Annotated in this window: 428 protein-coding genes, 2 tRNA genes and 1 pseudogene (2 of these 431 only partly in view); 180 read left to right on the top strand and 251 right to left on the bottom strand. The window is 59.4% G+C overall.

Annotated elements, in window-relative coordinates:
* A protein-coding gene (locus CLU80_RS20430) for a DMT family transporter (RefSeq protein WP_077571479.1) crosses the window boundary here: on the top strand, window positions 1–423 show its 3' end. It extends 483 nt beyond the left edge of the window; only the last 423 of its 906 coding nucleotides appear in the window; the start codon falls outside the window, past its left edge; it ends in the stop codon at window positions 421–423.
* A 66-nt stretch (window positions 424–489) separates the two neighbouring features.
* Here CLU80_RS20430 and CLU80_RS20425 read toward each other — a convergent pair whose 3' ends face one another.
* The 4 genes from CLU80_RS20425 to CLU80_RS20410 form a co-directional block, all read right to left on the bottom strand.
* Window positions 490–1,707, bottom strand: a complete 1,218-nt coding sequence (locus CLU80_RS20425) for a class I SAM-dependent methyltransferase (RefSeq protein WP_099758218.1) — start codon at window positions 1,705–1,707, stop codon at window positions 490–492.
* Between the two features lie 336 nt (window positions 1,708–2,043).
* On the bottom strand, window positions 2,044–2,661 hold the full coding sequence (locus CLU80_RS20420) for a TPM domain-containing protein (RefSeq protein WP_099758216.1): 618 nt from the start codon (window positions 2,659–2,661) through the stop codon (window positions 2,044–2,046).
* A 33-nt stretch (window positions 2,662–2,694) separates the two neighbouring features.
* On the bottom strand, window positions 2,695–3,450 hold the full coding sequence (locus CLU80_RS20415; RefSeq protein ID WP_093438562.1) for a TPM domain-containing protein: 756 nt from the start codon (window positions 3,448–3,450) through the stop codon (window positions 2,695–2,697).
* 13 nt (window positions 3,451–3,463) lie between these two features.
* Window positions 3,464–4,072 carry a LemA family protein gene (locus tag CLU80_RS20410; protein ID WP_093438567.1) on the bottom strand — a complete coding sequence of 203 codons (609 nt, stop codon included), beginning with the start codon at window positions 4,070–4,072 and terminating at the stop codon, window positions 3,464–3,466.
* A 262-nt stretch (window positions 4,073–4,334) separates the two neighbouring features.
* Between CLU80_RS20410 and bglX the strand changes: the two genes are divergently transcribed.
* Entirely contained in the window at window positions 4,335–6,626 is a 2,292-nt protein-coding gene (bglX, locus tag CLU80_RS20405) for a beta-glucosidase BglX (RefSeq protein WP_099758215.1), read from the top strand.
* Between the two features lie 61 nt (window positions 6,627–6,687).
* Here bglX and CLU80_RS20400 read toward each other — a convergent pair whose 3' ends face one another.
* The 5 genes from CLU80_RS20400 to CLU80_RS20380 all read right to left on the bottom strand — a co-directional run bounded on the left by CLU80_RS20400 (window position 6,688) and on the right by CLU80_RS20380 (window position 11,033).
* Window positions 6,688–7,845: a phospholipase D-like domain-containing protein gene (locus CLU80_RS20400; RefSeq protein ID WP_093438576.1), complete on the bottom strand. Its 1,158-nt coding sequence runs from the start codon at window positions 7,843–7,845 to the stop codon at window positions 6,688–6,690.
* 1 nt (window position 7,846) lies between these two features.
* Window positions 7,847–8,437, bottom strand: a complete 591-nt coding sequence (locus CLU80_RS20395; RefSeq protein ID WP_093438581.1) for a YceI family protein — start codon at window positions 8,435–8,437, stop codon at window positions 7,847–7,849.
* A 184-nt stretch (window positions 8,438–8,621) separates the two neighbouring features.
* Window positions 8,622–8,918: an amidase gene (locus CLU80_RS20390; protein WP_093438586.1), complete on the bottom strand. Its 297-nt coding sequence runs from the start codon at window positions 8,916–8,918 to the stop codon at window positions 8,622–8,624.
* The gene (locus CLU80_RS20385) at window positions 8,915–9,988 is read right to left on the bottom strand and encodes a serine hydrolase domain-containing protein (RefSeq protein WP_099758214.1); all 1,074 of its coding nucleotides are present in this window, start codon (window positions 9,986–9,988) and stop codon (window positions 8,915–8,917) included. The genes CLU80_RS20390 and CLU80_RS20385 overlap by 4 nt, the downstream gene beginning before the upstream one ends.
* A gap of 166 nt (window positions 9,989–10,154) precedes the next feature.
* A complete protein-coding gene (locus CLU80_RS20380) occupies window positions 10,155–11,033 on the bottom strand; it encodes an acyl-CoA dehydrogenase middle domain-containing protein (RefSeq protein ID WP_099758213.1) in 879 nt (292 codons plus the stop codon).
* Window positions 11,034–11,186: 153 nt separating this feature from the next.
* Here CLU80_RS20380 and olsB point away from each other — a divergent pair, with 153 nt between their 5' ends.
* Both olsB and CLU80_RS20370 read left to right on the top strand, forming a co-directional pair.
* Complete coding sequence (gene olsB / locus CLU80_RS20375) at window positions 11,187–11,942, top strand: L-ornithine N(alpha)-acyltransferase (RefSeq protein ID WP_093438600.1); 756 nt, start codon at window positions 11,187–11,189, stop codon at window positions 11,940–11,942.
* Complete coding sequence (locus tag CLU80_RS20370; RefSeq protein WP_099758212.1) at window positions 11,942–12,736, top strand: lysophospholipid acyltransferase family protein; 795 nt, start codon at window positions 11,942–11,944, stop codon at window positions 12,734–12,736. Before olsB ends, CLU80_RS20370 begins: the two co-directional genes overlap by 1 nt.
* Window positions 12,737–12,848: 112 nt before the next feature.
* Here the strand turns inward: CLU80_RS20370 and CLU80_RS20360 are convergent, their stop codons facing one another.
* The gene (locus tag CLU80_RS20360) at window positions 12,849–13,427 is read right to left on the bottom strand and encodes an acyl carrier protein phosphodiesterase (protein WP_099758211.1); all 579 of its coding nucleotides are present in this window, start codon (window positions 13,425–13,427) and stop codon (window positions 12,849–12,851) included.
* Between the two features lie 170 nt (window positions 13,428–13,597).
* Between CLU80_RS20360 and CLU80_RS20355 the strand changes: the two genes are divergently transcribed.
* Genes CLU80_RS20355 through CLU80_RS20345 form a run of 3 tightly spaced genes read left to right on the top strand, consistent with a single transcriptional unit; the run spans window position 13,598 to window position 16,179 of the window.
* The gene (locus CLU80_RS20355) at window positions 13,598–13,900 is read left to right on the top strand and encodes an ArsR/SmtB family transcription factor (protein ID WP_007917068.1); all 303 of its coding nucleotides are present in this window, start codon (window positions 13,598–13,600) and stop codon (window positions 13,898–13,900) included.
* A 34-nt stretch (window positions 13,901–13,934) separates the two neighbouring features.
* Complete coding sequence (locus CLU80_RS20350; RefSeq protein ID WP_007917078.1) at window positions 13,935–15,101, top strand: MFS transporter; 1,167 nt, start codon at window positions 13,935–13,937, stop codon at window positions 15,099–15,101.
* Between the two features lie 28 nt (window positions 15,102–15,129).
* The gene (locus tag CLU80_RS20345; RefSeq protein WP_093438614.1) at window positions 15,130–16,179 is read left to right on the top strand and encodes an alkene reductase; all 1,050 of its coding nucleotides are present in this window, start codon (window positions 15,130–15,132) and stop codon (window positions 16,177–16,179) included.
* Between the two features lie 381 nt (window positions 16,180–16,560).
* On the opposite strand, the gene emhR is transcribed toward CLU80_RS20345, so the two are convergent.
* The gene (gene emhR / locus CLU80_RS20340; protein WP_016982806.1) at window positions 16,561–17,193 is read right to left on the bottom strand and encodes an efflux system transcriptional repressor EmhR; all 633 of its coding nucleotides are present in this window, start codon (window positions 17,191–17,193) and stop codon (window positions 16,561–16,563) included.
* Between the two features lie 266 nt (window positions 17,194–17,459).
* Between emhR and emhA the strand changes: the two genes are divergently transcribed.
* The 5 genes from emhA (at window position 17,460) to CLU80_RS20315 (ending at window position 26,000) form a co-directional block, all read left to right on the top strand.
* The gene (gene emhA / locus CLU80_RS20335; RefSeq protein WP_099758210.1) at window positions 17,460–18,617 is read left to right on the top strand and encodes an efflux RND transporter periplasmic adaptor subunit EmhA; all 1,158 of its coding nucleotides are present in this window, start codon (window positions 17,460–17,462) and stop codon (window positions 18,615–18,617) included.
* A 3-nt stretch (window positions 18,618–18,620) separates the two neighbouring features.
* A complete protein-coding gene (gene emhB, locus CLU80_RS20330; protein ID WP_095125606.1) occupies window positions 18,621–21,785 on the top strand; it encodes an efflux RND transporter permease subunit EmhB in 3,165 nt (1,054 codons plus the stop codon).
* A complete protein-coding gene (gene emhC / locus CLU80_RS20325) occupies window positions 21,782–23,242 on the top strand; it encodes an efflux RND transporter outer membrane subunit EmhC (protein ID WP_093438633.1) in 1,461 nt (486 codons plus the stop codon). Before emhB ends, emhC begins: the two co-directional genes overlap by 4 nt.
* Before the next feature lie 415 nt (window positions 23,243–23,657).
* Window positions 23,658–24,917 carry an OprD family porin gene (locus tag CLU80_RS20320; protein WP_099758209.1) on the top strand — a complete coding sequence of 420 codons (1,260 nt, stop codon included), beginning with the start codon at window positions 23,658–23,660 and terminating at the stop codon, window positions 24,915–24,917.
* Between the two features lie 279 nt (window positions 24,918–25,196).
* On the top strand, window positions 25,197–26,000 hold the full coding sequence (locus CLU80_RS20315) for a methyltransferase domain-containing protein (RefSeq protein WP_099758208.1): 804 nt from the start codon (window positions 25,197–25,199) through the stop codon (window positions 25,998–26,000).
* A gap of 122 nt (window positions 26,001–26,122) precedes the next feature.
* Here the strand turns inward: CLU80_RS20315 and pcaC are convergent, their stop codons facing one another.
* The 11 genes from pcaC to pcaR form a co-directional block, all read right to left on the bottom strand.
* Window positions 26,123–26,515 carry a 4-carboxymuconolactone decarboxylase gene (pcaC, locus tag CLU80_RS20310; protein ID WP_007957838.1) on the bottom strand — a complete coding sequence of 131 codons (393 nt, stop codon included), beginning with the start codon at window positions 26,513–26,515 and terminating at the stop codon, window positions 26,123–26,125.
* A 13-nt stretch (window positions 26,516–26,528) separates the two neighbouring features.
* A complete protein-coding gene (gene pcaD / locus CLU80_RS20305) occupies window positions 26,529–27,317 on the bottom strand; it encodes a 3-oxoadipate enol-lactonase (RefSeq protein ID WP_099758207.1) in 789 nt (262 codons plus the stop codon).
* Window positions 27,318–27,329: 12 nt separating this feature from the next.
* Entirely contained in the window at window positions 27,330–28,694 is a 1,365-nt protein-coding gene (locus CLU80_RS20300; protein ID WP_099758206.1) for a 3-carboxy-cis,cis-muconate cycloisomerase, read from the bottom strand.
* A gap of 46 nt (window positions 28,695–28,740) precedes the next feature.
* The gene (locus CLU80_RS20295) at window positions 28,741–30,036 is read right to left on the bottom strand and encodes an MFS family transporter (RefSeq protein WP_034153075.1); all 1,296 of its coding nucleotides are present in this window, start codon (window positions 30,034–30,036) and stop codon (window positions 28,741–28,743) included.
* A 197-nt stretch (window positions 30,037–30,233) separates the two neighbouring features.
* Window positions 30,234–30,800: a protocatechuate 3,4-dioxygenase subunit alpha gene (gene pcaG, locus CLU80_RS20285; protein WP_099758205.1), complete on the bottom strand. Its 567-nt coding sequence runs from the start codon at window positions 30,798–30,800 to the stop codon at window positions 30,234–30,236.
* A 1-nt stretch (window position 30,801) separates the two neighbouring features.
* Entirely contained in the window at window positions 30,802–31,506 is a 705-nt protein-coding gene (pcaH, locus tag CLU80_RS20280) for a protocatechuate 3,4-dioxygenase subunit beta (protein ID WP_093438659.1), read from the bottom strand.
* 36 nt (window positions 31,507–31,542) lie between these two features.
* Complete coding sequence (pcaF, locus tag CLU80_RS20275) at window positions 31,543–32,748, bottom strand: 3-oxoadipyl-CoA thiolase (protein ID WP_177413065.1); 1,206 nt, start codon at window positions 32,746–32,748, stop codon at window positions 31,543–31,545.
* Complete coding sequence (locus CLU80_RS20270) at window positions 32,745–33,524, bottom strand: CoA-transferase subunit beta (protein ID WP_064393051.1); 780 nt, start codon at window positions 33,522–33,524, stop codon at window positions 32,745–32,747. Before CLU80_RS20270 ends, pcaF begins: the two co-directional genes overlap by 4 nt.
* Window positions 33,524–34,381, bottom strand: a complete 858-nt coding sequence (locus CLU80_RS20265; RefSeq protein ID WP_099758203.1) for a CoA transferase subunit A — start codon at window positions 34,379–34,381, stop codon at window positions 33,524–33,526. The genes CLU80_RS20270 and CLU80_RS20265 overlap by 1 nt, the downstream gene beginning before the upstream one ends.
* Window positions 34,382–34,649: 268 nt before the next feature.
* Entirely contained in the window at window positions 34,650–35,996 is a 1,347-nt protein-coding gene (gene pcaK / locus CLU80_RS20260; RefSeq protein ID WP_093438668.1) for a 4-hydroxybenzoate transporter PcaK, read from the bottom strand.
* A gap of 293 nt (window positions 35,997–36,289) precedes the next feature.
* Window positions 36,290–37,132, bottom strand: a complete 843-nt coding sequence (gene pcaR / locus CLU80_RS20255; RefSeq protein ID WP_007917109.1) for a pca regulon transcriptional regulator PcaR — start codon at window positions 37,130–37,132, stop codon at window positions 36,290–36,292.
* A gap of 650 nt (window positions 37,133–37,782) precedes the next feature.
* Here pcaR and CLU80_RS20250 point away from each other — a divergent pair.
* A complete protein-coding gene (locus CLU80_RS20250; RefSeq protein WP_008080067.1) occupies window positions 37,783–37,983 on the top strand; it encodes a hypothetical protein in 201 nt (66 codons plus the stop codon).
* Between the two features lie 374 nt (window positions 37,984–38,357).
* Window positions 38,358–39,833, top strand: coding sequence for an inorganic phosphate transporter (locus tag CLU80_RS20245; RefSeq protein WP_007917114.1), 1,476 nt, complete (start codon window positions 38,358–38,360; stop codon window positions 39,831–39,833).
* A 1,034-nt stretch (window positions 39,834–40,867) separates the two neighbouring features.
* On the opposite strand, the gene ccoM is transcribed toward CLU80_RS20245, so the two are convergent.
* The 3 genes from ccoM to CLU80_RS20235 form a co-directional block, all read right to left on the bottom strand.
* Window positions 40,868–40,981, bottom strand: a complete 114-nt coding sequence (ccoM, locus tag CLU80_RS30295; RefSeq protein ID WP_003222396.1) for a cytochrome c oxidase subunit CcoM — start codon at window positions 40,979–40,981, stop codon at window positions 40,868–40,870.
* Window positions 40,982–41,126: 145 nt separating this feature from the next.
* A complete protein-coding gene (locus CLU80_RS30290; protein WP_007918490.1) occupies window positions 41,127–41,288 on the bottom strand; it encodes a hypothetical protein in 162 nt (53 codons plus the stop codon).
* Window positions 41,289–41,404: 116 nt separating this feature from the next.
* The gene (locus CLU80_RS20235) at window positions 41,405–41,746 is read right to left on the bottom strand and encodes a hypothetical protein (RefSeq protein ID WP_003222394.1); all 342 of its coding nucleotides are present in this window, start codon (window positions 41,744–41,746) and stop codon (window positions 41,405–41,407) included.
* 252 nt (window positions 41,747–41,998) lie between these two features.
* Between CLU80_RS20235 and rapA the strand changes: the two genes are divergently transcribed.
* Window positions 41,999–44,845 carry an RNA polymerase-associated protein RapA gene (gene rapA / locus CLU80_RS20230; RefSeq protein ID WP_099758201.1) on the top strand — a complete coding sequence of 949 codons (2,847 nt, stop codon included), beginning with the start codon at window positions 41,999–42,001 and terminating at the stop codon, window positions 44,843–44,845.
* A gap of 162 nt (window positions 44,846–45,007) precedes the next feature.
* Here rapA and CLU80_RS20225 read toward each other — a convergent pair whose 3' ends face one another.
* A complete protein-coding gene (locus CLU80_RS20225) occupies window positions 45,008–46,357 on the bottom strand; it encodes a spinster family MFS transporter (RefSeq protein ID WP_099758200.1) in 1,350 nt (449 codons plus the stop codon).
* 301 nt (window positions 46,358–46,658) lie between these two features.
* On the opposite strand from CLU80_RS20225, the gene CLU80_RS20220 reads away from it, so the two are divergent.
* Window positions 46,659–47,027, top strand: coding sequence for a YkgJ family cysteine cluster protein (locus CLU80_RS20220; RefSeq protein ID WP_034155003.1), 369 nt, complete (start codon window positions 46,659–46,661; stop codon window positions 47,025–47,027).
* A 149-nt stretch (window positions 47,028–47,176) separates the two neighbouring features.
* Complete coding sequence (locus tag CLU80_RS20215; RefSeq protein ID WP_099758199.1) at window positions 47,177–49,459, top strand: putative bifunctional diguanylate cyclase/phosphodiesterase; 2,283 nt, start codon at window positions 47,177–47,179, stop codon at window positions 49,457–49,459.
* On the opposite strand, the gene CLU80_RS20210 is transcribed toward CLU80_RS20215, so the two are convergent.
* Window positions 49,350–50,246: an NAD(P)-dependent oxidoreductase gene (locus CLU80_RS20210; RefSeq protein ID WP_286079753.1), complete on the bottom strand. Its 897-nt coding sequence runs from the start codon at window positions 50,244–50,246 to the stop codon at window positions 49,350–49,352. The two genes, CLU80_RS20215 and CLU80_RS20210, sit on opposite strands and share 110 nt — an antisense overlap.
* Before the next feature lie 194 nt (window positions 50,247–50,440).
* On the opposite strand from CLU80_RS20210, the gene CLU80_RS20205 reads away from it, so the two are divergent.
* Window positions 50,441–52,639, top strand: coding sequence for a hypothetical protein (locus CLU80_RS20205; RefSeq protein ID WP_093438686.1), 2,199 nt, complete (start codon window positions 50,441–50,443; stop codon window positions 52,637–52,639).
* 280 nt (window positions 52,640–52,919) lie between these two features.
* On the opposite strand, the gene CLU80_RS20200 is transcribed toward CLU80_RS20205, so the two are convergent.
* Window positions 52,920–53,240 carry a DUF2288 domain-containing protein gene (locus CLU80_RS20200; RefSeq protein ID WP_099758197.1) on the bottom strand — a complete coding sequence of 107 codons (321 nt, stop codon included), beginning with the start codon at window positions 53,238–53,240 and terminating at the stop codon, window positions 52,920–52,922.
* 352 nt (window positions 53,241–53,592) lie between these two features.
* Here CLU80_RS20200 and CLU80_RS20195 point away from each other — a divergent pair, with 352 nt between their 5' ends.
* From CLU80_RS20195 to CLU80_RS20170, 5 genes are all read left to right on the top strand, one after another.
* Complete coding sequence (locus CLU80_RS20195; protein ID WP_093438696.1) at window positions 53,593–54,720, top strand: branched-chain amino acid ABC transporter substrate-binding protein; 1,128 nt, start codon at window positions 53,593–53,595, stop codon at window positions 54,718–54,720.
* A 231-nt stretch (window positions 54,721–54,951) separates the two neighbouring features.
* Window positions 54,952–55,875 carry a high-affinity branched-chain amino acid ABC transporter permease LivH gene (gene livH / locus CLU80_RS20185; protein ID WP_007918526.1) on the top strand — a complete coding sequence of 308 codons (924 nt, stop codon included), beginning with the start codon at window positions 54,952–54,954 and terminating at the stop codon, window positions 55,873–55,875.
* Entirely contained in the window at window positions 55,872–57,128 is a 1,257-nt protein-coding gene (locus CLU80_RS20180; protein WP_093438700.1) for a high-affinity branched-chain amino acid ABC transporter permease LivM, read from the top strand. The genes livH and CLU80_RS20180 overlap by 4 nt, the downstream gene beginning before the upstream one ends.
* Entirely contained in the window at window positions 57,125–57,892 is a 768-nt protein-coding gene (gene livG / locus CLU80_RS20175) for a high-affinity branched-chain amino acid ABC transporter ATP-binding protein LivG (RefSeq protein WP_041478028.1), read from the top strand. The genes CLU80_RS20180 and livG overlap by 4 nt, the downstream gene beginning before the upstream one ends.
* Window positions 57,893–58,594 carry an ABC transporter ATP-binding protein gene (locus tag CLU80_RS20170; RefSeq protein ID WP_008082262.1) on the top strand — a complete coding sequence of 234 codons (702 nt, stop codon included), beginning with the start codon at window positions 57,893–57,895 and terminating at the stop codon, window positions 58,592–58,594.
* 116 nt (window positions 58,595–58,710) lie between these two features.
* Here CLU80_RS20170 and acpP read toward each other — a convergent pair whose 3' ends face one another.
* Complete coding sequence (gene acpP, locus CLU80_RS20165; RefSeq protein WP_414926572.1) at window positions 58,711–58,965, bottom strand: acyl carrier protein; 255 nt, start codon at window positions 58,963–58,965, stop codon at window positions 58,711–58,713.
* Window positions 58,966–58,997: 32 nt separating this feature from the next.
* A complete protein-coding gene (locus CLU80_RS20160) occupies window positions 58,998–59,249 on the bottom strand; it encodes a hypothetical protein (protein WP_093438705.1) in 252 nt (83 codons plus the stop codon).
* Window positions 59,250–59,515: 266 nt separating this feature from the next.
* On the opposite strand from CLU80_RS20160, the gene CLU80_RS20155 reads away from it, so the two are divergent.
* Genes CLU80_RS20155 through CLU80_RS20140 form a run of 4 tightly spaced genes read left to right on the top strand, consistent with a single transcriptional unit; the run spans window position 59,516 to window position 61,962 of the window.
* Complete coding sequence (locus CLU80_RS20155) at window positions 59,516–59,821, top strand: BufA1 family periplasmic bufferin-type metallophore (protein WP_099758196.1); 306 nt, start codon at window positions 59,516–59,518, stop codon at window positions 59,819–59,821.
* 25 nt (window positions 59,822–59,846) lie between these two features.
* Window positions 59,847–60,734: an MNIO family bufferin maturase gene (gene bufB, locus CLU80_RS20150; protein ID WP_099758195.1), complete on the top strand. Its 888-nt coding sequence runs from the start codon at window positions 59,847–59,849 to the stop codon at window positions 60,732–60,734.
* Window positions 60,731–61,489 carry an HvfC/BufC N-terminal domain-containing protein gene (locus CLU80_RS20145; RefSeq protein WP_099758193.1) on the top strand — a complete coding sequence of 253 codons (759 nt, stop codon included), beginning with the start codon at window positions 60,731–60,733 and terminating at the stop codon, window positions 61,487–61,489. The genes bufB and CLU80_RS20145 overlap by 4 nt, the downstream gene beginning before the upstream one ends.
* Window positions 61,486–61,962 carry a DoxX family protein gene (locus tag CLU80_RS20140; RefSeq protein WP_099758192.1) on the top strand — a complete coding sequence of 159 codons (477 nt, stop codon included), beginning with the start codon at window positions 61,486–61,488 and terminating at the stop codon, window positions 61,960–61,962. Before CLU80_RS20145 ends, CLU80_RS20140 begins: the two co-directional genes overlap by 4 nt.
* Window positions 61,963–62,073: 111 nt before the next feature.
* Here CLU80_RS20140 and CLU80_RS20135 read toward each other — a convergent pair whose 3' ends face one another.
* A complete protein-coding gene (locus CLU80_RS20135; protein WP_099758191.1) occupies window positions 62,074–62,988 on the bottom strand; it encodes a LysR family transcriptional regulator in 915 nt (304 codons plus the stop codon).
* Between the two features lie 104 nt (window positions 62,989–63,092).
* Between CLU80_RS20135 and CLU80_RS20130 the strand changes: the two genes are divergently transcribed.
* Window positions 63,093–63,692 carry a short chain dehydrogenase gene (locus CLU80_RS20130; protein WP_099758190.1) on the top strand — a complete coding sequence of 200 codons (600 nt, stop codon included), beginning with the start codon at window positions 63,093–63,095 and terminating at the stop codon, window positions 63,690–63,692.
* A 7-nt stretch (window positions 63,693–63,699) separates the two neighbouring features.
* On the opposite strand, the gene CLU80_RS20125 is transcribed toward CLU80_RS20130, so the two are convergent.
* A complete protein-coding gene (locus CLU80_RS20125) occupies window positions 63,700–64,047 on the bottom strand; it encodes a hypothetical protein (RefSeq protein WP_099758188.1) in 348 nt (115 codons plus the stop codon).
* A gap of 139 nt (window positions 64,048–64,186) precedes the next feature.
* Between CLU80_RS20125 and CLU80_RS20120 the strand changes: the two genes are divergently transcribed.
* Together CLU80_RS20120 and CLU80_RS20115 are read left to right on the top strand one after the other, a co-directional pair.
* A complete protein-coding gene (locus CLU80_RS20120; RefSeq protein ID WP_099758187.1) occupies window positions 64,187–64,840 on the top strand; it encodes a COG3650 family protein in 654 nt (217 codons plus the stop codon).
* Window positions 64,841–64,937: 97 nt separating this feature from the next.
* Window positions 64,938–66,551 carry an NAD(P)/FAD-dependent oxidoreductase gene (locus CLU80_RS20115; protein WP_099758186.1) on the top strand — a complete coding sequence of 538 codons (1,614 nt, stop codon included), beginning with the start codon at window positions 64,938–64,940 and terminating at the stop codon, window positions 66,549–66,551.
* Window positions 66,552–66,687: 136 nt separating this feature from the next.
* Here CLU80_RS20115 and CLU80_RS20110 read toward each other — a convergent pair whose 3' ends face one another.
* On the bottom strand, window positions 66,688–67,782 hold the full coding sequence (locus CLU80_RS20110; protein WP_099758185.1) for a PLP-dependent cysteine synthase family protein: 1,095 nt from the start codon (window positions 67,780–67,782) through the stop codon (window positions 66,688–66,690).
* 250 nt (window positions 67,783–68,032) lie between these two features.
* Here CLU80_RS20110 and nhaA point away from each other — a divergent pair, with 250 nt between their 5' ends.
* The 3 genes from nhaA (at window position 68,033) to CLU80_RS20095 (ending at window position 70,815) form a co-directional block, all read left to right on the top strand.
* Window positions 68,033–69,217, top strand: coding sequence for a Na+/H+ antiporter NhaA (gene nhaA, locus CLU80_RS20105; RefSeq protein ID WP_099758184.1), 1,185 nt, complete (start codon window positions 68,033–68,035; stop codon window positions 69,215–69,217).
* 156 nt (window positions 69,218–69,373) lie between these two features.
* Window positions 69,374–70,585 (top strand): colicin E3/pyocin S6 family cytotoxin, encoded by a 1,212-nt coding sequence (locus tag CLU80_RS20100; RefSeq protein ID WP_099758183.1) that lies wholly within the window; start codon window positions 69,374–69,376, stop codon window positions 70,583–70,585.
* Window positions 70,582–70,815, top strand: a complete 234-nt coding sequence (locus tag CLU80_RS20095; protein ID WP_095119200.1) for a DUF7683 domain-containing protein — start codon at window positions 70,582–70,584, stop codon at window positions 70,813–70,815. The genes CLU80_RS20100 and CLU80_RS20095 overlap by 4 nt, the downstream gene beginning before the upstream one ends.
* A 60-nt stretch (window positions 70,816–70,875) precedes the next feature.
* Here the strand turns inward: CLU80_RS20095 and CLU80_RS20090 are convergent, their stop codons facing one another.
* Complete coding sequence (locus CLU80_RS20090; protein ID WP_007969461.1) at window positions 70,876–71,340, bottom strand: outer membrane lipoprotein; 465 nt, start codon at window positions 71,338–71,340, stop codon at window positions 70,876–70,878.
* Between the two features lie 168 nt (window positions 71,341–71,508).
* Here CLU80_RS20090 and CLU80_RS20085 point away from each other — a divergent pair, with 168 nt between their 5' ends.
* Window positions 71,509–71,745: a hypothetical protein gene (locus tag CLU80_RS20085; protein WP_093438753.1), complete on the top strand. Its 237-nt coding sequence runs from the start codon at window positions 71,509–71,511 to the stop codon at window positions 71,743–71,745.
* 5 nt (window positions 71,746–71,750) lie between these two features.
* On the opposite strand, the gene pdxH is transcribed toward CLU80_RS20085, so the two are convergent.
* From pdxH to dinG, 5 genes are all read right to left on the bottom strand, one after another.
* A complete protein-coding gene (pdxH, locus tag CLU80_RS20080) occupies window positions 71,751–72,398 on the bottom strand; it encodes a pyridoxamine 5'-phosphate oxidase (RefSeq protein WP_099758182.1) in 648 nt (215 codons plus the stop codon).
* 24 nt (window positions 72,399–72,422) lie between these two features.
* Window positions 72,423–73,523, bottom strand: a complete 1,101-nt coding sequence (locus tag CLU80_RS20075; RefSeq protein ID WP_099758181.1) for an OmpA family protein — start codon at window positions 73,521–73,523, stop codon at window positions 72,423–72,425.
* A gap of 113 nt (window positions 73,524–73,636) precedes the next feature.
* Window positions 73,637–74,782, bottom strand: a complete 1,146-nt coding sequence (locus CLU80_RS20070; protein ID WP_093438768.1) for a serine hydrolase domain-containing protein — start codon at window positions 74,780–74,782, stop codon at window positions 73,637–73,639.
* Between the two features lie 236 nt (window positions 74,783–75,018).
* A complete protein-coding gene (locus CLU80_RS20065) occupies window positions 75,019–77,499 on the bottom strand; it encodes a beta-galactosidase (RefSeq protein WP_099758180.1) in 2,481 nt (826 codons plus the stop codon).
* 95 nt (window positions 77,500–77,594) lie between these two features.
* A complete protein-coding gene (dinG, locus tag CLU80_RS20060) occupies window positions 77,595–79,739 on the bottom strand; it encodes an ATP-dependent DNA helicase DinG (RefSeq protein ID WP_007918588.1) in 2,145 nt (714 codons plus the stop codon).
* Window positions 79,740–79,838: 99 nt separating this feature from the next.
* Between dinG and CLU80_RS20055 the strand changes: the two genes are divergently transcribed.
* Window positions 79,839–80,303 carry a CopD family protein gene (locus tag CLU80_RS20055; RefSeq protein ID WP_099758179.1) on the top strand — a complete coding sequence of 155 codons (465 nt, stop codon included), beginning with the start codon at window positions 79,839–79,841 and terminating at the stop codon, window positions 80,301–80,303.
* Window positions 80,304–80,539: 236 nt separating this feature from the next.
* On the opposite strand, the gene CLU80_RS20050 is transcribed toward CLU80_RS20055, so the two are convergent.
* The 4 genes from CLU80_RS20050 to CLU80_RS20035 all read right to left on the bottom strand — a co-directional run bounded on the left by CLU80_RS20050 (window position 80,540) and on the right by CLU80_RS20035 (window position 83,245).
* Window positions 80,540–81,298 (bottom strand): hypothetical protein, encoded by a 759-nt coding sequence (locus CLU80_RS20050; protein ID WP_099758178.1) that lies wholly within the window; start codon window positions 81,296–81,298, stop codon window positions 80,540–80,542.
* A complete protein-coding gene (locus CLU80_RS20045; protein WP_093438792.1) occupies window positions 81,291–81,572 on the bottom strand; it encodes a DUF1145 domain-containing protein in 282 nt (93 codons plus the stop codon). Before CLU80_RS20045 ends, CLU80_RS20050 begins: the two co-directional genes overlap by 8 nt.
* Window positions 81,573–81,735: 163 nt before the next feature.
* Window positions 81,736–82,458: a PA1041 family peptidoglycan-binding anchor lipoprotein gene (locus CLU80_RS20040; RefSeq protein WP_099758177.1), complete on the bottom strand. Its 723-nt coding sequence runs from the start codon at window positions 82,456–82,458 to the stop codon at window positions 81,736–81,738.
* A gap of 91 nt (window positions 82,459–82,549) precedes the next feature.
* Entirely contained in the window at window positions 82,550–83,245 is a 696-nt protein-coding gene (locus CLU80_RS20035; RefSeq protein WP_093438801.1) for a PA1041 family peptidoglycan-binding anchor lipoprotein, read from the bottom strand.
* A 199-nt stretch (window positions 83,246–83,444) separates the two neighbouring features.
* On the opposite strand from CLU80_RS20035, the gene CLU80_RS20030 reads away from it, so the two are divergent.
* From CLU80_RS20030 to CLU80_RS20015, 4 genes are all read left to right on the top strand, one after another.
* Window positions 83,445–83,942 (top strand): DUF6231 family protein, encoded by a 498-nt coding sequence (locus tag CLU80_RS20030; protein ID WP_099758176.1) that lies wholly within the window; start codon window positions 83,445–83,447, stop codon window positions 83,940–83,942.
* 4 nt (window positions 83,943–83,946) lie between these two features.
* A complete protein-coding gene (locus CLU80_RS20025) occupies window positions 83,947–84,423 on the top strand; it encodes a YchJ family protein (RefSeq protein WP_093438810.1) in 477 nt (158 codons plus the stop codon).
* 114 nt (window positions 84,424–84,537) lie between these two features.
* Window positions 84,538–85,032 carry an LEA/WHy family protein gene (locus CLU80_RS20020; RefSeq protein WP_093438814.1) on the top strand — a complete coding sequence of 165 codons (495 nt, stop codon included), beginning with the start codon at window positions 84,538–84,540 and terminating at the stop codon, window positions 85,030–85,032.
* A complete protein-coding gene (locus CLU80_RS20015; RefSeq protein ID WP_034154967.1) occupies window positions 85,029–85,232 on the top strand; it encodes an SEC-C metal-binding domain-containing protein in 204 nt (67 codons plus the stop codon). Before CLU80_RS20020 ends, CLU80_RS20015 begins: the two co-directional genes overlap by 4 nt.
* Before the next feature lie 233 nt (window positions 85,233–85,465).
* On the opposite strand, the gene CLU80_RS20010 is transcribed toward CLU80_RS20015, so the two are convergent.
* Complete coding sequence (locus CLU80_RS20010; RefSeq protein WP_099758175.1) at window positions 85,466–86,023, bottom strand: cysteine hydrolase family protein; 558 nt, start codon at window positions 86,021–86,023, stop codon at window positions 85,466–85,468.
* A gap of 146 nt (window positions 86,024–86,169) precedes the next feature.
* On the opposite strand from CLU80_RS20010, the gene CLU80_RS20005 reads away from it, so the two are divergent.
* The 11 genes from CLU80_RS20005 to pdeM all read left to right on the top strand — a co-directional run bounded on the left by CLU80_RS20005 (window position 86,170) and on the right by pdeM (window position 100,233).
* Entirely contained in the window at window positions 86,170–86,814 is a 645-nt protein-coding gene (locus tag CLU80_RS20005; RefSeq protein ID WP_093438818.1) for a glutathione binding-like protein, read from the top strand.
* A gap of 191 nt (window positions 86,815–87,005) precedes the next feature.
* Window positions 87,006–89,456 carry a penicillin acylase family protein gene (locus CLU80_RS20000; protein ID WP_099758174.1) on the top strand — a complete coding sequence of 817 codons (2,451 nt, stop codon included), beginning with the start codon at window positions 87,006–87,008 and terminating at the stop codon, window positions 89,454–89,456.
* 299 nt (window positions 89,457–89,755) lie between these two features.
* Entirely contained in the window at window positions 89,756–90,790 is a 1,035-nt protein-coding gene (locus CLU80_RS19995; RefSeq protein WP_099758173.1) for a ligase-associated DNA damage response exonuclease, read from the top strand.
* Window positions 90,787–92,475 (top strand): ATP-dependent DNA ligase, encoded by a 1,689-nt coding sequence (locus CLU80_RS19990; protein ID WP_093436322.1) that lies wholly within the window; start codon window positions 90,787–90,789, stop codon window positions 92,473–92,475. Before CLU80_RS19995 ends, CLU80_RS19990 begins: the two co-directional genes overlap by 4 nt.
* 223 nt (window positions 92,476–92,698) lie before the next feature.
* Window positions 92,699–93,481, top strand: a complete 783-nt coding sequence (locus tag CLU80_RS19985; RefSeq protein WP_008083900.1) for a transporter substrate-binding domain-containing protein — start codon at window positions 92,699–92,701, stop codon at window positions 93,479–93,481.
* 56 nt (window positions 93,482–93,537) lie between these two features.
* Entirely contained in the window at window positions 93,538–94,266 is a 729-nt protein-coding gene (locus CLU80_RS19980) for an ABC transporter permease (RefSeq protein WP_093436331.1), read from the top strand.
* Window positions 94,263–94,973 carry an ABC transporter permease gene (locus CLU80_RS19975; RefSeq protein WP_093436336.1) on the top strand — a complete coding sequence of 237 codons (711 nt, stop codon included), beginning with the start codon at window positions 94,263–94,265 and terminating at the stop codon, window positions 94,971–94,973. Before CLU80_RS19980 ends, CLU80_RS19975 begins: the two co-directional genes overlap by 4 nt.
* 28 nt (window positions 94,974–95,001) lie before the next feature.
* Complete coding sequence (locus CLU80_RS19970; RefSeq protein ID WP_099758172.1) at window positions 95,002–96,120, top strand: succinylglutamate desuccinylase/aspartoacylase family protein; 1,119 nt, start codon at window positions 95,002–95,004, stop codon at window positions 96,118–96,120.
* A gap of 13 nt (window positions 96,121–96,133) precedes the next feature.
* Entirely contained in the window at window positions 96,134–96,898 is a 765-nt protein-coding gene (locus CLU80_RS19965) for an ABC transporter ATP-binding protein (RefSeq protein ID WP_034154958.1), read from the top strand.
* A 192-nt stretch (window positions 96,899–97,090) separates the two neighbouring features.
* Window positions 97,091–99,580: a ligase-associated DNA damage response DEXH box helicase gene (locus tag CLU80_RS19960; RefSeq protein WP_099758170.1), complete on the top strand. Its 2,490-nt coding sequence runs from the start codon at window positions 97,091–97,093 to the stop codon at window positions 99,578–99,580.
* Window positions 99,577–100,233: a ligase-associated DNA damage response endonuclease PdeM gene (gene pdeM, locus CLU80_RS19955; protein ID WP_093436351.1), complete on the top strand. Its 657-nt coding sequence runs from the start codon at window positions 99,577–99,579 to the stop codon at window positions 100,231–100,233. Before CLU80_RS19960 ends, pdeM begins: the two co-directional genes overlap by 4 nt.
* 46 nt (window positions 100,234–100,279) lie before the next feature.
* On the opposite strand, the gene CLU80_RS19950 is transcribed toward pdeM, so the two are convergent.
* The gene (locus CLU80_RS19950) at window positions 100,280–100,489 is read right to left on the bottom strand and encodes a hypothetical protein (protein WP_095049111.1); all 210 of its coding nucleotides are present in this window, start codon (window positions 100,487–100,489) and stop codon (window positions 100,280–100,282) included.
* A gap of 107 nt (window positions 100,490–100,596) precedes the next feature.
* Window positions 100,597–101,163 (bottom strand): dCTP deaminase, encoded by a 567-nt coding sequence (gene dcd, locus CLU80_RS19945; RefSeq protein ID WP_093436360.1) that lies wholly within the window; start codon window positions 101,161–101,163, stop codon window positions 100,597–100,599.
* Between the two features lie 354 nt (window positions 101,164–101,517).
* Between dcd and CLU80_RS19940 the strand changes: the two genes are divergently transcribed.
* Window positions 101,518–101,727, top strand: a complete 210-nt coding sequence (locus tag CLU80_RS19940; protein ID WP_002554837.1) for a cold-shock protein — start codon at window positions 101,518–101,520, stop codon at window positions 101,725–101,727.
* A 118-nt stretch (window positions 101,728–101,845) separates the two neighbouring features.
* On the opposite strand, the gene CLU80_RS19935 is transcribed toward CLU80_RS19940, so the two are convergent.
* Window positions 101,846–102,853: a DUF481 domain-containing protein gene (locus CLU80_RS19935; RefSeq protein ID WP_093436364.1), complete on the bottom strand. Its 1,008-nt coding sequence runs from the start codon at window positions 102,851–102,853 to the stop codon at window positions 101,846–101,848.
* A 165-nt stretch (window positions 102,854–103,018) separates the two neighbouring features.
* On the opposite strand from CLU80_RS19935, the gene CLU80_RS19930 reads away from it, so the two are divergent.
* The 4 genes from CLU80_RS19930 (at window position 103,019) to CLU80_RS19915 (ending at window position 107,791) form a co-directional block, all read left to right on the top strand.
* A complete protein-coding gene (locus CLU80_RS19930; RefSeq protein ID WP_093436367.1) occupies window positions 103,019–103,372 on the top strand; it encodes an MGMT family protein in 354 nt (117 codons plus the stop codon).
* Window positions 103,373–103,415: 43 nt separating this feature from the next.
* Window positions 103,416–104,975 carry an AmpG family muropeptide MFS transporter gene (locus tag CLU80_RS19925; RefSeq protein ID WP_093436370.1) on the top strand — a complete coding sequence of 520 codons (1,560 nt, stop codon included), beginning with the start codon at window positions 103,416–103,418 and terminating at the stop codon, window positions 104,973–104,975.
* Window positions 104,976–105,104: 129 nt separating this feature from the next.
* Window positions 105,105–106,820, top strand: coding sequence for a proline--tRNA ligase (locus CLU80_RS19920; protein ID WP_093436373.1), 1,716 nt, complete (start codon window positions 105,105–105,107; stop codon window positions 106,818–106,820).
* A gap of 17 nt (window positions 106,821–106,837) precedes the next feature.
* Window positions 106,838–107,791 (top strand): hypothetical protein, encoded by a 954-nt coding sequence (locus CLU80_RS19915; protein WP_099758169.1) that lies wholly within the window; start codon window positions 106,838–106,840, stop codon window positions 107,789–107,791.
* A gap of 93 nt (window positions 107,792–107,884) precedes the next feature.
* On the opposite strand, the gene dinB is transcribed toward CLU80_RS19915, so the two are convergent.
* Window positions 107,885–108,946 carry a DNA polymerase IV gene (gene dinB, locus CLU80_RS19910; RefSeq protein ID WP_095049107.1) on the bottom strand — a complete coding sequence of 354 codons (1,062 nt, stop codon included), beginning with the start codon at window positions 108,944–108,946 and terminating at the stop codon, window positions 107,885–107,887.
* A 280-nt stretch (window positions 108,947–109,226) separates the two neighbouring features.
* On the opposite strand from dinB, the gene CLU80_RS19905 reads away from it, so the two are divergent.
* From CLU80_RS19905 to CLU80_RS19880, 5 genes are all read left to right on the top strand, one after another.
* Window positions 109,227–109,303: transfer RNA gene (locus CLU80_RS19905), tRNA-Met, on the top strand.
* Between the two features lie 222 nt (window positions 109,304–109,525).
* A tRNA-Met gene (locus tag CLU80_RS19900) sits at window positions 109,526–109,602 on the top strand.
* A 279-nt stretch (window positions 109,603–109,881) separates the two neighbouring features.
* On the top strand, window positions 109,882–112,521 hold the full coding sequence (gene mprF, locus CLU80_RS19895; RefSeq protein WP_099758168.1) for a bifunctional lysylphosphatidylglycerol flippase/synthetase MprF: 2,640 nt from the start codon (window positions 109,882–109,884) through the stop codon (window positions 112,519–112,521).
* Entirely contained in the window at window positions 112,521–113,816 is a 1,296-nt protein-coding gene (locus CLU80_RS19890) for a virulence factor family protein (protein WP_095126537.1), read from the top strand. Before mprF ends, CLU80_RS19890 begins: the two co-directional genes overlap by 1 nt.
* A gap of 717 nt (window positions 113,817–114,533) precedes the next feature.
* Window positions 114,534–114,860 (top strand): DUF3077 domain-containing protein, encoded by a 327-nt coding sequence (locus CLU80_RS19880; RefSeq protein ID WP_099758167.1) that lies wholly within the window; start codon window positions 114,534–114,536, stop codon window positions 114,858–114,860.
* Between the two features lie 197 nt (window positions 114,861–115,057).
* Here CLU80_RS19880 and CLU80_RS19875 read toward each other — a convergent pair whose 3' ends face one another.
* Window positions 115,058–116,899, bottom strand: coding sequence for a potassium transporter Kup (locus CLU80_RS19875; protein ID WP_371748304.1), 1,842 nt, complete (start codon window positions 116,897–116,899; stop codon window positions 115,058–115,060).
* Window positions 116,900–117,249: 350 nt separating this feature from the next.
* Between CLU80_RS19875 and rimO the strand changes: the two genes are divergently transcribed.
* The 6 genes from rimO (at window position 117,250) to tsaA (ending at window position 122,600) form a co-directional block, all read left to right on the top strand.
* Entirely contained in the window at window positions 117,250–118,587 is a 1,338-nt protein-coding gene (rimO, locus tag CLU80_RS19870) for a 30S ribosomal protein S12 methylthiotransferase RimO (protein WP_093436402.1), read from the top strand.
* 327 nt (window positions 118,588–118,914) lie between these two features.
* Complete coding sequence (locus tag CLU80_RS19865; protein WP_093436409.1) at window positions 118,915–119,388, top strand: GNAT family N-acetyltransferase; 474 nt, start codon at window positions 118,915–118,917, stop codon at window positions 119,386–119,388.
* 191 nt (window positions 119,389–119,579) lie between these two features.
* Window positions 119,580–120,290 (top strand): rRNA pseudouridine synthase, encoded by a 711-nt coding sequence (locus CLU80_RS30720; RefSeq protein ID WP_095119232.1) that lies wholly within the window; start codon window positions 119,580–119,582, stop codon window positions 120,288–120,290.
* A gap of 72 nt (window positions 120,291–120,362) precedes the next feature.
* Complete coding sequence (locus tag CLU80_RS19850) at window positions 120,363–120,833, top strand: YehS family protein (protein ID WP_007908719.1); 471 nt, start codon at window positions 120,363–120,365, stop codon at window positions 120,831–120,833.
* Between the two features lie 129 nt (window positions 120,834–120,962).
* On the top strand, window positions 120,963–121,733 hold the full coding sequence (locus tag CLU80_RS19845; protein ID WP_093436415.1) for an SDR family oxidoreductase: 771 nt from the start codon (window positions 120,963–120,965) through the stop codon (window positions 121,731–121,733).
* A 168-nt stretch (window positions 121,734–121,901) separates the two neighbouring features.
* Entirely contained in the window at window positions 121,902–122,600 is a 699-nt protein-coding gene (gene tsaA, locus CLU80_RS19840) for a tRNA (N6-threonylcarbamoyladenosine(37)-N6)-methyltransferase TrmO (protein ID WP_175559640.1), read from the top strand.
* 100 nt (window positions 122,601–122,700) lie between these two features.
* Here tsaA and fpr read toward each other — a convergent pair whose 3' ends face one another.
* Entirely contained in the window at window positions 122,701–123,480 is a 780-nt protein-coding gene (fpr, locus tag CLU80_RS19835; RefSeq protein ID WP_007908723.1) for a ferredoxin-NADP reductase, read from the bottom strand.
* 133 nt (window positions 123,481–123,613) lie between these two features.
* On the opposite strand from fpr, the gene CLU80_RS19830 reads away from it, so the two are divergent.
* Window positions 123,614–124,540, top strand: a complete 927-nt coding sequence (locus tag CLU80_RS19830) for a LysR family transcriptional regulator (protein WP_093436421.1) — start codon at window positions 123,614–123,616, stop codon at window positions 124,538–124,540.
* Here the strand turns inward: CLU80_RS19830 and CLU80_RS19825 are convergent.
* Window positions 124,537–124,899 carry a diacylglycerol kinase gene (locus CLU80_RS19825; RefSeq protein ID WP_099758166.1) on the bottom strand — a complete coding sequence of 121 codons (363 nt, stop codon included), beginning with the start codon at window positions 124,897–124,899 and terminating at the stop codon, window positions 124,537–124,539. The genes CLU80_RS19830 and CLU80_RS19825 overlap by 4 nt on opposite strands.
* A gap of 74 nt (window positions 124,900–124,973) precedes the next feature.
* Window positions 124,974–125,624 carry a response regulator transcription factor ErdR gene (gene erdR / locus CLU80_RS19820; RefSeq protein ID WP_095119237.1) on the bottom strand — a complete coding sequence of 217 codons (651 nt, stop codon included), beginning with the start codon at window positions 125,622–125,624 and terminating at the stop codon, window positions 124,974–124,976.
* Between erdR and CLU80_RS30285 the strand changes: the two genes are divergently transcribed.
* Entirely contained in the window at window positions 125,617–125,775 is a 159-nt protein-coding gene (locus CLU80_RS30285) for a hypothetical protein (RefSeq protein ID WP_156685511.1), read from the top strand. The genes erdR and CLU80_RS30285 overlap by 8 nt on opposite strands.
* A 72-nt stretch (window positions 125,776–125,847) precedes the next feature.
* Here CLU80_RS30285 and CLU80_RS19815 read toward each other — a convergent pair whose 3' ends face one another.
* The gene (locus CLU80_RS19815) at window positions 125,848–126,597 is read right to left on the bottom strand and encodes a tRNA-uridine aminocarboxypropyltransferase (protein ID WP_099758165.1); all 750 of its coding nucleotides are present in this window, start codon (window positions 126,595–126,597) and stop codon (window positions 125,848–125,850) included.
* Window positions 126,598–126,783: 186 nt separating this feature from the next.
* Between CLU80_RS19815 and CLU80_RS19810 the strand changes: the two genes are divergently transcribed.
* On the top strand, window positions 126,784–127,209 hold the full coding sequence (locus CLU80_RS19810; protein WP_016985722.1) for a PA3611 family quorum-sensing-regulated virulence factor: 426 nt from the start codon (window positions 126,784–126,786) through the stop codon (window positions 127,207–127,209).
* Here CLU80_RS19810 and CLU80_RS19805 read toward each other — a convergent pair whose 3' ends face one another.
* Entirely contained in the window at window positions 127,210–127,404 is a 195-nt protein-coding gene (locus CLU80_RS19805; RefSeq protein ID WP_077571372.1) for a hypothetical protein, read from the bottom strand.
* 350 nt (window positions 127,405–127,754) lie between these two features.
* On the opposite strand from CLU80_RS19805, the gene CLU80_RS19800 reads away from it, so the two are divergent.
* The gene (locus tag CLU80_RS19800) at window positions 127,755–128,873 is read left to right on the top strand and encodes an LOG family protein (RefSeq protein ID WP_099758164.1); all 1,119 of its coding nucleotides are present in this window, start codon (window positions 127,755–127,757) and stop codon (window positions 128,871–128,873) included.
* 55 nt (window positions 128,874–128,928) lie between these two features.
* Here CLU80_RS19800 and recX read toward each other — a convergent pair whose 3' ends face one another.
* From recX to CLU80_RS19575, 44 genes are all read right to left on the bottom strand, one after another.
* On the bottom strand, window positions 128,929–129,399 hold the full coding sequence (gene recX, locus CLU80_RS19795) for a recombination regulator RecX (protein WP_095050442.1): 471 nt from the start codon (window positions 129,397–129,399) through the stop codon (window positions 128,929–128,931).
* 8 nt (window positions 129,400–129,407) lie between these two features.
* Window positions 129,408–130,463, bottom strand: coding sequence for a recombinase RecA (recA, locus tag CLU80_RS19790; protein WP_007908746.1), 1,056 nt, complete (start codon window positions 130,461–130,463; stop codon window positions 129,408–129,410).
* 83 nt (window positions 130,464–130,546) lie between these two features.
* A complete protein-coding gene (locus tag CLU80_RS19785; RefSeq protein WP_099758163.1) occupies window positions 130,547–131,047 on the bottom strand; it encodes a CinA family protein in 501 nt (166 codons plus the stop codon).
* 67 nt (window positions 131,048–131,114) lie between these two features.
* The gene (locus CLU80_RS19780; protein WP_099758162.1) at window positions 131,115–131,633 is read right to left on the bottom strand and encodes a lysis system i-spanin subunit Rz; all 519 of its coding nucleotides are present in this window, start codon (window positions 131,631–131,633) and stop codon (window positions 131,115–131,117) included.
* Complete coding sequence (locus CLU80_RS19775) at window positions 131,612–132,178, bottom strand: glycoside hydrolase family 19 protein (RefSeq protein ID WP_095050439.1); 567 nt, start codon at window positions 132,176–132,178, stop codon at window positions 131,612–131,614. Before CLU80_RS19775 ends, CLU80_RS19780 begins: the two co-directional genes overlap by 22 nt.
* Window positions 132,179–132,214: 36 nt before the next feature.
* A complete protein-coding gene (locus CLU80_RS19770) occupies window positions 132,215–132,469 on the bottom strand; it encodes a hypothetical protein (protein ID WP_099758160.1) in 255 nt (84 codons plus the stop codon).
* Window positions 132,469–133,629 (bottom strand): glycine-rich domain-containing protein, encoded by a 1,161-nt coding sequence (locus CLU80_RS19765; RefSeq protein ID WP_099758159.1) that lies wholly within the window; start codon window positions 133,627–133,629, stop codon window positions 132,469–132,471. The genes CLU80_RS19770 and CLU80_RS19765 overlap by 1 nt, the downstream gene beginning before the upstream one ends.
* Window positions 133,630–133,647: 18 nt before the next feature.
* Window positions 133,648–134,094 (bottom strand): tail fiber assembly protein, encoded by a 447-nt coding sequence (locus CLU80_RS19760; RefSeq protein ID WP_093436448.1) that lies wholly within the window; start codon window positions 134,092–134,094, stop codon window positions 133,648–133,650.
* Window positions 134,095–134,991 carry a gp53-like domain-containing protein gene (locus CLU80_RS19755; RefSeq protein WP_099758158.1) on the bottom strand — a complete coding sequence of 299 codons (897 nt, stop codon included), beginning with the start codon at window positions 134,989–134,991 and terminating at the stop codon, window positions 134,095–134,097.
* Between the two features lie 35 nt (window positions 134,992–135,026).
* Complete coding sequence (locus CLU80_RS19750; protein ID WP_099758157.1) at window positions 135,027–135,494, bottom strand: phage tail assembly chaperone; 468 nt, start codon at window positions 135,492–135,494, stop codon at window positions 135,027–135,029.
* Entirely contained in the window at window positions 135,494–136,420 is a 927-nt protein-coding gene (locus CLU80_RS19745; protein ID WP_099758156.1) for a glycine-rich domain-containing protein, read from the bottom strand. The genes CLU80_RS19750 and CLU80_RS19745 overlap by 1 nt, the downstream gene beginning before the upstream one ends.
* Window positions 136,421–136,442: 22 nt before the next feature.
* On the bottom strand, window positions 136,443–137,009 hold the full coding sequence (locus tag CLU80_RS19740; RefSeq protein ID WP_099758154.1) for a tail fiber assembly protein: 567 nt from the start codon (window positions 137,007–137,009) through the stop codon (window positions 136,443–136,445).
* A gap of 8 nt (window positions 137,010–137,017) precedes the next feature.
* Window positions 137,018–138,112, bottom strand: a complete 1,095-nt coding sequence (locus tag CLU80_RS19735; protein ID WP_099758153.1) for a phage tail protein — start codon at window positions 138,110–138,112, stop codon at window positions 137,018–137,020.
* A 57-nt stretch (window positions 138,113–138,169) separates the two neighbouring features.
* Entirely contained in the window at window positions 138,170–138,595 is a 426-nt protein-coding gene (locus CLU80_RS19730) for a phage tail assembly chaperone (protein ID WP_099758151.1), read from the bottom strand.
* A gap of 1 nt (window position 138,596) precedes the next feature.
* Complete coding sequence (locus CLU80_RS30715) at window positions 138,597–139,328, bottom strand: hypothetical protein (RefSeq protein ID WP_099758150.1); 732 nt, start codon at window positions 139,326–139,328, stop codon at window positions 138,597–138,599.
* A gap of 14 nt (window positions 139,329–139,342) precedes the next feature.
* Window positions 139,343–139,942: a YmfQ family protein gene (locus tag CLU80_RS19720; protein WP_016985041.1), complete on the bottom strand. Its 600-nt coding sequence runs from the start codon at window positions 139,940–139,942 to the stop codon at window positions 139,343–139,345.
* Window positions 139,930–140,976 carry a baseplate J/gp47 family protein gene (locus tag CLU80_RS19715; RefSeq protein ID WP_093436475.1) on the bottom strand — a complete coding sequence of 349 codons (1,047 nt, stop codon included), beginning with the start codon at window positions 140,974–140,976 and terminating at the stop codon, window positions 139,930–139,932. The genes CLU80_RS19720 and CLU80_RS19715 overlap by 13 nt, the downstream gene beginning before the upstream one ends.
* The gene (locus CLU80_RS19710) at window positions 140,966–141,364 is read right to left on the bottom strand and encodes a phage GP46 family protein (RefSeq protein ID WP_093436478.1); all 399 of its coding nucleotides are present in this window, start codon (window positions 141,362–141,364) and stop codon (window positions 140,966–140,968) included. The genes CLU80_RS19715 and CLU80_RS19710 overlap by 11 nt, the downstream gene beginning before the upstream one ends.
* The gene (locus CLU80_RS19705; protein WP_093436481.1) at window positions 141,364–141,873 is read right to left on the bottom strand and encodes a phage baseplate assembly protein V; all 510 of its coding nucleotides are present in this window, start codon (window positions 141,871–141,873) and stop codon (window positions 141,364–141,366) included. Before CLU80_RS19705 ends, CLU80_RS19710 begins: the two co-directional genes overlap by 1 nt.
* 135 nt (window positions 141,874–142,008) lie before the next feature.
* Window positions 142,009–143,058 (bottom strand): phage baseplate assembly protein, encoded by a 1,050-nt coding sequence (locus CLU80_RS19700; RefSeq protein WP_099758148.1) that lies wholly within the window; start codon window positions 143,056–143,058, stop codon window positions 142,009–142,011.
* Between the two features lie 2 nt (window positions 143,059–143,060).
* Entirely contained in the window at window positions 143,061–144,299 is a 1,239-nt protein-coding gene (locus CLU80_RS19695) for a DNA circularization protein (protein WP_093436487.1), read from the bottom strand.
* Window positions 144,286–146,061 carry a phage tail tape measure protein gene (locus CLU80_RS19690; protein WP_099758147.1) on the bottom strand — a complete coding sequence of 592 codons (1,776 nt, stop codon included), beginning with the start codon at window positions 146,059–146,061 and terminating at the stop codon, window positions 144,286–144,288. Before CLU80_RS19690 ends, CLU80_RS19695 begins: the two co-directional genes overlap by 14 nt.
* A gap of 130 nt (window positions 146,062–146,191) precedes the next feature.
* Window positions 146,192–146,488, bottom strand: a complete 297-nt coding sequence (locus CLU80_RS19685; RefSeq protein WP_007908778.1) for a phage tail assembly protein — start codon at window positions 146,486–146,488, stop codon at window positions 146,192–146,194.
* A complete protein-coding gene (locus tag CLU80_RS19680) occupies window positions 146,485–146,832 on the bottom strand; it encodes a phage tail tube protein (protein WP_007908779.1) in 348 nt (115 codons plus the stop codon). The genes CLU80_RS19685 and CLU80_RS19680 overlap by 4 nt, the downstream gene beginning before the upstream one ends.
* 67 nt (window positions 146,833–146,899) lie before the next feature.
* Window positions 146,900–148,396, bottom strand: a complete 1,497-nt coding sequence (locus CLU80_RS19675) for a phage tail sheath subtilisin-like domain-containing protein (protein ID WP_099758146.1) — start codon at window positions 148,394–148,396, stop codon at window positions 146,900–146,902.
* The gene (locus tag CLU80_RS19670) at window positions 148,396–148,575 is read right to left on the bottom strand and encodes a DUF2635 domain-containing protein (protein WP_034154909.1); all 180 of its coding nucleotides are present in this window, start codon (window positions 148,573–148,575) and stop codon (window positions 148,396–148,398) included. The genes CLU80_RS19675 and CLU80_RS19670 overlap by 1 nt, the downstream gene beginning before the upstream one ends.
* On the bottom strand, window positions 148,572–149,156 hold the full coding sequence (locus tag CLU80_RS19665) for a phage tail terminator protein (protein WP_093436499.1): 585 nt from the start codon (window positions 149,154–149,156) through the stop codon (window positions 148,572–148,574). Before CLU80_RS19665 ends, CLU80_RS19670 begins: the two co-directional genes overlap by 4 nt.
* 141 nt (window positions 149,157–149,297) lie before the next feature.
* Complete coding sequence (locus CLU80_RS19655; protein WP_099758145.1) at window positions 149,298–150,326, bottom strand: phage tail protein; 1,029 nt, start codon at window positions 150,324–150,326, stop codon at window positions 149,298–149,300.
* A 9-nt stretch (window positions 150,327–150,335) separates the two neighbouring features.
* Window positions 150,336–150,548: a tail protein X gene (locus tag CLU80_RS19650; protein ID WP_099758144.1), complete on the bottom strand. Its 213-nt coding sequence runs from the start codon at window positions 150,546–150,548 to the stop codon at window positions 150,336–150,338.
* Window positions 150,541–150,924, bottom strand: coding sequence for a phage tail protein (locus CLU80_RS19645; RefSeq protein ID WP_099758143.1), 384 nt, complete (start codon window positions 150,922–150,924; stop codon window positions 150,541–150,543). Before CLU80_RS19645 ends, CLU80_RS19650 begins: the two co-directional genes overlap by 8 nt.
* On the bottom strand, window positions 150,924–153,137 hold the full coding sequence (locus CLU80_RS19640; protein WP_099758141.1) for a phage tail tape measure protein: 2,214 nt from the start codon (window positions 153,135–153,137) through the stop codon (window positions 150,924–150,926). The genes CLU80_RS19645 and CLU80_RS19640 overlap by 1 nt, the downstream gene beginning before the upstream one ends.
* Window positions 153,138–153,266: 129 nt before the next feature.
* Window positions 153,267–153,848 carry a phage tail assembly protein gene (locus CLU80_RS19635; protein ID WP_099758140.1) on the bottom strand — a complete coding sequence of 194 codons (582 nt, stop codon included), beginning with the start codon at window positions 153,846–153,848 and terminating at the stop codon, window positions 153,267–153,269.
* Between the two features lie 171 nt (window positions 153,849–154,019).
* Entirely contained in the window at window positions 154,020–154,526 is a 507-nt protein-coding gene (locus CLU80_RS19630; protein ID WP_016985055.1) for a phage major tail tube protein, read from the bottom strand.
* Window positions 154,526–155,692 (bottom strand): phage tail sheath protein, encoded by a 1,167-nt coding sequence (locus tag CLU80_RS19625; RefSeq protein ID WP_099758138.1) that lies wholly within the window; start codon window positions 155,690–155,692, stop codon window positions 154,526–154,528. Before CLU80_RS19625 ends, CLU80_RS19630 begins: the two co-directional genes overlap by 1 nt.
* A 2-nt stretch (window positions 155,693–155,694) precedes the next feature.
* Window positions 155,695–155,880 carry a hypothetical protein gene (locus tag CLU80_RS19620; protein ID WP_099758137.1) on the bottom strand — a complete coding sequence of 62 codons (186 nt, stop codon included), beginning with the start codon at window positions 155,878–155,880 and terminating at the stop codon, window positions 155,695–155,697.
* Window positions 155,881–156,112: 232 nt separating this feature from the next.
* A complete protein-coding gene (locus tag CLU80_RS19615) occupies window positions 156,113–156,691 on the bottom strand; it encodes a phage tail protein (protein WP_099758136.1) in 579 nt (192 codons plus the stop codon).
* 9 nt (window positions 156,692–156,700) lie between these two features.
* Window positions 156,701–158,314 carry a phage tail protein gene (locus tag CLU80_RS30280; protein WP_286079752.1) on the bottom strand — a complete coding sequence of 538 codons (1,614 nt, stop codon included), beginning with the start codon at window positions 158,312–158,314 and terminating at the stop codon, window positions 156,701–156,703.
* Complete coding sequence (locus CLU80_RS19605) at window positions 158,315–158,950, bottom strand: phage tail protein I (protein ID WP_099758135.1); 636 nt, start codon at window positions 158,948–158,950, stop codon at window positions 158,315–158,317.
* On the bottom strand, window positions 158,947–159,942 hold the full coding sequence (locus CLU80_RS19600; protein WP_099758134.1) for a baseplate J/gp47 family protein: 996 nt from the start codon (window positions 159,940–159,942) through the stop codon (window positions 158,947–158,949). The genes CLU80_RS19605 and CLU80_RS19600 overlap by 4 nt, the downstream gene beginning before the upstream one ends.
* Window positions 159,939–160,271, bottom strand: coding sequence for a phage baseplate protein (locus CLU80_RS19595; protein ID WP_093436526.1), 333 nt, complete (start codon window positions 160,269–160,271; stop codon window positions 159,939–159,941). Before CLU80_RS19595 ends, CLU80_RS19600 begins: the two co-directional genes overlap by 4 nt.
* Before the next feature lie 15 nt (window positions 160,272–160,286).
* The gene (locus tag CLU80_RS19590; RefSeq protein WP_093436529.1) at window positions 160,287–160,895 is read right to left on the bottom strand and encodes a phage baseplate assembly protein V; all 609 of its coding nucleotides are present in this window, start codon (window positions 160,893–160,895) and stop codon (window positions 160,287–160,289) included.
* 3 nt (window positions 160,896–160,898) lie between these two features.
* A complete protein-coding gene (locus CLU80_RS19585; protein ID WP_099758133.1) occupies window positions 160,899–161,411 on the bottom strand; it encodes a hypothetical protein in 513 nt (170 codons plus the stop codon).
* 70 nt (window positions 161,412–161,481) lie between these two features.
* Window positions 161,482–161,820, bottom strand: coding sequence for a phage holin family protein (locus CLU80_RS19580; protein ID WP_007908817.1), 339 nt, complete (start codon window positions 161,818–161,820; stop codon window positions 161,482–161,484).
* Window positions 161,821–162,347: 527 nt separating this feature from the next.
* A complete protein-coding gene (locus CLU80_RS19575) occupies window positions 162,348–163,082 on the bottom strand; it encodes an XRE family transcriptional regulator (RefSeq protein ID WP_007908821.1) in 735 nt (244 codons plus the stop codon).
* A 211-nt stretch (window positions 163,083–163,293) separates the two neighbouring features.
* Between CLU80_RS19575 and mutS the strand changes: the two genes are divergently transcribed.
* Both mutS and fdxA read left to right on the top strand, forming a co-directional pair.
* A complete protein-coding gene (gene mutS, locus CLU80_RS19570; protein WP_099758132.1) occupies window positions 163,294–165,876 on the top strand; it encodes a DNA mismatch repair protein MutS in 2,583 nt (860 codons plus the stop codon).
* A gap of 163 nt (window positions 165,877–166,039) precedes the next feature.
* Window positions 166,040–166,363 (top strand): ferredoxin FdxA, encoded by a 324-nt coding sequence (gene fdxA / locus CLU80_RS19565; protein WP_007908827.1) that lies wholly within the window; start codon window positions 166,040–166,042, stop codon window positions 166,361–166,363.
* A 509-nt stretch (window positions 166,364–166,872) separates the two neighbouring features.
* Here the strand turns inward: fdxA and rpoS are convergent.
* The 8 genes from rpoS to CLU80_RS19520 all read right to left on the bottom strand — a co-directional run bounded on the left by rpoS (window position 166,873) and on the right by CLU80_RS19520 (window position 174,081).
* Complete coding sequence (gene rpoS / locus CLU80_RS19555; protein WP_038357938.1) at window positions 166,873–167,883, bottom strand: RNA polymerase sigma factor RpoS; 1,011 nt, start codon at window positions 167,881–167,883, stop codon at window positions 166,873–166,875.
* Window positions 167,884–167,989: 106 nt separating this feature from the next.
* Entirely contained in the window at window positions 167,990–168,859 is an 870-nt protein-coding gene (locus CLU80_RS19550) for a peptidoglycan DD-metalloendopeptidase family protein (protein WP_093436549.1), read from the bottom strand.
* Between the two features lie 212 nt (window positions 168,860–169,071).
* Window positions 169,072–169,707 (bottom strand): protein-L-isoaspartate(D-aspartate) O-methyltransferase, encoded by a 636-nt coding sequence (locus tag CLU80_RS19545; protein ID WP_171057346.1) that lies wholly within the window; start codon window positions 169,705–169,707, stop codon window positions 169,072–169,074.
* Window positions 169,708–169,748: 41 nt separating this feature from the next.
* On the bottom strand, window positions 169,749–170,498 hold the full coding sequence (surE, locus tag CLU80_RS19540) for a 5'/3'-nucleotidase SurE (protein ID WP_007908831.1): 750 nt from the start codon (window positions 170,496–170,498) through the stop codon (window positions 169,749–169,751).
* Entirely contained in the window at window positions 170,486–171,544 is a 1,059-nt protein-coding gene (gene truD, locus CLU80_RS19535) for a tRNA pseudouridine(13) synthase TruD (RefSeq protein ID WP_099758130.1), read from the bottom strand. Before truD ends, surE begins: the two co-directional genes overlap by 13 nt.
* On the bottom strand, window positions 171,541–172,014 hold the full coding sequence (ispF, locus tag CLU80_RS19530) for a 2-C-methyl-D-erythritol 2,4-cyclodiphosphate synthase (RefSeq protein ID WP_034149878.1): 474 nt from the start codon (window positions 172,012–172,014) through the stop codon (window positions 171,541–171,543). The genes truD and ispF overlap by 4 nt, the downstream gene beginning before the upstream one ends.
* Before the next feature lie 43 nt (window positions 172,015–172,057).
* On the bottom strand, window positions 172,058–172,903 hold the full coding sequence (gene fghA, locus CLU80_RS19525; protein ID WP_093436555.1) for an S-formylglutathione hydrolase: 846 nt from the start codon (window positions 172,901–172,903) through the stop codon (window positions 172,058–172,060).
* 65 nt (window positions 172,904–172,968) lie between these two features.
* Window positions 172,969–174,081 carry an S-(hydroxymethyl)glutathione dehydrogenase/class III alcohol dehydrogenase gene (locus tag CLU80_RS19520; protein ID WP_093436558.1) on the bottom strand — a complete coding sequence of 371 codons (1,113 nt, stop codon included), beginning with the start codon at window positions 174,079–174,081 and terminating at the stop codon, window positions 172,969–172,971.
* 116 nt (window positions 174,082–174,197) lie between these two features.
* Here CLU80_RS19520 and CLU80_RS19515 point away from each other — a divergent pair, with 116 nt between their 5' ends.
* The gene (locus CLU80_RS19515; RefSeq protein WP_093436561.1) at window positions 174,198–175,094 is read left to right on the top strand and encodes a LysR family transcriptional regulator; all 897 of its coding nucleotides are present in this window, start codon (window positions 174,198–174,200) and stop codon (window positions 175,092–175,094) included.
* Between the two features lie 143 nt (window positions 175,095–175,237).
* Here CLU80_RS19515 and ispD read toward each other — a convergent pair whose 3' ends face one another.
* The 23 genes from ispD to rpsB all read right to left on the bottom strand — a co-directional run bounded on the left by ispD (window position 175,238) and on the right by rpsB (window position 201,377).
* On the bottom strand, window positions 175,238–175,945 hold the full coding sequence (gene ispD, locus CLU80_RS19510; RefSeq protein ID WP_093436564.1) for a 2-C-methyl-D-erythritol 4-phosphate cytidylyltransferase: 708 nt from the start codon (window positions 175,943–175,945) through the stop codon (window positions 175,238–175,240).
* Entirely contained in the window at window positions 175,942–176,220 is a 279-nt protein-coding gene (ftsB, locus tag CLU80_RS19505; protein WP_007908838.1) for a cell division protein FtsB, read from the bottom strand. The genes ispD and ftsB overlap by 4 nt, the downstream gene beginning before the upstream one ends.
* A 171-nt stretch (window positions 176,221–176,391) precedes the next feature.
* Window positions 176,392–177,681: a phosphopyruvate hydratase gene (gene eno / locus CLU80_RS19500; RefSeq protein ID WP_093436567.1), complete on the bottom strand. Its 1,290-nt coding sequence runs from the start codon at window positions 177,679–177,681 to the stop codon at window positions 176,392–176,394.
* A gap of 157 nt (window positions 177,682–177,838) precedes the next feature.
* Window positions 177,839–178,684, bottom strand: a complete 846-nt coding sequence (kdsA, locus tag CLU80_RS19495) for a 3-deoxy-8-phosphooctulonate synthase (protein ID WP_016985082.1) — start codon at window positions 178,682–178,684, stop codon at window positions 177,839–177,841.
* Between the two features lie 5 nt (window positions 178,685–178,689).
* The gene (gene pyrG / locus CLU80_RS19490) at window positions 178,690–180,321 is read right to left on the bottom strand and encodes a CTP synthase (RefSeq protein ID WP_093436570.1); all 1,632 of its coding nucleotides are present in this window, start codon (window positions 180,319–180,321) and stop codon (window positions 178,690–178,692) included.
* Window positions 180,322–180,595: 274 nt separating this feature from the next.
* Window positions 180,596–181,924 carry a tRNA lysidine(34) synthetase TilS gene (gene tilS / locus CLU80_RS19485; protein ID WP_099758129.1) on the bottom strand — a complete coding sequence of 443 codons (1,329 nt, stop codon included), beginning with the start codon at window positions 181,922–181,924 and terminating at the stop codon, window positions 180,596–180,598.
* Window positions 181,925–182,071: 147 nt separating this feature from the next.
* A complete protein-coding gene (locus CLU80_RS19480; RefSeq protein ID WP_038357918.1) occupies window positions 182,072–183,019 on the bottom strand; it encodes an acetyl-CoA carboxylase carboxyltransferase subunit alpha in 948 nt (315 codons plus the stop codon).
* Window positions 183,020–183,158: 139 nt separating this feature from the next.
* On the bottom strand, window positions 183,159–186,680 hold the full coding sequence (gene dnaE / locus CLU80_RS19475) for a DNA polymerase III subunit alpha (RefSeq protein WP_038357916.1): 3,522 nt from the start codon (window positions 186,678–186,680) through the stop codon (window positions 183,159–183,161).
* Between the two features lie 76 nt (window positions 186,681–186,756).
* Window positions 186,757–187,383: a ribonuclease HII gene (gene rnhB / locus CLU80_RS19470; protein ID WP_093436573.1), complete on the bottom strand. Its 627-nt coding sequence runs from the start codon at window positions 187,381–187,383 to the stop codon at window positions 186,757–186,759.
* Window positions 187,384–187,394: 11 nt separating this feature from the next.
* Window positions 187,395–188,525 (bottom strand): lipid-A-disaccharide synthase, encoded by a 1,131-nt coding sequence (gene lpxB, locus CLU80_RS19465; RefSeq protein ID WP_099758128.1) that lies wholly within the window; start codon window positions 188,523–188,525, stop codon window positions 187,395–187,397.
* Between the two features lie 2 nt (window positions 188,526–188,527).
* Window positions 188,528–189,304 carry an acyl-ACP--UDP-N-acetylglucosamine O-acyltransferase gene (gene lpxA / locus CLU80_RS19460; protein ID WP_038357910.1) on the bottom strand — a complete coding sequence of 259 codons (777 nt, stop codon included), beginning with the start codon at window positions 189,302–189,304 and terminating at the stop codon, window positions 188,528–188,530.
* Window positions 189,301–189,741, bottom strand: a complete 441-nt coding sequence (gene fabZ / locus CLU80_RS19455; RefSeq protein WP_003222142.1) for a 3-hydroxyacyl-ACP dehydratase FabZ — start codon at window positions 189,739–189,741, stop codon at window positions 189,301–189,303. The genes lpxA and fabZ overlap by 4 nt, the downstream gene beginning before the upstream one ends.
* A gap of 106 nt (window positions 189,742–189,847) precedes the next feature.
* Window positions 189,848–190,903, bottom strand: coding sequence for a UDP-3-O-(3-hydroxymyristoyl)glucosamine N-acyltransferase (gene lpxD / locus CLU80_RS19450; RefSeq protein WP_099758127.1), 1,056 nt, complete (start codon window positions 190,901–190,903; stop codon window positions 189,848–189,850).
* Window positions 190,904–190,906: 3 nt separating this feature from the next.
* On the bottom strand, window positions 190,907–191,410 hold the full coding sequence (locus CLU80_RS19445; RefSeq protein WP_007908849.1) for an OmpH/Skp family outer membrane protein: 504 nt from the start codon (window positions 191,408–191,410) through the stop codon (window positions 190,907–190,909).
* Window positions 191,411–191,455: 45 nt separating this feature from the next.
* Window positions 191,456–193,831, bottom strand: a complete 2,376-nt coding sequence (gene bamA / locus CLU80_RS19440) for an outer membrane protein assembly factor BamA (RefSeq protein WP_093436583.1) — start codon at window positions 193,829–193,831, stop codon at window positions 191,456–191,458.
* Between the two features lie 74 nt (window positions 193,832–193,905).
* A complete protein-coding gene (gene rseP / locus CLU80_RS19435; RefSeq protein WP_093436586.1) occupies window positions 193,906–195,258 on the bottom strand; it encodes a sigma E protease regulator RseP in 1,353 nt (450 codons plus the stop codon).
* A 54-nt stretch (window positions 195,259–195,312) separates the two neighbouring features.
* On the bottom strand, window positions 195,313–196,503 hold the full coding sequence (gene ispC, locus CLU80_RS19430) for a 1-deoxy-D-xylulose-5-phosphate reductoisomerase (RefSeq protein ID WP_099758126.1): 1,191 nt from the start codon (window positions 196,501–196,503) through the stop codon (window positions 195,313–195,315).
* Entirely contained in the window at window positions 196,500–197,306 is an 807-nt protein-coding gene (locus CLU80_RS19425) for a phosphatidate cytidylyltransferase (protein WP_093436592.1), read from the bottom strand. Before CLU80_RS19425 ends, ispC begins: the two co-directional genes overlap by 4 nt.
* Entirely contained in the window at window positions 197,306–198,061 is a 756-nt protein-coding gene (gene uppS / locus CLU80_RS19420; protein WP_007908854.1) for a polyprenyl diphosphate synthase, read from the bottom strand. Before uppS ends, CLU80_RS19425 begins: the two co-directional genes overlap by 1 nt.
* A gap of 14 nt (window positions 198,062–198,075) precedes the next feature.
* Entirely contained in the window at window positions 198,076–198,633 is a 558-nt protein-coding gene (gene frr / locus CLU80_RS19415; protein ID WP_034156333.1) for a ribosome recycling factor, read from the bottom strand.
* Window positions 198,630–199,373 carry a UMP kinase gene (gene pyrH / locus CLU80_RS19410; RefSeq protein WP_003222124.1) on the bottom strand — a complete coding sequence of 248 codons (744 nt, stop codon included), beginning with the start codon at window positions 199,371–199,373 and terminating at the stop codon, window positions 198,630–198,632. Before pyrH ends, frr begins: the two co-directional genes overlap by 4 nt.
* Before the next feature lie 210 nt (window positions 199,374–199,583).
* Window positions 199,584–200,447, bottom strand: coding sequence for a translation elongation factor Ts (tsf, locus tag CLU80_RS19405; protein ID WP_093436595.1), 864 nt, complete (start codon window positions 200,445–200,447; stop codon window positions 199,584–199,586).
* 192 nt (window positions 200,448–200,639) lie between these two features.
* Window positions 200,640–201,377: a 30S ribosomal protein S2 gene (gene rpsB / locus CLU80_RS19400; protein WP_003222119.1), complete on the bottom strand. Its 738-nt coding sequence runs from the start codon at window positions 201,375–201,377 to the stop codon at window positions 200,640–200,642.
* A gap of 373 nt (window positions 201,378–201,750) precedes the next feature.
* On the opposite strand from rpsB, the gene map reads away from it, so the two are divergent.
* Genes map through dapC form a run of 3 tightly spaced genes read left to right on the top strand, consistent with a single transcriptional unit; the run spans window position 201,751 to window position 206,520 of the window.
* Entirely contained in the window at window positions 201,751–202,533 is a 783-nt protein-coding gene (gene map, locus CLU80_RS19395) for a type I methionyl aminopeptidase (RefSeq protein WP_007908857.1), read from the top strand.
* Between the two features lie 41 nt (window positions 202,534–202,574).
* Window positions 202,575–205,277 (top strand): [protein-PII] uridylyltransferase, encoded by a 2,703-nt coding sequence (locus CLU80_RS19390; RefSeq protein ID WP_093436598.1) that lies wholly within the window; start codon window positions 202,575–202,577, stop codon window positions 205,275–205,277.
* A gap of 43 nt (window positions 205,278–205,320) precedes the next feature.
* On the top strand, window positions 205,321–206,520 hold the full coding sequence (dapC, locus tag CLU80_RS19385) for a succinyldiaminopimelate transaminase (RefSeq protein ID WP_099758125.1): 1,200 nt from the start codon (window positions 205,321–205,323) through the stop codon (window positions 206,518–206,520).
* Window positions 206,521–206,565: 45 nt separating this feature from the next.
* Here dapC and CLU80_RS19380 read toward each other — a convergent pair whose 3' ends face one another.
* Complete coding sequence (locus tag CLU80_RS19380; RefSeq protein WP_099758124.1) at window positions 206,566–208,197, bottom strand: Na+/H+ antiporter; 1,632 nt, start codon at window positions 208,195–208,197, stop codon at window positions 206,566–206,568.
* A 293-nt stretch (window positions 208,198–208,490) separates the two neighbouring features.
* Between CLU80_RS19380 and CLU80_RS19370 the strand changes: the two genes are divergently transcribed.
* The 4 genes from CLU80_RS19370 (at window position 208,491) to CLU80_RS19355 (ending at window position 211,658) form a co-directional block, all read left to right on the top strand.
* On the top strand, window positions 208,491–208,853 hold the full coding sequence (locus CLU80_RS19370; RefSeq protein ID WP_003222107.1) for an ArsC family reductase: 363 nt from the start codon (window positions 208,491–208,493) through the stop codon (window positions 208,851–208,853).
* Window positions 208,854–208,885: 32 nt separating this feature from the next.
* A complete protein-coding gene (gene dapD, locus CLU80_RS19365) occupies window positions 208,886–209,920 on the top strand; it encodes a 2,3,4,5-tetrahydropyridine-2,6-dicarboxylate N-succinyltransferase (RefSeq protein ID WP_093436607.1) in 1,035 nt (344 codons plus the stop codon).
* 131 nt (window positions 209,921–210,051) lie between these two features.
* On the top strand, window positions 210,052–211,257 hold the full coding sequence (locus tag CLU80_RS19360) for an aminotransferase class V-fold PLP-dependent enzyme (protein WP_099758122.1): 1,206 nt from the start codon (window positions 210,052–210,054) through the stop codon (window positions 211,255–211,257).
* Complete coding sequence (locus tag CLU80_RS19355; protein ID WP_099758121.1) at window positions 211,254–211,658, top strand: SufE family protein; 405 nt, start codon at window positions 211,254–211,256, stop codon at window positions 211,656–211,658. Before CLU80_RS19360 ends, CLU80_RS19355 begins: the two co-directional genes overlap by 4 nt.
* Before the next feature lie 103 nt (window positions 211,659–211,761).
* Here the strand turns inward: CLU80_RS19355 and tcdA are convergent, their stop codons facing one another.
* Complete coding sequence (tcdA, locus tag CLU80_RS19350; RefSeq protein WP_093436616.1) at window positions 211,762–212,580, bottom strand: tRNA cyclic N6-threonylcarbamoyladenosine(37) synthase TcdA; 819 nt, start codon at window positions 212,578–212,580, stop codon at window positions 211,762–211,764.
* Between the two features lie 214 nt (window positions 212,581–212,794).
* Here tcdA and CLU80_RS19345 point away from each other — a divergent pair, with 214 nt between their 5' ends.
* From CLU80_RS19345 to CLU80_RS19330, 4 genes are all read left to right on the top strand, one after another.
* Window positions 212,795–215,386: a glycosyltransferase gene (locus tag CLU80_RS19345; protein ID WP_093436619.1), complete on the top strand. Its 2,592-nt coding sequence runs from the start codon at window positions 212,795–212,797 to the stop codon at window positions 215,384–215,386.
* Between the two features lie 152 nt (window positions 215,387–215,538).
* Window positions 215,539–216,690 carry a succinyl-diaminopimelate desuccinylase gene (gene dapE, locus CLU80_RS19340; RefSeq protein WP_099758120.1) on the top strand — a complete coding sequence of 384 codons (1,152 nt, stop codon included), beginning with the start codon at window positions 215,539–215,541 and terminating at the stop codon, window positions 216,688–216,690.
* Window positions 216,690–217,499: a putative RNA methyltransferase gene (locus tag CLU80_RS19335; RefSeq protein WP_093436625.1), complete on the top strand. Its 810-nt coding sequence runs from the start codon at window positions 216,690–216,692 to the stop codon at window positions 217,497–217,499. Before dapE ends, CLU80_RS19335 begins: the two co-directional genes overlap by 1 nt.
* A 75-nt stretch (window positions 217,500–217,574) precedes the next feature.
* Window positions 217,575–217,952 (top strand): hypothetical protein, encoded by a 378-nt coding sequence (locus CLU80_RS19330; RefSeq protein ID WP_093436628.1) that lies wholly within the window; start codon window positions 217,575–217,577, stop codon window positions 217,950–217,952.
* Between the two features lie 72 nt (window positions 217,953–218,024).
* Here CLU80_RS19330 and CLU80_RS19325 read toward each other — a convergent pair whose 3' ends face one another.
* Together CLU80_RS19325 and CLU80_RS19320 are read right to left on the bottom strand one after the other, a co-directional pair.
* Window positions 218,025–219,956: a hypothetical protein gene (locus CLU80_RS19325; RefSeq protein ID WP_286079751.1), complete on the bottom strand. Its 1,932-nt coding sequence runs from the start codon at window positions 219,954–219,956 to the stop codon at window positions 218,025–218,027.
* Between the two features lie 229 nt (window positions 219,957–220,185).
* Window positions 220,186–220,395 (bottom strand): cold-shock protein, encoded by a 210-nt coding sequence (locus tag CLU80_RS19320; RefSeq protein ID WP_093436634.1) that lies wholly within the window; start codon window positions 220,393–220,395, stop codon window positions 220,186–220,188.
* 237 nt (window positions 220,396–220,632) lie between these two features.
* Between CLU80_RS19320 and plsB the strand changes: the two genes are divergently transcribed.
* From plsB to CLU80_RS19300, 3 genes are all read left to right on the top strand, one after another.
* Window positions 220,633–223,134: a glycerol-3-phosphate 1-O-acyltransferase PlsB gene (gene plsB, locus CLU80_RS19315; RefSeq protein ID WP_093436637.1), complete on the top strand. Its 2,502-nt coding sequence runs from the start codon at window positions 220,633–220,635 to the stop codon at window positions 223,132–223,134.
* Between the two features lie 116 nt (window positions 223,135–223,250).
* Window positions 223,251–223,649 (top strand): YbaY family lipoprotein, encoded by a 399-nt coding sequence (locus tag CLU80_RS19305; protein ID WP_099758117.1) that lies wholly within the window; start codon window positions 223,251–223,253, stop codon window positions 223,647–223,649.
* 27 nt (window positions 223,650–223,676) lie between these two features.
* Window positions 223,677–224,366, top strand: a complete 690-nt coding sequence (locus tag CLU80_RS19300) for a DUF4197 domain-containing protein (RefSeq protein WP_093436645.1) — start codon at window positions 223,677–223,679, stop codon at window positions 224,364–224,366.
* On the opposite strand, the gene CLU80_RS19295 is transcribed toward CLU80_RS19300, so the two are convergent.
* The 3 genes from CLU80_RS19295 to CLU80_RS19285 all read right to left on the bottom strand — a co-directional run bounded on the left by CLU80_RS19295 (window position 224,363) and on the right by CLU80_RS19285 (window position 231,292).
* Window positions 224,363–225,754, bottom strand: a complete 1,392-nt coding sequence (locus CLU80_RS19295; RefSeq protein WP_099758116.1) for a Fic family protein — start codon at window positions 225,752–225,754, stop codon at window positions 224,363–224,365. The two genes, CLU80_RS19300 and CLU80_RS19295, sit on opposite strands and share 4 nt — an antisense overlap.
* A gap of 1,362 nt (window positions 225,755–227,116) precedes the next feature.
* On the bottom strand, window positions 227,117–230,185 hold the full coding sequence (locus CLU80_RS19290) for an efflux RND transporter permease subunit (RefSeq protein ID WP_093436655.1): 3,069 nt from the start codon (window positions 230,183–230,185) through the stop codon (window positions 227,117–227,119).
* Window positions 230,186–230,191: 6 nt separating this feature from the next.
* Entirely contained in the window at window positions 230,192–231,292 is a 1,101-nt protein-coding gene (locus tag CLU80_RS19285; protein ID WP_099758115.1) for an efflux RND transporter periplasmic adaptor subunit, read from the bottom strand.
* A 94-nt stretch (window positions 231,293–231,386) separates the two neighbouring features.
* Between CLU80_RS19285 and CLU80_RS19280 the strand changes: the two genes are divergently transcribed.
* Window positions 231,387–232,022: a TetR/AcrR family transcriptional regulator gene (locus CLU80_RS19280; RefSeq protein WP_099758114.1), complete on the top strand. Its 636-nt coding sequence runs from the start codon at window positions 231,387–231,389 to the stop codon at window positions 232,020–232,022.
* Window positions 232,023–232,127: 105 nt separating this feature from the next.
* On the opposite strand, the gene CLU80_RS19275 is transcribed toward CLU80_RS19280, so the two are convergent.
* Entirely contained in the window at window positions 232,128–232,910 is a 783-nt protein-coding gene (locus CLU80_RS19275) for a class I SAM-dependent methyltransferase (protein ID WP_099759391.1), read from the bottom strand.
* 92 nt (window positions 232,911–233,002) lie between these two features.
* On the opposite strand from CLU80_RS19275, the gene CLU80_RS19270 reads away from it, so the two are divergent.
* Window positions 233,003–233,623, top strand: coding sequence for an energy transducer TonB (locus CLU80_RS19270; protein ID WP_093436665.1), 621 nt, complete (start codon window positions 233,003–233,005; stop codon window positions 233,621–233,623).
* Window positions 233,624–233,626: 3 nt separating this feature from the next.
* Here the strand turns inward: CLU80_RS19270 and CLU80_RS19265 are convergent, their stop codons facing one another.
* From CLU80_RS19265 to ppc, 7 genes are all read right to left on the bottom strand, one after another.
* Complete coding sequence (locus tag CLU80_RS19265) at window positions 233,627–234,319, bottom strand: extensin-like domain-containing protein (RefSeq protein WP_099758113.1); 693 nt, start codon at window positions 234,317–234,319, stop codon at window positions 233,627–233,629.
* 2 nt (window positions 234,320–234,321) lie between these two features.
* Entirely contained in the window at window positions 234,322–235,143 is an 822-nt protein-coding gene (locus CLU80_RS19260; RefSeq protein ID WP_099758112.1) for an isocitrate lyase/PEP mutase family protein, read from the bottom strand.
* A 31-nt stretch (window positions 235,144–235,174) separates the two neighbouring features.
* Window positions 235,175–236,035, bottom strand: coding sequence for a DUF72 domain-containing protein (locus CLU80_RS19255; protein WP_093436674.1), 861 nt, complete (start codon window positions 236,033–236,035; stop codon window positions 235,175–235,177).
* The gene (locus tag CLU80_RS19250; protein ID WP_093436677.1) at window positions 236,035–236,346 is read right to left on the bottom strand and encodes a hypothetical protein; all 312 of its coding nucleotides are present in this window, start codon (window positions 236,344–236,346) and stop codon (window positions 236,035–236,037) included. The genes CLU80_RS19255 and CLU80_RS19250 overlap by 1 nt, the downstream gene beginning before the upstream one ends.
* A gap of 256 nt (window positions 236,347–236,602) precedes the next feature.
* Window positions 236,603–237,277 carry a tRNA (adenosine(37)-N6)-threonylcarbamoyltransferase complex dimerization subunit type 1 TsaB gene (gene tsaB / locus CLU80_RS19245; RefSeq protein ID WP_099758111.1) on the bottom strand — a complete coding sequence of 225 codons (675 nt, stop codon included), beginning with the start codon at window positions 237,275–237,277 and terminating at the stop codon, window positions 236,603–236,605.
* 93 nt (window positions 237,278–237,370) lie between these two features.
* Window positions 237,371–238,018 carry an adenylate kinase gene (adk, locus tag CLU80_RS19240; protein WP_093436683.1) on the bottom strand — a complete coding sequence of 216 codons (648 nt, stop codon included), beginning with the start codon at window positions 238,016–238,018 and terminating at the stop codon, window positions 237,371–237,373.
* Window positions 238,019–238,317: 299 nt separating this feature from the next.
* Window positions 238,318–240,948, bottom strand: a complete 2,631-nt coding sequence (ppc, locus tag CLU80_RS19230; protein WP_099758110.1) for a phosphoenolpyruvate carboxylase — start codon at window positions 240,946–240,948, stop codon at window positions 238,318–238,320.
* A gap of 213 nt (window positions 240,949–241,161) precedes the next feature.
* Between ppc and CLU80_RS19225 the strand changes: the two genes are divergently transcribed.
* The 4 genes from CLU80_RS19225 to CLU80_RS19205 all read left to right on the top strand — a co-directional run bounded on the left by CLU80_RS19225 (window position 241,162) and on the right by CLU80_RS19205 (window position 245,295).
* Window positions 241,162–241,506, top strand: a complete 345-nt coding sequence (locus CLU80_RS19225; protein WP_099758109.1) for a pilin assembly protein — start codon at window positions 241,162–241,164, stop codon at window positions 241,504–241,506.
* A 375-nt stretch (window positions 241,507–241,881) separates the two neighbouring features.
* Window positions 241,882–242,286, top strand: coding sequence for a DUF4398 domain-containing protein (locus CLU80_RS19215; protein WP_093436697.1), 405 nt, complete (start codon window positions 241,882–241,884; stop codon window positions 242,284–242,286).
* A gap of 54 nt (window positions 242,287–242,340) precedes the next feature.
* Window positions 242,341–243,129, top strand: coding sequence for a lipotoxin F family OmpA-related lipoprotein LptF (gene lptF, locus CLU80_RS19210; RefSeq protein ID WP_007908901.1), 789 nt, complete (start codon window positions 242,341–242,343; stop codon window positions 243,127–243,129).
* A 201-nt stretch (window positions 243,130–243,330) separates the two neighbouring features.
* Complete coding sequence (locus CLU80_RS19205) at window positions 243,331–245,295, top strand: hypothetical protein (protein WP_099758107.1); 1,965 nt, start codon at window positions 243,331–243,333, stop codon at window positions 245,293–245,295.
* Between the two features lie 254 nt (window positions 245,296–245,549).
* On the opposite strand, the gene CLU80_RS19200 is transcribed toward CLU80_RS19205, so the two are convergent.
* The 15 genes from CLU80_RS19200 to CLU80_RS19120 form a co-directional block, all read right to left on the bottom strand.
* Complete coding sequence (locus tag CLU80_RS19200; RefSeq protein WP_034154859.1) at window positions 245,550–245,879, bottom strand: PA3694 family proteiin; 330 nt, start codon at window positions 245,877–245,879, stop codon at window positions 245,550–245,552.
* Complete coding sequence (locus CLU80_RS19195; protein ID WP_099758106.1) at window positions 245,876–246,781, bottom strand: alpha/beta hydrolase; 906 nt, start codon at window positions 246,779–246,781, stop codon at window positions 245,876–245,878. Before CLU80_RS19195 ends, CLU80_RS19200 begins: the two co-directional genes overlap by 4 nt.
* A gap of 159 nt (window positions 246,782–246,940) precedes the next feature.
* Entirely contained in the window at window positions 246,941–248,191 is a 1,251-nt protein-coding gene (locus CLU80_RS19185; RefSeq protein ID WP_175559644.1) for a flavohemoglobin expression-modulating QEGLA motif protein, read from the bottom strand.
* Window positions 248,192–248,242: 51 nt separating this feature from the next.
* A complete protein-coding gene (locus CLU80_RS19180) occupies window positions 248,243–248,797 on the bottom strand; it encodes a hypothetical protein (protein WP_099758104.1) in 555 nt (184 codons plus the stop codon).
* A gap of 161 nt (window positions 248,798–248,958) precedes the next feature.
* Complete coding sequence (locus tag CLU80_RS19170; protein WP_034154855.1) at window positions 248,959–249,672, bottom strand: TetR/AcrR family transcriptional regulator; 714 nt, start codon at window positions 249,670–249,672, stop codon at window positions 248,959–248,961.
* Window positions 249,673–249,776: 104 nt separating this feature from the next.
* Window positions 249,777–251,279 (bottom strand): lysine--tRNA ligase, encoded by a 1,503-nt coding sequence (lysS, locus tag CLU80_RS19165; RefSeq protein WP_038357812.1) that lies wholly within the window; start codon window positions 251,277–251,279, stop codon window positions 249,777–249,779.
* A gap of 113 nt (window positions 251,280–251,392) precedes the next feature.
* A protein-coding gene (prfB, locus tag CLU80_RS19160) for a peptide chain release factor 2 (RefSeq protein ID WP_099758102.1) occupies window positions 251,393–252,488 on the bottom strand; the annotation gives its coding sequence in 2 pieces (ribosomal slippage) (window positions 251,393–252,415 and window positions 252,417–252,488; 1,095 coding nt in all).
* Window positions 252,489–252,930: 442 nt separating this feature from the next.
* Entirely contained in the window at window positions 252,931–253,932 is a 1,002-nt protein-coding gene (locus CLU80_RS19155; protein ID WP_093436712.1) for a response regulator, read from the bottom strand.
* 48 nt (window positions 253,933–253,980) lie between these two features.
* The gene (locus CLU80_RS19150) at window positions 253,981–254,991 is read right to left on the bottom strand and encodes a chemotaxis response regulator protein-glutamate methylesterase (protein WP_093436715.1); all 1,011 of its coding nucleotides are present in this window, start codon (window positions 254,989–254,991) and stop codon (window positions 253,981–253,983) included.
* Entirely contained in the window at window positions 254,988–257,276 is a 2,289-nt protein-coding gene (locus CLU80_RS19145) for a hybrid sensor histidine kinase/response regulator (protein WP_099758101.1), read from the bottom strand. The genes CLU80_RS19150 and CLU80_RS19145 overlap by 4 nt, the downstream gene beginning before the upstream one ends.
* On the bottom strand, window positions 257,273–257,956 hold the full coding sequence (locus CLU80_RS19140; protein ID WP_099758100.1) for a chemotaxis protein CheW: 684 nt from the start codon (window positions 257,954–257,956) through the stop codon (window positions 257,273–257,275). Before CLU80_RS19140 ends, CLU80_RS19145 begins: the two co-directional genes overlap by 4 nt.
* Window positions 257,953–259,224, bottom strand: coding sequence for a CheR family methyltransferase (locus CLU80_RS19135; protein WP_099758099.1), 1,272 nt, complete (start codon window positions 259,222–259,224; stop codon window positions 257,953–257,955). Before CLU80_RS19135 ends, CLU80_RS19140 begins: the two co-directional genes overlap by 4 nt.
* Window positions 259,221–259,757: a chemotaxis protein CheW gene (locus tag CLU80_RS19130; protein WP_099758098.1), complete on the bottom strand. Its 537-nt coding sequence runs from the start codon at window positions 259,755–259,757 to the stop codon at window positions 259,221–259,223. The genes CLU80_RS19135 and CLU80_RS19130 overlap by 4 nt, the downstream gene beginning before the upstream one ends.
* Complete coding sequence (locus CLU80_RS19125; protein WP_099758097.1) at window positions 259,757–261,379, bottom strand: methyl-accepting chemotaxis protein; 1,623 nt, start codon at window positions 261,377–261,379, stop codon at window positions 259,757–259,759. The genes CLU80_RS19130 and CLU80_RS19125 overlap by 1 nt, the downstream gene beginning before the upstream one ends.
* Window positions 261,380–261,671: 292 nt before the next feature.
* Window positions 261,672–262,394, bottom strand: coding sequence for a tellurite resistance TerB family protein (locus tag CLU80_RS19120; protein WP_093436735.1), 723 nt, complete (start codon window positions 262,392–262,394; stop codon window positions 261,672–261,674).
* Window positions 262,395–262,571: 177 nt separating this feature from the next.
* On the opposite strand from CLU80_RS19120, the gene CLU80_RS19115 reads away from it, so the two are divergent.
* The 8 genes from CLU80_RS19115 (at window position 262,572) to CLU80_RS19075 (ending at window position 272,763) form a co-directional block, all read left to right on the top strand.
* Window positions 262,572–263,486, top strand: a complete 915-nt coding sequence (locus tag CLU80_RS19115) for a LysR family transcriptional regulator (RefSeq protein ID WP_007949637.1) — start codon at window positions 262,572–262,574, stop codon at window positions 263,484–263,486.
* Between the two features lie 131 nt (window positions 263,487–263,617).
* Window positions 263,618–265,075 (top strand): gamma-aminobutyraldehyde dehydrogenase, encoded by a 1,458-nt coding sequence (locus CLU80_RS19110; protein ID WP_095050362.1) that lies wholly within the window; start codon window positions 263,618–263,620, stop codon window positions 265,073–265,075.
* Between the two features lie 83 nt (window positions 265,076–265,158).
* Window positions 265,159–266,310, top strand: coding sequence for a putative ABC transporter substrate-binding protein YdcS (gene ydcS, locus CLU80_RS19105; protein ID WP_099758096.1), 1,152 nt, complete (start codon window positions 265,159–265,161; stop codon window positions 266,308–266,310).
* A 364-nt stretch (window positions 266,311–266,674) separates the two neighbouring features.
* Entirely contained in the window at window positions 266,675–267,712 is a 1,038-nt protein-coding gene (locus CLU80_RS19100; protein WP_099758095.1) for an ABC transporter ATP-binding protein, read from the top strand.
* Between the two features lie 16 nt (window positions 267,713–267,728).
* On the top strand, window positions 267,729–268,649 hold the full coding sequence (locus CLU80_RS19095; RefSeq protein ID WP_502694640.1) for an ABC transporter permease: 921 nt from the start codon (window positions 267,729–267,731) through the stop codon (window positions 268,647–268,649).
* Window positions 268,639–269,463 (top strand): ABC transporter permease, encoded by an 825-nt coding sequence (locus CLU80_RS19090; protein WP_093436751.1) that lies wholly within the window; start codon window positions 268,639–268,641, stop codon window positions 269,461–269,463. The genes CLU80_RS19095 and CLU80_RS19090 overlap by 11 nt, the downstream gene beginning before the upstream one ends.
* 165 nt (window positions 269,464–269,628) lie before the next feature.
* On the top strand, window positions 269,629–271,053 hold the full coding sequence (locus CLU80_RS19080) for a gamma-aminobutyraldehyde dehydrogenase (RefSeq protein ID WP_099758093.1): 1,425 nt from the start codon (window positions 269,629–269,631) through the stop codon (window positions 271,051–271,053).
* Window positions 271,054–271,278: 225 nt separating this feature from the next.
* Window positions 271,279–272,763 (top strand): APC family permease, encoded by a 1,485-nt coding sequence (locus CLU80_RS19075; protein ID WP_093436757.1) that lies wholly within the window; start codon window positions 271,279–271,281, stop codon window positions 272,761–272,763.
* A 58-nt stretch (window positions 272,764–272,821) separates the two neighbouring features.
* On the opposite strand, the gene CLU80_RS19070 is transcribed toward CLU80_RS19075, so the two are convergent.
* The gene (locus CLU80_RS19070) at window positions 272,822–273,379 is read right to left on the bottom strand and encodes a hypothetical protein (RefSeq protein ID WP_099758092.1); all 558 of its coding nucleotides are present in this window, start codon (window positions 273,377–273,379) and stop codon (window positions 272,822–272,824) included.
* Window positions 273,380–273,384: 5 nt separating this feature from the next.
* Entirely contained in the window at window positions 273,385–273,966 is a 582-nt protein-coding gene (locus tag CLU80_RS19065; RefSeq protein ID WP_099758091.1) for a ComF family protein, read from the bottom strand.
* A 346-nt stretch (window positions 273,967–274,312) separates the two neighbouring features.
* Between CLU80_RS19065 and CLU80_RS19060 the strand changes: the two genes are divergently transcribed.
* Window positions 274,313–274,825, top strand: a complete 513-nt coding sequence (locus tag CLU80_RS19060) for a BRO-N domain-containing protein (RefSeq protein WP_099758090.1) — start codon at window positions 274,313–274,315, stop codon at window positions 274,823–274,825.
* Between the two features lie 50 nt (window positions 274,826–274,875).
* On the opposite strand, the gene CLU80_RS19055 is transcribed toward CLU80_RS19060, so the two are convergent.
* Window positions 274,876–275,061, bottom strand: coding sequence for a hypothetical protein (locus CLU80_RS19055; RefSeq protein ID WP_007908956.1), 186 nt, complete (start codon window positions 275,059–275,061; stop codon window positions 274,876–274,878).
* Between the two features lie 392 nt (window positions 275,062–275,453).
* Here CLU80_RS19055 and CLU80_RS19050 point away from each other — a divergent pair, with 392 nt between their 5' ends.
* Window positions 275,454–277,082, top strand: coding sequence for a glucan biosynthesis protein D (locus CLU80_RS19050; RefSeq protein WP_099758089.1), 1,629 nt, complete (start codon window positions 275,454–275,456; stop codon window positions 277,080–277,082).
* A 207-nt stretch (window positions 277,083–277,289) separates the two neighbouring features.
* Here CLU80_RS19050 and CLU80_RS19045 read toward each other — a convergent pair whose 3' ends face one another.
* The 3 genes from CLU80_RS19045 to CLU80_RS19035 form a co-directional block, all read right to left on the bottom strand.
* Window positions 277,290–278,396, bottom strand: a complete 1,107-nt coding sequence (locus CLU80_RS19045) for an NADH:flavin oxidoreductase/NADH oxidase (protein ID WP_099758088.1) — start codon at window positions 278,394–278,396, stop codon at window positions 277,290–277,292.
* A gap of 269 nt (window positions 278,397–278,665) precedes the next feature.
* Window positions 278,666–280,375, bottom strand: coding sequence for a single-stranded-DNA-specific exonuclease RecJ (gene recJ, locus CLU80_RS19040; protein ID WP_095050352.1), 1,710 nt, complete (start codon window positions 280,373–280,375; stop codon window positions 278,666–278,668).
* Between the two features lie 55 nt (window positions 280,376–280,430).
* On the bottom strand, window positions 280,431–280,973 hold the full coding sequence (locus tag CLU80_RS19035) for a YaeQ family protein (protein ID WP_007908961.1): 543 nt from the start codon (window positions 280,971–280,973) through the stop codon (window positions 280,431–280,433).
* Window positions 280,974–281,119: 146 nt separating this feature from the next.
* Between CLU80_RS19035 and CLU80_RS19030 the strand changes: the two genes are divergently transcribed.
* Together CLU80_RS19030 and CLU80_RS19025 are read left to right on the top strand one after the other, a co-directional pair.
* The gene (locus CLU80_RS19030; RefSeq protein ID WP_099758087.1) at window positions 281,120–282,319 is read left to right on the top strand and encodes a CaiB/BaiF CoA transferase family protein; all 1,200 of its coding nucleotides are present in this window, start codon (window positions 281,120–281,122) and stop codon (window positions 282,317–282,319) included.
* Entirely contained in the window at window positions 282,246–283,226 is a 981-nt protein-coding gene (locus CLU80_RS19025; protein ID WP_175559645.1) for a TIGR02285 family protein, read from the top strand. The genes CLU80_RS19030 and CLU80_RS19025 overlap by 74 nt, the downstream gene beginning before the upstream one ends.
* A 176-nt stretch (window positions 283,227–283,402) precedes the next feature.
* On the opposite strand, the gene CLU80_RS19020 is transcribed toward CLU80_RS19025, so the two are convergent.
* The 7 genes from CLU80_RS19020 to xerD all read right to left on the bottom strand — a co-directional run bounded on the left by CLU80_RS19020 (window position 283,403) and on the right by xerD (window position 290,662).
* Window positions 283,403–283,684 (bottom strand): DUF3509 domain-containing protein, encoded by a 282-nt coding sequence (locus CLU80_RS19020; RefSeq protein WP_093436783.1) that lies wholly within the window; start codon window positions 283,682–283,684, stop codon window positions 283,403–283,405.
* A 164-nt stretch (window positions 283,685–283,848) separates the two neighbouring features.
* Entirely contained in the window at window positions 283,849–284,256 is a 408-nt protein-coding gene (locus CLU80_RS19015) for a response regulator (RefSeq protein ID WP_099758086.1), read from the bottom strand.
* 117 nt (window positions 284,257–284,373) lie between these two features.
* Window positions 284,374–285,747, bottom strand: a complete 1,374-nt coding sequence (locus CLU80_RS19010; RefSeq protein WP_093436791.1) for a transporter substrate-binding domain-containing protein — start codon at window positions 285,745–285,747, stop codon at window positions 284,374–284,376.
* A 120-nt stretch (window positions 285,748–285,867) separates the two neighbouring features.
* Window positions 285,868–287,277: a threonine synthase gene (gene thrC, locus CLU80_RS19005; RefSeq protein ID WP_093436796.1), complete on the bottom strand. Its 1,410-nt coding sequence runs from the start codon at window positions 287,275–287,277 to the stop codon at window positions 285,868–285,870.
* Window positions 287,278–287,343: 66 nt separating this feature from the next.
* Complete coding sequence (locus tag CLU80_RS19000; protein WP_093436800.1) at window positions 287,344–288,648, bottom strand: homoserine dehydrogenase; 1,305 nt, start codon at window positions 288,646–288,648, stop codon at window positions 287,344–287,346.
* Window positions 288,649–288,778: 130 nt separating this feature from the next.
* Window positions 288,779–289,510 (bottom strand): bifunctional protein-disulfide isomerase/oxidoreductase DsbC, encoded by a 732-nt coding sequence (gene dsbC / locus CLU80_RS18995; protein ID WP_007908974.1) that lies wholly within the window; start codon window positions 289,508–289,510, stop codon window positions 288,779–288,781.
* Window positions 289,511–289,765: 255 nt separating this feature from the next.
* Window positions 289,766–290,662: a site-specific tyrosine recombinase XerD gene (gene xerD / locus CLU80_RS18990; protein WP_093436805.1), complete on the bottom strand. Its 897-nt coding sequence runs from the start codon at window positions 290,660–290,662 to the stop codon at window positions 289,766–289,768.
* A gap of 107 nt (window positions 290,663–290,769) precedes the next feature.
* Here xerD and CLU80_RS18985 point away from each other — a divergent pair, with 107 nt between their 5' ends.
* On the top strand, window positions 290,770–292,578 hold the full coding sequence (locus CLU80_RS18985) for a cation:proton antiporter (protein WP_099758085.1): 1,809 nt from the start codon (window positions 290,770–290,772) through the stop codon (window positions 292,576–292,578).
* Between the two features lie 118 nt (window positions 292,579–292,696).
* On the opposite strand, the gene CLU80_RS18980 is transcribed toward CLU80_RS18985, so the two are convergent.
* From CLU80_RS18980 to ffh, 6 genes are all read right to left on the bottom strand, one after another.
* Window positions 292,697–293,110: an acyl-CoA thioesterase gene (locus tag CLU80_RS18980; protein ID WP_093436815.1), complete on the bottom strand. Its 414-nt coding sequence runs from the start codon at window positions 293,108–293,110 to the stop codon at window positions 292,697–292,699.
* Between the two features lie 91 nt (window positions 293,111–293,201).
* On the bottom strand, window positions 293,202–293,552 hold the full coding sequence (gene rplS, locus CLU80_RS18975) for a 50S ribosomal protein L19 (protein WP_003175895.1): 351 nt from the start codon (window positions 293,550–293,552) through the stop codon (window positions 293,202–293,204).
* 45 nt (window positions 293,553–293,597) lie between these two features.
* Complete coding sequence (gene trmD / locus CLU80_RS18970; protein ID WP_008081628.1) at window positions 293,598–294,350, bottom strand: tRNA (guanosine(37)-N1)-methyltransferase TrmD; 753 nt, start codon at window positions 294,348–294,350, stop codon at window positions 293,598–293,600.
* 2 nt (window positions 294,351–294,352) lie between these two features.
* The gene (rimM, locus tag CLU80_RS18965) at window positions 294,353–294,889 is read right to left on the bottom strand and encodes a ribosome maturation factor RimM (RefSeq protein WP_093436819.1); all 537 of its coding nucleotides are present in this window, start codon (window positions 294,887–294,889) and stop codon (window positions 294,353–294,355) included.
* A gap of 5 nt (window positions 294,890–294,894) precedes the next feature.
* The gene (gene rpsP, locus CLU80_RS18960; RefSeq protein ID WP_016986371.1) at window positions 294,895–295,146 is read right to left on the bottom strand and encodes a 30S ribosomal protein S16; all 252 of its coding nucleotides are present in this window, start codon (window positions 295,144–295,146) and stop codon (window positions 294,895–294,897) included.
* Window positions 295,147–295,457: 311 nt separating this feature from the next.
* A complete protein-coding gene (ffh, locus tag CLU80_RS18955; protein ID WP_007908988.1) occupies window positions 295,458–296,834 on the bottom strand; it encodes a signal recognition particle protein in 1,377 nt (458 codons plus the stop codon).
* A 210-nt stretch (window positions 296,835–297,044) separates the two neighbouring features.
* Here ffh and CLU80_RS18950 point away from each other — a divergent pair, with 210 nt between their 5' ends.
* The 3 genes from CLU80_RS18950 (at window position 297,045) to CLU80_RS18935 (ending at window position 300,684) form a co-directional block, all read left to right on the top strand.
* Window positions 297,045–297,857, top strand: coding sequence for a cytochrome C assembly family protein (locus CLU80_RS18950; RefSeq protein ID WP_034154823.1), 813 nt, complete (start codon window positions 297,045–297,047; stop codon window positions 297,855–297,857).
* 12 nt (window positions 297,858–297,869) lie between these two features.
* Window positions 297,870–299,111, top strand: a complete 1,242-nt coding sequence (locus CLU80_RS18945; protein ID WP_099758084.1) for a transporter associated domain-containing protein — start codon at window positions 297,870–297,872, stop codon at window positions 299,109–299,111.
* Between the two features lie 256 nt (window positions 299,112–299,367).
* A complete protein-coding gene (locus CLU80_RS18935) occupies window positions 299,368–300,684 on the top strand; it encodes an MFS transporter (RefSeq protein ID WP_093436835.1) in 1,317 nt (438 codons plus the stop codon).
* Window positions 300,685–300,804: 120 nt separating this feature from the next.
* Here CLU80_RS18935 and purT read toward each other — a convergent pair whose 3' ends face one another.
* The 5 genes from purT to CLU80_RS18910 form a co-directional block, all read right to left on the bottom strand.
* On the bottom strand, window positions 300,805–301,986 hold the full coding sequence (purT, locus tag CLU80_RS18930) for a formate-dependent phosphoribosylglycinamide formyltransferase (RefSeq protein ID WP_093436840.1): 1,182 nt from the start codon (window positions 301,984–301,986) through the stop codon (window positions 300,805–300,807).
* A gap of 100 nt (window positions 301,987–302,086) precedes the next feature.
* The gene (locus CLU80_RS18925; RefSeq protein WP_016986366.1) at window positions 302,087–302,554 is read right to left on the bottom strand and encodes a VUT family protein; all 468 of its coding nucleotides are present in this window, start codon (window positions 302,552–302,554) and stop codon (window positions 302,087–302,089) included.
* A gap of 322 nt (window positions 302,555–302,876) precedes the next feature.
* Window positions 302,877–303,086: a DUF1289 domain-containing protein gene (locus CLU80_RS18920; protein ID WP_093436849.1), complete on the bottom strand. Its 210-nt coding sequence runs from the start codon at window positions 303,084–303,086 to the stop codon at window positions 302,877–302,879.
* The gene (locus CLU80_RS18915; protein ID WP_099758083.1) at window positions 303,083–303,607 is read right to left on the bottom strand and encodes a gamma carbonic anhydrase family protein; all 525 of its coding nucleotides are present in this window, start codon (window positions 303,605–303,607) and stop codon (window positions 303,083–303,085) included. The genes CLU80_RS18920 and CLU80_RS18915 overlap by 4 nt, the downstream gene beginning before the upstream one ends.
* Before the next feature lie 62 nt (window positions 303,608–303,669).
* The gene (locus tag CLU80_RS18910) at window positions 303,670–304,269 is read right to left on the bottom strand and encodes a CoA pyrophosphatase (RefSeq protein WP_099758082.1); all 600 of its coding nucleotides are present in this window, start codon (window positions 304,267–304,269) and stop codon (window positions 303,670–303,672) included.
* Window positions 304,270–304,416: 147 nt separating this feature from the next.
* Between CLU80_RS18910 and CLU80_RS18905 the strand changes: the two genes are divergently transcribed.
* From CLU80_RS18905 to nagE, 7 genes are all read left to right on the top strand, one after another.
* Window positions 304,417–304,968, top strand: a complete 552-nt coding sequence (locus CLU80_RS18905) for an NUDIX hydrolase (RefSeq protein WP_099758081.1) — start codon at window positions 304,417–304,419, stop codon at window positions 304,966–304,968.
* Between the two features lie 113 nt (window positions 304,969–305,081).
* The gene (locus CLU80_RS18900; RefSeq protein WP_007909004.1) at window positions 305,082–305,597 is read left to right on the top strand and encodes a L,D-transpeptidase family protein; all 516 of its coding nucleotides are present in this window, start codon (window positions 305,082–305,084) and stop codon (window positions 305,595–305,597) included.
* A 287-nt stretch (window positions 305,598–305,884) separates the two neighbouring features.
* On the top strand, window positions 305,885–306,616 hold the full coding sequence (locus tag CLU80_RS18895; protein ID WP_093436861.1) for a GntR family transcriptional regulator: 732 nt from the start codon (window positions 305,885–305,887) through the stop codon (window positions 306,614–306,616).
* Between the two features lie 40 nt (window positions 306,617–306,656).
* Window positions 306,657–307,763 (top strand): N-acetylglucosamine-6-phosphate deacetylase, encoded by a 1,107-nt coding sequence (nagA, locus tag CLU80_RS18890; protein ID WP_099758080.1) that lies wholly within the window; start codon window positions 306,657–306,659, stop codon window positions 307,761–307,763.
* On the top strand, window positions 307,744–308,766 hold the full coding sequence (locus tag CLU80_RS18885; protein ID WP_099758079.1) for an SIS domain-containing protein: 1,023 nt from the start codon (window positions 307,744–307,746) through the stop codon (window positions 308,764–308,766). The genes nagA and CLU80_RS18885 overlap by 20 nt, the downstream gene beginning before the upstream one ends.
* 80 nt (window positions 308,767–308,846) lie before the next feature.
* Window positions 308,847–311,360, top strand: a complete 2,514-nt coding sequence (gene ptsP / locus CLU80_RS18880) for a phosphoenolpyruvate--protein phosphotransferase (protein WP_099758078.1) — start codon at window positions 308,847–308,849, stop codon at window positions 311,358–311,360.
* Window positions 311,361–311,383: 23 nt separating this feature from the next.
* Window positions 311,384–313,099: an N-acetylglucosamine-specific PTS transporter subunit IIBC gene (nagE, locus tag CLU80_RS18875; RefSeq protein WP_099758077.1), complete on the top strand. Its 1,716-nt coding sequence runs from the start codon at window positions 311,384–311,386 to the stop codon at window positions 313,097–313,099.
* Window positions 313,100–313,177: 78 nt separating this feature from the next.
* Here nagE and CLU80_RS18870 read toward each other — a convergent pair whose 3' ends face one another.
* The 3 genes from CLU80_RS18870 to CLU80_RS18860 all read right to left on the bottom strand — a co-directional run bounded on the left by CLU80_RS18870 (window position 313,178) and on the right by CLU80_RS18860 (window position 314,875).
* Window positions 313,178–313,630, bottom strand: coding sequence for a hypothetical protein (locus tag CLU80_RS18870; protein ID WP_099758076.1), 453 nt, complete (start codon window positions 313,628–313,630; stop codon window positions 313,178–313,180).
* Window positions 313,614–314,252 carry a DUF6036 family nucleotidyltransferase gene (locus tag CLU80_RS18865; RefSeq protein WP_177413067.1) on the bottom strand — a complete coding sequence of 213 codons (639 nt, stop codon included), beginning with the start codon at window positions 314,250–314,252 and terminating at the stop codon, window positions 313,614–313,616. The genes CLU80_RS18870 and CLU80_RS18865 overlap by 17 nt, the downstream gene beginning before the upstream one ends.
* 260 nt (window positions 314,253–314,512) lie before the next feature.
* Window positions 314,513–314,875 (bottom strand): DUF6124 family protein, encoded by a 363-nt coding sequence (locus tag CLU80_RS18860; RefSeq protein ID WP_099758075.1) that lies wholly within the window; start codon window positions 314,873–314,875, stop codon window positions 314,513–314,515.
* A 669-nt stretch (window positions 314,876–315,544) separates the two neighbouring features.
* Between CLU80_RS18860 and CLU80_RS18855 the strand changes: the two genes are divergently transcribed.
* Window positions 315,545–315,775 carry an EF-hand domain-containing protein gene (locus tag CLU80_RS18855; RefSeq protein WP_099758074.1) on the top strand — a complete coding sequence of 77 codons (231 nt, stop codon included), beginning with the start codon at window positions 315,545–315,547 and terminating at the stop codon, window positions 315,773–315,775.
* A gap of 545 nt (window positions 315,776–316,320) precedes the next feature.
* Here the strand turns inward: CLU80_RS18855 and CLU80_RS18850 are convergent.
* Both CLU80_RS18850 and purL read right to left on the bottom strand, forming a co-directional pair.
* Window positions 316,321–316,632, bottom strand: a complete 312-nt coding sequence (locus tag CLU80_RS18850; RefSeq protein WP_095050948.1) for a YqfO family protein — start codon at window positions 316,630–316,632, stop codon at window positions 316,321–316,323.
* 5 nt (window positions 316,633–316,637) lie between these two features.
* Window positions 316,638–320,534 carry a phosphoribosylformylglycinamidine synthase gene (purL, locus tag CLU80_RS18845; protein WP_099758073.1) on the bottom strand — a complete coding sequence of 1,299 codons (3,897 nt, stop codon included), beginning with the start codon at window positions 320,532–320,534 and terminating at the stop codon, window positions 316,638–316,640.
* Between the two features lie 285 nt (window positions 320,535–320,819).
* Between purL and mltF the strand changes: the two genes are divergently transcribed.
* A complete protein-coding gene (gene mltF / locus CLU80_RS18840) occupies window positions 320,820–322,280 on the top strand; it encodes a membrane-bound lytic murein transglycosylase MltF (RefSeq protein WP_093436891.1) in 1,461 nt (486 codons plus the stop codon).
* Between the two features lie 124 nt (window positions 322,281–322,404).
* Here mltF and pdxJ read toward each other — a convergent pair whose 3' ends face one another.
* From pdxJ to lptF (CLU80_RS18795), 8 genes are all read right to left on the bottom strand, one after another.
* Entirely contained in the window at window positions 322,405–323,148 is a 744-nt protein-coding gene (gene pdxJ / locus CLU80_RS18835) for a pyridoxine 5'-phosphate synthase (protein WP_093436895.1), read from the bottom strand.
* Window positions 323,149–323,355: 207 nt separating this feature from the next.
* A complete protein-coding gene (recO, locus tag CLU80_RS18830) occupies window positions 323,356–324,045 on the bottom strand; it encodes a DNA repair protein RecO (protein WP_093436899.1) in 690 nt (229 codons plus the stop codon).
* Window positions 324,046–324,213: 168 nt separating this feature from the next.
* Window positions 324,214–325,116 (bottom strand): GTPase Era, encoded by a 903-nt coding sequence (gene era, locus CLU80_RS18820; RefSeq protein ID WP_007909024.1) that lies wholly within the window; start codon window positions 325,114–325,116, stop codon window positions 324,214–324,216.
* Window positions 325,109–325,798: a ribonuclease III gene (gene rnc, locus CLU80_RS18815; RefSeq protein ID WP_093436904.1), complete on the bottom strand. Its 690-nt coding sequence runs from the start codon at window positions 325,796–325,798 to the stop codon at window positions 325,109–325,111. Before rnc ends, era begins: the two co-directional genes overlap by 8 nt.
* A 169-nt stretch (window positions 325,799–325,967) precedes the next feature.
* The gene (gene lepB / locus CLU80_RS18810) at window positions 325,968–326,822 is read right to left on the bottom strand and encodes a signal peptidase I (RefSeq protein WP_093436909.1); all 855 of its coding nucleotides are present in this window, start codon (window positions 326,820–326,822) and stop codon (window positions 325,968–325,970) included.
* Window positions 326,823–326,827: 5 nt separating this feature from the next.
* Window positions 326,828–328,627 (bottom strand): translation elongation factor 4, encoded by a 1,800-nt coding sequence (lepA, locus tag CLU80_RS18805; protein WP_008083639.1) that lies wholly within the window; start codon window positions 328,625–328,627, stop codon window positions 326,828–326,830.
* A 173-nt stretch (window positions 328,628–328,800) separates the two neighbouring features.
* Window positions 328,801–329,862, bottom strand: coding sequence for an LPS export ABC transporter permease LptG (lptG, locus tag CLU80_RS18800; protein ID WP_093436914.1), 1,062 nt, complete (start codon window positions 329,860–329,862; stop codon window positions 328,801–328,803).
* Window positions 329,855–330,976: an LPS export ABC transporter permease LptF gene (lptF, locus tag CLU80_RS18795; protein ID WP_093436918.1), complete on the bottom strand. Its 1,122-nt coding sequence runs from the start codon at window positions 330,974–330,976 to the stop codon at window positions 329,855–329,857. Before lptF (CLU80_RS18795) ends, lptG begins: the two co-directional genes overlap by 8 nt.
* A gap of 576 nt (window positions 330,977–331,552) precedes the next feature.
* Here lptF (CLU80_RS18795) and CLU80_RS18790 point away from each other — a divergent pair.
* The 5 genes from CLU80_RS18790 (at window position 331,553) to rlmF (ending at window position 338,272) form a co-directional block, all read left to right on the top strand.
* Complete coding sequence (locus CLU80_RS18790) at window positions 331,553–333,043, top strand: leucyl aminopeptidase (RefSeq protein ID WP_093436923.1); 1,491 nt, start codon at window positions 331,553–331,555, stop codon at window positions 333,041–333,043.
* Between the two features lie 57 nt (window positions 333,044–333,100).
* Complete coding sequence (locus CLU80_RS18785) at window positions 333,101–333,529, top strand: DNA polymerase III subunit chi (RefSeq protein WP_007909049.1); 429 nt, start codon at window positions 333,101–333,103, stop codon at window positions 333,527–333,529.
* Window positions 333,530–333,537: 8 nt separating this feature from the next.
* Window positions 333,538–333,939, top strand: coding sequence for a DNA polymerase III subunit chi (locus tag CLU80_RS18780; protein WP_099758071.1), 402 nt, complete (start codon window positions 333,538–333,540; stop codon window positions 333,937–333,939).
* Between the two features lie 198 nt (window positions 333,940–334,137).
* Window positions 334,138–336,984 (top strand): valine--tRNA ligase, encoded by a 2,847-nt coding sequence (locus CLU80_RS18775; protein ID WP_099758070.1) that lies wholly within the window; start codon window positions 334,138–334,140, stop codon window positions 336,982–336,984.
* Between the two features lie 268 nt (window positions 336,985–337,252).
* Entirely contained in the window at window positions 337,253–338,272 is a 1,020-nt protein-coding gene (rlmF, locus tag CLU80_RS18770; RefSeq protein ID WP_093436942.1) for a 23S rRNA (adenine(1618)-N(6))-methyltransferase RlmF, read from the top strand.
* 199 nt (window positions 338,273–338,471) lie between these two features.
* Here rlmF and CLU80_RS18765 read toward each other — a convergent pair whose 3' ends face one another.
* Complete coding sequence (locus tag CLU80_RS18765; protein WP_003221909.1) at window positions 338,472–338,753, bottom strand: HU family DNA-binding protein; 282 nt, start codon at window positions 338,751–338,753, stop codon at window positions 338,472–338,474.
* Between the two features lie 395 nt (window positions 338,754–339,148).
* On the opposite strand from CLU80_RS18765, the gene yejK reads away from it, so the two are divergent.
* Both yejK and CLU80_RS18755 read left to right on the top strand, forming a co-directional pair.
* A complete protein-coding gene (yejK, locus tag CLU80_RS18760) occupies window positions 339,149–340,153 on the top strand; it encodes a nucleoid-associated protein YejK (protein ID WP_095050956.1) in 1,005 nt (334 codons plus the stop codon).
* Window positions 340,153–340,503, top strand: a complete 351-nt coding sequence (locus tag CLU80_RS18755; RefSeq protein WP_099758069.1) for a glutaredoxin family protein — start codon at window positions 340,153–340,155, stop codon at window positions 340,501–340,503. The genes yejK and CLU80_RS18755 overlap by 1 nt, the downstream gene beginning before the upstream one ends.
* A 115-nt stretch (window positions 340,504–340,618) precedes the next feature.
* On the opposite strand, the gene CLU80_RS18745 is transcribed toward CLU80_RS18755, so the two are convergent.
* The 5 genes from CLU80_RS18745 to CLU80_RS18725 all read right to left on the bottom strand — a co-directional run bounded on the left by CLU80_RS18745 (window position 340,619) and on the right by CLU80_RS18725 (window position 344,644).
* Window positions 340,619–341,554, bottom strand: coding sequence for a glutathione S-transferase family protein (locus tag CLU80_RS18745; protein ID WP_099758067.1), 936 nt, complete (start codon window positions 341,552–341,554; stop codon window positions 340,619–340,621).
* Window positions 341,555–341,638: 84 nt separating this feature from the next.
* Window positions 341,639–341,941 (bottom strand): GIY-YIG nuclease family protein, encoded by a 303-nt coding sequence (locus CLU80_RS18740; protein ID WP_099758066.1) that lies wholly within the window; start codon window positions 341,939–341,941, stop codon window positions 341,639–341,641.
* A gap of 40 nt (window positions 341,942–341,981) precedes the next feature.
* Complete coding sequence (locus tag CLU80_RS18735) at window positions 341,982–342,452, bottom strand: nuclear transport factor 2 family protein (RefSeq protein ID WP_099758065.1); 471 nt, start codon at window positions 342,450–342,452, stop codon at window positions 341,982–341,984.
* Between the two features lie 238 nt (window positions 342,453–342,690).
* On the bottom strand, window positions 342,691–343,995 hold the full coding sequence (locus CLU80_RS18730; protein ID WP_093436962.1) for a CynX/NimT family MFS transporter: 1,305 nt from the start codon (window positions 343,993–343,995) through the stop codon (window positions 342,691–342,693).
* Window positions 343,985–344,644, bottom strand: coding sequence for a FadR/GntR family transcriptional regulator (locus CLU80_RS18725; protein ID WP_095050963.1), 660 nt, complete (start codon window positions 344,642–344,644; stop codon window positions 343,985–343,987). The genes CLU80_RS18730 and CLU80_RS18725 overlap by 11 nt, the downstream gene beginning before the upstream one ends.
* A 166-nt stretch (window positions 344,645–344,810) precedes the next feature.
* On the opposite strand from CLU80_RS18725, the gene CLU80_RS18720 reads away from it, so the two are divergent.
* Complete coding sequence (locus tag CLU80_RS18720) at window positions 344,811–345,122, top strand: type II toxin-antitoxin system MqsR family toxin (RefSeq protein ID WP_099758064.1); 312 nt, start codon at window positions 344,811–344,813, stop codon at window positions 345,120–345,122.
* The gene (locus CLU80_RS18715) at window positions 345,119–345,607 is read left to right on the top strand and encodes a type II toxin-antitoxin system MqsA family antitoxin (protein WP_099758063.1); all 489 of its coding nucleotides are present in this window, start codon (window positions 345,119–345,121) and stop codon (window positions 345,605–345,607) included. The genes CLU80_RS18720 and CLU80_RS18715 overlap by 4 nt, the downstream gene beginning before the upstream one ends.
* 52 nt (window positions 345,608–345,659) lie before the next feature.
* Here the strand turns inward: CLU80_RS18715 and CLU80_RS18710 are convergent, their stop codons facing one another.
* From CLU80_RS18710 to CLU80_RS18695, 4 genes are all read right to left on the bottom strand, one after another.
* Window positions 345,660–346,424 carry an amino acid ABC transporter ATP-binding protein gene (locus tag CLU80_RS18710; protein ID WP_008080191.1) on the bottom strand — a complete coding sequence of 255 codons (765 nt, stop codon included), beginning with the start codon at window positions 346,422–346,424 and terminating at the stop codon, window positions 345,660–345,662.
* 11 nt (window positions 346,425–346,435) lie between these two features.
* Entirely contained in the window at window positions 346,436–347,530 is a 1,095-nt protein-coding gene (locus CLU80_RS18705) for an amino acid ABC transporter permease (RefSeq protein WP_093436977.1), read from the bottom strand.
* Between the two features lie 10 nt (window positions 347,531–347,540).
* Window positions 347,541–348,722, bottom strand: coding sequence for an amino acid ABC transporter permease (locus CLU80_RS18700; RefSeq protein WP_099758062.1), 1,182 nt, complete (start codon window positions 348,720–348,722; stop codon window positions 347,541–347,543).
* Window positions 348,723–348,788: 66 nt separating this feature from the next.
* Window positions 348,789–349,820, bottom strand: a complete 1,032-nt coding sequence (locus CLU80_RS18695) for an amino acid ABC transporter substrate-binding protein (protein WP_095050968.1) — start codon at window positions 349,818–349,820, stop codon at window positions 348,789–348,791.
* Between the two features lie 467 nt (window positions 349,821–350,287).
* Between CLU80_RS18695 and CLU80_RS18690 the strand changes: the two genes are divergently transcribed.
* The 5 genes from CLU80_RS18690 to CLU80_RS18665 all read left to right on the top strand — a co-directional run bounded on the left by CLU80_RS18690 (window position 350,288) and on the right by CLU80_RS18665 (window position 355,601).
* Window positions 350,288–350,944, top strand: coding sequence for an alpha/beta hydrolase (locus CLU80_RS18690; protein WP_093436986.1), 657 nt, complete (start codon window positions 350,288–350,290; stop codon window positions 350,942–350,944).
* Between the two features lie 97 nt (window positions 350,945–351,041).
* Entirely contained in the window at window positions 351,042–352,520 is a 1,479-nt protein-coding gene (gene rhlB / locus CLU80_RS18685; protein WP_093436990.1) for an ATP-dependent RNA helicase RhlB, read from the top strand.
* Window positions 352,521–352,656: 136 nt separating this feature from the next.
* Entirely contained in the window at window positions 352,657–353,607 is a 951-nt protein-coding gene (locus CLU80_RS18680) for an ornithine cyclodeaminase family protein (protein ID WP_099758061.1), read from the top strand.
* A gap of 148 nt (window positions 353,608–353,755) precedes the next feature.
* A complete protein-coding gene (locus tag CLU80_RS18670; protein WP_099758060.1) occupies window positions 353,756–354,883 on the top strand; it encodes an NAD(P)/FAD-dependent oxidoreductase in 1,128 nt (375 codons plus the stop codon).
* Window positions 354,884–354,974: 91 nt separating this feature from the next.
* Complete coding sequence (locus CLU80_RS18665) at window positions 354,975–355,601, top strand: helix-turn-helix transcriptional regulator (protein ID WP_093437003.1); 627 nt, start codon at window positions 354,975–354,977, stop codon at window positions 355,599–355,601.
* Between the two features lie 100 nt (window positions 355,602–355,701).
* Here CLU80_RS18665 and aotJ read toward each other — a convergent pair whose 3' ends face one another.
* The 6 genes from aotJ to CLU80_RS18625 form a co-directional block, all read right to left on the bottom strand.
* Window positions 355,702–356,478, bottom strand: coding sequence for an L-arginine-binding protein AotJ (gene aotJ / locus CLU80_RS18660; RefSeq protein ID WP_093437010.1), 777 nt, complete (start codon window positions 356,476–356,478; stop codon window positions 355,702–355,704).
* A gap of 285 nt (window positions 356,479–356,763) precedes the next feature.
* Complete coding sequence (moaE, locus tag CLU80_RS18650) at window positions 356,764–357,216, bottom strand: molybdopterin synthase catalytic subunit MoaE (RefSeq protein ID WP_007914312.1); 453 nt, start codon at window positions 357,214–357,216, stop codon at window positions 356,764–356,766.
* A gap of 3 nt (window positions 357,217–357,219) precedes the next feature.
* A complete protein-coding gene (locus CLU80_RS18645) occupies window positions 357,220–357,462 on the bottom strand; it encodes a MoaD/ThiS family protein (protein WP_093437018.1) in 243 nt (80 codons plus the stop codon).
* A complete protein-coding gene (gene moaC, locus CLU80_RS18640; protein ID WP_093437022.1) occupies window positions 357,459–357,932 on the bottom strand; it encodes a cyclic pyranopterin monophosphate synthase MoaC in 474 nt (157 codons plus the stop codon). The genes CLU80_RS18645 and moaC overlap by 4 nt, the downstream gene beginning before the upstream one ends.
* Before the next feature lie 240 nt (window positions 357,933–358,172).
* The gene (locus CLU80_RS18630) at window positions 358,173–359,567 is read right to left on the bottom strand and encodes a PhoH family protein (protein WP_007914309.1); all 1,395 of its coding nucleotides are present in this window, start codon (window positions 359,565–359,567) and stop codon (window positions 358,173–358,175) included.
* A 337-nt stretch (window positions 359,568–359,904) separates the two neighbouring features.
* Entirely contained in the window at window positions 359,905–361,044 is a 1,140-nt protein-coding gene (locus CLU80_RS18625; protein ID WP_437182478.1) for a polysaccharide deacetylase family protein, read from the bottom strand.
* A gap of 313 nt (window positions 361,045–361,357) precedes the next feature.
* On the opposite strand from CLU80_RS18625, the gene yaaA reads away from it, so the two are divergent.
* The 15 genes from yaaA to CLU80_RS18545 all read left to right on the top strand — a co-directional run bounded on the left by yaaA (window position 361,358) and on the right by CLU80_RS18545 (window position 381,248).
* The gene (gene yaaA, locus CLU80_RS18620) at window positions 361,358–362,137 is read left to right on the top strand and encodes a peroxide stress protein YaaA (RefSeq protein WP_099758057.1); all 780 of its coding nucleotides are present in this window, start codon (window positions 361,358–361,360) and stop codon (window positions 362,135–362,137) included.
* 809 nt (window positions 362,138–362,946) lie between these two features.
* Window positions 362,947–364,263, top strand: coding sequence for a nucleotide sugar dehydrogenase (locus tag CLU80_RS18615; RefSeq protein WP_007914305.1), 1,317 nt, complete (start codon window positions 362,947–362,949; stop codon window positions 364,261–364,263).
* Window positions 364,264–364,350: 87 nt separating this feature from the next.
* Window positions 364,351–365,832 carry a mannuronan synthase gene (gene alg8, locus CLU80_RS18610; protein ID WP_007914304.1) on the top strand — a complete coding sequence of 494 codons (1,482 nt, stop codon included), beginning with the start codon at window positions 364,351–364,353 and terminating at the stop codon, window positions 365,830–365,832.
* Between the two features lie 35 nt (window positions 365,833–365,867).
* Entirely contained in the window at window positions 365,868–367,037 is a 1,170-nt protein-coding gene (locus CLU80_RS18605) for an alginate biosynthesis protein Alg44 (RefSeq protein WP_007914303.1), read from the top strand.
* A 9-nt stretch (window positions 367,038–367,046) separates the two neighbouring features.
* The gene (gene algK / locus CLU80_RS18595) at window positions 367,047–368,558 is read left to right on the top strand and encodes an alginate biosynthesis TPR repeat lipoprotein AlgK (protein ID WP_407047279.1); all 1,512 of its coding nucleotides are present in this window, start codon (window positions 367,047–367,049) and stop codon (window positions 368,556–368,558) included.
* Entirely contained in the window at window positions 368,555–370,036 is a 1,482-nt protein-coding gene (locus CLU80_RS18590; RefSeq protein WP_099758055.1) for an alginate export family protein, read from the top strand. Before algK ends, CLU80_RS18590 begins: the two co-directional genes overlap by 4 nt.
* 26 nt (window positions 370,037–370,062) lie before the next feature.
* Window positions 370,063–371,634 (top strand): mannuronan 5-epimerase AlgG, encoded by a 1,572-nt coding sequence (algG, locus tag CLU80_RS18585; RefSeq protein WP_093436306.1) that lies wholly within the window; start codon window positions 370,063–370,065, stop codon window positions 371,632–371,634.
* Window positions 371,635–371,644: 10 nt separating this feature from the next.
* Window positions 371,645–373,105: an alginate O-acetyltransferase gene (locus CLU80_RS18580; RefSeq protein ID WP_099758054.1), complete on the top strand. Its 1,461-nt coding sequence runs from the start codon at window positions 371,645–371,647 to the stop codon at window positions 373,103–373,105.
* A gap of 8 nt (window positions 373,106–373,113) precedes the next feature.
* Window positions 373,114–374,238: a mannuronate-specific alginate lyase gene (locus CLU80_RS18575; RefSeq protein WP_093436266.1), complete on the top strand. Its 1,125-nt coding sequence runs from the start codon at window positions 373,114–373,116 to the stop codon at window positions 374,236–374,238.
* A 329-nt stretch (window positions 374,239–374,567) separates the two neighbouring features.
* Entirely contained in the window at window positions 374,568–376,133 is a 1,566-nt protein-coding gene (locus CLU80_RS18570) for an MBOAT family O-acyltransferase (RefSeq protein WP_093436261.1), read from the top strand.
* Between the two features lie 10 nt (window positions 376,134–376,143).
* Window positions 376,144–377,319 (top strand): alginate O-acetyltransferase, encoded by a 1,176-nt coding sequence (locus CLU80_RS18565; protein WP_093436256.1) that lies wholly within the window; start codon window positions 376,144–376,146, stop codon window positions 377,317–377,319.
* A 14-nt stretch (window positions 377,320–377,333) separates the two neighbouring features.
* Complete coding sequence (locus tag CLU80_RS18560) at window positions 377,334–377,990, top strand: alginate O-acetyltransferase AlgF (RefSeq protein WP_007914291.1); 657 nt, start codon at window positions 377,334–377,336, stop codon at window positions 377,988–377,990.
* A gap of 214 nt (window positions 377,991–378,204) precedes the next feature.
* Entirely contained in the window at window positions 378,205–379,656 is a 1,452-nt protein-coding gene (locus CLU80_RS18555) for a mannose-1-phosphate guanylyltransferase/mannose-6-phosphate isomerase (RefSeq protein WP_007914094.1), read from the top strand.
* Between the two features lie 267 nt (window positions 379,657–379,923).
* Window positions 379,924–380,388 carry a multidrug transporter gene (locus CLU80_RS18550; RefSeq protein ID WP_099758053.1) on the top strand — a complete coding sequence of 155 codons (465 nt, stop codon included), beginning with the start codon at window positions 379,924–379,926 and terminating at the stop codon, window positions 380,386–380,388.
* Between the two features lie 35 nt (window positions 380,389–380,423).
* Window positions 380,424–381,248 carry an SDR family oxidoreductase gene (locus tag CLU80_RS18545; RefSeq protein ID WP_099758052.1) on the top strand — a complete coding sequence of 275 codons (825 nt, stop codon included), beginning with the start codon at window positions 380,424–380,426 and terminating at the stop codon, window positions 381,246–381,248.
* Window positions 381,249–381,357: 109 nt separating this feature from the next.
* Here CLU80_RS18545 and CLU80_RS18540 read toward each other — a convergent pair whose 3' ends face one another.
* On the bottom strand, window positions 381,358–382,239 hold the full coding sequence (locus tag CLU80_RS18540) for a LysR family transcriptional regulator (RefSeq protein ID WP_099758051.1): 882 nt from the start codon (window positions 382,237–382,239) through the stop codon (window positions 381,358–381,360).
* Window positions 382,240–382,348: 109 nt separating this feature from the next.
* On the opposite strand from CLU80_RS18540, the gene CLU80_RS18535 reads away from it, so the two are divergent.
* The gene (locus CLU80_RS18535; RefSeq protein WP_099758050.1) at window positions 382,349–383,719 is read left to right on the top strand and encodes an MFS transporter; all 1,371 of its coding nucleotides are present in this window, start codon (window positions 382,349–382,351) and stop codon (window positions 383,717–383,719) included.
* Window positions 383,716–384,114, top strand: coding sequence for a DUF4440 domain-containing protein (locus CLU80_RS18530; protein ID WP_099758049.1), 399 nt, complete (start codon window positions 383,716–383,718; stop codon window positions 384,112–384,114). The genes CLU80_RS18535 and CLU80_RS18530 overlap by 4 nt, the downstream gene beginning before the upstream one ends.
* 130 nt (window positions 384,115–384,244) lie before the next feature.
* On the opposite strand, the gene CLU80_RS18525 is transcribed toward CLU80_RS18530, so the two are convergent.
* From CLU80_RS18525 to CLU80_RS18510, 4 genes are all read right to left on the bottom strand, one after another.
* Complete coding sequence (locus tag CLU80_RS18525; RefSeq protein ID WP_099758048.1) at window positions 384,245–385,111, bottom strand: efflux RND transporter periplasmic adaptor subunit; 867 nt, start codon at window positions 385,109–385,111, stop codon at window positions 384,245–384,247.
* Between the two features lie 10 nt (window positions 385,112–385,121).
* Window positions 385,122–385,322, bottom strand: a complete 201-nt coding sequence (locus CLU80_RS18520) for a DUF1656 domain-containing protein (protein ID WP_007914106.1) — start codon at window positions 385,320–385,322, stop codon at window positions 385,122–385,124.
* Window positions 385,312–387,504 (bottom strand): FUSC family protein, encoded by a 2,193-nt coding sequence (locus CLU80_RS18515; protein ID WP_099758047.1) that lies wholly within the window; start codon window positions 387,502–387,504, stop codon window positions 385,312–385,314. Before CLU80_RS18515 ends, CLU80_RS18520 begins: the two co-directional genes overlap by 11 nt.
* A 140-nt stretch (window positions 387,505–387,644) precedes the next feature.
* A complete protein-coding gene (locus CLU80_RS18510; RefSeq protein WP_099758046.1) occupies window positions 387,645–389,144 on the bottom strand; it encodes an efflux transporter outer membrane subunit in 1,500 nt (499 codons plus the stop codon).
* A gap of 275 nt (window positions 389,145–389,419) precedes the next feature.
* On the opposite strand from CLU80_RS18510, the gene CLU80_RS18505 reads away from it, so the two are divergent.
* From CLU80_RS18505 to CLU80_RS18490, 4 genes are all read left to right on the top strand, one after another.
* A complete protein-coding gene (locus CLU80_RS18505; protein WP_007914118.1) occupies window positions 389,420–390,388 on the top strand; it encodes a LysR family transcriptional regulator in 969 nt (322 codons plus the stop codon).
* A gap of 410 nt (window positions 390,389–390,798) precedes the next feature.
* Entirely contained in the window at window positions 390,799–391,173 is a 375-nt protein-coding gene (locus tag CLU80_RS18500) for a DUF6124 family protein (RefSeq protein WP_099758045.1), read from the top strand.
* Window positions 391,174–391,901: 728 nt separating this feature from the next.
* A complete protein-coding gene (locus CLU80_RS18495; protein ID WP_099758044.1) occupies window positions 391,902–392,876 on the top strand; it encodes a 2-hydroxyacid dehydrogenase in 975 nt (324 codons plus the stop codon).
* Between the two features lie 148 nt (window positions 392,877–393,024).
* On the top strand, window positions 393,025–393,534 hold the full coding sequence (locus CLU80_RS18490; protein WP_093436210.1) for a DUF2165 family protein: 510 nt from the start codon (window positions 393,025–393,027) through the stop codon (window positions 393,532–393,534).
* A 19-nt stretch (window positions 393,535–393,553) separates the two neighbouring features.
* Here the strand turns inward: CLU80_RS18490 and CLU80_RS18485 are convergent, their stop codons facing one another.
* Window positions 393,554–394,456 carry a DMT family transporter gene (locus tag CLU80_RS18485; protein ID WP_099758043.1) on the bottom strand — a complete coding sequence of 301 codons (903 nt, stop codon included), beginning with the start codon at window positions 394,454–394,456 and terminating at the stop codon, window positions 393,554–393,556.
* Between the two features lie 139 nt (window positions 394,457–394,595).
* On the opposite strand from CLU80_RS18485, the gene CLU80_RS18480 reads away from it, so the two are divergent.
* Window positions 394,596–395,471, top strand: coding sequence for a helix-turn-helix domain-containing protein (locus tag CLU80_RS18480; protein ID WP_099758042.1), 876 nt, complete (start codon window positions 394,596–394,598; stop codon window positions 395,469–395,471).
* A 12-nt stretch (window positions 395,472–395,483) separates the two neighbouring features.
* On the opposite strand, the gene CLU80_RS18475 is transcribed toward CLU80_RS18480, so the two are convergent.
* The 7 genes from CLU80_RS18475 to CLU80_RS18445 all read right to left on the bottom strand — a co-directional run bounded on the left by CLU80_RS18475 (window position 395,484) and on the right by CLU80_RS18445 (window position 402,596).
* Window positions 395,484–396,065: a hypothetical protein gene (locus CLU80_RS18475; protein WP_099758041.1), complete on the bottom strand. Its 582-nt coding sequence runs from the start codon at window positions 396,063–396,065 to the stop codon at window positions 395,484–395,486.
* A 126-nt stretch (window positions 396,066–396,191) separates the two neighbouring features.
* Complete coding sequence (locus CLU80_RS18470) at window positions 396,192–398,621, bottom strand: TonB-dependent siderophore receptor (protein ID WP_099758040.1); 2,430 nt, start codon at window positions 398,619–398,621, stop codon at window positions 396,192–396,194.
* A gap of 206 nt (window positions 398,622–398,827) precedes the next feature.
* Window positions 398,828–399,817: a FecR family protein gene (locus CLU80_RS18465; protein WP_099758039.1), complete on the bottom strand. Its 990-nt coding sequence runs from the start codon at window positions 399,815–399,817 to the stop codon at window positions 398,828–398,830.
* Window positions 399,814–400,380, bottom strand: a complete 567-nt coding sequence (locus CLU80_RS18460; RefSeq protein WP_093436192.1) for an RNA polymerase sigma factor — start codon at window positions 400,378–400,380, stop codon at window positions 399,814–399,816. Before CLU80_RS18460 ends, CLU80_RS18465 begins: the two co-directional genes overlap by 4 nt.
* 1 nt (window position 400,381) lies before the next feature.
* A complete protein-coding gene (locus CLU80_RS18455; RefSeq protein ID WP_093436188.1) occupies window positions 400,382–400,708 on the bottom strand; it encodes a DUF3325 domain-containing protein in 327 nt (108 codons plus the stop codon).
* A complete protein-coding gene (locus CLU80_RS18450) occupies window positions 400,708–402,294 on the bottom strand; it encodes a PepSY-associated TM helix domain-containing protein (RefSeq protein ID WP_099758038.1) in 1,587 nt (528 codons plus the stop codon). The genes CLU80_RS18455 and CLU80_RS18450 overlap by 1 nt, the downstream gene beginning before the upstream one ends.
* Entirely contained in the window at window positions 402,291–402,596 is a 306-nt protein-coding gene (locus CLU80_RS18445; RefSeq protein ID WP_016986986.1) for a DUF3649 domain-containing protein, read from the bottom strand. Before CLU80_RS18445 ends, CLU80_RS18450 begins: the two co-directional genes overlap by 4 nt.
* Window positions 402,597–402,786: 190 nt before the next feature.
* Here CLU80_RS18445 and CLU80_RS18440 point away from each other — a divergent pair, with 190 nt between their 5' ends.
* From CLU80_RS18440 to fecA, 3 genes are all read left to right on the top strand, one after another.
* Window positions 402,787–403,275, top strand: a complete 489-nt coding sequence (locus CLU80_RS18440; RefSeq protein WP_093436181.1) for a sigma-70 family RNA polymerase sigma factor — start codon at window positions 402,787–402,789, stop codon at window positions 403,273–403,275.
* Window positions 403,272–404,204 carry a DUF4880 domain-containing protein gene (locus CLU80_RS18435; RefSeq protein WP_099758037.1) on the top strand — a complete coding sequence of 311 codons (933 nt, stop codon included), beginning with the start codon at window positions 403,272–403,274 and terminating at the stop codon, window positions 404,202–404,204. The genes CLU80_RS18440 and CLU80_RS18435 overlap by 4 nt, the downstream gene beginning before the upstream one ends.
* Window positions 404,205–404,294: 90 nt before the next feature.
* The gene (fecA, locus tag CLU80_RS18430) at window positions 404,295–406,628 is read left to right on the top strand and encodes a TonB-dependent Fe(3+) dicitrate receptor FecA (protein WP_099758036.1); all 2,334 of its coding nucleotides are present in this window, start codon (window positions 404,295–404,297) and stop codon (window positions 406,626–406,628) included.
* A 235-nt stretch (window positions 406,629–406,863) separates the two neighbouring features.
* On the opposite strand, the gene CLU80_RS18425 is transcribed toward fecA, so the two are convergent.
* A complete protein-coding gene (locus CLU80_RS18425; protein ID WP_099758035.1) occupies window positions 406,864–408,006 on the bottom strand; it encodes an IS481 family transposase in 1,143 nt (380 codons plus the stop codon).
* A 162-nt stretch (window positions 408,007–408,168) separates the two neighbouring features.
* Here CLU80_RS18425 and CLU80_RS18420 point away from each other — a divergent pair, with 162 nt between their 5' ends.
* Complete coding sequence (locus CLU80_RS18420) at window positions 408,169–408,537, top strand: endonuclease domain-containing protein (RefSeq protein ID WP_099758034.1); 369 nt, start codon at window positions 408,169–408,171, stop codon at window positions 408,535–408,537.
* A 240-nt stretch (window positions 408,538–408,777) separates the two neighbouring features.
* Here the strand turns inward: CLU80_RS18420 and CLU80_RS18415 are convergent, their stop codons facing one another.
* Both CLU80_RS18415 and CLU80_RS18410 read right to left on the bottom strand, forming a co-directional pair.
* Entirely contained in the window at window positions 408,778–409,182 is a 405-nt protein-coding gene (locus CLU80_RS18415; RefSeq protein WP_034154535.1) for an HPF/RaiA family ribosome-associated protein, read from the bottom strand.
* A gap of 200 nt (window positions 409,183–409,382) precedes the next feature.
* A complete protein-coding gene (locus CLU80_RS18410; RefSeq protein ID WP_093436172.1) occupies window positions 409,383–410,330 on the bottom strand; it encodes a LysR substrate-binding domain-containing protein in 948 nt (315 codons plus the stop codon).
* 135 nt (window positions 410,331–410,465) lie between these two features.
* On the opposite strand from CLU80_RS18410, the gene CLU80_RS18405 reads away from it, so the two are divergent.
* From CLU80_RS18405 to CLU80_RS18395, 3 genes are all read left to right on the top strand, one after another.
* Window positions 410,466–411,842, top strand: coding sequence for an L-serine ammonia-lyase (locus tag CLU80_RS18405; protein ID WP_099758033.1), 1,377 nt, complete (start codon window positions 410,466–410,468; stop codon window positions 411,840–411,842).
* An 86-nt stretch (window positions 411,843–411,928) separates the two neighbouring features.
* Window positions 411,929–413,230, top strand: a complete 1,302-nt coding sequence (locus tag CLU80_RS18400; protein WP_093436166.1) for a serine/threonine transporter — start codon at window positions 411,929–411,931, stop codon at window positions 413,228–413,230.
* A gap of 303 nt (window positions 413,231–413,533) precedes the next feature.
* Entirely contained in the window at window positions 413,534–413,851 is a 318-nt protein-coding gene (locus CLU80_RS18395; RefSeq protein WP_093436161.1) for a DUF3509 domain-containing protein, read from the top strand.
* Here the strand turns inward: CLU80_RS18395 and CLU80_RS18390 are convergent.
* Window positions 413,848–414,348, bottom strand: a complete 501-nt coding sequence (locus CLU80_RS18390) for a phosphate-starvation-inducible protein PsiE (RefSeq protein WP_026000737.1) — start codon at window positions 414,346–414,348, stop codon at window positions 413,848–413,850. The two genes, CLU80_RS18395 and CLU80_RS18390, sit on opposite strands and share 4 nt — an antisense overlap.
* Before the next feature lie 327 nt (window positions 414,349–414,675).
* Here CLU80_RS18390 and CLU80_RS18385 point away from each other — a divergent pair.
* Window positions 414,676–414,930 (top strand): annotated as a pseudogene (locus CLU80_RS18385) (YebG family protein); the annotation flags it as partial.
* 145 nt (window positions 414,931–415,075) lie between these two features.
* Here CLU80_RS18385 and CLU80_RS18380 read toward each other — a convergent pair.
* Window positions 415,076–416,095 (bottom strand): Leu/Phe/Val dehydrogenase, encoded by a 1,020-nt coding sequence (locus CLU80_RS18380; RefSeq protein WP_093436130.1) that lies wholly within the window; start codon window positions 416,093–416,095, stop codon window positions 415,076–415,078.
* A gap of 185 nt (window positions 416,096–416,280) precedes the next feature.
* Here CLU80_RS18380 and CLU80_RS18375 point away from each other — a divergent pair, with 185 nt between their 5' ends.
* Window positions 416,281–417,084: a SirB1 family protein gene (locus CLU80_RS18375; RefSeq protein ID WP_099758032.1), complete on the top strand. Its 804-nt coding sequence runs from the start codon at window positions 416,281–416,283 to the stop codon at window positions 417,082–417,084.
* Window positions 417,085–417,249: 165 nt separating this feature from the next.
* Here CLU80_RS18375 and CLU80_RS18370 read toward each other — a convergent pair whose 3' ends face one another.
* From CLU80_RS18370 to hmgA, 4 genes are all read right to left on the bottom strand, one after another.
* The gene (locus CLU80_RS18370) at window positions 417,250–418,620 is read right to left on the bottom strand and encodes an MFS transporter (protein WP_099758031.1); all 1,371 of its coding nucleotides are present in this window, start codon (window positions 418,618–418,620) and stop codon (window positions 417,250–417,252) included.
* Window positions 418,621–418,768: 148 nt separating this feature from the next.
* Window positions 418,769–419,404: a maleylacetoacetate isomerase gene (maiA, locus tag CLU80_RS18365; protein ID WP_099758030.1), complete on the bottom strand. Its 636-nt coding sequence runs from the start codon at window positions 419,402–419,404 to the stop codon at window positions 418,769–418,771.
* Between the two features lie 12 nt (window positions 419,405–419,416).
* Window positions 419,417–420,721 (bottom strand): fumarylacetoacetase, encoded by a 1,305-nt coding sequence (gene fahA, locus CLU80_RS18360; protein ID WP_099758029.1) that lies wholly within the window; start codon window positions 420,719–420,721, stop codon window positions 419,417–419,419.
* A 3-nt stretch (window positions 420,722–420,724) separates the two neighbouring features.
* The gene (gene hmgA, locus CLU80_RS18355) at window positions 420,725–422,029 is read right to left on the bottom strand and encodes a homogentisate 1,2-dioxygenase (RefSeq protein ID WP_099758028.1); all 1,305 of its coding nucleotides are present in this window, start codon (window positions 422,027–422,029) and stop codon (window positions 420,725–420,727) included.
* A 164-nt stretch (window positions 422,030–422,193) separates the two neighbouring features.
* On the opposite strand from hmgA, the gene CLU80_RS18350 reads away from it, so the two are divergent.
* Window positions 422,194–422,982, top strand: coding sequence for an IclR family transcriptional regulator (locus CLU80_RS18350; protein WP_093436103.1), 789 nt, complete (start codon window positions 422,194–422,196; stop codon window positions 422,980–422,982).
* A gap of 52 nt (window positions 422,983–423,034) precedes the next feature.
* On the opposite strand, the gene CLU80_RS18345 is transcribed toward CLU80_RS18350, so the two are convergent.
* From CLU80_RS18345 to CLU80_RS18330, 4 genes are all read right to left on the bottom strand, one after another.
* Complete coding sequence (locus CLU80_RS18345; RefSeq protein WP_099758027.1) at window positions 423,035–426,547, bottom strand: dermonecrotic toxin domain-containing protein; 3,513 nt, start codon at window positions 426,545–426,547, stop codon at window positions 423,035–423,037.
* Window positions 426,548–426,722: 175 nt separating this feature from the next.
* Entirely contained in the window at window positions 426,723–429,275 is a 2,553-nt protein-coding gene (locus tag CLU80_RS18340) for a LuxR C-terminal-related transcriptional regulator (RefSeq protein ID WP_099758026.1), read from the bottom strand.
* A gap of 139 nt (window positions 429,276–429,414) precedes the next feature.
* Window positions 429,415–430,782 (bottom strand): DUF1329 domain-containing protein, encoded by a 1,368-nt coding sequence (locus CLU80_RS18335; RefSeq protein WP_099758025.1) that lies wholly within the window; start codon window positions 430,780–430,782, stop codon window positions 429,415–429,417.
* Between the two features lie 23 nt (window positions 430,783–430,805).
* Entirely contained in the window at window positions 430,806–432,599 is a 1,794-nt protein-coding gene (locus CLU80_RS18330; RefSeq protein ID WP_093436084.1) for a DUF1302 domain-containing protein, read from the bottom strand.
* A 722-nt stretch (window positions 432,600–433,321) separates the two neighbouring features.
* Here CLU80_RS18330 and CLU80_RS18325 point away from each other — a divergent pair.
* Both CLU80_RS18325 and CLU80_RS18320 read left to right on the top strand, forming a co-directional pair.
* Window positions 433,322–435,478, top strand: a complete 2,157-nt coding sequence (locus CLU80_RS18325) for an S-type pyocin domain-containing protein (protein WP_099758024.1) — start codon at window positions 433,322–433,324, stop codon at window positions 435,476–435,478.
* Entirely contained in the window at window positions 435,475–435,732 is a 258-nt protein-coding gene (locus tag CLU80_RS18320; protein WP_077571171.1) for an immunity protein, read from the top strand. Before CLU80_RS18325 ends, CLU80_RS18320 begins: the two co-directional genes overlap by 4 nt.
* A 52-nt stretch (window positions 435,733–435,784) precedes the next feature.
* On the opposite strand, the gene CLU80_RS18315 is transcribed toward CLU80_RS18320, so the two are convergent.
* The 5 genes from CLU80_RS18315 to CLU80_RS18295 form a co-directional block, all read right to left on the bottom strand.
* Window positions 435,785–436,696: an SDR family oxidoreductase gene (locus CLU80_RS18315; RefSeq protein ID WP_099758023.1), complete on the bottom strand. Its 912-nt coding sequence runs from the start codon at window positions 436,694–436,696 to the stop codon at window positions 435,785–435,787.
* 201 nt (window positions 436,697–436,897) lie between these two features.
* Complete coding sequence (locus CLU80_RS18310; protein ID WP_099758022.1) at window positions 436,898–437,800, bottom strand: alpha/beta fold hydrolase; 903 nt, start codon at window positions 437,798–437,800, stop codon at window positions 436,898–436,900.
* Complete coding sequence (locus tag CLU80_RS18305) at window positions 437,800–438,582, bottom strand: class II aldolase/adducin family protein (protein WP_077571168.1); 783 nt, start codon at window positions 438,580–438,582, stop codon at window positions 437,800–437,802. The genes CLU80_RS18310 and CLU80_RS18305 overlap by 1 nt, the downstream gene beginning before the upstream one ends.
* 131 nt (window positions 438,583–438,713) lie before the next feature.
* The gene (locus CLU80_RS18300) at window positions 438,714–439,400 is read right to left on the bottom strand and encodes an LrgB family protein (RefSeq protein ID WP_099758021.1); all 687 of its coding nucleotides are present in this window, start codon (window positions 439,398–439,400) and stop codon (window positions 438,714–438,716) included.
* Complete coding sequence (locus tag CLU80_RS18295; RefSeq protein ID WP_099758020.1) at window positions 439,390–439,776, bottom strand: CidA/LrgA family protein; 387 nt, start codon at window positions 439,774–439,776, stop codon at window positions 439,390–439,392. Before CLU80_RS18295 ends, CLU80_RS18300 begins: the two co-directional genes overlap by 11 nt.
* A gap of 95 nt (window positions 439,777–439,871) precedes the next feature.
* Between CLU80_RS18295 and CLU80_RS18290 the strand changes: the two genes are divergently transcribed.
* The gene (locus CLU80_RS18290; protein WP_099758019.1) at window positions 439,872–440,759 is read left to right on the top strand and encodes a LysR family transcriptional regulator; all 888 of its coding nucleotides are present in this window, start codon (window positions 439,872–439,874) and stop codon (window positions 440,757–440,759) included.
* Here CLU80_RS18290 and CLU80_RS18285 read toward each other — a convergent pair.
* Complete coding sequence (locus CLU80_RS18285; protein WP_095049775.1) at window positions 440,749–441,204, bottom strand: flavodoxin; 456 nt, start codon at window positions 441,202–441,204, stop codon at window positions 440,749–440,751. The genes CLU80_RS18290 and CLU80_RS18285 overlap by 11 nt on opposite strands.
* Before the next feature lie 154 nt (window positions 441,205–441,358).
* Between CLU80_RS18285 and CLU80_RS18280 the strand changes: the two genes are divergently transcribed.
* Together CLU80_RS18280 and CLU80_RS18275 are read left to right on the top strand one after the other, a co-directional pair.
* Window positions 441,359–441,835 carry a PAS domain-containing protein gene (locus CLU80_RS18280; protein ID WP_099758018.1) on the top strand — a complete coding sequence of 159 codons (477 nt, stop codon included), beginning with the start codon at window positions 441,359–441,361 and terminating at the stop codon, window positions 441,833–441,835.
* Between the two features lie 54 nt (window positions 441,836–441,889).
* Window positions 441,890–442,495 (top strand): hypothetical protein, encoded by a 606-nt coding sequence (locus CLU80_RS18275; protein ID WP_016987019.1) that lies wholly within the window; start codon window positions 441,890–441,892, stop codon window positions 442,493–442,495.
* A gap of 3 nt (window positions 442,496–442,498) precedes the next feature.
* Here CLU80_RS18275 and CLU80_RS18270 read toward each other — a convergent pair whose 3' ends face one another.
* The gene (locus CLU80_RS18270; RefSeq protein ID WP_095049773.1) at window positions 442,499–443,458 is read right to left on the bottom strand and encodes a MerR family transcriptional regulator; all 960 of its coding nucleotides are present in this window, start codon (window positions 443,456–443,458) and stop codon (window positions 442,499–442,501) included.
* A 214-nt stretch (window positions 443,459–443,672) separates the two neighbouring features.
* Between CLU80_RS18270 and CLU80_RS18265 the strand changes: the two genes are divergently transcribed.
* The 6 genes from CLU80_RS18265 to CLU80_RS18240 all read left to right on the top strand — a co-directional run bounded on the left by CLU80_RS18265 (window position 443,673) and on the right by CLU80_RS18240 (window position 446,768).
* A complete protein-coding gene (locus CLU80_RS18265; RefSeq protein WP_093436046.1) occupies window positions 443,673–444,239 on the top strand; it encodes a putative antibiotic biosynthesis monooxygenase in 567 nt (188 codons plus the stop codon).
* A gap of 133 nt (window positions 444,240–444,372) precedes the next feature.
* A complete protein-coding gene (gene folM / locus CLU80_RS18260; protein ID WP_093436042.1) occupies window positions 444,373–445,083 on the top strand; it encodes a dihydromonapterin reductase in 711 nt (236 codons plus the stop codon).
* A gap of 21 nt (window positions 445,084–445,104) precedes the next feature.
* On the top strand, window positions 445,105–445,665 hold the full coding sequence (gene folE, locus CLU80_RS18255) for a GTP cyclohydrolase I FolE (RefSeq protein ID WP_093436038.1): 561 nt from the start codon (window positions 445,105–445,107) through the stop codon (window positions 445,663–445,665).
* Window positions 445,666–446,037 carry a dihydroneopterin triphosphate 2'-epimerase gene (gene folX, locus CLU80_RS18250; RefSeq protein ID WP_007914273.1) on the top strand — a complete coding sequence of 124 codons (372 nt, stop codon included), beginning with the start codon at window positions 445,666–445,668 and terminating at the stop codon, window positions 446,035–446,037.
* A gap of 103 nt (window positions 446,038–446,140) precedes the next feature.
* Entirely contained in the window at window positions 446,141–446,437 is a 297-nt protein-coding gene (locus CLU80_RS18245) for a DUF1244 domain-containing protein (RefSeq protein ID WP_093436032.1), read from the top strand.
* A complete protein-coding gene (locus CLU80_RS18240; protein ID WP_093436028.1) occupies window positions 446,430–446,768 on the top strand; it encodes a HopJ type III effector protein in 339 nt (112 codons plus the stop codon). Before CLU80_RS18245 ends, CLU80_RS18240 begins: the two co-directional genes overlap by 8 nt.
* A 187-nt stretch (window positions 446,769–446,955) precedes the next feature.
* Here CLU80_RS18240 and trxB read toward each other — a convergent pair whose 3' ends face one another.
* Window positions 446,956–447,918, bottom strand: coding sequence for a thioredoxin-disulfide reductase (gene trxB, locus CLU80_RS18235; RefSeq protein ID WP_099758017.1), 963 nt, complete (start codon window positions 447,916–447,918; stop codon window positions 446,956–446,958).
* 311 nt (window positions 447,919–448,229) lie between these two features.
* Here trxB and cysZ point away from each other — a divergent pair, with 311 nt between their 5' ends.
* Window positions 448,230–448,985 carry a sulfate transporter CysZ gene (gene cysZ, locus CLU80_RS18225; RefSeq protein ID WP_064119384.1) on the top strand — a complete coding sequence of 252 codons (756 nt, stop codon included), beginning with the start codon at window positions 448,230–448,232 and terminating at the stop codon, window positions 448,983–448,985.
* A gap of 27 nt (window positions 448,986–449,012) precedes the next feature.
* On the opposite strand, the gene CLU80_RS18220 is transcribed toward cysZ, so the two are convergent.
* Complete coding sequence (locus tag CLU80_RS18220; RefSeq protein WP_099758016.1) at window positions 449,013–449,588, bottom strand: hypothetical protein; 576 nt, start codon at window positions 449,586–449,588, stop codon at window positions 449,013–449,015.
* A 116-nt stretch (window positions 449,589–449,704) separates the two neighbouring features.
* Here CLU80_RS18220 and CLU80_RS18215 point away from each other — a divergent pair, with 116 nt between their 5' ends.
* Window positions 449,705–450,904 (top strand): glycosyltransferase family 4 protein, encoded by a 1,200-nt coding sequence (locus CLU80_RS18215; protein WP_095049767.1) that lies wholly within the window; start codon window positions 449,705–449,707, stop codon window positions 450,902–450,904.
* A 136-nt stretch (window positions 450,905–451,040) separates the two neighbouring features.
* Here the strand turns inward: CLU80_RS18215 and CLU80_RS18210 are convergent, their stop codons facing one another.
* The 3 genes from CLU80_RS18210 to CLU80_RS18200 all read right to left on the bottom strand — a co-directional run bounded on the left by CLU80_RS18210 (window position 451,041) and on the right by CLU80_RS18200 (window position 453,402).
* A complete protein-coding gene (locus CLU80_RS18210) occupies window positions 451,041–452,144 on the bottom strand; it encodes an NADH:flavin oxidoreductase (protein WP_093436019.1) in 1,104 nt (367 codons plus the stop codon).
* Window positions 452,145–452,310: 166 nt separating this feature from the next.
* On the bottom strand, window positions 452,311–452,793 hold the full coding sequence (locus CLU80_RS18205) for a glutathione peroxidase (RefSeq protein WP_093436016.1): 483 nt from the start codon (window positions 452,791–452,793) through the stop codon (window positions 452,311–452,313).
* Window positions 452,794–452,916: 123 nt separating this feature from the next.
* Window positions 452,917–453,402 (bottom strand): FKBP-type peptidyl-prolyl cis-trans isomerase, encoded by a 486-nt coding sequence (locus tag CLU80_RS18200; RefSeq protein ID WP_008085027.1) that lies wholly within the window; start codon window positions 453,400–453,402, stop codon window positions 452,917–452,919.
* Here CLU80_RS18200 and CLU80_RS18195 point away from each other — a divergent pair.
* From CLU80_RS18195 to yihG, 3 genes are read left to right on the top strand one after another with little or no spacing between them, the layout of a single operon-like run.
* Window positions 453,371–453,697 (top strand): DUF3565 domain-containing protein, encoded by a 327-nt coding sequence (locus tag CLU80_RS18195; protein WP_093436299.1) that lies wholly within the window; start codon window positions 453,371–453,373, stop codon window positions 453,695–453,697. The genes CLU80_RS18200 and CLU80_RS18195 overlap by 32 nt on opposite strands.
* A 60-nt stretch (window positions 453,698–453,757) precedes the next feature.
* On the top strand, window positions 453,758–455,857 hold the full coding sequence (gene pta, locus CLU80_RS18190; RefSeq protein ID WP_099758015.1) for a phosphate acetyltransferase: 2,100 nt from the start codon (window positions 453,758–453,760) through the stop codon (window positions 455,855–455,857).
* On the top strand, window positions 455,858–456,763 hold the full coding sequence (yihG, locus tag CLU80_RS18185; RefSeq protein WP_099758014.1) for a 1-acylglycerol-3-phosphate O-acyltransferase, YihG family: 906 nt from the start codon (window positions 455,858–455,860) through the stop codon (window positions 456,761–456,763). It abuts the gene before it with no gap.
* A gap of 173 nt (window positions 456,764–456,936) precedes the next feature.
* On the opposite strand, the gene cysN is transcribed toward yihG, so the two are convergent.
* A protein-coding gene (cysN, locus tag CLU80_RS18175; RefSeq protein WP_099758012.1) for a sulfate adenylyltransferase subunit CysN crosses the window boundary here: on the bottom strand, window positions 456,937–457,387 show its 3' portion. Its footprint extends 1,448 nt past the window's final position; 451 of the gene's 1,899 nt are visible here — the last part of the coding sequence; the start codon falls outside the window, past its right edge; its stop codon occupies window positions 456,937–456,939.

Raw genomic sequence — 457,387 nt, 5'->3', positions numbered from 1 at the left:
GGTTTGGGTTACGCCGAGGGCGGTCGATTAGCCAAGGAGATGGGCGGCTGGCAGGTGATCTGCTGGGCGCTGGTGCTGTCGACGCCGTTGTTGATCGGGCCGGTGCTGTATCTGGCCCTGCAACATCAGGGCGCGGTGTCGGCCAAGGCCTGGTGGGCGTTCGGGTATGTGGCGCTGTTTTCGCAGTTTCTCGGATTTTTCGCGTGGTACGCAGGGCTGGCCATGGGCGGGATCGCCCGGGTCAGTCAGATCCAGTTATTGCAGATTTTCTTCACCATCGCGTTTTCGGCGCTGTTCTTTGGTGAACATGTCGAGCCGATTACCTGGGTGTTTGCCTGCGGTGTCATCGCCACGGTCATGCTCGGCCGCAAAACCGCGGTGAAATCAAATGTGGGAGCGAGCCTGCTCGCGAAGGGTCCGTAACAGCCAACATCATTGTTGAATGTCAGTCCGCCTTCGCGAGCAAGCTCGCTCCCACAGGGTTTTGTGTCAGGCGAGGTAGCCGTCAGCGCGCAGCAAGGTTTCCAGGCAGTGCTCGCTGATGTGGTAGAAGGCCTTCAACTCTTCGATCTTCACCAACAACTGCGCCGGGTCCACCGGCTCGGCGCGCTTCACCGCCAGAATCATTTTGTTCTTGTTGGTGTGATCCAGCGAGATGAACTCGAACACCTTGGTCTCGTAACCGCAGGCTTCAAGGAACAGCGCGCGCAAGCTGTCGGTGACCATTTCCGCCTGCTGCCCCAGGTGCAAACCATATTGCAGCATCGGCTTGAGCAACGCTGGGCTCTGGATCTGCAGGCGGATCTGTTTGTGGCAGCACGGCGAGCACATGATGATCGACGCACCCGAGCGGATACCGGTGTGGATCGCGTAGTCAGTGGCGATGTCGCAGGCATGCAGGGCGATCATCACGTCCAGTTCGCTCGGCGCCACACTGCGTACGTCACCGCACTTGAACACCAGCCCCGGGTGATCGAGTTTTGCCGCCGCTGCGTTGCACAGGTTGACCATTTCCTCACGCAACTCGACGCCGGTGACCTCGCCTTCAGCCTTGAGCGTATTGCGCAGGTAATCGTGAATGGCGAACGTCAGATAGCCCTTGCCCGAACCGAAATCTGCCACCCGCACCGGTTTGTCCAGCGCCAGCGGCGAGGAGGTCAGGGCATGGCTGAACACTTCGATGAACTTGTTGATCTGCTTCCACTTGCGCGACATCGCCGGGATCAGCTCATGTTGCGCGTTGGTCACGCCCAGATCCTTGAGGAACGGTCGGCTCAATTCGAGGAAGCGGTTTTTCTCGCGGTTGTGCTCGGCAGACGGCGCTTCGCGCAATTGCTGAGGTTTGCTCTTGAACAGCGAGCTCTTGCCCTTTTTGCTGTATTCGAGCTGGGCTTCATCAGTGACTGCGAGTAAATGCGCATTTTTGAAAGAGACCGGCAACAGCTCGGCAATCGCCGCCACGCCGTCAGCCAAGGGCAGGTTTTTGGTAATGTCGCGGGTTTTGTAGCGATAGACGAACGACAGATTCGGCTGCGCCTTGACCGTCACCGGTTTGATGATGACTCGCTGCAGATCCACTTCTTCGCCGACGTATTTGGCCAGCACCAGTTTGATGAAGCCGTTCTGTTCGAGGCTGGCTTGCAGCAGCTCGATGAACTGGGCGTGGTGATCGGGCGCAGGCTTGATGGACGGGGCAGTAACGGACATGAAAAAGCGGCCTCGGACGGGCGGAATCGGGAATGGCGGGTATTTTAGGGGGGATGGGGGGTTGGGGACACGCTCTTATTTACCGAACGGTTGTTAGAAGCACCCTCACCCTAGCCCTCTCCCGGAGGGAGAGGGGACTGACCGAGGTGTTTTCACGAGTTACACCGACCTGAAAAACCGAGCCGAACTCAGGTATTAACAGCATCAAATCAAACGATCATCTGTTAATCCATAATCGCCTCGGTTTTTCAGGTCGATGTCGAGCGCAAGACACCTCGGTCGGCCCCCTCTCCCTCCGGGAGAGGGTTGGGGTGAGGGGCTTTGGCTTTTAGGCTATCAGGCCAACACCACCAACCGATTCGGCAACTCATTCCTCACCTGCGTCACCGGCACATGCACCTTCAGCAATTCCCCACACGCCTCGATACACGTCACAAATCCCTCCAGCGTGCGCCCCTGCCTGACCTGCTCGGTAAACGCCGCGACAATCGCATCCCAACTCTTGTTATCCAGCCGCTTGGAAATCCCCTCATCCACCAGAATCTCCACATACCGCTCCGCCTCGCAGACAAAAATCAGCATGCCGGTACTGCCCACCGTGTGATGCAGGTTCTGCTCGAGAAACTGCCGCCGCGCCAAGTTCGACGCGCGCCAGTGCCGTACACGACGCGGGACCAAATGAGTGGTGATTTTCGGCAAACGAAACAGCAGACATAGCACGATAAACGCCCCCCACTGCACCAGCAGCAGACTGCGCAGGGTCAGCCAGCCGGTCAGGTAGTGCACGACGCCCGGCACCACCAGTGCCAACAGGCTCGCCCACAGCAGCGGGATGTACGCGTAGTCATCGGCGCGCGCGGCCAGCACCGTCACCAGTTCGGCGTCGGTGTCGCGCTCGACCCGCGCAATCGCCTCGGCGACTTTGCGTTGTTCGTGTTCGGTCAGTAGTGCCATGTTGAAAAGTGCCTGCTCATTATTCTTCTGATATCACCAGCCGCCGGACGAACCACCGCCGCCGAAACTGCCCCCGCCGCCGCTGAAGCCTCCACCTCCACCGCCGCCGCCAAATCCGCCACCACCGCCGAAGCCGCCCCCTCCTCCAGAGCCGCCCCGGCCGGCAGGCAGGATACCGAGCATCTGGCAGACAAACACCGTCAGGATGAACAACATCACCAAAAACACAAACAATGCCGGATGCCGCGAGATGAAATCATCGGACGGATCACCGGTGGATTCATACACCGTCGACGGTTCATCGAGCGGATTGCCACCCAGCACCACCAGCATCGCCGCCACGCCGTCGCTGATGCCTTTGCTGAAATTGCCGCTCTTGAACGCGGGCGTGATGACTTGATGGATGATCACTGAAGTCTGCGCATCGGTCAGCCGATCCTCCAGGCCATAACCGACTTCGATGCGCAGTTTGCGTTCGTCACGGGCAACGATCAGCAGCGCGCCGTTGTTCTTGTCCTTTTGACCAATCGCCCAATGACGCCCGAGTTGAACGCCAAAGTCCTCGATGGTCGTGCCTTGCAGATCCGGCAGCGTGACCACGACCAACTGCTCGCCGGTCGCCTGTTCGTGGGCCTGCAACTGCTGGGTCAGTTGCGTGCGCACCGACGGCTCGAGCATCTGCGCTTCGTCCACCACCCGCCCGCTCAGCGCCGGGAACATCAACTCGGCCCGGGCGCTGACGGCGAACAGCCACAGCATCAGCACCAGGCCCATTTTCAACACACGCATGGACAACCTCGAATCAGAATTTCACTTCCGGGGCCTTTTCCGCGCCGGGCGTGGTGGCTTCGAAGGTTTCGCGGATCGGCAGATCGCTGTACATCACGCTGTGCCAGAGGCGACCGGGGAAGGTGCGAATCTCGGTGTTGTATTTCTGCACCGCCAGAATGAAATCGCGGCGAGCCACGGCAATGCGGTTTTCCGTGCCTTCCAGCTGCGATTGCAGGGCGAGGAAGTTCTGGTTGGCCTTCAGGTCCGGATAGCGCTCTGAAACCACCATCAAGCGGCTCAATGCGCCGGTCAGTTGGTCCTGCGCCTGCTGGAATTGCTTGAGTTTCTCGGGATTGTCGAGGGTGCTGGCGTCGACCTGAATCGAGGTCGCTTTCGCCCGCGCCTCAATCACTGCCGTGAGGGTTTCCTCTTCATGCTTGGCATAACCCTTCACCGTTTCCACCAGGTTGGGGATCAGGTCGGCGCGGCGCTGGTACTGGTTCTGCACCTGGCCCCACGCAGCTTTGGCCTGTTCGTCGAGGGTCGGGATATTGTTGATGCCGCACGCGGTCAACAGCGTGGCCAGCACCAGCAGTGTGGCGACCTGCAAACGCGAGCGATTGGTTGGGCTTACATTCATCGCAGTGATGCTCCTTGGCACATATCATTATAAAAACCGAGCGCGAAACATTCTCAGCGGGCTGTTGGGGCATAATCGACCGCGTCGCTGGATTACGACGGGGCAATGGGCTAAAAAGTGCCCTGCGTGATCATGCGGCCAAGTGTCGGCTGCCGTTTTTTGGCTCTGTTTCTTTGAGCCTGTACCCGAACAACAATAGTCGCTCCCTAAATTTTGGCTGGCCGGCGTTGCATTGCCGCTTGGGCCCTTGAGAAAACTATTCATGAAGAAGCTGTGTTTGCTGGGTCTGTTCGTCAGCCTGGCCAGTCATCAAGTATTGGCCGCCACGACCCCGGTACCCCTGGAAAACAAGGACGCGTTCATCAGCAACCTGATGAAGCAAATGACCCTCGACGAGAAGATCGGCCAGTTGCGCCTGATCAGCATCGGCCCGGAAATGCCCCGAGAGCTGATCCGTAAAGAAATCGCCGCCGGCAACATCGGCGGCACGTTCAACTCGATCACCCGTCCGGAAAACCGGCCGATGCAGGATGCTGCCATGCGCAGTCGCCTGAAGATTCCGATGTTTTTCGCGTACGACGTGATCCACGGTCACCGTACGATTTTCCCAATTCCACTGGCCCTCGCCTCGAGCTGGGACATGGACGCCGTCGGTCAGTCCGGGCGCGTTGCTGCTAAAGAAGCCGCCGCCGACAGTCTCGACATCACCTTCGCGCCGATGGTCGACATCTCTCGCGACCCGCGCTGGGGCCGCAGCTCCGAAGGCTTCGGTGAAGACACTTACCTGACTTCACGCATTGCCGGCGTCATGGTGCGCGCCTATCAGGGCGCCACCCCGAGCGCGGCCGACAGCATCATGGCCAGCGTCAAGCACTTCGCCCTGTACGGCGCGGTCGAGGGCGGTCGCGACTACAACACCGTCGACATGAGCCCGGTGAAGATGTACCAGGATTACCTGCCGCCGTACCGCGCCGCGATTGATGCCGGCGCCGGCGGTGTGATGGTCGCGTTGAACTCGATCAACGGCATTCCGGCCACGGCCAACACCTGGCTGATGAATGATCTGCTGCGCAAAGACTGGGGCTTCAAGGGCTTGGCGGTTAGCGACCACGGCGCAATCTTCGAACTGATCAAGCACGGCGTCGCCCGCGACGGTCGTGAAGCGGCGAAGCTGGCGATCAAGGCCGGTATCGACATGAGCATGAACGACACCCTGTACGGCAAAGAACTGCCGGGGCTGCTCAAGTCCGGCGAGATCGAACAGAAAGACATCGACAACGCCGTGCGTGAAGTGCTCGCGGCCAAGTACGACATGGGCCTGTTCAAAGACCCGTACCTGCGCATTGGCAAGGCTGAAGACGATCCGGCCGACACCTACGCCGAAAGCCGTCTGCACCGCGCCGAGGCCCGTGAAGTGGCGCGTCGCAGCTTGGTTTTGTTGAAGAACCAGAACGAAACCCTGCCGCTGAAGAAAGACGCGAAAGTCGCACTGGTCGGTCCGTTGGCCAAAGCACCGATCGACATGATGGGCAGCTGGGCCGCAGCGGGTAAGCCTGCGCAATCGGTGACCCTGTTCGATGGCATGAGCTCGGTGATCGGTGACAAGGCGAACCTGATCTACGCCCGTGGCGCCAACATCACCAGCGACAAGAAGGTGCTCGACTACCTGAACTTCCTCAACTTCGATGCGCCGGAAGTGGTCGACGATCCGCGTCCGGCCAACGTGCTGATCGACGAAGCGGTGAAAGCCGCCAAGGACGCTGACGTGATCGTTGCCGCCGTCGGCGAATCCCGTGGCATGTCTCACGAATCCTCCAGCCGCACCGACCTGAACATTCCGGAAAACCAGCGTGAGCTGATCCGCGCGCTGAAAGCCACCGGCAAACCGCTGGTGCTGGTGTTGATGAACGGCCGCCCACTGACCATTCTCGAAGAGAACCAGTCGGCTGACGCGATTCTGGAAACCTGGTTCAGCGGCACCGAGGGCGGCAACGCCATCGCCGACGTGCTGTTCGGCGACTACAACCCTTCGGGCAAACTGCCGGTGACCTTCCCGCGCTCCGTGGGCCAGATCCCGACTTACTACAACCACCTGAGCATTGGCCGGCCGTTCACGCCGGGCAAACCGGGCAACTACACCTCGCAGTATTTCGATGACACGACCGGGCCGCTGTTCCCGTTCGGTTATGGCCTGAGCTACACCCAATTCGCCCTCAGCGACATGGCGCTGTCGTCGACCACCCTGAACGCCACCGGCAAACTCGACGCCAGCGTCATGGTCAAGAACACCGGCAAGCGTGACGGCGAAACCGTGGTGCAGTTGTACATTCAGGACGTCACCGGCTCGATGATTCGTCCGGTGAAAGAACTGAAAAACTTCCAGAAAATCATGCTCAAGGCCGGTGAACAGAAAGTCGTGCACTTCACCATCAGCGAGGATGACCTGAAGTTCTACAACGCCCAGCTCAAATACGCCGCGGAGCCTGGCAAGTTCAACGTGCAGATCGGCCTGGATTCCCAGGACGTGACGCAGCAGAGCTTTGAATTGCTGTAACCGGTTTTTGCTCGGCTGATCGTTCCCACGCTCCGCGTGGGAACGATCATCAGGTGAGCGGTTATCCGCGGCGGTCGAGGATGTTGACCACCACCCGATCCACCCAGCCCCACACCCGCTGCTTCACCCGCCGCCACAACGGCCGGCGCTGCCATTCTTCCAGACTCACCTGCTGACTCAGCCCGAAGTCCTTCAGAAAACTCGCCTGCACCGCTGCCGTCAACGACGGGTCCAGCGCCTCCAGATTCGCCTCCAGATTGAAACGCAAGTTCCAGTGATCGAAATTGCACGAGCCAATGCTCACCCAATCATCCACCAGCACCATTTTCAAATGCAGAAAGCACGGCTGATATTCGAAGATCTGCACGCCAGCCTTGAGCAGTCGCGGATAGTAACGATGCCCGGCGTAACGCACCGACGGATGATCGGTGCGCGGCCCGGTCAGCAGTAGCCGCACATCGACTCCGCGCGCCGCTGCCTTACGCAGGGAGCGGCGGATTTTCCAGGTCGGCAGGAAGTACGGTGTGGCCATCCAGATGCGTTTTTGCCCACTGTTCAAAGCTCGGAACAGCGATTGCAGAATGTCGCGATGCTGGCGGGCGTCGGCATACGCCACGCGGCCCATGCCCTCGCCCTTGTCCGGCACGCGTGGTAACCGTGGTAAACCAAAATGCGCGGCCGGGCGCCAGGCGCGGCGATAGCGATTGGCGATCCACTGACGATCAAACAGCAATTGCCAGTCGATCACCAGCGGGCCGCTGATCTCGACCATCACTTCGTGCCACTCGCTGGTGTCGTGCCCCGGTGTCCAGAACTCATCGGTGACACCGGTGCCGCCGACCACCGCCAGACGCTGATCGACCAACAGCAACTTGCGATGATCACGATAGAAATTGCCGACCCAGCGCCGCCAATTCAGCCGATTGTAGAAACGCAGTTCAACCCCGGCGTGCGTCAGGCGCTGGCGCAGGTTGAGCGTAAAGGCGAGGCTGCCGTAATCATCGAACAGGCAGCGCACGCGCACGCCACGCTCGGCGGCCAGCACCAGCGCTTGCACGATGGTTTCGGCGCAAGCGCCAGCCTCGACCAGATACAACTCGAGTTCGATCTGCTCCTGCGCGCCGGCAATCTGCTCAAGCATGCGCGGGAAGAATTGCGGGCCATCGATCAACAGTTCGAACCGGTTGCCATCGCGCCACGGAAACACCGCACCGCGCATGTCAGCGCGCCGTGAAAATCAGCACCGCACCCACCGGTACCGACAGACTGATGGCCGACAGGTCGGCGAGTTTGCGCAGGCTTTCCAGCCCCGGCACCAGATCGAAATCCTCGGCGTTGATCACCAGCGGCTCCAGGGTGACCACTTGAAAACGCCGGTCATCGAGGCGCGTCGCCAGCAGCTCAGCGGGGTATTCGTGTTGCTTGCCGTGCAGGTTGACGGTCAGCGGCAGACGCAATTCCAGCTGCGCACCGGGGGCCAGATCGTTGATCGGGCGCAGGTCGATCTGGGTGGTGATGGTCGCTTCGGGGAATTGCTCGATCTGGAACAGCTCCTTGCGCATGCGCTCATCGCGCAGCGGGATGCCGCTGTTGATCGAATCCATCTCGACTTCGACTTCGGCGCGACCGTTGGGGTCGACCTTGCCGTGCAGCACCAGAAAGCGCTGCACTTCGGAAATATGGGTGTTTTTCGTGCTGACAAACGACAGCCGCGACGACTCGCCGTCCAGATACCAATTGGCCTGCGCCGGCAATGCGACGCTGGCGAGCAGCAGACTGGACAGGGTTGCACAGAGAGAGCGGTTGAACATTGAACACTCGTAGGGCCGATAAACCTGCACGAACCTTAACCGCCCAGACCGTTATTGCAAACTGAAGATCACACCCGGTGGGAGCGAGCCTGCTCGCGAAGACGTCATCTGTCTCAACAGAGAAGGTGCGCCTGCTATTGCATTCGCGAGCAGGCTCGCTCCCACAAAAAACCATCGGGTGTTTTCAGGGATTCAGGCGACAGCCTTGCCGTTCGCTCAACCACTGGGCGCGATTGCTGCGGCCCATGCCGCTGACCGTGATGGTTTTGTTGGTGCTGTCATCGGTGAATGCGCTGGTCGGCAGCCATTGTTTTACATAGCCACGGCAATACTCGGCATCGTTATTCATCACATAACGACAGGAACAGTATTCCTTGGCGGTGTAGGCGCTGATGATGTCGGGGAAGGCCCACAGGTTTTCGCGCTCGTAGACGATCCAGCCGAGCAGCAGGACCAGCATTAACAGGAATAAGCGCTTCATGGCCGCACCGCCTTCAGCACGTGTTTGAGCAGTTCGTTATGGCTGTAGCTGCCGTCGCGGTCATCGGCGTAACGCACGACCAGCAGTTTTTCACTGGGGATCACGTAGAGCGCCTGGCCCCAATGCCCGAGGGCGGCAAACGTGTCGGGCGGTGCAGCGGGCCATGGCGATTCAGCGCCATCGGCTGGACGATTGAGCCACCATTGGCCGCCGGGCACGGCTTCGTCCTGATGGGCTTTGTAACCGGCGAAGGGAGTGCGGCTGAACGCCACCCACTCCTTGGGCAATAACTGCCGATCATGCCAGCGCCCGTCACAAGCCATCAGCAAACCGACCCGCGCCAGATCCCGCGCGGTCAGGTAGGCATAAGAGGAAGCGACAAACGTGCCGTTGGCATCGGTCTCCCACACGGCGTGGCGGATGCCCAACGGTTCGAACAACGCCGTCCACGGATAATCCGGATAACGCTGCGGGCCGACGATATTTTTCAACGCCGCCGCGAGCAGGTTGCTGTCGCCGCTGGAATAACGGAAGGCCTGCCCCGGTTCGGCGTAAGCATCGTGATCGGCGGTGAACGCGGCCATGTCGCGATGGCCGCGGGTGTAGAGCATCGCCACCACCGAGGATTTCAGTGGCGCGTATTCGTAATCTTCCTGCCAGTCGATACCGGAGGCCCAGTGCAGCAGGTCGGCGATTTTGATGGCCGGGTGTTGTTCCAGCGGCGGGTAAAACTGCACGGCCGGGGCTTCGAGTTTGAACAGGCCTTCGCCGTACGCCACACCGAGGACGGTGGCCATCAGGCTTTTGCTGATCGACCAGGTCAGGTGCGGGGTTTGTTCGGCGGTCGGGCCGGCGTAGCGTTCGTAGATGATCTGGCCGTCGCGGATGATCAGCAGTGCGTCGGTGCGGATGCCTTGGCGGGTGTTGTCATCGCGGGGTGGGAAGGCGTAATTCTCCAGCGCTCCGGTATCGGTGATCGTCGTGCCGATTGGCCATGCTTCACCCGGCCATTGTTCGGCGTGAACGGTGAAGCTGATCAGCAGCAGAAACAGCGACAGGCCTTTGCGCATGGTGAGGGCTCTTGGGAGAACCTGCTGAGATTAGTCGGGGTTAATGACAGATGTGTGGTGATGATGAAATCGCTTTCGCGAGCAAGCTCGCTCCCACAGTTGACCGAGTTCCTTCAGTTGGAATGCCATCAAACTGTGGGAGCGAGCTTGCTCGCGAAGAGGCCAGTCAAGCCTGCGCCAAAGCCTTGGCCAGACGCTTGGCCCGAGCCCCCGCCGCCAACTGCATCACGCCTTGATCGCGTTGCCACATCTGCGCCCACTCTGCCGGACCGTCAGCCAACGCTTGACTCACTTCCCCCTCCAGCGCCTCAAACTGCGCAAACAACCCAGCCAACAACACATGCCCGGCCGGATTGTTCGGCGGTTGCCGACTCGCCTCCGCACACCCGGCCAACAGCGCCAGCAAGCGCAATTGCAGCGCCTGCGGCCAGTCACTGTCCTGGCCGACGCCATATAGCCACGCGGTCATCGCGCTCAGCACATAAACGTCCTCCAGGGTGCGGAACGGTTTGACGTAAGCGTCCCAACCATCGCCGGCCAACAACTCGCACAACGCGTTATCAAGCTGCAGCCGACCATGGCTGATGTCAGGCATCAACGGCAGCGCCGGCAGCTTCTCCACGGTCACGCCGGGTTCGCCGGGATACACCACCGCCAGACTCAGGCGCGGCGATTCACCGGATTCTTCACTGCGCGCGGCGATCAGCAACCAGTCCGCCGCATCGCCGGCGGTGACAAAATCCTTGCGTCCGCTCAGACGTAAATCCGTCAACCGTGTCTGCATGTCCGCCGGACGCAAACTGCGCTGTTCGGTCGCACACAACGCACCGAGGCTCAGCGGTGCACTCGGCCACAACATGCGCAATGCCGCCTGATAACCGACCAGAAACGCCAGCCCCGGCGTCGCCATCCGCCGCCCGCCCGCGACCGCCAATTCGAATGGGGTGACGTTGCCCAGTTGCTGCAACAACGTCGCAAAACCCTCGGCCAGGTCAGCAACGGCGGGCAATCGTTCACGGCGGTGCAGCAGATCTGGCCAGGGCATAAGAGGCTCCTTGTGGGCTGTCATATAAGCATCACCGAACGTTCATGGCGATGACACCGGGGCTACATAGCCTGACTTTGCACAACACGGCTGCATAAAGAAAGTCGATCGGCTGCAACCCACGACGGGTTAAAGGCCCGTACGGAGATTCACATGACTCAGATCGCCCGCATCAGCGACACCGGCAATGAACGCCGCCTGCAAGCCGAACGCCTGATCGGCGCCGAGGCCTTGCAGCAAGCCCAGGCCTTGCGCTTCAACGTCTTCAGCGGCGAGTTCAACGCCAAACTGAAAGGCGCGGAACTGGGTCTGGACATGGATGATTATGATGTTCACTGCAGCCACATCGGTGTGCGTGACTTGAACACCGGCCGTTTGGTCGCGACCACGCGTCTGCTCGATCACACCGCTGCCAGCAGCCTCGGCAAGTTTTACAGCGAAGAAGAATTCAGCCTGCACGGCCTGACGCATCTGCAAGGCCCGATCCTCGAAATCGGTCGCACCTGCGTCGACCCGGCCTATCGTAACGGCGGCACCATTGCGGTGTTGTGGGGCGAATTGGCCGAAGTGTTGAATCAGGGCGGTTACAGCTACTTGATGGGTTGCGCGAGCATTCCGATGCAAGACGGCGGCATCCAGGCCCACGCGATCATGCAGCGTTTGCGTGAACGCTATCTGTGCACCGAACACCTGCGCGCCGAACCGAAAAATCCGCTGCCGACGCTGGATATTCCTTCCAACGTGATCGCCGAAATGCCGCCGCTGCTCAAGGCCTACATGCGCCTGGGCGCGAAGATCTGCGGCGAGCCGTGCTGGGACGAAGACTTCCAGGTCGCCGACGTGTTCATCCTGCTCAAGCGCGACGAACTCTGCCCGCGCTACGCCAAGCACTTCAAGGCGGCCGTGTGATGAGCCGGCTGCGCGTGTACGCGCGGATCGCGCGGGTGCTGCTGGTGGTGGCGCTGGGCTTGACCATGGCCACTGTCTTTGGCGTGTTTGAACGGATTGGCCTGGCGCATTCGATGGAACGGCGTCAGCGCTGGTCGCGCTTCTTCATGGCGCGCCTGAGCAATGCCCTGCCCTTTCGCGTGACGGTTCACGGTGAGCTGCCGAAACAGCCGATGCTGTGGGTCAGCAATCATGTGTCGTGGACCGACATTCCGCTGCTCGGCATGCTCACGCCGCTGTCGTTTCTGTCCAAGGCCGAAGTGCGCACCTGGCCGGTGGCCGGTTGGCTGGCGGCGAAGGCTGGCAGCCTGTTCATCCGTCGCGGTTCGGGCGACAGCCAGTTGATCCGCAAGCAGATGACCCGTCACCTGCAAACCGATCATGCCTTGCTGATGTTCCCGGAAGGCACCACCACCGATGGGCGCTCGCTGCGTACCTTTCATGGTCGCTTGCTGGCGGCGGCGATTGATTCCGAGGTGATGCTGCAACCGGTGGCGATCCGTTATCTGCGTGATGGCGAGATCGATGCGCTGGCGCCGTTTATTGGTGACGATGATCTGCTATCGCACCTGATGCGCCTGTTCAGCAATGATTGCGGCGATGTCGAAGTGCATCTGCTCAAGCCGATTGCCTGTCAGGGGCGTGAGCGTGCGGCGTTGGCATTCGAGGCACAGCAGGCGGTGCAGAAGGCGTTGTTTGGTGAGGTGGCGAAACCGGCCGAACCGCGTCGCACCGGCGAACTGATTGCTGCCTGAAAACACACTTCTCCTATGTGGGAGCGAGCTTGCTCGCGAAAGCGGTATGTCATTCAAAGTTGATGTTGGCTGACACGACGCCTTCGCGAGCAAGCTCGCTCCCACATTGGTTTTATGTCATTGACGGGTTTTGGGCGAAGTCCTGGAGTTGTGGGTAGAACAAGCGGAAGTCTTCACTGAGCGGCTCATACAACCGCCGCAATTCCTCCATCGCCCCCGCCAGCTCTTCCGGCCGGGTCAGTCGCCGTGAGATCCCGCGCAACACCTGCTCCAGCACTTCAAATTCCTGATACGAGCCCAACCAATCATTGGCGACCATGTGCGGGGCAATCTTCGCCAATCGCTCGGGCAGTTGCCGTTCGCGGGTCAGCACCCGATACACATCAGCGGTGAAAACCTCCAGCGGCTGATCGGCATACAACCGCCAGTCCCGGGCCAGGCAATGATCGAAAAACACGTCGAGGACGATCCCGGCATAACGCCGCCTCGTATCGGAAAACCGCCCCAACGCAACGTCCACCAACGGATGGCGATCGGTAAACACGTCAATCCGCCGATGCAGTTGAATGGCCGCCTCGACCTCCGGAGCAAACTGCCCTTGCAGCCGACCTTTGACGAAATCGCCATACAGACTGCCGAGCAGTTGCCCGGGGCGCTGGCCACCGAGGTGTAAATGTGCGAGATAGTTCATGGGCGCAGCTTAGCACTGCGACCCACAAGCCATACACCCACGCATCGTTATAACGCGATATACCAATTTATGCTGATGTCAGATCAAAATCATATTGGTGTATCGCGATCTAACGATTTATATTTCGCCACATCGCGATATAGCGTTGTACACATTGTGAGCACCCTGCCATGAACCTCGACCTCGACGAAATAATAAAAGCCCTGGCACACCCAGTACGACGAGACATCCTCAACTGGCTGAAAGACCCGAAGAATGAATTTCCGGAACAGTTGCACAACCATGAGTACGGCATCTGCGCCGGGCAGATCGATCAACGCTGCGGCTTGTCGCAATCGACCGTTTCGGCACACCTCGCAACGTTGCAGCGCGCCGGCCTGATCAGCAGCCAGAAGGCCGGGCAATGGCACTTTTTCAAACGTAACGAGGACGTGATCCAGGCGTTCCTCAGCACCCTCAGTAAAGAGCTCTGACCCTTAACGTCAGCCAGCCGACAAGGAAACCTGCATGCCCCTCTCGCTACTCATCCTCGCCTTGAGCGCCTTCGCCATCGGCACCACCGAATTCGTCATCATGGGCCTGCTGCCCAATGTGGCGGCCGACCTCGGCGTGTCGATCCCCGGCGCCGGTTGGCTGGTGACCGGATACGCCCTCGGCGTGGCCATCGGTGCGCCGTTCATGGCCATGGCCACCGCCAAACTGCCGCGTAAAGCGGCGCTGGTGGCGTTGATGGGCATTTTTATTGTCGGCAACCTGCTGTGTGCGATTGCCAGTGATTACAACGTGCTGATGTTTGCCCGTGTGATCACCGCGCTGTGCCACGGTGCGTTCTTCGGCATCGGTTCGGTGGTGGCGGCCAATCTGGTGCCGGCCAACAAGCGAGCGTCGGCGGTGGCGTTGATGTTCACCGGTCTGACCCTGGCCAACGTCCTCGGTGTGCCGCTGGGCACTGCGCTGGGTCAGCAATACGGCTGGCGCTCGACCTTCTGGGCGGTGACCGTCATCGGCGTGATCGCACTGATCGGCCTGATCCGCTTCCTGCCGGCCAAGCGTGACGAAGAAAAACTCGACATGCGCGCCGAACTCGCCGCCCTCAAAGGTGCCGGGATCTGGCTGTCGCTGAGCATGACTGCACTCTTCGCCGCATCCGTCTTCACTCTGTTCACCTACGTCGCCCCGCTGCTCGGCGAAGTCACCGGTGTGTCGCCCCGTGGCGTGACCTGGACGCTGATGCTGATCGGCCTGGGCCTGACCGTCGGCAACATCATCGGCGGCAAACTCGCCGACAAGGGCATGGCCGCCACGCTGATCGGCGTGTTCATCGCCATGGCCGTGGTTTCCACCGTGCTGACCTGGACCAGCGTTGCGCTGATCCCGACTGAAATCACTCTGTTCCTCTGGGCCACCGCGTGTTTCGCCGCCGTGCCGGCGCTGCAAGTCAACGTGGTGACCTTCGGCAAAGCCGCACCGAACCTGGTTTCGACCCTGAACATCGGTGCCTTCAACGTCGGCAACGCCCTCGGCGCCTGGGTCGGCGGCAGCGTCATCGCCCACGGCTACGGCCTGACCAGTGTGCCGCTCGCAGCCGCCGCACTGGCAGTGCTCGCCTTGCTGGTGACCCTGATTACTTTCCGCCAGAACGGCAATGCCGATCTGGCCCCTGCTACCAACTGATTAATTTTCACTTACGAGGGTTGTAGACATGGCAACTATTTTTGATCCGATCAAACTCGGCGACGTCGAGCTGGCCAACCGCATCATCATGGCCCCACTGACCCGCTGCCGCGCCGACGAAGGCCGCGTACCGAACGCGCTGATGGCTGAATACTACGTACAACGCGCGTCCGCTGGCCTGATCCTCAGCGAAGCCACTTCGGTAACGCCAATGGGCGTCGGCTATCCGGACACCCCGGGCATCTGGTCCAACGATCAAGTGCGTGGCTGGGCCAACGTGACCAAAGCGATTCACGCTGCCGGCGGCAAGATCTTCCTGCAGCTCTGGCACGTGGGCCGTATCTCCCACGAGTCGTACCTCAACGGTGAAGCGCCGGTGGCACCGAGCGCGATCCAGCCTAAAGGTCACGTCAGCCTGGTGCGCCCACTGGCCGACTACCCAACCCCGCGTGCACTGGAAACCGCTGAAATCGCCGACATCGTCGACGCTTACCGCACCGGTGCCGAGAACGCCAAAGCCGCCGGTTTCGACGGCGTGGAAATCCACGGCGCCAACGGTTACCTGCTCGACCAGTTCCTGCAAAGCAGCACCAACCAGCGCACCGACAACTACGGTGGCTCACTGGAAAACCGTGCACGTCTGCTGCTGGAAGTGACAGATGCGGCGATCGAAGTCTGGGGCGCTGGTCGCGTTGGTGTGCACTTGGCACCGCGCGCTGACTCCCATGACATGGGCGATGACAACCTGGCGGAAACCTTCACCTACGTCGCACGTGAACTGGGCAAGCGCGGCATCGCGTTCATCTGCTCCCGTGAGAAAGAAGGCGCCGACAGCCTCGGCCCGCAATTGAAAGAAGCGTTCGGCGGCCCTTACATCGCCAACGAACGCTTCACCAAGGACAGCGCTAATGAGTGGCTGGCCAGCGGCAAGGCTGATGCCGTGGCATTTGGTGTGCCGTTCATTGCCAACCCGGATCTGCCGGCTCGTTTGAAGGCGGATGCGCCGTTGAATGATGCGCGTCCGGAGTTGTTCTACGCGAAAGGCCCGGTCGGTTATATCGACTATCCGGCGCTGTAAGGCATCACCCAGAAACGCGAAAGCCCCCGACTTGTGAGAGTTGGGGGCTTTTTTTGTGTTCGCCGGAAGATTGATTGCGCTTTTTAGTACGCAGCCCCTCACCCCAGCCCTCTCCCTAGGGAGAGGGAGCCGATATTTGTGCTTTTCAAATCTGGAGTTCGACCTGATATCTCAGGTCGGCGTATCTCGCAAGAACACCTCGGTCAGTCCCCTCTACCTCTGGGAGAGGGTTAGGGTGAGGGCAAGCGGCTCACACTCATTCACACAGAAGACACAAATTCCCTACAAAATGCGTAGCTCGCTACGTTTAAACTCCCCCCGCTGCGAAGCTATATAAAGGCAGGCCAATTGACATAAGCGGTGTCAATTACGCATTTTGTTTCATTTGCGCAGGCTGGGGCTCAGGCGCAGCATGTCCAACCCTGTATCGACCCAACGCTCGGCCTCGGCATGCAACTCAAAGCTGTCCGGCGCCAGAAGCCATCCATACAGAAGGCCATCGATATAGCTGTGAATACTGATGGCCGCGCGGGCGGTGTCGAGATCTTCCGGCAACTGGCCGCGATTGACCGCATTACGCAACGTCAGAGCGATGCGCTCGTTGCAATCGAGACTGACGTCCCGGCGCTGCTGGCGCAAATCGCACATTTCATCGGTGAACTCGCACTTATGAAACAGAATTTCGTTGATCCGCCGGGTTTTCGGGTCCAGCGCAACTTGATGAAACAAATGAATCAGCAGTTGGCGCATGCAGCCCAACGGATCGAGTTCATCTTCACTTTCGCTGGCCCTGGCCAATTCATCCAGCGGCTCACGCAGCGAATCCAGCATGGCCTGGACCAGATCGGCCTTGTTACTGAAATGCCAGTAAATAGCACCACGTGTGACGCCGGCCATTGTCGCGATATCGGCCAGCGTCGTACGAGCGACACCCCTTTCATAAAAGGCTTTCTCCGCCGCTTCCAGGATCTGGCTACGGGTTTCTTGAGCTTCCTCTTTGGTACGACGGACCATGACAGTAAAACCTCAAACAGGATGTTTCAGGGATGGCTGAATATCCGCTGAATAAAGAGGGGGCGATCTCTCACGGATCTGCTCCCCGGCCTACAATTTCAAACCTTGCGACGAGTTTTGTAACAGGGTGGGTACAAGGCAAAGGTATTTACAAACAACCATGAACGTAAGTATATTCCTTAGCAAGCTACTTATCCACCCGGTACCCAATTTTTACCCTTCCACACTTCTTGTGCGCTTTTCGCGCGCCTGACCCGAGGATCTTCATGCAATTCAAGCCAGCTGTTACCGCTCTGGTCACTGCCGTCGCCCTGGCATCGCTGCTCAGCGGATGTAAAAAGGAAGAAGCGGCCCCGGCCGCTCCACCGCCTCAGGTCGGCGTCGTCACCCTGCAACCACAAGCATTTACCCTCACCTCCGAACTGCCGGGCCGCACCAGTGCGTACCGCATCGCGGAAGTTCGACCGCAGGTCAACGGCATCATTCTCAAGCGTCTGTTCAAGGAAGGCGGCGATGTCAAAGCCGGCCAGCAGCTGTATCAGATCGATCCATCGGTCTATGAAGCGACCCTGAAAAGCGCCGAAGCCAACCTGCGTTCGACCAAGTCGATCTCCGACCGCTACAAGCAACTGGTCGACGAGCAGGCCGTGAGCCGTCAGGAATACGACACCGCCGTGGCCAACCGCATGGAATCGGAAGCGTCGCTGCAGAGCGCGCAGATCAACGTGCGTTACACCAAGGTGTACGCGCCGATCTCCGGGCGTATCGGCCGCTCTTCGGTCACCGAAGGTGCCTTGGTGAGCAATGGTCAAACCGACGCCATGGCCGTGATCCAGCAACTGGACCCGATCTACGTTGATGTCACCCAGTCCTCGGTGGAACTGCTGGAGCTGCGCCGCGAACTGGAAAGCGGTCGTCTGCAGAAAGCTGGCGACAACGCCGCCGCAGTCAAGCTGACCCTGGAAGACGGCAGCCAATACAAGCTCGACGGTAAGCTGGAATTCTCCGAAGTGTCGGTCGACCAGACCACCGGTTCGGTAACCCTGCGCGCCGTGTTCCCGAACCCGGATCACACCCTGTTGCCAGGCATGTTCGTCCACGCGCAGCTGCAGGCCGGTGTCAACAGCGCCGCGATCCTCGCCCCGCAGCAAGGCGTGACCCGTGACCTCAAAGGCACGCCGACCGCACTGGTCGTCGGCCCGGACAACAAAGTCGAGTTGCGTCAGTTGAAGGCCAGCCGCACCGTCGGCAGCCAATGGCTGATCGAAGACGGCTTGAAGGCCGGCGATCGCCTGATCACCGAAGGGCTGCAATTCGTCAAACCGGGCGTCGAGGTCAAACCGACCGAAGCGACCAACGTCGGCACCAAGAACCCGGCCCCCGCTCAGGCAGCTGACAAAGCCGCCGGCGGCAAAGGGGAGTAATCCATGTCAAAATTCTTCATCGACCGTCCGATTTTCGCCTGGGTAATTGCCCTGGTGATCATGCTGGTCGGGGCACTTTCGATCCTGAAATTGCCGATCAACCAGTACCCGAGCATTGCGCCACCGGCCATTGCGATCTCCGTGACCTACCCGGGCGCTTCGGCGCAAACCGTGCAGGACACCGTGGTCCAGGTGATCGAGCAGCAGCTCAACGGTATCGACAACTTGCGTTATGTGTCCTCGGAAAGTAACTCCGACGGCAGCATGACCATCACCGCGACCTTCGAGCAAGGCACCAACTCCGACACCGCGCAGGTGCAGGTTCAGAACAAGCTGAACCTCGCCACCCCGCTGTTGCCGCAGGAAGTGCAGCAACAAGGTATCCGCGTGACCAAGGCAGTGAAAAACTTCCTGTTGGTCATCGGCGTGGTCTCGCGTGACGGCAGCATGACCAAGGACGACTTGTCCAACTACATCGTGTCGAACATGCAGGATCCGATCTCGCGGACCGCCGGTGTCGGTGACTTCCAGGTCTTCGGTGCCCAGTATGCGATGCGCATCTGGCTCGACCCGGCCAAGCTGAACAATTTCAACCTGACCCCGATCGACGTGAAGACTGCCATCGCGGCGCAAAACGTCCAGGTCTCGTCCGGCCAGCTCGGCGGCTTGCCGGCCGTACAGGGCCAGCAGCTAAACGCGACGATCATCGGCAAGACCCGTCTGCAGACGGCCGAGCAGTTCAAGGAAATCCTGCTCAAGGTCAACAAGGACGGTTCGCAGGTTCGCCTCAAAGACGTGGCTGATGTTGGCCTGGGTGGCGAAAACTACGCCATCAGTGCCCAGTTCAACGGCAGCCCGGCATCCGGTCTGGCAGTGAAACTGGCCAACGGCGCCAACGCCCTCGATACTGCCAAAGCCTTGCGCACCACTATCGACAGCCTCAAGCCGTTCTTCCCGCCTGGCATGGAAGTGGTGTTCCCGTACGACACGACCCCCGTAGTGACCGAGTCGATCAAAGGTGTGGTTCACACGCTGGTCGAAGCGATCGCGCTGGTGTTCCTGGTGATGTTCCTGTTCCTGCAGAACTTCCGCGCCACCGTCATCACCACGATGACCGTGCCGGTGGTATTGCTCGGTACGTTCGGCATCCTCGCCGCCGCCGGTTTCAGCATCAACACCCTGACCATGTTCGGCATGGTACTGGCCATCGGTTTGCTGGTGGACGATGCCATCGTCGTGGTGGAAAACGTCGAGCGAGTCATGGCTGAGGAGGGCCTGTCTCCGAAGGAAGCGACCAAGAAATCCATGGGCCAGATCCAGGGCGCACTGGTCGGTATCGCCTTGGTACTGTCGGCGGTTCTGCTGCCAATGGCGTTCTTCGGTGGCTCGACCGGTGTGATCTACAAGCAGTTCTCGATCACCATCGTCTCGGCCATGGCCCTGTCGGTGCTGGTCGCGCTGATCTTCACCCCGGCACTCTGCGCGACCATGCTCAAGCCTATTCCCCATGGTGAGCACGGCGTTCCGAAAAAAGGCTTCTTCGGCTGGTTCAACCGCAACTTCGATCGCAGCGTCAAAAGCTACGAGCGCGGCGTCGGCAATATCCTGCGCCAGAAAGTGCCTTACCTGCTGGCCTACGCGCTGATTCTGATCGGCATGATCTGGTTGTTCATGCGCATCCCTTCCTCCTTCCTGCCGGAAGAAGACCAGGGCGTACTGTTCGCTCAAGTGCAGACCCCGGCTGGTTCCAGCGCCCAGCGCACCCAGGTAGTCGTGGATGAAATGCGTGAATACCTGCTGCGTCCGACCAAGGATGGCGGTGAAGGTGACACCGTCGCCTCGGTGTTCACCGTGACCGGTTTCAACTTCGCCGGCCGTGGTCAGAGCTCGGGTATGGCATTCATCATGCTCAAGCCATGGGATGAGCGTAACGCCGACAACAGCGTGTTCAAGCTGGCGGCTCGCGCCCAGCAGCACTTCTTTACCTTCCGCGACGCGATGGTGTTCGCCTTCGCCCCGCCGGCAGTGCTGGAGTTGGGTAACGCCACCGGTTTCGACGTGTTCCTGCAGGACCGCGCCGGTATCGGTCATGAAAAACTGATGGAGGCACGCAACCAGTTCCTCGGCATGGCGGCGCAAAGCAAAGTGTTGTCGCAGGTACGTCCGAACGGTCTGAATGACGAGCCGCAATTCCAGCTCGAAATCGATGACGAGAAGGCCAGCGCCCTGGGCGTTACCATCAGCGACATCAACAACACCTTGTCGATTGCTTTGGGTAGTAGCTACGTCAACGACTTCATCGACCGTGGTCGGGTGAAGAAGGTGTACGTGCAAGGCCAGCCGGATTCGCGCATGAAACCGGAAGACTTGAAGAAGTGGTACGTACGCAACGCCAGCGGCACCATGGTTCCGTTCTCGGCATTCGCCAAGGGCGAGTGGATCTACGGTTCGCCGAAGCTCTCGCGCTACAACGGTGTGGAAGCGGTGGAAATCCTCGGTGCCCCGGCTCCAGGTTACTCCACGGGTGAAGCCATGGCCGAGGTCGAAGCCATTGCCGCGAAACTGCCGAAAGGCGTAGGCATCTCCTGGACGGGGCTGTCCTATGAAGAACGTCTGGCGGGTTCGCAGGCGCCGGCACTGTTTGCGCTGTCGCTGCTGATGGTATTCCTGTGTCTGGCGGCTCTCTATGAGAGCTGGTCGATTCCGATTGCGGTGGTGCTCGTGGTTCCGCTGGGGATCATCGGTGCCTTGCTGGCGACCAGTCTGCGCGGGCTGTCCAACGACGTGTACTTCCTGGTGGGGCTGTTGACGACCATCGGTCTGGCAGCGAAAAACGCCATTCTGATCGTCGAGTTCGCCAAGGAATTGCATGAACAGGGCGCCAGTCTGCGCGACGCAGCCATCGAAGCTTGCCGCATGCGTCTGCGTCCGATCATCATGACGTCCCTGGCGTTCATCCTCGGCGTAGTGCCTCTGGCAATTTCCACAGGCGCCGGCTCAGGCAGCCAGCACGCCATTGGCACCGTGGTAATTGGCGGTATGATCACCGCCACCGTACTCGCGATTTTCTGGGTACCCCTGTTCTTCGTTACGGTTTCGTCCATGGGCCAGCGTAAAATCACCGACCCGGATGACACTAAAGAAACTCCTAAAGAGGCTGGCCAATGAGCAAGTCGCTACTCTCCATCGCAGTCGCCGCCTTCGTGCTGAGCGGTTGCTCGCTGATACCTGATTATCAGCAGCCTGAGGCTCCGGTCGCAGGTCAGTACCCGCAGGGGCCGGCCTATTCGCCGGCCCAGGCACCGGCGCAAGCCGCTGCCGAGCAAGGCTGGAAGCAGTTTTTCCATGACCCTGCGCTGCAACAGCTGATCCAGGTCTCCCTGGAAAACAACCGCGACCTGCGTGTCGCGGCGCTGAACATCGACGCTTACGCGGCTCAATACCGCATCCAGCGTGCCGATCTGTTCCCGGCGGTATCGGCCAATGCCAGCGGCAGCCGTCAGCGGGTTCCGGCCCGTGCCTCGCAAACCGGCGAGTCGAGCATCACCAGCTCCTACTCCGCCACTGTCGGCATCAGCGCCTACGAACTCGACCTGTTCGGTCGCGTTCGCAGCCTGAGCGAACAAGCGCTGCAACAATACTTCGCCACCGAAGAAGCACGCCGCAGCACCCAGATCAGTCTGGTCGCCAGCGTCGCCAATGCTTACCTGACCTGGCAAGCGGACAAGGAACTGCTTAAGCTGACCCAGGACACCCTCGGTGCCTTCGAAGAAAGCTACAAGCTGACCAGCCGCAGCAACGAAGTCGGTGTGGCTTCGGCACTGGACCTGGCGCAGTCGCGCACCTCGGTCGAGAACGCTCGTGCACAACTGGCGCGTTACACCCGCCAGGTCGCGCAGGACGAAAACAGTCTGACCCTGCTGCTCGGCACTGGTATCCCGGCCAATCTGCAAACGGCCAAACCGCTGTCCGATGACCTGCTCAGCGACGTCCCGGCCGGTCTGCCTTCGGATCTGCTGCAACGTCGTCCGGACATTCTGCAAGCCGAGTACAACCTGAAAGCGGCCAACGCCAACATTGGCGCAGCCCGTGCCGCGTTCTTCCCGAGCATCAGCCTGACCGCCAACGCGGGCAGCCTGAGCCCGGACCTGTCCGGCCTGTTCAAGGGTGGTTCGGGGACGTGGTTGTTCCAGCCGCAGATCAACCTGCCGATCTTCAACGCCGGCAGCCTGCGCGCCAGCCTCGACTACGCCAAGATCCAGAAGGACATTGGCGTGGCGAACTACGAGAAGTCCATTCAAACGGCCTTCCAGGAAGTCGCCGACGGCCTCGCCGCCCGCCAGACCTACACCGAGCAGCTGCAAGCGCAGCGTGACTTCGTCGCGGCCAACCAGGATTACTACCGCCTGGCCGAACGTCGCTACCGCATCGGCGTCGACAGCAACCTGACGTTCCTCGATGCCCAGCGTCAGCTGTTCAGCGCGCAACAAGCGCTGATCACCGACCGCCTCGCGCAGCTGACCAGTGCAGTCAACCTGTACAAGGCCTTGGGCGGTGGCTGGAATGCGCAAACCGCGCAGAACGAACCGCTGAAAGAAGAAGCACCGAAGATGAAGTTGTTCTGATCATCGGCTGAATACAAGGAGCCCACCGATTGGTGGGCTTTTTGTTGCCTGGCAGAAAGGTGTGTTGTCTGGGCTGGCCCCTTCGCGAGCAAGCTCGCTCCCACAGGGGAACGCATTCCAAATGTGGGAGCGAGCTTGCTCGCGAAGAGGCCCTCACAGACACCATAAAACCCAACTGAATCTTGCGTTCGATAATCGCCCAAAACCCGCTTTTACCAATTGAATCAAAACATCCGCGCCCCGCACCATTCGCTCCACAAAACCAATAACAACAGGTTCGACAACATGCTCCCGCGCCCTGCCCCGTCCGGCTGATTGCCGTCGTTTCACCTCTGAACACTTTTCATGTCTGCACCCCGAAAACCGGTGTCAGCGCACCTGTTCGCCTTAAAAAAAACAAGAGAGACCCGAGCCCATGACAACCTCCCCTGCGCCTTACGCAATTCCCGGCCTGATCGCCCTGGCCCTGGCCGGCGCGGCGCTGCCCGCAGCGGCTGAAGAAGCCGGTTTCATCGAGGGCGCCAAGGTCAACCTCAACCTGCGCAACTTCTACATCAACCGTAACTTCACCAACCCGACCAAGGCTCAGGGCAAGGCTGAAGAGTGGACGCAGAGCTTCATCCTCGACGCCAAGTCCGGCTTCACCCAAGGCACCGTCGGCTTCGGCATGGACGTGCTGGGCCTGTATTCGGTAAAGCTTGATGGCGGTAAAGGCACCGGCGGCACCCAGTTGCTGCCGCTGGACCATGACGGTCGTCCGGCGGACAACTTCGGCCGCACCAACGTCGCTTTCAAAGCCAAGCTTTCGCAGACCGAAGTGAAGGTCGGCGAGTGGATGCCGGTGCTGCCGATCCTGCGTTCGGACGATGGCCGCTCATTGCCACAGACCTTCCGTGGCGGGCAGATCACGTCCAAAGAAATCGACGGCCTGACCCTCTACGGCGGCCAGTTCCGCGCCAACAGCCCGCGTGACGACAGCAGCATGAGCGACATGTCGATGACCGGCAAAGCGGCGTTCACCTCTGATCGCTTCAACTTTCAGGGCGGTGAATACGTTTTCAACGAAAAACGCACACAGATCGGCCTGTGGAACGCCGAACTCAAGGACATCTACAGCCAGCAATACGTCAACCTGATCCACAGCCAGCCGCTGGGCGACTGGACGCTGGGCGCCAACCTCGGCTTCTTCTACGGCAAGGACGATGGCAGCGCCCGCGCCGGCGACCTCGACAACAAAACCTGGTCGGGGATGTTCTCGGCGAAGTACGGCGGCAACACCTTCTACGTCGGCCTGCAGAAACTCACCGGCGACAGCGCGTGGATGCGCGTCAACGGCACCAGCGGCGGCACGTTGGCCAACGACAGCTACAACGCCAGCTACGACAACGCGCAGGAACGTTCCTGGCAAGTACGCCATGACTACAACTTCGTCGCGCTGGGCATCCCCGGCCTGACGCTGATGAACCGCTATATCAGCGGCGACAACGTGCACACCGGGACGATCACCGACGGCAAGGAATGGGGCCGCGAATCGGAACTGGGCTACACCGTGCAGAGCGGCGCGCTGAAGGATCTGAACGTCAGATGGCGCAACTCGACCATGCGCCGGGACTTCAGCAATAACGAGTTCGACGAGAACCGCCTCATCGTTAGCTACCCGATCAGCCTCCTCTAAACACCGCTTTCAAACTGTAGGAGTGAGCCTGCTCGCGATAGCGGTGTGTCAGTGACATTTAAGGTGACTGACACACTGCTATCGCGAGCAGGCTCACTCCTACATTTGAATCTGCGCCACTTGTCGGGAGAAGTGGCACTTTGCCGGCCGACAGATAAAGTGACAAAACCTGAAGGAGTCAGGTGCTTCACCTTTCCGCTTCCGTCGTCGTAGTCGGTCCTCAAGCTGGGAGCCAGGTTGTCATCGGAAGACACCAACGATCACCGGAGGACCACCTCAATGATCTCTCGTCTTGCAACACCCGACTGGGACGCCAAGGCGTACCAGCAGTTTTCCCGTCTCAGGCAACGCCCGGTCAATGAATTGCTCGACCGTGTTGACCTGCCAAATCCTCAACGCATTTACGACCTGGGCTGCGGCACCGGCATTGCCACGCAGTTGTTGGCCAAACGCTGGCCGCGCGCGCAGTTGCAGGGGATCGACAGCTCGGCACAGATGCTCGCAGAAGCGCGCTGTCTGCCGCTCAGGGCATCATGGAAACACTGCGATCTGCTCGATTGGCAACCGGAGCAACCGGCAGATCTACTGCTCGCCGCCGCCGTGCTGCACTTTATCGAGGGCCATGAAACGCTGTTGCCGCACCTGCTCGGTTATCTGAATCCCGGCGGCTGTCTGGCGGCGCACATGCCGGACTGGCGCGATGCGCTGTGGTATCGGCTGATGCTCGACACTCTCGAAAATGGCGGCCCCGATGGCACGCCAATGGGCACACCTGAACTGCGCCAGCGCATGGCCGCGCGGCCGTTGTTGGCGCTGGAGGATTACTACCGTTTGCTCGCGCCCATGACCACGTCGCTGGATATCTGGGAGACCGAGCAGTTGCAGGTGGTTGACGGCAAATCGCCAATTTATGACTGGGTGAAGGTCTCGGCGCTGCGGCCGGTGATGCAGGCGCTGGATTCAGCGGAACAGACGCGGTTTATCTATCACTACCTGATGCGGGTGCATAAGCATTATCCGCAGGAGGCGGACGGGCATACGTTGTTTGCGTTCAAGCGGATATTCATCGTTGCCACGGTTTGAATGAGTTGTGCTGATTGATGCGCAACGGCGTCTGCCCCCTTCGCGAGCAAGCTCGCTCCCACATTGGAATGCATTTCCCTGTGGGAGCGAGCTTGCTCGCGAAGGCGTAATTTCTGGCGCCATCAATCCCTGGATTCAACACCCAGCTCGTCCCACACCGACTCCGCCAGATGGAAAGTGGCATTCGCCGCCGGAATCCCGCAGTAAATCGCGCTCTGCATGATCACTTCCTTGATCTCACCCCGGCTCACGCCGTTATTGGCTGCCGCACGCAGGTGCAGTTTCAGCTCGCCCTCGCGGTTCATACCGATCAGCATGGCGATGGTGATCAGACTGCGCGTATGACGTGGTAAGCCCGGTCGCGTCCAGATATCGCCCCAGGCATGGCGGGTGATCATCTCCTGAAACTCCGAGTTGAACTCGGTCAGCGTGGTCAGGCTGCGATCGACATGGGCATCGCCCAGCACCGCGCGGCGCACTTGCATGCCGTCGTCGTAACGTTGTTTCTCGTCCACGAAAATCCCCTTATCAGGCGTTTAGAAACGCCAACACACGATCACTGAAATCCGCGCCAGCCTGCACGTTTGACAGATGCGCCGCGTAGAACTCAGCGTACTGGGCGCCGCGTACATGTTCCTGAATAAAGTGCCCACCGGACGGCGGCGTCACCGCATCTTCAGTGCCGGCAATCACTAGCAACGGCACGTTGATCGAAGCCAGTTGCTCGCGGAAATCGGCATCACGCACCGCTGCGCAGTTGGCCGCATAACCTTCAGGCGAAGTGGCCGCAAGCATGTCGGTAATCTGCTTGGCCGCTGCCGGATGAGCAGCCGAAAAGTCCGGGGTAAACCAGCGGGCAATCGAAGCATCACGCAGGGCCACCATCGCTGCCGCACCGTCACGCAGCACGGTTTCGATGCGTGGATTCCACACCGACGGATCGCCGATCTTTGCCGCGGTGTTGCAGACGATCAGCTTATGCAGCCGATGCCCGGCATTGATCCCCAGCCACTGACCGATCAGGCCTCCCATCGACAGGCCGCAGAAATGCGCACGCTCAATGTGCAGTGCATCCAGCAAACCGAGCACGTCATGACCCAGTTGCTCGATGCTGTAAGGACCCGGCGTAACCAGCGATTCGCCGTGGCCACGGGTATCGAAACGCAGCACGCGAAAATGCTCGGTAAACGCCGGCATCTGCGCGTCCCACATGTGCAGATCAGTGCCTAGCGAGTTGGAGAGCACCAGCACCGGCGCATCGACCGGGCCCTCGATTTGATAATGCAGTTCGCCATCGGCGAGTTGAACGAAAGCCACAGCCCTCTCCTTTCAGACAGACAATGCGTTGTGTTCGGCCACCGCGCGCTCGACCCAGGTTTTCGCCTGGCCGAGGTAATGGGCGGGGTTCAAAAGTTGATCGAGTTCAGCGCTGCTCAACTCGGCGGTGACTTGCGGTTCGTCACCGAGCACGGCGCGTAAATGGCGCTGCTCGGCCACCGCGCGTTTGCAGCATTGTTCGAGCAGGTGATGCGCGGCGTCGCGGCCAACACGCTGGGCGAGGACAATGCTGACGGCTTCGGCCAACACCAGCCCCTGAGTCAATTCGAGGTTGCGGGCCATGCGTGCGGCGTCGACTTCCAGACCGTCGGCAAGCAATCGCGCCTGTTGCAGCGAACCGGAAACGAGGCAGCAGATTTCCGGCAACGTTTCCCATTCGGCATGCCACAGACCGAGGCTGCGTTCGTGCTCCTGCGGCATCGCGCTGAACAGCGTCGAGACCAGACCCGGAACGCGCGTCGCTGCGCCGATCAACACCGCTGCGCCGACCGGATTGCGCTTGTGCGGCATGGTTGACGAACCACCCTTGCCCGGCGCCGATGGCTCGAACACCTCAGCCGCTTCAGTCTGCATCAACAGGCTGATGTCGCGGCCGAATTTGCCCAGGCTGCCGGCGATCAAACCCAGCGCCGCGCCGAACTCGACCACGCGATCACGCTGGGTGTGCCACGGCTGTTCCGGCAAGGTCAGTTGCAGTTCTTCAGCCAGCGCGTCGGCAATCGGCAAGGCCTGTTCGCCCAACGCGGCGAGGGTCCCGGAAGCGCCACCGAATTGCAGCACCAGCAAACGCGGCTTGAGTTCACGCAAGCGCTGACGGCTGCGAGTCACCGCGCCCAGCCATCCGGCGATTTTCATACCGAGGGTCACTGGCGTCGCATGTTGTAGCCACGTGCGCCCGGCCAACGGCGTCGCCGCATGACGTTGCGCCTGGATCGCGAGGGAATCAGCGAGTCGCGCGAGATCGTTCTCGATCAACTCAAGCGCCTGACGCAATTGCAACACCAGCCCGGAATCCATCACGTCCTGACTGGTCGCGCCCAAATGCACATAACGTTCGGCTTCAGCGTCGCTGGCAGCAATCTGCTTGCCCAATGCCTTGACCAGCGGAATCGCCGAATTGCCGGCCGTGGCGATCGCCTCGCCCAGCGCCGCGAAGTCATACAGACCAGCGCTGCATGCCGCCGCAATCGGTGCCACAGCGGAAGCTGGAATCAACCCGACCCGCGCCTCGGCCCGGGCCAGCGCCGCTTCGAAGTCGAGCATGGCCTGCACGCGGCCCTGATCGCAGAACACCTCACGCATATCGCGGGCAGTGAAATAGGCATCGAACAATTGATTGCCCGGTCGCTGAGTCATAAACAGTCCTTGCCGGCGCGGGCCCTGACGACCCGCGCACTTCGGGTTAGAGATCGTGGTGCAAATACGCCGCCTGTTTCGGCAAGCGCAGACTGAACAGGAAGGCGATCGCCATCATGGCCGTAACGTACCAGTAGAAGGAGTTTTCCATGCCGATGTTCTTCAGGCTCAGGGCGACGAATTCCGCCGAACCGCCGAAGATCGCGTTCGCCACCGCATAGGCCAGACCAACGCCAAGGGCGCGGACTTCCGGCGGGAACATTTCGGCTTTTACCAGGCCGCTGATCGAGGTGTAGAAACTGACAATCGCCAGCGCCACGGTGATCAATACAAACGCGAGGAACGGGCTGCTGACGCTTTTCAGGCTCAACAGAATCGGCACGGTGAACAGCGTGCCGAGCGCGCCGAACCAGAGCATCGAATTACGGCGGCCAATCTTGTCAGCAAGCATGCCGAACAGCGGCTGCATGCACATATACAGGAACAGCGCGCCGGTCATGATGTAGCTGGCGGTCTTGGCGTGCATGCCAGCGGTGTTGACCAGGTACTTCTGCATGTAGGTAGTGAAGGTGTAGAAAATCAGCGAACCACCGGCGGTGTAACCGAGCACGGTGATGAACGCGGCTTTGTGATCGCGGAACAGTGCGCTGATGCTGCCGGCGTCTTTATGCGCGCGGGTTTCCTTGTTGGTGGTTTCTTTCAGGCTGCGACGCAGGAACAGCGAAATCAGCGCCGCCACCGCACCGACCACAAACGGAATCCGCCAGCCGTAGGCACGCAAATCGTCTTCAGTGAGAAATTGCTGCAGCACTACTACCAGCGACACGGCCAGCAATTGCCCGCCGATCAGCGTCACGTACTGGAACGAGGCGAAAAATCCGCGCTGGCCCTTGAGGGCAACTTCGCTCATGTAGGTGGCGGTGGTGCCGTACTCGCCGCCGACCGACAGGCCTTGCAGCAAGCGTGCGAACAACAGCAGGACCGGTGCCCAGACGCCGATGTCCTTATAGGTCGGCAGGCAGGCAATCAGCAACGAGCCGAAGCACATCATCAGAATCGAGATGAGCATCGAGTTCTTGCGCCCGTGCTTGTCGGCGACCCGGCCGAAAATCCAGCCACCAATCGGGCGCATCAGGAAGCCGGCGGCGAACACGCCAGCGGTATTGACCAGTTGCACCGTCGGGTTGTCGGAGGGGAAGAACGCCGGGGCGAAATAAATCGCGCAGAAGGCGTAGACGTAGAAGTCGAACCATTCGACGAGGTTGCCGGACGAGGCGCCGACAATGGCAAAGATGCGCTTGCTGCGCTCTTCACCGGTGTAATGGGAGGTGGTCGTTGTCATTGTTTTTCACTCGATAGGGACAGTGAGAGTCTAGACATACTTTGCAACAGTCCCGTTCCACAGTTCCATCAGCAACACAGTTCTCCCCTGTGGGAGCGAGCCTGCTCGCGAAGAGGGAGTGTCAGACGACATTTATGTTGGCTGACCCACCGCTTTCGCGAGCAGGCTCGCTCCCACAGGGGATTGGTGGTGTTCTTTTAATAATCGAAGAACACGGTTTCGGCGTCAGTGCCCTGCAGAATCACATTCCACTGGTAAACACCCGAGGCGTCCTGCTTGGCCAGCAACGTGCTGCGACGCTCGGCCGGCACACATTCGAGTAACGGATCATCAACGTTGGCCGGCTCGCCTTCAAAGTAGATCCGCGTCAGCAAGTGTTTGACCAAGCCACGGGCAAACACCAGCACCACCAGATGCGGCGCCTGGGTCGAACCTTTCAGGCCCTCAACCGTGCCCGGTTTGATCGTGGTGAAACGGAAGCGCCCTTCTGCATCCACCGGCACCCGGCCAAAACCTTCAAAGTTCGGATCAAGCGGTTTGTCCTGCTCGTCTTCCGGATGGTCGTACTTGCCGGCAGCATTCGCCTGCCAGACTTCGAGCATGGCGTCGTTAACGACATCGCCGTTGCCATCCACCACTTGCCCGGCGATTGCCACGCGCTCGCCGAGGGTTTGCTCAACGGTGAGGTCTTCACGGTTCAGCCAGGTCAGGCCGATGTGGTAGTACGGCCCGACGGTGTGGGACGTGGTCGCAGTCAGCGTCATCTTATTTCTCCATCGGCGTGGCTTCACGCCCGCGCAGCACGATGTCCCAGCGATAACCGAGGGCGTAGGACGGAATGGTTTTTTCCAGATCGAAACTGGCGATCAGGCGTTCCTTGGCCGAGGTGTCCGGCACGCAGTTGTAGATCGGGTCGTAGGCCAGCAGCGGATCGCCCGGGAAATACATTTGCGTGACCAGACGCGTGAGGATGCTCGGCCCGAACAGCGAGAAGTGGATATGCGCCGGGCGCCAGGCGTTGTGATGGTTACCCCAAGGGTAGGCGCCGGGCTTGATGGTCTGGAACTGATACCAGCCATCGGCGTCGGTGACGGTGCGGCCAGTACCGGTGAAGTTCGGGTCCAGCGGCGCGTCGTGCAGGTCGCGCTTGTGGTTATAGCGGCCGGCGGCGTTGGCCTGCCAGATTTCCACCAGAATCCCCGGCACCGGCAGACCGTTTTCGTCGAGCACGCGGCCGTGAATGATGATGCGTTCGCCCTGCGGCTCGCCTGCATGCTGGGCGGTCAGGTCGTTATCGGTGTCGCCCACGCGCTCGGCGCCGATGGTCGGCCCGGTGATTTCCGACAGCGAGTGCGGCAGAAACACCAATGGCTTGGACGGCGAGCGCAGGTTGGTGGATTGATACGTCGGGTGCAGGTACTCAGGCTGAGTGCCTTCCTGCGGACGACGGTAACCAGGCTTGTCAGACATGTCGCTTTCCTCTGTTCTATTTCGTCACGGCTTGCGTCAGACGCGTTCGATGGCCAGGGCCAGACCTTGGCCGACACCGACACACATGGTCGCCAGACCTTTCTTGCCACCGGTCTTTTCCAACTGATGCAGTGCGGTCAGCACCAGACGCGCACCGCTCATGCCCAACGGGTGACCAAGGGCAATCGCCCCGCCGTTCGGGTTGACCTGCGCAGCGTCATCGGCAAGACCCAGTTCGCGCAGCACCGCCAAACCCTGGCTGGCAAACGCTTCGTTGAGTTCGATAACGTCGAAATCGCTGACCGCGACGCCCAGGCGCTCGATCAATTTGCGCACCGCCGGCACCGGGCCGATGCCCATCACCCGAGGTGCGACACCAGCGCTGGCCATGCCGAGCACTTTGGCGCGGGCGGTCAGGCCATGTTTTTTCACCGCGTCGGCGGAAGCCAGAATCAGTGCCGCAGCACCGTCGTTGACCCCGGAAGCATTGCCGGCGGTGACGGTTTTGTCCGGGCCGTTGACTGGCTTCAGCTTGGTCAGTGCTTCGATCGTGGTATCGGCGCGCGGATGTTCGTCCTGGCTGACTACGGTTTCGCCCTTCTTGTGGGCGATCCGCACTTCGACGATTTCTTCGGCGAAGTAGCCCGCAGCCTGCGCGACAGCAGTGCGTTGCTGACTGCGTAGAGCGAACGCGTCCTGATCGGCGCGCGACACTTTATAGTCGTCGGCGACGTTGTCAGCGGTCTGCGGCATCGCGTCGACGCCGTACTGCGCCTTCATCAACGGGTTGATGAAACGCCAGCCGATGGTAGTGTCTTCCAGTTTCATGTTGCGCGAAAAACCTGCGTCAGCCTTGCCCATCACGAACGGCGCGCGGGACATCGACTCGACGCCGCCGGCAATTGCCAACTCCATCTCGCCGCTGGCGATTGCGCGGAATGCGGTGCCGATCGCGTCCATGCCCGAAGCGCAAAGACGATTGAGCGTCACGCCCGGTACGCTTTCCGGCAGACCGGCCAGCAGCAGCGCCATGCGCGCAACGTTGCGGTTGTCTTCGCCGGCCTGGTTGGCGCAACCGAGGAAGACTTCGTCGATGGCATTCCAGTCCACCGATGGATTGCGTTCCATCAGGGCCTTGATCGGCACAGCGGCCAGGTCATCGGCGCGGACGGCGGACAAACCGCCGCCGAAACGGCCGATCGGGGTGCGAATCGCGTCGCAGATATAAACGTCACGCATCATGCTTCTCCCGGTGCCTGGCCGTGGGCGGCGGCAGTACGCGCTTCGAGATCGCGCAGCGCGGTCAGTTCGACTTCAGTCGGTTCAGCAGTGTTTTCAACATGCTCGGCAAAACGAATCGCCCAACCGGTGGCCGCGACCACTTGCTCGCGGGTCACGCCCGGGTGCAGCGCGGTGACCACGAATTCGTGGGTGCCTTCTTCCGGCTCCATGATGCACAGGTCGGTGATGATCCCGACCGGCCCGGCGCCCGGCAGGCCCAGACGTTTGCGCGAGTCGCCGCCTTCGCCGTGACCAACCGAGGTGATGAAGTCGAGCTTGTCGACAAACGAACGCGCCGACTGTTTAAGGATGATCAACACGCTTTTTGCCGAACCGGCAATCTCCGGCGCGCCACCGGCACCCGGCAGACGCACTTTCGGCGAGAAGTAATCGCCAACCACGGTGGTGTTGATGTTGCCGAAACGGTCGACCTGCGCAGCACCGAGGAAACCAACGTCAATGCGTCCGCCCTGCAACCAATAGCGAAAAATCTCACCGGTCGGTACGACGGTGTCAGCGGTTTCAGCGAGTTCGCCGTCACCAATGGACAGCGGCAACACGCTCGGCTTGGCGCCAATCGGACCCGATTCATAGATCAGCACCACGTCCGGCGAAGAAGTCAGGCGCGCGAGGTTGGCGGCTTTCGACGGCAGGCCGATACCGACGAAGCACACCGAGCCGTTCTTCAGGCGACGGGCCGCCGCGACGGTCATCATTTCATTGGTGGTGTAAGTCATTACTTGGCCTCCGAAGCAGCGGCCAACTTGGCCTGGAACGCGCTGAAGTCAGCGCAGCCATGGATGTATTCGTTGATCCACGCGGTAAACGTCTCACGGTCACGGGCGATCGGATCCCACGCCTGGTAGAAACGATTGTCACGCTCGGTGTAACCGTGGGCGTAGGACGGATGTGCGCCGCCGGGTACGTGGCAGACCGCGCTCAAGGCCCAGGTCGGCAGCACGCAGGCGTTCATCGGCGCGTTGAGGTCGTCGACAATCTCTTCCACGGTGACGATGCAGCGTTTGGCCGCCAGTGCCGCTTCTTTCTGCACACCGAGGATGCCCCACAGCAGCACGTTGCCCTGGCGGTCGGCTTTCTGTGCGTGGATCACGGTCACGTCCGGGCGCACCGACGGCACCGCCGCCAGCACTTCACCGGTGAACGGGCAGGTCACGGTTTTGATCAGTGGATTGACCTTCGGCAGGTCGGAACCGGCATAGGCACGCAGCACCGCGAACGGCAGGCCGGATGCACCAGCGACGTAGGCATTGGCCAGGTCGGCATGGCTGTGCTCTTCGATTTCGAGAGCATGCGGCCATTGTTTCTCGACCGCGTCACGCAGGCGGTGCAGCGAACCGACACCCGGGTTGCCGCCCCAGGAGAAAATCAGTTTGCGTGCGCAACCCGCGCCGATCAGTTGGTCGTAGATCAGGTCAGGCGTCATCCGCACCAGCGTCAGATCTTTCTTGCCCTGACGAATGATTTCATGACCCGCTGCCGTAGGGATCAGGTGAGTGAAGCCTTCGAGTGCGACGGTGTCACCGTCGTTGACGAATTGCTTCACCGCGTCGTGCAGCGAAAGGATCTCAGCCATGGAGCGGGCTCCTGTTTTTGTAATGAATCGCCAGTGATAAAAAGGCGCGAGGTTCAGCGCCGGAGTCACTGCAGATTAAGCCTGGGGAAATGGCCAAACAATCCGATAATCGACTGAGTGTTCGTTTATCGAACAGATTGTTGCTCTCCTAACTATCACCTCATTCGCGAGCAGGCTCGCTCCCACATTGGAATGCATTTCAAAATGTGGGAGCGAGCCTGCTCGCGAAGGGGCCGGAACATTCGACGAACATTCCTACGCATGAAACTCAGGTCGCATCCGCATGACTGACCATGCCTTTGATCACCACCGCCGTGGTGGCCAACGCCGCCGGAATCACCAACGCCGTCAACACCTGCTCGAAATTCCAGCCCAAGCCCAGCAACGTTGCGCCCATCCACGCCCCGAGAATCGCGCCAAAGCGGCCGATGCCCAGCATCCACGAGACCCCGGTCGCCCGCCCTTGGGTCGGATAAAACCGCGCCGCCAGCGACGGCATCGCCGATTGCGCGCCGTTCACGCACATCCCCGCCACCAGTACCAAGGTCGCCAGCAAGGTAATGTTGCCCAGGCTCTGCCCGACCGCGTAGGCAAACACCCCGGCCAACAGGTAGAAAATGCCGATGACCTTGTGCGGATTGAAGCGGTCCATCGCCCATCCCACAGCGACCGCGCTCAACACCCCGCCGAACTGGAACAACGCGCCAATAAATGCGGCTTGCTCCATGCTCGCACCGCTGTCACGCATCAGCGTCGGCAACCAACTGGTCAGCAGATAAACAATCACCAGACCCATGAAGTAGGTTAGCCACAGCAGCAAGGTGCCGGTGCTGTAAGTGCCGGAGAAGATCACCGCGAACACGTTGCGCGCCTTGACGGTTTTTTGTTCCGGTACGCTGAAGCTCGAGGCCTGAGCGACGGTGACCGGGTCGATCGGCGCCAGGGTCTTGCGCACTTTGTCCGTGCCACGATTGCGCACCACCAGATAACGCGCCGACTCCGGCAACCAGAACAGCAGCACCACAGCGAGGATCAGCGGCAAGATCCCGCCGATCAGCAGCAGACTGTGCCAGCCGAACGCCGGAATCAGCTTGGCGGAAATAAACCCGCCACCGGCCATGCCGAGGTTGAAACCGCAGAACATGCTGGTCACCAACAGCGACTTCTTGCGCTCCGGGGTGTATTCGGAGAGCAGTGTGGTGGCATTCGGCATCCCCGCCCCCAGTCCCAGACCGGTCAGGAAGCGCAGCACCAGCAGCTGTTCAACGTTGCTGCTGTACGCCGACGCCAGGCTGAAGGCGCCAAACAGCACCACAGCGCCGACGAGCACGACTTTGCGCCCGAAGCGGTCAGCCAAAGGGCCAGAGCCGAGTGCACCGAAGACCATGCCAATCAGCGCGGCACTCATCACCGGGCCAAGGCTGGCCCGGTCGATGCCCCAATCCTGCGACAGCGCCGGGGCAATAAACCCCATCGCGGCGGTGTCGAGGCCATCGAGAAAGACAATCAGGAAACACAGAATCACCACGCGCCACTGATAGCGCGAGATCGGTTGGGCATTGATGAAGGTCTGCACGTCGAGGCAGTTACCCACAGCGGACTGAGGCTGGTTCATTATTTTTATTCCACGCAAAAAACGCAGTCGAACGGCGGCCGGCCAGAGAGCGGCACGGTCACAAGAATAGAAGGTCTGGATCAGGCGTTGCGGTGAACCCGGCAACAGCGGATGGGGCGGAGACAGTCGGAGAGCATGCGCATGGTGAGTTGCCTCTTGTCATTATTATGGGAGTCGGCAGTCCGGCGGGCTCATTCACATCAGCGCCGGATGACGCTGCCGCGACATTAATGATCCGAGGGTTTTAGCGTCAATTCGATAAACGCAACACTGTGCGTTTATCGAACACTTCATCAGGCAAACAACTGCGCACTGAGGTCGCGACTGGCGCTGAGCAGGCCCGGCAGGAAGCGCTGCTCCAGCTCGGTACGACTGACGCGACCGGCGTGGGTGCTGACGTTGAGCGCTGCCACCACCTGGCCGGAAGCGTCGTAGACCGGCACGGCAATCGAACGCAGACCTTGTTCCAGTTCCTGATCGACGATGCACCAGCCTTGCTGCCGCACTTCCTGCAGGCATTCGAGCAACGCGTCGGGGGTGTGAATCGTGCGGCTGGTCTTGGCGACCAATTCGGCGTGATCGAGGTATTCACGCAGCGAGGTGTCATCAAGTGCTGCCAGCAGAATCCGCCCCATCGACGTGCAATACGCTGGCAGGCGACCGCCCACCGACAGGTCCACCGAAATCAGCCGCTGAGTGGTCGCCGAGCGGGCGATGTAGAGAATGTCGTCGCCCTCCAGCGTGGCCATGTTGCAGGCTTCGTGCAGTTGTTCGCTCATGCGGTCGAGGTACGGCTGAGCGGACACTGCCAACGGCGTCGACGACAGATAGGCGTGGCCAAGTGTCAGCACTTTGGGCAGCAAGGAATAGGTGCGACCGTCCGTGGTGGCGTAGCCGAGTTTGATCAGCGTATGCAGGCAACGACGCACGGCGGCGCGGGGAATCTCGGTGCGGTGGCTGATTTGGGCGATAGTCAGATGGCGCTTGCGCTCCTGAAACGCCTGCACCACCGCCAGACCACGAGCCAGCGAAGTCATGAAGTCCGGATCACCGGTCAGCGCCTGGATACGTTTGGCCGGCGAGGCGACGATCGGCGGCGCCACAGAGGTGAAGGAGTTGCGCATTTGATCGTTCATTTCTTGTCCTTTTATCCGGCACGGATCAATGGGCTATACAAGCGGCTCGCCGACAAATGCACAAGCGTCGGGCTGCAAGATTGGGCGATTATCGAACCGTCGACCGATAATCGCAATCAGCTGTTGGGATGGCGTCTAGCTATTTATAGGGCAAGCCAAACTTTGCGATTATCAGAATCACAGCTTTAGTTGTCCGACTAAATGGCGCCAAAAACAGATCACCCACCCAATAAGGGCCAACACGCACTTCAACTAGTAACAAAAGTTGCGAGTCACAAAACAATCACACATCCGGAACCGTTTTTAACTTGGCAAAGATAGTCATTCCTGAATCGACCGCTATAATGCAGCTCAGTGGCACCTCGTTTTTAATCGCGGAGGTCGTCACCCGCTGCGGCGATGTCCATCGCCAACAGCCCGGCCAGCGCCTGACGCGAATCACTCATGCAACGCCTGCGCTCGCTGAAACAGGAAACTGATGCTGCGTCAGTTTTTATCTGGTGCCGTAGCCGCCTGTAACACGTAAGTCTTGATCGCCCCACCGTTTACACCAATGCCTGTCCGGGCGTTGAACTCGCGGTGGCTCCGTTCAACCGATTCGTTGCAGTGCGTTTCACCAGACACTTAACTCAACTCATACAGGTAGCACTGTGACGAAAGACGAACTGCGCGCGGAACTTGAGCGCCAGGAACAACGTTACAAGGAAGTTTACGGCGGGGAAGTCACCACCTACGCCGCTCAGCCCGAACCGGAACGCAAAGCATGGCGTAAACGCCCTACCGTTCAGGATCAGGTCTTCAAGCAAGAAATCGAAAAGATCGAAAAGGAACTCAAAGCCGAAGAGCCTTGAGCGACGTTTTTCGGATCTTCTGAAGGTTTGCGTCCACACCGGTTACAAGCGCGGTGGAACGACGATGCCTTGCGCGCCCGCTACCCGCGGGCAGCGGCCATCATCCGGTCTGACTGACTGAGAACGGGCGTCCTACAGGTTTCAGAGATATTTCAGACAAGCGTTTGAGACGTCTGCGCATCGATAAATTCGCTTGCAAAACAAGCTTTTTATCAAGCAAATCAAGCACTTGAAAAACCTTGCAGCACGCTTGGTTTTCATGCGTTGCAACAAATTAAATCGAAGAAGTGTGTAACCGATGAGCAGGGAGGGGATCGATTCCCAGTCTTTTCTGGCATAATCGCGCCCCCTTACGACCGGGTCAGAAAACCTTCATGATCGATTTATTCAGCGGACTGGATGCTTGGGTGCTTGTGAGCCTCTTGCTCGCCCTGACGTTTGTCCTCGCCTTCGAGTTCATCAATGGATTTCATGACACCGCTAACGCGGTAGCCACTGTTATCTACACCAAAGCCATGCCGCCCCACCTGGCGGTCTTCTTCTCCGGTGTGTTCAATTTCCTCGGCGTGCTGCTGGGCGGCGTTGGCGTGGCGTATGCCATTGTCCATTTGCTGCCGGTTGAGCTGCTGATCAATGTGAACACCGGCCATGGCCTGGCGATGGTGTTCTCGTTGCTCGCCGCGGCAATCGCCTGGAACCTGGGCACCTGGTACTTCGGTATCCCGGCTTCCAGCTCGCACACCCTGATCGGCTCGATCCTCGGTGTCGGCCTGGCCAACGCCCTGATCAACGACATTCCGTTGGCCGACGGCGTGAACTGGCAAAAAGCGATCGACATCGGCGCCTCGCTGGTGTTCTCGCCAATGGCCGGCTTCCTGATCGCCGCGCTGATCCTGATCGGCCTGAAGTGGTGGCGTCCGCTGTCGAAGATGCACAAGACACCGGAACAACGCCGCAAGATCGACGACAAGAAGCATCCACCGTTCTGGAACCGTCTGGTTCTGGTGATCTCGGCGATGGCCGTGAGCTTCGTGCACGGCTCCAACGATGGCCAGAAAGGCATCGGCCTGATCATGCTGGTGCTGATCGGTATCGTGCCTGCGCAGTTCGTTCTCGACCTGAACAGCACCACCTATCAGATCGAACGCACTCGCGACGCGACCCTGCACCTGAGCCAGTTCTACCAGCGCAACGCCGATTCGCTGGGTGAATTCCTGGCCTTGGGCAAGAGCGTGGAAGGCGACCTGCCGGAGAAATTCCGCTGCAACCCGCAGCAGACCGAACCGACCATCAGCGCCCTGCTGCACACGCTTAAAGGCGTAGCGGACTACCATTCGCTGTCGTCCGAGAGCCGCATCGAAGTGCGTCGTTACCTGCTCTGCCTGGACGACACCGCGAAGAAGGTTGGCAAGCTGCCAGGCCTGGAAGCCCGTGAAAAGGCTGACCTCGACAAGCTGCGCAAAGACCTGACCACCACCACCGAATACGCCCCGTTCTGGGTGATTCTGGCGGTCGCACTGGCTCTGGGCCTGGGCACCATGGTTGGCTGGAAACGCGTGGTGCTGACCATCGGTGAGAAGATCGGCAAGCAGGGCATGACCTATTCCCAGGGCATGTCGGCGCAGATCACTACTGCCAGCTTGATCGGTATGGCCAATATCTTCAGCCTGCCGGTGTCGACCACTCACGTTCTGTCTTCGGGCGTGGCGGGCACCATGGTCGCTAACAAGAGCGGCCTGCAGGGTGGCACTGTGCGTACCATTCTGTTGGCGTGGGTGTTGACCCTGCCGGCGACTGTGGCGCTGTCGGCCGGGTTGTTCTGGCTGGCGTCGAAGGCGCTGGGTAGTTGATAGATAGCGGTACTTGAGAAAGGCGCGATTCGAGAGGATCGCGCCTTTTTTTGTGTTTGGGGTTTTGGGATTGGGATTGGGATTGGGATTGGGGGCATATCCGTTGCTGCGGGTGCTGCCGCTGGCGGTTTCGCTCTTACAGCGAGTCCCTTTTTCAAACGCCAAAAAGGAACCAAAAGGCTTTGCCCCTGGCGTACGGCACTTCGCTGAGGCTCAGTGTTCCCTCGCTACGGTGTCCATCCGGGGGCATCGCCTACGGTTTGCTTCGCTGCACCTCCTCTCGATGTATGCGGCTACGCCGCACGGCGCTACGCGCCTACCCCCGGATGAACACCTACGCTCGGCCTGCCGATGGGGCAAAAGATCAAAAACCAAAGCCAGATCACAAGCCAGATCACAAGCCAGATCACAAGCCAGATCACAAGCCCCTCACCCTAGCCCTCTCCCGGAGGGAGAGGGGACTGACCGAGGTGTTTGGTAGAGTTACGCCGACGTGAAAGTCCGAGTTGAACGCAAATTTTCACAGGCCCACCATCGGCTCTCTCTCCCTAGGGAGAGGGCTGGGGTGAGTGGCAAGAGCACCAAAAACCCAAAGCCGAACACCCGCTTTTCACCACTCAATAGGCCGAGTGTCAGCTCGCCTGCTCTTGATCTTGATCCACGGGCGACGTCGGAAGGCTGAGTGGAGGGATTGATCCGGGCGTGGGAGCGCAGCGACCGTTTGGCGAAGCCAAACACAGCGGAAGGAGGTGCAGCGAAGCAAACCGGAGCCGCTGCGCCCGGATCGATCCCGGAGCGAAGGAACCCGAGCCTGCGAGGGCCGAACGCAGGAGCAAGCCTTTTGGGTTACCTTTTTGGCGTTTGAAAAAGGTGACCCGCCGTAAGGGCGGAACCGTAATCAGCAACACCCGCAAAAACGGATATTCACCCAAAACCCCAAGAACATGGTCGGCCCAAAGGCCGCCAAGACACAAAAAAAAAGGGGCAACCGAAGTCGCCCCAAAATGCCTTGCGTGCTCATCAATCCAGAAGAATCACTTCTTGCGCTTATTCGCATCCTTCCAGATAAAAAATCCAAACCCTGCAAAAAACAGAACCATCAGCCCTACAGTCAGGACCCCGGCAAACACCACGTTATCGAAAAACATGACTGGCCTCCTGGCCCCTGCTCTGCTGCGATGGGACTAAGTTACCAAACACACAGGCGCACAAATTGACCGGGATCAATACCAGCAACGAAGGGGGATAAAGGAGGGAAAATAACTGACCTGCATCAACGGATGCAGGGGGAGATCAACGCTTTTTCGGCTTGTTTTTCGACTTTTTCTTGGCTTTTCCCAGCGGCATAGCCTGCTCGAACGCTTGGCGCACCTCGTTCAGGCGCTTCTCTTTAATGTCATGCACACGCTTGGCGCGCTCAGTGCTGAGGTCAATCAGTTTGTCGTCTTGGCTCATGGCGTCAGTACATCACTTGAAAGAATCACAACTGCCACATCAGCGGCAGGACTGCGCCAATAATGCAGCCTCAGACGCGCGCTGACCAGCCGGCGCGCCCCACGCGGTACAGCGACTCAAATCTCGATATCGACCCACAAGCCCTGACGCGGCTGATCTTCCATCAGCGGCACCACCGGCACGGTATTGTCGGCATTCAGTTCGGTACCGGGCACCGCCAGGTGTTCTTCCGGGTCTTCGTCGGCTTCGCGACGGCGTCGATCACGCTCCTGCTGACGGCGTTGTTCTTCACGCGCCAGCAGACGATCCTCTTCCGGATCGCGCTTTTGCAGATCGATCGTGCTTTCGTTGGAGCTTTCCTGCACCGGCACCACCGGAGGAATGTCCGGCCGCTGGCGGATCGGATCCTGCTGGGAAGTGATCGGCACAGCGCTCAGAGGGAGCATCGGTGGCAACATATAAAGGGTCTCCTGTCTGCAGGCTATCGGCTGCGGCAAAGGCGCCTTGAGCCACTGGTCGAAAATCTGTGACGCACTTGGCACGTGCAGGAGCTGCCGAAGGCTGCGATCTTCATCAGACAGCTCAAACCTCAAGGGTTCTCAAAGATCAAAAGATCGCAGCCTACGGCAGCGCCTACGCCAGTAATCTTTGGCCCTGAAGCCTGCATTCCGTTAAGATAGCCCGCTTTTTCAAGGTGGGAGTCAGGCAGCATGGCGCAGCAGTATCAACCGGGGCAACGCTGGATCAGTGACAGCGAAGCAGAGCTTGGTTTAGGCACCGTTCTGGCACAGGACGGCCGCTTGTTGACCGTGCTTTACCCGGCCACTGGCGAAACCCGCCAGTACGCGCTACGGAATGCGCCCCTGACCCGCGTGCGGTTCTCGCCGGGTGACAGCATCACCCACTTCGAAGGCTGGAAAATGACCGTGCAGCAAGTCGACGACGTCGACGGGCTGATGGTCTATCACGGTCTCAACGGGCAGAACGAAGCCGTCACCCTGCCGGAAACCCAGCTGTCGAACTTCATTCAGTTCCGTCTGGCCAGCGACCGTCTGTTCGCCGGCCAGATCGATCCGCTGGCGTGGTTCTCGCTGCGTTACAACACCCTCGAACACACCAGCCGCCAACTGCAATCGTCGCTCTGGGGCCTGGGTGGCGTTCGCGCTCAGCCAATCGCGCACCAATTGCACATTGCTCGCGAAGTCGCCGACCGCATCGCGCCGCGCGTATTGCTGGCGGACGAAGTGGGTCTGGGTAAAACCATCGAAGCCGGTCTGGTGATCCATCGCCAACTGCTCTCGGGCCGCGCCAACCGCGTGCTGATCCTCGTCCCGGAAAACCTCCAGCACCAGTGGCTGGTTGAAATGCGCCGCCGCTTCAACCTGCAAGTTGCGCTGTTCGACGAAGAGCGTTTCATCGAAAGCGATGCCACCAACCCGTTCGAAGACACGCAACTGGCGCTGGTTGCGCTGGAATGGCTGGTCGACGACGAGAAGGCCCAGGACGCACTGTTCGCGGCCGGTTGGGATTTGCTGGTGGTCGACGAAGCCCACCACCTGGTCTGGCACGAAGAGAAAGCCAGCGCGGAATATTCGCTGGTCGAGCAACTCGCCGAAGTCATTCCGGGCGTGCTGCTGCTCACCGCCACCCCGGAACAACTCGGCCAGGACAGCCACTTCGCCCGTCTGCGCCTGCTCGACCCGAACCGTTTCCATGACCTGGCTGCCTTCCGCGCCGAGAGCGAGAACTATCGCCCGGTGGCCGAAGCCGTGCAGGAACTGCTCGACAAGGGCCGTCTCTCGGCCAAAGCGCACAAAACCATTCAGGGTTTCCTCGGCAACGAAGGCGAAGCCCTGCTGACCGCGGTCAACGATGGCGACAGCGAAGCCAGCGCGCGCCTCGTGCGTGAACTGCTCGATCGCCACGGCACCGGCCGCGTGCTGTTCCGTAATACCCGCGCCGCCGTGCAGGGTTTCCCGGAGCGCAAACTGCACCCGTACCCGCTGCCATGCCCGGACGAATACCTCGAACTGCCGCTGGGCGAACACGCCGAGCTGTACCCGGAGGTCAGCTTCCAGGCCCAGCCGGACGCCAGCGAAGAAGAGCGCTGGTGGAAATTCGACCCGCGTGTCGAGTGGCTGATCGATCAGCTGAAAATGCTCAAGCGCACCAAGGTGCTGGTGATCTGCGCCCACGCCGAAACCGCGATGGATCTGGAAGACGCCTTGCGCGTGCGTTCCGGCATCCCGGCCACGGTGTTCCACGAAGGCATGAACATCCTTGAGCGTGACCGCGCCGCCGCCTACTTCGCCGACGAAGAATTCGGCGCACAAGTGCTGATCTGCTCGGAAATCGGCAGTGAAGGTCGTAACTTTCAGTTCGCGCACCACCTGGTGCTGTTCGATCTGCCGTCGCACCCGGACCTGCTCGAGCAGCGTATCGGTCGTCTCGACCGGATCGGCCAGAAACACATCATCGAATTGCACGTGCCGTACCTGGAAACCAGCCCGCAAGAGCGCCTGTTCCAGTGGTACCACGAAGCGCTCAACGCGTTCCTCAACACCTGCCCGACTGGCAACGCCTTGCAGCACCAGTTCGGCCCGCGCCTGCTGCCGCTGCTCGAAGAAGCCGACGACAGCGAGTGGCAAGCCCTGATCGACGAAGCACGCACCGAGCGCGAGCGTCTCGAAGCCGAACTGCACACCGGTCGCGACCGTCTGCTGGAGCTGAACTCCGGCGGTGCCGGCGAAGGTGAAGCGCTGGTCGAGGCCATCCTTGAGCAAGACGATCAGTTTGCCCTGCCGATCTACATGGAAACCCTGTTCGACGCGTTCGGCATCGACAGCGAAGACCATTCGGAAAACGCCCTGATCCTCAAGCCGAGCGAAAAAATGCTCGACGCCAGTTTCCCGCTGGGCGACGACGAAGGCGTGACCATCACCTACGACCGCAACCAGGCGCTGTCGCGCGAAGACATGCAGTTCATCACTTGGGAACACCCGATGGTGCAGGGCGGCATGGATCTGGTGCTGTCCGGTTCGATGGGCAACACCGCTGTCGCGTTGATCAAGAACAAGGCGTTGAAACCGGGCACCGTGCTGCTGGAACTGCTCTACGTCAGCGAAGTGGTCGCGCCGCGTTCGCTGCAACTGGGTCGTTACCTGCCGCCAGCCGCCCTGCGCTGCCTGCTCGACGCCAACGGCAACGACCTGTCGCCACGGGTATCGTTCGAAACACTGAACGATCAGTTGGAAAGCGTGCCGCGTGCCAGCGCCAACAAGTTCATCCAGGCCCAGCGCGATCAGTTGACGCCACGGATCAACGCCGGTGAAGACAAGATCGCGCCGCGTCACGCCGAGCGCGTGGCCGAGGCCCGCCGCCGTCTGGCCGCCGACACCGACGAAGAACTGGCGCGCCTGACCGCGTTGCAAGCGGTCAACCCGACCGTACGTGACAGCGAACTGGATGCGTTGCGCACGCAACGTGAGCAGGGTCTGGCGATGCTGGATAAAGCGGCGTTGCGCCTGGAAGCGATTCGGGTGTTGGTGGCGGGTTAAACCGCCCTGCTCCAGCGCTGAAAACAACAAGGCCTGCAGTGATGCGGGCCTTTTTGTTTGCCTGTTATTTATTAGTTGATGCTGATGGCTCTATCGCGAGCAGGCTCACTCCTACAGTTGGAATGCGTTCCCCTGTAGGAGTGAGCCTGCTCGCGATAGCGGTTATGCAGTCGCCGCAGCCACTTGCGGCTCAACCACCGCAACCAACCCCTCCTTCATCCGCTGCGCATCGCGCACAAAACACCGCGCCGCCAGAAACAGAAACACCATGGTCAAAAACAGCGCCACCGGAATCAGGTACATCGCATCATGCAGCCCGACTGCCTTGAACGCTTCGGTCATCTGCTCCGCCCCAGCCGCCAGCATCGCCGTGTGCGCAAAATGATCCGACAAGCCCCCTACCACCACCGGTCCAAGACCGCCGCCCAGCAGATACAACCCGGCGAAGAACAACGCCATCGCCGTCGCTCGCAGGCGCGGTTCGACCACGTCCTGAATCGCCGTATAAACGCAGGTGTAGAAGTTGTAGGCGAACAGCCAGCCGACACTGAACACCGCGACAAACACGCCAATCTCGATCCGCCCGGAATGCAGCGCCCACGCCGTGCACAAGGTCGAGATAATCAGACTGAACGCCGCAAACAGCAGCCGCCCGTTGGCCACACGCTGGTGAATCTTGTCGGCAATCCAGCCGCCCAGGGTCAAGCCGACCAGCCCGGTCACGCCAACGATAACTCCGGTGGCCACCGCCGCGTCCTGCAACGGCATGAGGAAATAGCGTTGCAGCATCGGCACCAGAAACGAGTTACAGGCATACGTGGCAAAGTTGAAGCACAACCCGGCCATCACCAGCCAGAGAAAGGTCGGCACTGCGAGAATCCGCCGGATCGGCTTGTCGACCTTTTCTTGCGAAACCTGCACGGTTTCCGCCGCCCCGCGCTTCGGCTCTTTAATGAAGAACATGAAAATCGCCAGGATCAGCCCTGGTACTGCGGCAATAAAGAACGGCGCACGCCAGCTGTCGAACGCCTTGACCATCGCCCCGATGGTGAAAAACGCCAGCAACAGCCCTAACGGCAAACCGAGCATGAAAATGCCCATCGCCCGCGCCCGACGATGAGCCGGAAACAAATCACCGATCAGCGAATTGGCCGCCGGCGCATAACTGGCTTCACCGATGCCGATGCCCATGCGCACGATCAGGAAGCTCCAGAAACTGCCGACCAAGCCGTTGACTGCCGTCAGCGCACTCCACGTTGCCAGGCCCCAGCCCATCAGCTTGCTGCGCGAACCGGTATCGGCCATCCGCCCCAGCGGCAGTCCGGCAATCGCGTAAACAATGGTGAATGCGGTTCCGACGATGCCCAGTTGAAAGTCACTGAGGTGCCATTCCATGCGGATCGGCTCGATGATGATCGCCGGAATGGTGCGGTCGAAAAAGTTGAACAGGTTGGCGAGGAACAGCAGGAACAGAATGCGCCAGGCATTCGCCGCTTGGGTCGAGTTCTGCATGGGTCCGTCTCTTTATTGTTATAGGGCTTCACTGCCACCGCATCCGAGCCCGGAACCTGCAATCTAGTCAGCCGCGCAATGGCTGTCTGTGATCATTCGCCTGCCTGATATCGGCCCATGGCACTGTAACGAAACGTAAGCCCTTGATAAGCCTGAAATCCCCCGAAAACCGGGGCTTTTGCGGCAAAACCTTGCCACAAAAAAATAGTTTCCTGCCCCCCTTCCCAAGTCTGCGGCAAAGCCTAGAATGGCCGCCGGATCCGTCCGGATCTCCCGATCAATCCCTTTGATACCCTCGCCCATGTCTGAAGTCAGTCCGTGTCTGAATTGCGGTGCCTGCTGTTCCCATTTTCGCGTGTCTTTCTTTTGGGGTGAGTGCGCATCTTCCGGCGGCACGGTGCCTGATGAACTGGTCACACAGATCAGCCCCAGCCGGGTGGCGATGAACGGCACCGACTGCAAATCGCCACGTTGCACGGCGTTGGTCGGTGAAGTCGGCAGCGAGGTGAAGTGCTCGATTTATGAACTGCGCTCCAGCCCCTGCCGCGAATTCGAGTCGTCATGGGAAAACGGCGAGCAGAATGTCGATTGCGATAAGGCCCGCGCGCGTTTCGGCTTGCCGCCCCTGCAACCCGATTGGGCGCAAATCCCTTTCGAACAGATCGCTTAAGCTTTTAGCGCCAATCGCTATGACGCTAATGCCAAAATCATTAGCGCCAATGTGCCACTACCGCTTGCACGCCGAAATCGGCCTCTATACTCCTGACATTCAACTGCGTTCAACGCGCACTCGGGACGACTTCAGAGACGGGGCATGCTATGGAGTGGCTTGGTTTGCAGTTTGTTGCCGAGCTGCCGGAGAGCGGGCAGGTCATCCTCGATTGCAGTCACAACCCTCTCCTGGTGATGGTTGCGTATCTGGTCGCCTGCGCAGCCAGTTTCGCCACCCTGGATATGGCTGAGCGCGTTGTAAATGCCGAAGATCCGGGATCGCGGCGGAGCTGGCGCTGGATCGGCGCGACCTGCCTGGCCGGCGGCATCTGGGCCATGCATTTTATCGGCATGCTGGCTTTCCAGACACCGATCGACATTCAGTACGACCTTGGCATCACCCTTTTCTCGTTGCTGATCGCCCTGCTCGCCTCTTGGCTGGCCATGCAAACTTTGAGCGAAGCGCAGCCGAGTGCGTTGCATTGCTTGAAAACCGCGTTTGTCATCGGCCTGGGCATCGCCGGCATGCATTACGTTGGCATGGCGGCGATGAAGTCGAGCGCCACCGCCTACTATCAGCCAGGACTGTTCGCGCTGTCTGTGGCGATCGCCATCGGCGCCAGTTTCGCCGCGCTGTGGGTGGCCCGCTATCTGAGCGAAGGCAGCGGCGTGGCGCATCATTTGCTCAAGTACGGCGCTGCGCTGATTCTCGGCGCCGGCATCATCAGCATGCATTTCACCGGCATGGCTGCGCTGGATCTGGTTCTTCCCGAGGGAGGCCCGACAGCGAGCGGCGGCGATAACGGGCATCTGCAACTGGGCCTGACCGTGGCGCTGATCATCCTGCTGATCCTTGGCAGTGCGATCAGTGCGGCGCTGGCCGACAAGAAACTGCAGAACAAAGAAGAGGACCTGCGCCGCGTCAACGCCCTGCTCAGCCAGCTCGATCAGGCGCGCATGTCGCTGCAACAAGCGGCCAACTACGACGCACTGACCAACCTGATCAACCGGCGCGGTTTCAACCAGATCTTCGCCGAGAAACTCAGCCAGAAAACCAGCGAAGGCGGCATGCTCGCGGTGATGTTTCTCGACATCGACCACTTCAAGCGGATCAACGACAGCCTCGGCCATGACGCCGGTGACGAACTGCTCAAAGTCATCGCCCAGCACATCAAAGGCTCGGTGCGCAGCCATGAAGACGTGGTCGCGCGTTTCGGCGGCGACGAGTTCTGCATCCTCATCAATCTGCGTGACCGCGAAGAAGCCCGCAACATGGCCCAGCGCATCATGCTCAAGATGAAGGAGCCGATCGAACTGGCCGGACGCCGCATGGTGATGACCACCAGCATCGGCATCAGTCTGTTTCCGGAGGATGGCAGCACCTGCGAAGAATTGCTCAAACACGCAGATCTGGCGCTGTATCAATCCAAAGGCGCGGGGCGCAACGGCCTGCATTTTTTCAGTTCCAACCTCAAGACCCGCGCCAGCTTTGAGCTGCAACTGGAAGAAGAATTGCGCCACGCCTTGCGCGAAGAAAACGGCCTGACGCTGTATTACCAACCAATCTTCGAACTGAAGACCGGCCGCGTCACCAAGCTTGAAGCACTGATCCGCTGGCAGCATCCACTGCACGGGTTGCTGACCCCGGATCGCTTTATCTCCATCGCTGAAAATAACGGCCTGATTGCCGAGCTGGATAATTGGGTGCTGCGCCGGGCCTGCAAGGATCTGGGCGAACTCTCGCGGCATGGCTGCGAAGAACTGAAAATTGCCTGGAACTGCTCACCACTCAACCTCGCCCGGGAAGAACTGGCCACGGAAATCGAAAGCGCATTACGCACCGCCGGGGTGGCGCCGGGACGGCTGGAACTGGAAGTCACCGAAAACGCGTTGATGGGCAACATTGCCAACACCCTGGTATTGCTGAGACAGATCCGCGCGCTTGGCGTCTCACTGTCGATCGACGACTTCGGCACCGGTTATTCCTCGCTGGCCTACCTCAAACGCCTGCCGCTCAACACCCTGAAAATCGACCGCTCGTTTATCCTCGACATTCCCACGGCGACCGCCGACATGGAGATCGTCCAGGCGATCATCGTCATGGCCCACACTCTGCACTTGCAGGTGGTGACCGAAGGCGTCGAAAGTCTGGAGCAGTACGAATTCCTTGAACGCTCGGGCTGCGATTTCATCCAGGGTTACCTGCTCAGTCGCCCCGTGCCGCTGGACGAGTTGCGCCCGGTGCTGGAAGAAATCAATCAGCGCAAGCATTCACACACGGTCAATCCGCTGATTCTGGCGCGCGGTACATTTGCACCAGTGTCGCTGGATCCTGCGTCAAATAGCCTTGCGCCCCATGCAGGCGCATCAGTTGTGCGGCCAATCCGCTGATCGGCGTCGCCGAACCCTGTTCGCGGGAGAATTTGACGGCGGTGTCGAGATCCTTGAGCAATGTGCGCACGTGCCATTTGATCGGTTCGAAACGGCTGTCAGCCATTTGCGGGGCGAGGATCTGCAGCGGTTTCGAATCGGCAAAACCGCCGGCCAGCGCTTCAGCGATCAGGCTCGCGTCGACTCCAGCCTGTTCGGCAAGTGCCACCACTTCAGCGATGACCAAAGCATTGCAGGCGACGATCATCTGATTGCAGGCCTTGGTCACCTGCCCTGCGCCGATTCCGCCCATGTGCGTGACGCGCTGACCGAGATTGAGCAACACCGGGCGCACCCGCTCAAGATCCGCAGCGTTACCACCGACCATGATTGCCAGACTGCCCGCCTCGGCACCGACCACGCCGCCGGACACCGGTGAATCCAGCCAGGCCATGCCGGTTTTCTCCGCCAGTTCTGTGGCCATCTCGCGCGTGGCGGTCGGCTCAAGGCTGGAAAAGTCCACCAGCAACTGGCCGTTTTTCGCGCCTTCGGCGATACCTTCAGCACCAAAGACCACCTGGCGAACCACCGCCGTGTCGGCCAGACACAGCATCACCACGTCGGCGTGTTCGCACAGTTCAGCGGGGCTCGCTACCTGTCGCGCGCCGGCCTCGACCAATGGCCCGCACTTGGCCGGGTTGCGGTTCCACACGGTCAGCGGATAACCCGCCGCCAACAGACGCCGGCACATGGGCAGGCCCATCAGACCGATTCCGGCGAACCCCAACGAAGGTAGCGTTGACATCATTTTGCCTCTTTTCGATTAAAGATCGCCGAATAATGGCCGATTCATCAACGATCAGGAAAGGATTCCCCCCAGCGACAGTCAGGCCAAAAACCTGATGCTCGGGCTCAATTCGCGCACAAAGACGCGAGATCTTATTCCGTGAGGTTCGCAGGCAAAAGCCCGCGAGCCAACCCAGTCCAGGTATATGGCGCACAATGACTTCTAAAAACAATCCCGCCACTGCGGTATCCGATCTGACTTTGAGCCCCGCCGCCAACAGCCCGTCACCGTCGAAGCCATTGCTGCCGTCGCGCCCGCTGTCGACTCAGCAATACCTGTACTTCACCGAAACCAATACCGACCGCATCCTCGACAATCTCGACGGTTTGCGTGATCTGGTGTTCCCGCGCCCGCCGCACCTGGAAGGCGATAACGAACAGCACAACGATCAGGAATTCCCGTCGGTGTGTCTGATCGGCCTCGGTCGCTGCGGCTCCAACATCGCGCTCGATGTCGCGGAGCTGGTGTACAACGCGCGCAAGTTCTACCTCAACGAATTCAACAACGAAGACCGCGCGGCAGATCGGCGTCTGGCCGACAAGGGCTACAGCCCGGCCCAGTGGATCAAGAACAACCTGCGCATCGGCCCGAACAAATCGACCAAACCGGTGTTCCTGGTCGAACCGCTGGTGATGCTCGGCGACCTCGACAAGGACATCGCCGGGCGCATCCGTTTCTCGCGCAAGGGCGAGAAAAGCGGCTTCCTGCGCGACTACAGCAAAATGAAGATCATGGACTTGTCCGAAGTCCACGCCGGTGGCGCCGGTAACGCGCCGATCCTCGGCCAGTATCTGGCGAAGATCATCCTCAACAAGGACACCCAGCGTTTCTCCAGCCCTGACTGGAAAATGATCCATTCGTACCTGATCGACAGCTGCGGCATCAAGGCCAACCAGTCGCGCCTGTATTTCTCGATCTTCAGTGCCGGCGGCGGTACCGGTTCCGGCATGGCCTCGGAATTCGGCCTGGCGCAGCAGCACTCGTACATGAACAAGACGTTCGACACCAAGCCGATGGATGAGCATGACGGCAAGAGCGGGCATTCGTTCGTGTTCGAACCGATCTTCACCAGCGGCATCTGCGTGCTGCCGAACATTTCCGATCACCGCAGCGAAATGTCCGAGGCGCTGCACATCAACGCCGGTCGCCTGCTGTGCAAATACCTTTCGGAAGAATGGGATTTCTCCTACAACTTCGCCAATGAAGACAGCAGCGAAGCCAGCGTCATGGGCCGTATCCGCCCTTGGAACGCGATGATGCTGATCTCCAACGACATCATGCGTTACGCCGAAGAAAGCGATGACGGCAACATCCAGAACATTGATGTCAATGCGATGGAGAAGCACGCCAACCAGTACATCTCGCAGCAGATCTTCAACATTCTGACAGCGCAGGCCGTCACCACGGACTACGACCAGAACTACTTCCGCCGCGCCGGCATCGACATCGGCGAAACCATTCGCCTCGACGCCAACGACCTGTTCATGAGTCTGGCTGGCCCGGTGGCAATTGCCTACGCCGAATCGGTGGTGCCGGAAACCCCGCCGCCGAGCAGCGACAAGTTCAAAGTGTTCGACAAAGAGCCGCAGCGCCTGAACATCGACGACCTGTTCTTCCGCTCGATCGACCTGCCGCACTTCAACAAAGTCACCCAGGCGATTGAAGGCATCAGCCTGTTGCCGATCGAGTCCAAGCGTTATCGCGCTTCGCTGGAGCAGTACAAGAATTCCGGCTACGACGCTGCCGCGCTGCACGACCTGCACTTCTTCAAGAACTGCTCGTCGGTGGTCTCGATTGTCTCGTTGCCGAAAGACTACAAGCTGTCGTACATGGACCTGAACCGGTTGAAGACTCACCTCAACAGCCTGTTCCCGAATACCACGCTCAAGCGTTACGCGCTGGTGATCGGCGCCTCGGCCAACCTCTCGCTGACCACGTTGATCGCGAAGAGCCCGTGCCTGTCGGATGACTTCCTGACCTTGATCGTGGCGTTCATCAAGCGCTGCTTCGCGAAGAACCCGTACCGTTTCGACGAGACCCTGGACAACTCGATCCTCGATTTCATCATCAACGAAGAGTTCGACGAAGACCGCATCGACGACCTGCTCAACGAATTCGAGAACCCGGCGAAGATCCTCGACACTAACTGGTACGCGATAAAACCGATGTACGAGAAGAAGTACCGCGAGTTGATCAACGACAAAGAGAAGTTTGTCTCGATCAACGACATTCGTTTGTCGCGTGATTGCGTGAAGAAGTCGATCAAGTACCTGCGCGAGATTTACCGTCACCGGATTGGCAAGACCAAGGTTATTTCCCTCAATAACCATACCGGCAAATCATTCACGGTCTGATCCACGACCGAGTCGCCCCCTTCGCGAGCAAGCTCGCTCCCACATTTGGAATGCGTTCCCCTGTGGGAGCGAGCTTGCTCGCGAAGGGGTCAGCCGATTCCCTGAAGATTTCGGCCTTTCCAAGATCCAGAAACAATTAAGCAGCCGTTAGGCTGCTTACTAAACTGTTCCCGTTACGTTTACGTCACCGTGAGCCCGCCCGCGCTTGTGGCGTTTCTCTACGGCAAGGTGCCATCACGCTACTCCGCTACACACTTTTCGCTGATGACCGGTCGCACCATCAAGGTGCGACAGCAGAAGTGCCTGCCCTTTCCTGGATCATAATCCACGGCGAAACCACCACCGCCCACAACGACGGATCACGCTGGAAAAGATCCAGCGCCCGCGTTTCAGAGAGCTTGGCGACCTTGTCTTCGGCCAGCCAGGCAGCCACTTTCTCGCCATCATCCGACGCCACGGCCTCGGCAGCGGCGATCAAATCCAGCGCAGGGTCGACCCACAATAGGGCACCCTTGGCGAAGAACGGCTCCAACTCTTTCCAGGTAATAGATGCGGTTTCACCAAGCAGCTTGGCATAGAGGGTGCTAGGTTCTTGATTCATGGGTGCTGTCCGGAAAAGAAATCGACGCGAATAATAACGTCGGTGGTCCGTCAGCAAAACCCGGTTGCAAATGGCTGCACCGAACGAAAAGAGCAGGAACGCCAGGGAATGCTGCTGATTGGGATATATGCCCACGAACGCCCCGCCGCAATTCTGTCTTTTTCATTCAAAAATGCGACACCCCGAAGTTTTGCCCCTCGGCGCCCGCTTCCCAGGCTGACAACCGGCGCTCTACACTGTACCGGTACAGTTGCCGGGGGCATTTCCGGAGGGTATCGCAAAGATATCTGACCCGGTTCTGCTGCTACGGCGCCAGAACTCAAAAAAATTACAACAGTAAGAGTGGAGCACTATGACTAAGGCTACTAAGCAGATTTCCAAACTGTTTGCCGCTATGGTTCTGGCCGGGGTTGCCAGCCATTCGTTCGCAGCTGACACCATCAAAATCGGTATCGCCGGTCCTAAAACCGGTCCTGTAGCCCAGTACGGCGACATGCAGTTCAGTGGCGCGAAAATGGCCATCGAGCAAATCAACGCCAAGGGCGGCGTCGACGGCAAGAAGCTCGAAGCCGTTGAATACGACGATGCCTGCGATCCGAAACAAGCGGTAGCGGTCGCGAACAAGGTCGTCAACGACGGCGTCAAGTTCGTGGTTGGTCACCTGTGCTCCAGCTCCACTCAACCGGCTTCGGACATCTACGAAGACGAAGGCGTGATCATGATCACCCCGGCTGCTACCAGCCCGGACATCACCGCCCGTGGTTACAAAATGATCTTCCGCACCATCGGTCTCGACAGCGCCCAGGGCCCTGCCGCCGGTAACTACATTGCCGATCACGTCAAACCGAAAATCGTTGGCGTGCTGCACGACAAACAGCAGTACGGTGAAGGCATCGCCACCGCCGTGAAATCGACCCTCGAGAAGAAAGGCACCAAGGTTGCCGTGTTCGAAGGCGTCAACGCCGGCGACAAAGACTTCTCGGCGATCATCGCCAAACTCAAACAAGCCAACGTCGACTTCGTTTACTACGGCGGCTACCACCCGGAGCTGGGTCTGATCCTGCGTCAAGCCCAGGAAAAAGGCCTGAAAGCCAAGTTCATGGGTCCGGAAGGCGTGGGTAACGACTCGATCACCCAGATCGCCAAAGACGCGGCCGAAGGCCTGCTGGTGACCCTGCCGAAATCCTTCGACCAGGATCCAGCCAACATTGCCCTGGCCGATGCTTTCAAGGCGAAGAAAGAAGACCCGAGCGGCCCGTTCGTGTTCCCTTCCTACTCGGCGGTTGAAGTGATTGCCGAAGGCATCAAGGCAGCCAAGTCCGAAGACGCGGCGAAAGTGGCTGAAGCCATTCACGCCGGCACCTTCAAGACGCCTACTGGCGACCTGAGTTTCGACGCCAAGGGCGACTTGAAAGACTTCAAATTCGTGGTCTACGAGTGGCACAACGGCAAGCCGAAAACCGAAGTGTCGCCTCAGTAAGGCGCTGCCTGACTGACTGCCAATAAAGCCCACGGCGTGCCGTGGGCTTTGTTTTACGAATGTATTGGGCCGCGCTGGCGTGATCCGCCAGTCTCCCCACCTGAAAATCTCAAAACCGTCATCAGCGGTTCGCTGGCAAAACCCGGATTCGAAGTGGATAAAGATCCACGGGGCCGGGCGGGAAAATGACTCCACCAGTGAAATGCGTATCAGGTTTTTAGGAGCGCTGTAATGCCTGACATCTATCACTTCTTCCAACAGCTGGTTAACGGCCTGAACGTTGGCAGCATGTATGCCCTGATCGCCATCGGCTACACGATGGTTTACGGCATCATTGGAATGATCAACTTCGCCCACGGCGAGGTGTACATGATCGGTTCCTACGTGGCGTTCATCGCCATCGCCGGGCTGACCATGATGGGACTCGACAGTGTCCCGCTGTTGATGACCGCAGCGTTTATCGCCAGCATCGTCGTCACCAGTTCCTACGGTTACAGCATCGAACGCATTGCCTACCGCCCGTTGCGCGGCAGCAACCGTCTGATCCCGCTGATTTCCGCGATCGGTATGTCGATCTTCCTGCAGAACACCGTTCTGCTGGCGCAAGACTCCAAGGACAAAGCTATCCCCAACCTGATTCCGGGCAACATTGCCTTCGGCCCAGGTGGCGCACAAGAAGTGCTGATTTCCTACATGCAGATCGTGGTGTTCGTGGTGACCCTGATCGCCATGCTCGGCCTGACCCTGTTCATCTCCCGCTCTCGCCTGGGTCGCGCCTGCCGCGCCTGCGCCGAAGACATCAAGATGGCCAACCTGCTCGGCATCAACACCAACAACATCATTGCCCTGACCTTCGTCATCGGTGCCGCGCTGGCGGCCGTTGCGGCTGTGCTGCTGAGCATGCAGTACGGCGTAATCAACCCGAACGCCGGTTTCCTCGTCGGCCTCAAAGCCTTCACCGCAGCGGTACTGGGCGGTATAGGCAGCATCCCCGGCGCCATGCTCGGCGGGCTGGTGCTTGGGGTGGCGGAAGCCTTTGGTGCCGATATCTTCGGCGACCAGTACAAGGACGTCGTGGCTTTCGGCTTGTTGGTTCTGGTGCTGTTGTTCCGTCCGACCGGCATTCTGGGCCGTCCGGAGGTTGAGAAAGTATGACTAGGAATCTTAAACAGGCGCTGTTCAGCGCTTTGCTGGTGTGGGCCGTGGCCTACCCGGTACTCGGTTTGAAACTGACCATCGTCGGCATCAACCTGGAAGTGCACAACACCAGCCCGGCCGTGCTGGCGACCATCGCCATCTGCTCGGTACTGATGTTCCTGCGCGTGCTGTTCAATCAGCAGATCAGCAAGGCCTGGCGATCCTCGCCGGGCTTGCCGCTGATTCCGGCCAAGGCCAGCAACTTCCTGACCCTGCCGACCACCCAGCGCTATTTCATCATTGCGCTGATTCTGGTGGCGCTGGTGTGGCCGTTCTTCGGCTCGCGTGGCGCGGTGGACATCGCGACGCTGATCCTGATCTACGTGATGCTCGGCCTCGGCCTGAACATCGTCGTCGGTCTGGCCGGTCTGCTTGACCTCGGTTACGTCGGCTTCTACGCCGTCGGCGCCTACAGCTACGCGCTGCTGTCGCACTACTACGGCCTGAGCTTCTGGATCTGCCTGCCGATTGCCGGCCTGATGGCGGCGACGTTCGGTTTCCTGCTGGGCTTCCCGGTGTTGCGTTTGCGCGGTGACTACCTGGCGATCGTAACCCTCGGCTTCGGCGAGATCATCCGTCTGTTCCTGCGTAACCTGACCGACATCACCGGCGGTCCGAACGGCATCAGTAACATCGAGAAACCGACGTTCTTCGGTCTGACCTTCGAACGCAAAGCTGCGGAAGGCATGCAAACCTTCCACGAGTATTTCGGCCTGCAATACAACTCGATCAACAAGGTGATTTTCCTCTACCTGGTTGCGCTGTTGCTGGCGCTGGCGGCGCTGTTCGTCATCAACCGCCTGCTGCGCATGCCGATCGGCCGTGCGTGGGAAGCGCTGCGTGAAGACGAAATTGCTTGCCGCGCGCTCGGTCTCAACCCGACGATCATCAAACTTTCCGCGTTCACCCTCGGTGCTGCGTTTGCCGGTTTCGCCGGTAGCTTCTTTGCTGCCCGTCAGGGTCTGGTCACTCCGGAATCCTTCACCTTCATCGAGTCGGCGATCATCCTCGCCATCGTCGTGCTGGGTGGCATGGGCTCGCAACTGGGCGTGATTCTCGCGGCCGTGGTGATGATCCTGTTGCCGGAAATGATGCGTGAGTTCAGTGAGTACCGGATGTTGATGTTCGGTGCCCTGATGGTGTTGATGATGATCTGGCGTCCACAAGGTCTGCTGCCGATGCAACGCCCACACATGGAGTTGCGAAAATGAGCCGCGAGATTCTTAAAGTCGAAAACCTGAGCATGCGCTTCGGCGGCTTGCTGGCGGTCAACGGTGTGGCCCTGACCGTCAAAGAAAAACAAGTGGTTGCATTGATCGGGCCGAACGGCGCGGGCAAGACCACTGTGTTCAACTGCCTGACCGGTTTCTATCAGCCCACCGGCGGCAGCATCCTGCTGGACGGCGAGCCGATCCAAGGCCTGCCGGGCCACAAGATCGCCCTCAAAGGCGTGGTGCGCACCTTCCAGAACGTGCGCTTGTTCAAGGACATGACGGCGGTCGAGAACCTGTTGATCGCCCAGCACCGTCACCTGAACACCAACTTCCTGGCCGGTCTGTTCAAGACCCCGGCGTTCCGCAAAAGCGAGCGCGAGGCCATGGAATTTGCCGAGTACTGGCTGGAAAAGGTCAACCTCAAAGAGTTCGCCAACCGTACCGCCGGCACCCTGGCCTACGGTCAGCAACGGCGTCTGGAAATCGCTCGCTGCATGATGACCCGTCCACGGATCCTTATGCTCGACGAACCGGCGGCCGGTCTGAACCCGAAGGAAACCGAAGACCTCAAGGCGCTGATCGGCGTGCTGCGTGAAGAGCACAACGTCACCGTGCTGTTGATCGAACACGACATGAAACTGGTCATGAGCATTTCCGACCACATCGTCGTGATCAACCAGGGCACGCCTCTGGCCGACGGCACACCGGAACAGATCCGCGACAATCCTGAAGTGATCAAAGCCTACCTGGGGGAAGCGTAAATGCTGCAGTTCGAAAACGTTTCCACCTTCTACGGCAAGATCCAGGCCCTGCACAGCGTCAACGTCGAAGTCCGTCAGGGCGAGATCGTGACCCTGATCGGTGCCAACGGTGCCGGCAAGTCCACGCTGCTGATGACGCTCTGCGGTTCACCGCAAGCGCACAGCGGCAGCATCCGCTATATGGGTGAGGAACTGGTCGGCCAGGACTCGTCGCAGATCATGCGCAAGAGCATCGCCGTGGTGCCGGAGGGTCGTCGGGTATTCGCCCGTCTGACCGTTGAAGAAAACCTGTCCATGGGCGGCTTCTTCACCGACAAGGGCGACTATCAGGAACAAATGGACAAGGTTCTTGGCCTGTTCCCGCGCCTGAAAGAACGCTTCAACCAGCGCGGCGGCACCATGTCCGGCGGCGAACAGCAAATGCTCGCCATCGGCCGCGCGCTGATGAGCAAGCCGAAACTGCTGCTGCTCGACGAGCCGTCGCTGGGCCTGGCACCGATCATCATCCAGCAGATTTTCGACATCATCGAAATGCTGCGCAAGGACGGTGTGACGGTGTTCCTGGTCGAGCAGAACGCCAACCAGGCGCTGAAAATCGCTGACCGCGCCTACGTTCTGGAAAACGGCCGCGTGGTCATGCAAGGCACCGGTGAAGCGCTGCTGACCGACCCGAAAGTACGCGAGGCGTACCTCGGCGGTTGATGTGTTTCAGCCAACAAAAAACGGCCTTCGGGCCGTTTTTTTTGTGCTTGGGATTCCCCTGTTGGGAGCGGCCCTCGGCAGCTTCGGGGCAGAGTAGGTTGCCTGTGTGGGAATGATCACACATGATTGTGATCACTCACATAATTGATCACGTCCTGCACCGTTATAAAGTTCTCGGATGCATTGTCCGGGATATCCATATCAAACTCCTCCTCAATCGCCATCACCAACTCAACCTTCTTCAGGTCGTCAATCCCGAGATCGCCGATAAAGCTGCTTTCGTTTTTGATCTCTTTTTCATCGATTCCAAACTGTATGACTATCTTTTTCAAACGCTCTAAATCGTTCATTTCCAACACCTCACTTTTCATTGACTGTTCCTGCCGCGAGGAAATGTCCCGAATCAGGGGGCAACTCTTGAGCCCAGCGTCTGATTCGCAGAAATAACGCCCGTCGCCTGCAGCAAATCACTCACCGCGTGCAAGACACCAAAATCTTCAAGAGTGGCTTTTTTATTCAGAATGCGACGCAGGCAAAAATAGATCTGCAGTTCACCAAATGCAGCGCCGTCATTAACAACCTTTTCATCCAGGATGATATTGGCCTTCTCGTCGATCCTGGCTTGCACGAGCTTTTTCAATTCGGACAAATTCATGGTCTTTCTCCCTGATGTGTACCGCCACAAGCCCAATATACTCAGTCGGAAAACCCTGCCAACTGTCAGAAATGACAGTTTTTAATAACCGTTTACGATAACCATTATTCAATTCCTTGGTTTACCTCTGCTTCCACCGGCGATGTGCGTGTTTTCTTTTGAAAAAGATTTGAGGGTTGCTGTAACGCATCGCAGTGAGCGTTCTCTAGTGGGGTAAGCAAGCACAAACCGCTTGTAAAAACCCTGAACAAGACTGGAGAAACATCATGACTGCTACCACCCGCACCCTGTCCGCCACTGCCCTGGTTCTGGCCCTCGGTTCTGCCCTGAGCATGGCTGCTGTATCGACCGTCCACGCCGCTGACGCCAACATGGAAAAATGCTTCGGCGTGGCCATGAAAGGTCACAACGATTGCGCCGCAGGCGCAGGCACCACTTGTGCCGGCACGTCGAAAATGGACTACCAGGCCAACGCCTGGAAACTGGTTCCGAAAGGCACCTGCGCCACCACCGAGAGCAAGACCTCGCCGACCGGTTTCGGTCAGATGGAAGCGTTCAAAGCCAAGTCCTGATCCGCGAACTGCCTGAGTGACGATCATGCTCACCCTCAATGACCATGCCCAACCCCGCACTCAGGCAGCCCTCACCGGGCTCCCGCCCCGTGCCGGGCTGGGACTCAAGACCGGGCACTTTCGTGAAGTGCTCGGCTCATCACCGGACATCGGCTTCTTCGAAGTCCACGCTGAAAACTACATGGTGGCCGGCGGTCCGTTTCATCATTTTCTCGGTTTGATCCGCGAGCAGTATCCGCTGTCGCTGCACGGTGTCGGCTTGTCCATCGGTGCTGAAGGGCCGCTGGATGAACAGCACCTCAAGCGCCTCGCCGAACTGATTCGGCGCTATCAACCGCAATCCTTTTCCGAACATCTGGCCTGGTCGAGCCACGGCCCGGTGTTTCTCAATGATCTGCTGCCACTGGCCTATGACACGCCGACGCTGAACCGCGTCTGCGAGCATATCGATCAGGTGCAGAACACCCTGCAACGACCCATGCTGCTGGAGAATCCGGCAACCTATCTGGCGTTCGAGCGCTCGACGATCGATGAGGCAGACTTCATCGCAGAGGTCATCCGCCGCAGTGGCTGTGGCCTGTTGCTCGACGTCAACAATGTCTACGTTTCCTGCGTGAACCATCAGCGTGATCCGTTGGCGTATCTCGATACCCTGCCCCTGCACAGGGTTGGCGAGATTCATCTGGCCGGGTTTGCCGAAGATAGCGACAGCCTCGGCGATCGTTTGCTGATCGATGATCACGGCGCGCCGATCGATCAAGCCGTCTGGAATTTGTACCGGCAAGTACTGCAGCGCACCGGCCCGGTGGCGACTCTGATCGAGCGCGACAATCAAGTGCCGGCGTTCGCAGTGCTGCTGGTCGAGGCGCAACAGGCTGATGCGCTTTTGCGCGATGCCGGAGGCCGCACATGAGCACTCAACGCGCTTTCGCGGCTGCGCTCATCGACACGCGGCTGCCCTGCCCCGAAGGTCTGTGCAGTGCCAACGGCGCTGATCCGGCGAGCCGTTTCGCGGTGTATCGCAACAACGTGCAGGGCTCGCTGAGCAATGCGTTGGGCGACAGCTATCCGGTGGTTGCGCAATTGGTGGGCGAAGAATTCTTCCGAGCCATGGCGGCCGTTTTCGTACAACAGCAACCGCCGCAAAGTCGGTTGATGAGCTGCTACGGCGAACAATTTGCGGACTTCATTGCAGCGTTTGAACCGGCCGGCAGCGTGCCTTATCTGGCCGACGTGGCGCGCCTTGAGCACCTGCGCACCCTCGCCTATCACGCCGCCGACGCCCTGCCCGTCCGGCCGGAAGAAATCACGGCAGCCCTGACTGATGCGCAAACGCTGAGTGAGCTGCGCCTCGACCTTCATCCCTCCCTGCACCTGCTCGACTCAACCTATGCCGTGGTGGCGATCTGGGGCGCACATCAACACGACGCGACACTGGAGGGCATCGACATCAACCAAAGGCAACACGCGCTGGTATTGCGCAATGGCCTGGACGTCGAAGTGTTTGCCGTTGACCCCGGCGCCAGTACGTTTATCCGCAACCTGATCGATGGCCAGCCACTGCTGAAAGCGGCGGAAAACAGCCCTGAGTTCGACCTCGCGCAAACCCTTGGCTTGCTGATCGCGCACAACGCCATTACCCACTTGAATAACAAGGAACTGCCATGAAAACGCTCATCACCCGCGCCATTGCGCTGCTGGAAAAAATCCCCCACAGCCTGATCGCGTTCATTGCGCGTTTCTCGATTGCCGCGGTGTTCTGGAAATCAGGACAGACCAAGGTTGAAGGTTTGGCCATTGATTTGATTGACGGCACTTTTCAACTCGGCTGGCCACGTCTGGCCGACTCGACGATTCCGTTGTTCAAGAGCGAATACCACGTGCCGTTATTGTCGCCAGAGATTGCCGCGCACATGGCCGCGTTCGCCGAGCACTTTTTTCCGCTGCTGATTCTGATCGGCTTCGCTACGCGTTTTTCGGCGTTGGCCCTGTTGGGGATGACCCTGACCATTCAACTGTTTGTGTATCCCGATGCCTATCCGACCCACGGCACCTGGGCGGCGGTGTTGCTGTACCTGATGGCGACGGGGCCGGGCAAGTTGTCGATTGATCATCTGATCGCCCGCCATTTCGCAAAATAAACAAAATCCTTGTGGGAGCGAGCCTGCTCGCGAATGCGTTAGTTCAGTCAACACATGAAGTGTCTGTGAAACCGCTTTCGCGAGCAGGCTCGCTCCCACAGGAGAATGAAGTCAGCGCTGAAGGCGATCCAGCGCCTCACCGCTGCGTTTGAACCAGCCGATCAGATAGTCAGCGAGTACTTGCGTGCGCTTCGGCAGTCCGCCCTGATACGGATGCACCAGGTACATCGGCATGCGCCGGGTCTGAAAATCGCGCAGGAGCCAGCGCAATCGACCGTCAGCCAATTCCGCTTGCAGCAAGTAGGAAGGCAGTCGCGCGATACCGGCGCCGCTAAGCGCGGCTTTCTTCAGCAAGCTGTAATGGTTGCTGGCGAACGGTCCCGACACCCGCACCCGCAGCAATTCATGCTGCTGGTGATAAAGCCATTCCTCACGCCCGCTGTAGTGGCTGTTGAGTAAGCACCGATGCTCGGCCAGTGCCTGCGGCGTCAACGGTTCACCGAAGCGTTCGAGGTAAGCCGGGCTCGCGCAGGTCATTTCCTGCCATGCCAGTAACGGTTTGGCGACCAGTCGCTCGTCGTTGGCCACTTCGCTACGGATCGCCAGATCAAAGCCGTCCCGAGACATATCGCGGTAACTGTTATTCAACTCCAGCTCGATCTGCACCTCGGGGTATTTGTGCGAGAACTCCAACAGCAGACCATCGAAGAAGGTTTCGCCCAGCGACACCGGCACCGTCATGCGCACCGGTCCGGCCATATCGTCCTTCAACCGCGCCAAGGCCTGACGCGCCCTTTCCACCTGGACGACCAAAGCCTGGGCCTGCGGCAACAATGCTGCGCCGGCGGCGGTCAGGCTCAAGCGCCGGGTAGTGCGTTGCAGCAGCACCACGGAAAACTGTGCTTCGAGCTGACTGATGCGTTTGGACAACTGACCCTTGCTGCAGCCCAACTGCTGCGCCGCCAGGGTAAAACTGCCCGCTTCGATCAACACTGCGAACGCCGCCAGATCATCCATTTCGCTCATGGATTGTTTCCATTTGAAAACCAAAGGTTGCCTATTAGCGCGCTTATCCACAGAAAAAACCACTCTAGACTGAAACCTCGTTCAATCACTTGAGGTACGGCACGATGAAGATTCTGTTGATAGGCGCTGGCGGCACCATTGGTTCGGCGGTGGACAAAGAACTGTCGCAACGCCACGAAGTCATCCGCATTGACCGCACCAGCGGTGACTTGCAGGTGGATATCAGCGACAGCGCATCGATCCGCAAACTGTTCGAAAAAACTGGCAGGTTCGATGCCCTGGTGTGCGCCGCCGGCAACGTGACCTTCGCCCCACTGGGCGAGATGACTGAAGACAGCTTCGCCCTCGGGCTTAAAGACAAACTGATGGGCCAGGTCAATCTGCTGCTGATCGGCCGCGAATTCGCCAATGACGGCGGCTCCTTCACTTTTACCACCGGCGTGCTCAGCCATGATCCGATCCGCAGCGGCGCCTCGGCAGCGCTGGTCAACGGCGCCCTCGACAGCTTCGTCCGCGCCGCCGCCATCGAACTGCCACGCGGCCTGCGAGTGAACTCGATCAGCCCGACCGTACTGCTGGAAGCCATGGGTAGCTACGCCCCGTATTTCCGTGGTTACAAGCCGGTTCCTGCGGCGGATGTGGCGCTGGCCTACGCGAAGAGTGTGGAAGGCCTGCAGACAGGTCAGACATTTCACGTGGGCTGAGCTTCATTTACTCGATCAAAGTCGGTAACAGGCTTTTGGCAACAGGCCGCGGCATCACGATCCTGAGCAGCCCACCAAGCTCCGAATGCACTGTAGTTGTTGAAATGTGCTGGCCATTGATCGACAGGTTCAATGGCTGGCCCAGCGCCTCACGACTGATTGCCTTGGCCCGGGCGGTCGCTTCGGGAGTCAGGGTAACGGAAAGCTGAGCAAAGTCCGGATGGGCGCCCTGATCATCCTTGAGCAGAATTTCCATCCTTGCGAAATCAGCCGCTGAGGAAAAATCAAGATCGGCAGCCTGGCTGGTGCCAGCGCATGACGTCACCAATAGCAGTATCGCGACCTTCCATTGCATTGAGCGCACCTCGATCCATCAAACCAGACAAGCGCAAGACTATGCGGCGACCCCATGCCCAACTCAATAGTGGCCAGACAAACCTTGTGATCGGCAGTCAGCCTCAGTAACGTGGCGGCACTTGTCTGGAGAGCCGAAGATGCGTGTTGCCCGTTCGTTAGTCGTTATTGCCCTGCTGCCATTGTTTGCCGCTTGCCAGTTGCTCGATGGCCAGCGAGAAAGTGCCTCGCACGTCGGGCAGACGCGGATGCAGGGGCAACTGACCGCTGCCGACGGCAAACTGGTGTTCCAGCCGTGCCAGGAGCAGCGTCAACTGGTGGTCAATGACATTGGTGGCACCAGCATTCTGCAAGAAGCGGCAACGCTGGCTGATGAGCAAGGCAAACTGTTTGCCGATGTTCGCGGCAAAGTTGCCGGCGATCGACTCGACCTGACTCAGCTGTACCGCGTCGAGCGCTCCGGCACCGCGTGCGATGATCCCAACTTCAAACAACTGATCCTGCGCGCGGCCGGCCATGGCCCGGAATGGAACGTCAAAGTCAGCGGCAAAGGCATGGTCATCGACCGCGCAGGCCAGCCGCCACTCGCGGTGCCCTATGTTGAAGAACAACTGGGCGACGGCCGCTTCAATCTGAGCAGCGAAGCCAATAACCAGCGCATCGAGTTGTGGGTCGCGCCGCAGCGCTGCGTCGACAGCAGCACCGGCAGCGTGCAGCACATGAGCGCCGAACTGCGCATCGACGGCCAGGTGCAGCGCGGTTGCGGGTATTTCGGCGGATCGCGCAACGACTGAGCGTTTTAGCCTCACCGGATCCGGCCTTTGCGGCTTATAATCGCGGCCTTCAAACGCCCTGGCGCAGTTGTGCGCCCCGCGAACCCGGATCCTCGCCATGTTACGAATCACTGAACTCAAGCTGCCAATCGACCATCCCGAAGAAGACCTGCGCGTTGCCATCGTGCAACGCCTGGGCATCGCCAGCGATGATCTGCTCGATTTCACCTTGTTCAAGCGCAGCTACGATGCGCGCAAAAAGTCCTCCGAACTGTGCTTCATCTACACCATCGACCTCGAAGTGCGCGACGAGGCCAAAGTGTTGGGCAAGTTCGCCGACGACCGTAACGTCAACGTGGCGCCGGATGTCAGCTACAAATTCGTCGGCCAGGCGCCAAGCGATCTAGGCCAGCGCCCGATCGTCGTCGGTTTCGGTCCGTGCGGGATCTTCGCCGGCCTGCTGCTGGCACAGATGGGCTTCAAGCCGATCATTCTCGAACGCGGCACCGAAGTCCGTCAGCGCACCAAGGACACCTGGGGCCTGTGGCGTAAAAGCGTGCTCAACCCCGAGTCCAACGTGCAGTTCGGCGAAGGCGGCGCGGGCACGTTCTCCGACGGCAAGCTGTACAGCCAGATCAAGGACCCGAAATTCCTTGGCCGCAAAGTCCTGCACGAATTCGTCAAGGCCGGCGCGCCGGAAGAAATCCTCTACGTCAGCAAACCGCACATCGGTACGTTCCGTCTGACCGGCATGGTTGAAAACATGCGCGAACAGATCCGCGAACTCGGCGGCGAAGTGCGTTTCCAGGAGCGCGTCAGCGACGTGCTGATCGAAGACGGCCAACTGGTCGGCGTGCAACTGGCCAGCGGCGAAACCCTGCATTCGAAACACGTGGTTCTGGCCCTCGGCCACAGTGCCCGCGACACCTTCCGCATGCTCCACAGCCGTGGTGTGTTCATGGAAGCCAAGCCGTTTTCGGTGGGTTTCCGCATCGAGCACCCGCAGTCACTGATCGACCGTGCGCGCCTGGGCAAGTACGCCGGCCACCCGAAACTGGGGGCCGCCGACTACAAACTGGTGCACCACGCCAAGAACGGTCGTTCGGTCTACAGCTTCTGCATGTGCCCGGGCGGCACCGTGGTCGCGGCGACTTCCGAGCCGAACCGCGTGGTCACCAACGGCATGAGCCAGTATTCGCGTAACGAGCGCAACGCCAACTCCGGCATCGTTGTCGGCATCACCCCGGAAGTCGATTACCCGGGTGGCCCGCTGGCCGGGATCGAGTTGCAGGAACGTCTGGAATCACACGCCTTTATTCTCGGCGGCAGCGATTACAAAGCCCCGGCGCAACTGGTTGGCGACTTCATCAACGACATTCCTTCGACCGAACTGGGCGAAGTCGAGCCGTCGTACAAACCGGGCGTGGCGCTGGGTGACCTGGCCTTGGCATTGCCGGATTTTGCCATTGAGGCGATCCGCGAAGCGTTGCCGGCGTTCGAGAAGCAGATTCGCGGTTACTCGCTGCACGATGCGGTGTTGACCGGGATCGAGACGCGCACCTCTTCGCCGCTGCGAATTACCCGTAACGAAACGCTGCAAAGCATGAACGTGAAGGGCTTGTTCCCGGCGGGCGAAGGCGCGGGTTATGCGGGCGGGATTCTGTCGGCAGGTGTTGACGGGATTCGCATTGCTGAAGCCGTGGCGCGGGACATCCTCGGCCTTGAAGCCTGATCAGCATTAGCTGACTCAACACAAAACCCTGTGGGAGCGAGCCTGCTCGCGAAAGCGCTATTTCAGTCAATGATGATGTTGAATGAGATGACGCCTTCGCGAGCAGGCTCGCTCCCACATTGGTTTTTGCGTTTCTTCAGATATTGGCGCGCAGGACTGAGTCAGGCAGCGGCTCACCCCGCTCGGCACTCGCCGCCACCGCTTCGATCAACCCACTCAACTCATAACCCTGCGCCTTCAGCCAATCCTGATCGTAATAGGTGTCGGCATACCGCTCGCCGCCATCGCACAGAATCGCCACGATCGACCCCGACTCCCCCGCCGCTTTCATCTGCTGCGCCGCCATCAACGCACCGATCAGATTGGTCCCGCTCGACCCGCCAACATGCCGTCCCAGGCGCTGCGCCAGATAATGCATGGCGGCCAGCGACAAGGCATCCGGCACTTTGACCATTGCATCGATCACCTTCGGCAGGAACGACGCCTCAACGCGCGGCCGGCCAATGCCTTCAATGCGCGAACCGCAGTCCAGGCGCAAACTCGCATCGCCCGTTTGGTAGTAATCGAAGAACACCGAACGCTCGGCATCGGCGCACAACACGCGGGTGCAATGCTGGCGATAGCGCACATAACGACCCAGGGTCGCGGTGGTGCCGCCGGTGCCGGGGCTGGAAATCAGCCAGCTCGGTTCCGGGTGCTTCTCATAGCGCATCTGCTGGAAGATCGATTCGGCAATGTTGTTGTTCGCGCGCCAGTCAGTGGCACGTTCGGCGTAGGTGAACTGGTCGATGAAGTGGCCGCCATGTTCGCGGGCCAGGCGCTCGGATTCGGCGTAGATCTGCGTCGGATCTTTCACCAGATGACTTTGGCCACCGTAGAACGCGATCTGCGCGATCTTCTCTTTGGACGTGGTCGCCGGCATCACCGCAATAAACGGCAGGCCGAGCATCCGCGCGAAATACGCTTCGGAAATCGCCGTCGAACCGCTGGACGCCTCGATCACCGGCGCGCCAGGTTTCAGCCAGCCGTTACACAATGCATAGAGAAACAGCGAACGAGCCAGCCGATGCTTGAGGCTGCCGGTTGGGTGACTGGACTCATCCTTGAAATACAACTCGATACCCGCAAAACCTGGCAGCGGCAAAGGGATCAGGTGGGTGTCGGCGCTGCGCTGAAAATCCGCCTCGATGATGCGGATGGCTTCGCGGGCCCACTGTCGGTTGTCGCTCATGGTGATGGTTCTCGTTGGATCGGCAGGAGATGAAGCTGTTAGAAAGGCTCACTCATCAGCTTAGGAAAAATCCTATAGCGCGCACAGATACAGCTGAGTCTCAATATGTCAGGCAACTGCTAGGCTCAGCGTGGCTTGAGCCAGACACCTTGTAACGACATATAACAAAAAAGAATATAACTTTTGTTTTAACAACTAACAGTACGGGTTAGGGTGTCCCACCTTTTTGACGATTCGATGGAGAGCGACCTTGCCTCTGCGTAGCACTTTCACGCGTTTCTTTCAGTTGGAAGCTGCCAGCGGTCTGTTATTGATCGCTGCAGCCATCCTGGCCCTGATTATCAACAACTCGCCATTGTCGTGGCTGTACACCGGCCTGCTCGACACCCCGGTGGTGGCGCAGATCGGTGCGTTGAAAATCGCTAAACCCCTGCTGCTGTGGATCAACGACGGTCTGATGGCGATGTTCTTCCTGCTCATCGGCCTGGAAGTGAAGCGCGAAGTCCTTGACGGTCAGCTGTCTAAACCGTCGCAGATCGTCCTGCCCGGTGCAGCCGCGATCGGCGGCATGCTGGTGCCGGCGCTGATCTACTGGTTCCTCAACCGCGACAATCCGGCAGCCCTCGACGGCTGGGCAATCCCGACCGCGACCGACATCGCCTTCGCCCTCGGCGTGCTTGCACTGCTCGGCAAGCGCGTACCGGTGTCGCTGAAACTGTTCCTGATGACCCTGGCGATCATCGATGACCTCGGTGCCATCGTGATCATCGCCATCTTCTACTCCGGCGAACTCTCGACTCTTTCCCTGGGCCTTGCAGCAGCGTGCATCGCGGCGCTGGTGGCGATGAACCGGCTCGGGGTGGTCAAGCTTGGGCCGTACATGATCATCGGTTTGATCCTCTGGGTCTGCGTACTGAAGAGTGGTGTCCACGCAACGCTGGCTGGCGTAACCCTGGCCTTTTGCATCCCGCTGCGCACGAAAAACGCCGAACCGTCGCCGTTGCTGACCCTCGAACATGCGCTGCACCCATGGGTGGCCTACGGCATCCTGCCGCTGTTCGCCTTCGCCAACGCCGGCCTGTCGCTGAGCGGTGTCACCGTGGAAAGCTTCACTCACCATGTGCCGATGGGCATCGCGGTGGGCCTGCTGCTGGGCAAGACGGTCGGTGTTTTCGGCCTGACATGGCTGGCCGTGAAGATCGGCATCGCCACCCTGCCCCAAGGCGCCAACTGGGGCCAGGTCATGGGCGTAGCTATCCTTTGCGGCATCGGCTTCACCATGAGCCTGTTTGTCGGTTCGCTGGCCTTTGAACCGGGTGTAAGCGACTACGCAGGGATGGACCGGATGGGCATTTTGACCGGGTCGATTCTGGCGGCGTTGATTGGTTATGCGGTGACGGCGGCGGCGAGTCGCAAGAACTCCCAAGCGATATAACCTCTTTGGCGAGGGAGCAAGTTTCCTGCGTTCCTGTTACACAGCGAACAATCCCACGTCTTTAGAGACGCGTCCTACAGCCACCATTTTCCTGCTTCGTTAACGTTGCGCAGCCCTTTGCGAAGGGCTGTCGATGGATGAACGAAAGGACGATCAGTGGCTGGCAACAAGGACATTCCCCGGGTTTCCAACCCACCGCAAGGCGACGGGCACCACGTCACTTACCGCTACATGACGGCCAGTGAACTGGCCGAGCGCGATGCCAGACAAAACGCTTACGACGCCATGCTGGCGCGACAAGAAGCGTTCGAGCGCAGCCGTGAGGTGGCCGCCAAAAAGACAGAGCCCGTTCGTGCCGGCTGCGTATTTGCCAAGTCCTGCAAATTGCCGGATGCGATTATCGATTACTCCAGTCCTTCGGGCATGGTGCCGACTGACAGCCTGAAGGATTACGGCGATCTGATTCTGCTGGGCGCGCGTGAGGCCGATGAAAGCGGCGCAGTTCCGCTCAAGAAAATCGGCGCAACGGCCATCCCGGCAGGCTTCGGCAGTTTTGCGTTGACGGGTTCGGCTTTCAAAGCACTGCCCACAGTTATATCCACCGCAGTGGTCACGCCATTGGTGACCCTGGTAGCGCTGCTCATGCCCTCGAACCTTGGTGACAGCGCACTCTATACCGACGAGCAACTGCGTGGACTTGAACAGGCGCGAACGCGTGTTCGGCTGAGGGTCGAACAGCAGGCCGACGGCAGCCTGAAGGGCTATGGCTTCTACACCGGCAAGAATCGCGATTGGGAAATGGTTGATGTCGTGCAGTTCAAGTTGCGCGACAGCCAGTTCATTGCTGACTTGGGTGAAGGCGTAGAGCTGATCTGGACGCCTGCTGTGGATGGCTCGGACATCCTCGGCATTCCTGCGCTGGAGGCTGCACCGCAGGCACCGCACATCTGGGTTTATCCGCCGACGAAAGCGGCGGATGGGATGCTGGTGAATCCGGTTTATCCGCCGGAGTACCGGGATTTCATTCTGGTTTTTCCACCAGGTTCGTTGGTTCAGCCGGTATATATCGTAATCAATTCCCGAGCTGGGGATCACGAGTACCATCCGCCGCCTGATTTTCTGCCAGCCTTCCCTGATGCGAAAGTTGTGGGACGCAAAACAGCTGTTCAAGGGGGCGGCGCGAAACGCAAAAGATGGAAAACCGCTAAAGGACTTATTCTTGAATGGGACTCGATGCATGGCGCTATAGAAAAGTATGACGCCAGAGGCAAACACATTGGCGAGTTCGATCCAAACACTGGCGAGCCAACGTCTACAAAAAAGAACAAAAAATCGAAAAAAGGCAAGAAAAGGAGTATTGAGCCTTGAGATTCTTAGTAGAAGCTTTTGACAAAAAAACTGACTTCCAAACATCAGTAATTGAACTGCCCGAGAATTGTACCGAGCAACTCAAATCGATCATGGGTTGGAAAACAGAGCAGCAAGGTTGGGAAGGCTACGACCTGAATCAGCAACAGATCAAAGCCATTGAGGCACTGATTCAAAAGTCCATCGAAGATCCGCGCTATTACTTTCAACTGACGTGTAATGGACATTGAAACGCAAAAAAAAACCCCGACCAGTCACCTGATCGGGGTTTTCTTTACCCTGAATTCCGCTTAGTGCGAAACGCGGCTGGTCCCACCAACGGTGGAGATGCGCACGCGCTCGCCAACGCGGAACACTTCGTTCTCCTGCACCTGCTGCACATAGGCACGCATGCTGCCATCGTCTTCACGCACGGTGATTTCCACACCTTGGGTACGGGTCAGGCCTTCTTCAGTCGCCGAGCCGATCAGACCGCCCGCCACCGCACCGATAACCGCAGCAACGATGCTGCCCTTGCCGCCGCCGATGGCGCTGCCGCCGACGCCGCCGACCACTGCACCTGCAGCGCCGCCGATCGGGGTCTTGGTGCCTTCGATTTTCACCGGACGCAGGGATTCGATGGTGCCCATGCGAATCGTCTGCACACGACGCGCTTCGTCACGGGAGTAGGAGTCACCGGTCAGGCTCGATTGGCAGCCGGTAAGCAACATCGCCATCGTGGAAAAGGAAGCAACCAGCAGAACAGACTTACGCATAGCATCAACTCCAAAGGAACATATATTCATTAAACTCCGTGGCTTGACGCCTGTCACGACGCCGCCCGGATAAATTGGCTTTCATTCAGGCGCGGTACAGACGCCTGCAAGGTTTCCCAACAGTAGCGCCAAATTACCGATTCCGCGCCACGGACACCAAGGATTTTCATGGATTACTTCATCATCGTCGTCACCACTGCCGCTGGTTTGTACTTCCATTGGTGGTTGTACGTGCGGATCAAGCGCTGGATGGATCGCGACCTGGCGCTGTCACTGGCGGGCAAGGATGAAGGAAAACGTGCCTTCATGCTCGAACAGTTAGCGAATGCTCAGATGCAGAAGATCAAGCGCCGGGATCTGCCGAAGTGGCTGGAGGCCGCTGCGGCAGGCTATCCCGCTCGGTAGACTGCTTAAGGTGCCAGACGTTCAAGAATCCAGTCGGCGCCCTGCACACGGTAGTTGAGGCGATCGTGCAGACGGCTCGGACGGCCTTGCCAGAATTCGATGCGCTCAGGCAACAAACGGTAACCACCCCAGTGTTCCGGACAGTCGGGTTGAGTGTCGGAGAAACGCTGCTCGGTGGCCTCGAGCAAATCTTCCAGTTCACCGCGCCCGTTGATCACCCGGCTCTGTGGTGATGCCCAGGCACCGAGACGGCTGCCCAGCGGACGCACCTGATAATACGCATCCGACTCCGCAGGCGTGACCTTCACCACCCGCCCTTCGATGCGCACCTGGCGTTCGAGGGTTGGCCAGAAGAAAGTCATGGCGGCGAACGGGTTGGCCGCCAGATGCTGACCCTTGGCGCTGTCGTAGTTGGTGAAGAAGGTGAAGCCCTGCTCGTCCAGGCCCTTGAGCAGCAGAATGCGGCAATGCGGTCGCCCATCCTTGTCGACCGTGGCCAGGGTCATGGCGTTGGCTTCCACTGGCGCCTGTTCGGTTTTCACCGCGTCGGCAAACCACTGGTGAAACAACGCAAATGGCTCAGCCGGGGCTTGCGCCTCGGTCAGCCCATCCCGGGTGTAATCACGACGCATATCTGCCAGAGCCTGGGTCATGGCGCATTCCTTTTCGTTAGCGGATCACTTCTTGGTGGTATCGGTCGCGGCGACTTTCTTGTCGGTCGCGGCGGCTTTGGCTGGAGCAGTCTTTTTCGCTGGGGCCTTGGCCGGGGCTTTTTTGGCCGGTGCCTTGGCAGCCGCTTTTTTTACCGGAGCCTTTTTGGTTGCCGGTACAGCGGCTTTTTTCGCGGCAGGAGCCGGAGTGACCGGTTTGGCGACTGGCTTGACGTCCTGTGCCGCGACCAGGGTCACTGGCTTCGGTGCCGGCATGTTGTACTTGCTCAGCAAGGCAACCATGGTGTTCTGCGGGGTCACCAGCAGTTCAACACGACGATTCAACGCACGACCTTCAACACTGTCGTTGGCCGCACGCGGTGCTTCGGAACCCATGCCACGCAGCATCAGGCGATCACGCTGCAGGCCGCTGAGACGGAAGATTGCGGCGATGGCCTGGGCACGCTCCTGGCTCAGTTTGATATTGGCAGGCGCGGCACCACTGGAATCGCTGTGGCCAAGGACCAGCACGGCAGTTTTCGGGTCGGCTTCAAGGATTTTCGCCACGCGGGTGAACGGGCCGAGGGTGACCGGCAGCAACATGGCTGGACGATCCGGGTTGAACGAGCCTTCCACCGGCGCGGTCACGACCAGCACGTTTTCACGGCGTTCGAGTTGCAGATTGCTGTCCTTGACCGCTTCACGCAGGCGCGGCTCGTAGTCGTCGAGCCAGGCTTGGGTCACTTTCGGATCCGGCATCGGCACGGCTTTGGTGGTGGGTTGATCCTTCCCGCCGAACGGCCACCACCATTTGCCACCCGCGTCGGCTTCAGCTTTGGCCACGGTGACCGGTTTTTTCGCTTCCGGGGCGACTTCAGCCTTCATGTCGGCCTTGGCCGCTTCGTCATCGGAACCGAACGGCCAGTACCATGGGCTGCTGCTTTCAGATTTGGCAACCGGTGCGGTAGCAGCCGGTTTCAAAGGCGCCGGCGCGGGTTCTTTGGCCGCCACCTTGTCGGAAGAACCGAACGGCCACCAACTGCCGCCGTCCGCATCGTTTTTCGGGGTCTGTGCACAACCGGTGATCGCTACACACAGGGCCAGGGCGAGGGTCTTTTTAGATGACATTGAAAATCCACAAAATGAAGTAATGAAAAATCAGAGCACTTTCGCCCGGATAAACAGTCGCTTTGAAACGAAAAAACGTTCGAGGTTCCGGCCCTGGAATCCCGAATGGAACTTTACAGACAAGTGGCAAGCACCCGCGCGAGCTTTTGCGCGCGCGGATCCATCAAGACGTACGGCCCAAGGGTATTTGTCACAAAACCAAACGCGACATCATGCTCGGGGTCAGCAAAACCGATGGAACCGCCCGCGCCCGGATGGCCGAACGCCCGTGGGCCAAGGCCGTAAGTGGCGTTGGGCACATCCGGTTGATCAAGCATGCAGCCCAGACCGAAACGGGTCTGGGTCAACAAAGTCTTGTCTTCGCCGAGGCTGTGTTCGCGGGTCAGCTCTTCGAGCATGTCGCTTTCGAGCAGGCTGCCGTCGAGCAACCCAGCGTAGAAACCGGCCAGACTGCGCGCATTCCCGTGGCCATTGGCCGCCGGTTGCTGCATGCGTCGCCACTCAGGTTTGTTGGTGCTGGTCAGCACCGACGGCGGATTGGTAAAAGCACGGGTGGTCATGGCAGTCGGTTCGCGCATGGTCACTTGCAGCAGACGTTGCGCGGCAGCATCACCAGCATTGCCCTTGCCGCGAGCGATATGCGCCACCCGGTGGAATTCTTCGTCAGCCAGACCGACGTGAAAATCCAGACCCAACGGTTTGGCGACACGAGCGACGATCGATTCACCCGGCCCACGACCGTCAGCACGGCGCAGCAATTCACCGATCAGCCAGCCATAAGTGATCGCGGCATAACCGTGACCGGTGCCCGGCGTCCACCATGGCGCTTCTGCCGCAAGGGCGTCGACCATGGTTTGCCAGTCGTAGAGCGCTTCCGGCGCCAGCAGCTCGCGCAGGGCCGGCAGACCGGCCTGGTGGCAGAGCAATTGGCGCAGGGTGATGGATTCTTTGCCGGCAGCGGCGAATTCCGGCCAGTAGCGGGCGACCGGAACATCCAATTGCAACTTGCCTTCGCCGACCAGTTGCAGCGCGGTGACGGCAGTGAAGGTTTTGGTGCAGGAGAACAGGTTGGCGATGGTGTCGCTGTGCCAGGCCTCAGTGCCATCCTTGTCGGCAGTGCCGGACCAGAGGTCGAGAACGGTTTCTCCACCGACCTTGATGCACAGGGCTGCGCCGCGTTCCTGGGGATCGTCGAACAGTGCGGCAAAGGCTTCGCGCACCGCTTCGAATTGAAGCTCGTAATGTCCCTGAATCTGCACCCGCAACTCCCCCGCGAAAACGCTCTACAAAGTGGCCCGCATTGTTCCAGCCCTCGAGGGATTTGGGAACAGCTGCGGGCCAGACGGTTAATTCGGAATTTTTGTTGAGGCGGCTGACGCCTTCGCGAGCAGGCTCGCTCCCACACTGGATCTGTGTATCACGGAAGATCTCCTGTGGGAGCGAGCCTGCTCCGGGCGGCGTTCCGACGAAGAACGATGACGCGGTGGCTCAGGACTCAGTGACCATTGCCGGAATGTCCACCAGCATGCCCTGCTCCCGGCCCTTTACCGGCCTCGCCTTTGCGGCCACCCTCAGCCTCATGCCCCGCTGCGGCGGCCGCTTTCTCGGCCTCTTTGCCCAACTGATCAATCGCCTGCAAATTGCTCTTGCGCACTGACTCGACAAAACCCTGATACGGCAGATCAGTCACTCCCACCAGACCGAAGTGGCCGTTCTCACCATCAAGCAGACGGCCGGTTACCGGTTGGTCCAGATACTGGAACCAATGCACACCAACAATCGACGGTTCACTCAGCGCTTGTTTGAGGAAGTTGGCGTAGGCCGGGCCGCGATCTTCTTCCCTTGCCACTTGCGTGACGCCGCCCCAGAACGGGCCACGATCCGCTGAGCCAAAGTTGAATTCGGTGATCATTACCGGTTTGTCCAAAGCGCCCAGTGCGGCAAAGTCATAACCGTCCTGCGGTTTCAGCGTGTACATGTTGAAGCTCAGGACATCGCAATACTGCGCGCAGGACGCCACGGCTTCCGGCGTGCTGATGGCGAAGCGACCGCCAAGCAGCAACTGGTTCGGCGCATGCCATTTCAGCGAGTCGGAGATAGTTTTGAAGTAAGTGTCGGCGAAGACTTTCTGGAAATATTTGAAGTCCGCCTCGATTTCCGGATGCTCGGGATTCGGCAGCGGTGGCACGAAACCCGGGTCTTCCATCAATTCCCACGCCGGCAGATCGATGCCCCACGCCTTCGACAGCCCCGCCTGATTGCGGTACTTGTCGCGCAATTGCTTGAGGAACGCACGTTTGGCCGGTACGTCGGTGGTCATCTTCAGGGTGCCATAAGCCAGCGCATAGCGGGATTTCGGATCATCGCCGGGACCGGCCCACGCCAGTTCGTTGTCGGCGTAGTAGCCGATCAGCCACGGATCGTCGCGGTGATCGCGGGCGGCGATGGCGACAGCGCGCTCGGTGGCCATGGCGAAACGCGGATCAAACGGATCCGGCATACCACCCCACCAGTCGCTGCCGGTGCTGATGCTGGTGTAGTCACCGACGATCGACAGCGGCAAGGTGTAAGGCACACGCTCGGCATCACTTAGCGAATCGGCACTCCAGTTACCAACCGTGTTGAAGCCCCAGGCTTGCAGGCGATCGAGCGTGTGGCTGGCCCACTGTTGCTCATCGATGGTGGCCTTGCACGGCTCAGCAGCCTTTTCCGCTGTCGCTTGTACGGTTTCAGTTCTGGCTGCCTCAGCGACGCCGGACTTCGGCTCGGCAGCCACAGACACAGGTTCTGCGGCTTTCTCGGCGGCCGTTTCAGCGGCTGCAGACTTGGCCGCTTCGGCTACCCCGGATTTGCTCTCACTGTCGGCTTTGCACGGCTCACCGTACACGCGCTGCAAGTTGGCGCCATAGAAGTCGTACCAGCGCCCGTTGCCGTATCCCCGGCCCTGATCAACACCGTTGCCGCCACGGTTGTCACCCTCGCCAAAATGCTTGGCCAACGGCTCATCAGGTTTAGGCAGGGATTCAAACATGTACTCACGACCGGCCACGTAGGTCTGGTTGACCTGCGGGCTGACGGTGTTCACGCCCAGCGAGTAAAACGGATGACCTTCAGGCGTGACCAGATACCAGCGGCCATCACGCTTTTCAGTACGGAAGAAACCGCTGGCCTTGAACGCCGGGCCTTTGTTCCAGCCACCAAATTTGTCCAGCGAGGACTTCTCACGCTCGGCCAGCCAGGTTTTCAGTTGTTGCTGTTCCTTGGCGGCGGCGGATTTCAGTTGTTCGTCGTTGCTGATCTTTTCCGGCCACTTGCTGCGGGTCGATTGCCCGTAGGCGTCGACCAGATTGCCGTAAACGGCCTGGGTGACCGATTCGCCGTCCTGCACACCGAAACGCTCCAGCAGCAAACTCTGTGCGACTTTCGGCTGATCCATCGACAGGCTCACCGAGACCACTTGGCTGCGGTCGATCTCACCGCTGCTGCTGGCGAGCAGTATCCGTTGACCATCGACCGTCATCGGCATCGGCGGCCCGGCTTTCATGCCTTGACTCAGCGGTGTCGACGCGACCAGCGGCACCAACAGGGTTTGCGCAGGCCCGGCCGGCAGGTCGACGCGGCTGACCAGGGTGCGGCCGTCGTTGCTCTGGATCTGTACGTAGACCGTCACCGCCCAGTCCATCGCGCTCTGCAATCGCAGGGTCATCATACCCGACTGCGACCAGTCCCAAGCGCCGGTCTGCGGCGTCAGACGCAAGGTCGGGCGCGCCACCGGGTTGAACGTCACCCGGCGCAGCACTTCGCCCTCAGGCGTTTGCTCGGCGTTGGCTTGCGGCAGATCAGCGTTTTCAGTGGCGATTTTCACCACGTCGGCAGGACGGACAAAGTTGAACAGGGTCTGCTGACCGGCGGGCGCTGCCAGCAACGGGGCAGCGAAGATCAAGGCAAATACGGCAGGCAACGAACGGCGGATCATAAGAACGGAGTTCTCCCTAACGACCAACAATGGCCAATGGAAAAGCGATGGCAGAGAGATAGACAACACGGCGGGCAAAACTGCCCACCGTTGTCTCAGGATATTTCACGACGGAAAGGAGGCAACGCATTGAGGATCGCCTTGCCATAGCGCTGGGTGACCAGGCGCCGATCGAGCAAGGTGATGGTGCCGCGGTCTTCTTCGGTGCGCAGCAGACGCCCGCAAGCCTGAACCAGCTTCAGCGAAGCGTCGGGCACGGAGATTTCCATGAACGGATTGCCGCCACGGGCCTCGATCCATTCCGACAACGCCGCTTCGACCGGATCGTCCGGGACCGAGAACGGGATCTTGGCGATTACCACGTGTTCACAGTACGCACCCGGCAAGTCGACACCTTCAGCGAAACTGGCCAGACCGAACAGCACGCTGGAATCACCGCCATCGACCCGTGCCTTGTGCTTGTTCAGGGTTTCCTGTTTCGACAGGTTGCCTTGAATGAACACTTGCTTGCGCCAGTCGCGGTCGAGACCGTCGAACACGTCCTGCATCTGTTTGCGCGAGGAGAACAACACCAGGGTGCCCCGCGAGCCTTCGACTAGATCGGGCAACTCACGGATGATCGCTGCCGTGTGTGCGGCGGCATCGCGTGGATCGGCTTTCAGGTCCGGCACCCGCAATACCCCGGCGTCGGCGTGATGGAACGGGCTCGGCACCACAGCAGTGACGGCCTTTTTCGGCAGGCCGGCGCGCATGCGGAAGCGGTCGAAAGTGCCCAGCGCCGTGAGGGTCGCCGAGGTCACCAGGCAGCCGTAAGCCACGTTCCACAAGCTGCGGCGCAAGGTTTCCGCCGCCAGGATCGGGCTGGCATTGACCTCGATATCGAACAGCGAACCGCTTTCGGCCAGGGTCAGCCAACGCGCCATCGGCGGGCTGTCTTCCGGGTCTTCGGCGGTGAACGCAGTCCACAGCTCCCAGTTGCCGGAGGCTCGCGACAACAGGCTGCCGAACAGCGGATACCATTCCTCAGCCTGATTGCTGGCGATGCCGATGTTGACCTCGCCGTCCATGCCTTCCTTAAGCAGGTCGGTCAGACGGGTGAACAGATCGTTGAGACGGGCAAAGCCTTTTTTCAGCTCGATGCCCATTTCGCGCATGTGCTCGGGAATCACCCCGGCGACGAAGCGATGCCGTGGCCGCTCGCGACCCTCGACGTCTTCGCCGGGTTTGAAATCGGCAACCTGCTCACAGGCGCTGAACATGAACTGTTGCTGAGCCTTGATCTCACGCGCCAGTTCCGGCACTTGTTCGATCAATTTGCCAAGATCGCCCGGCAGCGGATGCTGGGCCAGCAGTTTGGTCAGGTTCTTCGCGGTGGTTTCCAGCCAGTCGGCGGTGGAACGCAGGCGCGTGTAATGGGCGAAGTGGCCGATGGCCTTGTCCGGCAGGTGATGGCCTTCGTCGAACACGTAAATGGTGTCGCGCGGATCCGGCAACACCGCGCCGCCGCCCAGTGCCAGGTCAGCCAGGACCATGTCGTGGTTGGTGACGATCACGTCGACCTTGCCCATGCCTTCGCGGGCCTTGTAGAAGGCGCACTGGCCGAAGTTCGGGCAATGGCGGTTGGTGCACTGGCTGTGATCGGTGGTCAGGCGCGCCCAGTCAGCGTCTTCCAGCGCATTCGGCCAGCTGTCGCGGTCGCCGTCCCATTTATTCCCGGCGAGCTTTTCGATCATGCTGGTGAACAGCTTCTGACTGGCCTCATCAACCTCGATCTTGAAGCCTTCTTCTTCGAACAGCTGCGCGGTGGCGGTTTGTGCGTGGCCTTCCTGCAAGAGCATGTCGAGCTTGGACAGGCACATGTAGCGGCCACGGCCCTTGGCCAGAGCGAAGCTGAAGTTCAGCCCGCTGTTGCGCATCAGGTCGGGCAAGTCCTTGTAGACGATCTGCTCTTGCAGGGCCACGGTCGCAGTGGCGATGACCAAGCGTTTGCCGGCCAGTTTGGCGGTGGGGATCGCGGCCAGGCTGTAGGCCACTGTCTTGCCGGTACCGGTGCCGGCTTCCACCGCGACAATCGCGGGGTCGCCACTGCGCCGGCCTTCGTCGTCGGTGTCGATATCCCCGAGGACTTTGGCGATTTCAGCAATCATCAGGCGCTGGCCGTAACGCGGTTTGAGGCTCTTGGCCTCTAGAAAACGCGAATAGGCGCCCTGGATCGTGGTTTTGAGTTCAGTACTGATCATGGATTGTCGGGCGCAAAAAACGCTGGATAAATTTTCAGTGGTTTCGGATGGCGGCTATCATACCCCGCTAATTAATCCCGCGCAGAACGGAGTGCCCCAATGACACCTTTTAGCCTCGTTTACCCCCTGCATGTGCTGTCCGCCCTGGTGTGGGTCGGCGGCATGTTTTTCGCCTGGATGGTCCTGCGCCCCGCGGCTGTGAAGGCCCTCGACGGCCCAGCCCGCCTCACCTTGTGGGTGGAAGTGTTTCAAGGTTTTTTTCGGTGGGTCTGGGTCGCGGTGATTCTTTTGCCCATCAGCGGCGTGGGCATGTTGCATTTGCAGCAGGTCGGGTTTGAGACCGCGCCGAAGTATGTGCAGGTGATGATGGGCTTGTATGTGGTGATGACGGCGCTGTTTATCCGCATTCAGGGGTTGATGTTGCCTGAACTGCGTACGGCGGTGGAGGCGAAGGACTGGCCGGCGGGTGCGGCGGTGCTGGGGCGAATTCGCCGGGTGGTGGGGCTTAATCTGATTGTCGGGCTGGTGCTGGTGGCGATTGCCGCGGCTCGGCCGATATTCTGAAATTGGGGACTGAGATCAAAAGCCCCTCACCCTAACCCTCCCGAAACGTCGGACCGCCCGTAGGGAGAGGGGACTGAATGGGGGATATTGAAGAGTTACGCCGACCTGAAGGATTAGCTTTGAATCCATAATCGACACGGTTTTTCAGGTCGATGGATAGCCTGAGTCACCTCGGTCGGCCCCCTCTCCCTACGGGCGGTCCGACGTTTCGGGAGGGCTGGGGTGAGGGTCTGCCTTTACAGGCGCTGCACGGTCACAGCACCCGCCGCCCCCACCGGCCCAGGCTGGCCATCCGCCCCGGCCTTGCCGTTCTTGCCACCATCGGCGCGATACACAAGGCAGCCCTTGGACTTGCCGCCCTTGCCTGCCTTGCCGCCAACACCGGCTGGTCCGCCCGCACCGCCCGCGACATTGACCTTGATCAGCTCAGCCGGAAACTCGCGCGGCACTTCCAGCCGCACCAGCGCACCCGGAGCGCCCGGTTGGCCATCACTGCCGTTGCTGCCATCAAAACCATGCCCGGCCGAACCATAAGTGCAGCCCGGGTCTTCGCCGTTACCGCCGTCAAGGCCGACAAAGCCCGGCGCACCGGTGCCGCCACGGGCATCGACCAACAGCTGCGGCGCGCTCAACGCCTTGAATTGCAGATTCAGATTACGTCCGGCACGGGCAGCTTTTTCATACGTCCCCGGCGCCCCGCGCGCGGTGATCTGGCTGCCATCGCTCAGCTCTGCGCGAACGACCTTCATGTCCAAAGCGTTCTCGCCCGGAACGATCGCGATGCGTGCTTCATGGCCAAGACGTAGTTCACCGACACTCAACTCGGTCACGTTCGCCGGAATCAACAGCGTGCCGTAATCGGCCACTTCGAGTTTTTCCAGCTGCAAGGTGCTGGCGGTATTGGGCAAACGCATCAGCGAATTGGTTTCAACGCTGACCACCTGGGCACAGGCCAATGGGCTGATGAATGCAGCGAGCAAGCAGAGTTTACGCATGGGAAGAAGCCTCCGGAGCGGCCGGGGCCGGGATGGTTTGCAGGTGAAATACGCCGAACAGCAGGATGCGGCCACGGTCACGCCAAGGGTGCGGGCGACCTTGGAGGCTGCGATTGCACAGCAGCACTTCGAATAGATGAATCAGCAACAACAGACCGCCGGCCAGATTGACCAGCAGATGCAACGGATGTACGAACGGCACCAACTGATTGGCCAGTACCACGCAGCAGAACAGCAGGGTCAACAATCGCCCCAGCCCCCAGAACACTTTCATACGCTCCCCCGTGTTGCAAATTATTCTTTGGGCGCACAGTAACGGCTTCTGCGGGGGATAAGCCAGAGGGGAAAATGAAAAAACTTCGATCGTCTGCCAAATGGCTGCCGAAACGACGCTGATCGTCGCCCGGCAGCTCTAGGCTGCGCCCTACAGACGCGTCCTAACGATTGATGTGCAACTCCACACGCCGGTTCTGCGCACGACCTTCATCGGTGGCGTTATCGGCAACCGGCTCGCTTTCACCGCGACCTTCACTGGTGAGTTTGTTGGGCGCCAGCCCTTGGCTCAGCAGATACGTGGCGACACTGCTTGCACGCCTTTCCGACAAGGCCTGGTTGTACGCATCCGAACCTTTGCTGTCGGTGTGACCAATGACCTTGATGCTCACCACGTCGGCATTGCGCAGTTTGTCCATCAGCGTATCGAGCTGGGATTTCGCCGCCGGGGTCAGGTCGGATTTGTCGAAATCGAACAGCACGTTGCCGGCATCGCTGAGGGTGATGACTTCAGTTTGCGGTGCAGGCTCCGGCACTTTTTCCGTGACCGGGTATTGCGGCAACGGGCAACCACGGTGATCGACCGGGGTATTTTCCGGGGTGTCCGGGCAACGGTCGCGGCGGTCGAATACACCGTCGCCGTCTTCATCGCCGTCCTGGGCGTAACAGATCAGTCCGCCGGTAAGAATCCCCAGCGCTGCGCCGCCGCCGGCCCAGCCGCCACTTTCAATGGCGCCGAGACCGCCACCGACCAGCCCGCCGATAAGGCTGCAGATCGGCCACGTACGTTGATTGAGGGGGGCAGTGCCATCGCTGTGGGTGGCGCAACCGGTGAGCAAGCTGCCTAGCAGCAGCACCGGCAAGACGGACCTTGAGAAAACAGTCATTGTGAAAGCTCCTGTGTCACCGGCCCATACCGGTTACACAGGAGTAAAGACCCGCATCCGCGACTGCACAAGCCGCGAATGCGAGAGGGGCTTAACGCTGGATTTTGATTTCGGTACGACGGTTTTGTGCGCGACCGTCAGCGGTTTTGTTATCGGCCACTGGTTGGCTTTCACCCATGCCGGACACCGAAACGAAGCTGGCGCGTGGCACACCCTGCTGGATCAGGTACTCCACCACCGAGTGCGCACGACGATCCGACAGTTTCTTGTTGTAGGCATCGCTGCCCACACTGTCGGTGTGACCGGTCACAGTCAGTTGCGCCGTCGAGGATTCCTGTTTCAGGCGGGTGGCGACCTTGTCGAGCACTTGCTTGTCAGGGCCGGTCAGCGTGGCTTTGTCGAACTGGAAGTGCACATCACGGATAACAATGGTTTCTTCCTTGACCACTACAGCTTCTTCGACCACGGGTGCAGGCGCTGGTGGAGGGCAACCGTCAGCGTCGACCTGCACGCCTTTAGGCGTGCCCGGGCACTTGTCGCGACTGTCCGGCACGCCATCGCCGTCTTCGTCGCCATCGCCGTGAACCCAGCAATAGGCCGCTGCCGTGCCACCGACCAGCAACGCACCGTAGCCGGCCCATGCCGAACTTTCGGTTGCGCCGAGACCGGCACCGACGACACCACCGACCGCCGCACAGGTCGGCCAGTCGGTTTTCTGCAAACCTGCGCAACCAGTCAACACACTGGTTAGCAGAATCAAAGGTAATGCTGTCCGAACTATGCTCATCTGGTTTTCTCCTGAGGGATCGGCTTAGAACCGATTCAGGGAGTAAAGACCGGAGTTTTAATCTCCGCCAGCAATAGGCCACCGCTGTTTGCGAGCCTGTTCACAGGACTTCGGCACATTTACCCGAAACGGGCGGAACAGGGCGCTTTGCCGCCACCGTCAGGCAGGCTAGTCTTGGCGGTCTGATTGAGGAGCTTCGATGAACGTCGCCATTTCTTCCCGCACGCCGCAACAGGCGTTAGCCGCTTTGCTGGATCGCTACGCCCCGGCGCGGCTGTTGCTGATCGGCGCCAGCGAATTTCCAGCCCTGAGCGCCTTTAAAGAGGCACATCCAGACACCGTCGTCGCCCATGCGGCGCCGGGCGCATTGCCCGCCGAACTGGCAGCACAGCGTTTCGATCTGGCGCTGGTGGTCGATTGCCTGGAACATTTGCCCAAACGCGATGGCCTGAACCTGTTGGGCGGGATTCGCAATCTCAACGCCAGCCGCATCGCCGTGCTGGCGGATCTGGCGGCCAGCGGCTGGCAGGAAACCGACTTCTATTCACTGGCGCTGCAAGCCAGTGAATGTTTTCAACGCGACGATCAAGTGCTGACCCTGTTCACCTATGATCTGCTTGAATACAAACAAGTCCCCGACTGGCTCAACTCACGGTTCTGGGCCAATCCGGAAAACTTCGGGAAATACTGGTGGTAATGCAATGAGTACAGCCATTTGCCCGTGCGGCAGCGGCAATCTGTTGGAGGCCTGCTGCGGCCATTATCACGACGGCCATCCGGCACCGTGCGCCGAAGCGCTGATGCGTTCGCGCTACAGCGCCTATGTGCTGGGGCTGATCGACTATCTGGTGGCGACCACCCTGCCCGCCCAGCAAGCGGGCCTCAATCGCCAATCGATCACCGACTGGAGTGCGCAGAGCACCTGGCTCGGCCTTGAAGTCGAGAGCTCGGAAGTCTTCGGTGGCCAGCCGGAACACGCTTTCGTCACCTTCACCGCGCGCTGGCATGACGGTCAGGGCGAGCATAGCCATCGCGAGCGTTCGTCGTTCGTGCAGAACGCCGGGCGCTGGTACTTCATCGACCCGACGGTGCAGTTGAAGCTGGGGCGCAATGACAGTTGCCCGTGCGCCAGTGGGCAGAAGTTCAAGAAGTGCTGTGCGGGATATTTCGGCGCTTAAGATCAAAAGATCGCAGCCTGCGGCAGCTCCTGCACAGGATTTGCGCTTCGCCTGTAGGCGCTGCCGAAGACTGCGATCTTTTAGCGGCTAGACTGCCAGCAAAGGGAGAAAACCATGCTCGGTCGCTGGCGCACACTACATTTTCTGTTTTTGATGCTGATCCTGAACCTCGGCGGTTGCGCGTCGTGGTTCAGCGATGACAGCGTCGACCCCGCCGTGCATCTGGTGAAAGTCGAAGTGGTGCGCGCCAAATTGCTTGAACAGAAATTCATCCTGCACTTTCGCGTCGATAACCCCAACGATAGCGACCTGACCGTGCGCGGCCTCGAATACCGCATTCATCTGGCCGACATACTGCTGGCCGAGGGTGAGCATGAACACTGGTTTACGGTCGGACCAAAACGCAGTGCCTACTTCAAAGTGCCGATCCGCACCAACCTGTGGCCTCGGGTAAAAGATGTGGTGAAAATGCTGAAAAGCTCGAATCAACAGATTCCCTATCGCTTGCAGGGTGAGATGGAAACCGGTTTATTCATCGCCCACTACGTGCACCTTGAGCGCAATGGCGTGATAATCCCCGCCGATTTAATTCCGGAGCAACACCGATGACCCAGCAACCTCATGTCCATGGCCCTGACTGCAACCACGATCATGACCATCATCACGAACATGACCACGGCCACGTTCACGGCCCGAACTGCGGCCACGCCCACCAGGAACCGGTGCGCAACGCCCTGAAAGACGTCGGCCGCAACGACCCGTGCCCATGCGGCAACGGCAAGAAATTCAAGAAGTGCCACGGGGCGTGATGCCCGGGGCGAAGACCCTCTTCGCCTGACCTGCCGCCTTCGCGAGCAAGCTCGCTCCCACAGTCAATCGAGTTCCTCCAGTTGGAATGCAATCCCTGTAGGAGTGAGCCTGCTCGCGATGAGGCCGGCACATGCAACATCGTTGTCGCCTGAGCGGGTTTCTTCAGTTGCAATGCGTTCCCCTGTGGGAGCGAGCTTGCTCGCGAAGGGGCCGGCACATACGGTGAAGTTTTTCAGCCGGCCACCAAAATCTGTGCAGAACTGACTACCGTCGCATACTCCCCCTGCAAATTCCCCAGCGACATTCCGTGCACCTCTTCCGCCGTACGCAATGTGCCGAAATAATCGGCCTTGTCGAAGGTGAAACAGGCATCCTCCGCCACCCACGCATCAAACCCCAGATTCCCCGCCGTGCGCGCCGTCGATTCCACGGAGTTGTTAGTGGCCACGCCGACAATAACCAATTGCCCGATCCCCGCCTCGCGCAACCGCGCCTCTAACCCGGTGGCACAAAACGCATCCGGCACCTGTTTCTGAATCAGCCATTCGCCGTCCTGCGGCAAAAACCTCTCCTGAAACTCCACCCCTTCCTGCTCCGGCCAAAACACCGAATCCGGTTCACGCGACAGATGTTGCACATGAATCACCGGCCTTGTGCTACGCCGCCACAGCCCTAGCAGATCAAGGATTCGCTCTTCCGCCTGAAGATTATTCCTTCGACCCAAACGCGGCTGCAGAATGCCTTTTTGCTGGTCGATGATGATCAGTGCAGCGTTGGCCTGAAGCTCCATGGCGATTTTTCTCATGCAGAGTCATTGAATTCTGCGCAGTTCAGCATCACCTCTTCCTACTAAGCAAGCTATCGAACGCACACGGGACGACCTGACGCCGGCGTTTGCTGTCCGCACGCAAGTCCATTTCTGCTTTGGAGTTCTCCATGATCGACCTGTATTACTGGACCACCCCCAACGGCCACAAGATCTCTCTGTTCCTCGAAGAAGCCGGCCTGCCGTACAACGTGCACCCGATCAACATCGGTCAGGGTGAGCAGTTTCAGCCACACTTTCTGAAAATCGCCCCGAACAACCGCATCCCGGCCATCGTCGATCATGAACCGGCCGATGGCGGCGAACCGTTGTCGCTGTTCGAATCCGGGGCGATTCTTTTGTATCTGGCGGAGAAGACCGGGAAGTTTCTGCCCCAAGACCTGCGCGGTCGGCAAACGGCGCTGCAATGGCTGTTCTGGCAAATGGGCGGACTGGGGCCGATGGCCGGGCAGAATCACCACTTCAGTCAGTTCGCCCCGGAGAAAATCCCCTACGCGATCAAACGCTACATCGACGAGACCGCGCGGTTGTATGGCGTATTGAACAAGCAACTGGCTGATAACGAATTCGTCGCCGGCAGCGAATACAGCATTGCCGACATGGCGATCTATCCGTGGATCGTCTCGCACAAATGGCAAAGCCAGAACCTTGAAGACTTCGCGCATGTGCAGCGCTGGTTCAACCACATCAAGGATCGCCCGGCGACGGTGAAGGCCTACGCGTTGGTGCAGAAAATCAATCCACCGAAGGCTTGATTGAACGGCAAAAGATCGCAGCCTGCGGCAGCTCCTACAGGGGAATGCATGCTTATGCAGGAGCTGCCGCAGGCTGCGATCTTTTCCATTCGACAGAAATACGCAAATAACCCCCGCCCCCGCTTGCGCGGCCACCTCCTGCTCACTAACGTAGCGCCTTTACTGACGCTACCCCCCGCAGGAGCTTTGCCATGGCCTCGCCAGCCCTCACACATTTTCTTCCCCGGTTCGGCGTTGCCGCAGCAGTGGCCGGTGTTTTGGGCCTGTCCGGTTGCCAGACCTGGAATGCTCAGGACACCCTCCCGCCGACCTCCGGCGTGCAACCGCTCAAGGGTCTGGCGCAGAACGTGTCGGTACGTCGCAATGCCATGGGCATGCCGCTGATCGAGAGCAACACCTTCCACGACGCACTGTTCAGCCTCGGTTACGTCCACGCCAGCGATCGCATCAACCAGATGGTGACCTTGCGCCTGTTGGCGCAGGGCCGTCTGGCGGAAATGTCCGGCGCGTCAATGCTCGACGCCGACCGCTACATGCGCGCGGTCAATCTGAAGAAAAGCGCTGGCGAGCTGTACAAGGCCTCGTCGCCTCGCCTCAAGCGTTTCTTCGAAGTCTATGCGCGAGGGGTCAACGCCTACCTGTTCCGCTACGCCGACAAGCTGCCAGGCGACCTCGCCTCCAGCGGCTACAAGCCTGAGTATTGGAAGCCGGAAGACTCGGCGCTGATTTTCGCCCTGCTGAATTTCAGCCAGTCAGCCAATCTGCCGGAAGAGATTTCCTCGCTGGTGCTGGCGCAAACCGTCACCACCGACAAACTCGCCTGGCTGACGCCGTCCGCGCCTGACGAAAACCTGCCACTGGCCGAGGCCGACAAGCTGCAAGGGCTCAAGCTCAACGGACAAATTCCCGGCCTGACCGAACTGAGCAACGCCAGCCAGCAACTGTCGGCGCTGAACCTGCTCGGCACCCCGTCTTCGAACAACTGGGCGATCGCCCCGCAACGCAGCCGCAGCGGCAAGAGCCTGCTGGCCAGTGACGCCCATGGGCCGCTGGCCGCGCCTTCGCTGTGGAGTTTCGTGCAGATCCGCGCACCGAAATATCAGGCCGCCGGCGTCACCGTTGCCGGTCTGCCGATGGTCCTCGGCGGTTTCAACGGCAAAGTCGCGTGGAGCATGACCAGCGTGCTCGGCGACAACCAGGATCTGTTTCTGGAAAAAATTCGCCGTCAGGGCAGCAGCCTGGCCTACGAGGTCAACGGCAAATGGCAGCCGCTGGGCGTGCGCAACGAAACCTACTTCGTCAAAGGCCAACGGCCGATTCGCGAAGCGGTGTACGAAACCCGCCACGGCGCATTGCTCAACAGTGCTCAGGCGGCCGCGCAAGGCAGCGGTTTCGGCCTGGCCTTGCAGACCCCGAGCTTCACCGACGACAAGTCGCTGGATGCGTTTTTTGATCTGACCCGTGCGCAAACCGTTGAACGCGCTTCCGACGCGAGCCGCGAGATCCGCGCCATCGCCCTGAATCTGGTGTTCGCCGATGCGAGCAACATCGGTTGGCAGGTCACCGGGCGTTTCCCCAACCGCCGCGAAGGCGAAGGCTTGCTGCCGTCGCCGGGCTGGGAAGGTCGCTACGACTGGGACGGTTACGCCGACCCGATGCTGCATCCGTACGATCAGGATCCGGCACAAGGCTGGCTCGGCACCGCCAACCAGCGCGTGATTCCTCACGGTTATGGCATGCAACTGTCCAATTCATGGGCGGCGCCGGAGCGTGGCGAGCGTCTGGCGGAACTGGCCGGCAGCGGCAAGCACGACAGCCGCAGCGTGATCGCCATGCAGTACGACCAGACCACCACCTTCGCCGCCAAGTTGAAGAAAGTCTTCGAAGCACCGGGCATGAAGCAGCCGCTGAAACAGGCGATCGATACCCTGCCGGAAGCGGATCGCAGCAAGGCGCGCGAAGCGTTCACGCGGTTGATGGCGTTCGACGGCAAGCTCAGCCCGACCTCGGCGGATGCGGCGATCTATGAGCTGTTCCTGCAGGAAAGCATGAAGCAGATCTTCCTCGATGAGCTCGGTCCGGAATCGAGTCCTGCGTGGAAGGCGTTTATCGCCAATGGTGATCTGTCTTACGCGGCGCAGGCTGACCATCTGTTGGGACGTGAGGACAGTCCGTTCTGGGATGACCTGCGCACGCCGCAGAAAGAAGACAAAGCGGTGATTCTTGCCCGTAGCTTCGCGGCGGCGATCAGCGCTGGCGAGAGCCAGTTGGGCGGCGATCACCGCGCCTGGCAATGGGGCAAGCTGCACAGTTATGCCTGGAAGAACAGCAATGGACAGACTGTGCGCGGACCACTGGCGGCCGGTGGCGATCACACCACGTTGAACACGTCGGCGTTCGCCTGGGGTCAGGATTTCACCACGACGCGTGCGCCATCGATGCGTTTCATCGTCGACTTCGGCCAGGCTGAACCGCTGATGGGGCAGAACGGTACGGGGCAGTCGGGTAATCCGGTGAGTCCGAACTACCTCAATGGCATCGATGCGTGGCTGAAGGGGCAGTACATCGGCTTGCCGATGCAGCCGCAGAACTTTGACCGGGTCTACGGCAAGACCCGTCTGACGCTTACTCCCGGCAAATAGCTGTACATCAAAAGCCCCTCACCCTAACCCTCTCCCGGAGGGAGAGGGGACTGATTGGGGGATGCTTGAGTCATACGCCGACCTGAACGTGCACTGCCGAATCCAGAATCAACTCGGTTCGTGCCTTGCCGAATCCGTAATCGACTCGGTCTTTCAGGTCGATGTAGCTGGCCAGACACCTCGGTCGGCCCCCTCTCCCTCAGGGAGAGGGCTGGGGTGAGGGTTGCTCTTCAAAGTCGATAGAACTTCCAGCCCAGCGTCAGCCTCATAGCTAACAAGCCCCCCATTCTGGTAAGGACATGGACCTTGTTATCGCCCGCCCCGAGGGTTTGTACTGCCCTGCCGGAGATTTCTACATAGACCCGTGGCGCCCCGTCGAGCGCTCGGTCATTACCCATGCCCACGGCGATCATGCCCGTACCGGTAACCAACATTATCTGGCCAGCAGCGCCAGCGAAGGGATTTTGCGCGCGCGTCTGGGGCAGGACATCAACCTGCAAACCCTCGCCTACGGCCAGCGCCTGACGCACCACGGTGTCACCCTGAGTTTTCACCCTGCCGGCCACGTGCTCGGTTCGGCACAAGTGCGCCTGGAATACGGTGGCGAAGTCTGGGTCGCGTCCGGCGACTACAAGATCGAACCGGACGGCACCTGCGCCCCGTTCGAACCGGTGCGCTGCCACACCTTCATCACCGAATCGACCTTCGGCCTGCCTATCTATCGCTGGCAGCCACAGGCGCAGGTGTTCGGCGAGATCAATCAGTGGTGGGCTGCGAACATCGCGGCCGGCAAGGCCAGCGTGTTGTTCTGTTACTCGTTCGGCAAGGCTCAACGGATACTCCACGGCATCGACGAAAGCCTCGGTCCGATCCTCAGCCACGGTGCGGTCGAACCGCTGAATCGGGTCTACCGCGAGGCCGGCGTGTATTTGCCGCCGACGATCTACGCCGGAGAGGTGAAAAAAAACGACCCGATCATGCGCCAGGCCCTGGTCATCGCCCCGCCTTCGGCCGGTGGCAGCAGCTGGATGCGCCGTTTTGGCGAGTACAGCGACGCATTTGCCAGTGGCTGGATGCGCTTGCGTGGTGCCCGACGGCGGCGCGGCGTCGATCGCGGTTTCGTGCTCTCCGATCACGCCGACTGGCCCGGCCTATTGTGGGCCATCGAGCAAACCGGTGCGGAACGCGTCATGGTCACCCACGGTTCGATCGGCGTGCTGGTGCGGCATCTGCGCGAACAGGGTCTGGATGCCCAGGGTTTCAACACCGAATACGGCGATGACGAAGAAGAAAACCTCGCCACCGAACCGACCATCGCAGAGATGCCCGCATGAAAGCATTCGCCGAACTGTACGCCGAACTCGACGCGACCACCTCGAGCAACGCCAAACTGGCGGCGATGCAAGCCTACTTCGCCCAGGCCGAACCGCACGACGCCGCATGGGCGGTGTACTTTCTCTCCGGTGGCCGGCCCCGGCAACTGGTGCCGGTGAGAATTCTGCGCGAACTCGCCGTCGAGATCTCCGGCCTGGAACCGTGGTTGTTCGAGGAAAGCTATCAAGCGGTCGGCGACCTCGCGGAAACCATTTCGCTGGTACTCGCAGAAAACCCGCACAGCTCCGACGCTGGCCTCGCCGAGTGGATCGAAGACAAACTGCTGCCACTGCGCGGTGAAGCACCGGAATATCTGAACCGGCAACTGCCGGCCCTGTGGGCGCAATTGGATCGATCAAGCCTGATGCTGTGCATCAAATTGATCACCGGCAGTTTCCGCGTCGGCGTCTCGAAATTGCTGGTCACCCGGGCCTTGGCCTCGATGGCCGGGCTGGACAGCAAGCGTGTGGCGCAGCGTCTGGTCGGTTACACCGATCTGTCCAACCGGCCGAGCGCCGCCAGTTACCTAAAGCTGATTGCCCCTGAATCCAGCGATGAACATGCTCAGCGGGGTGGTCAGCCGTATCCGTTCTTCCTGGCCCACGCCTTGTCGCAACCGGTGGAAGAATTTGAAACGCTGATCGGCCCGCCCAGCGATTGGCAGATTGAATGGAAATGGGATGGCATCCGCGCCCAAGTGGTCAAGCGAGAGGGCCGACTCTGGATCTGGTCGCGGGGCGAGGAACTGGTGACCGAGCGTTTTCCCGAACTGGAGGTCCTGGTACACGGTTTGCCCGATGGCACGGTGATCGACGGCGAAATCGTCGTGTGGAAAAGCACGCATCCGAGCACCGAAGACGCCTTTGATCCGCAATCGACCGAACCGCCAGCCGTGCAGTCCTTCGCCCTGCTGCAACAACGCATCGGCCGCAAGACTCTCGACAAGAAAATCCTCGAAGACGTGCCGGTGGTGGTGCTCGCCTACGACCTGCTCGAATGGCAAGGCGAAGACTGGCGCAACCAGCCGCAAGCGAAACGTCGGGCGCAACTGGAAGCGGTGATTGCGCGCTGCAACAGCCCGGTGCTGCTGGCCTCACCGGTGCTGACCGGCACTGATTGGTTGGACCTCGCCCGCCAACGCGAGTCCTCGCGGCGACTGGGTGTCGAGGGCATGATGCTCAAGGCGCGCGACGCGTTATATGGCGTCGGGCGCACCAAAGACATGGGCGTATGGTGGAAGTGGAAAGTCGACCCGTTCAGCGTCGATGCGGTACTGATTTACGCGCAGCGCGGGCATGGCCGGCGGGCCAGTCTGTATAGCGATTACACCTTTGCCGTGTGGGACGGCCCGCCCGATTCGAGTCAGCGCGCGCTGGTGCCGTTCGCCAAGGCGTATTCGGGGCTGACCGATGAGGAAATGCGTCAGGTCGACAGCATCGTGCGCAAGACCACGGTGGAGAAGTTCGGCCCGGTGAGCAGTGTGAAGCCGAGTCTGGTTTTTGAACTTGGCTTTGAAGGTATTGCCCTGTCACGCCGACACAAGAGCGGGATCGCGGTGCGTTTTCCGCGGATGCTGCGCTGGCGGCAGGACAAGACCGTGGATGAAGCGGATAGCTTGGCCACTTTGCAGGATCTGTTGGCCTGACCCCTTTTCCCGGGACAACACATGACGCGGCCACAAATCGGTGCACGCTTTGGGCAATGCCCATTTCCGGGCATTCAATCGCCCTCATCCCTCCCCGCCCAACCTTTTAAAACACTTGTTCGGGACTCTGGTTCGGAAATTGCTACTTTCTATAGGTCGTACGCGTTCCAGTAACAATAATTCTGCGCCACAAGCGCTCATATTGGTTCTTAGGGATTGAATAATGAAAAAAGCATTGCTGACCCTTTCTGCACTGGCGTTGTGCATGGCCGCTGGCTCCGCGCTGGCCAAGGAATACAAAGAGCTGCGCTTTGGCGTTGACCCTTCGTACGCACCGTTCGAGTCGAAAGCGGCCGACGGCAGCCTGGTGGGCTTCGACATCGACCTGGGCAACGCGATCTGCGCCGAACTCAAGGTCAAGTGCAAGTGGGTCGAAAGTGACTTCGACGGCATGATTCCGGGCCTCAAGGCCAACAAATTCGACGGTGTGATCTCGTCGATGACCGTGACCCCGGCTCGCGAAAAAGTCATCGACTTCTCCAGCGAACTGTTCTCCGGCCCGACCGCTTACGTGTCGAAAAAAGGCTCCGGCATCACCGCCGACGTTGCTTCGCTGAAGGGTAAAACCGTCGGCTACGAGCAAGGCACCATTCAGGAAGCCTACGCCAAAGCCGTGCTGGACAAGGCCGGCGTGAAAACCCAGGCCTATCAGAACCAGGATCAGGTGTACTCCGACCTGACCTCCGGCCGTCTCGACGCCGGTATTCAGGACATGCTGCAAGCCGAACTGGGCTTCTTGAAGTCGCCACAGGGTGCCGACTATGACGTCAGCAAGCCAGTCGACAACGAATTGCTGCCAGCCAAAACCGCTGTCGGTATTAAGAAAGGTAACACTGAGTTGAAGGCGCTTTTAGATAAAGGTATCAAAGCGTTACACGATGACGGCAAATACGCCGAGATTCAAAAGAAACACTTTGGCGATCTGAATCTGTACAGCGGCAAATAATGCCCCGGCGCCCATCCTCGATGGGCGCCTTTTCCATCCGCTCAGGTTGCTGATTTATGTTCGAAAACCTCTTACAAAATCTGGGGCTCTCCGCCTTCAGCCTCAAGGGCTTCGGCCCTTTGCTGTTGGAAGGCACCTGGATGACCATCAAATTGTCGGCGTTGTCGCTACTGGTGGCCGTGTTGCTAGGCCTGCTCGGCGCCAGTGCCAAACTGTCAAAAATAAAACTGGTGCGCCTGCCCGCCCAGCTCTACACCACGCTGATTCGCGGGGTGCCGGATCTGGTGCTGATGCTGCTGATTTTCTACAGCCTGCAAACCTGGCTGACGTCCCTGACTGACTACATGGAATGGGAATACATCGAGATCAACCCGTTCAGCGCCGGGGTGCTGACGCTGGGCTTCATTTATGGCGCGTATTTCACCGAAACTTTCCGTGGCGCGATCCTCGCCGTGCCGCGCGGTCAGGTTGAAGCCGCCACCGCGTATGGCCTCAAACGCGGCCAGCGCTTTCGCTTCGTGGTGTTCCCGCAAATGATGCGTTTCGCCCTGCCGGGCATCGGCAACAACTGGATGGTGATGCTCAAGGCCACCGCGCTGGTGTCGATCATCGGCCTCGCCGACCTGGTCAAAGCGGCGCAGGACGCCGGTAAAAGCACTTATCAACTGTTCTACTTCCTGGTCCTCGCCGCGTTGATCTATCTGCTGATCACCAGTGCCTCGAACTTCATCCTGCGCTGGCTTGAACGTCGCTACGCCGCCGGTGCCCGGGAGGCCGTACGATGATCGAACTTCTGCAGGAATACTGGCGCGCCTTCCTCTATACCGACGGCCAGAACATTACCGGGCTGGCGATGACGCTGTGGCTGCTCAGCGCCTCGATCTTCATCGGTTTCCTGGTGTCGATTCCGCTGTCGATCGCACGCGTCTCGAGCCACTTCTACATCCGCTGGCCGGTGCAGTTCTACACCTACCTGTTCCGTGGCACGCCGCTGTATATCCAGCTGCTGATCTGCTACACCGGGATCTACAGCCTGGCCGCCGTGCGTGCGCAGCCGCTGCTCGACAGTTTCTTTCGCGATGCGATGAACTGCACGATCCTCGCCTTTGCCCTGAACACTTGCGCCTACACCACGGAGATTTTCGCCGGGGCGATCCGCAGCATGAACCACGGCGAAGTCGAGGCGGCCAAGGCTTACGGGCTGACCGGCTGGAAGCTGTATGCCTACGTGATCATGCCGTCGGCGCTGCGCCGTTCGTTGCCGTATTACAGCAACGAAGTGATCCTGATGCTGCACTCGACCACCGTGGCCTTCACCGCGACCATCCCCGACATCCTGAAAGTTGCGCGGGACGCCAACTCGGCGACCTTCCTGACCTTTCAGTCGTTCGGCATCGCCGCGTTGATCTACCTGACCATCACCTTTGCGCTGGTCGGCCTGTTCCGCCTTGCCGAACGCCGATGGCTGGCCTTCCTCGGGCCGACTCACTAGGCCCAGTTCAGGAATAAAGAGATAAAAAATGCGCCACCTGATTCATGACTTGCTGGCCCCGCTGCCGGGGACCGCACGACAGATCCACAGCTTCCACTTCGGCCCGGAGCAGGCCAAAGGCAAGGTCTACATCCAGTCCTCGCTGCACGCCGATGAATTGCCCGGCATGCTCGTGGCCTGGCACCTCAAGCAGCGTCTGGCGGAGCTGGAAGCCGCCGGACGCCTGCGCAGCCAAATCGTGCTGGTGCCGGTGGCCAACCCGGTCGGCCTCGAACAAGTGCTGATGGACGTGCCGTTGGGCCGCTACGAACTGGAGAGCGGGCAGAACTTCAACCGCTGGTTCGTCGATCTCAGCGAAGAGATCGGCAACGCCATCGAAGGCAAGCTGAACGACGATCCGCAACACAACCTCGAACTGATCCGCACACATCTGCGCGACGCGCTCGCCCGCCAGACCGCCAGCACGCAACTGCAATCCCAGCGTCTGACCCTGCAACGGTTGGCCTGCGACGCGGACATGGTGCTGGACTTGCACTGCGATTTCGAATCGGTGGTGCACCTTTACACCACGCCCGAAGCGTGGCCGCAGGTCGAACCGCTGGCGCGCTACATCGAAGCTCAGGCGAGTCTGTTGGCCACCGACTCCGGCGGTCAGTCGTTCGACGAATGCTTCACCCTACTGTGGTGGCAACTGAAGGAGCGCTTCGGCGAACACTTCGAGATTCCGCTGGGCAGTTTCTCGGTGACCGTCGAGTTGCGCGGTCAAGGCGATGTCACCCATCCGCTGGCCAGCCGCGACTGCCAGGCGCTGATCGATTATCTGATCCAGTCCGATGCGATTGTCGGCGAGACCAAATCGCAACCACCGTTGCCGTTCCCCGCTACGCCGCTGGCCGGTGTGGAACCGGTGACCACCCCGGTCGGCGGGCTGCTGGTTTACACCGCCACGGCGGGTCAATACCTCGAAGCCGGGCAACAGATCGCCGAAATCATCGACCCGATCCACGATCGGGTCACCCCCGTTCATTGCACCAGCGCCGGCGTGATGTACGCCCGCTCGCTGCGACGCATGGCCACTGCCGGCATGGTTATCGCCCACGTCGCGGGCGCTGAAGCCTATCGCAGCGGCTACCTACTTTCGCCTTGAGGATGTCTGTCCCATGTACAAACTGACCGTTGAAGGCCTGCACAAAAGCTATGGCGACCATCAGGTGCTCAAAGGCGTTTCGCTCAAGGCCAAGACCGGCGACGTGATCAGCCTGATCGGCGCCAGCGGCTCGGGCAAAAGCACCTTTTTGCGCTGCATCAACTTTCTCGAACAACCCAACGATGGCGCCATGAGCCTCGATGGCCAGGCGATCCGCATGGTCACCGACCGCCACGGCATGCACGTCGCCGACGCCGATGAACTGCAGCGCCTGCGCACGCGGCTGGCGATGGTGTTCCAGCACTTCAACCTGTGGAGCCACATGACCGTGCTGGAAAACATCACCATGGCCCCGCGCCGGGTGCTGGGTTGCAGCAAACAGGAAGCCGACGACCGTGCGCGGCGTTATCTGGACAAGGTTGGCCTGCCGGCACGAGTGGCCGATCAATACCCGGCGTTTCTCTCAGGCGGTCAGCAACAGCGCGTGGCGATTGCCCGGGCGCTGGCGATGGAGCCGGAGGTAATGCTGTTTGATGAACCGACCTCGGCGCTCGATCCGGAATTGGTCGGTGAAGTGTTGAAGGTGATTCAAGGGCTGGCCGAGGAAGGCCGGACCATGATCATGGTGACCCATGAGATGAGCTTCGCCCGTAAAGTTTCCAGCCAGGTGTTGTTCCTGCACCAAGGTCTGGTGGAAGAAGAAGGTGCGCCCGAGGATGTACTCGGCAACCCTAAAAGCGAACGCCTGAAACAATTCCTCAGCGGCAACCTCAAATAGCCATTAGTGCAAAACCCTGTGGGAGCGAGCTTGCTCGCGAAAGCATTCTGTCAGTCACATTGATTTTGAATGTTCCGCCGCCTTCGCGAGCAAGCTCGCTCCCACAGTGGACCTCCGCAGCCTACAAAAATCAAACTTGTCCGCCCGCCCCGTGGTCACTGGAAGAACCCCTCCAGAGCGCGCGCAGCCCGCATGGCGAAATCCTCCGATCTGGCAAAAATCTGGTTCAGCGCCCGCAACTGGAAGCCGTTCGCCTTTCAGAAACAGGTCTGGGCGGCGGTCAAAAACGGCCAATCCGGTCTGCTCCACGCCAGCACCGGTGCCGGCAAAACCTATGCGGTGTGGTTTGCCGCGCTCAATCGCTTCGCCAAACCCGCCGCTGTTGTTGAAAGCCCACGCAAGCGCAAACCACCGGCCGAACCACTGACCGTGCTGTGGATCACCCCCATGCGCGCCCTCGCCGCCGACACTGCGCGCGCCCTGCAAACACCGGTCGATGACCTGCAGATCCCATGGAGCATCGGCCTGCGCACCGGCGATACCAGCAGCAGTGAACGCGCCCGGCAGAGCCGGCGCCTGCCGACCACGCTGATCACCACCCCGGAAAGCCTGACCTTACTGCTCGCTCGTGCCGATGCGCAGGTGGCGCTGGCGAGTCTGCGCATGATCGTCGTCGATGAATGGCACGAACTGCTCGGTAACAAGCGCGGCGTGCAACTGCAACTGGCCCTCGCACGCCTGCGGCATTGGCAACCCGAACTGATCGTCTGGGGGGTGTCCGCCACTCTCGGTAATCAATCCCACGCCGAACAAGTGCTGATCCCACAGGGCGGCGGCATCAGCATTCAGGGGCAAAACGAAAAAGCGCTGAAGGTCGACACCCTCCTCCCACCGGCGATTGAACGTTTTCCGTGGGCCGGACACATCGGCCTGAAGATGCTGCCGCAAGTGGTCACCGAACTGGAGGCCTGCGCCAGCAGCTTGGTTTTCACCAATACCCGAGCGCAATCGGAAATCTGGTATCAGGCATTGCTGGAGGCGCGACCCGATTGGGCCGGGTTGATCGCTTTGCATCACAGTTCACTGTCTCGCGAGACTCGCGACTGGGTCGAACAGGCCTTGAAAGACGGGCACCTCAAAGCCGTGGTCTGCACCTCGAGCCTGGATCTGGGCGTGGATTTCCTGCCAGTCGAGCGCGTGCTGCAAATCGGCTCGGCCAAAGGCGTCGCGCGCCTGATGCAACGCGCCGGTCGTTCAGGCCACGCGCCGGGACGCACCTCGCGAGTAACGCTGGTGCCGACTCACAGCCTTGAGCTGATCGAAGCCGCTGCCGCCCGTGATGCCGTCGAACAACGGCGTATCGAACCACGCCAGTCACCGCACAAACCGCTGGATGTGCTGGTCCAGCATTTGGTCAGCATGGCCCTTGGCGGTGGATTTTTACCCGATGAGCTGTACGAAGAAGTCCGTGGCGCCTGGGCTTATCGTGACCTGACAGCTGCTGACTGGGCCTGGGCGCTGGCTTTCGTACGCCATGGCGGGATGTCTCTGACAGCCTATCCGGATTACCGCCGGGTCGAGCCAGACGAGCACGGCGTCTGGCGGGTGCCGGATGCGCGATTGGCGCGGCGCCATCGCATGAGCATCGGCACCATCGTCAGTGACGCGAGCATCCATCTGAAATTCTGGAGCAAGGGCGGCGGTGGCAAACAGTTGGGCAGTGTCGAGGAAGGTTTCATCGCACGGCTTAAACCGGGTGACGGTTTTCTCTTCGCCGGGCGTTTACTGGAGTTGGTGCGAGTGGAAAACATGACCGCTTACGTCAAACGCAGCACCGCAAAAAAAGCCGCCGTGCCGCGCTGGAATGGCGGGCGCATGCCGCTTTCCAATGAGCTCGCCGCCGCCGTCGTCAGTCGTTTCAGCGCGGCCGCGCAGGGTGAGTTTGTCGGGCCGGAAATGCACGCACTGCGGCCGTTACTGGAAACGCAGATGCGCTGGTCTGGACTGCCCACCACCGAAAACCTGTTGGCCGAGGTGCTGAAGTCCCGCGAAGGCTGGCACCTTTTCCTCTATCCCTTTGCCGGGCGCCAGGTGCATCTGGGACTGGCGAGCCTGTTGGCATGGCGCGTCAGTCAACGGCAGCCCGTGACGTTTTCCATCGCGGTGAACGATTACGGCCTGGAATTGCTCAGCGCCACGCCGATCGACTGGGCCGAGTATTTGAATGCCGATCTCTTCAATGCCGATGATTTATTAGCGGACGTTCTGGCCAGTCTGAACGCAGGCGAACTGGCCTTGCGCCGTTTTCGCGAGATCGCGCGGATTGCCGGGCTGGTCTTCGCCGGCTACCCCGGCGCACCGAAAAGCACCCGACAGGTGCAGGCGTCCAGCGGACTGTTTTTTGAAGTGTTCAAACAATACGACGCAGATAATCTGTTGCTGGCCCAGGCCGGGGAAGAAGTCCTGCGAGAAGAACTGGATATTCGTCGCTTGGAACAGACATTGGAGCGGATCAACGGGATGAAACTGGACGTGCATCAGGTTAAACGTCCTACACCACTGGGCTTCCCGCTGCTGGTGGAGCGCATGCGCGAAAGCATGAGTTCGGAAAAACTCGCTGATCGCATCAGGCGAATGGTTGGTGATCTGGAGAACAGCGCCGACAAGGATAAATCCTCATGAGTTCAGGCTACCCGGTACGCCTGGCCGGCGAAGAACTATGGCTTTTGCCGGAAAAAGCCCTGTACTGGCCCGCGCAACAGGTCCTGCTGATTGCCGATGTGCATTTCGGCAAAGCGGCGGCTTACCGCAGTCTGGGTCAACCGGTTCCGCACGGCACCACGGCGAGCAATATCGCAGTGATTGATCGGCTGCTGGCGAAGCTGCCCTGCCGGTTATTGATCTTTCTCGGTGACTTCCTCCACGGGCCCGGCTCTCATGCGCCAGGCACGCTGGACGCGCTGGCACAATGGCGCGCGCGCCACGCTGATCTGCCGATGACACTGATTCGCGGCAATCATGACAAACGCGCCGGTGATCCACCTGAATCGCTGAATATCCGGGTGGTGCCGGAACCGCTGCTGCTCGGGCCATTCGCCTTGCAGCACGAGCCTGATCCGCACCCTGAAAGGCACGTGCTGGCGGGTCACGTACACCCGGTCTATCGGCTGCGCGGCAAGGGTCGGCAAAGCTTGCGCCTGGCGTGTTTCAGGCTCGGCGAACGCCTCAGCCTGCTACCGGCATTCGGCGCCTTCACCGGCGGCTATGCGGTCGAGCGCGAAGAGAGTTGCAGGATTTTCGTCATCGGCGATAACGAAATATGGCCAGTCAGTTGAAGTCTTTGCAGACCTCATCTGACTGGCCATTGGTTGTCAATGCAGATCAGGCAACCGGTGCCGGTGGCGGCTCGTCCGGAAGCGTCGGTTCGCCAGGCTCGCTTGGTTGCTCGTTGGGGGTATCGGGATCGGGCTGTCCGGGAATTCCGCCGGCCATGCTCAGTGGCGGATGCGCCAACAAGGACCAGGCCAATACGCCAATCTGATTGGGCTCGAGCCTTGCCAGTTCGGCAGTGATTTGCGGATCGATCTTCATAGGGCACTCCTCGGCGAAGGCCCGTTTTGCCGAAAGCAAAAACGGGCAGTACACCCCATAGAGTGTCTGCCCGCCAAAGAATTCCCGCGATCTGTCGGATGGACCGATCAGGTGCGCGGCAAGGTCACGCCACGCTGGCCCTGGTACTTGCCACCGCGATCCTTGTAGGACACTTCACATTCCTCGTCGGATTCGAGGAACAGCATCTGTGCCACGCCTTCGTTGGCGTAGATTTTCGCCGGCAGGTTGGTGGTGTTGGAGAATTCCAGGGTCACGTGGCCTTCCCACTCAGGCTCAAGCGGCGTGACGTTAACGATGATGCCGCAACGCGCGTAGGTGCTTTTACCCAGGCAGATGGTCAGCACATTGCGCGGAATGCGGAAATATTCGACGGTGCTGGCCAGGGCGAAGGAGTTCGGCGGAATGATGCAAACATCGCTGTGGACGTCGACGAAGCTGCCCGGATCGAAGTTTTTCGGGTCGACGATGGACGAGTTGATGTTGGTGAACACCTTGAAGTGATTGGTGCAGCGCACGTCGTAGCCGTAGCTCGATACACCGTAGGAGATCACTCGGCTGTCATCGCTGCCGCGCATCTGGCGCTCGACGAACGGCTCGATCATGCCCTGTTCCTGCGCCATGCGGCGAATCCACTTGTCCGATTTGATGCTCATGGCGGGGTGTCCTGAATAGCGAGGTGGAAAAATTCTGTCCGGCATCTTACCGGGCGCGCCGCCGGGTTCAAAGTGCGCGGTGCAATTCTCGCCGAACACCCATGAAATACGGGCTTTGGCGACGAACCGTCACACCGCCGATCCCGAAAACAGAGAAACCTTCGCAAGAAGCATTGGCACTTCTCGGAAACTGGGTTAAGGTGGCGTCACTGTGTTGCTTGTGTCACTGAGAATCTCTACACGATATGTTGAATTTCGATCCAACCATCTACAAGAATTTTTCCTGCTCTTTGCACTCAGTCTCGGCCAGGGTTCTTCCTGAGTCGCAGTTATCTTTGTTCAAGGAGTTACACCATGTCTAATCGCCAAACCGGTACCGTTAAGTGGTTCAACGATGAAAAAGGCTTCGGCTTCATCACTCCACAATCCGGTGACGACCTGTTCGTTCACTTCAAAGCTATCCAATCCGACGGCTTCAAAAGCCTGAAAGAAGGCCAACAGGTTTCTTTCATCGCTACCCGCGGTCAGAAAGGCATGCAAGCTGAAGAAGTACAAGTTATCTAACTTGTAGCTTCTTTAGAAAAGAGCCCCGCCCTTAAAAGCGGGGCTTTTTTGTGGACGTCTGTTTTGTACAGGCAAAAAAAATCGCAGCCTGCCAGGGCTGCGATTTTTTGTGGGTGCCTTACCAGGCCACGCCAAACCCGGCGGTATAACGGGTCTTGTTCAGATCGGCATCGTTGGTGCCGCTGATGATGTCGCGTTCAGCCTTGAGGTTGAGCGACGCCCAGTCGGTGACCTTGTAGCGCAGCCCCAATTCAGCATCCAGCGCGTAATCGGCAACACCCGACAGCGGCTTGCCCACTTCACCGTTGGTGAAGAACTCGACTTTCTTGCCGATCAGGTAACGGTTGTAATCCCACTTCATCGCGACGGAATAGAAGTTGTCTTTGCTACCATCGCGATACTCGTAGTCGGTGCGGTTAAGCAGCGAGCCCAGCGAGAACGCGCCCAACTCGTCGTCCCAGAACTGGTAGCCAGGACCGGTACCGACCACACGCTGGCGTGCCAGCTCTTCGATGTGATCGCGCTTGTAGTTCAGACGGCCTTGCCAAAACCATTTATCGGTCAGGAAGCGGTCGAGTGCGTATTCGGCGCGCCAGTTGTCGGTGGTGGTCTCGTCGTCCTGCACTTCGCGGTTGTATTCACCCTCGGCGGTATGACGCCAGCGCCCATGCCGTGCTGTGGTCTTGAAGCCGACATCGTAGTCATCAGTGTCTTTCTCGGCGCGTTGATAATCCAGCGCCAGGTCGACATTGCCCTTCCACACCAGATCCTCGACCACCGGTTTCGGTTTGAGAATCTGCTGAATGCTCGCCAGCTCAACGGTTTTCGGCGCCTCACCGTTGGCCAGGGTGACCTTGCCATCTTCGGCAGCCGTCAGCGACTTGGACACTTCACCGCTGTAGGCATCCTGTTTGACCAGCAAGTGCTGATCACTGTCCAGCGTCTTGACCTCTTTCCAGTCAATGGTGACCGCACCGGCGTATTTGGTCTGGATCAACAGCTTGCCGCCATCGAACACGGTGATGGTGCCGCTCAACTTGTCACCGTTCTTCAACCAGACGGTGTCGGCAAGCAGGGGCGTGGACGCACTGAAAACAGCAAGGCACAGCAGGGATCTGGACAACATAAGCAAATCGAAGGCTCAAGTTTGCGAAAAAAGGTCGGCATTATCCGTAGGAATAAGACCCTGACAAGGACTGACCGGACTATTTCCGATGAGTTCATTTCTCAATTGCGCGATCACCGATTACTCTGAAAGCCATCAAACTGTTCATGCTCAGGAACCGCGCACGTGAAAGACCCGCTCGACAGCGTTGAAAACGATGCGCAAATCCGACGCACGGCGCTCTACTCGACGCTCGCCCAAGTGCCCGAAGGCAAAGTCGTCAGTTATGGTCAGTTAGCTGAACTGGCCGGGCTGGGGCGCGCCGCCCGCTGGGTCGGCCGCACCTTGAGTCAGTTACCCAGCGATACAAAGCTGCCCTGGCACCGTGTGCTGGGCGCCGGCGGTCGGATCAGCCTGCCGGTGGGCAGCCCGTCCGGCGATGAACAACGGGCTCGATTGCGCATGGAAGGCATCACCGTCCTGAACAATCGTGTGGATATTCAGCGCCATGGCTGGCGTCCGGTAGAGCACAGCGGTTAGAGTGCGCGCTTTGTTTCCGCAATCTTGAGGCAGACTTCAGCCCATGCCCCGTAAAACCTGGCGCGCCGCGCTAGCCGCTTATGCCAGTCCTTCGACGCTCGTGCTGTTGTTGCTCGGTTTCGCCGCCGGCCTGCCGTACATGCTGGTGTTCTCTACGCTATCCGTCTGGCTGCGTGAAGCCGGTGTCGCCCGTGAAACCATTGGCTACGCCAGCCTGATCGGCCTGGCCTATGCGTTCAAATGGGTCTGGTCACCACTGCTCGACCAATGGCGCCTGCCTTTGCTGGGCAAACTTGGCCGTCGCCGTTCGTGGCTGGTGCTCTCACAAGCCCTGGTCATCCTCGGCTTGATCGGCATGGGTTTCTGCGACCCGCAAAAGCACCTGTCCTGGTTGATCGCCATTGCGGTTGTCGTCGCCTTCGCCTCCGCCACCCAAGACATCGCGGTCGACGCCTATCGCCTGGAAATCGCCGAAGACAACCGCCAGGCCGCCCTCGCCGCCAGCTATATGTCCGGGTATCGCGTGGCTGCACTGCTGGCCACCGCTGGCGCGCTGTTCTTCGCTGAGGGCTTCGGCTCCACTGGCTTCAACTATCAGCATTCGGCCTGGGCCGGCACCTACGCGCTGTTCGGTGCCTTGATGATTCCCGCGCTGCTGACCACGCTGTTCATGCGCGAGCCACCGGTGCCGCTACGCACTCAGTTGCAGGCCGGGCGTTACACCTTCATGCACCAACTGATGTCGGTGTTTGTGCTGATCGTGTTGCTGGTCTCGGTACCGGCGATGTTCACCCAGCTCTACAACACTGATTTCGCCAGCGTACTGTTCGGCGGCATGAGCCCGCTCGACCTGCTGCTTGAAGACCGCGCGTTTCTGCGCGCCATTCTGTATACGCTGCTGACCGGTCTGTGCCTGTCGACCATGGGCCGTCGCGGCCTCGCCCCGGTGCTGACGCCGGTCAACGACTTCATTCTGCGCTATCGCTGGCAGGCACTGCTGTTGCTCGGCCTGATCGCCACTTATCGAATGTCGGACACGGTGATGGGCGTCATGGCCAACGTGTTCTACATCGACCAGGGTTTTACCAAGGATCAGATTGCCAGTGTCAGCAAGATCTTCGGCCTGATCATGACGCTGGTCGGCGCCGGCATGGGCGGCCTGCTGATCGTGCGCTTCGGCATTCTGCCGATCCTGTTCATCGGCGGCGCGGCCTCGGCAGCCACCAACCTGCTGTTCGTCATGCTCGCCGACATGGGCCCGAACCTGCAGATGCTGGTGGTGACCATATCCCTCGACAACTTCAGTTCCGGCCTGGCGACGTCGGCGTTCGTTGCCTACCTGTCGAGCCTGACCAACCTGAAGTTCTCGGCCACGCAATACGCGCTGCTCAGCTCGATCATGCTGCTGTTGCCGCGCCTGATGGGCGGCTATTCCGGGGTTCTGGTGGAGAAGTTCGGTTACCACAGTTTCTTCCTGATCACCGCCCTGCTCGGTGTGCCGACTCTGCTGTTGATCGCCCTGCACTGGTTCCAGGAGAGCCGCCGCCAAGGCCCGACGCCAACGCCCGAGCCTGTGCCGACACCGGTCGCAGAAGAATCGTAAGACGTTTCGGCAACGGCGGGAGGAATCCCGCCGTCGTGCCTCCCTACTGACCTCACGCCTGTACGTCGGCAAAACTCGCCGGTACACTGCGGAGTCATTTCCAGTCATAGCAACCGACAACGGCCAACCATGCGCACCAGTCAATTTTTGCTCGCCACACAGAAAGAAACGCCTTCCGACGCGGTCGTGATCAGCCACCAGCTGATGCTGCGCGCCGGCATGATCCGCAAGCTCGCCTCCGGCCTGTACACCTGGCTGCCCATGGGCCTGCGAGTCATGCGCAAGGTTGAAGCCATCGTTCGCGAAGAGATGAACGCTGCAGGTTCTCTGGAAGTGTTGATGCCGAGCACCCAACCGGCCGAGCTGTGGCAGGAATCGGGGCGCTGGGAAGAGTACGGCCCTGAGCTGCTGCGCATCAAAGACCGCCACGGTCGCGACTTCTGCGCGGGCCCGACCCATGAAGAAGTGATCACCGATCTGATGCGCAACGAGTTGAGCAGCTACAAACAGCTGCCGATCAACCTGTACCAGATCCAGACCAAATTCCGTGACGAAATCCGCCCACGCTTCGGCTTGATGCGTGGCCGTGAATTCATCATGAAAGATGCTTACTCGTTCCACGCTGATCAGGCATCGCTGCAGGTCACCTATGACCGCATGCACCAAGCGTACTGCAACGTGTTTACCCGCTTGGGCCTGAAATTCCGTCCGGTTGAAGCCGACAACGGTTCGATCGGTGGCGCCGGTTCGCACGAATTCCACGTACTGGCCGAGTCCGGCGAAGACGACATCGTCTTCAGCAACGGTTCCGACTACGCGGCGAACATCGAAAAAGCCGAAGCGGTGCCACGCGAAACTTCGCGCCCTGCTCCGACCGAAGAGCTGCGCCTGGTCGATACGCCAGACACCAAAACCATCGCGGCGCTGGTGGAAAAATTCAATCTGCCGATTGAAAAGACCATCAAGACCCTGATCGTGCGCGCCGAAGAAGAAGGCAAGCTGATCGCGCTGGTCATCCGCGGCGACCACGAACTCAACGAAATCAAGGCTGCCCAGCAACCTGGCGTGGCCAGCCCGCTGGTCATGGCCACCGATGCCGAACTGCGTGACGCCATTGGCGCCGGCGCCGGCTCGCTCGGCCCGCTGAACCTGCCGCTGCCAATCATCATCGACCGTTCGGTCGAGCTGATGAGCGACTTCGGTATCGGCGCGAACATCGACGACAAGCACTACTTCGGCGTGAACTGGGAGCGTGATCTGCCGGTTCCGACCGTGGCTGACCTGCGCAACGTGGTCGCCGGCGATCCAAGCCCGGACGGCAAAGGCACCCTGGAAATCAAGCGCGGCATCGAAGTCGGGCACATCTTCCAGCTGGGCAACAAGTACAGCAAGGCGATGAAGTGCGAAGTGCTGGGCGAGAACGGCAAGCCAGTCACCCTGGAAATGGGTTGCTACGGCATCGGCGTATCTCGCGTGGTGGCTGCGGCCATTGAGCAGAACAACGACGCCAACGGCATCATCTGGAGCGACACCTTGGCGCCGTTCCAGATCGCTCTGGTGCCGCTGCGCTATGAAACCGAGCAGGTGCGCGAAGCCACCGACAAGCTGTACGCCGAACTGACAGCTGCCGGCTTCGAAGTGCTGCTGGACGATCGCGACAAGAAAACCAGCCCGGGCATCAAGTTCGCGGACATGGAGCTGATCGGCATTCCACACCGGATCGTGGTCAGCGACCGCGGCCTCGCCGAAGGCAACCTGGAATACAAGAGCCGTACCGAGCCGGAAGCGCAAGCGCTGCCGGTCGCCGATGTGGTGTCCTTCCTTCAGGCCCGTATCCGCCGCTGAAACCAGATAGAGACGTCATGTTCAAGCGAAACACCTTAGGCCTCGGTGGCACCGCCCTGTGCGGTGCCCTGCTGGTCAGCGGCTGTGCCAATCACATGTCACAACGCAGCGAGCACGAAGAGCGGGTCGAGCGAAAATTGCTCGACCACAGCCTGCAGATCGATGTCGGTGAGCCTAAGGAGCTTGAGCTGCCGCAGCGACGCGTAAAGATCAACGAGCAGAAGACCTTCGAAGTCACTGAGTTCGAAGTGACGCGTCGCTACGATCGCTACACGCCTTACCAGCCTTGGCGGGAGATCTATGAGATTCCGCTGGGCGCGGTAGCCGTGGTGGGCGGCATCGGCGCCAACGTGGTCAATGTGTTCGCCCTCGGCAACTTGCCGGACAGCGTCACCAAGGACTGGCTGAGCTATGGTTTTGCCGGGCTCAACCCGTTCATGAACGCGCAGTCCAACGGTCGTGCGCAACAGAACCTGGCCGGCATCGATGAACTCCAGCGCGACAAGCGTACGGAGTATTCGAGCCTGCCGTGGAGCGAACGCCCGGTGCAGGTCAAGGCTGGCAAACAGACCTTCGACATGACCACTGATCGTAACGGTGTGCTGCGCCTGAACCTGCTCGACAGTCCGTTTGCCGAAAATGACCTCAATCATGTCGGCAAACTGCAGATCAGCGTCGAAGACGCCAAGGATGACGTGCACTCTGACTCATCGCTGATGATCAGCAGTCATCTGCGCGGCAAGTTGCTGGAAGCGCACGGGCTGATTTATGACGACCTGGAAGACGACGAAGTGAGCCAGTGGGTGCACCGGGTCAAACGTCTGTCGGAACTGGGTCTGGAAGAAGAAGCCAGCGAGCTGGAACAAAGCCTGATCGAATTGACGCGCAACGATCCTGAGTTGCAGACCGAGTTTCTCAAGTCGCTGACCAAGGATGCCGGACGCTTGGTTGCAGATCCGGGACCGAATTAAAGCCAATCGCGAGCAGGCTCACTCCTACATTGGAACGCGCTTCAATGTGGGAGCGAGCCTGCTCGCGAAGAGGCCCTGACGCACACCGGAAAATTACCGTTCAAACAACTCCATCTGCTCAAACCCTCCGCGTAAATCCTCCAGCCTTACCCCAACCCCCAACAACCGCACCGGTTTCCCGCCGCGATTAAACGCCTGCGTCAGCATCAACTGATAACTGCCCAGATCCCGCCCTGCCCCGGCCTGCTCCAGTGTGGTCTGGGTGAAATCATGAAACTTCACTTTGACGAACGGCTTGCCCGGCCGATAACTGCTGTCGATCCGCGCCATACGGGTTTTCAGGGTTTCGAGCAGTTCGGGCAATTTATCCAGGCAACTGCGTAGATCCGGCAGATCAACGTCGTAGGTATTTTCCACACTGATCGACTGACGCCGGCTGTCGTTATGCACCAACCGATCATCGATCCCACGGGCCAGACTCCACAGTCGCTCGCCAAAACTGCCGAACTCGCGCACCAGCGCCAGCTTGTCCCACTCGCGCAAGTGCTGGCAGTCGACGATCCCCAGCTTGCCGAGCTTGTCGGCGGTGACCTTGCCGACGCCGTGCAACTTGCTCACCGGCAAACCGCTGACAAACTCCTCCACCTGATCCGGCGTAATAACGAACAGTCCATTGGGCTTTTTCCAGTCACTGGCGATTTTTGCCAGAAACTTGTTCGGCGCCACGCCCGCAGACACGGTGATGTGCAATTGATTGGAGACCCGCCGGCGAATGTCTTGGGCAATGCGTGTGGCACTGCCGCCGAAATGCGCGCTATCGGAAACATCCAGATAAGCCTCATCCAGCGACAGCGGTTCAATCAGGTCGGTGTAATCGCTGAAGATCGTGTGTATTTCTTTCGACGCTTCGCGATAGGCGTCCATGCGCGGCTTGACGATGGTCAGGTCCGGGCACAGCTTCAAAGCATGTCCCGAAGCCATCGCCGAACGCACGCCATAGGCCCGCGCTTCGTAATTGCAGGTGGCGATCACCCCGCGCCGGTCCGCCGAGCCACCCACCGCCAACGGCTTGCCGGCCAGACGCGGGTCATCGCGCATCTCGATGGCGGCGTAGAAACAGTCGCAGTCAATGTGGATGATTTTTCGCTGAGTCATGTCAGAAAAGGAAACGTGGCGAGCCGGATCGGCAGTATCTCACTGACACCTGTATATAGCACCAGTGGTATGAATGTTCTTTCTAGGCGGTAGGAAATGTCCTTTGAATTTATTTTATCAATCGACGAGAGGCATCCAATAGAGCTGAAAGCCTTGCGCCATCTGCCCTGCAGCAGGAAAAACACCCGACAAAAAGCGCTAACCGATTGAACCTCAACAGATTTTATCCAGATTGCGGGTTGACACCCCTGCGTTCCTCTGTAGAATGCCGACACACAGACGCGGGATGGAGCAGTCTGGTAGCTCGTCGGGCTCATAACCCGAAGGTCGTCGGTTCAAATCCGGCTCCCGCAACCAAACATCAAAAAAGGCTACTCGAAAGAGTGGCCTTTTTTGTGCGCGTCTGTTTTGTCGATTTCCTCTTTTTATAAAGAAGCAATCGCCAAACAGGAATTCTTTGCATTTCCGAAACTTAACGCACCACCTGCGACCGTTTGACGCGAATGCACACTTATTTGACCCTTTACGGGATTAGCGGTTGACACCTCGCCGTTCGCCTGTAGAATGCCGCCACACAGACGCGGGATGGAGCAGTCTGGTAGCTCGTCGGGCTCATAACCCGAAGGTCGTCGGTTCAAATCCGGCTCCCGCAACCAAACATCAAAAAAGGCTACTCGAAAGAGTGGCCTTTTTTGTATCTGTTGAAAAAGTCCTTTCGCAACAATGATCTGTCACTGTGCAGTGAACCGCTTGGGATCTTCAGAAGTCCTCACTTGCGACTATGCTTGAGTCGCAGGCAAGGCCTCTGCAATCCAGGAACTGCCCTCGCCGATACCCGGTGAGAGGCGTAGTATTTTGTGATTATTTTTTTCTACAGGGATTGGTAACTTGGCTGGATACCTCCATCCTGTCGCGCACAATCCAAGAGGTGATTGATGCGCGCCAACTCGTCTGATCCACAAGACACCGTCACAGCGGAACACCCGATCAAACCCGAGCGCCTGCGCTTGCTGGATCGGTTGAGCAAATACCGTCAGCCCATCGGGCTGGGGGTCACCTTGCTGTTGTTCGCCATTGCGCTGATTGCCTGTCGTCATCTGCTCGCCGAACTCGATCTCGATGCGTTGCACGACTCGATTCTTGACGTGCCGAAACCCGCCTTGCTCGGCGCCTTCGGTGCGACCGTGGTCGGCTTCATTATTCTGCTTGGCTATGAATGGTCGGCCAGTCGCTATGCCGGCGTGACCTTGCCGCCGCGCACATTGGCGCTGGGCGGCTTCACCGCGTTTGCGATTGGCAATGCGATCGGTCTGTCGCTGCTGTCCGGTGGCTCGGTTCGCTACCGTTTATATGCACGACTGGGTCTGGGGGCGTCGGAAGTCGCGCACATGACCTTGTTCGCCAGCCTGTCGCTGGGTTGCGCCTTGCCGCCGCTGGCTGCACTGGCAACGCTGAGCGACCTGCCTGCTGCCTCTCAAGCCCTGGGTTTGTCCGAAGGTCTGCTCGGCACGGTTGCCGCTGTTGTGCTGGCGCTTGGCGCAGTACTGGCTGTTGGCATCTACCGTCGGCGCCTGCCGGAACAACCGTTGCGCGACAACCTGCTGGTCAGGGTTGGCCGCCGCACGCTGCGTTTGCCGGGGCGTCGCCTGACCTTCCTGCAACTGATCATTACCGCCCTCGACGTTGCGGCTGCCGCCACGGTCCTTTATCTGTTGCTGCCGGAGGCGCCGCCGTTTGGTGCATTCCTGCTGGTGTACCTGTTGGCATTGGCGGCTGGTGTACTCAGCCATGTGCCCGGCGGTGTCGGTGTGTTCGAAGCGATTCTGCTGGCCGCTTTCGCCGACACGCTAGGTGCCGCACCACTGGCCGCGGCGCTGCTGCTGTATCGCCTGATCTATGTGGTGCTGCCGCTGCTGGTCGCCTGCGTATTCCTGCTGATCAACGAAGGCCAGCGCCTGTTTCAAACCCAGACCATGCGCGCGGCGTCCGGCCTGGCGGCACCGATTCTGGCGGTGTTGGTGTTCCTGTCCGGCGTGGTGTTGCTGTTTTCCGGCGCGACGCCCGAGATTGATACACGTCTGGAGCACATCGGTTTTCTTATCCCACATCGTCTGGTCGACGCCTCGCACTTCGGCGCCAGCCTGATCGGCGTGCTCTGCCTGATGCTCGCTCAGGGCCTGCGTCGGCGCTTGTCGGCGGCGTGGATGCTCACCACCATTCTGCTGCTGGTCGGCGCCCTGCTCTCGCTGCTTAAAGGTTTCGACTGGGAAGAAGCGACGCTGATGACCCTCACCGCAGCCCTGCTCGGTGTGTTCCGTCGCTCGTTCTATCGCCCGAGCCGCCTGACCGAACTGCCCTTCTCCCCCCTGTATCTGGTGGCCAGCCTCTGTGTGCTGGGTGCTTCGACGTGGCTGCTGCTGTTCGCCTATCAGGACGTGCCGTACAGCCATCAACTGTGGTGGCAGTTCACCCTCGACGCTGACGCCCCGCGTGGCCTGCGCTCGCTGCTCGGCGCTGCCGTGCTGTTGCTGGTCATCGCGCTGACCTGGCTGCTGCGCACCGCGCGCCCGGTCATTCACCTGCCGACGCCTGACGAGCTCGATCGCGCGGCGAAGATTCTGATGGCGTCGTCGCAACCCGACGGTGGCCTCGCGCTGACCGGTGACAAGGCGCTGCTGTTTCACCAGAACGACGAAGCGTTCCTGATGTACGCACGCCGTGGCCGCAGCCTGGTGGCGCTGTACGACCCGATCGGCCCCGGCCAGCAGCGCGCCGAGATGATCTGGCAGTTCCGCGACCTTTGTGACATTCACCACGCCCGCCCGGTGTTCTATCAGGTGCGCGCGGAGAACCTGCCGTACTACATGGACATCGGCCTGACCGCGATCAAACTCGGCGAAGAAGCCCGGGTCGATCTGCTTCGCTTTGACCTGGAAGCCAAGGGCAAAGAGATGAAGGACCTGCGATACACCTGGAACCGTGGCACACGCGATGGCTTGTCGCTGGAGATCCACGAGCCGGGCCAAGCGCCGATGGACGAATTGAAAGTGATTTCCGATGCGTGGCTGACCGGCAAGAACGTGCGTGAGAAAGGCTTCTCCCTCGGCCGCTTCAGCGACGATTACCTGAAGCATTTCCGCATCGCGGTGATTCGCTTCGAAGGTCGCCCGGTGGCATTCGCCAACCTGCTCGAGACTTACAGCCATGACTTGGCCAGTCTCGACCTGATGCGTGCGCACCCGGACGCCCCCAAGCTGACCATGGAATTCATGATGGTCGGCCTGATTCAACACTATAAGAGTCACGGATACGCGCGCTTCAGCCTGGGCATGGTGCCGTTGTCGGGGTTGCAACCCCGGCGTGGTGCACCGCTGACCCAGCGTCTGGGCTCGATGGTTTTCCGCCGTGGTGAGCAGCTGTACAACTTCCAAGGCTTGCGCCGCTTCAAAGACAAGTTCCAGCCTGACTGGGAACCCCGTTATATGGCCGTGCCCGCCGGACTCGATCCGCTGGTGGCGCTGGCCGACACTGCTGCCCTGATCGCGGGCGGCTTGACTGGATTGGTGAAACGCTGATGATTCAACGCTCCCTGAAGTACATCCTGGCCGCACTGATCGTGCTGGCCGTGATTGCCGGCGGCGGTTTCTGGTACCTGAAACGCCCGGCACCGGAACCGACGCTCGAACCTGTTACGGCGGCAGACGGCACCGTTTTGACCCGCGTCATCCCCGGCACCAAACCCAAGGCGCAGGTGCTGGTCGCGGTCAACGACGACCAGAAACTCTCTGAAAAACAACTGACCACCCTGAGCCGCAGCGCCTCGGCGCAAATCGTTCAGGTGATTCTGCCCAAGGACTGCCTGCTGCAAAGCCGCGCCCTGCAAACCGGTCTGCGCGAACTGAACGGCCCGGCTACGCTGGTCAGCGGTATCGGCCCCGGCGCGGTACTGGCCTGGCGTTGGTTGTCTGAGCAAAAGGACGACAAGGCCCAAGCGATTTCCGTGGACCTGGCGCTGGAAAAACCCGGCTGCACTCACCTGTTGCCGAAATCCGCCGCCCACGGCCACTGGCTGGTGGCGTGGAACGACAACCCGGACGACGCCAGCGCAGGTTTCGTGCGCGATCAACCGAACGCCGAAACCAGCATCAGTGACTACGACATCAACCTGCCGCAAGTGCTCAACAACGAACTGCGCAAGATCCTCGTCGGCGGCGACAAGGCCAACGGCGGTCTGGCGATCCCGGTGGTTGAAGTGCCGGCCGGTCAAGCCAAGGACACCGTGACCCTGTTCCTTTCCGGTGACGGCGGCTGGCGCGATCTCGACCGCGACGTGGCGGGCGAGATGGCCAAGATCGGCTACCCGGTGGTCGGCATCGACACCCTGCGCTACTACTGGCAGCACAAGAGCCCGGAGCAAAGCGCGCTGGACCTGACCGAACTGATGCAGCACTACCGGCAGAAATGGGGCACCAAGCGCTTCATCCTCACCGGTTACTCGTTCGGTGCCGACGTTCTGCCGGCGATCTACAACCGCCTGCCGGAAACCGAGCAGCAGCGTGTAGACGCTATCATCCTGCTGGCCTTCGCCCGCACCGGCAGCTTCGAAATCGAAGTCGAAGGCTGGCTGGGCAATGCCGGCAAAGAAGCCGCCACCGGCCCGGAGATGGCCAAGCTGCCAGCGGCCAAGGTTGTGTGCATCTACGGTGAAGAAGAGACCGATGAAAGTGGCTGCACGGACAAGACTGCCGTGGGCGAGGCAGTAAAACTGCCTGGTGGCCACCACTTCGACGAGAACTACCCAGCGCTGGCCAAGCGCTTGGTGGATTTGATCGAGAAGCGTCAGAGCAAGGACTCGGTCGCCGAAGAGTGATCTGAGCCACGCCCACAAAAAGCCCCCGCAACTTCGCAGTTACGGGGGCTTTTTACATCTCGGACGATGAACCCGTTCCCCTGTAGGAGCGAGCCTGCTCGCGATAGCGCAGTGTCAGCCACCTGGTTGCCAACTGACACACCGCTATCGCGAGCAGGCTCACTCCTACAGGGGATGGCGCTGGATTCGAGATTTTGTGCAGTGACCGCAAATCTCTTGACTCTTCAGGAAGCTAAAAACGCCAAGTGTCCACATTCCATAAAACGTGGACACCTGCTTGATTGGCATTATCGAATCTCAACTCCACACTCATTCATCTGCCGAACAATCACCCACAAAACCGCCAGCAACGTTCAGTTTCGTTTACGTCTGGTCTCGCAATATCAGATGACGCCCACAGACCTTGTAGGCAAACTCCGAAACTCTTGCTGGGGCGCCGTGCCGCTCTGTTGCGCTGTTTTTCGACGGGATACTCTCCGGACGTCGCTGACCCATTCAGCGATCGGGTGTGGTAACCCGGTTAGGCAAAGTGCAACAGTGCCTGCATCACGACATCAGCCGTTCTTTTACGCCTGTAATTTACTGTCATGGCAGCTGTACGTGGGAGACCTTCGGGTCTGCCGGTTTCTTTGCTCTCCCGGTTTACCACCCTGCGTACAGCTGCCACCCATTCGTGTGGTAACGAATGCGGCAGCTCCTCGTTTTAGGAGCAAAACAATGAGCAAAGAAAGTCCGTCAACGCCATCTGATCTTAAAACCATCGGCTTCACCCCCTTCCTCTACAACTCGGATCAAGCGTTCTTCAACGTCCGCTCCGGCATCCCGATTCTCGATGCCTTGTCCCAATCCTCCGACCTGCTATCCCTCGCAAAATCCTTCGCCGAGGATGCAGCCTTCATCAAAGACACCGACCGCCATGCCTGGGCCGCGCATTATCTGACAGTGATGGGCAAAGCCTTGATTGATGATGTGATCCAAGCGCTGATCCCACGACCTGCTCGCACAAAGACCGAATCCGAAGAAGAATTGCCTGAAAGCCACTAACACCACAGAACCCTTGTGGGAGCGAGCTTGCTCGCGAAAGCGGTGGATCAGCCACCACATGTCTCGACTGACACTCAGCCTTCGCGAGCAAGCTCGCTCCCACATAGGATTTGCAGTGGATTGGAAGTTTATGTGCGGGCACAAAAAAGCCCCCGGCAGCCTTGAAGCTGACGGGGGCCTTTAATTTGAGGCCTGGCTTACATTTCCACCTGCGTCCCCAACTCAATCACCCGATTCAGCGGCAGATTGAAGAAGCGCAAATTACCATTGGCATTCTTCAACATGAACGCAAACAGCGCCTCACGCCAACGCGCCATGCCTTCCAGCTTCGAGGCAATCACCGTTTCGCGGCTGAGGAAGTAAGTGGTGCGCATCGGGCTGAAATCCAGATCATCCAGATGACACAGCTTCAGCGCCTGCGGCACGTCCGGCTCGTCAGTGAAGCCAAAGTGCAGGATCACCCGGAAGAAGCCCTCCCCGTGCGCTTCCACTTCGAAGCGTCGCGATGGCGGTACGCGCGGGATGTCTTCGTAGACCACCGTCAGCAATACCACTTGCTCATGCAACACCTGGTTATGCAGCAGGTTATGCAACAGTGCATGCGGCACGGCGTCGGAGCGCGCGGTGAGGAACACCGCAGTGCCCTGCACCCGATGCGGCGGTTGCACGCGGATGCTGCTGATGAAGATCGGCAGTGGCAGCGCGCCTTCGTCGAGACGATCGACCAGCAGTTGTTTACCGCGCTTCCAGGTGGTCATCAGCACGAACAGCGCGATACCGGCGATCACCGGGAATGCGCCGCCCTGAACGATCTTCGGCACGTTGGCGGCGAAGTACAGACCGTCCACCAGCAGGAAGCCGATCAGCACCGGCACCGCAAGGATCGGTGGCCATTTCCACAGCAGCAGCATAACCGCCGACACCAGAATGGTGGTCATCAGCATGGTGCCCGTCACTGCCACGCCATAGGCCGAGGCCAGTGCGCCGGAGGATTCGAAGCCCAGCACCAGCAGCACAACGCCAACCATCAGCGCCCAGTTCACCGCGCCGATGTAAATCTGGCCCTGCTCATCACTGGAGGTGTGCTGGATGTACATGCGCGGGATGTAACCGAGCTGAATCGCCTGACGTGTCAGGGAGAACGCGCCGGAAATCACCGCTTGCGAAGCGATCACCGTGGCCAGCGTCGACAGACCGACCAGCGGAATCAGCGCCCAGCTCGGCGCCAGCAGATAGAACGGGTTACGCGCCGCTTCCGGGTTGTCCAGCAGCAACGCACCCTGGCCGAAGTAGTTCAGCACCAGCGCCGGCAGCACCAGCAGGAACCACGCCCGGGCAATCGGCTTGCGACCAAAGTGGCCCATGTCGGCGTACAGCGCTTCGGCACCGGTCAGGGCCAGCACCACGGCGCCGAGGATCGCCACGCCCATGCCGGTGTGGACCATGAAGAAACGCACGGCCCAGACCGGATTCAGCGCATGCAGCACTTCTGGCGTGTGGCTGATGCCATACACACCGAGGGCGCCGAGGACGAGGAACCAGGTGACCATGATCGGCCCGAACAAGATGCCGATCCGCGCCGTACCGTGACGCTGGATCAGAAACAGTCCGACCAGCACCACCAGCGACAGCGGCACCACCCAATGGTCGATACCCTCAAACGCCAGCCCCAGACCTTCAATCGCCGACAGCACGGAAATCGCCGGGGTGATCATGCTGTCGCCGTAAAACAGCGCCGCACCGATCAGTCCGCACACCACCAGCAACGAGCGCAACTTCTTGCGATGCCCGGCCGCGCGACGAGCCAGTGCGGTGAGCGCCATGATGCCGCCCTCACCCTGGTTGTCGGCGCGTAGCACGAACATCATGTATTTGATCGACACGACCCAGATCAGCGACCAGAAGATCAACGACAGAATGCCCAGCACGCCGTCGTGATTGACCGGTACGCCGTAACCGCCGGAAAACACTTCTTTGAGGGTGTACAACGGGCTGGTGCCGATGTCGCCGTAAACTACCCCGACTGCCGCGACCAGCATGCTCAGCGGCTTGGTTGCCGAACCCTCGGCGCCTGCCGCATGACTACTTGCCTGACCCATCCAACACTCCTACTTCTCAGAACCGGCTTCTTTGAATGAAGCACTATGCTTTGTGGTGCAGCATGCGCTGTTTTACCTGTTGTTACAGACGTTTTGTTGACTGTAAAAAATTGGTAAAGCTCAACGGCGCGAAGCATAGCGCAGCACTCGTCGTATTTCCCGGCATAAAGCTGGTCAAGTGCGCTCCTCACCGCTAGAATTGCGCACTTTTTGATCAGAGGCGCGCCCTAAGCGCCCATCCGTCGGCTTTCGCACCAAGAAAGCGATGTCACAAAATACCGAGGTTAGACATGTCCACCACTCCTGCGCCGGCCAATCCAAAGGTTGGCTTTGTATCTCTGGGTTGCCCGAAAGCACTGGTCGACTCCGAGCGCATCCTGACCCAGCTGCGCATGGAAGGCTATGACGTGGTGTCCACCTATCAGGACGCCGACGTGGTCGTGGTCAATACCTGCGGTTTCATCGATTCGGCCAAGGCTGAGTCGCTGGAAGTGATCGGCGAAGCGATCAAGGAAAACGGCAAGGTGATCGTCACCGGTTGCATGGGCGTGGAAGAAGGCAACATCCGCAACGTGCACCCGAGCGTGCTGGCCGTGACCGGTCCGCAGCAGTACGAGCAAGTGGTCAACGCCGTGCACGAAGTGGTGCCGCCGCGTAAAGATCACAACCCGCTGATCGACCTGGTGCCGCCGCAAGGCATCAAACTGACCCCGCGCCACTACGCTTACCTGAAGATTTCCGAAGGCTGCAACCACAGCTGCTCGTTCTGCATCATCCCATCAATGCGCGGCAAACTGGTCAGCCGTCCGGTCGGTGATGTACTCGACGAAGCTCAGCGCCTGGTCAAATCCGGCGTTAAAGAGCTGTTGGTGATCTCGCAAGACACCAGCGCCTACGGCGTTGACGTGAAATACCGCACCGGCTTCTGGAACGGCGCGCCGGTGAAAACCCGCATGACCGAACTCTGCGAAGCGCTGAGCACCCTCGGCGTCTGGGTCCGTCTGCACTACGTTTACCCGTACCCGCACGTTGACGAGCTGATCCCGCTGATGGCTGCCGGCAAGATCCTGCCGTACCTGGACATCCCGTTCCAGCACGCCAGCCCGAAAGTCTTGAAGTCGATGAAACGCCCGGCGTTCGAAGACAAGACCCTGGCGCGGATCAAGAACTGGCGCGAAATCTGCCCGGATTTGATCATCCGTTCGACCTTCATCGTCGGCTTCCCGGGCGAAACCGAAGAAGACTTCCAGTACCTGCTGAACTGGCTGACCGAAGCCCAGCTCGACCGCGTCGGCTGCTTCCAGTACTCGCCGGTTGAAGGCGCTCCGGCCAATGATCTGGATCTGGAAGTGGTGCCGGACGAGGTCAAGCAAGATCGTTGGGATCGCTTTATGGCGCACCAGCAGGCGATCAGCTCGGCCCGCCTGCAAATGCGCATCGGCCGTGAGATTGAAGTGCTGGTTGACGAAGTTGACGAGCAAGGCGCGGTTGGCCGCTGCTTCTTCGACGCCCCGGAAATCGATGGCAATGTGTTTATCGATAACGGCAGCAATTTGAAGCCTGGCGACAAGGTCTGGTGCAAGGTGACTGACGCTGACGAATATGATCTGTGGGCTGAGCAGATCTGATCTGATCTGAAGATCAAAAGCCCCTCACCCTAACCCTCTCCCGGAGGGAGAGGGGACTGATCGAGGTGTTCTTGCGAGCTGCACCGACCTGAACGTTCGAGTCGAACTCAGGTTTTGAACAGCACGAAGATCAGCTCCCTTCCCCCTCGCCCCCTTGGGGGAGAGGGTTGGGGTGAGGGGGTGAGCTCTTGCTGGCGACAGAAACAGCCAGCCAGACACCGCAAAAAATACAAAAAGCCCCGCTCTTTTTACGAGATGCGGGGCTTTTTTACGGCTATCGTTTAGCGGGGGACGGACTCCCTTGAAACGGACAAGAGGCAGACGGGCATGCGTCACCATTCGGTCATCCACACGCCGAAACTCAGCGATTACCAGGAACTGACCCGGGTCTGGGAGGCCTCGGTCCGTGCGACCCATGATTTTCTGCCGGACAGCTATATCGAACTGCTGCGCAATCTGGTGCTCACCCGCTATCTCGATGCAGTAATGCTGATCTGCACCAAGGATGCTAACCAGCGCATCACCGGATTTGCCGGAGTTGCAGCGGGCAAGATTGAAATGTTGTTCATCGATCCCGAACATCGTGGCCAGGGCTTGGGCAAGAAACTGCTCACCTACGCGATGCAGCACTTGAATGCCGATGAACTCGACGTCAACGAGCAGAACCCACAAGCCTTGGGCTTTTACTTCAAGCAGGGTTTTGAGGTGATCGGCCGTTCGGAGGTGGATGGCATGGGCCAGCCGTATCCGTTGCTGCACATGCGCCTGCGACAAAATCAGCAACGCTCAGGCAACGGCTGATACACCAGGGAACCCCTGTGGGAGCGAGCTTGCTCGCGAATGCGGTGTACCAGTCACTGCACACATAGACTGGCAGGACGCCTTCGCGAGCAAGCTCGCTCCCACATTGAATTCAGCGCCTGTAAATGGAACCGGGCTTAACCGGCGCCACACAGGTACAATGCCCACCCCTTTTTTGTTACGGCCCTGTCATGACTGACCCGATTCGCCTCTCCAAACGCCTCATCGAACTGGTCGGTTGCTCCCGCCGGGAGGCCGAGCTGTTCATTGAGGGCGGCTGGGTAACCGTTGACGGCGAAGTCATTGACGAGCCGCAGTTCAAGGTCGGCGAGCAGAAGGTCGAGCTGGACAAGGACGCCAAGGCCACCGCACCAGAGCCGGTGACCATCCTGCTCAACGCGCCGGCTGGCATGGATGTCGAGACCGCCATGCAATCGCTGAGCGCCGAAACCCTCAGCGAAGAACACCGATTCAGCAAGCGCCCGTTGCGCGGGCACTTCCTGCGCCTGACCGCCAGCGCCGACCTGCAAGCCAAGGCTAGCGGCCTGCTGGTGTTCACTCAGGACTGGAAAATCCTCCGCAAACTCACCGCCGACGCCGCGAAGATCGAGCAGGAATACGTGGTCGAGGTCGAAGGTGACATGGTCGCCCACGGCCTCAACCGTTTGCAGCACGGCCTGACCCACAAGGGCAAGGAGCTGCCGCCAGTCAAGGCCAGCTGGCAGAACGAAAACCGGCTGCGCTTCGCCATGAAAAACCCGCAGCCCGGCATCATCGCCCAGTTCTGCGAAGCGGTGGGCCTGAAGGTCATCGGCATCCGTCGCATCCGCATCGGCGGCGTCTCGATCGGCAAGGTCCCGGTTGGCCAATGGCGCTACCTGTCCGGCAAAGAGAAGTTCTAAGACTTCCACTGCCGCCACACATTCCGGCAGCGCGCCCGCGTGCTGCCCACAACGCTTATCAGGATTACTCACATGATTCATAACGACGTACTGCGCAGCGTGCGCTACATGCTCGACATCAGCGACAAGAAAGTTGTCGAAATCATCAAGCTCGGCGGCATGGAAGTAGCGCTCGCCGACGTAGTGACCTGGCTCGACAAGAAAGAAGAAGACGAAGAAGGTTTCGTGCGCTGCCCGGACGAAGTCATCGCGCACTTCCTCGACGGTCTGGTGATCTTCAAGCGGGGCAAGGACGAAAGCCGTCCGCCGCAGCCGATCGAAGTGCCGGTGACCAACAACATCATCCTGAAAAAGCTGCGCGTGGCCTTCGAACTGAAAGAAGACGACATGCACGCGATCCTCAAGGCCGCCGAGTTCCCGGTGTCCAAGCCTGAGCTGAGTGCGCTGTTCCGCAAGGTCGGCCACACCAACTACCGCCCGTGCGGCGACCAGTTGCTGCGCAACTTCCTCAAGGGGCTGACCCTGCGCGTTCGCCCGGCCTGATCCCCTTCTGCGGTGGCGACTGATGGTCGCCGCCGCAACGCATGACCGCTCATTCCCTCTGAAAATAGTGGCTCCGCTTTTCGCGGCTGACGACTAGGGTGTATTGATCCCTAGCACTCAGGACTCGCCATGCACCCGTATTTCTCCCTGCAAGGCCGCACCGCTCTGGTGACCGGCGGCACCCGTGGTATCGGCAAAATGATCGCCAAAGCCTTTGTCGAGGCTGGCGCGCGCGTCTATGTCTGCTCGCGCGACGCCGAAGCCTGCCATCAAACCGCGGAAGAACTCAGCGCCTTGGGCAAGTGTCACGGCGTGGCGGCGAATCTGGCGACGGAAGAAGGCGTGCAGGAACTGGCCGCGCGCCTGGGCGAGCAGATCACGCATCTGGATATTCTGGTGAACAACGCCGGCACTACTTGGGGCGCGCCGCTGGAGAGCTACCCGGTCAAGGGTTGGGAAAAAGTCATGCAGCTCAACGTGACGTCGGTGTTCAGTTGCATCCAGCAGTTTCTACCGTTGTTGCGCAAAGCGGGTTCGGCGGCGAACCCGGCACGGATCATCAACATCGGTTCAGTGGCGGGGATTTCTTCGTTTGGCGAGCAGGCGTATGCCTACGGGCCAAGTAAGGCCGCCCTGCATCAATTGTCGCGGATTCTCGCGCGGGAACTGGTGAGCCAGCACATCAACGTCAACGTGATTGCGCCGGGGCGCTTCCCGAGCAAGATGACCCAGCATATTGGCAATGACCAGCAGGCATTGGCCGAGGATACCGCGCTGATTCCGATGAAGCGTTGGGGGCGTGAAGAGGAAATGGCGGCGTTGGCGATCAGTCTGGCGAGTACGGCTGGGGCCTATATGACCGGGAATATTATTCCGCTGGATGGTGGGTTCAGTCTGTAGATCGGCGGCGCGGCCTTCGCGAGCAAGCTCGCTCCCACAGGGATCTTGTGCACGCCATAGATCAAATGCGGGAGCGAGCTTGCTCGCGAAGAGGCCAGCCCTGCCAGCACCAGACCTCATGCGGGACGGGTTATCATGCCCACCCCTGCCCCGCTTCGAATGCAAACCATGACTTACAGCGTCTCCCCCATCGGCTTCGTGCGCTCCTGCTTCAAGGAGAAATTCGCCATCCCCCGTCAACCGCAACTGGCCCCCGCCGCCCGTGGCGTGCTGGAACTGGTGGCGCCGTTCGATCAGGGTGACGCCGTGCAAGGGCTGGAGCAGGTCAGTCACGTCTGGCTGCTGTTTCTGTTCCATCAGGCACTGGAAGACAAACCACGGCTGAAAGTCCGCCCACCGCGACTGGGCGGCAACAAATCCATGGGCGTATTCGCCACCCGTGCCACCCATCGACCAAACGGCATCGGCCAATCGGTGGTGAAACTGGACAACGTCGAAGCCAATCGGTTGTTCATCTCCGGGATCGACTTGCTCGACGGCACGCCGATTCTCGACATCAAGCCCTACGTGCCTTACGCCGACATCATTCCCAACGCCGCCAACAGCATCGCCAGCGCCGCGCCGCAGTTGATTGACGTGCAGTGGACGGACTCAGCGCTGAAACAAGCGCACACACACGCTCAGCGCCTTGGCGAACCCTTGGTTGAGCTGATTGAACAGTGCCTGGCCCAGGATCCGCGTCCGGCCTATCAAACCCCGGCGCCTGAACGCGAGTACGGTGCGCAATTCTGGGATCTGGATGTGCGCTGGCATTACCCGACGCCAGAGCAGATCCGCGTGCTCGAAGTGATTCCTGCCACAGCCTGAGGCCGCACCCACATGGATCGTGGCAGGCATGAAGGAAATGTTTCGGGCATAAAAAAGCCCCCATTGCCTGCATAGGCAATGGGGGCTTTTTAAGGGGGGCTTACTTCTCGACGAACGCACGCTCGATCAGGTAATCACCCGGCTCGCGCATCCGCGCCGAGATCTTCAGGCCGAAGCTGTCGAGCACTTCGCTGGTCTCGTCGAGCATGCTCGGGCTACCGCAGATCATCGCGCGGTCGTCCTGCGGGTTGATCGGTGGCAGGCCGATGTCGCTGAACAGCTTGCCGCTGCGCATCAGGTCGGTCAGGCGACCCTGATTCTCGAAAGGCTCGCGGGTCACGGTCGGGTAGTAGATCAGCTTGTCACGCAGCGCCTCGCCGAAGAACTCGTTCTGCGGCAAGTGCTCGGTGATGAATTCGCGATACGCGACTTCGTTGACGTAACGCACACCGTGAACCAGGATCACTTTTTCAAAGCGCTCGTAGGTTTCCGGGTCCTGAATCACGCTCATGAACGGCGCCAGACCGGTGCCGGTGCTCAGCAGGTACAAGTGCTTGCCCGGGTTCAGGTCGTCGAGAACCAGGGTGCCGGTAGGCTTCTTCGAGATGATGATCTCGTCGCCTTCCTTCAAGTGCTGCAGTTGCGAGGTCAGCGGGCCGTCCTGCACCTTGATGCTGAAGAACTCCAGATGCTCTTCCCAGTTCGGGCTGGCGATCGAGTAAGCGCGCATAAGCGGGCGGCCGTTGGGCTGTTGCAGGCCGATCATCACGAACTGACCGTTCTCGAAGCGCAGGCCCGGATCGCGGGTGCACTTGAAGCTGAACAGAGTGTCGTTCCAGTGATGAACACTGAGGACACGCTCGTGGTTCATGTTGCTCATGTACGTTTGACTCCTGGAGATTGGGTCTGCGCTGGCTTTTGAAGGCGACGGTGCGCAATTGCATCGCATTCTAATAGCGACGACAATATCTGTTAACTGGATTATTAAGATAAGGGTTATCGGTTATATCGATATGCGATTTACTCTCCGTCAACTGCAAGTCTTCGTCGCCGTCGCCCAGCAGGAAAGCGTATCCCGTGCTGCGGGTCTGCTCAACCTCTCGCAGTCGGCCGCCAGCACGTCGATCACCGAACTCGAGCGCCAATCCAGCTGCCAGCTGTTCGACCGCGCCGGCAAACGGCTGAGCCTCAACGCCCTCGGCAAACAGCTCTTGCCGCAGGCGGTGGCCCTGCTCGATCAGGCCAAGGAAATCGAAGACCTGCTCAACGGCAAATCCGGTTTCGGCTCGCTGTCGGTGGGCGCGACGCTGACCATCGGCAATTATCTGGCGACCCTGCTGATCGGCAGTTTCATGCAGCGCCACCCGGAAAGCCAGGTGAAGCTGCACGTACAGAACACGGCCAATATCGTGCAACAAGTCGCCCACTACGAAATTGATCTGGGTCTAATCGAAGGCGATTGTAGCCACCCGGACATCGAAGTGCAGAGCTGGGTTGAAGATGAGCTGGTGGTGTTCTGCGCGCCGCAGCATCCGCTGGCCCAACGCGGCAGCGCGACCATGGAAGAACTGACTCGCGAGGCATGGATTCTGCGTGAACAGGGTTCCGGCACGCGGCTGACCTTCGATCAGGCCATGCGTCACCATCGCAGCGCACTGAATATCCGTCTGGAGCTGGAACACACCGAAGCGATCAAACGCGCGGTGGAATCAGGACTAGGGATTGGCTGCATCTCGCGGCTGGCGCTGCGTGATGCGTTCCGCCGCGGCAGCCTGGTGCCGGTGGAAACGCCGGATCTGGATCTGGCGCGACAGTTCTACTTCATCTGGCACAAACAGAAATATCAGACTTCTGCCATGCGCGAATTTCTCGATCTGTGCCGCGCTTTCACCGCCGGGGTGCAGCGCAGCGACGAGATCGTTTTGCCGACAATCGCTTAAAGCAGAATCACTGCCCACACCAGCGCGATCATGCTCAATGCCACGAATTGTGCGGCGCTGCCCATGTCCTTGGCATTCTTCGACAGTGGATGCAGTTCCAGCGAGATGCGGTCAATGGCCGCTTCTACCGCCGAATTCAGCAACTCGACGATCAGCGCCAACAGGCACACAGCGATCAACAGCGCTTGTTCGACACGGCTGACACTGAGGAAGAACGTCAGCGGAATCAGCACCACATTGAGCAGTACCAGTTGGCGGAACGCCGCTTCACCAGTGAAAGCTGCGCGCAGGCCATCCAGCGAGTAACCGGAGGCATTGAGGATACGTTTCAGGCCGGTCTGGCCCTTGAAAGGTGACATAAAGTAGAAACCAACCAAAAAGGAGTGGGAAAGCTAGATCAACAAAAGTCAAAAAAGCGTGAAGACGCCAGCCATTATTGGCTCGGAATTGACTCAAGTTGTTGCAGCAGTAAAGCCGCTTGCGTGCGAGTGCGCACATTCAGCTTGCGAAAGATCGCCGTGACGTGGGCCTTGATGGTCGCTTCCGACACGCTCAGTTCATAGGCAATCTGCTTGTTCAACAGGCCTTCGCAGACCATGGTCAACACGCGAAACTGCTGCGGCGTCAGGCTGGCGAGGCCATCGCTGGCGGCTTTGGCTTCGTCGGAAACACTGACCGCCTCGAACGCTTGTGGCGGCCAGAACACATCGCCATCGAGCACTTTGCGCACCGCTTCCTGAATCACGCTGAGGTCGCTGGACTTGGGAATAAAACCACTGGCGCCGAACTCACGGGATTTGACCATCACCGAAGCTTCTTCCTGCGCCGAAACCATCACCACCGGAATCTGCGGGTACTGCCCGCGCAGCATGACCAACCCGGAAAACCCGAAAGCGCCGGGCATGTTCAAGTCCAACAGGACCAGATCCCAATCAGCCTTTTCGGTCAGACGCGCTTCCAGCTCGGCGATGCTCGCCACTTCCACCAGCCGTACATCCGGGCCAAGGCCCAGCGTCACCGCTTGATGCAGGGCGCTGCGAAACAGGGGGTGATCATCGGCAATCAGGATGTCGTATGTGGCCATTTTTCAAATGATCCTGTTTTTGATGGCAGACCCGGAGCATTCCGGTCTGGCCAAAGCAACTCAAGATGCCGCTTTCAAGCGATATCCACAGGGGCACGTTCAACGCCAATCATCAGCAAACACGGCGTTTCAAACCTTGGCCGCACCCTAATCGGCGCCAAGCATGCCCAGCGAAGACGGGGTGGTCAAGCAGCACGGCCGCTGGCTTGTACAGTATGGGCCACTATTGGGCCAACTCCGGCTGCGGCTTTCGTATATAAGGCAACAACTCGGCGTGGGCCGGCGTCGCTTCATTCATGTCCAGTTGCTGTTTGGCGCCGAGGTAATGTTGGCTGAACACGTCGAAATAGGCGTCCAGAGCCGAGGCGGCGTCGCTGTCACCGGCCAGCTCCAGGCACAACGCCGCGACTTCGGCGGTGCACAGGTGCTCACTGCGGGTCGAACGGCGCAAGCGGTAGCGCGAGAGTTTATCGGGCAGCAGACTGAGAATCGGCAAGCGATCGAAATACGGGCTCTTGCGGAAAATCTTCCGCGCTTCGGTCCAGGTCGCATCCAGCAGAATGAACAACGGGCGCTTGCTGCTATCGATCGCGACAGTATTGGTCACTCGCGAGGGCTCCACGTATTCGCCGGGAAACACCAGGTACGGTTGCCATTGCGGGTCATTGAGCAGCGCCAGCATCTGCGGATCGGGCTCGGTACGCGACCAGATAAACGCATGGTTATCGCGCACCACGTCGGCAATCAGCCAACCGGTGTTGCTCGGTTTGAACACTTCCTTGCCGGTCATGATCAGGCACACGCCCGACCGCGTCTCGACACTAGGTCGCCAGGCGCACAGGCAATGGCTGATGATCACCCGGCAATCGCGGCAACGTTCGGAGCGAAAGCCACGGGCCTGAATCGGCTTGATGCCCTCGTCCTCGCGCTGATCGCGCAAGCGGGCTACGGCGTTGGGGGCATGATGGGTCACGGGCAACGCCTTACGGCAGGAAAACTCGACACGCACAGCACTCGGCAAGGCTATAAAGGCCGGCAGTTTACCAGAGCGGCGAGTGCAAACCTGTACCGTCCCGACCGGCTCCCCTATAATCCGGCGCCACTGAACGCACAGCCACAGGGCTGGTCGAACCACCAGTCACTGAATCAGGAGAGTTTCATGCTGCGCCTTATCGTTCCTACCGCTGCCATTCTGCTGGCGTCGTCCTTCACCGCTCAGGCTGCATCCCTGAGTGAGCAGAATCTGAACCGCGAGCTGCGCAACGTCGCCGCACAAAGCAGCGTCGGCACGCCACGCGCCATCAGTGAAGACATTCTTGATCAGGGCTTTACCGTGGAAGGCACGCAGTTGATCAACCACCTGAGCGTGCAGAAGAGCCACGCCGACAAAATGCGCGCTGACCCTAAAGCCGTGTATTTCCAGTTGGGCGCCTCGGTGTGCAATAACCCGTCGTTCCGCAAGCTGATGGCCAAGGGTGCGATCATGCGTTACGACTTCACTGAAGTGAAAACCAACAAAGCGATCGGCTCCGCCAGCTACCAGGAATCGGATTGCCCGAAAGCCGCCCCGGCGAAGAAGAAGTAATCATCGCGAATTGGCGCGCCGCTGTTCATCCTCGGCGCGCAGTTCGGCCAGCAAGGCCTGTAGATAGTGGGAACGGCGCTCGCCGCCCGCCAACCGCCGGCAGCACTCCTCTTCGAGACTGAGTTGATTGGTCTCGGCTGCCGCTTTCAACATCCGATACAGCTGCGTATCGATCTCCAGAATCACTCTGGCCATATGTCCCGCCTCCTTGCCACCCACGAATCCTTGAATTGCATGCGCCTGGCCTACGGTCGTTGACGCAAAGCTGTCGTACGGCGCCTGTACGTTAGTTAATCAGAGGGATTGCCGCTTGGCGCACGTTCGGACGAGCGGTGAAGCAACGCGCGGAAAATCAATAAACGATTGCCAGCCAAAACTTTACGGCGCAATGATCAAGTCAGCGCAAATCCGTGCGAGGGTCTAGATTCAGTGTATTCCCGATCTTTTTTCAACGGCAGGCAAGGAACTGCCGATCGTGTGTTTTTTGCAGCGCGGCACTGACCCCGCTCGTCAGGGCCGACGCCCTGTGCAGAAGGAGACGTTGAATGCCTTACCAACCGAATGACCTCTTGAGCCGTCATTTTCAGGAAAGCGGTCCCGACCTCATCAGTAAGGTCGAAGAACAACTCAACCGTGTTTCACCCAACAGCCCGAATATTCCCATCTACCGCGACATGATCCTGACCGTGCTGCGCATGGCCCAGGAAGACCATAACCGCTGGAATGCCAAGATCACCTTGCAAGCCCTGCGCGAACTGGAGCAGGCGTTTCGGGTACTGGAGCAATTCAAGGGCCGACGCAAAGTCACCGTATTCGGTTCGGCGCGCACACCGGTCGAACATCCGTTGTATGCGATGGCCCGCGAACTCGGTGCAGCCTTGACCCGCTCGGGGATGATGGTCATCACCGGGGCTGGCGGCGGCATCATGGCCGCCGCGCACGAAGGTGCCGGCCGCGATCACAGCCTCGGGTTCAATATCACCCTGCCCTTCGAACAGCATGCCAACCCGACGGTGGACGGCACCGGCAATCTGCTCCCGTTCCACTTCTTCTTTACCCGCAAGTTGTTTTTCGTCAAAGAGGCCGACGCACTGGTTTTATGCCCCGGTGGCTTCGGCACGCTGGATGAAGCGCTGGAAGTGCTGACATTGATCCAGACCGGTAAAAGTCCATTGGTGCCGGTGGTGCTATTGGATGCGCCGGGCGGCACGTTCTGGCAGGGCGCGATGGACTTTATCCGCCGGCAACTGGAAAGCAACCGCTACATCCTGCCGACCGACATGAAACTGATGCGACTGGTCTACAGCGTCGACGAGGCGGTGGAGCAGATCAACCAGTTCTACAGTAACTTCCACTCCAGTCGCTGGCTCAAGCGCCAATTCGTAATTCGCATGCATCACAAACTCAGCGATCAGGCGCTGGAGCACATGCAGGAAGCATTCGCCGATCTGTGCCTGAGTGACCAGTTTCATCAGCACGACTACGCCGGCGAGGAACACGATGAAGCGCAGTTCAGCCATTTGGCGCGACTGGCCTTCACCTTCAACGCGCGCACTCACGGGCGTCTGAGGGAGTTGATCGATTACATCAACCTGCCGGAAAACTGGGCAGATTCCCAACCGCAAACAGCGCAACGCAGCCGCGAACCGTCAAAGGTAATTTGAGGGCAAAAAAAAACGGCCCGCTATTTTCATAGCGGGCCGTTTTTATTGAATCGGTTTAATCGTCTATCCCTCGACCGCTGAACAAGCGGTTGATCATCTCCATCGAAAACCCCCGATAGGCCAGGAACCGGCCCTGTTTGGCCCGTTCTTTCGCATCAATCGGTAAATGCCCGGAGAACTTGCGTTGCCACGTCTCCTGCAATTGCTCCTGCCAACTGATACCGCTTTCGCGCAGGGCGAGTTCGATATCGGCGCGCTGCAAACCGCGCTGGCTCAGCTCTTCGCGAATCCGCAGAGGGCCATAGCCGGAACGGGCACGGTAGGAAACAAAGCTTTCAAGGTAACGGGCTTCGGAAAGCAGCCCCTCTTCCGTCAAACGGTCGAGGGCTGTTTCGATCATCTGCGCCTCAGCGCCGCGTTGACGCAGTTTGCGCGTCAACTCGACTCGACCATGCTCGCGACGTGCGAGCAGGTCCATGGCAGTTCGCCGCACCGCGACGAGGGTATCGAGTACTGCAGTGGTCATCGCTGCAATCAGATGTCAGCGTCGGCCAGGTCGTCTTCAGTCTCTTTGACTGCTGAGGCCTTGGAGTCGATCACGGCTGGAGTAAGCAGCTTGTCACGCAGTTGCTTCTCGAGCTTCGCGGCAATTTCCGGGTTGTCCGCCAGGAACTTGGCCGAGTTGGCCTTGCCCTGACCGATCTTGGTGCCTTCGTAGGCATACCAGGCGCCGGACTTCTCGACGAAACCGTGCAGCACGCCCAGGTCGATCATCTCACCGTTGAGATAAATGCCCTTGCCATAAAGAATCTGGAACTCGGCCTGACGGAATGGCGAAGCGACCTTGTTCTTCACAACCTTGACGCGGGTTTCGCTACCAACCACTTCGTCGCCTTCTTTCACCGCGCCAGTACGGCGGATGTCGAGACGGACCGAAGCGTAGAACTTCAGCGCGTTACCACCGGTAGTGGTTTCCGGGCTGCCGAACATCACGCCGATCTTCATACGGATCTGGTTGATGAAGATCACCAGGCAGTTGGCGTTCTTGATGTTACCGGTGATTTTACGCAGCGCCTGGGACATCAGACGGGCTTGCAGGCCCACGTGCATGTCACCCATTTCGCCTTCGATTTCAGCCTTCGGTACAAGGGCTGCCACGGAGTCGACGATGATCACGTCAACAGCGTTGGAGCGCACCAGCATGTCGGTGATTTCCAGCGCCTGTTCGCCGGTGTCCGGCTGGGACACCAGCAGGTCGTCGACGTTGACGCCCAGTTTGCCGGCGTACTCAGGGTCGAGGGCGTGTTCGGCGTCGACGAATGCGCAGGTCGCGCCGGCTTTTTGCGCCTGGGCGATCACCGACAAGGTCAGCGTGGTTTTACCGGAAGATTCAGGACCGTAGATTTCAACGATACGGCCTTTTGGCAGACCGCCAATGCCGAGTGCGATGTCCAGACCCAGAGAGCCAGTCGAGATAGCCGGGATCGCCTGACGGTCTTGATCGCCCATACGCATCACGGCACCCTTGCCGAATTGACGTTCGATCTGACCCAGGGCCGCAGCCAAGGCTTTCTTCTTGTTGTCGTCCATTAAAGTCCTCACGTAATCAATAAGGCCTGACGGCCAACACCTGTATAAGTAGCCAGTATTATTCCACAGCGTTCGCGGATCGCCTACCCCTGATTTTCGATTTCTCGTGCCGCTAGTCGCAAGAGCCCCTCTAGCGCGGCCTTCACCGTTTGTCGGCGGACTTCATCGCGGTTGCCGGGAAAGTGCTGAACCTCAGTGGTGACCGTCTCGCCAACGCCCCACGCCAGCCACACCGTACCGACCGGCTTGTTCGGCGAGCCACCGTCCGGCCCGGCGACACCGCTGACCGCTACGGCAAATCGCGCCAGGCTTTTGTCCTGGGCACCACGTACCATCGCCTCGACCACCTCGCGGCTGACCGCGCCCACCGTTTCGAACAACTCGGTCGGTACATTCAGTTGCTGGGTTTTCTGGCGGTTGGAGTAGGTCACATAACCCGCCTCGAACCACGCCGAACTGCCGGGAATCCGCGTGATCGCTTCGGCAATCCCGCCACCGGTACAGGATTCAGCGGTGGTGACGTGGGCATTGAGCAGTTGCAGACGTCGGCCAAGGTCGGCGGCCAGTTGAGTGATCTCTTTCACGGCGTGCTCCGGATCGTGTGGAATGCCTCCACCGTACACGAGCCGGTTGCGCTTTCAATACACAGACTCATTCAAAATGTTCGGGCGCCAGCGCTCTGATATACGCCTGACACGCCTGCAAGGCGATCAGTCCACGGTCGCCGGTGTCGGTGATGGCGATAATTCGTTGAGCATGCGCCGGGTCAAGTCGGGCGCGTACGGTTGCATGATCCACGCTGCTGGCGCCGGAGGTGGCTGGCACGTTACAACCGGGGACAACGTCGCTGGCGTCGAGAAGGACTGACAGGCGCACATCAGCAGTGGCAAGGCGATCGCGCAGGCGATCCTGATCACGTTGGGCATCGCTCAGCGCTCGGTAGTGGGTTTGTTCACTGGTCGCGAGCCGCTGCTCCAGCGCCAGGCGTTTATCCTGCTCGGCCTGTTGCGCGCTGGCGGCGGTCTGCGTCAGTTGATTGAGGATTTCGGCGTTTAACCGGGCCTGCTCGGCCAGCTGTCGGCCGTAGCGCCACTCCTGAAACTGCCAGGCCGCTGCAAACGCACCAGCAGCCAGCAACACAACAGCGATCACTCGCCAGGGGATTGGCATAGCACCGCCCTCGCCCGTGCCCAGATTTCCAGGCGATCCTGTAAACCGTTCAACCCGCCGTTGATGCGACGGGTAATGGTGTTGAACTGATCGCGATCAGCCAGTTCGTTCAAGCCGTTCTGCTCCCAGAACCATGCCGCAGACTCGGCGGCCCATTGTGGCTGTTCGAGCAGTTCGGGCAGGGACAACAGACGCTCATCGCCGAACAGGCCAACGCTGCACTGGCGATAGTTGCTGCGGCCAGTGATCTGGATCAGCCCGCGCCCTCGGTATTTTTGCCCGTCGCCGTCAGCCTCTGGTGTGTTGCCCAGACGCAAGGCCAACGTACCGGTGTCGTATTTGCTCAGGTATTGGTTGTTGCCCAGTTCGCGCACGTAGCGCAATTGCCCGGACTCGTGACCGACTTGCGCAAGGAACGCCGCGACGCGTTTCGGCGAGTCGATATGACGGCGCGCCATCGCGCTGTTGAGTGCAGAAACAAAAACGCCCGCTTGGGAGCGGGCGTTAGGCATGATGTCGATAAGGTTGTTTTCAGTTATTTGCATAATGCTTGATCCTCCCTGGATATTGCCCCGATTGAATCATGGTTGACGGCCAATGCCTGTCAGCCATTTTTTTGCCAGAGTTTTCAGGGTGCCGTCCGGCGTATGTTCTTCGGGTAATGCAAACACCCAACTGAGGGTGCCGAAGTTGGCGGTCCAGTCGATTTGCGGTGCCGGAGTGATTTCAGTGATGTCGACCCAAAGCAGATCCGGGTGAAACATCTCGGCCATATTGCCTTCGGTGGAGAACAGTTCGACCACAGTGCAGTTGACGATGCGTGCGTAGGTTTTCATCAGGCGTACTCGTAGATGATCACGGCGCCTGAAGCACCTGCGCCACCAGGTCTGCCAGGTTGACTGGGTGCGTTGGCAATTCCTCCCGCACCGGAACCGAAACCGGAGCCTGGTGCGGCCAGAGAGCCTGCTGCGCTGTTGCCAAAACCGCCTCCACCCAACGGCGAGCTGCCACCGTGCCCAGCAAGGGTCGAGCCGTTGACAGAGATCCCGGGAGCGCCCGCGTTTCCCGCGTTGTTGACGATGTTGCCTCCACTGGCCGACTGGCCGGGATAGCCTCCGGTATAAAGCCCCATCCCCTGGTTCGCAACAAAGCCAATCCACGGCGACCCTCCACCACCGGCAGCCGAAACCAGCGAGCCGAAAGAGCTGGTGCCTCCTCCCCCGGCATTCGCCGCGGCCTGTCCCGCGCTTCCCCCAGCCCCAACAGTGACAGCCTGACGAGAACCAAGCGCCTCGGAAGGTAACCACGCTTCAGCATAACTACCGGAGGCGCCGCCACCCACGGTTGCATATTGGGAAGTTGTGGTCGCCCCGACTCCCGCACTTCCACCACCACCGCCCACAACCTTGACCAGAGCGTGCTTCGTCCCGGCTATCGGCTCATAGGTGCCGGATACGGTAAACGTCTTTACCCCCAACAAACGGCCGCTCGCAGCATTACCACCGCTCGCATACACCAGCACCCAACTGTCCAGCGCCGCGCTGTACACCACCGAACACACACTGCTGCCGACAATCTCCGCTGGCCGCAATGCACTCAGCCCAAGGCTCAATAACGGCTTGGGCAGCAAGCCATTCGGTGCGAACGTGCTGGCTCCAGTGTTGGCATTACCAGCGGTAAAGCGCAGCGCCAGACCGTCCTTCAACGTAGTGATGACCGGCACGTAGTTGGCCATGTACAGATTGGCGGCGCCGATATCGGTCGCATGCTTGTCTTCACCGGCCTGACTGAGTTTTTTCAGCGCCTGCAATAGCTGCGTCGCATCGGTTTCGTTTGGTTCAAGACCCGCAGATTTGACGACGTTCAACAATTCATCGGTAACGCTGTTGCCCCAGGTCGCCGGGATCAACGATCCGGGCAATCCCGCGACAACATCTTCATTGACGAACTTGCCATTCACCAGTCCGACGCTGGGAACGCTTTTTGGATAGTCCATTTCAACTTCCCTGATGACTTACAGCGCAGCAGCCAACCACTTCGGCGCTACCGGCCGATGCTCGCCGAACGGAAAAAAGGAACCCTGCGGCCAGTCGCGCAATTCACGGCGATACGTCTGCAATTGGGCATATTGCTCTGTGGTCAGCGTCGTGCCGCCGCCGTCTTCCAACTCATCGCGATCACGCGCCACCAACCCGTCGGTGGCGGCCAGTTGCGCAGTGCGCCAACGGCGCTCGGCGTCAGCCGCTTCATCGGCCGAAGGAGGCGCAGGATCGACCAGAATCGGATAGCCGTTATCCGCACGCACGCCGATCACCTTTGCCGCAACGGCCAATTGCTGCAGCAGCGAGATCCAGTAAGTCTGAGGAATCTCGATGACATCGTCGGGAATGTCAGTTGAGTTGATACCCGGTACATAAACGCCCCGGGTGCTGGCGCTGAACAAAACGTTGAACGGATTCATTCAATAGCCCTTTGCGAAATAATTGATGCCCCAACCCGCAGCGACGCTGCCGCTGTAATCACGAACCTTGAGCTTGCAGCCTTGTTGCTTTCCAGAACCCGCAATCAGGATGACCATCGCCCCGTCACCGCCGGCATGAGTGGCCACCAGAGAAGAAAAGGCTGTAGGAAAAGAGATTGGGAAAATGACGTCGACTTCGCCCTTCGCATCCGTTGTGCCGACACCCCATTGCTCAATGTTGCCGCTGGCAAACCGTTGGTAACCGACGTTGCCATAGACGCCCGAATGGGCCGTGGCATAACGATCGCTGATCGACCCTCCGTACAGCCGCCATTGGCTCGCCAGTTTGATCAGGCATGCGGAGTCGCCGAGTCCGAGTTTCAGCGACCCGAACGTGCCGTTGCAGGTTTCAATTTGCTCGTTTGCGGCGGGGTTGATGGTCAGAACACCGTTGCCCGCATTGATCACGTGTAGCGTGCTGGCATGGGCAATGCCATTGATGGAGGGCAACGTTGCCGTGATCGGCGTTGCGCTGGCGAAACTCGCCACGCCCCCCACGTGGGCTACGGTCAGGACAGTGCTGGTCGGGTAAGAAACGAAGCCGGAAAACTGCAGACCCGCGCGGGCGACGAACTCGGTAGTGGCAACCGCTTTGCCTTGATTGAATTGCGGCGCCGTGACGAACAGGTTGTTGCTGCGCAGCGCACTGAGCAGTTGATTATTGGCGGCCTCCGTCGGTGTCAGCCCTGCGCTCTGGATGACCGTCAACAACTCTTGTGTAACACCATTACCCCAACTGGCCGGAATCAACGACCCTGGCTTGCCCGTCAGTAAATCTTCATCGACAAACTTGCCATCTACCAACCCGGCGCTAGGAACACTCTTTGGATAATCCATGATTCAACTCCTTGTTTAAAAATGCCTGAGACCAGTCAATCCGCATTGGCGACCCACCATTGCGGTGCTGTCGGGCGAGAAACCGCCGTCGGGAAACCTTTAGCCTCAGGCCAGTCACGCAGCGCCTGGCGGTACTCCAGCAACTCCAGATACTGCGCGGCCTTGAGCGTCGTCCCACGCCCCAGCGCCTGCTCGTCGCGATGCCGCGTCACCAACCATTCAGTAGCCGACAGACTGGACTGACGCCACGTTCGCGCTGCCGTCAAAGGCTCTTGCTCCTCGACGACAGTTTCAGGAATGACGACAGGATTGCCCATGACCGGTAACGGCGCGAGCTCATGGCGCAGTTCACTGAGGGGCGCGCCGATATCAACGTGCATGCCCTCCGGCACCTGCACCATCGCCTCGACAAAAGCCGGTGCATACAGTTGAGTGATTGCGTACTCACCGGTATCGATCAGTTCGACCGCGATACCGTTTTCCACTCGTGCATAACGGGCCATTATTCGTACTCCCAGATTTCGCAGAAGGCATTGCCGCCGGCGCCGCTGACGACTGAAGCGGACGCATTTACCGAACAGGATCCGCTGCCACCGGAGCCTCGCCCGCCGGAGATGCCATTTCCATTGACGCCTACACGTGTGCCACCACCGTCAAACGGGCTGGCAGCCCCGGCGCCGGAAACGACACCCCAATTGAAGTTGTACATCGCGAACTCACCAGGGGTGCCACGAGCGTTGGCCAGACCTCCGCCCGTGACGATTTGACCGCCAGCACCGCCCATGACGAAACCGACCGTCGTTGCTGTCACCGGGAATGAAAGGATTTGCCCGCCTGCACCGCCAGCGGCGCTCATATAGGTGCCGAAGGAAGCACCGCCCCCGGTCATCCCGGTCGTATTGACTGCAGCGCCGCCCGCCCCCAAAGACACAGGTACGCCAGCCAGCATTTGCGCGGTCACGTCGTAGAGACTCTCCGCATAGGCGCCGGAACCACCGCCACCACCAATACGGTGATTATTGGCGGGGACAGGTTCACAGCCACCACCGGAACCACCCGCGCCGACCAAGCGCACACGTATGCGTTTCGCTCGGGGATGGGGTTTGTAAAGCGTGATACCGACGGATTCGAACTGCCTGACTGCCAGCAACCGTCCCACCGCATCGGTGATGCCATAACCGGCCAACGTGGTTGGGGTATTTTTTAGTTTATTGAAGTCGACCAGTGCAGCGATTGCGGTAGCCAACTGATCGGTTTTTGCTTCATCCGGTGTCAATCCGGCAGCCTTGATCGCGTTGAGAATTTCTTGCGTGACGCTGTTGCCCCAATCGGCCGGAATCAACGATCCCGGGGAACCGGCGAGCGGGTTTTCATCGACGAAGCCGCCGTTGATCAGCCCCACGCCGGGAATACTTTTTGGATAATCCATTGCACTGCTCCCTGTGCCGAAATCAGTTGGCTACGGCTGTGCCGGGTGTGACCGGCCAGGTAATTTCATCGGGGAAACCAGCCTGCTTTTCGATACGATTCAGCTCGACGCTGTAGAGCTTCCACTCGATCAGCAGCAGTTGTTCGTCATGGCTGGCATCGCCGATGTCTTCGGCGTATTGCAGGGGCGCGATGCGCAGCACGGCATCGCGTAGCAGTGCGTCGCGCTGATCGAGGCATTGCTGTCTTACGCTCACCAAACGAGCCTGCTCATCCAATACCCAGGTGTTGTCGCGCCAGACATGGAACTCCCCTGGCCATGGCTCTGCGGTCAGGGTGTTTGGCAACTCTCCCAGCTCGGTCCAGATCTGATGGGTACCGCCGTCCTTGCGATAAACCATGCCCCGACGGTCGATCACTTCACGGGGGACACCGTTGATCAGCGCCCAACTGCGACCGGCTTCCGGCTCAGGCAACTCGTAAGCCAGCTCAACAGCATTACCGGGCAACTGAACGCCGATACCTGGCGTGGCAATGAACTCGACAGGCCCGGACAGAGCGCCCGAACCATCAAATAGATAATTGAACATAAAGCGCCTCAGATGAGTTTGATGCGGCCGGGATAGGCCATGTTGCGCGGGCGGGATTTGAAGGCGTAGAGCAGTGTCGCTGACGGGTCCATTTGATAACTGGTACCCGCTGGATAAATCGGGCCGCCATTGCTCAGCCCCGATACGTACTGAGGCTCCTCTCGAGTATCCGCCCCCACTGCCGTCAGGCTGTCCGTCCAGCGCGACCCGACGGCACCGCCACCATTCGCCCCCATCGCATACGAGTGCGTCGATCCAGGCTGAAAAGTACCCATCCCGCGTCCGGTATCCACACCACGACCTTCATCCAGAACCCGAAGGAACTCCCCTCGCCCATCAGGACCGCGAAACGTCGTCGTACCGTCACCTGTTGTCCATTTGCCCTCAGTGCTCGCCCGAAAGGCTTCAGCGCCCAACATGCCTGATTGCTGGGCGTGATCCCACAGCCACGGCCATTCCGCGCGCTTCATGACAGAGCCATTAAGCGCGCCGTATCCGCCGGGGCTGAGCATGACGGTTGTCTCGAAAAACGGCCGGCCAAGCGGGGTATTGTCGAAGCGTCCGACCGGCCACCAACTCCCGGCCCCATCACTGCGCAAATGCCACCAGTCTCCGCCGCCCATCAACACGAAAAATGGATAACCGCTGGCCGCCAGATGCGTATGAAAGCGAATGCGATCCGTGCCCGATGCCTGGATGATCATACGGTTGCCGCTGTTGTCCACCCGCCGAACAATCACATCACGCACACCGAGTGCGATGTTGGCCGGTGGTAGCAGCAAGGTCACCGGGCCGGGGCTGCCATCGATCAGGACGAGGCCGAGTTCGGCATCGGTCAGGGTTTTCGACGCGGCCAATCGGGTGATGACCGAACGCATCGGACTCGTGCTGCCGATGATCGACTGAATCGCCTTGTACAACTGCCCGGTATCCGCCTCGGACGGCACTAACCCGCCGCCGGTAACCACACTCAGAATCTCCTGAGTCACACTGTTGCCCCAAACCGCCGGAATCAACGAACCCGGCGTTCCCGCCACCGGGTTTTCATCGACGAAACGACCATCGACCAGACCGACGCTGGGGACGCTTTTTGGATAGTCCATAATTGGTTTTCCTGTACCTGGAATATTGATAGGCGATGCCGACAAAGCAGCATCCAGTCACTCGGCAGTCATCCAGGCAGGCTTTTTCGGTCGAGAGCGTTTGGCGGGAAATTTCTTCGCTTGGGGCCACTTGCGCAGCGCCTGCAGGTAGGTCAGCAGCGTCAGGTATTCAGCGTCGGACAGCGTGGTGATCTTCATCAGTTCCACTTCGTCACGGTGACGATCGCGCAACCAGACAATCCGGTTGAATTCCTGATCGCGCCACGCCTTGGCTTCGGCCGATGTTTGCTCTTCAGAAAGAGCTGTCGACTCGACCAGGATCGGCAGATCTTGCTCGTCATGGGATCGCTCGGTACCCGCTACAGGATTTGCGATGACCGACTCATAACGCGCCTCGTCGATTTCAACGGCATCGTCTGGAAGGCTGGTGTGATAACCCGACAAATAGGTGTTGCCGGTGGTGCGGCTATAGAAACGTTTCATTTCAGTTACCCACCCCCAGGACAGTGACAAAACCGGAGCCACCGGAATTACTCAAGACTTGAACCTGGCTGGGATCAAAGTAGGTCACCAAGGGTGGAGTGACGATATCGAAAAAGGGTGCGTTGCCGCTGTGCGAGTAACTTGCCCAGGTAGCGGCGCACTGGGTCTTGAAAGCCACCGGCCAGGGTTTTGCAACATAGGTTTTATCTGTAGCGATGGTGATCAAGACCCACTGAATCATGAAGCCCCCCAACCAGCTCGGAAAAGCGATATAGCCGTTCGCGCCAATGCTGTAGGAAACACCAAACCAGAGTTTTTTCGGCGTGACGAAAGTGGTGTCATCCGTCCCCGCATTGACCTGGGCTTGAGTCGCGATCCGCGCCCAGCCAAAAACCGTTTCAGTGGCTTGCACCACTTTCTTTTCGATCGCCTGGAACACCCGCTGCGGCGTCATCAGACGGCTGCTGCTGGTACCCGCCTCGGCCTCATCCTTGCTTGCCAGAGAGTCATTTCTGCCTTTCTCGACAATTGCCGAAATCGCCGCTTTGAGTTGCGTAGTGTCGTCCTCGTCGGGGACTAGTCCGGCGGCAGTGATCACGTTGATTACTTCATCGGTAACGCTGTTGCCCCATCGCGCCGGAATCAATGAGCCCGGCGTTCCCATCAATGGGTTTTCATCAACAAATTTGCCATTCACCAGCCCGGAACTGGGCACACTCTTCGGATAATCCATCCCCTCATTCCTCCCTAGTCATAATTGATGTGCACCTTGGTATGCGCCGGCGCACTGCGGTGAATCAGGCATTCCAGCGCCGAACCCGGATTAACGCCAAAACGCTCGCCCCAATAGCTCGCGCCGAAACGCCGACCCAACAGCAAGCGGCCGCCGGTGTTGAGCGTCCACATGAACTGCGCCTCCCACGTGCCCCAGTGCGCCGAGCCGAAACGCGAGCGGCCCATGCGCGGGGCTTCGAGTTCGGTGATGGTGGCGTTGGGGTAACCCTGGCTTTTGGCGATTTCGAGGTAATAGCCGACGGCCTGGCTGCCGACCGCGAGCAAGCGACGGCGGACGGCGAGGCGGCGGTCGTCGAACAGTGGCGTGGCGCCCAGGCACGGGTCGGGCAGGTTCATCACCCGCTCCCAGTCCGGCACCAGTTCGCTGACGCCGGCCGGGTCCATTTCGTTGAGCAGGTCGGCGGCGCGGGCATCGAGGCGGGCCAGTTCGACGGCGACGCCTTGCAGCACTTCTTCGAGTTCCGGTACGCGTTCCGGGTCCCACGCCGGGCCACTGGGCAGCAAGGCGCGCAGTTGCGCCTGATATTGCGCGGCGGTTCTTATGCCCCCCATACGCAGCCTCCGAAGGTGAGCAGTTCGCTTTGCCCGGCAGGCACGTCAGCGGCCGGCGCGGTCAGGGTGTGATCGTACTCACCACCGGCGCTGCTGATGGCTTCGCGGATATGGCTGATCAGCAACGGCACACCCAGATCGGCCTCACGGTTGTGCAGGTCGCGCAATTGCGCTTCAACGGCGGCACGCACGGCGGTGGTGTCCGGATTGACGCTCTTGAAGCGATACACCACCGGCACCTGAATCGGCCGCTGCACGTGCACTTCCGCAGTCACCGGACGCAGCGGTTCGATGTAGTCCTGAACCTCCGCCAATTGCTCATCGTTGGGCACCGGTTGCGGGTCTTCATCACGCATGATGAACACCGTCACCGTGCCCGGCCCGAGCAGGCCGCCACGACACCAGGCGCGCGTTACGCCCGGCACTTCCAGTGCCCAGGTCTCGTAGTCACTGGCCGAGCCGCCATGGGGAATAACGCGGTAGGAACGGATCACCCGCGAACGCAGCGACTCCAGACTTTCCCGCGCCACGCCGCCGCTGAGTCCCGGTGCCAGCACGACAAAGCTGTTGCCGACCACACCGGCAATCGGCTGCACCGGTGTCAGCGCCAGACCGGCGTCGGCATTGCCCAGACTGCCGGCATCGAGCGCGGCGATCGTGGTGGTGTTGCTGCCATTGACGGTCGTGCGTGCGGTGGTGACTTTGTAGGTGCGGCCATCGCTCGCTTGCAACAACGTGTCGACATCCAGCACGGCACCGGCCGTGGCGGTAAAACTGACGCTGCCGGTGGCGACTTGCGCGGGTTTGCGCGGTTGGTTCAAACGAAGTGCGGCGATGCGCTCCAGGGTCGACTCATCGGCCTTGTCGGGCAGGATCTGCTCGGCAATCCAGTCGAGATAACCGTACAGACCATAAGCCGCGCCACCGAGGGTACGGGCCAGCACTTGCGCATCGGACTGGCGCAGCGAATCGCCGGCCAGGTCGCTTTGGGTGCGCTTGATCAGCACCGGCAGCGAAGGGGTTTCAAACGGCATAGATCACCTGCCAACTGTTATCGGGGTTGATGTCCAGACGTTCGCCGTCGGCCAGGGTCAGGACCGTGCGCAGGTTCAGGCGCTGGGCGTCGAGGCGTTCGCTGATGATGTCGATGGCGCTGCAGTGGCCGTCGTCGATCAGCCATTGCAAGGCTTCGCGGGCATAGAACTCGGCGTCCATCTGCGTTTGTCGAGTCAGCTTGACCCGGCGCAACAGCCACAGCCGCGAACCGATGCGATCGTCGGCGACGGTGGGAAAGGTATCGCCCCACCAGCCGAAACGTTCTTCGTCGTCGAGGGCGTCGTCATCGGCGGCGCGGCGCCAGGTGAACAGGCTGATGAGTACGGCGCGGGTCAGCGCGGCGTGGAGGTTCGGGCTGATCAGCATCACTTGCCTCCTGCCGGCGCGCCGGTCTGGCCGCTGCCGGCCTGTACGCCGACGTGCACGTGTTTGATCTGGCTGATGCCACCGGCGAGTTGATCGCCGGTGGAGACGATCTTGCCGGTCTGGTTGATCACCGGCGTATCGAAGTTCACCGCGCTGCTGGCGCGGATGTTCAGCGTGGCGGTTTCGATGTCGATGATCCGCCCCCGCTTGAAGTGAATCTTGTCGCCCTCGTCGGTGTAGATCGCCACTTCGCCCGACGCCAGCGATTGCAGGCGATAGCGGCGGTCGGCGATGACCAGCGCGATGGCGTGGGAGCGGTCGCCACCGAGAAAAGTGACGACACCTTCGGCGCCGGCCAGCGGGTTACTGGTAAAGCCGTAGGGTTCGAAATGCTCCATGTCGTCGTTCACTTCGCCGGCGGTGAGGCGCATTTGCAGCGATTGCAGCTTGGATGCCGAATTGGCGAGCACGACAGTGCCGCGCGCCAGCAGGCGTGTCAGTAGGCTCATGAATTGTCCTCAAGTGGTGAGGTTGACGCTGATCCCTGTGGGAGCGAGCTTGCTCGCGAAAGCGTCCTGACAAGCACCAGAGCGGTGTCTGATCTGACGCCTTCGCGAGCAAGCTCGCTCCCACAGGGTCGGGTGTCAGGCTGAAGTTTTCTTAGGGGGTGTCGGATTGGCGTCGAAGGTATGCGGCGGCGCCACTTGCAGCGTGGTCACCGAGCCTTGCGCCGACAGCGAATACGTGACTTTGGAAATCAGCATGTCGCCATCAAATCCAAGCACCGGATCCGTGACCTTGACCAGCGTGTTATGGCGCCACAGATCGCCGTTGGACTGGCGCCAGCCCTGCACCTGATAAGTGGTGGTCTGCGCCCGCCCCATACGGGTGGCGCACTCCCACTGGGCGCGTTGCTGGGCTAGTTCGAACGTCAGCGCGGTGCCCTCGTTGATGATCGTGGTGCGTCGACGTTTGAAGCTCAGATCGGTCGCGCTGGATTCAACCTCGCTTACCGCCGCCCCGCTCTTCTTGTCCGAACCTTTCTGCTGGCCGATCACCCGGTATTCGGAAAACACCTGGCTCTGATCCATCGACGCGCTGGCGGACAAAATATTCTTGCCCAGCTCCAGCGCATCACTGGCCCGCCCACCGCTGCCCGGCTTGGCCAGCACCAGCCGACCCTGCTCGTCATCGGTGGAAAACACCCGCAGCAGCGAGAGCAAACGGTCGATCGACTGAAACACCGTTTCTCCCGGCACAATCGTGTGTTTGGTCAGCCGCGCGGTCTCGGGGATTTCATTGACCACCATCAGCCCGTACTCCATTGCCAGCGCCTGAACAATGCTCAGCAGCGGTTGTTCCTGCCACTGGTTCGGCGTGTTCCTGGCAGCGCAATCGACCAGATCCTGAGTCTTGGAACTGCCCTCGATGCTCAGGCTGATCTGGCGTCCGTCATAGCGGATCGGGGCCTTGAACACATAGCCGGTGAGCACCAGGTCCTGGCCGATTTTCACTTCGCAGGGGTCACCCGGTTTGATCCGCTGATCCACCGTCTGCCCTGGCCACTGCCAGGTGATGTCGAGTTTGAAGGTGCGGAACTGGCGCTCCAGATCAGCGGTGATTTCCACGCTTTTCCAGCCGCCGTATTCCATGTTGTTGACGGTCAGCGTGACATGGTTGTCCATTACGTCCATGACTACTCCCGAGAGACTTTCACGTCGTTGGGTGGCAGGTACAACGGGTTGGTCGCTCCGTTACGCTGGACCACTTCGGTCACCCGTGTCGCATCACTGAATTGTTTGTAAGCCACTACCAGTGCCGGCAAACTTTCCTGAAACGACTTGGTGACCAGACGCACCCCCGATGACGCTACGGCTTTGAGGTGCGCCACCAGAGCATCCTGCACGTCGCTGATAGCCTGATAGTGCGCTGGACCGGCTTTGTTTTTGGCCATTTGGAGCGCCTCGACCAAGTCCTTTTGAAGCGCCTGCAAATCGTCGGTAGCCGGCACTTCCTGTCGAGAGATCGGCTGCTTCGACTGCTGATCCAAGGAAGGGGTCGACAGCAACTTCACCGGTTTCGCCGCCACCGGCATTGAGGCAACCCATTGCGCCACTTTGACAATCAGAGTGTCCTGCACCAGATCGGCCATGGCTTGCGCCGCCGCATTGGTGTCCTTGCCCGTGGTGATCTTCGGCGCATCAGCCTTGCGGATCGCTTCGAGTTGTTGGGACACGTCGGCAATCACGCCACGGTAGCCCTCCTTCGCGAACGCCTTGAGCTCCTTGATATCGCCGAGCAACCCCTTGAACTCCGCCGCCACTTCCTTGGGCAACTCCTTGACGGCTCTGACCAGTTCAGTGATTTCCTTGTATTGCGCGATCAGTGGTTTCAGCTGTTCCTTAATCACATCGAACACCCCGGTCAGGCTGTTTCGCAGATTGTTAATGCCAATCCGTGCCGCTTGAATCCGGACAATGACCTCTTCGAAACGCGACACTGCTGACCCCAGCAAAGTGTCAGCCTTGGCCAACAGGACTTTTTGCGTACTGACGGTGGCAGTCGGAAACGGCAACGGCCGGTCGGGGTAGAACTTCAGACTGAACGTCACCAGCCCGCCGTCCTGGCGGGTATGGGTCATGTCGCACTCACCGACCTTGACTTGCAGGCGCCCGAGCCACGGGTGCACCAGCTCACCATTGCCCGCCTCCAATGCCTTGAGCAGCTTGTCGCGCTGCTCCAGGCAGTCGGCGCCGATGATGAATGCTGTGATGTCGTGAGTCTTGGCCTGCTGGCCCAGATCCTCGAAATACGGCAGGTCGCGTTGCGGGTATTCATGCAACTGACCTTTGCGACCGACCGGGGTTTTCGCCTGATCGATCCAGAACCCGACACCACGAAAGGATGCCGGCAACAAACGGTCACGCCAGTTCATTGGAACCTCCTGCCGACAGCGAGCGATAGCCGATGCGCGACGACAGCGCCAGCCCTGGTTGATTGGTTTGCGGTTGATCGGTACGCAGGCCTGCCGGCGCATTTTCGAAGCGCACGGTCAGGCCGCCTTCGAGTTGCGTGCGGTTGTTGATTGCGCTTTGTTGAATCAGTGCGCCAGAACTCTGTGGCAACGAACCACTTTGCAGTGCACCGTTACCCGCTGCTTGCGGCGTTGCTCCGAAGAACGCCGGCGCCAACTCCCCTTTGCCTTCGGCATTGGTCTGGCGTTGCGCTTCGGTGAACGTTTCAACCTTGCCGGTGACCTTGGCGATCAGTCCGGCAAAGCCGCCGTCGAACAACTCTTTGATCGGCGCAATCACGGTTTGCAGTTTTTGCCACAACTCGCCGAACCACTCGGTGATCGGCCCCCAGTTTTTGATGATCTGCCCCAACGGCGTCCATTCGAACATGTTGTGCAAAAACTCGAGTACCGGTGCGGCCAACGCCTGCACCACGCCCCACAGCGCCGAAAACACTTCGCTGATCGGTTGCCAGTACATGGCGATCTGTTCCAGCGGCGACCATTCGAACAGACTCTGGAAGAAGCTTTTGATCTGCTGCGCCGACGCTTGCAATGCGGCCCAGACCGGTTCGAAGAAGGCCACGATACTGCCCCAGTTGTTGACGATCATGCCCACAGGGGAATAGTCGAACAACGTGCCGAAGAAGTCCTTGATGGCTTGCGCCGCCGGTTGCAGCGCCGTCCAGATCGAGCCGAAGAAGCCAGTGATCGCCCCCCAGTTGTTGATGATCATGCCCAACGGTGTCCAGTCGAACAGACCTTTGAGGAACGCCATCACCGGCACACTCAAGGCCTGGAGCAATTCCCAGATCGCCGAAAACAGACCGGTCAGCGGCGCCCAGTTTTCCAGGATCATGCCGGCGGGCGTCCACGAGAACACCGATTTGAAGAAGTCGATCACTGGCGCGGTGACGGTTTTGACCTTGTCCCAGATGCCCGAGAAGAATCCCGCGATCGGTGACCACAAAGCCGCCAGCGCATCCAGCGGTCGCCAATCGAGGATCGAGCGCAACGTTGCCATCGCACTCACACCGATGTTTTTCACACCCTCCCACATGCCCTTGAAAAAAGCACTGATCGGCGTCCAGTTGGCATAAATCAAACCGGCCGCCACCGCGATGCCCATCGCGATCAACATGATCGGATTGGTCTTGAGCACCATGCTCATGACGTCCATCACCTGGGTCATGCCGGTGACGGCGGTTTGCATCGCCGAGAAAGCAATCGCCCCCGCCGCCAGGCCTTCAACCAGTTTCGGGTTGTCGGCGAGCAGGCTGCCGACCTGGTTCAGCATCGGTTCCAACCCGACCACCAGTGCGCCCACCGCCGGCACCAGTGCCGCGTCCACGGCGGCCGAAACCTTTTCCATCGATGCACTGAACACGTTCATGTTTTGCGCAGCGACTTTCGGCGTAGCGGGCAAGTCGACGGTTTTTGCCGTGTCGCTGACTTCGGTCAATTTGCCCTGAAACGCCGCCGCCGATTTGATCCCGTCCACGAACGGCGTGATCACGCTGCCGCCCTTGAACAGGCCACTGATGTCCAGCTTACCGAGGCCGGTCTGTTCGAGATTGTTCTTGAAGCTCTCGACCTTGACTCGCAGGGCGCCGAGTTTGGGCGACAGTTCATCGATGCCCGTGATCAGCACCGGCGTTTTCACTTTTTTCTCTTCGTCTGCCATCACTGCACCTGCTGCATCGCATTGATCCGTTGCGCGTGCTCCAGCGATTCGCGGAGCACATCCAGTGGCCTGGCCATCATCTGTTCGGGGTCAACCTTCCAGAACCAGGCCAGGTCATAGGCGACGGCGATCAGGTCGGTGATGGCGCCGACGCCGCACTCATGAAAAAACTCGCAACGGCCCAGCTCAGCGCATTGAGGTCAGCCAGATCCAACTGGTTGACCGACGACGGTGGAATACCGGCGCACACGGCGATGTATTTGGCCGCCACGTCCATGTCGAGGCTGACTTCTTCGCTCTTGTCGATCTTGTACGGCAGCGCCTTGATCGCTCGCACCTCCTGCACCGTCGGACGGCGCAGGACGAGTTCGGTCAGGGGCTCGCCGTGAGCTTCGATCGCAACCTGAAGCTTCACGGCGCCGCTCATTGCCAGGTCCCCTTGATGCCTTCGAATTTCAGTTCGATGGTGGCGTCATCGCCTTTGGAGACTGGTTCTTCGACCAGGTAGGCGCCGGCCAGTACGTAGACTTTGCCGTTGCTGAATTCGCAGGTGACGGTGATGTCGGTGCCTTCGATCAGCTTCTTCAGCGGGAAGTCGGCGGTGTGCAGCGCGGTCACTTTGAACGACGGCGCAATGTCGGTTTCCTTGTAGAAGCCGGGTACGACGGTTTCGCGTTTGACCGCCATCAGCGGGGCTTCGCAGCCGCCATTGATGGTCAGTTGTGCGCCGTCGACTTTGACGTAGCAGGTGCCTGCAATCAGTTGACCCATGGTGTTACTCCCTTGAATAAAAAAGCCCACACGCGGTGGGCTGAAAACTGGTGGTCAAACGCGGCGATCAAGCCGCGTCGTCGTACTGCAGACGGAACTGGTTGAGCAGTGCGAACACGCGCAGACCGTTGATGTAATCCGGCGGGAACAGCACGTTCACGCGGCTCGGGTCCTGCACGTCGCGCTCGACGATCAGGTGCTCGGCGAACAGCTCGGCGTTCTCGACGTGGCCTTCCAGTTCGAGCTTGGCGTACTGCGCGATCAGCTCGCCGCGAATGGTCGCTGGGGTGACGATCGGCTGGCCGGCGCCGAAGCGGGTGCCGTCGGAGGCCAGTTTGTGCCGGCCGTACTTGCTGGTGATCACGCTTTGCAGACGGCGCACGATGAACGCCGACTGGTGCATGGTTTCGCTGTCCAGGTAGGAGTTATCGGCCTGACCGTAAGCGTTTTTCTGGTAGGTGGTGATCGAGCGCTGGATGCGCACGTAGCCGCCCTCGTAGTACGCGGTGGCGATGCCGTAGTTGAGCAGCGACTGACGCTCGGTCAGGGTGAAGCGCTCACTCGCCGGTGCCGGGTCAACGCCCGGCAGGCTGCCGCTCTGGGTCGGACGGCTGGCGTCGGCAGAGATGAATACGGAGGTGCGTGCAGCCAGTGCGGCGGCTTGTACCCAGAACGGTTGCGGAACGCCCGGCTCCAGCGCCTGAATGGTCATGTGCTGGTCATTGCGTGCCTGGCCGGCAGCAACCAGAGTGCCGACAGTGCCGCGTTTGGCGCTGTAGACGTGACCGAACAGTTGCTTGGCCCACGACCAGCGACCGGTGCTGTCATCCATGACCGCTTGCCAGGTGTTGAGGGTCGACAGATCGGACCATGGCAGTGCGATGAACTCGAACGGTTCATCACCCAGGGCCGCGATGGCTTCAACCTGATCCGGCACACCGGCGCCGCCGGTCATGGCGGTGACTGCAGTGGTCAGGCCGGCCGGGGTGTCTTCGCCGTTGCTCTTGCCCAGGCGATTGAATTGCAGGCTGATGTCGTTACCGCTGTCGCCAGTCCATTTGGCATTCAGGGTGACCACACCTTCGGCAGCGGCAGCGCTGACCGGCAGGTCGGCGGTGGCGTTGATTTTCTGCGCCAGGGCGGTGGCTGCCTGGGCAGCGGTGGCACCGTTGACCACGGTGGCTTGCACACGCACGCCGCCGACATACAGATTGAGCACGCCGGCCTGAGTGGCGGTGCCGGTCAGGGTCAGCACGCCTTTGGCGATCGCGCCTTCGGTGTTGTGCAGCGGCAGGCACCAGATCTCACCGATCGGGTCGGCCTTGCGGAAGGTCTCGTACATCGAGGCGAGCATCGAGCCTTGGCCACCGATGCTTTTCGCCAGCGCAACGCTGGAGACCAAAACCAGTTTGCCGACCTCGGTCGGCGCGATGTTGTCGTTGACCTGGGCAACGATCAAACGACGCAGGGTCGAACTCGCGCTATTGGCGGCCGAGTTGTCCATTTCGGCATAGAACAGCGGTACACGAATGTCCGCAGGGATGTTGCTGAATCCGATCGCCATTATTTGGCTCCCTTTTGTTTGGCTGGTGCGGTTTTGAGGGTGATATCGCCGTCGGCCAGACGTCGGCGCCACCAGGCGCTGTCCAGCACTTCACGGCCTTCGAGCGGCAGCAGATCGCCGGCCTCCGGGTCCGGTACGACACGGCCAGCGGCCGGCAGTACGGTGATGCGATTGCTCATGGGGTTACGTCTCCAGAGAAAGTCATTTCCACGCGCCCATCGGGGCCCGGGCGTTTCAGGTTGGGGTCGGCCGGGTCGATCGCATCGACCCGCACGGTGGCCCCGGTAAAGGACGACAAACCGTCCAGTTCACGTTCGTGCCAACTCTCCGCAGGCTGACTCGGCAGATTGCGGCCAAGCTGGAACTCGGCAAAAAAGCGCAGCCGGTAAAAGGCGCGGCTGCTGTTGATCGAGACCATCTCGCCGCCGTCGTAAACGATGGCGCTGTAGGTCGAATCTGGTTTGAAACCGACCAGCGCGCGCCACAACTCGGCGCGCAGGTCGTGCAACAGATCCAGCGCTTTTGTAGCGTCGGTAGCGTCAAGCACCAGGACGATTTCGAAGCGGTCGCGGATCGGTTGGGTGGTGAGGTTTTGGGTGGTGCTGTTGCTGGCCAGATCGGCGATTGGCAGCACGTGGGCCGAGGGTGTCGGCAGTTCCGGGTTGCCTTGCAGCAAGGCCAGATCGAGGCCCACCGAAATGTGATTGGCAAGGCCAGGGCATTGCCCACGCAGTTGCGTGAGGATCGGGGTGATCTTCATGGGGGTGTTCCAAAATAGTGGGGGTTACCGCAGGCCCCTGTAGGAGTGAGCCTGCTCGCGATAGCGGTGTGTCAGGCGCGTTGATTTTGAATGTGGCATCGCTATCGCGAGCAGGCTCACTCCTACAGGGGGGCTCGTGGGTCAGTCTTTGGCTTCGGCTTTCGGGTCGAGGCACGACGCATCGATCAGGCAGCGATAGCTGTTCTCGCGATTGCCACTGGCGGTGACCTTGTCGATCGACCAGCGTCCGCGCATGAAGTCCGGCCAGGTGTCATCGAGCAGCACCAGGCCTTCGGCGGCCAGCCGTGGATCGCCGGGGCAGGTGATCTTCACCTTGAACTTTTGCCGGAGCATTTTGCGCACTTCGCCTTCTCCCACGGCGATGGCATCGGCTTCGCTGGGTTGGTGCTGGCGCAGGATCTTGTACGGCGAAAGCCCGGTTTTGACCTCTTGCAAAATACCCGTAGCAGTATCCAGCCAGCGAGTTATGCAGCCCTGATTCTGCGCCCGCGCAGTCTCTTCCAGCGTGGCGCTGACAAAGGCGTGATCACCCGGCCGATTGTTGCTGGTCACCGACAGGATCACGTTCGCCAGCACTTTGCCGGACAGTGATTTGGTCTGACCGGGTCGCGCCAGCACGTAGATCTGATCGTACGGTTTGGCGACCACGTTGTACTTTGCCGCCAACCGCGTCAGAAAGCCCATGTCGGTTTCGTTGGTTTGGTCGATGTGCTCGATCCGTATCAGTGACACATCGGGGGCAACTCGCGGTGAGAAACCATGCCGCGACACCAGTTCGCGAAACAGTCCGCCGAGCGTCGTTGGACCATGGCTGGCGGTGCGGCGCTGCTTGAAACCGGTCTCGTCATCCTTGCTGAACGGTGCAGCTGTGGCCACCAGTGTCAGGCGGAACGGGAACAGCGTCGGTGTCAGCCGTGTCACTTTGAACTGGCCCTTGTCGACCATTTCGGTTTCTCGGTAGCCGACCTTCAGTCCGATTCGGCCTCCGAGGTTCGGCAGCCCGTCGAGGCCTTCAAGGTCCACGGTCAGAGTCAGTTGATCAGACTCGATCCCGGCGGCATCGATGTGCTCCCAACTGATCAGGCGTTGATTGAGCAGCGCCGCGTTTGAGCCGTAGATTTCTACCGCCGGGGTAAAACCCAGTGTCATGCAACCTCCTTAATCCCAGGCTGTGAGCGGGTTGATCGCGGCGGGTTTTGTATCGAGTTCCGGCAGTACCACCCAGACACCTGCGGACAGGACCGGGCCATGCTCGGCGAGGGTCGGATTGAGCTTCCACAGGGCCTCTTCGGCAGAATCATCGCTGCGCCCGGTTTCGCGATAGAGCAGCAGATTCACCGAATCACCGGCCACGCTTCGAACCTTACGCATTATTGAACTCCGCCAATTCGATGACCCAATCGACGACCATCGCCGTGCCGTCATCGATGATCTGGGTCTGGGTTTCCTGAACGTTGTTGATCCGCCACAAACCCCAGTTGCGGCCTATGCCGTCAATCAATGGCAGCGGTATTCGCAGGGCCTGCAAGGCACGCAATTCGTCGAGCCGATCCATCGCCACGGCGTACATCGACTTGCCGGTGATGGTCAGGGTTTCCGGTTTTTGCCCGGTCTGGCTGGACTTGGGTTTGCTGGTCAGGATCTGGATTTCGCTCCAGCCTCCGTCGGACTTTCGCGCCAGCGTGCTATAGGCGAAGTCGCGTGACAGGCCGAAGATGAAACTGCCTAAAGCCATTTGTTGTTTCATCAGGCGACTCCATCGGTGAGGGCTGCGTCACGGCGGGTGGCGAGCGGATTATTGGTCAACAGCGGCAAGAACTGGCCGTGGAATTGCCCGCTCAGTTGCTGGCCGATGATCGTACGAATCTGCTCGGCAGTATCTGGCGCCGGGCAGGTGACCTGGATCAGTGGGGAGAAGGTGACTTGCTGGTTTTGATTTTGGGTGGGAGCGTTGACCAGATTCTTTGCGACCTCTCCCGGCGCAGCGAGTTTATCGGCGGGCGGACTGGCGAGTTTTTCCCCCAGGTAGGAACCTGCGAGTCCACCTACGACACTCCCGATGGCCGTACCGACACCCGGAAGAATAAGCGAGCCGAGAAACGCGCCAATAGCTGTACCCGCCAGCTCACCTTTTGCGCTTCCCACCGCTTTGTCATCACCTTCACGCAAGCCTTTCAGGCCTGTGTATGCGGCATGGGCGACCATCAAAGGTGCAGCGACTTTACTCACCAAAGGCATAGCCCGAGACAGCATCGGCATGACATTCGCACCTGCGCTGCGCACTGCGGGCAAGACCTTGGCAGCCGTGCTTTTGATGGCGGGCATGACTTTGAGCGCTGCACCGCGCAAGCGATTGCCCAGGCTTTGGCGCACAGCTGGCGTGCGGGGCTGAGCACTTTTCGCAGGTGGCTTGGCTCGTTTGCCTTGACCCGACCCGCGAGCTGATCGCTTCTTTTTTCGACCGCCACTGTCGTCATCGTCACCGTCGATCATATCGCCGATTTCGGACGGTAAACGCGCTGCAGCCAGTCGCAATAGCCTCGTGGAAATCGCATCGAGCACTGAAGACACACCGGTCTTCAATGTGCCCGCTACGAACGGCGTGGCAGCCGCCCCAAGCAACGTCAGTGCAGCTGTGACGAACGGGAAGCTTTCGGCTGCGGCGCTCAGTCCATTTACCACCGCCGTGAGCGCGACGGCAAAGCCATCTGTCACCGGGGCCAATGAGTTGCCGACTGCCGTGGACAGCCTGTTGAGACTCGCATCCAGCGCATTCCAGCGCCCCTGCGATGTATTGCCATAAGCCTCAGCGGTTTGCGCCGCCGAACCTGCATCCTCACCGCGTTTGGATGTTGCATACAGGGATTTGTCAGAAACCAGTTTGAACGCAGTTTGAGCATCCTCAGGCTTCTTCAACAACTCAAGGATTGCATCATCGTTGCCAAACAGCGTTTTTGTCAGTGAAGCCTGTTTCTCTTCAGGTTGTTTCCTGAGTTCTTCCAGAACCAACTTAATCGTTTGGGGGGCATCTTCACTCATCCCACGTGCCAGCGACTCGGGGTTCAGCCCCATTTCGGCCCAGGCCGAGCGCTGCGCCGATGAGGCGGACTGACCTTTACCCAGAACCGTCGTGAAACTCTTCAGCGCCGCTGCGGCATCTGTCTTGTTAGCGCCACTGTTCAGAAATGCTGCCGCAAGTGCAGCCACTTGCTCGGGCGTCATCCCTGCAGCTTTGGCGCCCTCCCCGGCACTTTGAACGACGGAACCGATGTCAGCGGTTTTGACGTTCAGGCCACTGTTGCCAAGGTAGCTGGTCGCGTCTGCCAGATCCTGGCTCTGCACCCGATCAAGCTTCAGAGCGGTGCGCCAGCCCGCCAACATCTCGCCAGCAGCCTTGACATCGATCTTGAAGGCCGAGGCATTGATGGCGGCATCACGAGAGAAGTCCTGTAATGCCTCCTTTTTCTGCTCGCCCTTCAGACCATCACTGATGCCGGACCGCAGCGCTGCGAGTTGCACTTGCAGCAAATCCGCGCCAGTAGACCCACTAGGGGCAACCCGTTTATCACTGGCGATTTCCAGGTTCGTTTCCGAGAGCGCCTGAAGCGATTCGTTACTCAGGTGAAGCACCTGATTCAATTCAACCAGCACCGTTTCGTTGGCCATTGCCGACTGAGTGATTTTCGGCGGCGGACGCTGCTCGATCTCGGCGTTGAGTTTTGACTTTGGTTCGCTCGTGGCGGGGGCGGCGGCGCCAGCCTTGAACAACGACTGCTGGCTGACCAGTAGCTCGCGCAGCTTGACCTGCTCCTGAGTCAGCAAACGAATATCCACGCTTGCCAACGCCAATGTGACGTTCAAATCCTGCAGCGGTTTACCGAGGTTGTCGGGCAGCGACAATCCGCCCGTTGTATTGCCGCTCTCACCGGCGTATGTGAGCGCATATCTGTTCTCTACCATTGCCGCTCTACTCCTGTTTCACGCCAAGGCGAGTGATCGCTATGTCGTAGCGGCGCAACGCCTTTTCGGCGTCCCATTCGAGAATTTCCGCTTCACTTACCGGGTAAATGAGCGGGACGATATCGAGGATTACTTCGATGTCGCGTTCCGAAAGTAGGCCGCCGGCTGGTTTAAAAAATCGTCGATGCGCACCTGCAATTGCGTCCAGTCCGGGACGGTCATCAGGGCCAGATCGGGGATCATCAGGCCGGTGCAATGGGCAGTGATGAACTCGGCGCGTTCCTTGGCCGTTTTCAGTTTCTTCATCACTTTGGTCGCGCGAAGTGCAGGCATTTCCAGCGACAGCGAGGTCACGGTGCGGCCGGTCACGGCGAGCGGTTGCAGCAATTGCACCTGGTCGGGATCGGCGGATTTTTCCGCCTCTTCGACCTGCTCCAGAAAGTATGACGCAGGGCGTGTCGACATCTCGTGCACGTACTGGGCGATGCTCACGTAGTCCGGGCGCTTGAGCTGGTCGAGTTCCTTGACCGACAGGCCGGTGGCGAGCAGGGCCAGTTCGAAGAACTGATCGTCTTCGTCATCGCCGGCGCGTTCCAGCGCTTCTTTCTGTGCGGCGTAGAACAGCGGTTTGAGCTGGATCGTTTCGATCTGCGAACCGTCATCACCGGTGATCGGCGACAACAGGTCATGCTGGGGTGGCATCCACGACATGTATGAATTCCTTGGTGATTCTTGAGGGGGTGTTGCGCAAAGGGGCCAGTTAACCTGGCCCAATGTGGGAGCGAGCCTGCTCGCGAAAGCGGTCTTACAGTCACATCGGTAGCGAATGTGATGGCCTCTTCGCGAGCAGGCTCGCTCCCACAGGTTTTGCGGTGTAACGGGTTACGGCATCAGCACCGCACGCCGCGCATCACCGAGGATGTCGACGCCGTTGAGCACGAACTTCTGGGTGCGCACGTCGATGTCGATCACCGGTACGCCGTTTTCCAGGCGGTTGTAGGTACGGCAGGACAGCTCCAGGTTGGTCTTGGGTTTCTCCCCCATCTTCACCGCGGTTTCCTCAAGGGATTTCAGCTTGCCGCCAACGGTGTGGTAGGTGAACCAGGTGTTGCCATCCTGATCCTGACCGGCTTCACGCACGTTCAGCAGGATGTCGTCGCCCAGCTTCACACCCAGTGCGAGCATGACTTCGGCGCCGAGGCCTTGCAGGGTCAGCTTGGCGTTGAGCGCTTTGCCGCCCTTGGCCATTTCTTCGACGATGAAGCGGCCGCCACGCATTTCTTCCACGTCGAATTCGATCTTCGGCGGAGTGAATTCTTCAACGGTTGCCGACAACGGCAGGCCTTGCAGGGTGGCCGCGATGGCCTGTCTTACGCGGTTGGTAAACATTAGAGAACGTCCTCCAGGAACTGCTCGATGATTTCATCGCGGGCGTTGAGTTGATAAACCATGTGTTCGTTCGGCGCGTAGCGGCCGTAGTCGATGACCACGTACCAGGTGCCGTTCTTGTACTTCTCGACGCTGTTCAGTTCCGGGTGCAGATACACGCTGCCGCCAGGAATGGTTTCGTCGGCGACCAGGGTCTGCAGCCAGTCGTTGATGCGCTTGACCTCTTGATCCATGAACGACTTGGTGAGGTTCTTGGCCATGGCTTTCTGGCCGGCCTTGACCAGCTTGCGGCTGATCGCATCTTCGAGGCCGACGTAGCTGATGAACTTGCCGGTGATCGAGCGGTTACCCAGCAGCGAGAAGCCACCGAGCACGGTGCGGGCGTAGTAGCTGACGCCATAACGGTTGAGCAGATCGCCTTCGGTCGAAGTGTCGAGGATGTTGTATTCGACGACGCGGGAGACGTCTTCGGCGTAGGTCACCTGGTTACCAGGACTTTCCCATTGCTTGACCTTGGCCAGCGCGGCGATCGCCAGGCTGGATGGCGCGATGAAGACATTTTTCTTCGCCGCTTTCGAGTACACCGCCGGCATGTTGTGCACCACCAGGCAACGGTCGAAACCGAGATCAGCGCCGCCCAGTTCCTGGCTGTACAAGACTTGGTCAGCGACCGAGGCGTCCTTGCCATCGAGTACCACACGAGCCTTGATGCGCTTACCGAACGAGGCGAACTCGCTAGCCACCGCTTTGGTGCCGGTGAAGCCCGGCGCGCCGATGATGGTCAGGTCTTCCGGGACACTGCCCAGTGCGGCCAGACCGAGCTTGCGGCCAGTCGCCGGCTCAACGCCACCGATCACCGCGTTGACCGTGTCAGCCGGAGTCGCGCCCGCTTCGACGATCACCACGTACACCGGCACCTTGACCACTTTGAGGATCTGGTACACCGCGTGATACAGCGTGCCTTCTTCCGAACCGGTCGGATCGAGCAGCGCATGGGTGGTGAAGCTGTTGATGCGGAACGGTGCGTTACGCGGAATCAGCGGATCGGCCTTCGGCGCGGTGCCGACCAGACCGATGACGTTGTCACCCAGGCCACCCATGGCCTCGGGGGATTCAGTGGCATTGACGGTAATGCCGTTGTGCTCGAAGTTCAGAACCTCAGCCATGTTTAGTCAGCCTTCTTGGCAGCGGCCTTTTTGGCCTGGGTGGACGATGTTTTCAGTTCCAGTCGACCGGCGGTGTGCAAGGCACTGGCCTCGACGTCGAGCAGATCGAGGTCTTGACCGACGCTCGACCAGTGCCCACCACCGGTGGGGAATGGGACGAGCACGGTGTAGGTTTGGCGGGTTGCCATTTTTCGTTTCTCCATAAACGGGAAAGCCCCTCTTGGGGAGGGGCTTGGCGGGTGTTGAGTGTTTTATGAGGGAAAGAAAACGCTCCGGGTTCGGGGCGTTTGTTGAGTTGCCGGTTAAGGTTGAACCGGTGGGTACTTCAGGTATCAGGATCCACTTGGGTGACGAGCTCACGAATCAATGCACTCATCGGACTATCCGCGCTGCGAAAACACAGACGTACTACGCGCACCGTCAACCCTGCACACGATCAATCCCAGTCACCGTCGCCTGGAAAGCCTTGATTGCTTCGTCGGCGATCTGTCTGGCTTCATCGATTGCATCAACTGCAACCTTGGCCTTAATCAGTTCCTTCGCCTCCAGGCGCCTTTCCCGAATCAGGTATAGGGCCTCTGCGTAGCGGGCGGCTTCGATCAGGATGCCGTCGGCAGATTCTTGAGGCGTACGGCCTGCGATTGCCCAGGCAGCCACAGTGCGCGGTACCGCATCTGCGGGATAACCGGCGTCTTTGAACGCTTGTGCTTCGGCGGCCGTTCGTTCGTATTCGACCGCCCGGAGTGGATCGACTGCAACCATCCGCCGCGCCTGGTCGGCGGAGTTATCAATTCTCGCGCACAGGTCAGCAACGGTAGGCGCAGGCTCGCCGTCATGCTCCCATTGGCCTTTCCATTCGCCGGTATCACTGATTCGCTCACCTTTGAATCGCGGATTCCAGCAAGGTTGAGGCAATTGGACAGCCGTCCAGTTTTCGGCCCCGGCCGGGGCATCGGTGGCGTAGAGAAATAGCCCGGTTTGATCAATGACAAAAATCATGCTGCCCCCTTAAGCCGCTTGAACGCAGAAACTGAACTGGCAGCGATAGCCACTCACACCCGACGCCGATCCAATCGAGTAGTCCAGGACAACCTCGCCCGTGGTTTCCGCGCGCCACGACAACAAACCGAACCCAAGCTGGCCACTGGTCGCCCAACCGCCTGCGCCGCTCACTCTGCTGAGGGGTCGAAAGCCCGGTGGAAGCGTGAACATGACCAATGCATCGGTACCGCTACTGACCCAGCGGGCAACATCGAGGCACACATAGATATTGCCATTGGCTCTCCAGTATCGGGAGGAATGGTTGTCGGTGAAGCCGTTGATAAAGGCTGGAACCTGGAGGCTAGCCGCAGAGAAGTTCGCGAAAGAAGTGCTGACAACGCTGTTGGTCTGGCCTTGGGTATAGCTATCGACAATTCCGTAGCCCGCCAACGTATTGGGTTTTCCTGAGCTGATCTTGCTCCAGTCCAGAGCGGGAACATCCGATGCAATCAGGTTCCCGCCGCTGGTAGCCAACCCTTTGGCATTGACGGCAATTTTTGTGTAAGTACCGGCAGAAACGCCCGAGTCGGCCAGCGCCAGTGAAATGTTTGCGTTTGCCGAGCCGTCAAACGAAGTGCTACCGCTAGCCGCGCCGGAAATGGCAATACTGCGCGCCGTTTCAAGCTTGCGAGCCGCTACCGCCGTTGCGTTGATGCCAAGGGCGTCAGTGATCCCGAAGCCGGCCAGGGTCGCGGGGTTGGCCCCAGCCGTCGCTCGACCATACTCATCGACCGTCAGACTCTTGTAAGTCCCGGCAGCAATCCCGGTGCGACCGGCGAGCATCTTGAACGTCAGCGCGGTGGTGCCCAGGATGACCGGCGCATTGGTGGTCAGGTGCCACAACGAATCACCGTTCGCAGTGCCCTCCTCGACCATGACCGTCAGCCCCGGCGTAACCTTGGCGTTGCTGTTGGCATCGGTCGCCCGCACCCAGTCGCCATTGGCGACGATCCACAGGCCGTTATCCTTGGCAAACGTCTGGCTCGGCAACAACACGCGGTCGCCAGCAATCACTGCAACGCCGTCAATCTGCTGCGCACCGGTCAAAACGACATTGCCCGTTGCAGCAACACGCACCGACTGCTTGCCATCCAGTTTGCCGAGCTCTTCGGCGAGGTAACTCATGACCCAGGCACGCGTGGCTTTGACGACGGTGTCATCAATTAACAACGTCACCAGCGACGCATTACTGGTCTCGAAAATCGAGCGAATGTAGAACTCTTTACCGGAACCCGACGTCGCCAGAACCGGTTTGAACGACTCCGGATATTTGACGATGGCGTAGAGAATCCCGGTATCAGTCCACAGCCCCGCTTCCCGCACATACCAACCGCCAACATCCGGCGGAATGGTCACTTCGGCGAGCAACCAGCTCGGGTTTTTCTCGTCCTGGAACAGTGCATTGAGCGGCCCGCGCCAGACTTCGCGTTTCAGAGCGGTGGCGGTGGCGGCCGGGTTGTAGACTGTGCCGCCGCCGTCACCGACGGAAATCTGCGTCAACTTGATCGGCGTGCCCGCGGCTTTGCATGCCGTTTCGTAGGCAATCCCTGCGTTGGTGAGCAGGGTGTAATAGTCAGCCATTCAGGCCCCCTGAGGATAAATAGTGGATGTTTCGACGGTGTACATACCGGCAGCCATGAACGCCTCTCCCGAGGTTTCAAGGCCTTCGATGAACACCGGATAAACCGTGGTCAGCTCGCCGCAGAACGTCGCGGCGCCGATGACGTGATTGCCGAAAGCACTCAAACCCACCGACACCGACAGCACATCGCGTTCGCTCTTGGCATCAGCCAGGCGTCGGTCGAGACGGGCGTCGATTTCTTCGCTGTAGGGTTGGTCGCTGAAGGCCCGTACAGAAAAACTGTAAGGCGCACCGGGCGGTGTCTGTTCGTACCAGGCGCGGATCTCGGGTCTTAATTGCAAACCCTTGGCGGCGTTTTCCAGTGCCTTGCGAGTGCCGGCCTGGCGTGCGGTGGGCCAGGCGAGTTCGACGGTCAGGCGTTTTTCCGCTTCCGGTGCAGCTGTGCTCCATTCAGCCACACCGCGATCCGCTGCCAGATACGGCAGAAATGCGACCGGGGTTTCTGCGGGGTTCATCAGTTCCGGGAACGGCGGCGCGATGCGATCCAGCAAGACGCCAAATCCTAGATCCAGACCTCGCTCAAGCGCAGAGCTGTTGGCAGGCAGCAGCGTCGGGCGCTGAGTTTTTTCACTCATAGCGTCAGCACCTCAACTTCGACCGCCGTGCAGTACGGCGCTTGAAACGCCGTAGTCACGATCGGCGTCAGCGGTTCAAGAATCTGCAGTTGCACGGCGCCGGCGCTATGTAGCGTGTAGTCGATCCAGCTCGGATCAACCCGGCCTTCGAGGCGATGGCAACTGTCGGCGTAGGCCTGCAATTGCTGCTGTGCGGCGACTTTGGTCAGACCCGAATCCGGGCCGGAATTGATCTTGGCGACGACGCGGATCTTATAGCGCTGAATGTCAGCAGCCTTGACGGTGACGAGGTCGGTTTCAGGTCGCACATCCGGTCGAGCGAAGTGCTGACGGACGCCGTCAAGCAACGACACGGAAGGTGTGCCATCGCCGTCGCGGGACAGCACAGTGACCTGCACTTCGCCCGGCGCGGTGCGCCGAGCATTGCCATCCTTGACCTGCGCGGCGAGGCCGTCCGGGTTGAAGGTGTAGGTGACATTCAACACACCCGCCTCAGTGGATTCGACTTGCACCGTCGGACGCTCGCCGAGGGTGAAAACTTCGCGGCGATACTGCATCCGCGAACCTGCTGCCGGCGCATGCGGCGCCAGGTAATAACGCAGGCGGGCGTCGTCGTCGCTTTCGTAAATCGCTGGCACCGGCGGGAATGCCGCCGGGTCGCCGGGATCAAGCAACTGCCGCTCCAGGCCCATGTCCGCCAGCCGCGCATCAAGGTTGCTCCCCGTCGCCCACCACGCCAGCATCTGTTTGATGCGGGCGTTGTATTTGCGTTCGTGGGTTTGCAGCCGGACACAGAAAGCCTCAAGCGCCAGGGTCAGCAGTTCGCTTTCGTTTTCCAGGCTGGTCTTGAGTTTTGCGGCACTGTCCGGCGAACGCACACCGACGTATTCGATGACGAAAGTCTTGAACTCGGCGAGCAAGTCTTCGAAGGCTTCAACGGTGATCAGCGCGGGTTCGGCCAATTGGTTCTGGCCGGGGATCAACATGCTCATGTCACGACCTCGAAGGTTTGTTGACGGTTTTTCCAGATGCCGGCGAAGCGCAGCCGCAGACCGGCGCCCTGGCGGCTGGCGACGATCACTTGTGGCTGGAAATCGTCGATGCCGTTTTGCTTGTTGTAGAACGCCTGCGCGGCGTGGCTCTGGGCCAGAAGCAGAACGTCGTCACCGAGGTTCTGCCCCAGCAGCGTGGGGATCAACGATCCGTACAACGGGCGTTTTTGCCGGGTGCCCAGCGGTGTGGTCAGGGCCCGGGTCGCGCGCTGCACAAACTGCAGCCAGTCGTCGACCGTGGCCCCGCTGTCTCTATCGATTCCGATCATGTGGAGGCTCTTGAATCAGGGGCTGATGACACGGCCCTGGTGATCGACCAATGGACCGCTGAAGTGCACGCCAGAGGCGTCGATGGTCAGGCCGACGGCCCCCAGTTGCAGGGTGATCAGTTGCGGCGTCATCGCCAGTCGCGCCGGGCCGATGCTCAGTTCCAGCGACTCGCGAGAACCTCTGAAAGCCGCTGGGCCGTTTTGCCAGTGGAGGGTGTGCGTGGCATCGTCGTAGCCGCTTTCGCTGCCGTCGACATGAACCCGTCGCGTCAGCGTGGGGACAGTCGAAACGGGTGGAAAGCGATCACTGTTCAGGCCGAACAGGGCGACACTTTGTGCGCCACTTTCGCCGCTGCCGTAGTTGAACAGCAGACACTGCTCACCCACGGTCGGAATCCGCGACTCACTCTGTGCGCCGGCGCTGGGGTTGAAAAACTTGATCGCTGGCGTGAGCAAGCCACCGTGGCTGACCTGGCAGGTATTGCTCGCCGCATCGACTGTCTGGCAAATGCCGATGCGGCAGAAGCTTTCAGCGCGGCGGTGCAGGTCGTCGATTTCCGCTTCCATTTCGGCCAGGCGTTCGATGATCGGCCCCAGTTGCATGCGCAATAACGCGTCGAACATCGGTCAGGCCTCCAGCGCGGTGTATTGGTCTGGATCGTCGATGTTGCTGACTTCCCAGGTGCGGGCGAATTTCGGTGTGCCCAGTGGATCATCGAGCAAGGTCGGGCCGAGGTAGAGGGTCTGGTTGAACGTCAGGGTCCAGGCCTTGAATTGCTCGCCGAACAATGACGGCAAGCCATCGATGTTGGTCGGCAAATCACATTGATCACCGGGCAAGTTCCAGCGGTTATCAGTGATCAGGTTTTTCAACACGGCAATCAGATCGCACGCTGCAAACGCGGTTGCAGAAAGCGCCGGGACGACTTGCAGCGACACCGTCATGACATGAGCGATGCGCCCGTCAGCGGCACGCCATCCTGATGCATTGCGGTCGAAGTCGATCAGCACCCAGGCCTGATCGCCTGGCGCCGTGAAATCGTCGCGACTGCCGACGCTGATATTGAGTTCGGCGGTGTTGCGCAGTGTCGTCGCGATGGCTGTGAACAGTTGCGACGGCTGCTGGATCGGTGTGGGCATACATGACCTCCTTTTCAATCGTCCACGCGCAGCCCTGCCGCCCAAAGGGCGGCACGAATCACATTCGAGGTTAAGGCTGGTCGCGGGGTGGGACTTCGCAGACGCCGATGCGCTTGGCGGCCCAGCGTTCATAGAGACCTATGGCCACATCGGCCCCGGCCATTGCAGTCAGGCAACCAAACGCGCCAGCGGCCCAGATCGACATGCCGGCGGCATACAGCAGCATGATTGCCGACACGCCGCAGATCATGCAGGCGCCGGAGCGCAGGGCCAGGCGTCGCAGCAATGACCAGCCGCGTGCCCCCTCCTTGTCGGCGCGCCACATTTCGCCGGACACCCCGCCGACAACGGCAAGAAGGATGACCAGCCAGATCGGCATGTCCGCCAACGCTTGTTGCTCGTTTGTCATGTCACGCCTCCTGGTGTGATGGATGAATGGTGTGTATTGGGTTCAATCGGTTTCTCTTGAGGCAGGCATTCCAAAAAGCCCGGCGTTCGCACACCGGGCTTTTCAGTAATGCGCTCCTTCGCCTTCCTTCAAATCCTGTGTTCAAGAAGGAAGCTGACTTTTCGGCGCTACTGGCGCGGTACGAGTCCGTTCAAATTGTTTTTCCGACCGCGGTCCCTGCCCGCCGGATAACTGCTTCTGGTGCTTTACGCTGCACACCCGGGTCAGTTGCCAACCCTCTGAACCGTTGAGGCCGGTTCATCGCTGCCTGTTCTTGTGGAACTAAAGAGCTTTCTTGCCAGCCGCTTTGTCGAGCGGCTTGGTGGCAAGAATATGCATGTATGCATACCCAGTCAATGCGCAAATGCATTTATTTATGCATAGGAAATGCGCAGATGCATGGAAGCCCCGCAACTCAAGGGTTTGGCGGTTTCATCAAGGCGAAAAAAAACCCGCCTGCGAGGCGGGTTTATCTGAGAAGGGTCGGGTTAGCGGGCGTACATGCCCCACCAGAAGACGTGACCGAGGATGACGATTTGCTCCTCCTGGATTTCCTGGAAGCTGTAGTCCTCGTCCGGGTGTTCATCGCGATTGAAGCTGCGCAGACGAATGCCGGTCGGCAGGCGATAGAGTTGCTTCACGCGCAACTGGCCGTTGTGATTGATCGCGTACAGGTCGCCATCAATGATGTCGCCGATGCCGCACTTGCCGGCGTTGACGCCGACGGTGGCACCATCACGCAACACCGGCAACATGCTGTTGCCACGTACTGTCACGCATTTGGCCTGGTCGAACTGCACACCGTTATGGCGCAGGCTGCGCTTGCCGAAGCGCAGGCTAGAGCGCTCGCTCTCTTCGATGACGAATCTTCCTGATCCAGCAGCCAATTCAACCTCGCGAAGGAACGGCACCGATACTTCGTCATCATCGACCGGCGTATCGTCGTCCCACAGCATTATGTCCTTGAGTTCCGCGTGCACGTCATCACGCGCGGCACCGGCCGACGGCGCGACGTCCGCGCGCCCGCGCAATTGATCGGTACTCACGGCGAAGTATTCGGCGATCTTCGAGATGTGTTTATCCGAGGGATCGACGATCTTCCCGCTGAGAATCCGCGAGAGAGTGGATTGAGGCACGCCGGTGCGACGGTGGAGCTCCGTGGGGGAGATCCCGTGCTGGTCGAGCAGTGCTCTTAAGACGGAGGCTACGTTGCGTTTTTGCATAACGCGCATAGTGCTTGAAGTTATTCGCGAAGACAAATGCTGATTTGCATAAATCATGCATAAATACACTTTCCGATGAAGAAAGCCCTCACCCGGCCGCGATGCCTGCGTCCGACAGACTGCCCATGGTAACCTTGCGCCCATCGCGGAAAAGCCCGGCTTATGCCCTCGCTTTTGCCCTACATCTTTTAACGAGTTGCCTGACAATCCGATGAATAAAGCCGTCTCCGACCTGTCCTCCCACACCCCGATGATGCAGCAGTACTGGCGCCTGAAGAATCAGCACCCGGATCAGCTGATGTTCTACCGCATGGGCGACTTCTACGAGATCTTCTACGAAGACGCGAAGAAGGCGGCCAAGTTGCTCGACATCACCCTGACCGCGCGCGGACAGTCGGCGGGGCAGGCGATTCCGATGTGTGGGATTCCTTACCACGCGGCGGAAGGCTATCTGGCGAAGCTGGTGAAGCTTGGCGAGTCCGTGGTGATTTGTGAGCAGGTCGGCGATCCGGCCACCAGCAAAGGCCCGGTTGAGCGTCAGGTCGTACGGATCCTCACGCCGGGTACGGTCAGTGATGAAGCGCTGCTTGATGAACGCCGCGACAACCTGATTGCAGCCCTGCTGGGTGACGAACGTCTGTTCGGCCTTGCCGTGCTGGACATCACCAGCGGCAGTTTCAGCGTGTCGGAAATCAAAGGCTGGGAAAACCTGCTGGCGGAACTGGAGCGGATCAACCCGGTTGAGTTGCTGATCCCGGATGACTGGCCGAGGGATCTGCCAGCGGAAAAACGCCGTGGCGTCAGTCGTCGTGCGCCGTGGGATTTCGAGCGTGATTCAGCACTGAAAAGCCTTTGCCAGCAGTTCTCCACCCAAGACCTGAAGGGTTTTGGCTGCGAGAACCTGACCCTGGCCATCGGCGCTGCGGGTTGCCTGTTGGCCTACGCCAAGGAAACCCAGCGCACCGCCCTGCCCCACCTGCGCAGCCTGCGCCACGAACGTCTGGATGACACCGTGGTGCTGGACGGTGCAAGCCGTCGCAACCTCGAACTCGACACCAACCTGGCCGGTGGTCGCGACAACACCCTGCAATCAGTCGTTGATCGCTGCCAGACCGCCATGGGCAGCCGTCTGCTGACCCGTTGGTTGAACCGTCCGTTGCGCGATCTGACCGTACTGCTGGCGCGCCAGACCTCGATCACGTGCCTGCTCGATCGCTATCGTTTCGAAAAGCTGCAACCACAGCTCAAGGAAATCGGCGACATCGAGCGAATTCTCGCGCGGATCGGCCTGCGTAACGCACGTCCTCGTGACCTTGCTCGCTTGCGCGACGCCCTCGGTGCCCTGCCTGAACTGCAAGTGGCGATGACTGACCTGGAAGCACCGCACCTGCAAGGTCTGGCGACCATCACCAGCACCTACCCGGAACTGGCGGCACTGCTGGAAAAGGCCATCATCGACAATCCGCCGGCGGTGATCCGTGACGGCGGCGTGCTGAAAACCGGTTACGACAGCGAACTCGACGAGCTGCAATCGCTGAGCGAAAACGCCGGCCAGTTCCTCATCGATCTCGAAGCCCGCGAGAAAGCTCGCACCGGTCTTAGCCACCTGAAAGTCGGTTACAACCGCATTCACGGCTACTTCATCGAATTGCCGAGCAAGCAGGCCGAGTCGGCACCGGCGGACTATATCCGTCGGCAAACCCTGAAAGGCGCCGAGCGCTTCATCACGCCGGAACTGAAAGAGTTCGAAGACAAAGCCCTGTCTGCCAAGAGCCGTGCCTTGGCGCGCGAAAAGATGCTCTACGAGGCGCTGCTGGAAGACCTGATCAGCCAGTTGCCACCGCTGCAGGACACCGCCGGCGCGCTGGCCGAACTGGACGTGTTGAGCAACCTCGCCGAGCGTGCGCTGAATCTTGACCTGAACTGCCCGCGCTTCGTCAGCGAGCCGTGCATGCGCATCTCCCAGGGTCGTCACCCGGTGGTCGAGCAAGTGCTGACCACGCCGTTCGTGGCCAACGACCTGAGCCTGGATGACAACACCCGTATGCTGGTGATCACCGGCCCGAACATGGGTGGTAAATCCACCTACATGCGCCAAACCGCATTGATCGTGTTGCTCGCTCACATTGGCAGCTTCGTGCCCGCAGCCAGTTGCGAACTGTCGCTGGTCGACCGCATCTTCACTCGAATCGGTTCCAGCGATGACCTGGCCGGTGGCCGTTCGACCTTCATGGTCGAGATGAGCGAAACCGCCAACATCTTGCACAACGCTACCGAGCGCAGCCTGGTGCTGATGGACGAAGTCGGGCGCGGCACCAGCACCTTCGACGGTCTGTCGCTGGCATGGGCGGCGGCCGAGCGTCTGGCGCATCTGCGCGCGTATACGCTGTTTGCCACCCACTACTTCGAACTGACCGTGTTGCCGGAAGCCGAGCCACTGGTGGCCAACGTCCACCTCAATGCGACCGAGCATAACGAACGCATCGTCTTCCTGCACCACGTGCTGCCGGGACCTGCCAGCCAGAGCTACGGTCTGGCGGTGGCGCAACTGGCTGGTGTGCCAAGTGAAGTGATCGTGCGTGCCCGTGAGCACTTGAGCCGACTGGAAGAAACCGCTTTGCCGCATGAAGCGCCGAAACCTGCCGCCAAGGGCAAACCGGCGACGCCACAGCAAAGCGACATGTTCGCCAGCCTGCCACACCCGGTGCTCGATGAACTGGCTAAACTGGATCTGGATGACCTGACCCCGCGCCGAGCTCTCGAAATGCTCTATGCACTGAAGAACCGGATATAAGCACTAAAGAAGCGGATATAACGCAAACGGCTTCAAGCTGTTAGAATCTCGCGCGGTTTGGGATGCTGTTGGCTAATAGCCTGGCCAGCAGGTATCGCTCCCGAACCTGGCGACCCCAACCGTGAAGGGGCAACGCTGCCGCCGCCTGAGGAGAAAATTAGAAATGACCTTCGTCGTCACCGACAACTGCATCAAGTGCAAGTACACCGACTGCGTAGAAGTGTGTCCGGTGGACTGCTTTTACGAAGGCCCGAACTTCCTGGTGATTCACCCGGATGAGTGCATCGACTGCGCCCTGTGCGAACCGGAATGCCCGGCTGTAGCTATTTTTTCCGAGGACGAAGTTCCGGAAGAGATGCAGGAATTCATTCAACTCAACGTTGAGCTGGCTGAAATCTGGCCGAACATCACCGAGAAGAAAGAATCGCTGCCAGATGCCGAAGAGTGGGATGGCGTCAAAGGCAAGATCAAAGACCTCGAGCGCTGATCTGTCGCGCGTTCAATAAAAGGCCCCTCGCGGGCCTTTTTACTTTTCTGCAGGCAAAAAAAGGGGCGGTATGACCCGCCCACATTTTTTCCCTATTCCCTGTATTCCTTTTCATCGTCCTGATGAATCGCGTCCTGCGATGTCCGTTCCCCTCTTCCTTGAAGGGCGTGTCTGTCCGTCGACACAGCCCCGATACTAGAGAGTTCCCTGACAAGAGCAATCGGCTGCGGGTGCCGAAAAAGATTGTCATAAGCACTTAATGTTTAAAAATAAACATATAAAACAATAAGTTAAATTACGGCGATGTCCGTAATCGACGTCTGCCGTCTTGTAAAAATAGGGAACACTTACGAGAGAGTAAGCCAAGGCTTACACCCCGAGACTACAAAGGATGGAAATGCCAACCGTACGTCCGACAATGAAAAAGAGCGGCGAAATGCCCAGAAAATCGAGGCCAACAAAAAACCCCGAACCAGTCGGGGCTTCTTGCGGGCGAGCGTGTGAGGCGCTTACTGGAACAGCGACTCGCTCGACAGGCCATTCTTCTCGAGGATTTCACGAAGGCGCTTGAGGCCTTCTACCTGGATCTGCCGCACCCGTTCCCGGGTCAGGCCGATCTCCAGGCCTACATCTTCCAGCGTGCTGCTCTCGTGGCCGCGCAGACCGAAGCGGCGTACAACCACCTCGCGCTGCTTGTCGGTCAACTCCGACAGCCATTGATCGATGCTCTGCGACAGGTCGTCATCCTGCAGCAGTTCACAAGGATCGGTCGGACGATCGTCGGTAAGGGTGTCCAGCAGGGTTTTATCCGAATCCGGACCCAGCGAGACGTCGACCGAAGAAACCCGCTCGTTCAGGCCAAGCATGCGCTTGACCTCACCCACCGGTTTTTCCAGCAGGTTGGCGATTTCTTCGGGTGAAGGTTCGTGGTCGAGCTTCTGCGTCAGCTCCCGTGCAGCCCGCAGGTACACGTTGAGTTCCTTGACCACATGGATCGGCAACCGGATGGTCCGGGTCTGATTCATGATCGCGCGCTCGATGGTCTGACGAATCCACCAGGTCGCGTAGGTCGAGAAGCGGAAGCCGCGCTCGGGATCGAACTTTTCCACCGCCCGGATCAATCCGAGGTTGCCCTCTTCGATCAGATCCAGCAGCGACAGCCCCCGATTGACGTAACGCCGGGCGATTTTGACCACCAGCCGCAGGTTACTTTCAATCATGCGCTTGCGTCCGGCCGGATCGCCACTTTGCGACAGTCGCGCAAAATGAACTTCTTCTTCCGGAGAGAGCAGTGGGGAAAAGCCGATTTCGTTGAGATACAACTGCGTGGCATCAAGTGCACGCGTGTAGTCGATGTACTTATGTTGTTTAAGTGAAGCGGAGTGTTTGGATTTGGAACGAACGGAAGGTGGAGCAGCCCCTTCATCATTCGACATCGAAGATTCCGAATCGATGCCGGTCTCCATAAGGAGAACCTCATCGTCGATGTCAAACTCCGGCACTTCTTTACTGAGAGCCATTGTTATAGTCCTTTGGTGAGTTCGACCCCAAGCTCAAGCGACGCCTTTATCCTTGGCAGCGCTGGAGCCTGTCCCCTCTACGCGACGGAACAGGCTGGCTTACAAATCAACGTCTTGGCAGGAACTGCAGCGGATCTACAGGTTTACCTTGGCGGCGAATCTCAAAATGCAGTTTCACCCGGTCTGTACCCGTTGACCCCATTTCGGCAATTGTCTGTCCGACCTTGACCTGCTGTCCCTCCCGAACCAACAGCCTGCGGTTATGTCCGTAGGCACTGACGTAGGTTTCGCTGTGTTTGATGATGACTAATTCGCCGTAGCCCCTTAAGCCACTCCCGGCGTATACCACCGTCCCATCAGACGCAGCTAAAACAGGCTGTCCCAAATCTCCGGCGATATCAATTCCTTTATTCAAACTACCGTTTGAAGAGAATTTTCCAATCAGAATGCCATTAGATGGCCATCCCCAGCCGGTCGGGGCTGGGCCTGCCGGAGGCAACGGCGCGGGCGCTTGCTTGTTGGCGACGGACGGTACAGCCCCCGTAGAACCGGTGGTTGTAGTGGTCGTGGTGCCATTTGCCTGGCGCCGGATTACCGTGGTTTTACTCGACGAAGAAGGTGAAGAACTGCTGTTGCTCACCACCGCCGTCGGCGTTGAACCGGTGCGGCCGTCGAAGCGAATCGTCTGACCCGGATGGATCGTATACGGCGTAGGAATATTGTTCCGGGCCGCGAGGGCTTTGTAGTCCCAGCCGTAGCGAAATGCGATCGAAAACATCGTATCGCCCGGACGGACTACATATTGTCCGGTCGTCACCGTAGGACGCTGGGCCACCGCGTTGTTGCGATCGACCACCCGCACATTGCTCGATTTGGTGCTGGAGCAACCGACCAGCAAGGTGCTCAAGACAAGGCCAGTCACCAGGCGCTGAAAGCTCGTGTTACCCATACGCTGCGCAATGACTGTGAGACTCACCCGCCGCTCCCTTTGTGGTGGCTGAAAAATGTGGAATGCCGGATGTCGGCATGAGGTGTCGCAAGTATAACGGGCCGGATCGGCTTTACCTTTAATGAAGCGAAATCGCTTCACGCACACGTTTGCCATCTGACAATCTGCTGCGTTTAAACCATCGTTGCCCGAGTAAGACAGAGGCGAACGAAAGGAATTCAGCACGCGTAAACAAATGCTCAGGCCAGTGGCCCATTGAGCAACGGCACAAAACGGACAGCCCCGAGAACATGCCGGGAAAAGCCGTTTTCCTCACGCACGATCAGCAACAATTGCTGCACTTCCCCGGAGCCTACCGGAATCACCATGCGTCCGCCCGGAGCCAGTTGATCAAGCAAGGCTTGCGGTACATCCGTGGCCACGGCGGTGACGATAATGCCGTTATAAGGTGCCAGCGCCGGCCACCCTTCCCAACCATCGCCCCAGCGGAACACCACGTTGCGCAGGTTCAGTTCAACCAAACGTTCCTTGGCGCGATCCTGCAGTACCTTGATGCGCTCAACCGAGAACACCCGCTCAACCAGTTGTGACAACACCGCCGTCTGGTAACCGGAACCGGTGCCGATCTCCAGCACCTTATCCAGTGGGCCCGCCTCCAGCAGCAGCTCGCTCATGCGCGCCACCATATAAGGCTGGGAAATCGTCTGGTTATTGCCGATCGGCAGCGCCGTGTCTTCATAAGCACGGTGTGCCAGCGCTTCATCGACGAACAGGTGACGCGGCGTACGCCGGATCACTTCCAGCACCTTGGCGTTGGACACGCCCTCTTCGTACAGGCGCTGGATCAGCCGCTCGCGGGTACGCTGAGAGGTCATGCCGATCCCGCTGCGCAGCCTGTCTTCATGTTCACGGGCCATCAGCGCAGTCCCTCCAGCCAGCCATCGAGGCTTCTGAACGCATCGTTGAAGGTTCGATCGAGCTGCAACGGGGTGATGGAAACGTAGCCCTGCATCACCGCATGGAAGTCCGTGCCCGGGCCGCCGTCTTCGGCGTCGCCGGCTGCAGCAATCCAGTAACCGGCCTTGCCACGCGGATCGACCACTTTCATCGGCGCCGCCGCACGGGCGCGATGGCCGAGGCGGGTCAACTGAATACCGCGAATATGGTCGATCGGCAGATTGGGAATGTTCACGTTGAGCACCGTGCGCGGTGGCAGATCAAGCCCGGCATGGGCCTCGACCAGTTTGCGCGCAAAGTAGGCCGCTGTCGGCAGATTATCCACCTGCCGCGAGACCAGCGAAAAAGCGAACGACGGACGCTCGAGAAAACGTCCCTCAAGGGCGGCCGCCACTGTCCCGGAATACAGCACGTCATCGCCAAGATTGGCGCCGAGGTTGATCCCGGAAACCACCATGTCCGCCTCGCGCTCCAGCAAGCCGTTGAGGCCCAGGTGCACGCAGTCGGTCGGAGTGCCGTTGAGGCTGATAAAGCCGTTGGCCAGGTATTGCGGGTGCAGCGGACGGTCGAGCGTCAGCGAACTGCTGGCGCCGCTTTTGTCCTGCTCCGGGGCGATAACCACGCACTCGGTGTAATCCGCCAGCGCAGCATAAAGCGCGGCGAGACCGGGTGCGGTTACCCCATCGTCGTTAGAAATCAGAATACGCATGGGCTGTCCGTCTGCCCCACCGGCACCAGATCAACGAGTTCGCGCACCAATACGGTGGCGAAGCATCCGGCCGGGAGGACGAATTCCAGTTGCAGAATGTCAGGCTGGGGATAATGCCACGTCAACCCGCCAATGGGCAGCCGCAGGATGCGACGTTCGTGGCTCATACCGGCGTTGATCAACCAATCGCGCAGCTCTGCTTCACCGGCAGCAATCCCCTGCTCCAGATCATGGACAGCGCCTGCGGTCGGCGAGTCACCCTCGCCCCACTGCGGGCCGGTCGGATGCAGGTCAAGAATTGCCAGACGCGGGTCACTGCATTCAGCTTCTCCGGCCGGGAAAAAACTGCGGCTGTCGGTGAACGCGAGCAGGTCGCCGACCTGGGCTTTTTGCCAGGTGCCATCGGTCACTCGTGCGGCGAGCACCTTGTTGAAGAGAAAACTGCGCGCCGTCGAGAGCAGGCGCGAACGCACATTGCGTTGTTCCGGCAAGGCCTTGCGCGCCGCCCACGAACGCGCGTCAACGACGTTGCCGCCGTCGTGGCCGAAACGCTGGGCGCCGAAATAATTGGGGATGCCTTGTTGGGCTATCAGCTGCAGGCGCTGTTCAATTGCTGCTTTGTCGCCATCGAACTGAGTCAAACGCAAGGTGAAACCGTTGGCCGAATGCGCACCGCGTTGCAGTTTGCGTTTGTGGCGAGTGGTCTTGAGAATCTTCAGCGTGTCGTTTTCCGCCGCCGACAGATCCGGATCGGCCTTGCCCGGCAATTGCACGCTGAACCACTGGCGAGTCAGCGCCTGACGATCCTTGAGGCCAGCATAGCTCACCGTGCGCAACGGCACGCCGGCAGCCTTGGCGATACGCCGCGCAGCTTCTTCAGTGTTCAGGCCGCGTTTTTCGACCCAGATCCACAGGTGTTCGCCATCGCCGCTGAACGGAATATCGAGGACTTCATCGACCTGAAAGTCTTCAGCGATGGCTTTCAGTACCGCAGTGCCGAGGGGTTCACCATAGGCCCGCGGGCCGAGCAATTGCAGTTCGTTCATGCGCGCAGCAACAAGGCAACGGAGTGCACGGCGATACCTTCTTCGCGACCGACAAAGCCGAGCTTTTCGGTGGTGGTAGCTTTCACGTTCACTTGATCCAACTCAACTTGAAGATCCGCCGCGATCAGCGCGCGCATCGATTCGATATGCGGGGCCATTTTCGGTGCCTGGGCAACGATAGTGTTGTCGACATTGCCGACTTTCCAGCCTTTGGCATGGATCAGCGCGACCACATGACGCAGCAGCGCACGGCTGTCGGCGCCCTTGAATTGCGGGTCGGTGTCCGGGAAATGCTTGCCGATATCACCCAGCGCAGCGGCGCCGAGCAAGGCATCGCTCAAGGCGTGCAGCAGGACGTCACCGTCGGAATGAGCGAGCAGCCCGAAGCTGTGTGCGATGCGCACGCCGCCCAGAGTAATGAAATCGCCTTCAGCGAAACGGTGCACATCATAGCCGTGGCCAATACGCATAAAAAAACGCCCCGATTTTTGTCAGGGCGTGATTCTACCTGCATTAGTCCCGAAGGGCTTGTGCGTGATGCTGCAAGTGGTCGTCTATGAAGCTTGAGATGAAGAAATAGCTGTGGTCGTAGCCCGGTTGCAGGCGCAATGTCAGCGGATGACCCGCTTGTTTTGCCGCTTGTTGCAGAGCTTCGGGTTTGAGCTGGGTGGCGAGGAAGTCATCGCGATCCCCTTGATCGACCAGCAGCGGCAGTTTTTCATCCGCCTCGGCAATCAGTGCGCAGGCATCCCACTCTTTCCATTTGGAACGGTCTTCGCCCAGGTAGCGCGAAAAGGCTTTCTGACCCCATGGGCAATCCATCGGGTTGTTGATTGGCGAGAACGCCGACACCGATTGATAGCGTCCCGGGTTACGCAGCGCGCAGACCAGCGCACCGTGACCGCCCATGGAGTGACCGCTGATGCTGCGTTTGTCCGAGGCGGGGAAATGCGCTTCGACCAGTGCAGGCAACTCATGCACGACATAGTCATGCATACGATAGTGGCGCGACCAAGGTTCCTGCGTGGCATTCAGATAGAAACCGGCACCGAGGCCGAAATCCCACGCGCCATCCGGATCACCCGGCACATCCGGCCCACGGGGGCTGGTGTCCGGCGCAACGATGATCAGACCCAGTTCGGCAGCCATGCGCATCGCGCCGGCCTTTTGCATGAAATTCTCGTCGGTGCAGGTCAGGCCGGACAACCAGTACAGCACCGGCAACTTGCCGCCCTGCTCCGCCTGCGGTGGCAGGTACACGGCGAACACCATGTCGCAACCGAGCACGTCTGAGCGATGGCGATAACGCTTGTGCCAACCGCCGAAACTCTTCTGACAGGAGATGTTTTCCAGACTCATGTAAAGACTCCTACGCGGTCATGAGCGCAAGCCTTCAAGACTTGCGCCCATGTCGCCACGATTGATCAGAAATGAATGACGGTACGGATGCTCTTGCCTTCGTGCATCAGGTCGAAGGCCTTGTTGATGTCTTCCAGGCCCATGGTGTGGGTGATGAAAGTATCCAGCGGAATCTCGCCGCTCTGGGCCATGTCGACGTAGCTTGGCAACTCGGTACGACCGCGCACGCCACCGAATGCCGAACCGCGCCAGACGCGACCGGTGACCAACTGGAACGGGCGGGTAGCGATTTCCTGGCCAGCACCGGCCACACCGATGATCACCGACTCGCCCCAACCTTTGTGGCAGCACTCAAGGGCGGCGCGCATCAGTTGCACGTTGCCGATGCATTCGAAGGAGAAGTCGACGCCGCCATCGGTCATGTCGACAATCACTTCCTGAATCGGACGATCGAAATCTTTCGGGTTTACGCAGTCGGTAGCGCCGAGTTGTTTGGCGATCTCGAACTTGGCCGGGTTGATGTCGATGGCGATGATTCGCGCAGCCTTGGCTTTCACCGCGCCAATGACTGCGGACAAACCAATGCCGCCCAGACCGAAGATGGCCACGGTGTCACCGGGTTTGACCTTGGCAGTGTTGAGCACCGCACCGATACCGGTGGTGACGCCGCAGCCCAGCAGGCAAACCTTTTCCAGCGGCGCATCTTTAGAGATCCTGGCCACGGAGATTTCCGGTAACACGGTGTATTCCGAGAATGTCGAAGTACCCATGTAGTGGAAAATGGTTTCGCCCTTGTAGGAAAAACGCGAAGTGCCGTCCGGCATCAAACCCTTGCCCTGAGTCGCGCGAATCGCCTGACACAGGTTGGTCTTGCCCGACTTGCAGAATTTGCACTGGCCGCATTCCGGGGTGTACAGCGGAATGACGTGATCGCCCACCGCAACCGAGGTCACGCCTTCGCCGATCGCTTCGACGATGGCGCCGCCTTCGTGGCCGAGGATCGACGGGAAGATGCCTTCCGGGTCTGCACCGGACAGGGTGTAGGCATCCGTGTGGCAAACCCCGGAAGCCACCACGCGCAACAACACTTCACCGGCCTTGGGCATGGCGACATCGACTTCTACGATTTCCAGCGGCTTCTTGGCCTCGAAGGCAACGGCGGCGCGCGACTTGATCATGCTGACTCTCCAGTGAATCCATTGAATAAAAAACCAGACGGCCAGTGTAGTTCAACGCCAAATGATGAATAATCAGGACAAAAGCAAAACATTATTGCCATACAGGGATAATCCCGATGTCCGAAAGCCGCTGGGAAGGCATTGACGAGTTTGTTGCCGTTGCCGAATGCAGCCAGTTCACCGCCGCCGCCGAACGCCTTGGGGTTTCGTCCTCGCACATCAGTCGACAAATCGTACGGCTGGAAGAAAGACTTCAGACGCGCCTGCTCTATCGCAGCACACGCCGGGTGACGCTGACTGAGGCTGGGCAGACCTTCCTGCAACATTGCCAACGCTTGCAGGATGGCCGCGAAGAAGCCTTGCGTGCCGTCGGCGATCTGACCAGCGAACCGAAAGGCATGCTGCGCATGACCTGCGCGGTGGCTTACGGCGAGCGTTTTATCGTGCCGCTGGTGACGCGATTTATGGGCCTTTATCCACAGCTGCGCATCGATATCGAATTGAGCAATCGCCAGCTCGATCTGGTGCATGAAGGTCTGGATCTGGCGATTCGCCTGGGTCGTTTGCAGGACTCGCGATTGGTCGCGACACGCCTGGCGCCACGCCGAATGTATCTGTGCGCGTCACCGTCCTACGTCGAGCGGTACGGTCGCCCGCATAGCCTGTCGGAATTGAGTCGGCACAATTGCCTGATTGGCAGCTCGGACATCTGGCAGCTTGAGCAAAACGGGCGGGAGTTTTCCCAGCGGGTGCAGGGCAACTGGCGCTGCAACAGCGGGCAAGCGGTGCTGGATGCGGCGTTACAGGGGGTGGGGTTGTGTCAGTTGCCGGATTATTACGTGCTGGAGCATTTGCACAGCGGCGCGCTAATTTCGTTGCTGGAGGCGCATCAGCCACCAAATACGGCGGTGTGGGCGCTGTACCCGCAACAGCGGCACTTGTCGCCGAAGGTGCGCAAGTTGGTGGAGTTTCTCAAGGAAGGATTGGCTGAGCGGCCGGAGTATCGAAGCTGAGTGATGGGTTGCTCATGCGTCCGCCTTCGCGAGCAAGCTCGCTCCCACAGTGGACCTGCAGTGACTGCAAATCTGGTGTCAGGCGCAAATCAAATGTGGGAGCGAGCTTGCTCGCGAAGGCGGCGCAATGGGCGCCACAGCAATCAGCGGCGGTTAGCCCAACGCTGACGCAACCACTCCAGATCTTCTGGCCGGGTCACCTTGAGGTTATCCGCCCGCCCTTCAATCAGTCGCGGCGCCAGGCCAGCCCACTCCATCGCCGAAGCTTCATCGGTAACCAGCGCATCCGCGACCAGACTGTCGGCCAACGCCCGATGCAACGCACCGAGGCGGAACATCTGCGGGGTGTACGCCTGCCAGATCACGCTGCGATCCACGGTTTCAACCACGCGCCCGTGCTTGTCGACCCGCTTCAACGTGTCGCGCGCAGGCACCGCGAGCAAACCACCGACCGGATCATCCGCCAGTTCATCGAGTAACTGGTCGAGATCTTCGCGACTCAGATTCGGCCGTGCCGCATCGTGCACCAGCACCCAATCTTCATCGTCGGCACCTTGCGCGTGCAGGTGCAGCAAAGCATTGAGCACCGAGCCGGAACGCTCCGCGCCGCCTTCAACGCGCTGAATGCGCGAGTCGCCCGCGCACGCCAGGTTCGGCCAATAAGGATCATCAACAGCAAGACTGACCACCAGCCCCTTGAGGCTTGGATGGTCGAGGAAACAGCCGAGGCTGTGTTCGAGAATTGTGCGCCCGCCCAGTTGCAGGTATTGCTTGGGACGGTCCGCGGCCATTCGGGCACCAATGCCCGCAGCAGGAATCACGGCCCAGAAGGCCGGCAGGGAATTGATCATTGGGCCAACTGGTAAAGGGTTTCGCCGTCCTTGACCATGCCCAGTTCGTGACGAGCCCGCTCTTCAACGGTCTCCATGCCCTTTTTCAACTCGCTGACTTCAGCGTCCATCACGCGATTGCGCTCCAGCAAACCTTCGTTCTCGGCGTGTTGATCAGCTATCTGCTGATTCAGCTCGGCGACTTGCGCCAGACTGCCATTGCCCACCCACAGGCGGTACTGCAAACCGGCCAGTAGCAAGAGCAAAACGAGAAACAACCAGTAAGGACTGCGCATCGAATATCAGGTATCCAGTGAAAAAAGACAGCCACGCCAAAACTTTGAAGCATCTGATAGCACGAAGCCTGGAAGACCCAGGCTTGTGCTGTTAAGGCATCAGATTAGTGGCAAATCCATCGCTGTCACGACTTTTTCGACACAATCCGGTGTCCTTCCATCGATTTGTACTTAGCCGCGGAACTCGCTGCGACCGTTGTACTTGGCCTTGCCATTCAACTGCTCTTCGATACGCAGCAGTTGGTTGTACTTGGAAACGCGGTCGGAACGGCACAGGGAACCGGTCTTGATCTGGCCAGCCGAGGTGCCCACAGCCAGGTCGGCAATGGTCGAATCTTCGGTTTCGCCCGAACGGTGCGAGATCACTGCGGTGTAACCGGCAGCCTTGGCCATCTGGATGGCTTCCAGGGTTTCGGTCAGGGTGCCGATCTGGTTGAACTTGATCAGGATCGAGTTGGCGATCTTTTTATCGATGCCTTCTTTCAGGATCTTGGTGTTGGTTACGAACAAGTCGTCGCCCACCAGTTGAGTCTTCTCGCCGATCTTGTCGGTGAGGATCTTCCAGCCAGCCCAGTCGGACTCGTCCAGACCGTCTTCGATCGAGATGATCGGATAACGTTCGGTCAGGCCTTTGAGGTAATCGGCGAAACCTTCAGCGGTGAACACCTGGCCTTCGCCGGACAGGTTGTACTTGCCGTCTTCGTAGAATTCGCTGGCCGCGCAGTCCAGGGCCAGGGTCACGTCGGTGCCCAGCTTGTAACCGGCGTTGGCCACTGCTTCGGAGATCACTTTCAGCGCGTCTTCGTTGGAGGCCAGGTTCGGTGCGAAACCGCCTTCGTCGCCAACGGCAGTGCTCAGGCCACGGGCCTTCAGCACAGCTTTGAGGTGATGGAAAATCTCGGTGCCCATGCGCAGACCTTCCGAGAAAGACTTGGCGCCAACCGGCTGTACCATGAATTCCTGGATGTCGACGTTGTTATCAGCGTGCTCGCCACCGTTGATGATGTTCATCATCGGCACCGGCATCGAGTAGACACCCGGAGTACCGTTGAGGTTAGCGATGTGTGCGTACAGCGGCAGGTCCTGGTCCTGCGCAGCAGCCTTGGCCGCAGCCAGGGACACGGCGAGGATGGCGTTGGCGCCCAGGGTTGCCTTGTTTTCGGTACCGTCGAGCTTGATCATCGCGTGATCCAGGGCTTTCTGGTCGCTTGGGTCGGTGCCCAGCAGCAGATCGCGGATCGGACCGTTGATGTTGGCTACCGCTTTGAGCACGCCCTTGCCCAGGTAACGGCTCTTGTCGCCATCACGCAGCTCGAGTGCTTCACGCGAGCCAGTGGATGCACCGGACGGCGCGCAAGCGCTGCCGATGATGCCGTTGTCGAGAAGCACGTCCGCTTCCACGGTGGGATTGCCACGGGAGTCGAGAACTTCACGACCTTTGATGTCGACGATTTTTGCCATTGTTGTAAACACTCCAAAGTTGACGAAAACGACGCAGCTAGAGGAAATCTTTTTACCGTCGGCAAGGGGTGTGCAGCGGGCAGGCTTGCAGACGATAACGCTCATGCCCGAGGGCATGAGCGACAAATCGTGCGGTACTTTACCGGAGAATTGAGGTTTACGCGGTTTCTACCGTCGGAAAACTCTTCACCAGTTCGTCCAAAGCCTTGAGCTGGGCCAGAAATGGCTCCAGTTTGTCCAGACGCAAGGCGCAAGGGCCATCGCATTTGGCGTTGTCCGGATCCGGATGCGCTTCGAGGAACAGACCTGCCAACGACTGGCTCATGCCCGCCTTGGCCAGATCCAGAACCTGGGCACGGCGACCGCCGGCGGAGTCGGCACGACCACCCGGCATTTGCAGCGCATGGGTCACGTCGAAGAATACCGGGTACTCGAACTGCTTCATGATGCCGAAGCCAAGCATGTCGACCACGAGGTTGTTGTAGCCGAAGCTCGAACCACGCTCGCAGAGGATCAATTGATCGTTACCCGCTTCCACGCACTTGTTCAGGATGTGTTTCATTTCCTGAGGCGCGAGGAACTGGGCTTTCTTGATGTTGATCACTGCATTGGTCTTGGCCATCGCGACGACCAGATCGGTCTGGCGCGACAGGAAGGCCGGCAGTTGAATGATGTCGCAGACCTCTGCGACGACCGCAGCCTGATCAGGCTCGTGGACGTCGGTGATGATCGGCACGCCAAAGGCTTGTTTGATGTCCTGGAAGATGCGCATGCCCTCTTCCAGGCCAGGACCGCGATAAGAGGTCACAGAAGAACGGTTAGCCTTGTCGAAACTGGCCTTGAACACGTAAGGGATACCGAGTTTTTCGGTGACCTTTACGTACTCTTCGCAAACCTGCATGGCCATGTCACGGCTTTCCAGCACGTTCATGCCGCCGAACAGCACCATGGGTTTGTCGTTGGCAATTTCGATGTCGCCGACGCGGATGATCTTCTGTGCCATCGGGGTTACGCCTTCTTCTGGTGTTGAGCCAACGCTGCTTTGACAAAACCGCTGAACAGCGGATGGCCATCACGTGGTGTCGAGGTGAACTCAGGGTGGAACTGGCAAGCGACGAACCATGGGTGATCGGCCGCTTCAACCACTTCAACCAGCGCCGCATCAGCGGAGCGACCGGAGATTTTCAGGCCCGCTTCGATCAGCTGTGGCAGCAGGTTGTTGTTCACTTCGTAACGGTGACGGTGACGCTCGACGATCACGTCCTTGCCGTAGCAGTCGTGGACCTTGGAACCGGCTTCAAGCAGGCAGTCCTGAGCGCCAAGGCGCATGGTGCCGCCCAGATCGGACGATTCGGTACGTACTTCAACGGCACCGGTCGCGTCTTCCCACTCGGTGATCAAACCGACCACCGGATGACCGCTGGCGCGATCGAACTCGGTGGAGTTGGCGTCTTTCCAGCCCATCACGTTACGGGCGAACTCGATGACCGCCACTTGCATGCCCAGGCAGATACCCAGGTATGGAACCTTGTTTTCGCGAGCGTACTGAACGGCAGTGATCTTGCCTTCCACGCCGCGCAGACCGAAGCCGCCCGGTACGAGGATCGCGTCGACACCTTCGAGCAGCGCAGTGCCCTGGTTTTCGATGTCTTCGGAATCGATGTAACGCAGGTTGACCTTGGTGCGGTTGCTGATGCCGGCGTGACTCATCGCTTCGATCAGCGACTTGTAGGCGTCCAGCAGCTCCATGTACTTGCCGACCATGGCGATGGTCACTTCGTGTTCCGGGTTCAGCTTGGCGTCAACCACGGCGTCCCACTCGGACAGATCCGCGCTGCCGCATTGCAAGCCGAAACGCTCAACGACGAAATCGTCCAGACCCTGCGAGTGCAGGATGCCCGGGATCTTGTAGATGGTGTCGGCGTCTTCCAGCGCGATCACCGCACGTTCTTCAACGTTGGTGAACTGAGCGATCTTGCGACGCGACGAGATGTCGATCGGGTGATCGGAACGGCACACCAGCACGTCTGGCTGCAGGCCGATCGAACGCAGTTCTTTGACCGAGTGCTGGGTTGGCTTGGTTTTGGTCTCGCCAGCGGTGGCGATGTACGGCACCAGTGTCAGGTGCATCAGCATCGCGCGCTTGGCGCCGACTTCGAAACGCAGTTGACGGATGGCTTCGAGGAACGGTTGCGACTCGATGTCACCGACGGTGCCACCGATTTCAACCATCGCCACGTCAGCGTCACCGGCACCCTTGATGATGCGGCGCTTGATTTCGTCGGTGATGTGCGGAATCACCTGGATGGTTGCACCCAGGTAGTCACCACGGCGCTCTTTGCGCAGCACGTGCTCGTAGACACGGCCGGTGGTGAAGTTGTTGTTCTGGGTCATGGTCGTGCGGATGAACCGCTCGTAGTGCCCCAGGTCCAGGTCGGTCTCGGCGCCGTCGTGGGTGACGAACACTTCACCGTGCTGGAACGGGCTCATGGTGCCCGGATCGACGTTGATGTACGGATCCAGCTTCAGCATGGTGACCTTAAGTCCCCGCGCCTCCAGGATGGCTGCCAATGAAGCCGATGCAATGCCTTTCCCCAATGAAGAAACAACACCGCCCGTGACGAATATGTAGCGCGTCATGAAAAACCCTAGAAGTCTGCGTTAAAGCGGTACGAGCCGCCGGGGAAAGCGAAGGAAGGCCGAAGCCCCCGATCACCTGCATTAATCACAGTGCACCTTTCAAAAAAACCGCCGCGTTGGGACAGACCGGCAGGTGAAACACCGGTACGTTGCTCGCTACACATTTTTTGGAATCGCCCAGCAAAGACTGCTTGGTAATCGGCAACTCCTGCAATTCAGGCGAATCCACAGAAGTTGTATCAAGAAGGGAGCGTAGTCTACCGGAATGCTCCTTTCAGCTCAAACCTTGATCTTCGTCTGTTGGCAGCCAATGCAATTTCCAGCCGTCCTGTGCATGACCATCAAGTCCCGGCAGGTTCGCCACCGCGAGCAATTCATCGCCGCGAAACAGCAGCGGCAATCTGCCACGCATGAAGCCCGGGACCGCGCGCTCATTGAGCAGGCGCTTGAGGTCACGGTGGCCGCGATCCGCCAGCTGCATGACTTCACCGCCCTGACGATAGGCAATGCGCAAAGGCCCGACGGGAGTCTGCCCGCTGAACGTGACATGTCCGTTATCGGCCAAGCGTAGCGCTGACGCCGGGCTCTGCCACTCGACGCCGATCATCGGCGTGCGTAGCCAGTGACCGCTGAGCCACCACAGACGACCGGCACTGCGGTGCAACTCGCCATCGGCCAGACGCCAGACCGGTGACGCATCAGGAGCGGCATCGCAAAGATCCGTCCAACCCGACCAATGGTCGGTGTCAGGCAGGCGCGTCAGCGGCTCAAGCCAGTGACTGAGGGCGTTTCGCTGGCGGGCGGCAGACAACGCCGCCAGCGGCGCCAACTCCAGCGACGGTAATCCCAGCCATTCGAAATCATGAGCGGTAGCGGCTTGCGTCAGATCGATCTGCGCCAATTCATCCAGCAACCCTTGGGCTTCACGCAGATGCGCGGCGCTGCGGGCCATGTTCGCCTGCGCTTGCGGCCAGCGCTCGCTCAGCACCGGCATAACCTGATGGCGCAGGTAATTGCGCGAGAACTGTCGATCCTGATTTGACGGGTCTTCGATCCAGCTTAACGAGTGAGCCTGTGCGTAACGTTCCAGCTCGGCTCGAGTGACATCCAGCAACGGGCGAATCAACATGCCCTGCCCCACTGGCCTTTGCTGCGGCATTCCCGACAATCCGCGCACTCCCGCTCCACGCAGCAGCCGGAACAGCAGTGTTTCCGCCTGATCATCACGGTGCTGACCAGTGATTAACGCCTCATTAGCTTGGGTCAGCGCACTGAACACGGCGTAACGCGCATCCCGCGCCGCCCGCTCCAGACTCGCGCCTGGTTGCACCGTCACATGCTCGATCAGCAACGGCACTCCCAGCGCATCACACACGGACTGGCAATGCTGCGGCCACGCGTCAGCCGCAGCCTGGAGGCCGTGGTGAATATGAATAGCGCTGAGTGGAGGGAGGGATTCGGATTTTGCGAGATAGGCGAGCAGATGCAGCAGAACAGTGGAATCGAGACCACCGGAGAATGCAATACGCCAATGAGTGGCGTTGCGCCAAGGCTCAAGGCTCAGTAATAACCGGGAAGGCAAATCAATCGAGAGCTGACTCATTTTTTTCACCTTCACCGAAACCAATGTGGGAGCGAGCTTGCTCGCGAAAGCGGTTCAACATTCAACATTTTCGTTGCCTGTTATAACGCCTTCGCGAGCAAGCTCGCTCCCACAGTGTTTTGCATTGTCAGCTGAATCGGCGTTCGATCAGAGACCGTAGCTCATCAGTCGATCATAACGGCGCTTCAGCAACGCTTCGTTATCGAACTTCTTCAGCATCGCCAGTTGCGAGCTCAGCTCGGCACGGATCGATGCAGCCGCAGCCGCCGGATCACGGTGCGCGCCGCCCAGAGGCTCGCCAATCACCTTGTCGACAATGCCCAGGCCTTTCAGACGCTCGGCAGTGATGCCCATTGCTTCAGCAGCATCCGGCGCTTTTTCGGCGGTTTTCCACAGAATCGAAGCGCAACCTTCCGGCGAGATTACCGCGTAGGTCGAGTACTGCAGCATGTTCAGCTGGTCGCAGACGCCAATGGCCAGTGCACCACCGGAACCACCCTCACCGATAACGGTGGCGATGATCGGGGTCTTCAGGCGCGACATCACGCGCAGGTTCCAGGCGATCGCTTCGCTCTGGTTACGCTCTTCAGCGTCGATGCCAGGATAGGCACCCGGGGTGTCGATGAAGGTCAGGATCGGCATTTTGAAACGCTCGGCCATCTCCATCAGACGGCAAGCCTTGCGGTAGCCTTCCGGACGCGGCATGCCGAAGTTACGGCGCACCTTCTCACGGACTTCACGACCCTTCTGGTGACCGATGATCATCACCGGCTGGTCTTCCAGACGGGCGATACCGCCAACGATGGCCGCGTCGTCAGAGAAGTGACGGTCACCGTGCAGTTCGTCGAACTCGGTGAAGATGTGCTCGATGTAGTCGAGGGTGTACGGGCGTTTCGGGTGACGCGCCAGGCGTGCGATCTGCCAGCTGGTCAGCTTGCCGAAGATGTCTTCGGTCAGCGTTTTGCTCTTGTCCTGCAGGCGGGAGATCTCATCGCCGATATTCAGCGAATTGTCATTACCGACCAAGCGCAACTCTTCGATCTTGGCTTGCAGGTCGGCGATCGGCTGTTCGAAATCTAGAAAATTCGGGTTCATAGGCGTCCGTCTTGGGTCGTGTCCCAAATGAGCTTGGGCCGGCCGGTTGTCTATTCGCGCCCTACCTTAAGGGAGAGGCGCGCTGAGGTCGAGATTAAAAATTCAGGTTGCGGGCAAGCGCCATGATGGCACTCGCCGGTCAACGGTATTGGAGGAAGACGTTGTCTCGCCCGAACTGGTCACGCAGGGCTTGAATCAACGCATCCGCCGGATCGATCCGCCAAGTCTCGCCGAACTGCAGCAAGGTCTTCGCATCCGGACTGGTGTACTCCATGGTGATCGGGCACGCGCCGCGATGACGCTTGAGCAAATCCCCCAACCAGCGTAGCTGATCGCCTTTCAGATCCTGGGTTTGCAGCTTCAGGCGCAGGCTTTCGGCGAGATTGGTGCGCGCGTCTTCCATGCTCATCACCCGCTTGACCCGCAGGCGCAGGCCACCGGAGAAGTCATCGTTGCTGACTTCGCCTTCGACCACCACCATCGCGTCGGTCTGCAACAACGACTGCGCAGAATGGAACGCATCGGCAAACAGCGACGCCTCAATCCGCCCCGAACGGTCGTCGAGGGTGATGAAACCCATCTTGTCGCCCTTCTTGTTCTTCATCACCCGCAGGGCAATGATCATCCCCGCCACGGTTTGCGTATCGCGCGCCGGCTTCAGGTCGATGATGCGCTGACGGGCGAAACGGCGGATCTCGCCTTCGTATTCGTCGATCGGGTGACCGGTCAGGTACAGGCCCAAGGTGTCTTTCTCACCTTTGAGGCGCTCCTTAAGCGTCAACTCCTTGGCCTTGCGGTGCGACGCATACACGTCGGCGTCTTCCTCGACAAACAGCCCGCCAAACAGGTCGGCGTGACCAGAGTCGTGGGTACGCGCGGTCTGCTCGGCCGCCTTGATCGCCTCTTCCATCGCTGCCAGCAGCACGGCGCGGTTGCGGTCGATGTTGGCCTGATAAGCCTTCTGTTCGTCATGGAAGTACGGCCCCAGACGATCTAGCGCACCGCTGCGGATCAAGCCGTCGAGGGTACGTTTGTTGATGCGCTTGAGGTCGACCCGCGCGCAGAAGTCGAACAGATCCTTGAACGGACCTTCCTGACGCGCCTCGGTGATCGCCTCAACCGGGCCTTCACCGACACCTTTGATCGCGCCGAGGCCGTAAACGATGCGGCCGTCGTCGTTCACCGTGAACTTGAACTCCGAAGTGTTCACGTCCGGCGCATCGAGGCGCAGCTTCATCGTGCGCACTTCCTCGATCAAGGTCACGACCTTGTCGGTGTTGTGCATGTCCGCCGACAGTACCGCAGCCATGAACGGCGCCGGGTAGTGGGCTTTCAGCCAGGCTGTCTGGTACGAGACCAGGCCGTAGGCGGCGGAGTGGGATTTGTTGAAGCCGTAACCGGCGAACTTTTCTACCAGGTCGAAAATGTTACCGGCAAGGTCGGCGTCGATGTTGTTGGTCGCGCAACCTTCAATGAAACCGCCGCGCTGCTTGGCCATTTCCTCGGGTTTTTTCTTACCCATCGCCCGACGGAGCATGTCCGCACCGCCGAGGGTGTAACCGGCCATGACCTGAGCAATCTGCATCACCTGTTCCTGATACAGGATGATGCCGTAAGTCGGTGCCAGAACAGGCTTCAACCCTTCGTACTGGTAATCCGAGTGCGGGTAGGCCAGTTCGGCGCGGCCGTGCTTACGGTTGATGAAGTCGTCCACCATGCCGGACTGCAGCGGGCCCGGACGGAACAGGGCCACCAGTGCGATCAGGTCTTCCAGGCAGTCGGGCTTGAGCTTTTTGATCAGCTCTTTCATGCCGCGCGATTCAAGCTGGAACACCGCGGTGGTTTCAGCTTTCTGCAACAACGAGTAGGTCGGTTTGTCGTCCAGCGGGATAAACGCGATATCCAGCGGCGGCTCGTTGACCTTGGCGCGGTCGCGGTTAATGGTTTTCAGCGCCCAGTCGATGATCGTCAGGGTCCGCAGACCGAGGAAGTCGAACTTCACCAGACCAGCCGCTTCAACGTCGTCCTTGTCGAACTGGGTCACCAGACCGTCACCGGCTTCATCGCAATAGATTGGCGAGAAGTCCGTCAGTTTGGTCGGCGCAATAACCACACCACCGGCGTGTTTACCAACGTTACGCACAACGCCTTCGAGCTTGCGCGCCATTTCCCAGATTTCCGCAGCTTCTTCATCAACCTTGATGAAGTCACGGAGGATTTCTTCCTGCTCGTAGGCTTTCTCCAGGGTCATGCCGACTTCGAACGGAATCATCTTCGACAGACGATCCGCCAGGCCGTAGGACTTACCCTGCACCCGCGCTACGTCACGCACCACCGCTTTTGCGGCCATGGAACCGAAAGTGATGATCTGGCTTACCGCGTTGCGGCCGTATTTTTCGGCCACATAATCGATAACGCGGTCGCGACCGTCCATGCAGAAGTCGACGTCGAAGTCGGGCATGGAGACCCGTTCCGGGTTAAGGAATCGTTCGAACAGCAGGTCGTATTCCAGCGGATCGAGGTCGGTGATCTTCTGTACATAAGCCACCAACGAACCGGCACCCGACCCACGGCCCGGACCTACCGGCACGCCGTTGTTCTTGGCCCACTGGATAAAGTCCATCACGATCAGGAAGTAACCGGGGAAACCCATCTGGATAATGATATCCAGCTCGAAATTCAGCCGGTCGACGTAGACCTGACGCTTGGCTTCGTAGTCTTCGGTGGTGTCCTTGGGCAGCAGCACCGACAAGCGTTCTTCCAGACCGTCGAAGGAGACTTTGCGGAAATACTCGTCGATGGTCATGCCATCGGGGATCGGGAAGTTGGGCAGGAAGTGAGTGCCCAGCTTCACTTCGATGTTGCAGCGCTTGGCGATCTCGACGGTGTTTTCGATGGCGTCGGGAATATCGCTGAACAGCTCGATCATTTCCTCGGCGCTTTTCAGGTATTGCTGATCGCTGTAATTCTTCGAGCGCCGCGGATCGTCGAGGGCACGGCCCTCACCGATGCACACGCGGGTTTCGTGGGCGGCGAAGTCTTCCTGCTTGATGAAACGCACATCGTTGGTCGCCACCAGCGGCGCGCCGAGCTTGTCGGCGAGTGCGACGGCACCGTGCAGCTGTTCTTCATCGTTAGGGCGATTGGTGCGCTGGATTTCCAGATAGAAACGATCCGGGAATACCGCCATCCATTCGCGCGCCAAGGCTTCAGCTTCAGCCGGGTTGCCGCCGATCATGGCCATGCCGATCTCGCCTTCTTTGGCGGCGGACAGCATGATCAGGCCTTCGTTGGCTTCAGCAACCCACTCGCGCTCGACGATGATCATTCCGTTGCGCTGGCCTTCGATGAAGCCGCGCGAGATCAACTCGGTGAGGTTGCGATAGCCCTTGGCGTTCATCACCAACAGGCTGAGCCGGCTCAGCGGTGCGTCCGGGTCCTTGTTCGACAGCCACAGGTCGGCGCCGCAGATCGGCTTGATGCCCGCGCCCATGGTGTTTTTGTAGAATTTGACCAGGGAACACATGTTGTTCTGGTCGGTGACCGCGACCGCCGGCATGTTCATGGCCGTCAGTGCCTTGACCAGCGGCTTGATCCGCACCAGCCCGTCGACCAGGGAGTATTCAGTGTGCAGGCGTAGATGAACGAATGAAGCCGGCATAGTGATCCTGTCCAGTTACATAGAGACAACAAGGCCCGGATTGTACCGGGCCTCGAACAAAACATCAGCCTTGCGACTAAACCTGCGTCAGACCTTCCAGCGCTTCGTAAGCCAGACGCACCGGGGCGAACGAGCGCCGGTGAATCGGCGTCGGGCCAAGACGCGACAAGGCTTCCAGATGAACGGGCGTCGGGTAGCCTTTATGGCCGCCGATGCCATAACCCGGATAGATCAATTCGAATGCCGCCATTTCGCGGTCGCGACTGACTTTGGCCAGAATCGACGCGGCAGCGATGGCTGGAACCTTGCCGTCGCCCTGCACCACCGCTTCGGCACGCATCGGCAGTTGCGGGCAGCGGTTGCCGTCGATCATCGCCAGTTTCGGCTGAATGTGCAGGCCGGCCACCGCGCGCTGCATGGCCAGCATGGTCGCGTGCAAGATGTTCAGCTCGTCGATTTCTTCCACTTCGGCGCGCGCAATACACCAGCTCAAGGACTTTTCGATGATTTCGTCGTAAAGCTTTTCGCGCTTGGCCTCAGTGAGTTTCTTCGAGTCGTTGAGACCGAGGATCGGCCGGTTCGGATCGAGGATCACCGCCGCCGTCACCACCGCACCGCACAACGGGCCACGACCGACTTCATCAACGCCGGCCACCAGCTCTTCAACTTCGGCGACCAGGGTGAAATCCAGGCCCATCTGCATGCTTGTCTTGCTCATCGCGTTTGACCGATCAGGTTAAGGACGGCGTCCGCCGCCTGATTGGAGGCATCCAGCCGCAACGTGCGGTGGATCTCGTCGAAACCACGGGTCTGTTCTTCGCCACCTTCGATCAGTGGCGACAGGGTCTGTGCCAACGCGTCGACTGTCGCATCATCCTGCAACAATTCCGGGACCAGCAGGCGCTGGGCCAGCAGGTTAGGCAAGGACACGTACGGGCTCTTGACCATGCGTTTGAGAATCCAGAACGTCAACGGCGCCAAGCGGTACGCCACCACCATCGGCCGCTTGTACAACAGCGCTTCGAGGGTCGCGGTGCCGGAGGCAATCAACACGGCATTGCACGCTGCCAGGGCCAGATGGGATTTGCCGTCGAGCAAGGTCACCGGCAGATCACGCCCGGCGAGCAGCTCTTCAAGTTGCGCGCGGCGTTCAGGGTTGGCGCACGGGATGACAAAGCGCAAACCCGGGTGCATCGCACGCAGACGTTCGGCGGTGTCGAGGAACAGCGCGCCCAGACGGGAGACTTCGCCGCCGCGACTGCCGGGCATCAACGCCACCAGCGGGCCGTCGGGCAGGCCCAGCTCGGCACGCGCCGCAGCGCGATCAGCTTCCAGCGGAATGGTATCGGCCAGCGTGTGGCCGACGAACCGCACCGGCACGCCCTTTTCTTCGTAAAATTTTGCTTCGAACGGCAGCAGCGTCAGCATCAGGTCGCAGCCTTCGCGAATCTTCAGCACACGCTTCTGCCGCCACGCCCACACCGACGGGCTGACGTAATGCACGGTCTTGATCCCGGCCTGACGCAGCTTGAGTTCGATATTGAGGTTGAAGTCCGGCGCGTCGATGCCGATGAACACATCCGGCTTCTCGGCGATCAGCGTCGCGATCAGGTCTTTGCGGCGCTTGAGCAATTCGCGCAAACGACCGAGGACTTCCACCAGGCCCATGACCGACAAGCGCTCCATGGGAAAGTAGGAAGTCAGGCCTTCAGCCTGCATCAACGGGCCACCGACGCCGATGAAATCGACCGCCGGATGCTGAGCCTTGAGCGCGCGCATGAGGCCGGCACCGAGAATGTCACCGGAAGCTTCACCCGCCACCAGCGCAATACGCAGATTGGCCATGATCAGCGCGTGATGCCGCGAGTCGACGACTGGATGGAGTCGCGGAATATCGCAACTTCCGGGTATTGCGCAGCAGGTTCAGCCAGTTCGGCCAGCGCCTGCTCAACCGTCAGACCTTGGCGATAGACGGTTTTGTAAGCGCGACGCAGGGTATGAATCGCGTCTTCGCTGAAACCGCGACGGCGCATGCCTTCGAAGTTCATGCTGCGCGCTTCGGCAGGGTTGCCGAACACGGTGACGAACGCAGGAACGTCCTTGCCGATCGCAGTGCCCATACCGGAAAAGCTGTGAGCGCCGATGTGGCAATACTGGTGAACCAAGGTGAATCCGGAAAGGATCGCCCAGTCATCCACGTGCACATGTCCGGCCAACGCGGTGTTGTTGACCAGAATGCAGTGATTGCCGATGACGCTGTCATGCCCGATGTGGGCATAAGCCATGATCAGGTTGTGATCGCCCAGCGTGGTTTCCGAACGGTCTTGCACGGTGCCACGGTGAATGGTCACGCCTTCACGGATGACGTTGTGGTCACCGATCACCAAGCGGGTTTCTTCACCCTTGTACTTCAGATCAGGCGTGTCTTCGCCTACCGAGGAAAACTGGTAGATGCGATTGTGCTTGCCGATGCGGGTCGGGCCTTTGAGGATTACATGCGGCCCGATCACGGTACCCTCGCCGATTTCCACACCTGCGCCGATGATCGACCACGGGCCGACCTCGACGCCATCAGCCAGAACGGCCGACGGATCGATGATTGCGCGAGGGTCAATCAAACTCATAGCTTGCGTTCCGCACAGATGATTTCAGCCGAGCAGACCGGCTTGCCATCGACCGAAGCCTGGCATTCGAACTTCCAGATCTGACGCTTGCAGCTGATGAACTTGGCTTCGAGGATCAACTGGTCGCCCGGCAATACTGGCTGGCGGAAGCGCAGCTTGTCGGAACCGACGAAGTAATACAGCGTGCCGTCGGCAGGCTTCACATCAAGCATTTTGAAACCGAGGATCCCGGCAGCCTGAGCCATCGCTTCGATGATCAGCACGCCCGGCATGATCGGGTGCGCCGGGAAGTGACCATTGAAGAACGGCTCATTGATGCTGACATTCTTGTAGGCGCGAATGCGCTTGCCTTCAGTGTCCAGTTCCACCACCCGATCCACCAGCAGGAACGGGTAACGGTGAGGCAGGTATTCGCGAATCTCGTTGATGTCCATCATTTCGGGGGGAAGCCTATGTAAAGATTGGGAGCGCGACTGACGCGCACTCCTCTAGCAAATCAAGGAGGCAGTCTAGAGGCTGTGCACACTTGATATGGAAATGGTATCAGCCATCTGATGAAGCATTGCCGTCAGGGGTCACTTCCCCTACGCGCTTTTCCAGCTGTTTCAAACGTCGCGCGATGTCATCGAGCTGACGGATGCGGGCCGCGCTTTTGCGCCATTCGGCCGCCGGTTGCATGGCTGTGCCGGAAGAATAGGCACCCGGCTCGGTAATCGAGTGAGTCACCATGGTCATCCCGGTCAGGAAAACGTTGTCGCAAATATCAATATGGCCCACCAGGCCAACACCGCCGGCCAGCATGCAATGCTTGCCGATTTTGGTGCTGCCGGAGATCCCGACGCAGGCCGCCATAGCAGTGTGATCACCGACCTGAACGTTGTGGGCGATCTGGATCTGGTTGTCGAGCTTCACGCCATTGCCAATGACGGTATCGGCCAGCGCGCCGCGGTCGATGGCGGTATTCACGCCAATCTCGACATCGTCGCCGATGGTCACGCCACCGATCTGGGCGATCTTCTGCCAGATACCTTTTTCGTTGGCGAAGCCGAAGCCTTCACCACCAAGCACGGCACCGGACTGGATCACCACACGCTTGCCGATACGCACATCGTGATACAGCGTCACGCGTGGGGCGAGCCAGCCGCCTTCACCGATTTCGCTGCGGGCACCAACAACGCAATGTGCGCCCAGTGTCACCTGCGCGCCAATTCGCGCACCGGCTTCGATCACCACAAAGGGGCCGATGCTGGCGCTTGGATCAACCACCGCGTCCGGCGCAATCACCGCTGACGGATGGATACCCGCAGAGGCTTTTGGCTTCGGATCGAACAGGTGGGAGATGCGCGCGTACGCCAGGTAAGGATCAGGCACCACCAACGCATTACCGGCAAAACCTTCGGCGTCGGCCTCTTTGAGCAACAGTGCTGCCGCCTGCGAGCCCGTCAGGTATTTGCGATATTGAGGATTTGCCAGAAAGCTCAACTGAGCTGGGCCAGCCTCTTGCAAAGTGGCTAGCCCAGTAATTTGCTTCTCAGGGTCGCCACGCAGGGTGGCGCCGAGGAACTCGGCCAACTGGCCGAGCTTGATAGTCACGGTCATGGGTTACTTCAGCTGATTCATGCGCTCGATTACCTGGCGCGTGATGTCGTACTGAGGCTTGACATCGATCACTGCGCCACGCTCGAACACCAGGTCAAAACCACCTTTCTTGATGACTTCTTCCACTGCGCTATCCAGTTTCGGCTTCAGTTGCTTGAGCATTTCGCGGTCGGCAACGGCTTTGGCTTCGTTCAGTTCCTTGGACTGGAACTGGAAGTCACGGGCCTTTTGCTTGAATTCCAGCTCCAGACGCTCGCGCTCACCTTGCTGCATTTTGTCGCCACCGGCCATCAGACGGTCCTGAATGCCCTTGGCGCTGCTTTCCAGCGTCTTCAGCTTGGTCAGTTGCGGACCGAACTTCTTCTCGGCATCAACGGCGTATTTCTTCGCCGCGTCGGATTCCAGCAAGGCCATCTGATAGTTCAGAACGGCAATTTTCATGTCGGCAAATGCCGGGCCTGCCACCATCAAGGAGGCCAGGAGAACCAATTGAGTCAACTTACGCACGATGCACTCCTACAAAATCCATTGTCGTTATCTTGGGTCAGACGCTTAGAACGTCTGGCCGAGGGAGAATTGGAACACTTGAGTATCAGCGTCATCCGGCTTCTTGACCGGCATGGCCAGCGCGAAGCTCAGAGGACCCAGTGCGGTGACCCAGGTCACGCCAACACCCACGGAACTGGCCATGTTGCTCAGGCTGATGTCGTTACACTTGGTGTTCGACGTCGAGCCATTCGCATTGGTAGTGTCCTTGCACTGCGAGTCAAATACGTTACCCACATCCCAGAATACCGAAGTGCGCAGGGAACGCTGGTCTTTTACGAATGGCAGCGGGAACAGAACCTCGACACCACCCTGGATCAGGACGTTACCACCGAACGGCAGTGGATCCTGGTCCGGGTCAGCCAGCGTGCCCGGGTTGGTACCACGGCTCGGCGTACTGCGCGGGCCGAGGGTACTGTCCTTGAAGCCACGAACCGAGTTGAAACCACCAGCATAGTAGTTTTCATAGAACGGCAAGCCGTCGGTCGAACCGTAACCGTCGCCATAACCCAATTCGGTGTGCAGACGCAGGGTGTAGTTCTCGCTGATCGGCTGGAACAGCTGACCGCGGTAATCAAGTTTGTAGAACGACAGGTCACTGCCAGGAATGGTGGATTCCAGAGTCAGGCTCTGGGAACGGCCACGGGTCGGCAACACGCCTTTGTTCAGGGTCGATTCGGACCAGCCGGCCGACGCCTTGAAGTTCAGGTACTTGTCGCCTTCCTTGTTAACGAAGTCGAAAATTTCGTCAACGGTATAGGTACCGGTCTTGATCGTGTCTTGTTGAGCGGACAGGCCGAAGGTCAGACGCGAAGTTTCGCTGATCGGGTAACCAACGTTCACGCCGGCACCCAGGCTGTCTACCGCATAGCTTGCTACGTCGACGTCGAGGTCTTTGTAGTCAGTGGTGCGATAGAACGCGTTGTAACCCAGGCTGACGCCATCGGCGGTCCAGTACGGGTCAACGTAGCCGAAGTTGTAGCGGCTCTGGTATTCGCTTCGGGTCAGGCCAACGCTGACGCGGTTACCGGTACCGAGGAAGTTGTTCTGGGTGATCGAACCACCAAGGATGAGACCGGCACTCTGGGCGAAACCGACGCTGGCGGTAATCGAACCGGAAGCCTGTTCTTCGACGGCGTAGTTCACGTCAACCTGATCGTCGACACCCGGAACAGCCGGGGTTTCAACGTTGACTTCTTTAAAGAAGCCCAGACGCTCAAGACGGGTTTTAGACTGGTCGATCAGGTAAGTCGAAGCCCAGCCGCCTTCCATCTGACGCATTTCACGACGCAGCACTTCGTCTTCGGACTTGGTGTTGCCACGGAAGTTGATGCGGTTGACGTAGGCACGCTTGCCCGGATCAACAGCGAACAGGATGTCTACAGTGTGATCATCATCGTGTGGCTGAGGTACGCCGTTGACGTTGGCGAAGGTGTAACCCTCGTTACCCAGACGACGGGTGATCAGCTCGGATGTGGTAGTCATCAGCTTGCGCGAGAACACCTGCCCCTTCTGCACCAACAGCAGGGACTTGACCTGATCTTCAGGGACTTTCAGATCACCACTGAGCTTGACGTCACGAACGGTGTACTTCTCGCCCTCAGTGACGTTGACAGTGATGTAGACGTGCTTCTTGTCCGGGGTGATGGACACCTGGGTCGAAGCGATATCCATGTTGATATAGCCACGGTCCAGGTAGTAGGAACGCAGACGCTCCAGGTCACCGGACAGTTTTTCACGGGCGTACTTGTCATCGTTCTTGAAGAACGACAGCCAGTTGGTGGTTTTCAGCTCGAACAGGTCGGTCAGGTCTTCCTCGGGGAAAACCGTGTTGCCTACCACGTTGATGTGCTGAATGGCCGCAACGGTGCCTTCGTTGATCTTCACCTTCAGGCCCACGCGGTTACGCGGCTGCGATACCACTTCGGTATCAACGGTAGCCGAGTAGCGACCTTGCGCGACGTACTGACGTTGCAGTTCGTTACGCACACCCTCAAGGGTGGCACGCTGGAAGATCTCGCCTTCGGCCAGACCGGACTGTTTGAGACCTTTCATCAAGTCTTCAGTGGAGATCGCCTTGTTGCCTTCGATCTCGATACTGGCGACCGACGGGCGTTCAACGACCGTGATTACCAGAACGTTGCCTTCGCGGCCCAGCTGGATATCTTGAAAGAAACCGGTTTTGAACAACGCACGAGTGGATTCCACCAGGCGACGATCATCCGCCTGCTCACCGACGTTCAACGGCAAGGCACCAAAGACGCTACCCGCGGAGACCCGCTGGAGGCCATTGACGCGAATATCAGAGATAGTGAAGGACTCGGCGTGAACTTCGGCGATCATCAATACGGTGAGAACCGCAGTTAGCAGCAGACGTTTCATGAAGTCCTTTCTTATTCCAACTGGCAATAAACAAACTGCCGCAAAATGCGGCAGATTCGCAATTCAGCGAAGCGTTACAGACGACCCAGATCGTTGACCAGAGCAAGCAACATCACCCCGACCACCAAACTGATACCGATCTGTATCCCCCAACCTTGCACCCGATCCGACAAGGGACGACCACGCGCCCACTCGATCAGATAAAACAACAAATGCCCCCCATCCAGTACAGGAATGGGCAGCAAATTCAGAACGCCCAGGCTAATACTCAGATAAGCAAGGAAATTCAGGAAATCAGCGACGCCCGACTGGGCAGAAGCGCCCGCCACTTTAGCAATGGTTATCGGTCCACTCAAGTTTTTTACCGAGAGCTCGCCGAACAGCATTTTCTTCAGTGAATCGAGCGTCAGAATGCTCATGGTCCAAGTGCGACGGGCACCCTCGCCAATTGCAGCCAACGGCCCGTAACTGACCTCGCGGATCATCTCCGGTGGCCAGTCGACAGCTTTTACGCCCGCCCCCAGATATCCGCTGGGCGATTTGCTTTCACCGCGCGCTGCCAGGGTCACAGGGACGTCGATTTGAGCATTGTCGCGCTCGATACGCAGCATGATTTTGGTATCAGGACGCGTACGTACCGTATCAACCACTTGCTGCCAGTCATTCAACGCCTGACCGTCGAGCGCCAACAGACGATCGCCAGTCTTCAAGCCGGCCGCCTGGGCCGGACCTTTCGGGTCAAGTTCGGCGAGTACCGGCGGCAAGGCCGGGCGCCACGGGCGAATCCCCAGGGAGCGGATCGGATCCGGCTCATCTGCGCCTTTGAGCCAGTTATCCAGCTTCAGCTCACGCGGCGAATCGACAGTCGTGCCCTGTTCGCGCACCAGCAACTGCAGGGAACCGCTTTCACCAAGGCGCCGGACCAATTGCAGATTGACGGCAGCCCAACCGGTAGTCGGCTCACCATCGACAGCAACAATTTCCTGACCAGCGTTCAAACCGGCAGTGGCGGCGATACTGCCGGATTCAACTGCACCAATGACCGGGCGAATCTGCTCGCTGCCGAGCATGGCCAATACCCAAAAGAACACCAACGCCAACAGGAAGTTGGCAATCGGGCCGGCGGCAACAATGGCGATACGCTGACGCACGGATTTGCGGTTGAATGACTGGTCAAGCTGATCGACTGGCACTTCGCCTTCGCGCTCATCGAGCATCTTGACGTAGCCACCCAACGGTATCGCCGCGATTACAAATTCGGTGCCTTGCTTGTCATGCCAGCGCAGCAACGGCATGCCGAAGCCTACGGAAAAGCGCAGAACCTTGACGCCACAGCGACGCGCGACCCAGAAATGGCCGAATTCGTGAAAGGTGACCAGCACACCCAAGGCGATCAGGGTGCCGGCAATCATATAGAGCGCGCTCATCTACTTTCTCCGCAATCCTGTTCAGTGCCGCGTGTAGCCATTGTGTTGCAAATTTTATCGAGCGTGACGCTTCAACCATTGCTCAGCCAGGACTCGCGCCTTGGCATCAGCCGTAAACACGGCATCGAGATCTGCCAATGCAACAACCGGCTCGAGGCTCAAGACTTCCTCGATGATACTCGCGATTTCCAGGTAACGGACCCGTCCGTCGAGAAACGCCGCCACCGCCACTTCATTGGCCGCATTGAGCATCGCCGGAGCGCTGTCGCCAGCCTCGGCAGCTTGCCGCGCCAGACGCAGGCAAGGGAAGCGTTCTTCATCCGGCGCCTCGAAATCCAGACGCGCGACGGCGAACAGATCCAGTGGTGCTACACCGGAATCAATGCGCTCCGGCCAGGCCAGGGCATTGGCAATCGGCGTACGCATATCGGGATTGCCCAACTGCGCCAGTACCGAACCGTCGACATAATCGACCAGCGAGTGAATCACGCTCTGCGGGTGAATCACCACCTCGACCTGCGAAGGCTTTGCATCGAACAACCAACAAGCCTCGATCAGTTCAAGACCTTTATTCATCATGCTGGCCGAATCGACCGAAATCTTGCGCCCCATGGACCAGTTCGGGTGCGCACACGCCTGATCAGGTGAAACATGCGCCAATTCACTCATGGGCGTCTGTCGGAACGGACCACCAGAGGCTGTGAGTAAAATCCGACGGACACCGACCGAGCTCAATCCACGAGCAAAATCCGGTGGCATGCACTGGAAAATCGCGTTGTGTTCGCTGTCGATCGGCAGCAGCACTGAACCGCTCTTGCGCACCGCTTGCATGAACAAGGCGCCGGACATCACCAGCGCCTCTTTATTGGCCAGAAGAATCTTCTTGCCTGCTTCAACTGCCGCCAAGGTCGGACGCAGCCCTGCTGCACCCACGATTGCTGCCATCACCGCATCGACTTCCGGAGCAGCAGCGACCTGACACAGGCCCTCCTCCCCTACCAATACGCGGGTCGGCAAACCGGCGGCACGCAAATCGTCCTGCAAACTGCGCGCGGCAGCTGCCTCGGGCACCACAGCGAATTGCGGCACGTGGCGCACGCACAAGGCGAAAAGCTCGCTCAAACGCGTGAAACCACTCAACGCGAAAACCTGATAACGCTCAGGATGCCGGGCAATGACATCGAGTGTGCTCAGGCCGATCGAGCCCGTCGCACCCAAAACGGTAATCTGTTGTGGGCGACTCACGGTGCAGCCATCCACAGCAGCACGGCGAATACCGGAATGGCCGCGGTCAGACTGTCGATACGATCAAGCACGCCGCCATGACCGGGCAGCAGATTACTGCTGTCCTTGATACCGGACTGACGCTTGAACATGCTTTCGGTCAGATCGCCAACCACGGAGATGAAGACGATCAGCGCAGCGCCAATCAAGCCTTTAAGCAACTCGGCGACGGTCCAGTCGCGGACAAACGCGACAATGGCGGTAATCAGCAGACTCAGCACCAGACCACCGTACACGCCTTCCCAGCTTTTCCCCGGACTGACTTGCGGGGCGAGCTTGCGCTTGCCGAATTTGCGCCCGGAGAAGTAAGCACCAATATCGGCACCCCAGACCAAGACCATCACCGCCATGATCAGCCAGTTACCCAGCGGGTACTGCTTGATCTGCACCAGACCTTGCCAGGCCGGCAACAGAATCAGCAAGCCAATGACCAGTTTGGTGGCAGCCGTGGACCAATGCTCGCTGGAACGCGGATATGTCAGCACCAGATAAGTCGCCACCGCCCACCAGAGCACCGAAGCCCCCAGCACCCAAGGTGCCAGGCCCGGCAGCACATACATGACGAACAACATCAATGCGACGACCGCGGCATACCCGACGCGGAACGATTGAGCGGTAAAGCCCGCCAGACGCGCCCATTCCCAGGCTCCCAGACTCACGACCAGACCGATGAACAGGGCAAAACCCGAACCTTCGAGCAGGAAAAAACCGCACAAGGCGATCGGCAGCAGGATCAGCGCAGTGATGATTCGTTGTTTAAGCATTAAACCCGGGCTCCAGCTTCGACCTGTTCGCTCGTTTTACCGAAGCGACGCTGGCGCGAAGCGAAATCGGCCAGCGCATTACGCATGGCATCGTGTTTGAAGTCCGGCCAGAACAGGTCGGAGAAGTACAACTCGGCGTAAGCCAGTTGCCACAGCAAGAAGTTGCTGATGCGGTGTTCGCCACCGGTACGGATGCACAGGTCCGGCAATGGCAGATCGCCGGTCGCCAGACAGGTTTGCAACAGATCCGGGGTGATGTCTTCCGGGCGCAGGTGCCCGGCCTGGACTTCACGCGCCAGACGCTGGGCAGCCTGTGCAATATCCCACTGACCGCCATAATTGGCGGCGATCTGCAGGATGAAACGGTTGGCACCGGCCGTCATCGCTTCAGCTTCACGCATTGCTGCCTGAAGCTCCGGATGAAAGCGTGAACGATCGCCGATGATGCGCAGGCTGATGTTGTTGTCGTTGAGGCGCTTGGCCTCACGACGCAATGCCTTGAAGAACAGATCCATCAAGGCACTGACTTCATCGGCCGGGCGCTGCCAGTTTTCACTGGAAAACGCGAACAGGGTGAGCACCTCGACCTTGGCCTCGGCGCACACCTCGATGACGGCCCGCACAGCATCCACGCCCGCTTTATGCCCGGCGACACCCGGCATAAAGCGTTTTTTCGCCCAGCGATTGTTGCCATCCATGATGATCGCGACATGGCGCGGCACCGCGGACGGCGCAGTCTGCTTGGTCTTGTCCATTAAAAGCTCGAACCTTATACGGCCATCAGATCCGCTTCTTTTTGCTTGGTAGCCGCGTCGATATCAGCTTCAGCCTTGTCGGTGATTTTCTGAATATCGGCAGCAGCACGACGCTCTTCGTCTTCGCTGATTTCTTTGTCTTTGACCAGCTTCTTCAGCTCACCCAAGGCATCACGACGAATGTTGCGCACGGCAACTCGCGCGTCTTCGGCAGCACTGCGCGCCTGCTTGGTGAAGCCCTTGCGGGTTTCTTCAGTCAGGGCCGGCATGGAGATCAGCAACAACTCGCCCAGGTTGGTCGGGTTGAGGTTCAGGCCAGCGCTCTGGATTGCCTTGTCGACTGCGGCGAGCATGTTGCGCTCGAACGCAACGACTTGCAGGGTACGCGAGTCCTTAACGGTGATGTTCGCCACTTGAGTGATGGAGGTGTCTGCGCCGTAGTACGGCACCATCACGCTACCCAGAATGCTTGGGTGAGCCTTGCCGGTACGAATCTGACCAAAGGCGTGGGTCAGAGAGTCCAGGGATTTCTGCATGCGCTCTTGAGCGTCTTTTTTGATTTCGTTGATCATTGTTGACCTTCCTCGATCAGGGTGCCTTCAGCGCCGCCATGGACGATGTTCAGCAGGGCACCGGGCTTGTTCATGTTGAATACGCGCAGCGGCATCTTGTGGTCGCGGCACAGGCAAATAGCGGTCAGATCCATCACACCCAGCTTGCGATCCAGTACTTCATCATAAGTCAGATGATCGAACTTCTCGGCATGCGGGTCTTTGAACGGGTCAGCGGTGTAGACGCCATCGACCTTGGTCGCCTTGAGCACGACATCGGCATCGATTTCGATTGCACGCAGGCAGGCTGCCGAATCCGTGGTGAAGAACGGATTACCGGTACCGGCCGCGAAAATCACCACGTCTTTGGAGTTCAGGTGGCGCATGGCTTTGCGGCGATCATAGTGATCGGTCACGCCCACCATGGAAATGGCCGACATCACGATGGCCGAGATATTGGCACGCTCCAGCGCGTCGCGCATGGCCAGGGCGTTCATCACAGTGGCCAGCATGCCCATGTGGTCACCTGTCACCCGATCCATACCGGCTTTGCTCAACGCCTCGCCACGGAACAGGTTGCCACCACCGATCACCAGACCGACCTGTACGCCGATGCCGACCAGTTGGCCGACTTCCAGCGCCATCCGATCCAGCACTTTTGGATCGATCCCGAACTCTTCCGAGCCCATCAGGGCCTCGCCGCTAAGCTTGAGTAGAATGCGTTTATAGCGAGCCTGATAACCACTGCCCTGCTGAGCCATTGCGAATCTCTCCTGCGGCGTATTTAAAAATTCTTTGCGAGCTGTTTACAGCTGGCGTTCACTCTAGCTTGGCGCTGCTTCAGCGCCATCGGAACATGGCTTTGTAAGTCAGTTCCAAGTGGAAACCAATTAAAAATTGGCAACCCCATCTGAAAAGAGGCTGCGCGCGTAAGCGGGCAGCCTCTTTCGGGCGACAGTTGAAAAACCGTCTTATTGCTTGGCGGCAGCCAGCTGGGCAGCAACTTCTTCAGCGAAGTTGTCGACCGGCTTCTCGATGCCTTCGCCTACTTTGTAGTAAGTGAAGGAAACGATTTCTGCGCCGCCTTTCTTGGCCAGCTCGCCAACCTTGATTTCAGGGTTCTTGACGAACGCCTGCTCAACCAGGCTTGCTTCTGCCAGGAACTTGCTGATACGGCCTTTGACCATGTTCTCAACAATGTTTTCTGGCTTGCCTTTGATCTTCTCTTCGTTCAACTGCAGGAACACAGCTTTTTCACGCTCGATCGCTTCAGCCGAAACTTGCGAAGGCAGCAGGAACTCAGGGTTGCTGGCAGCAACGTGCATCGCGATGTCTTTGGCCAGCTCGACGTCACCGCCTTTCAGAGCCACAACAACACCGATCTTGTTGCCGTGCAGGTACGAACCTACAACGTCGCCTTCGATACGGGTCAGACGACGGATGTTGACGTTCTCGCCTACTTTGGCAACCAGTGCTTCACGAGCAGCTTCTTGCGAAGCGATCAGCGGAGCAGCGTCGGTCAGCTTGTCAGCGAAGGCTTTTTCAACGCTGGCAGCAACGAAGTTTTTGAAGTCGTCTTGCAGGGCCAGGAAGTCGGTCTGCGAGTTCACTTCCAGGATAACGGCAGCTTTACCGTCGTCCTTGATTGCGATTGCGCCTTCAGCGGCAACGTTGCCAGCCTTTTTCGCAGCCTTGATCGCGCCCGAAGCACGCATGTCATCAATGGCTTTTTCGATGTCGCCGTCAGCCTTTTCCAGGGCTTTCTTGCAGTCCATCATGCCTTCGCCGGTACGCTCGCGCAGTTCTTTAACCAACGCTGCAGTAATTGCTGCCATTTTCAAATTCCTCTTGGATAGGTTTTCAACCATTCCACCCGATCGAACGGGCGTTCAATTCGTCCCGAGCCCCACCTTGTAGCTGCTGCACGTTACAGGAGCTGTAGCTGCGCCGCCGACAAATGGTTTTCGAGGTGGCAAAAAGGGGGCCAAGCCCCCTTTTTGCTTACTGAGTCAACGCCAGGGCGTTAATTACTCAGCTGCAGCCTGAGTTTCTTCAGCTGCGAATTCTACAGTGCCGCCAGCAACATTGTTGCGACCACGGATCACTGCGTCAGCCATCGAACCCATGTACAGCTGGATAGCGCGGATTGCGTCATCGTTGCCTGGGATGATGTAGTCAACGCCTTCCGGGCTGCTGTTGGTGTCGACAACGCCGATTACCGGGATGCCCAGCTTGTTGGCTTCGGTGATCGCGATGCGCTCGTGGTCAACGTCGATCACGAACAGTGCGTCTGGCAGACCGCCCATGTCCTTGATGCCGCCTAGCGAACGATCCAGCTTTTCCAGGTCACGGGAGCGCATCAGCGCTTCTTTCTTGGTCAGCTTGGCGAAAGTACCGTCTTCGGCTTGAACTTCAAGGTCACGCAGACGCTTGATGGAAGCACGAATGGTTTTGAAGTTGGTCAGCATGCCGCCCAACCAGCGGTGATCGACGTACGGCGAACCGCAACGTGCTGCTTCTTCAGCAACGATCTTGCCAGCGGAACGCTTGGTGCCGACGAACAGAATCTTGTTTTTGCCCTGGGCCAGACGTTCTACGAAAGTCAGAGCTTCGTTGAACATTGGCAGGGTTTTTTCAAGGTTGATGATGTGAATCTTGTTACGCGCGCCGAAAATGTACTTACCCATTTTCGGATTCCAGTAACGGGTTTGGTGACCGAAGTGCACACCGGCCTTCAGCATATCGCGCATGTTGACTTGGGACATGATAGTTCCTTAATAAGTCGGGTTTGGCCTCCACGTATCCCAATGACCAACCAGTGGCATAAAGCCAAAAGCACCCAGGTCATCGTGTCGACACGTGTGTGGATTTAAGCTTTTCGGGGTATCCCCGGAAAGCGGCGCATTTTATACCACAGGGTGCGCAGAAACGGAACCCGGAATCTGTATTCGCACCAAGGACATGGGCGCAGCCCCCTTGGAATCGGCCCCGAACGCACCATTGTATAGAGAGAAGCGATGCACGCGGGCGCTGAATTGCGCCGTGCGTCTGTTAGAATCGCGTTTTTCAGGGTCGCCAATCGAACACTCGCCACCCTATTCGTATCAGCAAGCGCCGCCGAGCGCAGAGAGAGCCTGTATGACCGTCAACCTCAAAACTCCCGAGGACATCGCTGGCATGCGCGTCGCCGGCAAACTGGCCGCCGACGTGCTGGAAATGATTGCCGAACATGTCAAGCCGGGCGTCACCACCGATGAGCTGAACCAGATCTGCCACGACTACATCGTCAACGTGCAGCAAGCCATCCCTGCCCCGCTCAACTACAAGGGCTACCCGAAGTCGATCTGCACCTCGATCAACCATGTGGTCTGCCATGGCATCCCGAACGACAAGCCGCTGAAAAACGGTGACACCCTGAATATCGACGTCACCGTGATCAAGGACGGTTACCACGGCGACACCAGCCGCATGTTCCACGTCGGCGAAGTGCCGGTCTGGGCCGAGCGTCTGTCGCAGATCACCCAGGAATGCATGTACAAGGCGATCGAGATCGTCAAACCCGGCTGCCGCCTCGGCGACATCGGCGAAGTGATCCAGAAGCACGCCGAGAAGAACGGCTTCTCCGTGGTTCGCGAGTTCTGCGGTCACGGCATCGGCAAGGTCTTCCACGAAGAGCCGCAGATCCTCCACTACGGCCGCGCGGGCACCGGCATGGAACTGAAGGCCGGCATGACCTTCACCATCGAGCCGATGATCAACCAGGGCAAGGCCGACACCAAAGTACTGGGCGACGGCTGGACCGCGATCACCAAGGATCGCAAGCTCTCGGCACAGTGGGAACACACCCTGCTGGTCACCGACACCGGCTACGAGATCTTCACCCTGCGCGCCGATGACACCATCCCGCGCGTCTCGGCCTGATCCACACAACGCTCCCAGCCTTATAGAAGGAAAGCCAATCGATGCCGCAGGTGGATCCCGAACTCTTCGACCGCGGCCAGTTCCAGGCTGAACTGGCCCTGAAAGCGAGTCCTATCGCGGCGTTCAAGAAGGCGATCCGCCAGGCTCGCGAGGTGCTCGACACGCGTTTTCGCAATGGCCGCGACATCCGCCGCCTGATCGAAGACCGCGCCTGGTTCGTCGACAACATCCTGCAAAAGGCCTGGGAGCAGTTCAACTGGAGCGAAGACGCCGACATCGCGCTGGTCGCGGTCGGCGGCTACGGTCGCGGTGAGCTGCACCCTTATTCCGATATCGATCTGCTGATCCTGCTGGACAGCGCCGACCACGAAGTTTTCCGCGACTCCATCGAGCGTTTTCTGACGCTGCTGTGGGACATCGGCCTGGAAGTCGGTCAGAGTGTGCGCTCAGTCGACGAATGCGCCGAAGAGGCCCGTGCTGACCTGACCGTCGTCACCAACCTGATGGAAAGCCGCACCATCTGCGGTCCCGAGCGTCTGCGTCAGCGCATGCTCGATGTCACCAGCACCGCACACATGTGGCCGGCCAAAGAGTTCTTCCTGGCCAAGCGCGCCGAGCAAAAAGCCCGTCACCACAAATACAACGACACCGAATACAACCTGGAACCCAACGTCAAAGGCTCGCCCGGTGGCCTGCGGGATATCCAGACGATTCTGTGGGTGGCCCGGCGTCAATACGGCACCCTGAACCTGCGCGCCCTCGCCGGCGAAGGCTTCCTGGTCGAAAGCGAAAACGCCCTGCTCGCCTCCTCTCAGGAATTCCTCTGGAAAGTGCGCTACGCCCTGCACATGCTGGCGGGCCGCTCAGAAGACCGCTTGCTGTTCGATCATCAACGCACCATCGCCGGATTGCTCGGTTTTGAAGGCGACGACGCCAAACAGGCCGTCGAAAACTTCATGCAGCAATATTTCCGTGTGGTGATGAGCATTGCCCAGCTCAGCGACCTGATCATCCAGCACTTCGAGGAAGTCATTCTCGCGCCGGAAGACGAAGCTGCGCCGCAGCCGATCAACTCACGCTTCCAGTTGCACGACGGTTATATCGAGGCACGCAACGACAACGTGTTCCGCCGCACGCCATTCGCCATGCTCGAGATCTTCGTGCTGATGGCCCAGCAGCCGGAAATCAAAGGTGTGCGCGCCGATACCATTCGTCTGCTGCGGGAAAACCGTCACCTGATCGACGACAACTTCCGCAACGATATTCGTAACACCAGCCTGTTCATCGAGCTGTTCAAGTGCAAGATCGGCATCCACCGCAACCTGCGCCGGATGAACCGTTACGGCATTCTCGGGCGTTATCTGCCCGAATTCGGTTTTATCGTCGGGCAGATGCAGCACGACCTGTTCCACATCTATACGGTCGATGCGCACACGCTTAACCTGATCAAGCACCTGCGCAAATTGCAGTACACCCAGGTCTCGGAGAAATTTCCGCTGGCCGCCAAACTCATGGCCAAACTGCCTAAGCCCGAACTGATCTACATGGCGGGCCTGTACCACGACATCGGTAAAGGCCGGCATGGCGATCACTCGGAGATCGGCGCAGTCGATGCCGAGGCGTTCTGCCAGCGTCATCAGTTGCCGGTGTGGGATAGCCGCCTGATTGTCTGGCTGGTGCAGAACCATCTGGTGATGTCGACCACCGCGCAGCGCAAGGACTTGTCCGACCCGCAAGTGATTCACGACTTTGCCCTGGCCGTTGGCGATGAAACCCGCCTCGACTATCTCTACGTGCTGACCGTGGCCGACATCAACGCGACCAACCCGACACTGTGGAACTCGTGGCGCGCCAGCCTGTTGCGCCAGCTCTACACCGAGACCAAGCGCGCCTTGCGCCGTGGCCTGGAAAACCCGGTGGACCGCGAAGAGCAGATCCGCCAGACCCAAAGCGCCGCGCTGGATATTCTGGTGCGTGGTGGCACCGACCCGGACGATGTCGAGCAACTGTGGGCGCAATTGGGCGATGACTATTTCCTGCGCCACACCGCCGGCGACGTGGCCTGGCACAGCGATGCGATCCTGCAGCAACCGGTCGATGGCGGGCCGCTGGTACTGATCAAGGAAACCACCCAGCGCGAGTTCGAGGGTGGCACGCAGATCTTCATTTATGCACCGGACCAGCATGATTTTTTCGCCGTGACCGTGGCGGCGATGGATCAGCTCAACCTGAACATTCACGACGCCCGGGTCATCACCTCGAGCAGCCAGTTCACCCTCGACACCTACATTGTGCTCGACAACGAAGGCGAATCCATCGGCGACAACCCGGCACGGGTCAAGCAGATCCGCGAAGGCCTGACCGAAGCCCTGCGCAACCCGGACGATTACCCGACGATCATCCAGCGCCGCGTACCGCGCCAGCTCAAGCATTTCGCCTTTGCGCCGCAGGTCACCATCCATAACGATGCGCAGCGTCCGGTGACCGTGCTGGAATTGACCGCCCCTGATCGCCCGGGCCTGCTGGCACGGATCGGCGGGATTTTCCTCGAGTTCGACCTGTCGCTACAGAACGCCAAGATTGCGACCCTCGGCGAGCGCGTGGAGGACGTCTTCTTCATCACCGACGCCCACAACCAGCCCTTGTCCGACCCGTTGCTGTGCAGCCGTTTGCAGGATGCGATCGTTGAGCAACTGAGCGTCAATCAGGAACCCGATATCAAACTGTCGCGCCTCAGTATTTGATGGCGCCCCGGATTCAAATGGCTTTGCACGAGACCCAGCCCCAATGAACAACGCTCTGAACCAGCTCCAGCCGTACCCGTTCGAAAAGCTCCGCGCCCTGCTCGGCACCGTGACCCCGAACCCGGACAAACGCCCGATCGCCCTGTCGATCGGCGAACCGAAATATCGCTCGCCAAGCTTTGTCGCCGAAGCGCTGGCCAACAGTCTGGATCAGATGGCCGTCTACCCGACCACCCTCGGTATCCCCGCCCTGCGCGAGGCCATTGCCGGCTGGTGCGAGCGTCGTTTCGGCGTACCAAGCGGCTGGATCGATCCGGCGCGCAACGTGTTGCCGGTCAATGGCACCCGTGAAGCGCTGTTCGCGTTCACCCAGACCGTGGTCAACCGTGGCGACGATGCGTTGGTGGTCAGCCCGAACCCGTTCTACCAGATCTACGAAGGCGCCGCGTTCCTCGCCGGGGCCAAGCCGCATTACTTGCCGTGCCTGGACGAGAACGGCTTCAACCCGGATTTCGATGCCGTTTCGCCGGACATCTGGAAACGTTGCCAGATCCTGTTCCTCTGCTCGCCGGGCAACCCGACCGGCGCACTGATCCCGGTCGACACCCTGAAAAAACTGATCGCCCTGGCTGACGAATACGATTTCGTGATCGCCGCCGACGAGTGCTACAGCGAGTTGTACTTCGACGAACAAACCCCTCCGCCAGGCCTGCTGACGGCTTGTGTCGAACTGGGTCGCAAGGACTTCAAGCGTTGCGTGGTATTCCACAGCCTCTCCAAGCGTTCCAACCTGCCGGGCCTGCGCTCTGGCTTTGTTGCCGGCGATGCCGACATCCTCAAAGGCTTCCTGCTGTATCGCACCTACCACGGCTGCGCGATGCCGGTACAAACGCAATTGGCCAGCGTTGCCGCGTGGAATGACGAAGTGCATGTGCGCGCCAACCGTGCGCTGTATCGCGAGAAATTCGATGCGGTGCTGGAGATCCTCAGCCCGGTGATGGACGTGCAGCGTCCGGATGGCAGCTTCTATCTGTGGCCGAACGTGCAAGGTGATGACGCCGCATTCTGCCGCGACCTGTTTGAGCAAGAGCACGTGACCGTGGTGCCGGGTTCGTATCTGTCCCGTGATGTCGATGGCGTCAACCCGGGCGCAGGCCGTGTACGCATGGCGCTGGTTGCCCCCCTGGCAGAATGCGTCGAAGCCGCCGAACGGATTCGCGCCTTCATCACTCGCCAGCAGTAATCATCAAGAGTCCGCACCAGCCATCTGGTGCGGACTCTTGCTGGGTTATTTGACCTTCCCCAGATTGGCCTCACTCAAATCCAGATCGGCCAACACTTCTCTGAGGACGTCATCACCTATCTGGTGATGACGACTGAGGCTATAGAGTTCCAGACGCTGTGCCCTGAGCGCTTTCAGGCGCATGCGCCGCTCGAGTAAATCCATCTGATACGCGAGGGCCTGCGCTTCGGCGGAATCGTTGAAGACATCCAGTTGATGGCGATATTCGGACATGATCCGCGCCTTCAACTCGGCGGACAAAGCGGCCTGAGCAGCGTCCTGCGGAGTGGTTTCCTCTGTCTCTAGCGCATGAATCGCCGCTTCCGCGGTTTTGCGCCAGGCATCGCGCACTTCCTGGCGCCGCTTGTCGTCCGGGCTTTTTTCGATACCGCGCAACAGCAGAGGCAGCGCGATACACGCCGAAACCAGCGACAGCAGAATCACCCCGGCGGCGATGAAGATCAGCAGATCACGCTCGGGAAACGCGTCCGTCCCCATCAACATCGGCACCGACATCACGCCGGCCAGCGTTACTGCACCGCGCACACCGCCGACAGTCAGCAGCCAGCAGGAGCGCGCGGTCGGGACTTGCGTCAGCTCGCCCTTGCCGCGCAAGCGTCGCAACAGCACCGATAAACGCCAGATGCTCTGCACCCAGACAAACCGCAACAACACCAGCGCAAGAAAAATCGCCACAACATCGAGGCAGCGATAGAACAACGTCGGCCACAACGTCGGCTCGTGACTGACCACGGCTTTGATGATGTCCGGCAACTGCAGGCCGAGCAGGAGGAAAATCAAACCGTTGAAAGCGAACTCCAGCAGCGACCAGACGCTGCGATTGAGCAAGCGGGTGCTGGTCTGCCGAGGCAACAGATCAAGCCAGCTCTGCATCATCCCTGCCGCCACGGCCGAGAGAATGCCCGAGACGCCAAGACGCTCGGCCAGCACATAAGCCGCGAACGGCAGCAACAACATGAACACCACGTGCGTCGCCGGATCATCCCAGCCACGGGCAATCATCCACGCCCGCAAGCGCCCGACCAGCCAGCTCAAGGCCACACCGACCGCCAACCCGCCGAGCGCCACCAGGACGAAAGTCAGGCTGGCGTTGGTCAGCGAGAACACGCCTGTGATGGCCGCCACCAGGGCGAACTTGAACGTCACCAGACCGGAGGCATCGTTCATCAGCGCCTCGCCCTGCAATATATGCATCAACGGGGTCGGCAAGCGATTTTGCGAAATGGCCGACACCGCCACGGCGTCCGTCGGCGACAACACTGCCGCCAGGGCGAAGGCCACCGGCAGCGGAATTGACGGCAACAACCAATGAATGAAGTAGCCGGCGCCGACCACGGTGAACAGCACCAACCCGACGGCCAGCGTCAGAATCGGTCCGCGCAGTTGCCAGAACTCACGCTTGGGCATGCGCCAGCCATCGGAAAACAACAAGGGCGGCAGGAACAGAAACAGGAACAATTCGGGATCGAGCGCCACATGCAGACCCAGGGTCGGCCAGGCGAGCAAGGCGCCGGCGGCAATCTGGACCAGTGGCAGAGGCAGCGGAATGACCCGCCCGACCAGACGCGAAACGCTAACCAGCATCAGCAGGATCAGGACGGTGTAAGCAGTTTGCATATAGCGGAAATCTCAGACAATCGACAGCGTTGAACTGCCATATTAGCCGCTTAGGATGCGTCTGACCGTTGCACCTATGTCGCAGCCTGGAACAACGCCCATTGTGGGAGCGAGCCTGCTCGCGAATGCGGTCGTTCATCGAACAGAGATATTGACTGACAGGGCCTCTTCGCGAGCAAGCTCGCTCCCACAGGGTTTTGCATTACCAAATCGACCTGAGGCGCCGCGAACCGGTTCGGTCATGGCATAATCCGACACCATTTTTCTCCAGCACCTGTAAAGGGGGCGATTCCTTGACCGTTTCAAGTAAAACGTTGCACCTTTTCGGCATCAAAGCCTGCGACACCATGAAGAAGGCGCGCACCTGGCTCGATGAACACGCTGTCAGCTACGACTTTCACGATTACAAAACCGCCGGCATCGACCGTGAACACCTGACCCAATGGTGTGACGAACACGGCTGGCAAACGGTGTTGAACCGCGCAGGCACGACCTTTCGCAAACTCGACGACGAACGCAAAGCCGATCTCGACCAGTCGAAAGCCATCGAACTGATGCTCGCCCAACCCTCGATGATCAAGCGCCCGGTGCTCGATCTCGGTGACCGAACCCTGATTGGCTTCAAGCCAGACATCTACGCGGCCGCACTCAAATAAGCAGCCCGTCACTTATTGCTAGAGGTATTCACATGTCCAACTCCCTGTTCAGCATCGCCTTTGGTGTCGGCACTCAGAACCGTCAAGGCGCCTGGCTGGAAGTGTTCTACGCCCAGCCACTGCTCAATCCGTCGGCCGAACTGGTCGCTGCCGTTGCGCCGATCCTCGGTTACACCGCAGGCAATCAGGCCATCACCTTCACCACCGCGCAGGCTGCGCAACTGGCTGAAGCCGTGAAAGGCATCGACGCCGTACAAGGCAAGCTGCTGACCCGTCTGGCCGAGAGCCACAAGCCGCTGGTCGCCACCCTGCTGGCCGAAGACGCGCAACTGACCTCGACACCTGAGGCTTACCTCAAGCTGCATCTGCTGTCGCACCGTCTGGTCAAGCCGCACGGCGTGAGCCTGGCCGGGATCTTCCCGCTGCTGCCGAACGTAGCGTGGACCAGCCAAGGCGCCATCGACCTGAGCGAACTGGCGGAAATGCAACTGGAGGCCCGTCTGCGTGGCGAGCTGCTGGAAGTGTTCTCGGTGGACAAGTTCCCGAAAATGACCGACTACGTGGTACCGGCTGGCGTGCGCATCGCTGACGCCGCGCGTCTGCGTCTGGGTGCTTACGTGGGCGAAGGCACCACCGTGATGCACGAAGGCTTCATCAACTTCAACGCCGGCACCGAAGGCCCGGGCATGATCGAAGGCCGCGTTTCCGCTGGCGTATTCGTCGGCAAGGGCTCGGACCTGGGCGGCGGTTGCTCGACCATGGGCACCCTGTCGGGCGGCGGCAACATCGTGATCAAGGTCGGCGAAGGCTGCCTGATCGGCGCCAACGCCGGTATCGGTATTCCGTTGGGCGACCGCAACACCGTTGAGTCGGGCCTGTACGTGACGGCCGGTACCAAGGTTGCCCTGCTGGACGAGCACAACAATCTGGTTAAAGTTGTGAAAGCGCGTGAGCTGGCCGGTCAGACTGACCTGCTGTTCCGTCGCAATTCGGAAACCGGTGCTGTGGAGTGCAAAACCCACAAATCGGCGATCGAACTGAACGAAGCGCTGCACGCTCACAACTAAGCAGCACATTGATAACCTGTGGGAGCGAGCCTGCTCGCGAAGCTTTTGGCGTCCTCAAGGACGCCTTCGCGAGCAAGCTCGCTCCCACAGTGTCTTGTGTACATCCCGCCCAAGTTCACAGGGCTGAACAAATGATGATTCCCTCCCCGTGGCGTGCCGATTTCCCGGCCATCGCCGCGCTGCAACGGCAAGACCAGACCTATCTGGACAACGCCGCCACCACGCAAAAACCCCAAGCCCTGCTCGACGCACTGACGCATTACTACGCCAACGGCGCGGCCAATGTGCATCGTGCGCAACACCTGCCCGGCGCTCATGCCACGCAGGCGTTCGAGGACAGTCGGCTGAAGGTTGCCCAGTGGCTGAATGCCGATGACAGTGGGCAAATCATCTTTACTCACGGCGCCACCAGTGCGCTGAACCTCCTGGCGTATGGCCTGGAACCTCTTTTCCACCCGGGCGATGAAATTGTCATCAGCGCCCTGGAGCATCACGCCAACCTGCTGCCGTGGCAGCAACTGGCCCAACGGCGAAGTCTCAAACTGGTGATCCTGCCGCTGGATGCCGACGGTCTGATCGACCTTGCTGCCGCTGTGCACCTGATCGGCCCGCGCACGCGCTTGCTGGCGGTCAGTCAGTTGTCCAACGTGCTCGGTTCGTGGCAGCCATTGCCGGCGTTGCTGGGCATGGCCAAGGCGCACAACGCGCTGACCGTGGTCGATGGCGCGCAAGGCGTGGTGCATGGTCGGCATGACGTGCAGGCGCTGGGTTGCGACTTCTACGTGTTTTCCAGCCACAAGCTGTACGGCCCCGATGGCCTCGGCGTGCTGTTCGGACGCAACGCTGCGCTTGAACAACTGAAGCCCTGGCAGTTCGGCGGTGAGATGGTGCTGGAAGCCAACTATCACGACGCGCGTTTCCGCCCGGCGCCGCTGGGCTTCGAGGCGGGCACACCGCCGATTGCCAGTGTGATCGGCCTTGGCGCGACGCTGGATTATCTGGCCGGTCTGGATCAGGACGCGGTGTCCGCCCACGAGACTGCGCTGCATGACTATCTGCTGCGTGGCCTTGCCGCCCGTAACGGCATTCGTTTGCTCGGAAATCCGCAATTGGCGCTGGCGAGTTTTGTCGTTGAAGGTGTGCATAACGCCGATCTCGCGCATCTTTTGACCGAGCAAGGGATCGCGGTGCGCGCCGGGCATCACTGCGCCATGCCGCTGCTGAAAAGCTTCGAACTGGCCGGGGCGATTCGGGTGTCGCTGGCGCTGTACAACGATTCCGAGGATCTGGAACGCTTCTTTGAAGCGCTGGATCAGGCGCTGGAGTTGTTGCGATGAGTTTGCCGGTCAAGGCCGCTGAGGCGCTGCAGACTTTTCAGAATGCAGCGGGCTGGGAACAACGGGCGCGGTTGTTGATGCAGTTTGGTGACCGTTTGCCGCCACTGAGTGACGCCGACAAGTGCGAGGCTAACCGGGTGCATGGCTGTGAGAGTCAGGTCTGGCTGGTTGGTGAACTGCACGACGGTCACTGGCAATTCAGCGCCAGCAGCGATGCGCGGATGATTCGTGGGTTGGTGGCGTTGTTGCTGCTGCGGGTTAACGGGTTGTCGGCGACTGATTTAAAGCAAATCGACTTGCCTGATTGGTTTAATCAGCTCGGCCTGTCGCGCCAGCTATCGCCATCGCGCAGCAATGGCCTGAATGCTGTGCTCCAGCGGATGAATGAGTTGGCACTTTAAAGCGGCTGCTTCGCAGCCATCGCGAGCAGGCTCACTCCTACAATTGGAACGCATTCCCCCTGTAGGAGTGAGCCTGCTCGCGATAGGTCCATCAGCCCCAGCATCAAACCTCAGGTTTAATGCGATCCGCCGGGCGCCGCACACCCGCGACAATCTTGTCCACAGCCTTGGTCGCCGCAACCATACCGAACGTTGCCGTCACCATCATCACCGCACCAAACCCGCCGGCGCAGTCGAGCTTCACGCCATCGCCGACAAAACTCTTCTGCAAACAAATACTGCCATCCGGTTTCGGGTAGCGCAGTTGTTCCGTGGAGAACACACACGGCACGCTGTAATGGCGGGTCACGGTGCGCGAAAAACCATAATCACGACGCAACGTCGAACGCACTTTCGAGGCCAACGGGTCGTTGAACGTGCGGTTGAGATCGCACACCTGAATCAGCGTCGGATCGATCTGCCCGCCCGCACCGCCGGTAGTGATGATCTGGATCTTGCGGCGCTTGCACCAGGCAATCAGCGCAGCCTTGGCGTTGACCGCGTCGATGCAGTCGATCACGCAGTCGATGTTCGGCGTGATGTATTCGGCCATGGTGTCGCGGGTGACGAAATCCGCCACGGCGTGCACGGTGCAATCCGGGTTGATCCCGCGCAGACGCTCGGCCATCACTTCGACCTTGGGCTTGCCGACGGTGCTGTCCAGCGCGTGCAACTGGCGGTTGGCGTTGCTGACGCAAACGTCATCAAGGTCGAACAGCGAAATCTCGCCGACGCCACAACGGGCCATGGCTTCCGCCGCCCAGGAACCGACGCCACCGACGCCGACAATCGCCACATGGGCCGCGCGCAAGCGCTCCATGCCTTCGATGCCATACAAACGGGCGATGCCTGCAAACCGCGGATCTTCTGTACTCATGACCATTACCCCAAAAACCGGCGCGCATTATAGGGCTACACAGCGACAAGTTTTAAGCTTCGAACTACAAGTGTAAGAACTTAAGTCAAAGTCGGCTGCCCAATGTCGGGCATTTCCCTGTCTGATGTACGACTTGCGAACTGCCGGTGTAGGATGCGCGCCCCTCGGGCGTATAGCCGACCGATCCTCCGTTCCACAGCCTTTGGAACCCGAAATAGCTATGTCATCGCGTAAATTTGGACTCAACCTGGTGGTGGTTCTGGCAATCGCCGCCCTGTTCACCGGTTTCTGGGCGCTGATCAATCGCCCGGTTTCCGCGCCGAACTGGCCGGAGCAGATCTCCGGTTTCTCCTATTCGCCGTTCCAGCAGGGACAATATCCGCAAAAAGATCAGTACCCGACTGACGACGAAATGCGCCGCGACCTGGAGATCATGAGCAAGCTGACGGATAACATCCGCATCTACTCGGTCGACGGTTCGCTGCAAGACATCCCGAAACTGGCTGAAGAATTCGGCCTGCGCGTGACGCTGGGGATCTGGATCAGCCCGGATCAGGAGCGCAACGAACGGGAAATCACCCGTGCCATCGAACTGGCCAACACCTCGCGCAGCGTGGTTCGCGTGGTGGTCGGTAACGAAGCGATCTTCCGCAAGGAAATCACCGCCCAAGAGCTGAGCGTGCTGCTCGATCGCGTGCGCGCAGCGGTGAAAGTGCCGGTGACCACCTCCGAGCAATGGCACGTCTGGGAAGAACACCCGGAACTGGCCAAACACGTTGACCTGATCGCTGCGCACGTTTTGCCGTACTGGGAGTTCATTCCGGTCGACAAGGCCGGCCAGTTCGTTTTTGATCGCGCTCGCGATCTGAAAAAGCTCTTCCCGAAAAAACCGCTGCTGCTCTCCGAGGTCGGCTGGCCGAGCAACGGTCGCATGCGTGGCGGTGCCGATGCGTCGCCGGCGGATCAGGCGATCTACTTGCGCACACTGGTCAACAAGCTCAACCGCCAAGGCTTCAACTACTTCGTGATCGAGGCGTTTGACCAGCCGTGGAAGGCCAGCGACGAAGGCTCGGTCGGCGCGTACTGGGGCGTGTTCAACGCTGCGCGTCAGCAAAAATTCAACTTCGAAGGCCCGGTGGTCGCGATCCCGCAGTGGCGCGTGCTGGCGATCGGTTCGGTGGTGCTGGCGCTGTTGTCGCTGACCTTGCTGATGATCGACGGCTCAGCATTGCGTCAGCGTGGGCGGATCTTCCTGACCTTTATCGCCTTCCTCTGTGGTTCGGTGCTGGTGTGGATCGGTTACGACTACAGCCTGCAATACAGCACGTGGTTCAGTTTGACCGTCGGCTTCCTCTTGGCGCTGGGTGCACTCGGGGTGTTTATCGTTTTGCTCACCGAAGCGCATGAACTGGCCGAAGCGGTGTGGATTCACAAGCGGCGGCGTGAGTTCCTGCCGGTCGAGGGCGACTCCAGCTATCGCCCGAAAGTCTCGATCCATGTGCCGTGCTACAACGAGCCGCCGGACATGGTCAAACAGACCCTCGACGCCCTCGCCGCGCTCGATTATCCGGACTACGAAGTCCTGATCATCGACAACAACACCAAGGATCCGGCGGTGTGGGAGCCGGTGCGCGATTACTGCGAAACCCTCGGCCCACGCTTCAAGTTCTTCCACGTCTCGCCGCTGGCCGGTTTCAAGGGTGGCGCGCTGAACTACCTGATTCCGCACACGGCCAAGGATGCCGAAGTCATCGCGGTAATCGACTCCGATTACTGCGTGCACCCGAACTGGCTCAAGCACATGGTGCCGCACTTCGCTGACCCGAAAATCGCCGTGGTGCAGTCGCCGCAGGATTATCGCGATCAGAACGAAAGCACCTTCAAGAAGCTCTGCTACGCCGAATACAAAGGCTTCTTCCATATCGGCATGGTCACTCGTAACGACCGTGACGCGATCATCCAGCATGGCACCATGACCATGACCCGCCGCTCGGTGCTGGAAGAATTGGGTTGGGCTGACTGGTGCATCTGTGAAGACGCCGAACTCGGTCTGCGCGTGTTCGAGAAAGGCCTGTCGGCGGCGTATTACCACGACAGCTACGGCAAGGGCCTGATGCCGGATACGTTTATCGACTTCAAGAAGCAGCGTTTCCGCTGGGCCTACGGTGCGATTCAGATCATCAAGCGCCACACCGGCAGCCTGTTGCGCGGCAAGGACACCGAGCTGACCCGTGGCCAGCGTTACCACTTCCTTGCGGGCTGGTTGCCGTGGGTTGCGGACGGCATGAACATCTTCTTCACCGTCGGCGCGCTGTTGTGGTCGGCGGCGATGATCATCGTGCCGCAACGAGTCGATCCGCCTTTGCTGATCTTCGCAATCCCGCCACTGGCGCTGTTCGTGTTCAAGGTCGGCAAGATCATCTTCCTCTACCGTCGCGCCGTCGGCGTGAACCTGAAAGATGCCTTCTGCGCGGCACTGGCCGGGCTGGCGTTGTCGCATACCATCGCCAAAGCGGTGCTGTACGGTTTCTTCACCAGCAGCATTCCGTTCTTCCGCACGCCGAAAAACGCCGACAACCATGGTTTCTGGGTGGCGATTTCCGAAGCGCGCGAAGAGCTGTTCATCATGCTGCTGTTGTGGGGCGCGGCGCTGGGGATCTTCCTGGTCAACGGCATGCCGAGCAACGACATGCGTTTCTGGGTGGTGATGTTGCTGGTGCAGTCGCTGCCGTATCTGGCGGCGCTGATCATGGCGTTCCTGTCGTCGCTGCCGAAACCGGCGGCTGCAGCGGAACCGGCGCCGGTCGTCTAAATACTCATCGAAGCACTAAACGGCGGCCAATGGTCGCCGTTTTGCTTTAAGATAACCGCCATTTTGCGGGGCTTGGCGGCGTTCGGCTCATTGGCCGAACCCAATTCCTGTAGGTTAGTCCGCGCCCACATTCATGATCTTCGGAGTTTTCCATGACGGCCCACGCCGACCTTTCGCCGACCCTCCAACTCGCCATCGACCTGATCCGCCGTCCGTCCGTGACGCCGGTCGACGCCGATTGCCAGAAGCAGATGATGCAGCGCCTGGGCGATGCCGGTTTCAGCCTCGAGCCGATGCGCATCGAAGATGTGGATAACTTCTGGGCCACCCACGGCAACAACGACGGCCCGGTGCTGTGCTTCGCCGGCCACACCGACGTGGTGCCGACCGGCCCGGTCACGGCGTGGCAGATCGACCCGTTCAACGCGCTGATCGATGAACACGGCATGCTCTGCGGCCGTGGCGCGGCGGACATGAAAGGCAGCCTGGCGTCGATGACCGTCGCCGCCGAGCGCTTTGTCGCTGACTACCCGAACCACAAGGGCAAGGTCGCGTTCCTGATCACCAGCGACGAAGAAGGCCCGGCGCACCACGGCACCAAGGCTGTGGTCGAGCGTCTTGCTGCGCGTAACGAGCGTCTGGACTGGTGCATCGTTGGCGAACCATCGAGCACCACTTTGGTTGGCGACGTGGTGAAGAACGGCCGTCGCGGCTCGCTCGGTGCCAAGCTCACCGTCAAAGGCATTCAGGGTCACGTCGCTTACCCGCATCTGGCGAAGAACCCGATCCACCTCGCTGCTCCGGCGCTGGCCGAACTGGCTGCCGAGCATTGGGATCACGGCAACGATTTCTTCCCGCCGACCAGTTTCCAGATCTCCAACGTCAATTCCGGCACTGGCGCGACCAACGTGATTCCGGGTGATCTGGTGGCGGTGTTCAACTTCCGCTTCTCCACCGAATCGACCGTCGAAGGCCTGCAGAAACGCGTGGCCGATATTCTCGACAAGCACGATCTGGACTGGCACATCGACTGGGCACTGTCCGGCCTGCCGTTCCTCACCGAACCGGGCGCACTGCTCGACGCGGTGTCGGCAAGCATCAAGACCATCACCGGTCGCGAGACCAAGGCGTCGACCAGCGGTGGGACTTCCGATGGCCGCTTCATCGCGACCATGGGCACGCAAGTGGTTGAACTGGGCCCGGTCAACGCGACCATTCACCAGGTCAACGAACGCGTTCTGGCCGCCGATCTCGATGTGCTGACCGAGATCTACTACCAGACCCTGATCAAGTTGCTCGCCTGATGCTCGCTTGCCCCATCTGCAGTGAACCGCTGAACACAGTGGACAACGGCGTGGTCTGCCCCGCCGGCCATCGCTTCGACCGTGCGCGACAGGGTTATCTGAACCTGTTGCCGGTACAGCACAAGAACAGCCGTGATCCTGGCGACAACCAGGCCATGGTCGAAGCACGCCGGGACTTCTTGAACGCAGGGCATTACGCGCCGGTGGCCAAGCGTCTGGCCGAGCTGGCGGCGAGTTATGCGCCGGATCGCTGGGTCGATATCGGTTGTGGCGAGGGTTACTACACCGCGCAGATCGCCGAGGCCTTGCCGAACGCGGATGGCTACGCACTGGATATTTCCCGCGAAGCGGTCAAACGTGCCTGCAAACGTAATCCGGCGATCACCTGGTTGATCGCCAGCATGGCCCGCGTGCCGTTGGCGTCGGGCAGTTGCCAGTTTCTCGCCAGCGTTTTCAGTCCTCTGGACTGGGAAGAAGCCAAGCGTCTGCTCAGTGTCGGCGGCGGTCTGATGAAAGTCGGCCCGACCAGCGGCCACCTGATGGAGTTGCGCGAACGTCTTTATGACGAAGTGCGTGAATACACCGACGACAAGCATCTGGCCCTGGTGCCGGAAGGCATGGCGCTGGCGCACAGCGAAACCCTGGAATTCAAGCTGACGCTGGACAAGCCTGAGGATCGCGCCAACCTGTTGGCGATGACACCTCACGGCTGGCGCGCCAGTGCCGAGCGTCGTGCGGCGGTGATCGAACAGGCCGAGCCGTTCGTGACCACCGTGTCGATGCGCTACGATTATTTCGTTCTTCAATAACTTTTGGTCTCGGGCGAGTGCCCGGGGCCGGCTAAATCCGCGAATGGATTTTTCAGACCCGCAGTGAGGACATCCATGCGCCAACCGGACATCGAGATTTACCTGAAAGACGCCGACGTCGACCACAAGGCCATTTCGGCCTGGCTGGGCGAAGCGTTGGGCCCGTGCAGTGACTGGGTACAGAAAGGCCAGACTTACAAATGCACGGCCGGCAACGTGCCGGTGACCTGGCTGCCGAAAGCCGTGGGCAAGTGGAACAGCCTGTACCTCGAAAGCGACCAGACCCCATGGGACGACGACATCGCCTGCGCCCGCGCCGCCTTTGCTGCGCTAAACGTCGAAGTGCGTTGCGCGCCGGGGACGTGGGTTGAAGAGGAAGGTGAAGAGACGGCGGACCGCTGGATGCGTATCAGCGCAGACGGTGAAGAAGAAATCACCTGGAAAACCGCCTGAAAGCAAAAGATCGCTGTCTCGGACAGCGATCTTTCGACCTTGAAATTACAAGTTACACCCTGAATAGCTCCCTCAGTTCCAGTTGCCCACCGCTTGATCGGCTTTTATGAATTCAAACCGTGCGGAATCGGCAGTTGTTCGGGGCATCGTCAGCTTGATAATCGGTATTGCCTTGCTGGAATACTTGTAAAAATCCTCCTGGTTGAACCGGGCAGCCGCCAAACCATTACTCGTATAAAAGAATGCCTTGATTGGAATGGTCGTATGGATGTTCTGTGGCCATGTCGCCAGACGGATTTCATTCCACGAGTTGAACGACTCGGCCCCCATTAACTTCATGGCCAGTATTCCCTGATAAAACGCATTGGCTGCAAGCGTTCCCTGACCGGGTCGGACATTGAACCCACACTGCCGCTGGTATTTCCAGCCTGTGGGTCCTTGGTTGTAATGGGTGAGCCATCCTGCAGCAGTGGTAATTCCCTGCTGCTCGCATGAGCGACTGACCGTCGGATAATTACTGGATACACCACAGCCCTGATCGCCCCTTATATCACTGCCTCCGTCTATGGGAAAAATGCATAGAACCTGAACTTCCACACTCCCCGCCGGGCGCTGCTGAAGTGGAAAAAAGACGAAACCACTGGTGTTTGGATAGTTGGAGGGAAATCCTTTGAACTGCGCATCTTTACGCAAGTAAAAAAATGAAACTCCTCCATTCTGCTGCGAAAGCGGACTGGGGTTCCAGGCGCGATAAGCCGTACCGTTGATCGTCGCCCGCAATATGACACCCGAGCACAACGCCGCTGGTAGCGAAGCACTGCCGCAATTTTGTCGCGTATCGGCGTACTGTGCATTGAGATCATTGGCAACGCGTTGCCCATCTCCTCCCGGCTCCGTACCGATTACCCGCACGGGCAGCGCTGACGAGGTAATCAGATTGCCCGCGCCACCCACCTTGTAGGTGTAAGTGAGGTTGAACGTACGACCCTTGTTTTCGGTGATCCAGGCTTTGGGCAACTTGAAGGTCAGCGTGCCTGCGGTGGATACGGTCTGGATCGGTGCATCACGCAACGCCACACCGGTCAGGCGCACGCCGACAGTATCTTTCGCTGCCAGGCTCGGATAACTGACCTGAACGTTGGCTTCGGTGCCGAGCGTGTCGACGTTCAACTCACCCGTCGGTGCTTCGACCACTTTGAATACGTTCTGGCCCTGAGCACTGACCACGCGAATGCTCAGTGGCGACGAGGTAATCAGACTGCCCGCGCCACCTACCTTGTAGGTATAAGTGAGGTTGAACGTACGACCCTTGTTTTCGCTGATCCAGGCTTTGGGCAACTTGAAGGTCAGCGTGCCTGCGGTGGACACGGTCTGGATCGGCGCATCACGCAACGCCACACCGGTCAGGCGTACACCGACGGTGTCCTTCGCTGCCAGGCTCGGATAACTGACCTGGACGTTGGCTTCGGTACCGAGCGTGTCGACGTTCAACTCACCCGTCGGTGCTTCGACCACCTTGAATACGTTCTGGCCCTGAGCACTGACCACGCGAATGCTCAGTGGCGACGAGGTAATCAGACTGCCCGCGCCACCTACCTTGTAGGTATAAGTGAGGTTGAACGTACGACCCTTGTTTTCGCTGATCCAGGCTTTGGGCAACTTGAAGGTCAGCGTGCCTGCGGTGGACACGGTCTGGATCGGCGCATCACGCAACGCCACACCGGTCAGGCGTACACCGACGGTGTCCTTCGCTGCCAGGCTCGGATAACTGACCTGGACGTTGGCTTCGCTGCCGAGCGTGTCGACGTTCAACTCACCGACTGGCGCTTCAACCACTTTGAATATCGAAGATTGCGCGTCAAACGTATTCTGAGTTTCGTTCTGTGATGGTGATGACTGAACCGTCATTGCCCGGAAGCCGGGTTGCGCAACCTCTGAGGGAGTGGGTTGCACCGAGCATCCAACAACTCCCATTATCAGAAAAATCGAAACACTCTTCCACATGGCCGCTTTCCTCTCGAACAGACAACGCCCTGGAAACTCTGATTCACAGGGATTTTGTTCCGCGAAGGTAAGCGTGAGAAAAAAAGACGTCTACTGTCATAACTGACAGGGTGATTGTTTATACAGCATTGAGTTCAGGACTTTCTCGCCCCAAAAAAGATCGCAGCCTGCGACAGCGCCTTCAGGGTCATGTGCACACCCGTAGACTGCGATCTTTTGATCTTCAAGGTTACAGGCCTACAACATCCTCAGCCTGCAAACCCTTCTCGCCAGTAATCACTGCGTATTCAACCTGCTGGCCTTCAGTCAGCGACCGATGCCCTTCGCCGCGAATCGCGCGGTAGTGCACGAACACGTCCAGCCCGTCTTCGCGCTGGATAAAGCCGTAGCCCTTGGCGTCGTTGAACCACTTCACGTTGCCGGTTTCACGTGTTGCCATCTGTTCATACTCCTTTTTTATTATTGGACAGGCTTTTCGCAGGAAAGCCTTTGCGGAACGTCAGCCTGCGTCCGACGTCCATAAAAGGCCCCCGGCGACAGACCGCCGAGTATATGACAGGTGCGGAAAGTCTCAACAGGAGATTAGTTCGCCGCTTTTTTGCCGATTTTCGCCCAATACGGCAAACTGTCGCCCTCCCGAGCAACCGCTCGGTTTATCCACTCACGCAGAAGCCGTATGACCCGTTCCCCGTTCCGCCGTCTAGTGTTTGGCACCTTGCGCCGACTGTTGTACCTCTGGGTTCGCTCGGAAACGATCAACCAGTCGTCGCTCACCCTCAACCTCGACCGCAGTCGTCCGGTGTTCTACGTCCTGCAAAACCCTTCGCTGACCGATCTGGCCGTGGTCGATACCGAGTGCACCAAGGCCGGCCTGCCACGTCCGGTGCTGCCGGTGTCGGTGGGTTCGCTGATCGAACCGGCGGCGTTTTTCTACCTGACGCCGGATCCGGACTGGCTCGGTCGCCAGGACAAGCGCGGCGCACCGCCGACCCTGACCCGCCTTGTCAGTGCCCTGACGCAGAACGCTGCCGAAGACGCGCAGATCATTCCGGTCAGCGTGTTCTGGGGCCAGTCGCCGGACAGCGAAAACAGTCCTTGGAAATTGTTGTTCGCCGACAGCTGGGCGGTCACCGGGCGCCTGCGTCGGCTGCTGAGCATCATCGTCCTCGGGCGCAAAACCCGCGTGCAGTTCTCCGCACCGATTCACCTGCGTGAGCTGATCGAGCACAACAAGGGCCACGAACGCACCGTGCGCATGGCCCAGCGCATCCTGCGCGTACACTTTCGCAACCTCAAAGCAGCGGTCATCGGCCCGGACATTTCCCACCGTCGCAACCTGGTCAAAGGCCTGCTCAACCAGCCGCTGGTCAAGCAAGCGATCCTCGACGAAGCCGAGCGCGAAAACATCTCGCCGGAGAAAGCCAAGGCCCAGGCTTTGCGCTACGGCAACGAGATTGCCTCGGACTATACCTACACCGCGATCCGCTTCCTCGAAGTGGTGCTGAGCTGGTTCTGGAACAAGATCTACGACGGCATCAAGGTCAACCACATCGAAGGCGTGCAGAAGGTCGCGCAAGGTCACGAAGTGATCTACGTGCCGTGCCATCGCAGCCACATCGACTACCTGCTGCTCTCATATCTGCTGTTCCGCAACGGCCTGACCCCGCCGCACATCGCCGCCGGGATCAACCTGAACATGCCGGTGATCGGCAGCCTGCTGCGCCGTGGCGGTGCGTTCTTCATGCGCCGCACGTTCAAGGGCAATCCGCTGTACACCTCGGTGTTCAACGAATATCTACACACGCTGTTCACCAAAGGCTTCCCGGTCGAATACTTCGTCGAGGGTGGCCGCTCGCGCACCGGCCGCATGCTGCAACCGAAAACCGGCATGCTCGCCATTACGATGCGCAGCTTCCTGCGTTCGTCGCGGATGCCGATCGTGTTTGTGCCGGTGTACATCGGCTATGAGCGCGTGCTGGAGGGTCGCACCTACCTCGGCGAATTGCGTGGCGCGAGCAAGAAGAAAGAATCGATCTTCGACATTTTTAAAGTCATCGGCGCGCTCAAGCAGCGTTTCGGTCAGGTTGCGGTGAACTTCGGTGAGCCGATCAAACTGGCGGAGTTCCTCGACGCCGAGCAACCGGACTGGCGCCAGCAGGAACTCGGCCCGCAGTACAAACCGGCGTGGCTCAACGAGACCACCAATCGCCTCGGCGAAAAAGTTGCGCAGCATTTGAACGAAGCCGCTGCGATCAACCCGGTCAACCTCGTGGCGCTGGCACTGCTGTCGACTACGCGTCTGGCGCTGGATGATCGCGCCATGGCGCGAGTGCTGGATCTGTATCTGGCGCTGCTGCGCAAAGTCCCGTACTCGCCGCACACCACGCTGCCGGAAGGCGACGGCCGTGCGCTGATCGAGCATGTGAAAGACATGGACCTGCTCGCCGAGCAGAACGATGCGCTGGGCAAGATTCTCTATCTGGACGAGCAGAATGCCGTCCTGATGACCTACTACCGCAACAACGTGCTGCACATCTTCGCGTTGCCTGCACTGCTGGCGAGCTTCTTCCAGAGCGCTTCGCGCATGAGCCGCGAACAGATCCTGCGCTACACCCGCGCGCTGTATCCGTACCTGCAATCTGAGCTGTTCATTCGCTGGACGCTGGACGAACTGGACGGTGTGGTCGATCAGTGGCTGGAAGCGTTCGTCGAACAAGGCCTGTTGCGTTTCGAGAAAGACGTCTATCTGCGTCCGGCACCAAGTTCGCGGCATTTCGTCCTGCTGACGCTGCTGTCGAAGAGCATCGCGCAGACCTTGCAGCGCTTCTACATGACCGTGTCCTTGCTGCTCAACAGCGGCCAGAACAGCATCAGCGCCGAAGAGTTGGAAGACCTCTGCACGGTCATGGCCCAGCGCCTGTCGATCCTCCATGGCTTGAATGCCCCGGAGTTCTTCGACAAGAGCCTGTTCCGTCACTTCATCCAGACAATGCTCGACCTCGACGTGCTGCGCCGCGACGAGGCCGGCAAACTGAGTTATCACGAACTGCTTGGCGAGCTTGCCGAAGGTGCAGCCAAACGCGTGTTGCCGGCGGAAATTCGACTGTCGATCCGCCAGGTTGCGCTGCATCGCAGTGAAGATGCTGCCGATCAGGTCATCACTCAACCCGAGACCTGATGCAAACCTGGTGGGAGTGAGCTTGCTCGCGAAGACGGAGTGTCAGACAACTGAAATGTTGAATGCTAAACCGCTATCGCGAGCAGGCTCGCTCCTACAATTGAATGGAGAACATCATGAAAAAACTGACTCTGCTCGCCGCCGCAACACTGCTCAGCGCCTGCCAGTCGACCACACCTGCCGGCAAGGTCGGCCTCGACGGTGAAGTGTTCTACCTGCAGCGCATCGCCCTGCCACCGAGCGCGACCCTCAGCGTCAGCCTGCAAGACGTTTCGCTGGCCGATGCGCCAGCCGTGGTACTGGACGAGCAGAAAGGTCCGGTCAAAGGCCAGGTGCCGCTGCCCTTCCACTTGAGCTACGATCCAGCGCAGATCAAACCTGGCCACCGTTACTCGGTCAGCGCGCGCATTGAAGTCAACGGTGAGTTGATGTTCATCACCACCGAAAACCACGCCGTGCAACTCAACGGCAACGACCCGCAGCCGCTGAAAATCCGCGTCGACGCCGTTCGTTAATTCACTTTCTGCAACAAGGAAGCCGCCATGCTCCGCCCTACCCTTCGCTTCGCCGGCCTGTGCGCAGGCCTGATGATCTCCGCCAGCGCGCTGGCCCTGTCGCTCAGTGACCTGTCGCAAACAGACGCCACCGGCGGCCTCAAGGATGCCCTGACCCAAGGCGCACAAATCGCCGTCAAGCAACTGGGCACACCCGGCGGCTTCAGCAACAACCCCGACGTGAAGATCGAACTGCCGGGCAAACTCGGCAAAGCCGCGAGCAAAATGAAAGCCTTCGGCATGGGTGCTCAGGTTGAAGAACTGGAAACCGCGATGAACAAAGCGGCGGAAAGCGCTGTAACTCAAGCCCAGCCCATCCTCGTCGACGCCGTGAAGAAAATGAGCGTGGCAGACGCCAAAGGCATCCTCAGCGGCGGCAAGGACTCGGCCACTCAATACCTCGACAAATCCAGCCGCGAACAGATCCGCGCCAAGTTCCTGCCGATCGTCAAACAGGCGACCGACAAGGTTGGCGTAGCACAGAAGTACAACTCGTTCGCTGGTCAGGCTGCTGCGTTTGGCGTTGTCGATGCGAAGAGTGCCAACGTTGAGAATTACGTGACCGAGCAGGCGCTGAATGGCTTGTTCGAGATGATCGGCAAACAGGAAGAAACCATTCGCCAGAACCCGGCTGCTGCGGCGACCAGTTTGGCGAAGAAGGTATTCGGCACGCTCTAAGCAGTCAGAGCACGGGGGCGAATCCACTCGCTCCCGTGCTTCACTCCACGTAAGGGACTACGTAAAAAGAACACCCACTCTCGTCCCATCCTCTTTTTCTCAAAAACCTGTAACTGGTCCAGCCCCTTCAGAACCAAAGCCGCCTCGCGGTGCGAGCAAACAAAATTTTCCGCCACATTGCTCGCTGTGAACTCCTTCGCCACCCCGTTTTTTGCCGCCTGATACACCGCGTGTTGTTTTTTCGTCATCTGATCGAAGCAGCCAGAATTCGTCAGCCAGCGCTCGAACTCTTCGGCGTAGGCCACGCTCTCGCGATAAACATCCGTAAACCCGAGCACCGCTCGCTGAATGACCGAACACTGGAACTCGATGAAATAAGTCAGATCCAGCTCATCCGCCTCTGTATGCAGATATGAGCGCCCGTATTTCACCGGCGCATTACGCAGTAACAAACTGATCGCAACGTAGCGAAACGCCGCAAACTCGTTCTTGAACATGAACCAGTAAAACAACGCCCTTGCGACCCGCCCGTTGCCGTCACGAAAGGGATGTTCGTAACCCAAGGCAAAGTGCAGCGTAATTGCCTTGATCAGCGGATGCAGATAGCTCTTCTCTTGCGGTGAGCCGTCGGGCAGGTTGACCCACTGCGACAGTCGCTCCAGCCGCAATACCAATCCTGCTGCAGGTGGTGGTCGGTGCACGGTGTTGCCCGCCCCGTCCTGAACGACCACTTCGTCATTGATCCTGAACACCCCGGGGGAATACTGCTCGTCATCAATGCCCTCGACCCCCACCCGATGAATCGCTGCGATCAGATCCACGCTCATGGGTTCGTAACGTCTCTCCCAGGCAAAATTCATCATCCGGTAATTACCCATCACCATGCGTTCATCCGGAGTACGGGGCAGACGCTGCTGCTTGAGCATGTCCTTGGCTACGCGCGTGGTGGTCGCCGCGCCCTCCAACTGACTACTGGCGATGGCCTCGTCTTCGATTAGATCGTTCAGCAGATAACTGAAATGCGCCCGCTCGCCGATCTGGCTGGTCATGAATTCCAGCGCGGCCGTACTGGCCTGCCGATCGACGATGGAGATGGTTTTCTGTGCCAAAGGGGTCAACAGATACTTGCCCCACTGCACCGGCTCGCCCAGCGGCAGAAGGTCGATGTACTGGGCCGCCCGCGCCTTCTTGACCAACGCCCAACACAGTTTGGCATCCAGCCCCGCCGCCCAGCGATAACGCAACGCTTCAAATGGCAGATAACGCCCTTGATCATCGAGCGGCTTGAGCAGCGCAAGATAATCCGCCAGACGATGCTTGTGGGGCGGGCGCACCAGCAAATCGAACACCGGGTCGGATCGGCCCTTCAAGGATGGAGGCTTTTTCATCAAGGCGGACTCAAGGACTCTGGAAAAGCAGAGGCTTGAGTACAGCATTAGCGGCACCCTGGCTCAATATCAGAGGTTTCTGAAAAAGATGTAGGAAGTCGCGGGAGCAGAGCGAGCAATGGATATTCAGACAGACAGGTAGCGACTGACGTGCTGTCATCGCTGGCAAGCCAGCTCCCACAATTTGAACTGGGTGCATTCAGGCAGAGGATCGTTGGATTTCAGAACGCCTTCGCGAGCAAGCTCGCTCCCACAGTTGGATTGCGTACATCTGCAAAAACCTGGTCGGCTGTCAGGCCGCCTTCGCGAGCAGGCTCACTCCGACAGTTGGATTGCGTACATCTGCAAAAAACAGGTCAGCTGTCAGGCCGCCTTCGCGAGCAGGCTCACTCCCACAGTTGGATTGCGTACATCTGCAAAAAACAGATCGGCTGTCAGGCCGCCTTCGCGAGCAGGCTCACTCCTACAGTTGGATTGCGTACATCTGCAAAAAACAGGTCGGCTGTCAGGCCGCCTTCGCGAGCAAGCTCGCTCCCACAGTTGGATTGCGTACATCTGCAAAAAACAGGTCGGCTGTCAGGCCGCCATCGCGAGCAAGCTCGCTCCCACAGTTGGATTGCGTACATCTGCAAAAACCTGGTCGGCTGTCAGGCCGCCTTCGCGAGCAAGCTCGCTCCCACAGTTGGATTGCGTACATCTGCAAAAAACAGGTCAGCTGTCAGGCCGCCTTCGCGAGCAAGCTCGCTCCCACAGTTGGATTGCGTACATCTGCAAAAACCTGGTCGGCTGTCAGGCCGCCTTCGCGAGCAAGCTCGCTCCCACAGTTGGATTGCGTACATCTGCAAAAACCTGGTCGGCTGTCAGGCCGCCTTCGCGAGCAGGCTCACTCCGACAGTTGGATTGCGTACATCTGCAAAAAACAGGTCAGCTATCAGGCCGCCTTCGCGAGCAGGCTCGCTCCCACAGAAAAGCGAGAGCAGATCGCTTCTGCTCCTCACCACTCAACAGGATGAGCGTTAGCTCGGCTGCAGCTTTTGATCTTAAGGCCCGTCGGCAGGCTGAGTGGAGGGATTGATCCGGGGGTGGGAGCGCAGCGACCGTTCGACGAAGTCGAACACATCGAGAGGAGGTGCAGCGAAGCAAACCGTAGGCGATGCGCCCGGATCAATCCCGGAGCGAAGGAACCCCGAGCCCCAGCGAGCGGGCCGAACGTCAGGGCAAAGACCTTTGGTTCCTTTGGGGCGTTTGCCAAAGGGACTCGCTGTAAGAGCGAAACCGCCAGCGGCAGCACCCGCAGAAACGGATATACACCCAAAACCCCAAGAACATGGTCGGCCCAAAGGCCGCCACGTCACAAAAGAATCAAGCGCCCTTACGCACCCGGAACCAAGCCGCATACAACGCCGGCAAAAACAAAAGCGTCAGCGCAGTCGCAACAATCAACCCACCCATGATCGCCACCGCCATCGGCCCAAAAAACACACTACGTGACAACGGAATCATCGCCAGCACCGCCGCCAGCGCCGTCAACACAATCGGCCTGAAGCGTCGAACCGTAGCCTCGATAATCGCCTGCCAAGGCTTAAGCCCCGAAGCAATGTCCTGCTCGATCTGATCCACCAGAATCACCGAATTGCGCATGATCATCCCGGACAACGCAATCGTCCCCAGCATCGCCACAAACCCGAACGGCTGACGGAACACCATCAAAAACAACGTCACCCCGATCAACCCCAGCGGCGCCGTCAAAAACACCATCACCGTGCGCGAAAAACTGCGCAACTGCACCATCAGCAAGGTCAGCACCACCACGATGAACATCGGCACCCCGGCATTCACCGACTTCTGCCCACGCTCGGAATCCTCCACCGTACCGCCGACATCCAGCAGATAACCATCGGGCAACTCGGCGCGAATCGAATCCAGCGTCGGCATGATCTGCTTCACCAATGTCGCCGGCTGCTCCTTGCCATAAATATCCGCACGCACGGTCACGTTCGGCAGACGATTGCGATGCCAGATAATCCCTTCTTCAAAGCCATATTCCAGCGTGGCAATCTGCGACAACGCCACACTGCGGCCGTTATCCGTCGGCACCGCCAGACTCGGCAACAAGGACAATTCAGTGCGTTCATGCACCGTGCCGCGCAGCAGAATCTCGATCAATTCGTTGTCTTCGCGATACTGACTGACACTCGACCCGGTCAACGAACTCTGCAGGAATTTCGCCAGATTGGCCGTGCTTACACCCAATGCTCGCGCGCGATCCTGATCGATGTTCAGGTACACGACCTTGCTCGGTTCTTCCCAATCCAGATGCACATTGACCACATGCGGATTCTCGCGAACCTTGGCCGCGACCTTGCGCGCCAACGCCCGGACTTCTTCGATATGTTCACCGGTGACGCGGAACTGCACCGGATAACCAACCGGAGGACCGTTCTCCAGACGCGTCACCCGCGAACGCAGGGCCGGGAATTGCTCGTTAAGCGTCTCGATCAACCAACTGCGCAGCGCTTCACGTTCCTCAATGGTTTTCGCCAACACCACAAACTGCGCAAAACTGGCCGCCGGCAACTGTTGATCCAAAGGCAGATAAAAGCGCGGCGATCCGGTGCCGACATACGCCACATAATTATCAATACCGGCGTGATCCTTGAGCATCGCCTCCAGACGTTTCACCTCACCGGTGGTATTGGCCAGCGACGCGCCTTCGGCCAGCTTCAGATCGACCATCAACTCCAGTCGATTGGAAGCCGGGAAAAACTGCTGCGGGACGAAACGGAACAACATCACCGAGGCGATAAACAGCCCCACCGTCAGCACGATCACGGTCTTGCGGTGCGCCACGCACCACTCCACCAAGCGCCGAACGCGCTGATAAAACGGCGTGCCGTACGGATCAGCCTGACCATCGGCGGTACCATGTTTGGCCGCATGAATTTTCGCCAGATCCGGCAGGAGTTTTTCCCCCAGATACGGCACGAACATCACCGCCGCCACCCAGGACGCGAGCAAGGCGATGGTCACCACCTGAAAGATCGAACGGGTGTATTCGCCAGTGCCGGATTGCGCCGTGGCAATCGGCAGAAACCCGGCGGCGGTGATCAAAGTACCGGTGAGCATAGGGAACGCGGTGCTGGTCCAGGCATAGCTCGCCGCGCGGATACGGTCAAAGCCCTGCTCCATTTTGATCGCCATCATTTCCACGGCGATGATCGCGTCATCCACCAGCAAGCCCAACGCCAACACCAACGCACCAAGGGAGATCTTGTGCAGGCCGATGCCGAGGTAATACATGCAGGCGAAGGTCATCGCCAGCACCAATGGAATGGTCAGTGCCACGACCATGCCGGTGCGCACGCCGAGGGAGAAGAAGCTCACCAGCAAGACAATCGCCAGCGCCTCGACCAGCACCTGGACGAACTCGCCGACTCCGGTTTTCACCGCCGCCGGCTGATCGGAAACCTTGCGCAATTGCATGCCAGCCGGAAGGTTTTTCTGGATGCGCGAGAACTCGCCTTCCAGCGCTTTACCCAGCACCAGAATGTCGCCGCCATCCTTCATCGCCACCGCGAGACCAATCGCATCTTCGCCCATGAAGCGCATGCGCGGCGCCGGTGGATCGTTGAACCCGCGACGCACATCGGCGACATCGGAGATGCGGAACGTACGATCGCCGACGCGGATCGGGAAGTTCTTTATCTCCTCGACCGTCTGAAAATTCCCCGAGACCCGTAGCTGCAAGCGCTCGCTACCGGTTTCAAAGAACCCGGCGGTCGACACCGCGTTCTGTTCTTGCAGCGCTTGTTGTACCGCCGCCAGCGGCAGGCCGAGAGTCGCCAGTTTGACGTTGGACAGTTCGACCCAGATTTTCTCGTCCTGCAAACCGAGCAAGTCGACCTTGCCGACATCCTTGACCCGTTGCAGCTGGATCTGGATGCGGTCGGCGTAATCCTTGAGCACCGCGTAATCGAAACCGTCCCCGGTCAGCGCATAGATATTGCCGAACGTGGTGCCGAACTCATCGTTGAAAAACGGCCCCTGAATATCCGGCGGCAAGGTCTGGCGAATATCACTGACCTTCTTGCGAACCTGATACCAGAGGTCGGGGATTTGCTTGGAATGCATCGAATCGCGGGCAATGAACGTGACCTGCGATTCGCCGGGGCGCGAGAACGACACGATGCGTTCGTACTCACCGGTTTCCATCAGTTTCTTTTCAATACGCTCGGTGACCTGCCGCGAGACTTCCTGCGCGGTCGCCCCCGGCCAGCGGGTCTGAATCACCATGGCTTTGAACGTGAACGGCGGGTCTTCACTCTGGCCGAGTTTGGTGTAGGACAACGCACCGACGATGGCCAGCAAAAGCATCAGGAACAGTACGATCTGGCGATTACGCAGCGCCCATTCGGAAAGGTTGAAGCGCATCGGGGCTTACTCCTTGTTCGCCAGATTGACCACGCGATTGGAGCGATCCACCGGACGCACCTGCTGCCCTTCGAGCAACACATGCACGCCAGCAGCCACCACCCAGTCACTGGCGTTCAGTCCTTCGAGTACCGGCACGGTTTTCTCGCCGAACGGGCCGATGCGCACCGGGGTTTTCTTCAAGGTGTTGTTGGCGCTGACGACCCAGACGTAGGTTGCGCCGTTTTCGGCGGTGAGTGCCGAGAGCGGCACCGAGAGGGAAACGCTATCGGCCGATTGCACAAACACCCGGGCGCTCTGGCCCAGTTCAGCCGGAACTTTGCCGCTGGTAAAGGAGATGCGCGCAGCGAAAGTGCGCGAGCGTGGATCGGCGGCGGGCGACAGTTCGCGGATTTGCCCGGCGAAGCGCTGGTTCTGCTGTGTCCACAGTTCGACGGTCACAGGCTGGCCAACCTTGAAGCGCCCGAAGCTCTGCTCCGGCAGGCTGATCAGTACTTCGCGCTCGCCATCAGTGGCAAGAGTGAAAACAGTCTGTCCGGCGGCAACCACTTGGCCGACTTCCACCGAGCGTTTAGCCACCACGCCATCCTGCGGCGCACGCAGCACCGCGTAACTGGCCTGATTGGTCGACACGTTGAATTCGGCTTTGATCTGTTTAAGGCGGGCTTCACCGGAGCGGTAAAGGTTTTCGGCATTGTCGTAGGCCGAGCGGCTGACCATCTGCCGATCCATCAGGGTCTTGTAGCGATCACGTTCGGCGCGGACCAGATTGAGATTGGCTTCGGCGGCAGCCACCTGGGCGCGGGTGGCTTCCAGTTGCAGGCGCACGTCCTGCGGATCGAGTTCGGCGAGTGGCTGATCAGCCTTCACGCGCTGACCTTCATCGACCAGTCGTCGGCTGACTTTGCCGCCAATGCGGAATGCCAGATCCGGTTCGTAGCGGGCGCGCACCTCGCCCGGATAACTTTCCATTGCCTGCGCCGAAGGCTCTGGCTGCACCACCATGGCTGGTCGCACGGCGACTTGCGTCGCCTCTTCCTGACCGCATGCTGACAAAAGGAACGCCAGACTCACTGGCAACGCGAGGGACAACGCATGGCGGAACATGGTGACGGACCTTTCGCTAATGGTGCTTGGAATAATTATACTGGCGGGTATGTTATTAATAGCAAACTCACCAGTCCAGTATTAAAAGCGAAGAATGTCGAACAATCTTTCAGCTCCAAACGGCCCGGGCCGCCCCAAGGATCTGGCCAAGCGCCAGGCGATCCTCGACGCGGCGAAAATTCTGTTTCTGAGTCATGGCTACGCCAACACCAGCATGGACGCGGTCGCCAGCGAGGCCGGCGTGTCGAAGTTGACGGTCTACAGCCATTTCAACGACAAGGAGACGCTGTTCTCCGCCGCCGTGGTGGCCAAATGCGAGGAGCAATTACCGCCGCTGTTCTTCGAATTGCCCGAAGGCATCGCCGTCGAAAATGTGTTGCTGAACATTGCGCGAGGCTTTCATCACCTGATCAACAGCGATGAATCGGTGAATCTGCACCGTTTGATCATGGCGCTCGGCAGTCAGGATCCGAAGCTGTCGCTGATCTTCTTCGAGGCGGGTCCGCAACGCATGGTGCAGGGCATGGAACGGCTGTTGACGCGCATCCACGAGACCGGCGCGCTGAGCATCGATCTGCCGCGCAATGCTGCTGAGCATTTCTTCTGCCTGATCAAGGGCGCGGGGAATTTTCGTTTGTTGTATGGCTGTGGTGAGCCGTTGAGCGAAGAGGCTTCGGAGAGCCATATTCAGGAAGTGGTGGGGTTGTTTATGCGTGCTTACAGGCCCTGACTTTTAAGGTGTCTGAGGGGACGCCTTCGCGAGCAAGCTCGCTCCCACATTGGAATGCATTTCAAATGTGGGAGCGAGCTTGCTCGCGAATGGGGGCAACTCGGTTTAAGGCTTGAGCGCTTTCTTCGGGTAGATATCGTATCGACTGGACTTGCCATCCAGCGCATGACTCGGCTTCGGCCCCGCAATGCACGGCGCCTTGCGCGGTCGCTTGACCACCACCCGGTGCGTCGCCAGCGCCAACGCGGCTTCGAGCAACGCCGGGGCATCCGGATCATCGCCCACCAACGGCCGGAACAGACGCATTTCCTTTTTCACCAGCGCGGTCTTCTCACGGTGCGGAAACATCGGGTCGAGGTAGATCACCTGCGGCGCCTCACCCTCCCAGTTCTGCATGACCTCGATGGAGTTGCCCTTGAGCAATTTCATCCGCGCCACAATCGGCGCCACGTCGAAATCTTCCGCCGCGCGCGCCAGACCATCCTCCAGCAAGGCGCCGATCAGCGGCTGGCGTTCGATCAGGCTCATCTCGCAACCGAGGCTGGCCAGCACGAACGCATCCTTGCCCAATCCCGCCGTGGCATCCAGCACCCGCGGGCGCACGCCCTGAGCGATGCCGACAGCCTTGGCGATCATCTGCCCGCTGCCGCCGCCGTATAGCCGACGATGCGCAGCGCCGCCCTCAACAAAGTCGACCCGCACCGGCCCCGGTGCGTCCGGGCCGAGCTGTTGCAACTGCAAACCCTGCTCGCCGACCTGCAAGGCGAACTCGCCGTCCGGCACGTCACGCGGCAGACCAAGGCGTTCGGCCCACTGCTCGGCTTGCGCTTCAAACGTCGGGCCGAGGGCCTGGACATGGATGCGGCAGGCCGCGGGTTGCTCGATCATGGAAAACACGCTCAAAAATTCAAGGATCGGCAAATACCGCCGATAATTCATTCAACGCGCATTTTGCCAGAGCTGAGCGTCAACCGAAAAAAATGTCAGGCATTCTTCCCACATCGATTGGCTACATCTCGCCCCATGGCGACTTTAGCCGTCACAACACTCAAGCACTGAGCGGCGTCAGTCACCTGTGGCAGGATTTCTTCGCCCAAGCGATGGCCGAACAGACGAGTGAAGTGGTGCCTGCCTGCGGTACATTTCCGCCGGTTGACCTGAGCAGCCCGGAAGAACCGACCATCGGCAGCGAGCTGCACGCGCACATCGTCAGCCAGCGCGAGTGCGATGTGGTGGAAACCGAAGTGCGTCCGCCAGAGCCGCTGTTCCTGCCAATCGCCGAATTCGAAATGGAACTGCTGGACAAGCCGTTCCCGCCATTCCCGCCAGAAGAACTGCAAGCTCAGCAGGCGCAGCAGGATTTCGACAGCAGTTGGGTTCGCCCGGTGGTGATCAACAATGGTCAGCCCGTTCCAGAGCCTGGCCCGGCCCCGCAGAAGAAGCCGCTGTACCTGCCGATTGCCGAGTTCGATCTGGATCTGCTGCAGAAGCCTTACCCGCCGTTCCCGCCGGAAGAAATCGTCGAGCAACAGAAAGCACTGGATTTTGATAACGGTTGGGCGCGCCCGATCGTTCTGCAGAACCTGCGCCTCGCCGCCTAAGCCTCAGCGACACACGCTCCAGCGTCCGACATCGACATGAAAGTGATTGCGGTGGGCGGTGTTGTAATCCGGACCCAAAACCACACTGAACGCCTCGCAGGCGCCATCGCGCACCTGACGCAGAAATTGTGCGTCTTGATTTTGCTTCGGCCAGTCCTTGAGCACACTGATGCTGCGGCCGTCGGCGAGACGAAACCCGGCAATATCCAGCGCATCGGCACTGGCGTGGCGGCTGAGCGCGCCGCTTTCGCGATTGTAGACATTGCGACAGGCGAAGCTGCCGAGGTGATCAATCCGCGCGACCTTTTGCCCGTAAACGGATTGTGCAACAGGTCGCAGCGTGTGCTGTTCAAACATCGCGTAGGCCACCGCCAGCGGACAACTGGCGAGGAAACTGCTGCTCAACGCCACCTCACCGCCCTGTACGCGCAAGGCACCGATCAGCGGGCACTTGGCGTCGGGACTGTCGGCTTGCCGCGTGACCCGCAGATCAGAGCTGTTCAACGCCTGGGCACAGAGTTCAGGATCACTGCGCAAACGCATCAGCTTGTAGCCGGTCAGCCAGTTGGGCGCGGCTTTTACATCCAGTGGCGCCCATGGATTCCATGACGCCGGCACGTCCAGCCAACCGCGCCACACACTGATCAACGCGCCGCCAGTGATCAGCAACACGGTCAGTGCGATCCACCGCCCCATGCTCAGCCTTTGAAGAATTGATTGGCTTTGGCGTACGGCATCGACTGCGAGGTAAACCCGAAAGTGCCGGATTGCTGGATTTCTTCAGCGGCACGGAAGAATTCGCCGAACGCCGCCAACGCCAGTGCCGAACCGGTACTGATGCGCCGCACGCCCATTTCTTGCAGCTCCTGCACGGTCAGTTTCAAACCGCCGGACATCAGCACATTGACCGGTTTCGGCGCCACCGCACGCACCAATGCCAGCACTTCTTCGGCGTTGCGCAAACCTGGCGCATACAACACGTCGGCCCCTGCCTCGGCGAAGGCCTGCAGGCGGCGAATGGTGTCGTTGAGATCGGGATTACCGTGCAGGTAGTTTTCCGCCCGCGCGGTGAGGATGAAGGGAAAAGGTAGCGTGCGCACCGCAGCGACAGCGGCCTCGATGCGCGCCACAGCGTGTTCGAAGCAGTAGATTGGCGCATCCGCGCGGCCCGTGGCGTCTTCAATCGAACCACCAACAGCGCCGGCCTCGGCAGCACGCAGCAGACTCTTGGCGCATTCAGCCGGGTCATCAGCGAAACCGTTTTCCAGATCCACCGCTACCGGCAAATCGGTGGCAGCGACAATCGCGCGGACATTGGCCAAGGTCTCATCAAGGCTCAACGCGCCATCGGCCTTGCCTTGGGAAAACGCATAACCGGCACTGGTGGTCGCCAAAGCCTGATAGCCGAGACTGGCGAGCATTTTTGCCGACCCCGCATCCCATGGATTGGGAATCACGAAAACCCCCGATTGTTCATGCAGGGCTTTGAAGGCGTGGGCTTTACGGGCTTGGGCATCCATCGGCAGGCTCCTGGGCAGAAAAAAATCCGCTTCAGAGCAGGCCAAGTTGCTCCGCGGCGGGTTCTCTGTATAGCGCAGGCAGCGCTGGCAGGCCAGGCAAACGTTGCATCAGTTGTGCGTGAAAACGTTGCGCCAGCTTCGCCGCCAGCAGGTTATCGGCGGTGTGCAGGAAGATGTACGGCGTGCGGCCCTCTTCGATCCACTCGGCGATTTTCGCCACCCACGGCACTAGGAACGGGTCGTTGGCTTCCAGTTCCGGATGGCCGATAAAACGCACTTGCGGGAACTGGGTGAACGCCGCCGGGCGCGTCGGCACGCGTGGCTTTTTCGATTGCGCGTGGATTACCGAAGACTCAGTCGACAAGCAACTGAACAGCGCACGCGGGTCGAGGCAGATGCGCTCAACGCCACGATCCAGCAGCAGGCGATTGAGCAGACGTTCGCTCTCGCCCTTGGCGAAGAACTGTTCATGGCGCACTTCCACCGCCAACGGGCAATCCAGCGCATCAATAAACGCCGCCAGTTCCGGCAGCCGCTGCGGCGTGAAGCTTTTCGACAGTTGCAACCACATCGGCGAGACGCGCTCACCGAGGGGTTTGAGTAATTGCAGAAATGTTTCGGCGGCGGTCAGTTGCTCGCGCAGGTCACCACTGTGGCTGATGTCGCCGGGGAATTTGGCGGTGAAGCGGAAGTGCTCGGGCATGACCTCGGCCCAACGCTGCACCGTGGCGGGCGACGGGCTGGCGTAGAAGGTCGTGTTGCCTTCAACGGCGTTGAACACTTGGGAATAGAGACCGAGGAAATCGGAGGTTTTGGCGTCTACCGGGTACAGATACTCGCGCCAGGCGTTTTCGCTCCAGGACGGACAACCGAGGTAGTAAGGCAGACCCATCAGATATACAGATCGAGGCCCAGCACGTCTGCATCCCAATCGACAAAACCGGCGGTGCTCAGGTAGCTGGCGAGGGCCATCGCTACGCTTTTGCTCATGGCGCGGTGGTAAATCATGTCTTGTTGGCGGGCGGGCAGATTGCTCAGGCGTTGCGCGGCGGCTTTGGCGGCAGCACGGGCAGCCAGTTGCTCTTCAGTCGGAAATTCCAGCTCACCGTCGATGTCATCGACGGACTCATCCACAGTCACATGGCCTTTGCGAGGCTTGCGCTTGATGGGGTAGGACTGAGAGGAAAGGCCGTCTATACGCATAATTTCATGCTCGGTATCGATGATGGCAATTTAGCGGCACTTGACCGACTTAGCAAACTGCCGAGTGATAACTAGAACACATAAAGCGCAAAAGGTTTAAAGCGAGGGATTAGAAACTGACGATTGGCGGATTCGCGGGCGACTTAATTCCCTGTGGGAGCGAGCTTGCTCGCGAAGAGTTCAGCACATTCAACATTGATATTGGCTGACCAGAAGCCTTCGCGAGCAAGCTCGCTCCCACAGGGTTCGTGACGAGTTAGCGGGCTTTCGGGGTGGCGACTTTATCGCGCAGGTAAACCGGTTGCGCATCGTCAGCCGGGATCGACTCGCCGCGCTCCCAGGCGAAGCGCGCCAGGGTCAGCAAGTCTTCGGCGTGGGGCAGCATGGCGGCATCGGAACCGGTCAGATTGACCGCGATGCGCTCGGCATAACTCCAACCCGTGCCAGCACCGAACCACTCACCACTGGCATCGGCCGGCAGCGCCGCGACTTCCGGCGGCAACACCGCCTCGGCGCCGACCAGACGCATCTCCCCCGCCGTCTCGCGGTAGCAGCCCCAATACACTTCATCCATCCGCGCATCGATCGCCGCCGCGACCTGGCTCACGCCACGCTCGCGCAACGCCCGCTGCGCCAGCACGGCCAGGTTGGAAACCGGCAATACCGGACGATCCAGCGCAAACGCCAGACCCTGCACCACACCGATGGCAATCCGCACCCCGGTAAACGCACCCGGCCCACGACCGAAGGCAATCGCATCGACCGCTTGCAACGTGGTGCCAGCGTCGGCCAGCAGTTGCTGGATCATCGGCAGCAGTTTCTGCGCGTGCAGGCGCGGGATCACCTCGTAATGGCTCGTGACCTTGCCGTCATGCAGCAAGGCAACGGAGCAAGCTTCAGTCGCGGTGTCCAGGGCCAGCAAGGTGCTCATCGATGTTTCCAAAACAGGTGTGGGAAAAAGGGCGTCAGTATAAACAACTACGGCCCGCAAGCGGGCCGTGGATGATGCAGCCGATCAGACTTTTCAGCTCAGCGCTGCCAGCACCTTGGTGGTGATTGCATCAACCGAACCAACGCCTTCGATGTGGCTGTACTTTGGCTTGCCGTTGGCAGCCGACAGCTTCTGGTAGAAATCCACCAGCGGCTTGGTCTGCGAATGGTAGACCGACAGGCGATGACGCACGGTTTCTTCGGTGTCGTCCTTGCGCTGTACCAGCTCTTCGCCGGTGATGTCGTCTTTGCCTGCGATTTTCGGCGGGTTGTAGACGATGTGGTAAACGCGGCCGCTGGCTTCGTGAACACGACGGCCGGCGATGCGTTGAACGATTTCTTCGTCTTCAACAGCGATTTCAACCACTGCATCCAGCTCAACGCCGGCAGAAACCAGAGCCTCAGCCTGCGGAATGGTGCGCGGGAAGCCGTCGAACAGGAAACCGTTGGCGCAGTCTGGCTGAGCGATGCGGTCCTGAACCAGTGCGATGATCAGGTCATCCGACACCAGGCCGCCGGCATCCATGATGCTCTTGGCTTGAACGCCCAGTGGAGTACCGGCCTTGACCGCTGCACGCAGCATGTCGCCGGTGGAAATTTGTGGAATGCCGAATTTTTCGGTGATGAACTTAGCCTGAGTACCTTTACCGGCCCCGGGAGCTCCCAGCAGAATGACGCGCATTAGATGTGCTCCTCAATTTTTTTATAAAAAGCTTTTACAAAACAAAGGATTCGCCTCTTGGGACGAATCCTGAAAATACGGGTCGTGGCCGCATAAACGGCCAAAGGTTGATCAAGATACACAGCAGGCTGCGCCCACACAAGACGCCAAAAGTCGGAGAAACCGACGCCCCCCGCGACCTCGCGACGCGGTAACCCAAGTCGCAACCCCATCATTAACTGTCGCCTCGCGGCACTTTCGCCGGTCAGGCAACGCGACAGCCAAGTCTTCGTCCGGCTACCGCGCACCCGACAAAAACCTTAGCCGGTATTTCGCAAACCAGCGGCAATCCCCGCCACAGACACCAGCAACGCCTGTTCCACCGGGCTGCCCTGCTCGACATCCTGCTGCCGCGAACGGGCCAGCAGTTCGGCCTGCAATAGATGCAGCGGGTCGAGGTAGGTGTTGCGCAGGCGGATGAATTCAAGGGTGTCAGGGCTATGTGCCAGCAGTTGCGACTGGCCAGTCAGGCCGAGCACCACCGCGCACGCCTGCGACAATAGGTCGCGTAACTGCGCGCCCAACGGCAGCAGATCAGGCTCGACCAGACGCTGATCGTAGGACAGCGCAATATCCGCATCAGCCTTGGCCAGGACCATTTCCAGCATGTCGATACGCGTACGGAAGAACGGCCATTGTTCGCGCATCTGCCCGAGCAACTCGCCCTCACCGCGCTCCAGCGCCTTGCTCAGCGCCGACTCCCACCCCAGCCACGCCGGCAGCATTAGCCGCGTTTGTGTCCAGCCGAAGATCCACGGAATCGCCCGCAGACTTTCGATCCCGCCGGCGCGGCGTTTGGCCGGACGACTGCCCAGTGGCAAGCGACCCAACTCCTGCTCTGGCGTGGACTGACGGAAGTACTCGACGAATTGCGGATTTTCCCGCACGACCTGGCGATAAGCGCTGACGCCATCGGCGGCCAATTCGTCCATCAAGTGACGCCACTCTGGTGTCGGCGGCGGCGGAGGCAGCAGCGTTGCTTCAAGCACCGCCGCCAGATACAGATTGAGGTTTTGCTCGGCGATGTCCGGCAGGCCGAATTTGAATCGAATCATTTCCCCCTGCTCAGTGGTGCGGAAACGCCCGGCCACCGAGCCCGGCGGTTGCGACAGAATCGCCGCATGCGCCGGACCACCGCCACGGCCCACGGTGCCGCCGCGACCGTGGAACAGCAGCAGTTCGACTTGTTGCTCGCGGCAGATTTCCACCAAGCGTTCCTGCGCGCGATATTGCGCCCACGCTGCCGCCGTGGTGCCGGCGTCCTTGGCCGAATCGGAATAGCCGATCATCACTTCCTGCGGACCTTGCAGCCGTGCGCGGTAACCCGGCAGCAGCAACAGCCGCTCCATCACTGGCCCGGCGTTGTCGAGGTCGGCAAGGGTTTCGAACAACGGCACCACGCGCATCGGCCGCAGCACGCCAGACTCTTTGAGCAGCAGTTGCACGGCGAGCACATCGGAAGCTGCACCGGCCATGGAGATCACGTAGGAACCGAGCGAAGCGCCCGGTGCGGCAGCGATTTCCTTGCAGGTGTTGAGCACTTCGGCGGTGTCGGCCGACGGTTTGAAATGCGCTGGCAGCAATGGCCGACGATTGCTCAATTCGCGGGTCAGAAAGGTGATGCGCTGCTCTTCGTCCCAGTCTTCGTAGCGACCGAGGCCGAGGTAATCGGTGATTTCAGTCATCGCCGAGCTATGGCGTGACGAGTCCTGGCGCACATCCAGACGTACAAGGAACAAGCCGAAGGTCACCGCCCGACGCAGGCAGTCGAGCAACGGACCATCAGCGATCACGCCCATGCCGCACTCGTGCAGCGAGTTGAAGCACAGCTCCAGTGGATCGAGCAGATCGCGGTTGTTGTGCAGCACGTCTGTCGGCGCTGGCGTCGGTGCAGTCAGCGCAGCATGTGCCCAATTGCGCGTGGCGCGCAGGCGTTCGCGCAGTTGCTTGAGCACCGCACGATACGGTTCGGCGCTGTCGCCGGCCTTGGCTTTGAGGGCGTCGCTGGCCTGTTGCATCGACAGCTCGGCTGCCAAATGATCGACATCACGCAGGTACAAATCGGCGGCCATCCAGCGCGCCAGCAGCAACACTTCGCGAGTCACCGCAGCGGTAACGTTGGGGTTGCCATCACGGTCGCCACCCATCCATGAGGCGAAGCGAATCGGCGCGGCTTCCAATGGCAGACGCAGGCCGGTCGCTTCATACAACGCCTTGTCGGCCTTGCGCATATGGTTGGGAATCGCCTGCCACAGTGAGTGCTCGATGACCGCGAAACCCCATTTGGCTTCATCGACTGGCGTGGGGCGCGTGCGGCGGATTTCTTCGGTGTGCCAGGCTTCTGCAATCAGCCGTTGCAGGGTGTTTTGAATCTGTTCGCGTTCGGCGCTGGTCAGGTCGCGATGATCCTGCGCGGCGAGTTGCCCGGCGATCGCGTCGTACTTCTGGATCAGCGTGCGCCGCGCCACTTCGGTCGGGTGCGCAGTAAGCACCAGCTCGATTTCCAGCCGCGCCAGTTGCCGCGCCAGCGATTCGGCGCTGTGGCCTTCACTGCGCAAACGTGCGAGCAATTCCGGCAGCACGCGGGATTCGAACGGCGCCGGCTGCGACTCCTCGCGACGATGAATCAACTGATACTGCTCGGCGATGTTCGCCAGGTTGAGAAACTGGTTGAACGCGCGCGCCACGGGGAGCAATTCGTCTTCGCTCAATTGATTGAGGCTGGCGCTCAGTTCGGCGTCCATAGAACCACGCCGATCGGCCTTGGCGCCCTTACGAATCTGCTCGATCTTGTCGAGGAAAGCCTCGCCGTACTGATCTCGAATGGTGTCGCCCAGCAGCTCTCCGAGCAGGTGAACGTCTTCGCGCAAGCGTGCATCAATATCGGTCATCAGCAATTCCCCAGCAGTAATCCGGACGGCTTAGAAACGAGTGCATGACCTAGAGAGTGCCGCTCTACGCCGCTTCTTACAAGCATCCGACCAAGGGACGTTAAACCTTGTGGGCGAAAGCTAGTCTCAACAGTAAGCCGCACAACGGCTTGCCGCCGGCCCCGGCGGACACTCACCCAGACCTGCCATGAGCAGGTGCGAAATGAGGTCATCATGAAAATTCGTGAACTCGCCCAGCATTGGGAAGAAAACGCCAAAGGTCGTATGACCGACACTGGCTACGCGATTCATCTGGACGTTGAAGCTGCGGCGCGTCTGGCAGCGATTACCGAGATGTACCCCAAACGTCATGTCGAAGAATTGCTTGGCGAACTGATCGGCGCGGCGCTTGAAGAGTTTGAAGCGAGCCTGCCGTATGTGAAGGGTTCGACGGTGGTGGCGACCGATGAGGAAGGTGATCCGCTGTATGAAGACGTCGGGCCTACGCCGCGTTTTCTGGCCCTTTCGCGCCGGCATTTGCATGACCTCTCGGCCGCAGCAGGCAAGCAAAAACACTGACATTCCACAGATCAAACTGTAGGAGTGAGCCTGCTCGCGATGGCGGATTTTCAGTCGACATTTTTGTTGTCTGATACACCGCTATCGCGAGCAGGCTCACTCCTACAAAGATCGTATTCCAGTTCAAAATCAGTGTGTTTTCGGGATCCGAAAACTCCGCGCGTACCGCTTCATCCCGCCAAAGTTCCCGCTCTAGAGCCTTGTCCATTCGGTCAAAAATTATTTTGGCGATAGGCCATCTTTTCTGAACTTTTGAAAAACGCCTCCGGTCGGAACCTGTAACCACGCCTGGAACGAGCGTTTCAAAAACGCCTTTCACACGACGCTTTCGGCTCCTCGACCAGGATGGATTCAGTTGTTTTCAGGAGATGCCTAATGGAGTTGAAGACCATGAAAAACCAAACCTCGTTTACCCACCTGCGCGGTCTGAAACTGGCGGCTCTGGCCATCGGCACCAGCTTCGTACTGGCCGGTTGCGCCGGTAACCCACCGACCGAGCAATACGCCGTGACCCAGTCGGCGGTGAACAGCGCCGTCAGCGCTGGCGGTACCGAGTTCGCTGCCGTTGAGATGAAGCAAGCACAGGACAAACTGAAACAAGCCGAAATCGCCATGCACGACAAGAAGTATGACGAAGCTCGCATCCTGTCCGAGCAAGCCGAGTGGGACGCTCGCGTCGCCGAACGCAAGGCTCAGGCCGCTAAAGCCGAACAGGCTGTGAAGGATTCCCAGAAAGGTGTTCAGGAACTGCGTCAGGAAAGTCAGCGCACCGTGCAGTAAGCGCGCATCCCGACCGCAAAGCTGAATCTCTTATCGATAGAAAGGAAGAAAATTATGCGTAAGCAACTGATGATCCCCGCTCTCCTCGCCGCAAGCGTTGCCTTGGCTGCCTGCTCGACTCCGCCTAACCCGAATCTGGAAAACGCGCGCACCAACTACGCCGGCCTGCAAGCCAACCCACAGGCGAGCAAAGTCGCGGCACTGGAAACCAAAGACGCCAGCGATTACCTGGACAAGGCCGACAAGGCCTACCTGGACAAGCAAGACGCGGCCAAGGTTGACCAACTGGCTTACCTGACCAACCAGCGTGTGGAAGTGGCCAAGCAGACCATCGCCCTGCGCACTGCGGAAAATAACCTGAAGAACGCCGCCGCCCAACGTGCCCAGGCGCGTCTGGATGCTCGCGATCAGCAGATCAAACAACTGCAGGACAGCCTGAACGCCAAGCAGACCGATCGCGGTACGCTGGTGACTTTCGGTGACGTACTGTTCGCCACCGACCGTGCTGACCTGAAGTCCAGCGGTCTGGTCAACATCAACAAACTGGCGCAGTTCCTTCAGGAAAACCCGGATCGCAAAGTGATCGTCGAGGGTTACACCGACAGCACCGGGACCGCCAGCCACAACCAGTCGCTGTCCGAGCGTCGCGCCAACTCCGTGCGCACCGCACTGGTGAAAATGGGCGTTGATCCAGCGCGCATCGTCACCCAAGGCTACGGCAAGGAATACCCGGTTGCCGAGAACGGCAGCGCTTCCGGCCGTGCGATGAACCGTCGTGTGGAAGTGACCATTTCCAACGACAACCAGCCAGTGATGCCACGTTCGGCGGTCAGCTCGAACTAAGCGCCCTGCTGTAACGCAAAAGCCCCGCCTGACTGAGTCAGGCGGGGCTTTTTTATTGGAAGTTTGAAAAACTATTGCTCTATACGCATGGGGTTCTTCACCTTTAGAGAACGACGTCAACTGTCAACTGTGACAGTAGACGAAGATCCATTCACGGAAGAGGCTGTTGCTTGTCATCCCGCCCCTGACAAGGAAGCCCCCATGAAACGATCAATCATCGCTATCGGGTTGTTGTCGACACTATTCCATGCTGCGTTCAGCTGGAGTAACCCGCCCCCCCAAAATGAGCCATTGCATGATCCGGATGACATGATCATCAGCACCGATCCTGAAATGCTCGTTCCCGTGAAAAAGCGTCCGGTCACAGGCGTTCAAAAGGTATTACTGGTGGTCGGGCACTGGTCTGGCGAACCGGGCCTGGACACCAAAAAAATTGCTGAGCAAACCTTCTCGACGCACTGGAACTCCTTGCGCTCTTATATCCTGTCCGCGTCAGGCAATAAGCTGAAACTGGAGGGCACACAAATTGAAGCCGATTTCGGCCCGAAACCTGTGACCTGTAGTGCCTCAGGCAGTCTTGATGCGGGGCGCAAGGCGGCACTTGCACAGAACATTGATCCTGCCGCTTTTGCGTTCTTGTTTGTAGCTGTTCCTTGTGGCGGGGGCGCAATCGCTACGGTGCCGGGAAACTGGATTTGGGTTAAAGGTATGCCGGGCTCACCGCATGTATGGAAGCACGAATTCGGCCACAATCTGGGATACCCACATGGCGGCACTTATACCAAATGTCCGGTGAGTAACGACGTTGTTCAGGCTCCTGAAGAGTGCAGCCCAGTCGGGTATGGTGATACTGGAGACTCGGTATCGGGTGGCGGAACACTCTATCCGGCAATCAACCGGTGGTTTTCCGGCTGGCTAGATGACTCGCAAGCCGCCGTGATCAGTAAGACAGGTCTGTATCGACTGAGTGTTCTCGGAGAGGCGGGACCTCAACTGTACTTTCTCAATCGGACGACAGAACCGCAGTTGATAACGCTTGAGTACCGCCAACCGACACCATTCGATGACTTTTCCGCCTCCGATAATCGCGTAACCGGCGTCTGGATCAGATACTCGTCACTGAACGGAACTGTGCGCAACGCGCAACTGGATGCCACGCCAGAAACTGCCACAACGGACGATCCTACCCTGCAGCCAGGACGGACGCTGGAAGACGCGACGGCAAAAATCAAAATCAAAGTCTGTGCGACGGATAAGGCTGGTGCATCGCTCGCAATTGCAATAAATGGACAAGGCCTCCCGTATTGCACAACGACAGTCGTGCCACCGCTGGTCATGACACCCGAGCAGAACGCTACAACAACGCTGAAACCTTTGATCACTGGAACGGCGCGACCGGGAGCAACGATCAAGGTAGCAGAAGCCGCAACCCCGGAGACTTTCTTCGCAACAGCTATCGCGGATGTACAAGGCAGGTGGTCAATAACCCCTCCTACCGATAGGCCATCAGGCCCCAATGCACTTGTGCTTCGGCAGTACTTTGGCGACAGAGTCTCGGGGTCGTCCGAGCAGCGTTTATTCAACGTTGTTGATATCGTGGATGTGCCTCCCCCGGTTATCTCTACGCCAGTGGAAAACGCTGACTCCGGTTACAACCCTTTGCTTTCAGGCATAGCATTGCCTGGCGCCCATATTCGCGTAACCCGCGTTTACGGCCCTTACGAGGTACTGGCGGAAACAGACGCTGATGCCTATGGCAAATGGTCAGCGCGAAGTGTCTGGACCTTACCCTCAGGGCCTTTTTCCATGACAGCCTGGCAAAGCATTGATGGTAAGCGCTCGCCGTGGAGTGCCAATCGAACAATCAAGGTAATGGATACGCTCGACGCGCCAGTCATAGAAACCCCACTAGAGGGTAGTGACAGTGGTCAAAACCCTCTGCTCTCCGGCAAAGCTCTTCCGGGCGCACATATCCGTGTGTCCAAGGTCTACGGCCCTTACGAGGTACTGGCGGAAACAGACGCCGATGCCTATGGCAACTGGTCGGTGCGAAGTGTCTGGAGCTTACCTCCGGGAACCTTTTCCATGACGGCATGGCAAAGCATCGACGGTAAGCGCTCGCCATGGAGTGCTAATCGAAAAATCACGGTGACAGCCGGCCCTTAGCGGTAGAAGGTCCGTCGTTCAAAGATGGCGGGGCTTTTTTGGTGGCAGCTGAAATTGCGGCCCCTCACCCCAGCCCTCTCCCGAGGGAGAGGGAGCCGAATGGGGAATGTTCAGTTACTGCATCGGCCTGAAGTTGCTTTGCGGAATCCATAGTCGACACTCTCTTTCAGGTCGGTGGATAGCGAAAGACAACTCGGTCAGTCCCCTCGGTCCGACGTTTCGGGAGGGTTAGGGTGAGGGCTGGTCCTGCAGAATCACTGCTCAAGCTTCTGCGGGGTTTCTTCGCCCATACAGCGCACGGCTTTTTTCTGTGCGTTGATCAGCACACCGGTCAGACCTTTCTGCTCGGTATCGAACAACACCAGCACCCCATCAATGCACTGCGCCACCTGCGGCGCGGGATCCAGCGAAACCTTGTAATCCTCACCCGGAACAGTCTTGAGCATGGTGAATTCGTTGAGCAGCAACGCATCCTCGGGTTTGGCGAAATGCAGGTAGCCGTAGTACCACAGCGCCCCGACGGTGCCGAGGATGCTGCAGATACCGGTGATGATCAGCGGGATGGCGTTACGTTCTTCAGTCATTGCGGACTCTCGTCTTCAGAATTCGGGGGTGTCGGATAATTGGGGATTTCGCCGAGGCGGCGCAGGCCGTTGAAGTGCTCGGGATCGTCGAGGTAGCGCAGCATGACCTGGCGCCACACCGGGTCGCCGAAGGTCTGCACATGGCCGCCACGGGTCAGTTGCAGCACGCGCGGCGGTGGCGCCGCTTGATACAGACGGATGCCGTTGGACAGCGGCACCAGTGGATCGTCGATGCTGTGGAAGATCAGTTTCGGCACGCCGTTGAGTTGCGGCATCGAGTTGATCGCGCTGTCGCTGTCCGGCACCAGCCACGACAGCGGCACCTGGAATGGCCAGGTCAGCCATGAGGTGCTCAGCGCGTATTGGCCGACGCTGCGATAGCTCGCGGGCACGCCGTCGAGCACCAGCGCTTTCAGCTGTTTTTGCCGCTCGGGATGCTGCACCAGCCAATGCACCGCCATCGAACCACCGAGGCTTTGGCCGAGCAGGATCAGCGGCTTGCCTTTGACTTCCGGCGCCTTGTCCAGCCATGCAAACGCGGCGTCGATGTCCTGATAGATCGCCGGCAGGCTCGGTTTGCCTTCGGACAAGCCATAACCGCGATAGTCGACCAGCAGCACTTGATAGCCGTTTTTTGGCAGCCACCAGCTCCCGCCCAAATGCATAGGCAGATTGCCGCCATTGCCGTGCAGGTGCAGGACGGTGCCTTTGACCTCTACGCCGGGTTTGGCCGGCAGCCACCATGCGTTGAGCTTCAAGCCATCCGCCGTGACCAGGGTGACGGCGCGGTATTCGAGCTTGGCTTTTTCCGGGGTGAAGATCTGGCCCGGTTCAGGGTAGAACAACAGCGAACTGCAACCGCCGAGGGTCAGGAGCAGGCAAATGATGCCGAGGATTCTCATCCGGTGAAACCTCGCAGAATTTGGTAATACGATTCGGAGAAAAACATATAACCCTGTGGGAGTGAGCTTGCTCACGAAGGCGGAGTGTCAGTCGACATATGCGCTGAGTTTCAAACCGCTTTCGCGAGCAAGCTCGCTCCCACAGGTTAAGGGTTTGGCTTAAAGGATATTGGAGTAATCCGCTTCGATCCGGTCCAGGCTCAAATGGTTGAGGAAGTTGGAGAAGCACATCCACGCCGACAACGCATTCAAATCGCGGAACTGGTCAGGCAGATACTTCGGCGGTACCACCAATCCTTCATCCACCAGTTGGCGCAAGGTACGCATGTCTTCCAACGTGGTCTTGCCGCAGAACAACAACGGAATCTGCTCAAGCTTGCCCTTACGCACGGCCAACTGAATGTAGTTGTAAACCATGATAAAGCCCTTGAGGTAGGACAAGTCTTTGGTGAATGGCAGCCCCGTCGGCGTCGATCCACGGAAAACGCGACTGGCGTTGCCGTAACTTTCCGCCATCTCGAAGCCCTGCTCACGGAAGAATTCGAAAACCTGCAGGAAGTCCGCGCCCTCCTCGACCATATGAATGGCGCGGGTGCGGTTGGTCAGTTTGCGCAGGCGGCTCGGGTAGGAGGCGAAGGTGATGATTTCCATCAGGATCGCCAGGCCTTCCTGGGTCACCGTCGACGACGGTGGGCCTTTGGACAGGAAGGTGCAGATCGGCTGATTCAAACCGTTGAGCGTGGTGCCCACGTGGACCAGGCCTTCGTGGACTTCCAGTGCGCGCACGTCGCGGTCGTTGAACATCGCATCGGTGCGGATCTTGATGTAGTCCGCACCGGCCGCCGCGTCAGCAACGATACCGTCGGACTCGAACACGCGGATGGTTTCTTCGGCCTCGCCGAACACCTTGTTCAAACGGGTCTGCAGCAAGTGCACAGCGTCTTTGGCGGTGAGGATTTTCGGTTCATCCTTCAAATCGCCACGGCCATCGATGTTATTCAGATAATCGGACATCATCAGGCCGAGGTCGGCCAGGGTCGGGTCACCGGCGTGGAACGCATCAGACGCAGCGCCATACAGTTCTTGCGATATCAGGCCAAAATCCTCGGTACCGCGCGCTTCGAGCATGCGCACCACCATGCGGTATTCCTTGCACATGCGCCGCATGATCTGCCCAACCGGGTTGAACTGACCGAGCTGGCGGGTGATGTCGCGCTCGATGTTCTGGAACTCCAGCTTGACCTTGCTCGAATCAAAACTCAGCGGCCGATTGAGGTAGTAGTCGCGATCCACCGCCGGCATTTCCTTGCCTTTGGCCTTGAGGAACCCCTTGCGAATGTTCTCGTCCCACTTGACGGCGTCGAGCACACGAATCGGCGTCTGCGCCAGCACAATGCGATCGGACAACATGCGTATCGTCTGCTGGTAATCGTCCACCCGAAACTCCTGTAGAAAACTGAATTATTTGGCGCGGGCCTGGCGCTGGTAGCGCACGGCTTCCACGAAGACATCGGAATTGGCCGGATCATCGAGGTAAGCAAAGACCTTATCGAGGTTACTGTCGACCTGCACGCCGTCGCCATCGTCGGTCTGGAAGGCCTGACCGTCGAGGGCTTTTTGTTTGATCGCCTGGGTGATCTGCTCGAGATCGAGGTTGTAGACCACCAGTTCGTGTTTGTCGGTGAGTTCAAAGCCGGCGATGGTAAAGTGGCCACCGTACTGCGCCGGGACTTTCGCCGACAGATACCAGCGGTTGCCATGGCGCGACACGGTGAAGGGATAGGCTTCGCGTTCGCGGGGTTTGGCCTTGAAGTACGTAACAGCCTGATAGCGGTCGTTGCCCAAGCGCGTCAGCTCAAGGTTCATCGGCTCGCCCCAGGCGTTGGTGCTCGACCATTTGCCGAGCAGGCCCTTGGGCGCCGGGTCGCTGGCGGTCAGTGGCTCTTTGAAGGTCACCAGACAGCCACTGAGCAGCAGGAACGACAAGGCGATCAGCACGCCACGCCAGGCTTTCATTCAATACTCCCTATGAACATTCGCCGCCCTTGAATACGCCACCGAACCTGTGGGAGCGAGCTTGCTCGCGAAAGCGTCAGCACAGCCAACATTAATGTTGAATGTCAGTCCGTCTTCGCGAGCAAGCTCGCTCCCACAGGGTTCAATGTTTCCCCAGAGGATCAGACCGACGCGAGCACCAGATGCATATAGCGCGTCAGAATGCCGAGCATGTCCTCTTCGGCCAAAGGCTCGGCGTCGTTGAGCAGGCCCTGATATTCCATCCGACCGATAATCGCCGTCAACACCTTGGCATCCTGTTGCGGTTCACGCGAGCCCAGCACCTGGAACAACTGGCAGGTGCCCTGCAACAGAATCTGCTGATGCGAACGCACCAGAATCGCCAGACGCGGATTAAGCAATGCTTCCTGACGGAACGCCTGTTCAGCCATCAAATGTTCACGACGGTTAACCAACTGACGATGCACGTAGTCAGCCATCAACCGCGCGATGTCATCAGCCAGTTGCGAGCGCGACTCCGGGCTGCCGTCCCCACTGACGACCATTTCGCGCAGCAAACCTTCGTTGTTGACCCACAGCTTGGCCATGTACGCCGCGCTGCGTTCAACGTATTGAGCGAAGGTATCGGTGAGCAGGTCGTCGATATCCTTGAAGTAATAGGTGGTCGCCGACAGCGGCACTCCGGCCTCGGCCGCCACCGCGCGGTGGCGCACGGCACGCACGCCGTCACGCACGACAATGCGCATCGCCGCGTCGAGAATGTCCTGGCGACGCTGCTCACTGCCCTGTCGGCTGGCCTTGCGACCCTGGTACTGAACGCTTTCAGCGACCGCAGTGGCGATACCCGCTGCACCTTCTTGAGCTATTGCACCCATCACGACAGAACTTCCTCTGCAATTCAAAAGTAACCAATTGATACATTTGTACCAGACAGGCAATAAAAAGCCGCCTGTTTTAGGCGGCTTTTTAACTGAAACGTTTACGCTTGCGGTCGCATGTGCGGGAACAGGATCACATCGCGAATCGACGGCGAGTTGGTCAGCAACATCACCAGACGGTCGATACCGATACCTTCACCGGCCGTTGGCGGCATGCCGTACTCCAGCGCACGCACGAAGTCGGCGTCGTAGTGCATGGCTTCATCGTCTCCGGCGTCCTTGTCGGCCACCTGCGCCATGAAGCGCTCGGCCTGGTCTTCCGCGTCGTTCAACTCGGAGTAGGCGTTGGCGATTTCACGGCCACCGATGAACAGCTCGAAGCGGTCGGTGACGTTCGGGTTGTCGTCGTTGCGACGCGCAAGCGGCGACACTTCAAACGGGTACTGAGTGATGAAGTGCGGCTGTTCCAGCTTGTGCTCGACCAGCTCTTCGAAAATCATCACCTGCAGTTTGCCCAGACCTTCGAAGCCCAGCACCTTGGCGCCGGCCTTCTTGGCGATGGCGCGCGCCTTGTCGATGTCGTTCAGATCATCGGCGGTCAGCTCAGGGTTGTACTTGAGGATCGAGTCGAACACCGACAGGCGCACGAACGGCTCGCCGAAGTGGAACACCTTGTCGCCGTACGGCACGTCGGTGCTGCCCAGTACCAGCTGCGCCAGTTCACGGAACAGTTCTTCGGTCAGGTCCATGTTGTCTTCGTAATCGGCGTACGCCTGATAGAACTCCAACATGGTGAATTCAGGGTTGTGACGAGTCGAAACGCCTTCGTTACGGAAGTTGCGGTTGATCTCGAAGACCTTTTCAAAACCACCGACCACCAGACGCTTCAGATACAGCTCTGGCGCGATACGCAGGAACATTTCCATGTCCAGCGCGTTGTGGTGGGTTTCGAACGGCTTGGCCGCAGCGCCGCCCGGAATGGTCTGCAGCATCGGCGTTTCGACTTCGAGGAAGTCGCGCTTCATCAGGAAGCTGCGGATGTGCGCGATCACTTGCGAACGCACGCGGAAGGTCTGGCGCACGTCTTCGTTGACGATCAGGTCAACGTAGCGCTGACGGTAGCGCTGTTCGGTGTCGGTCAGGCCGTGGTGCTTGTCCGGCAGCGGACGCAGAGATTTGGTCAGCAGACGCACGCTGGTCATTTCAACGTACAGGTCGCCCTTGCCGGAGCGCGCCAGGGTGCCTTCGGCAGCAATGATGTCGCCCATGTCCCAGGTTTTCACCGCGGCCAGGGTGTCTTCCGACAGGGTTTTACGGTTGACGTAGACCTGGATGCGACCGGTCATGTCCTGGATCACCATGAACGAGCCACGGTTGAGCATGATGCGACCGGCAACCTTGACCGGGATTGCAGCCTCTGCCAGCTCTTCCTTGGTCTTGTCCGCGTACTGTTTCTGCAGTGCATCGCAGTAGTTTTCGCGGCGGAAGTCGTTCGGGAAGGCGTTGCCCTTGGCGCGCTCGGCAGCCAGCTTTTCCTTGCGCAGGGCGATCAGGGAGTTTTCTTCCTGTTGCAGGGCTTGCGGGTCGAGTTGTTGGTCGCTCATGTCTTTAGATATTCCATCAGGTTCGTTGCCCCCGGGCCTTGCGGCCCGGGGATCGCCAGCAGGCTGGCTCCTACAGGGATCGGGTTGAATCAGCCGATCCTGTAATGCGTCTTTTACAGCCCGGATTTCAGGCTGGCTTCCAGGTATTCGTCGATATCGCCGTCGAGTACCTTGTCGCAGTCGCTGCGTTCGATGTTGGTGCGCAGATCCTTGATCCGCGACGCATCGAGCACGTACGAGCGAATCTGGTGACCCCAGCCGATGTCCGACTTGGTGTCTTCCAGCGCTTGCGACGCGGCGTTGCGTTTCTGCATTTCCTGCTCGTACAACTTGGCCCGCAGCATTTTCATGGCGGTGTCCTTGTTGGCGTGCTGGGAACGCTCGTTCTGGCAGCTGACCACGGTGTTGGTCGGTACGTGAGTGATACGTACGGCCGAGTCGGTGGTGTTTACGTGCTGACCACCGGCACCGGAGGAACGATAGGTGTCGATCCGCAGGTCTGCCGGGTTGATTTCGATTTCCACCTTGTCATCGATCTCTGGCGAGACGAAAACCGCGGAGAACGAGGTGTGACGACGGTTGCCGGAGTCAAACGGGCTCTTGCGCACCAGACGGTGTACGCCGATTTCGGTACGCAGCCAGCCAAAGGCGTATTCGCCCTTGATGTGCACGGTCGCACCTTTGATACCGGCGACTTCACCGGCCGACAGTTCCATGATGGTCGCGTCGAAACCGCGTTTATCCGCCCAGCGCAGGTACATGCGCAGGAGGATGTTGGCCCAGTCCTGGGCTTCCGTGCCGCCGGAACCGGCCTGGATGTCCAGGTAGGCGTTGTTCGGGTCCATTTCATGGCTGAACATGCGGCGGAATTCCAGCTTGGCCAGATTTTCCTCGAGACGGGCCAGCTCGGCGACGACATCGCCCACTGCGCCTTCGTCGTTTTCTTCGACGGCCATGTCCAGCAGGTCGCGGCAATCGGCCAGACCGCCGTTCAGTTCATCGAGGGTATCGACGATCTGCGCCAGCGCAGCGCGCTCGCGGCCCAGTTCCTGGGCGTATTCAGGTTTGTTCCAGACGCTCGGATCTTCAAGCTCGCGATTGACTTCGGTCAGACGCTCATGCTTTTGATCGTAGTCAAAGATACCCCCGAATAGTTTCGGAGCGCTCGGACAGGTCCTTGATGGTGTTCAGGATCGGGTTGATTTCCATGACGGGCAGCACTCGTTGGCGAACTTTTGAAAGCCGGCGAGTATAACGTAATCAGGCTGTGACGGCAGCCCGTCTGGCGGGTGTGGGGATCATTAAAGCCTTTGCCCTCACCCTAACCCTCTCCCAGAGGTAGAGGGGACTGATCAGGGGATATTCGGGAGGTACGCCGAACTGAAATGGCGTTGCCGAATCCATAATCGCCAAGGCTTTCAGGCGGAAATTGGCGTATGGGCCTGCCCTCACCCTAGCCCTCTCCCGGAGGGAGAGGGGACTGATCGGGGGATATTCGGGAGGTACGCCGACGTGAAAGGGCTTAGCTGAATCCGGAACTGCCAAGCTTGAAGATCCATAATCGACTCGGTCGATCAGGTCGATGTTCAGCGCCAGACACCCCGGTCGGCCCCCTCTCCCATTGGGAGAGGGCTGGGGTGAGGGTCAGCGTTTACTCGATCCCGACCTGATTACGCCCATTGTTCTTCGCCAGGTAAAGGCCACGATCCGCCGCCGAAATCAGCAACCGACAATCACTACCCGCCTGCGGCACCATGGTCGCCAGACCAATACTGATGGTCAGGCTCGCCCCTTCCGCCGGGGTGTTGTGCGGGATTTTCAAGGATGCCACGGTCTGGCGCAGTTTCTCCGCGACCAGCCGCGCGCCGCCCGGCGAGGTGTTCGGCAGCACCAGCACAAACTCCTCACCGCCATAACGCGCCGGCAGATCCGACGGTCGTGCGCTGGCCTCGCGGATCGCCGTAGCGACCTTGCGTAACGCTTCGTCGCCTTCAACGTGACCAAAGCTGTCGTTGTAGGACTTGAAGTAATCGACGTCGATCATCAACAGCGACAACTGACTCTGTTCCCGCAGTGAGCGGCGCCACTCCAGTTCCAGGTACTCGTCGAAGTGCCGGCGGTTGGACAGCCCGGTCAGGCCGTCGGAGTTCATCAGGCGTTGCAGCACCAGATTGGTGTCGAGCAATTGCTGCTGGCTGACGCGCAGCGCGCGGTACGCCGCGTCGCGCTGCAGCAAGGTCATGTAGGAACGCGAGTGATAGCGGATGCGCGCCACCAGCTCGATGGTATCCGGCAGTTTCACCAGGTAATCGTTGGCGCCGGCAGAGAACGCCGCGCTCTTGATCAGCGGGTCTTCCTTGGTCGACAGGACGATGATCGGAATGTCCTTGGTCGCCGGGTGATTGCGGTATTCGCGCACCAGGCTCAGGCCATCGAGGCCGGGCATCACCAGGTCCTGGAGAATCACCGTCGGTTTGATCCGCACCGCCTGGGCAATGGCCTGCTGCGGGTCGGAGCAGAAGTGGAAGTCGATGTTTTCTTGATTCGACAGCCCACGGCGCACCGCTTCGCCGATCATCGCTTGATCGTCCACCAACAACACCATGGCGGCGTTTTCGTCGGTTTTAATGTCGTCGATCTGTAAGTCATTCATGGGCGGTCACCTGAGTACTGCGGGGGCCAGGATTGCGGATAAACCTGTTCATTTGGGAAAAACCTCCAGCAATCGTGGCGCTATCTTTTCCAGCGCACGGATTTCAACCGCGGCATCAATCGCCGCGGCGGCTTTGGGCATGCCGTACACCGCACTGCTTTGCTGATCCTGCGCGATGGTCAAGTAACCCTGCTGGCGCATGAGCTTAAGCCCTTGCGCGCCGTCGCGTCCCATCCCGGTCAATAAAACCCCGATCGCGTCGCCATTCCAATAACTGGCGACACTTTCGAAAAACACATCGATAGAGGGGCGGTAGATCTCGTTGACCGGCTCGGCGGTGTAGGCCAGCGTGCCGTTTTTCAACAAGCGAATATGGTGGTTGGTGCCGGCCAGCAACACGGCGCCGGCCTGCGGCGGTTCGCCTTCACGGGCCAGACGCACATCGAGGCCACTGGCGCTGGCCAGCCATTCGGCCATGCCGGCAGCAAAGACCTGATCGACATGCTGCACTAGCACAATCGCCGCCGAGAAATCCTTGGGCAAGCCTTTGAGCAGCACCTCCAGCGCCGCCGGCCCGCCTGCAGATGAGCCGATCGCCACCAGTCGCTGACACGACGCAGAACTGCGCTGGGCCGTCGGCGTCGGCCGCGAGCGCGTGGGTTTTTCGCCGATCAGCCAGCCGATATTGAGGATCTTGCGCAGCAACGGCGCCGCCGCTTCCTGGGCATTGCCGGCGCCGAGCGCCGGGGTATCGACCACGTCCAGCGCGCCGTGGCCCATGGCTTCGAAGACCCGGTGCACGTTCTGCTGGCGATCGACCGTCACAATGACGATCGCGCACGGGGTTTCGGCCATGATCCGGCGCGTGGCTTCGACGCCGTCCATCACCGGCATGATCAGATCCATCAGGATCAGATCCGGAGTATTTTCAGCGCACAGTTGCACTGCCTCGGCACCATTGCGGGCGACCCAGACCACCTGATGGGCTGGCTCGAAGGCCAGCGCCCGGCGCAGGGCCTCCACAGCCATGGGCATGTCGTTGACGATGGCGATCTTCATGCCCGCGCTCCTCCAATAAGCTCGACCACTGCGTCGAGCAGGGCGTCGTCATGAAAACTGGCTTTGGCTAAATAATAGTCGGCGCCGGCATCGAGGCCACGGCGGCGGTCCTCTTCCCGATCCTTGTATGACACAACCATCACCGGCAGCGATTGCAGACGGTTGTCGCGGCGCAGCAGGGTGACCAGCTCGATGCCGTCCATGCGCGGCATGTCGATGTCGGTGATCAGCAAATCGTAGTCTTCCGAACGCAGCGCGTTCCAACCGTCCATGCCGTCCACCGCCACGGCGACATCGTAGCCGCGATTGAGCAGCAGTTTGCGTTGCAGCTCGCGCACGGTCAGCGAGTCGTCGACCACCAGCACCCGCTTGCGCGCCGCCTCGGCAGCTTGATTGCCGTGACGCGCGATGCGCTCAAGGCGCCCGGTATTGAGCAGTTTGTCCACCGAGCGCAGCATGTCTTCGACGTCGACGATCAGCACCACCGAGCCGTCATCAAGCAAGGCGCCGGCGGAGATGTCCTGCACTTTGCCCAGACGCTCATCGAGCGGCAAGACCACCAGCGTGCGTTCGCCAATAAAGCGCTCCACGGCAACCCCGTAAACCGCATCGCGCTCACGGATCACCACAACTTTAAGGGTTTCGCCACTGTTTTGGCTGGCCGGGCGGTTGAGCAACTGGCTGGCCGCAACCAGCCCGACGTGCTGGCCTTCGTGCCAGAAATGCTGACGGCCTTCGACCTGCACGATGTCCTCCGGCGCCAGATCACACATGCGTTCGATGTGCGCCAGCGGGAAGGCGTAGGCCTCTTCGCCAACTTCCACCACCAGACTGCGCACCACCGACAAGGTCAGCGGTACTTCCAGATGAAAGCGACTGCCCTCTCCCGCCGTTTGCTCCAGCACCACGGCCCCGCGCAACTGGCGAACCATGTGCTGAACGGCATCGAGGCCAACGCCCCGTCCAGACACTTCGGTGACCGTGTCGCGCAAGCTGAAACCGGGCAGGAACAGGAACGTCAGCAGTTCTTCTTCGCTCAGTTGCGCAGCGGTTTCGGCTGGAGATAACTGCCGCTCGACAATACTGCGGCGGACCTTCTCCAGGTCGACGCCATTGCCGTCATCGCTCAACTCCAGCACTAGCAGACCGGCCTGATGCGAGGCGCGCAGGCGGATCAAGCCTTCTTCCGGTTTGCCCTTGAGCAGCCGTTGTTCCGGGGTTTCGATGCCGTGATCGACCGCATTGCGCAGCAAATGCGTCAGCGGTGCTTCGAGTTTTTCCAGCACATCGCGATCGACCTGGGTTTTCTCGCCTTCGATCTCCAGCCGTACCTGCTTGCCGAGGCTGCGGCCCAGATCGCGGACCATGCGCACCTGACCGGTCAGCACGTCCGCAAAGGGCCGCATGCGGCAGGCCAACGCCGTGTCGTAGAGCACTTGTGCGCGCTGGCTGGCCTGCCAGGCGAACTCGTCGAGTTCGGCGTTTTTCTCGCTCAGCAATTGCTGGGATTCGGCGAGCAAACGGCGCGCGTCTTCCAAGGCTTCGAGCGCTTCAAGGCTCAGCGCGTGTTCCTTGAGGTGCACGTTGAGATTTTCCAGCGCACGCAAGCCGTTGTTCTGCATGCGTTTGAGGCGCTGCATGGTCGCCAGATGCGGTTTGAGGCGCTGGGTTTCCACCAGCGACTTGCTCGACAGATCGAGCAAACTGTTCAGCCGTTCAGCGGTGACCCGCAGCACCCGTTCGCCACCTTCGGTGGTGCGTTTGCTTTTGCGTGGCGCCGGTTCAGAGGTTTCGACCGGGGCTTCGATGATCGGCGCTGGCGTCAGTTCAAATACGGGCGGCGCTTCAAGTTGCAACTCGGCCATCGGCGGCGCAACGAACGCTGCCAGCGGCGTCGACGGATCGAGCAAACCCGCCATCAACGCCACATAAGTTTCAATATCGCTCGGCTGCGGCGCATTGGCCGGTGTAGCGATGCGCATCAGCAAATCGGTGCCCTGCAACAGCGCATCGATATGTTCAGGCCGCAGCAACAAGCGCCCTTCCTGCGCGCTGACCAGGCAATCTTCCATGACATGGGCGACGCTGACGCCGCTGTCGATGCCAACAATTCGCGCCGCGCCTTTGAGCGAATGCGCCGCGCGCATGCACGATTCCAGTTGATCGGCCTGGGTCGGGTTGCGCTCCAGGGCCAGCAATCCGGCGCTGAGCACTTGGGTCTGGGCTTCGGCTTCGAGGCTGAACAGCTCAAGCAGCGAGGCGTCGCGCATTTGCTCGGGGGTCATGTGAGGCTCCGGGTCACGGCGGACAGCAGCTGTTCTTCATCCAGCCAACGCAGGCTACGACCGCGATACTGCAGAACACCACGGGTGTATTTGGCACTGGCTTGCGCGCCGGATTGCGAGGCGGCATCAAGAATGCGCTCGTCGATGGCATGAATACCGTCGACCTCATCCACCGGCACCACCACCGGCCCGCCACGGGCGGCGATGATCAGCATCCGCGGCATGATGCGCGCGCCGGTGGCTGGCGCGGCGTTGCCATCCAGATCGAGCAATTCAACCAGCGACAGGCAGGCCACCAGCGCACCACGCACATTGGCCACACCGAGCAATGCGCGTGAGCGCTGGTGCGGCAATGAATGAATCGCCTGCAGTGGCGCGACTTCGACGAGACTGCGCGTCGCCAGCCCCAGCCATTCTTCACCGAGCCGGAACATCAGCAACGAGCGGGTTTTCACATCGCTTTCGACAGCGATCGCCACCGGGTCGCGTTCGTCCTGTTGCAACGCATAACGGTCGAGCAGGCGCGTGGCGGCGGCGGAATACACCGAACAATTGCGGCAATGAATATGCTCTTCCAGCAGCGGACAGGACTTGTCGCCGTGAATGCCGATGCGGTTCCAGCAATCGTCGATGGCCCGGGCGTCTTCGTGGGTGACGTTCAAGGTGTCGGACGGGATCATCGTTTACGCTCACTGTCGGCGGTGCGGCCGCTGCGGGCGGCACGCTCCTGCAATCGTCTGGCACCCGCTGTATCGCCCTGAGCCTGCAACAACGCGGCCAGGTGCATCAACGCTTCAGGGTGTTGCGGTTCGAGGTACAACGCTTTGCGGTAGAAGCCCTGAGCTTCGAGGGTCAGGCCGGCGACGTCGCTGAGCAGACCGAGCCAGTAAAACACCTGAGCCACCGGTTCATGGCTGCGCAGATACTGTTCGCAGGCCGTCCGGGCTTCAGCGCTTTTGCCTTCGTTGGCCAGCGCGGCGATATTGGCCAGCAGGGTCGCCGCATCCGGGTTGGCACTTTTGCTGGCGGTCGGCAGTGGCGTTACGGCGGCAAACGGTCGAGTGCGCACTGGTGCTGGCTGCGTGCTGCGAGGCGGTTGGCTGACCGGCACCACGATGGGCTTGGGCGTTGGCAACGGCTCGGGGTGCGGATCGTTGTGGCGGCTGAACGCGAAGGATTGCGGGATACCGATCGAACGCATGCCCAAGCGCCCAAGCAAACTGCCCTCGGCCGGCCCGATAAACAGCACGCCATCGAAATGGGTCAGGCGCTTGAGCACCTCGAACACCTGCTTCTGCGTCGGCTGGTCGAAATAGATCAGCAGGTTGCGGCAGAACACGAAATCGAACGCTGGCTCGCTGGTCAGCAGCGTCGGATCGAGCACATTGCCGACCTGCAAACGCACTTGCTCACGCACATAGTCATTGACCCGATGGCCGTCCTGCTCAGGCGTGAAGTGCCGTTCGCGAAAGTTCAGATCCTGGCCGCGAAACGAATTCTTGCCGTATAGCGCACGCCGCGCCTTCTCCACCGACAGCGGGCTCACGTCCATGCCATCGACCTTGAACTGATGCGGTTTGAGCCCGGCATCGATCAAGGCCATGGCAATCGAATAAGGCTCTTCGCCGGTGGAACACGGCAGGCTGAGGATGCGCAGTGCGCGCATGTTGTTCAGTTCAGCGAGGCGATTGCGCGCCAGTTTGCCCAGCGTGGCAAAGGACTCTGGATAACGGAAAAACCACGTCTCGGGGACGATCACCGCTTCGATCAGCGCCTGTTGCTCGTCTCGCGAGCCTTGCAGCAATTGCCAATACTCATCGGCATGCGCCGCTTGCGAGAGTGTCGTGCGCTGGCGCACAGCGCGCTCGATGATCGCCGGGCCAACCGAGGTCACATCGAGGCCGATGCGCTCCTTGAGAAAGTCGAAAAAGCGCTGATCACTGCTCATGACTGCGCCTCAAGCTGCGCCGGACTCAGCGGCGGATCGGGGAACAGCAAAGTACGCACGGCGTCATCGAGCAAGTCATTGACCCGTACCCATTGCACCAATCCCTGGGCATCTTCACGCACCGGGCCGAGGTACGGCGCCGCGCGGTTGTCGAGGCCGTAAGGCTGAAACTCTTGCGAATGGCAACGCAGGGTGTCGGTGGCCTGTTCGAGAATCAGCCCGAGCCATTGCGCGGGTTGCGCTTCATCCGGCCGATAATTGACCAATACCAGACGGGTGCTGGTGCGCGCCTCGGCGGGATGACCGAAGGTCAATGCGCTGAGGTCGATCACCGGCACCACCGCACCGCGATAGGCGAACACCCCGGCGACCCACTGCGGCGCCCGGGCGATTGGCTTGAGCGGCAGGCGCGGCAGCACTTCCGCCACTTCGGTGGCGCGCAAGGCGTAGCGCTCGCTGCCGATGCGAAACAGCAGGAACAACGCCGGCTTCGCCACCTGCGCGGCGCTGCGTTTGGCGATGATTTCGCTCATCAGACTTTGAATCGCGAAACGCCGCTGCGCAGCCCGACGGCTACCTGGCTCAGTTCGTCGATGGCGAAACTGGCCTGACGCAACGACTCGACGGTCTGGCTGCTGGCGTCGCCCAACTGCACCAGCGCGTGGTTGATCTGCTCGGCACCGGTGGCCTGAGCCTGCATGCCTTCGTTGACCATCAACACCCGCGGCGCCAGCGCCTGCACCTGATGGATGATCTGCGACAGCTGCTCGCCGACCTGCTGCACCTCGGACATGCCACGGCGCACTTCTTCGGAGAACTTGTCCATGCCCATCACCCCGGCTGATACCGCCGACTGGATTTCGCGCACCATCTGTTCGATGTCGTAAGTGGCGACAGCGGTCTGATCCGCCAGGCGTCGCACTTCGGTGGCGACCACGGCAAAACCGCGACCGTATTCACCGGCCTTTTCGGCTTCAATCGCTGCGTTGAGCGACAACAGGTTGGTCTGGTCGGCAACCTTGACGATAGTCACCACCACCTGATTGATGTTGCCGGCCTTCTCATTGAGGATCGCCAGTTTGGCGTTGACCAGATCGGCCGCGCCCATCACCGAGTGCATGGTGTCTTCCATGCGCGCCAGGCCTTGCTGGCCGGAGCCGGCCAGCACCGAGGCCTGATCGGCGGCGGTGGACACTTCGGTCATGGTGCGTACCAGATCGCGCGAGGTAGCGGCGATCTCGCGCGAAGTCGCGCCGATCTCGGTGGTGGTCGCGGCGGTTTCGGTAGCGGTGGCTTGTTGTTGCTTGGAGGTGGCAGCGATTTCGGTCACCGAGGTGGTGACCTGCACCGACGAACGTTGCGCCTGGGATACCAGCGCAGTCAGCTCGGTCATCATGTCGTTGAAGCCGGTTTCGACGGCGCCGAACTCGTCCTTGCGGTCGAGGTTGAGACGCGAACTGAGGTCGCCGGTGCGCATGGTTTCGAGGATCTGCACAATGCGGTTCATCGGCGCCATGATCGCGCGCATCAACAGCAAGCCGCAGGCACCGGCCGCCAGCACAGCCACCAGCAGCGAGACGAACATGCTGACCTTGGCCGCCGCCACCGCCTCGTCGATGTTGTTCATGGCCTGATCGGCGACTCTCTTGTTCTCGCCGATGATGTCGTTGAGCTTCATACGCCCGGAATACCAGGCTGGCGTCAGCTTTTCGTGGAACATCCTGACCGCGTCCGCTTCCAGGTTGCGCTTGTGCAGGTCCAGCACGGCATCCTGAATCTGGAGGTAGGCGTCGTGGTACTTCTCGAACGCGGCAAACTCGAGACGATCCTCGTCGGTCGCCATCGTCTTGCGATAGTTCTCCATCTGCTCCTGCAAACGCGCCTCGAAAGCCTTGTAGTCGGCCGCGTCCTCGCTGGAAATCCCCTGACCTTCCTTGAGTCCGAGCAGTTCTTGCGTCTGCATGTAACTGTCGACCCACGCGCCACGGATCATCGAGCTGTAATAGACGCCGGGAATCGCGTCATCACGCACGCTGTTTTCACTGGCCTCGATCTTCAGCAACCGCGAATAAGAGACGACAACCATCAGCAACATGATGGCGATAATCACCGCAAAGCTCGCCAAAATGCGTTGGCGCAACGTCCAGTTCTTCACAGTGATTCCTCGTGCCTAGTCGAAATGCGGGGAGTATAGCCGAGGGCGGTGTTTCATTTATAAGACGCTTTGTAACCCTCGGGCCTGTCCGCCTTGGTCGCGGGAGGGCTCTGGGCTAGGACTGTCCGACAATTGCGGGTGGGCGTGCCAGTGGGGTAATGGCAAAAAGAGGCGATAGATCTGTCATTGCCGCCGGGGTGCGGCGGAAAATGCCTTGGCGAGCAAGCTCGCTCCCACATTGGAACGCAATCCCCTGTGGGAGCGAGCTTGCTCGCGAAAGGGCCAGCCGGGTTTACACCGATGCGATGCGCACCTGCTTCTCCAACTCCACCTTCAACCCCGGCTCCAGCTTCAGTTGCCGCGCCAGTTCATCCAGATAGCTCTTCTCCATAAAGCTTTCCTCATCCACCAGCATCACACTGGCGATGTACATTTCTGCCGCCATCTCCGGCGTGCTCGCGGCCCGGGCGACGTCGGTCGGGTCCAAGGGTTTGTTGAGCTCGGCGTGCAGCCAGTGTTGCAGTTCCTGATCGTTGTCGAGTTTGGTGAATTCGCCTTCGATCAGTTGGCGTTCACGGTCATCGATATGGCCGTCAGCCTTGGCGGCCGCCACCAGTGCTTTGAGAATGGCCTGACTGTGCTGTTCGGCTTGTGCCGGTGGCAAGCGGTCGAGGGTTTGCGGCTCGCTTTGTGGCGCTGTGCCTTTTTGCGCGTTGTAGTTGCCGTAAGCCTTGTAGGCCAACACACCCAGCGCCGCGAGGCCGCCGTAGATCGCAACTTTGCCGCCGACCTTGCGCACTTTCTTGTTACCGAGCAGCAGGCCCATCGCACCTGCGGCCAATGCACCACCACCTGCACCTGACAGCAGACTGCCGAGGCCACCAGAGCCTGATGCGCCGCCGAGCAAACCGCCCAAGCCTCCGGCAGCCGGTTTGTTCTGCGTTCCGCCAGCCTTGTTCTGCAATAGATCCTGGCCGGACTTGAGCAGTTGATCGAGCAATCCACGGGTGTTCATGTTCCGCCTCCAAACAGGGGTTATCCGGATCTATAAGGCCCTCAGCCTAGTTCGAAAGTGCCCCTGTCCGACCTGCGAGTGTGCTTCCAGATGTTGCTCGCCCTGCAGCAGTCCTTCGTGAAAATAGATATACACTCAGGCCAATCTATAAAAACCGCCCACTGGGTAGCCCTTCTCATGATGACCCTGCGTCAGATTCGTCACTTCATCGCCGTGGCCGAGACCGGCTCGATCTCCGCCGCCGCGCAAACCGCGTTCATATCCCAATCGACCCTGACCCTGGCGATCCAGCAACTGGAAGAGGAAATCGGCGTCAGCCTGTTCAGCCGCCACGCCAAGGGCATGACGCTGACACACCAAGGTCATCAATTCCTACGCCAGGCGCACCTGATTCTGGCGACCGTGGACAACGCCAAACGCAGCCTGCAACAGAGTACCGATCAGGTTGCCGGGCAGTTGATCGTCGGCGTAACCAGTCTGGTCGCCGGTTATTACCTGGCGGATCTGCTCACCCGTTTTCAGCGCGCCTACCCCAACGTCGAAATCCGCGTGATGGAAGACGAACGGCCCTACATCGAGCATTTGCTGGTCAGTGGCGAGATCGATGTCGGCGTATTGATCCTCTCCAACCTCGAAGATCGCCACGCTTTGCAGACTGAAGTACTGACTCACTCACCGCACCGTTTGTGGCTTCCGGCCCAGCATCCACTGCTGGAGCACGACAGCATCAACCTCGCCGACGTCGCCCGCGAACCGTTGATTCAGCTAAACGTCGATGAAATGGATCGCAACGCCCAGCGTTTCTGGCGCGGTTCCGGGCTGCAACCGAAAATCACTCTGAGAACCGCGTCCACCGAGGCCGTGCGAAGTCTGGTCGCCGCCGGATTGGGCGTGTCGATCCAGCCGGACATGACTTATCGCCCATGGTCGCTGGAGGGCGACATCATCGAAGCGCGTCCCATCGCCGACCTCAATCAGACCTTGGACGTGGGCCTGGCCTGGCGACGTGGCACTGCGCGCCCCGCTCTTGTCGACCCATTCCTGACCGTAGCCCGTGAGCAACCCCACGGCGGGCGCAAGCCATCTATTTAATCGAATGCTGCCTTCAGTATTTAGTATTTGTCGACCTCGGAGCCGCGCACTAGTCTTGCTGCATCTATAAGACGGTCGGCTCCCGGTTTCAGGGAGCAACAATGGCCACACAAGAAAAGAGATCGCGGAAAATGGCTGGCGCGCAGACCCCGATGTGTACCGCGTTGTTGATTGATGGCGAACTGGTCGCCGGGGAAGGTTTTGTCGAGCCGATTCTCAATCCGGCCACCGGCGAAATCCTCACGCACATCGCCGAAGCCAGCACCGAGCAAGTCGAAGCCGCCATCCTCGCCGCCCACCGCGCCTTCGCCGAGTGGTCGCGCACCACGCCTCAGCAACGTTCGAACCTGTTGCTCGAGATCGCCAACGCCGTGGAAAAACACGCCGACCACCTCGCCCGCCTCGAATCGCTGAACTGCGGCAAGCCGTTGCACCTGGCGCGTCAGGACGATTTGACCGCGACGGTCGATGTGTTCCGTTTCTTCGCTGGCGCCGTACGCTGCCAGACCGGGCAGCTCAGTGGCGAATACCTGCCGGGCTACACCAGCATGGTCCGTCGCGATCCGATTGGCGTGGTCGCCTCGATTGCGCCTTGGAATTACCCGATCATGATGGCCGCGTGGAAAATCGCCCCGGCCCTCGCCGCCGGCAACACGCTGGTGTTCAAACCGTCCGAACACACGCCGCTGTCGATCCTCGCTCTGGCGCCAGCGCTGGCCGAAATCCTCCCGCGCGGGGTCATCAACATCATCTGCGGTGGCGGCGAAGGCGTCGGCAGCCATTTGGTCGGCCACGCCAAGGTGCGCATGGTCTCGCTGACCGGCGATATCGTTACCGGGCAGAAAATCCTCCAGGCCGCCGCGAAAACCCTGAAACGCACGCACCTCGAACTCGGCGGCAAAGCCCCGGTGATCGTCTGCAACGACGCCGACATCCAGGCCGTGGTCGATGGCGTGCGCACTTACGGTTACTACAACGCCGGGCAGGACTGCACCGCTGCCTGCCGGATCTACGCGCAGGCCGGGATTCATGACAAATTGGTCGCCGAACTCGGCGCCGCCGTCAGCAGCCTGCGCTTCGCCGGCAAACGTGATGCCGATAATGAGATCGGCCCGCTGATCAGCACCCGCCAGCGCGACCGCGTCGCCAGTTTCGTCGAGCGCGCCCTCGGCCAGCCGCACATTGAACGCGTGACCGGTGCGGCGGTGCACTCCGGTGCCGGTTTCTACTATCAGCCGACTCTGCTCGCCGGTTGCAAACAGAGCGACGAAATCGTTCAGCGCGAAGTGTTCGGCCCGGTGGTCACCGTGACCCGTTTCGACGAACTCGCGCAAGCCGTCGACTGGGCCAACGACTCCGAATACGGCCTCGCCTCGTCGGTCTGGACACAGAATCTCGACAAGGCCATGCAGGTTGCCGCGCGCTTGCAGTACGGCTGCACGTGGATCAACAGCCATTTCATGCTGGTCAGCGAAATGCCCCACGGTGGGCTGAAACGCTCCGGTTACGGCAAAGACTTATCCAGTGATTCGCTGCAGGACTACAGCGTGGTGCGGCACATCATGGCCCGCCACGGCCAGCATCTCTGACTACGCTAATAACAAGCCGCCAACGGCATGCTTCACCGCGTTCACAACTGCCCCGACCATAATTTAAAGAAGAGGGTTCAACCATGTTCGTGCACAAGACCGCACTGCTCAGTGCAATCACCACGGCCCTGCTGGCCAGCGCCAGCCTGCAAGCGGCCGAGCCGTTAAAGGCTGTCGGTGCTGGCGAAGGTCAGCTGGATATCGTTGCGTGGCCGGGTTACATCGAACGTGGTGAGAGCGACAAAGCCTATGACTGGGTGACCGGTTTCGAGAAAGAAACCGGCTGCAAGGTCAATGTGAAAACCGCCGCCACCTCGGACGAAATGGTCAGCCTGATGGCCAAGGGCGGTTACGACCTGGTCACCGCGTCGGGCGATGCCTCACTGCGGTTGATCGTCGGCAAACGGGTGCAACCGATCAACACCGCGCTGATCCCGAACTGGAACACCCTCGACCCACGCCTGAAAGATGCGCCGTGGTACGTGGTCAACCAGCAGACTTACGGCACCCCGTACCAGTGGGGACCGAACGTGTTGATGTACAACACCAACGTGTTCAAGACTGCGCCGACCAGTTGGAACGTGGTGTTCACCGCTCAGGATCTGCCCGACGGCAAGCCGAACAAGGGCCGCGTGCAGGCGTATGACGGCCCGATCTACATCGCAGATGCGGCGCTGTATCTGAAGTCGACCAAGCCTGAACTGGGAATCAAGGATCCGTATCAACTGACCGAAGATCAGTACAAAGCCGTGCTTGATCTGTTGCGCGCACAGCAGCCGCTGATCCACCGCTACTGGCACGACACCACGGTGCAGATGAGCGACTTCAAAAACGAAGGCGTGGTCGCCTCCAGCGCCTGGCCGTATCAGGTCAACGGCCTGATGAACGAGAAACAGCCGATTGCTTCGACCATTCCCAAAGAAGGCGCCACCGGCTGGGCCGACACCACCATGCTCCACGCCGAAGCCAAGCACCCGAACTGCGCGTACAAGTGGATGGACTGGTCGCTGAAACCGAAAGTCCAGGGCGATGTGGCGGCGTGGTTTGGTTCGTTGCCGGCCGTTCCTGCGGCGTGCAAAGAAAGTGAGTTGCTTGGCGCTGAAGGTTGCAAGACCAACGGTTTCGACCAGTTCGACAAGATCGCCTTCTGGAAAACCCCGCAGGCCGAGGGTGGCAAATTTGTGCCGTATAGCCGTTGGACCCAGGACTACATCGCGATCATGGGCGGCCGCTAGCTCTCAATAACGACGCGGCCTGCCCCCTTTCCCCCTTGGGGGAGAGGGCTGGGGTGAGGGGGTAGCTTTTGCCTTTGCTCTTGATCTCAGAGCAATGACCGAAACCGCCACCCTCACCCCCCGCCCTCTCCCGAAGGGAGAGGGAGCTCAAAGCGGATCGCATTCACCGTTAGATGCCGATCGCTCCCACGCTCTGCGTGGGAATGCATCACCGGACGCTCCGCGTCCATTTGCACGAGGTGACGCAGAGCCTCACAGGCAGCATTACCACGCAGAGCGTGGGAACGATCATTCGAAAGACTGTTTTTTCAAAAGGCTGGGCAGGGCCGCTGCGACGGCCTTCGCCTTTTTGGAGCACCGCACCATGACGCTTGCAGTCCAGTTCACCAACGTTTCCCGGCAGTTCGGCGACGTAAAAGCCGTTGACCGGGTTTCCATCGATATCGAGGACGGCGAGTTCTTTTCCATGCTCGGCCCATCCGGCTCGGGCAAAACCACCTGCCTGCGGCTGATCGCCGGGTTCGAACAACCGAGCGCCGGTTCGATCCGCATTCACGGGGCCGAGGCGGCCGGTTTGCCGCCGTATCAACGTGACGTCAATACAGTGTTTCAGGATTACGCGCTGTTCCCGCACATGAAAGTCCTCGACAACGTCGCCTACGGTTTGAAGGTCAAAGGCATCGGCAAAACCGAACGGCATAAACGCGCCGAAGAAGCGTTGGACATGGTCGCCCTCGGCGGTTACGGCGCACGCAAACCGGTGCAGTTGTCCGGCGGTCAGCGCCAACGTGTCGCCCTCGCCCGCGCCTTGGTCAATCGCCCGCGTGTGCTGCTGCTCGACGAGCCGCTTGGCGCCCTCGACCTGAAACTGCGCGAACAAATGCAGAGCGAACTGAAGAAGCTGCAACGCCAGCTCGGCATCACTTTCATCTTCGTCACTCACGATCAAACCGAAGCGCTGTCGATGTCCGATCGCGTCGCCGTGTTCAACAAGGGCCGCATCGAGCAGGTCGACACGCCGCGCAACCTGTACATGAAACCCACCACCACATTTGTCGCTGAATTCGTCGGTACCTCGAACGTGATTCGTGGCGATCTGGCGCGTGAAATCAGCGGTCATCCGCAGCCGTTTTCGATCCGCCCGGAACACGTGCGGTTTGCCGAAGGCCCATTGGCCAGCCACGAAATCGAAGTCAGCGGGTTACTCCACGACATCCAATATCAGGGCAGCGCCACGCGTTATGAACTGAAACTGGAAAACGGCCAGACCCTGAGCATCAGCCACGCCAACACTCAGTGGCTCGACAGCAGCGCGCAGCATCAGACCGGCCAGCGCCTGAGCGCACGTTGGGCGCGGGAAGCGATGATTCCGTTGCACGACACCGTGGCGAGCGGGGTTTGATATGAGCACGCTCGCGATGACTGCCTCGCCGCCGTTGCGCAGGTTTTCCAACCTGCTCTACCGCAAGCCGAACCTGTATCTGTCGATGCTGCTGGTGCCGCCGCTGCTGTGGTTTGGCGCGATTTATCTCGGCTCGCTGCTGGTGCTGTTGTGGCAAGGTTTCTACACCTTCGACGACTTCACCATGGCGGTCACTCCCGACCTGACCCTGGCGAATTTTGCCGCGCTGTTTCAGCCGTCGAACTTCGACATCATCCTGCGCACGTTGAGCATGGCCATCGTTGTGTCGATCGCCAGTGCCATCGTCGCGTTCCCGATCGCCTACTACATGGCGCGCTACACCACGGGCAAGACCAAGGCGTTTTTCTACATCGCGGTGATGATGCCGATGTGGGCCAGTTACATCGTCAAGGCGTATGCGTGGACGTTGCTGCTGGCCAAGGGCGGTGTGGCGCAGTGGTTCGTGCAGCATCTGGGGATGGAGCCGGTGTTGCAGTTCATTCTGGGGATTCCCGGCGTCGGTGGCAGCACCTTGTCGACCTCGCATCTGGGGCGGTTCATGGTGTTTGTGTACATCTGGCTGCCGTTCATGATCCTGCCGATTCAGGCCTCGCTGGAACGTCTGCCGCCGTCGCTGTTGCAGGCTTCTGCCGACCTCGGCGCCAAGCCGCGCCAGACCTTTATGCAGGTGATTCTGCCGCTGTCGATTCCGGGCATTGCGGCCGGTTCGATCTTCACGTTTTCGCTGACCCTGGGCGATTTCATCGTGCCGCAACTGGTCGGGCCACCGGGCTACTTTGTCGGCAGCATGGTCTACGCGCAGCAAGGGGCGATTGGCAATATGCCGATGGCGGCGGCGTTTACGTTGGTGCCGATTGTGTTGATCGCGGTTTACCTGTCCATTGTCAAACGATTGGGGGCTTTCGATGCGCTCTGACTCTTCATCACAAGGGCAGGCCTCACTGGGCTTAAAAATCGCAGCCTGGGGCGGGTTGGTGTTTTTGCACTTCCCGATCCTGATCATCTTTCTTTACGCCTTCAACACTGAAGAAGCCGCGTTCAGCTTTCCGCCGAAGGGCTTCACGCTGCACTGGTTCAGCGTGGCGTTTTCGCGGCCGGATGTTCTGGAGGCGATCAAGCTTTCATTGCAGATCGCAGCCATCGCCACGTTGATTGCCATGGTGCTCGGTACGCTCGCGTCAGCCGCGCTTTATCGCCGGGATTTCTTCGGCAAGCAGGGCATCTCGCTGATGCTGATTTTGCCGATCGCGTTACCGGGGATCATCACCGGGATCGCGCTGCTGGCAACCTTCAAGACGCTGGGGATCGAACCGGGGATGTTCACCATCATCGTCGGCCACGCGACCTTCTGCGTGGTGATCGTCTACAACAACGTCATCGCCCGCCTGCGGCGCACTTCGCACAGTTTGATCGAGGCCTCGATGGACCTCGGCGCCGATGGCTGGCAGACGTTTCGCTACATCATCCTGCCGAACCTTGGCTCGGCGCTGCTGGCCGGCGGCATGTTGGCGTTTGCGCTGTCGTTCGACGAAATCATCGTCACCACGTTTACCGCCGGGCATGAACGCACGTTGCCGTTGTGGCTGCTCAACCAGCTCAGCCGCCCACGGGATGTGCCGGTGACCAATGTCGTCGCGATGCTGGTGATGATGGTGACGATGCTGCCGATTTTGGGCGCTTATTACCTGACCCGGGGTGGCGAAAGCGTTGCCGGTAGCGGCGGCAAATAAACATCTGAAAGACACCACTTTCCCCTGTGGGAGCGAGCTTGCTCGCGAAGAGGCCGTCACATCCGACATTGATGTCGACTGACACACCGCTTTCGCGAGCAAGCTCGCTCCCACAGGGTTATCGATTCGGCCAGAACAATAAAAGTATTAGTGAGGACAACAGACATGCAAACCAAACTCTTGATCAACGGCCAACTGGTCAACGGCGAAGGCCCGGCACAACAGGTGCTCAACCCCTCGCGCGGCGAAGTCCTGGTGGAGATCAACGAAGCCACTGAAGCTCAGGTCGACGCCGCCGTACGCGCTGCCGACAACGCGTTCGCCGACTGGTCGCAAACCGCGCCGAAAGACCGTTCGCTACTGCTGCTCAAACTCGCCGACGCCATCGAAGCCCACGGCGAAGAACTGGCCAAGCTCGAATCCGACAACTGCGGCAAACCCTACAGTGCCGCGCTCAACGACGAGATTCCGGCGATTGCCGACGTGTTCCGTTTCTTCGCCGGCGCCAGCCGTTGCATGAGCGGCTCGGCCGCTGGCGAATACCTGCCCGGCCACACCTCGATGATCCGCCGCGATCCGGTGGGCGTGATCGCCTCCATTGCGCCGTGGAACTACCCGCTGATGATGGTCGCCTGGAAAATCGCCCCGGCACTGGCGGCCGGTAATACCGTGGTGCTCAAACCGTCAGAGCAAACGCCTCTGACCGCGTTGCGTCTGGCTGAACTGGCGTCGGAAATATTCCCGGCCGGTGTACTCAATCTGGTGTTTGGTCGCGGTCCTACCGTTGGCAGCCCATTGGTTACGCACCCGAAAGTGCGCATGGTTTCGCTGACCGGTTCGATCGCCACAGGCGCCAACATCATTTCCAGCACCGCCGACAGCGTTAAACGCATGCACATGGAACTGGGCGGTAAAGCGCCGGTAATCATCTTCGATGACGCCGATATCGATGCGGCGGTGGAAGGCATTCGCACCTTCGGTTTCTACAACGCCGGGCAGGACTGCACCGCCGCGTGCCGGATCTACGCGCAGCAAGGCATTTACGACAAATTCGTCGAGAAGCTCGGCGCGGCGGTCAGCAGCATCAAGTATGGCTTGCAGGATGATCCGTCGACTGAACTGGGGCCGTTGATCACCGCGCAACATCGCGACCGCGTTGCCGGGTTTGTCGAGCGTGCTGTGGCGCAGCCGCACATTCGTTTGATCACTGGCGGTAAGGCTGTTGACGGTAACGGCTTCTTCTTCGAGCCGACGGTGTTGGCCGATGCGCAGCAGGACGACGAAATCGTCCGCCGCGAAGTGTTTGGGCCGGTGGTTTCAGTGACCAAGTTCACTGATGAAGCGCAGGCGTTGGAATGGGCTAACGATTCCGACTACGGCCTCGCCTCCTCCGTGTGGACGGCAGATGTAGGACGCGCGCATCGCATGTCGGCGCGGTTGCAGTACGGCTGCACGTGGGTGAATACGCACTTCATGCTTGTCAGCGAAATGCCCCATGGCGGTCAGAAATTGTCTGGTTACGGGAAAGACATGTCGATGTATGGACTGGAGGACTACACCACGGTTCGGCATGTGATGTTCAAGCACTAAGCCTTTAAAAGCTTCGCGAGCAGGCTCGCGCCCACAGGAGTAAGTATTCCAAATGTGGGAGCGAGCCTGCTCGCGAAGGCGTCACCCCGGTATCAGGAAAGAAACCGGCACTACGCACCACCAGGATTCCACACCTAACAATAACTACCGAACCGGGCGGCGCCCACAAAGCCCCGCCACGGCCTCGGCCATCCGAAATCTGCCGATTTCACGGAGCAATCACACATGAGTGCCTCACCCGATCTCGCCGCAGCCGTTGCCGACAGCGATGCCGAACAACTGCGCAAACTGGGCTACACCTCGAACTTCAACCGCAGCATGAGTCTGTGGGAAAACTTCGCCTTGGGCTTCACTTATCTCTCACCGGTCGTAGGGGTTTATACCCTCTTCGGTCTGTGCCTCGCCGCCGGCGGGCCACCGATGTTCTGGGCCTATTTGCTGGTCGGTTGCGGCCAGTTGCTGGTGTGCCTGATCTTCGGCGAAGTGGTTTCGCAGTTCCCGATTTCCGGCGGTGTTTACCCTTGGGCACGCCGATTGGTCGGCAAGAAATGGGCATGGATGGTCGGCTGGATCTACTCCATCGCCCTCTGCGTCACCATTGCTGCAGTTGCGGTCGGCGCTGGCCCGTATCTGGCCGCCATGCTCGGTTTTGAGCCAAGCAACAACACCAACATCGTCATCGCCCTGGTGCTGACCCTGTTCGCCACACTGGTCAACCTCAGCGGCACCAAAGTGCTGGCGCGTATCGCTATGTTCGGCTTCCTCTGCGAACTGGTTGGCGCAGTGATCGTCGGTGTTTACCTGTTGGTGTTCGAGCGTCACCAACCGCTGAGCGTGCTGTTCAACACCTTCGACATCAGCGTTGACGGCTCATACCTGCCGGCCTTCCTCACCGCATCGCTGGCGGGGATGTTCCTCTACTACGGCTTCGAGGCCTGCGGCGACGTCGCTGAAGAAACCCCGAACCCGAGCGCAAAAATCCCGGTGGCCATGCGCATGACCATCTACATCGGCGGCATCGCGGCAATGTTCGCCTGCCTGGCGCTGATTCTCGCCGTGCCGGACATGCAAGCGGTGATCAACGGCACCGACAAAGACCCGGTCACCACCATCCTCAACAACGCCTTCGGCCCGGTCGGTTCGAAAGTGGTGATGGGCGTGGTAATGATTTCCTTCATCTCCTGCGTCATCAGCCTACAAGCAGCGGCAAGCCGTCTGCTGTACTCCTACGCTCGCGATGAAATGGTCATCGGCAGCCGACTGCTGAAAAAGATTTCTCCTACCACCCAAGTACCGGTTGCCGCACTGTTTGTGTCCGGCGTCCTGCCGGCACTGATCATCGCCCTCGGCTTCTTCCTGCAAGACGCCGTGGCCACCATCGTCAGCTTCGCCGCCATCGGCATCTACCTCGCGTTCCAGATGATCGTCCTGGCCGCACTGTACGCCCGCAGTAAAGGCTGGAAGCCGAGCGGCAAATTCACCCTCGGCGCATGGGGCTGGCCGGTGAACATCGGCGCGCTGGTGTATGGCGTTGGCGCGATCATCAACATGGCCTGGCCACGTACGCCGGATGCGGCATGGTATGTGAACTATGCGATGGTGTTAAGCACGGCGATCGTGATTGGCTTGGGCTTGGTTTATATGTGGATTGGCAAGCCGTATGACCATGGCAAGGCGCCGGCTGGGGATGCTTGGAAGGTGAGTCGCTAAGAGCCTGCGATCCCGGCACCGACAAGGTGCCGGGGTTCAGGAAAGCCAAGAAACATCATCAAAAAGAAAGCTCTGCCTGATCGTGCTTCAACAGTGAAATACGGTCGAACAGTTTGATTTTTTCATTGGCTTTTTGCTTGGCGTGATCGGACATGAATGCAATCAACTCTTCGAGCTGACTGACGTCTCCGACAACCTTGAATTCCTTTTCCTTGTTGACGAAAACAAGCGACTTCTTCTTTCTCGACAACAGTTCAATGACGTTACTGAGCGTACCGGTGCTCTTTGCGTCCCAGATCATCAAACCGTAGTCAGCTGCCTCGGCCATGACAACGTCTTTCTCGGTGAAGAAGGCTCTCGACCCCTTGGAATGCTTGGAGTCGACTGTTCTGGCGGGCCACTGTCCAAGGTTATTCCTCGGAGCAGAACCGCTGCAGAACACCGTAGTTCTGGATCGTTCGAGACTCAGCAGGTACGCCTGAATGGAGGTATCGGCGCCTCCTGCATCCCCAATTACCACCTCAAACTCAGACGCCACGATATTATTGATACGCTCTTTAACCTTCGGATCAAGGTTCTTGATGTTGATAGAGCCGGCAATAAATACAGTCGTCATTGAGTTCACTTCCAAGTTAGCGCTGCGACGTAAATTTTCCCTACCTTCGGATATTTACGCAGAACAGCGCAGGCCGCGTCCATCGACGCCCCGCTATCAAACAAATCATCTACAACCAAAACATTCCAGCTTCCATCGGTGGTGATTTCATCATTGACGCTGAAACTGTCTCCAATCGCGGCAACCTTGTCGGCTTTGGAATGTAAATCCTTGAGCGACTTTCCCGTGGTCGCTTTTCGAAGCAAATCCGTGAAAACCGGCCGACCGATAATTCGGCCCAACGCCAGGGCAACTTCAGTTACCGGTTGTCGCTGACGAATATTTGAAGCGGGCATAGGCACTACAAACCCCACCTGATTCAGCTTTGGGAACACATTTGTCGCTACCGCTTGGGCAAGTGGACTGACCTGAGTCCAATCCTTCTGGTATTTGAGCTGGTAGGTCGCCTCGCCAATCTCAGTGCGCCGATTATCGAAGCATGGGTGTCCGCGATCATCGTTGCCAAGAAAGGTACTACTTACCATGTGTTTGTCCAGCACCCAGCCCTGATCCCAAGGGCCGTTGATCTGCTTGAGAGACACCTTCATTGAATTCTCCTTTATTCGTAACAATCCTTTGAGCCCTGAAACCAAGGGCCGGGCATCTGCAGCGATGCGCAAGATTCAAACAAATAACGGAAAAAACACTGGTTAGGAGCGGTCTCGCCAGCTCCTATGCAAAAACAGGCATTTCCTACAGATACGACCCTCAGAGATAAATCCTCTTTCCTACAGAAGGTATCGATATAGCCGACTTGGCGTCGTAGGTTGCTAGCCGATAGGCTTTCTCTCGGCAGCGAAATCAGCGGCCCGGTGTCGAAGCCGGAAGAAAATCAACATGGCGCAACCGCGCTCATTTGAGTGGCGGCTCTATTCTCGATATTGGAGTCGACAAATGCCTAACCACGTACAAATTCCTTCTGAAACCTCCGCTTTCTTCACCCCCACCGTCTTCACTCGCCATAACCGCTTCCTCCACGCCTTCATGCAAGATCACGAAGCCTGGTTCTGCGTGCAGGATCTCGGTCGCTTGATGGGTTATCCCCTGAACGAACGCCTCACCCTGAAACTCGATCCCGACCAGCGTCGCCATGTCCTTCTGCGTCGGGACGGCGAAATCATCGATTGCGCGATGGTCAGCGAATCCGGCCTGTTCGCCCTGCTCGTCCATCACTTCGTTCCGGAAAACAGACACCTGCGCCAATGGCTGAGCCATGAAGTCATCCCGATGCTGCGCGACACCCATTCAAGCCCAGTGGGAAACCATCCGAGCCTGAGTTCGATGCATTGGGCAGGCGTCACCGTGCCGTTGCTGCACTGGCAACATCAGGCGTGGGTCAAATGGCGGGATGTTCCAGAGTTGATAAACGGCCAGCGGCCGTATCCAGTACTGGGAACGTGTAGCTGATCCAAATAAAAAAGGGGCGGACCTTTCAGTCCGCCCCTTTTTATTTCCACTCAAAACCGCGAAACACTCCGCATCGCGTCCACCAGATAGCGCATCGCAATCCGGTCATTCTCCGAAAGCTCCCGATAACGCTCCACCAGCTTCACTTCGTCAGAGCTGAGCCGACGCCTTTTGCGGCCGCTGCCCAGGCAAGGAAAGATGCCCAACATGTCGGTGATCCCTTGTATTTTTGCCATGGACGATGTCCTTCAATACTTCAAAGAATTGCTAAACCACCACATCGCCCTGCCCCTTACAGCAGCGCCGTGTGCCCTACCGGTCAGCACCGGTCATGCCCATAGAATAGAAATTAAATCGGCGCTGAAAAGCGGTTTTTAGAGTAATTAGTCGAAAAAAGCAGATATGCCGTGTAAATCAGAATGCCCTGTCAGATGTTTAACCGACATGTCTTGTTTCATTGACACACTGGCGCGGTGAATCAACGAATTTTGCATTGCGAGCGAACCGTTTAAGCTAGCGGGCATCTGTTAATAGTCCGTTGCGTTTGGCCGAAGGCTTGTCCGAACCGTTATTTCTGATCCAGCACGTGCCAGGAACGGCGCGGGATTGCACACGACAGGTTGTATATATGCACCGCAGGAATTTGCTCAAAGCGTCCATGGCCATTGCGGCTTACACCGGTCTTTCGGCCACTGGCCTGCTGGCCAGCCGTGCATGGGCGGCCAATGGCGGCGCCGCCGATGGCGAGGCTCAGGCCTTCGACTTCGAAGCGCTTAAGCGCCAGGCCAAGCAACTGGCCGGCAGCGCCTATCAGGACACCAAACAGGTGCTGCCGCCAACCCTGGCGACCATGACCCCGCAGAACTTCAATGCGATCCGCTACGACGGCGAGCATTCGCTGTGGAAGGAAAACAAGGGTCAGCTGGACGTGCAGTTCTTCCACGTCGGCATGGGGTTCCGTCAGCCGGTGCGCATGTACAGCGTCGACGCCAAGACGCGCACTGCCCGCGAGGTGCATTTCCGCCCGGCGCTGTTCAACTATGAAAACACTTCGGTCGACACCCAGCAGCTCAAGGGTGACCTCGGTTTTGCCGGCTTCAAGCTGTTCAAAGCGCCGGAGCTGGATCGTCACGATGTGTTGTCGTTCCTCGGCGCCAGCTATTTCCGTGCGGTAGACGCTACTGGCCAATATGGCCTCTCGGCGCGCGGCCTGGCGATCGACACTTACGCCAAGAAACGCGAAGAATTCCCTGACTTCACCAAGTTCTGGTTCGAGACACCGGACAAGAACGCCACCCGATTTGTGGTGTATGCCCTGCTCGACTCGCCGAGTGCCACTGGCGCTTACCGTTTCGACATCGACTGCCAGGCCGAGCGCGTGGTGATGGAAGTCGATGCGCACATCAATGCGCGTACGGCGATCGAGCAATTGGGCATCTCGCCGATGACCAGTATGTTCAGTTGTGGCACCCACGAGCGCCGCATGTGCGACACCATCCACCCGCAGATCCACGACTCGGATCGTCTGGCGATGTGGCGCGGCAACGGCGAGTGGATCTGCCGCCCGCTGAACAACCCGGCGACCCTGCAATTCAATGCGTTTGCCGACACCGATCCGAAAGGCTTCGGTCTGGTGCAGACCGACCATGAATTCGCCAACTATCAGGACACCGTGGACTGGTACAGCAAGCGCCCGAGCCTGTGGGTAGAACCGACCACGGCGTGGGGCGAAGGCTCTATCGATCTGCTGGAAATCCCTACCACCGGCGAGACTCTCGATAACATCGTCGCGTTCTGGACCCCGAAAAAACCGGTGGCTGCCGGGGATTCGCTGAACTACGGCTACAAGCTTTACTGGAGCGCATTGCCGCCCGTGGGCACGCCGTTGGCACGGGTGCACGCGACCCGTTCCGGCATGGGCGGATTCACCGAAGGCTGGGCACCGGGAGAGCATTACCCGCCGGTGTGGGCGCGTCGTTTTGCCGTGGACTTCACTGGCGGTGGTCTGGATCGACTGCCGCAAGGCACCGGAATCGAACCGGTGGTGACGTGCTCGAACGGCAAGGTGCAGGATTTCAGCGTACTGGTGCTGGATGACATCAAGGGCTATCGGATTCTGTTTGACTGGTACCCGACCAGTGACAGCGTGGAGCCGGTGGAGCTGCGGTTGTTTATTCGCACCAACGATCGCACGTTGAGCGAGACCTGGTTGTACCAGTATTTCCCGCCGGCGCCGGACAAGCGTAAGTACCCTTGAGGGTTCTCCGGCGTCTGATTGGGCCTCATCGCGAGCAGGCTCACTCCTACAGGGTTATGTGTCGTTAACAAGATGTGTGTGCGACGCAGATCAACTGTAGGAGTGAGCCTGCTCGCGATAGCATCCGCCCAGTCAGCACAAAAACACCCAACAGAAACAAAGCCCCGGCCATCACTGACCGGGGCTTTTTGCTTTTTCACAACTCACTCAATCGCGCAAATCAGACTCATGAATCGGCTGATCACGATGCGTTGCCCGTTGATATTGCGCCGGCCACACCGCTTTGCGCCCCCCCAGATCATCGTCGGCATGCAGTGGCCAGTAAGGATCACGCAGCAGCTCCCGAGCGAGGAAAATGATGTCAGCCTGACAGGTGCGCAGAATATGCTCGGCCTGCGCCGGCTCGGTAATCATTCCCACGGTGCCGGTGGCGATGCCTGACTCTTTGCGCACACGCTCTGCGAAGCGCGTCTGATAGCCCGGCCCGACCGGAATTTCCGCGTTGGCCGCCGTCCCGCCCGACGACACATCGATAAGATCCGCGCCGAGGGTGTGCAGACGTCGCGCCAGTTCCACGGTTTCATCCGGGTTCCAGCCGTCTTCCACCCAGTCAGTGGCCGACACGCGAACAAACACCGGTAACTCCTCCGGCCAGACCGCCCTCACCGCTTCGGTCACTTGCAGCACCAGACGAATGCGGTTCTCGAACGATCCCCCGTACTGATCGCGACGCTGATTACTCAGCGGCGAAAGAAACTGGTGCAGCAGATAACCATGCGCCGCGTGTACCTCGACAACGCTGAAACCCGCCTTCAGCGCGCGTTTGGCGGCGTCGACAAACGCCTGAATGACGTCGGCGATCTGCCCTTCATCCAGCTGTTTCGGTTGCGTGTGCTGCGGATCGAAAGCAATCGGTGACGGGCCGACCGGTGTCCAGCCGCCATCATCGGGTTTGACACTGCCATGCTTGCCGATCCACGGCCGATGGGTGCTGGCCTTGCGCCCGGCGTGGGCCAGTTGAATCCCGGCGACCGCACCTTGGGCGGTGATGAAGCGGGTGATGCGTTGTAGCGGATCGATCTGTTCGTCGTTCCACAGGCCAAGGTCTTCGGCGGTGATCCGCCCGTCGGCCGTGACCGCCGTGGCTTCGGTAAATACCAGACCCGCGCCACCTACCGCGCGACTGCCGAGGTGTACCAGATGCCAGTCGTTAGCGAGGCCGTCGACACTGGAGTATTGGCACATCGGTGACACCGCGATGCGGTTGGGCAGGGTCAGTTGGCGCAGAGTGAAGGGTTCAAGCAGCAGACTCATGGGGCACCTCTCAAATCAGTGGGCAGGCTCCAGGGTTCTGTTTGAATAGTCGACGAGTGACAGGAAAAAGATGCAGCACCCGCCCCCGCGGGCAAAAAATTCGACAAGACGTCACAAGGCCAATCAAGCAGTGCTTAGAGCCTAGTCGACAACCGGGGATGAGGGAGGGTTCAGAGTGATTCAGTGTGTGAAAGGACGCTTTCGCGAGCAGGCTCGCTCCCACAAAGGACGACACCGTACCTGTGGGAGCGGGCCTGCTCGCGAAGGGCTTAGCGCGGTTCGATGTGGGCAATCATCAACTGAACAGTCTCGTTACCCCGAAACTCGTTAACGTCGAGCTTATAAGCCAGTTCAACCCACTGAATCGTCGGGTTCGGCCAGATATCACGGTCAACGCCAAAGGCAATACCATCCAGCTTCACCGAGCCACATTCGCTCTTCAGCACCACTTTCAGGTGCCGTTCGCCGACCACTCGCTGTTCGACCAACTGAAACACGCCATGAAACAGCGGCTCCGGGAAGTGCTGCCCCCAAGGCCCGGCATGGCGCAAGGCGCGCGCCAGTTCGAGGTGGAATTCTTCAACCGCCAGCGTGCCATCGGTCAGCATGCGCCCGGTCAGATCTTCTTCGCGAAGTTGCCTACGCACCTCAGCGTCAAAGGCCTCGGCGAAAAGCGGAAAATTCTCCTGCGGCAAGGTAAGACCAGCGGCCATTGCGTGGCCACCATACTTGGCGATCAGGTTCGGATGCTGCGCCGCCACCACGCTCAACGCGTCACGAATGTGGAAGCCTTGCACCGAACGCCCGGAGCCCTTGAGCAAGCCATCACCGGCATCGGCGAAGGCAATGGTCGGACGGAAATAGCGCTCTTTCATCCGCGACGCGAGAATCCCGATTACACCCTGGTGCCACTCCGGGTCGAACAGGCACAGACCAAACGGCATCGATTCGACCGGCAAGTCCTTGAGCTGCGCCAGCGCCTCGCGCTGCATGCCTTGTTCGATAGATTTGCGATCCTGGTTCATGCCGTCCAGTTGCGCGGCCATTTCCCGGGCCAGGTTGGCGTCGGCAGTGAGCAGGCATTCGATGCCCAGGCTCATGTCATCCAGACGTCCGGCAGCATTCAGGCGCGGGCCGACAATAAAGCCGAGATCGGTGGAGGTAATGCGCGCAGCGTCTCGCTTGGCCACTTCAAGAATCGCTTTGATCCCCGGCCGTGCGCGCCCGGCGCGAATCCGCTCGAGGCCTTGATGCACCAGAATCCGGTTGTTGGCGTCCAGCGGCACCACATCGGCAACGCTGCCCAGCGCCACCAGATCGAGCAGTTCACCGATGTTCGGCTGCGGCTTGTTCTCGTACCAGCCGAGACTGCGCAAACGTGCACGCAACGCCATCAACACATAGAAAATCACCCCGACGCCGGCCAGTGCCTTGCTCGGGAATTCGCAGCCGGGCTGGTTCGGGTTGACCAGTGCATCGGCCAGCGGCAGTTCATCGCCAGGCAGGTGGTGGTCGGTGATCAGTACTTTGAGGCCGGCCTTTTTAGCAGCGGCCACGCCTTCGACGCTGGAGATGCCGTTGTCGACGGTGATCAGCAATTGCGGTTCGCGGGTCAGTGCGACCTCGACGATTTCCGGGGTCAGGCCGTAGCCATATTCGAAGCGGTTCGGCACCAGATAATCGACGTGCGCCGCACCGAGCAAGCGCAAACCAAGCATGCCGACGGTACTGGCGGTCGCCCCGTCCGCGTCGAAGTCGCCGACGATGAGGATGCGCTGGCGTTGCTCCAGCGCCGTCACCAGCAGGTCTACCGCCGCATCGATGCCCTTGAGTTGCTGAAACGGGATCAACCGCGCCAGGCTCTTGTCCAGCTCCGCCTCGGACTGCACGCCCCGCGCCGCGTACAAGCGGGTCAGCAAGGGTGGCAGATCACCGAGAAACGGCAGAGTGGCAGGCAGTTGACGAGGTTCGATACGCATGGGGTGACAGAGACTTCTCTTGATTACGTGGGATTATTGCGGTGGTGATGCGGGATCAGCCGCGCTCACCTTGCAGCCATTGCAACTGGACTTCGTGCTGACCACGGTCGTCGGTGACAAAGATCGTGCCTTCGCTGATCATCACGTCCCACTTGATGACGCGGGGCATGTCCTTGGCCAGCGTCTCCAGCACTTCCTGAGGGACGGCCGCGATGTTGACGTTTTTCAGGTTCTTGATCGCCGGGATCACCTTGGTTTCCCAGACGCGCAAGCTGCCGTAAGCGAGCAAGCTGGTGCGCTCGGTGCGACGCGAGCACCAGGTCAGGCGATCAGCGTCAGGCTGGCCAACTTCGATCCAGTGCAGAACACGGTCGTCCAGGCTCTTTTCCCACAGTGCAGGTTCATCCACGTCTGACAGACCGCGACCAAACGACAACTGCTCGTTGTACCAGAGGGCGTAGGCCAGCAGTCGCACGGTCATGCGCTCTTCGGTTTCCGAAGGGTGACGGGCGATGGTCTGCTTGACGCTCTCGTAGACACTGCGGTCGAGGTCGGTGAGGTTCAGTTCAAATTTGTAGGTAGTGGACGGCTGGGCCATGAACGGGCTTCTTGATACGAGGAAAGTCGGCAAGTCTAACCGATGCAGTAGGCAATCATCGAATTGATGGCGATCAAGCTGCGGCGTCTGACAGCCGGCTATGTTAAAACGCTGTATCTGCTTAGCCTTGTCCTACAGGATTCAGTATGCCGTTCGCCAACAAACCGCTCAGCGGTGTGAAAGTCATTGAATTGGGTACATTGATTGCCGGGCCGTTTGCCTCGCGCATTTGCGGCGAGTTCGGCGCCGAAGTGATCAAGATCGAATCGCCCGACGGCGGGGATCCATTGCGCAAGTGGCGAAAACTGTATGAAGGCACGTCGCTGTGGTGGTTCGTCCAGGCGCGCAATAAAAAGTCGCTGACGCTGAACCTCAAACACCCTGACGGCTTGGCGATCCTGAAAAAACTGCTCAGTGAAGCCGACATCCTCATCGAGAACTTCCGCCCCGGCGTGCTGGAAAAACTGGGCCTGGGTTGGGAAACCCTGCACGCGTTGAACCCGAAACTGGTGATGGTGCGCCTGTCCGGTTTTGGCCAGACCGGGCCGATGAAGGATCAGCCCGGCTTCGGTGCGGTGGGTGAGTCCATGGGCGGCTTGCGCTACATCACCGGTTTCGAGGACCGCCCACCGGTGCGCACCGGAATTTCCATTGGCGATTCGATTGCCGCGCTATGGGGCGTGATCGGCGCGCTAATGGCGCTGCGTCATCGCGAAGTCAATGGCGGCACAGGCCAGGTTGTCGATGTCGCGTTGTATGAAGCGATTTTCGCGATGATGGAAAGCATGGTGCCGGAGTTCGACGTGTTCGGTTTTATCCGCGAGCGCACCGGCAACATCATGCCCGGCATCACGCCCTCCTCTATCCACACCAGCGCCGATGGCAAACACGTGCAGATCGGCGCCAATGGTGACGCGATCTTCAAACGCTTCATGCTGATCATCGGCCGTGAAGACCTGGCCAATGACCCTACGCTGGCCAGCAACGACGGGCGTGACAATCGTCGCGACGAGTTGTACGGCGTGATCGATCGCTGGGTCAATTCGTTGCCGCTGCAATCCGTGCTCGACCTGCTCAATCAGGCCGAAGTACCGGCCAGCCGGATCTTCAGCGCCGAGGACATGTTCAGCGATCCGCAGTACCTGGCCCGAGAGATGTTCCTGCAGGCCAAGCTGCCCGGCGGCAAAGATTTCAAGATGCCGGGCATCGTGCCGAAACTCTCAGAGACACCCGGCAGTTCGGAATGGGTCGGACCGCAATTGGGTGAACACAATGCGCAGGTACTTCACGATCTTGGCTACGACGAGCGCCAGATCGCCAAGTTGCGCGAAGACGGAGCCATTTAAGCTGAAACGCCGGCAGACATCGCACACCAACCGCGCCCATCACTGGTGGACGTGGCGGTTGTTCGGCTTGTTGTTTTTACTCATGTTGTCGAACGGCGCGCAGGCGAAACCGACGCTGACCTGGTTACTGCGCGACCTGCCGCCCCTGACCATTTTTGAAGGCCCGAAAAAAGGCCAGGGTGTCATTGATCACCTCATGCCGATGCTGATTGCCGGCATGCCGCAATACGAACACAAGTTGATGCGAGTCAATCGAGCCCGAGGCATCCAGATGCTTCACGAAGCCTCCTTCACCTGCGACCCGTCGCTGATCTGGAGCAAGGAGCGCGCGCAATGGATCGCGTATTCCATCCCGGCCTTCCGCGCCGTCAGTAATGGGCTGGTGGTGCGTCAGAAAGATCGCGAAGTGTTGGCACCGTTTCTCGTGGAAGGTGAAATCGATCTGGCATCGCTTCTAGCCAATGGCCAAGTGAAAATCGGTGTCGTGGCGGAACGCAGTTACGGTGCAATAGTCGATGACTTGCTGCGCCAGGCCCCCACGGACGCCCTGACGCCTCATTACGGCAACGAGGCCCTGAACAATCTGCTGCTGATGCAGCGCCTGGGACGATTACAGGTGGTGCTGGGCTATTGGCCAGAAATTCGTTATCAGGCTCATCTGGCGCAAATCGCCGAAGACGAGTTGCTGTTTTATCCGATCCGCGGCACCGGTAAATACCTGTCGGGCTACATCGGCTGCTCCGACACACACCAGGGCCGTCAGGCAATCAGCGAAATAAACCAACTGCTGCGCACCCTTCCCCACGATCAACTGAACCAGTTGTACGCCGACTGGCTGGACCCCGCGATGCGAAGTGACTACCTCGAACAGGCCCGATCGTTCTTCGAGCAACAAGCGGCGCCATGAGCAAATCGCAGACAAAAGAAACCCCGAGAAGTGGGGAGACGACTCGGGGTTAAACGTGGCCTACATAAAGACCCGTAGCAGCAAGCGACAAGCACCGGAGCACAATGCTTGATCCTGCTGTTACCGGGTCTGACTGACAGGGATGCAGGAAGGTTCCCACAAAAAATATTTCATCTTTACAGCGCCGCACGTTTATCCAGCGCGGCGTTGCGCAATGCCGCGATCACACAGGGTTCCAGCCTTCCCTCCGCAATCAGAACGTCGCGGTGCAAACCGTCAACGACATCGGTCAACTGGCGCTTGTCGGTCAGTTGTGCCTGATTGAATTCGCGTTCCACCACAATGGCGCCGTGACTGTTCTTCAAGGTCACCAGGCATTCGCCATGGGAACCGTTTGGAGACAACGAAACCTGATACGGGCTCAGAGCCTCACCGAGCAATAGACTGATACTTTCCATCTCGATCTCCACTCAATAGTCCGAAAACTGTGTGCCTGGGGCGTGTTCACAATAAATGACCACCGGCCCGAGAAGAAAGTTCTGCATACCGATCGCTCCGCTCCTGGAGTCACCGGTCTGTCAGAGCATGCACGGCGAAGATGACAGAAAAATAACCGTCCCCGTCAAACCTGGAGAGTTGGCGAAGCGGCGCTCAGGTAACTGTCGAGCAAACCGCGCATCAGCACCGCCGACACCGGGGTTTGCAGGCGCCCCAGCAGCCGCAGGCGGTGTTCACACAGCAAAGGCTCTAGATCGTTCAGCAGGCTTGGCGCGACCGCCCCCAGCAGGATCAACGCACGCGCCTCATGCCGTGTCGCCAGATGATGAATCAGCGCCAGGCCATCGCCACCCTTGAGTTGCGGATCGCAAATGGCGATGTCGACCGCGCCGCGATGGCCCAGCGAAGACAGCGCAGAGGCCAGCGACGGCGCCGTCAGCACGTCATAGATGCCAATGGCATTGAGCATTTGATGCAATGCCATCAGCTGGAACGGATTGGGTTCAAGTATCAGGACTTTAAGCGAGCGCATAAGCGACCTCTGGAGGCGACAATCGCGGACTCTCACCGCAGTTGTTGTCACTCTAGGGCAGCCGTCCTAAGCCTCCCATCGGAAAAGTAGTCGCGTCTTATAGGACATTTCCCATCTTCATTGCAGACATCGACACCCGCTCTCTGTACGACGCAGGGTGATGTCCGTCCAGCCCCCCAAAAGTCCACGCAGTTTGCCGTCGGCGCTGTAGAACGGCACTGTCCACTGATAGACCTCGCGGGGACCACTCTTGAATTGCAATCGGCGCTTGCTGAAGCGCGACTTGCGGGTACGCAACTGCACCAGGAACTCGTCGTGCAGCATCAGCGCCGTAGCCTGCGGCAGCGCGTCAACCTCGATCAGCAACTTCCCCAGCACCTGATCCAGTCGAATCGACAAGGCCTCCTCATAGCTGCGATTGCACATGATCAGCCGCCCTTGCAGATCACGGACGAACACCGGGTCGGGCATGGAGTCGATCAACGCGTGCTGAAACGCCAGTTGATCGCCCAGATCCTTTTCCGCCGCGCGACGCAGTTTGATCACGGCCGTCAGTCGCCGATTCCATATCAGGAAAAGCAGGCCAAACACGCCGAGTCCGCCCATGCCCCAGCAACCCCATTCGAGCATCTGCTGCCAGACCGACGGCACGGGCACCGGTGCAACACCCTCAAGCCATTTCAGCCGGATCGCCCGTAACTCCGCCGCAGGAAAAGCCTCAAGGGCCTTGTTGAGAATACTCAAGAGCACTGGCATGCCTTTACGCACGGCCAGGTTATCCGCTTCCCATTTACCTTCGACCAGACCGCCCACCTTGAGCAACCCCAAAGGATACAGCTGAGCGCCGATTTCGTTCTCGATGGTGGCGTAAGCTTCACCGCTCTCGACCAGTGCTCGCGCCTCAGCGTAGGTCTTGACCGAGCGAATCTCGATCGACGGGAAGTCACGCCGGATCATGTCTTCCAGCGCATGCCGGGCCGGCAGCACCAACACCCGTTGACTCAATTGCTCAAAAGCCTCCAGCCGGGGCGCGTCAGCGCGGCCGACAAACACCCAGCCCGCACCACCAAATGCATGGCTGTAATCCAGAAACGCCTTGCGCTCCTCGCTCATGGCCAGGGTCGTACTGATATCCGCCGATCCGCTTTCCAGACGTTCGAGCATGTGATCGGTGGAAAACGACTCCTGATGCACAAAACGCAACCCGGTCATCGCCGTCACGCGCTTGAGTACATCATTATTCAAGCCGCTCCACTGCCCGTGCTCATCCTGGAACAGATACAACGGGTACTGCAACGACGTCACCTTCACCTCGGGGTTGTCTCGAATCCACTGACGCTCGTGCGCAGCCAGTTCGATGGGCTGGACCCTGGAAGTCGCGGCATCGTCATGCAGCGCCAGTTGCGCCGCCTCGCTGCTGCGCATCAAAGCCAGTAATCCGAACAAGAACAGCCCACTCAGTGCCGGTTTCAAACCTCTATAAAACAGCATTGCCACTTCCTTCGTGATCGACTCACCCGTCCTTCGTGGGTGAAAACCCGCACAGTGTGGCAGCAGAAACAAAAAAGCCCGTCAGGAGACGGGCTTCAAAATGTGACAGCTTTTACCGGCTTAAAGCGGCTTGCCGCGGTTGCCATGCTGGCTGACAAAGGCTTGCACGGCTTTCAGCTCGTTTGGCAAAACGGTGCAACGCTCGTTTCGCTCAAACAAATCAGAAAGATGTGCAGGTAGCTCGAGCGCTTTTCCTACACCGGCTTTCTCTACCGCATCCGGGAATTTCACCGGATGTGCGGTGCCGAGAATCACCATCGGGATATCGAGGCTACGACGGCATTCGCGCGCGGCCTTGACGCCGATCGCGGTATGCGGATCCAGCACTTCACCGGTCTGCTCGTAAACTTCGGCGATGGTTTCGCAGGTTTGCGCGTCGTCCACGGCCAGCGAGTCGAACAGCTTGCGGGCTTCGGTCCAGCGTTCTTGCTCGACGCTGAAACCACCACCCTGCTTGAACGTGTCCATCAGACCGGCGATGGCCGCGCCGTTGCGACCGTGCAGGTCGAACAGCAGGCGTTCGAAGTTCGACGAGACCATGATGTCCATCGACGGCGACAGCGTGGCGTGCAGGGTTTCCTTGACGTACTGATTGCCGCTCATGAAGCGGTGCAGGATGTCGTTGCGGTTGGTGGCGACGATCAACTGGTTGATCGGCAGGCCCATGTTGCGCGCCAGGTAACCGGCGAAGATGTCGCCAAAGTTGCCGGTCGGCACCGAGAACGACACCGAACGCGCCGGACCGCCCAACTGCAGGGCCGCGTGGAAGTAGTAGACGATCTGGGCCATGATCCGCGCCCAGTTGATCGAGTTCACCGCCACCAGACGCGTGCCTTTGAGGAAGCTCTGGTCGGCGAAGCTCGCCTTGACCATTTCCTGGCAGTCATCGAAGTTGCCTTCGATGGCGATGTTGTGGATGTTCTCGCCGAAAATCGTGGTCATCTGGCGACGCTGCACTTCGGACACACGGTTGTGCGGGTGCAGAATGAAGATGTCGACGTTTTCGCAGTGCTTGCAGCCTTCGATGGCCGCCGAGCCGGTGTCACCCGAGGTGGCGCCGACGATGACCACGCGCTCACCGCGTTTTTCCAGCACGTAGTCGAGCAGACGACCGAGCAGTTGCAGAGCGAAGTCCTTGAACGCCAAAGTCGGGCCGTGGAACAACTCCAGCACCCATTCGTTGCCGTTCAACTGACGCAGCGGCGCCACGGCGCTGTGCGAGAACACACCGTAGGTTTCTTCAAGGATCTTTTTGAAATCGGCATCCGGAATGCTGCCGGTAACGAACGGACGCATCACCCGGAAGGCCAGCTCGTGATACGGCAGGCCGGCCCACGAAGCGATTTCTTCCTGAGTGAAACGTGGCAGGTTTTCCGGAACGTACAGACCGCCGTCGGTGGCGAGACCGGCCAGCAGGACGTCTTCGAAATTCAGGGCCGGTGCCTGGCCGCGGGTACTGATGTAACGCATGACTGACTCCAATGGAGAGTGTTCACGACACCCGCCCCGTGCACGGGACGGGTGCAGGACAACGACTTAGTTCAGGTGCTCGACGCGGATCCGGACAACCGGACCATTCACGCCGGCCAGGGCTTCGAGGGCGGCGATCGCATCGTTGATACGTTGCTCGACCACGCGGTGGGTCAGCAGGATCATCGGCACCAGACCGTCTTGCTCTTCAACTTCCTTCTGCATGATCGACTCGATGTTGATGCCGCGCTCCGAGAGGATGCTCGCCACCTGAGCCAGTACACCCGGATGGTCCTTGGCCTGGATGCGCAGGTAGTAGGCGCTTTCGCAGGCTTCGATCGGCAGGATCGGATGGGCCGACAGCGAATCCGGCTGGAATGCCAGGTGCGGTACGCGGTTTTCCGGGTCGGAAGTCATGGCGCGAACCACGTCGATCAGGTCGGCAATTACCGACGAGGCGGTTGGCTCCATGCCGGCGCCAGCGCCGTAGAACAGCGTCGAACCAGCCGCATCACCGTTGACCATCACCGCGTTCATCACGCCGTTGACGTTGGCGATCAGGCGATCGGCCGGGATCAGCGTCGGGTGCACGCGCAACTCGATGCCGGCGGCAGTGCTGCGCGCCACGCCGAGGTGCTTGATGCGGTAGCCCAGCGCTTCGGCGTAGTTGACGTCGGCGGTGGTCAGTTTGGTGATGCCTTCGGTGTAAGCCTTGTCGAATTGCAGCGGAATGCCGAACGCGATGGAGGCCAGAATCGTCAGTTTGTGCGCGGCGTCGATGCCTTCAACGTCGAAGGTCGGATCGACTTCGGCGTAACCCAGTGCCTGGGCTTCGGCCAGCACGTCTTCGAAGGTACGGCCCTTCTCGCGCATTTCGGTGAGGATGAAGTTACCGGTGCCGTTGATGATCCCGGCGACCCAGTTGATGCGGTTGGCGGACAGGCCTTCACGGATCGCCTTGATCACCGGAATGCCACCGGCCACGGCCGCTTCGAATGCCACGATCACGCCTTTCTCGCGTGCCTTGGCGAAAATCTCATTACCGTGAACGGCAATCAGAGCCTTGTTCGCGGTGACCACATGCTTGCCATTCTCGATGGCCTTGAGTACCAGCTCGCGGGCAACGGTGTAGCCGCCCATCAGCTCTATGACGATGTCGATCTCAGGGTTCGTGGCCACTTCGAAGACATCGTTGGTAATCGCAATACCGGTCGTCTGGAACTGAGGCTTTGGCGTGCGCATGGCAATTTGTGCCACTTCGATTCCACGCCCGGCACGACGAGCAATTTCCTCGGCGTTGCGCTGAAGTACGTTGAAGGTACCGCCACCGACGGTCCCTAACCCACAGATGCCTACTTTGACCGGATTCACTGTGAACTCCCCATAAAACGGCCGACGCGGGGTCGGCCGGAAAACAACCGCGTGCTCGCGGCTCTCTATTGATGGCCCGGCGATGCAGCTGCCGGACCATGATCGTCACGGCTGACCGTGACGATGCGAATCACTTCGCGCCCAGTGCCAGTTTGGCGACTTGTGGCGCAGGCTGGTAGCCCGGAATCACTTGTCCGTCAGCCAAAACGATGGCCGGTGTGCCGTTCACGCCGATCGACTGACCTAGGGCGAACTGCTTGGAAACCGGGTTATCGCACTTGGCGGCCTTGATCTCCTTGCCATCGACCATTTTGTCCATGGCGGCTTTCTTGTCTTTCGAGCACCACACGGCTTGCAGTTGCTCGTCACCCGGCGAGTTCAGACCCTGGCGCGGGAACGCAACGTAACGCACTTCGATGCCGCGCTTGTTCAGCTCCGGCACTTCGGCGTGCAGCTTGTGGCAGTACGGGCAGGTGGTGTCGGTGAACACGGTGATGTGCGACTTGGTTTCGCCCACGGCCGGGTAGACCACGGTTTCGGCCACCGGGATGGCATTGATCAGTTTGGAGATGCCCAGGCGTTCGGTCTTCTCGGTCAGGTTGACCGGTTTGCCGTCCTTGAGCTGGAACAGGTAACCCTGAACGATGTACTGGCCATCGGCGCTGGCGTAGAGCACGCGGCTGCCCTTGAGCTTGACTTCGTACATGCCCGGCAACGGGCTGGCGCTGATGCTTTCTACCGGAACCTCGAGTTCGAGTTTTTCCAGGCTTTGACGAATGGCTTTGTCGGCCGCGTCATCGGCGACGGCAAAGGTACTGACCAACGCAATGGCTGCGGCGGCGAAAATCTGGGTCAGACGCATGAGAACTCCTGAAGGCGGACAAATGGATCGATCAGAACGCCCGTGCCGGAACACCGGGTCATAACCGTCCATCGTGCAAACCGGCAAAGCCTAACACATAAGGTCACGGTGGCCGAATGCGCCTGTCGCCACTCTTTCAGGACTGCACAGATCCTTGTGGGAGCGAGCCTGCTCGCGAAAGCGGTGTGTCAGCTAAATGAACGCTGACTGACACTCCCTCTTCGCGAGCAGGCTCGCTCCCACAGGAATTTTTGTTCAGCCGCGCGGGTGGTGTTTGGCGTGCAGATCCTGCAATCGAGCGCGGGCGACATGGGTGTAGATCTGTGTAGTAGAGAGGTCGCTGTGGCCGAGCAACATCTGCACCACGCGCAAATCCGCGCCATGGTTGAGCAAGTGCGTGGCAAACGCATGGCGCAAGGTGTGCGGCGACAGCGACTTGCCGATCCCGGCAACCTTGGCCTGGTGCTTGATCCGGTGCCAGAAGGTCTGGCGGGTCATCTGCTCGCCACGCTGACTGGGAAACAGCACATCGCTGGGGCGGCCACCGAGCAATTCGCTACGACCATCACGCATATAGCGCTCGACCCAGACGATCGCCTCTTCGCCCATGGGCACCAGCCGTTCCTTGCTGCCCTTGCCCATCACCCGCAACACACCTTGACGCAGGTTGACCTGTTCCAGCGTCAGGCTGACCAGTTCTGTCACGCGCAAACCACAGGCATACAACACTTCGAGCATGGCGCGGTCTCGCTGACCAATGGCTTCGCTCAGGTCCGGCGCTTTAAGCAACGCCTCGACGTCGGCTTCCGACAGCGATTTGGGCAGAGGCCTACCGAGTTGCGGCATGTCGACGCGCAATGTCGGGTCGACGCTGATCATCTTTTCCCGCAGCAAATAGCGATAAAAGCCACGCACCCCGGAAAGAAATCTGGCAGTGGAGCGCGGTTTGTAGTTCTGCTCCAGACGCCAGGCCAAGTGATCAAGGATCAGCTCACGGCCGGCATTGATCAGTTCCAGGTTTTTCTCCTGCAACCAGCCATTGAACAGCGCCAGATCACTGCGATAGGCGCCGCGGGTGTTATCGGACAGGCCTTTCTCCAGCCATAAAGCGTCGAGGAATTGATCAATCAGTGGATGGTCGATGGCAGGCATGGGCGCTCAAGTCACACAGCCTCAAGACTGTGCGCAAATGTAGAGTGAACTGTAGGAATGGGCGCTAGTCTTTCATAGCCCGCTAATTCAAGGAACAGGGAGCATCAATGAACGAGCAGCAAATTCTCTTGGCATTTGGCGGGATCGGCGCGGCCGCGCTGGGTTGCCAATGGCTGGCCTGGCGCCTGAAGTTGCCGGCGATTCTGTTTCTGTTGCTGACGGGGATTCTGGTCGGCCCGGTGCTGGGCTGGCTCGATCCACAGGAGATGTTCGGGCCGCTGCTGATGCCGCTGGTGTCGCTGGCGGTCGCGCTGATTCTATTCGAGGGCAGCTTGACCCTGCACCTGTCGGAGTGGAAGGAGATCGGCAGCGTCGTCCATCGACTGGTGACCATTGGCGCGATCTCGACCTGGATCGTCATCGCGGTCGCCACGCATTTTCTGCTCGGCTTCGACTGGATGCTGGCCATCCTGTTCGGCAGCCTGACACTGGTCACCGGCCCGACCGTCATCGTGCCGATGCTGCGCGTGGTGCGGCCGAAAGCCTCGATCGCCAACATTTTGCGCTGGGAGGGCATCGTTATCGACCCGATCGGCGCCCTCCTCGCCGTGGTGGTTTACAGCTTCATCATTGCCAGCGCCGAAGGGCACGGCCTCAAGCAGAGTCTGTTCACCTTTGGCGGGGTGATTCTCTGCGGCGCGGTGTTCGGCATTGTCGGTGGCTGGCTGCTCGGCACCGTGATCCGCCGGCAATGGCTGCCGGAGTATCTGCATAACCTCGCCTCGCTGGCGGCGGTGCTGGGGATTTTCATTGCCGCCAACGAAGTGATGCATGAATCCGGCCTGCTGGCGGTAACGCTGATGGGCATGTGGCTGGCGAACATGAAAGGTGTGGATGTACGGCACATCCTGCACTTCAAGGAAAACCTCAGTGTGCTGCTGATTTCCGGGCTGTTCATCCTGTTGGCGGCGCGCCTGGATTTGTACGCGCTGATCGGACTGGGGCCGCTCGTGCTGATTCTGCTGTTGGTGATTCAACTGATCGCTCGACCGCTGAACGTGCTGCTCAGCACGGCCGGTTCCAGCCTGAGTTGGCGTGAGCGCGCGTTGCTGTGCTGGATTGCGCCGCGCGGGATCGTTGCAGCGGCGGTGTCGGCGATTTTCGCGATTCGCCTGCATGAGGCCGGGCACGAGGGAGCATTGCTGCTGGTGCCGCTGACGTTTGCGGTGATCATCGGCACTGTGGTCCTGCAAAGTGCGACTGCGCGGCCACTGGCCCGACTGCTCAAGGTCGCGGAGCCGGCGCCGAGCGGATTTCTGATCGTCGGCGCCAACAGCCCCGCGCGCGATTTGGCCAAGTCGTTGCAGCAACTGGGCAGTCGCGTGCTGCTGACCGATTCGAGCTGGGAAAATATTCGTGCGGCGCGCATGGAAGGATTACCGACTTACTTCGGCAATCCGGCCTCGCAACATGCCGATGCGCATCTGGATCTGGTCGGACTGGGGCATTTGCTGGCGCTGTCGCCGTCGGGTGAACTCAATACCCTGGCGGCGATGCGCTTTCGGCATGATTTCGGCCATCAGCGCCTGTTCGGTCTGGCCAGCGGCCATGAAAGCCGCCGCAGTGACAAGCACCGCGCCAGCCTTGAACATCGTGGCAATCAGTTGGGCAGCGAGGCGTTTACTTACGCGAAACTCGCCAGCCAGATGGGCCAGGGTGCGGAGTTATACAGCACGACGCTGACGGATGGTTTTGGCTGGGAGGATTACCGCGCGCTGCATGGTAATCGTGCGACCTTGCTGTTTATGCGCGATGACAGCGGGTGGGTGCATGTGGTGACGCCGGAGACTGCTTTGAAACCAGGATCCGGGTGGACGCTGCTGGCGTTGATTCAGCCTGAGGCCAGCGGCGCCTGAGCTGACGCCTTCGCGAGCAAACTCGCTCCCACAGGGTTCGTGTCGAACATAAAAACTGTGAACGACACACTTCCTGTGGGAGCGAGCTTGCTCGCGAAAGGCTCGACTCTAATCTGGATCAGGCAGCAAACCCGGGCAGCACCGGCACCGGCCGCTTGTCATCATCAATAGCAACAAAACTGAACTGCCCATGAATCGCCTTCTCGCGGCCATCACAGCTCATGCTCTCGACAAACACTTCCACCTCGACCTTGAGGCTGGTATTGCCGACCTTGATCACCTTCCCGACCAGCTCGACGATGGAACCGGCCGGGATCGCGTGGTTGAAGTCGATACGGTCAGTCGACACGGTGACCAGTGGCAAGCGGCAGAAACGCGTGGCGGTGATGAAGGACACTTCATCCATCCATGCCAGCGCTGTGCCGCCGAACAAGGTGTTGTGGTGGTTGGTGGTCGGCGGGAAGACGGCTTTGGTTACGCGAGTTACCGAGAGTTCGGTACGGCGCTGGATTTCCTGGTCGCGGGGAGTCATGGTTCTGGCCTGAAACGAAAATACGTTGAATAAATTGCAGGCAACAAAAAAGCAGCCCGTAGGCTGCTTTTTTCTGCATCGGAAGCTGGGCTTAAGCCAGTTTTTCCTTGATGCGAGCTGCTTTACCCGACAGGTCGCGCAGGTAGTACAGCTTGGCTTTACGTACGTCACCGCGACGTTTAACAGCCATGCTGTCGATCTGCGGGGAGTAGGTCTGGAAAGTACGTTCTACACCAACACCGTTGGAGATTTTACGAACGGTGAACGCACTGTTCACGCCGCGGTTACGCTTGGCGATTACAACGCCTTCGAACGCTTGCAGACGGGAACGATCGCCTTCCTTCACTTTCACCTGAACGACAATAGTGTCGCCTGGGGCGAAGGTAGGGATTTCTTTGGTCATCTGCTCTGCTTCGAGTGCAAGGATGATTTTGTTGGTCATGCTGTGCTCCTAAGGTAAATCGTTCGATCTACCATCGATACGTTGTTAACTATCGTCCCGCTCGCGGATGTATTCCTCGAGCAGCTTCTTCTCTTCTCCAGAAAGCGAGCGGCTTTCCAGAAGATCGGCGCGTCGTTCAAAGGTCCTACCAAGGGACTGCTGTAAACGCCAACGCCGGATATGCGCGTGATTGCCACTCAGCAACACGTCGGGAACACGCTGATCCGCATACACCTCAGGTCGGGTGTAGTGCGGGCAATCCAGCAGACCATCCGTAAAGGAATCTTCCTCAGCGGAATCCGCATGCCCTAAAGCTCCAGGCAGCAGTCGTGTAACCGCATCGATCAGGACCATGGCCGGCAGCTCGCCGCCAGACAGTACATAGTCGCCAATCGACCACTCTTCATCGACATGAGCCTCAATAAAGCGCTCGTCAATGCCTTCATAGCGGCCGGCAATCAGGATCAATGCATCCGATTGTGCCAGCTCGCGTACCGCCGACTGAGTCAGTTGACGGCCTTGGGGGGACAGGTAAATCACCTTCGCCGCCTCCCCGGCTGCTGCCTTGGCCTGAACCAGAGCATCTTCCAGGGGTTTGATCTTCATCACCATGCCCGGACCACCGCCAAACGGGCGATCGTCCACAGTGTGATGCCGATCCGTCGTGTAATCTCGCGGATTCCAACAGGTCAGCTGCAAGAGCCCCTGTTTGACCGCACGACTGGTGATGCCGTAGTCGCCGATGGCGGAAAACATCTCGGGAAACAAACTGATCACTTCTACGCGCAAATTAGCCACGTTTAGAAGTCCGCGTCCCAATCCACCTTCATCTCGCCCGCGGCCAGGTCGACAGCCAACACGCATTGCTCCGTATAGGGCAACAGGCGTTCGCGATCATCCAGGCTGCCAGCGCAAGGCTTGACGACCATTACATCATTGGCGCCGGTTTCCAGAAGATGATCGATTTTCCCGAGCAATTGCCCAAGGGTGTCGATGACCTTCAGACCTTCCAGCTGGTACCAGTAGTACTCGCCTTCGGTCAATTCAGCGAACAGATTGCGCGGCACGCAGATCTCATAACCGGCCAGAAGACGAGCTTCTTCACGATCATCAAGACCCTTGAGCTTTGCGACCAGAAACTTGTCGTTCCCGCGTCCACTGACCAGCTCGACCTGTTTCACATTGCCTTCGCGCTTGAGCGTCCAGGTTTTGTACTGCAACAGGTTTTCAGTCGGATCAGTAAAGGAATAAACCTTCACTTCGCCGCGAACGCCATGAACAGAATAAATTTTGCCAATAACGATCAAATCATCGGCAACAGCAGGCGTCGCGTTCATATTGCTCAGGCCGCAGCCTTGGCAGATTCCTTCAACAACTGAGCAACGCGCTCAGAAGGTTGTGCACCAACGCTCAGCCAGTAGGCTACGCGCTCTTGGTTCACGGACAGACGGGTTTCCTGACCACGTGCAACAGGGTTGAAGAAACCAACCTGTTCTTTGTGGGAGCCGTCACGCGGGTTACGCGAGTCGGTTACGGTCAGGTGGTAAAACGGGCGCTTTTTGGAGCCGCCAAGGGCAAGACGGATTGTTAGCATGTGAACATCGTTCCTGTAGTCGGTGCTGCAAATCTAAATGCACAGCGGGCATGGGTGCCCGAAAGGCCGCATATTCTAAGGAATATCCGGATTTTTGCAAATGACTTTTTCCGGCGCCTATGGCATGCCGTGCAGATCTGCATATAGAGCCGTCGATGAAAACGGCCAGTCAGCTCCCGCCGAGTGCGGGTTTGCTGTTGATCCCGCATCCTTGCGGGGCCTGCGCCGGTGCGACGACCGGCGAGATTCCAGTATCCCGTCTCACCCATTTCACTCACTTTTGGCGAGTGAAATGGATGAGACGGGACACCTTACATTTTTGGCATGCCGCCGCCGGGCAACATTCCGCCCATGCCACGCATCATTTTCGCCATACCGCCCTTGGCGGAGAATTTCTTCATCATCTTCTGCATCTGCTTGTGTTGCTTGATCAAGCGACCGATGTCCTGCACCTGGGTGCCGGAACCCATGGCGATCCGACGCTTGCGCGAACCGCTGATCAGCTCAGGGTCGCGGCGCTCGGCCGGGGTCATGGAGTTGATGATGGCTTCCATCTGCTTGAACTGCTTCTCTGCGGCGTTCTGGGCATTGCCCATTTGCGACAGGTTGACGCCGCCGATGCTCGGCAGTTTGTCCATGAGCCCGCCGAGGCCGCCCATGTTCTTCATTTGTTGCAGCTGATCGCGGAAGTCTTCTAGGTCGAAGCCCTTGCCCTTCTTCAGCTTCTTGGCCAGTTTGTCGGCCTTGTCCTTGTCGAGCGTCGCTTCAGCCTGTTCGATCAGGCTGAGCACGTCGCCCATGCCGAGAATCCGCGAGGCGATACGCTCAGGGTGGAACGGATCGAGCGCTTCGCTCTTCTCGCCCATACCGATGAACTTGATCGGCTTGCCGGTGATGGCGCGCACAGAGAGGGCGGCACCGCCACGGGCGTCGCCGTCGACCTTGGTCAGGATCACACCGGTCAGCGGCAGTGCATCACCGAAGGCCTTGGCCGTGTTGGCCGCATCCTGACCGGTCATGGCGTCAACCACGAACAGGGTTTCGACCGGGTTGATCGCGGCGTGCAACGCCTTGATCTCACCCATCATCTCTTCGTCGATGTGCAGACGACCGGCGGTATCGACGATGACCACGTCGATGAATTTCAGTTTTGCTTCTTTAATAGCTGCGGTGGCGATGTCGACCGGCTTCTGGCTCAGGTCGGACGGGAAGAACGTCACGCCGATGTCGTTGGCCAGGGTTTCCAGCTGCTTGATCGCCGCAGGACGGTAGACGTCCGCCGACACGACCATGACCGACTTCTTCTTGCGCTCTTTAAGGAAGCGCGCCAGTTTGCCAGCGGTGGTGGTTTTACCCGCACCTTGCAAACCGGCCATCAGAATCACGGCGGGCGGCACAGCGCTTAGATTCAAATCTTCGTTGGCCGCACCCATCAGGCTTTCGAGTTCGGCCTGGACGATCTTCACGAACGCCTGGCCCGGCGTCAGGCTGCGCGACACCTCGGTGCCGACAGCGCGCTCCTTGACCGAATTGACGAAGTCCTTGACCACCGGCAGAGCGACGTCGGCTTCGAGCAACGCCATGCGCACTTCACGCAGGGTGTCTTTGATGTTGTCCTCGGTCAGCTTCGCCTTGCCGGTGACATGGCGCAGCGTCTGCGAGAGACGGTCGGTTAAGTTTTCAAACATTGCGCGATCCTTTCAGGCCCTGTGTAGACCGGGATAATGGCGGCCCAGACCGGAATCAACATGTGCTCGGCGAGCCTGCGGCGTGGGCAGGTCGCGGATTATAGCGAAGACTGCGGCTGGCGGACACCTCGCTGTCAGCTTCCTGAGTCTTTCGTGCCATGGCGGTTCTATGCCAAACTCAGCCCCTTTCGGGCCTGCCTAACAGGATTTATGCTCCCCTTGTCACCCAGTTTATTGACCACTCTCGCCGCCGCCCTTCTATATGCCGCTGCGACCCTTTATCAGAGCACTCGTCTGGCCACTGGTGCCAAGGCGAACAAACGCCTGCTGGTTAGCCTCGGCGCTCTCGCCGTGGTGGCCCACGCTGCCAGTCTGCTCACGCACCTACTGACCCCGATCGGTCTGGGCCTGGACTTCTTCAGCGCCTCGAGCCTGATTGCCGCGGCAGTGATCGCGCTGACACTGATTGCCTGCTCGCGAATCCCGGTGGAAAACCTGCTGGTGCTGCTATTTCCGCTGGGCGCGATCACCGTGCTGCTGGCGCAGTTCGCGCCGACCGGCACGGTGCAGATCATCGACGAAGAGCCGGGCATCCTCGCGCACATTCTGTTGTCGATCCTCGCCTACGGCATGTTTACCATCGCGGTGTTCCAGGCCTTGCTGCTGCTGGTGCAAGACCACCAACTCAAGCACAAGCACCCGTCCGGGTTGATCAAGAATTTCCCGCCGCTGCAAACCATGGAAAGCCTGCTGTTCGGCTTCCTCTGGGCCGGCTGGACACTGCTGTCGCTGTCGCTGATTTCCGGCTGGCTGTTCGTCGAGAACCTGTTCGCCCAGCATCTGGTGCACAAGACCCTGCTGGCCTGCCTGGCCTGGATCGTCTTCAGCGTGTTGTTGTGGGGCCGCAATCGTCTCGGCTGGCGCGGTCACAAGGCGATTCGCTGGACCCTCGCCGGTTTCTGCCTGCTGATGTTGGCGTATTTCGGCAGCAAACTGGTTCGTGAATACATCCTGCACATCTGACGGGCGGCATAAATGGACGGTTTGCCCCTAGGGCCGATGCTCGCGGTATTTGTCCTGCTGATTTTATGGTCGGGGCTGTTTACCGCCGTCGAAATCGCGCAGCAGTACCTGCTCGCGCAACGCATCGCCTCGCGCGCCAGCGATAAGCCGCTGGCGAAGCTGAGCTTCCCGCTCGACAGCCTTATTCTCTGCAACACCCTGTGCCGCGCTCTCGCGGTCGTCATCGCGACACTGCTGGCGATTTTCCTCTGCGAAGAAAACGGCCCATGGGCTGCGTGCCTCGGTGCCGGGGCAATCCTGCTGGTGTTCGCCGATTACTTCCCACGTACCGTCGCTCAGCGTTACCCCGATGCGGTGCTGGCGTTCGGCAATACCTTGCTGGCGGTGCCGCTGAAGATTGTTTATCCGTTTGCCTGGCTGTTCAGCCGTATCAGCGGTTTGCTGATGAGTCCGTTTGCGCGCAAGGTTCAGGTCGTGCAGCAAAGCGAAGATGACTCTCCCGTCGATCGCTACGACGATCCAGAGCATCCAGCGCGCGCGCACCCGGTCTCAGGCATTCATGCGCTGGACAATATTACGGTCAACGACATTCTGGTGCCGCGCAGTGACGTCGACGGCATCAACCTCGATGACTCGATCGAAGAAATCATCGAACAACTGCGGCATAACAAGCGCACACGCCTGCCGGTGTTCCATAGCGACATCAATCAGGTTGAAGCGGTGCTCAACACCCGGCAGATCCGGCACCTGCTGAACAACGGCGATCTGTCGCGCGAAGCGCTGCTGGCCGCCAGTTACGAACCGTACTTCGTGCCGGAAAGCACGCCGCTGCAACTGCAACTGCTGAACTTCCACAAGCAGCAGCGGCGCCTCGGCATGGTCGTGGATGAGTACGGCGAAGTGCTCGGCATCGTCACGCTGGAAGACATTCTCGAAGAAATCGTCGGCGAGTTTGAAAGCGAGCACAGTCTGGATAATCCGCATATTCATCCACAGGGCGATGGCCGCATGGTCATTGACGGTGCCGCGTCGATCCGCGAGTTGAACAAGTGCCTGGGTTGGCATTTGCCGAGCGATGGGCCGAAAACGCTGAATGGGCTGGTGACTGAAGCATTGGAGACGATTCCGGAAAGTGCCGTTTGCTTGAAGATCGGGCGTTATCGGCTGGAGATTCTTGAGACTGAAGAGAACCGGGTTAGCAAAGTGCTGATTTGGCATACCTCTTCTGTGCCTGCTTTGGTGCCTGCCCGATAAAAATCAAAAGATCGGGCCGCGTTCGGACGATCTTTTGCTCTTGTTTGATTGTTAGCCTCCTTCCTATAATCGAAACGCTTATCCAAGCCCCCGCCAAACCTTGTGCTTACCCCGCACCCAACAGGTTTCGGCCATTTCTGTTGTACTCCGGCGACTGTTCCTACCTGAAACAGCGACCGCGCCTCATCCCACATCCCTGGGTGCTCGACCATAATAATTCGCTCCAATGGAGCTCATGACTGTCAGGGATCACCGCATGACGACCAGTACCGCTTACAGCGCCACCGCGCCTGCCCAGCCGACCAACTCCGCCACCCGCGTGGCCACGGCAAGTTTTATCGGCACGGCCATCGAGTTCTACGACTTCTATGTTTACGCCACCGCCGCCGCTTTGGTGATCGGGCCGGTGTTCTTTCCACAGACCTCTGGCACCGCGCAGATGCTGTCGGCGTTCCTGACCTTCGGCATTGCCTTCCTCGCTCGACCGCTGGGTTCGGCGCTGTTCGGCCACTTCGGTGACCGTATCGGGCGCAAGTCGACGCTGGTGGCCTCGCTGCTGTTGATGGGCGTGTGTACGACGCTGATTGGCGTACTGCCGGGCTACGCCACCATCGGCGCATGGGCGCCGATTCTGCTGTGCGTGCTGCGTTTCGGCCAAGGGTTGGGATTGGGTGGCGAATGGGGCGGTGCCGCCCTGCTCGCCACGGAAAACGCGCCGAAGGGCAAACGTGCGTGGTTCGGCATGTTCCCGCAGCTCGGGCCTTCGATTGGTTTTCTCGCAGCAAACGGGCTGTTCCTGACCCTGGCCATGACTCTCACTGACGAGCAGTTCCGCAGTTGGGGCTGGCGGATTCCGTTTCTGCTCAGCGCAGCGCTGGTGATGGTCGGTCTGTATGTGCGATTGAAACTGCATGAAACACCGGTGTTCGCCAACGCCATCGCTCGCCAGGAGCGGGTGAAAATACCGCTGGTCGAGCTGTTCAGTCAGTACTGGGCGCCGACATTGCTGGGCGCGGCGGCGATGGTGGTCTGTTATGCGCTGTTCTATATCTCGACGGTGTTCTCCCTGAGTTACGGGGTTTCCACACTTGGCTATAGCCGCGAAACCTTCCTCGGGCTGCTGTGTTTTGCCGTGCTGTTCATGGCTGCCGCGACACCTTTGTCAGCCTGGGCCAGCGACCGTTACGGGCGCAAACCGGTGCTGATCATCGGTGGCGTGCTGGCGATTCTTTCCGGGTTCCTGATGGAGCCGTTGCTGACTCAGGGTTCGACCTGGGGCGTGGCGCTGTTTCTGTGCATCGAGCTGTTTTTGATGGGGGTGACATTCGCACCGATGGGCGCGCTGTTGCCTGAACTGTTCCCGACCCACGTGCGTTATACCGGCGCTTCGGCGGCGTATAACCTGGGCGGTATTGTCGGGGCCTCGGCCGCGCCGTTCTTTGCACAGAAGCTGGTGGCGATGGGGGGATTGGGTTATGTCGGCGGGTATGTGTCGGGGGCGGCGGTGCTGAGTTTGATTGCGGTGCTGTGCCTGAAGGAAACGCGTGGCAACGATCTGAATCAGGTTGCCTGACAGAAGATCAAAAGCTTCGCGAGCAGGCTCGCTCCCACAGGTTTTTGGGGTTGGTCACAGATTCTGTGTTCACCCAATCCCATGTGGGAGCGAGCTTGCTCGCGAATGTCGCGACTCGGTTTAGAGCTCGACCACAACAGCCTGAGCAGCGCGGGTCGCCTTGGCACGAGCGGCTTCGATCGACTCATCTCGCGCCAGCGCCACGCCCATGCGGCGCTGGCCATTCACTTCCGGCTTGCCGAACAGTCGCAGCGCCGTGTCCGGCTCGCTCAACGCAGCGCCGAGGTTGGCGAAAGCGGTCTGAGTCGACTGCCCTTCCACCAGAATCACCGCCGAAGCCGATGGCCCGAACTGACGGATCAGCGGTACCGGCAGGCCCAGAATTGCGCGAGCGTGCAGGGCGAACTGCGACAGATCCTGCGAAATCAGCGTTACCAGACCGGTGTCATGCGGGCGCGGCGAAACTTCGCTGAACCACACCTGATCACCCTTGATGAACAGCTCAACGCCGAACAGACCGCGACCACCCAGCGCTTCAGTTACCGCTTTGGCAACGCGCTCGGATTCAGCCAGGGCAACCGGGCTCATGGCTTGCGGCTGCCAGGATTCCTGATAGTCACCCTTCTCCTGACGGTGACCGACCGGCGCGCAGAACGTAGTGCCGCCGATGTGGCGCACGGTCAGCAGGGTGATCTCGTAATCGAAATCGATGAAACCTTCGATGATCACCCGGCCTTTGCCGGCGCGACCGCCCTCTTGCGCGTAATCCCATGCCTTCTGCACGTCATCAGCGCTACGCAGCAGGCTCTGGCCTTTGCCCGACGAACTCATGACTGGTTTGACGACGCATGGGAAGCCCAGGTCCTGAACGGCTTTGCTGTAGTCCTCGAAGGTGTCGGCAAAGTGGTACGGCGAGGTCGGCAGATCCAGCTCTTCAGCAGCCAGACGACGGATGCCTTCGCGGTTCATGGTCAGTTGCGCAGCGCGTGCGGTCGGGATCACGGTGAAGCCTTCGGCTTCCAGTTCGACCAGCGTGGCGGTGGCGATCGCTTCGATTTCCGGCACGATGAAGTGCGGCTTCTCGGCTTCGATCACGGCACGCAGGGCAGCGCCGTCGAGCATATTGATCACGTGACTGCGATGGGCAACCTGCATGGCTGGCGCATTGGCGTAGCGATCGACGGCAATCACTTCAACGCCCAGGCGTTGCAGCTCGATCACCACTTCCTTGCCCAACTCACCACAGCCACACAGCAATACGCGGGTCGCGGTTGGCGACAATGGAGTTCCGATACGGGTCATCTCAGGTCCTCAAAGAAGCGGATCATCGAGGAAAGCAACGCCAGACGCGCTTTCCATGGGGAGAAAGCGCGGCATTTTACATGAACCTGAGGCTTTGGCTTCAGCCGGCGACGGCCTGTTTACGCTCGCGCCAGGCCATGATCAGCCAGACGGCAGTGACGCCGGCGAATTTCGAAGCCAGAGCGGTGATGATCACCGGCGGCGTCAACAGGTCGATCATGCCGAAGAAGATGAAGGTATCGAGCGGAATACTCAGCGCCGAACTGATCCACAAGCGGTCGCGCAGCGGCCGTTTGGTGATGCTGAACACCAGCCAGTCGATGCACTCGGAGACCGCGAACGCCGTGGCACTGGCCAGGGCAATGGAAGGATCGGAGGTGACGTAAGACAGCACCAGCGCCGCCAGCATCGCCACGATCGCGCCGTGACCGAAGCGGGTTTGCACCATGTCGCGCAACACGAACACCAAGCCGCCCCAGGCCGACCAGATGATGTCCAGGTGTGGCGCGGTGGAGAAGGCGAAGTTGATCAGCACAACGCTGCTGATGTAGGCGATGAGGAAAATCATGGAGGTGACCTGTCAGATTGGCGCACAGATTACTGGACCGGCAGATCAAGAGCTACCCCCTCACCCCAGCCCTCTCCCCCAAGGGGGCGAGGGGGAAAGGGAGCAGATCTTCGTTGAATCGACTCCCGAGTTCGACTCGATAACGCAGTTCGGTGCAGCTCGAACAATCCCGTTCCTTCAGGCGAGGGGAAAGGGAGCAGATCGGGGGCTTTTCAAACTTGAGCTCGACTCAATCGTTCAGGTCGATGTAGTTCGAACTATCAACTCGGTCAGTCCCCTCTCCCCCTGGGAGAGGGTTAGGGTGAGGGCACCCCCAAGCCGATCACGATTTCGAAGGGATCATCCACACCAACCCACTCGCTTTCGCCCGCTCATGACACAACCCCAGCACCACGCGGCGCTCGTCGTTGGTCATACGGCCCCAGCGGGTGATCTCCGCGACCGTACGCTGGCAGCCAGTACAAATGTCATCCTCATCCAGCGCACAAATATTCACGCACGGCGAGGCGACCGGTCTTTCGGCTGTGTTCATTCTTCCTGCTCAACCAGATCGCGGGCATAACGCTGGGCGTTATGCACATAGTGGGCGGCGCTGGCTTCGAGCATCTTCTTCTGCGGCTCGGTCAGCTCGCGCACGACTTTGCCCGGCGAGCCCATCACCAGCGAACCATCCGGAATTTCTTTGCCTTCACCAATCAGCGAGTTGGCGCCAATGATGCAGTTTTTGCCGATCTTCGCGCCGTTGAGAATCACCGCGTTGATGCCGATCAGGCTGTAATCGCCAACCGTGCAGCCGTGGAGCATGGCGTTGTGGCCGATGGTCACGCCGGTACCGATGGTCAGCGGAAAGCCCATGTCGGTGTGCATCACCGTGCCGTCCTGGACGTTGCTGTTCTTGCCGATCAGGATCAGTTCGTTGTCGCCGCGCAGCACGGCGTTGAACCAGACGTTGGCGCCCTCTTCGAGTTTGACCTTGCCCACCAGTACGGCATTGGGGGCAACCCAGCTGTGTGGATGGGTCTCGACACGGGCGTCGCCCAAGCGGTATTTCATCTTGTTTTCCTCAGGGCTCACGGTGAATGGCCATTCTGCCGATGGCTCAGGTATTGATGCGTTCAAATATCAAGAAAGCTTTTCGGCGGTTGGTGCAGGCTGATCTTGGCGTCATAGAGCAGATTGATCAACTCGACGATCATGATCGCCGTCAGCCCCCAGATCTTGTACTCGCCAAAGCGGTAGCTCGGCACGTACCAGCTGCGACCCTGATAGTCGATGCGGTGCGTGTGTTCACGGGGGTCTTTGCGGAAGAATTCCAGCGGCACAGTGAACACTGCGGCAATCTCGGCATCGTTGGCCAGATACTCGACAAAATCGGGGATGACGCCGACATACGGCGTGACCTTGATACCGTGCAGGGAGATCAGCGGACTCAGCGGGCCGATGATTTCAACCAGGCCGGGTGGCAGGCCGATCTCTTCTTCGGCTTCGCGTAGCGCGGTGAAGATCAGGTCGGGGTCTTCCGGGTCGCGACGACCACCGGGGAACGCGACTTCGCCGCCGTGGGTCGAGAGCCCGCTAGCGCGCAGGGTCAGCACCAGTTCCGGCTCGTCACTGCGGGTGATCGGCACCAGAACGGCGGCCTCGGGGAAACGGGTGTCAGTCTCCAGCGTGCGCGGTGTGTGGTTGCTAACCCTATGCAGTAGCTCGTCCAGCATGAGTGTTCTCGATCTGTGCCTTACTCTGCATCATGCACCAATCGTTGCAAGCGCCCAAGCCCCCGAAACCCGCCGTGTCGCGAAACGACAACTTGCCGACCGGCACCGCTGCACGCCAAGATAGGCGCAGCATTCAGGAAGCCCAGCATGAAATTTTGCAGCCACTGCGGTAACCCGGTCACCCAGCGCATTCCCGAAGGCGATTCGCGGCTGCGATTTGTCTGTGACAGCTGTCAGACCATTCACTATCAAAACCCCAATATCGTCGCCGGTTGCGTGCCGACCTGGGGCACGAAAGTGTTGCTCTGCCGCCGCGCCATCGAGCCGCGTCTCGGCTACTGGACCTTGCCCGCCGGCTTCATGGAGAACGGCGAGACCATCGAGCAGGCCGCCGTACGCGAAACCGCCGAAGAAGCCTGCGCCCGGGTGCGCAACCTGAGTATCTACACGCTGATCGACGTACCGCACATCAGTCAGGTGCATGTGTTCTTCCGCGCCGAACTGGTCGACCTGGACTTTGCCGCCGGCCCCGAGAGCCTCGAAGTACAACTATTCGACGAAGCCGACATTCCCTGGGACGAGCTGGCTTTCCGCACGGTGGGGCGTACCTTAGAATGCTTCTTCGCTGATCGGCGTATCGAGTCGTATCCGGTTCGCTCGGAATCGATTCCTCCGTTGGCGCAGCCGATCATTATTTAATCAAGACATTGGCGTGATGGCCGACAAAAAGATCGCAGCCTTCGGCAGCTCCTACCTGTACACATACATATAAAATGTTGGTTATCCGCGTCACTCCTTGGGGAATCGTTTCAATGCGCTGGTTGCTTGCCCTGTTTTGCCTGTCGTTCGTTACCGTCTCCCAAGCGTCCTTCGTGACCACCGTGACGCCGTCGAATACCCCGCTCATCGAGAAAGTCCTGGTGCTCAAAGCGGCCCATCAACTGCAGTTGATCGCCGACGGCAAGCCGTTGAAGACCTATCGCATTTCCTTGGGCAAAGGCGCGAAGAAAGGCCCGAAGCTGATAGAGGGCGACAAGCGCACGCCAGAAGGTTTCTATTGGATCGACTGGCGCAAGACCAGCGACAAATTCAATCTGTCGATGCACATTTCCTACCCGAACATCAGCGATTCGGCCCGCGCCCGGCGTGAAGGCGTCGAGCCCGGCGGGATGATCATGATCCACGGCACGCCGGATTCGGAAGAGACCCCGGAAGACCTGTTCCACACCCTCGACTGGACTGACGGCTGCGTCGCCATGCGCAACGTTGATATGCGCGAAGTATGGAACCTGGTACCGGACGGCACGATGGTCGAAATTCGCCCTTAACTTCCTCACGACCATTGGTCGGCATTAAAAAATAAATCAAAAAGATCGCAGCCTGCGGCAGCGCCTACAGAGGTGATACCACTCTCAACTGTAGGCGCTGCCGCAGGCTGCGATCTTTTGCTTTTTATAGGCCAACACTAATACCACTTGAAACCACACCCCCTAAAACCCGCCATTCCATTGGGCCAAAGCCTATTTTCGCGCGTTGACATGGTATTCAAGTGGTATTAATTTCCGCCCCACAAGCGAGCCACAACAATCCTATACTCGCGACGGAAATGCCCTACATGAACGACCTCCATACCCTACGCCCGGACGACTCCCAGCCGACGCCGCTGTACCTGCAGCTAGCGCGCAATCTGGAAGCAGCGATTCATGCCGGGCAGTGGAAGTCCGAACAGGCGATGCCTTCGGAACGCAACCTCAGCGAGCAACTGGGCATCTCCCGGGTGACTGCGCGCAAGGCGCTGGAAGTTCTGCTCGATCAAGGCCTGATCCGTCGCCTGCAAGGTTCCGGCACCTTCATCACTCCTCGCCTCGAACAACCGCTGTCGCGCCTTTCGGGTTTCAGCGAGATGCTGCGCCTCAAGGGCTTCGTGCCCAGTTCGCAATGGCTGGAACGCGAAATCACCCTGCCGACCCACGAAGAACTGATCCGCCTCAGCCTGTCGCCGAACGACAAGGTCGCGCGCATGAAGCGTCTGCGCAAAGCCGATGACACGGTCATGGCCATCGAAATGAGCACCCTGCCCGCCTCGATCATGCCCAAGCCGCAACTGGTCGGCGATTCGCTCTACGAATACCTCGACGGCATCGGCAAGCCGATCGTCCGCGCCCTGCAGCACATCCAGGCGATCAACGCCTCTGACGAGTTCGCCGCGCTGGTCGGCATTGCCCCCGGCACCGCGATGTTGCTGATGACCCGGGTCGGCTACCTCGAAGACAACACCCCGATCGAAGTCACCGACACCTATTGCCGCAACGACTACTACGACTTTGTTGCAGAGCTTCGTAGATAAAGAGCTGCGTCGATAAGCGCAGTCACAAGCGAGAACCAAAATGTCCGAAGACAACATCCTTACCGCCAGCGGCTGGATTCGCGGCCGGCTGGTCCACGAACACGGCAAAGTCGTGTCGATCGAAGGCGTGCCCTGCGATCCGGCCGACAATGACCTGCCGTATCTGCTGCCGGGTTTCATCGATCTGCACGTCCACGGCGGCGGTGGCAAAGACATCATGGAAGGCGCCAGCGCCTTCGAGACCATCACCAGAACCCACGTGCGTTTCGGCACCACCTCGCTGCTGGCCACCACCATGACCGCGCCGAGCGCCGAGATCTCCAGCGTCTTGAAAGAAGTCGGAGAGTTCTGCGAACAGCGTCCGCAAGGTGCCGCGCGAGTCCTCGGCGTACACCTCGAAGGCCCGTACATCAATCCGGGAAAACTCGGCGCGCAACCGAACTTCGCCCACACCGCGTTAATGGCCGAAGTCGAAGAATATCTGGCACTGGCGCCGATCCGGGTGATCACCATCGCCCCGGAAATCGCCGGCCATGACGGTTTGATCCGTGAGCTGAGCAGCCGAGGCATCCGCATGCAGATCGGCCACACCCTCGGCAGTTACGAGGAAGGCGTTGCCGCCCTCGATGCCGGCGCGACCAGTTTCACCCATCTCTATAACGCCATGAGCCCGCTGCATCACCGCGAGCCGGGCATCGTCGGCGCCGCGCTGGCCCACGCCAAATTCGCCGAGCTGATTCCCGACTTGCTGCACGTGCATCCCGGCGCTATTCGCGTGGCTCTGCGCTCGATCCCGTGCCTGTATTGCGTGACCGATTCGACCGCCGCCGCCGGCATGCCCGACGGTGAATACAAGCTCGGCAGCCACACCGTGACCAAATGCCTGGGCGGCGTACGCCTGCCCGACGGCACGTTGGCCGGCAGCACCCTGACCATGGATCAGGCCCTGCGCAACCTGGTGAAGATCGGTTTGCCGCTCGCCGAGGCCTCGCAGCGCCTGTCGCAATTTCCCGCCGACTACCTCGGCATAAACGAACGCGGGCGCCTGCAACCAGGGGCCTGGGCCGACTGCGTGCGGCTGGATCGCTCACTCACACTGACCGCCGTCATGGTCGAAGGAGAAGACATTGACTTCAAAAATGCTTGAGGAGGCGCTGTCCTCGTTCGAAGCCGTGCAAGCCCAACTGCAACAGCTCGACCCGCAAATGATCGAAATTGCCGGGCGCCTGCGCCGTCAGCCACCGCAAGTGGCACTGACTGTGGCGCGCGGCAGCTCCGACCACGCGGCGAGCTACTTCGCCTACCTGACCATGCAGCAACTTGGCGTGCCGGTGGCGTCGTTGCCGATGTCGGTGGTGACCATGCAGCAGGCGCCATTGAAGGTCAGCGGTCAGGTCGCGTTCGCCTTTTCCCAGTCGGGGCAGAGCCCGGATCTGGTCAACAGCCTGCGCCTGTTGCGCAAGCGTGGCGCGCTCAGTGTGTCGATGGTCAACGCCGCCGATTCGCCACTGGAAGCCGCGTGTGAATTCAGCGTGCCACTGCTCGCCGGGACTGAAAGCAGCGTCGCCGCGACCAAAAGTTTTATCGCCACCCTCAGCGCCAGCGCCCGTTTGATCGCGCACTGGAAAGAGGACAGCGAATTGCTCGAAGCCGGCAACGCCCTGCCGGAAGGCCTGCGCGAAGCGGCGAAACAGGACTGGAGCGTGGCCATCGAAGCACTGCGCGATTGCCAGCGTTTGATGGTCATCGGTCGCGGTGCCGGTTTTGCCATCGCCCAAGAGGCGGCGCTGAAATTCAAGGAAACCTCGGCGATTCAGGCCGAAGCCTTCAGCAGCGCCGAAGTGCGTCACGGCCCGATGGCACTGATCGACGAACACTATCCGTTGCTGGTTTTCGCCCCACGCGGTGCCGAGCAGGCTGGCCTGTTGAGCCTCGCGGCGGAAATGCGCCAACGCGGCGCCCGCGTGTTGCTGGCCGCACCGGATGACGTGACCGAGCGCGACCTGACCCTGACCCGCGCCGAACACCCGGCCCTTGATCCGATTCTGGCGATCCAGAGTTTCTACGTGATGGCCGCCGGTCTGGCGGTGGCCCGTGGCATGGACCCGGATCAGCCGCGCCACCTGAGCAAAGTGACCCGCACGCATTAATTGAAGCAAGCCTGTAGGAGCTGCCGAAGGCTGCTCCTACAGGGGACATCGAACCGAGATATAACCGATGAGACCGAGCCATGCACAACAACAATAAAGAGCTGACCCTCAGCGCCCCGCTCAGCGGCCCGGTGCTCACGCTCGCCAAAGTCCCGGACGCGGTGTTCGCCAGCGGCGCGATGGGCGACGGCATTGCCATCGACCCGATCAACGACACCCTGTACTCGCCGTGCGCCGGGGTGATCATTCATGTCGCGCGCACCGGCCATGCACTCACTGTGCGTGCCGATAACGGCGCGGAGATTCTTCTGCATCTGGGCCTCGATACCGTTGAGTTGAACGGCGAAGGCTTCTCGATGCTGGTCAAGGATGGCACCCGCGTCAGCAAGGGCCAGCCGTTGTTGCGCTATGACCTGGACAAGGTCGGCCAGCAATGCAAAAGCCTGGTCAGCCTGTTGATCCTGACTAACAGCCAGGATTTTCAGGTGCGGCCGATTACGCTCAAAGCAGTGAAAGTCGGCGAGCCGTTGCTGCACATTATTGCGCGCAACGGTTTGGCGGCGAGCGCAGCAGTCATCGACGGGCCTGAGGTTCATGGCCATGTTCTGGTGGCCCATCGCGGTGGTTTGCATGCCCGCCCGGCTGCGTTGATTCGGCAGACTGCGCAAGGGTTCAAGAGCCAGTCGCAACTGCACTTCGCCGGCAAATCGGCGCCGTGCAACAGCCTGATCGGTTTGATGGGCCTGGCGGTTGGCGAGCAGGATGAAGTGCAGGTCAGCTGTCAGGGGCCGGATGCTGAAGCGGCTTTGCAAGCGTTGCTTACGGCGCTGGCCACCGCGCTGCCGGATGATCATCACGCTGCGGCGCCGGTGAGTCTCGCGTCGCTTAAACGCCCAGCCGAGGCTGGCGTGTTGCACGGTGTCTGCGCTGCGCCGGGACTGGTTGGCGGGCCGCTGTTTCGTTTGAACGCGATCAGTTTGCCGGCGGATGCGGGCAATCATGATCCGCTGCAGCAACAGCAGGTGTTCGACACGGCGCTGACTCAGGTCCGCAACGAAATCGACGCCACCCTCGCGCAAGCGAAAAAACACAGGAATGCCGACGAAGAAGCGATCTTCGCCGCACATCTGGCTCTGCTGGAAGATCCGGCGCTGCTTGATGCTTCGCAACACTCCATCGAACAAGGCACTGCAGCCACTCACGCCTGGAGCCAGTCAATCGACGTGCAGTGCGAAATGCTGCAGCACACCGGCAGCGCGCTGCTGGCCGAGCGCGCCAACGATCTGCGTGACCTCAAGCAACGGGTGTTGCGGGCATTGCTTGGTGAAGCGTGGCATTACGACGTACCGGCCGGTGCCATCGTCGCGGCGCATGAACTGACGCCTTCGGATCTGCTGCAACTCAGCGCGCAAGGCGTTGCCGGGTTATGCATGGCCGAGGGTGGCGCGACTTCACACGTGGCGATTCTCGCTCGCGGCAAAGGTCTGCCGTGCATGGTGGCGTTGGGTTCTGCGTTGCTTGATCAGCGACAACGCCAAGCGGTGGTGCTCGATGCCGACGGAGGACGCCTCGAACTGACGCCAGATGCCGAACGTCTGGCTGAAGTTCAGCAGGCGCAAATTGATCGTCAGCAACGCCGTGACGCACAGCAAGCCAAGGCTCACTTGCCGGCAGAAACCCGCAACGGCGTGACCATCGAAGTCGTCGCCAACGTTGCCTCCAGCGGTGAAGCGGTAGATGCCTTCGCCAACGGCGCTGATGGCGTTGGTCTGTTGCGCACTGAGTTTTTGTTCGTCGATCGTCAGACCGCGCCGGATGTCGAAGAACAGCGTGCGGCCTATCAAGGCGTACTGGACGCGATGGGCGAGCACCCGGTGATCATCCGCACCATCGACGTCGGCGGCGACAAGCAACTCGACTACCTACCGCTGCCCGCCGAGGCCAACCCGGTGCTCGGCCTGCGCGGCATTCGTCTGGCTCAGGCGCGCCCGGAAATCCTCGACCAGCAACTGCGCGCGCTGCTGCAAGTCAGCCCGCTGCGCCGCTGCCGGATCCTGTTGCCGATGGTCACCGAAGTGGATGAGTTGCTGCACATCCGCCAACGCGTAGATGCGTTGTGCCTGGAGCTGAAGATCACCCAACGCCCGGAAATCGGCGTGATGATTGAAGTCCCTGCCGCCGCATTGCAGGCCGAACAACTGGCCGAACATGCGGACTTCCTTTCCATCGGCACCAACGATCTCTCCCAATACACCTTGGCCATGGACCGCGACCACGCCGGCTTGGCCGCTAGGGTCGACGCCCTGCACCCGGCGCTGCTGCGCCTGATCGCCATGACCTGTGAAGGCGCGGCAGTGCACAAGCGTTGGGTCGGCGTCTGCGGCGCCCTCGCCTCCGATCCGCTGGCCACACCCGTTTTGATCGGCCTCGGCGTGAGCGAACTGTCGGTCAGCCCAGTGCAGATCGGTGAAATCAAGGACCGCGTGCGTCAACTGCACGAAGCCGAATGTCAGCGCCTGAGTCGCGACCTGCTCAAGCTGAGCAGCGCCGCCGCCGTGCGTCACGCCTGTCATCAACATTGGCCTCTGCGCTAACAAAAACAAAAAGGACAAACGCCATGTACCAACTCTTCATCGAAGGCCTGCAACGCCTCGGCCGCGCGCTGATGCTGCCGATCGCGATCCTGCCGATTGCCGGCCTGCTGCTGCGTCTGGGTGATACCGACCTGCTGAACATCGCGATCATCCACGATGCCGGCCAAGTGATCTTCGCCAACCTGGCGATGATCTTCGCCATCGGCATCGCCGTCGGTTTCGCCAAGGACAACAACGGCACCGCCGGCCTCGCCGGAGTGATCGGTTATCTAGTGATGATTTCCACGCTCAAGGTGCTCGACGCGAGCATCAACATGGGCATGCTCGCCGGGATCGTCAGCGGCCTGATGGCGGGCGCGCTGTACAATCGCTTCAAGGACATCAAGCTGCCGGAATACCTGGCGTTCTTCGGTGGCCGACGGTTTGTACCGATTGTCACCGGGTTCGCGGCGGTCGGCCTCGGTGTCGTGTTCGGCTATATCTGGCCGCCGATCCAGCACGGCATCAACGCGTTTGGTGCGCTGATGATGGAAAGCGGCAGTATCGGCGCGTTCGTGTTTGGCGTGTTCAACCGCCTGCTGATCGTCACCGGCCTGCACCACATCCTCAACAACATGGCGTGGTTCGTGTTCGGCAACTTCACCGATCCAACTACCGGGGCTCTGGTGACGGGTGACCTGTCGCGCTACTTCGCCGGTGATCCGAAGGGCGGCCAGTTCATGACCGGCATGTTCCCGATGATGATCTTCGGCCTGCCCGCCGCGTGTCTGGCGATGTATCGCAACGCCCTGCCGGAACGGCGCAAGGTGATGGGCGGGATTTTTCTGTCGATGGCTTTGACGTCGTTTTTGACTGGGGTGACCGAGCCGATTGAATTCGCCTTCATGTTTCTGGCGCCGTTGTTGTATCTGCTGCATGCGCTGCTGACCGGGTTGTCGATGGCGATCACCAATGCGCTGAACATCCATTTGGGTTTTACCTTCTCTGGCGGCTTCATCGACATGGTGCTGGGTTGGGGTCGGTCGACCAATGGCTGGTTGGTGATTCCGGTCGGGCTGGCTTACGCCGTGGTGTATTACGCGGTGTTTGATTTCTGCATTCGTCGCTTCAACTTGAAGACGCCGGGGCGTGAGGATGTGGCGACGGCTGAAAAAGCGGTTTTCGCGGAAAACGAACGCGCCGGGGCTTACATCAAGGCACTCGGGGGTGCAGACAACCTTGTGACTGTCGGTGCCTGCACTACGCGGTTGCGACTGGAAATGGTGGATCGCAACAAGGCATCCGATGCAGACCTGAAAGCATTGGGTGCGATGGCCGTTGTGCGTCCGGGCAAGGGTGGCAGTTTGCAGGTGGTGGTCGGTCCGCTGGCCGACAGCATTGCTGATGAGATTCGCCTGGCGATGCCGGCCTTGGGGCGTGCGGTTCTTGCTGAACCTGTTGCGGTTGTCGAAGAGCCGAAAGCGGTTGTGGTCGCAGGCACCGAAGCTCTGCAATGGCTGAATGCGCTGGGTGGTGGCGACAACGTGCTGCAACTGGATTGCATTGCCATGAGCCGGATTCGCTTGCTGTTGGCGGATGGCAAGGCGCTGTCCGAGGCGCAGCTGAAAGAGCTGGGTTGTCAGGGTGTCAGCCAGTTGGAAGGCGGGGTGTGGCATTTGCTGGTGGGGGATAAGGCGGCGAGTTTGAGCGGGGCGATTGAGGTGTTGGTCAATCGCAGTGAGGTCAGTGCCAAGGTCTGAGCCTTTACATCAGGCTCTACTCGAAACAACTGATACAAAAAACCCGGCGTTGGCCGGGTTTTTTCATGCTGCTCAAGTTCAGGACATTCTTGCGCGCTGTTCCGCCTCGTAATGCCGAGTCTGGTACGGCATGAGCGCCTGAATCTTCAAACCCAGACTTTCCGTCAACCCCCAAGCAACCGCCAACTCGTCGCGGCGATTGCGTAATAAAACACCTGGTTGAGAAACGACGTGTTGCTTGGGTGTTTTGGCGTTGAAAAGCTCGAGTGCATGGAGCGTTTCCAATACGCGGCTATCCGATACACATGCGAAACGCGTAAATCGCTCCAGCAGATAAGCCGCTCGCCGCAGCTCGACTTCATCGCTGTGAAACTTGAGAAATGTTGATATCTCACTCTCAAGATCGGATTTTGAATACCAGACCTCTTTGGCTGCATCGACCAGCGCCGTCCCATCGGCTTGATCCAGCGGTCTTCTGACCAACGTATCCAATGCCGAAGAAAGGACATGATCATCAAGAGAGTTCGACATCTGGTTCCTCCAGGTAGTCCTGCAAGATATTGAAGAGCACTGAGGCAGGTTGCTCTTTGTTGCCAACATATACATCAATTGCTTGCAATGCCAGACGCCGGAAATCACTCGTCAGAATGAAACCGGCTCTAAGAAGCGCCTTGATGTCCGCAACGTCGTGATCGGTAGCCCTACCAAGTTTTGTAATTGCAATATCCACCGGAGCAGCGATGTGAATCTGGAGCGGGGACGTCTCCGGAAACTCAGTCATGGGAATACTTCGCACCCAGTAGTCTTCATGGATCGGGCCAAAACTAGTGTTGTATTGAAGGTCGTAGTTCAGCTCCATCACACGAGCGGAGCGCTCGTCGATAAAAGGCTCCGGAACTTGAGCAAGAAGCGCTTGAAGGTCGAACCCTGGCGGAAGGCAAGCTTCATAAATCTCCGCATCGACATCCATGGAAATACGATGATTTGTGTAGAGATGTACGGCGCAACCACCAAAGACGATGATTTTGACTGCCCCCGGATCGGCATTTTCCTGCGTCAATTCTGCTTCGACTGATTTGAACATCGAAACCAATGCCTTCCCCAATGCAGTATTCGTGTTGATACGGGGAGTGACTACGGGCAGCAATTCCATTTTTGAACCTCAGAGTCATGTCGATGGCTAAAGCGACGCAACTTGTTGCCCTGCTCGCTGTTTGCCAGAGACAGATCAAGGTATGGATGCGACTTCCGAGGGACAACCTGAAAGAGTGGTAGGAAAATTCCCCGGTTTGATTGCGCTCTGAAACTCGTCTGACGCCTCTTAATGCCTCATCGCTGGCAAGCCAGCTCCCACAAGGGAGTGCGTTTCAATTGTGGGAGCCAGCCTGCTGGCGATGAACGATGACGCGGACGTCAGGTTTGTGGGTCGACTCGATCCAGCGCTCGGTTTACCGCCAGTTCGGCGAGCATGACGATTTGCTGGATGCCTAATACGGTGCTGCGCTGAGAACCGTTTAGCTCATTGGCGAAGTTGCTGGCGGCGGTACTTGCCGAGGCTAATGACTCGCAAGCGTGGGCTAGCAGGCTTTCGGTGTCGACTTGAGGACAGACCATGAACATGGTGCTCGGTCGGCAGGGCTTTGCGGGGTCGGGGCACAGATAGAAGTCGAGGGCGCGTTTGATGGCTTCGCGGTTTCGGGCCTGGTCTTCGGCGCGGAGGGCTTCTTCGAGTGGGGTTTTGGTTTCGGGGGGTGGGTCGGGAATTAGCTTGTCCAAAATTCAACTCCTGCTACAGCAAGTGAGGATGCCATCGTTCGCCGGATCTCACGCGGCGAAGAGGTGGCAGCTATGTGCAGGGTGAGATCCACCGGAGCAGGCAACCGGCCAGACCGAAGTCTGCCCGCACACAGCCGCCATAAAACAGGCAGCAGATTGAGCTGGCGCCAATTATCGTGGTGTTGGCGCTAGTTGCAAGCATTCCGGGGATCTCACGCCCGGTCGCTGAATTGGCAGCGACAGACAAAGCCTAGAGAGCAGGCGTCCGACGGACAATCTGAAAACCTTGTGGGAAGGTTCTTGCTATTCGACACACAATTAAACAGTCAAAAGCAAACCCTCACCCTAGCCCTCTCCCAGAGGGAGAGGGGACTGACCGAGGTGTTTGGTGGATGTACGCCGACGTGAAATACCGAGTCGAATTCAGATTCTGAAAAGTCCAAAAATCGACTCCTCTCCCTCGGGTGAGGGCTGGGCGGGCGGCGATCCGATCAGGGGCGAATCCAGCACAAAACCCAGCTCGGCTGCCCCCCCACATTGCTGGCACTGTCAACTGTCAGGTCTGACAGTTGACCGCCTCGATCGACCTTATTACGTTGGCTGAATCAGGCAGTTTTTATGTCGTAGCCTCGATAACCCGAAGCTCAATTCATTAAGGATGGCTGCGACATGGCAAAGAAAATGACGGACGCAGAACAACTGGAGCATCTGAAAAAAACCTTCAGATATCTTGATGAAAATTCAGACGGAACTCTTACTTTCGAAGAGTTCGCCAACGGTGCCAAAGGCGCTGAAAAAACCATGAGAACTTGGGTATGGGATGAATACAACAAGGATCGGAACAGCGAACTAACCCTGGAAGAGTACTTGGCCCCAAAAAAAAAGAAGCCCGCCGAATAGTTTCGTCACCTCCAGGCCGCCATCGCTGGCAAGCCAGCTCCCACAGAGCAAAGCAACACCACCACCCCGCTCCTCACCACTCAACAGGATGAGCGTTAGCTCGGCTGCTGCTTGTGATCTTGATCCACCGGCCCCGTCGGCAGGCTGAGTGGAGGGATTTATCCGGGGGTGGGGGCGCAGCGACCGTTTGGCGCAGCCAAATGCATCGAGAGGAGGTGCAGCGAAGCAAACCGTAGGCGATGCGCCCGGATGGATCCCGGAGCGAAGGAACCCCGAGCTTTAGCGAGTGGGCCGAACGTTGGGGCAAGCGTTTTTTTGCTTACTTTTTTTAGGGGTTTGTAAAAAAAGTGAGTCGCCGTAAGGGCGAAACCGCCAGCCGCAGCACCCGAAGAAACGAATATTCACTCGGTCAGCCAGAACATGGTCACCTGTCAGGGCGCCATCGCGAGCAGGGGCTCACTCCTACAGAACAGCAAATCGCAGGCAACAAAAAACCCGCAGACAATCACTCATCTGCGGGTTTCTTGTTTCAGCAGCAAGAAAGATCAGAAATCTTCCAGCCGCCACACCTCATAAGCCGGCGTCTCGTACGGATGACTGAGCTTCAACGCCGCCACAACAGCCACGATCAACTCATCCGCCACTACAAGCTCAACCTTCCACTCCTCAACCCGCTCAACCTGCCCCGCCTCACCAATGAACGGCTGACTGCCGTCCAAAGGCCGAAACTGGCCAGACCCAAGCACCTGCCAGGCACAGTGGTCATAGTCACCGATCCGCCCACCACCGGCAGCGAACACAGCCCCTTTGACCACCTCGACATGACTGTCAGGAACAAAAAAGGCGAGCTTGTACACAGGCCTTAGTTCACCCAGACGCGCGCGTTACGGAACATACGCATCCAAGGTGCATCCTCGTTCCAGTCTTCCGAACGCCACGAGTTCTGCACCGCGCGGAACACACGCTCCGGGTGCGGCATCATGATCGTCACACGGCCATCACGACTGGTGAGACCGGTAATCCCGCGCGGCGAACCGTTCGGGTTGGCCGGATAACGCTCAGTGACCTTGCCATGGTTGTCGACGAAACGCATCGCCACGCAACCGGACAGATCGGCTTCCAGCAGGGCTTCTTCGCTGGAGAACTCGGCGTGACCTTCACCGTGAGCAATGGCGATCGGCATACGCGAACCGGCCATGCCTTGCAGGAAGATCGAGTTCGACTCCTGAACCTGAACCATCGCGACACGCGCTTCGAACTGCTCGGAGCGGTTGCGCACGAAGTGCGGCCAGAATTCGCTGCCCGGAATCAGCTCGTGCAGGTTGGACATCATCTGGCAACCGTTGCACACGCCGAGGGTGAAGCTGTCGTTACGCTCGAAGAAGCCCTGGAACGCATCGCGGGCGCGGCTGTTGAACAGTGCCGACTTGGCCCAGCCTTCACCGGCGCCGAGAACGTCGCCGTAGGAGAAACCACCGCAGGCCACCAGACCTTTGAACTCGTTCAGGTCGACACGGCCGGCCAGAATATCGCTCATGTGCACGTCGATCGCGTTGAAACCGGCGCGGTCGAACGCGGCGGCCATTTCCACCTGACCGTTGACGCCCTGCTCACGCAGCACGGCAACCTGAGGGCGGATGCCTTTCTTGATGTAAGGCGCGGCGATGTCCTGGTTGACGTCGTAGCTGAGCTTGACGCTCAGGCCCGGGTTGTCTTCTTCCAGCAGCACGTCGAACTCTTGCTCAGCGCAGTCGGCGTTATCACGCAGACGCTGGATCTGGTAGCTGGTCTCGGCCCACTGACGTTGCAGCAGACGACGCTGACCTTCGAACACGGTGTCACCGTTGAAGGTGATGTTGATCTGGCCATTGTTGATCGGTTGACCGATCACCGACACGCAGTCGCCCAGACCGGCCGCGCTGAATTGCGCGAGGATATCTGGCGTGGCGTCCTGACGAACCTGGATCACGGCACCCAGCTCTTCGTTGAACAGGATCGCAGCGATTTCCGCCGAAGACTCGGCAACGCTGTCGAGGTTCAGGCTCAGACCGCAGTGGCCGGCGAAGGCCATTTCCACCACGGAGGTCAGCAGACCACCGTCGGAACGGTCGTGATAAGCCAGCAGGTGACCGTCGGCGTTGAGGCCCTGGATCACTGCGAAGAAGGCTTTCAGGTCTTCGGCGTCATCGACATCCGGCGCATGTTTGCCGAGCTTGCCGTGAACCTGAGCAAGGATCGAAGCACCCATACGGTTCTGACCGCGACCGAGGTCGATCAGGATCAGGTCGGTGGTGCCCTTGTCCATGCGCAGTTCCGGAGTCAGGGTCTGACGGATGTCAGCCACTGGCGCGAAACCGGTCACGATCAGCGACATCGGCGAGGTCACGGTTTTTTCTTCGCCGTTATCGTTCCAGCGGGTGGCCATGGACATCGAGTCCTTGCCCACCGGAATGGTGATGCCCAGCTCAGGGCACAGTTCCATACCGACCGCTTTCACGGTGTCGTACAGACGCGCGTCTTCGCCCGGGTGGCCGGCCGCCGACATCCAGTTCGCCGACAGTTTGATGTCGGAGAGCTTGTTGATACGCGAAGCAGCGATGTTGGTCAGGGTTTCGCCGATGGCCATGCGGCCCGACGCCGGAGCGTCCAGCAGTGCCAGCGGAGTCCGCTCGCCCATCGCCATCGCTTCACCGGTGTAAACGTCAAAACTGGTGGCGGTGACAGCAACGTCGGCCACCGGAACCTGCCATGGGCCAACCATTTGGTCACGGGCCACGAGGCCGGTGATGGTGCGGTCGCCGATGGTGATCAGGAAGCTTTTGCTCGCCACGGCCGGGTGATGCAGAACGCGTTCGATGGACTCGCTGATGTCGAGGTTCGACGGATCGAAGTCATCGCCCAACTCAGCTTCGCGAACCACCGAACGGTGCATGCGCGGGGCTTTGCCCAGCAACACTTCCAGTGGCATGTCCACCGGGTTGTTGCCGAAGTGGCTGTCGGTCACGGTCAGTTGCGGCTCGGCAGTCGCCTCGCCGACTACGGCAAACGGGCAACGCTCACGTTCGCAGATCGCCTGGAAGCGCTCGAAGTCTTCCGGACCTACCGCCAGAACGTAACGTTCCTGGGATTCGTTGGACCAGATTTCGTGCGGGGCCATGCCCGGCTCGTCGTTGGGAATGTTGCGCAGTTCGAAACGGCCACCGCGGTCGCCGTCGTTGACCAGTTCCGGGAAGGCGTTGGACAGACCGCCCGCGCCCACGTCGTGGATGAAGCTGATCGGGTTTTTGTCACCCAGTTGCCAGCAACGGTCGATGACTTCCTGGCAGCGACGCTCCATTTCAGGGTTTTCACGCTGCACGGAAGCGAAGTCGAGATCCGCCGAGCTGGTGCCGGTGGCCATCGAGGAAGCAGCGCCGCCGCCCAGACCGATCAACATCGCCGGGCCGCCGAGGACGATGAGCTTGGAGCCAACGACGATCTCGCCTTTCTTGACGTGTTCTTCACGGATGTTGCCCATGCCGCCGGCCAACATGATCGGCTTGTGGTAACCGCGAACTTCGTCACCGTGCGGGGTGGTGATCGATTGTTCGAAGGTACGGAAGTAGCCGGTCAGGGCCGGACGACCGAATTCGTTGTTGAACGCAGCGCCGCCGAGCGGGCCTTCGATCATGATGTCCAGCGCGGTAACAATGCGCTCAGGCTTGCCGTACGGCACTTCCCACGGCTGTTCGAAGCCCGGGATCTGCAGGTTGGACACGGTGAAACCGGTCAGGCCAGCCTTTGGCTTGGCGCCACGGCCGGTTGCACCTTCGTCACGGATCTCGCCGCCGGAACCGGTGGACGCGCCCGGGAACGGAGCAATTGCGGTCGGGTGGTTGTGGGTTTCAACCTTCATCAGGATGTGCACCGGCTCCTGCACCGCGCCGTACTGGCGGGTTTCAGGATTCGGGAAGAAACGGCCGGCAACGTTGCCGACGATCACCGAGGCGTTGTCCTTATAAGCCGACAGAACGCCTTCGCTGTGCATCACGTAGGTGTTCTTGATCATGCCGAACAGGCTTTTTTCCTGGTTCTCACCATCAATATCCCAACTGGCGTTGAAGATTTTGTGGCGGCAGTGCTCGGAGTTGGCCTGGGCGAACATCATCAGTTCGATGTCGTGCGGGTTGCGCTTCAAGCCATTGAAGGCGTCGACCAGATAGTCGATCTCGTCTTCGGCCAGAGCCAGGCCCAGCTCGGTGTTGGCTTTTTCCAGCGCAGCGCGACCACCACCGAGGAGGTCGATTGCAGTCAGCGGCTTCGGCTCGGCGTGACTGAACAGACCGGCGGCCTGTTCGAGGTTGGCCAGGACGATCTGGGTCATGCGGTCATGCAGCACGTCGGCAATCTGCTGCGCTTCGGCTTCGCTGAACTGACCGGCAACGTAGAAGGCGATACCGCGCTCCAGACGCTGGATCTTGCTCAGGCCGCAGTTGCGGGCGATGTCGCTGGCCTTGCTCGACCATGGCGAGATGGTGCCGAAACGCGGCAACACCAGAAACAGACGGCCGGTCGGCTCTTGTACCGGAACACTTGGACCGTACTTCAGAAGGCGCGCAAGCACCTGCTGTTCGTCGCCGGTCAGGACGCCGGTGACTTCGGCGAAGTGAGCGAATTCAGCATACAGGCCACTGACAGCTGGAACCTTTTGGCTCAGTTGCTCAAGGAGTTTGCTGTGGCGAAAGGCAGAAAGGGCAGGAGCGCCGCGCAGGATCAACATCTTCGGGACAGCCTCGGGAAGGGGTGTGCTTTGAGGCCGTGCATTCTAGCCTAAACCGCCCTCAACATCACCCGAAACGCTACGCACGGTTGCACTCGGGTATCAATCTGTGTTTCCGACTTCAGAGTCAGGTAAATCAGCGATTCAGAGGCCGCTTATTTTTACTGTAACAAAATGCCGTCAAGCCCCGTTTCTGCGGGGTTTCGTGCAGTTTTGTGATCGCTAGCAGACTCACCCTGCACTGTCGAGATATGGCGCCCGCAGCCGTTTGCGTATACTGCGCAGATGTTTTTCCCAACGGCTTTGCGTCCGCGGTACGCCAAATGGCTGATCGCAACCGGACTCTTCCTGATGCTTGGTGGCTGTGTTGATAAACCCAACACACTCGAGCGCGTAAAGGAGGATGGTGTGCTGCGGGTGATTACCCGTAACAGCCCCGCCACCTACTTTCAGGATCGCAGCGGTGAAACCGGCTTCGAATACGAGCTGGTGAAGCGTTTCGCCGACGATTTGGGCGTAGAGCTGAAGATCGAGACCGCCGACAACCTCGATGACTTGTTCGATCAGATCGGCAAGCCGAACGGCCCGGTGCTGGCCGCCGCCGGTCTGGTCAGCAGCGAACAGCGCAAGCAGCAGGTGCGGTTCTCGCACTCCTACCTTGAAGTCACCCCGCAGATCATCTATCGCAACGGCCAGTCGCGGCCGACCGATCCCGGCGATCTGGTCGGCAAGAAGATCATGGTGCTCAAGGGCAGCACCCACGCCGAGCAACTGGCGGAGCTGAAAAAGAAATTCCCCGGCATCGAGTATGAAGAGTCCGACGCGGTTGAAGTGGTCGACCTGCTGCGCATGGTCGATGAAGGCCAGATCGACCTGACCCTGGTCGATTCCAACGAAGTGGCGATGAATCAGGTGTACTTCACCAATATTCGTGTGGCCTTCGACCTCGGTGATGCGCGCAGCCAGAGCTGGGCGGTTGGCCCGGGCGAAGACAACAGTCTGCTCAACGAGATCAACGCGTATCTGGACAAGGTGCAGAAGAACGGCACCCTGCAACGCTTGAAGGATCGCTATTACGGCCACGTCGATGTTCTCGGCTATATGGGCGCCACGACCTTCGCCCAGCACTTGCAGCAGCGCCTGCCGAAATACGAACAGCACTTCAAGAATTACGCGAAGAAAGAGAAAGTCGACTGGCGTCTGCTGGCGGCCATTGGTTATCAGGAATCGCTGTGGCAGCCGACGGTTACCTCGAAGACCGGCGTGCGCGGGCTGATGATGCTGACCCAGAACACGGCACAGGCAATGGGCGTGTCCAACCGCCTCGATCCGAAGCAGAGCATCATGGGCGGCGCCAAGTACCTGGCTTATATGAAGGATCAGCTCGACGATTCGATCAAGGAGCCGGACCGCACCTGGTTCGCACTCGCGGCCTACAACGTCGGCAGTGGCCACCTGGATGACGCGCGCAAGCTGACGGCCAAGGAAGGGCTGAACCCGGACAAATGGCTGGATGTGAAGAAGATCCTGCCGCGCCTGTCGCAGAAGCAGTGGTACAGCAAGACGCGTTATGGCTACGCCCGAGGCGGCGAGCCGGTGCACTTTGTGGCGAACATTCGTCGCTACTACGACATTCTGACCTGGGTGACGCAGCCGCAACTTGAGGGTGATCAAGTGGCTGAGGGCAATCTGCATGTGCCCGGTATCGACAAGTCGAAACCCGCTCAAGAACCTGCCCCGCTCTAATCAACACCCCAAATCAAATGTAGGAGTGAGCCTGCTCGCGATAGCGGTGGGTCAGTCAATTAATTTTGTCTGACACACCGCTATCGCGAGCAGGCTCACTCCTACAAGGGTTTTGAGTTGAAGCTTAAGGCTTGGCAGCAGCCAGGATCAGCGCCTTCATTTCCGCTACCGCAGACTTGAAGCCCACGAACAACGCATGCGCCACCAGCGCATGGCCGATGTTCAGTTCGTTGATGCCTTTGATCGCCGCTACGGCTTCAACGTTGTGGTAGTGCAAGCCGTGACCCGCGTTAACGATCAGGCCTTGGGCCAGACCAAACGCCACGCCATCGGCGACACGCTTAAGCTCTTCTGCCACTTCGGTCGGGGTTTCGGCATCGGCGTAACGGCCGGTGTGCAGTTCGATGGCCGGCGCACCGACACGCTTCGACGCTGCGATCTGGCGCTCGTCGGCATCGATGAACAGCGACACTTCGCTGCCGATCTTCGACAGACGTTCAACCGCTGCCTTGATGCGCTCTTCCTGTCCCGCCACATCCAGGCCACCTTCAGTGGTCAGCTCCTGACGGGTTTCCGGGACGAGGCAAATGTGCGCCGGACGAATGCGTTCGGCAAACGCCATCATTTCTTCGGTGACGCCCATTTCGAAGTTCATGCGGGTTTGCAGCACATCCTTGAGCAGCAAGACATCGCGCTCCTGGATATGCCGACGGTCTTCACGCAGGTGCACGGTGATGCCATCGGCCCCCGCCTCTTCCGCGTCCAGCGCCGCCTTGACCGGATCCGGGTAGCGCGTGCCACGAGCCTGACGCAGGGTGGCGACGTGGTCGATGTTCACGCCAAGAAGAATGCGATTGCTGGTGGTCACGGATGCGCGCTCCTGAAGAAAAAGATTCGGCGCACAGCATACACGGTGAAGGGTCTGTTTACGTCTGGGCGCGGCGGCAACGGGATGCTGGCTGAGTGCAGGGCAAGGCGCGAGGAACGAAGTTTGGTTGCGCCAAATGAGTTCCGAGCAACGCGGCCCTGCGCGCAGCCAGCGCCCGTTGCGCCGCGTCCAGACGTAAACAGACCCTTAGGGCTTGCGAAACAGCTCGCGACTGACGAGAGGGCGACCACCCAGGTGAACAGCCAGTGCCTGACGCATCAAGCGCTTGGCGGCGGAGAGCGCGCCGGGGGCGGTCCAGTCGGCTTCGGCCATGGCCAGTAATTCGACGCCGTTGAACAGGCCGGGTTGCAGCAGAAAGACCCGCTCAAGCCCGGCATCCACTTGCAGACGATAAAGACCATCCGGCGCAACAGGTTCGCCATGGACGTCGGTATTCAACGAAAAGCCGTAACCGAGATCGTCCAGCAGCCGCCATTCGAAGGAGCGCAGCAACGGCTCCAGTGGACGACCTTCGGCCAATGCCAGCAAGGTCGCGGCGTAGTGATCGAAGACACCCGGGTGCGGGTCTTCGGCAGGCAGCAAGCGGATCAGCAACTCATTGAGATAGAGACCGCTGAACAGCGCTTCACCGTTGAGCCACGCCGAGGTGCCTGAGCTCTCCATGCGCCCGACGTTCTTCAGCTCGCCCTTGCCACGAAACTCGACTTCCAGCGCCACGAACGGCCGCGCCAATGTCCCGGCCTTGCCCCGCGCACTGCGCAACACCGCCCGCAGCCGACCTTGCGGCGTGAGGAAGTCCACCAACGCACTGGTTTCGCGGTAGGCGCGAGAATGCAGGACGTAGGCGGGTTGGGCGGGAGGCGGGTTTTGCGACATGGAGCTCTCATTGATAAAAACGCGGTTTTTTATTCACCCCAAAACCAATGTGGGAGCGAGCTTGCTCGCGAAAGCAGGGTGTCAGTCAACAAATATGTCGTCTGGCACTACGCCATCGCGAGCAAGCTCGCTCCCACAGGTTTTTTCGGTGTTGCGACAACCGTGTACTTACAGGTCGCCGTAACCCAGCGAACGCAGCGCACGCTCGTCATCGGACCAGCCGCCCTTCACCTTGACCCACAGGTTAAGCATGATCTTGGAGTCGAACAGCAGCTCCATGTCCTTGCGCGCTTCGGTGCCGATGCGTTTGATACGCTCGCCCTTGTCGCCAATGATGATCTTCTTCTGGCCGTCACGCTCAACGAGGATCAAAGCATGAATGTGCAGGGTCTTGCCCTGCTGCTTGAACTCTTCGATTTCGACGGTGATCTGGTACGGCAGCTCAGCGCCCATCTGGCGCATGATTTTCTCGCGTACCAGTTCGGCGGCAAGGAACCGGCTGCTGCGGTCGGTGATCTGGTCTTCCGGGAAGAAGTGATCGTTCTCCGGCAGATGATCAGCGATAACCTTTTCCAGCGCGTCGAGGTTGTGCCCGTGCTGCGCGGAGATCGGGATGATCTGCGCGTTCGGCAACTGCTCCTGCAACCAGCTCAGGTGCGGCATCAGCTCGGCTTTGTCTTCGATGCGGTCGGTCTTGTTCAGCGCAACGATCAATGGGCCGGTGACGTACTGCACGCGCTCCAGGACCATCTGGTCTTCGTCGGTCCACTTGGTGCGGTCAACGACGAAGATCACCACGTCGACGTCTTTCAACGCTGCCGAAGCGGTTTTGTTCATGTAACGGTTCAGGGCCTTTTCGCCCCCCTTGTGCATACCAGGGGTATCGACGTAGATCGCCTGCACGTCACCTTCGGTTTTGATCCCGAGCATGTTGTGGCGAGTGGTCTGCGGCTTGCGCGAGGTGATCGCGAGCTTCTGGCCAAGGATGTGGTTCAGCAGCGTCGACTTACCGACGTTGGGACGGCCGACGATGGCAACATAGCCACAGCGAGTTGCGTTTGTATCAGTCATTGCCATTCTCCACGCCCAGGGCAATCAGTGCTGCGGCAGCCGCTACCTGTTCGGCAATACGACGGCTTACACCCTGACCTCGGCTTTTTTCATTCAGTAAGACAACTTCGCACTCGACGAAGAAGGTTCGGCAGTGCGGCTCGCCCTGGATATCCACCACTTCGTAGCGTGGCAGTTCACAACCTCGCGATTGCAGGTGTTCCTGCAGGCGGGTCTTCGGATCCTTGTTGGTATCGACCAGCGTCAGGCCTTCGAACTCGCCGGCCAGCCAGGCCAGCACGCGCTCGCGCGCCATGTCCATGCCGGCGTCAAGGTAGATCGCGCCGATCAAGGCTTCGAGGGCATCGGCCAGAATCGATTCGCGACGGAAACCGCCGCTTTTCAACTCACCGGAACCCAGTCGCAGGTAATCGCCAAGGTCGAAACCGCGAGCCAGTACGGCCAGCGTCTCACCTTTTACCAGGCGTGCGCGCAAACGCGACAACTGGCCTTCGCGGGCCAGCGGGAAGCGATCGAACAGTGCCTCGCCGGCGACAAAATTGAGGATGGCATCGCCGAGGAATTCCAGACGCTCGTTGTTGCGCCCGGCAAAACTTCGGTGCGTCAGGGCCAGCAGCATCAGCTCCTGATCCTTGAAGGTGTAACCGAGCTGGCGCTCGAGACGGCTTAGAGAAACGCTCACGGTTTACCCACGCTGAGTTCGTGGCTGAATTCCACTGCCATCGCCGGGATGCGGCGCAGGCCTGGGACAATTAACGCTGTGTTCAAAAATTAAATCCTGGCGATTGCGAAGCCGATTGTGCCGGCTCCAGAAATGCATTCGGCGCTGTGGTCAACAGCGCCGTGTGTAATTACTTGATCAGGCCAACCCGCGAAAAATTCGGCAGGTGACTGAGTTTTGATTCCGGCCAGCTCATCCAGACCGCGAAGGCCTTGCCGACGATATTCTGGTCTGGAACCATGCCCAGCAGATCCTTGGGAATGTTCGGATCATCCCAGTAGCGACTGTCGTTCGAGTTGTCGCGGTTGTCGCCCATCATGAAGTAGTGCCCGGCCGGCACGGTCCAGGTATGGTCCGGCGTGGCGCGGTAACGGCTCATTTCCTTGCGGATCAGGTGTTCGGCAGCGCCGAGTTTTTCTTTGTAGAACTCGGCGCTGCCGAGCATGCCTGGCTCCGGGCCGACCAACTGTTCGGCCACCGACTCGCCATTGATGAACAGACGCTTGTCGGCGGTGTAACGCACCGTATCGCCCGGCAGACCGACTACACGCTTGATGTAATTGACGTTCGGATCACTTGGATAGCGGAACACCATCACATCACCGCGCTGCGGATCACCCACTTCGATGATTTTCTTGTCGATCACCGGCAGACGGATCCCGTAAGAAAACTTGTTCACCAGAATGAAGTCGCCGACGTCCAGGGTGGGTTTCATGGAGCCCGAAGGGATCTGAAACGGTTCCACAAGGAACGAGCGCAGCACCAGCACGATGAACAACACCGGAAAAAACGACTTGCCGTATTCGACCAGCAGCGGCTCTTTGTTCAGTTTTTCAACGACCACTACATCAGGCTGGCTGACACTGCCTTGATAGGAGGCAATGGCAGCACGCCGACGCGGCGCCAGGATCAACAGATCAAGCAACGCCAACAGGCCGCAGACGAACACGGCGATGACCAGCAACAGCGGGAAATTTAGTGACATAGGACCTAACTATCCAACCTGAGCACTGCGAGGAAGGCTTCTTGTGGAATTTCCACGTTGCCGACCTGCTTCATGCGTTTCTTACCGGCCTTTTGCTTCTCGAGCAGTTTCTTCTTACGGCTGACGTCACCGCCGTAGCATTTGGCCAATACGTTCTTTCTGAGCGCCTTGACGGTTGTCCGGGCAACGATCTGACCACCAATGGCGGCCTGAATGGCTACGTCGAACATCTGACGAGGAATCAGTTCTTTCATCTTCTCGGTCAACTGGCGACCTTTGTAGTGCGAGTTGTCACGGTGCACGATCAACGCCAGGGCATCGACCTTGTCGCCGTTGATCAGCACGTCCAGTTTCACCAGATTAGCCGATTGGTAACGATCGAAATGGTAATCCAGCGAAGCATAGCCGCGGCTGGTGGATTTGAGACGGTCGAAGAAGTCCAGGACCACTTCGTTCATCGGCAGGTCGTAGGTGACCTGCACCTGATTGCCGAGGAACAGCATGTCGACTTGAACGCCACGCTTCTCGATGCACAGGGTGATGACGTTGCCCAAGTGTTCTTGCGGCACCAGAATGTTGGCCCGCACGATCGGCTCGCGCATGTCTTCGATCGACGACACATCCGGTAGCTTGGATGGGTTGTCGACGTAAATCGTTTCACCGGTTTTCAGCACCAGCTCGAAAATTACCGTTGGCGCAGTGGTGATCAGGTCCAGGTCGTACTCGCGCTCGAGGCGCTCCTGGATGATTTCCATGTGCAACATGCCAAGGAAGCCGCAACGGAAGCCGAAGCCCAGTGCGTCGGAGCTTTCCGGGGTGTACTGCAACGACGAGTCGTTGAGGGTCAGCTTCTGCAGCGCTTCGCGGAAGTCCTCGAAGTCGTCGGAACTGACCGGGAACAGACCGGCGTAAACCTGTGGCTGGATGCGTTTGAAGCCGGGCAGCACTTCAACGTCCGGGGTCGAGGCCAGGGTCAGGGTGTCACCGACCGGTGCACCGTGAATGTCCTTGATGCTGGCGATGATGAAGCCCACTTCGCCGGCTTTCAAATCAGTGGTGGCGGTGTGTTTAGGGTTGAACACGCCCACGCTGTCGACCAGATGAATCTTGCCGGTGGACTTGACGAGGATCTTGTCGCCCTTCTTCACGCGGCCATGACGTACACGTACCAGGGAAACAACGCCCAGGTAGTTGTCGAACCACGAGTCGATGATCAACGCTTGCAGCGGATCTTCAATGTTGCCGGTCGGCGCAGGAATGGTATGCACCAGGCGCTCGAGCACTTCGTCGACACCCAGACCGGTTTTGGCGCTGCAGGTAACGGCGTCGGTGGCATCGATGCCGATGATTTTCTCGATTTCGTCTTTTACGCGATCAGGATCAGCCTGCGGCAGGTCGATCTTGTTCAGCACCGGCATGACTTCAAGGCCCTGCTCGATCGCGGTGTAGCAGTTGGCTACGGACTGAGCTTCAACGCCCTGACCGGCATCGACCACCAGCAAGGCACCCTCACACGCAGCCAGGGAACGGCTGACTTCGTAGGTGAAGTCGACGTGGCCCGGGGTGTCGATGAAGTTCAGCTGGTACTTGATGCCGTCTTTGGCGGTGTAATACAGGGTGACGCTGTGGGCCTTGATGGTGATCCCGCGTTCACGTTCCAGGTCCATGGAGTCCAGCACCTGGGCTTCCATTTCACGCTCGGCCAGGCCGCCGCACATCTGGATGAAGCGATCGGCCAGCGTCGACTTGCCATGGTCAATGTGGGCGATGATGGAGAAATTGCGGATATGACTCAAATCACTCACGGATCAACACTCAAAAAGGCTGCAGGCATGGCCCGCCGAAAAATAGCCGGGAATTGTACCTGATACACGGCGCAAGCGTCACGTTCGCCTGTCACCCGGATTGCATGCAAAAACGCCCCGATCTGTCGACCGAGGCGTTTTCGAGGTTTAAAACACAGGTCAATCGCCTGTCATCAACCGGCTCTTCGCAGCAGCCAGACACCCGCCAGCGCACAGACCCCGGCCGGCACCAGCACCGCAAACAGCGGCGAGAAACCGAACACCAGGCTCGACGGGCCGAGCAAATCCTGGACGATACGGAAGGTGAAGCCCACCAGCACGCCGGTAAACACCCGCTGACCGAGGGTTACCGAGCGCAGCGGACCGAAAATGAAGGAGATCGCCATCAGCACCAGTGCTGCGGTCACCAGCGGCTGCAACACCTTGACCCAAAATGCCAACCAGTAGCGGCCGTTGCTCAGGCCCTGCTCGGACAGATAGTGGATGTAGCCCCACAAACCACTGATCGACAGCGATTCCGGTGCCATGACCACGGTGCTGAGCAATTGCGGGCTCAACGCCACGTCCCATTGCTCGCTCGGGGTATTGACGACTTCGGTGCTGCGTTCATGGAACAGCGTGGTGGCAACGTCGGTGAGCTGCCACTTGTTGCCGTCGAACTCGGCCTTCTTGGCGAAACTCGAACTCAGCAGGTGACGCTCTTTGTCGAAGTGATAACGGGTCACGCCATACAGCAGGCCGTTGGGTTGCACGGCGTTGATGTGGATGAATTCTTCACCCTGACGGTGCCACATACCGTGCTTGGCACTTTGCGCGTCGCCGCTGCCCTGCGCCAGCGAGCGATTGGCCTGGGCCATGCTCTCGGTTGCCGGAGCAACGTATTCGCCGATCAGCACGCCAGCCAGCATCAGCACCAGCATGGGCTTCATTACAGCCCACACGATACGGCCGATGGACACGCCAGCGGCGCGCATGACGGTCAGCTCACTGCTACTGGCCAGACTGCCGAGGCCGATCAGGCAACCGATCAACGCCGCCATCGGCAGCATTTCGTAGAGACGGCGTGGCGCGGTCAGCAACACAAAGCTCAGAACATCGACGAGGGTGTAGGTGTCGCTGACGTCGCCCATCTCATCGATGAAGGCGAACAAGGTTGCCAGACCGAGAATGATTGCCAGCACGGCAATGATCGCCATGAACACGCTGCTGCCGATGTAGCGGTCGAGTTTAACCACGGGCCACCTCCAGCGCTGCAGCGCGACGGCTGGCCATCTTCAGACGCAGCGGCTCCCAATAGAGCAAACCGAGACCGATGAACAGGAAGATCGCATGCACCCACCACAGGCCCAGGGCTGGCGGAATCTTGCCTTTTTCAAGGGCGCCGCGGGCGGCAATCAGAATGGTCAGGTAAGCCATATAAAGAAGAATCGCCGGCAGCAGCTTGAGGAAACGCCCTTGGCGCGGATTGACTCGCGACAGCGGCACCGCCATCAGGGTCACGATAAACACCAGTAGCGGCAGGGACACACGCCATTGCAGTTCGGTTTTGGAGCGGATGTCATCGCTGCCCAGCAGAGACGAGGTCGGCATGGCGTCACGGTCGGTGACTTCTTCGCTGACGTCTGGCTTGGGCAGCAGCACACCGTAGGTTTCGTAGTGAATGGCGCGGTAATCGGCCTGACCCGGGCTGCCGTCGTAGCGGTAGCCGTTATCGAGAATCAGATAGCGGTTGCCGTCGGGGCGCACTTCCTGGCGACCGCTTTCGGCCACCAGCACGGAAATCCCGCGATCCTTTTGATCGGCACCGAGGTTTTTCTGCGAAATGAATACGCTGCCCAGATTGACGCGATCGTCGCTCAGGGTCTCGGTATAGGTGACCCGAGTGCCATCACGCAGGGCCTGAAAGCGACCCGGCTCGAGGGTGTCGAATTCGGTCAGGGCGTCTTGCTTGTTCAGCAGCAACTGGAATTGATTGGCGCCTTGCGGGGCCAGGCCCAGGCTCAGCCATGCCACCACCAGTGCCACCAGCGTCGCCGGGAACAGGGTCATGCGAAACAGCTTCTGCTGGCTCATGCCGGTGGCCGAAAGCACCGTCATCTCGCTTTCCAGGTACAGGCGACCGTACGCCAGCAGGATCCCGAGGAACAGGCCCAGCGGCAGAATCAGTTGCAGGAACCCCGGCAGACGAAAGCCCATGATCAGGAACAGCGAGCCCGGATCGAGCTGGCCGGCAGCGGCCTGAGCGAGGTATTTGATGAAGCGACCGCTCATGATGATGACCAGCAGCACAGCACTCACGGCGCTGAGGGTCAACAGGACTTCGCGGGACAGATAACGGAAGACGATCAAACCAGACACTCCAGGGTTGTCAGGCTAAGGCGGCCAAACAAGCAAACACATCGACCGGCCCGCAACGCAGAGCCGTCGAAAAAAGATGCGGCATTATCCTGTGATTGAGGGCGCCTGTCACTGCGCACACTCATCCATGTCTGTAATCCTTTGCAGATCGTACAACCTAGGGGGCTTTCTCAATTAGTTTTCACACCGCGCCGGGTCTGCTGTTGTGCTGGGCAAGGCGCGAGAAGCGTGGTTTGGTCATTCCAAATAAGCTTCGAGCAACGCAGCCCTGCACAACAGCAGGCCCGGCCCTTCGGGTTGTGCCTTAAAGCCGGCCAGCCTGCGTTGCAGGCCTTGGAAAGGGAACAACCATTCCCAGCGGCCTGCGCCTTGCCTGGCTGGCTTTAAGGCGACAACGCGGTGTGAAAACTAATTGAGAACGCCCCCTAGGGTTGTCAGGCGCGGGGAGCGGGGTTCAAACTGCGGCCCTTGTCGCAGGCTTTGGCCTGCGCCTCTTCTCTCTATAAGCAGGCGATTGCGGACACCGTCGAACGCCTGCGTGTTGACCATTCATTCAGGGATCCGGACATGGAACTGGTTGTAAAAAGCGTTAGCCCAGAAACGTTGAAAACCGCCACCCTGGTGGTTGCCGTCGGCGAAGGCCGCAAACTCGGTGTCGCCGCCAAACAGGTCGACGAACTGAGCGGTGGCGCAATCAGCGCCGTCCTCAAGCGTGGCGATCTGGCTGGTAAAGTCGGTCAAAGCCTGCTGCTGCACAGCCTGCCGAACCTGAAAGCCGAGCGCGTGCTGCTGGTCGGCGTGGGCAAGGATGAGGAACTGGGCGACCGTCCATTCCGTAAAATCGTTGCCGGCATTCTCAACACCCTGAAAGGTCTGGGCGGCAGCGACGCCGTGTTGGCACTGGATGAAATCATTGTCAAAAACCGCGACAGCTACGGCAAAACCCGTCTGTTGGCAGAAACCCTGGTGGATGGCGAATACACCTTCGACCAGTTCAAGAGCCAGAAAGCCGAACCGCGCGCCCTGAAGAAAATCACCCTGCTGACCATCAAGGCTGCTCAGGCCGAAGTGCAGCGCGCGGTGAATCACGCTACGGCGATCGCCAACGGCATGGCCTTCACCCGCGATCTGGGCAACCTGCCGCCGAACATCTGCCACCCGACTTTCCTCGGCGAACAAGCCAAGAACCTCGGCAAAGAGTTCAAGGATCTGAAAGTCGAAGTCCTCGACGAGAAGAAGATCAAAGCCCTGGGCATGGGCTCGTTCTACGCCGTCGGCCAGGGCAGCGAGCAACCGCCGCGCCTGATCGTCATGCAATACAACGGCGGCAAGAAATCCGAGAAACCGTACGCACTGGTCGGTAAAGGCATCACCTTCGACACCGGCGGCATCAGCCTGAAACCGGGTGCCGGCATGGACGAAATGAAGTACGACATGGGCGGCGCAGCCTCCGTGTTCGGTACCCTGCGTGCCGTGCTTGAGCTGAAACTGCCAATCAACCTGGTGTGCATCCTCGCCTGCGCGGAAAACATGCCGAGCGGCAATGCCTCGCGTCCGGGCGACATCGTCACCACCATGAGCGGCCAGACCGTGGAAATCCTCAACACCGACGCCGAAGGCCGTCTGGTGCTGTGCGATGCACTGACCTACTCCGAGCGTTTCAAGCCGCAAGCGGTGATCGACATCGCCACCCTGACCGGCGCTTGCGTCGTGGCACTGGGCGCACACACCTCGGGCCTGCTGGGCAACAACGACGAACTGATCAGCCAACTGTTGAGCGCTGGCCAGACTGCCGACGACCGCGCCTGGCAATTGCCGCTGTTCGACGAATACCAGGAGCAACTGGACAGCCCGTTCGCCGACATCGCCAACATTGGCGGGCCGAAAGCCGGCACCATCACTGCTGCGTGCTTCCTGTCGCGCTTCACCAAGAACCTCAACTGGGCGCACCTGGACATCGCCGGCACCGCATGGACCAGCGGCGGCAAGGACAAAGGCGCAACCGGTCGTCCGGTGCCTCTGTTGACCCAGTACCTGCTGGATCGCGCCAAAGCCTGAACCCGCTGACAAGCGGCGTCACTTTCCGGTGACGCCGCTCGCTGCTCTGGAACCGCAATGACCAAAGTCGACTTCTATATCCTGCCCAGCGCCGACCCTTCGGCGCGCCTGGACTTTGCCTGCAAGCTCACCGAGAAAGCCTGGCGCATGGGCCATCGCATCTACCTGCATTGCAGCGATGCCGCTCAGCGCGACGATCTCGATGCGCGCTTGTGGGCATTCAAGGGCGAAACCTTCGTGCCGCATGGCCCGGCTGACAGCGAACCGGACGGTTTGATTGTGTTGGGATTGGGTGATGACTGCGGTCAGCACCAGGATTTGCTGGTCAACCTCGACCTGAAAGTCCCGGCCTTCGCCAGCAAATTCGCCCGTGTGGCGGAAGTGGTGGTGGAAGATCCGACAATTCGGGCGGCCGCGCGGGAGAGTTTCCGTTTCTACCGCGAACAGGGCTATCCTCTGCAAGACCACCGTTTACAGCGACTCTGAGCATTCCAATGGACACTCCGAAACCGCAACAAAAGTCCGCACACCTGTTGGATGATCTTGAATCGATCCGCCAGTTGCTCGGCGATGACAACCTGCAACCACCGCTGCTGACCGACACGGTCGACGATGGCGAACAGGAACAGATTCCGATGTTGTTTGACTCTGTCGGCGCCGAGCCGGCCGCAGTCGCAGTCGAACCGCAACCCGCTCCAACTCCGGCGCCGGCCGCGCAACCTGCGCCCCACGCGAATAAAGGCCCGGACGCCCTGCTCCACCTGGACAGCGAACTGCGCGCCGCCGCGCAATTGATCATGCAAGACGTGATCGACGACTTCGCGCCGCACATCGAAACCGAAATCAAGCGCCGGCTCGATGCACGCATGGAACGGCTGCTCAGCCAATACGAATAACCCCCCAACCCCTGTGGGAGCCAGCCTGCTGGCGATAGCAGCACCTCGGTTTTCCTGAAAAACCGCAGCGCCTGCATCGCGAGCAGGCTCACTCCTACATTTAGATCCCCTCAGGGCCCGCCCCGCTCGCCCTCGGCCCCATGCCCCGCTATACTCGTCGGCTTTTCCTGAATTAATGCCAATAGGGTCCCGCCGCGCATGGATAAGACCTACCAGCCGCACGCCATTGAAACTTCCTGGTACAACACCTGGGAGTCCGAGAACTACTTCGCCCCGCAAGGCGCGGGCGACTCCTACACCATCATGATCCCGCCGCCGAACGTCACCGGCAGCCTGCACATGGGTCACGGTTTCAACAACGCGATCATGGACGCCCTGATCCGTTTCCGCCGCATGCAGGGTCGCAATACCCTGTGGCAGCCGGGCACCGACCACGCCGGCATCGCTACGCAAATGCTGGTGGAGCGTCAACTGGAAGCCACCGGCCAGAATCGTCACGATCTGGGCCGCGAGAAATTCCTCGAGAAGGTCTGGGAGTGGAAGGATCAGTCCGGCGGCAACATCAGCCGTCAGATCCGCCGCCTCGGCTCGTCCGTTGACTGGAGCCGCGAGCGCTTCACCATGGACGACGGTCTCTCGGAAGCGGTCAAAGAAGCGTTCGTGCGTCTGCACGAAGACGGTCTGATCTATCGCGGCAAGCGTCTGGTCAACTGGGACACCAAACTGCACACGGCGATTTCTGACCTCGAAGTGGAAAACCACGACGAGAAGGGTTTCCTGTGGAACCTCAAGTACCCGCTGGCCGACGGCGCGAAAACCGCTGAAGGCAACGACTTCCTGATCGTAGCGACCACCCGTCCGGAAACCATGCTCGGCGACTCCGCCGTCGCGGTGAACCCGAACGACGAGCGCTACAAATCCCTGATCGGCAAGTTTGTCGAGCTGCCACTGGTTGGCCGCCGCATCCCGATCATCGCCGACGATTACTGCGATCCTGAATTCGGCACCGGCTGCGTGAAAATCACCCCGGCCCACGATTTCAACGACTACGAAGTCGGCAAGCGCCACAACCTGCCGCTGCTGAACATCTTCGACAAGAACGCCAACGTGCTGCCGGCAGCCCAGGTGTTCAACCTCGACGGTACGCTGAACGACAGCATCGATGGCGCGATTCCGGCTGAATACGCCGGCCTTGAGCGTTTCGAAGCGCGCAAGCAAATCGTAGCTGCGTTCGATGCCGCCGGCCTGCTGGTCAGCGTCAACGACCACGGCCTGAAAGTGCCGAAAGGCGACCGCTCCGGCACCATCATCGAGCCGTGGCTGACCGACCAGTGGTACGTGTCGACCAAACCGCTGGCAGAGCCTGCGATTGCTGCCGTTGAAGATGGCCGCATCCAGTTCGTGCCGAAGCAGTACGAAAACATGTACTTCTCGTGGATGCGCGACATCCAGGACTGGTGCATCAGCCGTCAGCTGTGGTGGGGCCACCGGATTCCGGCCTGGTACGACGAGTCGGGCAAGGTCTACGTTGGTCGCGACGAAGCCGAAGTGCGTGCCAAGCACAACCTCGGCCCGGACGTGGCGCTGCAACAGGACAACGACGTGCTCGACACCTGGTTCAGTTCTGGCCTGTGGACCTTCTCCACCCTGGGCTGGCCTGAGCAGACCGAATTCCTGAAGAAATTCCACTCCACCGACGTGCTGGTGACGGGCTTCGACATCATTTTCTTCTGGGTTGCCCGGATGATCATGCTGACCATGCACCTGATCAAGAACGAGGACGGCACGCCGCAGGTGCCGTTCAAGACCGTTTATGTGCACGGTCTGGTGCGCGATGGCCAGGGCCAGAAGATGTCCAAGTCCAAGGGCAACGTTCTGGATCCGCTGGACATCATCGACGGTATCGAGCTGGAAGAACTGGTGCAGAAACGCACCTCCGGCCTGATGCAGCCGAAACTGGCGAAGAAGATCGAGAAGCAGACCCGCGACGAATTCGCCGACGGTATCGCCAGCTACGGCACCGACGCCCTGCGCTTCACCTTCTGCTCGCTGGCCTCGACCGGTCGCGACATCAAGTTCGACATGGGCCGCGTCGAAGGCTATCGCAACTTCTGCAACAAGATCTGGAACGCCGCGCGTTATGTTCTGGACAAGGGCGAAGACTGCGGCCAGAACGGCGAAGCCTACGAGCTGTCGCTGGCGGATCGCTGGATCATCTCGCAACTGCAACGCACTGAAGCCGAAGTGACCCGTCAGCTGGATCAATTCCGTTTCGACCTGGCAGCACAAGCGCTGTACGAGTTCATCTGGAACCAGTACTGCGACTGGTACCTGGAGCTGTCCAAGCCTGTGCTGTGGGACGAGAACGCACCAGTTGAACGTCAGCGCGGCACTCGCCGTACGCTGGTTCGCGTACTGGAAGTGGCGTTGCGTCTGGCGCATCCGTTCATGCCGTTCATCACTGAAGAAATCTGGCAGCGCATCGCGCCGCTGGCCGGCATTCAGGGCAAGACGATCATGCTGCAAGCGTGGCCAGTGGCCAACGAAGAGCGCATCGATCCGGCTGCCGAAGACGACATCGAATGGCTCAAGGAACTGATGCTCGGCACGCGTAACATCCGTGGCGAAATGAACATTGGCCCGGGCAAGCCACTGCCGATCTACCTGAAGAACGTCAGCGCTGAAGACCAGCGCCGTCTGACCGAGAACGAAGCGCTGCTGAAGAAGCTGGCGCGTCTGGAATCGATCACTGTTCTGGCGGCTGGCGAAGAAGCGCCGCTGTCCGCCACCGCACTGGTAGGCGAGATGGAAGTGCTGGTACCAATGGCCGGCCTGATCGACAAGGGCGCTGAACTGGCGCGTCTGGACAAGGAAATCCTGCGTTTGCAGGGCGAAGTCCAGCGCGTTGGCGGCAAACTGTCCAACGCCGGTTTCGTCGACAAGGCCCCGGCCGAAGTCATCGAGAAGGAACGCGCCAAACTGGCCGAGGCTGAACAAGCCTTGGGCAAACTGGCCGAGCAGCACGCGCGGATTGCCAGTCTGTAACTGGTAAATCGCATTAAAAAGGCGCGCAACCCGATCGGGTGACGCGCCTTTTTTATTGCCTACTTTCCTTCATCCACTGCCAATCCCTGTGGGAGCGAGCTTGCTCGCGAAGAGGCCGTGTCAGGCGAAAGTGATGTTGACTGAGAGGACGCTTTCGCGAGCAAGCTCGCTCCCACAGAGATCGGTGGTGTTGCTGATATTGAGTTCGCAGCGGCTGGATGTGGGACAATACCCGCCACTTTCAGCCATACCCGAATCGACCACGCCCATGAACGCCCCCCGCACACCCAAACCTGCGCGCAAGAAGCCTGACACCGCGACCCCGGCCAAGACCGTTGAGCCGCGTGAAAAGGCCAGCCTGCACCCGCGCAATCGCCATCAGGGTCGTTACGACTTCCCGGCGCTGATCAAAACCACGCCGGAACTGGCGAAGTTCGTGATCACCAACCCGTACGGCAAGGAAAGCATCGACTTCGCCAGCCCCGATGCGGTGCGCGTGTTCAACCGGGCGCTGCTCAAGTCGTTCTATGGCATCCAGCATTGGGACATCCCGGCAGACTACCTCTGCCCGCCAGTTCCAGGCCGTGCCGATTACGTGCACTTCCTCGCCGATTTGCTGGCGAGCATGAACGACGGCAAGGTCCCGCGCGGCGCGATCGTCAACGTGCTGGACATCGGCATGGGCGCCAACTGCGTGTATCCGCTGATCGGTAACAGCGAATACCGCTGGCACTTCCTCGGCTCGGAGATTGATCCGACTGCTGTAGCGGCCGCCAGAGCCATCGTTCAGTCCAACGACCTGAACAAAGTCATCCAGCTGCGTCAGCAGGAAAACCGCAAGCACATCCTGATCGGTCTGCTGGAGCCGGGCGAGCGCTTTGACCTGACCATGTGCAACCCGCCGTTCCACGCCTCGATGGACGAAGCGACCAAGGGCAGCGAGCGCAAATGGCGCGCACTGGGCAAGGCCGATCCGAAACGCAAACTGCCGGTGCTGAACTTCGGCGGTCAGTCGGCGGAGTTGTGGTGTGAAGGTGGCGAGGCGCGTTTCGTGACGCAACTGATCGCCGAGAGCGCCAACTTCCAGCATAAAGTGTTGTGGTTCAGCACGCTGGTGTCGAAAGCTTCGAACTTGCCGGCCATCGAAACCGCACTGAAAAAAGCCGGCGTGCTGGAAAGCCAGGTCGTCGAGATGTCTCAGGGCCAGAAGCAGAGCCGCTTTGTGGCCTGGACCTTCCAGACCAAGTCCGAGCAGCAGATCTGGCGCCGCGAGCGCTGGGTTCGCTAAACACCGCATCACCGGACACAAATCAATTGTGGGAGCGAGCTTGCTCGCGAATGGGGAGCATCAGTCAATTCAACTCTGACTGACACACTGCCTTCGCGAGCAAGCTCGCTCCCACATGGGATCTAAGTGCTTGCCAAATCGCAGGCACAAAAAAACCGTGCCCGGATCACTCCGGTGCACGGTTTTTTATTGCTGCGTCTTACTTGTTCACAGCGTCGGTCAGGCCTTTGGCCACAACCAGCTTGATCACTTTCTTAGCAGGGATTTCGATGGCAGCGCCAGTCGAAGGGTTACGGCCAGTGCGGGCAGGACGCTCGGTCACTTTCAGCTTGCCGATACCTGGCAAGGTGATTTCGCCGCCGTTTTCCAGCTGATCGGCAACGATTTGGCCCAGTTGGTCCAGAGCGTTACGCGCGGTGGTTTTCGGCGCGTCGATAGCTTCAGCGATGTCGGCGATCAGTTGGTCTTTAGTAAGAGCCATGTAGTGTTCCTTCCCTATCAAATTCATATGGATTGCAGAGTGCAGTGTCAGCCATCGAGCCCGATCTTCTGGATCTGGCACCCTCGGCGATAACCACGACGAGTCGGGTTATAGATACCGAAATCAGGGTTTGGTTCGACCTGACAAATGCTGATTGCACGCTTAACGCAGTGACTTCGCGTAAGACCGGGCAAAACTAGCACAGAGACGGGGAAATATCCGCCTCTAGCTACCCATTTGGTCAGCTTTATTGCGCTAAATCGGTAAAAAACTGCATATGCGTCAGTGCGCGCCCCGGTTTTGCCCTACAACCCGCGCCAAAACCAGTGGTTGCGGTACACTTAGCGCTTTTTCGGGGGAGCCTGCCCTCCTCCCTTCCTACAGCCGAGAAGCCCATGCCGATCCGTCATTGCATCGTCCACCTGATCGACAAAAAACCCGACGGCACGCCCGCAGTTCTGCACGCCCGTGACACGGAACTGGCCGAGTCTGCAGCCATCGAGAACATGCTCGCCGACCTCAACGAGAGCTATAACGCCAAACAGGGCAAAGCCTGGGGCCTGTTCCATCCGGAGTCCGGCGCGTTCCCGTTCAGCGGCTGGCTGAAGGAATACATGGAAGGCAGCAAGGACTTCACCGCGTTCAGCAAAGTCGCGGTCGAGCACCTGCAGAAGCTGATGGAAGAGTCGAACCTGTCGGTCGGCGGTCACGTATTGTTCGCCCACTATCAGCAAGGCATGACCGATTACCTGGCCATCGCCCTGCTCCACCACAGCGAAGGCGTGGCGGTGACCGATGAGCTGGACGTGACCCCTTCGCGTCACCTCGACCTCGGCCAATTGCACCTGGCGGCGCGGATCAACGTTTCCGAGTGGCAGAACAACAAGCAGTCCAAGCAATACATCTCGTTCATTAAAGGCAAGAACGGCAAAAAGGTCTCCGAGTACTTCCGCGACTTCATCGGTTGCCAGGAAGGCGTCGACGGCCCGGGCGAGACCCGCACGCTGCTCAAGGCTTTCAGCGACTTCGTCGAAAGCGAAGACCTGCCGGAAGACTCCGCCCGCGAGAAAACCAAGACCTTGGTCGATTACGCCAGCAGCCAGGCCAAACTCGGCGAACCGATGGGTCTGGAAGAGCTCTCGGAGCTGATCGACGAAGAGCGTCCGAAAGCCTTTTACGATCACATCCGCAACAAGGATTACGGCTTGTCGCCGGAGATCCCGGCGGACAAACGCACCCTGAATCAATTCCGCCGCTTTACCGGCCGCGCCGAAGGCCTGTCGATCAGCTTTGAAGCGCACCTGCTGGGTTCGAAGATCGAGTATGACGAAGAGGCTGGCACCCTGGTGATCAAAGGCCTGCCAACCTCGCTCACTGATCAGCTGAAGCGCCGCAACTGATGCTCGGCAATGTGCTGAAGAAGGTTCTGCTGGTACTGCTTGTCGTGGTGGTCTATCAGAACTGGGGCAAGATCGAGCGGGTATTCAACCCGTCACAAATGGTCTCGGAGCAGACGCGGGCGCAGGCCAATGTCGTGCTCTACGCCACCGACTGGTGCGGCTACTGCAAGCAGACCAAACGCTTTCTCGACAGCAAAGGGATTGCGTTCAAGGAGTTCGATATCGAGAAGGATGCCGAGGCGCGCAAGGCGTATGAGGCATTGGGTGGACGCGGGATTCCGTTGATCGACGTGAATGGCACGTTGATTCGCGGTTTTGACCCGGACGAAATCCTCGCCGCCCTGAAGTAATCAACTGTGGGAGCGAGCTTGCTCGCGAAAGCGGTGCATCAGCCAACAACAATGTTGAATGATGAATCGTCTTCGCGAGCAAGCTCGCTCCCACAGGTTTTGCAACAGACTCGAATCAGCGGGCTTCGATACGGAAACCGAATCGCGGGAAGTGCACATGCACCACGCCGCCACGCTCGTCTTCGCGACGAATGATCAGCTCTTCACTGCCGGCAAACAGCAACTCACCCACCACCGGATCAACCCCGTAATCCGTCGCCGAGACTGCCACCTGCTGGCCAGCCTTGAAGCCGTTCGGATCAACAAACTGCTCATCCGGCAATGCCGCCGGTGTCGCGTTGCGTGCAACCTCAAGCGCCTCTTCCGACGTCATCGCACTGGCTGCGCCATGGCCAAAGCCCAGCACTCGACTCAGCCACGCCGAAACCGCCGGATACTCATCCACCAGCGGCGCCGTCACATGCGTCGCCTTGAGGAACCACAGCGGATGCGCCAATGCGAAGTCAGCAATCGACGGTTCGCCGAACAGGAAGTCGCCTTGCTCGCGCTGCAACTGCTGCTCCAGCCGCGCCATGATCGTCGGCCATTGATGCTTGGCCTGTTCGGCGGACAGACGTGTGGCACTGCCGCCCGAGAACAAACCGGCGCGGTCGGCAATAAACGCTTTGATCGCTTCCGGCGGCAACTTGGCAAAACGCACGGCCACAGATTCCGGCTGAAACACCAGACTCACCGCATGCTGGAACACTACCGAGTCAGCCCAAGTGGCGAAACTGGCGGTGGTGAACTCCTGACCTTCGGGGAAGAACGCTGGCAAAGCCTTCTCTTGCTCGAGACGACGAGCGATCAACGAAGTGTCGCAGTAGATGTCAGCGCCAATCTGCAACACCGGTGTCTTGCGATAGCCGCCAGTGAGCGCGGTCAGATCCGGTTTAGGCATCACCGGCGAAATATGCACCGAGCGCCACGACAAGCCTTTGAACCCCAGCAGCAGACGGGCCTTCTCGGCAAATGGGGAGGTCGGGTAATGATGCAGAATCAACTCGGACATGCTCGGCTCCGCCGCTCAGATAGTGAGCCCGCAGCTTAGCGTGCATTTGCTTAGCAGCCTACAGATCTGCCTGATGGGAACTGATCAGTCAGATTGATAAGACGCGACCAGATATTCCTTGGCGCTCTTTCTGAGTTTTTTGATCAAACGTTCCTGGCGCAGCGCATCGCTCTTGTCGCGGCACAGTTCGGTATAAACCAGCGCCATCGCCGGGCTGGAGAGGAAGAACCGTGCGCCTTTGCCACTTTGATGCTTGGCGAAACGACGCACCGGATCGTCGCTGATCCCGCAGTACAACGAGCCATTGGCGGCGCGAACGAGGTAGACGAACCAGGACTTGCTCACGGGTTCGGCGACGTCGACAGGTTTTTCGCTAAGGCTGGTCACTTCGGGATCTGAACGTGTAGGAAAACAGGCGGCGATCTTATCAGCGACCGGCCTGAAATGCCTTCAGTCCCTTCAATGCCTGGGCGCGCACGGCGTTGCGCACCAGCGGTGTCCAGCCGAGCAGAAGGCCTTTGAAACCGAGGGCCTGACGCGACCAGCGCCACAAATCGAAGTGATCGTGGTGCTCGCAGATCTTGCCGTCACGGAAGACGAAACGGGCCTGGATATCGTTGATGACAATGTTGCCGGTCTGGCTGAACAGGTAGGTCGCGACCCAATGTGCGCCACCGCTGCGCTCATCGGCGCGGACGTTGTCGAAGGTCAGCGAGAAGTCTTTGGCGCGGGTGGTGAGCATGCGCCACATGTCGCCGGCATCGCGCCCGCGCAGTTCGCCGAAGGCCGGATCACTGAACACGACGTCGTCGGTGTAGCAGGCGGCCATGGCTTCGGCATCGAGGCGCTGGAAGGCCTGGTAGAAGCGGGTGATCAACGCGGCGCGGGCTTCGCTCATGGGCAAACTCCAAAATAGGTACAGAGTGCCAGCACCATAATCTGCAATGCGCAGAAACACTATCGGCATTCGTAAACCGAATACCACGCAAGGTCTTCAAGGCGCCCCAAAAACTGTGGGAGCGAGCTTGCTCGCGAAGAGGCCGGCACATTCAACATGATCTTTGCCTGAACCACCGTCTTCGCGAGCAAGCTCGCTCCCACATTGGATATCACTGGCCCCAAAAAAGGGTTATGCGTCAGATTTTTTCGCTTTGCACTTGCACGTACAACGCACGCCCGGCGCCGAGGCCAGCGATGATCGCACCGGTGCCAATGATGCCGAAGATCCAGCCCACGGCATTCCAGCCGCCGGTCCAGTCATGCACCACGCCGACCGCAAACGGCCCCATCGACGCCAACGTGTAACCGAAACCCTGAGACATGCTCGACAGATTCGCCGCAACATGCGAATCACGCGAACGCAGTACGATCAACGTCAACGCCAGACTGAACGTACCGCCCTGCCCCAGCCCCAACAGAATCGCCCAGCCCCACAGGCCTTCGATCGGCGCATACAGGCAACCGAACAGCCCGCCAAGAGTCAGCGCCATGACCACGACGATCGCCAGACGCTGATCCTTGCCGCGCGTCGCCAGCCACGGCGCAGCCAACGAACTGGCGAGCTGGATGATCACCGAACCGGACAACACCAGACCGGCCTGGGTCGGCGTCAGGCCGCGACCAATCAGGATCGACGGCAACCAGCCGAACACGATGTAGGCCAGCGACGATTGCAGGCCCATGTACAAAGTCACCTGCCAGGCCAGCGGATCACGCAGCAGCCCGCGCACACGGTAGGCGACGTTGTGCGCGCCATGTTTCTGCCCGACTTGCGGCAGCCAGAACACCGCTGCAACCAGCGCCGGAATCACCCAGAAACCCAGGCCCATCGCCCAACTGTGACCGAAATGTTCACTCAGCGGCACGCTGGAACCCGCCGCCATCGCCGCGCCCAGACACAACGCCATGGTGTACACGCCGGTCATGGTACCGGCGTGTTTGGCGAAGTCGCGCTTGACGATGCCCGGCAGCAAAACTCCGATGATGCCGATACTCGCGCCGCCCAATACGCTGCCAGCGAACAGGCCGATCTCGCCGAAGTTGCTGCGCAAGATAATCCCGCCGGCCAGTGTCAGTAGAATTCCCAACACCACCCGTTCAGCGCCAAAACGCCGCGCCAGAATCGGTGCCAGTGGGGCGAACAATCCCAGGCACAGCACTGGCAGTGTGGTCAGCAAACCGGCCTGAGCCGCCGACAAACCGAGGCTCTTCGACACATCACTGAGCAGCGGCGCCATGCTCGACAGCGCCGGACGCAAATTCAGCGCGACCAGAATCAAGCCGAGCAGCAACAACCACGGCCGGCGCACCAGCGGATGGCTTTGTTGCACTTGCTCGTCGTCGGCCTCAGCGTCGATCAGCAGCTCTTCAAGCTCTGCCGTGCGCTTTGGGGTTGTGGATAGCTCACTGCGGGACATGGATTTCTCGGTTTCAAGGTTCATTGATCAACTGCCTCGACAAAGCTTTGGCTCGTTCCGGGTCGCGTTGCTCGACCGCATCGAGTAACTCGATATGCAAGTCGAACACTTCCTGACGGCGCGGGACGATATTCAGGGTCTGGCGCAATTGCGCGCCGACGATGCTGGAGAAATAGCGATAAAGCTCGCTGAGGGTCGGGTTGTGCGCGGCATCGACCAGACGACGGTGGAACACCAGATCGCAGGCGATATAGGTGTCGAGATCGCCGTGGTAGTGGCTGCCGCTGGTGCCGAGCGCTTCACGCAAGGCGACGAGGTCCTCGTCGGTACGGCGCAACGCCGCCAGGCCGATGGCCTCGACTTCGAGAATGTGCCGGGTTTCCCGTGCCTGATCCAGCGAGCAGCGTGACAACGCTTTCAGCGTATCGAGCGGATCGACCACGGCGCGCAAGTAACTGCCATCGCCCTGGCGAATCTCGATCAGTCCGGAAAACGCCAGCACGCGCATGGCTTCGCGCACGGTGTTGCGGCTGATGCCCAGCTCGGCGCACAGCTCGGGTTCGGTCGGCAAACGCTCGCCAACCTGCCAGGCACCGCTGTTGATGCGCTGACGAAGCTGATCCAGAGCCTGATCGACCAGGGATCGCTTAACGAGTGGAGAGATATCTGACATAGGATTTTCCCTTTCATCCAATCATAGGATGAATTTTCTGACATGTTAGTCAGACCCGTGTAGGACGGCAACCACCTAGGGTCAATCGGAGACACATGGAGCGATATTTTCGATTGGTGAAAATTACCCTTTAAGGGTAATTTCAGGGACAGGGTTTTGGTTTCTTATGGAAAAGAACACACCCCATTATGAGCTGGCGGTGATCAAGGCTGAGGTCAGGCGGCTTGGAAGAAGGGCCTTTACCAGAAGCTCTGCAGAATCCGGTGATCTTCTCGGCTTTAGCATAAGAGAGATGCAAGAAATCGTTTACGAGCTGCAGAACAGGATGTTGTACAAGTCGATGACCAGCTATGACGATCATCGAGTCTGGCAGGACGTGTATCACACCCATTCACAAGATCTGGAGATTTACATCAAGGTGACATACCGCCCTGCCGGCGGCGCACCGGTAATCTCCTTCAAGGAGAAAAACCCATGAAAACCCGGCAATGTTTCAGCTGTGGTGCCCGTGAGGGAATGAGGCATTTCGAGGGGCGAGGCGAGACCCTGAGTGTCAAAGGCATGGAGCGCCGTGTAACCGATCTTTCTGGCTGGGAATGCCAGCAGTGCGGCGAAGTCGAGTGGGATGACGATACCGATAGCGCGGAACGTTATACGAAAGCAGGCGATGAGCTGGTTATCGCCGCCAGACAAATGATCGGCGCCGAGATGAAACGAATTCGACGCAAATTGCACCTGACGCAGAAAGAGACAGTGCAACTGCTCTCTGGTGGCGGGCATAACGCATTCTCTCGCTACGAACGGGGCGAGTTACTTCCCCCCAAAGCATTGGTGCTGCTGATGCGCTTATTGGATCGTCATCCCTACATGCTCGTCGATATCCAGACCTTGGCTGAAGGCGCAGACCTGCGAGGTTTCACGCACACAGTGCACAAGGAACACGAAACCCTGACCGTTTCCTGACCCACAAAAAACAAACCCGGCACAAGGCCGGGTTGTTTTTACGCACATACCATCAATGCAAAATCTGACTCAAAAACAACTTCGTCCGCTCATTCTGCGGATTATCGAAGAAGTCATTCGGCGCCGCCTGTTCAACGATTTCGCCCTTGTCCATGAAGATCACGCGGTTGGCCACAGTACGGGCAAAGCCCATCTCGTGAGTCACGCAAAGCATGGTCATGCCGTCTTCAGCCAGGCCGATCATGGTGTCCAGAACCTCTTTCACCATCTCCGGATCGAGCGCTGAAGTCGGTTCATCGAACAGCATGATTTTCGGTTTCATGCACAGCGCGCGGGCGATCGCCACACGCTGTTGCTGACCACCGGACAGTTGCCCCGGAAACTTGTGCGCCTGCTCAGGAATGCGAACGCGCTCCAGGTAGTGCATGGCGATTTCTTCGGCCTTGCGCTTGGGCATCTTGCGTACCCACATCGGCGCTAGGGTGCAGTTCTGCAAAATGGTCAGGTGCGGGAACAGGTTGAAGTGCTGGAACACCATGCCGACTTCACGGCGGATCGCTTCGATCTGCTTGAGGTCGTTGGTCAGTTCCACGCCGTCGACGACGATGCGGCCCTGCTGGTGTTCTTCCAGACGATTGAGGCAACGAATCGTCGTCGATTTACCGGAACCCGACGGCCCGCACAGGACGATACGCTCGCCTTGTTTGACGTTGAGGTTGATGTCTTTGAGCACGTGGAACTGGCCATACCACTTGTTGACGCCCTGCATCTGAATAATGCCTTCAGGACCTACAGGCTTTTTGATTGCTTCACTCATTTACAGAACTCCTAACGCTTGTGGCCAGTGTCGAGCTTGCGTTCCAGATGCATGGAATAGCGCGACATACCAAAACAGAAAATCCAGAACACCAGGGCGGCGAACACGTAGCCTTCGGTGGCCATGCCCAGCCACTTCGGATCGGCAGCGGCTTGTTTGACGCTGTTGAGCAGGTCAAACAGGCCGATGATGATCACCAGGCTGGTGTCCTTGAACAGCGCAATGAAGGTGTTGACGATGCCGGGGATCACCAGCTTCAGGGCTTGCGGCAGAATCACCAAACCCATCGAACGCCAGTAACCGAGGCCCATCGCCGCGGCCGCTTCGTACTGACCTTTAGGGATCGCTTGCAGACCGCCACGCACCACTTCGGCCACATAGGCCGACTGGAACAGGATCACGCCGATCAGTGCCCGCAGCAGTTTGTCGAAGTTCATGCCTTCAGGCAGGAACAGCGGCAGCATCACCGAGGACATGAACAGCACAGTGATCAACGGCACGCCGCGCCAGAACTCGATGAAGGTCACGCAGACCACACGAATCGCCGGCATGTTCGAACGACGGCCCAGCGCCAGCACAATCCCCAGCGGCAACGCACCGGCGATACCGACAGTGGCGATAACCAGGGTCAGCATCAGGCCGCCCCACTGGCTGGTCGCCACATTGCTCAGACCAAAACCGCCGTGCAGCAAGGTGAAGGCAATGATCGGATACAGCACCAGAAAGCTCAGCCCGTAGATCGCTTTACGCGGCACACGCGAGATGAACAATGGCGCCGCGCCGATCACCGCCAGCCACACGGTCAGGTCGACGCGCCAGCGCAGCTCCGTCGGGTAGTAGCCGTACATGAACTGGCCAAAACGCTGCTGAATGAACACCCAGCAGGCGCCCTCCTTGGTGCAGTCGGCGCGAGTGGTGCCGACCCAGTTGGCATCGACAATCGCCCAACTGAGGATCGGTGGCACCACCAGGTAGATCAGGTAGAACGCAAACAGGGTCAGCAGGGTGTTGAGCCAGCTGGAGAACATGTTCGCGCGCATCCACGCCACCACGCCGATGCTGCTGTTCGGTGGGGGCATGTCGGGTTTGAAAGTATGAGTACTCATGCGCTTTTCCTTACCGCTCGATCAGCGCAATGCGCTTGTTGTACCAGTTCATCAGCAGGGAAATGCTGATACTGATCGCCAGGTACACGCTCATCGTGATGGCAATCACTTCGATGGCTTGACCGGTCTGGTTGAGCACGGTGCCGGCGAACAGCGACACCATTTCCGGGTAACCGATACCGGCCGCCAGCGAGGAGTTCTTCGCCAGATTGAGGTATTGGCTGGTCAGGGGCGGAATGATCACGCGCAGGGCTTGCGGAATGATCACCTTGCGCAGCGTCGGGCCGTTGCGCAGGCCGAGCGAGCGCGCCGCTTCTGTCTGGCCATGGCTGACCGATTTGATGCCCGAACGCACGATCTCGGCGATAAACGCCGCGGTGTACACGGTCAGGGCCAGGGTCAAGGCGAGCAGTTCCGGGATCAGCACCCAGCCGCCAACAAAGTTAAAGCCTTTGAGTTCAGGCATTTCCCAGTGCAGCGGAGCGCCGAAGATCAGTGCGCACAAGGTCGGGATCACCAGCAGAATCGCCAGGCCCACCCAGAACTTGTGGAACGGCACGCCGGTTTCTTCAAAGCGCTTGTTGGCCCAGCGGCACATCAGCACGATGCCGACGATGGCCACCACGATGCTGATCACGAACGCCCAGAAACCATCAGCGGCCAACGCGGCCGGCATGTTCAGGCCTCGGCTGCTGACGAAGAAGGTGTCACCGAAGTTATGACTGTTGCGCGGTCCCGGCATGGTCAGGAATACCGCGAAGTACCAGAACAGGATTTGCAGCAGCGGCGGAATGTTGCGGAACACTTCCACATATACAGTCGCCAGTTTGCTGATGATCCAGTTCTGCGACAGCCGTGCCACACCGATGATGAAACCGAGGATCGTCGCTAGAACCACGCCGATCACGGTCACCAACAGGGTGTTGAGCAGACCGATAACAAAGACGCGGGCATAGCTGTCCGCTTCGGTGTAGTCGATCAGGTGTTGAGCGATGCCGAATCCGGCACTGCGCTCCAGAAAGCCGAAACCGGAAGTAATGCCCCGGTGCTGAAGGTTGGTTTGCGTGTTGTCGAACAAGTACCAGCCCAGCGAGACCACCGCCACAACGGTGATGATCTGGAATAGCCACGCACGCACTCGTGGATCGCTGAGGCTGAGCCTCTGCTTTGGTGCGCCGATTGAATTTTGCATGAAGTGCCCCGGAAGAAATGGAACAAGAACATCACCCGGCGGTTGGCCCGCCGGGTGATAGAACCATTAGCGCACTGGTGGTGCGTACTGAATGCCGCCGTTGTTCCACAGGGCGTTCAAGCCGCGGTCAATTTCCAGCGGAGTGCTCTTGCCGAGGTTTTTCTCGAAGATTTCGCCGTAGTTGCCGACTTGTTTGACGATCTGCACAACCCAGTCTTTCGGCAGTTTCAGGTCTTTGCCGTACTCGCCGTCAGCGCCGAGCATACGGGCAACGTCCGGGTTCTTGGTCGACTTGGCTTCGGCTTCGACGTTCTTCGAAGTGATACCGGCTTCTTCAGCATTGAGCAGCGCGTAGCCAACCCAGCGCACGATGGCCAGCCACTCATCATCACCGTTACGTACGACCGGGCCCAGCGGTTCTTTGGAAATGGTTTCCGGCAGAACCACGTAGTCCTTCGGCGAGGCCAGCTTGGAGCGCTGGGCGAACAGTTGGGACTTGTCGGAGGTCAGCACGTCGCAACGACCGGATTCCAGCGACTTGGCGCTTTCATCGGAGGTGTCGAAGGTGATCGGGGTGTATTTCAGACCGTTGCCACGGAAGTAGTCGGAAACGTTCAGCTCGGTGGTGGTACCGGCCTGGATGCAGATGGTTGCACCGTCCAGCTCTTTGGCACTTTTCACGCCCAGCTTGTTGTTAACCAGGAAACCGATGCCGTCGTAGTAGGTAATGAAGCCCGGGAATTTCAGGCCCATGCCCGCGTCACGCGAACTGGTCATGGTGGTGTTGCGCGACAGGATGTCGATCTCGCCCGATTGCAGCGCGGTGAAGCGCTCTTTGGCGTTCAACTGACTGAATTTGACCTTGGTCGCGTCGCCGAATACGGCAGCGGCCACAGCGCGGCAGACGTCAGCGTCGATCCCGAGGATCTTGCCGGTTGCGTCCGGTACCGAGAAGCCCGGCAGACCGTCGCTCACGCCACACTGCACGAAACCTTTCTTCTGCACGGCATCCAGGGTTGCACCCGCCTGAGCGAACCCGCTGACGCCGAGAACTGTTGCTGCAGTCACGATCGCCAGAGTGGATTTCAACATCTTCATTCAAACCTCCAGTTTTGCTCTTGTTGTGTCGGAGCTTGAGTCCAGTCGCACCCTTTTGAGGCGTTGTTGACCCGTGTTGGCTTTTTTTGGGGTCAACCGACGTAAGACCTTCGCTATGAGTCTAGTAGGAGAAAATCCACATCATGGACAACTCACTTCTCACCAATCGGCCGAACGGGCTGTAGCCCTTTCACATTCGCTAAGCCCGTAGCGGCCATTGGCGAACATCCATCACCGGATTCTTTGCAATCCCGTCGCGGGTCGTACACTGATAGTGTTACCGCCCACGCAAGATCGGTTGCACGGTTCAAGCCATAGCAAAGCCCGTACCACACCGCTCGCCGAATCGATTCGGCGACAGGTCAATAGCAAAACTTGTAACCTTGCGACATCTTCTTAACGGATCAACCGGACGCGCACTCGAACCACGCACTTAATGAGAGCGCCCGCACATTTTTGGAGCAGACATGACCGAGCCCTTGATTCTTCAGCCTGTTAAGCCCGCAGACGCCTGCGTGATCTGGCTGCACGGCCTCGGCGCCGACCGTTACGACTTCCTGCCGGTGGCCGAGGCATTGCAGGAAAGCCTGCTGAGCACGCGCTTCGTGTTGCCACAGGCGCCAACTCGTCCAGTGACGATAAATGGCGGATATGCCATGCCAAGCTGGTACGACATCAAAGCCATGAGCCCGGCACGCGCGATCGATCGTGATGAGCTGGAAGCGTCGGCGGATCGCATCATTGAATTGATCGAAAACGAGCGCGCCAGCGGAATAGACGCCTCGCGAATTTTTCTCGCCGGGTTTTCCCAGGGTGGCGCGGTGGTGTTGCACACTGCATTTGTGAAATGGCAGGGGCCATTGGGCGGCGTGCTGGCGTTGTCGACATATGCGCCGACCTTCAGTGATGAGATGGAGCTGTCAGCCAGTCAGCAGCGGATCCCCGCGATATGCCTGCACGGCCAGTTCGATGGCGTGGTGCAAAACTCGATGGGGCGCAGTGCTTATGAGCATTTGGTGAAGCATGGTGTCACCGTGACATGGCAGGAATACCCAATGGAGCACGAAGTGTTACCCGAGGAAATTCGCGACATCGGTACCTGGTTGAGCGAACGTTTGCGCTAAGCGTCGAGATTAAAACCGCCCTTTGATCCCTCCCACTACGCCGCGCCCGTTTCTTGCATTACACTGGCCGGCGTACATTCCTTAACCAATTGATGAGATGACCGTGCTCAAAGCACTCAAGAAGATGTTCGGTAAAAGCGAGGCTGAGCAGCTCGCGCCAGTTCCCAGTGCGCCGTCGCACGCCCCCGGTCATCGCAACGATGCGCCACAGGCCGAGCGCCCCGCTCACGTAGCGGCACCGAAGGCAGAACCACAACCTGCACCGGCCGCGCCAATCGCCGCCGAACCTGCCCGCAGCGAAGCGCCGAAACCGGCCAGACCGCGCCGCGAACCGAAGCCCAAGGCACCGGTTATTCCGTGGAAACTCGAGGATTTCGTCGTCGAGCCACAGGAAGGCAAAACCCGCTTCCACGACTTCAAGCTGTCTCCAGAACTGATGCACGCCATCCAGGATCTGGGTTTTCCGTACTGCACGCCGATTCAGGCGCAGGTGCTGGGTTACACCCTCGCCGGCAAAGACGCCATTGGCCGTGCGCAGACCGGCACCGGTAAAACCGCCGCGTTCCTGATCTCGATCATCACCCAACTGCTGCAGACCCCGCCGCCGAAAGAACGCTACATGGGCGAACCTCGTGCGCTGATCATCGCGCCGACCCGTGAGCTGGTGGTACAAATCGCCAAGGACGCCGCTGACCTGACCAAGTACACCGGCCTCAACGTCATGACGTTTGTTGGCGGCATGGACTTTGACAAGCAGCTCAAGCACCTCGAAGCGCGTCACTGCGACATCCTCGTCGCCACACCCGGCCGTCTGCTCGACTTCAACCAGCGTGGCGACGTGCACCTGGACATGGTCGAAGTGATGGTGCTGGACGAAGCCGACCGCATGCTCGACATGGGATTCATCCCGCAGGTACGTCAGATCATTCGCCAGACGCCACCGAAGTCCGAACGCCAGACCTTGCTGTTTTCCGCGACCTTCACCGAAGACGTGATGAACCTCGCCAAGCAGTGGACCACTGACCCTGCGATCGTCGAAATCGAAATCACCAACGTTGCCAACGAAAACGTCGAGCAGCACATCTATGCGGTGGCCGGTGCCGACAAGTACAAACTGCTCTACAACCTGGTCAACGATAACGGCTGGGAACGCGTGATCGTGTTTGCCAACCGCAAGGACGAAGTGCGCCGCATCGAAGAACGCCTGGTGCGCGATGGCATCAACGCCGCGCAACTGTCCGGCGATGTGCCGCAGCACAAACGCATCAAGACCCTGGAGGGTTTCCGCGAAGGCAAGATTCGCGTACTGGTCGCCACTGATGTGGCCGGTCGCGGCATCCACATCGACGGCATCAGCCACGTGATCAACTTCACCCTGCCGGAAGTCCCGGACGACTACGTGCACCGCATCGGTCGTACCGGTCGTGCCGGCGCCGACGGTGTGTCGATCAGCTTCGCCGGTGAGGACGACTCCTACCAGTTGCCGTCCATCGAAGAGAAGCTCGGTCGCAAGATCAGCTGTGAAACGCCGCCGACGCATCTGTTGCGCGCGGTTGAGCGCAAGCGTCCGCAGTAAACGACGTTTAAAAGAAAAGCGCAGCCGGCAACGGACTGCGCTTTTTTTTCGCCCGGTGTTTCATCAGGTGCTTGCGAGAGAAAACTAAAAGTCCATAATGGACAAATAAGTTTATCTTTCATCTTTGGAGCCTGATATGTCCAGTACGCCCTACGTGATCGACCAGCATCAGGCCCGTGAGCTGCTGGCGCGCATTGATGTGCCGCAAATCCTGCGCAAGCTGTTCCGTGATCTTGCGGCGGGTAACGCCGTACAACCGGCGCAGCAACTGGTGGAATTTCCGCAAGGTGCCGGCGACTTCATCAATTATCTGGGCGTGCTGGCCGAAGACGGCGTGTACGGCGTGAAGACCTCGCCGTATATCGTTCGCGAGCAAGGTGCGCTGGTGACGGCATGGACCTTGTTGATGTCGATGAAAACCGGTCAACCGCTGCTGCTCTGCGATGCCGCTGAACTGACCACCGCGCGCACCGCCGCGACCACGGCTGTGGCGGTCGACACCCTCGCTCCGACAAACGCCACGCGACTGGCAATCATCGGGAGTGGCAAGGTTGCGCAGGCGCATCTGCACTATGTGAAAGGTCTGCGCGACTGGCAGAACATCAGCCTGTATTCGCCAAGCCTGTCCGCCGACGCTCAAACCAAGGCACTGTTGAAAGCCATCACTCCCAACCTGAGGATCGTTGACAGCCGTGAAGCCGCCCTCGTCGAGGCGGACGTGATCATGCTGTGCACCTCGTCCGCCGGCCCGGTGATCGATCCGGCCGCGCTGAGCAAACCAGCCCTGATCACCTCGATCAGCACCAACGCCCCGCGTGCCCATGAAGTGCCGCCGCAGAGCCTCAACGACATGCAGGTGTTCTGCGACTATCGTCTGACCACGCCGGGTTCGGCAGGTGAGATGCTGATTGCCAGTGAACAGCATGGCTGGAGCAAGGATTCGATTGTCGGCGACCTCGCCGACTTGCTCAGCGAGAAAGTGCAGCGCCCCGATTACGATCGTCATGTGTTCTTCCGTTCAATTGGCCTCGGCCTGGAAGACATCGCCCTCGCCAATGCGATTTATCTCCTCCATCACCAGAATTAAGCCTGATGCAATCCATGTGGGAGCGAGCTTGCTCGCGAATGCGGTCTGACATTCACCGAATGTGTTGACTGATAGATCGCTTTCGCGAGCAAGCTCGCTCCCACAGGGATTGCGTGTATTTTCATATTTCGAGCATCAGGAGACCTACATGAGCCAGGCAGATTTCATCATCATCGGCGGCGGGATTGCCGGCGCATCCACCGGTTTCTGGCTGTCGCCGCACGGCAAAGTGATCGTGCTCGAACGTGAATCCCACCCGGCCTATCACTCCACCGGGCGCTCCGCCGCGCTGTTTACCGCCGCGTACGGCACGCCACAAGTTCGCGCGCTGACCCAGGCCAGCCGGGCGTTTTTTGACCACCCGCCAGCCGGTTTCTGCGAACACCCACTGCTCACCCCACGCGGTGAAATGACCGTGGATTTCACCGGTGATGCCGCCGAACTCAACAACCAATATCTCAGCGCCAAAGCCACCGTGCCGCAGATGCAACTGCTCAGCGCCGACGAAGCCTGCGCGCGACTGCCGATCCTGCGCCGGGAAAAAGTCCATGGCGCGATCTATGACCCGAGCGCCAGCGACATCGATACTGACGCCTTGCATCAGGGCTACCTGCGCGGGATTCGCCGCAACAACGGCGAATTGCACACCGATTGCGAAGTGCTAGGCCTCAGTCGCGATGCCGAGGGCCGCTGGAGTGTTCAGACCAACGGCCAGACGTTCAGCGCGCCAGTGATCATCAACGCCGCCGGCGCCTGGGCCGACAAGATCGGCACACTGGCCGGCGCCCAACCGCTGGGCCTGCAACCGAAGCGCCGCGCCGCGTTCATTTTCGCCGGGCCGGAAGGCGTCGACATTCATCACTGGCCGATGCTGGTCAGCCTCGACGAATCCTTCTATATGAAGCCCGACGCCGGCATGTTTCTCGGCTCGCCCGCCAACGCCGACCCGGTCGAGCCTCACGATGTGCAGCCGGAAGAACTGGACATCGCCATGGGCATCTACCAGATCGAAGAGGCCACCACGCTGACCATCCGCCGTCCGACGCGTACGTGGGCCGGCCTGCGCAGCTTCGTCGCCGACGGTGATTTGCTCAGTGGCTTCGATCAGCAGGTGCCGGGGCTGTTCTGGGTGGCGGCGCAGGGTGGTTACGGCATTCAGACTTCCCCGGCGATGGGCCAGGCCAGCGCGGCGTTGGTACGCGGCGAGCCGTTGCCCGAGCACTTGCAGCAGTTCGGGCTGGACAGCGCCATGCTCGCCCCCGCTCGCCTCGCCTGATTGTCCACGGATGACGCGCCCAACGGATTGCGGCACACTCGCAACGCCTCCTGATCACGGGGGCGTTGACGCTGCCTGGAGCTCCACTGTCATGACTGCCCCTGAATTCGACCCGGCGCTGGATAACTTCCGCGCTGTTGCCGACGCCATCGCCACGCTGTTCTTTCCCCACGCCGAAGTGGTGCTGCACGACCTGCGCACGCAAAAGGTCGACTACATCGCCAACAACCTGTCCAAGCGCGAGATCGGCGACGACTCGTCACTGGAGGACATGCTCAGCGAGGATGTCAGCGACCGCAATATCGGCCCGTACGAAAAGCTCAATTGGGATGGCCAGAAGATTCGCAGCCTGAGCACCGTGCTGCGCGACAGCGAAGGCCGGCCACTGGCGGTGTTGTGCATCAACCTGAATATTTCGCTGTTCGAGAATGCCAAGGCCGCGCTAGACCTGTTCCTCTCACCGAGCAAGCTGATCCCGCAACCGGACTCACTGTTTCGCGATGACTGGCAGGAACGCATCAACACCTTCCTCCACGCCTGGCTGCGTGAGCGGCAACTAAGCCTGAATGTGCTGACCCGCGATCACAAACGTGAACTGGTGCTGGCGCTGCACGCCGAGGGCGCGTTCAAGGGCAAGAGCGCCTCGAATTATGTGGCCAACGTGCTGAACATGGGGCGGGCGACGGTGTACAAGCATTTGAAGGAATTGAAGGGCTAGAGATTTGCGGTGATTTCTCTGACGCCATCGCGAGCAGGCTCACTCCTACAGGTGAACGCATTCCAAATGTAGGAGTGAGCCTGCTCGCGAAAGCGGTAGATCAGTCGCCGTAAATGTCGGACTTGAAATACTTCTCGGAAATCTTCTGGTACTCGCCACTCGCGCGAATGCCATCGATGGCGCCATTCAACTGGCTGACCAGTTCAGTATTGCCCTTGCGCACCGCAATTCCCGCGCCCTCGCCCACGTACTTCGGATCCTTCAACTCAGGCCCGACAAACGCATAACCCTTGCCACGCGGCATCGACAAAAAGTCATTCAGCGGAATGGTGTCGGCAAAAATCGCATCAAGCCGCCCCGCTGCCAGGTCCATGTAGATTTCTTCGTTGTTGCTGTAGCGCTTGACGTTAATGCCCTTCGGCTCGAACACCTCGGTGGCATAACGATCGGTGGTGGTCGCGCGCTGCACGCCGACGTTCTTGCCCTTGAGGCTGGCGTATTGATCGTCGACCGTGGCGCCTTCCTTCATCACTAGGCGCGACGAGGTGAAGTAGTACTTATGGGTGAAATCCACCGACTTCTTGCGGTCTTCGTTGATGGTCATCGAGGACAACGCCATGTCGATCTTTTTCACTTTCAGCGAAGGAATCAGACCGTCGAACTCACCTTCGACCCACACACACTTGACCTTCATCTGCGCACACAGGGCATTGCCGATGTCGTAGTCGAAACCGACGATTTCGCCTTTGTCGGTTTTCGACGCAAATGGCGGGTAAGCGGCTTCGATACCGATGCGCAGGGTTTGCTCGGCGGCGAACACGCTGGCTGAGGCCAACAGGCTGAGGGCCAGACCGGTGATGAGGGGGAGTTTCTTCATGTTCGTTCTCTCGCGGGGTTGTTGTTGGTTTGGCAAGATGAAGAAGAGCAGCTGCTAGCGGGGAGCTACGAGCGGCAAGACTGAAACTTTTTTGTACTTGGAAATCCATATTGGACTTATAGGTACAAGCAGTCAATCCGCGAGAAGAGAGTGTCTGCGAGGTTTTTGCTGTTACAGATGGCCCCTTCGCGAGCAAGCTCGCTCCCACATTGGATTTGTGAACGACACAGATCCAATGTGGGAGCGAGCTTGCTCGCGAAGGCGTACTGAGGGACGTTACAGGAATTACTTTTTCCAGCGATCCGCCGCTGCATGATCACTGTCGCGCCCCTCAACCCAACGCGGGCCATCACTGGTGTTTTCTTTCTTCCAGAACGGCGCGCGGGTTTTCAGGTAGTCCATGACGAATGCGCAGGCATCGAAGGCGGCCTGGCGATGGGCGCTGGCGGCGCCGACAAACACGATGGGTTCGCCCGGCTCCAATGCGCCGATGCGGTGCAGCACTTCCAGTTTCAGCAACGGCCAGCGCTGTTCGGCTTCGCTGGCGATTTTGCCGAGGGCTTTTTCGGTCATGCCCGGATAGTGTTCGAGGAACATCCCCGCTACATCGAGGCCGTCGTTAAAGTCGCGCACGTAGCCGACAAAACTCACCACCGCGCCGACGCCGACATTGGCCGCATGCATCGCGTTGACTTCAGCGCCCGGATCGAACGGCGTGGCCTGCACGCGAATCGCCATGGATCAGCCCCCGGTCACGGTAGGGAAAAACGCCACTTCGTCGCCATCGACCACCGGCTCATCGAGTTGGCAGAGGTCTTCGTTGCGTGCGCACATCAGGTTCTGCTCGCTCAACACCTCGGCGCCGTCACGTTGCGCGAGCAATGCGCGAACGTCCTCGACGGTGGCGAAATCACCTTCAATTCTTACCGAATCCACGCCCAGCGCTTCGCGGTAACGGGCAAAAAACTTCACGGTCAGGTTCATGGCTGCTCCGCCTGAAAGTGCCCGCTCTTGCCACCGACCTTCTCCAGCAGACGCACGCTTTCAATGGTCATGCCGCGATCGACGGCTTTACACATGTCGTAAATGGTCAGGGCGGCAACACTGGCAGCGGTCAACGCTTCCATCTCAACGCCGGTCTGCCCGGACAGCTTGCAGCGGGCAACGATGCGCACGGTGTCGTCGCCATCAGCACTGAGTTCGACTTTGACGCCGGTGAGCATCAGCGGATGGCACAGGGGAATCAGATCACTGGTTTTCTTCGCCGCTTGAATGCCGGCAATGCGCGCCACGGCGAACACGTCACCCTTGGGATGGCCGCCGCTGACGATCATCTGCAGCGTTTCGGGGAGCATGCGCACCAGCGCTTGGGCCGTCGCTTCACGGAACGTCACGGCTTTTTCGGTGACGTCGACCATGTTGGCGCGACCTTGGGAATCGAGATGAGTCAGCACGGGATTACTCCTGATCAGGAGCGACGATTGTAAACCTGCGGGTCAAATTTCCGCATCATTGATTATGAAATCACCGTTGCACCCTGTGGGAGCGAGCTTGCTCGCGAAGGCGGTGCATCAGGCTACATCTATGGTGACTGGCATACCGCATTCGCGAGCAAGCTCGCTCCCACATTTGGATTTGTGTCCAGGCATAAAAAAACCGGGCGGCTGGTGGGCCGCCCGGTTTGGGGTGAAGGGTTACAGATGCGATTCGGCGTATTCAGCCAGAATCGAACGAGGCACCCCTTGCAGGGTGATGTGCACACCGTTGGGGAAATCCTTGAAGCGTTCGGTCAGGTAGGTCAGCCCGGAACTGGTCGCGGACAGGTAAGGGGTGTCGATTTGTGCGAGGTTGCCCAGGCACACCACTTTGGAACCGGCGCCGGCCCGGGTGATGATGGTTTTCATCTGATGCGGCGTGAGGTTCTGGCATTCGTCGATCAGGATCAGGCTCTGCTGGAAGCTGCGCCCGCGAATGTAGTTGAGCGATTTGAACTGCAACGGCACTTTGCTGAGGATGTAATCGACGCTGCCATGGGTGTTTTCGTCATCCATGTGCAAGGCTTCGAGGTTGTCGGTGATGGCGCCCAGCCACGGCTCCATTTTTTCCGCTTCGGTGCCGGGCAGGAAGCCGATTTCCTGGTCCAGGCCCTGCACGCTGCGGGTCGCAATGATGCGGCGATAACGCTTGCTGACCATGGTCTGCTCGATCGCCGCGGCCAGAGCCAGAATGGTTTTACCGGAACCGGCGGCACCCGACAGGTTGACCAGATGAATGTCCGGATCGAGCAGCGCGTAAAGCGCCAGACTCTGATAGATGTCGCGTGGTTTCAGCCCCCAGGCCTCTTGATGCAGCAGCGGTTCCTGATGCAGGTCGAGGATCAGCAGCTTGGCCTCGTCGATCTCCTTGATCCAGCCGACAAAGCCCTGTTCGTCGATGATGAACTCGTTGATGTGCACCGCCGGCAGGTTGTCGATCAGTTGCACTTGGTGCCAGGTGCGGCCGTGATCCTGGCGGGTGTCGACCTTGCTCACGCGGTCCCAGAAAGAGCCGGTCATGTTGTGATAGCCGTTGGGCAGCAGGGACACGTCATCGACCAGTTGGTCGGTGCTGTAATCCTCGGCATCGATGCCACAGGCGCGCGCCTTGAGGCGCATGTTGATGTCTTTGGTGACCAGCACCACAGGCTTTTTCGGATCGCGGGTGTGCAAATCGATCAGTTGGTTGATGATTTTATTGTCGTTCAGATGCTCGGGCAGAATCAGATTCGATTCGGCCTGTTTGCTCATCAGAATTGACAGCAAGCCCTTCGGCCCGCCTTTACCGCGCTGGATCGGCACACCCAGTTCGACGTCTTCAGGGGAAGCGTCGCCCAAGGTCTTGTCGATCAGCCGGATGGCCTGACGGCATTCGGCGGCAACGCTGTGATGCCCGCTCTTGAGCTTGTCCAGCTCTTCAAGCACGGTCATCGGGATCGCGACGTGGTGTTCTTCGAAATTCAGCAGGGCATTTGGATCGTGAATCAATACGTTGGTATCGAGTACATAAAGGATTGGCTGGTTGGAGGAAGGGCTACGTCCGTGATCATCCATACTCGGTCACCTTTGTCAGAGCCATTGGACGCAATACCTGAGCGGTGCTGCGCCTCGAAGTGACTGCCGAAATCTCACCTGCGGAGATTCAAGTGACTGCAAACAAACGGGTCTTGGAAGACGCCACCTGTGTTGCAGGTTTCGGCGGTCTGTCTTCGTAATACTCCAAAACCGATGACATAAAAAAGTACTTTGACGGTTTTTTTAAGTTTATTTTTCAGAGTGACGAAAAGCCCTTGGCGGACTGCCCAGACCCCGCTAAAGTCGGAAGTCCGCCTGCATCGAACTCTTCAAAAAAATCGCCCCAAGCCCAATGTTTCCGGGCTTTTTTCGTTTCTCAGCGAAAAGCGTCCTGACAGTCTTCCCAACCGATACCGCTCTGCGCGGTCTGCGTGATCAACCACGGTAACGAGGTCTTCACCGCGTCCTGTTTCATGTTGAAATTGATCACCCCGTGTCGCCACAGCAGCATCAGAGTCAGCACCCTCTGCGCGCTCGCTGCGCCCTTGAGTTTGCCGGCGCCGTCCTGGGCATCGATGTCCCACAGCGCCACTTGCAGGCCTTGTGTGTTGAAGAAACCTTGCGCATCGCTGCGGCGCTGCCCTTCCGGCGGACGAAACAGCGGCACGTAGTTTTCCGGCAACTTGTTCTTCACCAGATCTGCGCTGCGCCGCACCGAATCCTGCCAGTCCTGCCAGTGGCTGTGGGAGCGGAACTCCCAACCTTGAACGCCGACGCACTGTTTCGAGAACTCTGCTTGCAGGCTGCTCACCGAGCGATCAGCCAGTCGCGCCTGAATATCCTTGCCCAGCACGAAGAACGTGCCGCTCAGGTTCGATTTGCGTAGGTATTCGGTGAGCCAGCCGGTGTTGTCCGGTTGCAGATTGGCGGCACTGTCGAAGGTCAGCAGGAACAGCCGGTCGTGCATCGCGTCGCCGTTGCGCTCGTAGTCACCGAAACGATCGAATTCGTTGCTGCTCTGCGGCGACAACGCGGCCTTGCGCAACAACTCGTCGAGGTACTGCACATGGAAGATCCGGCTCGGCTCGGCCCACTTGGTGTAATAACTGTCGTCACTGACGACGAACTTGGCGGCTTGCTCGCGCAGCGTTGGCAAGTCTTCTACAAGGAAGCAGAACGAGGCGTCCTGATCGCAGCTTTGCTGGGCGAAGTTGTAGTTGGCCAGCAGGCGCGGCCAGAGGCGTTGGCGCAGAATGTTGACCGCATCGATATTGACCGTGCGCAAGCCTAGACGCTGCGCCAGAGCGGCCTCGTCCATCGACTCGGTGCCCAGCAGGACACGGGCGAACATCAGGATTTCCGCCCGTGACGCCACGTCAAACAGGGTCGGGTTGCTAAGCTGCTCCGGCCAGGTGCTGCGATCCAGCGTCGCCACATCGCCCGGCGCCGCGACGGCACCGAAGCTCAACAGCCACGCGGTGAATAAAAGAACAATGCGCAAAAGGGATGTCTCCATAACAAAACCCGCGCGGCACTATAGCTGATGTGCAAGGCTGAAGGACGCCGCCCTCACCCCAGCCCTCTCCCGGGGGGAGAAGGAGCTGACCTTCATTGATTTCAAAATTTGAGTTCAACTCGATAGATCATGTCGGCGTAAATCGACAGTACAACTCGGTCAGCCCCCTCTCCCTCCGGGAGAGGGCTGGGGTGAGGGAAAAATCCACCAGCCGTCGCAAATGCCGGAGCTTACTCATACCTATAACCCCCATAGCTGGAGTCAAATCGGACAACCCCCTAGAATCGCCCCCACGATTAAAGGAGACGACTTCATGCTGATGGTGATTTCCCCCGCCAAGACCCTCGATTACGAAACACCGCCGGCGACCCAGCGCTTCACTCAGCCGCAATACCTCGACCATTCCCAGGAACTGATCCAGCAACTGCGCGACCTGACGCCTGCGCAGATCAGCGAACTGATGCACGTGTCCGACAAAATCGGTGGGCTCAACGCCGCGCGCTTCGGCAGCTGGACGCCTGCCTTCACCCCGGAAAACGCCAAACAGGCACTGCTCGCGTTCAAGGGCGACGTCTACACCGGTCTCGACGCCCAGTCCTTCAGCGAAACCGATTTCGATTACGCGCAAAAACACCTGCGCATGCTCTCCGGTCTCTACGGGCTGCTGCGCCCGCTCGACCTGATGCAACCCTATCGTCTGGAAATGGGCACCAAACTGGCCAACGCCCGTGGCAAAGACCTGTACGCCTTCTGGGGTACGCGCATCAGCGAATGGCTCAATGAAGCGCTGGCCGATCAAGGCGACGACGTGCTGCTCAACCTCGCCTCCAATGAGTACTTTTCGGCAGTGAAACGCACAGCCCTGAACGCGCGGATCATCAACACCGAGTTCAAGGACCAGAAGAACGGTCAGTACAAGATCATCAGCTTCTACGCGAAAAAAGCCCGGGGCCTGATGAGCCGTTTCGTGATCCAGGAAAAGATCAACGATCCGGCCCAGCTCAAACAGTTCGATGTGCAGGGTTATCGCTACAGCGTCGAACAGTCGAAACCCGACAATCTGGTGTTTTTGCGCGACCACGCCCCGGAATAAAGCATGCCCAATGCACGACTCTTTGTATAAAGAGTCGTGCAGCTCGCACGATGTCAAAAAACCCTCGCACCATTTCGCCATTTTAATGGCGCCAGAAAAACCTCCCTGTCTTTTCTAAGATTAGTTTCACTCGACACTGATCATTTTTTTCAGTAGTGGCACCTAACTTTTTTCAGCGTAGTGGCACAAAACTATCTAACGTGATTTTTCGCCTGTTATTAAAGGTCGAAAACGAAAGTGCTATCAAATTGAGACTAGTGCCATCTCTGACAATATTTCAAGAAATTTCAGATTTCGCGATGAGCGGACAGGAACTTCGTCCGAATGCATAGCTCATACCACCGGTAACGATTCTCGCCGAGTTTGTACGAGATAACTTACGCAGAGCAGATAGCCATGTAACCAAGTTGTCACAGCAACTTGCCTAGATGACTAACTAGTCTCAAAACAGACGATGGACAGGAGATACGCACCATTTATATCCCCTACAAAGGCCATGGCCGCGCCCTAATAAACGTGCTCGCCTGAGCACCCAACCGCTTGATTTACGGGACTTTCATCCTGACATCGAGCGCGCAAGACGATTGCACAAGAGTCTTCTCCAAAGAGGATCGGCTGCATAACAGGGCAAGTCATAACAACAAGGCCTGGTTGCGCACATCTTGAGTGCACTTATTTAGACACTCGAAACTTAGTATGCCTGCACACGGCATTGTGGCGCCTGTGTGCCGCACTTTCGAGTGCACTAATGAACGCTGAACACCATTAACTCCGGCCTCTAAGGCCTGATATATACAGAGGTAATTGCGATGCGCATCAGCATATTTGGTTTGGGTTACGTTGGCGCAGTATGTGCCGGTTGCCTGTCTGCACGGGGCCATGACGTAGTTGGCGTCGATGTTGCCAAAGACAAGATCGACATGATCAACGCCGGCAAGTCGCCGATTGTTGAACCCGGCCTGGGCGAACTTCTGCAACAGGGTATCCAGACCGGTCGTCTGCGTGGCACGACCAACTTCGCCGAGGCGATTCGCGACACCGACCTGTCGATGATCTGCGTGGGTACGCCGAGCAAAAAGAACGGCGACCTGGAACTGAACTACATCGAAGCGGTATGCCGCGAGATCGGTTTTGTCCTGCGTGAAAAAACCACCCGCCACACCATCGTCGTGCGCAGCACCGTGCTGCCGGGCACCGTGGCCAACGTGGTGATCCCGATTCTCGAAGACTGCTCGGGCAAGAAGGCCGGTGTCGACTTCGGCGTTGCGGTCAACCCGGAATTCCTGCGTGAATCCACCGCCATTGCCGACTACGACCTGCCACCGATGACCGTCATCGGCGAGTTCGACAAGGCCTCGGGCGACGTTCTGCAATCGCTGTACGAAGAACTCGACGCACCGATCATCCGCAAGGACATCGCCGTTGCCGAGATGATCAAGTACACCTGCAACGTCTGGCACGCGACCAAAGTGACCTTCGCCAACGAGATCGGCAACATCGCCAAAGCAGTCGGCGTCGATGGCCGTGAAGTGATGGAAGTGGTCTGCCAGGACAAGACCCTCAACCTGTCCCAGTACTACATGCGCCCTGGCTTCGCCTTCGGCGGTTCGTGCCTGCCGAAAGACGTGCGTGCGCTGACCTACCGCGCCGGTTCGCTGGACGTCGAAGCGCCGCTGCTCAACTCGCTGATGCGCAGCAACGAATCGCAAGTACAGAACGCCTTCGACATCGTTGAAAGCCACGACAAACGTAAAGTCGCCCTGCTCGGCCTGAGCTTCAAGGCCGGCACCGATGACCTGCGCGAAAGCCCGCTGGTGGAACTGGCCGAGATGCTGATCGGCAAGGGTTACGACCTGAGCATCTACGACAGCAACGTCGAGTACGCCCGTGTTCACGGCGCGAACAAGGACTACATCGAGTCGAAGATCCCGCACGTGTCGTCCCTGCTCAACGCGGACTTCGATTCGGTGATCGATAACTCCGACGTGATCATCCTCGGCAACCGCGACGAGAAGTTCCGCCCGTTGGCCCAGCAAGCGCCGCACGGCAAACAGGTCATCGACCTGGTCGGCTTCATGGCCAAAGCCACCGACGCTGGTACGCGCACCGAGGGTATCTGCTGGTAATGCAGACCTAAGCGACAAGCTTCGAGCTGCAGTACTTGCAGCTCGAAGCTTGCAGCTTGAAGCCTCCCTTACCTTCGGATGACGCTGATGAGCAAGCTCAAACATTTTTTTCTGCAATCAGCCGGCTGGCTTTTTTATCTCAGTCTGCTGATGGGCCTGGCCTTGATGCTGCCCACGTCCACATTCGACTCCGAGTCGAAGGACTTCATTTTCCTGATTGGCGCCGTGGGTATCTGGCGCTACTCGATGGGTGCAACGCACTTTGTGCGCGGCATGATTTTTCTCTACATCGTTTACCCGCACCTGCGTCGCAAAGTACGCAAGCTGGGTAAGGCGGCGGACCCGTCGCATGTGTTCCTGATGGTTACCAGTTTCCGGATCGACGCGCTGACCACGGCGCAGGTCTACAGCTCGGTGATCCGCGAAGCCATCGACTGCGAACTGCCGACCACCGTGGTCTGCTCGATCGTGGAAATGTCCGATGAGCTGCTGGTCAAGGCGCTGTGGGCGCGAATGAATCCGCCAGACCGCGTGAAGCTCGACTTCGTGCGCATTCCCGGTACCGGCAAACGTGATGGCCTGGCCTATGGTTTCCGCGCGATTTCCCGCCACTTGCCGGACGACCGCGCCGTGGTGGCCGTGATCGATGGCGACACCGTGCTCGGCGAAGGCACCGTGCGCAAGACCGTGCCGTGGTTCCAGCTGTTCGGCAACGTCGGCGGCCTGACCACCAACGAGTTCTGCGAAGTGCGCGGCGGCTACATCATGAGCGAATGGCACAAGCTGCGTTTCGCCCAGCGCCACATCAACATGTGCTCGATGGCCCTGTCCAAACGCGTGCTGACCATGACCGGTCGTATGTCGGTGTTCCGCGCCACCGTGGTGACCAACCCGGAATTCATTGCCGACGTGGAAAGCGACTCGCTGCAACACTGGCGTCTGGGCCGCTTCAAGTTTTTGACCGGCGACGACAAGTCGAGCTGGTTCAGCCTGATGCGCCTCGGTTACGACACTTTCTACGTGCCTGACGCGGCGATCAACACCGTTGAACACCCACCGGAAAAGAGCTTCATCAAAGCCAGCCGCAAACTGATGTTCCGCTGGTACGGCAACAACCTGCGCCAGAACTCGCGAGCGCTGGGCCTGGGTGTGAAACGCCTCGGCGCGTTCACCTCGGTAGTGCTGTTCGACCAACGCGTGTCGATGTGGACGTCCTTGCTCGGCCTGACCGTGGCGCTCATCGCAAGCTTCAAATACGGCACCGCGTTCATCCTGGTCTACCTGCTGTGGATCGGCATCACCCGCCTGATCCTGACGTTGCTGTTGTCGTGTTCCGGTCACCGGATCGGCCCGGCTTACCCAGCGATTCTCTATTACAACCAGATCGTCGGTGCGCTGGTGAAGATCTACGTGTTCTTCCGCCTCGACCAACAATCCTGGACTCGCCAACCCACATCCCTGACCCGTGATCTCGCCAGCTTTCAACGTTGGTTCAACACCTGGTCGTCTCGGACCATGACCTTCTCCGCCGGCAGCATTTTCGTCGCCGTGCTGCTGATGATGGTCTGACCTGCCCCTATTGAATTAACAAGGAAATCGCCCCCATGAATACCGCCGTCAACGCCAACGTAGTGCATGAATCCGAAGCCCAGCGCCAACACGCCCGCGTGAAAATCCCGGCCAAACTGCGCTTCTTCGGTCCTGACCGGACGCCGGTCGAAGCGCGGGTCATCGACCTGTCTGCCGGTGGTCTGGCGTTCAACGCCGGGCAACTGCCGCTGACCATTGGCCAGGTGTACAAGGCGCGTCTGCAATTCGTCATCGACAACCTCGGCATCGCCATGGACGTTGAATTGCAGGTGCGCTCCTTCGACCGCCAGACCGGCCGCGCCGGCTGCCAGTTCCAGAATCTGGAACCGCAGGATATTTCTACCCTGCGCCACTTGATCACCTCGCACCTGGCCGGCGACATCGTCAGCATCGGCGAAGTGCTGGCGACCCTGCAGCGCGACAACTTCACCAAGGCACGCAAGGTCAAGGACGGCGGCTCCGGCATGACCCCGTTCGGGCGCCTGAAAGCAGTGACCTTCAGCGCCGGTATCTTCGCGGTCGGCCTGGTCGCGGCGGGCTTCATTTTCAAATCGGTATACGGCATGTACTTCGTCAGCCACGCGCAGGCCGGTCTGGTCAGCGTACCGGGGATGAACATCACCATGCCGCGCGACGGCACCGTGCAGAGCCTGGTCAAGTCCGACGGCGTTGCAGCGAAAGGCGCGCCACTGGCGACCTTCAGCACCAGCATGCTCGATGTGCTCAAGGGTCATCTGGAAGAAGATCAACTGTCCCCGGCCAAGGTTGAAGAACTGTTCGGCAAGCAAATGACCGGCACCCTGACCTCTCCATGCGATTGCACCGTGGCCCAGCAACTGGTGGCTGACGGGCAATACGCCAGCAAAGGCGATGTGATCTTCCAACTGGTGCCGCGCAATACCCAGGCCACCGTTGATGCGCGCTTCTCCTATCGCCAGTTCGGCGACGTGCGTCCGGGCACCCCGGTGAGCTTCCAGATCGCCGGCGAAGACAAGACCCGCACCGGCAAGATCGTCAGCAGCACCAGCCTGAAAAGCGCCGACCTGTCCTCCGACATCCGCGTGCAGATCCAGCCTGACGAGCCGCTCGACAGCAGCTTGGCCGGCCGCCCGGTGGAAGTGAACAGCGACCGTGGCCCGAACCTGAACTGGCTGATCGACAAAGCCATGGCTGCCGGTCTTTAAGTCGAGGATATGCCTGTGACTACTCCACCCATCTCAAGCACACCACAAACCCTGTGGGAGCGAGCTTGCTCGCGAATGCATTCTGACATTCAGCCTCAGTGCCGACTGACACACCGCTTTCGCGAGCAAGCTCGCTCCCACATGGGTTCAGTGTGCGCATTGGCATTGGCGGTGAGTCTGGCCGGTTGTGCCGGCCTGCCCGATCAGCGTCTGGCCAACGAAGCGCTCAAACGTGGCGACACCGCCACCGCCGCGCAGAATTATCAGCAACTGGCCGATCTCGGTTACAGCGAGGCGCAAGTCGGTCTCGCTGATATCCAGGTCGACAGCCGCGATCCTGCGCAAATGAAACAGGCCGAAGCGACTTACCGCGCCGCCGCCAGTGTTTCGCCGCGGGCGCAGGCGCGTCTCGGCCGTTTGCTGGTGGCCAAGCCGGGTTCCACCGAAGCCGAGCACCACGAAGCCGAAAGCCTGCTGAAAAAAGCCGCCGCCAATGGCGAAGGCAACACGTTGATCCCGCTGGCGATGCTGTACCTGCAATACCCGCACAGCTTCCCCAACATCAACGCCCAGCAGCAGATCGATCAGTGGCGCAAATCCGGCTACCCGGAAGCGGGTCTGGCGCAGGTGCTGCTGTATCGCACCCAAGGCACCTACGACCAGCACCTGGATGACGTGGAAAAGATCTGCAAAGCCGCACTCAACACCACCGACATCTGCTACGTCGAACTGGCCACGGTCTATCAGAAACGTGCCCAGCCAGAGCAACAGGCCGAGCTGATCAAGCAGATGCAGGCCGGTTACAGCCGTGGCACCGTCACCGCACAACGCGTCGATTCCGTGGCCCGTGTATTGGCCGATTCGACCCTCGGCAAGACTGACGAGAAAACCGCGCAGTCGTTGCTTGAGCCGATCGCTCCGGGTTACCCGGCGTCGTGGGTGACCCTCGCACAACTGCTCTACGACTACCCGGAACTGGGCGACGTCGATCAGATGATGAAGTACCTCGACAACGGTCGCGCCGCCGACCAGCCACGCGCCGAGCTGTTGCTGGGCAAGCTCTACTACGAAGGCAAACTGGTCCCGGCCGACGCGAAAGTCGCCGAAGAACATTTCCAGAAAGCCGTCGGCCGCGAAGTCGCCGCCGACTACTACCTCGGCCAGATCTATCGCCGTGGCTACCTCGGCAAGGTCTATCCGCAGAAAGCCCTCGACCACCTGCTGACCGCTGCGCGCAACGGCCAGAACAGCGCCGATTTCGCCATCGCCCAGCTGTTCTCCCAAGGCAAGGGCACCAAGCCCGACCCGCTCAACGCCTACGTGTTCAGCCAATTGGCCAAGGCACAAAACACTCCGCAAGCCGATGAGCTGGCGACCACCCTCGCCGCGCAACTGCCGCCCGAGCGTCTGGCCGAAGCCCAGCGTCTGCTGCAACAAGAGCAAGCCAGCCGTGGCGCTCTGAACCCGAACACGCTGCAACTGCACGCCCTGCAAGAAGAAGACGGCGAGGAAAAATTATGAAGTTGAATCCATTCGTGAAGGCCGGCATTGGCCTTTCGTTCGCGCTGATCTGGTCTTGCCCGACACTGGCAGCGATGACTGAAACCAAGAACTTCGGCCTCGAAGTGAAAGTCACCGGCCAGTCCGAAGACGACCGTGACCTCGGCACCGCCAAGGGCGGTGACGTCAACGGCGTCGGCCTCGACCTGCGTCCGTGGATCTACGGCGAAAGCGGCGCGTGGAGCGCCTACGCCATGGGTCAGGCCGTGACCTCGACCGACATCATCGAAACCGACACCCTGCAACAATCCGACGGTGAGCAAGCCACCGACAACAGTGATCGCAAAACCAAGAAAAACTACCTGGCGATGCGCGAGTTCTGGGTCGGTTACAGCGGCCTCACCCCGTACCCGGGCGAGATGCTCAAGTTCGGTCGCCAGCGCCTGCGCAATGACGACGGCCAATGGCGCGACACCAACATCGAAGCGCTGAACTGGACCTTCGACACCACCCTGTTGCGCGCCAACGCCGGTGTCGCCGAACGCTTCAGCGAATACCGCACCGACCTCAAAGAGCTGGCGCCGAAAGACAAGGATCGCCTGCACGCCTACGCCGATGCCGCTTACCAGTGGACGCCGGGCAACTGGGTCGGCATTCGCGGTCACCACACTCATGATGACGGCAAACTCGATTACGCCGAGCCGGGCGTAGCGCGCGATTCGCTGGATAAAACCGAGAACGGCGACATCAGCTGGCTCGGCCTGACCGCCGACAGCGACGCCTACAACTGGCGCAACACCAACACCGTCAACTACTGGGGCAGCATCACCGGCATGAGCGGCGACCGCGATACGGTCAACGCCTTGAACGCCGATGGCTCGCGTCCGGCACAAGCCAAGCGCAGTGATGACGTCAACGGCTGGGCCACCGACATCGGTGTGCGCCTGCGCCTCGATCCGCAATGGCAAGTCGGCGGTGCCTACGCCCGCGCCAGCGCCGATTACGAGCAGAACGGCCTGGAAAGCAACCGCTCCAACTACACCGGTACCCGCTCGCGGGTTCACCGTTTCGGTGAAGCGTTCCGTGGCGAAATGAACAACATGCAGACTGCGACCCTGTTCGGTTCGTGGATGGTCAACGACGAGTACGACGCCAGCCTGATCTACCACAAGTTCTGGCGTGTCGACGGCAACAAACCGGTGGGCAGCAACGGCATCAACGCCGTAGAAAACAACACCGACGACGCCACCGGCGCGATCCTTTCCAGCACCTCGCTGCCGCTTGAAGACGGCAACAAGGATCTGGGTCAGGAGATGGACCTGGTCGTCACCAAGTACTTCAAGCAAGGCCTGTTGCCGGCGGCGTTGAGCCAGTCGATCGACGAGCCATCGGCCCTGGTGCGTTTCCGTGGCGGTGTGTTCAAACCGGGCGATGCCTACGGCAAGCAGGTTGATTCGTACATGCACCGCGCGTTCATCGACGTGATCTGGCGCTTCTGATGCAAACCGCCAAGGGAGTGCCCGACATGATCAGCACCAGGACAGGCTCACTCAGCCTGCTGGCCGGCGCGATGCTGCTGGCCAGCGCCAGCACCTTCGCGACTGTGGAGCCGGTTAAACCGGTGACCACCGCGAAAGAGTTGCAACAAGCCAAGACCTACACGGTCAGCAGCGCGCCGACCGAAGCGCTGAACCTGGCCGCGCCGAAACTGCCGGACATTTCCGGCTACACCGCCGAAGCCGCTGCGGCGAAAATCGTCCGCAGCAAAGCAGGCAAAGTCAGCGTGCGCCGGATGATGCAGGAAGACGCGCTGAAGGACTTTATCGGCGGCGACAACAAGATGGCCGAATGGGTGGTGCGTCAGCACGGCATCCCCCAGGCGATCTTCGTCGATGACGGCTACATGAACCTCAAGGACCTGGCGCAGAAACTGCCCAAGCAGTACTTCAGCGAGACCTCGCCGGGCGTGTACCTGTCGAAGCTGCCGATCGTCGTCGGCCGTAAAGGCATCCTCGAAATCGACGGCCAAACCCAGGAATTGCGCCTGTCGCAAGAGGCCGGTTCGTTCCTGGTCAACGACGGCCAACTGTTTGTGCGTGACACCAAAGTCACCGGCTGGCGCGAAAAGGACAACGGCCCGGCGACCTTCCGTTCGCCGAAGGAATTCCGTCCGTTCCTGCTCGCCTGGGGTGGCACCGAGACCTACATCGTCAACAGCAAGATGGCCAGTTTCGGTTACGCCAACAGTAAGTCCTACGGCGTGAGTATTTCCCAGTACACGCCGAACATGGCCAAGGTGCTCAAGCGCCCTGAACCGACCGGCTGGATCGTCGGTTCCGAGTTCTCCGACATGTGGTACGGCTTCTACTGCTACGAGACCCGCGACTTCGTGGTCAAGGGCAACACCTACAAAGACAACATCGTTTACGGCATCGACCCGCACGACCGTTCCCACGGCCTGATCATTGCCGAGAACACCGTGTACGGTACGAAGAAGAAGCACGGGATCATTATTTCCCGTGAGGTCAACGACAGCTTCATCTTCAACAACAAGAGCTTCGACAACCACCTCTCGGGCCTGGTGATCGACCGTAACAGCGTCAACAACATCATTGCCTACAACGAGATCTACAAGAACCACACCGACGGCATCACCCTCTACGAGTCTGCCGACAACCTGCTGTGGGGCAACAAGGTCATCAGCAACAAGCGCCACGGCATCCGCATTCGTAACAGCGTAAACATCCGCCTCTACGAAAACGTCGCCATGGCCAACGGTTTGACCGGTGTTTACGGCCACATCAAGGACCTCACCGACACCGACCGTGACATCAAGCTCGACCCGTTCGATGCGCAGGTGTCGCTGATCGTCGTCGGCGGTGAATTGGCGGCCAATGGCAGCGGCCCGCTGTCGATCGATTCACCGTTGAGTGTCGAGCTGTATCGCGTGTCGATGCTGGCGCCGACCAAATCCAGCGGCATCAGCTTCAACGGCATCCTCGGCGAGCGCCAGGATGAAATTCTCGACCTGCTGGTGCGCCAGCAGAAAGCCGTGCTGATCGACCCTGTCGAACGCCAGACCGAAATGCAGGACTGAGGATAATTTTATGCACCCACACTTGATCAAATTACTCAGCCTGTCGGCCCTGACCGTGGGCATTCTCGCGGCCAGCAACGGCGCCCGTGCCGACGAAGGCGCCGCCGCCACGCCGCCAAAATTCAGCGCCGAACCGTGCTGCAACCTGTGCCCGGCGGCGCATGACGCGAAGAACTACACCACGCGTTATCAGCAAAACTTCACCACCCTGGTGCAAGCGCAAGGCGACTGGTTGTTCCGGACGCAGGAAGATTTGCGCACCGAGTTCAACACCACCCCGGCCGGCTACAAACGCCTGCAACAGCTGCACGATGCGTTCAAAGCCAAAGGCGTAGAGCTGGTGATCGTTTACCAGCCGACCCGTGGCCTGGTGAACCGCAACAAGCTCAACCCGCAGGAAAAAGCCGCGTTCGATTACGAGAAAGCCCTGGGCAATTACAAAACCATGCTCGGCCGTTTCGCGCAGATGGGATACGTGGTGCCGGACCTGTCGCCGCTGACCAACGAATCGCTGCCGGACACCCTGCCCGCCCACGATTTCTACTTCCGCGGCGACCAGCACTGGACCCCTTACGGCGCACAGCGCACGGCGAAAATCGTTGCCGAGAAGGTCAAGCAGATTCCGGCCTTCGCCGACATTCCCAAGCGTGAATTCGAAACCAAGCGCTCCGGGCGCATGGGCAAGACCGGTACCCTGCACAACATGGCCGGGCAACTCTGTGGCACCAGTTACGCGATCCAGTACATGGACCAGTTCACCACCGAGCCGAAAGGTGAGGCTGGCGATGGCGATCTGTTCGGTGATTCCGGCAACCCGCAAATCACCCTCGTCGGTACTTCGCACAGCGGCAAGAACTACAACTTCGCCGGCTTCCTCGAAGAAGCCATCGGCGCTGACATTCTCAACGTCGCCTTCCCCGGCGGTGGTCTGGAAGGTTCGATGTTGCAGTACCTCGGCAGCGACGAATTCCAGAAGACCCCGCCGAAAATTCTCATCTGGGAATTCTCGCCGCTGTACCGCCTCGACCAGGAAACCATCTATCGCCAGATGATGTCTCTTCTCGACAACGGCTGCGAAGGCAAAGACGCGCAAATGTCCGCGAGCACCACGCTCAAGCCGGGCAGCAAACAAGAACTGCTGGTCAACAGCAAGAACCTGAACCTGCAGAACAGCAGCCATCAGGTCGACATCCGCTTCGCCGACCCTTCGGTGAAAACCCTGCAAGCCACCCTCTGGTACATGAACGGTCGCCACGAGGACATCAAGATCGAGAAACCGGAAACCTCCGACACCGACGGTCGTTTCGCCTTTGAGCTGCGCACGGACGAAGACTGGGCCTCGCAAAACCTGCTGGCGGTCGAAGTCCAGGGCCCGGAAGCGGGCACCGCGCCGCAGAAAGTCGAAGCGAAAATCTGCAAACGCAACGTATTCCCGGGCGCTGGGCAACAAACCGCTCAGGTCGGGCAATGAGGTCTGCTATGCGAAACTCGAAACTGAAAACTCTTTTAGCGCCGACGCTGCTCGGGCTGGCGATCTTCGCCGGCACCGCGCAGGCCGCCGCACCACTGCGTCCACCTCAGGGCTATTTCGCGCCTGTGGATAAATTCAAGACCGGTGACAAAAGCGAAGGCTGCGATGCGATGCCGACGCCGTACACCGGGCCGCTGCAATTTCGCAGCAAATACGAAGGTTCGGACAAGGCCCGCGCAACACTGAACGTGCAGTCGGAAAAAGCCTTTCGCGACACCACCAAAGACATCACCACGCTGGAACGCGGCACCGCCAAACGGGTGATGCAGTTCATGCGCGACGGTCGCCCGGAGCAGCTCGATTGCACGCTGAACTGGCTGACCGCGTGGGCCAAGGCCGATGCGTTGATGTCGAAAGACTTCAACCACACCGGCAAGTCGATGCGCAAATGGGCGCTGGGCAGCATGGCCTCTTCGTACATTCGTCTGAAGTTCTCCGACTCGCACCCGCTGGCCCAACATCAGCAGGAGGCGCAGTTGATCGAGGCGTGGTTCAGCAAAATGGCCGATCAGGTCGTCAGCGACTGGGACAACCTGCCGCTGGAAAAAACCAACAACCACTCGTACTGGGCCGCCTGGTCGGTGATGGCGACTTCGGTCGCGACCAACCGCCGCGACCTGTTTGACTGGGCAGTGAAGGAATACAAGGTTGGCGTCAATCAAGTCGATGCCGACGGCTTCCTGCCGAACGAACTCAAGCGTCAGCAACGCGCTCTCGCCTATCACAACTACGCCCTGCCGCCGCTGGCGATGATCGCCAGTTTCGCCCAGGTCAACGGTGTCGATCTGCGTCAGGAAAACAACGGCGCGCTGAAACGTCTCGGTGATCGAGTGTTGTCGGGGGTGAAAGACCCGGATGAATTCGAGAAGAAGAACGGCAAAGAGCAGGACATGACCGATCTGAAAGAGGACATGAAATTCGCCTGGCTCGAACCGTTCTGCACGCTCTACACCTGTGCGCCGGATGTGATCGAGAAGAAGCACGGTATGCAGCCGTTCAAGACTTTCCGCCTGGGTGGGGATCTGACCAAGGTCTACGACCCGTCGCATGAGAAGGGCAACAAAGGCTCATAAAGCAAAAGCCCCTCACCCTAACCCTCTCCCAAAGGGAGAGGGGACTGACCGAGGTGGCTGTACGAGTTACGCCGAAATGAAATACCGAGTCGGTCTCAGGCTTTGAAAAACAACCGAGATCAGGCTGCACAGAAATACCGAGTCGATCTCCATTTTTGAAAACCATGGAGATCAGGCTCCCTCTCCCTCCGGGCGAGGGCGGGGGGTGAGGGCAAGTTTTCAAGGCCCGGCACAACCCTGACAGAAACACCGTTTCACCCCTCCACGACCACGGGGGGTTTGGGGGGGCTTTGGCCCTTGACTGTTGGTTCAAACATGGAGAGATCGGGATGGTATTTTCATCCAACGTGTTCCTGTTTCTGTTCTTGCCGATCTTTCTCGGCTTGTACTACTTGAGCGGGCAACGCTATCGCAACCTGCTGCTGCTGATCGCCAGCTACGTGTTCTACGCCTGGTGGCGTGTGGACTTCCTCGCGCTGTTCGCGGCCGTCACGCTGTGGAACTACTGGATCGGCCTCAAAGTCGGTGCCGCTGGTGTGCGGACTAAACCGGCGCAGCGCTGGCTGCTGCTCGGTGTCGCAGTCGATTTGTGCATCCTCGGCTACTTCAAGTACGCCAACTTCGGTGTCGACAGCATCAACGCGATGATGACCTCGGTCGGTCTTGAGCCGTTCATCCTCACCCACGTGCTGTTGCCGATCGGTATCTCGTTCTACATCTTCGAGTCGATCAGCTACATCATCGACGTGTATCGCGGCGACACCCCGGCCACGCGCAACCTGATCGACTTCGCCGCGTTCGTAGCGATCTTCCCGCACTTGATCGCCGGCCCGGTGTTGCGTTTCCGCGACCTCGCCGACCAGTTCAACAACCGCACGCACACCCTCGACAAGTTCTCCGAGGGCTGCACGCGGTTCATGCAGGGTTTCATCAAGAAGGTCTTCATCGCTGACACCCTCGCGGTGGTCGCTGACCATTGCTTCGCCCTGCAAAACCCGACCACCGGCGATGCCTGGCTTGGCGCGCTGGCGTACACCGCGCAGCTGTATTTCGACTTCTCCGGTTACAGCGACATGGCCATTGGTCTGGGCTTGATGATGGGTTTCCGTTTCATGGAAAACTTCAAGCAGCCGTACATCAGTCAGTCGATCACCGAGTTCTGGCGCCGCTGGCACATCAGCCTGTCGACGTGGCTGCGTGACTATCTGTACATCACCCTCGGCGGTAACCGTAAAGGCACGCTGATGACCTATCGCAACCTGTTCCTGACCATGCTCCTCGGTGGTCTGTGGCACGGCGCGAACATCACTTACATCGTCTGGGGCGCGTGGCACGGCATGTGGCTGGCGATTGAAAAAGCGCTGGGCCTGAACACCTCGCCACGCAGTCTCAACCCGATCCGCTGGGCGCTGACTTTCCTGCTGGTGGTCATGGGCTGGGTGATCTTCCGTGCCGAGAACCTGCACGTTGCCGGCCGTATGTACGGCGCAATGTTCAGCTTTGGCGACTGGTCGCTGTCGGAACTCAATCAGGCCAGCCTCACCGGCCTGCAAGTGGCGACTCTGGTAGTGGCGTACGTGACGCTGGCGTTCTTCGGTCTGCGTGATCTGTACACCAATCAGCCGCCAGCCAAGACCAAGCCTGAAGTCAACGTCGAGGCCAACGGCCCTGCCACCGCGACCCCGGGAATGATCAAAGCCGCACCCGGCGAAAACCCGGCGAGCATCCATGAACCTGGCTACACCGTCGGCGTCGAAGCCCAGGTGCAACCGGCTTACTGGACGGCGGACTGGTCCCGTTACGTGATGCGCGGCCTGATCCTGCTGCTGTTCATCGCCTCGATTCTCAAACTCTCGGCGCAAAGCTTCTCGCCGTTCCTTTACTTCCAGTTCTGAGGGATCTGACATGACCCGCTCATTACGCATCTTCTACATCGCCCTGTTCCTGGTGACCCTGTTGGTCCTTGGTTTGTGGTCGGTTCGCAGCTTCTTCGGTTTCAGCACCAATGCCGACGCTACGGTGCTCAACGGTCGCTGGACCAAGGCTGTGGAAACCCACTACGACGATGAATTCCCGATCAAGCGTCTGGGCACCAACCTCTGGGCCGCGCTGGATTTCAAACTGTTCAACGAAGGTCGTCCGGGCGTGGTGCTCGGTCGCGATCAGTGGTTGTACAGCGATGAGGAATTCAACCCGATCGTCAACGAAGAGCTGAACCTGCAAGGCAACTACGCGCTGGTTGAAGGCGTGCGCCAGACCCTGAAAGCGAAAGGCGTGAAACTGGTGATGGCGATCGTGCCGGCCAAGGTTCGTCTGTACCCGGAGCATCTGGGTGAAGTGAAACCGGCGAGCATCCACGAAAACCTCTATCAGGATTTCCACCAACGTGTGGCGGCCGACAAGATCCTCGCCCCGGACCTGCTCAAGCCATTGCAACAGGCCAAGCAGAACGGTCAGCAAGTGTTCCTGCGGACTGACACCCACTGGACGCCGGAAGGCGCCGAGATCGCCGCCAACACCCTGGCGAAAACCATTGCTGACAAGTTCCCGCTCAGCGGCGAGCCGCAACGTTTTGTCACCACGCCAGCCGAAAAGGTTACGCACAAGGGCGATCTGCGCTTGTTCCTGCCGCTCGATCCGCTGTTCGAAAACCTGATGCCGGCGCAAGAGCCGCTGCAAAAGCGCAATACCGTCGCAGCAGGCGATCAGCCTGCCGGTGACGACGCGCTGTTCGCCAGCAATGAAGTGCCGGTGGCACTGGTCGGCACCAGCTACAGCGCCAACCCCAACTGGAACTTCGTCGGTGCGCTGAAACAAGCACTGCACAGCGACGTGGTGAGCTACGCCGAAGACGGCCACGGCCCGATCCTGCCGATGCTCAGCTACCTGAAAAGCGATGACTTCAAGAACAGCCCGCCACAGGTGCTGATCTGGGAGTTTCCTGAACGTTATCTGCCTGTGAACAACGAAATCGGCGACGCCGACCCGCAGTGGGTCGCAGAGCTTAAACAAGCCGGTGCTCGCCAACAAAACGTAGCCATCAACACTAAATCCGAGACGCCCGATCGGGCGCAAAACTGAAAGAGAGGTACACCATGACTTTCACTACTACTCCTCGTCGTCTCGCTAAAAGCTTCGCACTGGTTGCTGGCCTCAGCGTGCTTTCCGTGCCTGCCTTCGCCGGTGGCGACGCCGCGCTGTACGGCCCGACCGCGCCGAAAGGCTCGACCTTTGTGCGTGTCTATAACGCCAGCAATGCTGAAGTCAGCGCGACTGTCGGCAGCACCAACCTGAGCGACGTTGCGCCACTGGCCAGCAGTGACTTCAGCTTCATGCCGGGCGGTGATTACAGCGCCAAAGTTGGCAGCCAGACCCTGCCGGTGAAACTGGCTGGTGACCACTACTACACCCTGGTCAACAACGCTTCCGGCGCGCCGCAATTGATCGAAGAGCCGCCGTTCAAGAACAAGCAGAAATCCCTGGTGCGTGTGCAGAACCTCAGCGACAAACCGCTGACCCTGAAGACCGCCGACGGTAAGACCGACGTGGTGCCGAACGTGGCCGCCAAGGGCCGTGGCGAACGTGAAATCAACCCGGTGAAAGTCAGCCTGGCGCTGTACGAAGGCGACAAGAAAGTCGGCGACGTCAAACCGGTCGCGCTGGAGCGTGGTGAAGCAGCGGTGCTGTACGTCACCGGCAGCGGCAGCAGCCTGTCGCCAGTCTGGGTGAAACGCCCGGTATCGACTCGCTAATTATTTTTCCTGACTGACACATATCCCCTGTGGGAGCGAGCTTGCTCGCGAAAGCGGTCTGACATTCAACAGATGTGTCGACTGATACGCCGCCTTCGCGAGCAAGCTCGCTCCCACAATGAATCGGGTTGTCAGTTCGGATACGAGACAAAAACAAGAGTGAAACGACACAGCGTTCGTGCCTCTAACCAATCGATTTTATGGAGTAAACAATATGATTCCGGTGATCTTGTCAGGTGGTAGCGGTTCGCGTCTCTGGCCGCTTTCGCGTAAGCAGTTCCCTAAGCAATTCCTCGCCCTGACCGGCGAACACACTCTATTCCAGCAGACCCTCGAGCGCCTGGTGTTCGAAGGCATGGACACCCCGATCGTGGTCTGCAACAAGGATCACCGCTTCATCGTCAACGAGCAGTTGGCCAATCGCAAACTCGAATGCCAACGCATTCTCATGGAACCGTTCGGCCGCAACACTGCGCCAGCCGTAGCGCTGACCGCGATGATGCTGGTCAATGAAGGCCGTGACGAACTGATGCTGGTACTGCCGGCCGACCACGTACTGGAAGACCAGAAAGCCCTGCAACGTGCTCTGGCCCTGGCCACCGTCGCTGCCGAAAACGGCGAAATGGTCCTGTTCGGCGTACCGGCGACCAAACCGGAAACCGGTTACGGCTACATCAAATCCACCGGCGATTCGCTGCTGCCAGAAGGCGTCAGCCGCGTCTCGCATTTCGTCGAAAAACCTGACGTGAAACGTGCCACCGAGTATGTCGAATCCGGCGGCTACTATTGGAACAGCGGCATGTTCCTGTTCCGCGCCAGCCGCTTCCTCGAAGAACTGAAAAAGCACGACCCGGACATCTACGACACCTGCCTGCTGACCCTCGAACGCAGCCAGCAGGACGCCGACACCATCACCTTCGACGAAGCCACCTTCGCCTGCTGCCCGGACAACTCCATCGACTACTCCGTAATGGAAAAAACCCAGCGCGCCTGCGTCGTGCCGCTGACCGCTGGCTGGAGCGATGTCGGTTGCTGGTCGTCGCTGTGGGAAGTCAACGAGAAAGACGCCAACGGCAACGTCACCAAAGGCGATGTAGTGATTCAGGACAGCAAGAACTGCATGATCCACGGCAACGGCAAACTGGTGTCGGTGATCGGTCTGGAAAACATCGTCGTGGTCGAGACCAAAGACGCCATGATGATCGCCCACAAAGACAAGGTTCAGGGCGTCAAGCAAATGGTCAACACGCTCAACGAGCAAGGCCGCAGCGAAACCCAGAACCACTGCGAGGTGTACCGTCCGTGGGGTTCGTATGACTCGGTGGACATGGGCGGGCGCTTCCAGGTCAAGCACATCTCGGTGAAACCGGGCGCATGCCTGTCGCTGCAGATGCACCACCACCGCGCCGAGCACTGGATCGTGGTCAGCGGCACCGCCGAAGTGACCTGCGATGAAAACGTGTTCCTGCTCTGCGAAAACCAGTCGACCTACATCCCGATCGCCTCGGTGCATCGCCTGCGCAACCCGGGCAAGATCCCGCTGGAAATCATCGAAGTTCAGTCGGGTTCGTACTTGGGTGAAGACGATATCGAACGTTTTGAAGATATCTACGGTCGCTCCACCCCGATCGAACGTGGCGTGTCGGTGAAAACCATCGCGCAATAACTGATCGATAAAACAAGAAGCCCCCGTCCAGCCTGCTGCGTCCCCTATCCGCAGCGGGTTGGGCGGGGGCTTTTTTTGTCATGATTTTGTGTCGCCTGAAATGGCCTCTTCGCGAGCAGGCTCGCTCCCACACTTGAAATGCATTCCCCTGTGGGAGCGAGCCTGCTCGCGAAGAGGCCCGGTCAGACACCGCAAGTCCCGATGCCCATCGCCAACCTCACCTACGCTTAGGTAGGATGACCCTCTCTCTTTTCGAGGTTGTGCGACATGTTCATCGGCATTCTGCTGGTCATCACCTGGTTGATCCTGCTGTTGCGCTACCCGGCCAAGGCCCTGCCGGTGTCGGTGGCGGCGGCGATTGGCCTGGGTTTCGTGGCCATGTGGGTGGTGTGGCTGGACAACCGCGAGATCAAGCAACTGGCGCGCCTTGAGATGCGTATTGCCTACGCCCCCGAACAATGCCCGGCCGATCGTCCGCTGCAACTGAAAATGAAGAACGGCAACGACGTGCCCCTGATCGAACTGCGCTGGCGCATCGCTGCCTACGCGCCGGGCGACACGGTCAATCTGGCCGACAACCAATACACCGCCCCGCGCTATCGCGGCCCCGGCGAATTGCAGGCCGGCGGCGAATGGGAAGACTGCCTGCCGATGCCGCCCCTGCGCCCCGGATATCGCCCGCAAACCCTGGAGTTTCGCGCCGAGCGATTGCAGGGTAGTTTCTCCGACTGATCCCCTCCCCCGATTTTTTGCACAAGGAATGCGCCATGCCCGTTGCGTTGATTACCGGTTGTTCCAGCGGCATCGGCCGCGCCCTCGCCGATGCGTTCAAAACCGCCGGATACGAAGTCTGGGCCAGTGCGCGCAAGACTGAAGACGTGGCGGTGCTGGCGGCAGCCGGGTTCACCGCCGTGCAACTCGACGTCAATGACAATGCGGCGCTGGAACAACTCGCCGAGCGGATCAACCAGCAACACGGCGGCCTCGATGTGCTGATCAACAACGCTGGCTATGGCGCTATGGGACCGCTGCTCGACGGCGGTGTGGCGGCCATGCAGCGTCAATTCGAAACCAACGTGTTTTCGATTGTCGGCGTCACCCGCGCGCTGTTCCCGGTGCTGCGCCGGGCCAAGGGGCTGGTGGTGAATATCGGCAGCGTTTCAGGGGTTCTGGTCACACCGTTCGCCGGTGCGTACTGCGCCTCGAAAGCGGCAGTGCATGCTTTGAGCGATGCCTTGCGCATGGAACTGGCACCGTTCGGCATTCGCGTCATGGAGGTTCAACCGGGGGCGATCCAGTCGAGTTTTGCCAAGAACGCCGGGCATGAAGCCGAACAGTTGATCAATGAACAATCGCCGTGGTTTCCACTGCGTGAAGGCATTCGCGCGCGGGCCAAAGCGTCGCAGGACAAGCCGACCCCGGCCAGGGAGTTTGCCGCTGAACTGTTGAAGGCTGTGCAGCAGAGCAAACCGCCACGCTTGATCCGTATTGGTAATGGCAGCCGGGCGTTGCCGTTGTTGGCGGCGTTGTTGCCTAAAGGGTTGCTGGAGTCGACATTGATGAAGCGGTTCGGGTTGCGCGCAAAGCTCTGAGACCGGGTTGACGCTTTCGCGAGCAGGCTCGCACACATTGGATATCTGTCATGCCGAAGGTCCCCTGTGGGAGCGAGCCTGCTCGCGAAGAGGCCAGATCAGCCAACACTCATCCCCAGCCTTTCATGAAATCAATGAACGCCCGCACTTTCAGCGGCAAATGCCGGGTGTCCGGGTACAGCGCGTACACCCCCTGCTGCGCAAACCGGTAATCCACCAGCAAACGCTGCAACCGCCCGGCATCGAGATCGTCCTGAATCAACCATTGCGGCAGTATCGCCACACCTTGCCCGGTCAATGCAAAGGCCCGCAGCGTCGCCGAGTTGTCCGCGACGATGGCGGTGGTTCCCGGTTTCGGCTGGTAGAAATGCTCTGTACCGGCCGGATCGGTCACGGTCAGTTCCGGCACCCGTCCATGCCCTAACGTCGGCATCGACTCCAGCGTGGCCAGCGTGACCACCGGCGCGAAGCGTTCGACCAACCCTGGCGCCGCCACGGCAAATATTTCGAACGTCGACAACTGCACTGCACGCAGATTGGAGTCATGCATGCGCCCCAGACGAATCGCCAGGTCAAACCGCTCGGAAATCAGATCGGCATGGGTGGATGATGTGGACAAATGAATATTCAGTTGCGGTTGCTGCTGGCGAAACACTTCCAGCGCCGGCACCACCTGGGCCAGGGCAAACTCGACAGTCGTGGTGATGCGCAAGGTGCCCTTAAGCTGAGCGTGCTCCGAACGCGCCTCTTCGATCGCCAGCCGCGCCTCATCCAGTGTGCGCAAACAATGTCGATAAAAGCGCTCACCGGCATCGGTCAGCGCCAGTTGCCGCGTACTGCGGGTGAGCAAGGTCACGCCCAGCTCTTCCTCCAGGCGCTTGAGGTTGAAACTGACCACGGCGCGCGTTTGCCCCAATGTGTCGGCAGCAGCCGTGAGTGATCCCGTCTCGACCACCGCTTTGAAGGTGTCAAACCGATCCAGACTGACCATATCCAAGGCACTCTTTGTCAAAATTATTTTGACAAACTAGCAGCCAAACCAGCGTTTTCCTATGACCAGAAGCGCCCTACCCTGCACGTCTCATCACAGGGAAGCTGCCATGGCTTATCGCTCGAAAGTCGCGCTGGTGTATTTGTTGGGCTTCGCGCTCGACTTGCTGAACATGTTCGTCGCCAGCATCGCCTACCCCGACATCGCGCAACAATTGCACGCCTCGGTGACGCAACTGGCGTGGATCAGCAACGCCTACATGTTGGGCCTGACGCTGATCATTCCATTGAGCGTGTGGCTGGCGACCCGGGTTGGCGAGCGGCGCTTGATCCTCGCCTCGCTGCTGCTGTTCGGTGTGGGCTCGGCACTGGTGGCGCAGGCGGGATCGATTGAAAGCCTGATTGCCTGGCGACTGCTGCAAGGCCTCGGTGGCGGACTGCTGCTGCCGGTGGGCCAGGCCTTGGCGTATCGACAGTTCCCGGCGACGCAACGCGCGCACTTCACCGGAGTGGTGTTGCTGGTGGCGCTGCTGGTGCCAGCACTGTCGCCGGCGGCCGGTGGTTTGATTGTTCAGACGTTGTCCTGGCGCTGGATTTTTTACCTGAATCTGCCGGTGACACTGCTCGCACTTGGGCTTGGCCTGCTCTGGTTGAAAGCCGATCAACCGTTGACTGAACGCCCGACGCTGGACGCGCGCGGCCTGCTGCTGGCGGCCTCGGCGCTAAGTTTACTGTTGATCGCCATCAGTCTGTTGAGCGACGCCGACACCCGTAACCTCGGCATCGTTGCCCTGCTGCTGAGCCTTCTGACCCTGTGCATTTACCTGCGCGATGGCTGGCGCAAACCCGGCGCGATCCTCGACCTGCAACTGATCAAGAACCCGTCGATGCGTGTGGCGATGCTGATCTACCTGTGCGTGCCGGGAGTTTTTACCGGCACCCACATGATTGCCGTGCTGTACCTGCACAACCTCGGTGTCAGCGCGGCACAAACCGGCGCGCTGATGTTGCCGTGGGCAGTCGGTTCGGGCGTGGCGATCATGCTTGGCAAGCGCAGCTTCAACCGCCTCGGCCCCAAGCCATTGCTCAGCGCCGGCATGCTCGTGCAATGCCTGGGTATCGTTTTGCTGATGCGCAGCGAACAACCCGCCAGCACGCCGCTGATCATTGCCTATGCCCTGATGGGGCTGGGCGGTAGCCTGTGCAGCGTCACCGCGCAGACCTTGGCCTTTGTTGGCATCGCGCCAGAAAAAATGGGCCACTCCAGTGCCCTGTGGAACATCAATCGCCAACTCGGTTTCTGCCTCGCGGCGGCGCTGCTCGGTTCACTTCTGGGCGCCTTGGGCGGTGTTGGTTTCCAAGCCTGTTTTATCGCTGCCGCGCTGCTCACGCTGTTGCCGATGGTCGCCGTCCTGCGTTTCGACTCGACCCACGTGCTCGCGCTATTGAACCCGACTACCCTTGAGGAAAAAACTGCATGAACGACGCCACGCCCTACCTGGACGAAGTGATCCAGGCGCACGAAGCCATCGAACGATGGTTTGCCGTAGAAGAAGATGACGCCGCGCTGCAGCGCTTGCTGGCGCGTTTTTCGCCACGCTTTTCCATGGTGACGCCGTTGGGCCGAGCCCTGGATGTCGATGCCTTGCGCCTGCTGTTCCGAGCCGCAGGCGGACAGAAGAAAGGTTTCAGAATCCAGCTCAGTGAGTTACGTGTGATTGCCTTGCATCAGCGCGGCGCGACCGTGAGTTACCGCGAACAGCAGAGCGATGCGAGCGGTGTGCAAACGGATCGGCGTTCGACCGTGGTGTTTGAAAAACTCGAAACCGGGCGGGTGTTGTGGCTGCATTTGCAGGAGACGTTTTGCGCTGATTGAAGATTCGGCATTCTCTTGAGACACCGAGCTGCCCTCTTCGCGAGCAAGCTCGCTCCCACAAGGGATCCTGGTTGCGCCGCAGATCCAATGTGGGAGCGAGCTTGCTCGCGAATGGCAGCGACTCGGTTCATCAGTTATCCACAGCGCTCTGATTCACCACCACCGTGCAGGTAATCCCCGCCGCCAGCAACACCCCATCCGGCACTTCATCAATATGAATCCGCACCGGCACCCGTTGCGCCAACCGCACCCAGTTGAAAGTCGGATTCACATCGGCAATCAGCTCGCGGCTTTCCGGGTTGTCGCGGTCATAAATGCCGCGCGAGATGCTCTCCACGTGGCCCTTCAAGACTTCGCCGCTCATCAACTGCATGTCGGCCTTGTCACCGACTTTGACGTGGGGCAGTTTGGTTTCTTCGAAGAAGCCGTAAACCCAGAACGAGTTCATGTCGACCACGGCCATTTTCGCCTCGCCGATGCGCGCGTAGTCGCCGCGATGCACATTGAGGTTGGTCACGTAGCCGTCGACGGCGGCGCGCACTTCGGTGCGTTTGAGGTTGAGTTCGGCGGCTTCCAGTTGCGCCTGCGCGTGTTGGTAATCGGCCAGCGCGGCGTCGGCGATGTTGCTGGCGTCGTCGCGGTTTTCCTTGGAGATCACCAGGTTGTCGAGGTCGGCGCGGCGATGGGCATTGACCTTGCGCATCTCCCACGTCGACTTGCGCGAGGCAACCAAAGACTGTGCTTGTTTGACGGCGATGCGGTAATGCTCAGGGTCGATCTGCATGAGCAGATCGCCCTTCTTCACTAACTGGTTGTCGCGCACCGGTACATCGATCACTTCACCGGTGACGTCGGCGGCGACGTTGATGATGTCGGCGCGTACCCGACCATCGCGGGTCCACGGCGTGTTCATGTAGTGCTCCCACAGCGTGCGGCCGATCCACAACGCCAGGGCCAGCACCAACAAGGTCGCGAGCAGGCTGAAAAACTTTTTCATCGGGACGTTCTCAACGGTAGACAGTCAGCGCCATGGCGCCGAACAGACAGGTAAACAGACTCAGACGCAACAGCGCCGGGTGCCAGAAGAAGCGGTACAGATCGAACCCGGACAAGAACCGGTCCACCGCCCAGGCCAGTGCCGCAGCGATGAAAAACATCAAGGTCATGGTCGGCATGTACACGCCGTGGAAGGCGATTTCACGAGGCATGGGCAAGTCCTTCGGGCTTGGCGACGGCGTAGGCAGCGAGTGGAGATTGCGGGTCGAGCAGCGAAGTGCGGATGAAGTGCAGATAGCTCTTCACCCGACGCAATGCTGAGGTATCGAAGTGCGGCGCGAATGGCTCATCGGTCGCCGCCACGCGACTGATCGCATGATCGACAGCGACCAGTGCGCGTTCGAGATTGCTGGCGTTCGGTTGCAGAAACAGCCGCACCAGCGCGCGACCCATTACGCGGATCGCCTGGCGCCACGGTTGCGATTCGGCATAGGCCGGGTGCACCGGCAAAATCGCCTGCTCCTTGCGCAGCTCGATGATCGCGTGGCCGACTTCCAGGACCACGAACATCCAGCGCAGCAGGTTCTTCTGCACCTTCGGCTGCCCGGCCGCGAGACCGTAAGCCTGGTGCAGCAAATCACGGGTACGGCTCTCGAAACTCGACGCCAGGCCTTTGAGCTTGCCGCTGATCGCGTAAACCACTTGGCCACGCAGATCCTGCTCCAGCCGTTTCCACAACCAGCGGCTGTTCGGCGGCAGGATAATTGCCCCGGCAGCGGCGCAGACCAGCATGCCCATGACCATGGCGATGTAGTCGTTGATGAAGGTGTACGGGTTGTAGATGGTCAGGTTGTCCGGCACCGAACCGGTGCTGAAAAAGATCAGCAACCCAAGGCCGACACCGGCGTATTGCGGGCGCGACGTGAGGAACGAACCGAGCACGATCACCGGCGCGAGCATCACGCACAGCAGCGGGAAACCGTCGATCCACGGGAAAATGAAAAACATCTCGACGAAGCCGATCAGCGCGCCGAGAAACGTGCCGCAGGCCATTTGAAATGCCATACGTTTGGGGTTCGGCGTAGCGGCGGAGAGGCCCACGGTAGCGGCGGCAATCAGCGTCATCGTCGCGCCGCTTGGCCATGCGGTGGCGACCCAGTAACTGCCGAGCACAACCAGAATGAACGAGGCGCGAATGCCCGAAGCAGCGGCCGCCCACCAGTTGGTTTGTGGGGTGAACGGCTCGTCCCAGCGCTCTCGTTCGTGGCGGTGATCGGCCAGGGATGCGTGGGTCTGTGCATAACTGTGCAGGTCGTCGACGAAGCGGTAGAGCAATTCGTAGGCGGTGTGGAAATCCAGTTGTTCGGCTTCGCTCGGGTCAGTGTCCTGAAAGGTTGCCCGCAAGCTTCGAACCCGTGCCGGCAGCCCTTCCTTGTAGGTCGCCAGCGCTGTCGCCAAACGCGCAGCATCGGGGCTGGTCAGGGCACGACCGCTGAAGCCGTCAAGCACTTCGGCGAGATCCTGCAAACCCGGTCTGATCGCGGCAACCACATGTTCTTCGCCATTGCCGCGCAAGCGTTCAAGCAATTGATGCAGAGCGTTGAAGCGCGTGGTGATGCCCATGAACTCGCTGTTCAAGCGACTCAGTCGGCCGTTGCGCCGACGCATGTGCGGGTCTTCGAACACGGTCACGCTGCGCAGCCCTTCCAGCCCCACGGCTTCGGCGATAAAGCGCACGTTGCTCGCCTCGAAAGCTTCGGCTTTGCTGCGCCCGCGCAGGCCATCGGTGACGAACAGCGCGAACACGCCGAAGCGCTGATACAAGGCGTTGCGCATGGCGGCGCTGGCGGTTTGCGGCAGGATCGCGGCGCTGATCAGGGTTGAGCAGAGAATCCCCAGCGAGATCTCCAGCACCCGCCAAACGGCCGCCATGAAAGCGCCGTCCGGGTGCGCCAGCGCCGGCAGCCCGACCATCGCGGCGGTATAGCCGGCGAGGACAAAACCATAGGCGCGGAAGTTGCGGCAACGTGCGGCACCGGCCGAGCAGATGCCGACCCAGATCGCCAACGAGCCAAGAAACAGCTCGGTGTTTTGCGCGAACAACGCGATCAACGTGACCATCATCGCCGACCCGGCCAACGTGCCGAGGAAGCGATAGAAACTTTTGGCGAACACCTGGCCGCTCTGCGGCTGCATGACGATGAACACGGTGATCATCGCCGTGCGCGGTTGCGGCAATTCCAGGCGCATGGCCAGCCACAGGGTGAGGAATGCGGCGATCAACACCTTGAAGATGTAGACCCAGGTCACGCCATCACTGCGCGCCCAGTCGAAGAAACCACGGCGCCATTCCAGGGAGTAGAGCCAGCGCAGAGGTGCGGGCAAGGGAGTCATTCAATTGTGCTCAAGAATTCAGGCAAGACGCGATCCCTGTAGGAGTGAGCCTGCTCGCGATGGCGATTTTACATCCAACATTTCTGTTGACTGATACACCGCTATCGCGAGCAGGCTCACTCCTACAATTTGATGTGTGTTCAATGCAGGAGAACCGGGGTTTTCGGCGCTTGGGTTTTCTCGGCGGTCGGCACATCGTTGCCTGCCCCCAGCCCACCACCCAGCGCTGTCACCAGTTCGGCATGCGCACTCAACCGCGCCGCCTGCACCTGCTGCTGCACCTGCTGCTGCTTGAACAGCAACGTCTGCGCATTGAGCACGTTGAGGTAATCGGTGAGGCCGCGCTGATAAGCGATCATCGCGATGTCGTAGGTCTTCTGCGCCGTGGCCACCGACTCGGCGGCGAAGCCTTGCTGCTTGTCCATCGACTCGCGGCGGATCAACTGATCGGAGATGTTCTTCAGCGCATTCACCAGCGTCTGGTTGTAATGCGCCACGGCGATGTCGTAACCGGCGGAGGCCTCACCCAATTCGGCGCGCAGTCGGCCACCGTCGAAGATCGGTAGCGAGATCGCCGGACCAACGTTGTAGTTGAGTTTCTTGCCGGTCAAAAACTCCAGCGCGCCACCGCCGGTGGCCATGTAACCGAGACTGCCGACCAGATCGACATTGGGATAAAACCCGGCATGCGCGACATCGATACCGCGCGCCTGCGCCGCCACTTGCCAGCGACTGGCAACCACATCGGGACGCTGGCCGAGCAATTCGGCGGGCAATGCCGATGGCAGTTTCAGCGCAGCATCGAGGGACAATGTCGGGCGCTGCAACTGTGCGCCCGCCCCCGGACCTTTGCCGGCAAGCGCGGCGATCTGGTTGCGGCTCAGGGCGATTTCTTCATCCAGCGCATCGAGCTGACGATGGGTTTCCGGCAGCGGCGTTTCGGCCTGGCTGACTTCGAAGTGCGTGCCGATCCCGCCGTTCAAGCGCTTCTGCGCCAGATCGAGAATCTGTTGCTGCTGCTTGAGCGTCGCGGCGACGATGTCGCGCTGCGCGTAATGCAGCGACAGTTCGATGTAGGCGCGGACGATGTTGTTCTGCAATTCCAGCTGCGCCAGCCGCGCCTCGGCCGCGCTCATGTGCGCCAGATCCACCGCCCGCTCGCTGGCATTGCTTTCACGGCCCCAGAGATCGAGCGCGTAGCTGAAACCCAACGCGGCGTTGTTATCCCAGGTGGTGGTGTTGGCCAGATCGCCCGGGCCGTAGAACTGATCGGTCGGCCAGTTGTGGCGTTTGAGGGTCGACTCGCCATTGATCTGCAATGACTCGGCGGATTCGGCGACACCGGCCATGGCTTTGGCTTGACGTACTCGCGCAGCAGCCATGGCCATGCTCGGGCTGCCCTGCACGGCGAGGTCGATCCAGCGATTGAGTTGCGGGTCGCCGTAGGCTTGCCACCATTGCGCGGTGGGCCAGTTGGCGTCACGGGCGGCGTGGGCGATGGCGTCATCGGTGGCCAGTGTATTGGCCTCCATTGCCGTGCCCTGTGGGGCAATTCCGTCCGTTGAGATGCAGCCGCCAAGACCCAGGGTAAAAGCCAGAACACTGAGCGGCAAAAGCGCTCTGTTGATGCGACGCGGCACAGCTGCGAATTCCTGAGAGAGGGGATCGATGCTTCCTCTGTAGGAGCTGCCGCAGGCTGCGATTTTTTGATCTTGATTCCCTTAAAACAAAATCAAAAGATCGCAGCCTTCGGCAACGCCTACAGGGATCGGCGCAATTCTATGGAAGGCCCCGTACGGCGATAAGCTGGGATTTCTGTGAATCTTTGTTACGGTTAACGAGATAATCCTTAAGTCTGGGGTCTCAGCCCCCGAAACTTCGTGTCACAATTTGCCATCTCCCTTGAGAGCACCCCATGGACACTTTGCAAAACATGCGCGCCTTCAGTTGTGTCGCCGAAGCCGGCAGCTTCACTGCCGCCGCCGTGCAACTCGACACCACCACCGCCAACGTCTCGCGCGCGGTCTCCAACCTGGAAGCCCACCTGCAAACCCGCTTGCTCAACCGCACCACGCGGCGCATCGCCCTCACCGAAGCGGGCAAACGCTACCTGCTGCGCTGCGAGCAGATCCTTGCCTACGTCGAAGAGGCCGAAGCCGAAGCCAGCGACGCCCACGCACGCCCGGCCGGGCAATTGAAAGTGCACACCATGACCGGCATCGGCCAGCACTTCGTCATCGACGCCATCGCCCGCTACCGCAAAACCCACCCGGACGTGACCTTCGACCTGACCCTGGCCAACCGCGTGCCGGACCTGCTCGACGAGGGCTACGACGTGTCCATCGTGCTCGCCAGCGAACTGCCGGATTCGGGTTTCGTCTCGCAACGGCTGGGCATCACCTACAGCATCGTCTGCGCTTCGCCGGCCTACGTGAAAGCCAACGGCGCCGCGCAAAAGCCCAGCGACCTGCTCAACCACGCCTGCCTGCGCCTGGTCAGCCCGGTAATCCCACTGGAAAAATGGGCTTTCGACGGCCCGGAAGGCCAGGAAATGGTCACCATCAACAGCTCGCCGTTTCTGGTGAACTCCGCCGACGCCATGAAAACCGCGATCACCAGTGGCATGGGCGTGGGCGTGTTGCCGGTGTATGCGGCGATCGAAGGCTTGCGTAACGGCACACTGGTGCGGGTCATGCCGAACTACCGCTCGCAAGAGCTGAACCTGTATGCGATCTATCCGTCGCGGCAATATCTGGATGCGAAGATCAAGACGTGGGTTGAGTATCTGCGCGGGTCGTTGCCGGAAATTCTCGCGGCGCATCAAGCCGAATTGGCCGCCTACGAACTCAGCGGCAGCCTCGCCGGCGCGCGTGTCGCCAACTGATTTGTAAACACAATGCGTCTTCTGTAGGAGCTGCCGTAGGCTGCGATCTTTTGATCTTGATGTTTAAAAATCAACAGATCGCAGCCTACGGCAGCTCCTACAGAACGGGGATTTCGCGGATCTTTCCGACAGGTTTTGCAGGTTGTCCGTCGGAAGTGCGCTGGCTAGGATTTGGGTGTCGCTGACGCATCAGCGACCGGGTCTGGAAAACCCGATTTCAACTACCAAAGCTCATGGCATACTGCGGCGCTTTTTAGCTCGCAATGTTATGGCGGCTGTGCGCGGGAGGCCCTAGGGCCTGCCGGTTTTGGGAAGTTGGCCGGTTTTTCCAGTCCGCGCACAGTTGCCACCCTTTCGCCTGGAAAACGAAAAGTGGCGGCTTCACTCAACTTGCCACGAGTATGTTTCCTATGTTCAAACCAACGCCTAATCCGCCCGAAGCGGAGAACACCACCCCCTACGAATTCCCCGGCTCAAAGAAATTCCACGAAGCCGCCGAACGCGCCCTCGACCACTACCTCAAACCCAACGCACTCACCCTGCGCTTCCACAAACCCAGCACCATGTTCCAGGTCGCACCGGAACAGGACAGCGAAAGCCTGCTGGTCCACGCCTGCGAATCACTGGCACAAGCCAGCCTGATGACCAGCGACATCGCCGCCTACATCGACTTGCCGCAACGGCGCACGATTCTGGCGATTCAGCAGATCATCATGCTCGCTGAACTGGCGGTGAATCGGGTGCTGGATAACCACGAAATCTCCCAATCCCCGGCACACAGCTAAAAGCCCCTCACCCTAACCCTCTCCCGGAGGGAGAGGGGACTGACTGTGGTGTTTGGCAGAGTTACGCCGACGTGAAATACCGAGTCGAATACAAATTCTGAATCAGATCAAGAGCCCCTCACCCTAGCCCTCTCCCAGAGGGAGAGGGGACTGATCGCGGTGTTTGGGCGAGGTACGCCGACGTGCGATACCGAGTCGAACTCAGACTTTGAAAAGCCCAAAAATCGGCTCCCTCTCCCTCGGGAGAGGGCTGGGGTGAGGGGCAGCAAACAACGCAAATCAAAAGCCGAACACCCGTGCTCTTCACCACTCAACAGGATGAGCGTTAGCTCGGCTGCAGCTCTTGATCTGTAAGGCGACGTCGGAAGGCTGAGTGGAGGGATTGATCCGGGCGTGGGAGCGCAGCGACCGTTTGGCGCAGCCAAACACAGCGAGAGGAGGTGCAGCGAAGCAAACCGTAGGCGCTGCGCCCGGATCGATCCCGCAGCGAAGGAACCCCGAGCCCCAGCGAGCGGGCCGCACGTAGGAGCAAGCGTTTTTTGCTTACTTTTTTAGGCGCTTGTAAAAAAGTGAGTCGCCGTAAGGGCGAAACCGCCAGCCGCAGCCCCCGAAGCAACGGATATACACCCAAAAACCCAAAGAACATGGTCGGCCCAAAGGCCGCCAAGACACCCCAAAACAAAAATGTTAGCGTGCTTGGTATCAAGCCCGAACAAGAGCCAAAAACGATGAAAAAAACTGTCCTGGCCTTCAGCCGCATCACCCCGCCCATGATCGAACGCCTGCAACAAGAATTCGACGTCATCGTCCCCAATCCAAAGGCCGGCGACATCAACGCCCAATTCAACGAAGCCCTGCCCCACGCCCACGGCCTCATCGGCGTCGGCCGCAAACTCGGCCGCGCACAACTGGAAAACGCCACAAAACTGGAAGTGGTCTCAAGCGTCTCCGTCGGCTACGACAACTACGACCTCGCCTACTTCAACGAACGCGGGATCATGCTCACCAACACCCCCGACGTACTCACCGAAAGCACCGCCGACCTGGCCTTCGCCCTGATCATGAGCAGCGCCCGCCGCGTCGCCGAACTCGACGCCTGGACCAAGGCCGGCCAATGGCAAGCCAGCGTCGGCGCGCCACTGTTCGGCTGTGACGTCCACGGCAAAACCCTCGGCATCGTCGGCATGGGCAACATCGGCGCCGCCGTCGCCCGCCGTGGCCACTTCGGCTTCAACATGCCGATTATCTACAGTGGCAACAGCCGCAAAACCGAACTCGAAGAACAACTCGGCGCGCAATTTCGCAGCCTCGATCAACTGCTCGCCGAGGCCGATTTCGTCTGCCTGGTAGTGCCGCTCAGCGACAAGACCCGCCACCTCATCAGCCATCGCGAACTGGCCTTGATGAAACCCGACGCGATTCTGGTCAACATCTCCCGTGGCCCGGTCGTCGATGAACCGGCGTTAATCGAAGCCCTGCAAAACAAGCGTATTCGTGGCGCTGGTCTCGACGTCTACGAAAAAGAACCGCTGGCCGAATCGCCGCTGTTCCAGTTGAGTAACGCCGTGACCCTGCCGCACATCGGCTCGGCGACGAATGAAACCCGCGAAGCCATGGCCAATCGTGCGCTGGCCAATCTGCGTAGCGCCCTGCTCGGCGAACGTCCGCAGGATCTGGTCAACCCGCAAGTCTGGCGCGGATAAAAAAATACGGGCAAGTGCAACATCGCACTTGCCCGTTAGTTATTGCCATACACAACTTGAAATTGAACAACAAACCAATTCAAACAACAGCGTTATAAGCTCTGCCTGGCTGCCGAATAATCGACAAGCGCTATGGAGAGCCAAAACCTTGAACACCCTGACCACCGACAAACTTATCCGTTACAGCAAAGTTATATTGATGGCCTACATCAGTTTCTTTGGCCTGTTGGTGATGATCCACAACTTCACCGACTATGACTCAAACTACACTTACGTGGCCCATATCCTGAGCATGGACACCACCACTGCCAGCGAAACCATCAAGTATCGGGCCATCGAGTCGCCGATGATTCATCACCGGATTTACTGGTTCATCATTACTTTGGAAGTCACCTACACCGTGCTATGCCTGATGGGTACCTATCAGTTGTTGCGCCATATCAATGCCCCTGCCGAGGTATTCCATGAGGCAAAGAAGTTCTCGATCATGGGCATACTCGCGGCCATTTTCATTTATTACGTCTGCCTGCAAACCGTGGGTGTGGAATGGTTCGACATGGACACTTCGCAATCATGGAATGCCAAGGACTGGGCACGGCATATTGTTGACTTCATATTCCCGGTGATGATTTACATCACCTTGAAAGTCGAGCGCTGACGTTCAGCGCTCGTTTATTTCAAGCCAACTTTCCCTGTACTGGCGGCACCACTGCTTTCGGTTTACGAAACACCAGCACATTGCCCAGCATCACTAACACCAGACCGACCAGCGCCGGCGCTGTCCATTGGTACCCTTCAGCAAACGCCGAAACGTTGAGCGCCACCACCGGAAACAGCACCGTGCAGTAAGCCGCACGCTCCGGCCCCATGCGCCCGACCAGCGTCAGATACGCGGTGAAACCAATGACGGAACCGGGGATCACCAGATACAGCAGCGCACCGACGTAACGCGGGCTCCAGTCCATGTCGAATGGAATGACTTTGACCAGGCACCACACCGACAACATCGCTGCGCCATAGGCCATGCCCCAAGCGTTGGTAGTCAGCGGTTTGAGACCGGCCTTCTGCTGCACACTCGAGAGCATGTTGCCCGCCGAGAAACACAAGGTGCCGCACAAGGCCAGGCCGAGTCCCAGCAAGGTTTGCGGGCTGGCGTGATGCCCGGCCAGTTCCGGCCAGAACAACATGCCCAGGCCGAACAGCCCCAGCGCACCGCCCATCAGCACATTGCGCGCGATGCGCTGGCCAAAGAACACCCGCGCATTCAGCGCGTTCCACAGCGTCGCGGTGGAAAACACCACCGCGACCAGACCGCTGGGGATCCACTGACTGGCGGTCAGGAAACACATGAAGTTGACGCAAAACAGGCACAGCCCCTGAGCCACGCAGATCAGATGCCCGCGGCGGTTCATCGGCTGCAAGCGACGGCTGAGCAGCAACAGCGCAAACAGCACCAGCGCGGCGAGACCGAAGCGATAGACGATCGACACCGGAATCGCCACCACGCCAAGCTGCCATTTCAGGGCAATCCAAGTGGTGCCCCAGATCAGCACGGTCAGCAAATACAACGACAGGTTCATGGCAGACACTCCTCGGTAGGCCTTGAGTGTCCGTCCGGGTCAGGCTTGTGCGCTTGCAGATTCTTGCGCTTTTGTCTGGCGGCAGGCTGGCAGCGCGGTGTCTACGGAGTAGGATGCAAGGCGTTGAAGAGAACCGACCATGGCCGCCATCGATACCCTCCAAGTCTTTCAAGCGTTGAACAGCTCGCCGAACGCACGCCTGGTGCACAGCGCCGAGCTCGGTGACGGCTTGTCTGCCGCTTTGTGGACCAACCACCACGATGCGCAGGATTATGAAGCGCCGAGCCACCACACGTTGTCCTGTTACATCGCCGGTGGCACCGGCACCTTTCGTCGCGATCAACCCGGGCAAAAAGGCGGGCCGGACAAGTTGTGCATCCTGCCGGCCGATCATGAATCGGGCTGGGTGATCAACGGTGATATTCGCTTGGCGCACCTGTATTTCAGCGCCGAACAATTCGCCCTCGGTTGCGTCACGCTGCTCGATCGCGAACCCCGCGAGATGCAGTTGCGCGAGCAGACCTTTCTCGAAGACGCGCAACAGGCGCAACGCTTCCGGCAACTGCTGACGCTGAATTGGGACGAACCCGCCGAACGCTTGCTGACCAGCAGCCTCGCCCATGAGTTGATCAGCCACACTTTGCTCAGTCAGGTCGGCGCGCGTCAGGGTTTGCGATTGAAGGGCGGACTGGCACCACACCAGCGTCGGCAAATGGTGGAGTTCATCGACAACCAGTTGGCCGAGCCGATCAGCCTGGGTCAATTGGCCGGATTGTGTGCGCTGTCGGAATACCACTTTGCGCGGATGTTTCGCACCAGTTTCGGCCTGCCGCCGCATCAATATGTGCTGGCGCGGCGCCTGAGCCGGGCGCGGGAGTTGTTGCGCGGCACGGCGTTGCCGTTGGGTGAGATTGCGCTGGCGTGCGGGTTTGCCAGCGCGAGTCATTTCACTAATCGGTTCAAACAGATTTTGGGAGGAACACCTGGCGAGTATCGACAGGCGTTTTTACGATGAATTATTCCGCAATTACTCAAAGCTCTGCCATCGCCACAGCTCAAACGAATCAATATACGGTGTCCCAAAATAGACCCTATAGTAGATAGAAACACGCGCAATACTCGCTATTTCTTTGTCTAGCAGGGGTACCTGATAATCGATCCACCCGAGCTTGTTTTCGAAGCGTTTCAACACGTTTCCAGATGGTTCGTAAAACTCGATATGCGATACATTCTGGGTCGCAAAAACATCTAATGCAAAGCGCAAACGGTGAACTTTTTCAGGTTTCAGAACAATCCGAAGTTCGGCAGAATCATTTTCATTCTGGTGGTCACCGCTGCATTGAATCCCGGTCCCCTCGAACTGACCCTCCACATAACGCTGATCCGACTCAAACAAAATCGTCGACATAGAAGCGCCGTTTTCGCCACCGAGCGTTTGTAGAGAAAAATGTTCAAGATCCAGACTCGAAAAGTTCTCCGGTGAATCAGGCTTCACACCGTTGAAGTCTTCTTTCGCAATGAGCTTTAAAAAATAACCCTCGGCTCCAGCTACATGGTCATTTGACATGGCAATACTCTCTTCCAAAGATATTGAGAAGACAGTACACATTTAAATCCTCCCCAAAGCACCTGTCATAACTGACAGGTACTTAGATCGTTTTACAATTACCATGCAGTAGCTGAGAACGAAAATATCTATAAGGGGCCGCCGAAAAGCGCATTAACTTCTCTGTTCTCAAAACTCCAAGGTACTCGACAACGAAACCTGCCGCGCATCCCCCATCGACACAAAGAACCGGCTCGCCGCCGAGGTGTAATACGTGCGATCAAACAGGTTCTTCACATTCAGCTGAAACTTGACCTTCTGCCCCTCAACCCTGGTGTCGTAAGTGGCAAACGCATCGGCCACGGTGTAGCTCGGCAGATCAAAATCATTCACCGCGTTACCCGCACGCTCACCGACATAACGCGCCCCGGCGCCGACACGCAGCTGGTCGCCGCCGATCACACTGCCGAAGTCATACACCGCCGACAACGAACCGGAATTCTTCGCCACGTTTTGCAGGCGCTTGCCTTTGTAGTCCGGGTCTTCGGTCACTTCGGCATCGGTGTAGGCGTAGCTGCCGATCATGCTCCAGTGGTCGCTCAACTGACCGGTCAGGTCCATTTCCAGACCGCGCGAACGCACCTCACCGGCCGCACTGTAAATCGGCGTCGGGCCTTCGGAATTGGCCACCAGCACGTTGCGTTTCTTGATGTCGAACAACGCGATATTGCCGGTGACACGCCCCGGCATGTCCAGCCGCGCACCCAGCTCCCACGACTTGGCTTCTTCCGGGGCGATGCTGCCGTCGAGTACGGTGCTGCTGCCACTCAGCGGGGCGATGGTCGAGTTGGGTTTGAACGATTCGGTATAGCTGCCGTAGAACGACAAGGCGTCGGTGTAGCGATACACCAGACCGGCGCGCGGCACCCATTTCTGCCCGTTGCTGTCGGTGTTGGCCTTGAACGGCACGCCTTTGCCGGCGTACTGGTCATACTCCTGAAAGCGTCCGCCAGCGACCAGAATCCACTGATCGTTGAGGTGAATCGAGTCCTGCATGAACACCGAATCGCTGCGCAGTTCATCGGTCTGCGCGCTGTCGGGGGCGCTGACGGTCGTACCGGCAACTTCACGGCCATACACCGGATTGAGGTAACTGAACGTGGTCAGGCTTTTCTGTCGGATCAAGTCCTCGCGGTAGATCTTGCGGTACTCGTCATCGACGCCGAACACCAGATCATGCTGCATGCCCAGCACGTTGACCTTGCCTTCGAGACTGGCGGTGGTGAAACGGTCAGTGCTGATCGCGTTCTGGGTGCCGTCCATGCTGCGGGTCAACGTGCCTTTTTTGGTGTCGATTGCAGTCACGCGGACCTGGCTGGCGTCGTAGGTCTCGCGGTTCCAGCTGTAACCGAAGTGGGCTTTCCAGTCGTCGTTGAGGTCGTGGTCGGCTTCAAAGTGATACAGGTCCGAACGGCCTTCCATGTTATTGAACGGCTCGTCGAGGCGCTCTTTGCGCGAGATGTCCAGCGGGTGATTGGTGCGTGGATCGATCAGCGTGCCGCGGTCGAACGGCGTGAGAAATTCGCGGTGCTCGTAGGCGAACAACAGCTTGGTGCTCTCGCCGAACCAGGCCAGCGACGGGGCGATCAGGGTTTCACGGTGGGTGCCGAAGTTGCGCCAGTAATCTTCGTCTTCGTGGTCGAGCACCATGCGATAGGCCAGCCCGGAATCGCCCAACGGGCCGGTGCTGTCGAAGGTGCCGCCGCTGCCGTTCTTGCCCTCGCCGTAGGTCGAGCCGCGCAAGGTCAGCGCATTGTATTGAGTAAGTTCAGGCTTCTTGCTGACCAGGTTGACCACGCCACCCGGGTCTTGAATGCCGTAGAGCAACGAGGCCGGGCCTTTGAGCACTTCAACCCGATCGACCGTGGCGTTCATGCCACGGCCCTGCACGATCGGCATGCCGTCGCGCATGATCGAGCCATTACGGTTGTCACCGAAACCGCGCGTCATCACCGAGTCCTGAGTGCTACCCAAAGTATTGCCCTGGGTGATGCCACTGACGTTGGCCAGTGCGTCATCCAGATTGCGCGGCGCCTGATCGCGGATGACTTGCGCCGGGATGACATTGACGGTTTGCGGGACTTCCTGAAGCGAAGCTGAGGAGCGCATCACCGAACTGGTTTCCGGTGGCTGGTAGCTCATCGATTCATCGCGGGTCGAGGTGATGGTCGTGGCGCCGAGATTCAGCGCACCTTCAGTAGGCTGAGGCTCCAGCGCCAGCGTGTGGCTATCGGTGCGGCGGAAGTTGAGGCCGGAGCCGCTGAGCAGACGTTGCAGTGCCTGTTCGGCACTCATCTGGCCATTGACGGCCGGAGCTGTCAGGCCGTAGGGCGCTTCGTCGGTGTAGACCACGCTTTGCCCGGTGACGCGGCTGAAGTCGCTCAAGGCTTGCGGCAGCGGTTTGGCGGCCAGGGAAAAGTTGAACTGCTTTTGCGCCTGGCTGCTGATGGTTTCAGCGGCGAGCGCGACGCTCAGCGGCAACAGCGCCAATGCCGAAAAGCTCAGTGCCGAAACGCCTAACCATTGTTTGACCGAACCCGATTTTGCCCTGGACTTCATTGCTCAATGACCTGTGTAGAACCGCAACGGATGCGAATGACTCGCAGTTTCAGTCACTACACGGATGGGGCTGAGGTTTACCTCACCAACATTTGAAAATTATTTTTTGTGGTGTTCGATCGGGTTCCATCGCGAGCAGGCTCACTCCTACATTTGGAATGCGTTCCCCTGTGGGAGCGAGCCTGCTTGCGAAGAGGCCAGCAGCTTCAACGCAAAATAATCAGATGACCCAACACCTGATGCTGCTCAAACCCCATCACCCCTTGCAGCGAACTCAACACGGCCTGCGGATCCTTGCTCGGAAAACTGCCACTGACCTTGCGCGCCGCCAGCTCATCGTTGAGCAACACAATCCGCCCGGGGTAATAACGGCGCAAATCCTCCACCACATCAGCCAGTGTCGACTTGTAATAAGTCAGCCAGCCCTGACGCCAGGCCAACTGCGTCTCACTGTCCACCGTATGCAGTTTTTCTGCCGTACCGTCACCGTAAGCGACCTGCTGCCCGGCCGTAAGAATTTGCTGCTGAGCATCACGATCCGCCGTCACACCAACGCGCCCCGACAACACCGTAACCTGCGCACCGTGAGGTTGCAGGCGCACTTCGAATTGCGTGCCAAGCACCCGCGCCTCACCCTGCTCCGCCGCAACCACAAACGGATCCCCCGTATGTGTGACGCTGAAGAAACCGGCACCGCGACGCAATTGCACATGCCGTTCGCCACGACTGAAATCCACGGCAATCGCACTGTCGCCATCCAGCGTCACTTGCGATTGATCGGCCAGTGTCACCGTGCGGATCTCACCGGGTGCCGAGACATAATCGGCGCCCAGATCATCAATCCAGCGCTGCGGCTGCCAACCGGTGCCAAGGCTGACCATCAGCAACAGACACGCGGCCATCGCCAGCGCGCCCGACCAGCGCAAAACGGGCGAACGACGCGGGCGGTCCATCGCATGAAGGTAACCCTGCAACGCGAAGGCTTCTTCATCGGCCAATGTTCGCGCCGGGCCTTCACTCAACTCCCACACAACCTGAGCCTGTGCGTAAGCTTCGGCGTGCGCCGGATCGGCCCGCAGCCATTGGCTGAAGGTCAGTTGATCGCCGGCGCTGGGCCGATCATGCAGCAGGCTCAACCAGGCAAACGCTGCCTGCTCTTGCGCGGGCGTGGGGATAACGGAATCGGCGGGCTTCACGGTGCTTTCCCTGGCAGGCGTGGCGCGGGTTCGCGCAGGCTGGCCTTGCAGGCCTCGAGGGCGCGCATCATATGTTTTTCCACGGCACTTTGGGACAGGCCCATGGCTTTGGCGATTTCCGCATACTTGCGGCCGTGAATGCGATTGAGCAAAAAGATTTGCCGGGTGCGCTCGGGCAAGGCGCGCAACGCCGCTTCGACATGTTTCAGATCATTGCCCGCTTCCAGCGCCGCTTGCGGTTCGCTGCCATGGCTGTGCGGCTCGTCCGGTTGCCAGCCTTCGTTGACCCGCGTGCGCGTGCCTTCGCTGCGCAGATGATCGATGGCGATGTTGCCGGCGCAGCGCAACAGATAGGTACTGAGCTCTTCGACCTGCACCAGCGGCCGCCGCCAGAAACGCAGAAACAGATCCTGCACCAGGTCCGCCGCCGTCGCCCGACAACCGACGCGCCGGTTCACCAGCGCTTCCATTTGCGAACGCTGGGACAGGAACACCTGAAGAAAATGCGCACGCGCGCCCCGCGGCTCGTCGTCGCGGGATTCCGGCGGCAGACCGATCAGCACTTCAGCACTGCGCCCATGCGGCGACCGGGCTGGCCAGCAGACTGACCCCGGCCAGCGCCAATACGAAACGCGGGCGATACGGCAGCAACAAGACCAACGCCAAGGCGCTGAGCATCAGCACGGCGAACCAGTCGACCAGGCCGAAGCTCCAGCCGTTGGCCTTCACCGCCGCCCAAAGCGACAAACACAGCAATAACCATCCGCCGACTTTCAGGCCCTGACGGCGACGTGTGGACGGTTTGTGACCGAGCAATTCATCGTGGTGGCGAGGCATCGACAGGCACAACGCGGTGAATCCGGTGTAGGTGAGCAACAAGGGCAAGAGCATCAGTTCGCCCCTTGTTCAAGGGTGATCGGCCGGGCCTGTTCGCGGCGGGGCTTTTTAATGCTGACGGTGCTGCCGGCACGCTGCATTTTCCACGCGGCCCAAGCCAGGAAGAAACCGGTTGCGAGGCACGTCAGATCAAAACCGGCCAATGCCCAATCCCTCTGCATCAAGGTAACGCCGAGATTCCAAGGGGTGTTCAGTGCATTGACCAGCGGCACCACGACAAACAGGGCGGCGCTCAGGGTGAGTTGCTCAACCCAGGCCTTTCGTCCCGGACGCAGCAGCGCGTGCAGCACACTCACAGCCCAAGCGATAAAGAACGCATTCACTTCCCAATCTGCGCGCTCGGCAAAGCTCACTGACAACAGTCGATTAGCCAGGAAAAATACAGCCACCGCCGCAACCAAGCCGGCCATGCTGGCGATGTTCAGCACTTCAACCAACCGCAGCTCGAACGGCATCAGGCCGCTCTTGGCGTGTTTGAGTTGACGCTTGCCCAACCAGATCACCAGCCCGGTGCCGATCATCGCCGTGCCGGCCAATCCGCAAATGAAATACAGCCAACGCAGGAGCGGCCCGGCGAAGTGGCCCATGTGCAAGCCATAGAACGCACCACCCACCGCCATCGCCATTGGCTGCTCCGGTGTGCTGCCGAGCATTTGCCCGGTCACCCCGTTGAAGGTCACGGCGCGGCCGAAATCATGCACCACACGGTCGCCCGCACGGGACAGCACCACCGTGGCATTGGCGTCCCCCGGATTGCTCACTGACAGACGCGCCGTATGGCCGCCCGACCATTGCTCGCTGGCCTTGCTCAACAGCGGCGCCATGGCCGCCAACGGTGCCGCGCTGTCGGCGCGTTCGGGCGTTTTCGAGACGGGGAAAACTTCGTCATAAAACGTGCGCACGTCACTGCCGTACGACGCGACGATGCTCGCCGGCATGACCATCGACATGAAAATCACCAGGCTGCTGTAGGTGATCATCAAATGAAACGGCAACACCAGCACACCCACCGCGTTATGCCCGTCGAGCCAGGAGCGCTGCCCCTTGCGCGGGCGGAAGGTGAAGAAGTCCTTGAAGATTTTCTTGTGGGTGATGATCCCGGTGATCAGCGTAACGAACATCACCATCGCGGCAATCGTCGCCAGCCAGCGGCCCCACGGATAGGGCATTTGCAACTGGAAGTGGAAGCGATAGAAGAACTCGCCGCCCATGCTGTCGCGGCCCTGCACTTCGGCGCCGGTTTGCGCGTCGAGGGATTTCGACTCGAAGCGCCCGCGCTCACCGGGATTGGCCGGCACTGGCTGCCAGCGCACGGTCAGGCCGGGATCTCGGGCATCAGGCAAATCGATCAGCCAGCGTGAGGCGCCGGCCGCGTGTTGCTGCAGATAATCCTGGGCCAGCGTCAGGCTCGTCTCGGCACTCACCGATCGCGCGGGGATTTCCGGCTGCATCCAGTGGCTGATCTCATCTTTGAAATAGGCCAGCGTCCCGGTCAGGAAAATCGCGAACAGCAACCAGCCGAACAGCAGTCCGGCCCAGGTGTGCAGCCAGGCCATCGCCTGACGAAAGCCCTCTTTCATGCCAGGCCCAATCCACGTGCTGCGCCAGAGATGGTCGCCAGAATCACGCTTGGCACCAGCAAACCGACCCAGGCCGACCACGCCGTACGACAGGCGAAACACCAGAGCACCGCCACCAGATAGACCAGAAAGGAAATGGTCATGCCGGTCACCACCGCTTCGGCGCGGCTCAACGGCAGCCACAGCGTCAGGGTGACACTGGCCAGCGCCGCGACGAGATAGCCGCCAAACACCGCCGCCAACACCCGTGAGGTGACGGCCAGACGATAAGACATGGGAAGTGTGGCGAGCTTGCCTTTCATGTTTCGACCCTGAAACGAAAAACGTCCGGCCGATCAGCCGAACCTACAGGCGAGCAATATTAATGATAAATATTCTCATACGCAAAAGCATCTGATTGCCGGTTGAGCGTTTCGCCCCTTACAATGCGAACAGTTCTTGTTCTCTAACGCATACTCTCTACCGCGCCACCAAGCGCCCGGAGTAATACCGTTGTCGTCCGCCCATCCCGTCGAATCGCTCTATCAGGCCCATCACGGCTGGCTCACCGGCTGGCTGCGGCGCAGACTCGGCTGCCCGGACAGCGCAGCGGATCTGGCGCAGGACACGTTTATCAAGGTGCTGACCGCCCGCGAACCGCCGATGATCATCGAGCCACGCGCCTTTCTGACGACGTTGGCCAAGCGCGTTCTGTTCAATCATTACCGCCGTCAGGATGTCGAACGCGCTTACCTCGACACCTTGGCGCAGATGCCGGACATGGTCGCGCCGTCGGAAGAAGACAAGGCGATCATCTTGCAAACCCTGATGGAGCTGGATGAATTGCTCGACGGTTTGCCGCGTCAGGTCAAACGCGCCTTTTTGCTGGCGCAGGTCGATGGCCTGACGTATCCACAGATCGCCGCTGAACTCGACATCTCTGTGGCCACGGTCAAACGTCACCTGAACAAAGCTGCCATGCGCTGCTACTTCGCCTTATGAACCGCGTGCCGGATTTCTCCTCCCAAGTGGCTGAACAGGCCGTGCATTGGCTGATGGAAATGCAGCAGGGCACGCTCTCCCCGCGCCAGCAACAGGCCTGGCAACAATGGCTGGAGGCACACAGCGAACACCGCCGGGCGTGGGAGCATATTCAGCGGGTCAATCAGCGTCTGCACGGTGTGTCGTCGCCGCTGGCACACGCGGCGTTGAACGGGCCGAAGCCCGGCAGTCGTCGTCAGGCACTGAAACTTTTGCTGATTCTTGGCGCGGGTTCAGCCGTCACGTGGGGCATGCGCGAGCACAATCCTGTGCCGTCGCTGCTCGCTGATTACCGCAGCCCGCTGGGGCAGCGACGCAAAATTTCCCTGGGTGGCGGTGATAAGTTGCAACTCAATACCGCCAGTGCCGTGGACGTCGACGGTGCGCAGCGATTGATCCGCTTGCTCGAAGGCGAAATCCTCCTGAGGGCCGCGCAATCTTTCGAAGTGCGCACGGCTCAGGGCCTTCTGAAAACCCAAGGCGCGCGCCTCAATGTGCGTCAGTTTGCCGATCGCACGCAGATTGCGCTGTTCGAAGGTCGCGTCGAACTGATCGGTAATGGACGCGCGCCGATGTTGCTGCCGGTCGCGCGTCAGCTCAGTTTCACCTCGGCATCGGTCAGCGAGGCCAAACCGCTGGACGCGAACAGCGGCGCCTGGGCCGACGGCATGCTGGTGGCCGCGCATATGCGTCTCGGCGACTTCCTCGATGAACTCGGCCGCTATCGTCGCGGCCAGCTCAATTGCGACCGGAACGTTGCCGACCTGTTGATTTCCGGAACTTACCCGCTGGACGACAGCGAGCGGATTCTTGATCTGCTGGAAATCAGTTTGCCGGTGAAGGTGAGGCGCTTTACCCGCTACTGGGTGACCGTCGAAGCGCGGGTTTGAAAAAACTCAAAAATAAATGAGCCGTTTTTCAGATCTGGCGTGACAGAGAAGGAAAGCCCCCTTGATTCAACCTTCTCAGGATCATCCACCATGCACCCCACCCGCCTCACGCCACTGGCCCGCAGCCTGCGCAATCTCGTCCTCGGCGCCAGTCTGAGTTTCAGCGCCCTGCCCGCCGCACTGGCCGCTGAAGCCAAGGCTTATCACATCGCGCCGTCGTCGCTGGAAAACGCCCTCAACCAGTTTGGCCGTGAAGCGGGCGTGCTGATTTCGTTTGGTTCGCAAGTCACCAGCGGCGTGCAAAGCCGTGGCCTGGAAGGCAGTTACACCGCAGAACAAGGTTTGAACGCATTGCTCGAAGGCAGCGGTCTGCAAGCACGCACCGAGGGCAATAACGCGTTCAGTCTGCAACCGGTGGCGGATGCCGCGCTAGAGCTGGACACCTCGACTGTCGTCGGCGACTGGCTCGGCGATGCTGCGCAGATCAATGTGTTCGAACATCCCGGTGCGCGCGATGTGATCCGCCGCGAAGAATTCGAGCGTCAGGGCGCGACGCAGGCGCGCGATGTGCTCAACCGCATCCCCGGCGTCAACGCCCCGGAAAACAACGGCACCGGCAGCCATGACATGGCGCTGAACTTCGGCATTCGCGGTTTGAATCCGCGACTGGCCGCGCGCTCGACGGTGTTGATGGATGGCATCCCGGTGCCGTTCGCGCCTTACGGTCAGCCACAACTGTCGTTCGCGCCGATCAGCATGGGCAACATGGATGCAGTGGACGTGGTGCGCGGCGGTGGCGCCGTGCGTTATGGTCCGCAGAACGTCGGCGGCGTGGTCAACTTCGTTACCCGGGCGATTCCTGACGAGCCAACGGTCAAGGGTGGCTTCCAGACGGAAACCAGCCCATCGTCGAGCCACGACGGCTTCAAGACCAGCGCCAACCTGCTGGCCGGCGGCACTAACGCCAATGGCCTCGGCGGTGCGTTGCTCTACTCCGGGACGCGCGGCGGCGACTGGCGCGAACACAGCGACACTGAAATCGACGACCTGATCCTCAAGGGCAAATACCAGCTCGACGAAGCCAATAGCTTCAACGCCATGGCCCAGTATTACGAAGGCAAGGCTGACATGCCCGGCGGTCTGAACGTGGCCGATTACGACGCCGATCCGTATCAATCGACGCGCCCGAAGGACCAGTTCTGGGGCCGCCGCACGATGTTCAATTTCGGCTATCGCTATCAGGAAGATCGCCGCGAATTCACCGCCAACACGTTCTTCTCCAAGACCTTGCGCAGCGGTTATCTCGATCAGGGCACCTTCCTCTCGCTGTCACCGCGCGAGTATTGGGTGCGTGGCCTGGAAACCCGATTCGCCCAAGGTTTCGACCTCGGCCCGACCAGCCATGAAGTCGGCGTCGGCTATCGCTACATCAACGAGGCCGGTCACGAACTGCGCTATCGCACACCGATCAGCAGCAACCAATACCCGACCACCGCCAGCCGCAACGACCGCGACACCCGTGGCGGCACCGAGGCCAATGCGTTCTTCGTCGACGACCGCATCGACATCGGCAAATGGACGATCACCCCGGGCGTGCGCTACGAAATGATCGAATCGCAGCAGACCAACAACCTGACCAACGTCAAATACAAGGGCGACTACAACACCGCACTGCCAGCGTTGAACGTGCTCTATCACCTGACCGACAGCTGGAACCTCTACGCCAACACCGAAGGCTCCTTCGGCAGTGTGCAATACAGCCAGATGCCCAACCGGGTGACCAGCGGCGAAGTAAAACCGGAGAAGGCGCGCACGTGGGAACTCGGCACGCGCTATGACAACGGCGCGTTGCGCGCGGAGATCGGTGCGTTCCTGATCAACTTCGACAACCAGTACGAAAGCAACCAGACCAACGACTCGGTAATTGCCCGAGGCGAAACCCGCCATCAAGGGATCGAAACCAGCGTCAATTACGCGCTGGATGACTTGAGCCCGGCGCTGGCCGGTTTCGATGTCTACGCCACTTACGCTTATGTTGACGCGACTATCCGCGAAGATGGACCGAACAAGGGCAACCGCGTGCCGTTCTCGTCGAAACACAAAGGCACGATTGGTGTGGGTTACAGCGAAGGACCGTGGAAGCTTAATCTCGACAGCAGCTTCCAGAGCGACCAGTTCGCCGACAACGCCAACACCTCGAAGGAAAGCGCCGATGGCAGCACCGGCAAGATCCCCGGTTACATGCTGTTCAGCAGCCGCGCCGGGTATGACTTCGGTCCGCAGTTGTCGGACTTGAATGTGGCGGTGGGCGTGAAGAACATTTTCAACACGCAGTACTTCACGCGCTCGTTTGATGACAACAACAAGGGCAAGTATGTGGGTGAGCCGCGTACGGTTTATGTGCAGACTTCTGCGGCGTTCTGAGGATTGAGAAGCCCTCATCGGAACGCCGCCCGCCTAGCCCTCTCCCTGAGGGAGAGGGGACTGATTTGGGGATGCTTCAGAAATTCATCGACCTGCAAGTGCTTTGTCGAATCCATAATCGACCCGGTCTGTCAGGTCGATGTAGCCCGCAAAACACCTCGGTCGGCCCCCTCTCCCTCCGGGTGTATGTACCGGAGACATGGTGGACACATGTTCGGAGACATGGTGGACGGTTTTAGATCTTCTTACCTGCCGTCACGATCTTCAAGTTCAAGTCGATTCGGGCGATACGGTGTCTACTCCAGTAGACATCGTGGATGCCGTCCTCCGTCGTTTCCCTGATAGCCACTGACCTCCCGTGAAACGCCTTTCCGACGGTGTATTCACGGTTGCCCCAGTAGATCTCGCCCTTCACCTGAACCTTCCTGACCACATCCCCATCATCGTACTCAGGCGCTGCCGGTTGCTCCTGATATTCCCGTGGGCTGCTGCTGTAGCGAGTAGCAGGAACCTGCATGCCCAGTGCTTGATGCGGGCGCTTCTGGTTGTAAATCTCACGCCAGATATCAAACGCCCGTTGCGCATCGTCCAGATCGATGAAGAGCTGGCCTTGCAGGACTTCCCTTTTCAGGCTGCGGTGGAAGCGCTCCAGCTTTCCCTGGGTTTGCGGGTGATAAGGTCGGGAGTGGCCGACCTTGATGCCCTGGCTCATCAGCCAGACCTCCAGTGCTGTATAAACACCTGTCTGATCACCCCATGGCGAACCGTTGTCCATCGTCATGCGTAAAGGCAGGCCGAAGCGCCGAAAGGTCCGGATTAGATGCTCCTGAACGGTTTGGCGCTGCTCATTGATGCATGCCGCGATGCACAGCGAAAACCGTGAATGATCGTCCAATATCGTCAACGGATGGCAACGCCCCTGAGCCAGGCTGATATGTCCCTTGAAGTCCATCTGCCAAAGATCGTTGGGCGCTTCATGCTCGAACCGGATAAACGGTTTGATCTCAGCGGCCTTTGGATCAACGCGCGAATGACGCTGTAAAACCGCATGCACGGTACTGACCGAAGGCATCACTTTGCCGTCGTCTTCCAGCACACGCTTGAGCTTGCGAGCGCCCCAAGCGGCGTACTCCTGACTCACGGTCAGAATCTGCTGCTCAACATCGTCAGCGCAACGTTTGGGTGATGTCTTTGGTCGTCGAGACTGATCGATCAATCCCTCTGCACCTGAGGTTTCAAACCTGTTGAGCCATTTGTAGGCAGTGCTTGGGCTGATATTGAATCGGCGGCAAAGCTGCCGAATATTGGCCCCTTCCTGCTGAGCCAAAAGCACGAATTCTGTACGAAGCTGCACGGTGGACACCTCTTCCCAAGACACAGGTCATCTCCTTCGCGATGAACAATGTGTCTATTAAAAAGTGTCCACCATGTCTCCGAACACCTGTCCACCATGTGTCCGGTACATACACCGGGAGAGGGCTGGGGTGAGGGGAATGGTCTACAGTAAAATTTCAAACCAACTTCACAAGGATCGTGAAGCATGCAAACTCGCCCCACCCTCGCCCAATTCGCCCGCCAGTTACGCGTCAACCAAACCGACTGTGAACACCTGCTCTGGCAAAAACTCCGCTCCCGCCAGATCGCCAATCTGAAATTTCATCGGCAGTTTCCCTGTCCGCCTTACGTGCTGGATTTTTACTGTGCGGAGTTGAAATTGGCGATTGAGCTGGATGGTGGTCAGCACTTTGAAACGCCGGGATTGATGTACGACCAACGCCGAACAAACCATCTGTACCAGCGAGGCATTCAAGTCATACGTTTCAACAATCTGGAAATACTTCAGCAGATGGATGACGTGCTGGAGCAGATCATAAGAATTGCGGCGAATCGAAAAATGCCCTCACCCTAACCCTCTCCCAGAGGGAGAGGGGACTGATCGGGGAATGCTTGAGAAATACACCGACCTGAAAGTGCTGTGCAGAATCCATAATCAACGTAGTTTTTCAGGTCGACGTACCTCTTCAGACACCTCGGTCGGCTCCCTCTCCCTCCGGGAGAGGGCTGGGGTGAGGGGCTTTTCTGCTACAAACAAAAAACGGGCCTGCATTCGCAGGCCCGTTCTCATTGGCTGGCTTATAAAATCAGCGCATCAACTGTTGATCGCTGCCTGTTCATTCTCAAGAAATTCTTCCTCCAGCAGAGCGTCATTCGCCTTGCTAAATGGCACCACAGCGGCACGTGGTTTACCTCGCAGTTTGCCGAAAAGATGCTCCAAGGCGTGCTCGAGTTTTTCGGCAGCGCCGTCGATTGCCTGTTCCAGCGAATCGGCCTTGTGGGTCACGGAAATCGGTTGATGGCCTTTTGGCCGCGCTTCCAGTTGGCAGCGCAAGTCATGGGGACCTGGTTTGTCACCGTTCTCGTCGCTCAGGTGGACTTCGACACGGGTCAGGTCTTCTTCATAACGTTCGAGCGTGCTCTCAATGGTTGTACGTACCCACTCCTCCAGTCGTTGACTACTTTGAATATGGTTATCGCTGTTGACTTGGATTTGCATAGTTCATCCCTTATTTCAGCTAGCTCGTGAGAGGCCTTGAGTTGAATTTCCTGACCTCCTGGTTACAACAATCGGCCCGACTGCCGAACATTTCAACCCCTGAAAAAAGATAAATATTCATTCGCAAAAAAAGCCGGACAACCGGGCAAAGCACTGGTAAGGTCGGGAGTTGGGTCGCTTGGCAATGTTGCAAAATTTGCTCACAACTGCCCGTCGTTCAACGGGTGCAAACTGCGAAATATCCCCGCCTCCTCGACCAGCCAATCATGCACCGCACGCACACCCGGATGGCTTAAAGCCCCCGGTGCATAGAGCAACACATAGCGTTTGTGATTAGGCACCGACAGGCCAAACGGCACAATCAACGTCCCTCGCTCCAATTCATCGTTGAGCAAGGTGCGGCGGGCAATCGCCACGCCCATGCCGGCAATCGCCGCTTCGATGGTCAGATGATTGCGATTGAAGGTATGCCCACGCCGTACGTCGGCGCCCTCAAAACCAATCGCGTTCAAATAGAATTCCCATTCCGCGTATTCATAACTGCCACGCCAGGCGGTGATGTCGTGCAGTACCGGGAAATGCACCAGATCCGCCGGTCCGTGCAACGGTGGTCGCCCGCGCAACAGGCTCGGTGCGCACACCGGGAAAATCTGCTCGTCGAGCAAGGCTGTGGATAACAATCCCGGGTAACTGCCGTCGTTCAAATCGATCGCCAGATCAAAATCGCCTTCGTGCAAGGGCACGCTGCTGTCCTCTGCCACCAAACGCAACTGAATGTCCGGATAGCGTTGCTGCAGGCGTGGCAAGCGCGGCGTCAGCCACTTGCTGAGGAACGACGGAATCGAGCGCACTCGCAAAATCCCGCTGATCATTCCGGCATCAAGTCGACGCAATTCGGCATCGATGCTGCCATATGCCTCGTTGACGGTAATCGCCAGCCGCTGCCCCTCCGCACTCAGCTCCACACCACGCGCGCGCCGATGAAACAGACGGAAACCAAGTCGTTCTTCAAGTTGACGAATTTGCTGACTGACCGCCCCCGGGGTGATGTGCAGCTCTTCGGCACAACGGGTGAACGACAGGTGCCGCGCGGCACAGGAAAACACCTGCAGCCAGACATAGGTCTGCGCATGCAATTGACGACTCATCGTTTAGTCCTGCTAAAGGCTTACTTAGGAAGTTTCGTTAGTCACGTAGGACCGAGGTAGGCAGTATCGCCGACATTGCGCTTGTCCTACAAAAAATGGCAGCGATTCCTACTCCATTGCTTGTAAGGGTTTAGCATGGCTATCAGTGTTTTCGATCTATTCAAAGTCGGCATCGGCCCGTCCAGTTCCCACACCGTAGGCCCGATGCGCGCCGCTGCGACCTTCGCTCAGGTGCTGATTGATCAACGTTTATTGAACGATGTGCGCCGTGTGGAAATCCGTTTATACGGCTCACTGTCGGCCACCGGCGTCGGGCACGCCACCGACCGCGCAACGGTGATGGGCCTGATGGGCGAATGGCCGGACAGCATCGATCCGGCGACCATCGATTCACGTATCCAGCAACTGCGCGAGACAGGCCAACTGTCCCTCGCCGGTCAGAGAGAAATTGCCTTCGACTGGCAGCGTGATCTCCTGCTGCTGGATGAGAGCCTGCCCTACCACCCCAACGCCATGTCGCTGACAGCCTTTGGCGAAACGGCCGAGCTGTTCGAGCAGACCTATTACTCGGTTGGCGGCGGTTTCATCATCGAGGCGGCAGAAGCCGAGTCCGGTGTCGCCCCGGCGAGTGAAGTGGTGTTGCCGTACGATTTCTCCAGCGCCGCCGAACTGCTGTCGCTGTGCAAACAGCACAACCTGCGCGTCTCCGAGCTGATGATGGCCAACGAACGCGCGTGGCGCACTGACGCGGAAATCCGCCAGGGCCTGCTGCACATCTGGTCGGTGATGCGTGAGTGCGTTGAACAGGGCCTGCGCCACGAGGGGATTCTGCCCGGCGGTCTGAATGTGCCGCGTCGTGCAGCGAAATTGCATCGCAGCTTGTTGGAAATCGGCAAGCCGAACGTGATCAGTTCGACGCTGTCGGCAATGGAGTGGGTCAACCTGTTCGCCCTCGCCGTCAACGAAGAGAACGCCGCCGGCGGGCGCATGGTCACCGCACCGACCAACGGTGCAGCCGGAATCATCCCGGCCGTTCTGCACTACTACATGAAATTCAATCCGGACGCGTCTGACGATGATGTCGTCGCTTTCTTTCTGGGCGCGGCGGCTGTCGGCATTTTGTGTAAGAAAAATGCTTCGATCTCCGGCGCTGAAGTGGGCTGCCAGGGCGAAGTCGGTTCGGCCTGTGCGATGGCCGCTGCTGGCTTGGCCGACGTGCTTGGTGCCACCCCGGAACAACTGGAGAACGCCGCCGAAATCGGCCTGGAACACAACCTTGGCCTGACATGCGACCCGGTCGGCGGCCTCGTGCAGGTGCCGTGCATCGAGCGCAATGCCATCGCCGCCGTGAAAGCGATCAACGCCACGCAAATGGCCCTGCGCGGCGACGGCAAACACTTCATTTCCCTCGACCGGGTGATCCGCACCATGCGCGATACCGGCGCCGACATGCACGACAAATACAAAGAGACTTCACGGGGCGGCCTGGCTGTGAACTGGGTGGAATGCTGAGGCCCATTCCCTGACCGCCCCGGCAGGCCGCACGAAGCCGCCTGCCAACCGTGAGCCCGAGCAAAAATAATAACGAGGCGATACCGATGACCGATGTACGTACACCTGCTGCCGAAAATCCCGCTGTAGACCGCACACGCAATGCAGAAACGGCCCACAAGGGCTGGAACAAATTCGACACCACCTGGATGCTCGGTCTGTACGGCACTGCGATCGGTGCTGGCACCTTGTTCCTGCCGATCAATGCCGGTGTCGGCGGTTTCTGGCCTTTGCTGATTCTCGCCGTACTGGCTTTCCCGATGACGTTTTTTGCCCACCGTGGGCTGACCCGTTTCGTGTTGTCCGGGCGCTCCGGGGACATCACCGAAGTGGTCGAAGAACACTTCGGCATCGGTGCCGGCAAGCTGATCACGCTCCTGTATTTCTTCGCGATCTTCCCGATTCTGCTGGTGTACAGCGTGGCGCTGACCAACACCCTGAGCAGTTTCCTCGAGCATCAATTGCACATCGCCCCGCCACCACGGGCGATCCTCTCGCTGGTGTTGATCCTCGGTTTGATGGCGATTGTGCGCTGCGGTCAAAGCGTCATCGTCAAAGCCATGAGCGTGCTGGTTTATCCATTTGTTGCCGCATTGCTGCTACTGGCGCTCAGCCTGATTCCAAACTGGAACGGTGCGTTTTTTGCCAGTGCCCAAGAAGCCATGCCAATGTCCGCTTTCTTCAAGACAATGTGGCTGGCGATTCCGGTGATGGTGTTTTCGTTCAACCATTCGCCGATCATTTCCGCGTTCGCGGTTGAGCAGAAACAACGTTACGGCGAGCAGGCCGAACGCAAAACCAGCGGCATCCTCGCCATGGCTCACGGCATGATGGTCGTCACGGTGATGTTCTTCTGCTTCAGCTGTGTGCTGGCGCTGTCGCCGGCGGATCTGGCAGCGGCCAAGGCGCAGAACATTTCGATCCTGTCGTACCTGGCCAACCACTTCCAGACCCCGGTCATCGCTTACGCTGCGCCGCTGATTGCGCTGGTAGCGATCACCAAATCCTTCCTCGGCCACTACATCGGCGCCAGTGAAGGCTTCCAGGGCATGATCGTGAAAAGCCTGCGCAGCCGTGGCCGGGTGATGTCAGCGAGCTGGCTGAACCGTGCGACCGCCGTGTTCATGATCCTCAGTTGCTGGGCCGTGGCAACGTTCAACCCGAGCATCCTTGGCATGATCGAAACCCTCGGCGGGCCGGTGATTGCCTGCCTGTTGTTCCTGATGCCGATGTACGCCATCCGCCGCGTGCCGGCCTTGCGCCAGTATTCGGGGCAGGTGTCCAACGTGTTTGTGGTGCTGATCGGCCTGATTGCACTGTCAGCGATCATCTACTCGGTTCTGCCCTGAAAACGGGCCATTAAAAAAGGCGAGCCGCGTGGCTCGCCTTTTTAATCCCCGTGTTCATTGTTCGACAATTTTCCCGGCACAGCCCTTGCTACTCCCCTGTGGGAACTGTCGCAGGCTGCGATCTTTTGATCTTCATGATCGAAATCAAAACACCGAAGATCAAAAGATCGCAGCCTCGTTTCACTCGACAGCTCTACATGAAGCAACAAATACAGGCCACGGAATGGCCGATGATCCGGTTGGGCGAACCAACCCGATCACGGCCGGTCAACAACTGCACGTTCAATCAGGCGGTGACGCATCATGGACAATCCTTTTCAGATCATTACCGATGCCTTCGCGCCGGACTATCAGATCAACCTGAGCATTCAAGGCCTGGACGGCAGCATCATGCTGACCCTGTCCAACAGCGGCCGGATCGTGGCCAAGCGCATGATCAGCGCCGAGCAGCGCAACGACCCCGCGCGCCTCAAGCGCCTGGTGCAAAGCATCCAGTTCGGCATTGCCATCGAGCAAGGCCACAGCGCCATGGCAATCCTCGAAGCGATGACCAGCGGCGACGGGCTGACCCCGCCACCGCCACGCGTCATCGGCCAGCCCGGGCAAGCAGCCGGGCTTTAAAGCTCGCCCTTCTCGACTTCCGGATGCTCGCTGGAACCGGCACCAAGTTTGCGCTGCGGTTTCTCGATCTTCACCGAAGGAAATTGTGACGAGGCGTAACGCACCACCAGAATCGAGAACGCCAGCAACAGAATGCCGCCGCACAGGTAGATGATGCCCATGTCCGGCGGATTGTGGTGCGAGACGTTGGAGATCAGCAAACGGGTCAGCGCGGTGATCGCCACGTAGATCAGGAAGCGCACCGGCATGTGGTTGGTCTTGAAGTAGATCCCGACCATTGCCCCCAATTCGAGATAGATGAACAGCAGCAGAATGTCATCGATCTTGATATGGCCTTCCTCGAGCATCCCGAGAAATTCCATCACCGCCGCCCATGCCGTCACCGCACCGATGGCGAACAACGCCAGATAGTGGAAGGTTTCGACGAATAGGTTGCCCAGGGACTCGGCCAGTTGATGCACGTTTTGCCGCAGTTTCTCGGCCCAGTTGATTTTCACGATGATGTTCCTTAGCTCGAATGCGAGCGGATGATGCGTGTTGGACGTGACGGTTTTCTGCACGTAACGGTTTTCATGCAGAAAAGAGGCCACGCCATCATGGCGAGCCGCCGCCAAACCCGCGCCGTGGCGTTTGGTCGCACCGATGTGCTTTTGTGGGAGCGAGCCTGCTCGCGAATGCAGCGACACGGTCGGCCTGACAAACCCGAAATCCGGTCTACATTGAAAAGCCACTACCCATGGCGCAGGGATTCGCTTATCCTTTTCGCTGTATATGGATACAGTAGTCGTCAAGACAACTTAATGTGAAGGCATGTGAGGTGGTGAATGGCCGTCGAAGTGGTATACCGCAGCAGCCGAGATCTGGAGCGCTTGTTCATGGATAAAGCCGAAGCTGACCGTCATGACAAAATGCTCGAACTGGCCGAATATCTGGCCGATGTGCTGCAAAAAGCCGTTCCGTCCCTGACTGAACAGCAAGTGGAAGAAGCCGGGATCTACATGGCGAAGAATCGCGATGTGTTCGCCCGGGCGTTCAAGAGCCAGCCGGATGCACTGTCCGAGCTGCTCAATGCACCGGCCGAACCGGTCGATAATGCCGAAGCTGCAGAACCTGCGGAAACGCCGGCGAAGCCAGCCAAAGCGGCAAAAGCGGCTAAGTAAGCAATGACCGAATTGAATAGGCCCTGAGTCGAATGGCTCAGGGCCTTTTTCATGCCTGTGAAACTCAGCGATACAAAACTTTCTCCGCCAACTCATCCGCCACCCGCGCCGGCGAACGTTTTTCCGCCTGCGCATGGGCGAAGACTTCAGTCAGCCGCGAGCTGATTTTCGAAAGATGCGCGGTAATCGTCGACAACTCTTCACCACGATGTTTCAGCGAGACGTAGATCAAGCCACCGGCATTGATCACGTAGTCTGGCGCATACAGAATCCCGCGCCGTTCCAGTTGATCGGCCACATCCAGATGTGTCAGCTGGTTATTGGCAGAGCCTGCCACTGCCGAACAGCGTAATTGCGTGACGGTATGGCTGTTCAAAACCCCGCCCAGACCGCACGGCGCGAGGATGTCACACGGCGTACTGAGCAACGCGTCGTTGGCGATCGGGTGAGCGTTGAGTTGTTCCATCGCCAGTTGCACCTTGCCATGATCGATATCGCTGACCAGCAACTCAGCCCCGGCGGCATGGAGTTGTTCGGCCAAAGCAAAGCCGACATTGCCCAGGCCCTGAATGGCGATGCGCAAGCCTTCGAGGTTGTCGCTGCCCAGCCGCGCCATGGCCGTTGAACGAATGCCGGCAAATACACCCATCGCGGCATGCGGAGCGGGGTCGCCGGCCGAGGTGGTGCTGGTGACGTGCTGAGTCTGTTGGGCGATGCAATCCATATCCGCCACCGAGGTGCCGCTGTCGATGGCGGTGATGTAGCGACCGTCGAGCTGTTCGATGCAACGACCAAAAGCTTCGAACAGCGAGCCACGATTTTCCACATGAGCCGGGCGCACGATCACTGCCACGCCTCCGCCCTGCGGCAGCCCCGCCAGCGCAGCCTTGTAGCTCATGCCCTGAGCGAGGCGAATGGCATCTTCGACGGCGGATTCGTCATTGGGATAGGCGAGATAACGACATCCGCCCAAGGCTGGCCCGAGGCGACTGTTATGGATGGCAATGACCGCCTTCAACCCGGTGACCGGATCAACGCTAAGGTGCAGCGATTCCAGGCGAGTGCTTTGCATGAGCGCAAACATCGTTGGGCTCCCGAATCACTTCTTGTAGAACGCCAGTATAGGCCTGCGCCTGAAAATTGCTGGAGCGCGCCGGAATAAGCGCCCGCGCCGACAACGGTTTTGCGGCATAACCCGACACCTGCGCAGCAGGGGACTGGACGAATCTTGCGGGCGGGGCTAAAACGAGGCATTGCCCGGAGATTTCGATGAGTGCGCGTCAACGTTTTTTCGAATGCCTGCACCGTTCACCGCCCGCACTGTTCGAAGCCGCGCTGTGGATGGCGGCCGAGCACGAAAAAACGGTCGATCCCGACGCGCTGTTACAAGAATTCAGAGACCTGCAACAACGAGTCAGTTACGGCTTGCCGATGTTGCCGGTCAGTGAACTGGCGCAGCCCCTATTGCGCCGCATGACTGATCTGGGCTTTGCCCAGGACCACTTCCTGCCGCTGCGCCCGCAAGCGGCGCTGTTGCACAAAGTGTTGCAGACCCGTCGCGGCCAGCCGTTGGCACTGGCGCTGATTGCCCTGGAGCTGGCGCGTGGCCTGGAGATTCCGCTGGTCGGGGTCAACTTCCCCGGACACTTCCTGTTGCGGGTGCCCGGCGCTGATCACTTGCTGGATCCGTGCGGCGGCCGGCGTTTGTACCCAAACGATTGTCGCGAACTGTTGCAGCGCCAGTACGGGCCGAACATGAAGCTGACCGCCGAGCATCTGCTGACCGCCAGCCCCAAGCAGATGCTCCAGCGCCTGTCGCGCAACCTGCGCCAGCTGCACCTGACTCATGATGATTTTATCGCCGCGCTGATCGACGCCGAACGGGTGCTCGAACTGGGTGACGCTGGCGCCGTCGATTACCTGGCACGGGCCAGTCTTTATCAGCGGCTCGACTGCCCGAATGCCGAGCGCTTTGATCTGGAGCATGCGCTGATGCTCAGCGACGACCCGATTCAGCGCCTGCGCCTGACTGAACGCCTCAGCCACCTGCCGCCCAACTCCGTCGTCCACTGAATACGCTCGCGATGGCTGTGTGTCAGGCAACGAATGTAGTGACAGAAACACGGCCTTCGCGAGCAAGCTCGCTCCCACAGGTTTGGTGTGGACCTAAATTATCGGCTCGGCACACATCACTGTGGGAGCGAGCTTGCTCGCGAAGCAGGCGGCTCGGTCTTTCAGTTAAACCGCGTTATCGTTCTTCGCTAGCAGCCTAGCTCCCACAGGAGATTGCACTGTGTCGGTGGGCGAACGCACCTGAATAATCAGCAACGCGGCGATGACCGCCGGAATCGCACAGAAGAAGAAAATCTGCGCCACTGGAATATGCATCGCCAACAACAGGCTGCCGAACAGCGGCCCGAGAATCGAACCGAAACGCCCCACGCCCAATGCCCAACCGGTGCCGGTCGCACGCACATGCGCCGGGTAGAAGTTACTGGCAAACGCATTCAGCGTCAGTTGCCCGCCAATGATGCAGAACCCGGCGGCGAACACGCAGGCGACCAGATATCGCGGATTGTCGTGATTAAGCCCCAGCAGGATCGTGCACAGCGCCGCCCCTGCCAACACCGCTGACAACAACCGCACCTTGCGCTTCAAGCGGTCAGCGAACCAGGCCATGCAGATCGCGCCCATGGTGCCGGCGAACAGGAACATCGACGTCACCAGATTGGCTTCGTTGAGTTTCAGGCCGCTTTCCAGGAGCAGCGTCGGCAGCCAGCTGATCATGAAATACAACAGAATCAGGCTGACGAAAAACGTTGCCCAGATCAGCAATGTCGGTCGCGCGTAGCCATTACGGAACAACTCGACCACCGTCAGTTTGCTGCCCTGCTCCCGCTCGTTCTGTTCGAGGCTGGCAACGGGCGGTTGCCAATCCGGCAACATCCGCGCGGTGACTTTGCGCAGTCGCGCATACGGTGGCGCATCACGCAGCAAACGCGGCAACGACTCCGGCAGCATCCACCAGAGAAACGGAAACAGCAGCAACGGCGTGACGCCACCGGCGAGGAACACCGCTTGCCAACCGAATTGGTCGATGAAGCCTGCCGCGACGAAACCACCGGCTGCGCCACCGAACGAGAAGCCACAGGCCGCCAGCGTCACCATCAAGGTGCGCAGGCGCGGTGGCGAATATTCCGACATCAACGCCATGGCACTGGGCATCGCCCCGCCCATGCCGATGCCGCAGATAAAGCGCGCGATCATCAACGTATTGAGCGAGTCTGCGAAGACCATCAGCACGGTCAGCGTGGCGTAGATCAGTACGCAAGCGAGCAGAATCCGTCGTACGCCAAAGCGGTCAGCCAGCGGCGTAACCGCCAGTGAACCAAGGGTGAGGCCGAGCAGGTTGGCACTGAAAACAGGCCCGAATGCAGACTTTTCCAGACCCCAATCCTGCGCCAGCGCGGGCACCACATAACCGAGCACCTGGGCGTCATAGCCATCGGTGACCAGCAGCAAGGCGAGCAGGATCAACAGTAACCACTGATAACGGGACACAGGACGGGCGTCGAGTGCCGCCCGGAAGCTGGCAATCTGGTTGTGCATCGCAAGGTACCTGTTTTGTTTTTATGATTTTGGGGTAGTTCAACGCCGAACCCTGTGGGAGCGAGCCTGCTCGCGAATGCGCTGTGTCAGCAAAATGAATGGTGACTGACACTCAGCCTTCGCGAGCAGGCTCGCTCCCACAGGGGAATTACGGGGTATCGGGTTGGTTGGCAGGATGAGCCTTGATGAACGCCGGATGTTCAGCCGCCAGCGCCGCCACACGGCGAATTTTCGGATACGCCTCCAACGAGACATTGAACCGCTCCGCTGCATACAATTGCGGAATCAGGTACACATCGGCCACGCACGGCCACTCGCCGAAACAGAAGCCCTCGTCGCCAATCAATTGCTCCACCGTCGCCAGCCCTTGGCTGATCCAGTGACTGATCCATTCCACTACCTGCGGCTCGTCGTGCCACGACTGGCGCAGGCGATTGAGCACGCTGACGTTGTGCAGCGGATGCACATCGCAACCGATCACCGCCGCCACACCGCGCACCTGCGCGCGGGCGAACAAATCTTCCGGCAGCAACGGCACCTGTGGATAACGTTCTTCCAGGTACTCGATGATGGCCGGCGATTGAATCAGTAAACCGCCTTCGTCAGTGCGCAGGGCCGGCACACGCCCCTGTGGATTGATCGCCAGATACGCCGCTTGCCGATGCTCGCCACCGGGTGGCGCGATCAGATTGACCGGCAGCGCCTGATAGTCGAGGCCCTTCAGCGCCAGCGCGATTCGCACGCGGTACGACGAGGTCGAACGGTAATAGGTGTAGAGATCCATAACCCGCTCCTGTCAGCGCGCCGCCAGCACTTTGCCGCGGCACTCGCCGAAGCCGATCGAGGCAAAACCGTCGCGAGCGCAACGTGCGCGCAGGATGATTTCGTCGCCATCTTCAAGGAACTTACGCACTTCTCCAGAAGCCAGCTCGATCGGTTTTTTACCGCCCTCGGTGATTTCCAGCAGGCTGCCGAACTGACCGTTTTCAGGGCCGGACAAGGTGCCCGAACCGAACAGATCGCCGGCCTGCAATTGGCAACCGTTGACGCTGTGGTGCGCGACCATTTGCGCGACGGTCCAGTACATGTAGCGGGTGTTGCTCAGGGTCAGGCGATGGGCCGGCAGGTTCTGCTCGCGCATGGCTTCGGTGAGCAGCAAAACTTCCAGTTCGATGTCGAAGGCACCGCCGTCCTGATCGCGTTTATCGAACAGGTACGGCAGCGGCTGCGGATCACCTTCAGGACGCTTCGGCTGCGCGGTGCGGAACGGTTCCAGCGCTTCGGCGGTGACCACCCACGGCGAGACGCTGGTGATGAAACTCTTCGACAGGAACGGCCCCAGTGGCTGGTATTCCCAGGCCTGGATATCGCGCGCTGACCAGTCGTTGAGCAGGCAGAAACCGGCAATGTGATCAGCCGCGTCACCGATGGCGATCGAGTCACCCATCTCGTTGCCTTGACCGATCCAGATGCCCAGTTCCAGCTCATAGTCCAGGCGCGCGCACGGGCCAAACACAGGCTCGGTCTGACCGGCCGGTAGCGTCTGGCCTTTAGGGCGACGCACGTCGGTACCGGAAGCACGCACGGTGGAGGCGCGACCGTGATAACCGATCGGCACATGCTTGTAGTTCGGCAGCAGCGGGTTATCCGGGCGGAACAGTTTGCCGACGTTCTGCGCGTGCTCGATGCCGACGTAGAAGTCGGTGTAATCGCTGATGCGTGCCGGCAGATGCAGCTGGCAATCGGCGGCCAGGGGCAGCAGTTTCGCGCCTTGGGCTTCGATGTTGCCGCGGTGTGTGCTGCCTTCGCTGAACAGTTCCAGCAGACGGGTGCGCAGTGCCACACGCACCTCGCGACCGAGTTCGAAGAATGCGTTCAACTGGCCGCCGTGCATGGCTTCGACAGCGCTGCGCGCGACACCGTCGAACAGCCCGGCTTCCAGCGCTACTTGCAGATCGAAGATATGGTCGCCAATCGCCACGCCAGCGCGCGGCATCGCACCGTTGCTGCTGAACACACCCAGCGGCAGGTTCTGCAGCGGGAAATCAGCGTGGCCGTTGGCCGAGGCAACCCAGCTGCGGGTGATGGAATTCTGCGTCATGGGTTATCTCCGGGTCGGGTCGAACGTGGCGGGCAAAGTGGCCCAGCAGGCGTCATAAGTGGTTTGCAGTTGCGGACAGTCGAGGGCGAAGCGGCTTGGGCGCAGCACCTGACTGGTCTCGAACATGAAGGCCATGGTGTTGTCGATCTTCGCCGGTTTGAGTTCGGCGTTGATTGCTTTGGTGCAAGTCTCGCCATCAGGGCCGTGGGCGCTCATACAGCTGTGCAACGACGCACCGCCGGGCACGAAGCCTTCGGCCTTGGCGTCGTACTCGCCCTGGATCAGGCCCATGAATTCGTTCATCAGGTTGCGGTGAAACCACGGCGGACGGAAGGTGTTCTCGGCGACCATCCAGCGCGGCGGGAAGATCACGAAGTCGAGGTTGGCCAGACCGTGCACGCTGGTCGGCGAAGTCAGCACGGTGAAGATTGACGGATCCGGGTGATCGAAACTGACGGTGCCGATGGTGTTGAAACGGCGCAGGTCGTATTTGTACGGCACGTTATTGCCGTGCCAGGCGACCACGTTCAGCGGCGAGTGATTGAGCTCGGTGGCCCACAACTGGCCAAGGAACTTCTGTACCAGCGTGGTCGGTTGCTGGAGGTTCTCGTAAGCGGCAACCGGGGTCAGGAAGTCACGCGGGTTGGCCAGACCGTTGCTGCCGATCGGTCCCAGATCCGGCAGACGCAGCGGCGCGCCGTGGTTCTCGGCGACATAGCCGCGCGCTTGTGGGTCGAGCAATTCAACACGGAATTTCAGGCCGCGCGGCAGCACGGCGATTTCCAGCGGCGCGACTTCCAGCACACCCAATTCGGTGGCGATGCGCAGACGGCCGAGTTGCGGCACCAGCAGCAGTTCGCCGTCGGCGTTGAAGAACACCCGCTCCATCGAGCGGTTGGCGACGTAGTTGTAGATGCTGATGCCGGCCGGTTTCTCTGCACCCGCGTTAGCGGCCATGCTCACCAGACCGTCGATGAAATCGGTCGGCTCGGCCGGGATCTCCAGCGGATTCCAGCGCAGGCGATTAGGCGTCACTTCACCCAACGGGCCACCGGCCAGTTGCCGCTCCAGTTTGACGAAGGCCGGGTGATTGGCCGACGGCTGAATGCGGTACATCCAGGTGCGCCGCGCTTCACTGCGGGTCATGGTGAACGCGGTACCGGAAAACAATTCGGTATAGAGGCCGTAGGGGGCTTTTTGCGGCGAGTTCTGGCCGACGGGCAGCGCACCGGGCAACGCTTCAGAGCTGAATTCGTTACCGAAACCGGACTGATACGCCAGCGCCTGAGCGGTTGAATCGAGGTTCATGGAGCCTCCTGAACAGGGAGTCGGCAGTGGCCCATCGCTCTGGCTCAGAGGTTTCGGCACGCCGGGGTTGTTATTATCGTAATTCGATTACGCATAACGTAATTTGCTCGCTATCCAGCGTCAAGCTATAAAGACGCCCATTCGTTTCGGAACCCGGCCGCACCATGGAAAAAACCAGCGACAGCAACGGCAAACAGAAAGTCCGCTCCGCCGAAGTCGGCACCGACATCCTCAAGGCTCTGGCCGAGTTGTCGCCGTCCACTTCGTTGTCGCGTCTGGCCGAACATGTGCAGATGCCGGCGAGCAAGGTTCATCGCTATCTGCAAGCGTTGATCGCTTCAGGATTCGCCGAGCAGAACACCGCTACCAACCATTACGGGCTCGGCCGCGAAGCCTTGCGTGTAGGCCTGGCCGCACTCAACAGTATGGACGTGCTGAAAGTCGCCGCCCTGCCGTTGGCCGAACTGCGCGACGAACTCAACGAAACCTGCTTTCTGGCGGTGTGGGGCAATCAGGGCGCGACCGTGGTGCATATCGAACCGGCGGTGCGCGCGGTGACGGTGGTGACGCAACTGGGTTCAGTGTTGCCACTGCTCAGTTCATCGACTGGACTGGTGTTCAGTGCCTACTTGCCCCATCGGGAAACCGATGAGTTGCGCGAGCAGGAAATTGCCGCTGTGGATCATCCATTGAAGGACGAAAAAACCTACGCAACCCTGTGCGAACAGATCCGCGAACGCGGTCTGCATCATGTGCATGGCCTGCTGATGCCGGGTGTGGATGCGTTGTCCGCCCCGGTGTTCAACGCCGTCGGCCAGGTCGCCGCCGTGTTGACCATCGTTGGCCCCACTTCATTGTTCCACGCCGACGAAAACGGCCCGGCGGCGCAGCGGTTGCTGGCGGCGACGCGGGCCGTGAGCTGGCGGATGGGTTATGAACCTCTGCAGGGCTGAATGGCGCCAATCGAGCGAGTAACGAGGGCCGTTACTCGCGCAGTTTCATCTGTCAGTTGAGCAGACGAGTGGTGCTGTTCACGACCGTAGGAGGTGCGGTGATTGCTGTCACGTAGTTGATGCTGACTTCAACACCGGTAACGCCTGCCATCACATCGGCGAAATCCCTGACGCTCGATAGCAGAGCAATCGGGTTCACGGGCGCGCCGATCGCCGCCACTTTGCCAACGTACAACAGAATCGCCCCTCGCCACGCCGATGCAAAGTGTGCGTTCGCAGCCTCATCGGAGCCCTGACTGGAAGCCACAATGCCCAGCACAACCGACTGAGTAATGCGCAGTACAGTCAGTGCCAGGCCAAGTGGCGCAATGAACATCGAAGCCACATCCAGGGCAAATTCGGCCAGTACCCTCACATCCTTCCACAGCGCTTCCAGATAACTGCTCGTCTGAAAATCTACATCGGCGACGAGTTGCCCGATTTTAGCCAGGTACTCCTGTTTGAAAGCCAGTACTGGATAACTGTTAGTCAATTCCGGATTACTGGTCGCTACCGGGTTCGAGTCCCAGTAGGTGTCCAGGAGGTTTTTCACTGCTTGCTGATGTTCCAGACGAGCGAGGCTCAAGACCTTTTTGTTGAAGGTCACGCTTTTCAATCGACCAGCAAGTTCCTGGACAGGGAAGAAATCCTTGCCACCAGGCGTATCGGGAATATAGACAAAAAACTCATCACGCCCGCTGACTTTGCGCCCAAAAACGTAAGCCCCGACAAGGGCGCGTCCCCTTAGAGTGAACTCGTATACGCCAATGCCCGGCTTCCCACCCGTGGTGATGATGCCCTGACGAGGCAGATCGCGATCAAATCCGTTAATGAGTCCCTGCAACCAGCTGAATTGGTCGAGGGAGAGCTCGCCTTTGATTTTCTGAATCAATGCAGCCCGGAGCATTTCATTTTGTTTTGTTTTTCGATACAGACTGGCTTTCAAGTCAATGTCGGACGCATTGAGGAATTTATCTTTCAGATATTGAAGATACTTTTCACCAGGCCTCAGATCGATCAGATCATTGATAACTCTGGCATTCAGTTGGGCAATGGGCTGTCCGGTAAACGTCCAGAAGGTGGCCTGCCTGAGTTGCTCTCGCAAATTTTCAATCCCGGCTAATTGAGGGTTCACCCAGGTGAAAAATTTCTCGAACGCACTTACGTCACTGCGCCACTTTTGCCACTGAATAAACAGATCGGTCAGGCTGATCTTCGAGTCTGCGTGAAATTTGACCCATACCTCGTCAGGGTTAATGTCCACAGATGAACCTGTCCGGGCAAAATACTGCTTCAGCTCCTTCTTCACCAAATGGCTGGAAAACTGTTTGAACGGCTCGACCGCCAGCATTTCCCGGGAATGATGATGAATAGCCTTGAAATCAGCGTTCAGACGATTGAGCAGGTGCTGATCGCTCGAGCTGGCCTTTCTGTACCATTGAGGGGTGGCAGCTTCGGTTTGATCGATACTCCACAAAATGTGATTTTGAACGGCTCCGAACAAAGGCTCCTCTTCGGGTAAATCGACCAACTTAATCTTCGACCACCATTCATTCAGTACCTCAGATGGTTTTAGACTCAGATAATCACTTTGCATCTGCGCACTGTCGCTGGCGTGTGCCTGACTCAGCAAGTACGCCCAGGTTTCAGCCTTGGCCGCCCATTGCGCCAACTTGTGCTGCAGGCTTTTCAGGTCGGTGAATTCAAACCACTCCTGCCCGGCTGGCGAACCCGGTATGTGCAGGACATGAGCGCTGCGATCGGCTGCCACACCTTTCCTGCGATAAACCAGCAAACCATTGAAAGGCTTGAACCAGTGTTTGAGCGCCACGCCCAGCGTTTCAATGGACGTATCGCCGAGGTTATAACCCATCACCAATTTATGAGCTGAAGGTCCCACGTGTTTCTGCAGGATCGCCGCGAACAGGGTCAGCGCTGTTTTACGGCTAAGGACCACTCGCAGCGACCCGGTAACTTCGGCTTGCGAATACAGAAGACGTTGAGCCGTGGTATAGGCAACACGAACGTCCAACGACTTGATGGCACGCAGGATGTTCGATGGACTCAACTTTGGCAGACTGGAGGGGACCTCCGGAACGATCTGATATTGACCTGCCAGATCATGAGCACCTTGCATAAAGGCCTGAGTCAGCGTTTTGCGCTCGGTGAGTTCCACCTTTTTTCCATCCGCCAGAGGCACGGTATGGGTGACTTTCACGAATACAGTGTCCGGGTCGATACGCTCATCTTTACCCGGCGATATGAAGTCCTCTACGGCCAACCGCGCGTAGTCTTTCAGCGAAGCAACTCCGTGAGTGACCTCATGAAGTTTGACTTCGGCTTCAAGCAGCTCTTTTTGCAGGGAAACATACACTTCCTGATTGACATCGGAAGTGCTTTTCAACCATTGCGGCCAAGCATTCCGCTCGACATGCTTAATCAGTTGTACTTGGCGTTTTCTGGCCTGACGATTCAAATCGGGCAACGATTGTGCGGCCTCTACGGCGACAACAACTTTATCAAACTCCGAGTCTGGCTTGCCGACGGACTCTAGATACCCAGTGATGTCGCTGTACATCGTCTGAATCCGCTTATCAACGAATCTCTCAAACAAATTCGCACGAACTTTCAAAAAACGAATAGCAGGGACGTAGGCGAACCCAACGCGTTCACTGAGCGACAGCGTTTGCAGAAACTCTTCCTGAGTTTCCGCGGAGCCCAGTCGGCTCAACAACGCTTGTTCAAGCTTCCAAATGGAAGAAAACAATTCGAGACCACGATTCGCGCAGTAGAGTACGACAGCGCCCTGCTCACCGGGAATCAACTGCTCATAGACAGGGGTTGTAAGGGGCAATACAAACATCGCGTTCTGCTCGATGTATTTGCCATTCTGACCTTCAATGAAAACCCCGTAACAAGTACCGGTCAGACTGGGTTGTACGGTCGTACTGATCAGCGCGCTTTGTTGCTGAGTAATGACCCCTTGAATCGTCAGCGCCTCCAACTCACGAGCGAAAAGGCTAGCCTCGAGCACACCTAAAGCAGACTTTCGCGACAACTGAGGATAAGCCCCAGCTGCTTTTTGAACGGTCGGGTTTTCCCAGTACTGCCGCACAGTTGCCGTGTAATCAACCGCCAGTTTCTTCAGCAAATCTGCTACTGATTTTTCAATAGCCGAGATCGGGACTTGCGTAAGAATGTCTTCACGGCTGGTAAAATTCGGGTGATCGAATACACCATAATCATTGACATCATAGTTTGGCGGCCGACCACTTTGCAGGCACTCAAGCGCGATATCCAGCAACCGCCCGACCGGCTGTTTATTTTTCGGTTTGGCGCCCGCCACGACATTGACGAACAGGCTGCTCAGCCGCACACCTTCGGATACCTTCCATAACGCCTCACGCAAAGTGTCCTGCACCACCACTGAAAATGACGGAACACGCTTCAATTCCTGCGAGATACTTTCCAGGGCTTTCCCCACTTCACGCAGACTTTGGCTTTCGGCTTCTTTATTAATTTCCATAATGGAATCTCTATCAGCTTGATAATGACAAGTGACCAATTACAACTTGCCTCGCCAAATCAAGCTAATTCAGATCCAGAACAAAAAGATACCCACCGCACTGTTTCCAACAGTGTTTAATTACAACACCAACAACTCCATAAGTTACAACTACAAACATCTAACAACCTCACACCTACATCAAACCCAATGTTCTGGCCCTGGCCACCGCATGCGTTCTACGCATCACCCCCAATTTTATATAGATCCTTCGGACATGAGTTTTAACGGTATGCAATGAAAGGAAAAGTTTTTCTGCGATTTGTTGATTGGAATCACCTGCCGCAATCAACACCAAGACTTGTAACTCTCGCTGACTCAGTGAACTTTCAGCTTCAGATTCGGCTACAACTTGCTGCTTTTCCTCCAGCACATTTGTCCGATCAAATATGTTCGGCGAGCGCAGGGTGACCTGGCGTATCAGCAATTGCGCCTCCGAGCGCCGGACGATCTTCAACGCGCATTCCACATGCTCAACCACCCGTAACGACTCGCTGTGCAGCAATGCCACTTCGGCGAGGGCAAAATGCAACTCCGCCTCAAGTGTCTGCGCCCCGCACTTGCGGGCTTTATCCAGCAACATCTGAAGTTGCTCCGGGAGATCACTACCGCGTTGCAAAGATGCCGTGGCCAATATCAGCAAATACTGGATACGCGCTATCAGTTGAACCGTCGCCGGAGGCGCCTGCAACGCGTTCGGCGGTTGATAGTGGCGCAGCACCCGGCTCAACGCCTCATGTGCCAACTGCGCCCGCCCCTGCTGCAGCCAGATCTGGCTACTGACCTGTAACAACACACCACGGTAAACCGTGTCTGGAATCCTGCGCTGCTGCATCAACCGCTCGGCCTCGTGCAAGCGCTCGAATGCTTGCGTGTATTCACAGTGGTTGGCCGCTATCTGCGCCAGCCCCAGATAGCCGAACAACACCCGTTTATCGTGACTGCGCAGACAATCCTCCAGGCCACGTTTGAACAGAACGGCGGCTTGCTCCTCCAGCCCCATGACCAACGCCAATCGACCACGACGCAGGGCGATACGACCGAGCAGCGGCGATGGCCGCTCAGCGCGCTGGCCAAGTAACTGCTCAATGCTCAGTAGCAGGTTGTCAGCGCGGGCTGGAGCACCACGCTGCTCAAGCAACTGCGCGTGATCAAGTTCCAGCAAGCCTTCAAACAGCAAGGAGCCTTGTGCCCGCGCCAGACACAACGCTTCGCGACTGATGGTGTGCGCTTGTTCGAGTTCATCGCAGAGCAAGGCTTGTTGAGTCAGCCCTGACAGGCACAGCAGCCTTGTGGCCCAGGCATCGCCATCGAGCGCTTCCAGAGCTTGCTGAAAGAGTTCGCGCGCAGGCGTCATACGCCCCTGCAAATGCATCAGCCAGCCTTGTTGTGCTTGCCAGCGTGCAATCAGTTGTCGTTCCAGTGCCGCCGAAGGTTGCGGCATGAACCTCGCCAAGTGCGCGATGCACTGCGTGGCCTGTTCAAAACGGCCGGCAAACAAAAGAGCTGCGGTAATCAGCCCAACCAACTGCGGTGATCCCAAGGTCACTCCTTCGCCCTGAGATTCATGCAGGCGCAACAACAGCACCACCGTTTGCTCTTCAAAAAGATGCTCGAAGTTGAAGTGCTGCAACAGACTCACTGCCGTTTCGACTTCTTCGGCAAGCAGCGCCTGCTCGAAAGCCGAGCGCCAATCCCCGGCAGCGGCGAACCATTGGCATGCCCGACGATGCCATGAGCGGGCCGCAGGCCAACGCTCATCGCGCATCACTTGAGCCAAAGGTGCAAAGATCTGCAACCACTGGGACGAGTCATTCCACGGTTCGATGAAGCAACCCAGCGTTTGCAGGGTGCGCAGGTAGTCCGCGCCTTCTCCGGCACCGAACAGGTGCTCACACAACTCAGCATTGAAGCGCGGCAGATTCGCCAGTACCCGCCAGACCTCGGCCAACTCCGGCGTCAGGCCGCTGAACAATTCATGCTGCAAATAATCCAGCAGCGTTTCCACCCGTTGCTGCGGCTGAAGGGTCTGCGACCAGTCGCATTTTTGCAGCAGCGCCATGCGCACCCCGGCGCACCATCCACCGGTTCGATGAACAATCCGCGCGGCCACACTGGCAGCCTGCTCCGCTGACAGGTGTTTTAACGCCTGGGCGATTTCTTCCGGGGTCAGCGCCAGCGTCGCGCTTTCGCATTCAAACAATTCGTCGTCCAGCAGCAACCGTGGCCAATTGCACTGGGGGCGTCGACGCGCGCCTATCCACCAGATCAATGCCGGGCTGCTGAGCGCCAGCAAGCGGTCCAACAATGCATCGAGAGCCGGGTCGGGGAGCCGACAATAGTCGTCGATAAACAGCCAGGTGGGCGCTGACCAGCGTGCCAGTGCCGCCGCCAATTGCGCCTCATCCATTGCTGCCAGCCCCAATGCCAGACTCAGCCGCTGACAGAACTCCTCCGTACTCAACGACACGCCCATCAGTGGCAGCCAGTGCACCACACAGTGTGCCGGTGCCTTTGACAAGCATTCGGAGAGCAACGCGCTTTTGCCACTGCCGGGCGGCGCGCAGATCAGCCTGATCCGCGCCACCGATGTCAGTAGCGGCTCACTCAGTCGAGGGCGAAGTTGATGATGGGAAGAAAGTCTGGGCAAGAATCCGGGGCGATCCAGACAGGCAGTCATAGCGGTCATCGGGTGAGCCTTTTTATCGTTGTGCCCTCACCCTAGCCCTCTCCCCTGCACTTGTTGACGAGTATTCAGCGCGCTGATTGGTGTCCATAAAAAAGGCGACCGAGCGGTCGCCTTTTGCCTCGCCTGTGTATCACAACCGTTACCGCACGCCCTCTGCGCGCAAGGCCGCTGGCGTGTAGTCGGCAGCCTTGGCTTGGAAGCCGAACTCGAAACTGTGCTTCTCTTCGTTCTTCATTCCCAGGGCAATGTAGCGACCGGCAATGATGTCGTAGAGCGCTTCCAGTGTGTAGGCCTGCGCCTGGTGATCGTAGTAGTACTGAGCGTGACCTTCGGCGACACGCCACAGTTGCCCGCGACCGTCGTAGTGGTCCGCCAGCGCCACTTGCCAGCTGTCTTCATCGATGTACATGTGACGCTTGGCATAGATGTGCCGCTCGCTCGGCTTGACCGTGCCGATCACTTCCCAGACGCGGTGCAGTTCGTAGCGGGTCAGGTCCTGATTGATATGCCCGGCCTTGACGATGTCGTCGTACTTGAGCTTCGGCGAATCGAGTTTGTAGCTGTTGTACGGGATGTACATTTCCTTCTTGCCGACCAGTTTCCAGTCGTAGCGATCCGGAGCGCCGGAGAACATGTCGAAGTTGTCCGACGTGCGCAGGCCATCGGCGGCGGTACCCGGGCCGTCATAGGCCACTTGCGGCGCCCGACGCACGCGGCGCTGGCCGGCGTTGTAGATCCACGCCAGACGCGGTTCCTTCACCTGATCGAGGGTCTCGTGGACCAGCAGCACGTTACCGGCCAGACGTGCCGGCGCCGTTACCGACTGTTTGAAGAAAGTCAGCACGTTGGCGGCTTTTTCCGGGTCGAGATCCTTCATCAGTTGTGGCACGGCGATCTCTTCTTCGAAGCGGATCGGCGTGTAGCTGCCGTTGGTCTGCGGGGTCACCTGGGTGATGATGCGCCGCAGGTTACCGCCGTGATACCGGGTGATGTGGTTCCACAACACCTCAACGCCAGTCTTCGGAATCGGGAAGGCGTAGTAGCGGTTGCCTGTGAAATTGGCCAGGCCATTACCATCGTTAATGCTGGTGACATTGAGCGCGCTGCGTTTGGCCGACTCATAGATTTCCGCTGGCACGGCGACCGTGCGGTGAGTCGGATAGACCGGGATCTTGTAGGTTTCCGGGTAGCGTTTGAACATCGCCACCTGCCCGTCCGAGAGCTTGTCCTTGTACTTGTCGACGTTGGAAGCAGTGATGGTGAACAGCGGTTTTTCATTGGCAAACGGGTCGGCGAGGAAGCCTTTGCTGTCCACCGCCCCGGCGTTTTTCGGGATGCCGCCGGTCCATGCCGGTATCGAACCGTCAGCATTGCCGGCCTTCTCGGCGCCGAGCGGCGTCAGGCTGGTGCCGAGTTTATTGGCCTCCTCCGGCGACACCGCAGCCATCACGTTGGCCGCCAGCAGACTCAGGGCCAGCACACCACATTGCAGAATCATTTTGCGCATTGCATTCATCCTTCTCGGGCAGATCAGAAGTTCACGCCGAAGCTCAGGGCGACGAAGTCACGGTCTTCGAGGACGTTGTAGTCGCCACCGAAAAAGTCGGTGTAACTGAGGCTCGCGGTATAGGTGTTGCGGTAGTCGGCATCGACGCCGACGCTGATCGCTTTCGCACCTTCGTTGAACAGGCCGTTGGGGCCATAACCGGCGACGTCATGCGACCACGACAGGTTGGGTTTGAAGTTGACCCCGCCGATCACGTTGGCGTAATCGAGGATCGCCCGGGCACGGTAGCCCCACGAGGTCGAGGTGACGAAACCGTCGGTATCACCACCGAAACCGTATTGGCCGTATACCGAGTCGCGGCCATAACGCAGCTCGCTGCGCGACTCCAGGCCACCGACATGCACCACCGCAGCTTCGCCGACCACGGTCAGGCGTTCCGCGCCCAACACCTGATCGAAAAAGTGCGTGAGGGTGCTCTGGATTTGCGTGACTTCCTTGCGCCGATAACCTTTGTTGTCCGCCCCCGGGGTGGTGGCGACCGGCGAAGCAGCGCCACCGGCAATCGGATTGAGCAGCGCTAGCGTCAGGTCATTGGTGTTGACCTGTACCGGTGCATTCGGGCGGTAGCTGATCTCGCCAGTCCATGCCGTGCCGGTCGGCAATGTGGTGGAGAAACTCGCGCCGTAGAGGCGAATGTCTTCCGGGTACTCAAGGTAGTAACCACCGCGCCCGAGCATCACGCTCTGCGCCAGGCCGGAACCGCTGCCGGGTGCCAGGCCATTGGCGATCCCGACCATGCCCGGCAATGCCGCCAGCGTCGACAGGCCAGCCGTGGTAGTGCCAACCGTTGGCGTGCGGCTGTGGTAGTTCATGAAATACAGGCCATATTCGGTGTCGTCACCGAGCCAGCGCAATGCCGTGCCCCACTGCCCGGAATCCCGCGCATCGCGGTCGCCGCCACGGGGGATCACCACGCCTTCGCGAGTCACCTGAATGCCTTGGCCAAAAGCCTGGGTCAGCGGGACAAACGGTGCGATTGCCGGGTTGCCAACGGTGTAGCCGTTGTTGCAACCGTCCGCCGCCACATCGACACCGAAGAAGGTGCCGCAGTTGTCGAGAACGGTCTGGTCCCATTCCAGTTGATAGAACCCTTCGACGGTCAGTTGATCGGTCAGGCCTTGGGAGCCAAACAGCATGTTGACCGGAATCAGACCTTCCTTGATCTCGGCACCGGGGCGACGAAACGCCGAAACGTCGATCGGGTTGATGCTGTTGATCGAGTTACCGATGAAGGTACTTTCGCCCCAGCTCACGACCTGCTTGCCCGCGCGCACGGTGCCCGGCAGATCGGCAATGGAATAGTTGTGATAGACGAATGCATCGAGAATTTGTGCGCCGGAGGACTTCGCACCTTCCTTGCGTCCGCTGTCGCTGATCGGCTTGAACTCGCGGTCTTCGTCCTTCAGTTCGAAGTCATACCAGTACTTGCCACGCACGAAGACACCGGTGTCGCCGTACTTGAGTTCAAGATCGTGAATACCTTTGAAGATCTTCGAGAAGGTCTCGCCCTTCTTGAAATTCAAACGCCCGTCATCACCGGTCGAGGATTGCCCGGTTCCGCCATTGACCGTGCCGACCAGCGACTTGTCGGCATCGCGCATGCCCCAGCTCGCACCGATCGACAGCGACGAGTCGAAGGTGCCCTCGATCTCGCCAATGTTGAACGCAACCGCGTGCGCCTGGGCGCAGCAACCCAAAGCCACCGCGGCGGCCAGCGCCTGCGGTGTGAAGATGGCGCGCATTGTTGTTTTTGTCATGCGTCTTCCCCGGTGAGTGACAGAAGGCCCCACCCTACTGCCGGGCAACCGCGTCGATAAGCGCACCAAGGAGGTATTCGTGTTGTCGCTCGAAAGGATGAATGGCCTTTAACGACGGGGCTTTGCGAAGTTCATGGATCGGCTGGATGGAAGATCATCAGTGCCGCGCATGGTGCACATCAGCACATGGGACTGTTACGTGCCCCGCAACAGTGCATGTCCGGAATCGGTATTTTTCCTACGTGGTCAACACCTTATTCTGAACGCGCTTTCACGGGACACTCCGCAAAGCGCGCAGCACTGGCCTTTGAGCGACTCAGGCCATTGCTGACAGATTTCAGATGAATCGAAGACTTCGGTTTATCGCCCCGGTGTTCACTGACGTTGATTTGTAGCTCCTTGATCCAACGTCTTACCTTGGCCGCTGCGTTTGCAGCGGCCTTTTTTATGGGCGTTGAAAACGTATTCCCTACTGCCTGCAAACACTTTCCGAGAACAACGTAGGACCTTTCCTGCGGCGCAGAAGAATTATCCCTGCTTTGTTATTAGCCTGCGAAACCCCTCTCGAAACAACGCCCTGTTACTTACGGGTTTCTCAGATTCTGTAACCGCAAGTCTGATGTAACTTGAAACACCTCAACCCCTCGCTGGTGACACGGACGTCACTATCGGCCGCGCTAACTTGCCAGCGAGTTATCACGCACATTCAAAAGGACATGAATATGCAAAGACCTCCATTCTTAGAACTGGATGAAACACGTATCGAGGCACCCGCCCCCGATAATTACGAGCCATTCAAAGAAAGCAATGTGGGTTACACCTACAGTGGAACGTTCGGACCTGCCGGCGCCAATGCGCAAACCCGCCAATTGATGTTCGAGACGCAAACCACCGTTGAACAAGAGTTCAACGCAAAATCCGTCTCAATACCTCAGTCCATCGAAGTGGAACTGGCGGCAATCAGACTGGAAGGCCCGACAAATCCTCTTCCGCCCGCTGCTGCACTGGCCCGCGAAGTGGGCGTCAGGAATACGCTGATTCACCGTAAGAGCGCAGAGTTTCAGAGGCAGACCGCGATCGCAAACCGCTTTTTTGGCAGCGATCCGCTAGGGAAAACCTTCCAGGATTACCTGAATCAGGCCTCCGCTATCCGCCGAACCAGCGGCGCGGGGGCGAGGAGTAGAGCGTTGTGGAGCGAGTCCTTCCGAGCGGCTCACGAAGCGCGTTTGCTTGGCCAGACACTGGCGCTTCTCAACCAGCAACAGGCCGACGTACTCAATTGGCTGGCCACCGTGCAGGCTCAGGATCAAGCTCAGGCGGCAGCGGCTGAGGCCCAGCGTTTGGCTGCAGAACACGCACGGGTCGCAGCCGAACAGCAACGACACAGAGAAGCTGCAGAAGCAACACGTCGAGAGCAGGAGCAGATTCGCATACGTGAACAGACACGACTGGCTGGATTGGCGGAAAAACAACGTCAGGAAGCCGAAATCGCACGAATCAAGGCTGAGGATGAAGCACGGGAAAAAGCACGAATCGCGGCATTGTTGAGCGCGGAGGCCGAAGCAAAGGCAAAGGCCAAAGCCAAGGCGATCGCCAAAGCCAGGGCCATAGCCAAAGCCAAAGCCGCGAAACGTGCGTTTGCCGCCGAGCAGGCACGTCTGCAAGCAGAAATGGAGCAGCGTATCGAGGCGTTACAACGGCAGGAGCGCCTGGCACCAGAAGTCCAGCATGTTTACCCGGCTTCAGGCGCAACGGCTTCAACCGGTCCGGAGTTGTCCTTTGCCTCACACACCACTCGTCTTTCTCCAGCAACATCATCCGCAATTCTCAAGGGGCTGCGGGCAGGATTACAGACCCTGAAAGCGGCAGGATCTGTGTTGATCAGCGGTCCGGCACTGGTAGGTTTCGCGGCTTTGCTCGCGCCTTCGCGCCTGGGCAACGGCGAGCGCTTTTCCATGAGTGTTCCCTTGGCCGAATTGTCGCCGGAGTCTGCACAAACACTGCGCGAAATAGCAGATCGGCAAAGCACACTGGAGCTGCCCGTAGGCTTGGGTGTGAGGCCACTGGGTGCGGGAGCGGAGGTATTCGTCGCCACCAGCGATGACTTCCATATCCGTTCGAGTGTGCTGGTTCTGAATGCGGCCTATGACCTGCTGAATGACGTTTACGAAGCAGCGCTGCCAGATTCGCCAACGGATTTTCTGACCTGGACACCGGCTATCTCGCCTGGGAACAGCTCGACTGCATTGCCCATTGCCGAGATTGATGCGCCAACCTATTACGGCGCTCCCATTATTCCGATTGAAGGACGGCTGGACCTCAACCCGATCCTGGTTGAAGGCTGGGAACGATTCATCATCGTGTTTCCTGATGACTCGGGGATCGCGCCGCTTTATGTGGTGTTCAGCAGTCCGTACGCGGGAGGTTATGTAAAAGGGAAATACAGCGGTCGGACCTACAACCCCGAGCAGTCTGGTGGACCAATACTTGATCTGGATTGGCGAACGGCTGTAATCACGCAAGCTGGAGTCACCAACGTGAAATTACACGTAGCGAGATTCAACCAATCAGACGCTAACGACATCATGATTCAGCGATTAGAGAGAATTTTAAAAGGTGATCTGAATTTTACTGACACTGACCTTCGTTACTACACTCACGAATTGAGAGAGCTGGAGCGATACAGAAATTTTGGCTATAGCGACGACACATCGCCCTCTGAGGAATCCACGATATGGAACAATGCCCATACTGCGACCCTTGAGGACTACAAACTCGGTAGCGAATTGACTCTGCTCTACAACGAAGAGGCAGTCAACGCAATGAATGCTCAAGATGAACGGGAATATCAAAACGACATGCGGAGTTTCGCCCAATGACTACTGTCGAGAAAATCATAAAAAACGAACCGATTGCGGACGTCATTTCACTCTTAGCACTTTGTTTTCATCCCATGCGCCTCGATCAAATGTATGCACGTTATCGCAAGGATACAATCCCCCACAGTGTATTCATCGACACATACAACTCGCTGTTCAGAGAGGGGGTGTTGTCCTACGACGAAAATGGAAAAACCATTAAAGGTCCCAATTGGACACCGCCAGCGTTCATGACAGAAAAACGCTACGACTAAAACACAAAAAGCCACCCGACCATCACTTGCATTGGTCGGGTGGCTTAAGTACTTAAAGCGAATACTTCTGCAAATTCGCCATCATTTCCTTCAACGCCTCAATATTGTCCTTCGGATGCGCCGCCCCTTCGAAATCACAAATCTGCTGCCAGTGCGCCGCGACATCTTCCGGCGAGAAGCCCACCCGTGGATCAAACCCGGCACCGAGGCTGCGCTCCCAACGCACCTTGCCCATCCAGCCGCCACCGACTTCGAACAGTCCGGAGGTTTCCTGGCATTGTTCACTGGCCAGATACACCACCAGCGGGCTGACCAGTTCTGGTTTCAATTGCTCGAATACTTGCGGCGGGATCAAGCCTTCGGTCATGCGCGTGCCGCCGGTAGGCGCGATGGCGTTGACGAGGATGTTGTTCTTGCGACCTTCGATGGCCAGCGTACGGGTCAAACCGTAGAGGCCCAGTTTGGCCATGCCGTAGTTGGACTGGCCGAAGTTGCCGTAGATGCCTGAGGTCGAGGCGGTGAAGATTACCCGGCCGTAGTTTTGCTCGCGCATATGTGGCCACGCGGCGCGGGTGACTTTGTAGGCGCCTTCGACATGGACGCGGTAAACCAGATCCCAGTCGGCGTCGTCCATTTTGTGGAAGGTCTTGTCGCGCAGGATCCCGGCGTTGTTCACCACGACGTCGACGCGACCGAAGACATCAAGGGCGTTTTGCACCAGTTTGTCGCCGTCGGTGACCGAGTCGTGGTTGGCTTCGGCAATGCCGCCAGCCTCGCGGATTTCGGCGACGACGCGGTCGGCAGCGGAAGCATTAGCCCCCTCGCCCTGGGTCGAGCCGCCGAGGTCGTTGACCAGCACTTTGGCGCCCTGTTTGGCAAACAACAATGCGTGGGCGCGTCCGAGGCCACCACCGGCTCCGGTGACGATGACAACTTTATCTTCGAAACGCACAGACTCATTCATCGCAGCAACTCCAGCAGGCCAGTATTGAGTCCGAGTGTCAGGCACAGGGCTTTGGGTCACAACGAATACGGCTGAGGCTGAATGGTGTGCGATAAGGTTAGGGGATGATGAAGGCGTCAAAAGATCAAAAGATCGCAGCCTGCGGCAGCGCCTACATTGAATTTGTGTAGGCGCTGCCGCAGGCTGCGATCTTTTGATCTTTCAGGAGCAGGCGACTTTGCGCGGTGGCAGCACAAAACGATCGCGAAACTCCAGATAATGCTTGAGCACCTGCACCGGCGCCTCGGTCTGTGGATAGTGGCCGATGCCTGGCAGCAACACCGTGTCGGCGTCGGGGATCAATTCACGGTAACGCTCGACCATGTGCGCCCCGGAAATCGGATCGACTTCGCCATCGATCACCCGTAACGGAATCTCGCCACGCTGCATCGCGCTCACCCAACGATCACGCTGCACTCGACGCTCGGGAATGTAGCTGATCAATTTGTGCATGATCCGTGGCCCGCGATTGCTGTCGACCAGGCTCCAGAAGTCGTCCAGTTCGCTTTCGCTCGGCCGGGTTTGCGGACCGAAGATCTGCCGGAAGCTTTTCACCAGAGCATCACGGGTAAACGCCCGACCGATCATCCAGCCCAACGGGCTGAGCAGCAGTTTCTGCATCAGCACCGGACGATGGGTTTCCGGAAACAACCCGCCGTTGAGGAACACACAACTGGCGATCTCGATCTTGTCTTCGTAGTGCCTGGCGAGCAGTTCCTGGGCAACGCTGTCGCCGTAGTCGTGAGCAAGCAAGTGAACCGGTTGCCCGACCTGCAGATGCGCGAGCAATGCCTGCTGCAGGTCAGCCTGCTCCAAAAGGCTGTAGGTGTGATTGAGCGGTTTGGCCGAATCGCCAAAGCCGAGCATGTCGCAGGCAATCACCCGATATCGCTGGGCCAGCGGCTGCCACAGATAATGCCAATCCCAACTGGCGGTCGGAAAACCGTGGATCAGCAGCAGCGGCTCACCCTGCCCGGCCGTCCAGTAGCGAATCGGCTGGCCACGAAAGACAAACGTCTGGCTGCGTTTACGCCAGACACACAGAGGAATCTCGGCAAGAGGCATTAGAGTTTATATCCGGGGTCTTGTTTATCGAGTTTGCGCAGCAACGCTGGCCAGGCCAGCGCGCCACCCATGCCTTGAGCACTTTTGGTGACACCGGCGATCATCGCTTTGGCGCCTGCCAGGATTTGCGGTTCGATGGCAATGAGTTCAGCGCCACCGGTTTGCGCCATGACCTGAATGTCGCAGGCGCGCTGGAAGGTAAACATCATCAGAAAAGTGTCGGCGATGGTGCCGCCACAGGTCAGCAGACCGTGGTTGTGCAGCATCAGGAAATTGTTCTCGCCAAGATCGGCTTGCAGGCGCGCTTTCTCTTCATGGTTCAGCGCCACGCCTTCGTAAGCGTGATAAGCCAGGCTCGAAAGCACGAACAGCGACTGCTGGCTGATCGGCAACACACCCTGCTTTTGCGCCGACACCGCGACACCGGAGGCGGTGTGGGTATGCAGCACGCAAACCACATCGTGCCGCACTTCGTGCACGGCGCTGTGGATGGTGTAGCCGGCGGGGTTGATTTCGTAAGGGCTGTCCATGAGTTTGTTGCCGGCCTGATCGACTTTCACCAGGCTCGACGCAGTGATCTCATGAAACATCAGACCAAACGGGTTGATCAGGAAATCTTCGGTGCCAGGCACCTTGGCGGAAATATGGGTGAAGATCAGATCATCCCAGCCATGCAGCGCGACCAGACGATAACAAGCGGCGAGATCGACACGGGTCTGCCACTCTGCGGCACTGACCTGGTCTTTGACATTAAGGGACGATTGGACGGGGGCTACGCTCACTGTATGCACCTCTGCGTTCTTATTGTTCTGCACGTACGAGCAGTCTAGTCAGGCGCAGAGCATTGCGTAGTTGCATTGCCAGCCAGCTTGATGACTGAGCGGGTCAGCCAGGCAAACTCCTTGGATCCATGTCAAAGCCACGACGCCAACAAAGGCGCGGTAAACAGATTGAGCAACCCGGTCAAGACCATCACCAGCCCGGCGACAGAGCCTTCTTCGCCGCCCACTTCATGGGCCCGACTGACACCGGCACCATGCGCGCCAACCCCGAAAAGCGCACCGCGGGCCAAGGCACTGCGTAGCGGCAACCACTTCAACAACACGCCACCGAGCATCGCCCCGAACACTCCGGTGAACATCACGAATACCGCGGTCAACTCCGGCACGCCGCCGAGGTCCTGCGCCAGCGGCATGGCGAACGGTGTGGTGATCGAACGCGGCACCAGTGACAGCGTCACCGAGCTGTCGAGCGCCAGCGCCCTGGCCAGCCCGAATGAAGTGCCGATCGACGCCGCACTGCCGGCAACCATGCCCAACAACAGCGCCGACCAATGCCGCATCAGCAAGTGCCGCTGCTGCCAGATCGGCACAGCAAATGCGACAGTGACCGGGCCGAGTACCCGCATCAGCCAATGGGTGTTGCTGGAGTATTCGGCATAAGCGGTGTGCAACGGCACAGCCAGCGCCAACAGCAGGGCCGGCACCAGGATCAGCGGCGACAACACGTAGCGCCCGGTGCGCCGATAAATCCAGCGGCTGAACAGATACGCCAACAGGGTGAAGGCCAGCCAGAACATCGGCATCCATTCAAGCTTCATGGGAACGCCTCATGCGCACGGCAAGTTCTACGGTGAAAGCCGTCACCAGCATGACCATCAATGTACTGGCGGCGATCACCAACAGGATTCGCCAGCCGTCATTGCGCAACAGTGCGCCATAGTCGAGCAGGCTCATCAGCGCCGGAATGAAGAACAACAACATCTCGGCCATCAGCAACCCTGCGCCCAATTGCAGGGCGGCGGGTTTAATCCAGCCAAAGGCAAAGGCCAGCAGCAACAGCGCCATACCGATCACACCGCCAGGAATCGGCCACGCCAGCCAGGCCGCGAGTTGGCAGCCGAGCAAGTAGAGGCCGAGCAATACAGCGAGTTCAGCGAGAAGACGAGACAGATGTTTGAGCGGGACGACATTCATGATTTTGCTCCAGGCAGGCGCTTATTTTACGAAGCGCCCTGCCATCCCCGAAGCGAATTGTTAGACTCAATACCATTCCAAAATGGAATCGGACAATGGAATTCAAACAACTGCGCAGCTTTGTCGAAGTCATGCATCAAGGCGGTTTTACCCAAGCCGCAAAAACCCTGCACATCAGCCAGTCAGCGGTGAGCAAACAGATCGCGCAACTGGAACAAAGTCTCGGCACGCCTTTGCTGGAGCGGCTGGGTTCGCAATTGCGCCTGACGGCCGCTGGCAGCGTGGTGCTGCAACGGGCCGAAGGCATGCTGCGCTTGCGCAACGAACTGCTCGCGGAACTGGACGACCTCAGTCATTTGGCACGCGGAGAGTTGCGCCTCGGCCTGCCATTACTCGGCAGCGACGCGCTATTCGCCGAACTGTTTGCTGAATACCGGCGGCGCTATCCGAATATCAGCATCCAGTTGCTTGAGGGCGGTAGCCGCAATATCGAGCAGGCTGTGCTGAGCGGTGAACTGGAGTTGGGCGGCAGTCTGTTGCCCAAGGATCCGCAATTCGACTGTCAGCCGTTTTGCGATGAGCAACTCGACGCCCTGCTACCGGTGGATCATCCACTGGCCGATCGAGGTGAAATCGGTCTGGAGGAATTGGCCGAGACGCCCTTTCTGCTCTATCAGCGCAGCTTCGTGCTCAACGACCGCTTGCTGCAGGCGTGCCAGCAACTGGGCTTTACGCCGAAGGAAGGCGGGCGCAGCGGTCAGGCGGATTTCCTTGCGGCGCTGGTGGCCGCCGGGCAAGGCGTGGTGCTGTTGCCCAGCGTGGTTGCACGCGGTCTGGTGCGGCCAGGCGTGGTGCGCCTGACCTTACGCGCGCCGGATTATCTGCGTTGGGATATCGCGTTTATCTGGCGGCGCGGCGCGTATCTGTCAAAAGCGGCGCAGGCATGGCTGGCGCTGTTGCGCGAGCGTGGAGTCAGCCCTTGAGCGTGTCGATCAACTGCGCCAGCCAAGGCTCGGCGTCGGTTTCCGGGGTGACGCTTTCGCTGGCGTCGATGCGCAGCATCTCTTGCACTTCGCGCACACCGAGCTCGCCGAACAGTTCACGCATTTGCTCGCCACCGCCGCAGAAAGTGTCGCCGTAACTGGCGTCGCCCAAGGCAATCACTGCGCCCGGCAAACCGAGCAGTGCGGCGGGCAACTGGTCGCGAATCGCTGAGTACAGCGGTTGCAGATTGTCGGGCAATTCGCCCATGCCGGTGGTCGAGGTCACCGCAAGCAATGCTTCAGGGCCGAACGCCTGGATGTCGGCCAGGCTGGCGCGCGAGTTGTGGAAGGTTTCAAAGCCAGCGGCTTTCAACAGGTTCTCGGCGTGACGGGCGACTTCTTCGGCGGTGCCGTAGACCGAACCGGAGAGGATGGCGACTTTCATCAATCTGATCCTGAAACTGAAAAAAAAGAGCCGCGATAGTAACAGTCTCAAGCGCAAAGCTGCGACTGGATCTCAATTGGCGGTAATGGCCAGTAGACAGGCCGTGCGGTTCTTCTAGAATGCCTGCCACTGACAACTCTGAAAGGATTCAAAGATGATCAACGCCAGCCTGCTGCAAATGGTGATCAATGCGTCGAATGACGGGATAGTGGTCGCGGAGAAAGAAGGTGAACAGAACGATATCCTGATCTATGTGAACCCGGCCTTTGAACGACTGACCGGCTACACGAGTGAGGAAATCCTCTATCAGGACTGCCGCTTTCTGCAGTCTGGAGACCGCGATCAGGACAGCCTGAGACTGATTCGCGAGACGCTGGATAACGGCGGCTCGTGCCGGGAAATCCTGCGTAATTATCGCAAGGACGGTACGCCGTTCTGGAATGAACTGTCGATTTCGACGGTGAAAAACGTCGAAGACGGGCAGACGTATTTCGTTGGCGTGCAGAAGGACGTCACCGTTCAGGTCAAGGCACAACAGCGCGTGATTCAACTGGAAGCTGAGGTCGCTGCCCTCAAAGCAGAACTGGCTGCATTGAAAGCGACAAACGGTCAAAACAAAATCGCGAACTAAGTGTCATTAACTACAATCACCAATGACTTTGTAACTATATCTTTCGAGTTAGCCATGCAGCGCGACGCCCTCCTCACTCAGGATGAGCTGGATTTCATCCAGACCATGCAGCACAACCCGCAACTGAACGTGCGGGATGCGACGTCGAGTCTGCTGGTTAACGGCGGTTCGCAAATCCGTGATTTGCTCACGCGCCTGGCCGCTCACGAGCAAGTGACCATTCAGGCCAACTTCGAAAATCAGCAGATGACCTTCCCGTTGCATCTGGTCGAAGACGAGTTTCACGCGTTGCACCTGCGTCTCGGCGTACCGAGTATTTACGAAGACGGCCCGATGGTGCGGCCATGGCGTTTGACTCTCGAAGAGCCGGTAGCTCTGGAAAACGCCAAAGGTCAGCCGGGCACGTTGTGGGTCCACGAGGTTTCGCACAAAGGTGTGCTGCTGGAAGTGCGCAACAAGACCAAACCGCCCAAGCATTTCGCGCTGTGGTTCAGCCCTTCGGGTTACGAGCGGATTTCATTGCGCGGCAATTTCGAACGGGAAACCGAGAGCGGTTTCTACGCCTACGAACTGAGCCAGACCGACACCGACGAAACCGAGCGTCTGCGCCAGTTCATCCTGCAGCAACATCGCCTGACGCATCCTGCCCTTCACACCTGAGTTTCAGGTATCCAGATTGCCGGCCAGAAACTGCAGCATGCGCTGACGCATGTTCGCGCCTTCATTGCCCAGACAGGCAACAGAGGATCCAGCCAGGCTGTCCTGCGCCAGATCCGAAGCGTCGCCCGCCAGCATCAACTGACAATCGAGACTCAATGCCAACCGGTTCAAACGCCGAGGCAATTCGGCACTGGGCGCGTGATTGGAAAACAGCACGAGTGCATCAGGTTTGATCTTTTCGCAGACCAACGTCAGTTCATCGAACGGCTGACCTGTGGTCAGCACCCGAACACCGGAATTGCTGTCGCTGAGAAACAGCGCCGCCACCAACAACTCCAGCTCTCGACATTGCCCGGCCAGCGCGCTGACGATCACTCGGCGCGGTTGCGTACCACGCAGCATGACGATCCGCTGCAATACCCGCGCCCGCAGGAATCCATCGAAGAACAGCCACTCGCTGGTTTGCCCGAAAGCCTCCTGGCGCTGCAACAATTGCAGCCACAAAGGCATGAGGATGTCCTGAAACACCACCGGCAATGAGTATGAAGAGAAAATCTGCCCATAGACGCGGTCCAGTTGCTGGTCGTCGAACGCACTGACCGCCTGCTGGATCTGCTCCTGCCATTGCAGATAATCCGCCTGCACCAAGTCATCCGGGATGATGTGCGCCAATACTTTCATCGGTTCGGTCTTGGCGAGGATCTTGCCGACCTTGCTCACGGCGACCCCGCGATCAATCCAGTCGACGATGCTGCGCACGCGCTCGATATCGGTCATCGAATAAAGCCGATGCCCACTTTCGGTGCGTGTCGGCTGAATCAGACCATAGCGCCGCTCCCACGCGCGCAAGGTCACCGGGTTTACACCTGTCAGGCGTGCGACCTCACGGATAGGGAACAGATCCTCGCGCTCGAGCGCAGAGGATGTCTGCAAAGCAGGCTTTGCGTCCGTGATGACAGGCATAGGGTGTTCAACTTCCATGTCGGAGATATTTGGATCCCATTCTAACGCTTATGCCCCGATTGCGATCAAGTGCAGAAATGCGACGAAAGTCGCTGGTTTAATCGGGAAAAACCGGAATAATCCTTGCTTGTTGAAAAACGCAGGCCTCTACCCCGGCCCTGCGTCAGGCGAAACTCCTACCCGGAGCGACGCAACTGAAATACGGAGATACATAATGTCTACTTCCCCTGTCACGCTGATGGTTGCCCGTCGCGTCGCTGATGGCCGTTATCAGGACTTGATCGCCTGGCTGCGCGAAGGCGAACAACTGGCCACTGATTTCCCCGGTTACCTGGGCTCTGGCGTGCTCGCTCCGCCGCCCGGCGATAATGAATTCCAGATCATCTTCCGCTTTGTCGATGAGCAGACGTTGCATGCGTGGGAACATTCGGTTTCACGTACCGCGTGGCTGAGCCGTGGCAGCGACCTGTTTGCCCACCCGAAAGAACATCGAGTCAGTGGCATCGAAGGCTGGTTCGGCGCTGCCGGGCAACGTCCTCCACGGTGGAAACAGGCCGTCGCGATCTGGCTGGCGTTCTTTCCGGTGTCACTGCTGTTCAACTTTGTCCTCGGCCCGTTGCTCGCAGAACTGAGCCTGTTGCCGCGTATGTTGATCAGCACGGCGTGCCTGACGCCGCTGATGGTTTACTTCTTTATTCCGCTGTCGACCCGATTGCTGGCGAACTGGCTGAACAGTACGCCGGTACGACTGCCTGTATCGGCGACACCTCAGAAACATTAAAGATCGCAGCCTCGTTGCACTCGACAGCTCCTGCAGGACTGAACACAGACCAGGGCAGGAGCTGCCGCAGGCTGCGATCTTTTCGGGCTCGTCGCTGTTATAGTTTTTGCTCCAACCGCGATGCGAGCCGTTCATGCCTGATTCCTCAGCCCCGATCCTCATCACCGGTGCCGGCCAGCGTGTCGGCCTGCATTGTGCGCAGCGGCTGCTCGAGGATGGCTATCGCGTCATCTTCACTTACCGCAGCGAACGCCCCGGCGTGCAAACGCTGCGCGATCTGGGCGCCCTCGGCCTGTTCGCCGACTTTTCCAGCGAAGCCGCGATTCTCGCTTTCATCGCCGAACTGAAAACCCACACCGACAGCTTGCGCGCCATCGTGCACAACGCCTCCGAGTGGCTGGCCGAAACCCCGGGCAGCGAAGCCGAAGCCTTCACGCGCATGTTCAATCTGCACATGCTCGCACCGTACCTGATCAACCTGCACTGCGGTGAACTGCTTAAGCACTCTACGCCCGCCGACATCATTCATATCAGCGACGATGTCACCCGCAAGGGCAGCAGCAAGCACATTGGCTATTGCGCCAGCAAAGCCGGGCTCGACAGCCTGACCCTGTCCTTCGCCGCCCGCTATGCGCCGACCATCAAGGTCAACGGCATCGCCCCGGCCCTGCTATTGTTCAATCCCGACGACGACGCGGCGTACCGCGCCAAGGCACTGGCCAAGTCCGCGCTGGGCATCGAACCCGGCAGCGAAGTGATCTACCAGAGCCTGCGCTATCTGCTCGACAACCCTTATGTCACCGGTACGACCCTGACCGTCAACGGCGGAAGGCACGTCAAATAACACCTGCCTGCGAGGCTGCCCATGACCCGCTCACTGCCCGAGAATTACCGCGAAATCCTCATTGGCCTCGGTGAAGATCCCGACCGCGAAGGACTGCAAGACACCCCGGTGCGCGCGGCCAAGGCCATGCAATACCTGTGTCACGGTTACGAGCAAAGCGTCGATGAGATCGTCAACGGCGCGCTGTTTGCCTCGGACAGTGACGAGATGATCATCGTCGCCGACATCGAGTTGTACTCTTTGTGCGAACATCACCTGCTGCCCTTCATCGGCAAGGCCCATGTGGCTTATATTCCGACGGGCAAGGTGCTGGGTCTGTCGAAAATCGCGCGACTGGTGGACATGTTCGCCCGACGCCTGCAGATTCAGGAAAACCTCACCCGGCAAATTGCCGATGCGGTGCAACAGGTCACCGATGCCGCCGGCGTCGCGGTCGTCATTGAGGCCAGACACATGTGCATGATGATGCGCGGTGTCGAGAAACAGAATTCGACCATGAACACCTCGGTCATGCTCGGCGCGTTCCGCGAGTCGAGCAACACTCGCCAGGAGTTCCTGCAATTGATTGGACGGAGCAAGTAAATGCCACAACTTCAGCCGGGAATGGCGCGCATCCGGGTCAAGGATCTGCGCTTGCGCACCTTTATCGGGATCAACGAGGACGAAATCCTCAACAAGCAGGATGTGCTGATCAACCTGACCATTCTGTATGCCGCGCAGGAAGCGGTGCGTGACAATGATATCGACCACGCGCTGAATTACCGCACGATCACCAAAGCGATCATCGCCCACGTCGAGGGCAACCGCTTTGCGCTGCTCGAACGCCTGACGCAGGAATTGCTCGACCTGGTGATGAGCAACGGTTCAGTGCTTTATGCCGAAGTCGAAGTCGACAAGCCGCACGCGCTGCGTTTTGCCGAGTCGGTGTCAATCACGCTTGCAGCGAGCCGCTAGCTTCAAGCTTCAAGCTTCAAGCGGCAAGCTGTAAACTTCGTATCACCGCCACCCATTTTGCAGCTTGAAGCTCGTCGCTTGAAGCTGTCTCGCAGAGACTCCCATGAACGAGCAACAACGCCTCGAACTCGAAGCTGCCGCCTTCCGCCGGCTGGTCGCCCACCTGGACAGCCGTAAGGACGTGCAGAACATCGACCTGATGAACCTTGCCGGGTTCTGCCGCAACTGCCTGTCGAAGTGGTACAAGGCCGAAGCCGACGAGCGCCAGATCGAGATCAGCCTCGACGACGCCCGCGAAGTGGTTTACGGCATGCCGTACGCCGAGTGGAAAGCCCAATTTCAGCAAGAAGCCAACGCCGAGCAACAAGCCGCGTTCGCCAAAGGAAAAACCCATGAGTGATCTGAACACCCTGCGCGCCAGCCTCAAGAGCGGCGAACACGCTTTCGCCGACACGCTGGCCTTCATCGCCGCCGGTTACGACTATCAGCCGCAGGCGTTCAACAACGGTGGCGTGGAAAACGCCGCCGGGCAGAACGAAGGTTCTTGCAAGACCCTGGGTCTGGCACTGCTGGAAGGCCTGAGCGATGAAGACGCGCTGCTGGCGTTCGGCGAGCATTACCGCTCGGTAGTGGCGACGCCTGAGGGCAGTGATCACGGCAATATCCGTGCGTTGATCCAGCACGGTCTGGCCGGCGTCAAATTCACCGCTCAACCCCTGACCCGCCGCTGATTCCTCTATCCACACAAAATCCCTGTGGTAGCGAGCCTGCTCGCGAATACGGACTGACATTCAACATTGATGTCGACGGATACACCGCATTCGCGAGCAGGCTCGCTACCACATTTGATCTGTGGTGACTGTGATTCTCGGGCACAAAAAAACCGGCCAATCTGGCCGGTTTTTTTATGTCTGCGATTTAGAACGAAGCGTTCTGCAGACCGTCCAGGTAACGCTCGGTATCCAGTGCCGCCATGCAGCCAGCGCCGGCCGAGGTGATCGCCTGACGGTAAACGTGGTCAGCCACGTCACCGGCAGCGAAGATGCCTTCGACGCTGGTCGCCGTAGCATTGCCTTCACGGCCGCCGTGCACTACCAGATAACCGTCTTTGAGGGTCAACTGGCCTTCGAACAGCGAGGTGTTCGGGGTGTGGCCGATGGCGATGAACACGCCGTCGACGGTGATTTCGTCGAGGCTGCCATCGTTGTTCTTCAGGCGCGCACCGGTCACGCCCATGTTGTCGCCCAGCACTTCGTCGAGGTTGGCGTTCAACTTGAGGATGATCTTGCCTTCAGCCACGCGAGCGTTGAGCTTGTCGATCAGGATCTTCTCGGCGCGGAAGGTTTCGCGACGGTGGATCAGGGTCACGGTGCTGGCGATGTTGGCCAGGTACAGTGCTTCTTCAACAGCGGTGTTGCCGCCGCCGACCACTGCAACAGGCTTGTTGCGGTAGAAGAAACCGTCGCAGGTCGCGCAGGCCGAAACGCCTTTGCCCATGAACGCTTCTTCCGACGGCAGGCCCAGATAGCGCGCGCTGGCGCCGGTGGCGATGATCAGGGCGTCGCAGGTGTAGGTCGCGCTGTCGCCGGTCAGGGTGTACGGCTTGGCAGCAAAGTCCACGGCGTTGATGTGATCGAAAACGATCTCGGTTTCAAAACGCTCGGCGTGCTCGCGCATCCGCTCCATCAGGGCTGGACCGGTCAGACCGTGCACATCGCCCGGCCAGTTGTCGACTTCAGTAGTGGTGGTCAGTTGACCGCCAGCCTGCATGCCGGTGATCAGCAGTGGCTTGAGGTTGGCGCGGGCCGCGTATACCGCAGCGCTGTAACCGGCTGGGCCGGAACCGAGAATAATCACTCGCGAATGACGGACTTCAGACATGACCTGCTCCTGTTGACCGGGCCGAAAAACTGGCACGGATCGCCGGACTGCCGGCGGGAATAAAAAAGGACCGTGGAAAACCTTGGGGAAGGCTTGAGCTCGACAGTCCTGTAAAAAGTTGGGTGCAGCGTATCGAGGGGGGCAAGATTAAGGAAATACGGTTTAACAATCCAGCTCATAGGTGGTCTCTATGCCGACACACTGACGAGATGGACGTCTTTGTTACAGTGAATGTCGATTGCTCTACCGCGCTTTCGCCTTCGTTGCAAAGTCGGTAAGGTCGGCGCGTTTTCCCTTGCTCGGAGCACCTTATGCCCGCCCCTGTTCTGTCCGGCCCGCAATACCTGCGCGAAGGCCTCAAACTGGTTCTCAGCCCCGGCCTGCGCCTGTTCGTGTTGTTGCCGCTGGCGATCAACCTCGTGCTGTTCGTCGGATTGATTTATCTGGCCGGCCACCAGTTCAGTCTATGGGTCGATACGCTGATGCCATCGCTGCCCGAATGGCTGAGCTTCCTCAGTTACATCCTCTGGCCACTGTTTGTAGTGCTAGTGGCGCTGATGGTGTTCTTTACTTTCACTATGCTGGCCAACGTAATCGCCGCACCGTTCAACGGCTTCCTCGCGGAAAAAGTCGAAGTGGTGGTACGCGGCACTGATGACTTCCCGGCGTTCAGCTGGGGCGAACTGATCGCGATGGTCCCGCGCACCTTGGCCCGGGAAATGCGCAAACTCGGCTACTTCCTGCCACGGGCGATCGGACTGTTCATTCTCTCGTTCATCCCGGTGGTGAATATCGTTGCTGCACCGCTGTGGCTGTTGTTCGGCGTGTGGATGATGGCGATCCAGTACATCGACTACCCGGCGGATAACCACAAACTGGGCTGGAACGAAATGCTTGCCTGGTTGCGGCAAAAGCGCTGGCAGAGCATGAGCTTTGGCGGGATCGTCTATCTGGTGCTGCTGATTCCGGTGGTCAACATCCTGATGATGCCGGCGGCGGTGGCCGGGGCGACGTTGTTCTGGGTGCGTGAGCGCGGTGCCGAGGTGCTGGCTCAGGAAAAGGCCTGAGCCAGACGCTGTGGTTTTGCCGCTGCCTCAGTGGAAAAAGCTCCACGTCCCGATCAGCACCAATGCCCACAGGGCGATGCCTGGAACGATGATCAAAAAATTCCAGGCATTCAGGCGGTTGTTGCCCAAACCTTGCGGATCGTTGGCGGCCAGGTTGATCAGTTGCTGGCCTTCACTGGCGACATAAGCTCTGAGTGGCAGCAGTGCCATAGCAAACAAACTCAGGTACAACAAGCCTTCGAAACGGCTCGATAGTTTATCGAGCACCACTGCAAGCAACGTCAATACAACAAACACCGTTGCCCACTGCTCAAGATCCCAGCTGGATTTTCGACCGCTGTCGTGAATCGTCTTGTCTGCATGACGATACAGCCTGTGCACGAAAAATATATAGAAGATACCGCGCGCCACTGGCCACAGCTCTTCCTGCGTCCGCTGCTTGTACAGGCTCCAGTTTTTGTACGACCAATAATAGAAATACAGGCCAAAACTGAGCACCGACAGCAGAATGAATTTCCATCTGGCAACCACGTAAAATCCCGCAGCCTGCACATCTTCGTTCAACAGATTCGCCTCAGGGGAAGCGTAGACATTTTCCGCCATAGCCATTTCCTTGGTTCAAACGTTCAATCAAGGCTAACGACCGACCGGCGAAAATATTGAGCCCAGCAGGGCCAGTGGCTGTCATCAATCCATCATCAACTCGACACAATGACGACATGGCCTCAGTCGACACTGGGGTCATGACGACAGCTCTACATATCACTCTGATCAGCGAAACCTTCCCACCGGAAATCAACGGGGTGGCCAATACCCTTGGCCGCTTGTGCGATGGACTGCGCGCGCGTGGGCATCAGGTTGAACTGGTGCGCCCGCGTCAGGCCGGTGATCCGCAGCGCAGTGAAGATGACGCGCTGCTACTGTGTCGGGGTTGGCCGTTGCCGGGATATCCGGGGCTGCAATGGGGTCAGTCGTCGATGCACAAACTGCTGCGGCGCTGGAAGCGCCAGCGTCCCGATGTGCTGTATATCGCCACGGAGGGACCGCTCGGGTTATCGGCCCTGCGTGCGGCGCGCCGTTTGGGGATATCGGTGGTCAGCGGTTTTCACACCAATTTTCAGCAATACACCAGCCAATACGGGCTCGGTCTGCTGACGCGGATGCTCACGCATTATCTGCGCTGGTTTCACAATCGCTCGGCCATGACGTTGGTGCCGAGCGTCAGCCAGCGCCTGGAACTGGAACGGCGGCATTTCGAGCGCTTGGCGCTGTTGTCGCGTGGTGTGGACAGCCAGTTGTTTCATCCGAGCAAACGGCTGAATGCCTTGCGTGAGCAATGGGGCCTGTCCGAGCAGGACATTGCGGTGATTCACGTAGGACGACTCGCGCCGGAGAAGAACCTTGGCCTGCTCAAACGCTGCTTCGAAAACCTGCGTGACACTTATCCACAGCGCAATCTGAAACTGATCGTGGTCGGTGACGGACCGCAACGGCTGGCGCTGGAAAAGGATTTGCCCGGGGCGGTTTTCTGCGGTGCGCAGCGCGGTGAAGCGTTGTCGGCGCACTATGCGTCTGGTGATTTGTTTCTATTTCCGAGTCTGACCGAAACCTTCGGCAATGTGGTGCTGGAGGCACTGGCCTCGGGACTGGGTGTGGTGGCTTACGATCAGGCTGCGGCGGCGCAGCATATTCGCCATGGCTACAACGGCGTGCTGGCGATGCCTGGTGATGAGCAAGCCTTTTGCGAGGCGGCGGCATGGTTGCTGGAAGAGGATGAGAGGTTGCGCTGCGTGCGCCTGAATGCGCGCCAGCATGCGAGTCGCCAGGGCTGGCCGGCGGTTATCGAGCAGTTTGAAAAGCATTTGCGCGGGGCTTGTGTGGGGGAGCAAGTGGTGCCGAATGCGCAGACATTGCCCTGATTCTCTGCTGACGTTAGAACCGCCTTCGCGAGCAAGCTCGCTCCCACAGGGGATCTCCAGTGAACACAAATTTTGTGAACAGCAGAGAAACCTGTGGGAGCGAGCTTGCTCGCGAAGGGGTCAGTGAGAACGCCGCTTAAACCAGCGTCATCAACGCCTCACGGCTGAACGGCAAAATATCCTGCTCACGCCCTTCGCGGACTTTCTGCGCCCAATCCGGATCGACCAGCAACGCACGCCCCACCGCCACCAGATCGAACTCCTCTTTATTCAGACGCTCCAGCAGATTCTCCAGACTGGCCGGTTGCGCGACCTTGTCGGTGTTGACCATGAATTGCAGGAACTCGCCATCAAGGCCAACACTGCCAACGGTGATGGTCGGCTTGCCGGTGAGTTTGCGGGTCCAGCCGGCCAGGTTCAGCTCGGAACCGTCAAATTCCGGCTCCCAGAAGCGGCGCGTCGAGCAGTGGAAAATATCCACGCCAGCGTCAGACAGCGGCTTGAGGAATTCACCCAGCGCTTGCGGGGTTTGCACCAGACGCGCCGTGTAGTCCTGCTGTTTCCATTGCGAGAAACGGAAGATGATCGGGAAGCCTTCACCGACCGCCGCACGCACGGCTTGAATCAATTCAATGGCGAAACGTGAACGGTTGGCCAGGCTGCCACCGTATTCGTCGGTGCGCTGGTTGCTGCCCTCCCAGAAAAACTGGTCGATCAGGTAACCGTGGGCGCCGTGGATTTCCACGCCGTCCATGCCGATGCTCTGTGCATCTTTGGCCGCTTGGGCGAAGGCTGCGATCACATCCTGAATGTCTTGTTTAGTCATGCCGTGCACCACGACCTGACCGTCCTTGATTTTTTCCGACGGACCGTAACCCGGCACGCTGGCGTCCGGCTCGGTGCCGATGCGACGCACGCTGCCCACATGCCACAGTTGCGGAACGATCTTGCCCCCTTCGGCGTGAACCGCATCGACGACCTTCTTCCAGCCGGCCAATGGCGCGTCGCCAAAGAACTGCGGCACGTTCGGATAGCCATTGGAGGCAATGTGGCCGACGGTAGTGCCTTCGGTGATGATCAGGCCAACGCCGGCGGCCGCGCGACGACGGTAGTACTCAATGACTTTCGAATTAGGCACGCCGCCCGGGGAAAAGGAGCGAGTCATCGGCGCCATGACCACGCGGGTCGGCAGTTCGAGGGCACCGAGTTGGAACGGTTTGAACAGGGCTTGAACCGGCATTGGAAGGCTCCACAGGGAATGACTTTATGACGGCGATAATATGGACAGTCAAAGGCTTTGAACAGCACTATTGATTTGAATGATCAAGGATCAGAAACGAAAAGATCGCAGCACCGGCAGGCCCTTTAAGAGCTGCCGAAGGCTGCGATCTTTTGATCTTGCTGTTTCAGCTCAGCGCTTTTTCAATCGCATGCACAATGGTCGGATCATCCGGCGCCGTGCGCGGCGAGAACCGGGCCAGCACCCGGCCGTCCTTGCCGAGCAGAAACTTCTCGAAATTCCAGGTGATGTCCCCAGGAAACTCCGCCCCCTCGCCCGCCAGCAGACGGTAGAGCTGGTGACGATCATGACCGTTGACTTCGAGCTTGCTCGACAACGGGAATGTCACGCCATAGTTGAGGCTGCAGAAATCCTGAATTTCCTTTTCGCTGCCTGGTTCCTGGCCGGCAAACTGGTTGCACGGCAGGCCCAGCACGCTGAAACCTTTGCCTTTGTATTGCTGATAGAGGTTTTCCAGCGCCGCGTACTGTGGGGTCAAGCCGCATTTGGAGGCGACGTTGACCACCAGCACGACTTGGCCCTTGAACGGCGCCAGCGGTAGCTCCTGACCATCCAGGGCTGTCAACTTAAGGTCGTGAAAAGCACTCATGACGAACTCCAAGATTCCCGTGTTCTACTCGAAACAGCCACTTGGCGAGGTCACCAAGGACAGCCGCGGACTAAAAAGGCGCCCGCAGGCGCCTCTCCAGTACTCGAAGCTTAGCGCAGAAAATCAGTGGTGATGGCCACCTTCGCCATGGACGTGGCCATGAGCGATTTCTTCCTGGCTGGCATCACGGATGTCAACGATCTTCACTTTGAAGTTCAGGCGCTGACCGGCCAGTGGGTGGTTGCCATCAACGGTCACGTCATCGCCGTCGAGGTCACGGATGGTGACGATTTGCATCTGGCCGTCCGGCGCCGAAGCGTGGAACTGCATGCCGACTTCCAGCTCGTCAACGCCTTCGAACATGCTGCGGCTCAGGGTGCTGACCAGCTCGGCGGCGTATTCGCCGTAAGCGTCTTCCGGCTCAACGGAAACTTCCAGCTCGTCACCAACAGCTTTGCCATCCAGAGCTTTTTCCAGGCCCGGGATGATGTTGCCTGCGCCTTGCAGGTAGACCAGCGGAGCGCCGCCGGCGGAGCTGTCGATGACCTCACCAGCGTCGTTGGTCAGGGTATAGTCGATGGAGACAGCCTTATTGGCGGCGATCAGCATGGGGCGAGACCTTTTGCATAAGAATATAGAAAGGCCAAGTTTAGCGAAGCAATCGCGCGAAAGCGAACACAACCCGGACAAACGGGTTTCGACGATCGCAGGCTTTCATCAGGACGAGGACGGTCACTGGGTCGTCGAGCTTTCCTGTGGCCACACCCAGCACCTGCGCCATCAGCCGCCCTGGCAATCGCGCGCCTGGGTGCTGGACCCGGCGCAACGTATTGAAAAAATAGGCCAACCCTTTGCCTGCGGTTGGTGCGCACAAGGCTCGGTTAGCGATAACCTTGGCGACTGAATTTCGGTAGGTCGTCAGCTATAGGCGATCGCCATTGCCATGCAACTTTAGAGAATTCGCATGCAAACTTTTTTTATCGCGCCCACCGATTTTGGTGTGGGTCTGACCTCCATCAGCCTCGGGCTGGTGCGCACGCTTGAGCGAGCCGGGCTGAAAGTCGGTTTCTTCAAACCGATTGCCCAGCCGCATCCGGGTGACACCGGCCCCGAGCGTTCCACCGAACTGGTGGCGCGCACCCACGGGTTGAAACCGCCACAACCGTTGGGCCTGGCGCACGTCGAGCGGATGCTCGGCGACGGTCAGCTCGATGAGCTGCTCGAAGAAATCATCACGCTGTATCAGCAAGCCGCCATCGGCAAAGACGTGCTGGTCGTCGAAGGCATGGTGCCGACCCGCAGCGCCAGTTATGCCGCGCGGGTCAACTTGCACCTGGCCAAAAGCCTGGATGCCGAGGTGATTCTGGTCTCGGCGCCAGAAAACGAAGTACTCGCCGAACTCTCCGGCCGTGTCGAATTGCAGGCGCAATTGTTCGGCGGCCCGAAAGACCCGAAAGTCCTCGGGGTGATCCTCAACAAGGTCAAGACCGAAGAGAGCATGGACGCCTTCGCTGCGCGCCTGAAGGAGCATTCGCCGTTGCTGCGCAGCGGTGATTTCCGCCTGCTCGGCTGCATTCCCTATCAGCCGGAACTCAACGCACCACGTACCCGTGACGTTGCCGACCTGATGGGTGCACAAGTGCTTAATGCCGGTGATTACGAAACCCGCCGAATGACCAAAATCATCATCTGCGCGCGAACCATGCGCAACACCGTCGAGCTGCTCAAGCCCGGCGTGCTGGTGGTGACGCCGGGCGATCGCGACGACATCATCCTCGCCGTCAGCCTCGCCGCGATCAACGGTGTGCCGCTGGCGGGCCTGTTGCTGACCAGCGACACCCTGCCCGATCCGCGCATCATGGACCTCTGCCGTGGCGCGTTGCAGGCCGGTTTGCCGGTGCTATCGGTGAGTACTGGCTCCTACGACACCGCCAACCTGCTCAACGGCCTGAACAAGGAAATCCCGATTGACGACCGCGAGCGTGCGGAGATCATCACCGATTTCGTCGCCAGCCATCTCGACGCCAAATGGCTGCACCAGCGCTGTGGCACGCCACGGGAAATGCGCCTGTCGCCGGCGGTGTTCCGCTATCAGTTGATCCAGCGTGCGCAAGCGGCGAACAAACGCATCGTCCTGCCTGAAGGCAGCGAGCCGTTCACCGTGCAAGCGGCGGCGATCTGCCAGGAACGCGGGATCGCCCGTTGCGTGTTACTCGCCAAACCGGAAGATGTCGAAGCAGTGGCCCGCGCCCAAGGCATCGCCTTGCCGCCAGGGCTGGAGATTCTTGATCCAGACCTGATTCGCGAGCGCTACATCGAGCCGATGGTTGCCTTGCGCAAGACTAAAAGCCTCAACGCGCCGATGGCCGAACAGCAACTGGAAGACACCGTAGTGATCGGCACCATGATGCTGGCGCTGGACGAGGTCGACGGCCTGGTCTCGGGCGTGATCAACACCACTGCCAACACCATTCGCCCGGCCCTTCAGTTGATCAAGACTGCGCCGGGCTGCACGCTGGTGTCGTCGGTGTTCTTCATGCTCTTCCCAGAGGAAGTGCTGGTTTACGGCGACTGCGTGATGAACCCACACCCGAGCGCCAGCGAACTGGCCGAGATCGCCCTGCAAAGCGCCGACTCGGCGGCTGCATTCGGCATCATTCCGCGCGTGGCGATGATCAGTTACTCCAGCGGCGAATCGGCCACTGGCGAAGAGGTCGAGAAAGTCCGCGAGGCCACCCTCCTCGCCCACGAACAACAGCACTCGCTGCTGATCGACGGCCCGCTGCAATACGACGCCGCCGCCAACGCAGAAGTCGCCCGGCAACTGGCACCAAACAGTCAGGTGGCCGGTCGCGCCACGGTGTTCGTCTTCCCCGATCTAAACACCGGCAACACCACGCACAAAGCCGTACAACGCAGCGCCGATTGCGTCAGCCTCGGGCCGATGCTGCAAGGCTTGCGCAAACCGGTGAATGACTTGCCACGCGGCGCACAAGTCGATGACATCGTCTACACCATCGCCCTCACCGCGATTCAAGCCGCCAACCGACCTATGGATGTGTAAATGCTGGATTTTCTACCTGCACCCGTGCGCGGCGTGATCGCCTCGCTGCTGTTGGCACTCAACACCATTCTGCTGTGCTCGTTTCTGTTCTGCGTGGCGCTGATCAAAGTGCTGCCGTTCGACTTTGCCCGGCGTGCCTCGCTGTGGTTGATGAGCCACACCCACGAAGCGTGGATCAGCAACAACAAGGGCTGGATGAATCTGGTGCGGCGCACCCGCTGGCACATCAGCGGTCTGCAAGGTCTCGACTATCAGCACTCATATCTGATCACCAGCAATCACCAGAGTTGGGTCGACATTCTGGTGCTGCAATACGTGCTCAACCGCCGTATTCAGCCGCTGAAGTTTTTCCTCAAGCAGGAATTGATCTGGGTCCCGGTGATTGGTCTGGCCTGGTGGGCGCTGGGCTTTCCGTTCATGAAGCGCTACTCCAAGGCCTACCTCGCCAAGCATCCGGAGAAGAAAGGCAAAGACCTCGAAACCACCCGCAAGACGTGTGCGAAATTTCGCGATAACCCGGTGGGGATTTTCAACTTCGTCGAAGGCACACGCTTCACCGAAGGCAAGCATGCGCAGCAGCAGTCGCCGTTCAAATATCTGCTCAAGCCCAAGGCTGGCGGGATCGCCTTTGTGCTGGATGCAATGGGCGAGCAACTGGAGTCGATCGTCAACGTGACCATCCACTACCCGGCCGGGCGTCCGGGGTTCTGGGATTTGCTCTGCGGCAATGTGCGCGATGTGGTGGTGCACTTTGAAGAGCTGAAGATTCCCCAGCAGTTCATTGGCAAGAACTACGACCAGGACGGCGAGTATCGCCTGCAGTTCCAGGGCTGGATCAATCAACTGTGGCTGGACAAGGATGCGCTGCTCGAACAGATGCACCGCGAATACCCAGCCAAACACTGATCCCTTGTAGGAGTGAGCCTGCTCGCGATAGCGGTTGATCAGCTTGCAAAGATGTTGAATGAGATAACGCTTTCGCGAGCAGGCTCGCTCCCACAGTTTTGATCGCCGTATGCCCGAATAAAAAAGCCCGCCGATGATTGCTCATCGGCGGGCTTTTTGTTTGTAGCTAACGCTTAGATCGCGCCACGCTTGCGCAGCAGATCCAGCACTTGCTTGACGCTGTCTTCCAGACTCAGCGTTTGCGTGTCGATCACCAGATCGGCATTCAGCGGCACGTCGTACGGGAAGGATTCGCCCGGGATGTTGTCGCCAGCGGCGGCATACAGACCTTGCGGATCACGCTCGGCGCAGACAGCCGGCGAGGCCTGTACGTAGACCGTCAATAGACGATCCTTGCCGATCAGGTCCTTGGCCTGCTCGCGACCTTCAGCGCTTGGCGCGACGAACGCGGCCAACGTCAGCAAACCGGCTTCGTTGAACTGACGCGCGACGTGCGCGGCACGACGCCAGTTTTCGGTACGGCCGGCGCGATCCTGTGGCAGACCTTTGTTCAAGTCATGGCGCAGGTTCTGACCATCCAGTACAAACACCGCACGACCCATGTCGAACAACTTGCGCTCGACG

The organism is Pseudomonas sp. 29 (genome assembly GCF_002754355.1).
Taxonomy (GTDB): Bacteria; Pseudomonadota; Gammaproteobacteria; order Pseudomonadales; family Pseudomonadaceae; genus Aquipseudomonas; species Aquipseudomonas neuropathica.
Note: the sequence above shows the minus strand (reverse complement) of the source record. Positions and strands in the feature narration are given on the sequence as shown.

Coding starts and splice junctions, on each gene's coding strand:
- CLU80_RS20425 (WP_099758218.1), bottom strand. CDS start 1,707: ATGTCCGTTACTGCCCCGTCCATCAAGCCTGCGCCCGATCACCACGCC.
- CLU80_RS20420 (WP_099758216.1), bottom strand. CDS start 2,661: ATGGCACTACTGACCGAACACGAACAACGCAAAGTCGCCGAGGCGATT.
- CLU80_RS20415 (WP_093438562.1), bottom strand. CDS start 3,450: ATGCGTGTGTTGAAAATGGGCCTGGTGCTGATGCTGTGGCTGTTCGCC.
- CLU80_RS20410 (WP_093438567.1), bottom strand. CDS start 4,072: ATGAATGTAAGCCCAACCAATCGCTCGCGTTTGCAGGTCGCCACACTG.
- bglX (WP_099758215.1), top strand. CDS start 4,335: ATGAAGAAGCTGTGTTTGCTGGGTCTGTTCGTCAGCCTGGCCAGTCAT.
- CLU80_RS20400 (WP_093438576.1), bottom strand. CDS start 7,845: ATGCGCGGTGCGGTGTTTCCGTGGCGCGATGGCAACCGGTTCGAACTG.
- CLU80_RS20395 (WP_093438581.1), bottom strand. CDS start 8,437: ATGTTCAACCGCTCTCTCTGTGCAACCCTGTCCAGTCTGCTGCTCGCC.
- CLU80_RS20390 (WP_093438586.1), bottom strand. CDS start 8,918: ATGAAGCGCTTATTCCTGTTAATGCTGGTCCTGCTGCTCGGCTGGATC.
- CLU80_RS20385 (WP_099758214.1), bottom strand. CDS start 9,988: ATGCGCAAAGGCCTGTCGCTGTTTCTGCTGCTGATCAGCTTCACCGTT.
- CLU80_RS20380 (WP_099758213.1), bottom strand. CDS start 11,033: ATGCCCTGGCCAGATCTGCTGCACCGCCGTGAACGATTGCCCGCCGTT.
- olsB (WP_093438600.1), top strand. CDS start 11,187: ATGACTCAGATCGCCCGCATCAGCGACACCGGCAATGAACGCCGCCTG.
- CLU80_RS20370 (WP_099758212.1), top strand. CDS start 11,942: ATGAGCCGGCTGCGCGTGTACGCGCGGATCGCGCGGGTGCTGCTGGTG.
- CLU80_RS20360 (WP_099758211.1), bottom strand. CDS start 13,427: ATGAACTATCTCGCACATTTACACCTCGGTGGCCAGCGCCCCGGGCAA.
- CLU80_RS20355 (WP_007917068.1), top strand. CDS start 13,598: ATGAACCTCGACCTCGACGAAATAATAAAAGCCCTGGCACACCCAGTA.
- CLU80_RS20350 (WP_007917078.1), top strand. CDS start 13,935: ATGCCCCTCTCGCTACTCATCCTCGCCTTGAGCGCCTTCGCCATCGGC.
- CLU80_RS20345 (WP_093438614.1), top strand. CDS start 15,130: ATGGCAACTATTTTTGATCCGATCAAACTCGGCGACGTCGAGCTGGCC.
- emhR (WP_016982806.1), bottom strand. CDS start 17,193: ATGGTCCGTCGTACCAAAGAGGAAGCTCAAGAAACCCGTAGCCAGATC.
- emhA (WP_099758210.1), top strand. CDS start 17,460: ATGCAATTCAAGCCAGCTGTTACCGCTCTGGTCACTGCCGTCGCCCTG.
- emhB (WP_095125606.1), top strand. CDS start 18,621: ATGTCAAAATTCTTCATCGACCGTCCGATTTTCGCCTGGGTAATTGCC.
- emhC (WP_093438633.1), top strand. CDS start 21,782: ATGAGCAAGTCGCTACTCTCCATCGCAGTCGCCGCCTTCGTGCTGAGC.
- CLU80_RS20320 (WP_099758209.1), top strand. CDS start 23,658: ATGACAACCTCCCCTGCGCCTTACGCAATTCCCGGCCTGATCGCCCTG.
- CLU80_RS20315 (WP_099758208.1), top strand. CDS start 25,197: ATGATCTCTCGTCTTGCAACACCCGACTGGGACGCCAAGGCGTACCAG.
- CLU80_RS20300 (WP_099758206.1), bottom strand. CDS start 28,694: ATGACTCAGCGACCGGGCAATCAATTGTTCGATGCCTATTTCACTGCC.
- CLU80_RS20295 (WP_034153075.1), bottom strand. CDS start 30,036: ATGACAACGACCACCTCCCATTACACCGGTGAAGAGCGCAGCAAGCGC.
- pcaG (WP_099758205.1), bottom strand. CDS start 30,800: ATGACGCTGACTGCGACCACGTCCCACACCGTCGGGCCGTACTACCAC.
- pcaH (WP_093438659.1), bottom strand. CDS start 31,506: ATGTCTGACAAGCCTGGTTACCGTCGTCCGCAGGAAGGCACTCAGCCT.
- pcaF (WP_177413065.1), bottom strand. CDS start 32,748: ATGATGCGTGACGTTTATATCTGCGACGCGATTCGCACCCCGATCGGC.
- CLU80_RS20270 (WP_064393051.1), bottom strand. CDS start 33,524: ATGACTTACACCACCAATGAAATGATGACCGTCGCGGCGGCCCGTCGC.
- CLU80_RS20265 (WP_099758203.1), bottom strand. CDS start 34,381: ATGGCTGAGATCCTTTCGCTGCACGACGCGGTGAAGCAATTCGTCAAC.
- pcaK (WP_093438668.1), bottom strand. CDS start 35,996: ATGAACCAGCCTCAGTCCGCTGTGGGTAACTGCCTCGACGTGCAGACC.
- pcaR (WP_007917109.1), bottom strand. CDS start 37,132: ATGAACGATCAAATGCGCAACTCCTTCACCTCTGTGGCGCCGCCGATC.
- CLU80_RS20245 (WP_007917114.1), top strand. CDS start 38,358: ATGATCGATTTATTCAGCGGACTGGATGCTTGGGTGCTTGTGAGCCTC.
- ccoM (WP_003222396.1), bottom strand. CDS start 40,981: ATGTTTTTCGATAACGTGGTGTTTGCCGGGGTCCTGACTGTAGGGCTG.
- CLU80_RS30290 (WP_007918490.1), bottom strand. CDS start 41,288: ATGAGCCAAGACGACAAACTGATTGACCTCAGCACTGAGCGCGCCAAG.
- CLU80_RS20235 (WP_003222394.1), bottom strand. CDS start 41,746: ATGTTGCCACCGATGCTCCCTCTGAGCGCTGTGCCGATCACTTCCCAG.
- rapA (WP_099758201.1), top strand. CDS start 41,999: ATGGCGCAGCAGTATCAACCGGGGCAACGCTGGATCAGTGACAGCGAA.
- CLU80_RS20225 (WP_099758200.1), bottom strand. CDS start 46,357: ATGCAGAACTCGACCCAAGCGGCGAATGCCTGGCGCATTCTGTTCCTG.
- CLU80_RS20220 (WP_034155003.1), top strand. CDS start 46,659: ATGTCTGAAGTCAGTCCGTGTCTGAATTGCGGTGCCTGCTGTTCCCAT.
- CLU80_RS20215 (WP_099758199.1), top strand. CDS start 47,177: ATGGAGTGGCTTGGTTTGCAGTTTGTTGCCGAGCTGCCGGAGAGCGGG.
- CLU80_RS20210 (WP_286079753.1), bottom strand. CDS start 50,246: ATGATGTCAACGCTACCTTCGTTGGGGTTCGCCGGAATCGGTCTGATG.
- CLU80_RS20205 (WP_093438686.1), top strand. CDS start 50,441: ATGACTTCTAAAAACAATCCCGCCACTGCGGTATCCGATCTGACTTTG.
- CLU80_RS20200 (WP_099758197.1), bottom strand. CDS start 53,240: ATGAATCAAGAACCTAGCACCCTCTATGCCAAGCTGCTTGGTGAAACC.
- CLU80_RS20195 (WP_093438696.1), top strand. CDS start 53,593: ATGACTAAGGCTACTAAGCAGATTTCCAAACTGTTTGCCGCTATGGTT.
- livH (WP_007918526.1), top strand. CDS start 54,952: ATGCCTGACATCTATCACTTCTTCCAACAGCTGGTTAACGGCCTGAAC.
- CLU80_RS20180 (WP_093438700.1), top strand. CDS start 55,872: ATGACTAGGAATCTTAAACAGGCGCTGTTCAGCGCTTTGCTGGTGTGG.
- livG (WP_041478028.1), top strand. CDS start 57,125: ATGAGCCGCGAGATTCTTAAAGTCGAAAACCTGAGCATGCGCTTCGGC.
- CLU80_RS20170 (WP_008082262.1), top strand. CDS start 57,893: ATGCTGCAGTTCGAAAACGTTTCCACCTTCTACGGCAAGATCCAGGCC.
- acpP (WP_414926572.1), bottom strand. CDS start 58,965: ATGAAAAGTGAGGTGTTGGAAATGAACGATTTAGAGCGTTTGAAAAAG.
- CLU80_RS20160 (WP_093438705.1), bottom strand. CDS start 59,249: ATGAATTTGTCCGAATTGAAAAAGCTCGTGCAAGCCAGGATCGACGAG.
- CLU80_RS20155 (WP_099758196.1), top strand. CDS start 59,516: ATGACTGCTACCACCCGCACCCTGTCCGCCACTGCCCTGGTTCTGGCC.
- bufB (WP_099758195.1), top strand. CDS start 59,847: ATGCTCACCCTCAATGACCATGCCCAACCCCGCACTCAGGCAGCCCTC.
- CLU80_RS20145 (WP_099758193.1), top strand. CDS start 60,731: ATGAGCACTCAACGCGCTTTCGCGGCTGCGCTCATCGACACGCGGCTG.
- CLU80_RS20140 (WP_099758192.1), top strand. CDS start 61,486: ATGAAAACGCTCATCACCCGCGCCATTGCGCTGCTGGAAAAAATCCCC.
- CLU80_RS20135 (WP_099758191.1), bottom strand. CDS start 62,988: ATGAGCGAAATGGATGATCTGGCGGCGTTCGCAGTGTTGATCGAAGCG.
- CLU80_RS20130 (WP_099758190.1), top strand. CDS start 63,093: ATGAAGATTCTGTTGATAGGCGCTGGCGGCACCATTGGTTCGGCGGTG.
- CLU80_RS20125 (WP_099758188.1), bottom strand. CDS start 64,047: ATGCAATGGAAGGTCGCGATACTGCTATTGGTGACGTCATGCGCTGGC.
- CLU80_RS20120 (WP_099758187.1), top strand. CDS start 64,187: ATGCGTGTTGCCCGTTCGTTAGTCGTTATTGCCCTGCTGCCATTGTTT.
- CLU80_RS20115 (WP_099758186.1), top strand. CDS start 64,938: ATGTTACGAATCACTGAACTCAAGCTGCCAATCGACCATCCCGAAGAA.
- CLU80_RS20110 (WP_099758185.1), bottom strand. CDS start 67,782: ATGAGCGACAACCGACAGTGGGCCCGCGAAGCCATCCGCATCATCGAG.
- CLU80_RS20090 (WP_007969461.1), bottom strand. CDS start 71,340: ATGCGTAAGTCTGTTCTGCTGGTTGCTTCCTTTTCCACGATGGCGATG.
- CLU80_RS20085 (WP_093438753.1), top strand. CDS start 71,509: ATGGATTACTTCATCATCGTCGTCACCACTGCCGCTGGTTTGTACTTC.
- pdxH (WP_099758182.1), bottom strand. CDS start 72,398: ATGACCCAGGCTCTGGCAGATATGCGTCGTGATTACACCCGGGATGGG.
- CLU80_RS20075 (WP_099758181.1), bottom strand. CDS start 73,523: ATGTCATCTAAAAAGACCCTCGCCCTGGCCCTGTGTGTAGCGATCACC.
- CLU80_RS20065 (WP_099758180.1), bottom strand. CDS start 77,499: ATGATCCGCCGTTCGTTGCCTGCCGTATTTGCCTTGATCTTCGCTGCC.
- dinG (WP_007918588.1), bottom strand. CDS start 79,739: ATGATCAGTACTGAACTCAAAACCACGATCCAGGGCGCCTATTCGCGT.
- CLU80_RS20055 (WP_099758179.1), top strand. CDS start 79,839: ATGACACCTTTTAGCCTCGTTTACCCCCTGCATGTGCTGTCCGCCCTG.
- CLU80_RS20050 (WP_099758178.1), bottom strand. CDS start 81,298: ATGCGTAAACTCTGCTTGCTCGCTGCATTCATCAGCCCATTGGCCTGT.
- CLU80_RS20045 (WP_093438792.1), bottom strand. CDS start 81,572: ATGAAAGTGTTCTGGGGGCTGGGGCGATTGTTGACCCTGCTGTTCTGC.
- CLU80_RS20040 (WP_099758177.1), bottom strand. CDS start 82,458: ATGACTGTTTTCTCAAGGTCCGTCTTGCCGGTGCTGCTGCTAGGCAGC.
- CLU80_RS20035 (WP_093438801.1), bottom strand. CDS start 83,245: ATGAGCATAGTTCGGACAGCATTACCTTTGATTCTGCTAACCAGTGTG.
- CLU80_RS20030 (WP_099758176.1), top strand. CDS start 83,445: ATGAACGTCGCCATTTCTTCCCGCACGCCGCAACAGGCGTTAGCCGCT.
- CLU80_RS20025 (WP_093438810.1), top strand. CDS start 83,947: ATGAGTACAGCCATTTGCCCGTGCGGCAGCGGCAATCTGTTGGAGGCC.
- CLU80_RS20020 (WP_093438814.1), top strand. CDS start 84,538: ATGCTCGGTCGCTGGCGCACACTACATTTTCTGTTTTTGATGCTGATC.
- CLU80_RS20015 (WP_034154967.1), top strand. CDS start 85,029: ATGACCCAGCAACCTCATGTCCATGGCCCTGACTGCAACCACGATCAT.
- CLU80_RS20010 (WP_099758175.1), bottom strand. CDS start 86,023: ATGGAGCTTCAGGCCAACGCTGCACTGATCATCATCGACCAGCAAAAA.
- CLU80_RS20005 (WP_093438818.1), top strand. CDS start 86,170: ATGATCGACCTGTATTACTGGACCACCCCCAACGGCCACAAGATCTCT.
- CLU80_RS20000 (WP_099758174.1), top strand. CDS start 87,006: ATGGCCTCGCCAGCCCTCACACATTTTCTTCCCCGGTTCGGCGTTGCC.
- CLU80_RS19995 (WP_099758173.1), top strand. CDS start 89,756: ATGGACCTTGTTATCGCCCGCCCCGAGGGTTTGTACTGCCCTGCCGGA.
- CLU80_RS19990 (WP_093436322.1), top strand. CDS start 90,787: ATGAAAGCATTCGCCGAACTGTACGCCGAACTCGACGCGACCACCTCG.
- CLU80_RS19985 (WP_008083900.1), top strand. CDS start 92,699: ATGAAAAAAGCATTGCTGACCCTTTCTGCACTGGCGTTGTGCATGGCC.
- CLU80_RS19980 (WP_093436331.1), top strand. CDS start 93,538: ATGTTCGAAAACCTCTTACAAAATCTGGGGCTCTCCGCCTTCAGCCTC.
- CLU80_RS19975 (WP_093436336.1), top strand. CDS start 94,263: ATGATCGAACTTCTGCAGGAATACTGGCGCGCCTTCCTCTATACCGAC.
- CLU80_RS19970 (WP_099758172.1), top strand. CDS start 95,002: ATGCGCCACCTGATTCATGACTTGCTGGCCCCGCTGCCGGGGACCGCA.
- CLU80_RS19965 (WP_034154958.1), top strand. CDS start 96,134: ATGTACAAACTGACCGTTGAAGGCCTGCACAAAAGCTATGGCGACCAT.
- CLU80_RS19960 (WP_099758170.1), top strand. CDS start 97,091: ATGGCGAAATCCTCCGATCTGGCAAAAATCTGGTTCAGCGCCCGCAAC.
- pdeM (WP_093436351.1), top strand. CDS start 99,577: ATGAGTTCAGGCTACCCGGTACGCCTGGCCGGCGAAGAACTATGGCTT.
- CLU80_RS19950 (WP_095049111.1), bottom strand. CDS start 100,489: ATGAAGATCGATCCGCAAATCACTGCCGAACTGGCAAGGCTCGAGCCC.
- dcd (WP_093436360.1), bottom strand. CDS start 101,163: ATGAGCATCAAATCGGACAAGTGGATTCGCCGCATGGCGCAGGAACAG.
- CLU80_RS19940 (WP_002554837.1), top strand. CDS start 101,518: ATGTCTAATCGCCAAACCGGTACCGTTAAGTGGTTCAACGATGAAAAA.
- CLU80_RS19935 (WP_093436364.1), bottom strand. CDS start 102,853: ATGTTGTCCAGATCCCTGCTGTGCCTTGCTGTTTTCAGTGCGTCCACG.
- CLU80_RS19925 (WP_093436370.1), top strand. CDS start 103,416: ATGCCCCGTAAAACCTGGCGCGCCGCGCTAGCCGCTTATGCCAGTCCT.
- CLU80_RS19920 (WP_093436373.1), top strand. CDS start 105,105: ATGCGCACCAGTCAATTTTTGCTCGCCACACAGAAAGAAACGCCTTCC.
- CLU80_RS19915 (WP_099758169.1), top strand. CDS start 106,838: ATGTTCAAGCGAAACACCTTAGGCCTCGGTGGCACCGCCCTGTGCGGT.
- dinB (WP_095049107.1), bottom strand. CDS start 108,946: ATGACTCAGCGAAAAATCATCCACATTGACTGCGACTGTTTCTACGCC.
- mprF (WP_099758168.1), top strand. CDS start 109,882: ATGCGCGCCAACTCGTCTGATCCACAAGACACCGTCACAGCGGAACAC.
- CLU80_RS19890 (WP_095126537.1), top strand. CDS start 112,521: ATGATTCAACGCTCCCTGAAGTACATCCTGGCCGCACTGATCGTGCTG.
- CLU80_RS19880 (WP_099758167.1), top strand. CDS start 114,534: ATGAGCAAAGAAAGTCCGTCAACGCCATCTGATCTTAAAACCATCGGC.
- CLU80_RS19875 (WP_371748304.1), bottom strand. CDS start 116,899: ATGCTGGTCGCGGCAGTCGGGGTAGTTTACGGCGACATCGGCACCAGC.
- rimO (WP_093436402.1), top strand. CDS start 117,250: ATGTCCACCACTCCTGCGCCGGCCAATCCAAAGGTTGGCTTTGTATCT.
- CLU80_RS19865 (WP_093436409.1), top strand. CDS start 118,915: ATGCGTCACCATTCGGTCATCCACACGCCGAAACTCAGCGATTACCAG.
- CLU80_RS30720 (WP_095119232.1), top strand. CDS start 119,580: ATGACTGACCCGATTCGCCTCTCCAAACGCCTCATCGAACTGGTCGGT.
- CLU80_RS19850 (WP_007908719.1), top strand. CDS start 120,363: ATGATTCATAACGACGTACTGCGCAGCGTGCGCTACATGCTCGACATC.
- CLU80_RS19845 (WP_093436415.1), top strand. CDS start 120,963: ATGCACCCGTATTTCTCCCTGCAAGGCCGCACCGCTCTGGTGACCGGC.
- tsaA (WP_175559640.1), top strand. CDS start 121,902: ATGACTTACAGCGTCTCCCCCATCGGCTTCGTGCGCTCCTGCTTCAAG.
- fpr (WP_007908723.1), bottom strand. CDS start 123,480: ATGAGCAACATGAACCACGAGCGTGTCCTCAGTGTTCATCACTGGAAC.
- CLU80_RS19830 (WP_093436421.1), top strand. CDS start 123,614: ATGCGATTTACTCTCCGTCAACTGCAAGTCTTCGTCGCCGTCGCCCAG.
- CLU80_RS19825 (WP_099758166.1), bottom strand. CDS start 124,899: ATGTCACCTTTCAAGGGCCAGACCGGCCTGAAACGTATCCTCAATGCC.
- erdR (WP_095119237.1), bottom strand. CDS start 125,624: ATGGCCACATACGACATCCTGATTGCCGATGATCACCCCCTGTTTCGC.
- CLU80_RS19810 (WP_016985722.1), top strand. CDS start 126,784: ATGCTGCGCCTTATCGTTCCTACCGCTGCCATTCTGCTGGCGTCGTCC.
- CLU80_RS19805 (WP_077571372.1), bottom strand. CDS start 127,404: ATGGCCAGAGTGATTCTGGAGATCGATACGCAGCTGTATCGGATGTTG.
- CLU80_RS19800 (WP_099758164.1), top strand. CDS start 127,755: ATGCCTTACCAACCGAATGACCTCTTGAGCCGTCATTTTCAGGAAAGC.
- recX (WP_095050442.1), bottom strand. CDS start 129,399: ATGACCACTGCAGTACTCGATACCCTCGTCGCGGTGCGGCGAACTGCC.
- recA (WP_007908746.1), bottom strand. CDS start 130,463: ATGGACGACAACAAGAAGAAAGCCTTGGCTGCGGCCCTGGGTCAGATC.
- CLU80_RS19780 (WP_099758162.1), bottom strand. CDS start 131,633: ATGCCAATCCCCTGGCGAGTGATCGCTGTTGTGTTGCTGGCTGCTGGT.
- CLU80_RS19775 (WP_095050439.1), bottom strand. CDS start 132,178: ATGCAAATAACTGAAAACAACCTTATCGACATCATGCCTAACGCCCGC.
- CLU80_RS19770 (WP_099758160.1), bottom strand. CDS start 132,469: ATGAAAACCTACGCACGCATCGTCAACTGCACTGTGGTCGAACTGTTC.
- CLU80_RS19765 (WP_099758159.1), bottom strand. CDS start 133,629: ATGGACTATCCAAAAAGCGTTCCCAGCGTCGGACTGGTGAATGGCAAG.
- CLU80_RS19760 (WP_093436448.1), bottom strand. CDS start 134,094: ATGAATCCGTTCAACGTTTTGTTCAGCGCCAGCACCCGGGGCGTTTAT.
- CLU80_RS19755 (WP_099758158.1), bottom strand. CDS start 134,991: ATGGATTATCCAAAGAGTGTTCCTAGCGCCGGGTTGGTAGATGGCAAG.
- CLU80_RS19750 (WP_099758157.1), bottom strand. CDS start 135,494: ATGGCCCGTTATGCACGAGTGGAAAACGGTATCGCGGTCGAACTGATC.
- CLU80_RS19745 (WP_099758156.1), bottom strand. CDS start 136,420: ATGGATTATCCAAAAAGTATTCCCGGCGTGGGGCTGATCAACGGCGGC.
- CLU80_RS19740 (WP_099758154.1), bottom strand. CDS start 137,009: ATGTTCAATTATCTATTTGATGGTTCGGGCGCTCTGTCCGGGCCTGTC.
- CLU80_RS19735 (WP_099758153.1), bottom strand. CDS start 138,112: ATGGACTATCCAAAAAGCGTCCCCAGCGTCGGTCTGGTCGATGGTCGT.
- CLU80_RS19730 (WP_099758151.1), bottom strand. CDS start 138,595: ATGAAACGTTTCTATAGCCGCACCACCGGCAACACCTATTTGTCGGGT.
- CLU80_RS30715 (WP_099758150.1), bottom strand. CDS start 139,328: ATGGATTATCCGAAGAGTGTGCCCAGTTCCGGGCTGGTGAATGGCAAA.
- CLU80_RS19720 (WP_016985041.1), bottom strand. CDS start 139,942: ATGGGGGGCATAAGAACCGCCGCGCAATATCAGGCGCAACTGCGCGCC.
- CLU80_RS19715 (WP_093436475.1), bottom strand. CDS start 140,976: ATGCCGTTTGAAACCCCTTCGCTGCCGGTGCTGATCAAGCGCACCCAA.
- CLU80_RS19710 (WP_093436478.1), bottom strand. CDS start 141,364: ATGCTGATCAGCCCGAACCTCCACGCCGCGCTGACCCGCGCCGTACTC.
- CLU80_RS19705 (WP_093436481.1), bottom strand. CDS start 141,873: ATGAGCCTACTGACACGCCTGCTGGCGCGCGGCACTGTCGTGCTCGCC.
- CLU80_RS19700 (WP_099758148.1), bottom strand. CDS start 143,058: ATGGACGTAATGGACAACCATGTCACGCTGACCGTCAACAACATGGAA.
- CLU80_RS19695 (WP_093436487.1), bottom strand. CDS start 144,299: ATGAACTGGCGTGACCGTTTGTTGCCGGCATCCTTTCGTGGTGTCGGG.
- CLU80_RS19690 (WP_099758147.1), bottom strand. CDS start 146,061: ATGGCAGACGAAGAGAAAAAAGTGAAAACGCCGGTGCTGATCACGGGC.
- CLU80_RS19685 (WP_007908778.1), bottom strand. CDS start 146,488: ATGAGCGGCGCCGTGAAGCTTCAGGTTGCGATCGAAGCTCACGGCGAG.
- CLU80_RS19680 (WP_007908779.1), bottom strand. CDS start 146,832: ATGGGTCAACTGATTGCAGGCACCTGCTACGTCAAAGTCGACGGCGCA.
- CLU80_RS19675 (WP_099758146.1), bottom strand. CDS start 148,396: ATGGCGATCGGATTCAGCAACATCCCTGCGGACATTCGTGTACCGCTG.
- CLU80_RS19670 (WP_034154909.1), bottom strand. CDS start 148,575: ATGAGCAATCGCATCACCGTACTGCCGGCCGCTGGCCGTGTCGTACCG.
- CLU80_RS19665 (WP_093436499.1), bottom strand. CDS start 149,156: ATGAAGATCACCCCGATCCTCACGCAACTGCGTGGGCAATGCCCTGGC.
- CLU80_RS19655 (WP_099758145.1), bottom strand. CDS start 150,326: ATGACACTGGGTTTTACCCCGGCGGTAGAAATCTACGGCTCAAACGCG.
- CLU80_RS19650 (WP_099758144.1), bottom strand. CDS start 150,548: ATGCGTAAGGTTCGAAGCGTGGCCGGTGATTCGGTGAATCTGCTGCTC.
- CLU80_RS19645 (WP_099758143.1), bottom strand. CDS start 150,924: ATGAAACAACAAATGGCTTTAGGCAGTTTCATCTTCGGCCTGTCACGC.
- CLU80_RS19640 (WP_099758141.1), bottom strand. CDS start 153,137: ATGGTAGAGAACAGATATGCGCTCACATACGCCGGTGAGAGCGGCAAT.
- CLU80_RS19635 (WP_099758140.1), bottom strand. CDS start 153,848: ATGTCGTGGATGCCACCCCAGCATGACCTGTTGTCGCCGATCACCGGT.
- CLU80_RS19630 (WP_016985055.1), bottom strand. CDS start 154,526: ATGTTTACCAACCGCGTAAGACAGGCCATCGCGGCCACCCTGCAAGGC.
- CLU80_RS19625 (WP_099758138.1), bottom strand. CDS start 155,692: ATGGCTGAGGTTCTGAACTTCGAGCACAACGGCATTACCGTCAATGCC.
- CLU80_RS19620 (WP_099758137.1), bottom strand. CDS start 155,880: ATGGCAACCCGCCAAACCTACACCGTGCTCGTCCCATTCCCCACCGGT.
- CLU80_RS19615 (WP_099758136.1), bottom strand. CDS start 156,691: ATGATTTTTGTCATTGATCAAACCGGGCTATTTCTCTACGCCACCGAT.
- CLU80_RS30280 (WP_286079752.1), bottom strand. CDS start 158,314: ATGGCTGACTATTACACCCTGCTCACCAACGCAGGGATTGCCTACGAA.
- CLU80_RS19605 (WP_099758135.1), bottom strand. CDS start 158,950: ATGAGTGAAAAAACTCAGCGCCCGACGCTGCTGCCTGCCAACAGCTCT.
- CLU80_RS19600 (WP_099758134.1), bottom strand. CDS start 159,942: ATGAGCATGTTGATCCCCGGCCAGAACCAATTGGCCGAACCCGCGCTG.
- CLU80_RS19595 (WP_093436526.1), bottom strand. CDS start 160,271: ATGATCGGAATCGATAGAGACAGCGGGGCCACGGTCGACGACTGGCTG.
- CLU80_RS19590 (WP_093436529.1), bottom strand. CDS start 160,895: ATGTTCGACGCGTTATTGCGCATGCAACTGGGGCCGATCATCGAACGC.
- CLU80_RS19585 (WP_099758133.1), bottom strand. CDS start 161,411: ATGCCCACACCGATCCAGCAGCCGTCGCAACTGTTCACAGCCATCGCG.
- CLU80_RS19580 (WP_007908817.1), bottom strand. CDS start 161,820: ATGACAAACGAGCAACAAGCGTTGGCGGACATGCCGATCTGGCTGGTC.
- CLU80_RS19575 (WP_007908821.1), bottom strand. CDS start 163,082: ATGCAAAAACGCAACGTAGCCTCCGTCTTAAGAGCACTGCTCGACCAG.
- mutS (WP_099758132.1), top strand. CDS start 163,294: ATGAATAAAGCCGTCTCCGACCTGTCCTCCCACACCCCGATGATGCAG.
- fdxA (WP_007908827.1), top strand. CDS start 166,040: ATGACCTTCGTCGTCACCGACAACTGCATCAAGTGCAAGTACACCGAC.
- rpoS (WP_038357938.1), bottom strand. CDS start 167,883: ATGGCTCTCAGTAAAGAAGTGCCGGAGTTTGACATCGACGATGAGGTT.
- CLU80_RS19545 (WP_171057346.1), bottom strand. CDS start 169,707: ATGACCTCTCAGCGTACCCGCGAGCGGCTGATCCAGCGCCTGTACGAA.
- surE (WP_007908831.1), bottom strand. CDS start 170,498: ATGCGTATTCTGATTTCTAACGACGATGGGGTAACCGCACCCGGTCTC.
- truD (WP_099758130.1), bottom strand. CDS start 171,544: ATGAACGAACTGCAATTGCTCGGCCCGCGGGCCTATGGTGAACCCCTC.
- ispF (WP_034149878.1), bottom strand. CDS start 172,014: ATGCGTATTGGCCACGGCTATGATGTGCACCGTTTCGCTGAAGGCGAT.
- fghA (WP_093436555.1), bottom strand. CDS start 172,903: ATGAGTCTGGAAAACATCTCCTGTCAGAAGAGTTTCGGCGGTTGGCAC.
- CLU80_RS19520 (WP_093436558.1), bottom strand. CDS start 174,081: ATGATCAAGTCGCGCGCCGCCGTTGCCTTCGAGGCCAAGAAGCCGCTG.
- CLU80_RS19515 (WP_093436561.1), top strand. CDS start 174,198: ATGTCCGAAAGCCGCTGGGAAGGCATTGACGAGTTTGTTGCCGTTGCC.
- ispD (WP_093436564.1), bottom strand. CDS start 175,945: ATGATCAATTCCCTGCCGGCCTTCTGGGCCGTGATTCCTGCTGCGGGC.
- ftsB (WP_007908838.1), bottom strand. CDS start 176,220: ATGCGCAGTCCTTACTGGTTGTTTCTCGTTTTGCTCTTGCTACTGGCC.
- eno (WP_093436567.1), bottom strand. CDS start 177,681: ATGGCAAAAATCGTCGACATCAAAGGTCGTGAAGTTCTCGACTCCCGT.
- kdsA (WP_016985082.1), bottom strand. CDS start 178,684: ATGGCACAGAAGATCATCCGCGTCGGCGACATCGAAATTGCCAACGAC.
- pyrG (WP_093436570.1), bottom strand. CDS start 180,321: ATGACGCGCTACATATTCGTCACGGGCGGTGTTGTTTCTTCATTGGGG.
- tilS (WP_099758129.1), bottom strand. CDS start 181,924: ATGAGTCAGCTCTCGATTGATTTGCCTTCCCGGTTATTACTGAGCCTT.
- CLU80_RS19480 (WP_038357918.1), bottom strand. CDS start 183,019: ATGAACCCGAATTTTCTAGATTTCGAACAGCCGATCGCCGACCTGCAA.
- dnaE (WP_038357916.1), bottom strand. CDS start 186,680: ATGCCGGCTTCATTCGTTCATCTACGCCTGCACACTGAATACTCCCTG.
- rnhB (WP_093436573.1), bottom strand. CDS start 187,383: ATGCAGATGGGCCTGGATTTCACCCTGGTCGCCGAAGTTGAAGAGCTG.
- lpxB (WP_099758128.1), bottom strand. CDS start 188,525: ATGGCCAATCTGCGTATTGCGCTGGTGGCGGGTGAAGCTTCCGGTGAC.
- lpxA (WP_038357910.1), bottom strand. CDS start 189,304: ATGAGTTTGATTGACCCTCGCGCAATCATCGATCCGTCGGCCGTTCTG.
- fabZ (WP_003222142.1), bottom strand. CDS start 189,741: ATGATGGACATCAACGAGATTCGCGAATACCTGCCTCACCGTTACCCG.
- lpxD (WP_099758127.1), bottom strand. CDS start 190,903: ATGACCGTGACTATCAAGCTCGGCCAGTTGGCCGAGTTCCTCGGCGCC.
- bamA (WP_093436583.1), bottom strand. CDS start 193,831: ATGAAACGTCTGCTGCTAACTGCGGTTCTCACCGTATTGATGATCGCC.
- rseP (WP_093436586.1), bottom strand. CDS start 195,258: ATGAGCGCGCTCTATATGATTGCCGGCACCCTGATCGCCTTGGGTGTG.
- CLU80_RS19425 (WP_093436592.1), bottom strand. CDS start 197,306: ATGCTTAAACAACGAATCATCACTGCGCTGATCCTGCTGCCGATCGCC.
- uppS (WP_007908854.1), bottom strand. CDS start 198,061: ATGGACAAGACCAAGCAGACTGCGCCGTCCGCGGTGCCGCGCCATGTC.
- frr (WP_034156333.1), bottom strand. CDS start 198,633: ATGATCAACGAAATCAAAAAAGACGCTCAAGAGCGCATGCAGAAATCC.
- pyrH (WP_003222124.1), bottom strand. CDS start 199,373: ATGGCTCAGCAGGGCAGTGGTTATCAGGCTCGCTATAAACGCATTCTA.
- tsf (WP_093436595.1), bottom strand. CDS start 200,447: ATGGCAGCAATTACTGCAGCGTTGGTTAAAGAACTGCGCGAGCGTACC.
- rpsB (WP_003222119.1), bottom strand. CDS start 201,377: ATGTCCCAAGTCAACATGCGCGATATGCTGAAGGCCGGTGTGCACTTC.
- map (WP_007908857.1), top strand. CDS start 201,751: ATGACCGTCAACCTCAAAACTCCCGAGGACATCGCTGGCATGCGCGTC.
- CLU80_RS19390 (WP_093436598.1), top strand. CDS start 202,575: ATGCCGCAGGTGGATCCCGAACTCTTCGACCGCGGCCAGTTCCAGGCT.
- dapC (WP_099758125.1), top strand. CDS start 205,321: ATGAACAACGCTCTGAACCAGCTCCAGCCGTACCCGTTCGAAAAGCTC.
- CLU80_RS19380 (WP_099758124.1), bottom strand. CDS start 208,197: ATGCAAACTGCTTACACCGTCCTGATCCTGCTGATGCTGGTTAGCGTT.
- dapD (WP_093436607.1), top strand. CDS start 208,886: ATGTCCAACTCCCTGTTCAGCATCGCCTTTGGTGTCGGCACTCAGAAC.
- CLU80_RS19360 (WP_099758122.1), top strand. CDS start 210,052: ATGATGATTCCCTCCCCGTGGCGTGCCGATTTCCCGGCCATCGCCGCG.
- CLU80_RS19355 (WP_099758121.1), top strand. CDS start 211,254: ATGAGTTTGCCGGTCAAGGCCGCTGAGGCGCTGCAGACTTTTCAGAAT.
- tcdA (WP_093436616.1), bottom strand. CDS start 212,580: ATGGTCATGAGTACAGAAGATCCGCGGTTTGCAGGCATCGCCCGTTTG.
- CLU80_RS19345 (WP_093436619.1), top strand. CDS start 212,795: ATGTCATCGCGTAAATTTGGACTCAACCTGGTGGTGGTTCTGGCAATC.
- dapE (WP_099758120.1), top strand. CDS start 215,539: ATGACGGCCCACGCCGACCTTTCGCCGACCCTCCAACTCGCCATCGAC.
- CLU80_RS19335 (WP_093436625.1), top strand. CDS start 216,690: ATGCTCGCTTGCCCCATCTGCAGTGAACCGCTGAACACAGTGGACAAC.
- CLU80_RS19330 (WP_093436628.1), top strand. CDS start 217,575: ATGCGCCAACCGGACATCGAGATTTACCTGAAAGACGCCGACGTCGAC.
- CLU80_RS19325 (WP_286079751.1), bottom strand. CDS start 219,956: ATGTGGAAGAGTGTTTCGATTTTTCTGATAATGGGAGTTGTTGGATGC.
- CLU80_RS19320 (WP_093436634.1), bottom strand. CDS start 220,395: ATGGCAACACGTGAAACCGGCAACGTGAAGTGGTTCAACGACGCCAAG.
- plsB (WP_093436637.1), top strand. CDS start 220,633: ATGACCCGTTCCCCGTTCCGCCGTCTAGTGTTTGGCACCTTGCGCCGA.
- CLU80_RS19305 (WP_099758117.1), top strand. CDS start 223,251: ATGAAAAAACTGACTCTGCTCGCCGCCGCAACACTGCTCAGCGCCTGC.
- CLU80_RS19300 (WP_093436645.1), top strand. CDS start 223,677: ATGCTCCGCCCTACCCTTCGCTTCGCCGGCCTGTGCGCAGGCCTGATG.
- CLU80_RS19295 (WP_099758116.1), bottom strand. CDS start 225,754: ATGAAAAAGCCTCCATCCTTGAAGGGCCGATCCGACCCGGTGTTCGAT.
- CLU80_RS19290 (WP_093436655.1), bottom strand. CDS start 230,185: ATGCGCTTCAACCTTTCCGAATGGGCGCTGCGTAATCGCCAGATCGTA.
- CLU80_RS19285 (WP_099758115.1), bottom strand. CDS start 231,292: ATGTTCCGCCATGCGTTGTCCCTCGCGTTGCCAGTGAGTCTGGCGTTC.
- CLU80_RS19280 (WP_099758114.1), top strand. CDS start 231,387: ATGTCGAACAATCTTTCAGCTCCAAACGGCCCGGGCCGCCCCAAGGAT.
- CLU80_RS19275 (WP_099759391.1), bottom strand. CDS start 232,910: ATGATCGAGCAACCCGCGGCCTGCCGCATCCATGTCCAGGCCCTCGGC.
- CLU80_RS19270 (WP_093436665.1), top strand. CDS start 233,003: ATGTCAGGCATTCTTCCCACATCGATTGGCTACATCTCGCCCCATGGC.
- CLU80_RS19265 (WP_099758113.1), bottom strand. CDS start 234,319: ATGGGGCGGTGGATCGCACTGACCGTGTTGCTGATCACTGGCGGCGCG.
- CLU80_RS19260 (WP_099758112.1), bottom strand. CDS start 235,143: ATGGATGCCCAAGCCCGTAAAGCCCACGCCTTCAAAGCCCTGCATGAA.
- CLU80_RS19255 (WP_093436674.1), bottom strand. CDS start 236,035: ATGGGTCTGCCTTACTACCTCGGTTGTCCGTCCTGGAGCGAAAACGCC.
- CLU80_RS19250 (WP_093436677.1), bottom strand. CDS start 236,346: ATGCGTATAGACGGCCTTTCCTCTCAGTCCTACCCCATCAAGCGCAAG.
- tsaB (WP_099758111.1), bottom strand. CDS start 237,277: ATGAGCACCTTGCTGGCCCTGGACACCGCGACTGAAGCTTGCTCCGTT.
- adk (WP_093436683.1), bottom strand. CDS start 238,018: ATGCGCGTCATTCTGCTGGGAGCTCCCGGGGCCGGTAAAGGTACTCAG.
- ppc (WP_099758110.1), bottom strand. CDS start 240,948: ATGACCGATATTGATGCACGCTTGCGCGAAGACGTTCACCTGCTCGGA.
- CLU80_RS19225 (WP_099758109.1), top strand. CDS start 241,162: ATGAAAATTCGTGAACTCGCCCAGCATTGGGAAGAAAACGCCAAAGGT.
- CLU80_RS19215 (WP_093436697.1), top strand. CDS start 241,882: ATGGAGTTGAAGACCATGAAAAACCAAACCTCGTTTACCCACCTGCGC.
- lptF (WP_007908901.1), top strand. CDS start 242,341: ATGCGTAAGCAACTGATGATCCCCGCTCTCCTCGCCGCAAGCGTTGCC.
- CLU80_RS19205 (WP_099758107.1), top strand. CDS start 243,331: ATGAAACGATCAATCATCGCTATCGGGTTGTTGTCGACACTATTCCAT.
- CLU80_RS19200 (WP_034154859.1), bottom strand. CDS start 245,879: ATGACTGAAGAACGTAACGCCATCCCGCTGATCATCACCGGTATCTGC.
- CLU80_RS19195 (WP_099758106.1), bottom strand. CDS start 246,781: ATGAGAATCCTCGGCATCATTTGCCTGCTCCTGACCCTCGGCGGTTGC.
- CLU80_RS19185 (WP_175559644.1), bottom strand. CDS start 248,191: ATGTTGTCCGATCGCATTGTGCTGGCGCAGACGCCGATTCGTGTGCTC.
- CLU80_RS19180 (WP_099758104.1), bottom strand. CDS start 248,797: ATGAAAGCCTGGCGTGGCGTGCTGATCGCCTTGTCGTTCCTGCTGCTC.
- CLU80_RS19170 (WP_034154855.1), bottom strand. CDS start 249,672: ATGGGTGCAATAGCTCAAGAAGGTGCAGCGGGTATCGCCACTGCGGTC.
- lysS (WP_038357812.1), bottom strand. CDS start 251,279: ATGAGCGACCAACAACTCGACCCGCAAGCCCTGCAACAGGAAGAAAAC.
- CLU80_RS19155 (WP_093436712.1), bottom strand. CDS start 253,932: ATGAATGACTTACAGATCGACGACATTAAAACCGACGAAAACGCCGCC.
- CLU80_RS19150 (WP_093436715.1), bottom strand. CDS start 254,991: ATGAAGATCGCCATCGTCAACGACATGCCCATGGCTGTGGAGGCCCTG.
- CLU80_RS19145 (WP_099758101.1), bottom strand. CDS start 257,276: ATGACCCCCGAGCAAATGCGCGACGCCTCGCTGCTTGAGCTGTTCAGC.
- CLU80_RS19140 (WP_099758100.1), bottom strand. CDS start 257,956: ATGATCCCGTCCGACACCTTGAACGTCACCCACGAAGACGCCCGGGCC.
- CLU80_RS19135 (WP_099758099.1), bottom strand. CDS start 259,224: ATGAGCAGTGATCAGCGCTTTTTCGACTTTCTCAAGGAGCGCATCGGC.
- CLU80_RS19130 (WP_099758098.1), bottom strand. CDS start 259,757: ATGAGCGAAATCATCGCCAAACGCAGCGCCGCGCAGGTGGCGAAGCCG.
- CLU80_RS19120 (WP_093436735.1), bottom strand. CDS start 262,394: ATGAACACCCGTGGATTGCTCGATCAACTGCTCAAGTCCGGCCAGGAT.
- CLU80_RS19115 (WP_007949637.1), top strand. CDS start 262,572: ATGATGACCCTGCGTCAGATTCGTCACTTCATCGCCGTGGCCGAGACC.
- CLU80_RS19110 (WP_095050362.1), top strand. CDS start 263,618: ATGGCTGGCGCGCAGACCCCGATGTGTACCGCGTTGTTGATTGATGGC.
- ydcS (WP_099758096.1), top strand. CDS start 265,159: ATGTTCGTGCACAAGACCGCACTGCTCAGTGCAATCACCACGGCCCTG.
- CLU80_RS19100 (WP_099758095.1), top strand. CDS start 266,675: ATGACGCTTGCAGTCCAGTTCACCAACGTTTCCCGGCAGTTCGGCGAC.
- CLU80_RS19095 (WP_502694640.1), top strand. CDS start 267,729: ATGACTGCCTCGCCGCCGTTGCGCAGGTTTTCCAACCTGCTCTACCGC.
- CLU80_RS19090 (WP_093436751.1), top strand. CDS start 268,639: ATGCGCTCTGACTCTTCATCACAAGGGCAGGCCTCACTGGGCTTAAAA.
- CLU80_RS19080 (WP_099758093.1), top strand. CDS start 269,629: ATGCAAACCAAACTCTTGATCAACGGCCAACTGGTCAACGGCGAAGGC.
- CLU80_RS19075 (WP_093436757.1), top strand. CDS start 271,279: ATGAGTGCCTCACCCGATCTCGCCGCAGCCGTTGCCGACAGCGATGCC.
- CLU80_RS19070 (WP_099758092.1), bottom strand. CDS start 273,379: ATGACGACTGTATTTATTGCCGGCTCTATCAACATCAAGAACCTTGAT.
- CLU80_RS19065 (WP_099758091.1), bottom strand. CDS start 273,966: ATGAAGGTGTCTCTCAAGCAGATCAACGGCCCTTGGGATCAGGGCTGG.
- CLU80_RS19060 (WP_099758090.1), top strand. CDS start 274,313: ATGCCTAACCACGTACAAATTCCTTCTGAAACCTCCGCTTTCTTCACC.
- CLU80_RS19055 (WP_007908956.1), bottom strand. CDS start 275,061: ATGGCAAAAATACAAGGGATCACCGACATGTTGGGCATCTTTCCTTGC.
- CLU80_RS19050 (WP_099758089.1), top strand. CDS start 275,454: ATGCACCGCAGGAATTTGCTCAAAGCGTCCATGGCCATTGCGGCTTAC.
- CLU80_RS19045 (WP_099758088.1), bottom strand. CDS start 278,396: ATGAGTCTGCTGCTTGAACCCTTCACTCTGCGCCAACTGACCCTGCCC.
- recJ (WP_095050352.1), bottom strand. CDS start 280,375: ATGCGTATCGAACCTCGTCAACTGCCTGCCACTCTGCCGTTTCTCGGT.
- CLU80_RS19035 (WP_007908961.1), bottom strand. CDS start 280,973: ATGGCCCAGCCGTCCACTACCTACAAATTTGAACTGAACCTCACCGAC.
- CLU80_RS19030 (WP_099758087.1), top strand. CDS start 281,120: ATGCCGTTCGCCAACAAACCGCTCAGCGGTGTGAAAGTCATTGAATTG.
- CLU80_RS19025 (WP_175559645.1), top strand. CDS start 282,246: ATGCGCAGGTACTTCACGATCTTGGCTACGACGAGCGCCAGATCGCCA.
- CLU80_RS19020 (WP_093436783.1), bottom strand. CDS start 283,684: ATGGAAAGTATCAGTCTATTGCTCGGTGAGGCTCTGAGCCCGTATCAG.
- CLU80_RS19015 (WP_099758086.1), bottom strand. CDS start 284,256: ATGCGCTCGCTTAAAGTCCTGATACTTGAACCCAATCCGTTCCAGCTG.
- CLU80_RS19010 (WP_093436791.1), bottom strand. CDS start 285,747: ATGCTGTTTTATAGAGGTTTGAAACCGGCACTGAGTGGGCTGTTCTTG.
- thrC (WP_093436796.1), bottom strand. CDS start 287,277: ATGCGTTACATCAGTACCCGCGGCCAGGCACCGGCCCTGAATTTCGAA.
- dsbC (WP_007908974.1), bottom strand. CDS start 289,510: ATGCGTCTGACCCAGATTTTCGCCGCCGCAGCCATTGCGTTGGTCAGT.
- xerD (WP_093436805.1), bottom strand. CDS start 290,662: ATGCCTGCCATCGACCATCCACTGATTGATCAATTCCTCGACGCTTTA.
- CLU80_RS18985 (WP_099758085.1), top strand. CDS start 290,770: ATGAACGAGCAGCAAATTCTCTTGGCATTTGGCGGGATCGGCGCGGCC.
- CLU80_RS18980 (WP_093436815.1), bottom strand. CDS start 293,110: ATGACTCCCCGCGACCAGGAAATCCAGCGCCGTACCGAACTCTCGGTA.
- rplS (WP_003175895.1), bottom strand. CDS start 293,552: ATGACCAACAAAATCATCCTTGCACTCGAAGCAGAGCAGATGACCAAA.
- rimM (WP_093436819.1), bottom strand. CDS start 294,889: ATGAACGCGACGCCTGCTGTTGCCGATGATTTGATCGTTATTGGCAAA.
- rpsP (WP_016986371.1), bottom strand. CDS start 295,146: ATGCTAACAATCCGTCTTGCCCTTGGCGGCTCCAAAAAGCGCCCGTTT.
- ffh (WP_007908988.1), bottom strand. CDS start 296,834: ATGTTTGAAAACTTAACCGACCGTCTCTCGCAGACGCTGCGCCATGTC.
- CLU80_RS18950 (WP_034154823.1), top strand. CDS start 297,045: ATGCTCCCCTTGTCACCCAGTTTATTGACCACTCTCGCCGCCGCCCTT.
- CLU80_RS18945 (WP_099758084.1), top strand. CDS start 297,870: ATGGACGGTTTGCCCCTAGGGCCGATGCTCGCGGTATTTGTCCTGCTG.
- CLU80_RS18935 (WP_093436835.1), top strand. CDS start 299,368: ATGACGACCAGTACCGCTTACAGCGCCACCGCGCCTGCCCAGCCGACC.
- purT (WP_093436840.1), bottom strand. CDS start 301,986: ATGACCCGTATCGGAACTCCATTGTCGCCAACCGCGACCCGCGTATTG.
- CLU80_RS18925 (WP_016986366.1), bottom strand. CDS start 302,554: ATGATTTTCCTCATCGCCTACATCAGCAGCGTTGTGCTGATCAACTTC.
- CLU80_RS18920 (WP_093436849.1), bottom strand. CDS start 303,086: ATGAACACAGCCGAAAGACCGGTCGCCTCGCCGTGCGTGAATATTTGT.
- CLU80_RS18915 (WP_099758083.1), bottom strand. CDS start 303,607: ATGAAATACCGCTTGGGCGACGCCCGTGTCGAGACCCATCCACACAGC.
- CLU80_RS18910 (WP_099758082.1), bottom strand. CDS start 304,269: ATGCTGGACGAGCTACTGCATAGGGTTAGCAACCACACACCGCGCACG.
- CLU80_RS18905 (WP_099758081.1), top strand. CDS start 304,417: ATGAAATTTTGCAGCCACTGCGGTAACCCGGTCACCCAGCGCATTCCC.
- CLU80_RS18900 (WP_007909004.1), top strand. CDS start 305,082: ATGCGCTGGTTGCTTGCCCTGTTTTGCCTGTCGTTCGTTACCGTCTCC.
- CLU80_RS18895 (WP_093436861.1), top strand. CDS start 305,885: ATGAACGACCTCCATACCCTACGCCCGGACGACTCCCAGCCGACGCCG.
- nagA (WP_099758080.1), top strand. CDS start 306,657: ATGTCCGAAGACAACATCCTTACCGCCAGCGGCTGGATTCGCGGCCGG.
- ptsP (WP_099758078.1), top strand. CDS start 308,847: ATGCACAACAACAATAAAGAGCTGACCCTCAGCGCCCCGCTCAGCGGC.
- nagE (WP_099758077.1), top strand. CDS start 311,384: ATGTACCAACTCTTCATCGAAGGCCTGCAACGCCTCGGCCGCGCGCTG.
- CLU80_RS18870 (WP_099758076.1), bottom strand. CDS start 313,630: ATGTCGAACTCTCTTGATGATCATGTCCTTTCTTCGGCATTGGATACG.
- CLU80_RS18865 (WP_177413067.1), bottom strand. CDS start 314,252: ATGGAATTGCTGCCCGTAGTCACTCCCCGTATCAACACGAATACTGCA.
- CLU80_RS18855 (WP_099758074.1), top strand. CDS start 315,545: ATGGCAAAGAAAATGACGGACGCAGAACAACTGGAGCATCTGAAAAAA.
- purL (WP_099758073.1), bottom strand. CDS start 320,534: ATGTTGATCCTGCGCGGCGCTCCTGCCCTTTCTGCCTTTCGCCACAGC.
- mltF (WP_093436891.1), top strand. CDS start 320,820: ATGTTTTTCCCAACGGCTTTGCGTCCGCGGTACGCCAAATGGCTGATC.
- recO (WP_093436899.1), bottom strand. CDS start 324,045: ATGTCGCAAAACCCGCCTCCCGCCCAACCCGCCTACGTCCTGCATTCT.
- era (WP_007909024.1), bottom strand. CDS start 325,116: ATGACTGATACAAACGCAACTCGCTGTGGCTATGTTGCCATCGTCGGC.
- lepB (WP_093436909.1), bottom strand. CDS start 326,822: ATGTCACTAAATTTCCCGCTGTTGCTGGTCATCGCCGTGTTCGTCTGC.
- CLU80_RS18790 (WP_093436923.1), top strand. CDS start 331,553: ATGGAACTGGTTGTAAAAAGCGTTAGCCCAGAAACGTTGAAAACCGCC.
- CLU80_RS18785 (WP_007909049.1), top strand. CDS start 333,101: ATGACCAAAGTCGACTTCTATATCCTGCCCAGCGCCGACCCTTCGGCG.
- CLU80_RS18780 (WP_099758071.1), top strand. CDS start 333,538: ATGGACACTCCGAAACCGCAACAAAAGTCCGCACACCTGTTGGATGAT.
- CLU80_RS18775 (WP_099758070.1), top strand. CDS start 334,138: ATGGATAAGACCTACCAGCCGCACGCCATTGAAACTTCCTGGTACAAC.
- rlmF (WP_093436942.1), top strand. CDS start 337,253: ATGAACGCCCCCCGCACACCCAAACCTGCGCGCAAGAAGCCTGACACC.
- CLU80_RS18765 (WP_003221909.1), bottom strand. CDS start 338,753: ATGGCTCTTACTAAAGACCAACTGATCGCCGACATCGCTGAAGCTATC.
- yejK (WP_095050956.1), top strand. CDS start 339,149: ATGCCGATCCGTCATTGCATCGTCCACCTGATCGACAAAAAACCCGAC.
- CLU80_RS18755 (WP_099758069.1), top strand. CDS start 340,153: ATGCTCGGCAATGTGCTGAAGAAGGTTCTGCTGGTACTGCTTGTCGTG.
- CLU80_RS18745 (WP_099758067.1), bottom strand. CDS start 341,554: ATGTCCGAGTTGATTCTGCATCATTACCCGACCTCCCCATTTGCCGAG.
- CLU80_RS18735 (WP_099758065.1), bottom strand. CDS start 342,452: ATGAGCGAAGCCCGCGCCGCGTTGATCACCCGCTTCTACCAGGCCTTC.
- CLU80_RS18730 (WP_093436962.1), bottom strand. CDS start 343,995: ATGAACCTTGAAACCGAGAAATCCATGTCCCGCAGTGAGCTATCCACA.
- CLU80_RS18725 (WP_095050963.1), bottom strand. CDS start 344,644: ATGTCAGATATCTCTCCACTCGTTAAGCGATCCCTGGTCGATCAGGCT.
- CLU80_RS18720 (WP_099758064.1), top strand. CDS start 344,811: ATGGAAAAGAACACACCCCATTATGAGCTGGCGGTGATCAAGGCTGAG.
- CLU80_RS18715 (WP_099758063.1), top strand. CDS start 345,119: ATGAAAACCCGGCAATGTTTCAGCTGTGGTGCCCGTGAGGGAATGAGG.
- CLU80_RS18710 (WP_008080191.1), bottom strand. CDS start 346,424: ATGAGTGAAGCAATCAAAAAGCCTGTAGGTCCTGAAGGCATTATTCAG.
- CLU80_RS18705 (WP_093436977.1), bottom strand. CDS start 347,530: ATGAGTACTCATACTTTCAAACCCGACATGCCCCCACCGAACAGCAGC.
- CLU80_RS18700 (WP_099758062.1), bottom strand. CDS start 348,722: ATGCAAAATTCAATCGGCGCACCAAAGCAGAGGCTCAGCCTCAGCGAT.
- CLU80_RS18695 (WP_095050968.1), bottom strand. CDS start 349,820: ATGAAGATGTTGAAATCCACTCTGGCGATCGTGACTGCAGCAACAGTT.
- CLU80_RS18690 (WP_093436986.1), top strand. CDS start 350,288: ATGACCGAGCCCTTGATTCTTCAGCCTGTTAAGCCCGCAGACGCCTGC.
- rhlB (WP_093436990.1), top strand. CDS start 351,042: ATGACCGTGCTCAAAGCACTCAAGAAGATGTTCGGTAAAAGCGAGGCT.
- CLU80_RS18680 (WP_099758061.1), top strand. CDS start 352,657: ATGTCCAGTACGCCCTACGTGATCGACCAGCATCAGGCCCGTGAGCTG.
- CLU80_RS18670 (WP_099758060.1), top strand. CDS start 353,756: ATGAGCCAGGCAGATTTCATCATCATCGGCGGCGGGATTGCCGGCGCA.
- CLU80_RS18665 (WP_093437003.1), top strand. CDS start 354,975: ATGACTGCCCCTGAATTCGACCCGGCGCTGGATAACTTCCGCGCTGTT.
- aotJ (WP_093437010.1), bottom strand. CDS start 356,478: ATGAAGAAACTCCCCCTCATCACCGGTCTGGCCCTCAGCCTGTTGGCC.
- moaE (WP_007914312.1), bottom strand. CDS start 357,216: ATGGCGATTCGCGTGCAGGCCACGCCGTTCGATCCGGGCGCTGAAGTC.
- CLU80_RS18645 (WP_093437018.1), bottom strand. CDS start 357,462: ATGAACCTGACCGTGAAGTTTTTTGCCCGTTACCGCGAAGCGCTGGGC.
- CLU80_RS18630 (WP_007914309.1), bottom strand. CDS start 359,567: ATGGATGATCACGGACGTAGCCCTTCCTCCAACCAGCCAATCCTTTAT.
- CLU80_RS18625 (WP_437182478.1), bottom strand. CDS start 361,044: ATGGAGACATCCCTTTTGCGCATTGTTCTTTTATTCACCGCGTGGCTG.
- yaaA (WP_099758057.1), top strand. CDS start 361,358: ATGCTGATGGTGATTTCCCCCGCCAAGACCCTCGATTACGAAACACCG.
- CLU80_RS18615 (WP_007914305.1), top strand. CDS start 362,947: ATGCGCATCAGCATATTTGGTTTGGGTTACGTTGGCGCAGTATGTGCC.
- alg8 (WP_007914304.1), top strand. CDS start 364,351: ATGAGCAAGCTCAAACATTTTTTTCTGCAATCAGCCGGCTGGCTTTTT.
- CLU80_RS18605 (WP_007914303.1), top strand. CDS start 365,868: ATGAATACCGCCGTCAACGCCAACGTAGTGCATGAATCCGAAGCCCAG.
- algK (WP_407047279.1), top strand. CDS start 367,047: ATGCCTGTGACTACTCCACCCATCTCAAGCACACCACAAACCCTGTGG.
- CLU80_RS18590 (WP_099758055.1), top strand. CDS start 368,555: ATGAAGTTGAATCCATTCGTGAAGGCCGGCATTGGCCTTTCGTTCGCG.
- algG (WP_093436306.1), top strand. CDS start 370,063: ATGATCAGCACCAGGACAGGCTCACTCAGCCTGCTGGCCGGCGCGATG.
- CLU80_RS18580 (WP_099758054.1), top strand. CDS start 371,645: ATGCACCCACACTTGATCAAATTACTCAGCCTGTCGGCCCTGACCGTG.
- CLU80_RS18575 (WP_093436266.1), top strand. CDS start 373,114: ATGCGAAACTCGAAACTGAAAACTCTTTTAGCGCCGACGCTGCTCGGG.
- CLU80_RS18570 (WP_093436261.1), top strand. CDS start 374,568: ATGGTATTTTCATCCAACGTGTTCCTGTTTCTGTTCTTGCCGATCTTT.
- CLU80_RS18565 (WP_093436256.1), top strand. CDS start 376,144: ATGACCCGCTCATTACGCATCTTCTACATCGCCCTGTTCCTGGTGACC.
- CLU80_RS18560 (WP_007914291.1), top strand. CDS start 377,334: ATGACTTTCACTACTACTCCTCGTCGTCTCGCTAAAAGCTTCGCACTG.
- CLU80_RS18555 (WP_007914094.1), top strand. CDS start 378,205: ATGATTCCGGTGATCTTGTCAGGTGGTAGCGGTTCGCGTCTCTGGCCG.
- CLU80_RS18550 (WP_099758053.1), top strand. CDS start 379,924: ATGTTCATCGGCATTCTGCTGGTCATCACCTGGTTGATCCTGCTGTTG.
- CLU80_RS18545 (WP_099758052.1), top strand. CDS start 380,424: ATGCCCGTTGCGTTGATTACCGGTTGTTCCAGCGGCATCGGCCGCGCC.
- CLU80_RS18540 (WP_099758051.1), bottom strand. CDS start 382,239: ATGGTCAGTCTGGATCGGTTTGACACCTTCAAAGCGGTGGTCGAGACG.
- CLU80_RS18535 (WP_099758050.1), top strand. CDS start 382,349: ATGGCTTATCGCTCGAAAGTCGCGCTGGTGTATTTGTTGGGCTTCGCG.
- CLU80_RS18530 (WP_099758049.1), top strand. CDS start 383,716: ATGAACGACGCCACGCCCTACCTGGACGAAGTGATCCAGGCGCACGAA.
- CLU80_RS18525 (WP_099758048.1), bottom strand. CDS start 385,111: ATGAAAAAGTTTTTCAGCCTGCTCGCGACCTTGTTGGTGCTGGCCCTG.
- CLU80_RS18520 (WP_007914106.1), bottom strand. CDS start 385,322: ATGCCTCGTGAAATCGCCTTCCACGGCGTGTACATGCCGACCATGACC.
- CLU80_RS18515 (WP_099758047.1), bottom strand. CDS start 387,504: ATGACTCCCTTGCCCGCACCTCTGCGCTGGCTCTACTCCCTGGAATGG.
- CLU80_RS18505 (WP_007914118.1), top strand. CDS start 389,420: ATGGACACTTTGCAAAACATGCGCGCCTTCAGTTGTGTCGCCGAAGCC.
- CLU80_RS18500 (WP_099758045.1), top strand. CDS start 390,799: ATGTTCAAACCAACGCCTAATCCGCCCGAAGCGGAGAACACCACCCCC.
- CLU80_RS18495 (WP_099758044.1), top strand. CDS start 391,902: ATGAAAAAAACTGTCCTGGCCTTCAGCCGCATCACCCCGCCCATGATC.
- CLU80_RS18485 (WP_099758043.1), bottom strand. CDS start 394,456: ATGAACCTGTCGTTGTATTTGCTGACCGTGCTGATCTGGGGCACCACT.
- CLU80_RS18480 (WP_099758042.1), top strand. CDS start 394,596: ATGGCCGCCATCGATACCCTCCAAGTCTTTCAAGCGTTGAACAGCTCG.
- CLU80_RS18475 (WP_099758041.1), bottom strand. CDS start 396,065: ATGTGTACTGTCTTCTCAATATCTTTGGAAGAGAGTATTGCCATGTCA.
- CLU80_RS18470 (WP_099758040.1), bottom strand. CDS start 398,621: ATGAAGTCCAGGGCAAAATCGGGTTCGGTCAAACAATGGTTAGGCGTT.
- CLU80_RS18455 (WP_093436188.1), bottom strand. CDS start 400,708: ATGCTCTTGCCCTTGTTGCTCACCTACACCGGATTCACCGCGTTGTGC.
- CLU80_RS18450 (WP_099758038.1), bottom strand. CDS start 402,294: ATGAAAGAGGGCTTTCGTCAGGCGATGGCCTGGCTGCACACCTGGGCC.
- CLU80_RS18445 (WP_016986986.1), bottom strand. CDS start 402,596: ATGAAAGGCAAGCTCGCCACACTTCCCATGTCTTATCGTCTGGCCGTC.
- CLU80_RS18435 (WP_099758037.1), top strand. CDS start 403,272: ATGAACCGCGTGCCGGATTTCTCCTCCCAAGTGGCTGAACAGGCCGTG.
- fecA (WP_099758036.1), top strand. CDS start 404,295: ATGCACCCCACCCGCCTCACGCCACTGGCCCGCAGCCTGCGCAATCTC.
- CLU80_RS18420 (WP_099758034.1), top strand. CDS start 408,169: ATGCAAACTCGCCCCACCCTCGCCCAATTCGCCCGCCAGTTACGCGTC.
- CLU80_RS18415 (WP_034154535.1), bottom strand. CDS start 409,182: ATGCAAATCCAAGTCAACAGCGATAACCATATTCAAAGTAGTCAACGA.
- CLU80_RS18410 (WP_093436172.1), bottom strand. CDS start 410,330: ATGAGTCGTCAATTGCATGCGCAGACCTATGTCTGGCTGCAGGTGTTT.
- CLU80_RS18405 (WP_099758033.1), top strand. CDS start 410,466: ATGGCTATCAGTGTTTTCGATCTATTCAAAGTCGGCATCGGCCCGTCC.
- CLU80_RS18400 (WP_093436166.1), top strand. CDS start 411,929: ATGACCGATGTACGTACACCTGCTGCCGAAAATCCCGCTGTAGACCGC.
- CLU80_RS18395 (WP_093436161.1), top strand. CDS start 413,534: ATGGACAATCCTTTTCAGATCATTACCGATGCCTTCGCGCCGGACTAT.
- CLU80_RS18380 (WP_093436130.1), bottom strand. CDS start 416,095: ATGTTTGCGCTCATGCAAAGCACTCGCCTGGAATCGCTGCACCTTAGC.
- CLU80_RS18375 (WP_099758032.1), top strand. CDS start 416,281: ATGAGTGCGCGTCAACGTTTTTTCGAATGCCTGCACCGTTCACCGCCC.
- CLU80_RS18370 (WP_099758031.1), bottom strand. CDS start 418,620: ATGCACAACCAGATTGCCAGCTTCCGGGCGGCACTCGACGCCCGTCCT.
- maiA (WP_099758030.1), bottom strand. CDS start 419,404: ATGGATCTCTACACCTATTACCGTTCGACCTCGTCGTACCGCGTGCGA.
- fahA (WP_099758029.1), bottom strand. CDS start 420,721: ATGACGCAGAATTCCATCACCCGCAGCTGGGTTGCCTCGGCCAACGGC.
- hmgA (WP_099758028.1), bottom strand. CDS start 422,029: ATGAACCTCGATTCAACCGCTCAGGCGCTGGCGTATCAGTCCGGTTTC.
- CLU80_RS18350 (WP_093436103.1), top strand. CDS start 422,194: ATGGAAAAAACCAGCGACAGCAACGGCAAACAGAAAGTCCGCTCCGCC.
- CLU80_RS18345 (WP_099758027.1), bottom strand. CDS start 426,547: ATGGAAATTAATAAAGAAGCCGAAAGCCAAAGTCTGCGTGAAGTGGGG.
- CLU80_RS18340 (WP_099758026.1), bottom strand. CDS start 429,275: ATGACCGCTATGACTGCCTGTCTGGATCGCCCCGGATTCTTGCCCAGA.
- CLU80_RS18335 (WP_099758025.1), bottom strand. CDS start 430,782: ATGCGCAAAATGATTCTGCAATGTGGTGTGCTGGCCCTGAGTCTGCTG.
- CLU80_RS18330 (WP_093436084.1), bottom strand. CDS start 432,599: ATGACAAAAACAACAATGCGCGCCATCTTCACACCGCAGGCGCTGGCC.
- CLU80_RS18325 (WP_099758024.1), top strand. CDS start 433,322: ATGCAAAGACCTCCATTCTTAGAACTGGATGAAACACGTATCGAGGCA.
- CLU80_RS18320 (WP_077571171.1), top strand. CDS start 435,475: ATGACTACTGTCGAGAAAATCATAAAAAACGAACCGATTGCGGACGTC.
- CLU80_RS18315 (WP_099758023.1), bottom strand. CDS start 436,696: ATGAATGAGTCTGTGCGTTTCGAAGATAAAGTTGTCATCGTCACCGGA.
- CLU80_RS18310 (WP_099758022.1), bottom strand. CDS start 437,800: ATGCCTCTTGCCGAGATTCCTCTGTGTGTCTGGCGTAAACGCAGCCAG.
- CLU80_RS18300 (WP_099758021.1), bottom strand. CDS start 439,400: ATGAAGCTTGAATGGATGCCGATGTTCTGGCTGGCCTTCACCCTGTTG.
- CLU80_RS18295 (WP_099758020.1), bottom strand. CDS start 439,776: ATGAATGTCGTCCCGCTCAAACATCTGTCTCGTCTTCTCGCTGAACTC.
- CLU80_RS18290 (WP_099758019.1), top strand. CDS start 439,872: ATGGAATTCAAACAACTGCGCAGCTTTGTCGAAGTCATGCATCAAGGC.
- CLU80_RS18285 (WP_095049775.1), bottom strand. CDS start 441,204: ATGAAAGTCGCCATCCTCTCCGGTTCGGTCTACGGCACCGCCGAAGAA.
- CLU80_RS18280 (WP_099758018.1), top strand. CDS start 441,359: ATGATCAACGCCAGCCTGCTGCAAATGGTGATCAATGCGTCGAATGAC.
- CLU80_RS18275 (WP_016987019.1), top strand. CDS start 441,890: ATGCAGCGCGACGCCCTCCTCACTCAGGATGAGCTGGATTTCATCCAG.
- CLU80_RS18270 (WP_095049773.1), bottom strand. CDS start 443,458: ATGCCTGTCATCACGGACGCAAAGCCTGCTTTGCAGACATCCTCTGCG.
- CLU80_RS18265 (WP_093436046.1), top strand. CDS start 443,673: ATGTCTACTTCCCCTGTCACGCTGATGGTTGCCCGTCGCGTCGCTGAT.
- folM (WP_093436042.1), top strand. CDS start 444,373: ATGCCTGATTCCTCAGCCCCGATCCTCATCACCGGTGCCGGCCAGCGT.
- folE (WP_093436038.1), top strand. CDS start 445,105: ATGACCCGCTCACTGCCCGAGAATTACCGCGAAATCCTCATTGGCCTC.
- folX (WP_007914273.1), top strand. CDS start 445,666: ATGCCACAACTTCAGCCGGGAATGGCGCGCATCCGGGTCAAGGATCTG.
- CLU80_RS18245 (WP_093436032.1), top strand. CDS start 446,141: ATGAACGAGCAACAACGCCTCGAACTCGAAGCTGCCGCCTTCCGCCGG.
- CLU80_RS18240 (WP_093436028.1), top strand. CDS start 446,430: ATGAGTGATCTGAACACCCTGCGCGCCAGCCTCAAGAGCGGCGAACAC.
- trxB (WP_099758017.1), bottom strand. CDS start 447,918: ATGTCTGAAGTCCGTCATTCGCGAGTGATTATTCTCGGTTCCGGCCCA.
- cysZ (WP_064119384.1), top strand. CDS start 448,230: ATGCCCGCCCCTGTTCTGTCCGGCCCGCAATACCTGCGCGAAGGCCTC.
- CLU80_RS18220 (WP_099758016.1), bottom strand. CDS start 449,588: ATGGCGGAAAATGTCTACGCTTCCCCTGAGGCGAATCTGTTGAACGAA.
- CLU80_RS18215 (WP_095049767.1), top strand. CDS start 449,705: ATGGCCTCAGTCGACACTGGGGTCATGACGACAGCTCTACATATCACT.
- CLU80_RS18210 (WP_093436019.1), bottom strand. CDS start 452,144: ATGCCGGTTCAAGCCCTGTTCAAACCGTTCCAACTCGGTGCCCTCGAA.
- CLU80_RS18205 (WP_093436016.1), bottom strand. CDS start 452,793: ATGAGTGCTTTTCACGACCTTAAGTTGACAGCCCTGGATGGTCAGGAG.
- CLU80_RS18195 (WP_093436299.1), top strand. CDS start 453,371: ATGGAGACAGCCTTATTGGCGGCGATCAGCATGGGGCGAGACCTTTTG.
- CLU80_RS18200 (WP_008085027.1), bottom strand. CDS start 453,402: ATGCTGATCGCCGCCAATAAGGCTGTCTCCATCGACTATACCCTGACC.
- pta (WP_099758015.1), top strand. CDS start 453,758: ATGCAAACTTTTTTTATCGCGCCCACCGATTTTGGTGTGGGTCTGACC.
- yihG (WP_099758014.1), top strand. CDS start 455,858: ATGCTGGATTTTCTACCTGCACCCGTGCGCGGCGTGATCGCCTCGCTG.